The sequence below is a fragment of the Rhodanobacter sp. T12-5 genome, from assembly GCF_008329435.1.
GTDB lineage: Bacteria > Pseudomonadota > Gammaproteobacteria > Xanthomonadales > Rhodanobacteraceae > Rhodanobacter.
Window position 1 is genome coordinate 113406 of sequence record NZ_NPKN01000001.1, and the last position, 461373, is coordinate 574778.

Annotated in this window: 388 protein-coding genes, 1 tRNA gene, 1 pseudogene and 1 riboswitch (2 of these 391 running past the window's edge); of the genes and pseudogenes, 201 read left to right on the forward strand and 189 right to left on the reverse strand. The window is 65.6% G+C overall.

Translation table 11 applies throughout. The features are described from left to right. The 3 genes from CIW53_RS00520 to CIW53_RS00530 form a co-directional block, all read left to right on the forward strand. A protein-coding gene (locus tag CIW53_RS00520) for an amino acid aminotransferase (protein WP_149362754.1) crosses the window boundary here: on the forward strand, positions 1-423 show its final stretch. The gene continues 780 nt to the left of window position 1, outside the view; the window shows 423 of its 1203 coding nt (coding positions 781-1203); its start codon lies beyond the left edge, outside the window; the stop codon is at positions 421-423. Between the two features lie 217 nt (positions 424-640). After that, on the forward strand, positions 641-1558 hold the full coding sequence (locus tag CIW53_RS00525; protein ID WP_149362755.1) for a recombination-associated protein RdgC: 918 nt from the start codon (positions 641-643) through the stop codon (positions 1556-1558). Positions 1559-1672: 114 nt separating this feature from the next. Continuing rightward, the gene (locus tag CIW53_RS00530; protein ID WP_149362756.1) at positions 1673-2443 is read left to right on the forward strand and encodes a YgjP-like metallopeptidase domain-containing protein; all 771 of its coding nucleotides are present in this window, start codon (positions 1673-1675) and stop codon (positions 2441-2443) included. A gap of 99 nt (positions 2444-2542) precedes the next feature. Here CIW53_RS00530 and CIW53_RS00535 read toward each other — a convergent pair whose 3' ends face one another. From CIW53_RS00535 to CIW53_RS00575, 9 genes are all read right to left on the reverse strand, one after another. Further along, the gene (locus CIW53_RS00535) at positions 2543-3157 is read right to left on the reverse strand and encodes a sterol desaturase family protein (protein WP_242451724.1); all 615 of its coding nucleotides are present in this window, start codon (positions 3155-3157) and stop codon (positions 2543-2545) included. Positions 3158-3294: 137 nt separating this feature from the next. Beyond that, positions 3295-4239, reverse strand: coding sequence for an alpha/beta hydrolase (locus CIW53_RS00540; protein ID WP_149363399.1), 945 nt, complete (start codon positions 4237-4239; stop codon positions 3295-3297). A gap of 118 nt (positions 4240-4357) precedes the next feature. Beyond that, a complete protein-coding gene (locus CIW53_RS00545) occupies positions 4358-6217 on the reverse strand; it encodes a M1 family metallopeptidase (RefSeq protein WP_149362757.1) in 1860 nt (619 codons plus the stop codon). 74 nt (positions 6218-6291) lie between these two features. Continuing rightward, positions 6292-6933, reverse strand: coding sequence for a glutathione S-transferase family protein (locus tag CIW53_RS00550; protein ID WP_149362758.1), 642 nt, complete (start codon positions 6931-6933; stop codon positions 6292-6294). Between the two features lie 183 nt (positions 6934-7116). Continuing rightward, positions 7117-8070 (reverse strand): prolyl aminopeptidase, encoded by a 954-nt coding sequence (gene pip / locus CIW53_RS00555; protein WP_149362759.1) that lies wholly within the window; start codon positions 8068-8070, stop codon positions 7117-7119. A gap of 62 nt (positions 8071-8132) precedes the next feature. Next, positions 8133-9836, reverse strand: a complete 1704-nt coding sequence (acpA, locus tag CIW53_RS00560; RefSeq protein WP_149362760.1) for an acid phosphatase — start codon at positions 9834-9836, stop codon at positions 8133-8135. A gap of 34 nt (positions 9837-9870) precedes the next feature. Next, on the reverse strand, positions 9871-11451 hold the full coding sequence (locus CIW53_RS00565; protein WP_149362761.1) for a peptidase S10: 1581 nt from the start codon (positions 11449-11451) through the stop codon (positions 9871-9873). Between the two features lie 16 nt (positions 11452-11467). Then, positions 11468-13018: a peptidase S10 gene (locus tag CIW53_RS00570; protein WP_149362762.1), complete on the reverse strand. Its 1551-nt coding sequence runs from the start codon at positions 13016-13018 to the stop codon at positions 11468-11470. Between the two features lie 140 nt (positions 13019-13158). Beyond that, positions 13159-13653, reverse strand: coding sequence for an Lrp/AsnC family transcriptional regulator (locus tag CIW53_RS00575; RefSeq protein ID WP_149362763.1), 495 nt, complete (start codon positions 13651-13653; stop codon positions 13159-13161). Positions 13654-13789: 136 nt separating this feature from the next. Here CIW53_RS00575 and CIW53_RS00580 point away from each other — a divergent pair, with 136 nt between their 5' ends. Together CIW53_RS00580 and CIW53_RS00585 are read left to right on the forward strand one after the other, a co-directional pair. Continuing rightward, positions 13790-14719, forward strand: coding sequence for a DMT family transporter (locus CIW53_RS00580; RefSeq protein WP_149362764.1), 930 nt, complete (start codon positions 13790-13792; stop codon positions 14717-14719). Between the two features lie 10 nt (positions 14720-14729). Further along, positions 14730-15029, forward strand: coding sequence for a cupin domain-containing protein (locus tag CIW53_RS00585; protein WP_149362765.1), 300 nt, complete (start codon positions 14730-14732; stop codon positions 15027-15029). 6 nt (positions 15030-15035) lie between these two features. On the opposite strand, the gene CIW53_RS00590 is transcribed toward CIW53_RS00585, so the two are convergent. From CIW53_RS00590 to CIW53_RS00625, 8 genes are all read right to left on the reverse strand, one after another. Next, positions 15036-15653 (reverse strand): FmdE family protein, encoded by a 618-nt coding sequence (locus tag CIW53_RS00590; RefSeq protein ID WP_149362766.1) that lies wholly within the window; start codon positions 15651-15653, stop codon positions 15036-15038. 13 nt (positions 15654-15666) lie between these two features. Next, positions 15667-15933, reverse strand: a complete 267-nt coding sequence (locus tag CIW53_RS00595) for a DUF2249 domain-containing protein (RefSeq protein WP_149362767.1) — start codon at positions 15931-15933, stop codon at positions 15667-15669. 81 nt (positions 15934-16014) lie between these two features. Next, positions 16015-17112 (reverse strand): acyltransferase family protein, encoded by a 1098-nt coding sequence (locus tag CIW53_RS00600; protein ID WP_149362768.1) that lies wholly within the window; start codon positions 17110-17112, stop codon positions 16015-16017. 140 nt (positions 17113-17252) lie between these two features. Then, positions 17253-18020, reverse strand: coding sequence for a bifunctional demethylmenaquinone methyltransferase/2-methoxy-6-polyprenyl-1,4-benzoquinol methylase UbiE (gene ubiE / locus CIW53_RS00605; RefSeq protein ID WP_149362769.1), 768 nt, complete (start codon positions 18018-18020; stop codon positions 17253-17255). A gap of 116 nt (positions 18021-18136) precedes the next feature. Next, positions 18137-19495 carry an amidohydrolase family protein gene (locus CIW53_RS00610; RefSeq protein WP_149362770.1) on the reverse strand — a complete coding sequence of 453 codons (1359 nt, stop codon included), beginning with the start codon at positions 19493-19495 and terminating at the stop codon, positions 18137-18139. 105 nt (positions 19496-19600) lie between these two features. Then, on the reverse strand, positions 19601-22300 hold the full coding sequence (gene plsB / locus CIW53_RS00615; protein ID WP_149362771.1) for a glycerol-3-phosphate 1-O-acyltransferase PlsB: 2700 nt from the start codon (positions 22298-22300) through the stop codon (positions 19601-19603). A gap of 25 nt (positions 22301-22325) precedes the next feature. After that, positions 22326-23252 (reverse strand): hypothetical protein, encoded by a 927-nt coding sequence (locus CIW53_RS00620; RefSeq protein WP_149362772.1) that lies wholly within the window; start codon positions 23250-23252, stop codon positions 22326-22328. A 297-nt stretch (positions 23253-23549) separates the two neighbouring features. Then, positions 23550-24446 carry an HAD family acid phosphatase gene (locus CIW53_RS00625; protein WP_149362773.1) on the reverse strand — a complete coding sequence of 299 codons (897 nt, stop codon included), beginning with the start codon at positions 24444-24446 and terminating at the stop codon, positions 23550-23552. Between the two features lie 133 nt (positions 24447-24579). On the opposite strand from CIW53_RS00625, the gene CIW53_RS00630 reads away from it, so the two are divergent. Further along, positions 24580-25611: an AI-2E family transporter gene (locus CIW53_RS00630; protein ID WP_149362774.1), complete on the forward strand. Its 1032-nt coding sequence runs from the start codon at positions 24580-24582 to the stop codon at positions 25609-25611. A 237-nt stretch (positions 25612-25848) separates the two neighbouring features. Further along, positions 25849-28695 carry a TonB-dependent receptor gene (locus CIW53_RS18020; protein WP_149362775.1) on the forward strand — a complete coding sequence of 949 codons (2847 nt, stop codon included), beginning with the start codon at positions 25849-25851 and terminating at the stop codon, positions 28693-28695. A gap of 151 nt (positions 28696-28846) precedes the next feature. Here the strand turns inward: CIW53_RS18020 and CIW53_RS00640 are convergent, their stop codons facing one another. Beyond that, the gene (locus CIW53_RS00640; RefSeq protein ID WP_149362776.1) at positions 28847-30433 is read right to left on the reverse strand and encodes a sulfotransferase; all 1587 of its coding nucleotides are present in this window, start codon (positions 30431-30433) and stop codon (positions 28847-28849) included. A gap of 184 nt (positions 30434-30617) precedes the next feature. Here CIW53_RS00640 and CIW53_RS17835 point away from each other — a divergent pair. After that, a pseudogene (locus CIW53_RS17835) lies at positions 30618-30704 on the forward strand (hypothetical protein); the annotation flags it as partial. A gap of 191 nt (positions 30705-30895) precedes the next feature. Here CIW53_RS17835 and CIW53_RS00650 read toward each other — a convergent pair. Next, positions 30896-32878, reverse strand: a complete 1983-nt coding sequence (locus CIW53_RS00650; protein WP_149362777.1) for a UvrD-helicase domain-containing protein — start codon at positions 32876-32878, stop codon at positions 30896-30898. A 123-nt stretch (positions 32879-33001) separates the two neighbouring features. Here CIW53_RS00650 and CIW53_RS00655 point away from each other — a divergent pair, with 123 nt between their 5' ends. From CIW53_RS00655 to CIW53_RS00665, 3 genes are all read left to right on the forward strand, one after another. Further along, positions 33002-34342 carry an NAD(P)/FAD-dependent oxidoreductase gene (locus CIW53_RS00655; protein WP_242451725.1) on the forward strand — a complete coding sequence of 447 codons (1341 nt, stop codon included), beginning with the start codon at positions 33002-33004 and terminating at the stop codon, positions 34340-34342. A 119-nt stretch (positions 34343-34461) separates the two neighbouring features. Beyond that, positions 34462-35094 carry a thymidine kinase gene (locus tag CIW53_RS00660; RefSeq protein ID WP_149362778.1) on the forward strand — a complete coding sequence of 211 codons (633 nt, stop codon included), beginning with the start codon at positions 34462-34464 and terminating at the stop codon, positions 35092-35094. A gap of 37 nt (positions 35095-35131) precedes the next feature. Then, the gene (locus CIW53_RS00665) at positions 35132-35899 is read left to right on the forward strand and encodes a hypothetical protein (protein WP_149362779.1); all 768 of its coding nucleotides are present in this window, start codon (positions 35132-35134) and stop codon (positions 35897-35899) included. Positions 35900-35994: 95 nt separating this feature from the next. Here CIW53_RS00665 and mutM read toward each other — a convergent pair whose 3' ends face one another. From mutM to CIW53_RS00690, 5 genes are read right to left on the reverse strand one after another with little or no spacing between them, the layout of a single operon-like run. Further along, a complete protein-coding gene (mutM, locus tag CIW53_RS00670) occupies positions 35995-36822 on the reverse strand; it encodes a bifunctional DNA-formamidopyrimidine glycosylase/DNA-(apurinic or apyrimidinic site) lyase (protein ID WP_149362780.1) in 828 nt (275 codons plus the stop codon). Between the two features lie 16 nt (positions 36823-36838). Then, positions 36839-37330: a hypothetical protein gene (locus CIW53_RS00675; protein ID WP_149362781.1), complete on the reverse strand. Its 492-nt coding sequence runs from the start codon at positions 37328-37330 to the stop codon at positions 36839-36841. A gap of 3 nt (positions 37331-37333) precedes the next feature. Next, complete coding sequence (locus tag CIW53_RS00680) at positions 37334-38689, reverse strand: DUF4350 domain-containing protein (RefSeq protein WP_149362782.1); 1356 nt, start codon at positions 38687-38689, stop codon at positions 37334-37336. Further along, on the reverse strand, positions 38689-39444 hold the full coding sequence (locus CIW53_RS00685) for an ABC transporter permease subunit (RefSeq protein WP_149362783.1): 756 nt from the start codon (positions 39442-39444) through the stop codon (positions 38689-38691). Before CIW53_RS00685 ends, CIW53_RS00680 begins: the two co-directional genes overlap by 1 nt. Next, positions 39441-40205 (reverse strand): ABC transporter ATP-binding protein, encoded by a 765-nt coding sequence (locus CIW53_RS00690; RefSeq protein WP_149362784.1) that lies wholly within the window; start codon positions 40203-40205, stop codon positions 39441-39443. The genes CIW53_RS00685 and CIW53_RS00690 overlap by 4 nt, the downstream gene beginning before the upstream one ends. 174 nt (positions 40206-40379) lie before the next feature. Between CIW53_RS00690 and CIW53_RS00695 the strand changes: the two genes are divergently transcribed. Continuing rightward, positions 40380-41576, forward strand: a complete 1197-nt coding sequence (locus tag CIW53_RS00695; RefSeq protein WP_149362785.1) for a fatty acid desaturase — start codon at positions 40380-40382, stop codon at positions 41574-41576. A 389-nt stretch (positions 41577-41965) separates the two neighbouring features. Here the strand turns inward: CIW53_RS00695 and rpmG are convergent, their stop codons facing one another. Next, the gene (rpmG, locus tag CIW53_RS00705) at positions 41966-42133 is read right to left on the reverse strand and encodes a 50S ribosomal protein L33 (protein ID WP_072759007.1); all 168 of its coding nucleotides are present in this window, start codon (positions 42131-42133) and stop codon (positions 41966-41968) included. A gap of 10 nt (positions 42134-42143) precedes the next feature. Then, positions 42144-42380: a 50S ribosomal protein L28 gene (rpmB, locus tag CIW53_RS00710; protein ID WP_077554402.1), complete on the reverse strand. Its 237-nt coding sequence runs from the start codon at positions 42378-42380 to the stop codon at positions 42144-42146. 290 nt (positions 42381-42670) lie between these two features. On the opposite strand from rpmB, the gene secB reads away from it, so the two are divergent. From secB to CIW53_RS00725, 3 genes are all read left to right on the forward strand, one after another. Then, positions 42671-43174, forward strand: a complete 504-nt coding sequence (gene secB, locus CIW53_RS00715) for a protein-export chaperone SecB (protein WP_149362786.1) — start codon at positions 42671-42673, stop codon at positions 43172-43174. A 9-nt stretch (positions 43175-43183) separates the two neighbouring features. Continuing rightward, positions 43184-44209, forward strand: coding sequence for an NAD(P)H-dependent glycerol-3-phosphate dehydrogenase (locus CIW53_RS00720; RefSeq protein ID WP_149362787.1), 1026 nt, complete (start codon positions 43184-43186; stop codon positions 44207-44209). 111 nt (positions 44210-44320) lie between these two features. After that, positions 44321-47338 carry a DEAD/DEAH box helicase gene (locus CIW53_RS00725; protein WP_149362788.1) on the forward strand — a complete coding sequence of 1006 codons (3018 nt, stop codon included), beginning with the start codon at positions 44321-44323 and terminating at the stop codon, positions 47336-47338. Between the two features lie 60 nt (positions 47339-47398). Here the strand turns inward: CIW53_RS00725 and CIW53_RS00730 are convergent, their stop codons facing one another. The 3 genes from CIW53_RS00730 to glk form a co-directional block, all read right to left on the reverse strand. Next, complete coding sequence (locus CIW53_RS00730; protein ID WP_149362789.1) at positions 47399-47725, reverse strand: hypothetical protein; 327 nt, start codon at positions 47723-47725, stop codon at positions 47399-47401. A 106-nt stretch (positions 47726-47831) separates the two neighbouring features. Then, on the reverse strand, positions 47832-48515 hold the full coding sequence (locus CIW53_RS00735; RefSeq protein WP_149362790.1) for an HAD family hydrolase: 684 nt from the start codon (positions 48513-48515) through the stop codon (positions 47832-47834). Between the two features lie 147 nt (positions 48516-48662). Further along, positions 48663-49679 carry a glucokinase gene (gene glk / locus CIW53_RS00740; protein WP_149362791.1) on the reverse strand — a complete coding sequence of 339 codons (1017 nt, stop codon included), beginning with the start codon at positions 49677-49679 and terminating at the stop codon, positions 48663-48665. 197 nt (positions 49680-49876) lie between these two features. On the opposite strand from glk, the gene hemB reads away from it, so the two are divergent. Further along, the gene (gene hemB / locus CIW53_RS00745; protein WP_149362792.1) at positions 49877-50869 is read left to right on the forward strand and encodes a porphobilinogen synthase; all 993 of its coding nucleotides are present in this window, start codon (positions 49877-49879) and stop codon (positions 50867-50869) included. A 61-nt stretch (positions 50870-50930) separates the two neighbouring features. Here the strand turns inward: hemB and CIW53_RS17595 are convergent, their stop codons facing one another. The 5 genes from CIW53_RS17595 to trxA form a co-directional block, all read right to left on the reverse strand. Further along, entirely contained in the window at positions 50931-51086 is a 156-nt protein-coding gene (locus tag CIW53_RS17595; RefSeq protein ID WP_172969550.1) for a hypothetical protein, read from the reverse strand. Positions 51087-51290: 204 nt separating this feature from the next. Then, positions 51291-52190 carry an EamA family transporter gene (locus tag CIW53_RS00750; RefSeq protein ID WP_149362793.1) on the reverse strand — a complete coding sequence of 300 codons (900 nt, stop codon included), beginning with the start codon at positions 52188-52190 and terminating at the stop codon, positions 51291-51293. Between the two features lie 225 nt (positions 52191-52415). Then, a complete protein-coding gene (locus tag CIW53_RS00755; RefSeq protein WP_149362794.1) occupies positions 52416-53783 on the reverse strand; it encodes a glutamate--cysteine ligase in 1368 nt (455 codons plus the stop codon). Between the two features lie 219 nt (positions 53784-54002). Then, positions 54003-55811: a transcription termination factor Rho gene (gene rho / locus CIW53_RS00760; RefSeq protein WP_149362795.1), complete on the reverse strand. Its 1809-nt coding sequence runs from the start codon at positions 55809-55811 to the stop codon at positions 54003-54005. A gap of 187 nt (positions 55812-55998) precedes the next feature. Beyond that, positions 55999-56325: a thioredoxin TrxA gene (gene trxA / locus CIW53_RS00765; RefSeq protein ID WP_149362796.1), complete on the reverse strand. Its 327-nt coding sequence runs from the start codon at positions 56323-56325 to the stop codon at positions 55999-56001. A gap of 394 nt (positions 56326-56719) precedes the next feature. On the opposite strand from trxA, the gene CIW53_RS00770 reads away from it, so the two are divergent. The 6 genes from CIW53_RS00770 (at position 56720) to rpoH (ending at position 63054) form a co-directional block, all read left to right on the forward strand. Continuing rightward, positions 56720-58474 carry a DEAD/DEAH box helicase gene (locus CIW53_RS00770; RefSeq protein WP_149362797.1) on the forward strand — a complete coding sequence of 585 codons (1755 nt, stop codon included), beginning with the start codon at positions 56720-56722 and terminating at the stop codon, positions 58472-58474. 203 nt (positions 58475-58677) lie between these two features. Next, positions 58678-59355 (forward strand): cell division ATP-binding protein FtsE, encoded by a 678-nt coding sequence (gene ftsE / locus CIW53_RS00775; RefSeq protein WP_149362798.1) that lies wholly within the window; start codon positions 58678-58680, stop codon positions 59353-59355. Positions 59356-59357: 2 nt separating this feature from the next. Further along, positions 59358-60335 carry a permease-like cell division protein FtsX gene (ftsX, locus tag CIW53_RS00780; RefSeq protein WP_149363401.1) on the forward strand — a complete coding sequence of 326 codons (978 nt, stop codon included), beginning with the start codon at positions 59358-59360 and terminating at the stop codon, positions 60333-60335. A gap of 134 nt (positions 60336-60469) precedes the next feature. Continuing rightward, on the forward strand, positions 60470-61312 hold the full coding sequence (locus CIW53_RS00785; RefSeq protein WP_149362799.1) for a response regulator: 843 nt from the start codon (positions 60470-60472) through the stop codon (positions 61310-61312). Beyond that, the gene (gene ung, locus CIW53_RS00790; RefSeq protein ID WP_149362800.1) at positions 61309-62031 is read left to right on the forward strand and encodes a uracil-DNA glycosylase; all 723 of its coding nucleotides are present in this window, start codon (positions 61309-61311) and stop codon (positions 62029-62031) included. Before CIW53_RS00785 ends, ung begins: the two co-directional genes overlap by 4 nt. Positions 62032-62190: 159 nt before the next feature. After that, positions 62191-63054, forward strand: a complete 864-nt coding sequence (gene rpoH, locus CIW53_RS00795) for an RNA polymerase sigma factor RpoH (RefSeq protein WP_149362801.1) — start codon at positions 62191-62193, stop codon at positions 63052-63054. 90 nt (positions 63055-63144) lie between these two features. Here the strand turns inward: rpoH and CIW53_RS00800 are convergent, their stop codons facing one another. From CIW53_RS00800 to CIW53_RS00810, 3 genes are all read right to left on the reverse strand, one after another. Then, positions 63145-64437 (reverse strand): NAD(P)/FAD-dependent oxidoreductase, encoded by a 1293-nt coding sequence (locus CIW53_RS00800; protein ID WP_149362802.1) that lies wholly within the window; start codon positions 64435-64437, stop codon positions 63145-63147. After that, the gene (locus CIW53_RS00805) at positions 64437-65825 is read right to left on the reverse strand and encodes a S41 family peptidase (RefSeq protein WP_149362803.1); all 1389 of its coding nucleotides are present in this window, start codon (positions 65823-65825) and stop codon (positions 64437-64439) included. The genes CIW53_RS00800 and CIW53_RS00805 overlap by 1 nt, the downstream gene beginning before the upstream one ends. A gap of 135 nt (positions 65826-65960) precedes the next feature. Then, the gene (locus CIW53_RS00810) at positions 65961-67121 is read right to left on the reverse strand and encodes a peptidoglycan DD-metalloendopeptidase family protein (RefSeq protein ID WP_242451759.1); all 1161 of its coding nucleotides are present in this window, start codon (positions 67119-67121) and stop codon (positions 65961-65963) included. A gap of 351 nt (positions 67122-67472) precedes the next feature. Here CIW53_RS00810 and gltB point away from each other — a divergent pair, with 351 nt between their 5' ends. The 4 genes from gltB to ligB all read left to right on the forward strand — a co-directional run bounded on the left by gltB (position 67473) and on the right by ligB (position 76032). Further along, positions 67473-71927: a glutamate synthase large subunit gene (gene gltB / locus CIW53_RS00815; RefSeq protein ID WP_149362804.1), complete on the forward strand. Its 4455-nt coding sequence runs from the start codon at positions 67473-67475 to the stop codon at positions 71925-71927. A gap of 106 nt (positions 71928-72033) precedes the next feature. After that, positions 72034-73473: a glutamate synthase subunit beta gene (locus CIW53_RS00820; protein ID WP_149362805.1), complete on the forward strand. Its 1440-nt coding sequence runs from the start codon at positions 72034-72036 to the stop codon at positions 73471-73473. A gap of 9 nt (positions 73474-73482) precedes the next feature. Next, positions 73483-74241, forward strand: a complete 759-nt coding sequence (locus CIW53_RS00825; protein ID WP_149362806.1) for an NRDE family protein — start codon at positions 73483-73485, stop codon at positions 74239-74241. A 99-nt stretch (positions 74242-74340) separates the two neighbouring features. Then, entirely contained in the window at positions 74341-76032 is a 1692-nt protein-coding gene (gene ligB, locus CIW53_RS00830; RefSeq protein WP_149362807.1) for an NAD-dependent DNA ligase LigB, read from the forward strand. Between the two features lie 147 nt (positions 76033-76179). On the opposite strand, the gene CIW53_RS00835 is transcribed toward ligB, so the two are convergent. The 7 genes from CIW53_RS00835 to dinG form a co-directional block, all read right to left on the reverse strand. Continuing rightward, positions 76180-76581 carry a YchJ family metal-binding protein gene (locus CIW53_RS00835; RefSeq protein WP_149362808.1) on the reverse strand — a complete coding sequence of 134 codons (402 nt, stop codon included), beginning with the start codon at positions 76579-76581 and terminating at the stop codon, positions 76180-76182. Between the two features lie 55 nt (positions 76582-76636). Then, the gene (locus CIW53_RS00840; RefSeq protein WP_149362809.1) at positions 76637-77236 is read right to left on the reverse strand and encodes a DUF938 domain-containing protein; all 600 of its coding nucleotides are present in this window, start codon (positions 77234-77236) and stop codon (positions 76637-76639) included. Between the two features lie 2 nt (positions 77237-77238). Next, positions 77239-78300 carry a DUF4325 domain-containing protein gene (locus CIW53_RS00845; protein WP_149362810.1) on the reverse strand — a complete coding sequence of 354 codons (1062 nt, stop codon included), beginning with the start codon at positions 78298-78300 and terminating at the stop codon, positions 77239-77241. A gap of 117 nt (positions 78301-78417) precedes the next feature. Beyond that, positions 78418-78615 (reverse strand): hypothetical protein, encoded by a 198-nt coding sequence (locus CIW53_RS00850; protein WP_149362811.1) that lies wholly within the window; start codon positions 78613-78615, stop codon positions 78418-78420. 91 nt (positions 78616-78706) lie between these two features. After that, positions 78707-79285, reverse strand: a complete 579-nt coding sequence (locus CIW53_RS00855; RefSeq protein WP_149362812.1) for an NnrU family protein — start codon at positions 79283-79285, stop codon at positions 78707-78709. Positions 79286-79356: 71 nt separating this feature from the next. Further along, positions 79357-79911, reverse strand: a complete 555-nt coding sequence (locus CIW53_RS00860) for a HutD family protein (protein WP_149362813.1) — start codon at positions 79909-79911, stop codon at positions 79357-79359. Continuing rightward, entirely contained in the window at positions 79908-82028 is a 2121-nt protein-coding gene (dinG, locus tag CIW53_RS00865) for an ATP-dependent DNA helicase DinG (protein WP_149362814.1), read from the reverse strand. The genes CIW53_RS00860 and dinG overlap by 4 nt, the downstream gene beginning before the upstream one ends. 192 nt (positions 82029-82220) lie before the next feature. Here dinG and CIW53_RS00870 point away from each other — a divergent pair, with 192 nt between their 5' ends. Beyond that, positions 82221-85208 (forward strand): EAL domain-containing protein, encoded by a 2988-nt coding sequence (locus tag CIW53_RS00870; RefSeq protein ID WP_149362815.1) that lies wholly within the window; start codon positions 82221-82223, stop codon positions 85206-85208. Here CIW53_RS00870 and CIW53_RS00875 read toward each other — a convergent pair. The 5 genes from CIW53_RS00875 to CIW53_RS00895 all read right to left on the reverse strand — a co-directional run bounded on the left by CIW53_RS00875 (position 85192) and on the right by CIW53_RS00895 (position 90069). Continuing rightward, positions 85192-85854, reverse strand: a complete 663-nt coding sequence (locus tag CIW53_RS00875; protein WP_149362816.1) for a DsbA family oxidoreductase — start codon at positions 85852-85854, stop codon at positions 85192-85194. The genes CIW53_RS00870 and CIW53_RS00875 overlap by 17 nt on opposite strands. Before the next feature lie 142 nt (positions 85855-85996). After that, positions 85997-87658 carry an NAD(P)/FAD-dependent oxidoreductase gene (locus CIW53_RS00880; RefSeq protein ID WP_149362817.1) on the reverse strand — a complete coding sequence of 554 codons (1662 nt, stop codon included), beginning with the start codon at positions 87656-87658 and terminating at the stop codon, positions 85997-85999. Between the two features lie 179 nt (positions 87659-87837). After that, on the reverse strand, positions 87838-88062 hold the full coding sequence (locus CIW53_RS00885; RefSeq protein WP_149362818.1) for a hypothetical protein: 225 nt from the start codon (positions 88060-88062) through the stop codon (positions 87838-87840). A 193-nt stretch (positions 88063-88255) separates the two neighbouring features. Then, positions 88256-88762, reverse strand: coding sequence for a DUF1993 domain-containing protein (locus tag CIW53_RS00890; RefSeq protein WP_149362819.1), 507 nt, complete (start codon positions 88760-88762; stop codon positions 88256-88258). Then, a complete protein-coding gene (locus CIW53_RS00895; RefSeq protein ID WP_149362820.1) occupies positions 88759-90069 on the reverse strand; it encodes a TCR/Tet family MFS transporter in 1311 nt (436 codons plus the stop codon). Before CIW53_RS00895 ends, CIW53_RS00890 begins: the two co-directional genes overlap by 4 nt. 157 nt (positions 90070-90226) lie before the next feature. On the opposite strand from CIW53_RS00895, the gene CIW53_RS00900 reads away from it, so the two are divergent. Continuing rightward, the gene (locus tag CIW53_RS00900; protein WP_149362821.1) at positions 90227-91939 is read left to right on the forward strand and encodes a Zn-dependent hydrolase; all 1713 of its coding nucleotides are present in this window, start codon (positions 90227-90229) and stop codon (positions 91937-91939) included. Between the two features lie 23 nt (positions 91940-91962). Here the strand turns inward: CIW53_RS00900 and CIW53_RS00905 are convergent, their stop codons facing one another. Then, a complete protein-coding gene (locus CIW53_RS00905) occupies positions 91963-92811 on the reverse strand; it encodes an alpha/beta hydrolase (protein WP_149362822.1) in 849 nt (282 codons plus the stop codon). Continuing rightward, positions 92808-93863 (reverse strand): ferrochelatase, encoded by a 1056-nt coding sequence (gene hemH / locus CIW53_RS00910; RefSeq protein WP_149362823.1) that lies wholly within the window; start codon positions 93861-93863, stop codon positions 92808-92810. Before hemH ends, CIW53_RS00905 begins: the two co-directional genes overlap by 4 nt. Before the next feature lie 108 nt (positions 93864-93971). On the opposite strand from hemH, the gene CIW53_RS00915 reads away from it, so the two are divergent. The 4 genes from CIW53_RS00915 (at position 93972) to tatC (ending at position 96205) form a co-directional block, all read left to right on the forward strand. After that, positions 93972-94661, forward strand: coding sequence for a lipid-binding SYLF domain-containing protein (locus tag CIW53_RS00915; protein ID WP_149362824.1), 690 nt, complete (start codon positions 93972-93974; stop codon positions 94659-94661). A 61-nt stretch (positions 94662-94722) separates the two neighbouring features. Next, a complete protein-coding gene (gene tatA, locus CIW53_RS00920) occupies positions 94723-94983 on the forward strand; it encodes a Sec-independent protein translocase subunit TatA (RefSeq protein WP_149362825.1) in 261 nt (86 codons plus the stop codon). 24 nt (positions 94984-95007) lie between these two features. Beyond that, positions 95008-95436, forward strand: coding sequence for a Sec-independent protein translocase protein TatB (tatB, locus tag CIW53_RS00925; RefSeq protein ID WP_149362826.1), 429 nt, complete (start codon positions 95008-95010; stop codon positions 95434-95436). After that, positions 95423-96205 (forward strand): twin-arginine translocase subunit TatC, encoded by a 783-nt coding sequence (gene tatC / locus CIW53_RS00930; protein WP_149362827.1) that lies wholly within the window; start codon positions 95423-95425, stop codon positions 96203-96205. Before tatB ends, tatC begins: the two co-directional genes overlap by 14 nt. 7 nt (positions 96206-96212) lie before the next feature. Here tatC and CIW53_RS00935 read toward each other — a convergent pair whose 3' ends face one another. Together CIW53_RS00935 and CIW53_RS00940 are read right to left on the reverse strand one after the other, a co-directional pair. Further along, positions 96213-98387: a primosomal protein N' gene (locus tag CIW53_RS00935; RefSeq protein ID WP_149362828.1), complete on the reverse strand. Its 2175-nt coding sequence runs from the start codon at positions 98385-98387 to the stop codon at positions 96213-96215. Between the two features lie 375 nt (positions 98388-98762). After that, positions 98763-99968: a DUF3667 domain-containing protein gene (locus CIW53_RS00940; RefSeq protein WP_149362829.1), complete on the reverse strand. Its 1206-nt coding sequence runs from the start codon at positions 99966-99968 to the stop codon at positions 98763-98765. A 106-nt stretch (positions 99969-100074) separates the two neighbouring features. On the opposite strand from CIW53_RS00940, the gene CIW53_RS00945 reads away from it, so the two are divergent. Beyond that, the gene (locus CIW53_RS00945) at positions 100075-101469 is read left to right on the forward strand and encodes an MATE family efflux transporter (RefSeq protein ID WP_149362830.1); all 1395 of its coding nucleotides are present in this window, start codon (positions 100075-100077) and stop codon (positions 101467-101469) included. Between the two features lie 23 nt (positions 101470-101492). Beyond that, positions 101493-103367: a signal peptide peptidase SppA gene (gene sppA / locus CIW53_RS00950; protein WP_149362831.1), complete on the forward strand. Its 1875-nt coding sequence runs from the start codon at positions 101493-101495 to the stop codon at positions 103365-103367. 51 nt (positions 103368-103418) lie between these two features. Here sppA and CIW53_RS00955 read toward each other — a convergent pair whose 3' ends face one another. After that, positions 103419-103622, reverse strand: a complete 204-nt coding sequence (locus tag CIW53_RS00955; RefSeq protein ID WP_149362832.1) for a hypothetical protein — start codon at positions 103620-103622, stop codon at positions 103419-103421. Positions 103623-103725: 103 nt separating this feature from the next. Here CIW53_RS00955 and CIW53_RS00960 point away from each other — a divergent pair, with 103 nt between their 5' ends. Beyond that, positions 103726-104508, forward strand: a complete 783-nt coding sequence (locus tag CIW53_RS00960) for an SDR family oxidoreductase (RefSeq protein ID WP_149362833.1) — start codon at positions 103726-103728, stop codon at positions 104506-104508. 18 nt (positions 104509-104526) lie between these two features. On the opposite strand, the gene CIW53_RS00965 is transcribed toward CIW53_RS00960, so the two are convergent. Beyond that, positions 104527-105471, reverse strand: a complete 945-nt coding sequence (locus CIW53_RS00965; RefSeq protein WP_172969573.1) for a DegV family protein — start codon at positions 105469-105471, stop codon at positions 104527-104529. A 440-nt stretch (positions 105472-105911) separates the two neighbouring features. Between CIW53_RS00965 and CIW53_RS00970 the strand changes: the two genes are divergently transcribed. From CIW53_RS00970 to CIW53_RS00985, 4 genes are all read left to right on the forward strand, one after another. Continuing rightward, positions 105912-108812, forward strand: a complete 2901-nt coding sequence (locus CIW53_RS00970; RefSeq protein WP_149362835.1) for a TonB-dependent receptor — start codon at positions 105912-105914, stop codon at positions 108810-108812. An 85-nt stretch (positions 108813-108897) separates the two neighbouring features. Continuing rightward, on the forward strand, positions 108898-110733 hold the full coding sequence (locus tag CIW53_RS00975) for a sulfotransferase family protein (protein WP_149362836.1): 1836 nt from the start codon (positions 108898-108900) through the stop codon (positions 110731-110733). Next, positions 110723-111331, forward strand: a complete 609-nt coding sequence (locus CIW53_RS00980) for a 2OG-Fe(II) oxygenase (protein ID WP_149362837.1) — start codon at positions 110723-110725, stop codon at positions 111329-111331. The genes CIW53_RS00975 and CIW53_RS00980 overlap by 11 nt, the downstream gene beginning before the upstream one ends. A gap of 63 nt (positions 111332-111394) precedes the next feature. Continuing rightward, a complete protein-coding gene (locus CIW53_RS00985) occupies positions 111395-113086 on the forward strand; it encodes a sulfotransferase (protein ID WP_172969551.1) in 1692 nt (563 codons plus the stop codon). Positions 113087-113111: 25 nt separating this feature from the next. Here the strand turns inward: CIW53_RS00985 and CIW53_RS00990 are convergent, their stop codons facing one another. The 4 genes from CIW53_RS00990 to CIW53_RS01005 form a co-directional block, all read right to left on the reverse strand. Beyond that, complete coding sequence (locus CIW53_RS00990; protein ID WP_149362839.1) at positions 113112-114419, reverse strand: aspartyl/asparaginyl beta-hydroxylase domain-containing protein; 1308 nt, start codon at positions 114417-114419, stop codon at positions 113112-113114. Between the two features lie 127 nt (positions 114420-114546). Continuing rightward, positions 114547-115470 carry a Grx4 family monothiol glutaredoxin gene (gene grxD, locus CIW53_RS00995; protein WP_149362840.1) on the reverse strand — a complete coding sequence of 308 codons (924 nt, stop codon included), beginning with the start codon at positions 115468-115470 and terminating at the stop codon, positions 114547-114549. 238 nt (positions 115471-115708) lie between these two features. After that, entirely contained in the window at positions 115709-116323 is a 615-nt protein-coding gene (locus CIW53_RS01000; RefSeq protein WP_149362841.1) for an SGNH/GDSL hydrolase family protein, read from the reverse strand. Between the two features lie 43 nt (positions 116324-116366). Beyond that, positions 116367-117614: an aminotransferase class I/II-fold pyridoxal phosphate-dependent enzyme gene (locus CIW53_RS01005; protein ID WP_149362842.1), complete on the reverse strand. Its 1248-nt coding sequence runs from the start codon at positions 117612-117614 to the stop codon at positions 116367-116369. Between the two features lie 225 nt (positions 117615-117839). On the opposite strand from CIW53_RS01005, the gene rsgA reads away from it, so the two are divergent. From rsgA to aceE, 4 genes are all read left to right on the forward strand, one after another. Beyond that, the gene (gene rsgA / locus CIW53_RS01010) at positions 117840-118895 is read left to right on the forward strand and encodes a ribosome small subunit-dependent GTPase A (RefSeq protein WP_149362843.1); all 1056 of its coding nucleotides are present in this window, start codon (positions 117840-117842) and stop codon (positions 118893-118895) included. A gap of 10 nt (positions 118896-118905) precedes the next feature. Beyond that, a complete protein-coding gene (locus CIW53_RS01015; RefSeq protein ID WP_172969552.1) occupies positions 118906-120195 on the forward strand; it encodes a flavohemoglobin expression-modulating QEGLA motif protein in 1290 nt (429 codons plus the stop codon). 119 nt (positions 120196-120314) lie between these two features. Then, entirely contained in the window at positions 120315-122606 is a 2292-nt protein-coding gene (locus tag CIW53_RS01020) for an NADP-dependent malic enzyme (RefSeq protein WP_149362844.1), read from the forward strand. A 514-nt stretch (positions 122607-123120) separates the two neighbouring features. After that, on the forward strand, positions 123121-125814 hold the full coding sequence (gene aceE / locus CIW53_RS01025) for a pyruvate dehydrogenase (acetyl-transferring), homodimeric type (protein ID WP_149362845.1): 2694 nt from the start codon (positions 123121-123123) through the stop codon (positions 125812-125814). A gap of 66 nt (positions 125815-125880) precedes the next feature. Here the strand turns inward: aceE and CIW53_RS01030 are convergent, their stop codons facing one another. Continuing rightward, on the reverse strand, positions 125881-126216 hold the full coding sequence (locus CIW53_RS01030) for a hypothetical protein (RefSeq protein WP_149362846.1): 336 nt from the start codon (positions 126214-126216) through the stop codon (positions 125881-125883). 76 nt (positions 126217-126292) lie between these two features. After that, on the reverse strand, positions 126293-126961 hold the full coding sequence (locus CIW53_RS01035) for a glutathione S-transferase (RefSeq protein WP_149362847.1): 669 nt from the start codon (positions 126959-126961) through the stop codon (positions 126293-126295). A gap of 160 nt (positions 126962-127121) precedes the next feature. On the opposite strand from CIW53_RS01035, the gene CIW53_RS01040 reads away from it, so the two are divergent. Next, a complete protein-coding gene (locus CIW53_RS01040; RefSeq protein WP_149362848.1) occupies positions 127122-128315 on the forward strand; it encodes an SAM-dependent methyltransferase in 1194 nt (397 codons plus the stop codon). A gap of 7 nt (positions 128316-128322) precedes the next feature. Here the strand turns inward: CIW53_RS01040 and CIW53_RS01045 are convergent, their stop codons facing one another. The 6 genes from CIW53_RS01045 to CIW53_RS01070 all read right to left on the reverse strand — a co-directional run bounded on the left by CIW53_RS01045 (position 128323) and on the right by CIW53_RS01070 (position 139581). Continuing rightward, positions 128323-130515, reverse strand: coding sequence for an LTA synthase family protein (locus CIW53_RS01045; protein ID WP_149362849.1), 2193 nt, complete (start codon positions 130513-130515; stop codon positions 128323-128325). A 75-nt stretch (positions 130516-130590) separates the two neighbouring features. Next, on the reverse strand, positions 130591-131826 hold the full coding sequence (locus CIW53_RS01050) for a multifunctional CCA addition/repair protein (protein WP_149362850.1): 1236 nt from the start codon (positions 131824-131826) through the stop codon (positions 130591-130593). 580 nt (positions 131827-132406) lie between these two features. Continuing rightward, entirely contained in the window at positions 132407-134521 is a 2115-nt protein-coding gene (locus CIW53_RS01055; protein WP_149362851.1) for an autotransporter outer membrane beta-barrel domain-containing protein, read from the reverse strand. Between the two features lie 578 nt (positions 134522-135099). Beyond that, entirely contained in the window at positions 135100-136506 is a 1407-nt protein-coding gene (locus CIW53_RS01060; protein ID WP_149362852.1) for an amidohydrolase family protein, read from the reverse strand. 62 nt (positions 136507-136568) lie between these two features. Then, positions 136569-137507, reverse strand: a complete 939-nt coding sequence (locus tag CIW53_RS01065; RefSeq protein ID WP_149362853.1) for a complex I NDUFA9 subunit family protein — start codon at positions 137505-137507, stop codon at positions 136569-136571. 43 nt (positions 137508-137550) lie between these two features. Beyond that, positions 137551-139581 carry a transglycosylase SLT domain-containing protein gene (locus tag CIW53_RS01070; RefSeq protein WP_149362854.1) on the reverse strand — a complete coding sequence of 677 codons (2031 nt, stop codon included), beginning with the start codon at positions 139579-139581 and terminating at the stop codon, positions 137551-137553. A gap of 131 nt (positions 139582-139712) precedes the next feature. Between CIW53_RS01070 and CIW53_RS01075 the strand changes: the two genes are divergently transcribed. Continuing rightward, entirely contained in the window at positions 139713-141302 is a 1590-nt protein-coding gene (locus CIW53_RS01075) for a glycoside hydrolase family 17 (protein ID WP_149362855.1), read from the forward strand. On the opposite strand, the gene CIW53_RS01080 is transcribed toward CIW53_RS01075, so the two are convergent. The 5 genes from CIW53_RS01080 to CIW53_RS01100 all read right to left on the reverse strand — a co-directional run bounded on the left by CIW53_RS01080 (position 141225) and on the right by CIW53_RS01100 (position 145023). Further along, the gene (locus CIW53_RS01080; protein ID WP_149362856.1) at positions 141225-141641 is read right to left on the reverse strand and encodes a hypothetical protein; all 417 of its coding nucleotides are present in this window, start codon (positions 141639-141641) and stop codon (positions 141225-141227) included. The genes CIW53_RS01075 and CIW53_RS01080 overlap by 78 nt on opposite strands. Continuing rightward, positions 141638-142450, reverse strand: a complete 813-nt coding sequence (locus CIW53_RS01085; protein ID WP_149362857.1) for an endonuclease/exonuclease/phosphatase family protein — start codon at positions 142448-142450, stop codon at positions 141638-141640. The genes CIW53_RS01080 and CIW53_RS01085 overlap by 4 nt, the downstream gene beginning before the upstream one ends. A 123-nt stretch (positions 142451-142573) precedes the next feature. Continuing rightward, positions 142574-143227 (reverse strand): thiol:disulfide interchange protein DsbA/DsbL, encoded by a 654-nt coding sequence (locus CIW53_RS01090; protein ID WP_149362858.1) that lies wholly within the window; start codon positions 143225-143227, stop codon positions 142574-142576. 64 nt (positions 143228-143291) lie between these two features. Further along, positions 143292-144164: a thiol:disulfide interchange protein DsbA/DsbL gene (locus CIW53_RS01095; protein ID WP_149362859.1), complete on the reverse strand. Its 873-nt coding sequence runs from the start codon at positions 144162-144164 to the stop codon at positions 143292-143294. A gap of 82 nt (positions 144165-144246) precedes the next feature. Then, on the reverse strand, positions 144247-145023 hold the full coding sequence (locus CIW53_RS01100; protein WP_149362860.1) for a c-type cytochrome: 777 nt from the start codon (positions 145021-145023) through the stop codon (positions 144247-144249). Between the two features lie 112 nt (positions 145024-145135). Between CIW53_RS01100 and yihA the strand changes: the two genes are divergently transcribed. Then, on the forward strand, positions 145136-145822 hold the full coding sequence (yihA, locus tag CIW53_RS01105; protein WP_149362861.1) for a ribosome biogenesis GTP-binding protein YihA/YsxC: 687 nt from the start codon (positions 145136-145138) through the stop codon (positions 145820-145822). A gap of 96 nt (positions 145823-145918) precedes the next feature. Here the strand turns inward: yihA and CIW53_RS01110 are convergent, their stop codons facing one another. Next, a complete protein-coding gene (locus tag CIW53_RS01110) occupies positions 145919-146410 on the reverse strand; it encodes a GAF domain-containing protein (RefSeq protein WP_149362862.1) in 492 nt (163 codons plus the stop codon). A 73-nt stretch (positions 146411-146483) separates the two neighbouring features. On the opposite strand from CIW53_RS01110, the gene bioD reads away from it, so the two are divergent. From bioD to CIW53_RS01130, 4 genes are all read left to right on the forward strand, one after another. Beyond that, complete coding sequence (bioD, locus tag CIW53_RS01115) at positions 146484-147161, forward strand: dethiobiotin synthase (RefSeq protein ID WP_149362863.1); 678 nt, start codon at positions 146484-146486, stop codon at positions 147159-147161. A gap of 52 nt (positions 147162-147213) precedes the next feature. After that, the gene (locus tag CIW53_RS01120; RefSeq protein WP_149362864.1) at positions 147214-147561 is read left to right on the forward strand and encodes a hypothetical protein; all 348 of its coding nucleotides are present in this window, start codon (positions 147214-147216) and stop codon (positions 147559-147561) included. Positions 147562-147672: 111 nt separating this feature from the next. Then, complete coding sequence (gene dcp, locus CIW53_RS01125; RefSeq protein ID WP_149362865.1) at positions 147673-149886, forward strand: peptidyl-dipeptidase Dcp; 2214 nt, start codon at positions 147673-147675, stop codon at positions 149884-149886. Positions 149887-150023: 137 nt separating this feature from the next. Further along, positions 150024-151859 carry a monovalent cation:proton antiporter-2 (CPA2) family protein gene (locus CIW53_RS01130; protein WP_149362866.1) on the forward strand — a complete coding sequence of 612 codons (1836 nt, stop codon included), beginning with the start codon at positions 150024-150026 and terminating at the stop codon, positions 151857-151859. A 43-nt stretch (positions 151860-151902) separates the two neighbouring features. Here CIW53_RS01130 and CIW53_RS01135 read toward each other — a convergent pair whose 3' ends face one another. Further along, positions 151903-155352 carry an ankyrin repeat domain-containing protein gene (locus CIW53_RS01135; RefSeq protein ID WP_149362867.1) on the reverse strand — a complete coding sequence of 1150 codons (3450 nt, stop codon included), beginning with the start codon at positions 155350-155352 and terminating at the stop codon, positions 151903-151905. Positions 155353-155413: 61 nt separating this feature from the next. Further along, on the reverse strand, positions 155414-155707 hold the full coding sequence (locus tag CIW53_RS01140) for a YcgL domain-containing protein (RefSeq protein WP_149362868.1): 294 nt from the start codon (positions 155705-155707) through the stop codon (positions 155414-155416). A gap of 306 nt (positions 155708-156013) precedes the next feature. On the opposite strand from CIW53_RS01140, the gene CIW53_RS01145 reads away from it, so the two are divergent. Then, positions 156014-157447 (forward strand): outer membrane protein transport protein, encoded by a 1434-nt coding sequence (locus CIW53_RS01145; protein WP_149362869.1) that lies wholly within the window; start codon positions 156014-156016, stop codon positions 157445-157447. A gap of 160 nt (positions 157448-157607) precedes the next feature. Here the strand turns inward: CIW53_RS01145 and CIW53_RS01150 are convergent, their stop codons facing one another. Next, a complete protein-coding gene (locus tag CIW53_RS01150; protein ID WP_149362870.1) occupies positions 157608-159044 on the reverse strand; it encodes a coniferyl aldehyde dehydrogenase in 1437 nt (478 codons plus the stop codon). A 134-nt stretch (positions 159045-159178) separates the two neighbouring features. Then, positions 159179-162334 (reverse strand): bifunctional proline dehydrogenase/L-glutamate gamma-semialdehyde dehydrogenase PutA, encoded by a 3156-nt coding sequence (putA, locus tag CIW53_RS01155; RefSeq protein WP_149362871.1) that lies wholly within the window; start codon positions 162332-162334, stop codon positions 159179-159181. A 281-nt stretch (positions 162335-162615) separates the two neighbouring features. On the opposite strand from putA, the gene CIW53_RS01160 reads away from it, so the two are divergent. From CIW53_RS01160 to CIW53_RS01175, 5 genes are all read left to right on the forward strand, one after another. Next, a complete protein-coding gene (locus CIW53_RS01160) occupies positions 162616-163053 on the forward strand; it encodes a DUF2244 domain-containing protein (protein ID WP_149363404.1) in 438 nt (145 codons plus the stop codon). Positions 163054-163103: 50 nt separating this feature from the next. Beyond that, complete coding sequence (gene coxB / locus CIW53_RS01165) at positions 163104-164024, forward strand: cytochrome c oxidase subunit II (protein WP_242451726.1); 921 nt, start codon at positions 163104-163106, stop codon at positions 164022-164024. 75 nt (positions 164025-164099) lie between these two features. Beyond that, positions 164100-165716 carry a cytochrome c oxidase subunit I gene (ctaD, locus tag CIW53_RS01170; RefSeq protein WP_149362873.1) on the forward strand — a complete coding sequence of 539 codons (1617 nt, stop codon included), beginning with the start codon at positions 164100-164102 and terminating at the stop codon, positions 165714-165716. A 58-nt stretch (positions 165717-165774) separates the two neighbouring features. Further along, on the forward strand, positions 165775-165918 hold the full coding sequence (locus CIW53_RS17600) for a hypothetical protein (RefSeq protein ID WP_172969553.1): 144 nt from the start codon (positions 165775-165777) through the stop codon (positions 165916-165918). A 119-nt stretch (positions 165919-166037) separates the two neighbouring features. After that, complete coding sequence (locus tag CIW53_RS01175; protein ID WP_149362874.1) at positions 166038-166925, forward strand: cytochrome c oxidase subunit 3; 888 nt, start codon at positions 166038-166040, stop codon at positions 166923-166925. A 267-nt stretch (positions 166926-167192) separates the two neighbouring features. Here CIW53_RS01175 and CIW53_RS01180 read toward each other — a convergent pair whose 3' ends face one another. Beyond that, the gene (locus CIW53_RS01180; protein WP_149362875.1) at positions 167193-167408 is read right to left on the reverse strand and encodes a twin transmembrane helix small protein; all 216 of its coding nucleotides are present in this window, start codon (positions 167406-167408) and stop codon (positions 167193-167195) included. A 59-nt stretch (positions 167409-167467) separates the two neighbouring features. On the opposite strand from CIW53_RS01180, the gene CIW53_RS01185 reads away from it, so the two are divergent. The 6 genes from CIW53_RS01185 to mgtA all read left to right on the forward strand — a co-directional run bounded on the left by CIW53_RS01185 (position 167468) and on the right by mgtA (position 174226). Then, positions 167468-168199, forward strand: a complete 732-nt coding sequence (locus CIW53_RS01185; protein ID WP_149362876.1) for an SURF1 family protein — start codon at positions 167468-167470, stop codon at positions 168197-168199. Between the two features lie 23 nt (positions 168200-168222). Next, a complete protein-coding gene (locus tag CIW53_RS01190) occupies positions 168223-168795 on the forward strand; it encodes a hypothetical protein (RefSeq protein WP_149362877.1) in 573 nt (190 codons plus the stop codon). Continuing rightward, complete coding sequence (locus CIW53_RS01195; RefSeq protein WP_149362878.1) at positions 168795-169970, forward strand: COX15/CtaA family protein; 1176 nt, start codon at positions 168795-168797, stop codon at positions 169968-169970. The genes CIW53_RS01190 and CIW53_RS01195 overlap by 1 nt, the downstream gene beginning before the upstream one ends. Position 169971: 1 nt before the next feature. Then, positions 169972-170874, forward strand: a complete 903-nt coding sequence (gene cyoE, locus CIW53_RS01200) for a heme o synthase (RefSeq protein WP_149362879.1) — start codon at positions 169972-169974, stop codon at positions 170872-170874. Positions 170875-171179: 305 nt separating this feature from the next. Then, positions 171180-171428: a hypothetical protein gene (locus CIW53_RS01205; protein WP_149362880.1), complete on the forward strand. Its 249-nt coding sequence runs from the start codon at positions 171180-171182 to the stop codon at positions 171426-171428. Between the two features lie 149 nt (positions 171429-171577). After that, positions 171578-174226: a magnesium-translocating P-type ATPase gene (gene mgtA, locus CIW53_RS01210; RefSeq protein WP_149362881.1), complete on the forward strand. Its 2649-nt coding sequence runs from the start codon at positions 171578-171580 to the stop codon at positions 174224-174226. A gap of 88 nt (positions 174227-174314) precedes the next feature. Here the strand turns inward: mgtA and CIW53_RS01215 are convergent, their stop codons facing one another. From CIW53_RS01215 to rpsU, 6 genes are all read right to left on the reverse strand, one after another. After that, positions 174315-175316 (reverse strand): bile acid:sodium symporter family protein, encoded by a 1002-nt coding sequence (locus tag CIW53_RS01215; RefSeq protein WP_149362882.1) that lies wholly within the window; start codon positions 175314-175316, stop codon positions 174315-174317. A 295-nt stretch (positions 175317-175611) separates the two neighbouring features. Further along, a complete protein-coding gene (locus CIW53_RS01220) occupies positions 175612-176232 on the reverse strand; it encodes a DedA family protein (RefSeq protein WP_149362883.1) in 621 nt (206 codons plus the stop codon). Between the two features lie 106 nt (positions 176233-176338). Continuing rightward, positions 176339-178075: a DNA primase gene (gene dnaG / locus CIW53_RS01225; RefSeq protein ID WP_149362884.1), complete on the reverse strand. Its 1737-nt coding sequence runs from the start codon at positions 178073-178075 to the stop codon at positions 176339-176341. Positions 178076-178243: 168 nt separating this feature from the next. Next, positions 178244-178417 carry a DUF1328 domain-containing protein gene (locus CIW53_RS01230; protein ID WP_149362885.1) on the reverse strand — a complete coding sequence of 58 codons (174 nt, stop codon included), beginning with the start codon at positions 178415-178417 and terminating at the stop codon, positions 178244-178246. Positions 178418-178614: 197 nt separating this feature from the next. After that, positions 178615-179061, reverse strand: a complete 447-nt coding sequence (locus CIW53_RS01235; RefSeq protein ID WP_149362886.1) for a GatB/YqeY domain-containing protein — start codon at positions 179059-179061, stop codon at positions 178615-178617. A 165-nt stretch (positions 179062-179226) separates the two neighbouring features. Continuing rightward, positions 179227-179442: a 30S ribosomal protein S21 gene (gene rpsU / locus CIW53_RS01240; RefSeq protein ID WP_007081639.1), complete on the reverse strand. Its 216-nt coding sequence runs from the start codon at positions 179440-179442 to the stop codon at positions 179227-179229. A 101-nt stretch (positions 179443-179543) separates the two neighbouring features. Here rpsU and tsaD point away from each other — a divergent pair, with 101 nt between their 5' ends. Further along, a complete protein-coding gene (tsaD, locus tag CIW53_RS01245) occupies positions 179544-180575 on the forward strand; it encodes a tRNA (adenosine(37)-N6)-threonylcarbamoyltransferase complex transferase subunit TsaD (protein WP_149362887.1) in 1032 nt (343 codons plus the stop codon). 95 nt (positions 180576-180670) lie between these two features. On the opposite strand, the gene CIW53_RS01250 is transcribed toward tsaD, so the two are convergent. The 3 genes from CIW53_RS01250 to CIW53_RS01260 all read right to left on the reverse strand — a co-directional run bounded on the left by CIW53_RS01250 (position 180671) and on the right by CIW53_RS01260 (position 183220). Then, the gene (locus CIW53_RS01250) at positions 180671-181390 is read right to left on the reverse strand and encodes a pseudouridine synthase (protein WP_149362888.1); all 720 of its coding nucleotides are present in this window, start codon (positions 181388-181390) and stop codon (positions 180671-180673) included. An 88-nt stretch (positions 181391-181478) separates the two neighbouring features. After that, positions 181479-182258: an ABC transporter permease gene (locus CIW53_RS01255; protein ID WP_149362889.1), complete on the reverse strand. Its 780-nt coding sequence runs from the start codon at positions 182256-182258 to the stop codon at positions 181479-181481. Then, positions 182255-183220 carry an ABC transporter ATP-binding protein gene (locus tag CIW53_RS01260; RefSeq protein WP_149362890.1) on the reverse strand — a complete coding sequence of 322 codons (966 nt, stop codon included), beginning with the start codon at positions 183218-183220 and terminating at the stop codon, positions 182255-182257. Before CIW53_RS01260 ends, CIW53_RS01255 begins: the two co-directional genes overlap by 4 nt. Positions 183221-183311: 91 nt before the next feature. Between CIW53_RS01260 and CIW53_RS01265 the strand changes: the two genes are divergently transcribed. Both CIW53_RS01265 and CIW53_RS01270 read left to right on the forward strand, forming a co-directional pair. Further along, a complete protein-coding gene (locus CIW53_RS01265) occupies positions 183312-184058 on the forward strand; it encodes an FAD-binding oxidoreductase (RefSeq protein WP_149362891.1) in 747 nt (248 codons plus the stop codon). Positions 184059-184354: 296 nt separating this feature from the next. Continuing rightward, positions 184355-184723 carry a hypothetical protein gene (locus CIW53_RS01270; RefSeq protein WP_149362892.1) on the forward strand — a complete coding sequence of 123 codons (369 nt, stop codon included), beginning with the start codon at positions 184355-184357 and terminating at the stop codon, positions 184721-184723. A 58-nt stretch (positions 184724-184781) separates the two neighbouring features. Here CIW53_RS01270 and CIW53_RS01275 read toward each other — a convergent pair whose 3' ends face one another. The 4 genes from CIW53_RS01275 to CIW53_RS01290 all read right to left on the reverse strand — a co-directional run bounded on the left by CIW53_RS01275 (position 184782) and on the right by CIW53_RS01290 (position 189986). Beyond that, positions 184782-185726: a fimbrial protein gene (locus CIW53_RS01275; protein WP_149362893.1), complete on the reverse strand. Its 945-nt coding sequence runs from the start codon at positions 185724-185726 to the stop codon at positions 184782-184784. Next, a complete protein-coding gene (locus tag CIW53_RS01280) occupies positions 185723-188497 on the reverse strand; it encodes a fimbria/pilus outer membrane usher protein (RefSeq protein ID WP_242451727.1) in 2775 nt (924 codons plus the stop codon). Before CIW53_RS01280 ends, CIW53_RS01275 begins: the two co-directional genes overlap by 4 nt. Next, entirely contained in the window at positions 188494-189237 is a 744-nt protein-coding gene (locus tag CIW53_RS01285) for a fimbria/pilus periplasmic chaperone (protein WP_149362894.1), read from the reverse strand. Before CIW53_RS01285 ends, CIW53_RS01280 begins: the two co-directional genes overlap by 4 nt. Before the next feature lie 92 nt (positions 189238-189329). Further along, positions 189330-189986: a fimbrial protein gene (locus tag CIW53_RS01290; protein WP_149362895.1), complete on the reverse strand. Its 657-nt coding sequence runs from the start codon at positions 189984-189986 to the stop codon at positions 189330-189332. Positions 189987-190489: 503 nt separating this feature from the next. Between CIW53_RS01290 and CIW53_RS01295 the strand changes: the two genes are divergently transcribed. The 4 genes from CIW53_RS01295 to CIW53_RS01310 are packed head-to-tail and all read left to right on the forward strand — an operon-like array spanning position 190490 to position 194191. Further along, the gene (locus CIW53_RS01295) at positions 190490-190693 is read left to right on the forward strand and encodes a helix-turn-helix transcriptional regulator (protein WP_172969554.1); all 204 of its coding nucleotides are present in this window, start codon (positions 190490-190492) and stop codon (positions 190691-190693) included. Then, positions 190690-192246: an alpha/beta hydrolase gene (locus tag CIW53_RS01300; RefSeq protein ID WP_149362896.1), complete on the forward strand. Its 1557-nt coding sequence runs from the start codon at positions 190690-190692 to the stop codon at positions 192244-192246. The genes CIW53_RS01295 and CIW53_RS01300 overlap by 4 nt, the downstream gene beginning before the upstream one ends. Positions 192247-192257: 11 nt before the next feature. After that, positions 192258-192992, forward strand: a complete 735-nt coding sequence (locus CIW53_RS01305) for an ATP-binding cassette domain-containing protein (RefSeq protein ID WP_149362897.1) — start codon at positions 192258-192260, stop codon at positions 192990-192992. Then, on the forward strand, positions 192989-194191 hold the full coding sequence (locus CIW53_RS01310; protein WP_149362898.1) for an ABC transporter permease: 1203 nt from the start codon (positions 192989-192991) through the stop codon (positions 194189-194191). The genes CIW53_RS01305 and CIW53_RS01310 overlap by 4 nt, the downstream gene beginning before the upstream one ends. Before the next feature lie 69 nt (positions 194192-194260). On the opposite strand, the gene CIW53_RS01315 is transcribed toward CIW53_RS01310, so the two are convergent. Beyond that, positions 194261-194587 (reverse strand): EF-hand domain-containing protein, encoded by a 327-nt coding sequence (locus CIW53_RS01315; RefSeq protein ID WP_149362899.1) that lies wholly within the window; start codon positions 194585-194587, stop codon positions 194261-194263. A 2-nt stretch (positions 194588-194589) separates the two neighbouring features. Further along, positions 194590-195192 (reverse strand): GTP cyclohydrolase I FolE, encoded by a 603-nt coding sequence (gene folE / locus CIW53_RS01320; RefSeq protein WP_149362900.1) that lies wholly within the window; start codon positions 195190-195192, stop codon positions 194590-194592. A gap of 166 nt (positions 195193-195358) precedes the next feature. Between folE and CIW53_RS01325 the strand changes: the two genes are divergently transcribed. Both CIW53_RS01325 and CIW53_RS01330 read left to right on the forward strand, forming a co-directional pair. Next, the gene (locus tag CIW53_RS01325) at positions 195359-196003 is read left to right on the forward strand and encodes a hypothetical protein (protein ID WP_149362901.1); all 645 of its coding nucleotides are present in this window, start codon (positions 195359-195361) and stop codon (positions 196001-196003) included. Further along, positions 196000-196212 carry a helix-turn-helix transcriptional regulator gene (locus CIW53_RS01330; RefSeq protein WP_149362902.1) on the forward strand — a complete coding sequence of 71 codons (213 nt, stop codon included), beginning with the start codon at positions 196000-196002 and terminating at the stop codon, positions 196210-196212. The genes CIW53_RS01325 and CIW53_RS01330 overlap by 4 nt, the downstream gene beginning before the upstream one ends. 3 nt (positions 196213-196215) lie before the next feature. On the opposite strand, the gene rmuC is transcribed toward CIW53_RS01330, so the two are convergent. Continuing rightward, the gene (gene rmuC, locus CIW53_RS01335) at positions 196216-197769 is read right to left on the reverse strand and encodes a DNA recombination protein RmuC (protein ID WP_172969555.1); all 1554 of its coding nucleotides are present in this window, start codon (positions 197767-197769) and stop codon (positions 196216-196218) included. 176 nt (positions 197770-197945) lie between these two features. Here rmuC and CIW53_RS01340 point away from each other — a divergent pair, with 176 nt between their 5' ends. Further along, on the forward strand, positions 197946-199139 hold the full coding sequence (locus CIW53_RS01340; RefSeq protein WP_149362904.1) for an FAD-dependent oxidoreductase: 1194 nt from the start codon (positions 197946-197948) through the stop codon (positions 199137-199139). Positions 199140-199220: 81 nt separating this feature from the next. Here CIW53_RS01340 and CIW53_RS01345 read toward each other — a convergent pair whose 3' ends face one another. The 5 genes from CIW53_RS01345 to CIW53_RS01365 form a co-directional block, all read right to left on the reverse strand. After that, positions 199221-200303 carry a DNA topoisomerase IB gene (locus CIW53_RS01345; protein ID WP_149362905.1) on the reverse strand — a complete coding sequence of 361 codons (1083 nt, stop codon included), beginning with the start codon at positions 200301-200303 and terminating at the stop codon, positions 199221-199223. Between the two features lie 65 nt (positions 200304-200368). Further along, positions 200369-201541, reverse strand: a complete 1173-nt coding sequence (locus CIW53_RS01350; protein ID WP_149362906.1) for a class I SAM-dependent rRNA methyltransferase — start codon at positions 201539-201541, stop codon at positions 200369-200371. Positions 201542-201594: 53 nt separating this feature from the next. After that, positions 201595-202029 carry a hypothetical protein gene (locus tag CIW53_RS01355; protein WP_149362907.1) on the reverse strand — a complete coding sequence of 145 codons (435 nt, stop codon included), beginning with the start codon at positions 202027-202029 and terminating at the stop codon, positions 201595-201597. Positions 202030-202150: 121 nt separating this feature from the next. Beyond that, positions 202151-203113, reverse strand: a complete 963-nt coding sequence (locus CIW53_RS01360) for a serine/threonine protein kinase (RefSeq protein WP_149362908.1) — start codon at positions 203111-203113, stop codon at positions 202151-202153. Positions 203114-203183: 70 nt separating this feature from the next. Further along, positions 203184-203624, reverse strand: coding sequence for a hotdog fold thioesterase (locus tag CIW53_RS01365; RefSeq protein ID WP_149362909.1), 441 nt, complete (start codon positions 203622-203624; stop codon positions 203184-203186). Positions 203625-203687: 63 nt separating this feature from the next. Between CIW53_RS01365 and CIW53_RS01370 the strand changes: the two genes are divergently transcribed. Further along, positions 203688-204764, forward strand: coding sequence for a 2Fe-2S iron-sulfur cluster-binding protein (locus tag CIW53_RS01370; RefSeq protein WP_242451728.1), 1077 nt, complete (start codon positions 203688-203690; stop codon positions 204762-204764). A gap of 81 nt (positions 204765-204845) precedes the next feature. Here the strand turns inward: CIW53_RS01370 and CIW53_RS01375 are convergent, their stop codons facing one another. From CIW53_RS01375 to CIW53_RS01385, 3 genes are all read right to left on the reverse strand, one after another. Continuing rightward, positions 204846-205292: a rhodanese-like domain-containing protein gene (locus CIW53_RS01375; protein ID WP_149362910.1), complete on the reverse strand. Its 447-nt coding sequence runs from the start codon at positions 205290-205292 to the stop codon at positions 204846-204848. An 88-nt stretch (positions 205293-205380) separates the two neighbouring features. Next, entirely contained in the window at positions 205381-205803 is a 423-nt protein-coding gene (locus tag CIW53_RS01380; RefSeq protein WP_149362911.1) for a hypothetical protein, read from the reverse strand. A 57-nt stretch (positions 205804-205860) separates the two neighbouring features. Then, positions 205861-206334: a YiiD C-terminal domain-containing protein gene (locus tag CIW53_RS01385; RefSeq protein ID WP_149362912.1), complete on the reverse strand. Its 474-nt coding sequence runs from the start codon at positions 206332-206334 to the stop codon at positions 205861-205863. A gap of 88 nt (positions 206335-206422) precedes the next feature. Here CIW53_RS01385 and CIW53_RS01390 point away from each other — a divergent pair, with 88 nt between their 5' ends. From CIW53_RS01390 to CIW53_RS01400, 3 genes are read left to right on the forward strand one after another with little or no spacing between them, the layout of a single operon-like run. After that, positions 206423-207193, forward strand: a complete 771-nt coding sequence (locus CIW53_RS01390; protein WP_149362913.1) for a uroporphyrinogen-III synthase — start codon at positions 206423-206425, stop codon at positions 207191-207193. A 55-nt stretch (positions 207194-207248) separates the two neighbouring features. Continuing rightward, on the forward strand, positions 207249-208415 hold the full coding sequence (locus CIW53_RS01395; protein WP_149362914.1) for a uroporphyrinogen-III C-methyltransferase: 1167 nt from the start codon (positions 207249-207251) through the stop codon (positions 208413-208415). Further along, positions 208412-209668 (forward strand): heme biosynthesis HemY N-terminal domain-containing protein, encoded by a 1257-nt coding sequence (locus tag CIW53_RS01400; RefSeq protein ID WP_149362915.1) that lies wholly within the window; start codon positions 208412-208414, stop codon positions 209666-209668. Before CIW53_RS01395 ends, CIW53_RS01400 begins: the two co-directional genes overlap by 4 nt. Before the next feature lie 94 nt (positions 209669-209762). Here CIW53_RS01400 and pepQ read toward each other — a convergent pair whose 3' ends face one another. From pepQ to rph, 6 genes are all read right to left on the reverse strand, one after another. Beyond that, a complete protein-coding gene (pepQ, locus tag CIW53_RS01405) occupies positions 209763-211094 on the reverse strand; it encodes a Xaa-Pro dipeptidase (protein ID WP_149362916.1) in 1332 nt (443 codons plus the stop codon). Between the two features lie 172 nt (positions 211095-211266). Next, positions 211267-211614: a PilZ domain-containing protein gene (locus CIW53_RS01410; RefSeq protein WP_149362917.1), complete on the reverse strand. Its 348-nt coding sequence runs from the start codon at positions 211612-211614 to the stop codon at positions 211267-211269. Beyond that, complete coding sequence (locus CIW53_RS01415) at positions 211611-213893, reverse strand: DUF1631 family protein (RefSeq protein ID WP_149362918.1); 2283 nt, start codon at positions 213891-213893, stop codon at positions 211611-211613. Before CIW53_RS01415 ends, CIW53_RS01410 begins: the two co-directional genes overlap by 4 nt. Before the next feature lie 84 nt (positions 213894-213977). Then, positions 213978-215144, reverse strand: a complete 1167-nt coding sequence (hemW, locus tag CIW53_RS01420; RefSeq protein ID WP_149362919.1) for a radical SAM family heme chaperone HemW — start codon at positions 215142-215144, stop codon at positions 213978-213980. Continuing rightward, positions 215141-215743 (reverse strand): RdgB/HAM1 family non-canonical purine NTP pyrophosphatase, encoded by a 603-nt coding sequence (gene rdgB / locus CIW53_RS01425; RefSeq protein WP_149362920.1) that lies wholly within the window; start codon positions 215741-215743, stop codon positions 215141-215143. The genes hemW and rdgB overlap by 4 nt, the downstream gene beginning before the upstream one ends. A gap of 78 nt (positions 215744-215821) precedes the next feature. Beyond that, positions 215822-216559: a ribonuclease PH gene (gene rph / locus CIW53_RS01430; protein WP_149362921.1), complete on the reverse strand. Its 738-nt coding sequence runs from the start codon at positions 216557-216559 to the stop codon at positions 215822-215824. 77 nt (positions 216560-216636) lie between these two features. On the opposite strand from rph, the gene CIW53_RS01435 reads away from it, so the two are divergent. The 7 genes from CIW53_RS01435 (at position 216637) to CIW53_RS01465 (ending at position 221833) form a co-directional block, all read left to right on the forward strand. Next, positions 216637-217497 carry a YicC/YloC family endoribonuclease gene (locus CIW53_RS01435; RefSeq protein ID WP_149362922.1) on the forward strand — a complete coding sequence of 287 codons (861 nt, stop codon included), beginning with the start codon at positions 216637-216639 and terminating at the stop codon, positions 217495-217497. Between the two features lie 105 nt (positions 217498-217602). Further along, a complete protein-coding gene (gene gmk / locus CIW53_RS01440; RefSeq protein WP_149362923.1) occupies positions 217603-218235 on the forward strand; it encodes a guanylate kinase in 633 nt (210 codons plus the stop codon). A 75-nt stretch (positions 218236-218310) separates the two neighbouring features. Further along, a complete protein-coding gene (locus CIW53_RS01445) occupies positions 218311-219147 on the forward strand; it encodes an ATP-binding cassette domain-containing protein (RefSeq protein ID WP_149362924.1) in 837 nt (278 codons plus the stop codon). Then, positions 219144-219920, forward strand: a complete 777-nt coding sequence (gene mlaE, locus CIW53_RS01450) for a lipid asymmetry maintenance ABC transporter permease subunit MlaE (RefSeq protein WP_149362925.1) — start codon at positions 219144-219146, stop codon at positions 219918-219920. Before CIW53_RS01445 ends, mlaE begins: the two co-directional genes overlap by 4 nt. Before the next feature lie 34 nt (positions 219921-219954). Continuing rightward, positions 219955-220803, forward strand: a complete 849-nt coding sequence (gene mlaD / locus CIW53_RS01455; protein ID WP_149362926.1) for an outer membrane lipid asymmetry maintenance protein MlaD — start codon at positions 219955-219957, stop codon at positions 220801-220803. Positions 220804-220853: 50 nt separating this feature from the next. Next, positions 220854-221525 carry an ABC transporter substrate-binding protein gene (locus tag CIW53_RS01460; protein ID WP_149362927.1) on the forward strand — a complete coding sequence of 224 codons (672 nt, stop codon included), beginning with the start codon at positions 220854-220856 and terminating at the stop codon, positions 221523-221525. Positions 221526-221530: 5 nt separating this feature from the next. Next, positions 221531-221833, forward strand: a complete 303-nt coding sequence (locus tag CIW53_RS01465; protein WP_149363408.1) for an STAS domain-containing protein — start codon at positions 221531-221533, stop codon at positions 221831-221833. A 70-nt stretch (positions 221834-221903) separates the two neighbouring features. Here CIW53_RS01465 and CIW53_RS01470 read toward each other — a convergent pair whose 3' ends face one another. Next, the gene (locus tag CIW53_RS01470) at positions 221904-222728 is read right to left on the reverse strand and encodes a VacJ family lipoprotein (protein WP_149362928.1); all 825 of its coding nucleotides are present in this window, start codon (positions 222726-222728) and stop codon (positions 221904-221906) included. A gap of 201 nt (positions 222729-222929) precedes the next feature. Here CIW53_RS01470 and rpoZ point away from each other — a divergent pair, with 201 nt between their 5' ends. The 7 genes from rpoZ to CIW53_RS01505 all read left to right on the forward strand — a co-directional run bounded on the left by rpoZ (position 222930) and on the right by CIW53_RS01505 (position 231212). Beyond that, complete coding sequence (gene rpoZ / locus CIW53_RS01475) at positions 222930-223220, forward strand: DNA-directed RNA polymerase subunit omega (protein ID WP_007509529.1); 291 nt, start codon at positions 222930-222932, stop codon at positions 223218-223220. A 123-nt stretch (positions 223221-223343) separates the two neighbouring features. Further along, positions 223344-225512, forward strand: coding sequence for a bifunctional (p)ppGpp synthetase/guanosine-3',5'-bis(diphosphate) 3'-pyrophosphohydrolase (locus tag CIW53_RS01480; protein ID WP_149362929.1), 2169 nt, complete (start codon positions 223344-223346; stop codon positions 225510-225512). A gap of 126 nt (positions 225513-225638) precedes the next feature. Next, on the forward strand, positions 225639-226022 hold the full coding sequence (locus CIW53_RS01485; protein ID WP_149362930.1) for a Rid family detoxifying hydrolase: 384 nt from the start codon (positions 225639-225641) through the stop codon (positions 226020-226022). Positions 226023-226118: 96 nt separating this feature from the next. Continuing rightward, positions 226119-228233, forward strand: coding sequence for an ATP-dependent DNA helicase RecG (gene recG, locus CIW53_RS01490; RefSeq protein ID WP_149362931.1), 2115 nt, complete (start codon positions 226119-226121; stop codon positions 228231-228233). A 112-nt stretch (positions 228234-228345) separates the two neighbouring features. Continuing rightward, positions 228346-229281, forward strand: coding sequence for a nucleoside hydrolase (locus CIW53_RS01495; protein WP_149362932.1), 936 nt, complete (start codon positions 228346-228348; stop codon positions 229279-229281). A gap of 105 nt (positions 229282-229386) precedes the next feature. Beyond that, entirely contained in the window at positions 229387-229641 is a 255-nt protein-coding gene (locus CIW53_RS01500) for a type B 50S ribosomal protein L31 (protein ID WP_149362933.1), read from the forward strand. A gap of 275 nt (positions 229642-229916) precedes the next feature. Then, on the forward strand, positions 229917-231212 hold the full coding sequence (locus CIW53_RS01505; protein ID WP_149362934.1) for a citrate synthase: 1296 nt from the start codon (positions 229917-229919) through the stop codon (positions 231210-231212). Between the two features lie 76 nt (positions 231213-231288). Here the strand turns inward: CIW53_RS01505 and CIW53_RS01510 are convergent, their stop codons facing one another. Continuing rightward, positions 231289-231960, reverse strand: a complete 672-nt coding sequence (locus CIW53_RS01510; RefSeq protein ID WP_149362935.1) for a hypothetical protein — start codon at positions 231958-231960, stop codon at positions 231289-231291. Between the two features lie 59 nt (positions 231961-232019). Further along, positions 232020-234545 (reverse strand): penicillin-binding protein 1A, encoded by a 2526-nt coding sequence (locus CIW53_RS01515; RefSeq protein ID WP_149362936.1) that lies wholly within the window; start codon positions 234543-234545, stop codon positions 232020-232022. 251 nt (positions 234546-234796) lie between these two features. Here CIW53_RS01515 and CIW53_RS01520 point away from each other — a divergent pair, with 251 nt between their 5' ends. The 11 genes from CIW53_RS01520 (at position 234797) to CIW53_RS01570 (ending at position 247227) form a co-directional block, all read left to right on the forward strand. Continuing rightward, on the forward strand, positions 234797-235855 hold the full coding sequence (locus CIW53_RS01520; RefSeq protein ID WP_149362937.1) for a pilus assembly protein PilM: 1059 nt from the start codon (positions 234797-234799) through the stop codon (positions 235853-235855). Further along, positions 235855-236553: a PilN domain-containing protein gene (locus CIW53_RS01525; RefSeq protein WP_149362938.1), complete on the forward strand. Its 699-nt coding sequence runs from the start codon at positions 235855-235857 to the stop codon at positions 236551-236553. Before CIW53_RS01520 ends, CIW53_RS01525 begins: the two co-directional genes overlap by 1 nt. After that, positions 236550-237200 (forward strand): type 4a pilus biogenesis protein PilO, encoded by a 651-nt coding sequence (gene pilO, locus CIW53_RS01530; protein WP_149362939.1) that lies wholly within the window; start codon positions 236550-236552, stop codon positions 237198-237200. Before CIW53_RS01525 ends, pilO begins: the two co-directional genes overlap by 4 nt. Further along, a complete protein-coding gene (locus CIW53_RS01535; RefSeq protein WP_149362940.1) occupies positions 237197-237742 on the forward strand; it encodes a pilus assembly protein PilP in 546 nt (181 codons plus the stop codon). Before pilO ends, CIW53_RS01535 begins: the two co-directional genes overlap by 4 nt. 51 nt (positions 237743-237793) lie before the next feature. Next, complete coding sequence (gene pilQ, locus CIW53_RS01540) at positions 237794-240022, forward strand: type IV pilus secretin PilQ (RefSeq protein WP_149362941.1); 2229 nt, start codon at positions 237794-237796, stop codon at positions 240020-240022. Positions 240023-240204: 182 nt separating this feature from the next. Beyond that, positions 240205-241200 (forward strand): MoxR family ATPase, encoded by a 996-nt coding sequence (locus tag CIW53_RS01545; RefSeq protein ID WP_149362942.1) that lies wholly within the window; start codon positions 240205-240207, stop codon positions 241198-241200. Continuing rightward, positions 241197-242132 (forward strand): DUF58 domain-containing protein, encoded by a 936-nt coding sequence (locus CIW53_RS01550; protein WP_149362943.1) that lies wholly within the window; start codon positions 241197-241199, stop codon positions 242130-242132. Before CIW53_RS01545 ends, CIW53_RS01550 begins: the two co-directional genes overlap by 4 nt. Further along, positions 242132-242662 carry a DUF4381 domain-containing protein gene (locus tag CIW53_RS01555; RefSeq protein WP_242451729.1) on the forward strand — a complete coding sequence of 177 codons (531 nt, stop codon included), beginning with the start codon at positions 242132-242134 and terminating at the stop codon, positions 242660-242662. Before CIW53_RS01550 ends, CIW53_RS01555 begins: the two co-directional genes overlap by 1 nt. Further along, positions 242655-243641 (forward strand): VWA domain-containing protein, encoded by a 987-nt coding sequence (locus CIW53_RS01560; RefSeq protein ID WP_149362945.1) that lies wholly within the window; start codon positions 242655-242657, stop codon positions 243639-243641. The genes CIW53_RS01555 and CIW53_RS01560 overlap by 8 nt, the downstream gene beginning before the upstream one ends. After that, positions 243638-245512 (forward strand): VWA domain-containing protein, encoded by a 1875-nt coding sequence (locus CIW53_RS01565; protein WP_149362946.1) that lies wholly within the window; start codon positions 243638-243640, stop codon positions 245510-245512. The genes CIW53_RS01560 and CIW53_RS01565 overlap by 4 nt, the downstream gene beginning before the upstream one ends. Continuing rightward, entirely contained in the window at positions 245512-247227 is a 1716-nt protein-coding gene (locus CIW53_RS01570) for a BatD family protein (RefSeq protein ID WP_149362947.1), read from the forward strand. The genes CIW53_RS01565 and CIW53_RS01570 overlap by 1 nt, the downstream gene beginning before the upstream one ends. A gap of 108 nt (positions 247228-247335) precedes the next feature. Here CIW53_RS01570 and CIW53_RS01575 read toward each other — a convergent pair whose 3' ends face one another. Beyond that, positions 247336-247881 (reverse strand): O-acetyl-ADP-ribose deacetylase, encoded by a 546-nt coding sequence (locus tag CIW53_RS01575; RefSeq protein ID WP_149362948.1) that lies wholly within the window; start codon positions 247879-247881, stop codon positions 247336-247338. 67 nt (positions 247882-247948) lie between these two features. Between CIW53_RS01575 and CIW53_RS01580 the strand changes: the two genes are divergently transcribed. From CIW53_RS01580 to CIW53_RS01615, 8 genes are all read left to right on the forward strand, one after another. Continuing rightward, a complete protein-coding gene (locus CIW53_RS01580; protein ID WP_149362949.1) occupies positions 247949-248404 on the forward strand; it encodes a MarR family transcriptional regulator in 456 nt (151 codons plus the stop codon). A 218-nt stretch (positions 248405-248622) separates the two neighbouring features. Further along, positions 248623-249741, forward strand: a complete 1119-nt coding sequence (locus tag CIW53_RS01585; RefSeq protein WP_149362950.1) for an efflux RND transporter periplasmic adaptor subunit — start codon at positions 248623-248625, stop codon at positions 249739-249741. Further along, positions 249738-252848 carry an efflux RND transporter permease subunit gene (locus tag CIW53_RS01590; RefSeq protein WP_149362951.1) on the forward strand — a complete coding sequence of 1037 codons (3111 nt, stop codon included), beginning with the start codon at positions 249738-249740 and terminating at the stop codon, positions 252846-252848. Before CIW53_RS01585 ends, CIW53_RS01590 begins: the two co-directional genes overlap by 4 nt. Positions 252849-252879: 31 nt before the next feature. Further along, the gene (locus CIW53_RS01595) at positions 252880-254340 is read left to right on the forward strand and encodes a Wadjet anti-phage system protein JetA family protein (RefSeq protein ID WP_149362952.1); all 1461 of its coding nucleotides are present in this window, start codon (positions 252880-252882) and stop codon (positions 254338-254340) included. Then, positions 254337-254984 (forward strand): DUF4194 domain-containing protein, encoded by a 648-nt coding sequence (locus CIW53_RS01600; protein WP_149362953.1) that lies wholly within the window; start codon positions 254337-254339, stop codon positions 254982-254984. Before CIW53_RS01595 ends, CIW53_RS01600 begins: the two co-directional genes overlap by 4 nt. Beyond that, positions 254968-258402, forward strand: coding sequence for an SbcC/MukB-like Walker B domain-containing protein (locus CIW53_RS01605; protein ID WP_242451730.1), 3435 nt, complete (start codon positions 254968-254970; stop codon positions 258400-258402). The genes CIW53_RS01600 and CIW53_RS01605 overlap by 17 nt, the downstream gene beginning before the upstream one ends. Then, positions 258399-259583 carry a Wadjet anti-phage system protein JetD domain-containing protein gene (locus CIW53_RS01610; RefSeq protein ID WP_149362954.1) on the forward strand — a complete coding sequence of 395 codons (1185 nt, stop codon included), beginning with the start codon at positions 258399-258401 and terminating at the stop codon, positions 259581-259583. Before CIW53_RS01605 ends, CIW53_RS01610 begins: the two co-directional genes overlap by 4 nt. 107 nt (positions 259584-259690) lie before the next feature. Beyond that, positions 259691-260080 (forward strand): hypothetical protein, encoded by a 390-nt coding sequence (locus CIW53_RS01615; protein WP_149362955.1) that lies wholly within the window; start codon positions 259691-259693, stop codon positions 260078-260080. 181 nt (positions 260081-260261) lie between these two features. On the opposite strand, the gene CIW53_RS01620 is transcribed toward CIW53_RS01615, so the two are convergent. The 3 genes from CIW53_RS01620 to CIW53_RS01630 form a co-directional block, all read right to left on the reverse strand. Continuing rightward, positions 260262-261698 (reverse strand): M20/M25/M40 family metallo-hydrolase, encoded by a 1437-nt coding sequence (locus CIW53_RS01620; protein ID WP_149362956.1) that lies wholly within the window; start codon positions 261696-261698, stop codon positions 260262-260264. A gap of 167 nt (positions 261699-261865) precedes the next feature. Then, the gene (mscL, locus tag CIW53_RS01625) at positions 261866-262273 is read right to left on the reverse strand and encodes a large-conductance mechanosensitive channel protein MscL (RefSeq protein WP_149362957.1); all 408 of its coding nucleotides are present in this window, start codon (positions 262271-262273) and stop codon (positions 261866-261868) included. 90 nt (positions 262274-262363) lie between these two features. Then, complete coding sequence (locus tag CIW53_RS01630; RefSeq protein WP_149362958.1) at positions 262364-263050, reverse strand: fumarylacetoacetate hydrolase family protein; 687 nt, start codon at positions 263048-263050, stop codon at positions 262364-262366. A 233-nt stretch (positions 263051-263283) separates the two neighbouring features. On the opposite strand from CIW53_RS01630, the gene CIW53_RS01635 reads away from it, so the two are divergent. The 4 genes from CIW53_RS01635 (at position 263284) to CIW53_RS01650 (ending at position 267828) form a co-directional block, all read left to right on the forward strand. Beyond that, positions 263284-264528 (forward strand): efflux RND transporter periplasmic adaptor subunit, encoded by a 1245-nt coding sequence (locus CIW53_RS01635; protein WP_149363410.1) that lies wholly within the window; start codon positions 263284-263286, stop codon positions 264526-264528. Between the two features lie 103 nt (positions 264529-264631). Then, positions 264632-265318 carry an ABC transporter ATP-binding protein gene (locus CIW53_RS01640; RefSeq protein WP_149362959.1) on the forward strand — a complete coding sequence of 229 codons (687 nt, stop codon included), beginning with the start codon at positions 264632-264634 and terminating at the stop codon, positions 265316-265318. Between the two features lie 10 nt (positions 265319-265328). Then, positions 265329-266489: an ABC transporter permease gene (locus CIW53_RS01645; protein WP_149362960.1), complete on the forward strand. Its 1161-nt coding sequence runs from the start codon at positions 265329-265331 to the stop codon at positions 266487-266489. Between the two features lie 10 nt (positions 266490-266499). After that, the gene (locus tag CIW53_RS01650) at positions 266500-267828 is read left to right on the forward strand and encodes an ABC transporter permease (protein ID WP_242451731.1); all 1329 of its coding nucleotides are present in this window, start codon (positions 266500-266502) and stop codon (positions 267826-267828) included. 92 nt (positions 267829-267920) lie between these two features. Here the strand turns inward: CIW53_RS01650 and CIW53_RS01655 are convergent, their stop codons facing one another. The 3 genes from CIW53_RS01655 to CIW53_RS01665 form a co-directional block, all read right to left on the reverse strand. Next, positions 267921-269309, reverse strand: coding sequence for a TIGR00366 family protein (locus CIW53_RS01655; RefSeq protein ID WP_149363411.1), 1389 nt, complete (start codon positions 269307-269309; stop codon positions 267921-267923). 197 nt (positions 269310-269506) lie between these two features. Continuing rightward, entirely contained in the window at positions 269507-270427 is a 921-nt protein-coding gene (yedA, locus tag CIW53_RS01660; protein WP_149362962.1) for a drug/metabolite exporter YedA, read from the reverse strand. Positions 270428-270520: 93 nt separating this feature from the next. Further along, positions 270521-270796 (reverse strand): hypothetical protein, encoded by a 276-nt coding sequence (locus tag CIW53_RS01665; protein ID WP_149362963.1) that lies wholly within the window; start codon positions 270794-270796, stop codon positions 270521-270523. A 77-nt stretch (positions 270797-270873) separates the two neighbouring features. Here CIW53_RS01665 and CIW53_RS01670 point away from each other — a divergent pair, with 77 nt between their 5' ends. Beyond that, positions 270874-271260 carry a Rieske (2Fe-2S) protein gene (locus tag CIW53_RS01670; RefSeq protein ID WP_149362964.1) on the forward strand — a complete coding sequence of 129 codons (387 nt, stop codon included), beginning with the start codon at positions 270874-270876 and terminating at the stop codon, positions 271258-271260. Between the two features lie 42 nt (positions 271261-271302). On the opposite strand, the gene CIW53_RS01675 is transcribed toward CIW53_RS01670, so the two are convergent. Beyond that, complete coding sequence (locus CIW53_RS01675) at positions 271303-272571, reverse strand: nucleotide sugar dehydrogenase (RefSeq protein ID WP_149362965.1); 1269 nt, start codon at positions 272569-272571, stop codon at positions 271303-271305. A gap of 196 nt (positions 272572-272767) precedes the next feature. Here CIW53_RS01675 and cysD point away from each other — a divergent pair, with 196 nt between their 5' ends. Genes cysD through cysN form a run of 3 tightly spaced genes read left to right on the forward strand, consistent with a single transcriptional unit; the run spans position 272768 to position 275705 of the window. After that, a complete protein-coding gene (gene cysD, locus CIW53_RS01680; protein ID WP_149362966.1) occupies positions 272768-273688 on the forward strand; it encodes a sulfate adenylyltransferase subunit CysD in 921 nt (306 codons plus the stop codon). Beyond that, positions 273688-273828 carry a hypothetical protein gene (locus CIW53_RS17605; RefSeq protein WP_172969557.1) on the forward strand — a complete coding sequence of 47 codons (141 nt, stop codon included), beginning with the start codon at positions 273688-273690 and terminating at the stop codon, positions 273826-273828. The genes cysD and CIW53_RS17605 overlap by 1 nt, the downstream gene beginning before the upstream one ends. Further along, complete coding sequence (cysN, locus tag CIW53_RS01685) at positions 273825-275705, forward strand: sulfate adenylyltransferase subunit CysN (RefSeq protein WP_149362967.1); 1881 nt, start codon at positions 273825-273827, stop codon at positions 275703-275705. Before CIW53_RS17605 ends, cysN begins: the two co-directional genes overlap by 4 nt. A gap of 33 nt (positions 275706-275738) precedes the next feature. Here the strand turns inward: cysN and CIW53_RS01690 are convergent, their stop codons facing one another. The 3 genes from CIW53_RS01690 to CIW53_RS01700 form a co-directional block, all read right to left on the reverse strand. Further along, entirely contained in the window at positions 275739-277556 is a 1818-nt protein-coding gene (locus CIW53_RS01690; RefSeq protein WP_149362968.1) for an SLC13 family permease, read from the reverse strand. Between the two features lie 268 nt (positions 277557-277824). Next, positions 277825-278529: a tRNA (guanosine(46)-N7)-methyltransferase TrmB gene (trmB, locus tag CIW53_RS01695; RefSeq protein ID WP_149362969.1), complete on the reverse strand. Its 705-nt coding sequence runs from the start codon at positions 278527-278529 to the stop codon at positions 277825-277827. Between the two features lie 93 nt (positions 278530-278622). Beyond that, a complete protein-coding gene (locus CIW53_RS01700) occupies positions 278623-280908 on the reverse strand; it encodes a DUF6600 domain-containing protein (RefSeq protein WP_149362970.1) in 2286 nt (761 codons plus the stop codon). Between the two features lie 291 nt (positions 280909-281199). Here CIW53_RS01700 and CIW53_RS01705 point away from each other — a divergent pair. From CIW53_RS01705 to CIW53_RS01745, 9 genes are all read left to right on the forward strand, one after another. Next, positions 281200-281273 (forward strand) — tRNA-Gly (locus tag CIW53_RS01705). A 34-nt stretch (positions 281274-281307) separates the two neighbouring features. Beyond that, a complete protein-coding gene (locus CIW53_RS01710) occupies positions 281308-281760 on the forward strand; it encodes a RimK/LysX family protein (RefSeq protein ID WP_149362971.1) in 453 nt (150 codons plus the stop codon). A gap of 10 nt (positions 281761-281770) precedes the next feature. Beyond that, the gene (gene rimK, locus CIW53_RS01715; protein ID WP_149362972.1) at positions 281771-282694 is read left to right on the forward strand and encodes a 30S ribosomal protein S6--L-glutamate ligase; all 924 of its coding nucleotides are present in this window, start codon (positions 281771-281773) and stop codon (positions 282692-282694) included. Between the two features lie 195 nt (positions 282695-282889). Next, positions 282890-283417, forward strand: a complete 528-nt coding sequence (locus CIW53_RS01720) for a hypothetical protein (RefSeq protein WP_149362973.1) — start codon at positions 282890-282892, stop codon at positions 283415-283417. A gap of 138 nt (positions 283418-283555) precedes the next feature. Next, complete coding sequence (locus CIW53_RS01725) at positions 283556-284041, forward strand: hypothetical protein (protein WP_149362974.1); 486 nt, start codon at positions 283556-283558, stop codon at positions 284039-284041. Positions 284042-284195: 154 nt separating this feature from the next. Further along, positions 284196-284591 carry a BlaI/MecI/CopY family transcriptional regulator gene (locus CIW53_RS01730; protein WP_149362975.1) on the forward strand — a complete coding sequence of 132 codons (396 nt, stop codon included), beginning with the start codon at positions 284196-284198 and terminating at the stop codon, positions 284589-284591. Further along, complete coding sequence (locus CIW53_RS01735) at positions 284591-286303, forward strand: M56 family metallopeptidase (RefSeq protein ID WP_149362976.1); 1713 nt, start codon at positions 284591-284593, stop codon at positions 286301-286303. Before CIW53_RS01730 ends, CIW53_RS01735 begins: the two co-directional genes overlap by 1 nt. Positions 286304-286633: 330 nt before the next feature. Next, entirely contained in the window at positions 286634-287320 is a 687-nt protein-coding gene (locus CIW53_RS01740) for a response regulator transcription factor (protein WP_140649363.1), read from the forward strand. Next, positions 287304-288584, forward strand: a complete 1281-nt coding sequence (locus CIW53_RS01745) for a HAMP domain-containing sensor histidine kinase (protein WP_149362977.1) — start codon at positions 287304-287306, stop codon at positions 288582-288584. Before CIW53_RS01740 ends, CIW53_RS01745 begins: the two co-directional genes overlap by 17 nt. Positions 288585-288817: 233 nt before the next feature. Here CIW53_RS01745 and CIW53_RS01750 read toward each other — a convergent pair whose 3' ends face one another. The 6 genes from CIW53_RS01750 to CIW53_RS01775 form a co-directional block, all read right to left on the reverse strand. Next, the gene (locus CIW53_RS01750; protein WP_149362978.1) at positions 288818-289735 is read right to left on the reverse strand and encodes a branched-chain amino acid transaminase; all 918 of its coding nucleotides are present in this window, start codon (positions 289733-289735) and stop codon (positions 288818-288820) included. A gap of 65 nt (positions 289736-289800) precedes the next feature. Beyond that, on the reverse strand, positions 289801-290376 hold the full coding sequence (locus tag CIW53_RS01755) for a DUF4124 domain-containing protein (protein ID WP_149362979.1): 576 nt from the start codon (positions 290374-290376) through the stop codon (positions 289801-289803). Between the two features lie 25 nt (positions 290377-290401). Next, the gene (gene metF / locus CIW53_RS01760) at positions 290402-291226 is read right to left on the reverse strand and encodes a methylenetetrahydrofolate reductase [NAD(P)H] (RefSeq protein WP_149362980.1); all 825 of its coding nucleotides are present in this window, start codon (positions 291224-291226) and stop codon (positions 290402-290404) included. A gap of 120 nt (positions 291227-291346) precedes the next feature. Continuing rightward, positions 291347-291667: an SMR family transporter gene (locus CIW53_RS01765; protein ID WP_149362981.1), complete on the reverse strand. Its 321-nt coding sequence runs from the start codon at positions 291665-291667 to the stop codon at positions 291347-291349. Between the two features lie 67 nt (positions 291668-291734). Further along, positions 291735-292184 (reverse strand): carboxymuconolactone decarboxylase family protein, encoded by a 450-nt coding sequence (locus CIW53_RS01770; RefSeq protein ID WP_149362982.1) that lies wholly within the window; start codon positions 292182-292184, stop codon positions 291735-291737. A gap of 132 nt (positions 292185-292316) precedes the next feature. Then, entirely contained in the window at positions 292317-293738 is a 1422-nt protein-coding gene (locus tag CIW53_RS01775) for a PLP-dependent aminotransferase family protein (RefSeq protein WP_149362983.1), read from the reverse strand. Positions 293739-293919: 181 nt separating this feature from the next. Here CIW53_RS01775 and CIW53_RS01780 point away from each other — a divergent pair, with 181 nt between their 5' ends. Next, entirely contained in the window at positions 293920-294555 is a 636-nt protein-coding gene (locus CIW53_RS01780; protein ID WP_149362984.1) for an NAD(P)H-dependent oxidoreductase, read from the forward strand. A 72-nt stretch (positions 294556-294627) separates the two neighbouring features. On the opposite strand, the gene ahcY is transcribed toward CIW53_RS01780, so the two are convergent. After that, positions 294628-296067: an adenosylhomocysteinase gene (gene ahcY / locus CIW53_RS01785; RefSeq protein WP_149362985.1), complete on the reverse strand. Its 1440-nt coding sequence runs from the start codon at positions 296065-296067 to the stop codon at positions 294628-294630. A 73-nt stretch (positions 296068-296140) separates the two neighbouring features. Beyond that, positions 296141-296239, reverse strand: a riboswitch (S-adenosyl-L-homocysteine riboswitch). A gap of 106 nt (positions 296240-296345) precedes the next feature. Between ahcY and ppc the strand changes: the two genes are divergently transcribed. From ppc to CIW53_RS01820, 7 genes are all read left to right on the forward strand, one after another. After that, on the forward strand, positions 296346-299051 hold the full coding sequence (gene ppc, locus CIW53_RS01790; RefSeq protein ID WP_149362986.1) for a phosphoenolpyruvate carboxylase: 2706 nt from the start codon (positions 296346-296348) through the stop codon (positions 299049-299051). 219 nt (positions 299052-299270) lie between these two features. Continuing rightward, entirely contained in the window at positions 299271-300524 is a 1254-nt protein-coding gene (locus tag CIW53_RS01795; protein ID WP_149362987.1) for an HlyD family efflux transporter periplasmic adaptor subunit, read from the forward strand. A 139-nt stretch (positions 300525-300663) separates the two neighbouring features. Beyond that, positions 300664-301428 carry an ABC transporter ATP-binding protein gene (locus tag CIW53_RS01800; protein WP_149362988.1) on the forward strand — a complete coding sequence of 255 codons (765 nt, stop codon included), beginning with the start codon at positions 300664-300666 and terminating at the stop codon, positions 301426-301428. Next, on the forward strand, positions 301425-303869 hold the full coding sequence (locus CIW53_RS01805) for an ADOP family duplicated permease (RefSeq protein ID WP_149362989.1): 2445 nt from the start codon (positions 301425-301427) through the stop codon (positions 303867-303869). Before CIW53_RS01800 ends, CIW53_RS01805 begins: the two co-directional genes overlap by 4 nt. After that, the gene (locus CIW53_RS01810; RefSeq protein ID WP_149362990.1) at positions 303869-306283 is read left to right on the forward strand and encodes an ADOP family duplicated permease; all 2415 of its coding nucleotides are present in this window, start codon (positions 303869-303871) and stop codon (positions 306281-306283) included. Before CIW53_RS01805 ends, CIW53_RS01810 begins: the two co-directional genes overlap by 1 nt. A 98-nt stretch (positions 306284-306381) precedes the next feature. Continuing rightward, a complete protein-coding gene (locus CIW53_RS01815) occupies positions 306382-307779 on the forward strand; it encodes a sigma-54 dependent transcriptional regulator (RefSeq protein ID WP_149362991.1) in 1398 nt (465 codons plus the stop codon). Further along, positions 307769-309109 (forward strand): ATP-binding protein, encoded by a 1341-nt coding sequence (locus CIW53_RS01820; protein ID WP_242451732.1) that lies wholly within the window; start codon positions 307769-307771, stop codon positions 309107-309109. The genes CIW53_RS01815 and CIW53_RS01820 overlap by 11 nt, the downstream gene beginning before the upstream one ends. A gap of 64 nt (positions 309110-309173) precedes the next feature. Here the strand turns inward: CIW53_RS01820 and CIW53_RS01825 are convergent, their stop codons facing one another. From CIW53_RS01825 to CIW53_RS01880, 12 genes are all read right to left on the reverse strand, one after another. Next, positions 309174-309665: a transposase gene (locus CIW53_RS01825; RefSeq protein WP_149362992.1), complete on the reverse strand. Its 492-nt coding sequence runs from the start codon at positions 309663-309665 to the stop codon at positions 309174-309176. 208 nt (positions 309666-309873) lie between these two features. Further along, positions 309874-310155 (reverse strand): GIY-YIG nuclease family protein, encoded by a 282-nt coding sequence (locus CIW53_RS01830; RefSeq protein ID WP_149362993.1) that lies wholly within the window; start codon positions 310153-310155, stop codon positions 309874-309876. A 4-nt stretch (positions 310156-310159) separates the two neighbouring features. Continuing rightward, complete coding sequence (locus tag CIW53_RS01835) at positions 310160-310789, reverse strand: glutathione S-transferase family protein (protein ID WP_149362994.1); 630 nt, start codon at positions 310787-310789, stop codon at positions 310160-310162. A gap of 153 nt (positions 310790-310942) precedes the next feature. Then, positions 310943-312805 (reverse strand): ATP-binding cassette domain-containing protein, encoded by a 1863-nt coding sequence (locus CIW53_RS01840; RefSeq protein ID WP_149362995.1) that lies wholly within the window; start codon positions 312803-312805, stop codon positions 310943-310945. A 121-nt stretch (positions 312806-312926) separates the two neighbouring features. Further along, positions 312927-314126 carry a methionine adenosyltransferase gene (gene metK, locus CIW53_RS01845; RefSeq protein WP_149362996.1) on the reverse strand — a complete coding sequence of 400 codons (1200 nt, stop codon included), beginning with the start codon at positions 314124-314126 and terminating at the stop codon, positions 312927-312929. 157 nt (positions 314127-314283) lie between these two features. Continuing rightward, positions 314284-315633, reverse strand: coding sequence for a GGDEF domain-containing protein (locus CIW53_RS01850; protein ID WP_149362997.1), 1350 nt, complete (start codon positions 315631-315633; stop codon positions 314284-314286). Between the two features lie 73 nt (positions 315634-315706). After that, on the reverse strand, positions 315707-316690 hold the full coding sequence (dusB, locus tag CIW53_RS01855) for a tRNA dihydrouridine synthase DusB (protein ID WP_149362998.1): 984 nt from the start codon (positions 316688-316690) through the stop codon (positions 315707-315709). Positions 316691-316732: 42 nt separating this feature from the next. Continuing rightward, positions 316733-318010, reverse strand: a complete 1278-nt coding sequence (locus CIW53_RS01860; RefSeq protein WP_149362999.1) for a nucleoside permease — start codon at positions 318008-318010, stop codon at positions 316733-316735. A 119-nt stretch (positions 318011-318129) separates the two neighbouring features. Then, a complete protein-coding gene (locus CIW53_RS01865; protein WP_149363000.1) occupies positions 318130-318726 on the reverse strand; it encodes a uracil-DNA glycosylase family protein in 597 nt (198 codons plus the stop codon). A 90-nt stretch (positions 318727-318816) separates the two neighbouring features. Beyond that, positions 318817-319587, reverse strand: coding sequence for a hypothetical protein (locus CIW53_RS17840; RefSeq protein WP_242451733.1), 771 nt, complete (start codon positions 319585-319587; stop codon positions 318817-318819). A 35-nt stretch (positions 319588-319622) separates the two neighbouring features. Beyond that, positions 319623-320993 (reverse strand): FAD-linked oxidase C-terminal domain-containing protein, encoded by a 1371-nt coding sequence (locus CIW53_RS01875; protein WP_149363001.1) that lies wholly within the window; start codon positions 320991-320993, stop codon positions 319623-319625. Between the two features lie 95 nt (positions 320994-321088). After that, the gene (locus CIW53_RS01880) at positions 321089-321550 is read right to left on the reverse strand and encodes a MarR family transcriptional regulator (RefSeq protein ID WP_149363002.1); all 462 of its coding nucleotides are present in this window, start codon (positions 321548-321550) and stop codon (positions 321089-321091) included. Between the two features lie 110 nt (positions 321551-321660). Here CIW53_RS01880 and hppD point away from each other — a divergent pair, with 110 nt between their 5' ends. The 7 genes from hppD (at position 321661) to CIW53_RS01915 (ending at position 328519) form a co-directional block, all read left to right on the forward strand. Continuing rightward, entirely contained in the window at positions 321661-322755 is a 1095-nt protein-coding gene (hppD, locus tag CIW53_RS01885; RefSeq protein WP_172969558.1) for a 4-hydroxyphenylpyruvate dioxygenase, read from the forward strand. A 52-nt stretch (positions 322756-322807) separates the two neighbouring features. Next, positions 322808-323236, forward strand: coding sequence for an endonuclease domain-containing protein (locus CIW53_RS01890; RefSeq protein ID WP_149363003.1), 429 nt, complete (start codon positions 322808-322810; stop codon positions 323234-323236). Next, positions 323224-324534, forward strand: coding sequence for a homogentisate 1,2-dioxygenase (gene hmgA, locus CIW53_RS01895; RefSeq protein ID WP_149363004.1), 1311 nt, complete (start codon positions 323224-323226; stop codon positions 324532-324534). The genes CIW53_RS01890 and hmgA overlap by 13 nt, the downstream gene beginning before the upstream one ends. Then, positions 324531-325124, forward strand: coding sequence for a lectin (locus CIW53_RS01900; RefSeq protein ID WP_149363005.1), 594 nt, complete (start codon positions 324531-324533; stop codon positions 325122-325124). Before hmgA ends, CIW53_RS01900 begins: the two co-directional genes overlap by 4 nt. 17 nt (positions 325125-325141) lie before the next feature. Further along, positions 325142-326128, forward strand: a complete 987-nt coding sequence (locus CIW53_RS01905) for a fumarylacetoacetate hydrolase family protein (protein ID WP_149363006.1) — start codon at positions 325142-325144, stop codon at positions 326126-326128. Positions 326129-326323: 195 nt separating this feature from the next. After that, entirely contained in the window at positions 326324-327724 is a 1401-nt protein-coding gene (gene hemN, locus CIW53_RS01910; RefSeq protein ID WP_149363007.1) for an oxygen-independent coproporphyrinogen III oxidase, read from the forward strand. Between the two features lie 33 nt (positions 327725-327757). Next, positions 327758-328519 carry a helix-turn-helix domain-containing protein gene (locus CIW53_RS01915; protein ID WP_149363008.1) on the forward strand — a complete coding sequence of 254 codons (762 nt, stop codon included), beginning with the start codon at positions 327758-327760 and terminating at the stop codon, positions 328517-328519. A gap of 43 nt (positions 328520-328562) precedes the next feature. Here CIW53_RS01915 and CIW53_RS01920 read toward each other — a convergent pair whose 3' ends face one another. Further along, complete coding sequence (locus CIW53_RS01920; protein ID WP_242451734.1) at positions 328563-329453, reverse strand: universal stress protein; 891 nt, start codon at positions 329451-329453, stop codon at positions 328563-328565. 28 nt (positions 329454-329481) lie between these two features. Next, positions 329482-330057: a GNAT family N-acetyltransferase gene (locus tag CIW53_RS01925; RefSeq protein WP_149363009.1), complete on the reverse strand. Its 576-nt coding sequence runs from the start codon at positions 330055-330057 to the stop codon at positions 329482-329484. A 425-nt stretch (positions 330058-330482) separates the two neighbouring features. Here CIW53_RS01925 and CIW53_RS01930 point away from each other — a divergent pair, with 425 nt between their 5' ends. Continuing rightward, positions 330483-331043, forward strand: coding sequence for a cytochrome b (locus tag CIW53_RS01930; protein WP_149363010.1), 561 nt, complete (start codon positions 330483-330485; stop codon positions 331041-331043). A gap of 70 nt (positions 331044-331113) precedes the next feature. Here CIW53_RS01930 and CIW53_RS01935 read toward each other — a convergent pair whose 3' ends face one another. Then, entirely contained in the window at positions 331114-331815 is a 702-nt protein-coding gene (locus CIW53_RS01935; protein ID WP_149363011.1) for a murein L,D-transpeptidase catalytic domain family protein, read from the reverse strand. 240 nt (positions 331816-332055) lie between these two features. Here CIW53_RS01935 and CIW53_RS01940 point away from each other — a divergent pair, with 240 nt between their 5' ends. Then, positions 332056-332721 (forward strand): DUF2238 domain-containing protein, encoded by a 666-nt coding sequence (locus CIW53_RS01940; protein ID WP_149363012.1) that lies wholly within the window; start codon positions 332056-332058, stop codon positions 332719-332721. 54 nt (positions 332722-332775) lie between these two features. Here the strand turns inward: CIW53_RS01940 and CIW53_RS01945 are convergent, their stop codons facing one another. The 4 genes from CIW53_RS01945 to CIW53_RS01960 all read right to left on the reverse strand — a co-directional run bounded on the left by CIW53_RS01945 (position 332776) and on the right by CIW53_RS01960 (position 336400). Then, positions 332776-334062, reverse strand: coding sequence for a divalent metal cation transporter (locus CIW53_RS01945; RefSeq protein ID WP_149363013.1), 1287 nt, complete (start codon positions 334060-334062; stop codon positions 332776-332778). Between the two features lie 155 nt (positions 334063-334217). Then, entirely contained in the window at positions 334218-334652 is a 435-nt protein-coding gene (locus CIW53_RS01950; RefSeq protein ID WP_149363014.1) for a universal stress protein, read from the reverse strand. 26 nt (positions 334653-334678) lie between these two features. Further along, positions 334679-335440, reverse strand: coding sequence for a glucose 1-dehydrogenase (locus CIW53_RS01955; protein WP_149363015.1), 762 nt, complete (start codon positions 335438-335440; stop codon positions 334679-334681). Positions 335441-335629: 189 nt separating this feature from the next. After that, positions 335630-336400: a hypothetical protein gene (locus tag CIW53_RS01960; RefSeq protein WP_149363016.1), complete on the reverse strand. Its 771-nt coding sequence runs from the start codon at positions 336398-336400 to the stop codon at positions 335630-335632. 366 nt (positions 336401-336766) lie between these two features. Between CIW53_RS01960 and CIW53_RS01965 the strand changes: the two genes are divergently transcribed. From CIW53_RS01965 to CIW53_RS02030, 14 genes are all read left to right on the forward strand, one after another. After that, a complete protein-coding gene (locus CIW53_RS01965; RefSeq protein WP_149363017.1) occupies positions 336767-338020 on the forward strand; it encodes an NnrS family protein in 1254 nt (417 codons plus the stop codon). 126 nt (positions 338021-338146) lie between these two features. Then, positions 338147-339670, forward strand: a complete 1524-nt coding sequence (gene nirK, locus CIW53_RS01970; protein WP_149363018.1) for a copper-containing nitrite reductase — start codon at positions 338147-338149, stop codon at positions 339668-339670. Between the two features lies 1 nt (position 339671). After that, the gene (locus CIW53_RS01975) at positions 339672-340433 is read left to right on the forward strand and encodes a formylglycine-generating enzyme family protein (RefSeq protein WP_149363019.1); all 762 of its coding nucleotides are present in this window, start codon (positions 339672-339674) and stop codon (positions 340431-340433) included. A gap of 9 nt (positions 340434-340442) precedes the next feature. Beyond that, complete coding sequence (locus tag CIW53_RS01980; protein ID WP_149363020.1) at positions 340443-341012, forward strand: SCO family protein; 570 nt, start codon at positions 340443-340445, stop codon at positions 341010-341012. 187 nt (positions 341013-341199) lie between these two features. Next, complete coding sequence (locus tag CIW53_RS01985; protein WP_149363021.1) at positions 341200-342453, forward strand: alginate export family protein; 1254 nt, start codon at positions 341200-341202, stop codon at positions 342451-342453. 74 nt (positions 342454-342527) lie between these two features. After that, on the forward strand, positions 342528-342812 hold the full coding sequence (locus CIW53_RS01990; RefSeq protein WP_149363022.1) for a DUF2249 domain-containing protein: 285 nt from the start codon (positions 342528-342530) through the stop codon (positions 342810-342812). After that, the gene (locus CIW53_RS01995; RefSeq protein WP_149363023.1) at positions 342793-344046 is read left to right on the forward strand and encodes a hypothetical protein; all 1254 of its coding nucleotides are present in this window, start codon (positions 342793-342795) and stop codon (positions 344044-344046) included. The genes CIW53_RS01990 and CIW53_RS01995 overlap by 20 nt, the downstream gene beginning before the upstream one ends. Further along, positions 344043-344462 (forward strand): putative zinc-binding protein, encoded by a 420-nt coding sequence (locus CIW53_RS02000; protein WP_149363024.1) that lies wholly within the window; start codon positions 344043-344045, stop codon positions 344460-344462. The genes CIW53_RS01995 and CIW53_RS02000 overlap by 4 nt, the downstream gene beginning before the upstream one ends. Further along, entirely contained in the window at positions 344443-345303 is an 861-nt protein-coding gene (locus CIW53_RS02005) for an SCP2 sterol-binding domain-containing protein (RefSeq protein ID WP_149363025.1), read from the forward strand. Before CIW53_RS02000 ends, CIW53_RS02005 begins: the two co-directional genes overlap by 20 nt. 35 nt (positions 345304-345338) lie before the next feature. After that, positions 345339-346364, forward strand: a complete 1026-nt coding sequence (gene nadA, locus CIW53_RS02010; RefSeq protein WP_149363026.1) for a quinolinate synthase NadA — start codon at positions 345339-345341, stop codon at positions 346362-346364. After that, positions 346361-347800 (forward strand): FAD-binding protein, encoded by a 1440-nt coding sequence (locus CIW53_RS02015; RefSeq protein WP_149363027.1) that lies wholly within the window; start codon positions 346361-346363, stop codon positions 347798-347800. The genes nadA and CIW53_RS02015 overlap by 4 nt, the downstream gene beginning before the upstream one ends. A gap of 135 nt (positions 347801-347935) precedes the next feature. Then, positions 347936-348451, forward strand: a complete 516-nt coding sequence (fabA, locus tag CIW53_RS02020; protein ID WP_149363028.1) for a 3-hydroxyacyl-[acyl-carrier-protein] dehydratase FabA — start codon at positions 347936-347938, stop codon at positions 348449-348451. A 1-nt stretch (position 348452) separates the two neighbouring features. Then, complete coding sequence (gene fabB / locus CIW53_RS02025; RefSeq protein WP_149363029.1) at positions 348453-349661, forward strand: beta-ketoacyl-ACP synthase I; 1209 nt, start codon at positions 348453-348455, stop codon at positions 349659-349661. 100 nt (positions 349662-349761) lie between these two features. Beyond that, complete coding sequence (locus CIW53_RS02030) at positions 349762-350412, forward strand: hemolysin III family protein (protein ID WP_149363030.1); 651 nt, start codon at positions 349762-349764, stop codon at positions 350410-350412. Positions 350413-350422: 10 nt separating this feature from the next. On the opposite strand, the gene CIW53_RS02035 is transcribed toward CIW53_RS02030, so the two are convergent. From CIW53_RS02035 to CIW53_RS02045, 3 genes are read right to left on the reverse strand one after another with little or no spacing between them, the layout of a single operon-like run. Beyond that, positions 350423-351304 (reverse strand): U32 family peptidase, encoded by an 882-nt coding sequence (locus CIW53_RS02035; protein ID WP_242451735.1) that lies wholly within the window; start codon positions 351302-351304, stop codon positions 350423-350425. 11 nt (positions 351305-351315) lie between these two features. Further along, entirely contained in the window at positions 351316-352386 is a 1071-nt protein-coding gene (locus CIW53_RS02040) for a peptidase U32 family protein (RefSeq protein WP_343191945.1), read from the reverse strand. A 51-nt stretch (positions 352387-352437) separates the two neighbouring features. After that, positions 352438-352803 carry a metalloregulator ArsR/SmtB family transcription factor gene (locus tag CIW53_RS02045; RefSeq protein ID WP_149363416.1) on the reverse strand — a complete coding sequence of 122 codons (366 nt, stop codon included), beginning with the start codon at positions 352801-352803 and terminating at the stop codon, positions 352438-352440. A 161-nt stretch (positions 352804-352964) separates the two neighbouring features. Here CIW53_RS02045 and CIW53_RS02050 point away from each other — a divergent pair, with 161 nt between their 5' ends. The 7 genes from CIW53_RS02050 to CIW53_RS02080 all read left to right on the forward strand — a co-directional run bounded on the left by CIW53_RS02050 (position 352965) and on the right by CIW53_RS02080 (position 360534). Then, a complete protein-coding gene (locus tag CIW53_RS02050; RefSeq protein ID WP_140648355.1) occupies positions 352965-353171 on the forward strand; it encodes a DUF2892 domain-containing protein in 207 nt (68 codons plus the stop codon). Positions 353172-353199: 28 nt separating this feature from the next. Further along, positions 353200-353583 (forward strand): DUF302 domain-containing protein, encoded by a 384-nt coding sequence (locus CIW53_RS02055; RefSeq protein WP_149363032.1) that lies wholly within the window; start codon positions 353200-353202, stop codon positions 353581-353583. A 168-nt stretch (positions 353584-353751) separates the two neighbouring features. Then, the gene (locus tag CIW53_RS02060; protein WP_149363033.1) at positions 353752-355059 is read left to right on the forward strand and encodes an FAD/NAD(P)-binding oxidoreductase; all 1308 of its coding nucleotides are present in this window, start codon (positions 353752-353754) and stop codon (positions 355057-355059) included. A 19-nt stretch (positions 355060-355078) separates the two neighbouring features. After that, positions 355079-356197 carry an efflux RND transporter periplasmic adaptor subunit gene (locus tag CIW53_RS02065; protein ID WP_149363034.1) on the forward strand — a complete coding sequence of 373 codons (1119 nt, stop codon included), beginning with the start codon at positions 355079-355081 and terminating at the stop codon, positions 356195-356197. Then, positions 356194-359451, forward strand: a complete 3258-nt coding sequence (locus CIW53_RS02070) for an efflux RND transporter permease subunit (protein WP_149363035.1) — start codon at positions 356194-356196, stop codon at positions 359449-359451. Before CIW53_RS02065 ends, CIW53_RS02070 begins: the two co-directional genes overlap by 4 nt. A gap of 2 nt (positions 359452-359453) precedes the next feature. Then, positions 359454-359921: an OsmC family protein gene (locus CIW53_RS02075; protein WP_149363036.1), complete on the forward strand. Its 468-nt coding sequence runs from the start codon at positions 359454-359456 to the stop codon at positions 359919-359921. Positions 359922-360036: 115 nt separating this feature from the next. Beyond that, complete coding sequence (locus CIW53_RS02080) at positions 360037-360534, forward strand: DnrO protein (protein ID WP_149363037.1); 498 nt, start codon at positions 360037-360039, stop codon at positions 360532-360534. Positions 360535-360551: 17 nt separating this feature from the next. Here the strand turns inward: CIW53_RS02080 and CIW53_RS02085 are convergent, their stop codons facing one another. From CIW53_RS02085 to CIW53_RS02105, 5 genes are all read right to left on the reverse strand, one after another. Then, on the reverse strand, positions 360552-362039 hold the full coding sequence (locus CIW53_RS02085) for a UbiD family decarboxylase (RefSeq protein WP_149363038.1): 1488 nt from the start codon (positions 362037-362039) through the stop codon (positions 360552-360554). Next, positions 362036-363154 (reverse strand): PLP-dependent cysteine synthase family protein, encoded by a 1119-nt coding sequence (locus tag CIW53_RS02090; protein ID WP_149363039.1) that lies wholly within the window; start codon positions 363152-363154, stop codon positions 362036-362038. Before CIW53_RS02090 ends, CIW53_RS02085 begins: the two co-directional genes overlap by 4 nt. A 14-nt stretch (positions 363155-363168) precedes the next feature. Then, a complete protein-coding gene (locus CIW53_RS02095) occupies positions 363169-365130 on the reverse strand; it encodes a pyridoxal-dependent decarboxylase (RefSeq protein ID WP_149363040.1) in 1962 nt (653 codons plus the stop codon). Then, entirely contained in the window at positions 365127-365531 is a 405-nt protein-coding gene (locus tag CIW53_RS02100) for a SirB2 family protein (RefSeq protein WP_149363041.1), read from the reverse strand. Before CIW53_RS02100 ends, CIW53_RS02095 begins: the two co-directional genes overlap by 4 nt. Positions 365532-365606: 75 nt before the next feature. After that, positions 365607-367925: a nitric-oxide reductase large subunit gene (locus tag CIW53_RS02105; RefSeq protein ID WP_149363042.1), complete on the reverse strand. Its 2319-nt coding sequence runs from the start codon at positions 367923-367925 to the stop codon at positions 365607-365609. A 226-nt stretch (positions 367926-368151) separates the two neighbouring features. Between CIW53_RS02105 and CIW53_RS02110 the strand changes: the two genes are divergently transcribed. Continuing rightward, positions 368152-368589 carry a hypothetical protein gene (locus CIW53_RS02110; protein WP_149363043.1) on the forward strand — a complete coding sequence of 146 codons (438 nt, stop codon included), beginning with the start codon at positions 368152-368154 and terminating at the stop codon, positions 368587-368589. 26 nt (positions 368590-368615) lie between these two features. Next, positions 368616-369116 carry a thiol peroxidase gene (gene tpx, locus CIW53_RS02115; protein ID WP_149363044.1) on the forward strand — a complete coding sequence of 167 codons (501 nt, stop codon included), beginning with the start codon at positions 368616-368618 and terminating at the stop codon, positions 369114-369116. A gap of 55 nt (positions 369117-369171) precedes the next feature. Here tpx and CIW53_RS02120 read toward each other — a convergent pair whose 3' ends face one another. Next, positions 369172-369579, reverse strand: a complete 408-nt coding sequence (locus tag CIW53_RS02120) for a group III truncated hemoglobin (protein ID WP_149363045.1) — start codon at positions 369577-369579, stop codon at positions 369172-369174. A 95-nt stretch (positions 369580-369674) separates the two neighbouring features. Beyond that, positions 369675-370121 carry an azurin gene (gene azu, locus CIW53_RS02125; protein ID WP_149363417.1) on the reverse strand — a complete coding sequence of 149 codons (447 nt, stop codon included), beginning with the start codon at positions 370119-370121 and terminating at the stop codon, positions 369675-369677. Between the two features lie 146 nt (positions 370122-370267). Between azu and fdxA the strand changes: the two genes are divergently transcribed. Together fdxA and CIW53_RS02135 are read left to right on the forward strand one after the other, a co-directional pair. After that, complete coding sequence (fdxA, locus tag CIW53_RS02130) at positions 370268-370591, forward strand: ferredoxin FdxA (protein WP_149363046.1); 324 nt, start codon at positions 370268-370270, stop codon at positions 370589-370591. A gap of 188 nt (positions 370592-370779) precedes the next feature. Next, the gene (locus tag CIW53_RS02135; protein WP_149363047.1) at positions 370780-373089 is read left to right on the forward strand and encodes a cbb3-type cytochrome c oxidase subunit I; all 2310 of its coding nucleotides are present in this window, start codon (positions 370780-370782) and stop codon (positions 373087-373089) included. A gap of 69 nt (positions 373090-373158) precedes the next feature. Here the strand turns inward: CIW53_RS02135 and gap are convergent, their stop codons facing one another. Next, on the reverse strand, positions 373159-374160 hold the full coding sequence (gap, locus tag CIW53_RS02140) for a type I glyceraldehyde-3-phosphate dehydrogenase (RefSeq protein WP_149363048.1): 1002 nt from the start codon (positions 374158-374160) through the stop codon (positions 373159-373161). A gap of 160 nt (positions 374161-374320) precedes the next feature. Here gap and CIW53_RS02145 point away from each other — a divergent pair, with 160 nt between their 5' ends. From CIW53_RS02145 to CIW53_RS02160, 4 genes are all read left to right on the forward strand, one after another. Beyond that, positions 374321-375139 carry a S1/P1 nuclease gene (locus CIW53_RS02145; RefSeq protein WP_149363049.1) on the forward strand — a complete coding sequence of 273 codons (819 nt, stop codon included), beginning with the start codon at positions 374321-374323 and terminating at the stop codon, positions 375137-375139. 109 nt (positions 375140-375248) lie between these two features. Beyond that, positions 375249-376718, forward strand: a complete 1470-nt coding sequence (gene pyk, locus CIW53_RS02150; protein WP_149363050.1) for a pyruvate kinase — start codon at positions 375249-375251, stop codon at positions 376716-376718. A 93-nt stretch (positions 376719-376811) separates the two neighbouring features. Further along, positions 376812-377252 (forward strand): energy transducer TonB, encoded by a 441-nt coding sequence (locus CIW53_RS02155; protein ID WP_149363051.1) that lies wholly within the window; start codon positions 376812-376814, stop codon positions 377250-377252. A 136-nt stretch (positions 377253-377388) separates the two neighbouring features. Continuing rightward, positions 377389-378399, forward strand: a complete 1011-nt coding sequence (locus CIW53_RS02160) for a class I fructose-bisphosphate aldolase (RefSeq protein ID WP_149363052.1) — start codon at positions 377389-377391, stop codon at positions 378397-378399. A gap of 81 nt (positions 378400-378480) precedes the next feature. On the opposite strand, the gene CIW53_RS02165 is transcribed toward CIW53_RS02160, so the two are convergent. The 3 genes from CIW53_RS02165 to CIW53_RS02175 form a co-directional block, all read right to left on the reverse strand. Next, entirely contained in the window at positions 378481-379074 is a 594-nt protein-coding gene (locus tag CIW53_RS02165) for an outer membrane beta-barrel protein (RefSeq protein WP_149363053.1), read from the reverse strand. A gap of 183 nt (positions 379075-379257) precedes the next feature. Then, positions 379258-379857, reverse strand: a complete 600-nt coding sequence (locus tag CIW53_RS02170) for a porin family protein (protein ID WP_149363054.1) — start codon at positions 379855-379857, stop codon at positions 379258-379260. A 197-nt stretch (positions 379858-380054) separates the two neighbouring features. Then, positions 380055-380708 (reverse strand): outer membrane beta-barrel protein, encoded by a 654-nt coding sequence (locus CIW53_RS02175; RefSeq protein ID WP_149363055.1) that lies wholly within the window; start codon positions 380706-380708, stop codon positions 380055-380057. A 227-nt stretch (positions 380709-380935) separates the two neighbouring features. On the opposite strand from CIW53_RS02175, the gene tkt reads away from it, so the two are divergent. After that, positions 380936-382945: a transketolase gene (gene tkt / locus CIW53_RS02180; protein ID WP_149363056.1), complete on the forward strand. Its 2010-nt coding sequence runs from the start codon at positions 380936-380938 to the stop codon at positions 382943-382945. 115 nt (positions 382946-383060) lie between these two features. Here the strand turns inward: tkt and CIW53_RS02185 are convergent, their stop codons facing one another. Both CIW53_RS02185 and CIW53_RS02190 read right to left on the reverse strand, forming a co-directional pair. Beyond that, positions 383061-383696, reverse strand: coding sequence for an HAD hydrolase-like protein (locus CIW53_RS02185; protein ID WP_149363057.1), 636 nt, complete (start codon positions 383694-383696; stop codon positions 383061-383063). Then, entirely contained in the window at positions 383696-384880 is a 1185-nt protein-coding gene (locus CIW53_RS02190; protein WP_149363058.1) for a phosphoglycerate kinase, read from the reverse strand. Before CIW53_RS02190 ends, CIW53_RS02185 begins: the two co-directional genes overlap by 1 nt. Before the next feature lie 187 nt (positions 384881-385067). Here CIW53_RS02190 and maiA point away from each other — a divergent pair, with 187 nt between their 5' ends. Beyond that, positions 385068-385736: a maleylacetoacetate isomerase gene (maiA, locus tag CIW53_RS02195; RefSeq protein WP_149363059.1), complete on the forward strand. Its 669-nt coding sequence runs from the start codon at positions 385068-385070 to the stop codon at positions 385734-385736. 88 nt (positions 385737-385824) lie between these two features. On the opposite strand, the gene CIW53_RS02200 is transcribed toward maiA, so the two are convergent. Continuing rightward, entirely contained in the window at positions 385825-386934 is a 1110-nt protein-coding gene (locus CIW53_RS02200; protein ID WP_172969559.1) for a PilT/PilU family type 4a pilus ATPase, read from the reverse strand. An 85-nt stretch (positions 386935-387019) separates the two neighbouring features. Between CIW53_RS02200 and CIW53_RS02205 the strand changes: the two genes are divergently transcribed. The 5 genes from CIW53_RS02205 (at position 387020) to glmS (ending at position 392382) form a co-directional block, all read left to right on the forward strand. Next, positions 387020-387580 (forward strand): DUF4398 domain-containing protein, encoded by a 561-nt coding sequence (locus CIW53_RS02205; RefSeq protein ID WP_149363060.1) that lies wholly within the window; start codon positions 387020-387022, stop codon positions 387578-387580. Continuing rightward, a complete protein-coding gene (locus CIW53_RS02210; protein ID WP_149363061.1) occupies positions 387577-388236 on the forward strand; it encodes a hypothetical protein in 660 nt (219 codons plus the stop codon). Before CIW53_RS02205 ends, CIW53_RS02210 begins: the two co-directional genes overlap by 4 nt. 352 nt (positions 388237-388588) lie before the next feature. Further along, positions 388589-388816, forward strand: coding sequence for a YdcH family protein (locus CIW53_RS02215; RefSeq protein ID WP_149363062.1), 228 nt, complete (start codon positions 388589-388591; stop codon positions 388814-388816). A 165-nt stretch (positions 388817-388981) separates the two neighbouring features. Further along, positions 388982-390352 carry a pyridoxal-phosphate dependent enzyme gene (locus CIW53_RS02220; protein WP_149363063.1) on the forward strand — a complete coding sequence of 457 codons (1371 nt, stop codon included), beginning with the start codon at positions 388982-388984 and terminating at the stop codon, positions 390350-390352. Positions 390353-390552: 200 nt separating this feature from the next. Next, positions 390553-392382, forward strand: coding sequence for a glutamine--fructose-6-phosphate transaminase (isomerizing) (gene glmS / locus CIW53_RS02225; protein WP_149363064.1), 1830 nt, complete (start codon positions 390553-390555; stop codon positions 392380-392382). 255 nt (positions 392383-392637) lie between these two features. Here the strand turns inward: glmS and CIW53_RS02230 are convergent, their stop codons facing one another. From CIW53_RS02230 to rfbB, 8 genes are all read right to left on the reverse strand, one after another. Then, entirely contained in the window at positions 392638-406893 is a 14256-nt protein-coding gene (locus CIW53_RS02230; protein ID WP_149363065.1) for a non-ribosomal peptide synthetase, read from the reverse strand. A 496-nt stretch (positions 406894-407389) separates the two neighbouring features. Next, on the reverse strand, positions 407390-407542 hold the full coding sequence (locus CIW53_RS02235; RefSeq protein WP_197736602.1) for a hypothetical protein: 153 nt from the start codon (positions 407540-407542) through the stop codon (positions 407390-407392). After that, positions 407539-407673 (reverse strand): hypothetical protein, encoded by a 135-nt coding sequence (locus CIW53_RS18025; RefSeq protein WP_277949618.1) that lies wholly within the window; start codon positions 407671-407673, stop codon positions 407539-407541. The genes CIW53_RS02235 and CIW53_RS18025 overlap by 4 nt, the downstream gene beginning before the upstream one ends. A gap of 218 nt (positions 407674-407891) precedes the next feature. Continuing rightward, positions 407892-409304 (reverse strand): mannose-1-phosphate guanylyltransferase/mannose-6-phosphate isomerase, encoded by a 1413-nt coding sequence (locus CIW53_RS02240; protein WP_149363066.1) that lies wholly within the window; start codon positions 409302-409304, stop codon positions 407892-407894. A 144-nt stretch (positions 409305-409448) separates the two neighbouring features. Further along, complete coding sequence (gene rfbD, locus CIW53_RS02245) at positions 409449-410396, reverse strand: dTDP-4-dehydrorhamnose reductase (protein WP_149363067.1); 948 nt, start codon at positions 410394-410396, stop codon at positions 409449-409451. Continuing rightward, positions 410393-410950: a dTDP-4-dehydrorhamnose 3,5-epimerase gene (gene rfbC, locus CIW53_RS02250; RefSeq protein WP_149363068.1), complete on the reverse strand. Its 558-nt coding sequence runs from the start codon at positions 410948-410950 to the stop codon at positions 410393-410395. Before rfbC ends, rfbD begins: the two co-directional genes overlap by 4 nt. Continuing rightward, the gene (gene rfbA, locus CIW53_RS02255; protein WP_149363069.1) at positions 410947-411834 is read right to left on the reverse strand and encodes a glucose-1-phosphate thymidylyltransferase RfbA; all 888 of its coding nucleotides are present in this window, start codon (positions 411832-411834) and stop codon (positions 410947-410949) included. Before rfbA ends, rfbC begins: the two co-directional genes overlap by 4 nt. Next, entirely contained in the window at positions 411831-412880 is a 1050-nt protein-coding gene (gene rfbB, locus CIW53_RS02260; RefSeq protein ID WP_149363070.1) for a dTDP-glucose 4,6-dehydratase, read from the reverse strand. Before rfbB ends, rfbA begins: the two co-directional genes overlap by 4 nt. Before the next feature lie 201 nt (positions 412881-413081). Here rfbB and CIW53_RS02265 point away from each other — a divergent pair, with 201 nt between their 5' ends. The 10 genes from CIW53_RS02265 (at position 413082) to CIW53_RS02310 (ending at position 428671) form a co-directional block, all read left to right on the forward strand. Further along, positions 413082-414248, forward strand: coding sequence for a PLP-dependent aspartate aminotransferase family protein (locus CIW53_RS02265; RefSeq protein ID WP_149363071.1), 1167 nt, complete (start codon positions 413082-413084; stop codon positions 414246-414248). A 55-nt stretch (positions 414249-414303) separates the two neighbouring features. Next, entirely contained in the window at positions 414304-415713 is a 1410-nt protein-coding gene (locus tag CIW53_RS02270; protein WP_242451736.1) for a glycosyltransferase, read from the forward strand. Between the two features lie 13 nt (positions 415714-415726). Then, complete coding sequence (locus tag CIW53_RS02275; protein WP_149363072.1) at positions 415727-416521, forward strand: ABC transporter permease; 795 nt, start codon at positions 415727-415729, stop codon at positions 416519-416521. Beyond that, on the forward strand, positions 416518-417744 hold the full coding sequence (locus CIW53_RS02280) for an ABC transporter ATP-binding protein (protein WP_149363073.1): 1227 nt from the start codon (positions 416518-416520) through the stop codon (positions 417742-417744). Before CIW53_RS02275 ends, CIW53_RS02280 begins: the two co-directional genes overlap by 4 nt. Continuing rightward, complete coding sequence (locus tag CIW53_RS02285; RefSeq protein WP_149363074.1) at positions 417741-419177, forward strand: FkbM family methyltransferase; 1437 nt, start codon at positions 417741-417743, stop codon at positions 419175-419177. Before CIW53_RS02280 ends, CIW53_RS02285 begins: the two co-directional genes overlap by 4 nt. Continuing rightward, positions 419178-422735, forward strand: a complete 3558-nt coding sequence (locus CIW53_RS02290) for a glycosyltransferase family 1 protein (protein ID WP_149363075.1) — start codon at positions 419178-419180, stop codon at positions 422733-422735. Then, complete coding sequence (gmd, locus tag CIW53_RS02295) at positions 422736-423770, forward strand: GDP-mannose 4,6-dehydratase (protein WP_149363076.1); 1035 nt, start codon at positions 422736-422738, stop codon at positions 423768-423770. Between the two features lie 22 nt (positions 423771-423792). Beyond that, a complete protein-coding gene (locus CIW53_RS02300) occupies positions 423793-424665 on the forward strand; it encodes an NAD-dependent epimerase/dehydratase family protein (protein WP_242451737.1) in 873 nt (290 codons plus the stop codon). Between the two features lie 82 nt (positions 424666-424747). Beyond that, a complete protein-coding gene (locus CIW53_RS02305; RefSeq protein ID WP_172969560.1) occupies positions 424748-427315 on the forward strand; it encodes a phospholipid carrier-dependent glycosyltransferase in 2568 nt (855 codons plus the stop codon). A gap of 9 nt (positions 427316-427324) precedes the next feature. Beyond that, a complete protein-coding gene (locus tag CIW53_RS02310) occupies positions 427325-428671 on the forward strand; it encodes a phosphomannomutase (RefSeq protein ID WP_149363078.1) in 1347 nt (448 codons plus the stop codon). A gap of 60 nt (positions 428672-428731) precedes the next feature. On the opposite strand, the gene CIW53_RS02315 is transcribed toward CIW53_RS02310, so the two are convergent. From CIW53_RS02315 to CIW53_RS02360, 10 genes are all read right to left on the reverse strand, one after another. Continuing rightward, a complete protein-coding gene (locus CIW53_RS02315) occupies positions 428732-429670 on the reverse strand; it encodes a class I SAM-dependent methyltransferase (RefSeq protein WP_197736604.1) in 939 nt (312 codons plus the stop codon). A gap of 133 nt (positions 429671-429803) precedes the next feature. After that, positions 429804-431216: a mannose-1-phosphate guanylyltransferase/mannose-6-phosphate isomerase gene (locus CIW53_RS02320; RefSeq protein ID WP_149363079.1), complete on the reverse strand. Its 1413-nt coding sequence runs from the start codon at positions 431214-431216 to the stop codon at positions 429804-429806. A 363-nt stretch (positions 431217-431579) separates the two neighbouring features. Next, complete coding sequence (locus CIW53_RS02325; protein WP_149363080.1) at positions 431580-432533, reverse strand: glycosyltransferase family 2 protein; 954 nt, start codon at positions 432531-432533, stop codon at positions 431580-431582. 20 nt (positions 432534-432553) lie between these two features. Beyond that, positions 432554-433684: an acyltransferase gene (locus CIW53_RS02330; protein WP_149363081.1), complete on the reverse strand. Its 1131-nt coding sequence runs from the start codon at positions 433682-433684 to the stop codon at positions 432554-432556. Between the two features lie 131 nt (positions 433685-433815). Then, complete coding sequence (locus CIW53_RS02335) at positions 433816-434772, reverse strand: lysylphosphatidylglycerol synthase domain-containing protein (protein WP_149363082.1); 957 nt, start codon at positions 434770-434772, stop codon at positions 433816-433818. Next, positions 434769-435506, reverse strand: coding sequence for a class I SAM-dependent methyltransferase (locus CIW53_RS02340; RefSeq protein WP_172969561.1), 738 nt, complete (start codon positions 435504-435506; stop codon positions 434769-434771). The genes CIW53_RS02335 and CIW53_RS02340 overlap by 4 nt, the downstream gene beginning before the upstream one ends. A gap of 49 nt (positions 435507-435555) precedes the next feature. Next, positions 435556-436704: a glycosyltransferase family 4 protein gene (locus CIW53_RS02345; RefSeq protein WP_149363084.1), complete on the reverse strand. Its 1149-nt coding sequence runs from the start codon at positions 436702-436704 to the stop codon at positions 435556-435558. Positions 436705-436721: 17 nt separating this feature from the next. Continuing rightward, a complete protein-coding gene (locus CIW53_RS02350) occupies positions 436722-437669 on the reverse strand; it encodes an FAD-binding protein (protein ID WP_149363085.1) in 948 nt (315 codons plus the stop codon). A 120-nt stretch (positions 437670-437789) separates the two neighbouring features. Beyond that, a complete protein-coding gene (locus tag CIW53_RS02355) occupies positions 437790-438536 on the reverse strand; it encodes an electron transfer flavoprotein subunit beta/FixA family protein (RefSeq protein WP_149363086.1) in 747 nt (248 codons plus the stop codon). A 113-nt stretch (positions 438537-438649) separates the two neighbouring features. Next, positions 438650-440713 (reverse strand): glycoside hydrolase family 99-like domain-containing protein, encoded by a 2064-nt coding sequence (locus CIW53_RS02360; RefSeq protein ID WP_149363087.1) that lies wholly within the window; start codon positions 440711-440713, stop codon positions 438650-438652. Here CIW53_RS02360 and CIW53_RS02365 point away from each other — a divergent pair. After that, positions 440712-440963: a hypothetical protein gene (locus tag CIW53_RS02365; protein ID WP_149363088.1), complete on the forward strand. Its 252-nt coding sequence runs from the start codon at positions 440712-440714 to the stop codon at positions 440961-440963. The two genes, CIW53_RS02360 and CIW53_RS02365, sit on opposite strands and share 2 nt — an antisense overlap. A 192-nt stretch (positions 440964-441155) precedes the next feature. After that, a complete protein-coding gene (locus tag CIW53_RS02370; RefSeq protein ID WP_197736605.1) occupies positions 441156-442067 on the forward strand; it encodes a glycosyltransferase family 2 protein in 912 nt (303 codons plus the stop codon). Between the two features lie 30 nt (positions 442068-442097). Here CIW53_RS02370 and CIW53_RS02375 read toward each other — a convergent pair whose 3' ends face one another. Continuing rightward, positions 442098-443699, reverse strand: a complete 1602-nt coding sequence (locus tag CIW53_RS02375) for an electron transfer flavoprotein-ubiquinone oxidoreductase (RefSeq protein WP_149363090.1) — start codon at positions 443697-443699, stop codon at positions 442098-442100. A gap of 172 nt (positions 443700-443871) precedes the next feature. On the opposite strand from CIW53_RS02375, the gene CIW53_RS02380 reads away from it, so the two are divergent. The 6 genes from CIW53_RS02380 to CIW53_RS02405 all read left to right on the forward strand — a co-directional run bounded on the left by CIW53_RS02380 (position 443872) and on the right by CIW53_RS02405 (position 449771). After that, positions 443872-445269, forward strand: a complete 1398-nt coding sequence (locus CIW53_RS02380; RefSeq protein ID WP_149363091.1) for an amidase — start codon at positions 443872-443874, stop codon at positions 445267-445269. Between the two features lie 265 nt (positions 445270-445534). After that, positions 445535-446635, forward strand: coding sequence for a glycine cleavage system aminomethyltransferase GcvT (gcvT, locus tag CIW53_RS02385; protein WP_149363092.1), 1101 nt, complete (start codon positions 445535-445537; stop codon positions 446633-446635). A gap of 92 nt (positions 446636-446727) precedes the next feature. Further along, positions 446728-447123, forward strand: coding sequence for a glycine cleavage system protein GcvH (gcvH, locus tag CIW53_RS02390; RefSeq protein ID WP_149363093.1), 396 nt, complete (start codon positions 446728-446730; stop codon positions 447121-447123). Between the two features lie 148 nt (positions 447124-447271). Then, a complete protein-coding gene (locus tag CIW53_RS02395; RefSeq protein ID WP_149363094.1) occupies positions 447272-447661 on the forward strand; it encodes a hypothetical protein in 390 nt (129 codons plus the stop codon). A gap of 86 nt (positions 447662-447747) precedes the next feature. After that, the gene (metJ, locus tag CIW53_RS18030) at positions 447748-448359 is read left to right on the forward strand and encodes a met regulon transcriptional regulator MetJ (protein ID WP_343191952.1); all 612 of its coding nucleotides are present in this window, start codon (positions 447748-447750) and stop codon (positions 448357-448359) included. 389 nt (positions 448360-448748) lie between these two features. Next, entirely contained in the window at positions 448749-449771 is a 1023-nt protein-coding gene (locus tag CIW53_RS02405) for an energy transducer TonB (RefSeq protein WP_149363095.1), read from the forward strand. Between the two features lie 110 nt (positions 449772-449881). On the opposite strand, the gene CIW53_RS02410 is transcribed toward CIW53_RS02405, so the two are convergent. Continuing rightward, positions 449882-451195, reverse strand: coding sequence for a serine hydrolase domain-containing protein (locus CIW53_RS02410; RefSeq protein WP_149363096.1), 1314 nt, complete (start codon positions 451193-451195; stop codon positions 449882-449884). 54 nt (positions 451196-451249) lie between these two features. On the opposite strand from CIW53_RS02410, the gene CIW53_RS02415 reads away from it, so the two are divergent. Both CIW53_RS02415 and CIW53_RS02420 read left to right on the forward strand, forming a co-directional pair. After that, entirely contained in the window at positions 451250-451837 is a 588-nt protein-coding gene (locus CIW53_RS02415; protein ID WP_149363097.1) for a LemA family protein, read from the forward strand. 49 nt (positions 451838-451886) lie between these two features. Next, positions 451887-453800, forward strand: coding sequence for a M48 family metallopeptidase (locus CIW53_RS02420; protein ID WP_149363098.1), 1914 nt, complete (start codon positions 451887-451889; stop codon positions 453798-453800). Between the two features lie 113 nt (positions 453801-453913). Here CIW53_RS02420 and CIW53_RS02425 read toward each other — a convergent pair whose 3' ends face one another. Continuing rightward, the gene (locus CIW53_RS02425) at positions 453914-455503 is read right to left on the reverse strand and encodes a choline dehydrogenase (protein ID WP_149363099.1); all 1590 of its coding nucleotides are present in this window, start codon (positions 455501-455503) and stop codon (positions 453914-453916) included. A 71-nt stretch (positions 455504-455574) separates the two neighbouring features. On the opposite strand from CIW53_RS02425, the gene CIW53_RS02430 reads away from it, so the two are divergent. After that, positions 455575-456882, forward strand: a complete 1308-nt coding sequence (locus CIW53_RS02430) for an MFS transporter (protein WP_242451738.1) — start codon at positions 455575-455577, stop codon at positions 456880-456882. Positions 456883-456914: 32 nt separating this feature from the next. Here the strand turns inward: CIW53_RS02430 and CIW53_RS02435 are convergent, their stop codons facing one another. Both CIW53_RS02435 and mtgA read right to left on the reverse strand, forming a co-directional pair. Then, positions 456915-457343 (reverse strand): CBS domain-containing protein, encoded by a 429-nt coding sequence (locus CIW53_RS02435; protein ID WP_149363101.1) that lies wholly within the window; start codon positions 457341-457343, stop codon positions 456915-456917. A 187-nt stretch (positions 457344-457530) separates the two neighbouring features. Next, positions 457531-458271: a monofunctional biosynthetic peptidoglycan transglycosylase gene (gene mtgA / locus CIW53_RS02440; RefSeq protein ID WP_149363102.1), complete on the reverse strand. Its 741-nt coding sequence runs from the start codon at positions 458269-458271 to the stop codon at positions 457531-457533. Positions 458272-458387: 116 nt separating this feature from the next. On the opposite strand from mtgA, the gene CIW53_RS02445 reads away from it, so the two are divergent. Beyond that, entirely contained in the window at positions 458388-459278 is an 891-nt protein-coding gene (locus tag CIW53_RS02445; protein WP_172969577.1) for an Hsp33 family molecular chaperone HslO, read from the forward strand. A 45-nt stretch (positions 459279-459323) separates the two neighbouring features. On the opposite strand, the gene CIW53_RS02450 is transcribed toward CIW53_RS02445, so the two are convergent. After that, on the reverse strand, positions 459324-461373 hold the 3' portion of the coding sequence (locus CIW53_RS02450) for an EAL domain-containing protein (RefSeq protein ID WP_149363104.1). 854 nt of this gene lie beyond the right edge of the window; 2050 of the gene's 2904 nt are visible here — the last part of the coding sequence; the start codon falls outside the window, past its right edge; it ends in the stop codon at positions 459324-459326.

A 461373-nucleotide genomic window follows, 5' to 3' on the forward strand; every position in this document is an offset into this window, starting at 1 on the left:
GCGTTGTCGATGGTCGGCGCCGACCGGGACGAGGCCGCGCGGTTGCAGTCGAAGATCAAGCAGACCATCCGCACGATCTATTCCAGCCCGTCCACGCACGGCGCGGCACTGGTCGCCGGCGTGCTCGGCAGCACCGAGCTGCGCGCGCGCTGGGAGCAGGAGCTGGGTGGCATGCGCGGGCGAATCCACACGATGCGCGCCGGTTTCGTGGAGAAGCTGGCCGCGCTCGGCGCGCCCGACTTCGGCTTCATCAACAAGCAGGCCGGCATGTTCTCCTACTCCGGCCTGAGCAAGGCGCAGGTGCATCGGCTGCGCGACGAGCACGCGATCTACGCGCTCGACAGCGGGCGCATCTGCGTGGCGGCACTCAACCAGGACAACCTGGACACTGTGGCCTCGGCGGTGGCGGCAGTCTGCCGCTGAGTGTCCATCACCTCAATCACTTCGAGCCTTCACGAACCTCAGACGAACCCCCACCGTTCGTCCCCGGATCAAGTCCGGGGCAAGCTCTGAGCGTAGCGCGGCGAAGTCGAAGGACATCGCTGCGACAGCCTTCGACTTCGGCCTTCCAGGCCTACGCTCAGGGCGGATGGTGGGAGCTGAAATCTCGCCTACGGGCCTCACAAAATCCGGATACCGAATGTTCTTTCGCAACCTTACGCTGTTCCGCTTTTCCCCCGCCGTCGCCAAGGATCTCGACCGCCTCGACGAGGCGCTGGCCGAGCATCGCCTGCGCCCGTGCGGACCGCTGGAGATGTTCACCAAGGGTTTCGTGCCGCCGGTCGGGCGCGGTGAGAACGAGCCACTCACGCACGCGGTGAAACAGTGCACGCTGCTTACGGTCGGCGGCGAGGACAAGCTGCTGCCGGCCGCCGTGATCAACGACGAGTTGCATCGCAAGGTGCAGAAAATCGCCGAGGAAGAGGGCCGCAAGGTCGGCGGCCGCGAGCGCAAGCGGATCAAGGAGGATCTGCTGACCGAACTGCTGCCGCGCGCCTTCGTGCGCAATTCGCGCATGTCCGCCTATGTCGACAAGAAGAACGGCTGGCTGGTGCTGGACACCTCCAGCCGCAAGTCGGCCGAGAATGCGCTGAGCCAGATTCGCGAGGCACTGGGCAGCTTCCCGGCGGTGCCGCTGGCGCCCGAGGAAGGCCCGCGCGTGTTGATGACCGACTGGCTCTCCACCGGCAACCTGCCGGCCGGGCTGACCCTCGGCGACGAATGCGAACTGCGCGACCCGGCCACCGCCACCGGCGCGATCGCCCGCTGCCGCCGGCAGGACCTGGACGCCGAGGAGGTCAAGGAACACCTGCGCAACGGCAAGCAGGTATTCATGCTGGGTCTCACCTTCGACGACCGGATCAGCTTCGTGCTGGGCGAGGATTTGATCATCCGCAAGCTGAAGTTCCTCGACGTGGTGATGGACGAGCTGGGCGACAGCCAGCAGGACGCCCAGGCCGAGCTGGACGCCAGTTTCGCCCTGCTGACGCTGGAACTGGAGCGGCTGCTGGGCAAGCTGGAGGAATGGTTCGGCCTGCCGCGGCCGGCCGATAGCTGAACGAGAAATCCATTCCCGTTTCACCGACCGGCGCGCCATACTGGGCGTCCGGTCGCCTGTCGGCGTCCGGATTTCCCGATTGATCGGAACCGCCCGGCAAGAACAGGCAGGATCATGGCGCAGCATCTGGAAGGCGATTGGCTGGAACTGGCGACGATGGGCGGCAGCATCATCCGGGTGCAGAAGGCCGCCCATCCGCGCGCGCGCCGGCTGCGCCTTACCGTCACGCCCAAGGGTGCACGGGTGTCCTATCCGCAGGGCACCCATCCGGCCCAGGTCAGTGCCTTCCTGCGCAGCCACGCCGACTGGCTGGAGCAGAAGCTCGACGAGTTGAACCTGATCGCCAAGCCGCTGCCGCCGCTGCGGGTCGGCTATCCGTGCAGTTTTCCGCTGCGTGGCGAGCTGGTCGAGCTGGATTGGGCTGAAGGTACCTACCCGAAGATCGACGCGCATGCCGACGGGCTGACCCTGGTGATCCCGCGCCCGCATACCCGGGCACTGCCGATCGCCCGCGGCCTGCTTGCCTCGCACCTGGAATCGCTGATCCGTCGCGACGTCTCGCGCTGGCTGGCCGGCTACGTGCCGCAGCTGGGGCTGGCGCCGACGGCATTGAAGATCCGTCCGATGAAGAGCCTGTGGGGCAGCCTGGACACCCGCGACCGCATCAACCTGGACCTGGCGCTGGCGCTGGCGCCGCCGGCCGCACTGCGCTACGTGCTGGTGCACGAGCTGTGTCACCTGAAGGTGCGCAACCACTCGCCAAGATTCTGGAGCCAGGTGGAAAACCTGCTGCCGAGCTGGCGCGAGCAGCGTGACTGGCTGCGCGTGCACGGCGCGATCCTCAAGGCTGAACTGGACCGACTGATCGCCGATGTCGCCGATTGACGTGCTGTGGGAGCGACTTCAGTCGCGATGCTCTTGTCTCTGGTGAGGGAAGGGCATCGCGACTGAAGTCGCTCCCACAAAAAGCGGTGTTCTCGCCATTCAGCCCTTGCGCGGCTGCCGCACGTAGCGCGTGCCCAGCAGCACGTCCCACAGCGGCGTGGTGAGACCGAAATTGCTGTCCGGATGATAGTGATGGACGTGGTGCGCGCCAGCCCAGCGTCGCAGCAGCGGCTGCTTGAAGCGGACGTGGTGGATGATGAAGTGGCTGAGCCCGTAGATGATGTAGCCCAGCGTGATCGAGGCGGCCAGCATCAGCGCGAAGCCGACCGGCATGACCAGAGCGAACAGGCCCGCCAGTGCAAGCAGCACCACTGCCGGCAGGAAGAACGGCAGCGAGTCGTAGCCGAGCGGTTGCTCATGATGCGTGCGGTGCCCCTGCTCGAACAACGGCACCCGCGTGTGGAACATCCAGCGGTGAAAGAAATACTCGATGAAACTGAAGGCGAGCAGGCCCAGTCCGAACGCCAGCAGCGCGGACAGCGGACCACCGGCATGGTGTCGCCAGCCCTCGATCGCCAGCAGCAAGGCCAGGGCGGCATCCACGCCGACTTCGGCCCAGTAGTTCGTGCGCGTGGCGGACATGCGCACGATCGCATCCACGACAGTGCGTGGAAAACTTTGCTTCATCGGTTGTTGCATGGTTCCGTTTTTCATGCAGATGGACACCCCAGGCCATGGAGCAGGCCCGCATTCTCCCATGTTGTCATGCGCAATTCACAATGGCGTGGCAGGGCCGCACGGGTCCATTCAGCATCCCGTCGCGATCACCGCACGCATCGCGCGGCCGGGATTCAATGCGACAAGGCGAAGCCGGTGAGGATCTGCGCGGTCTGCTCGGGCTTTTCCAGCATCGGCATGTGGTTGCAGCCGCTGATGGTGCTGGTGCTGATCGCGCTGGCGGCAGTCAAGCCGTTGCGCAGGCTGTCCAGCGCAGAGATGTCGACGATCCGGTCGTCATGGCACCACAGGCCGAGCACCGGCATGGTCAGCTGGCCGAGTCGGTTCTGCACGGCAAGATATTGCGAGGGATCGCGCAGTTCGTCGAAGCCGCGTTCGATGAAGTCGTGATCGCGCTGGTTGCGTTCGACCAGCACGTCGACGAAGCGGCCGGGCAAGTCGAGCGGCTTTTCGAAGGCCATCGTGGTGGCGTGCACGAAGCCGGCGCGATCGTGGAACACGAACGGATCCTTGCCTGCCTCCACCTCGCGATCGAATGCGCTCGGCGTGCTCTTCAGGCCGGTCGCGTCGACCAGCGCCAGTTCGGCGACATGCTCGGGGTGTTCGCTGGCATAGACGCCGGCAATGGCGCCGCCCGTCGAATGGCCGACCAGCACGAAACGCTGCAAGCGCAAGGTCTGCACGAAGGTGTCCAGGCGCGCGGCCTGGGTGTCGATGTTGTAGCTGGCGGCAGGTACGCGCGACGACTCTCCCCAGCCGGGCAGGTCGGGGATGATCAGGTGAAAGTGCGGCGTCAGCAGCTTCGCCACCTTCAGCCAGATCTCCTTGTCCGCGGCGAAGCCGTGCAGCAACACGATGGTCGGGCCATCGCCGCCCTCGTAATAGACCCAGCGCGTGTCGCCCGCCTGCACCGAGTGCTTGTCCAGGTGCGCCGCCATTGCCTCGCGCTTCACGTTCGCCTGCAGCAGCCACTGCGGTGCGAACAGGTAGCTGCCGCCCAGCACGATCATCAGCAGTGCGACGAGCCAGGCGAGGAATTTCAGCCGGCGCAGCAGCATGCGCTTCCATAGCGGGGTGGTGGGGCTTGTCGATGGAGGCATGATGGTTTCTTGGTGAGGTCGTGGCATGAAACACTCCCTCCCCCTGCTCGGCAGGGGAGGGATCGCACCGGCTTGCCTAGTGCTTGTGTGCAGTTTTTGCCGAGGCAAAAACCGACTCCACCACCTGCTGCGTCAGCGGGTGGTAACCGGCCTTGGCCTTGGCGTAGACCTGCTCGGCATACGCCAGGCCTTCCGGTGTTTTCACGAAGGCCTTGTACAGCGGCGTGGTCAGGTAGAGCCGGCCGATCCGCGTCATGTGTTCGGCGGCGGCCGTCCAGACGGCCTTGTCGCCGGCGGCGATCGCGTGGCTGTACCAGCGCATGCCGATCTCCGCGTTCGGCGTGCCGGTGAGGTGCCATGCGGCGTCGAGCTGCTGCAGCTTGTCCAGCGGCGCGACGTCGGGCAGGCGGTCCAGGAAGTACATCCACTCCTGGGTGTTCCAGTCCTTGGCGTCGAGCTTCGTGGCGGCGAGCGAGCCGGCGAGGAAGTCCGTGCGTTCCCGGTCGATCGCGTTGAAGCGCGGCGAGTCAGGCAGCGGCGCATCCTTCGGAATGCCTTCGCCGTAGACCCAGGCCTTCACCTCGTCCCAGCTCATCTTGCCCGGATACTTCTCGATCAGGTTCGGCCTGAGGAAGGCGAGCATCTGCTCGGTGGTGATGCTCTGGAACGCGAAATGGTCGAAGTAACTCTTCAGGTATGCATCGAAATGTTCGCGGCCGTAGCGTTGTTCGAGCGTGCGCAGGAACCACGAGCCCTTGTCGTAGGCCACGTCGGACAGCGAATCGTCGGCGCCGACACCGCGCGGGTCCGGTGCCAGCTTCTGCGAGTTGGCCGGCATCTTGCCGATCTCCTTCTGCAGCGCGCGCGCGGACAGCAGCGCCTCCTCGTCGGCCAGCGACTTGCCGTACAACGCTTCGGTGATGCGGCCCTGCACGTAGGTGGTGATGCCCTCGTTGAGCCAGATGTCGCGCCACGACGCGGCGGTGATCAGGTTGCCCGACCAGGAATGCGCCAGCTCGTGCGAGATCACGCTGACCAGGCTCTTGTCGCCCACGATGATCGTCGGCGTGGCGAAGGTCATGTTCGGGTTTTCCATGCCGCCGAACGGGAACGACGGCGGCAGCACCAGGATGTCGTAGCGGCCCCAGCGGTACGGGCCGTACAACTTTTCCGTAGTGGCGATCATCTTCTCGGTGTCCTCGAACTCGTGCGCGGCCTTGCCGACCACCGAGGGTTCCGCGTAGACCGCCGAACGCGGGCCGGTTTCCTTCACCGCGATGTCGCCGGCAGCGATCGCCAGCAGATAGGACGGGATCGGATGCGGCTGGTCGAAGCTGAAGTCGCCGTTCAACGGATGCTTCGCGTCGTTGATCGCGCTCATCACCACGCGCACGTCCTTCGGTGCGGTGACGTGGGCGTCGTAGGTGAAGCGGATCGCCGGCGAATCCTGCAGCGGCACCCACGAGCGCGCATGGATCGACTCGGACTGCGAGAACATGAACGGCAGCTTCTTGTCCGCCGTCTGCGCCGGCGTGAGCCACTGCAGGCCGGACGCTTCGGGCGAGGTGGTATAGACGATGCGCACCTGCGCCGGGTGCTTCGGCGCGGCGATGGTCAGCTTGCTACCGAGTTCCTTGTCGCGCGGCGCAAGAATGTATTTCAGCGGCGTGGCCTTGCCGTCGGCGGCGAGCGCGTCGATCTTGGCGATCTTCAGGTCGCGCGTGTCCAGCACCAGCGAGGCGGCTTTCGGGCTCTTCCAGTCCAGCTTGAGCGTGGCCTGGCCATCGAGCCGGCGCTGCGGGAAGTCGATCTTCAGGTCGAGATCCAGATGGGTCACGACCACCTGGCCGGGCTGCGCGTAGGAGTGCGGGTCGGCGGCGTAGGCGGCCAGTGGCAGCATCAGCGTGCCGAAGGCGAGGGCGGGCAGAAGGCGCATGGACGATTCTCGGAGCGTAAAACCCCGAGTATGCCATTGCCGTCGTGGCGTACGCCCGTGACGAAAGCCGTGGGTCAGGGCAGTTCGTTCGACGAATGCGGGTCGATCGCGTAGGGATGCATTTGCGCCAGGAACCCTGGTTGCGCCTCGACCCGCGCGACCCAGGCGCGGAAATTCGGGTAAGCCTGCAGCGACAACCCGGCCTCTTCCGCGCGGCTGGCGTAGGCGAACAGCGCGATGTCGGCGATGCTGTAATCGTCACCGGCGATGAACGATCGCGTCGCCAGCTCGCTGTCCAGGATGCCCAGCGTGCGCGTGGCGGCCTGCCGCTTCGCCGCCACCAGCTCGGCCGGGCGCTGCGCCAGCTTGCCGGTCATCGTCCAGTGGCGCAGCGCGCCGATCACCGACTCCACCCGCTCCTGCTCGAAGCACAACCATTGCTGCACCTTGGCGCGGCCGAACGGACCGCCCGGCAGGTACGCCGTGCCGTCGGCGAGATACGCGAGGATCGCGTTCGACTCGGCCAGCACGCGGCCGTCATCGAGCCGGATCGCCGGCACGGTGCCGGTCGGGCTGATGCGCAGGTAGGTCTCGCTGCGGCCTTCGCCCTCGAAAATGCTGATGGGCACCGTGCGGTATGGCCGGTCCACATGCTGCAGCAACTGGCGGACTTTCCAGGCGTTCTGCGAGGGCAGGTAATCGAACAGGGTGAGCATGGGCGGCATTCCGCTGGATCAGGAATGCCGATGGTGGCGCGTGCCGCCATCGGGCGATATCCGTTTCTTGCGGCGGTGGACTGATCCCGTGGGAGCGGCTTCAGCCGCGATGCTTTTGCTCCAGCGAAAAGCATCGCGGCTGAAGCCGCTCCTGCAAAAAAAGCCGCAATGATGACGGGTGGCTCAGACGTAGCGGTCTGCCAGGCGGTCGGTGGCCTGCACCAGTTGGTCGACGATCGCCGGGTCGGCGGCGCTGTGGCCGGCCAGCACGATGTGCAGGTCCGCCTCCGGCCATGCCTGGCTCAGGTCGTACGCGCTCTTCACCGGGCAGATGATGTCGTAGCGGCCTTGCACGATGGTGGCGGGGATGTGCCGGATGCGATCGATGCCGTGCAGCAACTGGTCCGGTTCGAGGAAGATCGCGTGGCGGAAATAATGCGCTTCCATGACGGCCAGGCTGACCGCCTTGTGCGGATCCTCGAAGTCGCCGCCGCCGTCGGGGTCGTGCAGCAGCGTGGTGCTGCCGCCTTCCCAAGCGCTCCAGGCCTTCGCGGCGGCGATGCGTGTTGCTTCGTCGTTGCCGGTCAGGCGACGCCAGTAGGCGTCCAGCATCGAGCCGCGTTCTTCGGGCGGGATGAAATCGAGGAAGCGCGCCCAGCGTTCCGGGAAGATCTGCGCCGCGCCGCCGCCCACCTCGTTGAACCAGCGCAGCTCCGATGGCCGACCCAGGAAGATGCCGCGCAACACCAGCGCCAGCACGCGTTCGGGATGTGTCTGCGCATAGGCGAGCGCCAGCGTCGATCCCCACGAGCCGCCGAACACCACCCAGCGTTCGATGTCGAGCCGCTCGCGGATCGCCTCGATGTCGGCGACCAGATGCCATGTGGTGTTGTCGGTGAGTTCGGCGAACGGGGTGGATTGGCCGGCGCCGCGCTGGTCGAACAACACGATGCGGTAACGCGCCGGATCGAAGAAGCGCCGGTGGTACGCCGACAGGCCGGCACCGGGGCCGCCATGCAGGAAAATCACCGGCAAGCCATCGGGGTTGCCGCATTCCTCGACGTGCAGGGTGTGGATCGCGTCGACGGCGATGCGATGGGTCAGGTATGGCTCGATCTCGGGGTACAGCTGGCGCATGGGGGAAATCTCCGCAGAGAGAACAGGCTGCCTCTCCCCGTGAGCGGGAAGAGAGGTTTCAATCAGCCGAATTGCAGCGCGGCCGTGAGATCGCCCGGCGGCGGACCGCCGGCGGCGATCATCGCCTCGTCGCGCAGTTTCAGCCCGGGCAGTTTTTCGAGGCCGAAGCGACGGGTGAGGAAGCGCAGGATCGAGCCGGTGTCGTAGACGGTGTGGTCGACGAAGCCCTTCCTCGCGTGCGGCGACACCACCAGCGCGGGAATGCGCGTGCCGGGCCCCCAGCGATCGCCCTTGGGCGGGGCCACGTGATCCCACCAGCCACCGTTTTCGTCGACCGTGATCACCACCAGCATGTGCGGCCACTGTGGACTGTTCTGCAGCGCCTCGACCACCTGCGCCAGGTGGCGGTCACCGGCTTCCACGCTGGAATAACCGGCGTGCATGTTGAGGTCGCCCTGTGGTTTGTAGAACGACACCGCCGGCAGCGTGCCGGCTTCGATCGCGGCGATGAAATGGTTGCTGCCGGCGTCGGAACCGAGGCCACCGTCGCGCAGGTGCGCCGCACGTGCGGCGGTACCGGGTGCGAACTGGCGGAAGTAGTTCAGCGGCTGATGGTGCGCCTGGAAGTTCGGGCTGGTCGGTGGGCCGTTGTCGGGCTCTTCGCCGCCATGGCCTTGCAGCGCCGCTTCCCAGCCGCCGGCGTACCACGCCCAGTCGACGCCCTTGGCCGACAGCACGTCGCCGATCGTCAGGTGGGTTTGCGGCGGCAGCGTGTAGGCGTCGCTGGCGTCGGCCAGTGCGGGATCATGCGGATCGCGGGTAAAGCCGGGGGCATATGCCGGGCCCATCGTGTTGACCGCATGGAAGTCGGGAGTCAGCGTATCGGGCACGGCGAATTTCGCGCGGCCCTGCATCGCGCTGGCCGGCGAATCGTCGGCCAGCCGCGGGCGCGTGCCGGTGGGGTCGTCGCCTTCCAGTGCGGCGATGTGGAACTTCATCGGGCCCTGGTCCGCGTGCGGATAGAACGGCGGCTGCGCCGCCACCAGGTATTGGTGGTTGAGGAACGAACCGCCGAACGCGCCCATGAAGAAGTTGTCGCACAAGGTGTACCGGCGGGCCAGCTGCCACAGCTGCAGGTTCGCGGCGTTGTCGGTGTAATGGCCCATCACCAGCGCGCCGCTGTTGCCCCAGGCGACGAAGCCGTCGTTGCGACCGCCGTTGATCTGCAGCTGGTTCTCATAGAAGCGGTGCACCAGGTCGCGGGTGACCACCCCATGCGGCAGCGGCGTGCCGTCCGGCATGGCCAGGGCGAATGGGCGGTTCGGCAGGCCGATGATCGCCTTCTCGTCGATGTGATAGCTACGTTGCCCGATCATCTGCGTGCGCGGCACCAGGCCGCCCCAGATCGGCGGCAGCTGGGCGAGCACCGAGCCGTCGCGATCGCGTTGCAGATAGTCCTTCGGCTGCAGTAGATCCAGTGGCTGCGCCAGGCCGGGAAACCCGGCGAACAGGTTGTTGAAACTGCGGTTCTCGGCGTACAGCACCACCACCTGCTGGATGTGCTCGCGCAGCAGGGCATCGAGCGCCGCGTCGGGCAATGCGCTCGCGCCGATCGCGCCTGCGCGCGGGCCGGGCAGCGGGCGACAGCTGCCCAGGCCCAGCGCCGCACCGGCCGCCACGATGCCGCCGAGCAGACGCCGCCGTTCGGGATTGCGCGGCGCCTCGTCGTCGGCGCCGGGCGGCAGGTCGGTCGGTTTGTCGGTCATCGGCGTCGTCGTGGGCAGTCGGGAATCACGGGAATCAGGAGCGTGGGGCCGCCTCGTCGTAGAAGCGGGCCAGGTCCGCCTTGACCTGCTTCAGGGCGTCCACATCGAAATAGATCATATGCCCGGACGGATAGAAACCGTATTCGATGTTCTTGCTGATCGCCGGGTCCAGGCCGAGGTGGCCGAGGTCGAACTCGGTCGCGTAGAACGGCGTGGCCAGGTCGTAGTAGCCGTTGGCGGAGAACACCTTCAGGTGCGGGTTGTGGCGCATCGTCTCGGCCAGGTCGGTGCCGACGTACGGGCTGGACAGGAAGCCGTGGGAATCCTTGCGCTTCCAGTCCCAGCCGCGGTTGATCACGCCGTAGTTGTTGGGCAGGTAGGCGCGATCCTCGTCGAATTTCAACTGGGTGTCGGCGTACTGGTTGAACGCGGCCAGGTAGGCACCGGTGGCGGCGTCGCTGGCGGCATCGCCATCGGGCGTCTCGCCGGCGGCATCCGGATCGATGCCCTCGAAACGGCCGTCCAGACGGCCAACGGTACGACGCTGGTCACGCAACAGTTCCTTGCGGAAACGGCTGGGACCGATGCGCAGGTTGGCATCCTTGATGTAGCTCGGCGACAGGCCGATGTACTGACTGAGCTGGTTGGCGATGCGGTCGGCCTCGGCCGGCGTGATCGCGTCGCCCTTGGCCAGCGCGAGCGTGTAGTCGGTGCTGGCGAACTGGCGCACCTTGGCCAGGAAGCTGGCGATGTCGGCCGGCTTGTTGGGCACCTTGTCGTGGTACCAGGCGATCGCCGCCTCGCTGGGCAGGTTGACGATGTAGGCGTGGTCGACGCCGGTGCTGGCCCACACGTTGAAGTCGAGGATCGAGGACATCAGCACGATGCCGTTGAGCTCCATGCCCTGTTCCTGCAGCACCTTGGCCAGCACCGCCGAGCGGGTGGTGCCGTAGCTCTCGCCGAACAGGAACTTCGGCGAGTTCCAGCGATGGTTGTCGCCGACGTAGCGGGTGATGAACTTCGCGAACGCGGCGGCATCCTGGTCGACGCCGTAGTAGTCCTTGCCCTTGGCTGCGCCGACCAGTTGCGACCAGCCGGTGCCGGGCGCGTCGATGAAGACCAGGTCGGTCTTGTCGAGCAGGCTGTATTCGTTGGGCACGGTGTCGTAGGGCGGCGGCGGGATCGGCTGGTCGCCGCGGTTGGCGACCCTCACCGGACCGAACGATCCCATGTGCAGCCACATCGTGGAGGAGCCGGGGCCGCCGTTGTACATGAAGGTCACCGGCCGCTTGCCGGCCTTGCCGTCGTCGACCCCGCCTTTGTCGAGGGTGTACGCCACGTAGAACATGCTGACGGTTGGCTTGCCTTTGTCGTCCTTGATCAACAAGGTGCCGGCGGTGGCCTTGTAGGCGATCGCGCGGCCGTCGATGCGCACGCTGTGCTTGCTGACGACGCTGCGTTCGGGCGGGATCGGCAGCTCGTCCTTCTTGCTGTCCTTGTCCGCCTGCGCGGTCTTGGCAGCGTCCTTGGGGGTGTCGTCGTCGGCGTGGACGGGGCTGCCGATCACCAGCAACAAGGCGAGCGCGAACGGGGCGAGCAGGGGTGAGGTACGCATGTCGGTGGGCTCCGTGTCAGCGCTGCGGGGCAGCGTGGTCGTAGAACGTCGAGAGGTCGGTCTTGAGGTGATCCAGCGCCTCGGGGTTGAGATAGATCATGTGCCCGGACGGGTAGTAGACGAACTGCAGGTTGCCGCGCAATGACGGGTCCAGGTTCATGTGCGCCAGGTCGTACTCGGTGATGAAGAACGGCGTGGCGAAGTCGTAGTAGCCGTTGACCGAGAGCACCTTGAGGTTCGGGTTGGTACGCATCGCATGGGCCAGGTCACCGGCGACGTACGCCAGCGGCAGCGGCCGGCGCGAGTCGGGCGCCTTGTGTTTCCAGTCCCAGTTCTTGTTGATCTCGCCGTAGGTCGGGCGATAGTCCAGGTCGCTGTGATAGTTGAGCTGCTTGTCGAGGTAATCGTGGAACGCGCTGACGAAGGCGCCGCTGATGCCGGTGTCGGAGGGATCGTACTCGGGACGCTCGCCGGCCGCGTCGGGGTCGGTGCCGGTGAAGCGCGCGTCGTAGCGGCCGAGGATGAGGCGCTGGTCGCGCAGCAGTTCCTTGCGGAAGCGGCTCGGATTGACGCGCAGGTCGGCGTCCTTGATGTATTGCGCCGACAGGCCGGTATAGGCAGCCATCTGGGTGGCGATCGCGTCGACCTGGGCGGCCGGGAGGTTCTGTCCCTGCGCCAGCGCGGCGGCATACGGGCCGGACGCCCAGGCGCGTACCTGGTCGAGGAAGCCCTTCAGGTCGGCCGGCTTGTTCGGGATCTTGTCGTGGTACCACGCGGCAGCGGCGTAGCTGGGCAGGTAGCCGATCGAACTCTCGTCATAGCCGGGAATGCGGATGCCGTAGTTGAGGATCGAGGACATCAGGATCACGCCGTTGAACGCCATGCCCTTGTCCTGCAGCGCATCGACCAGCGCGGCGGAACGGGTGGTGCCGTAGCTTTCGCCGTACAGGAATTTCGGCGAGTTCCAGCGGTGGTTGACGCTGACATAGCGCTCGATGGCACGGGCGAATGCGGAGACGTCCTGGTCGACCCCCCAGAAATCCTTGCCGGTGGCCTTGCCGATGGGCCGCGAGTAACCGGCGCCGACCGCATCGACGAAGACCAGGTCGGTCTTGTCGAGCAGGCTGTCGTTGTTCGGCACCAACTGGTAGGGAGCCGGCCCGGTCGCAGCGGGGCTGGCGGTCTTGATCCGCATCGGCGCGAACGAACCCATGTGCAGCCACACGCTGGAGGAGCCGGGGCCGCCGTTGTACAGGAAGGTCACCGGCCGGTGGCTGGCGGCGGCGCCGTCCAGCGTATAGGCCACGTAGAACACGCTGGCCTGTGGCTGGTTCTTGTCGTCGCGGATGATCAGCGTGCCGGCGGTGGCGGTGTACTTGAGCGTGTGGCCGTTGATGCTGGCGCTGTGTTCGGTGCGTACGGTCTTTTCGGTGGCCGGCGGCTTGGCCTCGGCGGCATCGGCATGCTTGTCGGCCTTGCTGGCCGCCGGGGCCTTGTCGGCATGGACGGGAACCAGTGGTGCAAGCGCGAACGTGCCGGCCAGCAGCAGGGAAATCAGGTGACGCATGGGTAGCCCCTTTCGACGAACCAGTATCGGAGTATGCAGGCGCAGGCGCAGCCGCGACCGTGACAAAAGTACTGGACGGAATTTGGACGTCTAAATACGCGGGCGCATGCTGGCGTTCGGCAACGGCATCCCGGTTTCGCTCAATCGCGCGACATCGCGGTCGCCGCATTCCACATCGCGTGGGTCAGCGGGCGGTGCTCGTGCGGGGTTTGAAACACGATCTGGGTGGTGGTGCTGTTGCTGGCGCCGACCTTCAGTATGCGGTCGAGCACCGACTCCAGGTGGCTGATCGACATCGCCACCACGTGCAGCAGGGCCGAGTCCTCGCCGGCCAGACGACGGCATTCGAGCACTTCGGGGATGCCCTCGACCAGCGCGCCGATGCGCGCGCAGGTGATGCCGTCGCAGCGCAGCCGCACCATCGCGCTGATGCCGTAGCCGAGCCGCTTCGGGTTGATCGTGGCGCGGTAACCGGTGATCACGCCGGCCTCTTCCAGCCGTTTCACGCGCTCGGCTACCGCCGGCGCGGACAGGCGCACCTTGCGGCCGAGCTCGGCGTAGCCCAGGCGCGCGTCGCGTTGCAGCGCCTCCAGCAACTGCCAGTCCTTGCCGTCCAGTTCGGGTTGCTCGTGCACCTTCGATTCCAAGGCAGGATCACTCGTTGCTTGTTTCGATCGTCGGCGAAACATCATGAAGACGATGCGGTGCATTATTCACCGGCACGCGCGGCAAGACTAGGATGCGCACTTCCCCGCCTTGGAATCCGTCCCCATGGATACCGTTGAACGTCTCGATGGCCGCGCCCTGATCGCCATCGCGATTGCCCTGATCACCTGGTCGTCGGCGTATGCCGCGATTGCCTATGCATTGCCGTCGTTCACGCCCGGCGAGGTCGCGTGCGCGCGACTGCTGATCGGCTCGTTGTGTTTCGCCGTGCTGTTGATGGTGAAGCGGGTGCCGCTGCCGGCGCGGCGCGACTGGCCGTTGCTGGCCCTGCTCGGCGTGCTCGGCCTGACCGTGTACCACCTGTGCCTGAATTACGCCGAGACGCGGATCGCCAGCGGTACCGCTTCGATCCTGATTTCGCTGGTGCCGGCGGCGACGGCAGCCGTATCCGCGCTATGGATCGGCGAGCGGTTGACGCTGCGCACCTGGATCGGCCTGGCGATTGCGCTGGTCGGCACCGTGCTGGTGGTGCTGGCCAGCGGGCAGCGGGTGGAGGTCGATCCGAAGGCGTTGCTGGTGCTGGTTTGCGTGGCCGTGTCGGCGATCTTCTTCGTCGGCCAGAAGGCGCTGTTCGCGCGCAACAGCATGCTCGGCGTCACCGCGTTCGCGTTTTTCGCCGGCACATTGGCGGCGCTGCCGTTTGGCTGGCACCTGCCGCAGGCGCTCGCGCTGGCGCCATGGCCGCGCATCGGCGCGCTGCTGTGGCTGGGCATCGCGCCGACCTTCGTCGGTTATCTCGCCTGGAACATGGCGGTGAATCGCGCCTCGGCGTCGCGGGTCAGCAGCTTCATCTATCTGTCGCCGCCGATCGCATTGCTGATCGGCTGGCTGTGGCTGCACGAGGTGCCGAACGCGCTGATCCTGGTCGGCGGTGCGATCACCATCGGTGGCGTGGTGCTGGCGAACGCACGGCGGCGCGTCGCGCCAATATCGGTCGCACCGGTCGCACCGGTCGAGGCGTGCGAGCGATGCTGAAGGACGCGTGATGGATCATCTTTTCGACCTGGCACGGCAGGCCGCGCAGCTGGAACATTCCTGGCGGTCGAAGCGGCTGGCACGCGTCGGCGATGCCAACCTCAAGCTGATGCGCATGGATGCGCAAGCCTACCCCGAGGAAACGCATGCATGCGCGGAGGGTCTGCTGGTGCTCGATGGCGAATTGCACCTGGACGTGGCGGGCGACGTAGTCGCCGTGGCCGCGGGACAGCTTTACGTGGTGCCGGCCGGCGTGCCGCATGCGGTGCGGCCGGGCAGCACCGGAACCCTGCTGATCATCGACGGCTGAACGTGCTCAGTTGAGGCGGGTCAGCCGCAGCACCATGGGGTCATCGGCGTGGTCCAGCAGCAGACGTTGCACGCGGCCCTGCCATGCCTGCGCCAGTGCCGCGCGTTGCGAGGGCGTGGCGGTGGGGCTGAGCGCCGCACCCATCAACTCGCGCAGGTTGGCCGGTGCCGGCAGCGTGGTCAGGTCCAGCTCCACGCTGACCGCGATGCCGTTGTCGCGCCGACGGAACTGCACCGTCGAGGTGGTGCATGGTCGGTCCGAGAACGTCAGCAGCGACTGCCGCACGAAATGCCCGCCAATGCCATGGAAGCCGTTGTCGCCGGCGGCACCGGTGATCAGCGTGAGCACTTGTGCGATCACGCCGGTGACGCCTTCGTCGGCGGCCTGGGACATGTGCACGAGGACGTCGCCGCGCTCGGCGACCCGGTCCGGGTACAGCGCCCGCAGCGCGGCACGGGCCATCAGGTAGCTGCCGGCCACGGTGGGGCATGAGTGGCCGGCCAGCCGTACCGCATCGATGTAGCGGTATTCCAGCATGCCGTCGTCGGTGGCGCCGAGGAAAGCCGCCAGCGGATCGTGCAGTGTGATGCGTGGGGCCTGGTCGTAAAACGCGGGGTAGTTCACGAGCAGTCTCGACTCACTCGACCGGCAGGCCGCTGATGCCGAAGTCGATCACGATCGCGCCGGGATCGCGCTGGCGGTAGGTCACCGACAGGTGGTCGCCGAGGCGCTCGCGCAGCTGGGCGATCAGCGGGATCGGATCGTGGTCGTTGACGAAGCGCATCGTCTCGCCCGAACGCAGCACGCCGATCGCGCCGAAGATCGCCGAGTGGCGGAAGCGCCGCGCCACTCCACGCGCGTCGAAGGTGTGGACGTTCGGTTCGGTGGCGACTTCGATGGACATGTGCGGGGACTCGTGGCGAAAGATGATTCAAGATACGCCGCGCATCGCCAGCGGCCCATGATCTGGATCATTCGATCCGGATCAGCCGAACATCCAGCGCGTCAGCCCCGAGGATTGGCGTGATGTGCGTACCGTATCCGCATGCCCGGGCGTCGGGCGCCGGGGTGGATGGCGTTCGGGGTTGTCGGTGGCCGGCGACAGCAGCCAGCCGAAATCCAGCAGCGGGCGAACCAGTGGTGCGGCCCTGGTCAGCAGGCAAGCCAGCGCGGTGCCGCCGGTGATCGCGATGCCCAGACGCCATGCCGGCGGAAGTTGTTGCAGACTCGCCCACAAACCCCACGCCGTCGCGGCATTGATCAACAGGCCGTGCAGCAGATACACGGCAAGGCTTTGTCGCCCCATCGCGGTCAGCACGCTGGTCCGGCGCGGCACCAGCCGCAGCACCGCCCACACGCCGAACGCCGATGCGGTCAGCAGGCCGGCGCGTCGAAAGCCGCCCCACGCGCCGGGATAGGCAACGCTGCCATACAGCCAGACCGGATCGAGATCGCGGATCGACCATGCCAGTGCGGCCAGCAGGAGCAGGGCGACCACGGCGGCGATGCGCGGCCCGCGCAGGTCGTCGAGGCCGAAGCGATGACCGGCGATGAAGAACGGCAGGAAAACCAGGGTGCGCGACAGACTGAACGGATAGCCGATGTCACCGGCGTAGCCGGCCAGCAGCGCGATCGCGCTCGCGACCAGAAGTGGCCGGCCCAGCGCCAGCATCGGCGGCAGCATCACGCGCCAGCATGCAAGGCTGGCCAGGTACCAGAGCAGCCAGTACGGCACGGTGATGCGGTACGTGAACGCATCGTGCAGCAGCCACGCGTTCCAGGCCTGGTAGATCGCCTGGAACACCAGCAACGGAACGACCAGCGTGCACAGCCAGCGCAGTCCCTGGCGGGTGTCGAACCGGGCACGCGCGAGCGAGCCGGACAAGTAGACGAAAGCGGGAATGTGGAACAGGTAGATGAAGTGGTAGGCCGCCTTCAGCAACGGCGAGTGGCCGCGCAGCGCGCCCATGCCATGGCCGATCACGACCAGCGCGATGAGCACGAACCTGGCGTTGTCGACCTGCGGGTTTCTCGTGCGCAGGGCAGGTTGGTCGATGGCTTGTGGCGGAGACGAGATGCTCATGAAGGCCCTCTGCGCCGGCAAGGGAGGGCATCCGGTCATCGGCCGCGAAGATGGGTGCAAGGCCGGCGGTTGCACCGCGGCGGCGGTCGCTCGACTTCAGGCGAGCGACGAATTGCCGGAAAGAGGTTCGAGCTTGCGGGTCAGAGCTTGTATGCGCGGTGAATCGCCACGATGCCGTTGCTGAGATTGCGCACTTCGACGCGGCCGAAGCCGGCGCGTTCCATCATGCCCTTCAGGGTTTCCTGATCGGGATGCTTGCGGATCGATTCGACAAGGTACTGGTAGCTGTCGGCATCGCCGGCGAACAGCTGGCCAAGCCTGGGCAGGATCTTGAACGAATGGAAATCGTAAAGCTTGCTGAACAGCTCGCTGCGCACCTTGGAGAATTCCAGCACCAGCGCGCGGCCGCCGGGCTTGAGCACGCGGCAGATGTCGGCCAGCGCGGCGTCCTTGTCGGTGACGTTGCGCAAGCCGAACGCCATCGTCACCGCATCGAAACTGTTGTCGGGGAACGGCAGGCATTCGGCGTTGAGCTGGGCCCAGCGCAGGCCGGACACCAGGCCGCGGTCGGTCATGCGATCGCGCCCGACGCCGAGCATGGCGGCGTTGATGTCGCCGACCACCACCTCGCCTGATTCGCCCACTACGGGCTTGAGCAGCGCGGCGATGTCGCCGGTGCCGCCGGCCAGGTCCAGCACGCGGTCGCCGCGGCGCACGCCGCTGACCGCCACGAAGTGGCGCTTCCACAAGCGGTGGATGCCGAACGACATCAGGTCGTTCATCAGGTCGTAGCTGCGCGCGACCGAGGTGAACACCTCGCCGACCAGCTTCTGCTTGTCGCCGACCGGCACGTCGCGGAAGCCGAAGTGCGTGGTCGAATTCGCGGAGGTCTTGGGCTGCTCGTTCATGGAGGCAATGCTACAGGATCGAGTACCCGTCACGCTTCGCGATTCCCGGTGGGAGCGGCTTCAGCCGCGATGCTTCGGGCCGACCAGAGGCATCGGGGCTGAGCCCCCACAGGCTTTCACTGCAGCGTGGCTTTGCCGGCTTCCTTGTAGATCACGCCGTCCTTCATCACGAAGCTGACGTGCTGCATGATGGTGATGTCGTCCAGCGGATTGCCGGGCACGGCGATCACGTCGGCGCCGCGGCCGACCGCGATCCGGCCGAGCTGGTCCTGCTTGTGCAGCAGTTCGGCGGCGTGCGTGGTGGCGGCCTGCAGCACGAACATCGGCGGCATGCCGGCCTGCACCATGTACTCGAATTCCTTCGCGTTCTGGCCGTGCGGATAGACCGCCGCGTCGGTGCCGAAGGCGATCTTGACGCCGGCCTTGTAGGCGCGGCCGGCGGTCGCCTGGATGATCGGGCCGACTTCCTTCGCCTTGCGCGCAACCTGCGGCGGGTAGTAGCCGGGGGTGGCGGCCATCTGTTCGACGTACTTGCCGGCGATGATGGTGGGCACGTACCAGGTGCCGTGCTCCTTCATCAGCTTCATGTCTTCGGCGTTCATGAAGGTGCCGTGTTCGATCGAGTCGACACCGCCGATGATGGCGCGGCGGATCGCCTCGGCACCGTGCGCATGCGCGGCGACGGTGAAGCCGTAGTCGTGCGCGGCAGCGACGATCGCCTTGATTTCGTCGAGCGTCATCTGCGGGTTGTCCGCGCTGGCGCTTTCGTCGAGCACGCCGCCGGAGGGCATGATCTTGATCAGGTCGGCACCGTCCTTGTAGTGCTGGCGCACGGCTTTCCACGCATCCTGCGGACTGTTGATGATGCCGTCCTTCGGGCCGGGGTCGCCGGCCAGATCCATGCGGTAGCCGTCAGTGGGATCGGCATGGCCGCCGGTGGTTCCGATTGCCTTGCCGGCGGTGAAAATGCGCGGACCGGGCACGATGCCGGCATTGATCGCGTTGCGCAGCGCGATCGACTCGTTGTTGCCATCGGCAAGGTTGCGCACCGTGGTGAAGCCGGCCAGCAGCGTGCGGCGGGCGTAGACGGTGGAGCGGATCGCGTAGTCGGCGGTGTTCCAGTGGAACTGGTCGGCGTAGCCGGTCGGGCTGGTTTCGAAGGTGAGATGGGTGTGGCTGTCGATCAGGCCAGGCAGGCAGGTGGCGTCGGGCAGGTCGACGTACTGGAACGAGCCGCCGGCCCTGGCCGCGGCATCCTTGTACGGCGCGATGTCCACGCTGCCGGCGTGCAACTCCTTGATGCGGCCGGCGTCGACGATCACCGTGGTCTCGCCGAGCATCTTGCCCGCTGCCGTGTCGAGCAGGCGCGCGCAATGCAGCACGCTGACGTCGTGGCGGGCCGGTGCATCGGTGGCCAGGGCGGCGACGGGCAGCGACAAAGTCAGGGCGAGGGCAAGTACGCGACGAACAACCATCGGGAAGCTTCCGGCAGGGAGGTCGTTCATCATAGGCAGGCCCTGCCGCCAGCGTCACCCGTGACGTATGGCACGGGGCGGGAGTCACGCGAACGGTGTCGGCGGTCAGGGCGGCGGCGGGCCATCCGCATCGGCTGGCGCTGCCTCATGGGCATGCGCGTGTTGTTCGGCATCGACGTGGCGCCGGTGCAGGTCCGAACTGGAGGCGTCGGCCGGCAGGTGATCCGCGACGCATGCGTCCGTGCCCGGGAGCTTCGCCGCTTCGCTCCCGCCGGTGAGCGCATCCGGCGCGTCGTCGCCGGCGGCGGATTCCTTGTCGCCGCCGCCGGGCGTGATCTTGAGGATCGAGTGACGCACTTCGCGCGACAGGATCACCCGGGCGTCGCGCACCATGCCTTCGAGCGCGGTGTCGTAATCGAGCTTGCCGGCCTCGTCGGTCCATACCACGCGACGCTCTCGCAACTTCTGGATGAAGCCGCGGAACAGCGCCTTGTCGAAGAATTCCGGCGCGGACAGCTCGTTGAGCAGGCTGAGCCGTTGCGCGGTCAATGTGCAGGCATTCTCCAATTCAGCGCCGGTCAGCGTGTGCGGACCGTTCTTGGCCAGCGCGGCGATGGTGATGTAGTAGCGCTCGAAGGCCTGGATCAGGCTGCGCGCGATCACCTTGAGCTGGAACGCGCTGTCTTCCTGGCCGGCGCTGCGCTCCAGCGTGCGACCGTCGTTGATCGATTCGAGCAGGCCGCGCTGGACGAAGAAATCGATGGTCGCCTGCATCTGTTCGACGAAGCCGTCGTCGTCCCACGGCAGGAACAGCTCGCCCTGGATGAATGGGTAGATGATCCGCCCCAGCCGCAGCACCGAGGCACGCGACATGCGCCGGTTGTTGAGGAAGCAGCACGCCACCCACGCGGCGGTGGCGGTGAGGTGCAGCACGTTGTTGCGGAAATAGCTGAGCAGTACCGCCTGCTCGCCGCTGGCGCTCAGTACGTCGCCGAGCGGATGCTGCACGCGCTGGATCCAGCCCATCTGCTCGCCATAGGCGATGATCGATGCCGGGTTCATCGGTGTCAGCGTAACGCGGTCCGAATACGGCAGTTCTTCCAGCAGCGCCTTGTCCAGATCGAGCTGGGCCAGCAGGTCGCTCTCGGCCATCGCGTGCTTCGGCGTGGCCAGCAGCGCCAGCGCGAGCAGGTTGATCGGATTGACGTCGGCGGCGCGGTTGATGTTGATGTTGATGCGTTCGGCCAGGTCGTCGACCATGCCGCGCAACCATTCCGGCTTGGCGTCCGGATCGGTGCTGGTGCTGCGCCAGTCGGCGCTGGCCGCATCCAGCAGCGGGTTCAGCTCGATCGGCTCGCCGAAGTTCAGGGCAACATGGCCGTAGTGCTGGCGCAGCACCTTCAAGCCGCGCAGCAGGCCGAACAGGGATTCCTTTTCCTTCGGCTTGCCGCTGAGCTCGCCGATGTAACTCTTGCCTTCCATCAGCTTTTCGTAGCCGATGTAGACCGGCTGGAACAGCACCGGCCGGCGTGGCGCGCGCAGGAACGCGCGCACGGTCATCGCCAGGATGCCGGTGCGCGGTGCCAGCAGGCGGCCGGTGCGCGAACGGGTGCCCTCGGTGAAGTATTCGATCGGTACGCCGCGGTCGATCAGCTGCGCCAGGTATTCCTTGAACACCACCGAATACAGCGGCGTGCCGGTGAAGCTGCGACGCATGAAGAACGCGCCGCCGCGCCGCAGTATCGGGCCGATCAACGGCAGGTCGAGATTCACGCCTGCGGCGATGTGCGGCACCACCACGCCGGAGACGTGCAACTGATAGCTCATCAGCAGGTAGTCGGCATGGCTGCGGTGGCTGGGCACGTAGACGACTTCGTAGCCGGGCGCGGCGGCGCGGGCCTTGTCGAAGTGGTGCATGGTGATGCCGTCGTACAGCTTGTTCCAGAAGTTCGACAGCAGGAACGACACCGAGCGCACCACCGGGTGCGAATAGTCGGCGGCGATCTCCAGCACCATCTTGTGCGCCTTGCGCCAGGCCTTGGCGTGGCTGATCTTTTCCTTGGCGGCGCTGGCGGCGATGGCCGCACGCACCGGTTCGGCGTTCAGCACCGCGTCGACCACGGTGCGTCGATGCGACAGATCCGGCCCGACCACCGCGGCGCGGATGCGGTGGAAGTGGGTGCGCAGGACCCGCGCGATCTTGCGTGCGAAGCGCTCAGGGGTGATCTGGCCCGATTCGTCCAGCACGCTGCGCAGCGACACCGGTGCGGAGAAGTGCACGACGGTGTCGCGTCCGTTCAGCAGCAGCGCCAGCAACCGGCGGAAGCGGCCGACCATCACCCAGTTTTCCGAGAACAGCACGCGAAACCAGCCGCTGTCGCGGGTCGGCGCGCGGCCGACGTAGATCGACACCGGCACGATCTGGATGTCGCGATCGGGCATGCCTTCGAGCGAACGCACCAGTTGCCGCAACGGCTCGTTCGGCGTGCGCTTGCGATTGCGGCCGAGCAGCCGGCCGTCGCGGCGAGCCAGCGCGAATACCGAACGCCGGCGGCGGGTGCCAGCCAGTGGCTGCATCGGGTTGGGCAGGCCGGCTTCGCGACAGGCGCGCTGCAGGATCAGCGCATCGGAGAAACCATCGCGCTCGATTACGTAGCAGACCGGCACGCCGGCCTGCAGCAAGGCGGCCGGTTCGGCCGGGTCGCGGCGGATGCGTACCCAGGGCTGCAGCAGCTGGCCGGCCAGATTGAACCACCAGGGCGCGCGTGAGCGGACGCTGGGGTTCGTGGTGGAATGAGTGGGCATCTGCCTATTCTAGCGTTTGCGGCGTTCAGTCTTTCGCCGCGCCGGCGGCGACTGCGGCACTGGTGCTGCTGGCTGGCGGCTGGCTCAACTGCTGGTGCGAGCGGCGCACGTTGGCCAGCATGTCTTCGTTGTACCAGCGGCCATCCTGCTGCACCAGCGTCGATTCGGCCGACAGCGGCTTGCCGAGCAGGGTGTAGTCGATCTTCACCACGGCGCGGCCGTCACTGCTGGAAACGGGGGTGAGCTTGATCGAATCGAACGTGTCGTCGAGCGACAGCCCGTAGATCGCCAGCAACTGCTTGAGGCCGATGTAGCCGGTCGAGTATTTGCCCATGGCGGCGTCGAAATCCATCGCGCGCAGCTGTTCCGGACTCTTCAGATCCAGCTTGCGCGCCGTCGCCACCGCCACGCCGATCGCCTGGCGGGCCTTGGCCTGGTCGAACCACGGTGCCTGCTGCGCCCACGGCGCGAGTACGTCGAGCACACCGCCGGCCTGGGCTTTCTGCGCATCGGTCAGCTTGGGATTCCGGGCGAGGCTGTTCTTCACCAGCGCCTCGCCTACGCCGATCAATACCGGTAGTTGGTCCGAGTACTTCTGTTCCATCGCAGCCAGCTTGGGTTGGAGCTTGGCGTACAGCTTGTTCTCCGCATCCGGCGCGGTGAATTCATGCACTTGTTCGTCGAATGTGGCGCGGTCTTCGGCGCTGACCGATGGGCGGTTCGGGTCGTGCCGGTTCCAGTCGGCGCGCATGTTGGCGTAGTCGGCCGGGGGCAGCGCGTGTTTCCAGAGACCGTTGAGGTCGCCGGCCTTGAGCAGCTCGACCGAACTCCGTATCGCCGCCTCGGGCGTGCTCCCGCCTGGCTGGGTCGGATCGTCCTTGCCATGGCAGGCGCTCAACAGCAACACGGCGAACAACGGCAACAAGGCGTGACGAAGGGAGGATGGACGCATGGGAAAGTTTCTCGTGCTGGGCGATGGCGGGGCGAAAGCACGCCGCATCGCCTGGGTGATCGCGCAGCGTAAGGGCCTCGGCAACATCGAAACAAGGGCGGGACCCAAGTTTTTGCGAGGCCGAAAAAGAAAACCCCGCGGGCTTGCGCCTCACGGGGAAATCCGGCGAAGCCGGAAGGAAATGGCCTTGCCTGCAGGATGTTGGTCAGCAGGTGTTGGCAGATGAAATATTACTTGTTCGTTAAAGTTAAGGCAACACCTTTGTTCTATGTCCTAACTTATTGTTTTGATTGAATGTCAATGATAGCGAAGTGCGTCGATCTTTTGCTGGCGCCGTATTTCGAGCGGCGCGCTCCAGTCATTGTTGAACAACGCCGGTTCCCACGAGCCGTAGGTCGTGTTCGGCAGCACGAACCAGCGCGAGCCAATCCAGCCCATATAAGGTGCGATGGCCTTGCGGCGGCCGGTGGCGTTGTTCGCCAGGACCGTCACGAAGTCGCCGATCTGGTCGCCGAACTGCATCAACACGCGATACTTGCGGCTGATCCGCTGGCGCCGGCAACCTTTCTCGGTGCCGATCTGCTCGCAGCCTTCGACAAACGTGCCCAGGCCGAGGAAGGCCTCCGGACCGGACACCGGCAGGCCGACCTTGCGCAGGTTCGCCAGAGTGGCCTGATCCAGATCCTTGGCGCGATTGGAGATGTAGATCACCGCGATGCCATGCTGGGCCGCGAACTGGGTGAACTCGACCGCGCCCGGCAGCGCCCGGGCGGCTTCCTCCTTGCACCAGGCCGCCCAATCGGCCTCGTTGTATTGGCCGCCGCTGCGGACCAGACGGGCCTGGTAGGGCGAGTTGTCCAGCACGGTTTCATCGATATCCAGCACCACCGCAGGCGGCAGGTCGTTGCCTGGTACGGCGCGGTCGTTCGTCGGCAGGGCGTTCCAGTTCCGATCCTTTGCTGCGGCCAGCAGGCGCGCCTGGGCGTCGCGATAGGTCTGCAGGTAGATCAGGTCGTGCTCGATCGCGGTCTGGCTCCATGCGACGGCGTTGAGGTTGTCGTCCGCGGCGGCACCCGGCGATGGCGGGGGAACGGTCGCCGCGGCAGCAGTCACCTCGGCGGGTCGGGAGGGCGTGCCGGCGCAACCGGCGAGCAGGGCTAACGCGAGCAAGCTCGTGGACAGGCGAAGTGACATGCAGAAATCCCGGACAAGATGAATCGAAACGATGGCCGGAGTTTACGACAGCGCAAAGACAGCGCCGGTGGGGCTGGTCGCCGGCGCCGGCCGTCTGACAGACTGGCGACCCCGCCGTCAAGGTTTCGCCCGCATGGATTCATCCCCGTTCATCCCGCGCGCATCCTCGCCGGCCATTCGCTACGTGAGTTACCTGCTGACGGCGGTGGCCTTGTGGCTGGTCATCGACATCCACCTGTTGCCGGCCCTGCTGGCCGGTTTGCTGGTCTACGAACTGGTGCAGGCGATGGCGCCGCTGCTCGGCAAGCGCATCTCCGGCGAGCGTGCGCGCGTCGTGGTGGTGGCCCTGCTCGGTGCGATCGTGGTGGGCCTGTTGCTCGCGCTGGTACTGGGCGCCATCAGCCTGTTTCGCAGTGAAATCGGTAATCCCGAACTGCTCTGGCAGCAGCAGTTGATGCCGCTGGTGGAAAAGGCGCGCGAACAGCTGCCGGCGATCCTGGTCAACAACCTGCCCGACAGCGTCAACGACCTGCGGGTGGGCACGATCGAACTGGCGCGCAAGCATGCCGGCACCCTGCAGGTGGCCGGCAAGGGCGCCGTACGGGGGTTCGTGCACATCATCATCGGCCTCGTGCTGGGGGCGATCGTCGCGCTCAGCCGCACTCGCCCGGCGCACCAGGTCGGACCGCTGGCCGCGGCGCTGGGCCTGCGCTGCGAGCGTCTGGCCGAAGCGTTCCACAGCATCGTGTTCGCGCAGATCAAGATCTCGCTGATCAATACCCTGTTCACCGCCATCTTCCTGCTCGGCGTGCTGCCGCTGCTGGGCATCCATGTACCCCTGTCCAAGACCTTGGTGGCGCTGACCTTCGTCGTCGGCCTGCTGCCGGTAGTTGGCAATCTGCTCTCCAACACCGCCGTCACCATCGCCGCCTTGTCGGTCTCGCTCGGCGTCGGTCTCGCTGCGCTCGGCTTTCTGGTGCTGATCCACAAGCTCGAATATTTCCTCAACGCGCGCATCGTCGGTGTCCAGATTCACGCCCGCGCCTGGGAGCTGCTGATCGCCATGTTGCTGATGGAGGCCGCTTTCGGTCTTCCCGGCGTGATCGCCGCACCTGTTTATTACGCGTACCTCAAAAGAGAGCTGGAAGTCGAAAACCTGATATGACAGCCAATCACGGCGCGATACGTACGGGTATGGCGTTGCAAGAACGTGCGATTAATGTGAAGAAATCGTTGCAAGCATTTTGCGGACCGTGTTAGAACTGACCCGGTCATGAATCGACCAGACCGGCAAGGACATGTGCTGGTTCACGCATCCCGGATGCGGGTTCGTGCCGATCGCCCAGCCATGGAAAGTGGCCGGTTCACAAAAAATTGCGAAAAACTCTGAGGGGAGTTCCCAGTGATCAAGTCAAAAATTGCAGTCGCCGTCGTGGCGGCGTTGGCGTTCGGCTATACCTCTGCGTACGCGCAGTCGGCCCCGACGGATGCGTCCCAGCAGAGCGCCGACCAGGCGCCGGACAGCACCAAGGTCAAGAAGCTCGAGGCGGTCACCGTGACCGGCTCGCTGATTCCGCAGACCGAGATCGAAACGGCCACGCCAACCATCACGATCACCGCGCAGGAAATGAAGGCCCGCGGCTTCACTACCGTCGCCGAGGCGCTGCAGCAGTCCTCGTTCGCCACGGGAAGCGTACAGGGGTCGGCGACTTCGGCATCGTTCACCCAGGGCGCGCAGACGCTCAGCATGTTCGGCCTGCCGGTGGGTTTCGTGAAATACCTCATCGACGGTCGTCCGATGGGCAACTTCCCGGGCCTGTACAACGGCAGCGATGCATTCAACAACCTCAGCGGCATTCCGATGGACATGGTCGAGCGCATCGACGTCCTTCCGGGCGGCCAGTCCTCCCTGTACGGTTCGGACGCGATCGCCGGCGTCATCAATATCATCCTGAAAAAGCATATCGACGCGCCGACCATCGACGTGCGTTATGGCTGGCACAAGGATGGCGGTGGTGCGACCCGTCGCATTAGCCTGGCCGACGGCTTCAGTGCCGGCAAATTCAACGCGTTGCTCGGCGTGCAGTTCGAGAAGACCCAGCCGATCTGGGGTACCGATCGCAGCCTGACCAGGCAGTTCTTCACCGAAGGAACCAGCGCACCGATCGCCTCACGCGACTATCTGGTCAACAGCGGCACCGGCGCAGGCTACCTGTTCCTCGATCCGGCCAACTGCAGCAATGTCACCGGCCAGTTCCACGGCACCGAGGCCAAGCAGCATCGAGCCGGCTCGGGCGACTACTGCGGCTCGTTCACCACCCCCGGCTACAAGACGATCACCAACGATGACAAGACCGCCAATCTCTACGCGCACACCACGTTTGACGTAAGCGACAACCTTCAGTTGTACGGCGACGTGTTGTACAACTACGAAGAGCAGAAGTACGCGGTCGGTTCCAACTACACCTGGTGGGGTACTTCGGTCGACTACGGCTACATCTACGATCCGAACCTGGATGACTTCGTGAACCTGCAGCGCGCGTTTTCCCCGGAAGACGTCGGTGGCAGCTATCGGTCGATCATGAACAAGCAGATCGAGAATTCCTATCTGGTCACGTTGGGCGGCAAAGGTACCTTCGGCCAGTCGAACTGGGATTACGACCTGGGGTTCTCGCATTCCGACGACAAGTTGCTGAACCATGATTTCCAGCGCTTCGCTGCCCCGATCGATGCGTATTTCGAATCGCATGTAATGGGCCCGCAGCTGCCGGGGCCGAACGGCGACGGTCTTGACCCGTATTACGGTGCCTACCCCATTTTCGCCCCGAACTATGCAGCGTTCTACCAGCCGATGTCGAAGGCCGACTTCGACAGTTTCACCGGTTTCACCGATACCCGCAGCAAAACGTGGGACAACATGGTCCGCGGCCAGCTGACCAACGCCTCGCTGTTCTCGGTGCCGGGCGGCGACGCCGGTATCGCGGTGGTGGTCGAAGGTGGCAATCAGGGTTGGGACTACACGCCCGATCCGCGTCTGCTCAACGGCGAAGTGTGGGGTACCACGTCCGTACAGGGTGGCGGTCACCGCTCACGCTTTGCGACCACGGCCGAATTGAAGGTACCTCTGCTGAGCCAGTTGACGCTGGATGCGTCCGGCCGTTATGACAGCTACAAGGTCGCCGGCGGCACGGTGAGCCACAAGACCTACAATCTGGCTCTCGAATACCGCCCGTTCGAATCGCTGTTGTTGCGCGGTCGTTACGGCACCGCTTTCAAGATCCCGACCCTGGCCGATGAATTCCAGGGCCTGAGCGGCTATTACAGCCAAGTTACCGACTATCTCAACTGCGGCCGTCTGGGCTTCAGCGGTGCCAATATCGACGCCTGCCCGAGCAAGTACAACGCCGTGCAGTTCTTCGGCCAGCAAGCCGGCAGCCCGACGCTGCAGCCGATCACCGCCAAGGTGTGGAGCTACGGCTTCGTGTGGGCACCGATGGCGCAGATGTCGTTCAGCGTGGATTACCTGCACTGGGACATCAACAACGAGGTCAACACGGAAAGTGCCGATGGCTTGTCGAATACCGAGTATCTGTGTGAAATCGGCACGCTCGACATGAACTCGCCGACCTGTCAGAACGCGTTCTCCAAGATCACCCGCGGCACCTCGACCAATCCGGCCTTGCTTGGCGACATCAAGCAGATCTATACCCCGAAAGTCAACGTGTCCAACGAGCAGGTCAATGCGATCACGGCCGACTTCGGCTATGCGCATGATATCGGCGCATTCGGCAAGTTGGCGTTCCACACCTCCTACAGCGACGTGCTCAAGCACACGGTGCAGTCGTACCCGAACGACCCGGTGGTGGATGTTCTGCGTAATCCGAACTGGAGCACGGACTTCAAGACCAAGCTCAACGCGTCGCTGACCTGGAGTCTGGACAAATGGAGTGTCACGGCTTATGGCAACCGTTATGGCCGGACGCCGAATTACTTGGCCAGCCAGGTTGGCAACTACACCGCCAAAGGTACCGGAAAGCTTCCTGCTTGGACCCTCTACAACGCCAGCGTGACCTATAACCCGGTACCCGCTCTTGGATTGTCCTTGCTGGTCAACAACCTGTTCAACAAGATGCCGCCGATGGACCACAGCTATCCCGGCAGTTCCAGCAATCCGTACAACAGCTCGAACTACAACGTTTACGGTCGTGCCATGTACATCGAGGCGAACTACAAGTTCGGCGTCAAGTAAGTACTTCAGCCTGACCTGAGTGACACGGAAAACGGCCCCGCTTCGGCGGGGTCGTTTTCTTTTGGCTGAGTGCATGGCATCCACGCTGCCTTTTCCGGCTTCCTGTAGGGCGGTGGGCAGAGATGACCTCAAGGCGACTGAGGCAGATACGTTAGGGCGTGAGCTTGATACCAGCGGCGATCAACAAATCCCGCAACGGCTTCAACTGCGACTCGTATTTCTTCCAGCGCCCCAGCGATCTGCGATTGATGCGTTCGCGAACCTGCACGGCACTGGCCGTGGCTACCGGTGCGGAGTTGTTCTCGAAACTCAGGCAGTCCTCATGCCACGACAGTCCGCAGAATTCCAGCAGACGACGCGAACTGGCTTCCTGCGAATCCACCAGCGTTTCGTAGTCCAGCACCAGGATGCGACCGGGAAGTACCCGTTGCCAATGTTTGATCAAACGGTCGAACAGGACGTAATACCTGCCGGTGTCGAGCAGGTCGAAGGAATAATCGAAATAGGCGGAATTCGGCGTGAAGAGCTGACGGAAGTTGCTCAGGCAGGTATCCATCGGATTGCGTCGCAGGCAGACGATCCTGGCATTTGGCAAGGCTCTGGCGATGTGTCCGGCATACAGGAAATTGTGCGGCAGCTTGTCGACGAAGCGCGGCTTCTGGCCAGTGGCGGGGCGGGTGCTGGAAAGATAGATCTCGCCTAGCCGGGCCCAGTCGATGTTGCAGGTGCGTTCGATGGTGTCGGCATCGACCAATGCAGGCGTGCGACTGCCGGACATCTGCTTGAGCGCCACGCCGAAGTTCATCAGTTCGCCCACGGACTTCACATCCGGATGACTGGAAATGATCCGCTCCACCAGCGTGGTGCCGGAGCGTGGCATGCCGATGATGAAGATCGGCTCCGCTGACGGATGGCCGTCTGTCGTGGCCACAGGTTCCGGAAAGCAGGTGGTGATGGCGGCAAACAATGCCTCATCACGTTCGATGCAGTAGTCGCGACGTGAGGCGCCCGCCGACTTGCCACGCACCAGATGATCGAACGATCTCGAATAGTCCGCGAGGTCTTCGTATTCCTTGGCAAGTGCCATGTTCAGGGACATCAATGCCTCGGTGTCCGGTGCATTGCGGTCGATCTTCTCCAGCAGAGATTCGAGTCGGTCGACATGATGATGAGCCGGCGTCTGCCGGCGCAGCTGCGCCAGCGTCAAATGGGACAGCCAGTGGCTGGGTTCCAGCGCGAGACAGGCCTCCAGTTCAACCTCCGCCGCATCAATCGCGCCGGCAGCAATCAGCGAGGTGGCCAGGTTGTATCGAAACGGTGCGTGCTGTGGCACCAGCGCTGCGGCCTCGCGAAACATTGTTGCCGCTGAATCGTAGTCGCGCAATTGGGTGTAGATCACACCCAAGGTGTCCAGTGTGGCCGGGTCGCCGGATGCCTGCGTCCGCGCGCGGTCCGCTGCCACTTTGGCCTCTTGGTTCCTGCCGACGCGGGCCAGCACCTTGGCGAAATGGGCGGCGAAGTCGGCCCGCTTCGGTTCCAGTGCAGTTGCCCTGCGCAGACATTCCACGGCAGGCGGGAAATCCCGCAACTCCATGCTCGCAATGCCAGCCATGTAAAGCACTCCAGCATGACGCGACGCCGTCGGCAGCAGTCGCTCGGCCAGCTCCCGGGCCTGCCGCCAAGCGCGCTGGTTGAAGGCGGTTGTCAGCTGCGCATAGAGTTCGGCTGGATCGGACATGAAACTCCAGGTCGTGACGTTGGTTGGGATGGCCGTCAGCGTTGCATCAGGCGGCGACCACTCGATTGCCGGGAGGGTCGGCGCGCGCGAAAACCCGGGTCATTGTACAGCGGCGAAACCGCTCACCCGCCGGCCAGCATCGCGGAGATTTCGCTTCATCCTCAGCGCGCAAGCGATCGTGGTCATGGCGTTTTGCTGCTGGCCGCTGTTGCGCCTGATGGGGCGCGATTACGATGCCGCCGTCACCGAGAGCGGCTTCGTCGGCTTCATGCTGGGCACGACGGCGAACGCCGTGGCGGTGATGAGTTCGCTGACCGAACGCTTCGGCCCCGCGCCGCGTGCCTTGGCGCCTTCCTCATCGACTTCACCAACGCCATCGTCATCACGATCTTCATCAATGGCTGGCGCTGAAGCGGAACGTCGGAGGACAAGCGCTCCGGTTCACGCGTCATGGCAGGCAGTTCAACTGCCCGCCAGCATCGCGGCGATTTTCGCCATGTGCGACTGCGCGGTCTCGCGGGTGACTTCCTTGTCCGCCTCCGGGTCCTTGCCTTGCCAGTGCAGGTCGTCCTGCGGCAGTTCGTGCAGGAAGCGGCTGGGCTGGTTGCGATGGATCTCGCCATAGCGTTTGGTTTGCGCCGACCACGACAGCGTCAGCAGTTCCTTGGCGCGGGTGATGCCGACGTACATCAGGCGGCGTTCCTCGTCGACACGGCCTTCGTCCAGCGCACCCTCGTGCGGCAGGGTGCCGTCCTCGCAGCCGACGATGAAGACGAAGCGGAACTCCAGGCCCTTGGCCGCGTGCAGGGTCATCATGCGCACGGCGTTGCCCGGTTCGTCGCGGTCGGCGTGGCTGAGCAGGGCCAGTTGCGAGGCGAGGTCGCCCGCGCTGTTGCCGCCCTTCTGCATGGCGCGAAACCAGTCGGCGAGTTCCTTCAGGTTGCCCAGCTTGCGCTCGCGTGCGCTGGCGTCGGGCGTGCTGGCCGCGATCTGCGCGGCGTAGCCGGTGCGTTTCAGGATCAGCTCGACCAGGTCGGCCGCGTTCTCGTGCAGCGACGCGCTGCGCAACTCATCGAGCAAATTCGCGAACGATGCCAGTGCGGCGGCCGGGCGTGGGGTGAGCTGGCGCAGCACGCCGTCGCTGCGGGTGGCGTCGAGCAGGGACGAGTGACGTGATTGCGCGATCTGGCCAAGCTTCTCCAGCGTGGTCGCGCCGATCTCGCGTTTCGGCACGTTGACCACGCGCAGGAATGCGGCGTCGTCGCTGGGGTTGGTCAGCAGGCGCAGGTAGCACAGCAGATCCTTCACCTCGGCACGGTCGAGGAAACTCAGCGCGCCGGTGAGGTGATACGGAATCCGTGCCAGGCGCAGCGCCTTCTCCAACGGCCGCGCCTGGAAGTTGCCGCGGTAGAGGATCGCCATGTCGTGCCAGCGCGCCTTGTGCTTCTCCGCCAGGGTGGTGGCGATCGCGGCGACGCGTTCGGCTTCGTGCTCGGCTTCCTTGCATTCCAGCACGCGGATTGGCAAGCCTTCCGGGTGCTCGCTCCACAGCTTCTTCTCGTGCAGGTGCGGGTTGTTGGCAATGAGCTGGTTGGCCGCGCGCAGGATGCGCTTGCCGCAGCGGTAGTTCTGTTCCAGCTTGATCACGCGCAAGGAGGGCCAGTCGCGGCCAAGCTGGTCGATGTTCTCGGGATTGGCGCCGCGCCAGGCGTAGATCGACTGGTCGTCGTCGCCGACGCAGGTGATCCCGCCGCGCTCGCCGGCCAGCACTTTCAGCAGGCGGTATTGCGCGTCGTTGGTGTCCTGGTATTCGTCCACCAGCAGATAGCGCAGGCGCTCGCGCCAGGCATCGCGGCATTCGGCGTCGGCTTCGAGGATGCGCAGCGGCAGCCGGATCAGGTCGTCGAAATCGACCGCATTGAACGCGGCCAGGCGCTGCTGGTACATGTCGTAGATGGTCGCCGCTTCCAGCTCGCGCGGACTGCGCGCGGCGGCGAGTGCTTCCTCCGGCGAAAGCCCGCCGTTCTTCGCGCGACTCAACAGGTTGCGGATGCCGAACAGCACGTCGTTCTTCGCGCCTTTCGGCGACAGCTCCTTGACGATGCCGGCGCTGTCGTCGGCATCCAGTACCGAGAAGCCGCGGCGCAGGCCGGCGCGGGCGTGTTCGATCTGCAGGAATTTCAGCCCCAGCGCGTGGAAGGTGCTGACCGTGAGCGCCGCGGCGTCTTCCGCACTGACCAGCTTGGACACGCGCTCGCGCATCTCCTTCGCCGCCTTGTTGGTGAAGGTGATCGCGGCGATCTTCGACGGTGCCAGCTTGCGGCGCTGGATCAGGTACGCGATCTTCTGGGTGATCACGCTGGTCTTGCCGGAGCCGGCACCGGCGAGCACCAGCAGCGGGCTGTCGCAATGTTCGACGGCGGCCAGTTGTTGCGGATTGAGCATGGATCGAAACAATGCGTGAGGCGGCGGCCGATGGTAACAGAGCTGCTTCAGGCGCCCGCCCGGTCTGCGTCATAATCAGCCGTTGGGGAGCCCGCCGACCTGGTGCGGCCAAAGGAAGGGAACATGCACGATCAGGACATGGCGACAGAGCAGTGCGACGTGGCGGTCATTGGCGGCGGCCCGGGGGGAAGCACGGCGGCGACGTTGCTGGCGCGGCGCGGCTACAAGGTGATCGCGCTGGAAAAGGCGCATCACCCGCGCTTCCACATCGGCGAATCCCTGTTGCCGATGAATCTGCCGGTGCTGGAGCGGCTCGGTGTGCTCGACAAGGTGCGCGCGATGGGGGTTTTCAAGGCGGCCGCGGATTTCGAGGCGGACAACGAGCGCGGCTACAACAACTTTGCGTTTGCCCGCGCGATCGGCAACAGCCCACCACATGCCTACCAGGTGTGGCGGCAGGATTTCGACAAGATGTTGTACGAGCATGCACGCGAATCCGGTGCGGACGCGCGCGAAGGACACGAGGTGGTGAAGGTCGAGCAGGCCGGCCCGCGCGAGACATGGCTCGACGTGCGTACCGACGACGGCCGCAGCTACCGCATCCAGGCGCGCTACGTGGTCGATGCCAGCGGCCGCGATGCGTTGCTGGCATCGAAGAACAAACTACGCCGCAAGAACGACAAGCACCAGAGCGCGGCGGTGTTCGGCCATTTCCGCGGCGCGGAACTGCGCACGGGCGAGGACGCCGGAAACATCAGCATCTACAACTTCGACTACGGCTGGATGTGGATGATCCCGCTGCCCAACGGCGTGATGAGCGTGGGCGCCGTGGCTCGGCCGGAGTACTTCAAGCAGCGCAAGGGCCGCGGCAACGTCGACTTTCTGACCGACACGCTGAAGCTGTGCCCGGCGTTGTGGAAGCGCCTGGCGCATGCCGAGCTGATCGATGGGGAGGTGCGCGTCACCGGCAACTATTCCTACGACTCGGCTCGCATGGGCGGCGTGGGCTGGATCCTGATCGGCGATGCGTTCGCGTTCCTCGATCCGGTGTTTTCCTCCGGCGTGTACCTGGCCACCAGCGGCGCGGAGAAGGCGGTCGAGGTGGTCGATGCCGCGCTGCGCGAGCCGAAGCGCGAGCTGGGCCTGCTGCGCAAGCTGGAGAAGCGCCAGCGCGCGGCGATGGCCCGCTTCTCGTTCTTCATCTACCGCTTCAACGGACCGGTGATGCAGACGATGTTCCGGTCGCCGCGCAACACCTGGCAACTGGAGCAGGGCGTGATCTCGATGCTCGCCGGCGACCTGTTCGACACGCCGCTGGTGCTGCGCAAATTGCGCCTGTTCAAGCTGGTCTACGCGGTCAACGTGCTGCGCGACTGGCGCCGCAGCCGCGTGGAACACAAGTACCGCCTGGCCCAGGCCCGCGCGCAGTTCACCGGCGGCAACACGCCGCTGGACAAGGCCTGACGTGCAGGAGCGCAACCCTGTGCGCGATGTCCTTCGGAAAAGCATCGCGCACAAGGTGCGCTCCTGCGGATAGCCGGTGTCCGCGCTACCATGCACGGTCACGACCCGAATCAGTTCCCATGGCCAAGCTTTATTTCTATTACTCGGCAATGAATGCCGGCAAGACCACCACGCTGCTGCAGAGTGCGTACAACTATCACGAGCGTGGCATGCGCACGCTGATTCTTACCCCGGCGCTGGACGATCGCTACGGCGAAGGCGTGGTCGCCTCGCGCATCGGCCTGAAAGCGAATGCACGGCGGTTCGGCGGTGGGGAAAACTTGCTGGCGCTGGTCCAGGCCGACATTGCCGCGCACGGACCGCTGCACTGCGTGTTCGTCGACGAGGCGCAGTTCCTGACCAAGGCGCAGGTGTGGCAAATCAGCGACGTGGTCGACAAGCTCAATATCCCGGTGCTGGCGTTCGGCCTGCGCACCGATTTTCGCGGGGAACTGTTCGAGGGCAGCCGTTATCTGCTGGCCTGGGCCGACAACCTGGAGGAGATCAAGACGATCTGCCACACCGGGCGCAAGGCGACCATGGTGGTGCGCGTGGATGAACACGGCCGTGCCGTCACCGAGGGCCCGCAGGTTGAGATCGGCGGCAACGACCGCTATGTCTCGGTGAGCCGCGCCGAGTTCAAGAAGATCAGCGAGGGCAGCGGTCGCATCGAATTGCAGCAGTCGGTGTTGCCGCTCGGCGAGAACCGCTGATCAAAAACCGCCGAGCTCGATTCACCCAAGGAATGTCATGAATCATCCGATCGCCATCCCCGCCTGGCAGCGCCCGCACTGGCAGCCCAGCGACGAGGAGATCCTGTTGCAGTTCTACGTGTTCGGCAAGTTCGATGCGGTACGCGTGCCTTCCGCCGATTACGGCAGCGCAGGCCTGCCGGTCGGCGTCGAGGCAGTCAGCCACTATCACAGCGCATTGCGCCAATGGGACGGCTACCCGCTGAAAGGCGCGACGGGCCGCATGTTCAAGGCCGATGCGCCGCAGGCATACCAGCGTGCCTTTGAAGCGCCCGAAGTGATGGTCGTGCGCGGCACGCTCAAGGACAGCCCGGCCACCGGCTACCTGCGCGACACCCTGGGCGTGCTGGCCGGCATGCTCGACATCGGAGGCAGCGTGATCCTCGACCCGCAGACCCTGAGTCTGCTCGACGCCGACGCGTGGCGCCGGAAATACCTGGTCCGCGACGGTGCGCCGATTCGCAACCACCTGCTGATCCTGCGCGACGGCGAATCCGTGCCGGATCGTTCGTGGATCCACACCCGCGGCATGCGCAAGTTCGGCCGCCCCGACATCAGCATCCGCCAGGTGCCGGACCGCGCCGTCGACCGCGCCGGTTTGCTGTGCGAGAAGCTGGTGGAGCTGGAAGCGCTCGGCGCGCACTTCAGCGATGGCCAGAGACTGGACATCGAGGGCGTGCCCAACGGCGTCGTGGTGCATCTGGGTGGCGGACTGGACGATGCGCGGTTCAACAACACCTACGTCGAGTTCGATTGGCCGGAGTGAGTGGCAGCCCCTGTGGGAGTGGCTTCAGCCCCGATGCTCTCCGATACGAAAGACAGAAGCATCGCGACTGAAGTCGCTCCCACAAGCCTGGCGATTCAACGCTGGCAGCGCGGGCACCAGAATGTCGAACGTTGGCCCAGGGTAACTTGCCGGATCGCCGTGCCACACACTTTGCATGGTTCTCCGGCCCGACCGTACACGTTCAATTCGCGGAAGAAATAGCCGGGCAGGCCGTCGGGGCTGATGAAGTCACGCAAGGTCGTGCCGCCGCGTTCGATCGCCCAGGCCAGGATGCGTTTCACTTCGCCGGCCAGCCGCGCATACCGCGCACGCGAGACCGCCCCTGCCGCACGGCGCGGATCGATGCCGGCGGCGAACAGCGCCTCGCTGGCGTAGATGTTGCCGACGCCGACGACGATCGCGTTGTCCATCAGGAACAGTTTCACGGCCGCCGTGCGGCCGCGCGACGTGTGCCACAGCAGGTCGCCGTCGAACGCATCGGTCAGCGGCTCGGGGCCGAGCTTGGCCAGCAGTTCGTGCGTGGTGCCCGGTGCCTGCCACAGCAGGCAGCCGAACCGGCGCGGATCGGTGAAGCGCAGGATGCGCGAGGCCTGGGCGCTCGTGGGTTCCAGTGCGATATCGACGTGATCATGCCTGCCCACCGGCGCATCCGGCGGCAGCACGCGCAGCACGCCGGACATGCCCAGATGCAGCAGTGCACTGCCGGCTCCGGTATGCAGCAGCAGGTATTTTGCGCGCCGTTCCACCGCATCGATGCGCTGGCCCGGCAGCAATTCGCTGACCTCGCGCGGGATCGGCCAGCGCAGATCGGGCCGACGCAGGATCACCCCGGTGACGCGCCGGCCGATCAGGTACGGTGCGATGCCGCGGCGGGTGGTTTCGACTTCGGGCAGTTCTGGCAAGGGTGGCGTCCGCGGATCAGTGCAGGTCGGTGGTCCGGGTGGCCGGCGAACGCGGCATGTAGCGTGCCGACACCAGCGCAATCTGCGGGCCAACGCGCACGTAGTGTTGTGGTCCGGTTACCGACAACTCGCCGAACTCCAGCGATTGGCCGTCCAGATCGAGCACGGCCCGCGGCGGCGCCAGGCCGATCTTCGACAGATCAAAATCACTGGCCGGCCGCCAGCTGAGCACGTGTGCCGCGGCCGTGTCGGTGAGGTCGCTGAGGCGGGCATCGTCGACGCGAGCCGGCGTGCCGTCGGTGCGCCACCAGTGGCCGTCGCGCTTTTCGTAGTGCAGGGGCGGTGCGCCCGGCAGGCTCAGCGCGATGTGGGTGATGCTCGCCGGATCGAGCGAGGTGAGCGGCGCGGTCCGGTTGCGTGCGTCGCGCTGCAACTGCCAGCCGGCGAGCCCCAGTAGCGCAATGACGGCGAGCAGCAGAACCACGCGTTGGCGGAGAGCGCGTTTCATCGCTCAGCGCCGCCGCCGGCGCCATGCGATCAGGCCGCCCGCAAGCAGCAACAGCAAGGGCAGTGCGATCAGGAAGCCGAAGCTCAATGCATTGAGCCCGGTCTGCGAAATGTCGAGCAGCCGATCCGGTGCGCCGCGTGGCGGCAGCTCGACCAGCTTGTCGTCGCCGAGCAACCAGTCGAAAACGCGCTCGCCCAGCGCGCGATTGCCGCCGTTGCCGAGGAAGGTGTTGGACAGGAAGTCGCCGTCGCCGATCACCACCACGCGCTGTTCGCTCTTGTCCGGGCTCGGCGACAGTCGGCTAAGCGCGAAGCCGAAGTCCAGCGGGCCTTTCAGTTCGCCGGCGTCGGCATTGAAGCGGATGTCGGAAGCCTTCGTGTTGTCGATCGGCTGGAACTCGGTCCAGCTCTGCGCCGTCGAACGCAGCAGCGGCGCGACCGCCCAGGCGGTCTGCGCCACCTGCGCCAAGGCCGACGCCTGCGGGAACAGCGTGGTCAGCGTGAAGCCGCGGGTGATCGCCTGCGGCGGATAGTCGCCCAGCGCAATCATGCGTGGATCGTGCAGGCCCAGTGCGCTGCCGGAGCCGTCGACCAGTACGCCGGGCAAGACACGCACGCCGAGTGCGGCAGCCAGCGGGGCGAGGCCGAGATCGTCGTTTGCCGGCTCGGTCAGCCATAGCAGGTTGCCGCCGTTCTGCACATAACCGACCAACGCCTGCACTGCGCCGGGCGCCAGCGTCATGGTGGGGCTGGCCAGCACCACCAGGTCGGTGTGTTCGGGCACCGCGGCGACCTGGGCAAAGTTCAGCGGCACTGCGCGCATGCCGCGCGATTCCAGCGAACCCATGAACGTGCCGACGTCGGCGTTGGCCTGCCCATCGGCCCGTCGCTCGCCGTCGCCGGTGACGAACGCGACGATGCGGTCGCTGCCGCGCACCAGCCGCTCCAGCGCATTGGTGAGGCTGCGTTCGGACAGTTCGTCCAGTCGCTGCTCGCGATCCTTGTAGTGCAGGATCAACGCACCGTCGACCGTGATGCCGAGCTCGCGCATCTTCGCCGGGTCGAGCTGCGGGTCGACGAAACGCAGCCCGAGGTCGGGCTTCACCGCCTGGTAGCGCTGCAGGAAGCCGGCGATGGTCTGGCGCAGGTTGCCCTGCGGATTGGCGTAGCTGACGACCTCGACCGGTCCGTCGAGTTTTGCCAGCACGGCGCGACTCTCCGCCGACAGGCTGGTGCGGCCATTCGCGGTCCAGTCGGCCCGATAGCCGTAGCGGGTGCTCAGGTAACCGATCGCGGCGAACGCCAGCAACAGCAGCGCGGCGAACAACCAGCCGTCCAGACGTCTGAAAAGATGACGCATCAGCCACGCTCCCTGTCGGCGCCCAGTCGCCGCGTGGCCAGTGCCAGCGCCAGCACGATCAGCAAAACGAACCACACGATGTCGGCGCTCGATACCAGTCCGCGCAGCAACGGCTGCAGGTGGGTGCTCATCGCCAGCCAGTTGATCGCGCCGCCGTTCATGCCGGCCATCTGCGCACCGAGGTTCACTTCCCACAGCGCCAGCGTGGCGATCAGTGCGCCGGCGGCAGCGATCGCCGGGTGCGAGGCAAAGCTCGAACAGGCCACGCCGATGGCGGCCAGTGCGGCCAGCATCAGCACCAGGCCCACGGTGGCGGAGGTGAGTTTGCCCCAATCCAGGTGGGTGGCGTGCGCCAATACCAGCGGCATGGTCAGGGTCAACGCCAGCCACAGCAGCAACCAGCCCAGCACCGCCAGATACTTGCCCAGCACGATGCGCGAGGCCGGCACGCCGGCGGCGAACAGCAGCGGCAGGGTGCCGTTGCGGCGTTCGCCGGCGATCACCGACATGCTCAGCAGCGGCACCACCAGGAACGCCAGCTGCGCCAACTGGCCGAGCAGCGGCACGGCGACCAGATCGGTGAAGCCGGGACCGTCCGGCAACGCCGCGCGCTGGATCTGTCCGGCCAGGAAACTGCCCAGCAACAGGGTGAAGTTCCAGCCCAGCCATCCCAGCGTCAGCGCCGCCAGCACCCAGGCCAGCGGGCGTACCAGCAATCGGCGCCATTCGAGCCGCGTCACAGCCAGGAGACTCATGCGGCCCGCGCCGGTTGATGGCTGCCGTTCATCGCGATCTCGAAGAAGGTTTTTTCCAGCGTCGCATGGTCGTCGGCGTGTACCGGGCCATCGTGCCGCAACGTACCTTCGTGCAGGATAGCCACGCGATCGCAGACCGCGGTGACCTCGGCCAGCAGGTGGGTGGACAGGATCACGGCAGTACCGGCGGCGGCCTGCTCGCGGATCAGCGCGCGCAAGCCGGCCACCTGCACCGGGTCGAGCGCATTGGCCGGTTCGTCCAGCACCAGCAGGGCCGGGCGATGCAGCAGCGCGCAGGCCAGCCCCAGCCGCTGGCGCTGGCCTTGCGACAGCACGCCGGCCAGGCGACGGGCCAGCGGTTGCAGCTCCAGCCGCTCGATGATCGCGCTGCGGGCCGCGCGCAAGGCGCTGCCGTTCAGGCCGCGCAGGCGGCCGTGTGCGTCGAGATGCTCGTTGACGGTGAGTTCGGCCCACACCGGCGCGCGTTCGGGCAGCCAGCCGATCAGCGTGCGCGCCAGTTCGGGATGCTCCAGGAAATCCTCGCCGTTCAGCCGGATACCACCACTGTCGGGCCGCAGCGCGCCGGCAATCATCGACAGCGTGGTCGATTTGCCGGCCCCGTTCACGCCGAGCAGGCCCATTACCTCCCCGCTGCGCAGGGCCAGGCTGAGGTCCTGCACGGCCTGGCGGCCGGCGCGGCGGCGGCTGAGCAGGTCCAGTTGCAGTACGGTCTTTGGTGAGGCTGGGGTGATCGATGTCATTGCGTGATTGTCACGGCGCCCCCACTGTTAAACAACAGGGCCGATGCAGGCTCGCGAATAACATCAGCTTGACGCCCGGCTCTTGACGGGCTGCTATGATTCGTGTCTTACACCATGCTGGCGGGTACGGAAACCCCTGATTTACACTGACTTACCCCTCACCCGGTGCCTTCCATGCTCGATGCAGTGCTCAATTTCCTGAACAACGGTCTTGCCCATGCAAGTTGGGGCCAGATCGCCGTTTACATGCTGATCGTGACCCAGCTCACCATCTTCACGGTGACGCTGTATCTGCATCGCAGCCAGACCCATCGCGGCGTGGATTTCCACCCGGTGCTGGCGCACTTCTTCCGTTTCTGGGGCTGGCTCACCACCGGCATGGTCACGCGCGAGTGGGTGGCGGTGCATCGCAAGCACCACGCGAAGGTCGAGACCGAGGAAGATCCGCACAGCCCGATGATCTACGGCATCAAGAAGGTGTTCTGGGACGGCGTCTCGCTGTACCGCGACGCCTGCGAGTCGAAGCAGGACATGGAGCAGTACGGCCGTGGCACCCCGGACGACTGGGTCGAACACAAGGTCTATGGCGCGCATCCGTACTGGGGCCCGACCCTGATGCTGTTCATCAGCATCGCACTGTTCGGCGTGATCGGCGCGGCGCTGTGGGCCGTGCAGATGATCTGGATCCCGTTCTGGGCCGCCGGCTTCGTCAACGGCATCGGCCACTGGGCCGGCTATCGCAATTTCGAGAGCGCCGACACCGCGCGCAACCTGATCCCGTGGGGTTTCTGGATCGGCGGTGAAGAGCTGCACAACAATCATCATGCGTTCCCCAGCTCGGCCAAGTTCGCGCTGCGCAAGTGGGAATTCGACATCGGTTGGGCGGCGATCTGCGGCCTGCGCGCGGTGGGTTTGGCCAAGGTGCTGCGCGTGGCCCCGTCGCTGGACGTGCGTCCGAACGTGCGCCTGCCCGACGCCGACACGCTTAAAGCCGTGCTCACCCACCGCTTCCAGGCGATGACCGACTACTACCGTGGCGTGATCCTGCCGACCATCGGCGACGAGGCGCAGCACGCTGGCGAAAGCCTGAAGTCGATGCCGCGGCGGATCCGTCTGGCCATGGCCGACGGTGGCCGCTGGCTGGACAGCGAAGGCCGCGAGCGCATGCAGGCCGTGCTGGCCAAGCGGCCGACCCTGGCGGTCGTGGTCGATTTCCGCAGCCGCCTCGCCGCCCTGATGGAGCAGCGCGGTGCCGAGCAGGCCTTGAAGGGTTTGCAGCAGTGGATCCACGAAGCCGAGGAAAGCGGTATCCGTGCCTTGCAGGATTTCGCCCAGCGGCTGAAGGGTTACACCGTGGCTGCGGCGGCCTGATCGCGCAGCCAGGTTTCACAAGATGACGTTCCAGCAAAGCCCGCCATCTGGCGGGTTTTGCTTTTGAGAGGTTCGATCGCGGGGAACCGATGACGTTGCGTGTGCTGCTGATCGGTGCCGCTGGTGTGTTCGGTTCGCGGATCGCTCGTCAACTGGCGGGTGACCCGCGGTTCCGTTTGACTATTGCAGGGCGGCAGCTGGCCGGCCTGCAGGCGTTGCGCGCGAGTATGGGCGATTCGGCATTCGGCCAAACAAAAAACCCGCCAAGGGGGCGGGTTTTCCTTGAGGCTTCATCGCTGTTGCTATGCAGTAGCAAGAGCAACAGCGATCCCTGCCTTCGCAGGGATGACCAAATGGCTAGCCACGCGCTGTGCGCGTGGGCCATTTGGTCACTTGATCTTGCCTTCCTTGTAGATCACGTGCTTGCGCACGACCGGATCGTATTTCTTGAATTCGAACTTTTCCGGCGTGTTCTTCTTGTTCTTCTGCGTGGTGTAGAAGTGGCCGGTGCCGGCCGAGGAGATCATGCGGATCTTGTCTTGGGTCTTGTTAGCCATGGTTTGATCCTCAGACCTTTTCGCCGCGGGCGCGCATGTCGGCAATCACGGCCTCGATGCCATTCTTGTCGATGGTGCGCAGGGCGTTGTTGGAAACGCGCAGCTTGATCCAGCGGTTCTCGCTGGCCACCCAGAAACGACGCTCATGCAGGTTCGGCAACCAGCGGCGACGGGTACGGTTGTTGGCATGCGAAACGTTGTTGCCGCTCTGCACACCCTTACCGGTGACTTGACATACACGGGCCATGACGACCTCCGTAATTATTTTCTGACACCCGTTGGCCAGGGTGTGATCGGCCCAGCGGCGCCATGCGCCACGCGATGCTGGAGGTTGTTGCAACGCATGATCGTGAGGTCCGTACCGCGTGGCGGACCGCCCGGATATACCGGGTCGACATAGGCGAGCCGCGTATTCTCGCAGAAAAACAAGGCTGTGCGCAATCTTGCTGACGCCGTTGGGGGTCCCGCGGCGTGCGCGCTGCGGGGATGTATGGAACAATTGAGCTCTTTTGACCGACAAAACTTGAGGGATTCCCGATGGCACAAGAGATCACCCACGACCAGGCCAACGGTCAGGCCATTCAGCCCCAGCTGGCGCTGCAGAAGATCTATGTGAAGGACGTTTCCTTCGAGGCGCCGAACGCGCCGCAGATCTTCCAGGAGATCGACGAGGCCGACCAGCCGCAGGTACAACTGAATCTGGGGCACACGGCCTCGGACCTGGGCAACAGCCTGTATGAAGTGGTGCTTACGCTGACCCTGACCTGCACGATCGGGTCGCGCACCGCGTATCTGGCCGAAGTGAAGCAGGCCGGCCTGTTCGGCGTCGCCGGCTTCAATGACGCCGATCATGCCGGCGTGATCGGCAGCTATTGTCCGAACCTGTTGTTCCCGTACGCCCGCCAGGTGATTTCTTCGCTGGTGCTGGAGGGTGGCTTTCCGCCGTTCCTGCTGCAGCCGATCAATTTCGATGCACTGTTCGCCGAACAGCAGCGTCGTGCGATGGGCGGCGACGGCGCCCCGGCCACGCTCAACAGCTGAGCCGAGGGCATGGCGGAACATCCGATGCTGACCGTTCTCGGGGCCGGCTCCTGGGGTACCGCGCTGGCGGCGCTGGCGGCGCGCAATGGCGTGCCGACCCGGTTGTGGGGCCGCGACCGCGCCGCGCTGGCGGCGATGGCGGCGAGCCATCGCAACGAGCGCTACCTGCCGCAGATCGAACTGCCGGCGGAGCTGGACTACGAAAGCGACCTGGCCACCGCCGTGCGCGGTGCCGACATCGTGTTGATCGTGGTGCCCAGCCACGCCTTTGCCGCGATGCTGGCCGAACTGGCGCCGCTGCTCGATGCCGGCACCGCGATCGCGTGGGCGACCAAGGGTTTCGAGCCGGGGACCGGGCGTTTCCTGCACGAGCTGGTCGCCGAACGGTTGCCGGGCCATGCCGCTGCCGTGATTACCGGTCCATCGTTCGCGCGCGAGGTGGCGACCGGCCTTCCCAGCGCCGTCACCGTGCACTCCGATGACGATGCGTTTGCGCAGCAACTGGCCAGCCTGCTGCATGCGCCCAACCTGCGGGCCTACTCCGGCGGCGACGTGCTCGGCGCCGAGCTCGGTGGCGCGATGAAGAACGTGCTGGCCGTCGCCACCGGTATCGCCGACGGCATGGAGTTGGGCCTGAACGCCCGCGCCGGCCTGATCACCCGCGGCATGAACGAGATGCTGCGCCTGGGCGTGGCGCTCGGTGCGCGGCCGGAGACCCTTATCGGCCTGTCCGGCCTAGGTGACCTTGTATTGACCTGTACCGGCGACCTCTCGCGCAATCGCCGGCTCGGCCTGGCGCTGGGGCAAGGCGTGGCGATCGACGAAGCCGTGCGGCGGATCGGCCAGGTGGTGGAGAGCATCTTTACCGCAGACGAGGTCATGCGACTGGCCGACAAGCATGGGCTGGACCTGCCCATCAGTGCCGGTGTGCGCGCTGTGCTGCATGGCGAAGTCACCCCGGTCGAGGCGCTCAAGGCCTTGATGGCGCGGGAGCAGAAGCCGGAATATCCGGGGGGCATGTTCGGCGCCCATTGAGCTGCGTGCTGCGCTGAACGCCAAGCGACACGCGATCGTGACAAACGGGCGAGCATCCGCCGCGAGGCCTGCTAAGCTCGATGTTTTGATATCGCCACGGATCGCATGCGGATGCAGCAACCGGACGAGAAACAGCGCGTTGCCGCTCCGTCCCCCGGCGACGACGAAGCCTTGCCGCTGGCATGGCGGCGGCTGCTGGCTGCCCCGAAACCTGCCGTCACCGACGATCACGGCGTGCTCGGTTTCTTCCTGGAAGTGATGCCCGAAGACGGCGCGGCGTTTGCCCGTCTCGACGTGGCACCGGTACTGCTGGCGATGGCCGAACACGGCCGCTACGCGCGCCCGGTACCGCTGGACAGCCGACATCTGGCGCAATCGCCGCTGCAGCCGCACGAACAACGCCTCGCCGCAACCCTGCTCGGCTTGCCGCAAACCGCGCGCAAAAGCCGCAACTACGCGCGTCTTGGTGGCCATGTCGGTGACACTTTGCTCGCCGAGATCCTCGATACCGCACCGTGCTTTCTCGGTGGCCTGGCCGGCCTGCGGCTTTCGCGCGGCAAGTCGCACCAGCTCAACTGGCATTGGCAGATGGAGCCGGACGGCAGCCAGCGCCTGCTGCCGTTGTTGCCGCACAGCCAGCGCCTCCTGCGCATCGACGCCTTGTGGTACCTCGATGCGGAGCGCGCTGCCGTCGGCCTGCTGGACGCCGCCGCCGAGGAAACCTCGTGGCTGGAGTTGCCGCCGCTCAAACACGAGCACGGCCGCCGGTTGTACAACCGCCTGCCGGGCAGTCGGGTGGCCACGCGCGTGCCGTTGCCGCAGGTGTTCGGCGAGGTACGCCGTTCCCAGCTGGCGCCCAAGCCGGTACTCACCTTGCACGCACTGACCCGCCACGCCCGGCTGGCTGCCGGTACGCCGCCGCTCGGCTATGCGCGGCTGGCCTTCGACTACGCCGGCGAACGATTGCCCGGCCGCGGCGGTGAGCCACTGGTGCGTCGCGTGCGCAACGATCAACTGGTCGAGATCACCCGCCGCCGCGCCGAGGAACTGGCCGCGATGGAGCAGCTCGAACGCTCCGGCCTCACCCCTGGCGTGGACACCGAAGGCCTGCCGTGGGACGTGGCCGAAACCCTGCCCGACGACGCCTGGCTGTTTCCCGGCACCGGTTACGCCGGTGCGCTGGAGGTCAATACGCCGGCACGCTGGCTGGCGCTGCGGCCAAAACTCGAAGCGGAGAATTTCCAGGTCGAATACGCACCGAGCTTTCCGTTCGAGGTGCTGGAAGGTCCGGTGCGCTGGTACGGCCACGCGGTGGAAGACAACGACGATCACGCGTTCGATCTGGAAATCGGCATCGAACTCGATGGCCAGCGGCACAACCTGTTGCCTGCCGTGGCGCAGGCGCTGGCCGAACATCAGTTGAACCTGAGCCCGGCGCCGAACGAGCCGGAAGATGCGGTGTGGTACGCGCCGGTCGATGCGCGCCGCCGCGTGCCAGTGCGCCTGAAGGAACTGCGCGGCCTGCTGGCACCGCTGGCCGAATACCTGGAAAAGCCGCGCAAGAAACTTCATCTGCCGCGCGTGCAGGCCGGGCGGCTGGAGGAACTCGTCGCGGCGATGCCCGGCGGCGGCACGCTGGAAGCCGCCGAGCCGCTGCTCGGTTTCGCCGCGCGCCTGCGCGATGCGGCCGAGCGTGCCAGCGACGCGGTGCCGGAAGGTCTGACAGTCGAGCTGCGGCCATACCAGCGCGAAGGCCTGCGCTGGTTGAATGCGCTTGCCGAAGCCGGCGTCGGCGGCGTGCTCGCCGATGACATGGGCCTGGGGAAAACGCTGCAGCTGATCACCCACCTCCTGGCGCTGAAGCAGGGCGGCGCACTGACCCAGCCGGCCCTGATCGTGGTGCCGACCAGCCTGATCCCGAACTGGCAATCGGAAATCGCACGCTTCGCGCCGATGCTGCAGGTGCTGACCCTGCATGGCCCGCAGCGTGCCGAGGAATTCGTCCAGCTCGGCGCGCAGGACATCGTGCTGACCAGTTACGCCTTGCTGCCGCGCGACGTGGTCGCGCTGCGCAAGCAACCCTTCGCGCTGATCGTGCTGGACGAGGCACAACAGGTGAAGAACCCGCGCACGCAGGCGCGCCGTGCCCTGCTCAGCCTGCGCACGCCGCGCTACGTCTGCCTCACCGGCACGCCGCTGGAAAACCATCTCGGCGAATTGTGGTCGCAGATCGACCTGGCCGTACCCGGCCTGCTCGGCGACGAAGGCGCGTTCCGCCGCTTCTACCGCGTGCCGATCGAAAAACAGCACGACGAGGAATGCCAGCAGCGGCTCAACCTTCGGCTCGCTCCCTTCATCCTGCGCCGGGCCAAGGCGCAGGTGGCAAAAGAACTGCCGCCGAAAACCGAGATCACGCGCCGCGTGGTGCTGGAAGGTCGCCAGCGCGAACTATACGAAGGCCTGCGCCTGTCGCTGGCCGAGGAACTGCGCGAAGTGATCGCCCAGCGCGGCATCGCCCACTCCGGCATCGTGGTGCTGGATGCATTATTGAAATTGCGGCAAGTCTGCTGCGACCCGCGCCTGGTAAAACTCGAAGCCGCCCGTGGCGTGCACGAGTCGGCCAAGTTCGAGCTGTTGATGGACATGCTGCCCGCGCTGCTCGACGAAGGCCGCAAGGTGCTGCTGTTCTCGCAGTTCACCGGCATGCTGAAACTGATCGCCGCCGAGCTCGACCGCCGCCGCATCCGCTACGTCACCCTCACCGGCGACACCCGCGACCGCGCCGAGCCGGTGCAGCGCTTCCAGAACGGCGAGGTGCCGCTGTTCCTGCTGTCGCTGAAAGCCGGCGGCGTGGGCTTGAACCTCACCGCCGCCGATACCGTGATCCACTACGATCCATGGTGGAACCCCGCCGCCGAAGCGCAGGCCAGCGACCGCGCGCACCGCATCGGCCAGGACAAGCCCGTCTTCGTGTTTCGCCTGATCACCTCGGGCACCGTGGAAGAACGCATCGAGGAACTGAAGGCCCGCAAGGCCGAACTTGCCGCCGCCGTACTCGAAGGCGGCGGCAGCCGCGAAAAGCTCAGCTTCGATCAGGTCGACCTGGATACCTTGCTCGCGCCGGGCTGAGTAGCCGGCCGCCGTCATGGCCGATCGCTGCGATCCGCGACGAATGGACGGCGAACAGCGTCAGCGCGGCGGCGGCACGCGCGTGCGCAGCAGGGCATCCACCGACTGCTGCCACTCCGGCGAGCCGGGCTGGGATTGCGGCGCTTCCTGGCCCAGCTTGCGCTGCACCGTCTGGTTCCATTCGGCTGAGCCGGGGTTCGGGCCGTCGTCGATGCCCAGCGTGTGGTCGACCCACGCATACCACTCGGCCGAGCCGAGTGTGGCATTGGCCGGCGCGGACTGGCCGGCCTCCGGTTGTGGTGGCTGCTGCTGCGGCGACGTCGGCGACGAAGGCGAGCAGGCGGCAAGCAGCAGGGCGAGAGGCAGGCTGGCGACGAGTCGGCGCATGGGCGGCTCCGTGAGCGGTTGACGAGGGCAGCCTAACCGCTCGATCCGAGCCGTGGATTAAATTTTCATGACGCCGACAACACCATTCAGGCGCATGAAGGCCCACTCAATCGCGTGCCGCGACTTCGTCGATGTGACGCAACAGATCGGCTGGGTCGTCGTACACGCGAAACGCGCCGGACTGCTGCAGTTCGGCCTGACCATAGCCGCCGGACAGTACACCGACACCGAGTGCGCGGGCACGTTGCGCGGCAAGCATGTCCCACACGCTGTCGCCGATCACCAGCGACTGCCGGATGTCCACGCCCAGGCGCGCGGCGGCGGCCAGGAACAGGTCCGGGTCAGGTTTGCCGTGGCGTACCTGGTCGCGCGTCACCACCGGTACCTTCGACGGATCGACGCCCAGCGCTTCCACATTGCGCGCCGCCGTCTGCATGCGCCCGCTGGTGGCGATCGCCCAAGGAATATCCTGTTCGGTGAGGTACGCCAGCAGCTCGCATGCGCCCGGCAACGGTCGCACCGACCCCTGCGTGTGCTGCCGATTGAACGCCTCGGCATGCCATGTGCGCAGGCGGTCCAGACGCTCCGCGGTGATTTCCAGCCCGGTCTCGCGCAACAGGATATTGGCGAACAGCCCGCCGCTCATGCCGATCTTGCGATGGATACGCCACACCGACAGCTCCACCCCTTCCCGATCCAGCGCCTCCTTCCATGCCAGCACGTGCTGGTAGACGCTGTCGACGAGGGTGCCGTCGAGGTCGAACAGGAGGGCGGTATCGCGGCGTGGCATCGGCGTTCTCCTGCGTGCGGATGATTCAACGGACAGCGATGATGAAGCATGCAGCGTGAGCGCCGTTCACCCGAAGGGTGGCGCGTGGCAATCGGTTGCACTCGACCTGAACGGGATGCGTCAGGCCGTCGTCCGCCCGGTTTGGCCTCAGCGTGGCGAAAGCAGCGATCTGCCCGACTCGAGCACCGCCAGCGCGGCGGCGCCGAGCAGGCCCGGCTCGGGATTCATGATCGCCTGGGTCGGTACCTTTTCCATGATGTCGCGGAAGCGACCCTTGGCCTCGAAGCGTTCGCGGAAACGACCGCGTTCCAGCCACGGCAGCAGGATCGGGATCAGTCCGCCGGTGAGGTAGACGCCGTCCCACGCTCCCAGTGTCAATACGAGGTCGCCGGCGACGCTGCCGAAGATGCCGGCGAAGGTCTCCACCGTGCGCGTGCACAGCGGGCAGCTGTCGTCCTTGGCGCGGGCGGTGATGTCCTCGGGCTTGAGGTCGTCAGCCTGGGCGCCGACGATGTGGCAGATCGCGTCGTACAGGTTCACCAGGCCCTGGCCGCAGATCAGCCGCTCGTTGGAGACGCGGCCGTACTTGTGGTTGAGGTAATCGAGGATGGCGATGTCTTCCGGCGTGTGCGCGGCGAAGCCGGCATGACCGCCTTCGGTCTGCAGCACGCTGCAGTGGCCGCCGCGCACCAGCAGGCCGCCGACGCCCAGGCCGGTGCCCGGCCCGACGATGGCGAAGGTCTGTTCGTCTTCGGCACCGATCACCGGCCGCGGCACCGTGCCCACGTCGACCAGATCGTCGCCCTGCAGCAGGGTCACGGCCATGCTCTGCGCGGCGAAATCGTTCACCAGGTGCACGTATTCCAGGTCGAGCGCGCTGGCCGTCTGGTGCGCGGAGATCGCCCACGGATTGTTGGTCACCTTGACCGTCTCGCCATCGACGATGCGGCCGGCGGCGGCCACGATGGCTCGGTGCACCTTCAGGCCGGTGTCGGCGAGATATTGCTTCGCGGTCGAGACCAGCGAATCGTGTTCGGCCACGCGGTAACGCCGGATGCTGTCGCCGAGCAGCGGTTTGTCACGCGCCGGATCGGCCACCCCGAAACGGACATTGGTGCCACCGAGATCGACGAGCAAGGTGGGGGCGCTGCTGGGCTGGCTCATGAAACTTCCTGACGGCGTGAAGCGACAAGCCTGCCGACGTCACGGCGGTTAGTCCAGTGTTTTGCTTACCGTACGGCACGGAATGCGCCGGGGCGGCCACCCGTGGGTGGCGGTCTGACCGTGGCAAAGTGTCCGGCGACGGCGGCTGCAGCATACAGCAGCGTAAAATGTCCGCCGTTGCCCCACGAGACTCCGCCATGAGCTTCCCCGCCACCCGCATGCGTCGCATGCGCCGCGATACCTTTTCCCGCGCACTGATGCGCGAGCACACCCTGCTGCCCAGTGACCTGATCATGGTCGCGTTCGTGATCGAGGGCGAAGGCCAGCGCGAGGCGGTGCCGTCGATGCCGGGCGTGGACCGGCTGTCGATCGACGAGCTGCTGAAGCTGGCCGGCGAGTGCGTGCGGCTGGGCATCCCGGCGCTGGCGCTGTTCCCCTCGCCCGGTGCCGACGTGAAATCACTCGACGCCGCCGAAGCGTGGAACCCCGACAACCTGATGCACCGCGCCACCCGCGCATTGAAGGCGAAGTATCCCGAGCTGGGCCTGATCGGCGATGTCGCACTCGACCCGTACACCACGCACGGCCAGGACGGCCTGATCGACGACACCGGCTACGTGATGAACGAGCCGACCGTCGAGGCGCTGATAAAAATGTCGCTGGCGCAAGCCGAAGCCGGCATGGATTTTGTGGCACCGTCGGACATGATGGACGGCCGCATCGGCTCCATCCGCGACGCGCTGGAAGACGCCGGCCACATCCACACCCGCATCCTCGCCTACTCGGCGAAATACGCCTCCGCATTCTACGGCCCGTTCCGCGACGCGGTGGGATCGTCGGCGAATCTCGGCAAGGGCGACAAGCACACCTACCAGATGGACGTCGCCAACAGCGACGAGGCCCTGCACGAAGTCGAGCTGGATATCGCCGAAGGCGCCGACGCGGTGATGGTGAAACCCGGTCTGCCGTATCTGGATATCGTGCGTCGGGTGAAGGACACCTTCGGCGTACCGACCTTCGTGTACCAGGTCAGCGGCGAGTACGCGATGCTGAAAGCGGCGTCGCAGAACGGCTGGCTGGACGAAAAGGCGGTGGTGCTGGAGTCGCTTACGTCGATGAAGCGGGCCGGTGCCGACGCCATCCTCACCTACTACGCCATCGCTGCAGCGCGCTGGTTGCGCGGGGAATAGCCGGGATCCTCGCGCGCCTGTAGCAGGGCAGGGCAGCTGCCTCCGGCGGTGCCGTACCTGCTCAGTCGGCCAGGCTCGACTGAGCCGTCACCGGCGCCTGGCTCGTCGCGACTTTCGATACGTTCGTGGGCGCGATGAGCATGGAGCCCAGGGTCAGCAGGCAGATCAGCAGGCAGGCGGTGAACAGGCTCTGCAGCATCAGGGTTTCGAATTTCATGGCGGTTCTCCTTGAGTGGGAATGAAGCTTTCAAGAGAGGTATGGCAAGCTGCGTGCCAACGCCTGTGGCTCCTGGAAAGCCGCATTCCTGCGCCATTCCTTCACTTGTTCGCGGCGGCGACCGACTGTCCGCGGACGGCACTGACGGCGTCCGGACACGCTACGGACAGCGGACAATTTCCCGCGATGCGGCTTGCGGCAGCATCAGTTCGCCAGCGGCTCGGCCAGCATGGGCCGGCGCACGCTCAGCGCCGTACCGGCAGCGGCCACGATGATCGTCGCGATGGCCAACCACTGCAGCGGGCTGAGCCGTTCGCCCAGCAATGCCACGCCGGCCATGGCCGCGATGGCCGGTTCCAGACTCAACAAGGTGCTGAACGTGCGTGCCGGCAACCGGGTGAGCGCGACCATCTCCAGCGAATAGGGCAGGGCCGAGCTGAGCACGGCCACGCCCAGCGCATACGGCAGCAGCGTCGGCGACAGCAGCGCGCTGCCGGCGTGGACGATACCGAACGGGATGGCAAGCAAAGCGCCGATCGACGTGCCCAGCGTCACCGCGTCCGCGCCGTAGGCCGCTCCGGCCTTTTTGCCCAGCACGATGTACAAGGCCCAACCCGCGCCGGCGGCCAGCGCGTACATCACGCCTGCCGGATCCAGGGCCTGCATCGATCCGCGTAGTGGCAGCAACAGGGCCAGCCCGGCCACCACCAGCGCGATCCAGATGAAGTCGAGCCAACGGCGCGAGCCGAACAGCGCCAACGCCAGCGGCCCGGTGAATTCCAGCGCCACGGCGATGCCCAGAGGGATCGTGCGCAACGACATGTAGAACACCAGGTTCATCGCCCCCATCGAGAGGCCGTATCCCCATAACGCGCGCCAGTCGCGCCGGCGCGTGTTCTCGCTGGTGCTGGACCGACGCCAGGGTCGCCGCCAGAGCAGCAGGATCAATGCACTGATGCCCAGCCGATAGGCGGTGGCCCCCTGCGCGCCAACCTGCGGGAACAGGTGCTTGGCCAGCGACGCGCCGCATTGGTAGGAGATCATGCTGATCAGCAGCATGCCGACCGCGAGCGCGACGGGGGCAACGGTGGAGCGTGGTGGCATGGGTGCGGCCGCAGCGGGAGAACAGTCCACTCATGATGCCCGTACACACACCATGCGGACCATCTCGTGATGGCCATTGCTGACAGGATCCGACAGCAGTGATCGGCACGAATCGGAAGGCTGCAAGAGCAGGCCGACAGGCCACTGTTGCGCAAGGGCAGGCGCCGCGCGGACGCGGGGTCGTCGCGTCCGCGACTGAGCCGCGTTCGGCAAGCGTGTCGCGATTCAGTAGGCGAACTCGCGGAACACCGGATCGACGCTGCCGTTCCAGGCACCGTGGAACAGTTCCAGCTTGCGCTCGGCGGGGGTCTGGTTGGCCTGCACGATCTCGATCATCGGTTCGAGGAAGATGCTTTCGTCGGCGCCGTTCTTGTTGAGTTTTGCGCGGCGCCTGAGGCCATGGCCGGCGATTTTCAGGGCTTCCTCGGCGAGGTCGCGCACGCTGCCGTTGCGGAACGGCAACTTCAGCGCATGTTTCGGTACGCCGTCGCGCAGCGCGTGGCGCTCCTCGCGACTGAAGTCCTTGACCAGATCCCAGGCGGCGTCCAGTGCCTCGTCGTCATACAGCAGGCCGACCCAGAACGCGGGCAGCGCACACAGCCGATTCCACGGGCCGCCGTCGGCACCGCGCATCTCCAGGTACTGCTTCAGGCGTACCTCGGGGAAGGCGGTGGTGAGATGGTCGGCGAAGTCCGTCATGTTTGCCTTCACGCCCGGCAGCATCGGCAGTTCGCCAGCCATGAAGCGCTTGAAATCCTGCCCGGCCAGGTCGGTGTAGTGGCCATTCTGGTAGCTGAAGTACATCGGCACGTCGAGGATGTAATCGACGTAGCGCTCGTAGCCGAAACCGTCCTCGAACACGAAGTCGAGCATGCCGGTTCGGTGTGGGTCGGTGTCGGTCCAGATATGCGAGCGGTACGACAGATAGCCGTTTGGACGTCCTTCGGTGAACGGCGAGTCGGCGAACAGCGCGGTGGCGATCGGCTGCAGGGCGAGGCTGGTGCGGAACTTCTTCACCATGTCCGCCTGGCTGCCGAAGTCCAGGTTCACTTGCACCGTGCAGGTGCGCGTCATCATGTCCAGGCCGAGCGAGCCGACCTTGGGCATGTACTCGCGCATGATCTTGTAGCGGCCTTTCGGCATCCACGGCATCTCGTCGCGACGCCATTTCGGCTGGAAGCCCATGCCGAGGAAGCCCAGCCCCATGCCGTTGGCGACCGAGCGCACTTCTTCCAGGTGCGAGTTCACCTCGCAGCAGGTCTGGTGGATGGTTTCCAGCGGCGCGCCGGAGAGTTCGAGCTGGCCGGCCGGCTCGAGCGTGATCGACGCCTTGTCGCGCGACAGCGCCACGGGATTCTCGCCCTCGCGCGCCACGCTCCAGCCGTAGCGGGTGGCCAGCGTTTCCAGCAGCAGCTTGATGCCGCGGTCGCCCTCGAACGTGGGCGGACGCAGGTCGTCGGTGCGGAAGCCGAACTTCTCGTGCTCGGTGCCGATGCGCCAGGCTTCGCGCGGTTTTTCACCGGCAGCGAGGTAGTCGACCAGTTGTTGGCGATCCTGGATCGGGATGCTCTTGACGGCACTGGGTATGGACACGGGCAAAGCCTCGCAGGGGAAGCCGACACTATGGGGGCGGCGCAAGGCGACGAAAAGGGGGGTCGTGGGATGCGGGGTCGGTGGCTTATTGAAGCAGGGTTGGTTCGGTTCTGCTTTGAGCTGGATCAGGCTGGCGCGCAAAGCGAAACGGCGACCACCGGCCGCCGTTTCATTCCGGGTAGGGGTCGCCGTATCTTGCGACTCCTGGTTTCCCGCTTCTCAGCGCTTCATCGAATTGAAGAACTCGTCGTTGGACTTGGTGTTCTTCATCTTGTCGAGCATGAACTCCATCGCGGAAAGCTCGTCCATCGGATGCAGCAGCTTGCGCAGGATCCAGATCTTGGAAAGCATGTCCGGCTCGATCAGCAGATCCTCGCGGCGGGTGCCGGAGCGATTGATGTCGATGGCCGGATAAACGCGCTTTTCGGAGATGCGCCGGGACAGGTGCACTTCCATGTTGCCGGTACCCTTGAACTCCTCGTAGATCACCTCGTCCATCTTGCTGCCGGTTTCGGTCAGCGCGGTGGCGATGATGGTCAGCGAACCACCTTCTTCCACATTGCGGGCGGCGCCGAAGAAGCGCTTCGGGCGCTGCAGGGCGTTGGCGTCCACGCCGCCGGTAAGCACCTTGCCGGAGCTCGGGATCACGGTGTTGTAGGCACGCGCCAGGCGGGTGATCGAGTCGAGCAGGATGATCACGTCCTTCTTGTGCTCGACCAGGCGCTTGGCCCGCTCGATCACCATCTCGGCGACCTGCACGTGACGCACGGCCGGCTCGTCGAAGGTCGAGGAGATCACTTCGGCGCGCACGGTGCGGGCAATCTCGGTGACTTCCTCCGGACGCTCGTCGATCAGCAGCATGATCAGGTGCGCTTCGGGGTGGTTGTACTGGATCGCCTGGGCAATGTTCTGCAGCATCATCGTCTTGCCGGATTTCGGCTGCGAGACGATCAGGCCGCGCTGGCCCTTGCCGATCGGCGCGATGAGATCGAGGATGCGTCCGGTGATGTCCTCGCTCGACCCGTTGCCACGCTCCAGCTTGTAGGCCTTGCGCGGGAACAACGGGGTGAGGTTCTCGAACAGCATCTTGTTCTTGGACGCCTCCGGCGGATCGCCGTTGATCGTCTCGACCCGCAGCATGGCGAAATAGCGCTCGCCTTCCTTCGGGTGGCGCACGCGACCGGTGACGTAGTCGCCGGTGCGCAGGTTGAAACGGCGGATCTGGCTGGGCGACACGTAGATGTCGTCGGGGCCGGCCAGGTAGGACTCGTCGGCCGAGCGCATGAAGCCGAAGCCGTCCTGCAGGATTTCCAGCACGCCTTCGGCCCAGATGCCTCCGCCGGAGCGGGCGTGCGCCTTGAGCACGTTGAAGATCACGTCCTGCTTGCGCGCGCGGGCGACGCCTTCGTGCACGCCCAGCGACTCGGCGAATTCCAGCAGCTGGATCGCGTTCTTGCGCTTCAGTTCGGTGAGGTTGATGACGCGGTCGTTGCTGCCCGGATCGGCGTTGTCGTCGTCCACCGGCAGGCCGTTCGGGTTCGGCCGCGGATGGTTTTGCGGACGTCCCTGCTGCGGGTTCGGGTTGCCACCGCGCTCGTTGCGACGACGTCGACCACGGCCTTCGCGACCCTCGCGGCCGCCGTTGTTCTGGCCACCGCCCTGGTTCTGGCCCTGGTTCGGGTTCGATGCCGGGCCCGGGTTCTGGCCTTGCGGCTGATCCTGGTTCTGGCCGGACTGCGGCGCGGAGTCACGCGGCTCCTGAGGCGGGCGCGTTGTGGGCGGCTCGCTGGCCTGCGTCACTGGCAGGCTTGCCTGCACGGGTGCCGGCGCCGCCGGAGCGGGCGTCGGCGCGGCCGGGGCAGGCGCTGCCGGTTTGTCGGCACCGGCCGCCTTTTCGGCATTCGCCGCCGCAATGGCCGCTGCCGTACGACGCGGAGCGCGGGGTCGCGGCTCGGATCTGGCTTCGGCAACAGGCTTGGTATCGGCGCTTTTGGCGTCGGTCGGAATTTTGTTATCGGTATCGGACACGGGCAATCCTCGCAGGGCGCCGTTGAATTACAGGAGGGAGGGTGTGCGTCGCGCGGAAGGCGCAAGGGGACAGGACTGTCCCGACGGACGCACTGAATCTAGCACCCGCTGCGTATCGGCGTAAAGCCTCGTGAGCCGGCCGTACTCAGCCGGGCCGGCTCGATGCCGCGGGTTTGCAACGGATGGATCAGATGGCCTTGTCGATCATCTGGGTCAGCTGGCCCTTGCTGACGGCACCGATCTGGGTCGCTTCGACCTTGCCGTTCTTGAACACCATCAGGGTCGGGATGCCGCGCACGCCATAGGTTCGCGGGGTTTGCTGGTTCTGGTCGATGTTGACCTTGACGATGCGCAGCTTGCCTTCGTACTGCTGGGCCAGTTCGTCCAGCATCGGCGCGATGGCCTTGCACGGACCGCACCATTCCGCCCAGAAATCCAGCAGCACCGGGGTATCGGACTTGAGCACCTGTTGCTCGAAGGCGTCGTCGTTCACATGGGTAATCAGGTCGCTCACCGGGAATCTCCGTGGCTGGGGCGCAAAACTGCGGGGGTGAAAACAATGGGGTGGCAAACGCGGGAAAACAAGGAGATAGCGACTTGATCGCCCGTCATCAGCTACACTCAGGTGCCCATGAAGCGCGGGTTGCGCCGGACGAGGCCGTGCCGTGGCGGCATGTTCTCATTCCAGCGCAACTCCGGGCACGATTCAAGGGCGGCTTGCACAGCCGCCCGTCAGACCGCCGGCAAAAACGGCGTCGCACGCCGCGGCGCGACCTTGTTGACCCTGACATTGAGCCGCTTCGCTGCGCAACGCGCACCCGTCCTGCACCGCTTTCGCGCCGATCTTCGGGGCCTGTAGCGGGTGCAGCGCATCACGCCGCCGTCAGGCAAAGGTCAACCATCCGCATATGTCACAAACCGTCCTCACCGATACCTTTTTCACCAACTTCGATCTTCAACCGCTGCTGCAGCAGGGCCTGGACGACAGCGGCTTCACCCGCTGCACGCCGATCCAGGAAATGACCCTGCCGCTGGCGCTGGCCGGCCGCGACGTCGCCGGCCAGGCGCAGACCGGCACCGGCAAGACCTGCGCCTTCCTGGTCGCGCTGATGAATCGCCTGCTGACCACGCCGGCCGTGGCCGAGCGCAAGGACAGCGATCCGCGTGCGCTGATCATCGCGCCGACCCGCGAACTGGCGATCCAGATCGAGAAGGACGCCAAGGCGATCGGTCGCCACACCGGCCTGCGCGTGGCCCTCATCTATGGCGGCGTCGATTACGACAAGCAGCGCCAGCAGCTGAAGGATGGCTGCGACATCATCATCGCCACCCCTGGCCGCATGCTCGACTACCACAAGCAGGGCGTGTTCAATCTCAACAGCGTCGAGGTGATGGTGATCGACGAGGCCGACCGCATGTTCGACCTCGGCTTCATCAAGGACGTGCGCTTCATCTTCCGCAAGTTGCCGCCGCGCGAGCAGCGCCAGGTGCTGCTGTTCTCCGCCACGCTCTCCCATCGCGTGCTGGAGCTGGCCTACGAGCACATGCACGAGGCCGAGAAGCTGGTGGTGGAGAGCGACAACGTCACTGCCGACAAGGTGCGCCAGGTCGTCTACTTCCCGGCCAAGGAAGAGAAGATGCCGCTGCTGCTGAACCTGATCGACAAGCACAAGCCTTCGCGCAGCATCATTTTCGTCAATACCAAGGCCGCCGCCGAGCGCATCACCGAGCGCGTCAAGCGCCACGGCTGCCGCGTCGGCGCGATCTCCGGCGACGTGCCGCAGCTGAAGCGGCAGAAGCTGTTGCAGCGTTTCCAGGATGGCCAGCTCGACATCCTGGTGGCCACCGACGTGGCCGCGCGCGGCCTGCATATCCCCGCGGTCAGCCACGTGTTCAACTACGACCTGCCGCATGAAGCGGAGGATTACGTGCACCGCATCGGGCGCACCGCGCGCCTCGGCGCCGAGGGCGACGCGATCAGCTTCGCCTGCGACCTGTACGCGATGTCGCTGCCGGACATCGAGACCTATATCGGCCAGAGTATCCCGGTCGCGCAGATGGATCCGGAGCTGCTGGTGATGCCGAAGCCGCGCGCGGTCGATGCCGAGTTCGCCGCGAATGCCGCCGCCGACAGCGCCGCGTTCGGCGACGTGGTGCCGCCGCGTCCCGGCGAGAAGCCGCGCCGCACGGGTGGTTCCGGCGGCCGCAGCGGCGAGCGCAGCGGTTCGGGCCGCAGCAGTGCACGGCCGCCGCGTGAGCGCCGGCCGGTCGAGTCCGTCGCCGACAGTGCCGTCGTCGCTGCGGCCGAGCAGCCGGTTGCCGTCGCCGTGCACCACACCGAAACGGCCCCGGCTGCCAGTGGCGATGCCGCCACCGGCGAAGCCGCGCGCAAGCCGCGCCGTCGTCGTGGTGGGCGCAACCGTCGTCGCGAAGGTGCGCCGACCGACGGCGTCGAGAACGCCGGTCGCGGTACAGCCGTGGCCGAAGGCAACCGCGCCCCGCGCGGCGAGCGTCGTCCTCCGCGCGAGCGCAATGCGGTCGAGTCCTCGGGCAATACCCATAACCGGCCGTCGCGCCAGGTGGCCGTGACCAAGGCCGACCACGCGTCGCCGCAGAAGCCGGGCCTGTTCCGTCGGCTGACCAGGCTGTTCACCGGGCGATAAGCGCCAGTCGGGAAAGTGCGATCGCGCACTTTCGCGGCCGCCGGATCGGGCGCGTGGTGGCCCGATCCGCGTTGGCCCGTCCATGATCCGTTTGCCGGGTTCTGAACCCGCGGCGATCAACCGTCGCGGGAAGTCCGCATCTTCACGCCGGCTTCCCTTATCCTTGTCGCTGATACGACGGCACGCAGGCTCGGGGACTCTCGGTGATCCAGTTCGATCAAGTCAGCAAGCGCTACGAGGGCGGCCACGAAGCGCTCTCGCAACTCTCGTTCGAGGTGCCCAGCGGCGAGATGGCTTTCGTCACCGGGCATTCCGGTGCCGGCAAGAGCACCTTGCTCAAACTGCTGGGCCTGATCGAGCGGCCGTCGCATGGCGTGATCAACATGGATGGCAAGAGCCTGGCGAAGATCCGCCACAGCGGCATCCCGAAATGGCGCCGGCAGATCGGCATGGTGTTCCAGGATCATCGCCTGCTGATGGAGCGCACGGTGTTTGCCAACGTCGAGCTGCCGCTGGTCATCGGCGGCATCGCGCGCGCCGAACGTGCCCGCCGCGTGCGCGCGGCGCTGGAAAAGGTCGGGCTGCTTGCGTACGAGCGACAGTTGCCGGCCACCCTGTCCGCCGGCGAACAGCAACGCGTCGGTATCGCCCGCGCGATCGTGGCGCGGCCGATCCTGCTGATCGCCGACGAGCCGACGGGCAATCTCGATCCGCAGCTGGCAATGGAGATCATGGGCCTGTTCGCCGAGTTCCAGCAGGTCGGCACCACCGTGTTGATCGCCAGCCACGACCTGCCGCTGATCAAGCGCATGAAGAAGCGCGTGATCGTGCTCGACCACGGCCGACTGGTGGCCGATCTGTCGGCCCAGGAGGTTTTGTGAGCATGCCACCGGAAACCGTCCGCGCTTCAGCCGCCGATGCGCCGCCGCGCAATGGACACAGCCAGAGCCGGCGCCTGGCCAGCTGGCGTGAGCATCATGGCTGGAGCGCCGCGGCCAGCTTGCGCCGACTCGGCACGCGGCCGCTCGGCAGCCTGCTGACGATCGCCGTAATGGGGTTGGCGCTGGCCTTGCCGCTGGCGTTTTACCTGTTGTTGGGCAATGTGCAGAAGCTTGGCGATGCGCTGGGTCAGGGCCAGGCGATCAGCGTGTTCATGCAGCCGGGCCAGACCGCGCAACAGGCGCAGATGCTGGCAAGCCAGCTGGGCGATCGACCCGAGGTTGCCGCGGTCGTGGTGAAAACGCCACAGCAGGGCATGGAGGAACTGGCCGGGATGCAGGGTTTCTCCGGCGCCCTGAACACACTCGACGACAATCCGTTGCCGTATGTGCTGCAACTGCAGCCGCGATCCGGGACAAGCGCCGCTGCGCTGGCGCGCATGGTTGCCGACGTGCGCGCGATGCGCAGCGTTGACCTGGTGCAGGACAGCGGCAGCTGGCGGCAGCGGCTGGATGCATTGCTCGGCGTCGGCAACCGCGCCGTGCTGGTGCTTGCCTCGCTGCTGGCGCTGGCGGCCTTGCTGGTGGTCGGCAATACCGTGCGGGTCGACATCGCCAGCCGCAGCGAGGAGATCGGCGTGCTGCTGCTGGTCGGCGCCAGCAGTGCTTTCGTGCGCCGGCCGTATCTGTATGCCGGGATCTGGTATGGACTGTTCAGCGGCATTCTGGCGGCGTTGCTGGCGGTGCTGATCGAACTTGCGCTGGCCGCGCCGGTGGCGCAACTGAGTCGCGCTTATGATGGCAAGCTGCAGGTCGGCGGCTTGCCGCTGTGGTTGCTGCTGGCGGTGCCGCTGGCCGCGGCCGCGTTGGGTTGGCTGGGTGCGCGCGTGGTCAGTGCATGGCAATTGCGCAACGCGGCCTGATGAATCCGCAACCGGGTGACGCGAATCGCAGCGGCTGATGCGGTCGGTGCGCTATCTTCATGGAAGCGGTCGCAAGGGGTGCGGTCGCGATCTATTGGCCGGGAGCGCCACGGGGTGCGGTGGATGACAAAGGCATGAGTACAAATATCAGCAATCGTCTGGTCACCGAGGCGCCGCGCGTGCTGGTGGTCGACGGTTCGCGCGTGGTGCGGCAATTGATCGGCCGCGTACTGCAGGCCGAGTTGCCGGGCGTCGAGGTGGTCGGTTGCGGCAGCGGGGCCGAGGCGCAAAACGTGCTCGGCGAGGGCGTGTTCGATTTCATCACCATCGCGCTGCGCCTGCCGGACATGGACGGGCTGGAGTTGGCGAAGTTCGTGCGCGAATCGGCGCCGCAGATCTACGTGCCGATCGTGGTGGTCTCCGGCGACGTCGAGGATCGCCTGCACAAGCGCTCGCTGGGCGAGCATGTCACCGACTATTTCGACAAGGCGCTGGGTTTCCAGGCGCTGGCGGCGTTCATCCGTGGCTACGTCAGCCCGCAGGCGACCGCCGAAGGCACCGTGCTCTATGTCGAGGACAGCCGCGTGGTGGCGCTGGCAACCCGCCGCATGCTGGAGCGGATCGGCCTCACCGTGCGCCATGTGGTCAGCGTGGAAGACGCGCTGGCGATGCTGGAAACGGACCGCGCGCTCGGCTGGGTCGGCGCCGACGTGGTGCTGACCGACGTCAGCCTGAAAGGCGAATTGACCGGCGGCGACCTGCTCAAGCACATCCGCGGCGAATTCGGCTACGGCAAGGGCCGGTTGCCGGTGCTGGTGATGACCGGCGACGAAAATCCGGCCAACCAGGCGGCCCTGATCAGGGCCGGCGCCAACGACCTGGTCGAAAAGCCGGTCGAGGAGAAGCTGCTGGTGACCAAGCTGCTGTTCCAACTGCGCGTGGCGCGTCATCTACGTGAGCACGCGGCCGAGGCATGAGCGATGCGGCACGGATCAAGCTGGAGCCCTCGTGGAAGGCGCGCATCGGCGACTATCTGCAGCGCCCCGACATGCAGGCATTGGCGGCGTTCCTGCGCGCCGAAAAGCAGGCCGGCAAACACATCTATCCGCCCGGCCCGGAAATCTTCGCCGCCTTCGAGCACACCCCGTTCGACGCGGTGCGGGTGGTGGTCCTGGGCCAGGATCCGTACCACGGCCCCGGCCAGGCACACGGCCTGTGCTTCTCGGTGCGCCCCGGCGTACGGGTGCCGCCGTCGCTGGAGAACATCTTCAAGGAAATCCAGCGCGACCTCGGCATCCCGCGGCCCGACCACGGCTGCCTCACGCCATGGGCAGACCGCGGCGTGCTCCTGCTCAACAGCGTGCTGACGGTGGAAGAAGGTCGCGCCGGCACGCACCAGGGCAAGGGCTGGGAGGGCTTCACCGATGCGGCGATCGACGCGCTGAACCGCGAGCGCGAAGGCCTGGTGTTCCTGTTGTGGGGCTCCTACGCCCAGCGCAAGGGCCAGCTCATCGACACCAGCCGGCATTGCGTGCTCAGTTCGGTGCATCCATCGCCGCTGTCGGCCCACCGCGGCTTCATCGGCTGCGGGCACTTCTCCGCTGCCAACCGCTATCTCGAAAGCCGGCACCAGGCGCCGATCGACTGGTCGCTGCCGCCCCGGGCTGCATTGCAGGGCCGCTTCACGCCCGCTTGAATGTCGCTGCGGCAGCCTCATGTCGGTGCGATCCAGGCACTGGACAAGGGCTGCGAATATCTATACTATTTAGTTTATTAAAGCGCGGAACCAACCCGCGCTTTAGCACTCCAACTACCCGAGTGCTAAACTGTCACGTCATTGAAGGAGGTTCCATCCATGTCTCAAGCCTTGGTGACCGCCAACTTCCCGCTGCCCAGCGTCGTTGGCAGCCTGGATGCCTATATTTCTGCGGTCCACCGCATTCCCGTGCTGAGCTCGGAAGAAGAGCAGGCGCTGTCGCGCGACTACCTCGAAGACGCCAATCTGGCGGCGGCGAAGAAGCTGGTGATGTCGCACCTGCGCTTCGTGGTGCACGTGGCGCGCGGCTATTCCGGTTACGGCCTGCAGCTGGCCGACCTGATCCAGGAAGGCAACATCGGCCTGATGAAGGCGGTCAAGCGTTTCGACCCGGATCAGGGCGTGCGCCTGGTCAGCTTCGCGGTGCACTGGATCCGTGCCGAGATGCACGAGTTCATTCTGAAAAACTGGCGCATCGTGAAGGTCGCCACCACCAAGGCGCAGCGCAAGCTGTTCTTCAACCTGCGCAAGAGCAAGAAGCGCCTGGGCTGGATGAACGCGGCGGAAGTGAGCACGGTGGCGAAGGACCTGGGCGTGCCCGAGGCGACCGTGCGCGAGATGGAATCGCGCCTGTCCGGTCGCGATATCGGCTTCGAGGCACCGGCCGATGCCGATGACGATGCCAAGCCGGCACCGGCGGCGTTCCTGATCGACGATGGCGCCGATCCGTACGAGAACGTATCCGACGAGGACTACGCCGACAATCAGATGCAGACGCTGACCGATGCGTTGAGCCACCTCGACAAGCGCTCCCGCGACATCATCCAGCGCCGCTGGCTGGATGACGACAACAAGGCCACGCTGCAGGATCTGGCGGACGAGTACGGCGTTTCCGCCGAGCGCATCCGCCAGGTCGAGGCGAACGCGATGAAGAAGATGCGCGGCTTGTTCGCCACTGCATAATGTGAGTCCCTTACAAGAGCCGCGCATCCCCGTGCGGACTTTTTGGAACGAGCATCGACGGCCCCCACGTGGGGCCGTCTGCGTTACGGATCAGCGGCTGGCCGCGTCGTCGTCCGGCAAGTCGTCGCCGCTGACGATGCGCGCATGCCGCTGATGCGTGCAATACGCCCAGGCCCAGTCAAGCATCACCACCAGCCGGTTGCGGAAGCCGATCAGAAAGTAGATGTGGGCCAGCAGCCACACCACCCATGCGGGAAAGCCCGACAGCTTGAGCCTGCCGAATTGCGCCACCGCAGCCATCCGCCCGATGGTGGCCAGCGACCCGTCGTCGCGGTAACGAAACGGCTGCCGTTCGTCGCTGCCGCGCAGCCGCGCGCGGATCGTCGTGCCGACATGCCGGCCCATCTGTTTGGCTGCGGGCGCCACGCCGGGCACGGGCTTCCCATCGGCCTGTGCGATACCGGCGAGATCACCCACGACGAAGCTCTCCGGATGCCCCGGCAAGCTCAGGTCGTCCAATACCTGCACCCTTCCCGCAGGATCGAGCGCGGTACCGAGCAGGCCTCCGACCGGCGACGCCGCCACCCCGGCAGCCCACAAAACGGTGCGGGCAGACAATCGTCGTTCGCCCAGCTTCACGCCGTTTGCGTCGATGCCGGTGACGGCGACGCCGGTATGCACTTCCACCCCGAGCCGTTCAAGTTGCCGACGCGCCTTGTCCGACAGGGCCGGGTCGAATGCCGGCAGCAACCGCGGGCCGGCCTCGATCAGGCGCACCGTTGCGTGTCGCGGGTCACTGCGGCGGAATTCGCGTGACAAGGTATGCCGCGCCAGCTCGATCAGGGTACCGGCCAGCTCGACGCCAGTGGAACCGCCGCCGACCACCACGAAACTGAGCCAGGCCTGGCGGCGTGCCGGATCGGATTCGCGCTCGGCGTTCTCGAACGCCAGCAGGACGCGGCGCCGGATCAGGAACGCATCGTCCAGTGTCTTCAACCCTGGCGCGAAACGCTCCCACTCGTCGTGCCCGAAATAGGCGTGTGTGGCACCGGTGGCGACCACCAGGTAATCGTAGTCGAGTGCGCCGTGAGTGCACTGCACCCGGCGCGCCGTCAGGTCGATGCCGACCACTTCGTTCAACAATACGGTGAGGTTGCGCTGGCGGCGCAGGATCTGCCGCAGCGGCGCGGCGATCGACGGCGCGGCCAGACTCGCGGTGGCGACCTGATACAGCAGCGGCTGGAACAGATGGTGATTGCGTCGATCCACCAGGGTCACCTGCACCGCCGCGCCGGCCAGCCGTCGCGCCGCCGCCATGCCGCCAAAGCCGCCGCCGAGGATCACGACATGCGGCGGCTTGCAGGTGTCGGCGCCGGCGTTCATCAGCGCCGGGCGGTACCGGGCCGTTCCAGAGCCATCCCCTTGAGCACGTTCAGCGCCTGCGCCAGTGCGTAGTCGCTGGTGGCGAGCTTGCCGTCGGCGGCGCTGCCGTCGTCGTCGATGTCGCCTGCGGCGGCGTTTTCGTTGGCCAGGTGATGCGGTAGGTCGGCCTCCGAATTGATCAAGGCCGGGCCACGGTCGGCGGCGCTCGCGGTGAGGTCGGCCAGCGCGATGTCCGGCTTGATGCCTTCGGCCTGGATCGAGGTGCCTTTGGGCGTGTAGTAGCGCGCGGTGGTGATCTTCACCGCATGGTCGGCGTCCAGCGGCAGCACCGTCTGCACCACGCCCTTGCCGAACGTGCGCTGGCCCATGATCAGCGCGCGGCGATTGTCCTTCAGCGCGCCGGAGACGATCTCGGCGGCCGAAGCGGTGCCGTTGTTGGTCAGCACGATCATCGGCGCGCCGTCGAGCTGGTCGCCGGGGTGGGCGTTGAAGCTCATGTTGGCATCCTGCAGCCGGCCGCGGGTGGTGACGATGGTGCCCGAATCGAGGAAGTCGTCGCTGACCCCGACCGCCGCGGTAAGCAGGCCGCCCGGGTTGTTGCGCAGGTCCAGTACGGCACCTTTCTGTCCGCCATTCTTCTTGATCAGCTCACCCAGCTTGTGTTCCAGATCGGCTGCGGTGTCGTCCTGGAACTGGCTGATGCGCAGATAGGCGTAGCCGGGTTCCAGCTCGCGCACCTTGACGCTGCTGATCGAGATGTTCTCGCGCACCAGATGCAGATCGATCGGCTTGTCGCTGTGCTGGTGCACGATGGTCAGCGTGATCTTGCTGCCGGGTTTGCCGCGCAGCTGCTTGAACATGTCGTCGACGTTCTGCGGATCGATCAGGGTGCCGTTGATCTTGACGATGCTGTCGTTCGGCTTGATGCCGGCGCGTGACGCCGGGGTGTCGTCGATCGGCGAGACGATGCGCAGGCCACCGTCGACCTGCAGCACCTCGATGCCGAGACCGCTGTATTCGCCGGAAGTGTCCTCGCTGAGCTGGGCCAGGCCTTCCTTGTCCAGATATTCGCTGTGCGGATCGAGACCGCTGAGCATGCCGGTGATCGCCGCCTTCATCAGGGTCTTGTTGTCGACCTTCTCCACGTATGCCTGGCGTACCACCTCGTAGACCCGGCTGAAGTTGCGGATGTCGTCCAGATCCACCGGGTCGACGGAGCTGGCGCTGGCCGGTCCGGTGGCGCTGCTGGCGACGGCAGGCACGCCGACCGGCGGCGCGGCCACGCTGGTAGCCGCGGGTGGCGCGGCTTGCGCATGGCTTTGCGGTGCGCCCAGCAGCAGCGGTGCGGCCAGCAGCAGGGTGGTCAGGGCGGGGGTGGAAAGGCGCATGCGGGTGACTCCGTACAACGTGCGAGCATCGCGCGGGAGCGCGAAAGAAGTGTGGACAGTATCTACGACAACCGAAAACCAGGGTAATTCAGCGGCTTCATGTCGAAGCAGGCCATACGCCGCATGGCGATGAGGTCAACGGCGCTGGCTCAGCCAGCTGCGCGGATCGACCGGCTTGCCGTTCTTGCGCAATTCGAAATACGTACCGGTATTGATGCCGGTGGGTGCACTGGCGGTGCCGATCGCCTCGCCGGCCTCGACCTGGTCGCCGACACCGTGCAGCAGTGTCTCGTTGTTGCCGTACATGCTCATCCAGCCGTTGCCGTGGTTGATGATCAGCAGCATGCCGTAGCCGCGCAGGAAGCCGGCGTAGATCACCCGCCCGCGCGCGACCGCGTGGATCTCGCTGCCGCCACTGGCCTTGATCAGCACGCCGCTGCCGTAGCTGTTGACCACGCCGCTGGCCGGCCAGGGCAGGTTGCCGCGGATATTCGCGCTGGCGCTACCGACCTCGATCGGCGGCGGCGGCTTGTGCCCCGGGTGCCTCTTCGCAGTCGCTGCGCGCGCCGCAGCCTCACGGGCAGCGGCCTCGCGTGCCGCTTCGTCGATCGCCCGCTGCAGCTTGGCGAGCAGGTTGTCCAGCGATTGCGCGTCCTGTTTCATGGCTGCCAGCCGCTGCGCCTGGTCCTTGTACTGCGCGTTGGCCGCGCTCGCCAGCTTCTGTTGCGCCGCACGCTGTTGCGCCAGCGTCTTTGCCTGCTGCTCACGCTGTGCCCGGGCGGCTTGCAGCGCCTGCTGTTCGGCGGTGATCGCGTTCTCCAGCTCCTGCAACTTCGCCAGGTCGGCCATCAGCCGCTGCACGCGTTGCACGCGGTCCTGCTGGAAATATTTCGAGTACACCAGGGCGCGCGAGATGCGTGCCACGTCCTCGTCACCCAGCAGCAGGCGCAGATCCGAACCGTGGCCGAGCGCATAGGTGGCGCGCAGCAGGTCGGCGATCGCGGCGCGCTGGTTGTTCAGCGTTCGCTTCAGGTCGGTACGCTGCTGCTGCAGCTGGTCCAGTTGCTGTTGCTTGGCGGCCAGCTCGGCATCGGTCTGGCGTACCGCGCGCGCCGCGCTGGCCAGCGCGTTCGCCTGTTTTGCCAGCTCCGCGTTGGCGCTGTCGCGGCGCGCCGCGGTCTCGGCCTGCTCCTTCGCCAGTGCTTCCATCTTGCTGCGCAAGTCGGCCAGCCTCTGCTTCGCATCAGCCTGCTCGGTTCGACTCTTGCCCTCCTGATGCGCCTGTGCGGGCGGCATGGCCAGCGAAAGGACGAAGGTGATGGCGACCAGTATGGCGACGAACGGACGGGCGGGACGGGCGAGGTTGGGCATCGGACGATTATCACCGAGCCGGGCGGCGGGAGCGAGCGCCGTGCCCGGAACAGGGCGTTTCATGGCCACCCGTACGGATGACTCGTTTGCCGGATTGATTGGTCCGCGCGCGGCTGGCTGCCTGCATCGGAATCAAATGAACGTCTAGCCGTCCAAACAAACTTTTGACGCGCCGCAACAATTGTGCTTTAGTCGGGTCACACCACGTGTGCAGCCAGATGCTTCCGGCATCGCGGGCTTCGCGCGCCCAGCCATTCCATTCGCCGGGGAAACAAGATGGCGCAGCCAGGCATCACCACGTTGTACGACCCGGCTTTCGAGCACGACAGCTGCGGCTTCGGCCTGGTGGCGCAGATCGACGGGCGCGCCAGTGCCGCGCTGGTCGACACTGCGTTTGCCGCGCTGGCGAAACTCTCCCATCGCGGCGGCGTGAATGCCGACGGCATCAGCGGCGACGGTTGCGGCGTGCTGATCCATCGCCCGGCGGACTGGCTGCGCGCGCTCGCGGCAGCGGACGGCATCGTGCCGGGCGAACGCTTCGCGGCGGGGCTGGTGTTCCTCGATCCGGCCGGTGGCGAGGCGGCCGCGATCGAGTTCGAGCGGCATCTGGCCGAGGCCGGGCTGGCCCTGGCCGGCTGGCGCGACGTGGCGATCGATACCGAGGCTTGCGGCCCGCTGGCCAGCGCCACCTGTCCGCGCGTGCGCCAGGTGTTCGTGAATGCCGCAGCCGGGATGGACGACGACGCGTTCGAACGCGCGCTGTTCCGTGCGCGCCGGCGTGCCGAGACCGCGCTGGCCGGTGACCCGCAGTTCTACGTGGTGAGCCTGTCCGCCCAGGTGATCGGCTACAAGGCGATGGCTGCGCCGGGCCGCCTGCGCGAGGTGTTCGCGGACCTGCGGCATCCCGCGCTGACCAGCGACGCCGTGGTGTTCCACCAGCGCTTCTCCACCAACACCACGCCGCAGTGGCGGCTGGCGCAGCCGTTCCGGCTGCTCGCGCACAACGGCGAGATCAACACCATCCGCGGCAACCGGCGCTGGATGCAGGCGCGCGAGGCGGTACTGCGCTCGCCGCGGGTCGATCTCACCGACATCGGCCCGCTGGTGCGCCAGGACGGTTCCGATTCGGAAAGCCTCGACAACGCGCTGGAGGTGCTGCTGGCCGGCGGCCTCGACATGCTCACCGCGATGCGCGTGCTGGTGCCGCCGGCGTATGCGGCGCGCGAGGACCTGGACGAGGACCTCACCGGCTTCTACGAGTACTACGCGCTGCACAGCGAACCGTGGGACGGTCCGGCCGGGCTGGTGATGTGCGACGGCCACTACGCGGCGTGCACGCTCGACCGCAACGGCCTGCGCCCGGCACGCTGGGCGTTGTCCGACGACAACCACCTGATCGTCGCTTCCGAGGCCGGCCTGTGGGACGTGCCGCCGTCGCGCGTGGTGGCGAAGGGCCGGCTCGGGCCGGGCCAGATGCTGGCGGTGGATTTCGCCGGCAAGCGCCTGCTGCACGACGCCGACATCGACGCGATCAACAAGAGCCGCGCGCCGTTCCGCGACTGGCTGCGCGCCGGCGTCAGCTATCTCGAATCGGACCTGATCGATCCCAGCCTCGCCGCCGAGCCGCTGCCGGCCACGGTGCTGCGCCGCTACCAGAAGCTCTACGGCTTGAGCCGCGAGGAACGCGAGAGCGTGCTGAAAGTGCTCGCCGAAACCGAGGCCGAGGCCACCGGCGCGATGGGCGACGACACGCCGATGGCGGCGATGTCGCGCCAGGTGCGGCCGCTGTTCGACCGCTTCCGCGAAGGCTTCGCCCAGGTCACCAACCCGCCGATCGACCCGCTGCGCGAGCGGCTGGTGATGTCGCTGGTCACCCAGTTCGGCCGCGAAGGCAACTTGTTCGAGCTGTCGGCCGACAACGCGAAGCAGATCCTGCTGAACTCGCCGATCTGCTCGCAGCGCAAGCTGCGCCAGCTGCTGGCGCTGCCGCAGTTCATCAACGCCACCGTGCAGATCGACCTGTGCTACCCGCCCGAGGAAGGCCTGGAAGCGGCGCTGCGCCGGTTCTGCCGCGAGGCGGAGCAGGGCGTGCGCGCCGGCGCCGGCATGGTCTTCATCACCGACCGTTATCCGAACCGGGACACGCTGCCGGCGCACGCGCTGCTGGCGGTGGGCGCGATCCACGCACACCTGATCGAGACCGGCCTGCGCTGCCAGTGCAACCTGCTGGTGGAAACCGCCACCGCGCGCGATGCGCACCAGTTCGCCTGCCTGATCGGTTTCGGCGCCACCGCGATCTATCCGTGGCTGGCCTACCAGAGCCTGTTCGAGCTGGGCCGCGACGGCCATATCAAGCGCGGCGACGGCACGGCGCGCGAGATCGGCCGCAGCTACCGGCGCGGCATCCGCAAGGGCCTGCTGAAGATCCTGTCGAAGATGGGCATCTCCACCATCGCCGGCTACCGCGGCGCGCAGTTGTTCGAGATCGTGGGCCTGGCACCCGAAGTGGTGGCGCTGTGTTTTGCCGGCACACCGTCGCGGGTCGGCGGCGCCGGCTTCGCCGATCTCGAACACGACGCGCGCCTGCTCGCCGCCGAGGCGTGGAACGAGGCGCAGCCGCTGCGCGCCGGCGGCATCTACAAGTTCGTGCATGGCGGCGAATACCACATGTACAACCCCGACGTGGTGGACACGCTGCAGGCCGCCGTGCGCAGCGGCGCGATGGCCGACTACCGGCGTTACGCGCAGCACGTCGACGCGCGTCCGCCGTCCGCGCTGCGCGACCTGCTGCTGCCGCAGGCGGCCGGTGCCGCGATTGCGCTGGACGAAGTCGAACCGGTCGAGGCGATCCTGAAGCGTTTCGATTCGGCCGGCATGTCGCTCGGCGCGCTGTCGCCGGAAGCGCACGAGGCGCTGGCGATCGCGATGAACCGGCTCGGCGGCCGCAGCAATTCCGGCGAAGGCGGCGAAGACCCGGCGCGCTACGGCACCGAGAAGACCTCGAAGATCAAGCAGGTGTCGTCCGGCCGCTTCGGCGTCACCGCCGAATACCTGATCAACGCCGAGGTGCTGCAGATCAAGATCGCGCAGGGTGCCAAGCCCGGCGAGGGCGGCCAGCTGCCCGGCCACAAGGTGGACGCCACCATCGCGCGACTGCGCTACGCCAAACCCGGCATCGGCCTGATCTCGCCGCCGCCGCATCACGACATCTACTCGATCGAGGATCTCGCGCAGCTGATCCACGACCTGAAGGAAGTGAACCCGACCGCGCTGATCTCGGTGAAGCTGGTCTCGCACGCCGGCGTGGGCACCGTCGCCGCCGGCGTGGTCAAGGCCGGCGCGGACCTGATCACCATTTCCGGCCACGACGGCGGCACCGGCGCCAGTCCGCTCACCTCGATCAAGTACGCCGGCACGCCGTGGGAACTGGGCGTGGCCGAGGCGCAGCAGACCCTGCGTCGCAACGGCCTGCGCGGCCGCGTGCGGCTGCAGACCGACGGCGGCCTAAAGACCGGCCTCGACGTGATCAAGGCGGCGCTGCTCGGCGCCGAGAGTTTCGGTTTCGGCACCGGCCCGATGGTGGCGCTGGGCTGCAAGTACCTGCGCATCTGCCATCTCAACAACTGCGCCACCGGCATCGCCACGCAGAACGAGACGCTGCGCAAGGACCACTTCATCGGCCTGCCCGAGATGGTGATGAACTACTTCCGCTTCGTCGCCGAGGACGTGCGCGGCCATCTGGCGCAGCTGGGCGTGCGCAGCCTCGGCGAGCTGGTCGGCCGCAGCGACCTGCTGCGCCAGGCCGAAGGCAGCACGCCGGTGCAGAGGCAGCTCGACCTGTCGCGGCTGATCGCCAGCGACGGCCTGGGCGTCGACGTGGACAACGCCTGCACGCTGCCGCGCAACCCGCTGCGCGACGAGGCGGCGCTGGCCACGCGCATCGCCCGCGATGCCGCGCCGCTGGTCGAGCTGGGCAGTGGCGGCACGTTCCGCTACGCGATCGCGAATACCGATCGCGCGATCGGCGCGCGATTGTCCGGCGACGTCGCGCGGCGCTGGGGCGACCACGGCATGCCCGAACCGATCACCCTGCAGCTGGAAGGCAGTGCAGGGCAAAGCCTCGGCGCGTGGAACGCCGGCGGGGTGCAGATCGAACTCACCGGCGAGGCGAACGACGGCGTCGGCAAGGGCATGGCCGGCGGGCGCATCCTGGTGCGGCCGTCGCCGGAATCGCCATTCGCCAGCCAGGACGCGTCCATCCTCGGCAACACCTGCCTGTACGGCGCCACCGGCGGCGAGCTGTTCGCCGCGGGCCGCGCGGGTGAGCGCTTCGGCGTGCGCAACTCCGGCGCACTGGCGGTGATCGAGGGCGCCGGCGACCACTGCTGCGAATACATGACCGGCGGCGTGGTCGCCGTGCTCGGCGCCTGCGGCCTCAACTTCGGCGCCGGCATGACCGGCGGCTTCGCCTACGTGCTCGACCTCGAACGCAACTTCGTCGATTGCTACAACCACGAGCTGGTCGACATCGTGCGCATCTCGCCGGAAGGCATGGAGCACCACATGCAGCACCTGCGCGGACTGATCGCGCGCCACGCCGAACTCACCGGCAGCGCCTGGGGGCATCATCTCCTGGGCGATTTCCGCGGACTGCTGCAGCGCTTCTGGCTGGTCAAGCCGAAGGCGGCCAGCCTGACCGCATTGGCCGACGAATTGCGGAGGGCGGCATGAGGAAGAGCGAGGAAAGAGTGCAGAGGAGTGAGAGACGAGAGGGGACTGCCATGGTTTCGCTCTCTCTCACTCCTTACTCCTCATCACTCATTTCCGGCTTGATCCCATGAACGACAAACTCTTCCGTTTCCTGGATCTTCCCCGCCAGCCGCCGAAGGCAGTGCCGGTGGCGATCCGCGTGCTTGGCTACGGCGAGATCAGCGGCGACTTCGCGCCACCGGCGGCGACGGGCCAGGCCGAGCGCTGCCTCGACTGCGGCAACCCGTATTGCGAACACGCCTGCCCGGTGCACAACTACATCCCGGATTGGCTGAAGCTGGTGCAGGACGGACGTCTGTTCGAAGCCGCCACCCTGATGCACGAAACCAACCCGCTGCCGGAAATCTGCGGCCGCGTGTGTCCGCAGGATCGCCTGTGCGAAGGCGCCTGCACGCTGGAGCAGGGCGGCTTCGGCGCGGTGACGATCGGCAGCATCGAGCGCTCGATCACCGACGAGGCGTTCCGCCAGGGCTGGCGGCCGGATCTGTCCGGCGTGGTGGAAACCGGCCACCGCGTGGCGGTGGTCGGTGCCGGCCCGGCCGGCCTGTCCTGCGCGGACCGGCTGCGCCGTGCCGGCATCGCGGTGGACGTGTTCGACCGCCAGCGCGAGATCGGCGGCCTGCTCACCTTCGGCATCCCGCCGTTCAAGCTGGACAAGACGGTGATCCACACCCGCCGCGAAGTACTCGAAGGCATGGGCGTGCGCTTCCATCTCGACGTGGAGATCGGCCGCGACATCGCGTTCGAGCAACTGCTGGCCGACTACGACGCCGTGTTCCTCGGCACCGGCGCCTACACCTTCGTCGACGGCGAGTTGCCCGGGCGCGAACTCGACGGCGTGCACGACGCGCTGCCGTTCCTGGTCGCCAACGCGAACCGCCTGCTCGACGACCAGCCGGTGCCGCCCGCGCTCGACCTCAACGGCAAGCACGTCGTCGTACTCGGCGGCGGCGATACCGGCATGGATTGCAACCGCACTTCGATCCGGCTGGGTGCCGCCTCGGTGACCTGCGTGTACCGCCGCGACGAGGCCAGCATGCCGGGCTCGCGCCGCGAGGTGGGCTACAGCCGCGAGGAAGGCGTGGACTTCCTGTTCCATCGCCAGCCGCTTGCCTTGCTCGGCGAGCAGGGCAAGGTGCGCGGCGTGCGTCTGGTGCAAACCGAAGTGGGCATCGACACGCACGGCCGCGCACGGCTGCAGCACGTCGAAGGCAGCGAAACCGAACTGCGCGCCGACGTGGTGATCCAGGCGTTCGGTTTCCGCCCCAGCTCGCCGGCATGGTGCGCCGAGTACGGCATCGAACGGGATGCCAGTGGCCGCATCCGCGCCGGCGGCGCGAACCGGTTGCCGTTCCAGACCGGCCACCCGAAGATCTTCGCCGGCGGCGACAACATGCGCGGCGCTGACCTCGTCGTGCGTGCCGTGCACGACGGACGCGAGGCGGCGGCCTCGATCGCGCGGATGCTGAGCGAGCTTCCCCTAGAAGCAATGGCCTGTGTGGCGTAAGTTCTGCGCATGTGCCTGATCGCGTTCGCCTGGGATGTGCATCCACGCTGGCGCCTGCTGCTGGCGGGCAACCGCGACGAGTTCCATGCGCGGCCCAGTGCGGCGCTGGCGCGCTGGGACGATGCGCCGATCGTCGGCGGGCGCGACCTCGAGGCCGGTGGCACCTGGCTCGGCGTCACCAACGGCGGGCGCTGCTGCGTGGTGACGAATGTGCGCGACCCGCGCGATCCGCACCTCGGCGCCTCGCGCGGCCTGCTGGCCACCGATTATCTCCGTGGCGACGCCGATGCCGCCACGCATGCGCAGCAACTGCTGCGCACGGCCGCCGACTATCGCCCGTTCAACCTGCTCACCTTCGATGCGCGCGAGGCGTTCTATCTCGGCAACCGCCCGGAGCCGCGCGCGCAGGCGGTGACCCCCGGCGTGCACGGCCTGTCGAACGCCGACTTCAACACGCCGTGGCCGAAGACGCGCGCATTGATGCAGCGTTTGCAGCAGTGGATCGACGATGGCGGCAACATCGAATTTTCACCGCTGTTCAACGCCCTCGCCGACGAACGGGTGGCCGACGACGCGCAGTTGCCGGATACCGGTATCGGGCTGGAGCGCGAGCGCTGGCTGTCGTCGGCCTTCATCCGTGGCGGCGACTACGGCACCCGCGCCAGTACGGTGGTGGCGATCGATCGCCACGGCGGCGGCGTGGTTGCGGAGCGCCGGTTCGGCCCGCACGGCCGATACCTGGGCGAAGTCATGTTGCGGGTCATGTAGCTCGCGCCCGTCGCCTACGCACGGCCGCGGCCATCTCGCCTGCCCGCAACGGGTTTCACCGGCTAGCCTGTCCGGCGTATCCATGGACGGGAGAGATTCATGCGCATCAGCCTGCTGCTGCCGCTTGCGGCGATCGCGGCCTTCACAAGCCACGCGGTGCTGGCGGCGGATTGCCCCGGCTGGTCGCCGCTCCGCGCGAAGCAAGAGCTCAGGGCGCTGCACGACCGACTGGACGGCTGGAACCATGCCTATCGGGTGACCGGGCAATCGCCGGTCGACGACGCAGTCTACGATCAGGCACTGCAGCAGCTGGAGCGCTGGCGGCGCTGCTTTCCGGCGCAGGCACCGGCAGCGCTGGCACACCTGGCCGACGCCAGCGGCGAGACGCGTTCGCCGGTGGCACAAACCGGATTGGCCAAGCTGCCCGACGCCGCGGCGCTCGCCGCATGGATGCACGCACGCGGCGACCACGATCTTTGGGTGCAACCGAAGGCCGACGGCGTCGCCGTCACCTTGCTGTACATGGACGGCCAATTGCGCCAGGCGATCAGCCGTGGCGACGGCCTGCATGGCTCGGACTGGACCGACAAGGCGCGACGCATCGCGGCAATTCCCGCGCGCTTGCCAAATGCGCCGGCACGGGTGGTGCTGCAAGGCGAGATCTACTGGAAACTTCCCGGCCACGTGCAGGCCGACGACGGTGGTGCCAATGCGCGTTCGACCGTGGCCGGCGCCCTGGCGCGCGACACGCTGGATGCCGACACCGCCGCGCAGATCGGCCTGTTCGTATGGGATTGGCCCAGCGGCCCGGCCGACATGCCGGCGCGGCTGGCCGGACTGGCGGCCATGGGATTGCCCGACAGCGTGACCTATACGCATCCGGCGAAAACCCTGGCCGACGTGCAGCACTGGCGCGAACAGTGGTACCGCCATGCGATGCCGTTCGCCGCCGACGGGACGGTGCTGCGACAAGGTCATCGGCCGCCGGCATCGGACTGGGCCGCGGCACCGCCGGACTGGGCGGTGGCCTGGAAATATCCGGCGGCCTCGGCGCTGGCCGAAGTGCGCGCGGTGGATTTCACGGTCGGCCGCAGCGGCCGCATCACGCCGGTGCTGGAACTGGAGCCGGTGCAGCTGGACGACCATCGCGTGCAGCGGGTCAGCGTGGGTTCGCTCAAGCGCTGGCGCGAACTCGACATACGCCCCGGCGACCAGGTCGAGCTGGTGCTGGCCGGGCTGACCATTCCGCGGCTGCAGTCGGTGGTCTGGCGAGCGCAGCAACGCGTGCCGGTCATGCCGCCCGATCCACAGGCACACGGTCCCCTGAGTTGCTGGGAGGCCAGGCCCGGCTGCGAGCAGCAGTTCCGCGCGCGGCTGGTGTGGCTGGGTGGCAGGCACGGTCTGCAACTGGACGGTCTCGGTGCCGATACGTGGCAGGCCCTGATCGATGCGGGGCTGATCCATCATCTGCTGGACTGGATGAATCTCACGTCCGACCAACTGGCGGCCGTGCCTGGCCTCGGCGCGGGCCGCGCCGAGGCGCTGGCGCGCAGTTTTGCCGATGCGCGCGATCGCCCCTTCGCGCGCTGGCTGCAGGCGCTGGGTGTACCGGCCAGCGTCGCCGCCGGGTTGAGCGACTGGACTGCGTCCAGCACGCGTCGGACAAGCGACTGGCAGGTGCGCGATGGCATCGGCGCAGGCCGGGCGAACCAGTTGGTTGCCTTCTTTGACTGTCCTGCCGTGCGCGCCGAGGCTGCACGCCTGCACGCAGCCCGCGTGCAAGGCTTCTGAACTGCAAATCAATTGGCTTTCTTGGTGCGGGCACTGCCTGCCGGCTCTTCGCCGATGCATCTGGTCGGGGGCGGCCATGGGCCATGCGGCAAGACAGTATCCAACAAAGCCTGTGCGTCCCGTTCAAGGCGGGTGTTGCAACCGCTTTCAGCTCTTCAGTTCACCGTCGCGGTAGTACCAGCGGCCGCCTTCGCGCACGAAGCGGCTGGTCTCGTGCTGGCGTTGCGCGCGACCGCCGCCGAGGCGATAGCGCGCGACGAACTCCACGATGGCGTGGTCGTCGTCGACCAGTTGCTGGCGCCGTACCTCAAGCCCCAACCAGGTCGGCGGCGGCTGCTGCGCGGCCAGCCGCAACGAGGCCGGGCGGGTCTCGGCGTGCCAGCTGGACAGCAGGTAGTCCTCGCGCATGAGCACGTAGGCACTGTAGCGCGAGCGCATCAGTTGCTCGGCCGTGGCGGCGACGGCGCCGTCGTGCAGGGGGCCGCAGCATTCGGTGTAACCGGCAGGATTGCCGCATGGGCAAGGGGTCAGGGTGTCGATCGACTTCATGCCGCCTTTGTACCCGGTTCGGCGCGATCGTGCAGGTTCGCCGTGCGGGTGGTACTCAGCCGCGGAAGCGTCGCCACACGCGGCAGCGATTGTTGGCGGGCATCGCGATGTCGTCGAGCAGGCGGAACCCGGCAGCAAGTGCCAGTGTATCGATCGCTTCGGCGTCGCGGATCGCCATGTGCGCGCCGCGCGCCTTGAGCCATTCGTCGAACGCGGCATTGCTTTCGCTGCTGTAGCGACCCCGGTAGTTGAACGGGCCGTAGATGGTCAGGCGGGCGTCGTCGGTGGTGATCGCAGGCAGCCGCGCGAACAGCCGCTGCACCTCGGGCCAGGCCATGATGTGCAGGGTATTGGCGCTGAACACCGCGTCGTACGGACCGCTCGGCCAGCTGCCGCCGACGTCGAGTTCCAGCGGCGCCGGGGTATTCGGCAATGCCGCCTCGTCCAGCCATGCACGGATGCCGGGCAGGTTCTCTGCACGATCGGAGCTTTGCCAGATGAGCTGGGGCAGCGCCGCGGCGAAATGCACCGCGTGCTGCCCGGTGCCACTGCCGATCTCCAGCACATTCCGGCGATCGGAAAAATACTCGCGCAGCACGCCGAGGATCGGTTCGCGATTGCGCTCGCAAGAAGACGAGTGAGGTTTGACGGCCATGGTCAGGGCAACGGGAGTTGATCGCTTTCCGCATCGCGAGCGACTTCCGCTCGGCGAATCATCTGTTGAACTGCGGGAACCGTGTGCATCGGAACGAGGGTGACATCGGGGTGGTCGTGCGCAAAGACACGGAACACTTCATCCGCAAAGGCCTGGCCGATGCTGGTTACCGCTTCGAAGTCGAGTACCACGGTGCGGAATCGCTCTACCCGTTGCATCAGGCGCTTGGCTTGCGAGCGCGAGATCAGGTTCTCGTCGCCAACCTTGGCCAGCCTGACCGGGACGACCGTCTTGGCAAAGGTGTAATCGTCCGGTCCGCTGGAGTATTGATCAAAAACTTCCTTGGCTGTCCTGGTCGTGTCGGTCCTGATTTCCATCAGCACCGTCGTGCCATGGTGGACATGGCGCATGTCAATGTCGAAAAGCAGGTCGTCGCCCGCTCCATCGTCATGGTCGAAGACCAGATCGCCGGATGCGATCTGGAAACGGTCGAACATGCGCGAAGTGAAAAACACGCCTTCGCCGGAATGGCGCCTTGGATCGGTGGTCAACTTTCCCTTTGAAAGCTCAAGCAGTGCCAGCCGCTCGTCGGGAAGATCCAGCGCGCGAGTGATCTTGCGGAAAATTCCGACTCCATCGTCTGCCACCATCATGGCAATCTGGCGGTCGTTGCGATCCAGCAGGACCCTGAGGTGTTTCCCTTCGGAGTGATCGATGGCGTTGTTGACCATTTCGGTCAAGCCGTGGTGGCTGATGTCGACGATGTTCGCCGGCAGACCTTTCAGCAGTGGCGCGATATCACGTGCCCATACGCGGTCCTCGGCGAGACCGTGCAGCAGATGGCGAAAAGTGGCGCGGCGGGAGGTGCCGGGACGGTAGGTTGGTCGCGTTGTTCCGACCTTGGCCAGATAGCCCTCGCCGATCAGCGCGCGTGCGCGCGTGGCTACGGCGGCGCGGCTGAGCCCCAACGCGTCGGCGACGACGCGCACCAGGTCGTTGGGATGGCTCTGGACCTGGGCCAACAGCGAGGCATCAATTTCCGCGGAACGGCTGGGTCGGGCCATGAGAGCACCATAAAGTATGCGGTGCTTATTGGATAGTTATCTGACCCCATTGTAAAGTTATGAACGACTTCGCTCCTTCAGAACCAGCGGGGTGCGGCGTAGAGGGCGGAGCTGGCGTCAGACCGGATGGCCGCGCAATACGCGTGCGGGCAGCATCAGCAGGGCGCCGAGGAAGGCGAACACGGCAGTCACGGTGATGCCGACCAGGCGCAGCGGCAGCAACAGCAGCCATACGATCGGGTACAGCACCAGCGCCAGCAGCGCGAGCGGCCAGCAGAACACCAGCAGCAACAGCCAGAGCAGGAAACCGGTCATGCGTCGGGTCCTCGCGGGTGGGGGTACGGAAAACTCTAGCGCAGAACGGCACGCGTGCGCAGATGACTCACGACACCCCCGCAGCATCGGTTCATGCCATCGGATTGACGCCGATCAGCCACAGGTGCAGCCACAGCGCGAACACCGCCCAGGCCGCCACGCCGATCGCCACGGTCAGCACGTTGCCACGCAGCGTGCCGGCTGGATAGACCGTGCCGGCCGCGCGGTCGCGCCGGCGCGACGCAATGAACAGCACCACCGCCCACAGCAGGAACGCACCGAACAGCAGCACGTCGTGCAGCATGCCGGTGGCCAGCAGGTGACCGAACGCCCACACCTTCACCGCCAGCACCTGGGGATGGTGCAGCCGCGCCTTGAAGGCGTTGCGCGGCACCCGTGCCGCGACGAACAGCACGAAGGCGACCAGGGTGAACAGTGCGTTGAGGTGGCGCAGCCACAGCGGCGGCACGTACAGCAGCACCGGGTGCTGCCGCGCCAGGCCGAAGCCCCAGCAGATGAGCACGAAGCCGACGATCGCCACTACCGCATACAGCGCCTTCCAGCGCTTCAGGCCCAGTCGCGCGATCTGCCGCGTGCGCCAGCCGTCGGCGAAGATGCGCAGCGAGTGCATGCCAAGAAACAGGACGAGGCCAAGGATCAGCACGGGCATGGTCGAAGCTCCAGTGGAGACAGTGAGTGACAAGAATAGAGACGCGCAGCCCGACGCCATAGTGACAGTCGTCAGGCCACGGCTTCGACCCGCACGACCAGTGCCAGTGCGCCCGGATGCAAGGTCAGTGCCGCGGCACCGGAAGACGGTCGCCAGGCGTCGCCCGGACGCAGCGTGCCGTCGGCACAGTCGATCGTGCCGCGGGCGCCATACACCAGCACGGTGGCGGCGTCGGTCGTGTGCGGCCCCGCGTCCCGCCACGCCTCGATGCCGCCGCGCACGTGTCCGCGGCGCAGCATCAGGTTGAAATCGCGGGTGGGGCCGCCGGCCAGCGCCACGTCCACTTTCGCCTCGCCGGCAAACGCGAACGGCACGAACGGCGTGGTCAGCGCGTGCACGCGACCGTCGTCCAGCGTCATCGTGAAGCCGGCGCCGTCGAGCAGCACGATCTGGCGGTCGATGCCGGGGAACGAGGAGAACGGCGCGGCGCTGTCGACCTCGGCCACGCTCACCCGCCAGAGGAAACCGCCGCCGCCGGCCGCGGACGGCTGGACGGCTATTTCGCGGGTACGGCCCAGGCCGTTCTTCCATGACTGCGAAGGGCAGTCGGCCAGGCGGATGATCATGCGGTCCTCTCGATGACGCGCTGGAACGGCGGCAGCGCCTTCAGCATGCCGCTGCCGTAACGCTTGGTGACCACGCGGCGGTCCAGCAGCACGATGCGGCCGTGGTCGGTCTCGTTGCGGATCAGGCGGCCGCAGTACTGGGTGAGCAGGCGCGTGGCCTCGGGGATGCTGACCTCGATGAACGGGTTCCGACCACGCGATTCCAGCCATTCGGCGTAGGTCGCGCCGACCGGATCGGTCGGCACCGCGAACGGCAGCTGGGTGATCACCACGGTCTCGCAGAACTTGCCCGGCAGGTCGAGGCCTTCGCCGAACGAGGCGAGCCCGAACAGCGTGCTGCCCTTGCCGGCCTCGATGTCGGCGCAGTGTTCGGCGACCAGCTGCGACTTGCCCAGCGAACCCTGCGCGCGCACCTTGCGCACTTGTGCGATCGGCAGCTTCTGCAGCACGCGGTCGAGCTTCACGCGCGAGGTGAACAGCACCAGGTTGCCGGCGTCCCAGTCGAGGTTTGCCGCCAGCCATTCGCTGATCTCCTCGGCGTGCGCCTCGCGCGCATCCGGCAGAGTGCGCATCGCGGGGACTTCCAGCCGGGCCTGCGCGGCGAGGTCGAACGGCGAGGGCAGGCTCAAGGTCACCGCGTCATTGGGCAGGCCGACGGCGTCGGCGAAGCCGCGGAAGTTGCCGCCGGCGCTGAGCGTGGCCGAGGTCATCACCACGCCGCTGGCGTTGTTCCACAGCACGTTGCGCAGCAAACCCGCGGCGGACACCGCCGACGCATGGCAGACCAGTTGCTGGTCGGCGCCGAGGGTGACCCAGCGCGCCAGCGGCGGTGTGTTTTCCGGATCGTCGCTGGACCATGCGCGCCAGCAGCTGGCCTGCTTGCCGATGCGTTCCAGCGCGATGCCGAGTTCGCGCGACAGCGCTTCCTGGGTTGGCCCGCCGTCGGTCATTTCGACGACGGCCCGACGCACCGCACTGAGCCAGCGCTGCACGTCACCGGTGAGTACGTCCAGCACCCGTGCATGCTCCACCCACGCCTCGGGCAACTGGCCGAGCGAGCCGCGGTACATCGGCTCGGTCTCGGCCGGGTCGGGCAGCCAGCCGAGGCGGATCTCCTTTTCCAATTCCTCCAGCGTGTTGCTCAGTTCCTGCAGCTTTTCGTCGCCCTGGTCGAGGCCGAGCTTGCCCAGGCGCTCCTTGTCGGTCAGCGAATACGCCGCGTGCACCTGCCGGCCGAGCCGGCTCAGCTGGCGCACTGTGGCGGTCATGTAGACCTCCGCTGCACCGCGGTCGATCGCCTTGCCCGGCACGTGGTGGCCTTCGTCGAAGATGTACAGCGTCTCGTCAGGCCGCGGCAGGATCACCCCGCCCCATGCCTGAACGCCGCTGCCTTCATCCTCGCCCGGCATGGTGAGGTCGGCCAGCACCAGGTCCTGGTTCGCCACGATGATTTCGGCGTCATCCACTGCACGGCGCGCGGCGAAGAACGGGCAGATCATGAACTGTCCGCACTTGCGTCCGGTGCAGCCGCCAGCGCTGGTGGTGATCATCGGCCGCAGCAGGTCGCTGACCGGCTCCGGTGCGCTGTCCATGTCGCCGTTCCACTCGTTGTGGTCGAACGCCACGCGCAATTTCGACAGGGCATGCTTGTCGCGCGCCTGAGGTGGCTTGGTCCACAGCACCAGATCGGCGTCGAAGCCGGCCAGGCCCATCTGCGCGGTGTCGTTGATGCTGTTGGCCGCCATCAGCAGGTTGCGCGGGCACAGGTACCGACCGCGGCCCTTGGCCAGCGCCACCTTCGCCTCGATCCCGTTGAGTTGCAGGTAGAGCGGGATATCGCGCTGTACCAGCTGTTCCTGCAGCGCCACGGTGGCGGTGGCGATCAGCAGCTTCTTCTTCTGGAAACGCGCCACCTCGACGCCGGCGATCAGGTAGGCCATCGACTTGCCGGTGCCGGTCGGTGCCTCGATCACCGCCACGCCGCCGGTCTGGCCGAACGCCTTGGCCACCTCGGCGATCATCTTTCCCTGCGAGGCGCGCGCGCGAAAGCCCGGCAAGCCGTCCTTCAGGCGTGCATAGGCGGCGCGGATGGCGTCTTTGGTGGTATCGGCGAGCATGCTGCGGAGTCACAAGGCGACCGTTGATTCTAGCGGGACGGGATGATGAGCGCCCCGCGCTCAAGATTGCCGGTGTTGCGCCGATCTCCCTTGCTATGGAGCCTTGCATGGAGCCCGCCCGGTCCAATCGCCAGCGCACCATATGGCAATCTGTGGTAGATGTTTCACGCTTTCACGCTGGACGGCCTTGTGATGAGCCAATGCCTCGCTTTCGACGCGATGCCGCACAGTGAGGCGGCCCGACTGGCGTGGCTGACGCGGATGATCGAGACAACCACGCCGGACGAAGTGGGCGGGATGATCCGCGAGTTCGCGCTGACCCTTCCCGGATGCTGTGGTGCCACGTTGCTGTGCGCCGACGACGATGGGCGACTGCAGACGATGGCAGGGGCGCCGCCGTTGGCCGAAGAGGCAGCGCTCGCCGTCGTCGCCTTGCAAGCCGCGGACGGTCTGGGTTATTCGGTCGACCGTCGTCAGGCTGCCTTGCGGTTGCTGCAGCCCGAGCGTGTAGTGCTGCTGTTGAGCATGACCGCCGATGCGCCGCCAGGCCGCCTCGACCCGCTCGAACCATGCCTGCAACTGGCTGCGCATCATTTGCGACATGCTCTGCGGCTGTCCGATCTGCGCGACTCGCACGAGCAGTTGGAGCGCTCGGAAAACCTGCAGAGTGCACTGTTCGCCATTTCCGATCTGGCCGGGTCCGAACTGGACATGCCCGAGCTTCTGCGTGGCATCCATGCGATCGTCAGCACGCTGATGTACGCCGAAAATTTCTTCATCGTGCGCTATGACGCCGAGCGCGCCGCCATTCGTTTCCTGTACTACGCCGACGTGGTCGATCCTGAAGCGCCGGATACCGCGCTGGAGATCCCGCTGGAGACGCTGCGGAACACGCTGACCTGGTATTTGATCGCCCAGGGCAAGGCATTGATGGGCACCATCAATCAACTGCGACAGCGAGTCGACGGGCCGTTGATGCTGGTCGGCCCGGAAAGTTTCGATTGGCTGGGCGTACCGATGTTGCGCAATGGCCAGGTGCACGGCGCACTGGTGGTGCAGACCTACGACCAGGACATCGTCTTCACGCTGGAAGATCGTGCCCTGCTGGAGTTTGTCGGCAGCCACATCCTCACTGCGCTGGAACGCAAGCAGACCAAGGACGAGCTGGAGCAGCGCGTGCGCCTGCGCACGCAGGAGCTGGCCGAGGCCAATCAGGGGCTGCAGCAGGAAGTACTGGAACGCCAGCGTGCCGAGCAACTGCAGGCCGCCCTGTTCCACCTGGCCCAATTGGCCACCGCCGACATCGACGAGGACGAGTTCTACGTACGCGTACACGCCGTGGTGGGCGAGCTGCTTACGGCGGAAAACTTCTTCATTGCGCTGCTCTCCAGCGATGGCGAGTTGCTGGAGTTTCCCTACTACGTGGACGCCGGGGTCCGGCGCACCGCTCGCCGCGCGCTCGGCGCCGGCCTCAGCGAATACGTGCTGCGCCGCGGCCAATCGCTGATGTGCACCGAAGACGAGGTGAGGGCATTGGCCGACCGCGGCGAGGTTGCGATCGACCGCATTGGCCGACCGGCGAACTGCTGGCTCGGTGTGCCGTTGTTCGTCGGTGACGAGGTCATCGGCCTGGTGGTGGTGCAGAGCTATACCGAGGCGGTGGCATACAACGCGGCTGATCAGGAGCTGCTGAGCTTCGCCGCCCTGCAGATCGCCAACAGCATCTACCGGCGTCGTTCCGCGGCGTCGCTGCACAAGGCCAACGCGCTACTGGAACAGCGCGTGGAGGAGCGCACCCGGGAACTGCGCCAGCAGATCGCCCGTCGCGAGGAGATTCAGCAGCAGCTCAAGCACCAGGTCATGCACGACCCCCTCACCGGCCTGCCCAATCGCGGTTATCTGCGCGACCGACTGGATCGTGTGCTGGCGCTGATCGAACGCCAGCCGAGCCGCCGTTGCGCGTTGCTGTACCTGGATGTGGATCGCTTCAAGGTGATCAACGACAGCCTCGGCCACCTTGCCGGCGACGAATTCCTGAAAGCGATCGCCACGCGCCTGCAGCAATGCGTGCGCGAACCGGACGTGGTCGCGCGGCTGTCCGGCGACGAGTTCGCGATCCTGCTGGAAGACGTGGAAGTCCCCGCTGCCGCTACCAATGTGGCCCGCCGCGTGCTCGGGACGCTGGGCATGCCGTTGCAGATCGCCGGCAAGGAACTGGAGCCTTCCGTCAGCGTGGGTATCGCCTGCGGCGATGCCAGCTATCACAGCGCCGACGAACTGCTGCGCGATGCCGACATCGCGCTGTATCGCGCGAAGGAACTGGGGCGCAAGCGCTTTGCCGTATTCGACGAGACACTGGCCAAGAACATGATCGACGTGCTGACGCTCGAAAGCGAGTTGCGCCAGGCGCTGCAGCAAGGCCAGTTCGAGCCCTACTTTCAACCGGTCATACGGCTTGGCGATGGCCGGGTGGTGGGCTACGAGGCGCTGATACGCTGGAACCATCCGCAGCGCGGCGCGCTTCGGCCCGGCGAGTTCCTCCGGATCGCGCAGGACGGCGGCCACATCGAGACGATCGACTGGCGCCTGTTCGAACTGGCCTGCGAGAGGATCGCGCAACTGCCCGACGGGAATCTCTTCCTCACCCTCAACGTTTCGGCCCTGCATCTGCGCCATGCCAGCTTCGATCGCAACCTGCTGGCACTGCTCCAACGCACCGGGCTGTCGCCGACGCGGCTGGTGGTGGAAGTCACCGAAGGCTCATTGCTGGATGACCCCGAGCGTGTGCGCGCCACGCTCGAGCGCCTGCGCACGGTGGGCGTCGGCGCCGCGCTTGACGACTTCGGTACCGGCTATTCGTCGCTCAGCTACCTGCACTCGCTGCCGCTGCGGATCCTCAAGATCGATCGCGCTTTCGTCGATGAGCTGGACAAGTCCGGCAACACCAGCAGCACCACCGTGGTCGCGGCGATCCTGGCGCTGGCGCGCGCGCTCGACATCCAGGTGATCGCCGAAGGCATCGAAACCGAAGCCCAGCGCGAGGCGCTGATGGCGATGGGTTGCGAGCTGGGGCAAGGCTACCTGCTCGGCCGCCCCGCCCCGATCGAACATTGGGTCGCCGCTCAGGTCGACGAATCCTCCGACGCGCGCGCGAATCTCTCGGCTAGGCTGACGCGCTGAGCTGCCGCAGGGCCTGCTCGAACGCCTCCGGCGGTTGCCCACCGGAAATCAGGTGCTTGCCGTTGATGATGGTGGCCGGCACTGACTGGATGCCGTGCTCCTGATAGAACCGCTCCTGCGTGCGCACTTCGTCGGCATAGGCGTCGCTCGCCAGCACCTGCCGCGCCTGTTCGACGTCCAGACCGGACTCGGCGGCCAGCCGCAGCAGCGTGTCGTGCGCACTCACGTCTTCGCCGTCAGTGAAATACGCTCGCAGCAGTGCCTGCTTCAGCGCCAGGTGGCGGCCCTCCAGTTCCGCCCAGTGCAGCAGCCGATGCGCGTCGAACGTGTTGTAGATGCGGCTGCGCCGATCCATGTTGAAGGTGAAACCCAGTGCGGCGCCGCGTTCACGGATCACCTCGCGATTTGCCTCGATCTGCGCTGCCCCGCTGCCGTACTTGCGCATCAGGTGCTCGGTGGAATCCTCGCCCTCCGGCGGCATCTGCGGGTTCAGCTCGAACGGCTGGAAATGGATTTCCGCAGCGACCTCGCCCTGCAGATTGTGAAGCGCCTGCTGCAGCGCGGTCAGTCCGATTGCGCACCAGGGGCAGGAAACGTCGGAGACAAAGTCGATGCGCAGGGGAATGGGCGGGTTCTGGGTCGTCATGGAGATACCTTCTGGGAGGGGCAGGTCGAGCGAGCAGTGGCGAGCCTGACCTACATACGGCCATCAAGGCGCGCAATCAATGGCGGCCTGGCCGACCCGCAGATGCAGGTGAGCCTTGCATTTGCCGGTTGAGTGAGGCATTTCATCCTTGCGCTTGAATTGGCCCTTGCCGATCTTGCCTCGCGATATCCCGTGCCACCGCTTCGGCGATCTTGATGCCGTCCACCGCCGCGGAAAGAATGCCGCCCGCGTAGCCGGCACCCTCGCCGGCGGGGTACAGGCCGCGGGTGTTGAGGCTTTGCAGGCTGTCGTCGCGCTTGATCCGCACTGGCGAAGAGGTGCGTGTCTCGACACCGGTGAGGATCGCGTCATGCATGGCGTAACCGCGGATCTGGCGTTCGAACGCGGGCAATGCCTCGCGGATCGCGGCGATCGCGTAGTCGGGCAGGGCGCTGTCGAGGCTGCCCAGCGTCACGCCGGGTTTGTACGAGGGTTGCACGTCGCCGAATTCGCGTGACGCACGGCCGGCGAGAAAATCGCCGACCAGCTGCGCCGGGGCGCTGTAGTTTTCTCCGCCCAGCGCGTAGGCGTGGCTTTCCAGTGCACGTTGCAGCGCGATGCCGGCGAGCGGGCTGCCGCTGTTGTCGTAAGACACGAAATCGGATGGATCGATGCCGACCACCACCGCCGCGTTCGCGTTGCGTTCGTTGCGTGAGTACTGGCTCATGCCGTTGGTGACCACGCGGCCGGGCTCGCTGGTGGCGGCGACCACGGTGCCGCCGGGACACATGCAGAAGCTGTAGACCGTGCGGCCACCTTTGCCGTGATGCACCAGCTTGTAGTCGGCTGCGCCGAGGATCGGATGACCGGCCTGCGGCCCGAAGCGGGCGCGGTCGATCACCGACTGCGGGTGCTCGATGCGGAAGCCGATCGAGAACGGCTTGGCTTCGATGTAGACGCCGCGCGCGTGCAGCATCTCGAAGGTGTCGCGTGCGCTGTGGCCGAGCGCCAGTACCACGTGATCGGAACGCAGCTGTTCGCCGCTGGCCAGGGTGACGCCGCGCACGTGGCGTCCGCCGTCGCCATCGATGTCGATCAGCAGGTCGTCGACGCGCTGGCTGAAACGGATCTCGCCGCCCAGCGATTCGATCGTGGCACGCATGTTCTCCACCATCGAGACCAGCCGGAACGTGCCGATGTGCGGCTTGCTGACATAGAGGATCTCTTGCGGCGCGCCGGCCTTGACGAATTCGGTCAGCACCTTGCGGCCGTGATGCAGCGGATCGCGGATCTGGCTGTACAGCTTGCCGTCGGAAAACGTGCCGGCGCCACCCTCGCCGAACTGCACGTTGGATTCCGGATGCAGCTGGCGCTTGCGCCACAGATCCCAGGTGTCCTTCGTGCGCTCACGCACTTCCTTGCCGCGGTCGAGGATGATCGGGCGAAAGCCCATCTGCGCCAGGATCAGCCCGGCGAACAAGCCGCACGGGCCGAAGCCGATCACCAGCGGGCGGTGCCCCATGCGCGCCGGCGCCCGCGCGACGAAGTGGTAGTCGGTGTCGGGCGTGGGCTGGATGTGCGGGTCGTCGGCGAAGCGCTGCAGCAGCTCGGCTTCACGAGGGGTGTCGACATCCAGCGCGTAGATCAACGCGATCGCACCGCGCTTGCGCGCGTCGTGACTGCGCTTGGCGATCGTATATCCGGTCAGCGCGGCAGCCTCGATGCCCAGGCGCTGGAGGATCGCGTCGGTGAGTGCGGCCTCGGTATGGTCAAGCGGCAGCTTGAGGTCGGTCAGGCGCAACATGCGGGATCCGGGATTCCATCGACGTCGGGGAGGTTGTCCAGGCACGTTGCCGCAGTGCCAAGCCATTCATTGTCGATGCGATCGTGCGGCGGAACAAGGCGATCAGCGCGGCTTGCCACCAGCAGTGGCGGTGTTCCAGCAGGTGTCGGAGTTCCGACAGCTGACGCGGCGGGTCAGCTTCAGGCGGCAAGCAGGGTCAGAAACTGCTCACCCGTCGCCTGCGGGTGCAGCAGGATGAAGCGGGTGCGGGCGGCGCCGGAATGCTTGCGCGCGGCGGCAATGCACAGCTGGCCGTCCTCGCTGATCACCGCCAGTGGCGTGCTGCGGTGGCCGTCCCAGCGGCGGCGGCAGACCAGCCCGTGCTGAGGCCCGCCGGCGATGATGCATTCGATGATGGGTGTCATGGGATTCACTCGAAAGGTTGGGGAACCGTGGGGTCGAGTGTGATCTAGCAGGGTGCGGGCCAATAAAATCAGGCAAAAGTGTTGTGCGTCACAGTTTTTGGAATGCATGGGCGCGGGCTTTGCGCCGCAGTGCCCATCTTGGGGATCGGAACCCTGGCGGCGGCCGACATCGCCGCCGCCAGTGCGGCACGACTCAGGCGGCGCCGATGAAATCGGTCTTGCCGATCGTGGTGCCCGCCTCGCGCAGGATGTTGTATGCGGTGGTGCAGTGGAAGAACAGGTTCGGGATGAGGAAGTGCAGCAGGTAGCTCTGGCCGTCGAACGTCATTTCGCCGCTGCGCATCTTGAGCACGATCGTGCGGGTCTCGCTGCCGTCGATCTGTTCGGGCGTGAAGCCCTTGATGTACTCGACCGAGCGTTCGATGCGGCTGTAGGCCTGCTCCAGCGTGATCTCGTTGTCCTCGAACGTCGCCGGCTCCACGCCCGCGAGGCGGGCGGTGCCGCGGGTGGCCATGTCGCAGGCGATCTGGATCTGCTTGACCAGCGGCAGCATGTCGGTGATCAACCGCGTCTGCAGCAGGACTTCGTCGGTGACGTTCTTCGACTTGGCGTGTTCCTCGCCCTTCTTCAGCACGTGCGCGAGATTGCCGAGCGCGCGAACGAAGACGGGTACGGCGGCCTGATACATGGACAGTGTCATGGAGATTGCTCCGGTGGGGCGTGAGGAATCGGTTCGGGGGAAAACTCGCTGGATGCCAATGGCGCCTCGACGGCCGTATGGCGCATGACGCGCACGGCAATCAGCGCGGCGGCGAACAGCAGCAGCGCGGCCAGCACGAACGCGGCGCCGGGCAGATGCCGCACCGGTGCGTGATCGCTGATGAACAAGGCGAAAATGTTGGCGAACAACGCCGGCCCGAAGATGCCGGCGAGACTGGCCAGGCTGGTCAGCGCGCCCTGCAGGCGACCCTGCTCATGCGGATCGACCTGGTGCGTCATCATCGCCTGCGCCGGCGGTCCGGCCAGGCCGCCGAGACTGAGGAACGGGATGCCCAGCAGGAACAGCCAGCCGATCGAGGCGAAGCCGAAGAACACGTAACCGACGATGCACAGCGCGAGCCCGGCCAGGATCATCCGTCGCTCGCCCAGCTTCGGCATCAGCCGGCGCACCAGCACCGCCTGCACCAGCCCGCTGCACAGGCCGACCAGACCCAGCGTCAGGCCGACGGCCTGCGGCCCCCAGCCGTAGCGGTAGTCGGTGTACAGCACGTAGGTGGAATTGAGCGAGAACTGGGCCAGGTTGATCAGGAAAAACACGGCGGCCAGCCCGAACACCTGGGGATAGCGGCGCAGCAAGACCACCGCGCCGAACGGATTGGCGTGGCGCCAGTCGAAGCGCGCGCTGCGTCGTTCTTTCGGCAGCGATTCGGGCAACACGAACCAGCCATAGCAGAAATTGACCAGCGACAGCCCGGCCGCGATCCAGAACGGCAGGCGGATATGCAGGTCGCCCAGAAAGCCGCCCAGCGCCGGGCCGACGATGAAGCCGATGCCGAAGGCGGCGCCCAGCGTGCCGAACGCCGCGGCACGCTTCTCCTTCGGCACGATGTCGGCGATATACGCGTTGGCTGTGGAGAAACTCGCCGCGCAGATGCCCGACACGGCACGGCCGATGAACAGCAGCCACAGCACCGGCGCCAGCGCCATCACGATGAAGTCGATGCCCAGGCCGAGACTCGATATCAGGATCACCGTGCGCCGCCCGAAGCGGTCCGACAGCGCGCCCTGCACCGGCGAGAACACGAACTGCATCAGCATGAACAAGGCGCCGAACGTGCCCGACCAGACGGCTGCCTTGGAAATGCTGCCGCCGATCAATTCCACGATCAGATGGGGCAGCACCGGAATGATGATGCCGAACGCGAGCATGTCGAGCATCACGGTGACGAAGATGAAGACGAGCGCGGCGCGGCGTGCCGGCGGAACGGATGGCGGTGGCTGATTCATGGATGTGACGCGGCGTAGGGAGTTGCACGATAGCGGAACGGCGCCGGCGAGGCATCCGTCCCGTGCGGCGGATATGGATGGCCAAGGCCCGCGTCAGGGCGGCTCGGCTCGCACCGAGGCGCGATACCATGGGGCATCCCCTCGTCAAGGAATTGCCATGGTTCGACATCTGCTTCCCGTGTGCCTGCTGCTGGCCCTGGCCGGCTGCTCTTCGAGCCATGATCCGGCGTCGATCGCGCCCGAATCGAAAGAGGAGTTGGCGCCGGCGCCGGGCAATGTCGCCCCCGTCGCGGCCAGCAGTGCCACCAACGCCGTCGTGCAGCAGCACCTGGCCGACTACGCCACGGTGAAACTCACTGCCGACCTGTCGAAATTCAATGCGAAGCAGAAGCAGATGGTCGCGCTGCTGGTCGAGGCGGCCGACAGCATGAATGCGCTTTACTGGCAGCAGGCGTGGGGCGACAAGGATGCCTTGCTGCAGAAAATCAGCGACCCGGCCACGCGGCAGTTCGCCGAAATCAATTACGGCCCGTGGGATCGTCTCGACAACGACCAGCCATTCGTCGACGGCATCGGCGCGCGCCCACCGGGCGCGCAGTTCTACCCGGCCGACATGAGCAAGGCCGAGTTCGAGCAGTCCACGCTGAAGGACAAGACCTCGCTGTACACGCTGTTGCGTCGGGACGCCCAGGGCAAATTGGTCACCGTGCCGTATCACGAGGCGTACAAGGCGCAACTGGAGAAAGCCGCCGGCCTGCTGCGTGACGCAGCGAAGCTGGCGCAGGACGCCGGTTTCAGGAAATACCTCACGATGCGCGCCGATGCCTTGCTCAGCGACGACTACCAGGCCAGCGACTTCGCCTGGATGGCGATGAAGAAGAACCCGGTCGACATCGTGATCGGCCCGATCGAAACCTACGAGGACCAGTTGTACGGCTACAAGGCCAGCTACGAATCCTATGTCCTGATCAAGGACCAGGCTTGGAGTGCCAAGCTGGCCCGCTTCGCGAAATACCTGCCCGAACTGCAGCGCGGCCTGCCGGTGGCCGACAAGTACAAGGCGGAGAAGCCCGGTTCCGACGCTGATCTCAACGCCTACTTCGCGATCTACTACGGCGGCGATGCCAACGTCGGCGCCAAGACCATTGCGATCAATCTGCCCAACGACGAGCAGGTGCAGCTGAAGAAAGGCACGCGCCGGCTTCAGCTGGAAAACGTGATGCAGGCGAAGTTCGACAAGATCATGCTGCCGATCGCGAAGGAGCTGATCGCCGAGGACCAACAGCGCAACCTCACCTTCGACGCGTTCTTCCAGAACACCATGTTCCACGAAGTGGCGCATGGCCTCGGCATCAAGGAAACCCTCGACGGCAAAGGTACGGTGCGCAAGGCGCTGAAGGACCAGGCCTCCAGCTTCGAGGAAGGCAAGGCCGACATCCTCGGCCTGTACATGGTCAGCAAGCTGGCGGAGAAGGGCGAGCTGGACAAGTCGAAGCTGATGGACAACTACGTCACCTTCCTCGCCGGCATCCTGCGCTCGGTGCGCTTCGGCGCCAGCGACGCGCATGCCAAGGCGAACATGGTGCGCTTCAACTTCTTCAAGCAGCAGGGGGCGTTCAGCCGCGACGGGAAAACTGGCCGCTACCGCGTCGACTTCGACAAGATGACCGCGGCGATGAATGCGCTGTCGGCCAAGCTGCTGACCATCCAGGGCGACGGCGACTACGCTGCGGCGAAACAGCTCACCGACCAGATGGGTGCCGTCGACGCCCAGCTCGCCGGCGACCTGAAGCGGCTCGACCAGGCGCATATCCCGGTCGACATCCGTTTCGAGCAGGGTCTCGATGTGCTGGGGCTGAAGAAGCCCTGACGAGTACCTGCAGGAGCGAGCTCCTACGACGTCGAGGCGATGATCCAGTCTGCGACGGCTTGCGGGTGTTCAAGGTGCAGGTGGTGGTGGCCGGCCATGTGGCTGACCGTGATGTTCGCCACGCAATCGGCGCGCGCCTGCATCGGCGCGCTCGGCAAGTACGGCGTGGCGGGTTGCGCCAGCAGCAGCGCGGTGGGCGCGCTGATGCCGCCCAGCAGTGCATGCACCTGCGACTCGGCCAGGCGCACGGCGCTGGGGCGGGTCAGCCGAGGGTCGCTGCGCCAGCGCCAGCCACCTTTGGTTTCGATCAAGCCGCGTTCGACGATCGGTCGCGCCTGTGCGGCAGGCAGTCCGCTGGCGAGGCTGCGCGCACTGATCGCCTGTTCGACGTCGCGGAACAGCCGCAGCGGCTTGCCGTTGTCGCTGCGTGGGGCCAGCGCGTCCCGGAAGCGCTGCAATGTGTGCGTGCCATCGTCGCCGAGCGGGCCGAGGCCTTCGATCAGCAGCAGGTGTTCGATGCGTCCGGGCGCGGCGGCAGCGACCAGCGCGGCGATGCCGGCACCCAGGGAATGGCCGAGCAGGCTGCAACGACTCAATTGCAGCGAGTCGACGGCGGCGAGCGCGGCCTGTACGTAGTCGAGGTAGTGGTAGCTGGCGCCCGCGGGCAGGTGATTGGAATGGCCATGGCCGGGCAAGTCCAGCGCGATGACGTGGAATCGCGTGGCCAGCAGCGGCGCCAGTCGCGCAAAGCTGCCGGCGTTGTCGAGCCAGCCGTGCAAGGCCAGCAGCGGCGGCAGTGCTTCGTCGCCCCATGCCTGTGCGGCCAGGCCCGAGTGCGGCAGCGCCATGCGGCGCTCGGTCGGTGCGGTCACGCGGCGGATTCCGGCCAGCCCCGGACATGCTTCAACACCAGCGCGGCCAAGCTGTCGACCTGTTCGGCGCTGTCGTTGAGCGCGGGAATGTAGCGCAGCATGTCGCCACCGGCGGCGATGAAGAAGTCGCGGTTCTGCATCGCGATTTCCTCCAGCGTCTCCAGGCAATCGACCGCGAAACCGGGGCAGGCGACATCCAGTTTCTTCACGCCGTCGGCGGCGAGCTGGCGCACCGTCGCGTCGGTGTAGGGATGCAGCCAGCGTTCGCGACCCACGCGTGACTGGAAGCTGACGATGAGTTCGTCTTCGCCGAGCTGCAGCCGTTCGCGCAATCGCCGGGCGGTGTCCATGCAATGGTCGAGATACGGATCGCCCAGTTGCACGTAGCGCTCGGGAATGCCGTGGAACGACAGCAGCAGCTTGTCGCCGCGGCCGTTCGATGCCCACCACTTCTCGATGCTTGTCGCCAGTGCGTCGATGTGGCCGGGGTCGTCGTGGTAGTCGTTGATGATGCGCAGTTCAGGCGGCCAGCGCAGCGTCTTCAGCGTGTCCGCCACGGCGTCGATCACCGAGCCGCTGGAGGTCGCCGAATATTGCGGATACAACGGCAGCACCAGCAACCGCCGCACGCCCTCGCGCTGCAGCCGGTCGATCGCATGCGCGACCGATGGCTCGCCGTAACGCATCGCCAGCGCCACGCGCAGCTTGCCTGGTTGCTGCCGGTCCAGCTCGGCCTGCAAACCGGCGGCCAGCGCCTCGCTGCCGAAACGCAGCGGAGAGCCCTGATCGGTCCAGATTTTCGCGTAGGCATGTGCCGAACGTTTCGGCCGGACACGCAGGATCACGCCGTGCAGGATCAGCCACCACAACCAGCGCGGGTAGTCGATCACCCGGGAATCAGCGAGAAATTCGCCAAGATAGCGGCGCAGCGCCTTGGCCGTCGGCGCCGTCGGCGTGCCCAGGTTCACGAGCAGCACGGCTGCCTGAACGGGCTGAACGGACGGTGCGTCTGAATAGTCGGCAACGCCGGTATAGTGGTTGCTGCGTGGCATCGTGACAGCCGTGGTCATACAAGCCGTGGAGTCTGCCACAAGCGCGAGGCGCCGCGCTTTGCTTCGATCTTCCCGAACCCGACATCCCCCACCCAAGTGGAGCTGCCCATGTTGAAGACCCCACTGCATCGACTGCTGCTGATCGGCATGGCCCTGCTGCTGCCGGCGATGGCCGCGCAGGCCGAGGATCCGCCGCTGGTGCGCGCGACCAATGCGGTGCGTGTGCTCAGCGACATCATGCAGGCACCGGACAAGGCGATTCCGCAGGATCTGCTGCGCGATGCCAAGGCGATCGCGGTGATTCCCGACATGATCAAGGCCGGCTTCATCTTCGGTGGCCGCCGCGGCGAAGGCCTGATCTCGATCAAGAGTCCGGACGGCACCTGGTCCAACCCGAGCTTCATCACCATGACCGGCGGCAGCGTGGGTTTCCAGGCCGGGGTGTCGTCCACCGACGTGATTCTGGTATTTCGTACCCAGCGCGGCGTGGACTCGATCGTGAGCGGCAAGTTCACGCTCGGCGCCGATGCGTCTGCCGCGGCCGGTCCGGTCGGACGCACTGCCACGGCCGCCACCGATGGCCAGTTGAAGGCCGAGATCTATTCCTACTCGCGCACCCGCGGCCTGTTTGCCGGGGTCGCGCTGGATGGCTCGGCGCTGCGCATCGACTACGATGCGAATGCGGCGGTGTATGGCGCGGGCATCACGCCACGGCGGATTTTCGAGGGCGGCGTCAGCCATGTGCCGGCGCCGGTGGTTGATTTCCGCGATCGGCTTGAGGAGTACACTGCACGTTGATCGTGCGAGTACTTTCGGACCGCGCGCAAAGTCGTTCAGCCAGGTGGATTCAGAGGTCGATATGGGTTTTGACAGTGTGTGGCATTGGCTCATCCTGCTGGCGATCGTGCTGCTGGTTTTCGGCACCAAGAAGATCCGCAACCTCGGGCCGGACCTGGGCGCTGCCATTCGCGACTTCAAGAAGGGCCTCAGCGGCGACGACGAGGCCAAGCAGAAGGACGAGGAGGCCCGACGCAAGGAGGCCGAGCAGCTGCGTGCCGATCCGCCGCCGGCCGACAGCACTACCAAGCAGGGTCAGCGCGACTCCAGCGAAACCAAGTAGGCACGCGGCGGGCGGAGCGGGGCGATGATCGAGATCAGTCTCGGCAAAATGGTGCTGCTCGCCCTGATCGCGTTGATCGTGCTCGGCCCCGAGAAGCTGCCCGCCGCCGCGCGCACCGCCGGCGCCCTGATGCGGCGCGTGCGCAGTGGCTGGGACAATGTGCGTGCCGAGGTCGAGCGCGAACTGGAGATCGAGGAGATCAGGCGCACCGCGCGCGACGCCGCGGCCCGTGCGGAAGCCGTGCAGAACGAGTTGAAGGATGGCCTGACGAAGGTACATGAGCCCTTGGGCCAGGTGGTTGCCGAGGTCAAGGCGCCGGTGGCCGCGGAGTCCGCCCAAGCCCTCGAATCGACTGAAGTCCCTGAAGAACCGGGCGCCAGCATGCAGGCGGAATTGCCCTTGGGCGAGCCGCCCGAAAAACCTGCAGGAGGCTCCCCGCATGAGCATAACTGAGCCCGGTGGGCCGGAACCCGAAGTGGACGCGGACAATCTGCAGCAAGGTCTGTTTTCGCATCTGCTGGAGTTGCGCGCACGCCTGCTCAAGTCGGTGGCGGCCGTGGTGCTGGTGCTGGTGGCGCTGGTGCCGTTTGCAAACCGTCTCTATGCCGAACTGGCCGCGCCGCTGGTGGCGCGGTTGCCGCAGGGTGCGCACCTGATCGCGACCGAGGTCACGAGCCCGTTCATCACGCCGCTGAAACTGGCCTTTTATACGGCTCTTTTCATCTGCATGCCGGTGATCCTGTATCAGCTGTGGGCATTCGTCAGCCCGGGCCTGTACAAGCACGAGAAGCGACTGGCACGGCCGCTGCTGATCGCGGCGATGGCGCTGTTCTACGTCGGCTGTGCGTTCGCGTATTTCCTGGTGCTGCCGGCGGCATTCCGCTTCCTCACCGCGGTGACGCCCGAGGGCGTGGAGATGATGACCGACATCACCCACTATCTCGATTTCGTGATGCTGATGTTCTTTGCGTTCGGCCTGTGCTTCGAGGTGCCGGTGGCGGTGGTGGTGCTGGCCGCAGTCGGTGTGGTCGATCTGGACAAGCTGCGCAGCGCGCGTCGCTACGCCATCGTCGGCGCATTTGCGATCGCCGCGCTGATCACGCCGCCGGACATCACCTCGATGATGATGCTGGGCATTCCTATGTGCCTGCTGTACGAGCTGGGGATAATGGCGGTGCGCTGGCTGGTGAAGCCGGGTTCGTTGCGGACCGACGTGCGCTGAACGTGGCTCAGTAAAGGTCGATCGGATCGACATCCAGCGACCAGCGCACCCTTCGTGCGGACGGCAGTGCGGCCAGGGCCGACTGCCAGGTGCGCAGCATTCCGTGCAGCGAGCGGCGGTTGGCCGCCTCCAGCAGAAGTTGGCCGCGATGGCGGCCTGCCCGCAGCGGCATGGGCGCGGGCATCGGTCCGGCGATCTGCAGTTGATCGCCAGGCGGCAACGCCGCATGCGCGGCGGCGAGAAAGGCATCGACGTGTTCGCGCTGCGGCGCATCGGCGCGCAACAGGACCTGATGACTGTACGGAGGCAACTGGATCAGCTGACGCTCGGCCAGCAACTCGCGCGCCGCGGCGGCATAGCCATGCGCCAGCAGGCTGCGCAGCAGCGGGTGTTCCGGCTGGTGGGTCTGCAGCACCACGCGACCGGGTTTGCTTGAGCGCCCGGCGCGACCGGCCACCTGCACCACCAGTTGCGCCAGCCGTTCACCGGCGCGGAAATCCACGCTGTGCAAACCTTCGTCCACGCCGACGATCGCCACCAGGGTGAGGTTGGGCAGGTCGTGGCCCTTGGCCAGCATCTGGGTGCCGACCAGGATCGCCGGCTGGTCGTCCTTGAGCGTGTCGAGCAACTGTTCGAACGCGTCGCGGCGGCGGGTGGTTTCGCGGTCCACGCGCAGCACCGGGACCTGGGGGAATTGTGCAAGCAGTGCTTCTTCCAGCCGCTCTGTGCCCTGGCCCTGCGGCTTGAGATCGGTTCCGCCGCAACCGGGGCACGCCGCAGGGAGGCGCTGGCGATAGTCGCAGTGGTGGCAGATCAACTGGCGCCGGCCCGCGTGCAGGGTCAGCGGACGTTCGCAGCGCGGGCAGTCGGCATGCCAGCCGCAGCCGTGGCACAGCAGCACCGGCGCGTAGCCGCGGCGGTTGCGAAATACCAGCGCCTGCTCGCCGCGCGCCACCGTGTCCGCCACGGCGCCGAGCAACGCCGGCGACATGCCGTGCTCCAGCCGTTGCGCACGCATGTCGATGATCTGCACCTGCGGCGGGCGGATCGCGCCCGGGCGTGCGCGCAGATGCAGCGTGCGATAGCGGCCGGCTTCGGCATTCGCCAACGATTCCAGCGATGGCGTGCCGGAGCCCAGCAGCACCGGCACGCCCAACGCGCGGGCACGCACCAGGGCAAGGTCGCGGGCGTGGTAGCGGAAGCCTTCCTGCTGCTTGTAGGCCCCGTCATGTTCCTCGTCGACGATGATCAGGCCGGCCTGGGGCAGCGGTGTGAACACCGCCGAACGGGTACCCAGGATCACCCGCGCGCTACCGGCACGCGCGCGCAGCCACGCACGTGCGCGGTCGCCCTCGGACAGGCTGGAGTGCAGTACCTCGACGATCACCCCGAGCCGCTCGCGCAGGCGCTTCACGGTTTGCGGCGCGAGACCGATTTCCGGCACCAGCAGCAAGGCCTGTTTACCCTGAGCCAGCACCTGTTCGATCAGCGCCAGATAGACCTCGGTCTTGCCGCTCCCGGTGACGCCATCGAGCAGGAACGGCTGGTATCGGCCGAGACTGGCACCCACCGTGGCGACCGCCTGTTGCTGCTCGTCACTCAGCTGCGGCGCCAGCGATGAGGGAAGTGGACGATCCGGCGGTGGCCGTTCGCTGCGTTCGAGCAGGCCGGCCGTGGCAAGTCGACGCGCTGCGCCGCGCCAGCCCGGCTGACGCTCGGTCAGCTCCTGCGCGCTCAACGCACCGTCCGCTAGCAGGGCCAGCAAGGCCCCACTGCCGCCGCGGCGGCTGCCGGCATCGCGCGCGCTGTGACCGGCGCGAGTAAGCGACCAATATTCATCGCCAATGGCCGGCAGCGCCCTGGCCTCGCGCAGCGCCAACGGCAAGGCGTTGGCATAGGCCTCGCCGGGTGCGCCAAGCCAGTAGTCGGCTGCCCAGGCAAGCGACTGCATCAGTTCCCCGTCCAGCAGCGCCGTATCGTCGAGCAATTGAAGGGCCTGTTTCAGCCGGGCGCCACCGACCGCGGTTTCGGCCTCGACCGTCACCACCACACCGACCTGCTTGCTGCGGCCAAACGGCACGAGCACCCTGCAGCCCGGGCGCGCCTCGCCCACCGCGGGCGGCAGGTAGTCGAACAGGGTCAGCAAGGGGACCGGAAGGGCGACGCGTAGAACGACAGGCATGGTTACCTCGCGGCGGGCCAGTGTAACTGCGTCCGACGACGGCGAAGTCCGGGCAGGGACAGGGTTGCGCCTGTCTGCTGCCTGACTATCTGAGGAGTTGAGGGTAAGTGGCTATCTCCGCGGGCTTTTTGCGCTTATCCACAAGAGCTGTGGATAAGTCTGTGGATGCAGCGGGGAAAGGGCGCCCCAAGGCGCGCCGTGGCGCCTTTCACTACGGTCTGACGAGGTTTTGGTCACGCAAGAAAAGTCTTTTGATTCAATAGTCTGTAAATGTCGTTCGGCCGCGGGTCATGTAATTGACAAGTGCGCACCGATTGCCTTGACAGGTTCATGACGCTGTGCAAAACCCGCCACGGCGTGGGTTGTGAAGTGGCATCAGTGAGCCATGCCAAGCCCTGCTGCAATGGTCAGCGCAATGGCCAACAGCCAGAAATAGCACCATCCGATGCACCAGAATTTCAGCAGGGTCATCGGCCAGCCCTGCCGGTAGATCCGCTTTTGCATGATCAGCAGACACGTCGGAACCCACAGGATCAACAGCGCCTCTACCCAGCCCAGCGTGTAGCCGGCCCAGGCGGCGTACGGACGCAGCCAGGTCGACAGCATGCTGGTGAGGAGGATCAGCAGCAGACCGAGGAACATGAATGCGTGGCTGTGCAGCGCCACGATCAGGTGCTCCATGTACAGCCGCCGCCGGAACACGTAGAACAGCTTGAGCAGGCCAGCGAACACCGGGATCAGCACGAACATGGTGGCCGGCAGCGTGCCGAACACGCCGTTGATCATCCGCTGCTTCGCTTCGGCGCGGGCGGACGGGTCTTCGCTGTGTTTTACGGTGTCCCAGTTTTCCTGCATCCGGTGGCCCATCTCGGTCAGGCGAGCATTGACCACATCCGGCAACCAGCTGATATGAACCGGGGTCGATTGCCGCCGGACGGCCTTCCTCACGACATCGTTTTTGGTCGCGTGCCTGGATTTTGCCGCTGGGGCATCGGGCAGCGGCGCGGCGATTGACGCGGCCGGCATCGGGGCCGCACCGAGTTCGACCAACCGCCTGCTGGCTTTCTTGCGCAGATCCCGCGCGGAGACGTCGATCTGCTCCAACAGATTGGCTGGCAGTACCCCGGATTCGCGCGCGTCTTGCAGGTTGTCCAACTGGTCTTGCAAGGCCTCGCGTACTTCCGCGGGGTTGTCGGCCTTCTCGATCGCCTTGCTGTCGACGTTCACCAGCGGGAAGCCGTGCGCGCCGACCTTGTTGCTGACCTGATCGATTGCCAGATGGGCGACGAAAAACGAAAGCAGGCACAGCACGAACATCAGCCGGAACGGCGCGATGTAGCGCACCCGCCGGCCGGCGAAATACTCCAGGGTCAGGAAGCCCGGCTTCAGCAACAGCGGCGGCAGCGTATGCACGATTCGGCCGTCGATGTGCAGCACCGTCTCGACGGTTTCCTCGACCATGTGGTGCATCGGCTTCAGCACGCTGTGGATCGATTGTCCGCATTCGTGGCAGAACTCGCCCTGCATCGGCGCGCCGCAATTGGCGCAGTGCAATCCTTCGTGGCTGGTCAAGTGCTTCATCGCGGTTCCCGTCCGTTGCAGCGGGCGATCTTCGCACAGGGTGACGATCGGGCGGGCGTGACCTATGGCTCAGGTAGAATGTCCGGCCCTGGAGTCTGCTGTGCCCATGAAACCTTTCCGCCCAGAACGTGCGCACCTGTTGCACGAGGTGCGCGCCACCGTGCGTCTCGCGTTGCCGCTGATCGCGGCACAACTGGCGGCGGTCGGCAGCAACGTGATCGATGCGGTGCTGGCCGGGCACGTCGGCGCGCACGTGCTGGGCGCGGTGGCCGTGGGCGCCAGCATCTGGTCGCTGGCGATCGTCAGCGGCATCGGCATGATGATGGCGGTGCCGCCTTCGGTGGCACAGCTCGACGGCGCCGGTCGCAGGCACGAGGTCGGTGCGGTCTTTCGCCAGGCGTTGTGGCTGGCACTCGGCATGGGCGTCGTGTTGTGGTTCGCGGTACGCCACGCCGAGCCGTTGATCGAGTTGATCGGCGTGACGGCCAGCCTGCGTCACGACGTGCAACGTTTCCTGCTGGCGATCAGTTGGGGAGCACCGGCGCTGACTTGCTACTTCGCATTGCGCGGTTTGTCCGAAGGCCTGTCGCTGACTCGGCCGTCGATGTATTTCAGCCTGGGCGGGCTGGTGCTGCTGGTGCCGCTGGGCTACGTGCTGATGTTCGGCAAGCTGGGCATTCCGCCGCAGGGTGCGCATGGTTGCGGTGTGGCCACCGCGATCGTGCTGTGGATCGAAATGCTGGCGTTCGGCACGTATGTGATCTTTCGACGCAACTATCGCGGGTTTGGCCTGTTCGATCATTTCGAATGGCCCGACCCGCGGCGGATCGGCGAACTGGTGCACATCGGCCTGCCGATGGCGGTGACCCTGCTGGCCGAGGCCGGGCTGTTCGTGGCCACCGCGCTGATCATCGCCACCCTGGGCGAGGACGTGATCGCCAGCCATCAGGTGGCGATCAACATCGCCTCGCTGTTCTTCATGATCCCGCTCGGCCTGGCGATGGCGATCACCGTGCGGGTGGGCAATGCGGTGGGCCGTGGCGACGAGCGCGGCGTGCGCTACGCCGGCTTCTGCGGCATCGGCCTGACCCTGGCGACCCAGTTGCTGTCGGCCGGGCTGATGCTGGGCCTGCCGCATTTCATCGCGTCGCTGTACACGCACGATCCTAAGGTGATCGCGCTGGCCGCGCAGCTGATCGTACTGGCCGGGCTGTTCCAGTTTTCCGACGGCATCCAGGTCGCCGCCAACGGCGCGTTGCGGGGCCTCAAGGACACCCGCGTGCCGATGGCGATCACCCTGTTCGCCTACTGGATCATCGGCATGCCGGTGGGCTGGTGGCTGGCGTTCCACCACGGCATGGGCGCGCGTGGCATGTGGATGGGGTTGATCGCCGGCCTTTCGGTGGCGGCGGTGATGTTGTTCACCCGTTTCTGGCGCAGCGTGTTCAGGCAGCGCTGGCGTCATCCCGATGACCGCACCGGCCTGACCGGCTACGCTTGACCCATGACCATGGATACGCACGCATGACGCCACCGCTTCCGCCGCGCCGCAACGGTTTCCCGGCTTTCCTGCGCACGCTCGGGCGCGGCATCAACCTGGTCAGGCTGGTGATCATCAACCTGGTGTTCTTCAGCGTATTGTTCGTGCTGTTGCTGCTGGTGACGGCCGGCGTCGCCGGCAGCCGGATGGAACGTGCAGTGCAGAACGACAGCGTGCTGGTGCTCAAGCCGCAGGGCCAACTGGTCGAGCAGTACAGCATCGATCCGCTGCAGCGTGCGCTGGCCGGGCTGTCCGGCGACGAGCCGAAGCAGGTGCAGTTGCGGGATCTGGTCGGAGCGATCGATGCGGCGGCGAAGGACAAGCGGATCAGCCGCATCCTGCTGCTGCCGGACGAACTGCAGGGCGGCGGCTTTGCCGCGTTGCGCGAGGTCGGTGCGGCGCTGGACCGGTTTCGCGCCGCCGGCAAGCCGGTGATCGCGTGGGCGGTGAACCTGGATCAGGGCCAGTACTACCTTGCCGCGCACGCCGATCGAGTGCTGATCGATCCGCAGGGCGGCGTGATGATCACCGGTCTGGCCAACTATCGCCTGTTCTACAAGGACTTGCTGGACAAGCTTGGCGTCGACGTGCACCTGTTCCGTGTCGGCGAGTTCAAGAGTGCGGCCGAACCCTACATCCTCGACCACGCCTCGACCGAGGCGAAAGAGGCCGACAGCTACTGGATGAGCGGCATCTGGGACCGCTACCTGGACGAGACGGCCAAACTGCGCAAGCTCGAGCCGGCCACCTTGCGCGACGACATCGACAACCTGCCGCAACATATCGCCAGTACGCAGGGTGACCTGGCGCAGCTCGCGCTGAACGAGCACCTGGTCGACGGGCTGGCGACTCGCGCAGATTTGATCAGGATGATGCGCAGCGAGGGAATCCCGGCGGACCGCAAGGGCAACAGCTTTCGCCAGGTCGATCAGGAGCAGTATCTGGCCAGCGTGCCGCACGATATCCGGGCGTTCGAGCCGGGGGTGGCGATCGTGGTCGCCGAGGGCGAGATCGGCGGCGGCAAGCGGTCGCCCGGTTCGATCGGCGGCGAGTCCACCGCGGCACTGATCCGTGCCGCGCGCGAGGACAGCAAGACCAAGGCGCTGGTACTGCGGGTGAATTCTCCCGGTGGCGAAGTTTATGCGGCCGAACAGATCCGCCGCGAGATCGAGCTGACGCGCCGTGCCGGCATTCCGGTGGTGGCATCGATGGGCGACGTGGCGGCCAGCGGCGGCTACTGGATCTCGATGAACGCCAACCGCATCTTCGCCGAGCCGAACACCATCACCGGTTCGATCGGCATCTTCGGCATGTACTACACGATGCCTGCCACGCTGGCCAAGTTCGGCGTGCAGAGCGACGGCGTCGGCACCGGCCCGATGGCTGGTGCGTTCGACATCACCCGTCCGCTCGACCCGAAGGTCGGGGCGGTGATCCAGGCGATCATCAACAAGGGTTACCGCGACTTCGTCGGCAACGTGGCCAAGGCGCGGGGCAAGAGCTACGAGGCGATCGATGCGATTGCGCAGGGACGCGTGTGGACCGGCCAGCAGGCACTCGATCGTGGCCTGGTTGACCAGCTCGGCGGTCTGGATGCTGCGGTTGCCTATGCGGCCAGCCTGGCCAAACTGGGCAAGGGGTATCCGGTGCGTTATGTGGAGGCGCCCATCGGCGGCTTCGAGCGGTTCCTGATCGGTCTCAACAAGAGTGCCAGCGTGCGCGTGATGCAGTCCTGGGGTATCCGCCTGCCTGGCTGGTTCGCCCAACTGCCCGCGCTGGTGCCGGAGCTGCAGTTGCTGCGCAGTGCGAAGGCCGGCACTCCCAATGTTTACGCCGATTGCCTGTGCGCTCCGCGCTGAGCGCCGCAACTTCGCAGGGCTCCGCCGGCCGGTTTTCGCGGTATTGAATGACTACTGCGTTTGCGCGTCGATCTGCTTGCGTTGATCCTCGGCTTGCTTGTCGACGATTTTCTGCACGTCCTTGGCTCGTTGCTCGTCAGCCCTCAAGCCGTCGAACGGGGTGGCGACATCAGCCGCCTTTGCCTTCGGTTCCGGCGGCTTGCTGGAGCAGGCGCCCAAGGCGAGCACGCAGAGCAGGAGCGGCAACTTCTTCATGATGTTCTCGCGTGTGATTGAAGTGGCAGTGTCCCGCCGCGCCGGGACGCGGGCAAGCGGTGTGCCGCTATGCCTGCTGCAACGGACGTTTTAAGCTGCGCCCATGAACAGCCGCCCCGACGCCTGGCACCTGCATGGCCATACCGCCCTGATCACCGGTGCCAGCAAGGGCATCGGTCATGCCGTCGCACGGGAGTTGGCCGGCCTCGGCGCCAACCTGCTGCTGGTCGCACGCGACGAGGACTACCTTGAACAGGTGCGGGTGGAACTGGGTGACGACTTCCCCGATATCGACGTCCTGGCGTTTGGCGCGGACCTGACCGAGGCGGAGGAGCGCCTGGCGGTGTTCGACTGGATTGCCGATCTGGGTGTCCCGCTGTCGCTGCTGGTCAACAACGCTGGTGGCAACCAACCGGCGGCCACGCTGGACTACAGCCTCGACGAGGCACGCGCGATCTTCGAGCAGAATCTGTTCTCCGCGTTCGAAGTGAGCCGGCTGGCGCACCCGCAGCTGGCGCAGCATGCCAACGCGGCGATCGTCAACGTGGGTTCGGTGTCGGGGATCACGCACGTGCGCACTGGCTCGCCCTATGGCATGAGCAAGGCGGCGCTGCACCAGCTCACCCGCAATCTAGCGGCCGAATGGGCGGTGGATGGCATTCGGGTCAACGCGGTGGCGCCCTGGTACATCCGCACCCAGCGCTCGGAACCGGCCCTGGCCGACACCGACTATCTGGATGAAGTGCTCGAGCGCACGCCGCTGAAGCGGATCGGCGAGCCCGAGGAGGTCGCCGCCGCGATCGCCTTCCTGTGCTTGCCTGCGGCCAGCTACATCACCGGCCAGGTGCTGGCGGTGGATGGCGGATTCCTCAACTACGGTTTCTGAGGGCCTCAACCGGGTTGCTCAAAACTCGGCGACGTGGTCCTCGGCGGCGAAGCCCAGCGTCACCGCGCCTTCGCCCACGTTGACCATGCCGGTGATGCTCATCGGTGCTTCCATCAGCTCGACCCCGCATTCCTCGCACGCCTGACGCAGCTCGATATAGCCGGGCAGGTGCGAGAGTACGGCCAGATCGCCGCCGTAGCTCGCGCACACCATCGGAACCAGCAGGCCGGCACGAACCCGTTGCGCGGCATAACCGAAAAGCGCCTGCGCGCCTTGTTCGAACCCGCGCACCTTGCCTACGGGTCCGGTTTCGCCGCGAAAACAGCGCAGCAGCGGCTTGATGTCCAGTGCCGAGCCCAGCATCGCACTGAACAGGCTGACGCTGCGGTCGTTTTTCTTCTTCGCCCGCGCGCGCAGGTAGTACAAGTCGCGCGGCAACATGTAGCCGTAGGAGTGATTGGCTATGTGGGTCAGGCGCTCGCGGATCACGGCCGGCGTTTCGTCCGCCGCGATCAATCGGGCAGCTTCGTACACAGCCGGCGCGGCACCGGCAAAGATGTTCCGGGTGTCGATGACCCTCATCATGAACGGACCGGGTACGCCGGCCTGTTCGCGCACCTGACGGTAGTTTTTCAGGATCGCGAAGCTGGCGCGGTTGACGTTTTCGTTGATCGGGCTGCGCGTGGCGGTGATGGTCAGGCAGAACACGCAGTCCTGCTCCAGCACCAGCTTGTCGAGGAACAACTGCTGCACGCCTTCGACCGGACAGGGTTCGGTTTCCGCCGAATGACTGCGACTGCCCAGCCGCCGGTCGATGAAACGCTGGATTTCAGCCGGTTCGCGATCGTCCATGAAGACCTCATCGTCCACACGGACAGTGATGGGCATCACCGCGACGTCGTGCTGTTGCAGGAAGGTCTGCGAAAGATCGCAGGCCGCATCGATTGCCAGACCCATCCGCATTGCGTGACCCCCGTCATGAATGGCAAGCGAAACATAGCATGCGCGCCGCGGTGCGGTTGGGCGATCGGGACTGCGTCTGCCCATCCCGTCCAGCCGGGCATCCGCTTCGTCCGCGGCCGCTGAACCCACGCTGTTGGGTGGATTCCGAATGTACAAAATTTGTTGACAACACGTAAAGCAAGCATGATAAAGGCGACCGGAGACGGAAGCGCCAATTGTGCGGACGGGTCCAGGAAAGAAGCGCCGGGAGAAGCGTGCCGGCTGCAACCTGCCTGTCGAGACAGGTATGCGGCATGTTCACGTAGCGTTATTTGCCTGTTAGTATCAGGTCGGATCAAGCTCGTGGGTCTGGAGTTCACCGGTCTGGCAAATGCAGGCCAAGTCGCAGTTTTTGGGCAGAACCTTTTCTGACCCATGGCAATAATTAATCGGAGGGTGTTATGAAACTTGGGGTCACAAAACTTTCTTCGGCAGTTCGTCTGGCGCTTTCGCTGGGCGCTGTCATCGCGGTCGGCGCCTCGGGCACCGTATTCGCACAGGACACCGGCGCGCAGGACGCCGCCAACCAGCCGAGCCAGAAAAAGGCTTCGACCCTGGAGACGGTGGTTGTAACCGGTTCCCGCGTTCGTCGTGTCGACCTGGAAACGTCCAGCCCGGTGCTGACCATTGACCGCGCGCAGATCCAGGCCAGCGGCAAGCAGACCCTCGGCGACCTGGTCCAGCAGATCCCGGCGATCGCCGGTGCCGCGACCAACCCGAGCGTCAACAACGGCGGCGGCGACGGCGCCTCCACCGTGTCGCTGCGCGGTCTGGGTTCCAACCGTACCCTGATCCTGGTGAACGGTCACCGCGTGCTCAACAACGACATCAACACGATCCCGGCCAGCATGGTCGAGCGCATCGAAGTGCTGAAGGACGGTGCGTCCGCGACGTACGGCTCCGACGCGATCGGCGGCGTGGTCAACTTCATCCTGCGCAACGATTTCCAGGGTGCGCAGATCAGCGCCAACTATGGCGAGTCGGATCATTCCGACGGTGCCCAGCGCGGTTTCGCAGCCACCTTCGGTACCTCGTCGGACAAGGGCAACATCGTTGCCGGCATCGACTACAACAAGTTCGATGCGATCTCGTCGGCGAACCGCGACTACTCGAAGTACGCCACCTATCTGTACTCCGGCTCGGTCTTCAACGCCGGTTCCAGCCGCAACCCGAACGGCCGCGCGTTCCTTTCCGACGCGAACGGCGGCGGCACCGTGACGCTGGCGAATCCCGTTGCCGGCAAGACCACACGGGCTGACTATCGTCCGTACAACAAATTGACCGATGCCTACAACTACGCAGCGCACAACCTGATCCAGACCCCGCAGGAACGTACCAACGTCTTCGCGCTGGCCAACTACAACTTGACCGACAACGTGTCGGCCTATTTCGACGCGTTTTACAACAAGACCACGTCCAATGCTGCATTGGCCGCACTGCCGTTCGACGCGAACAGCGATGGTGTGACGATCTCGAAGGACAACTACTACAACCCGTTCGGCCAGGACTTCGGCCCGGGTACGGATGCCGCCGGCGCCCCCACCGCTTACAACTACGTGAGTCGCTTCACCAATCTGGGTCAGCGCGTTCTGCACTACTCGACCACCACCGGCCAGGTCGTGGCCGGTCTGAAGGGTAACTTCGGTGCCGACAGCAGCTGGCAGTGGTTCGGTGACCTCAACTACGGTCATCAGGGCACCCAGCAGCAGAGCCCGGGTTACGTGTATTACAACGGCCTGAAGCAGGCACTTGGTCCGTCCTTCCTGGATTCCGACGGCGTCGTGAAGTGCGGTTCGGCTGGCAATGTCATCGCCGGATGCACACCGGTCAACATCTTCAACCTGAACGATCCGGCGACCACCGCTGCGCTCAAGAACTTCGCCGCTGCGCCGTTCTATCACACCTTGCAGACCTCGCGTCGCGTTGAAGTTGGCGCCAACGGCAGCCTGTTCGACCTGCCGGCCGGTACCGCCCAGTTGGCCGTGGGCTTGTCGTACGACAAGGAATACCAGAATTACCAGGTCGACCTGATCGCGAAGACGCAGGGCCTCGACGGTACCTGCTTCATTTCGCAGGAGGCCTGTTCGACGCCGCTGAACGGCAGCTTCACCGACAAGGAAGCCTATTTCGAGTTGTTCGTGCCGGTACTCGCTGACCTGCCGATGGTCAAGTCGTTGAACGTGACGATCGGTTCGCGCTTCTCCAAGTACAACACCGCCGGCAGCAGCTGGAACCAGAAGTTCGGTGTGGAATGGCGCCCGATTGACGACCTGCTGTTGCGTGGTACGGTCGCTGGTGTGTTCCGCGCACCGAACATCAATGAGCTATACAACGGTGCCACCGGCAGCGCGCCACAGGTGACCGATCCCTGTCTCCACCTCTCCGCCGCTGAGCTTGCGCAGCATGCAGCCGCCTGCCAGTTCGTGCCGCCGGGCTTCGCTGGCAGTGGCAATTCGCAGACCACCGGCGTGATCTCCGGTTCCGTGGCTGCGGGATACAACTTGAAGCCGGAACACGGCAAGTCGTATGACTACGGTTTCGTCTACGACCCGAGTTTTGCTCCCGGCCTGTCGATCAGTGCCGATCTGTGGCGTGTAACCTTGGATGACACGATTACCCCGGTCGCCGCGCAGACCGTCCTCACCAGTTGCTTCCAAAATGAGTCCAGCCCGTTCTGCTCGCTGATCCATCGCAACGTCAGCGGCGATTTCTCCTTCATCAGTCAGCCGACCGTCAATCTGGGCAAGGTGAACACGAAGGGTATCGATGGCAGCATCAAGTACAAGATTCCGCACTTCGATATCGCTGGCCAGAACTGGGGCGACCTTACGGCCTCGCTGGATGCGACCTATCTGACCCGGTACGACAACGACACCGCGCCGGGCCAGCCGGGCGACGTTATCGTCCATATGGCGGGTCATTACAACAACCAGTATGGCAACTACACCCGCTGGCGCGGTCTGGGCCAGTTGAACTGGACCAACGGTCCGTGGAACGTCAACTACACCGTGCGTTATGTCGGTGCGGTGACCACAGGTTGGGCGGATCTGCGCGAGAACTCCTCTGCTGATATTGGCTTCAAGGGCGTGGAGTTGAAGTCTGATGCACAGATCTACAACAACCTCGCGTTCGGCTATAACCTCGCGGCTTACCACACCCGCCTGGATGTGGGCGTCAACAACCTGCTCGACAAGCAGCCGCCGTTGATGTACCAGAACAACGTGCTGAACGCGAACACCGACATCAACACGTACGAGCCGATCGGCCGCTACTTCTGGGGTCGCGTGACCGTGACGTTCTGATCCAGAACGCCCAGGTCGCTATAATCAACCGCGCGGTGCAAGCCGCGCGGTTTTTTTTGTCTTCATATTCAAGGGCATTGACAGCTTGGCCACGCAGCAGAGCGACATCGAACACATCATGCAGCTGTTGCACAGTGGACGTGCCGGCCAGGCCGAACAGTCGTGTCGTCATCTGCTCGATGGCCAGCCGGATGATGAAACCGCGCTCACCCTGTTGGGAATTGCCTTGCAGCAACAGGGGCTGCCACTCCGCGCCGCGGCGGTTCACGAGCGGCTCACCGTGTTTTACCCGGAGCAGGCCAACCACTGGATCAATCTGGGAAATGCGCTGCGTGAAGGCGGGCTCACGGCGCAGGCCGAGGAAGCATACGTGCTGGCCTTGCGGCTGGCACCCGAACATGCCGGTATCCACGCCAATCTTGGCCTGCTGTACAAGGAAATCGCCGACTATGCCAAGGCACGCCAACACCTGGCGCAGGCGGCGCGACAGCTGCCCGACGATCATGAGATCTGTATCTACGCGGCGATGGCCTGCTGCGAGTGCGCCGACAATGCGGAAGCAGCCCGGTTGGTGAGCGGGTGGCGCAACTGGCTGCCGCTCAGTGACGATCTGACCATCGATCTGGCGTGGATGTTCACCCAGATGGGCCGCATATCCGACGCCGAGCAGCTGCTTGGCGGCTCGATGCAGCTCGACGGTGCGCGCCCGCGAACGCTCGCGCGCATGGTGGGGCTGCTGGAAAGGGTCAATCGACTGGACGAAGCGGACGTGATCCTGGCCAGCCTGCCGGATCCAGCAACGTTGCGCGACCCGGTCGACCAGCTCGAGGTGATCAGCGCGATGGGTGTCATGGCGATGCGCGGTCGCGACCCGGCAGCGGCGCGGTCATTGCTTCAGCGCCTGATCGCGATGACCAAGGAAACCAACCAGCTCGGCAATCTGTACTTCTCGATGGCCAAGGCCTGCGATAAACAGGGCGACACTGCTGCCGCCATGGACGCCCTGGCCAAAGCGCACGCGGCGCAGATGGTCAAGGCTGCGCAACTGGTACCCGAACTGCTGTTGCCTGATGTGCAGCCGCTTTCGCCGGCGCTGATCCGCATGACACCAGCACAGGCTGCCGACTGGCCACCACCGTTGCGGTCGGCGGACGAGCCGCCCTCGCCGATTTTCGTGGTTGGCTTTCCGCGCTCCGGCACGACCATGCTCGAACAGATGCTGGACGCGCATCCCACGCTCGCCTCGATGGACGAACAGCCATTCCTGCAGGGCGTCACCGAGCGGGTGCTCGCGTTGGGGCTGCAATATCCGGAAGCGCTGGGCGAACTCGACCCTGCCACGTGCGCTGCGCTGCGGCGCCATTACTGGGAGCAGGTGAGTACGGTCGTCACGCTGCAGCCTGGTCAACGGCTGGTCGACAAGAACCCGCTGAACCTGCTGCATCTGCCATTGATCTGCCGGCTGTTCCCCGATGCGCCGATCATCCTGGCGCTGCGGCATCCCTGCGACGTGATCCTCAGCTGCTACATGCAGAACTTTCGTGCGGCGGGATTCCAGGTGTTGTGCTCGTCGCTGGAGCGGTTGGCGCGAGGCTACGTCAACGGCATGCAGTATTGGATCCACCACGAGCAACTGTTCAAGCCGCACGTGCTGCACTTGCGCTACGAAGATCTGCTGGACAATTTCGACGCCGAGGTGGAGCGCATCGGCGCCTTCATCGGCATCGATGATGCGCTGTCGCTGCGCAATTTCCACCAGCATGCGCAACAGAAGGGTTTCATCAGCACACCGAGCTACGCACAGGTCGTGCAACCGCCAAACAAATCAGCGGTAGGCCGCTGGCGCCGCTACGAGCAGGAGTTCGCACCCCTGCTTCCCATCCTGAAAGACGTCATGGAGCACTGGGGCTATGACCGTTGAACCATCGCCGGTGATCGCGTTGCCGGTAGCGGACGTACGCAGCTACGTGCAGACCTTCGATGGTGCGCTGCCGGCGGCTTTTTGCGAGCAGCTGATTGCCTCGTTCAAGCAGACCGCCGACCGGCACATCGTGCGCAGTCCCGGCTGGCGCGCCGGCCTCGACGCCAGTTCCTGGACCGAGCTCGATGTCTCGGCCCTGGCCGACGAAGCGTTCCTCGGCTACTTCTACAAGCAGATCGACGATTACCTTGCCGCTTACAACCAGCGCCTTGGCCTGAGCATCCCGGTGCCGCCTTCGCCGCAGATATCCCCGATGCGCATCAAACGCTACGTGGCCGGCAGTGGCGAGGCGTTTCAGCCGCATTTCGACGCGATCTACGAGGTGGCAAACCGCTATCTGGTGTTCCTGTGGTATCTCAACGACGTGGCGGAAGGTGGCGAAACGGAGTTCTGCGATCTGGGCATTACCGTACCGGCGCGCGCCGGCAAGCTGCTGATGTTTCCGCCGTATTGGATGTACCAGCACGCCGGCCGGCCACCGCTTTCGAACGACAAGTACATCCTTTCGCTGTACCTGCTGTTTCCACAAACGCGCTGACACGGACGCTGGCCCGGACGAGCGTGCATGGCGCGCTCGCCGACAACGATGACGGGAATCCCCTTGAACGACAACCTCGTCCCGCTATCCGCGGTTGCAATGGTCGGCGCGTCACAAGCCGACTGGGAGCCGTCCCGCGCCGAGCTGGCACGGGTGGACCAGTGGCTCGCCACGGCAATGGCGAGCGGGTCGCAGACAGCCTTGCGCATCCTGAACGACCATTTGCACTCGACCTCGGCGGACGCCTGGCTGGGCTACGGCCGCATCGTGCTGCAGCGTGGTTATCCATCGTTGGCTGCGGCCGTGCTCGAACGGGCGCTGGCCCATCAGCCGACATCAGTGGCGCTGCGCTACTGGTTCTCCCTTGCGTCGTGGCAGGCCGGCGATGCCGCAAACGCTGAAGCCGGCTTGCGACGGCTGCTGGCCGACAACACCACAGACGCCCGCGCTGCCATGCTCCTTGGCCAGGTGCTGCGTGGCCAAGGCAAGCTCAACGCAGCGGCAGGTGGGCTGGCCGAACGGGTGGAGGCAGTCCTCGGCAACACGCAGGGCGTGCTCGACTGGGCCCAGTTCATGCGCGAGTGCCAGCGCCAGGACCTGGCAGCCGAATTGTGCGAACGCGAGCAGGCGCGCGGCAACGCCGACCCGCGCCTGTCCGCGTTGATGGGCACTCTTGCGCAGGAGCTGGGTCGTTTCGAATCGGCGCGCAAGCACTATCTGGACGCGATCGCGCACGGCATCGACCAGAATCTGTGGTTCGTGCTTGCCAGCCTGGCCTCGATCGAACGTTACCGCGACCGCCAGCACCCGGACTTTGCGCTGTTCGAGAGCGGTATCCGCAATCCTGCACTGTCGCCGCGCGCGCGGGCGGGGGTCCTGTTCGCGCTGGGCAAGGCGTTTGACGACATCGGCGATTTCGCGTCGGCCGCGGGCGCCTGGCGTGAGGCCAACGAGCTGATGCGCCCGCTAGGGTCGTGGTCGCGAGGAACGTGGCAGGCATTCGTGGCGGCACGGATCGCCAGTGCGCCGATGCCGGTCAGTCGCGCCGTGGCGCGCGACAGCGTGCCGATCTTTGTGGTGGGTTTGCCGCGCACCGGTACCACCCTGGTGGCGGAGTTGCTGGGTCGTCACCCCGACATACGCAATCGCGGCGAGCTGCCCACGCTGGCTTACCTGGCCGAACGGCTGGCCGGGCTCGATGCAACGCAGCGGGCGGCGGCAGTGGACGATGCGGCTGCGATCTATCTGGCACACCTGCGGCGGGACGACGCCCCGACGCCCTGCTACATCGACAAGAATCCGCTCAATTTCCGCTACCTGGACACCATCGCGGCGCTGTTTCCCGACGCCCGCGTGATCTACTGCCGCCGCCAGGCGCGCGACACCGCGCTGTCGATCTGGAGCCAGTCGTTCGCCCATGACGACTATGGCTTCGCCGGAGACTTCCATGACATCGCCGCCATGGCGACCGGGTGTGGTGAATTGATGGCGCACTGGCAACGAAGTCTGTCGATTCCGATCATCACGATCGACTACGAGCAGGTCGCGGCAGATCCGGCAACGACGATCGCGCAACTGATTGCGCAGCTTGGGCTGACGCCGTTCGATCCGGCACAGGCGGACCATGGAAGCACGTCGGTGATAACGTCAGCCAGCCAATGGCAGGCCCGTCAACCGATCCACCAGCGTTCGGTCGAACGCTGGCGCAACTATGTCGATTACCTGCCCGAGTTGATCGAGCTGTTCCCGGAGTAGATCGCCTGCCGCAGTGCGCGGTTGATCAGATCGCGGCGTGGGCGTTGAAGTCGCCGATCGCCGCGACCAGGTCGGTCACTGCGGCCCGCTCGACTTCGCTCAGATCAGGGTTCCAGCTGTCCAGGATCAGCACCACTCGGGTCTCGTCGCTGCGATTCCACGCCTCATGCTCGAAGGTGTCGTCGAACGTGACGCACTGGTCGGGTTGCCACACATGGGTTTCCCCGCCCACGCGCAAGGCGCAGTCCGGCGGCACGATCAGCGGCAGGTGGGTGACCAGGCGGGTATTGGTGACCCCGCGGTGCGGCAGGATATGCGTACCCGGACGCAGCACCGAAAACAGCGTTTCCGGCGCGTGATCGCGGATGTGCACCAACGCTGCCTCTTCAAGCAGTGCCGCCGTTTGTGGGCAACTTGCGCAATGCGCGTCGAAGCGTTCGCCGTGGCGATAAAAGAAATAAGCGTCCCAGGCCGCGGCGCGATCGCCGGACGCTCGCAGATAGGCTTCGGCTTCTTCGGGCCGGCCCGATTGCAGAAAGGACTCGAGGTTCTGCTCGTCGGCGATGACGGCGCGCAGCTCTTCGCGGATCGAAGCAGCGCCGGCCTCCAGCGCCGCTTGCCATGGAAACCGTTCGCGCGGATAGAACGGCTGCGACGGGATGCCGGGAAAGTACAGGAACTTCGGTTGCTGACGGGGATCGGGCAGGTTCGCCGGTTGCTCATTGAGATAAATCGCGAGGCACTGATCCACGCGCGCCAGCTCGGAGCGGCCATAGCGCTCGCGCAATGGCTCGATGACCCGATCGAACACCTGGCGTCGGCCCGCGTCCACATAGTTCATGGCGCGCTTGACGGTCTGGCGCAATTCCGGCGCGGTCGAGGCATCGCTGAGCCAGCGTCCCTGAGCCTGCGCGGTGTTTATGGCGTTGAAGTACGCCAGCAGGGCCTCATGCGCCTCACCCAGCCGCTCCAGCGCGATGGCCAGGCGCAGGCGCGCCATGAACATGTTGGGTGCCAACTGCAGGCAGCGCCGCAGCGTCGCGACCGCGGCGGTGAGGTCGGCGCCGCTCAGCTGCACGGTGCCGAGCTGGTTCAATGTGGCTGGATCGTCCGGATTTGCCCGGTCGGCGGTCGCCAGCAACTCGACGGCTTTGGCGGTGTCGCCGCGAGACAGATACTCGCCAGCCAGAAAGCGCAGCGCTTCGATGTCGTCCGGCTTTGCCGCGAGCAGGCGCAGATAGGATTGTTCCGCCAGCAACAAGTCCCGATTGCGAAGATGCATGCGCGCCCTGTCGCGCAAGGTGGCCGGGCTGGTGCTTGACGCCTCATTCATCGCTGGATCCACACTCGAACGGACAGCCTTCAATTATAGGCCGATCGCCAAAGTGGCTCATGCCTGCGCCGGCCGAAAGAAACGCCCGCTGCGGGGCGCTTCGTGTGGGTGTCGCCGTGACTGCGGATCAATAGCGCGGGATGCTGGTGTCCACTTCGCGCGCCCAAGCATCCATGCCGCCCTCGACGTTGTGCACGTTGGTGAATCCGTGTGCGGCAAAGCGCTCTGCCATGGCGCGACTCGATACGCCGTGGTGGCAGATGAAGGCCAGCGGGGTATCTTTCGGCAGCGCGGCCAGGCTCTCGTAACCTTCGTCTTCCAGCACGCGCGCTTGTGCCAATGGCGCGGCCTGCGCGCGGCCGTGGGCCGGGCGCACGTCGATCAGGGTGATGTCGCCGGCGGCCAGTCGCTGCTGCAACTGCTGCACGCTGAGCGAGCCGATTTCCTGCGCGCCGGGAAACTTCAGGCTCAGGCCTTCGCCCTGCACGGTGGACACCCAGTCGATCACGATGCCTCTGGCGCGCTGCGCGCTGGCGGGGTCGAAATGCACTTCCAGACCATTTGCATGCGCAACGATGTCGCCCTCGCCAGCCGGCGCCAACTGGAACCCGGCGCTGTGGTCGGGGCCGATCTCCAGATGCAGCGCCACGCCTTGCGCATTCGCAGTGCCCTGGCGGATCGCCTCGGCGGCGGCGTCGGTGATGGTGATTTCCGGCGGCGTGCGATCCGGCGCGGCCACGCCGAACAAGGCATGCAGCTCACCGCTGCCGTACATCTGGCGGATGATGTCGGCACCGCCGACCAGCTCGCCTCCGACGTACAGCTGCGGAATCGTCGGCCAGTCGCCGTAGGCCTTGATGCCTTCGCGGATTTCGGGATCGTCCAGCACGTTGACCGTGTGATAGTCGGGCAACAGTTCGTTCAGTGTATTGGTGGCGGCGGCGGAGAAACCGCACATCGGCTGCCGGCGATCGCCCTTCATGAAAAGCACCACGCGGTGATCCTTGAGCAGGCTTTCGATACGTTCGCGGGTAGGGGCGTCGAGGGACATGAGGGAGCTCCAGCAGGTGGCAAGTCGAAAAGCACAATGATACGCCGTCCGATATGTCGTCGAAGCCGGCTGCGTTCAAGGCGGGCGCGCGTCAATGGCATCGAGGCATTCGCCGAACAGGCGCATGGCATCGTCCAGTTCGTCGACAGGCCGGGTGTCGACAGGCCGAGTACCGGACAACAGGCCGGCCACAACCGGCGATTGTGGTGCGGCGCGCAGCGAACCCGTTAAGTCGGGGCTAGCGCAACGCGGCGTCCGCCACCGGTGCAATCAGCTCGACCCACAACGCATATTGCGCAGCGGACGGGTGCAGGCCATCGTCCGCGAGCAGGTCCGGATGCCGGCGCGAGATGGCGGTGATGTCGACCCAATGCGCGCCGGCACGCGCGGTTTCGGCACGCGCGATGGCGTCGTAGACATCCAGTTCGTTGGCAACCTGCGTTGCGTCACGCCCTTGTTCGCGGGCGAAGCGGGTGACGCCCCAGTCGGGGATCGAGACCACCACCACGTGGGAGGCGCGACTGCCGGCCAGGCCGATCGCGCGGGCCAGCAAGCCGGCGAACTGCTCGCGGTAGTCATCGGCCGAGCGGCCCCGGTACTGGTTGTTCACGCCGATCTGCAGCGTGACCAGGTCGTACGGCGGCGTCAGCGTCGCCGCATCCATGCCCTGCGCCAGCTCGTCGGTGGTCCAGCCGGTGACGGCCACGATCTGCGGGTCACCGATCACCACGCCGGCCGCGCGCAGGCGCTGTACCAGCACCGCCGGCCAGCGTCGATCGGCGGCCACCGCTTCACCGATCGTGTAGGAATCGCCGAGGGCGAGATAGTGGAGCGACGGCGGAATGGCGTTCATGGACTGGCTCGTCTGGGTGGAACGGAGGCTGCGGCAACGGACCTCACGCGGCGACGCCGGCAGATTGCAGCGGCTGCTCGCTAGCCATCCGCGCCAACACCCGCTCGACCCGCACGAAGACCTCACGCAACTGCGCCGAAGACGGCAGCAGGGTCAAGCGGAAATGGCGACTGCGCGGCAAATTGAAGCTGCTGCCGGGGCCCACCAGCACCGACTCCTCTTCCAGCAGTCGCAGCGCGAATACCTCGTCGTCGAAGCTCGCAAACCGGTCGACACGCACCTGCGGGAAGGCGTACAGCGCGCCGTGCGGCGCCACCAGATCCAGGTAATCGCTGCCTGCCACGCCCCGCAGCACGGCATCGCGCGCATCGTGCAGGCGACCGCCGGGCGCGGTCAGCGCACCGATCGTGGGAGCATCCTGCAACGCCGGGGCCACCGCCCACTGCGCGGTCACGTTCGCGCACAGGCGCAGCGCGGCGAGCAGTTGCAGCGCGTCGCGATAGGCGCGGGTGTGCACGGGGTCGCCGGACAGGCTCATCCAGCCCACGCGGTAGCCACAGGCACGATGCACCTTGGACAGCCCGCCGAAGCTGAGGCACGGCAGGTCCGCGGCGATTTCGGCCAGCGGCTGGAAGGTGGCGCCGTCATACAGGATCTCGTCGTAGATCTCGTCGGCAAGCAACAGCAGTCGATGCCGTGCCGCGATCGCCACCAACTGCTGCAGCAGCGCCCGCGGGTACACCGCGCCGGTCGGATTGTTCGGATTGATCAGCACCAGGGCACGCGTGCGCGGGGTGATCAGCGACTCGATTTCCTGCGGGTCCGGGAAATGCGCGTTGGCGGCCAGGCAGCGGTAATAACGCGGCTGGCCGCCGTTGAGGATCGTGGCCGCGCTCCACAGCGGGTAATCCGGACTCGGCAGCAACACCTCGTCGCCCGGTTGCAACAGGGCGCGCAGGGACAGGTCGATCAGCTCGCTGACGCCGTTGCCGATGAAGATGCGCTCCGGTTCCACACCTTGTGCGCCGCGGCGGTGCTGCTGCGCGGCGATCGCCTCGCGGGCGATCTCCAGGCCTTGCTCGTGACCGTAGGCTTCGCTGTCGTGCAGATGGCTGGCGATCGCCTCGCGCAGATGCGCCGGCGCCTCGAAGCCGTAGCGACCGGGGTTGCCGATGTTGAGCTTGATGATGTCGAGGCCGGCGGCCTCCAGTTCGCGCGCGCGCCGGGTCAGCGCGCCGCGGATTTCATAGCGCACGTCCGCCAGGTGCGCACTGGGTATGATCGAAGCCAACGCCGGTATCCTTCTCAATGCCCGGATGTTCTCCTCCCTCGCGTGGGCAGGGAGGGCAACGGAGGGGGTGAATCGACAGGTCAACAGCCGGCGCCACCGCCGGCCGGCCGATGCTAGCAGCGTGATGCACTGCAGCGCGAGCGCAGGCCGGGGCGCATCGTGGTTCATCGGCGGACAACCCCCGGTCAGGGCATAATCGCCGAACCGTGCAGACAGACCTCCCCCATGAGTGATGCCGAAACGATCGAACGCCTGCGGCACATCGGCTGGCGCGGCGATGTATTGCCGGCAGCCGGCTTGCGCCTCGCGCGAGTGGTGGCCCAGCATCGCGCCGGCTACGAGCTGCACGATGGCGAGGCCCTGTTCGGCGCGCAGCCGGACGGGCGCTTCCTCAAGCGCGGCATCGACCCGGCGGAGCGGCCGGTAGTGGGCGATTTCGTTGAAGTGGCAAGCGGCACGCCGCCGCACATCGTCACGGTGGCGCCGCGACGCACGGTGATGTCGCGGGCGGCGGCCGGCGAACGCTACGAGCGCCAGCTGATCGCCAGCAATATCGATTACGTGCTGGTGCTGACCGGACTGGACGGCGATTTCAATCCGGCCCGCATCGAACGCTACCTGTCGCTGACCGAGGATTCCGGCGCGCAGCCGGTGGTGTTGCTGAGCAAGCTCGATACACGCGAAGACGCGGCCGATCAGATCGCCGCATTGCGCGAGCGGTTGCCGGATGCCACCCCGATCCACGCGCTCAACTGCAAGGACCCGGCCAGCGCGGCGCTGCTGGCGCAGTACCTGAAACCGGGCGACAGCGCCGTGCTGGTAGGTTCGTCCGGCGCGGGCAAATCCACGCTGACCAACACCTTGCTCGGCACGGCGACGATGGCCACCGCCGAAGTGCGCAGCCACGACAGCCGCGGCCGCCACACCACCACCCATCGCGCCCTGCTGCAACTGCCCAGCGGAGGCTGTCTGATCGACACCCCCGGCATGCGCGAGCTGAAACTCACCGGCGAGGAAAACCTCGACCTGTTCGCCGACATCGAGGCGCTCGCCGAGCAGTGCCGCTTCGCCGATTGCGGCCACGGCAGCGAGCCGGGTTGTGCGGTGCAGGTGGCACTGGACAGCGGCGAGCTGGCGCCTGGCCGCTGGCGCAATTACCTCAAGCTGCACGACGAGCGCGAGGAACAGGCCGCGACCCTGGAGGCGCGCCTGCGCCGGCAACGCGGCGGTCGCCCGATCGAACGGCCGCACGGGCATCGCGGGCAACGCGAGCGGGACTAGGAGCCGTGCGATGAACATCGCCGCCACGACCGGCAGCATTGCCCCCGAACTCCAGCGCTACGCCGCGCTCGACCAGCGCCTGCTCGCTGCGGTGCGCGGCATCCATGTCCTGCCCACGGTGGCATGGCCGGCCTCGCTGGAAAGCCGCATGATCGAGGCGTACAGCCGTGGCCAGTTCGCCCTGCCGCAAGTGAGCTATGTGCGGCCGGACCTGGGTGCGGCGCGGGCCGAGCTGGCGGCGATCGAGCACGCCGCCACCAGCGACGCGCAGGTCGACCCGCTGGGCGATTACCTGCAGCGCACCGCCGATTCCTGGCTGATGGCCGCCGAGATGCTGGAGGCGGTCGGCACCGTCGGCGTCACGGTGCCGTCGGTGGCGCTGTATGGACGTCCGGATGACCTGATCCCCGGCAGCACGCAGAGCAACCTCGATGCCGCGCGCTACTTCATCGCCCTGTCCGACGAACTGGGCGCGGACCTGCTCGCCGACGACAGCAGCACCGGCATCCCGGCGGACGTGCTGCGCATGGACCTGGCGGCCACGCTGGACGACTTCTTCGGCGCCGGCACGATCAGCGTGGAGGTGGATGCGGAGCTCACCGCCAAGGCCGCCGCCGGCGCCACCCGCATCCGACTGCGCGGCGGGGCCTGTTTCAGCGAATACGACCGTCATCAGTTGCTGGCGCACGAGGCGTTCGTGCACTCGCTGACCGCGCTCAATGGTCGCCGCCAGCCACTGCTGGCATCGCTGGCGCGCACGTCGCCGCGCGTCACCGCCACCCAGGAAGGCCTGGCGGTCTTCGCCGAACTGATGTCCGGGGCGATCGACATCACCCGGCTCAAGCGGATCAGCCTGCGCATCGTGGCGATCGACATGGCACTCAAGGGCGCGGATTTCGTCGAGGTCTACCGCTATTTCAGCGCCTGCGGGCAAAGCGTGCCGGACAGTTTCCACTCGGCGCAGCGGGTATTTCGCGGCGTGCCGCTGACCGGCGGCGCGGCATTCGCCAAAGACAATGTCTACCTGTCGGGCCTGCTCACCGTGCACACGTTTTTCCGCTGGGCGCTGAAGCAGCGGCGGATGGACCTGCTGCGCCACCTGTTTGCCGGCAAGCTGACCCTGCACGACGTGATCACCCTGCAGCCGCACTTCGCGTCGGGCGCGATCCTGCCGCCGCGCTGGTTGCCCCCATGGATGCAGCATGTCCATGGGCTGGCCGGCAAGCTGGCATTCTCGGTGTTCATCAACGGCATCCACATGAACCGGGTACAGGGCGACGAGCTGCTGTCGAGCGTCTAGCGGCTTCGACCTGCGTCGTTGCGTCGCAAGAACGGGCCGGTTCGACAGGCCCCGGTGCTAACATCGTGGACAGTCGGTCGCCGTCGCGGCCGGCGCCCCTTTCCGACAAAAAGCCTCCGATGAGCCTTCCCGAAGAACTGCGCCTCGCCGCACTCGAGTATCACCGCCTGCCGCGTCCCGGCAAGATCAAGGTCACCCCGACCACCTCGCTGCTGACCCAGCGCGACCTGTCGCTGGCCTATTCGCCCGGCGTTGCCGCGGCCTGCGATGCGATCGTGGAAGACCCGACCTCGGCGGCCGAGTACACCGCGCGCTCCAACCTGGTCGCGGTGATCACCAACGGCACCGCGGTGCTGGGCCTGGGCAACATCGGGCCGCTGGCGAGCAAGCCGGTGATGGAGGGCAAGGGCGTGCTGTTCCAGAAGTTCGCCGGCATCGACGTGTTCGACATCGAGATCGACGAGAACGACCCGGACAAGCTGGTCGACATCATCGCCAGCCTGGAACCCACCTTCGGCGGCATCAACCTGGAAGACATCAAGGCGCCGGAGTGCTTCATCGTCGAGCGCAAGCTGCGCGAGCGGATGAAGATCCCGGTGTTCCACGACGACCAGCACGGCACCTCGATCATCGTCGGCGCGGCGCTGATCAACGCGCTGGTGGTGGTCGGCAAGAAGATCGAGGACATCCGCGTGGCCACCACCGGCGCCGGTGCCGCGGGCATTTCCTGCCTCGACATGCTGGTGGCGTTGGGCGTGAAGCCGGAGCACATCCTGGCGTTCGACCGCCACGGCGTGCTGCACAGCGAGCGCACCGACCTCGACCCCGACAAGCAGCGTTACGCGCGCGACACGAAGGCACGCACGCTGGCCGAGATCGTCGAGGGCGCGGACGTGTTCCTCGGCCTGTCCGCCGGCGGCATCCTGAAGCCGGAGATGGTCGCCACGATGGCCGCGCGGCCGATCATCTTCGCGCTGGCCAACCCCAATCCGGAGATCACCCCGGAAGAGGCGAAGGCGGTGCGGCCGGACTGCATCATGGCCACCGGGCGTTCGGATTACCCGAACCAGGTCAACAACGCGCTGTGTTTCCCCTATCTGTTTCGCGGCGCGCTGGATGTCGGCGCCACGGTGATCAACGAGCCGATGAAGATCGCCTGCGTCAAGGCGATCGCGGCGCTGGCGCGGCGCGAGTCGTCCGACGTCAGCGCGCGCGCCTACGGCGGCAAGCCGCCGAGCTTCGGCCCGGAGTATCTGATTCCGCAACCGTTCGATCCGCGCCTGCTGCTGCAGCTGCCGCCGGCGGTGGCGCAGGCGGCGATGGACTCGGGCGTGGCGACGCGGCCGATGGCGGATTTCGCCGCCTACAACGACCAGCTGACCAGCTTCGTGTTCCGCACCGGCCTGCTGATGAAGCCGGTGTTCGAGCGCGCCAAGTCCGCGCCGTGCCGGCTGGTGTACGCCGAGGGTGAGGAGGAAACCGTGCTGCGCGCAGTGCAGGTGGTGGTCGACGAAGGCCTGGCGAAGCCCATCCTGATCGGCCGCCCGGAAGTGATCGAGAAGCGCATCAAGCGCGCCGGCCTCCGCATCAAGCCGGGCGTGGATGTCGAGATCTGCAACATCAACTGCGACCCGCGCTTCGACGATTACTGGCAGCACTACCACCGCTTGATGGAGCGTCGCGGCGTGACCCCGTCGATGGCCAAGGCAGTGATCCGCTCGCGCCCCACCGCGATCGCCTCGCTGATGGTCGAACGCGGCGAAGCGGACGCGCTGATCTGCGGTCTGGTCGGCCAGTACCAGGGCAAGCTGCGTTACATCCGCGACATCATCGGACTGGACGAAGGCGTGGTCGAGCCGTCGGCGATGGCCGCGGTCTCCACCGACAAGGGCACGTTCTTCTACCTCGATACCCACGTGCAGGACGATCCGTGCCCCGAGCAGATCGCCGAGGCGACCCTGCAGGCATCGATCCGTCTGAAGCTGTTCGGCATCGTGCCGAAGATCGCGCTGCTGTCTGGCGGCAACTTCGGCAGCCGCGACACCTGCGGCGCGAAGAAGATGCGCAAGGCGCTTGAGCTGATCCGCGCCCGCGCGCCGCGGCTGGAAGTGGAGGGCGAGATGCAGGCCGACGTGGCGCTGACCCCGGCGCTGCGCGAGAAGCTGTTCCCGAACTCGCGGCTGGAAGGCAAGGCGAACGTTTTCGTGTTCCCGAACCTGGACGCGGCCAACATCGCCTACAACATGACCCGGATGCTCAGCGACGGCGTGGTGATCGGGCCGATCCTGATGGGCGTGGCCAAGCCGGCGCACATCCTGATGCCGCAATCGACCGTGCGTCGGGTGGTCAACATGAGCGCGGTGGCCTGCGTCGAGGCGCAGATCCGCGCGGCGAATCGTCAACAGGGCTGACCAAAGGCCGGGAGCCTCGGCTTTTGCCTTCCCCGCGACAGCGGGGAGGCAGCCCCGCCGCGCACTGCTGTCCGGAACAGCCGCGCCTTGGCGCAGGGTGGGGAAACCCGTAGCCCGCCGCCCGGCTCGACCTTCCCGTTCGCCGTCCTTTTTCGTCCTGCCCACCCCGCCATTCTCTCCAGTTCCGTCATTCCTGCGAAGGCAGGAATCGCGTTGGCAAATGACGAAAGGCCATTCTGCATCCACCGCTCGATCGAAGTGGCAACGGGATGGCTTGCGGTGCGACTGAATTGCGATTCCTGCCTTCGCAGGAAGGACGACAGGAGGTTTCAGTATTTCGAAGTTGCACATGGCGGCCATTGAAAACGACCACACCATGCGCCTCCGCACGGCCGGCTGAATTGGCAGGCATCCGGCCCAACGGCTAGACTTGGACGTTGATTCCCGCCGCACTCCCCGGCGGCGGGCATTCCCCCTCAAGCTTGGCGCTGCAACGGTGCCGCGGAGAATCTTCATGGATCAGCTCGACGATATCCTCAACCAGGACATCGACCCCACCGAAACCAGGGAGTGGATGGACTCGCTCGACGCGGTGATCCATCACGACGGCACCGAACGCGCGCATTTCCTGCTGGAACGGATGGTCGACAGCACGCGCCGTTCTGGCGGTTATCTGCCGTTCGATCCGACGACCGAATACGTCAACACCATCGCACCGGCGAACGAGGCGAAGATGCCCGGCGACGCCGCGATGGAATGGCGCATCCGCTCGCTGATCCGCTGGAACGCGATGGCGATGGTGGTGCGCGCGAACCGCAAGCCGGGCGAGCTGGGCGGACACATCGCCAGCTTCGCCTCCAGCGCCACGTTGTACGACGTGGGTTTCAATCATTTCTGGCGCGCGCCAAGTGCCGACCACCCGGGCGACCTGATCCTGCACCAGGGCCACTCCAGCCCCGGCATCTACGCGCGCTCGTTCCTCGAAGGCCGCCTGGCCGAGGACCAGCTCGACCTGTTCCGCATGGAAGTGGTTGGCAAGGGTCGCGCGCTGTCCTCATACCCGCATCCGTGGCTGATGCCGGATTACTGGCAGGTGCCGACGGTGTCGATGGGGCTGGGCCCGATCCAGGCGATCTATCAGGCGCAGTTCTTCAAGTATCTGGAACACCGCGGGCTGATCCCCAAGAGCGACCGCAAGATCTGGTGCTTCATGGGCGACGGCGAGTGCGACGAGCCGGAGTCGCTCGGCGCGATCTCGCTGGCCGGCCGCGAAGGCCTGGACAACCTGATCTTCGTGATCAACTGCAACCTGCAGCGTCTGGACGGCCCGGTGCGCGGCAACGGCAAGATCATCCAGGAGCTGGAAGGCAGCTTCCGCGGCTCGGGCTGGAACGCGATCAAGCTGGTCTGGGGCAGCTACTGGGATCCGCTGCTGGCGCGCGACAGCAAGGGCGTGCTGCGCAAGCTGATGATGGAAACCGTCGACGGCGAATACCAGGCCTGCAAGGCGTTCGGCGGCGCGTACACGCGCGAGCATTTCTTCGGCAAATATCCGGAGACGCGCGAGATGGTCGCCAACCTGAGCGACGACGACATCTGGCGCTTGAACCGCGGTGGCCACGATCCGCACAAGGTCTATGCGGCGTATCACGCAGCGTCCAACACCAAGGGCATGCCCACGGTGATCCTGGCCAAGACGGTCAAGGGCTACGGCATGGGCGCGGCCGGCGAGTCGCAGAACCCGACCCACCAGCAGAAGAAGCTGGACGAGGAGTCGGTGCGGCATTTCCGCGACCGCTTCCAGATCCCGATCGCCGACGACAAGCTCAAGGACGTGCCGTACTACCATCCCGGCGTGGACTCGCCGGAAGTGCAGTACATGCTGGAGCGGCGCAAGGCGCTCGGCGGCTTTCTGCCGCAGCGCCGGCGCAAGGCCGAGGCGAAGCTGAAGACACCGGAGCTGGCCGCGTTCGAGCAGATCACCAAGGGCACCGGCGAGCGAGAGATCTCCACCACGATGGCGCTGGTGCGCGGCATCAACCTGCTGCTGCGCGACAAGCAGCTGGGCGAGCGCGTGGTACCGATCGTGGCTGACGAAGCGCGCACGTTCGGCATGGAAGGCATGTTCCGCCAGATCGGCATCTACGCGCCGTTCGGCCAGAAATACCGGCCGCAGGACTCCGACCAGCTGCTGTACTACCGCGAAGACCAGAAGGGCCAGGTGCTGCAGCAGGGCATCAGCGAGGCCGGCGGCATGGCTTCGTGGATGGCCGCGGCGACGAGTTACAGCATCAGCAACCAGGCGATGCTGCCGTTCTTCATCTACTACTCGATGTTCGGCTTCCAGCGCATCGGCGACCTGTGCTGGGCCGCAGGCGACATGCGCTCGCGCGGCTTCCTGGTCGGCGGCACCTCGGGCCGCACCACGCTCAACGGCGAAGGCCTGCAGCACGAGGATGGCCACTCGCACCTGATGGCCGGCGCGATCCCGAACGTGAAGTCGTACGACCCGACGTTCTCCTATGAGGTGGCGGTGATCCTGCAGGACGGCACGCGCCGGATGATGGCCGAGCAGGAGGACATCTACTACTACGTCACCGTGATGAACGAGAACTACGCGCACCCGGACATGCCGAAGGGTTGCGAGGAAGGAATCATCAAGGGCATGTACCTGTTCAAGGATGGCGGCAAGCCGAAGAAGGGCGAGCCGCGCGTGCAACTGCTCGGTTCCGGCACCATCCTGCGCGAGGTGATCGCGGCGGCCGAATTGCTGGAGAAGGACTTCGGCGTGAAGTCCGATATCTGGTCCTGCCCCAGCTTCATCGAGCTGCGCCGCGACGGTTTCGATGCCGAACGCTGGAACCGTCTGCATCCGGAAGCGGAGCAGCGCGTGCCCTACGTCACCGGCCTGCTCGACGGGTGCTCCGGCCCGGCGGTCGCCGCCACCGACTACGTGCGCGAGTACGCCGACCAGATCCGCGCGTTCCTGCCCGACGGCATGCGCTACACCGTGCTAGGCACCGACGGCTTCGGCCGCTCGGATACCCGCGCTCACCTGCGCGAGTTCTTCGAGGTGGATCGCTACTGGATCGCGCATGCCGCGCTGGCCGCACTGGCCAAGGACGGCAAGATGAATGCGAAGGACGTCAGCCGGGCGATCAAGGAATACAAGCTCGACCAGGACAAACCCAATCCGCTCACCGTCTGAACGATCTGGCCATCCAAATGAAGAGCCCGCCGATCGGCGGGCTCTTTCATGACAGAAGGACGCGCTTCAATCCTCGTCGTCGCTGCGAAACGCGCGGCGCAACAGCAGGAATGCCCCGATGGTGCCGGCGACGATCGCCACTGTGGCAGCCGGATGCCGGTTCACCTGACGGCGCAGCCGGCGGTAGTGATAGTTCGCCTCGTCGGCGAGATCTTCTGCGACATGGGAAAGCTGCCGGCCGTAGCTTTGGCTGCGCTTGCCAAGGCGTTCGTTGATGCGGCGGCGGCCGCGTTCCAACAGGCCCTGGGCACTGCTGGCTGCATCGTCGGCGTAGTGCCGCGCACGCTCGCCGGCGCGCTCGGCGGTGTCGCGAATATGACTTTCGATATCACGGTTACGCATGGCTTTCTCCTGAGCGTCTGGCCTTGCACGTTGCCAGTGCGCTCGTGATTGATGCGTAAACAGCGATCCGTTCCGTTCAGCCGAGCCGGTATTCGCCACCCTGTTGCAAGGCCTGCCGGTACGCCGGCCGCGCGTGGATACGCTGCAGGAAGGCGCACAGCCGCGGGTAATGTTCGTCCAGCCCGCCGCGCGCGGCGAATGCCTCCAGCGGGAAGCTCATCTGGATGTCGGCGACACTGAAGCCCTCGCCACCGAACCACTCGCTCTTGCCCAGCTCGCCTTCCAGATAATCCAGATGAAGCTTCAGCTGCGGATCGACGAAGCTGCGTTGCACCTTGCGCGCGATGGCTTTGGCCATCGGTTTCATGAAGAACGGTGCCGGTGCGTTTTCGACCCTGCGAAACACCAGCTTCAGCAGCAGCGGCGGCATCGCCGAGCCTTCGGCGTAGTGCAGCCAGTAATTGCAGCGCAGCCGTTCCGGCGTGCCATGCGCGGGAATCAGCGTGCCTGCGCCGTAGCGGTCGGCAAGGTATTCAACGATCGCGCCGGACTCTGCCAGGGTGAGTTCACCGTCGGTCACCACCGGCGACTTGCCCAGCGGATGGATCGCGCGCAGCGCGGGCGGTGCCAGCATGGTTTTCGGATCGCGCCGATAGTGCTTGAGCTCATATGGCAGGCCGAGTTCTTCCAGCAGCCACAGAATGCGCTGCGAGCGCGAGTTGTTGAGATGATGGACGATGATCATCCGGCCATCAGAGCGGATCGCCCGCCCGCCCGCAAGCACCTGTATGACGTGGCCGGGTATTTCAGGACCACCGGACAGGAGCAGAGTCTCCTGCGGCGACTTTCGGGCGGCGCTCATCCTTCCGCTATGCTTGCCGCGATTTTCACCACTGGCAAGACCGATGCCCTCCCGCCTCCCCGAACCCGGTGCCGACGAACGCGCACACTCCGATCACCTGCTGCAGTTGTTGCGCGAGCTGATCGCTTCCCATGGACCGATGCCGTTCTCGCAATACATGGAGCGCTGCCTGTACGCACCGGGGCTCGGCTACTACAGCGCCGGTCGCACCAAATTCGGTGCCGCCGGTGATTTCGTCACCGCACCGGAGCTGGGCGACTTGTTCGCCGGCTGCGTGATCAACGCGGTGCAGCCGGTGCTGGCGATGCTTGGCGACGAGGCGGACTTCCTCGAACTGGGTGGTGGCAGCGGCGCGTTTGCCGAAGCCGCGCTGAAGGCATTGGCCGAGAGCGGCACGTTGCCGCGGCATTACCTGATCCTGGAGCCCAGCGCCGACCTCCGCGAGCGTCAACGCGAACGTCTGTCGGCCAACCTTCCGGCGGAACTCCGCGCGCGCGTGCAGTGGCTGGACCGTCCACCCGAGCAGGACTGGCGCGGCGTGCTGTTCGCCAATGAGGTGGTCGACGCGTTGCCTGCCACGCGCTTCGCGATGCGCCAGGGCGAGGTGTACGAGGAGTACGTGGTACTGGACGGCGAAGGACGGCTGATGCGCGTCGATCGCCCAGCCGACGCGCTGGTGTCCGGTGCCGTGCGCCACGTCGAGCGCGACCTCGGCACGGAGTTCGTCGATGGCTACCGCTCGGAAATTCTGCCGCAGCTGCCGTACTGGATCCAGGCGGTGGCCGGGGCGCTGACGGCGGGCCTGATGCTGTTCATCGACTACGGTTACGTGCGCCGCGAGTACTACCTGCCCGAGCGCGACGACGGCACCTTGATGGCGCACTACCGTCACCACGCGCACAACGACCCGCTGTACCTGCCCGGCTTGAACGACCTCACCGCCTCGGTCGATTTCACCGCATTGGCCGAGGCCGCCAACAGCGCCGGTTTCGGCGTGGCGGCGTATCTGCCGCAGGCGCAGTTCCTGATCGGCGCCGGCCTGCAGGATGTGTTCGAAAGCCGGCACGCCGACGCCGCCGACGAGCATCAGCGCTATCGCCTTTCGCAACAGGTCAAGCGGTTGATGCTGCCCGATCAGATGGGCGAACGATTCCAGGCGATGTTGCTGGCCCGCGGCCTCGATGCGCTGCCGCTGCCGGCCGAGCTGATGGCCGCCGATCAGGGCGGCCGATTGTAGGAGCCCGTTACAGCGCGGCGCTGCTGGCGGGTGCCGGTGTCGAGCTGCTCGTTGCAGGTGCGTCCGCGGGCGCCGGCAACGGTTCCACCGGTGTCGAGTCGGCCGGTCGATGTGCCAGCCCGCCGCGTCGGAACAGCTCGCTGGCCACCTGGTAATACGCGATCGCCTGATCGATCTGGCCCTGATCCTGCGGCTTGATCGGGGTGGCATCGCCGGTGGCGTAATCCGGTTTCATCTGCTCCAGCTTGCGCTGCGGCTCCAGCACGGTGAGCGCATCGCCTTGCAGGTAACCGAGCTTCTCGTAGGTGGCCGGAAACGCGCGTTCGCGACCGGGCTCGAGCTGGAACAGGTCGTAGCCGAAGAAGCGCGAGCGATAGCTGAAGTTGAGCAGGCCGAGCAGGGTCGGTGCGATGTCTACCTGGCCCATCAGGCGATCCACCCGCTGCGGCTGGATGTGCTTCGGCGCGTAGATCCACAGCGGGATGTGGTAGCGATTGATCGGCACGCTGGTCTTGCCGGCGCTGGCGGCGCAATGGTCGGCGGTGATCACGAAGACGGTGTCGTCGAAATACGACTTCGCCCGGGCGCGCCGGATGAAGTCGCCGATCGACCAGTCGGTGTACGCCACCGCGCCGGCACGGGTGTATTGGGGCTGCTTCACGCGACCTTCCGGGAAGGTGTACGGCCGATGATTCGACGTCGTCATGATGTGCAGGAAGAACGGCTTGCCCTCGGCATGGATCTCGTCCATCTGCTTCAACGCCAGCGTGTAGAGATCCTCGTCGGCCACGCCCCAGACGTTCTCGCTATGGATCGTGGCGCCCTTGGGAATGTCGCGCCGGTCGACCGTGCGGTAGCCGTTGTGGCTGAAGAAATAGTTCATGTTGTCGAACTGGCCGTAGCCGCCGTAGACGAAGTCCGACTGGTAGCCGCGATCGTTGAAGATGTCGGCCAGTGAGAACAGGTTTTCGTTGTTGTGCTCTTTCAGCAGCGAGTCGCCTGGCGTCGGCGGCACCGACAGCGACAGTGCTTCCAGCCCACGCACGGTACGCGTGCCGTTCGCGTAGAGCTTGTCGAAAAACAGGCTCTGGTCGACCAGTGAATCCAGGTAAGGCGTGATGTTCTCCTTGTTGCCGAACGTGCCCAGGTAGTCGCCGGACAGGCTCTCCACGCTGATCAGCACCACGTTGAGGTGCTTCTCCGCGCCGGTGTGGCGGATCGCGCGGGTCAGGTCCTGCGGATCGTTGCTGAGATAGGTGGCGTCCGGTGTCTTCAGGCCCTCGCGCACGAGGCCGTATGCCTGCGCGTCGGGCAGTGTGCGATAGAACTTCGCGTAGTCGAGGTGGCTGCTGCGGAACGCATTGAAGAACTGGTAGATGCCGTTGCCGGCAAGCTCGTTGACGTAGTTGTTGCCGGTGCGATCCTTCATGCTGCCGTTTACCGCGGCGACGGAAACCACCGTCAGCAGCAGCCACACCAGCACCACCTTGCCGCGCTGCCAGAAGCGGCTGCCGTTGTCGCGCGCGCGCAGGCCGCGCCGGCCGATTGCGAATATCACCAAGGCGCCGACCACCAGCAGGGCCAGCCAGCGGCCGATCGGGTACGACTCGCGGATGTTGCCGATCACCTCGTTGGTGTAGACGAGGTAGTCCACCGCGATGAAATTGAAGCGCACGCTGAACTCGTTCCAGAACACCAGCTCGGATGCCGCCACGAACAGCAGCCCGTACAGCAGCAGCAGGGCAAAGCCGTACAGCGCCCACTGGCCGGCACGCGAGGTATAGGTGAACGCCGCCAGCGGCAGCACGAACAGAAACGGCAGGATCGCCGGCCAGGTGGTCTTCAGCGTGGCGTGGTACATCAGGTGCAGCACGCCCAGGCAGATCAGGCAGGCCAGCACCATGGCGATGGCGAACAGCAGCCAGCGGAACAGGCCCGGGACGCGCCCGGATCGCGTCGGCACGATCCACAGGAACAGCACCAGCGGCCACGCCACGTAGATGTACGTGATCAGGTCGTAGCCCAGGCCCACGCCGAACGCGTACAACAGGTTCAGCGGCGTATGCGGCACCTCGTGGCCGGACATGACCAGCAGCACCACCCGCGTGACGAACGAGATCGCCAGGAAGACGATGGCCAGCCAGGCCAGCGGGCGAAAGCGTTGGCGCAACGGGGAGGGCGGGGTGAATTCGCTCGACACGGGCAACTCCAGCAGGGCGTGATTTCGATTGGCGCCCGATGCGGGCGACAAGGGTTCGATGCTTTATACCGTGGATCAGCTTCGCCGACGGTTACTTTTCAGTGCGCCGATCGCGTCGATCCGGGCCGCTTCCATCGCCTTGCCGATCGCAGGACCGGTCAGGCCACGGGCGACAAAGTCGGCGGCATTGACCGCCGCCGCCGTGGCGCGAGCCTCGTGCAGATACGTCGCCTGCGGGTAGTCGTCGCTTTCATGGCCGAGCCGGCCGCGCTTGTCGGCCTCGCAGGCCAGCAGAAACGCATCCAGTCGCGCCGGCCGGCGCAGCGCGTCCAGCCCGCTCAGCAACTTCAGCACGGTGGCGGGCCTCAGCTCGAGCGCGCGATGCGCATTCAGGTGCTCGTGGCACACCAGCTCGGCCAGTGCGGCGTGTTCGGCCGGCACCTTCAGGCGTGCGCACAGCGCGCGCAACGGCGCCACGCCGCGATGCTCGTGATCGACATGGCGCGGCAGCTCATCGGCCGGCGTCAGTGCCTTGCCGAGGTCGTGCATCAGCGCGCAAAAGCCGACCAGGTCGTCGCCCGGCGCGAGCTTCGCCGCCGCGTCCAGCACCATTTCCATATGCACGCCGGTGTCGATCTCCGGGTGGAACTCCGCTCGCTGCGGCACGCCGTACAGCGCATCGATCTCGGGAAACAGCACACGCAACGCGCCGGCCTCGCGCAACACGCGCAGGAACGCGGAGGGCTGTGGCTCGCCAAGTGCCTTGCGCGTTTCCGCCCACACGCGCTCGGGCACAAGGTGATCGACCTCGCCATCGCGCACCATCTGCTGCATCAGCGCCATCGTCTCCGGAGCCACGGTGAAGCCGAGCGGCGCGAACCGCGCGGCAAACCGCGCCACCCGCAACACCCGCACCGGATCCTCGACAAACGCTGGCGACACATGCCGCAACACGCGCGCCTCGATATCGCGCACGCCGTGATACGGATCGGTCAGCGCGCCATGCTCGTCCTGCGCGATCGCATTGATGGTCAGGTCGCGTCGCGCCAGGTCCTGCTCCAGCGTCACCGTCGCGTCCGCCTGAAACACGAAGCCGTGATAGCCGTGCCCGCTCTTGCGCTCGGTCCGCGCCAGCGCATATTCCTCACCGCTCTGCGGATGCAGGAACACCGGGAAATCCTTGCCCACCGGCTTGTAACCCAGCGCCAGCAATTCCTCCGGAAGCGCCCCGACCACCACGTGATCGTGGTCGACTACCGGCCGATCCAGCAATTTGTCGCGGACCGCGCCGCCGACGAGATAGGTTTGCATACGGGGATTCTGCCACGCGGGAGCGCCACGCCGGCAGAAGCGGATGGGAAGTCGGGATGGGAGGCATCCGCCCCGGGTTTGGTTTTCGAGCTATCCGCGACAGCTGCGCTACCAGTTCGGCTGGTACCCATCGAAGGCGAGGCCTTCGACGACATGGATGCCGACGGAAGGAAGGGTGACCAACAAGTCGGGGTTATCCGTGCGGTTGGTCAGCAGATGGGTGCCGTCGCCTGACCATGCAACCGGTTGCCACCCGATAAGATGTTCCACGGGGGTGTTGGAGAACGCATGCGTAACCGGGTCCAGGTTCGAACCATCGCGGTTGATGACATGGACATCCGTTTCGGAAAAGGCGCAGCGAAACCCGGTTGGGTGAGCGCCACCTCGGCACCGTCCGGGGACATCATCAATTCGGTGGAAGGACCATGGGGAAGCAGCATGGTCACCTGGACGGTGACGATCCCTCACCCACGTGACGGAGTGCGGATGGCCGCTTCGAGCGTCCCCGCAAGGTGCACCCTGCCCGGCAGGGTGCACAGTTGGGAATCGCAGTACCTCTGAAGACCGGCTCAGCGCGTTCTTACAAGGCGAGGGCGAACTTGACCATGACCTGGCCTGCCTTGTAGCTGTCGTTGAACTGATAGTCGTAGGTGCCCTCGAGCGACCAGCGGTTGCTGCCGGCGAGCAGGAGACCGGCGCCGAGGTCGGCAAGATTCCGTCCCGTCTTCACGCCGACGGCGGTGAATGACGGGCCGCCAGAGGCAAACGCCGCGGTCTGGTCCATGCTTCCGCCGTTGAACGAATGCAGCCAGTTGGCATGCACTTCGGGCCGCACGGTCAGGCCGTCCGGGCTGACCAGATCGCGCGCGAGTTTCACGCCCAGACCGGACTGCACGAAGTCGTGTTTCTGCGCGGCAATGTCGAGATTCATGGCATTGCCGCCGAACTCGCGGTAGCCGGGAATCTTCAAGCGGGTGTACTGCAGTGTGGCGGTTGGCGTGATTACGCTGCGCCCGTCACCGACATGGAAGTGGTAGCCGGTGGCAGCGAACGCGGTGTACTGATGGCCGCTGTATTCGGCACGCGCGGTCTCGTTGACGCCCGGAAACGAGACTGAGCGCGAGCTCGAATAATCGTCAAGCCCATAAACCAGAGCGGCGTTGACGAACCACCGGCCCGGCGCATAGCCCAGATAGGCGGTCGCCTGGGAGGAGCGGATGTTGCCGCGGCTTGCCGAGTCGAGGCCGTCGAGGGTGGAGCGGGCATGGCGGATACCGAAACCGGCGGTGACCGCCTGGCCGAGCGGAATGTCCAGACCGAGTGCGACACCGTACGCGTTGTCGGTGTAGCCCTCGTACCCCTCGCTGCCGCGCTGCGTGCCGGCAAGGCCGAACGTGCCGCCCCACAGCTGGGGCTTGCGCTTGTCGCCGTCGCATGTGGCATCTTCCGGGCGCTGCGTGTTGCGTTCGTCGGGCTGGTCATTCTGGCCGCAGGGCTGGATGGCCTGCATGTGCGCGGCCCACAGTCCCTGGAACTGCTGAACGACGCGGTAGCTCGCCTGCGGCGAGGCGAGGCTGGCCGTACCCGGCTGCAGCTGTGCCAGCGCATCGGCGACGGCGGTGGCGTCCGGCAACACCGTGATGGCGGTCAGCAGCGGCGCAGTTGCGGGCGTCAACGGCAGCGCGTCGATAATCGGCGCGATGATCGGGGCGGTCGGGTTGCCTACCGGGGCCACCACGTCCGCCAGCGGAATCTGCGTCGCGATGATCTGCACCAGGCCATTGGTGGTGGGTGCGGCGGAGAACAGGTAGCGCGTGGTATTGCTGGTGGCCGTGACGGTGCTGCCGCTGGTGCCGCTGGTCGCGTCGACGATATTGAACTGGCTGCCGACCGCGATCGGGCCGGTGACGGTAACGTGGACCTGCAGGGCGTTGCCGATGCTGGCGGCGCCGACCGGTACGATCTTGCCGTAGACCGACGGGCTGAAGATCGTGGTGTTGATGGTTCCCGCCACCGGGATCGCGAAAGCGCCGGCCACGTTGAGGGTATTGGTATCGAGGGACCAGGCCGCGGCATTGGCCTGGCCGGTGATCAGCGCATTGCCGCCGACCACGTTGATCTGCCTGAGCCCGCTGGCGGCACCCACGGCGCCATCCAGGATGCTGTTGCCCTGCAGCGTCAGCGTGCCGGTGCCGGCGCCCGCCGAGTTGGTGATCGCAGCCTTGACGGTCTGTCCCTCGCCGACGTTGATGGTGCCGTCACCGGCGAAGTCCATCGTCGATCCCGTGTTGCTGGTAAAGCCGCCGTTGAAATTGACGACGCCGGTGCCGGCCACCGAGAACGTCGTCGAGTAGACCGGCCCGTTGAAGGTGACCGTGTTGGCATTGGTGCCGGCGGCGATGTCGAGGAAGGTGGCGCCCGTGGCGCCCACGAATCCGGTGACGGTCGAACTGCTGTTGAACAGGATGCTCGCCGTATTGGCAGCGTCGGTGGTGATCGCGCCTCCGGCATCGTTGCCTGTATTGATGTCCTGATGGCCGACGGTGAGCAAGCCCGGACCCTGCGTGTCGACGCCGCTGGCTACGCCAACCGGGTTGACCACGCCAGGCAGTACGACGACTTCGCGGGCCACGCTCAGTGGCAGCCAGGCGACCATGGCTGAGCCGAGGAGGGGAATAAGGAGGGTTTTTTTCAAGGGGGTGTCCTGCAGGATTGGCGAACGAAGCTCGCGGCGGTGCTTGGCCCGCTGGGTCAGCAGGTGCTCGGAAACGTTCGTCAGTCCCCGTTTGGCGTATCACCCCGGGAGTAAACGTGTGGGACGGGAATAAACGATGTCCACGGCGGGTGAGCCCGCGCAGACGGTGCTGAGGTGCTCGATGGCCAACCGGTGGCCACGATGCATGCAGCCGGTAGTGCGGCCACGAGCGCCTTGTATGGGGGTGGGAACTTCAGAGGCAGCCGGGTCTGACGTGCTGCCATTGCCGCATCATTTCGCGAGAAATACTGAAGCCCTCGCCCGTAGTGGGCACGTGGCGGCGTGACGGGAGTGTGTAGGGCGTCCTCGGCGGGCCTGCAAAATCCCGTGTCGTTCATGTAAATGGCGATACGGAAGATCGTCCCGGAGGCAGGCGTCGCGGCGCCGCGATTTCGTGGCGTGGCATTCTGGATGAGCGGCTCCCTTTTGGGCCGCGAGCCCTGCGGCGTCGCCGCGCCGCGCTCCGGAGAGTCGAGAGTATCGGTTCGGGGGTGATCGAGTCCTTCCTGCCCTGCCGCTCAGTGCAGGCCCACGGTGCCTTTCATCGCGGCAAAGATCTTCGCGGTGTCGTAGCCGATGCCGTTCTTGAAGACCAGCGGCATGTTTTCGATGGCGGTGGGGTCTTTCAGCGGATCGCCGTCGATCACCACGATGTCGGCGCGCTTGCCCACCGCCAGCGTGCCGATGTTGCGGTCGCGGCCGAGGTAGGTCGCGCCGTTGAGGGTGGCGATCCGGATCGCCTGTTCGAAGCTGAAGCCGTTTTCGACCAGCAGTTCGATCTCGCGCTTGGCCGAGTAACCGGGGATGACGCCGCCGTAGCCGGTCGGGTCGGTGCCGGCCAGCAGAACGCCGCCGGCGTCGACGAACTGTTTCTCGAGGCCGGCCAGTTTCGGGTACAGCACGGCCTGGTCGGGGTTGGGCGTCGCCTGGATCCGTGCCCAGGTTTTCTCGTACTGAGCGCGCACTTCGGGGAGCAGCAGATCGAGTGCGGCCGGCGGTGCCTTCGGGCGGCCGGCGACGAAGGTCTCGAACACGGTCAGGGTGGAGGTCAGCGCGACGTGCTTGTCGACCAGCAGCCTGATCAGCGATTTCAGTTCGGGCGAGGCCGGATCCAGCGTGGCGAGCGAGTGGTTGACCGCGGCGCCGGGGCAGACGTCCGGCTGCTTGTCCTTGACGAAATCCGAGGCGGCGAAGAAGCCGTGCTCCAGGTTGTCGATGCCCAGGTCGGCCGCTTCGCGGTAGGTCACCGAGCACAGGTGCGCGGTCACCTTGCGCGCGCGCTTGTGCGCCACGTCGATGACGCGCCTGAGTTCGTCGCGGGTGATGTTGATGTAGGCCTTGTACGAGGTCACCCCTTCGTCGGCCCAGTAGTTGACGGTGCGCTCGGCATCGTTGGCGTCGGCCAGCACATGCACACCGGCGATCGGCAGGCCGGGTCCGTTGAGGTACGGCCCGGTGACATCGATGTCGGGGCCGACCAGCTTGCCGCTGGCGATGTCCTTGCGCAGGTTGAGGTCGGCGTACGGCATCATCGTTCCGGCCGTGCGCATTTTGGTGGTGCCGCCGGCCAGGTACAGCGGCGGGAAGCTCACCACCATCTCGGTATAGGCGTTGCTGCCGGTCGGATAGAACAGGTGCTCGTGCATCATCACGAAGCCGGGCAGCAAGGTCTTGCCGCGGGCATCGATCACGGTGGCGCCAGCAGGAACCTTGGTCCGCGGTGCATCGCCGAGCGCGATGATGCGGCCCTTGTCGACGACCAGGGTCTGGTCGTGGGCCGGCTTGCCGCCGCTGCCGTCGACCACGGTTGCATGGGTGAAGGCGATCACCGGTTGCGCGTAGGCAACGTAGTTGTCGGCGGCGCGCGTGCTGGTGGCGAACACGCAGGTGAGGAACGCTGCGATCAACGCGATGGCGTGCTTCATGGCGAATCCCCTGGCTTGGCGATAGGTGCTTTCAATGGCGTGTCTGTGATGAGAACAGGGCATCAGCGTCGCAATGAACGCGCCGCGGCCAGCCGGCGCTGCCGCGGCGATTCGTCGAGCAGGCGCGGCAGCCATGGCGAGAACGGTTGCGGCACGATGCCGAGCGCGGCATAACCGTCGACCTTGCCGACCGAGTCGGTGCGCAGCGAGCGGAAGTTGTCCAGCGAGAATGGCTTGCCGGGCAGCAGCTCGGCGAACTGTGCCTGCAGGCGGCCGAGGCTGTCGGGCAGTTCGATGATCGGCGTGTGCCGGCCGCTGGCGGCGCGGATCTTGCGCACGATCTCGCCCAGCGTGAGGACTTCGGGGCCATACAGTTCGAAGCTGCGTTGCCGGCCGAGCGCCGGCGTGTTCACGCAGCGGGCGATGGCCTCGGCCACGTCGCCGACCCAGGTCGGCGCCAGCCGCGAGCTCGCACGCGCCAGCGGCAGCACCGGCATGCTGCGCAGCAGTTTGGCGAAGCGGCTGACCAGGCCATCGCCTTCGCCGAACATCACGCTGGGCTGGTACAGCGTCCAGTCCAGCGCCGACTCGCGTACATGCTCCTCCATTTCGCCGCGCGATTTCAGGTATTGCGACAGGCCCTGGCCGGCCTTCAGTGCGCTCATCTGGTGCAGCCGGGCGACGCCGGTGGCGCGGCAGGCCTCGATCAGCTTGTCGGGCAGTTCGACGTGCACGTGCTGGAAGGTCTGCTGGCGCTTCGGATTGAGGATGCCGACCAGGTTGATCACCGCGTCGGCGCCGCGGAGTTCACGCCGCAGGCTGGCCGGATCGTGCACGTCGGCGGTATGCACGTGCACGTTCGGCAGGACGCCCAGCGCGCGTTTCTGTTCGCGGTTGCGGCTGAGCAGCACGATGTGGTGGCCGTCGGCGACCAGTCGCGGCAGCAAGTGGCTGCCGAGGAAACCGGTGCCGCCGAGGATGACGAGTTGCTGTGCTGCCATGCGGATGAGTCCTTGGGTGAAGCAGGGTTGGGTGAAGCAGAGGTCAGGGCGAGATGCCGGGTGCGTGGGTGGCGACGGCCGGGTCGGTGGCGGGGCAAGTGATCGAACGGCGCGAGGTGTCGGCATCCGGACCTCCATGCGGCTGTCCGATCGGTCCCATGCGGGTGGCCAGCGGCACGGCGGTGCCGTGCAGGCGCCAGTCGTAGATCACGCTGAAGGCCATCACCCGGGCCACGTACTCTCGGGTTTCCTTGAACGGTATGGTGGCGACGAACAGGTCCGGCGTGAGCGTGCCGCGTGCGGCGAGCCACTGGTCGACCCGGTTCGGGCCGGCGTTGTAGGCGGCGCTGGCCAGCCACGGTGAGCCATCGAAGCGCTCGGCCAGATGGGCGAGGTAGCGCGTGCCCAGCGCGATGTTGATGGCCGGGTCGTACAGCGTGTCGCCGCCTCCCCAGTTCAGGCCATTGCGTTTGGCCACCAACGCGCCGGTGCCGGGCACCAGCTGCATCAGGCCGCGGGCATCGGCGCCGGAGTGGGCGTCGCTCATCCAGGCACTTTCGGCGCGCAGGATGCCGTAGGCCCAGGCCGGGTCGACGCCGGCCTGTTCGGCCTGCGGCACCAGGCCGTCCTGGCTGGCCAGCGGGAAGCGCAGTTTGTACAGCCGCAGCGCGTCACCGCTGCTGAGGGTGAACACCGCGCGGTCGTACCAGCCGCGCTTGTTGGCGAGGTCGGCGGCGACGCGCACGGTGGCTTCGTCGGCGCTTTGCAAGGCCCGGGTCCACTCGCGACGGGCCAGCTTCGGCAGGTCGACCGCATATAACTCCAGCGCGCGCCGCAGGCCGGGCATGGCCAGCAGGCTCTGCTCGCGCTGCGGATCGTCGGCCAGGGTCAGCGGGCAGATCGCATAGGGCTGATCGAGCTTGTCGGCGGCGAGGAAGCCGAAGAACGTGGCCTGGCTGGCCTGGCTGTCGAACAGCTGCTGCGCTTCCTCGCCGCGGCCCAGCGCGGCCAGGGCGCGGGCGCGGAAGTATTGCCATTCGCCATCCTGCTGCTGGCTGGCCGGCATCGCGTCGATGCCGGCCAGCACCGCGCTCCAGTTCTGCCGGGCCAGCGCCACCCGCACCCGCCATTCGCGCGAGGCGTCGGTCTGTACCGCCGCAGGCAGTGCGATCAGTCGGGCCAGTGCGTGGTCGTCGAAATCGGTGGCGTGGAACAACGCCAGCGCGTAGAGGATCCGATTGCGTTGCCGCTCGCTGAAGCTGAAGCGCGATTGCAGTTGCTGCCATGCGGCGTCGGCACGGTCGGACTGGCGTCGCGCCAGTCGGCTCAGGGCCAGCGTGACCGCCTGGGTATGGCGCGGGGTATCGGCCCACTGCGCCGCGGCCGCCAGCGCCGCCGCCGGATCGCGCAAGGCCAACGCCAGCTGCAGCGCGGCGGCGTTGTCGTCCAGTGGCAGCCAGGCGGCCAGGCTGGCGACGGTACCTGACTGGCCGGCGTCGAGGGCGCGGTCGATCCGGTTCCACACCCGCGCCGTGTCCAGCAGGCCCTGATCGTGCGCGGCCTGCAGCACGGGGTCGCACGTCGAGGGCAGGTTCGGCTTGGCCCACAGCGCGGCCAGGTCCTTGTCGAAATCGAGCTTGTCGCCACGGGCCAGCCGCGCCTGCAGCGCATCGCAGCTCAGCGTGTCGCCGAGGCCGGGCTGATACATCGCCAGAAAATCGTTCCAGTCCTGCCGGCGCGCCAGCTCCCGCAGGAAGGCGCTGCGCAGGTCGGCGGCGGGAATCCAGCCGGCGTACTGACGCAGGTAGGCTTCCACGCTGGCGCGGTCGACCTGCTGGATATCGTGTTCCAGCGCGGCCGCCGGCAGGTAGGGATACAGCGGGTAATCGTGCAGTCCGGCAGCGAGCTGACGCCAGCCGTCGCCGCCTTGTTGCGCGGCGGCGTAGGCCTGTTTGAAGGTTGCGCGCTGTGCGGCGTCGGGTTCGCCGGCCTGTGCGATCGTGGCGGTCAGCAGCCAACCGGTGACCAGCAGCCAGGCCAACCCGGCACGCCGCGGTGGGACGGAAACAGACATGAGCACTCCTGCGGTGAATCTGTCGCCAGTGTAGTGGATGGCCCGGACGGGCTTGTTGCGAATCGGTGAGCGCGCATCTGCCTGCTAAGCTGATGCGCTTCGTCCGCAGCTTCTGCATCCACGGGATCGGCATGTCGTCAGCACCTTCGCCTGTTTTTTTCCGAACCGGGTTGGCGTGGCTGGTGCTGGTGGCGGCGGCCATCGCCGGCGCGTACTGGTGGTGGGCAATCGGCCGGCCGGTGGCTTTGCCGGACGCGCCGTCGGAGCGAATCGCCTGCGTCTCGTACGCGCCGTTCCGCGAGGTCGGCGAAACGCCACTGGATCCGAAGGCCTTCATCAGCCCCGAACGCATCGACGCGGACCTGCGCGCGTTGTCGCAGCGCTTCGACTGCGTGCGCACCTATTCGCAGGGGCAGGGCCTGAGTGCGGTGCCGCGGATTGCCGGGCGGTACGGCATGAAGGTCCTGCTGGGGATCTGGCTGGGCGGCGATGCGGAGGCCAACGCACAGCAGGTGCGCCTCGGCATCGCCACCGCAAACGCGTATCCGCAGGTGCTGCGTGGGGTGATCGTCGGCAACGAGGTGCTGTTGCGCGGTGAGCTGTCGGCACCGCAATTGGCCGTCTATCTGCGCGAGGTGCGCGCCGCGGTCACCGTGCCGGTGAGCTATGCCGATGTATGGGAATTCTGGCTGCGCCATCCCGAGCTGGCGCGGTCGGTGGACTTCCTGACGATCCATATCCTGCCGTATTGGGAGGACAGGCCGGTATCGCCGCAGCGCGCGGTGCAGCACGTCGCCGCCGTCTACGCGAAGGTGCAGCAGGCGTTTCCCGGCCGGCGCGTGATGATCGGCGAGACCGGCTGGCCGAGCGCCGGGCGGCCGCGTCACGCCGCCAGCGCCAGCGTGGTGAACGAGGCGCGCTATCTGCGCGAGTTCCTGCGATACGCGGCCACGGTGCACATGCCGTACAACGTGATCGAGGCGTTCGACCAGCCGTGGAAACGCGCGCAGGAGGGCACCGCCGGCGGCTACTGGGGCATTTTCGATGCGCAGGCGCGGCCGAAGTTTCCGATGCAGGGACCGGTGACCGAGTCACCGCGCTGGTGGGCGGGCTGGCTCGCCGGTGCGCTCGGCGCCGGCTTGTTCGCGCTGGCCGGGGCGTGGCGGCGGCGCTGGCATGGCTGGCGCGGCTGGGCCACGTTGGGGCTGGCCGGGATCGCCAGTGGCTGCGCACTGGCCTGGCAATTCCGGCAGATGCTGTTCGCCTGTCGTGGCGGCTGGGAGTGGACGGTTTCGTTCGCCGCCTGTGTGCTGGCCTTGTTCACGGCACTGCGGCTGGCACGCTGGATCGCGCTGCGGCTCGGCACGAGTGCACCGCTGGCCGCGTCGGCTGGCTGGTGGCGGTCGGCCTGGTTGTTCGGCCTGGCGTTTTACGGGCTGCTGCTGGTCTTCGACGGCCGCTATCGGGATTTCCCGCTGGGCCTGTTCATGCTGCCATGTGTCGGCCATGCACTGGTCGGCTGGTTGTCCGATCGGCGCGCGGTGGCGATGCCCTTGCTGGAGGAGCGTTTCCTCGCCGCATGGTTGCCCGTGCTGGCGGCGACCGTGGTGGTGCAGGAGGCCGGCCTCACGCCGGTCGTCTGGCTATGGTTGGGGCTGAATCTGCTGCTTGCGTTGCCGGTCATGTTCGATTGGCGCGACGCGCGTCGCCTGCACGCGTAGCAGGCGCAGGCTGCCCAACAGCAGCGCGAGCGCGCCGGCTTCGACGCAGTACAGTTCCAGCGCGAAGACGCCGAGCGCTGCCGCCAGCCAGGCCACCCACGTGCGTTTCCACAGCAGGGCCAGCGCGGTCGCGACCAGCGCCGCGATGCCGTAGACGTTGTGCAGGAAGCCCAGCACCAGTGCCTGGCGCCAATCGCACCACCAGGGGGCTTGGCCGCCGCCGCACTGTTGCCCGATCGCGCTGGATTCGATCAGGCCGTAGCGCAGCCATGCCGCCGCCAGCGCCACGGCCAGCAGCAACAGCCAGGGCCACGCCAGGCGCCATCGTTTCGACGTCATCCCGGTACACCGCGCGACGGCTCGCCGCCGACGTGTGCCGGCAGCCGGATCTCCGCCGCCAGCGGCAGGTGGTCGGAGAACGCCTGCGGCAGCGCCCACATCTTGTCCAGCTGGATCGCCGGCGAGGTCAGGATGTGATCCAGCGCCCGGCGCGGCTTCCAACTGGGAAAGGTCGGCATGGATTGCGCCGGCGGCTGCAGGCTGCACTTGGCGAACAGGTGGAGCATCTCCAGGCTGTCGGGCTCGGTGTTGAGATCGCCCATCAGCACCGCATGCGGAAAATCCTGCAGCAGTTCGGCAATGAAGCCAAGCTGGCGCGCACGCGCCGGGGCGCTGAGCGACAGGTGCGCGATCATCACCGCGAGCGCGTTGTCGCCTTCGCCGAATTGCGCAAGCAGGGCGCCGCGTCCGGGAATTCGGCTCGGCAGTGGGTAATCCATGACCGAATGCGGCTCCAGCCGGCTGATCAGGCCGTTGGCGGAATGTGCCAGCCGCGCCATTGCACGGTTCGGCTGATGGCTCCAGAACGGCATGCCGGCGGTTTCGGCAAGGTAGCGGGTCTGGTTGAGAAAGCCCGAGCGCAGGCTGCCGGCATCGGCCTCCTGCAGGCCGATCACGTCGAACTGCGGCAGTACCTCGGCCAGCCGGTCGAGGTTGTCCATCTTGCTGCGTCCCGGCAACACCGCGTTGATGCTGCGGGTGAAGTACTCGCTGTATCGAGCGACGCTGGCGCCGGCCAGGATGTTGCAGCTGAGCAGGCGCAGATGGCGCTCGGCGGGAACGGCTTGTGGTGTGGCGGCGCGGCTCATCGCAACACAGTACACGGGAAAGGATTACAGACGGTCATCGACGCGGATTCGGCAGCGGATACAGATGCACAGCATGATCCGCCGGACGTGAACATCCCGCCAGCCGCGGGATGACCGGCCGGTTTATTTGTGGTTGCTCAGCTCGCGTTTGGCCAGCCACAGCGCTACCGCCGCCAACTCGTCCTGCGTCTTGACGTTGGTGATGCGGTATTTGCCGTCGACCACGATGGACGGCGTGCCGTCCACCTGCCATTTGCTGACAAGCGCAAAGTCGCTCTTGAGCTTGGCGGTGACCTCATCGGAAGTGGCGATGCGCATGAACTTCGCGCGGTCGACGCCTTCGCGGGCATAGAAGTCGGCCAGTTCATCCATCGAATTGATCGGATAGTGCTGGGCGAACTTGGCGACAAACAGTTGCAGGTGGGTGCGGTCGACCACACCGAGCTGCTTGGCCGCGTAATAGGCCCGTGCAAACGGTATCCACGAACTGTTGAACGCGGCCGGCACCAGCTTGAATACCACGCCGGCCGGCAGCTCCTTGCGCAGCTTTTCGGCCATCGGCGCGAAATGCGCGCAATGGATGCAGTCGTAGGAAAACACCTCGACCACTTCCACCTTGCCCTCGCTGCTGTAGCGCTGGTGAGGGCCGGGCAAGGTCACGTATTCGCTGCCCTCGGTGTACGGCGGCGGCGTGCCGGACTGTGCGGTGCACGCGCTGGTCAGCAGCAGTCCGCCGACCAGGGCCGCGACGCGCAATCGGGTCATTCGCTTGAACATGGGCTTTCTCTGTCGCGTGGGCGGCGGTGGCCGCGGTGGTGTCAATCCGGCCGGCTGGGGGATTTCACTTGCCGGCCGCTTCCTTGGCCACCAGCCACTGGGTCAGTTCGACCGATTGCGCGTAACCGCCGGCGGAAGCCGTGGTGAAGCGGTACTTGCCGTTGACGATCATGGTCGGCGTGCTGTCGACGCCGTAGGCCTTCATCAGGTCGTCGGCGCGCTTCATCTTGGTGTTGACGGTGAACGAGTTGGCGATGCCGACAAACTCCTTCGGGTCGACGCCGTACTTCGCGTAGAACTTCGCCAGGTCCTCGATCGTGGGCCAGGCCGCCTTGGGCTTCGGCTTGCCGGTATCGAGATTGTAGGTGGCGGTCTCGCCGGTTTTCCAGGTCGCATCGAACAACGCGTCATGCGTCTTTCCGACGACGCCCAGCGCCTGCGCCGCGTAGAACGCGCGCTGGTACACCGGCCAGTTCTCGTCAGGACGGAACGACGCGGCCAGGTAGTTCATCACCGCGTCGGGCGGCAGGCTCCTGGCGATCTGGTCGACCGTGGAGTGGAAGGCGTTGCAGGCCGGGCAAGCGTAGGAGAACACCTCGGTCACTTCGATCTTGCCGGGGTGACTGGTCGGTTGCGCCGGTTCGATCAGGAAATAGTTCTTGCCTTCGACCCACTTGCCGTTGTCGACGAACGGCGTCGCCGGTGCCGATTCGGCTGTCGCTGGCGCAGTCGCGCTGGCGTCGGTGCCGGTCGCGGCGGCCGTGCTGGCTGCGGCCGGTGCCGTAGTGCTGGCGCTGTTTGCGGGCGCGGCCGGAACGTTGCTGCTGGCCGACGTCGCCGCCGCTGGCGGGGCCGCATTGGAGTTGCCGTTGTTGTCATGGCTGCAGGCGGCAAGCGCGAGCAGGGCGGCACACAGGAACGGCAGACGCTTCAACATGGCAGACCTCGGAAAGATGACACGTGGACCGGATGACGCCGAAACCGACAGCGCCGACCCGAGGGCCGGCGCTGGAGACCGATCAGGGCGTGGCGGTTGCCGGCTGGCTGTCGGCACTGTGCAGGCCTTCGATGTAGCTGGCCAGCGCGGCGATGTCGTCGGCATCCAGCTTCTTGGCGATCGCCGGCATGATTTGCGAATGCGCGTCGTCGCCCCAGGTGGTGCCGTCATGCCAGGACTTCAGCGTGGCTTCGATGTACTGCGCATGCTGGCTGGTCAGCTGCGGGTACATCGCGCCCGGATTGCCGCGGCCGTCGATGCTGTGGCAGGCCATGCAGGCGGGAATGTCGCGCTTGGCGTCACCCTGGCGGAACAGTGTCTGGCCGTGCTCGACCAAGGCCTGGTCGGCCACGCCCGGCAGCGGCGTCTTGCTGGCGAAGTAGGCGCCGACGTCGTGCATGTCCTGCTCGGACAGCGGCGTGGCCATGCCCATCATGATCGGGTTCTGCCGCTTGCCGGATTTGAAATTGGTCAACTGGCGAACGATGTACTGCTCGCTCTGGCCGGCCAGTTTCGGGTATTGCGCGTCGCTGGAGTTGCCGTCCATGCCATGGCAGGCGCCGCAGACAGCGGCCTTGGCCTGGCCGGCGGTGGCATCACCCGGCTTGACGGCGACTGCAACCGTGGCGGCCGCCGGTGCAGCCGTAGCGGCACTGGCCGGCGCCGTCGCAGCAGCGGCAGGTGCGTCGGTCTTCGGCTTGGCATCCTGGGCCATCAGCGCACTGGCAGACAGTGCAAACACGAGGGCAACGGCGGCCCCGAGAACAGTGGGCCGAAAACCAGCGGACCGAAAACTCATACACTTGACTCCCGAGAGACTTGCAAACACTGCCAGGACGATTGCAGCCACACGGCCCGCAACAGGCAGAAACCGCAGAATTATCCCTGTGCCACCCCAGCTTGGTCAAACCATGTCGAATCCGCTACAAGGCGCGCAGTTCATGCTGGCCGCCCATCGCATCAGCCAGCTTCCCGCCGATCAGGGCGCCGAGGTGGCGTTTGCCGGCCGCTCCAACGCCGGCAAGTCCAGCGCGCTGAATGCATTGACCAACCACAAGGGGCTGGCGCGTACCTCCAAGACCCCGGGCCGTACCCAGCAGATGGTTGCCTTCAGCCTGCCGCCGTACAGGGATGTGCCAGTGTCGCGGGCGCAGGACGCGCAGGAGCGAGCGCCGACTTCGGTCGAGGGCCAGTCCGCCGCCGATCTGCGGCTGATCGACCTGCCGGGCTACGGCTACGCCAAGGTGCCGCTGGAGATGCGCGAACACTGGAAGCTGGAGATCGACGCCTACCTGCACCAGCGCCGCAGCCTGCGCGGACTGGTCCTGATCGTCGATATCCGCCATCCGTTGAAAGAGTTCGACCGGATGATGCTGGAGTTCTGCTTCGCCACCCAGCTGCCATGCCATGTGTTGCTGACCAAGGCCGACAAGCTGTCGCGCGGCCAGGCCACGCAGGCGCTTGCGGCGCTGCGCAAACAGTTTGCCGCCGAAGGGCTGCATGCCACCGCTCAGATTTTCTCGTCTTCCGCCGGTACCGGCGTCGAGGAAGCTCGGCAAGCGGTAGTGAACCTGCTGCATCAGTCGCGCGAACGCTGACGGCTTCTGTAGGAGCGACTTCAGTCGCGATGCCTTGTATCCACCAGCAGAAGCATCGCGACTGAAGTCGCTCCTACAAAATCAAATCAGGTCGGGTCAGCTGTGCACGGCGTCCATGAACACGGCGCACAGCGCCTGCATGCCGGCGCGGTCTTCTTCATCGAAGCGGTCGGTGACCGGGCTGTCGACATCCCACACGCCGAGCAGGCTGCCGTCGGACTTGACCAGCGGGACCACGATTTCCGATTGCGAGGCGGCATCGCAGGCGATATGGCCATCGAACGCGTTGACGTCGCGCACCAGCTGGGTCTGGCGGGTCTGCGCCGCGGTGCCGCAGACGCCGCGGCCAAGGGCGATGCGGATGCACGCCGGCTTGCCCTGGAACGGGCCGACCACCAGTTCGGTGCCGTCGTACAGGTAGAAGCCGGCCCAGTTAAGTTGCGGCAGGCTGTGATAGATCAACGCGCCGAAGTTCGCCGCGTTTGCGATCAGGTCGCGCTCGCCGGCGAGCAGGCCGCGCGCGTGCTGCAGCAAGTCCTCGTAGTGCTCGCGTTTGCTGGCGTAGGTGTGCGACGCAAGTTCGAACATGGCAATGGGTCCGTGCGTAAAACGCCTATTATGCGCCGGGCTTCTCTGCCGAATCTTCAGGAACTGTATTCGAATGTCCGATCCCACCCGCGCCGTGTTCATCGCCGGAACCGATACCGGCATCGGAAAGACGCATGCCGCGTGCACGTTGTTGCATGCATTGCGCGCGGCGGGCTATAGCGCCTGCGGCATGAAGCCGGTCGCCAGCGGTTGCGTGGAAACCGTCGACGGCCTGCGCAATGACGATGCGCTGGCCTTGCAGGCGGCCAGCAGCGCGCCGCCGGCGTATGCGCTGGTCAATCCGGTGGCGTTGCGCGATCCGTTGTCGCCGCACCTCGCCGCCGCGCATGACGGCGTGCGGGTCTCGCTCGCGCCGATGCGTGCTGCATTCGAGCAGTTGCGCGCCGGACACCAGCGCGTGGTAGTCGAGGGCGTCGGCGGTTGGCTGGTGCCGCTGGCACCGGGCTTGTTCGCGGCGGATATCGCCAAGCAGTGGCAATTGCCGGTGATCCTGGTGGTTGGCTTGCGCCTGGGTTGCCTCAACCACGCGTTGCTCAGCGCGCGGGCGATCGTGGCCGATGGCTGCGATCTGCTCGGCTGGATTGGCAACCGCGTCGACCCATCCATGGATGCGGTGGAAGAGAACCTGGCCACGCTGCGCGACCTGTTGCCGGCGCCGTGTCTGGGCGTGTTGCCGTACGGACTGGCGCCGGCCGCCGCGGCGAGCCATCTGGCGGCGGCCGTGGATTGAGCTTCACATCCGGCGTGCTTGAATGGAACTCTACCCCAGCGCCGGAGGCAACATGGCCCGCAACCATTACTACCTGTCGATTGCCGACCTGGCTCATGCCAGCGGCGACGATCCACGCTTTGCTTTTGACGGCGCCGGCCCCGATGACTTCGCCGCGGCCCTGCAGCAGGCGTTGCGTCAGGACGACCTGTTCCAGCGCTGGCGCGCCGCGCAGCCGGATCCGGACGCGGTCGATTCGAGCCTGGGTGCCACCGATGCGGCGGCGCAGGTAATCGCAAGGGTCGTCGACCTGCATACCGAGGTCGACCTGCTTACGGAACTGCCGATGAGCGTGGTGCGCCACCGGCTATACCTGCTGATCGGATCGGCGTGGCAGTTGCGCGACCTGCGCGCGGCCTGAGCCGCATTCCCCAGGCCGGGTGCGCGTGTTTGGAAAGTGGCGCCGGTGTCGGTAGAGTCGGCGGTTCGACTTTCCGTGTCCGGCAACGGGCGCACCACTTGGGGAAATCAGATGTTTCGTCTCCGCATGATTGTGATAGCCACCACGATAGGCCTGGCCGCCTGCTCGCAGCAGCCGAACAACGCCGAAAAGACTCCCGCGCCGACCACCTCGGTGGCGCCGGCGACCGCCGGCAGCACTGCCGCCGTTGCCGACATCGCCAGCAACCCGTTCTACGCGGCCAGCACGTTGCCGTTCCAGACCACGCCGTTCGACAAGATCACCGATGCCGACTACGCGCCGGCGTTCGACGAAGGCATGAAGCAGCACCTGGCCGAGATCCAGAAGATCGCGAACAACCCGGATGCGCCGACCTTCGAAAATACGTTCGTCGCCATGGAGAAATCCGGCGCGATGCTGCATCGCGTGATGGCCGCCTTCGGCGCCGTCACCGGTGCCAACACGGACGACACGCTGCAGAAGGTGCAGGAAACCGTGGCGCCGAAGCTGGCCGCACACGAGGATGCGATCTATCTCGACGGCAAGCTGTTCAAGCGCGTCGAGACGATCTACAACCAGCGCGACACGCTCAAGCTCGATCCGGAATCGAAGCGCCTGGTCGAGGTGGTCTACAGGAACTTCGTGCATGCCGGCGCCAAGCTGTCCGATGCCGACAAGGCGAAGCTGAAAGACCTCAACAAGGAAGAGTCGACGCTGAGCGCGGCATTCACCAACAAGTTGCTGGCCGCGACCAAGGACGCTGCCGTGGTCATCGACGACAAGGCCAAGCTGGCCGGCTTGTCCGATGCCGAGATTGCCGCCGCGGCGCAGGCCGCCAAGGATCGCAAGCTCGACGGCAAGTACGTGCTGACCCTGCAGAACACCACCCAGCAGCCCGAGCTGCAGGACCTGGACAACCGCGACACCCGCAAGGCGCTGTTCGAGGCCTCGTGGAACCGTGCCGAACATGGCGACGCGAACGACACCCGCAAGACCATCGAGCGCATCGCGCAGATCCGCGCGGAGCAGGCCAAGCTGCTCGGCTATCCGAACTACGCGGCATGGAAGCTGGACGACCAGATGGCGAAGACGCCGGAAACGGCGATGGCCTTCATGGACAAGCTGGCCCCGGCTGCGGTGGCGCGCGCGAAGCGCGAAGCGGGCGACATTCAGGCGCAGATCGACAAGGACCAGAAAGCGCTCAAGCAGCCCAGCTTCAAGCTGGAGCCGTGGGACTGGAACTACTACGCCGAGCAGGTGCGCAAGGCCAAGTACGATCTCGACGAGAACCAGATCAAGCCGTATTTCGAACTGGACAACGTGCTGCAGAACGGCGTGTTCTACGCCGCCAATCAGCTGTACGGGCTGACCTTCAAGGAGCGCCACGACATCCCGGTGTACCAGCCGGACGTGCGCGTGTTCGAAGTGTTCGACAAGGACGGCACCTCGATGGCGCTGTTCTATTGCGATTATTTCAAGCGCGACAACAAGGGCGGCGGCGCCTGGATGAGCAACCTGGTCGACCAGTCCAAGCTGCTCGGCACCAAGCCGGTGATCTACAACGTCGCCAACTTCGCCAAGCCGGCGGCGGGCCAGCCGGCGCTGCTGTCGTTCGACGACGTGACCACGATGTTCCACGAGTTCGGTCATGCCCTGCACGGCATGTTCGCCGACTCGCAGTATCCGACCCTGTCCGGCACCAGCACCGCGCGTGACTTCGTCGAGTTCCCGTCGCAGTTCAACGAGCATTGGGCAACCAACCCGAAGGTGTTCGCCAACTACGCGAAGAACTACAAGACCGGCGCGCCGATGCCGCAGGCTCTGGTCGACAAGATGAAGAAGGCCGGCAAGTTCAACTCCGGCTACAACATGACCGAGTTGGTGGCCGCCGCGTTGCTCGACATGAACTGGCACATGCTCGGTGCCGACGCACCGCTGCAGGACGCCGACCAGTTCGAGGCGGCCGCGCTGAAGAAGGATCACATCGACCTCAGCTACGTGCCGCCGCGCTACCGTTCGAGCTACTTCCAGCACATCTGGGGCAACGGCTACGCGGCCGGCTACTACGCCTATCTGTGGACCGAGATGCTGGCCGACGACGCCTTCATCGGCTTCAAGGAGCATGGCGGCATGACCCGCGAGAACGGCGACCGCTTCCGCGCAATGGTGCTGTCGCGCGGCAACACCGAGGAGCTGGCGAAGATGTACAAGGACTGGCGCGGCAAGGATCCGAGCATCGAGCCGATGCTGGAGAACCGCGGTTTGAAGGATGGCTCGAAGAACTAAGCGAGCCACGTTCCACGTCGCAGAACAGGCCCGCCATGTGCGGGCCTGTTCGTTTCTGCTCCCTGCGCGAACGCATCGTCCGCACGTGGATCGGTGGCGTGGAATAATCGAGACTCCCCGACCGGAGTCGTTCGCGCTTGGACAGCCACCATTACCTGCAGACCGCGCTGGTGTTCCTGCTCGCCACGGTGATCGCGGTGCCGTTGACCAAACGCTTCCGGCTTGGCTCGGTACTGGGCTACCTGCTGGCCGGGGTGGTGATCGGGCCGCAGTTGCTGGGGCTGGTCGGCGACACCGCGGGCGTGAGCACGATTTCCGAGTTCGGCATTGTCTTGATGCTGTTCGTGATCGGCCTGGAGTTGTCGCCGCAGCGGCTGTGGGTGATGCGCCGTTCGGTATTCGGCACCGGCCTGCTGCAGGTGCTGGCCAGCAGCGTGGTGATTGCGCTCGTCGCTTATTTCCTGTTCGGCCTCACCGGCAAGGCGGCGACGATCGTCGGTGGCAGTCTGGCGTTGTCGTCGACCGCTTTCGGCCTGCAGATCCTCGCCGAACGCAAGGAGGCGGGATCGGCCTATGGACGCCAGGCGTTTGCCATCCTGTTGTTCCAGGACCTGGCGGCGATCCCGCTGATCGCGATGGTGCCTCTGCTGGCGGCGTCCTCGGCCAGGCACGGCGTGGACCTGGCCGGTACCTTGCGCACGATCGGCGTGATCGTCGCGGTGGTGGTCGGTGGTCGCTACCTGTTGCGCCCGGTGTTCCGTTTCGTGGCGAAGGCGGATGCGGTCGAGGTTTCCACCGCCACCGCGCTGTTGGTGGTGATGGGGACGGCATGGTTGATGGAACTGGCCGGCGTGTCGTCCACGCTCGGGGCGTTCCTCGCCGGTGTGCTGCTGGCCGATTCGGAATACCGGCACGAGCTGGAATCCCATCTCGAACCGTTCAAGGGTCTGCTGCTCGGCCTGTTCTTCATCAGCGTCGGCATGACGATGGATTTGTCGTTGCTGCTGCACCAGCCGCTGCGCGTGCTGGCCCTGGTGATGGGGCTGCTGCTGTTGAAGGGCATGCTGCTTTGGCCACTGGGTCGCCTGGTCGGCGGGCTCGATCGCGCCGAGGCGCTGCGCCTGGCGGTGTTGCTTGCCTGCGGCGGCGAGTTTGCGTTCGTGGTGTTGAAGCTGGCGCGGGAGCAGCAATTGCTCAGCGGCCCGCAACACAACCAGCTGGTGCTGGCGATCTCGCTGTCGATGGCGCTGACGCCGTTGCTGGTCGCCGTGCTGGCGCACCTGCTCGGCGCGAAGGCGAAAAAGCCGACACGCGCCTACGACACCATCGACACGCACGCGCCGCGGGTGATCATCGCCGGCTACGGTCGCATGGGCCAGATCATCGCCCGCGTGCTGCGCGCGCAAGGCGTGCCGTTCGTGGCGCTGGATCACTCGGTCGAGCAGCTCGACCTGGTGCAGCGTTTCGGCAACGTCACCGACATCTTCTACGGCGATCCGGCGCGGCCGGAGTTGCTGCGTGCCGCGCAGGCGGACAAGGCCGAGGTGTTCGTGCTGGCCAGCGACGATCCCGAATCGAGCCTGCGCGTGGCGCGGGTCGTGCGCCGGCAATACCCGCATCTGAAAATCGTCGCGCGTGCGCGCAATCGCCAGCACGTATGGCGCCTGATGGATCTGGGCATCGACGAGCCGGTGCGCGAGACGTTGTATTCGAGCCTGAAGATGACGCGCAAGGCGCTGGAGGCATTGGGTCTGAGCGCGCAGGAGGCAACCGACCAGGTGGAACGTTTCCGGCGTCAGGACGCGGAGCTGATCAAGGCGCAATACCTGGTCTACGACGACGAAACCAAGCTGGTGCAGACCACGCGCGAGGCGCTTGCGGACCTGGCAAGACTGTTCGAGGCCGATGCATCGCCGGAGGCCGCGCGCGCGCGGGAGCGCGATGCGGGAACCCCGCTGAGCGAGGAAGAATGAGGTCCTGAAGCCGGCGCCCGTCGCCGGCGCCGGTATGCGCGAATCAGTCGGCCGGTTGCGCCGGCTGGCGCAGGGTCTGCCGCACACTCGGAATGGCGCTGCTGCGTGCGGCCAGCTCGTGGGCGATGTCGATATAGCCCAGTTGCCGCGCGACCTCCGCTGCGGTGCGGCCGAACGCGTCGGCGGCGTTGCGGTCGGCACCACGCGTCAGCAGCACGCGCGCCGGTGGCAGCAGCGCATGCATGGCGCAGGCGTGCAGCGCCGTGACGCCGCGCTGATCGGCATGCCCGGCCCGGGCGCCGGCGTCCAGCAGCAATGGCACCAGCGCACCGATGTGGGTGGCGTCGCATTCGCTGCCCGGGCGTAGCTGTGCGCCCAGCAGCAACAGCAGCGGGGTCTTGCCCTCGCTGTCGGCCAGGTTGATGTCGGCGCCGCGCTTGAGCAGGCCGTCGAACAGGCGGCGCGCGCGCAGGCTGTCGTTGTGTTCGAAGCCGAATTGCGCGGCGGCGTGCAGCGCGCTGCGGGCGCTCGCGTCGACGGCATTGACGTCGGCTCCGGCGTCGAGCAGGCGCTCGAGAATTTCCGGGTAACCCATCGCCGCGGCCACCATCAACGCGGTGGCGTCGTTCGGCAGGCGCTGGTCGACGGCAATGCCACGTTGCAGCAGCAGTTCGACCAGTGCTTCGCGCCGCGCCGCGACCGCGGCTGCCAGCGGAGTCACTCCGCTGCGTGCCGCCATCGACGGATCGGCGCCGGCTTCGAGCAGGTGCGCGGCACATTCGCGATGCCCGGCACCGCAGGCGCGCAGCAGGGCGGTTGCACCCTGGTCGTCGCGGGTGTCGACCGCGAAGCCGAGTTCGAGCAGGCGTTGCACGGTAGCCAGCGCGCCGACCGCGGCCGCAGCAGGCAGGTCGCTGGCGCGCAGCGGGCGATGCGGACGCGGCCAGTCGCGCCAATCCAGCCAGCGCTCGACGGCCGGATGCTCCAGGGCCAGCCCCAACGGCGTTTCGCCGTTCGCATCGGTAGCCTCGGGATTGGCGCCATGGGCGATCAAGGCGCGTACCAGCGGCAGCGCCTGCGCGCCATGTTCGAGTGCGGCAAACAACGGCGTGCGGCCTTCGCGGTCGCGCGTGTTCGGATCGCAGCCACGGGCCAGCAGGGCTTGCAGCAACTCCGGCTGCGCGTGGACCACCGCCAGGTGCAGTGGCGTGCGTTCGCGCGCGTCGGAGCCGAACGGATCGGCGCCACGTTCGAGCAGGTTCAGCGCCAGCGCGGTGCCTTGGGCGGCGCTGCCCAGACGTGTCAGCGCCTGGGCCAGCAGGCCGGCGCCAGCCGGGCTTGCGCCAGCCTGCAGCAGATCGTCCAGTGCTTCGGTCGAGTTCGGCAACTGCTGCAGCAAGGCATCGAACAGGCGTCGACCGAGCGGCGGCGGTGGCGGCGACTCGCCCGTTTCGGCATCGTCGACCCGCGGTGCTTCCAGTCGCGCCTCGGCATCGAGGCCGTGGTCGAGCAGCCAGCGGCGGCCAGCGGCCAGCCCCGGTGTCGCCAGGTCCAGATACAGCTGCGCCAGCTGCGATTGCGGCCACTCGCGCACGCGGTCGCCAAAACCCGACACGATCGCCCAGTGGCCGAAGCGCAACGCATCCAGCAGGTGCGCCGGGGTGTCGGCGTCCACGGCCAGCACGTCCTGGCTGAGGCTGGCCGGCAGCGGCGTGTCGGGATCCAGCAGCGCGACCAGATCCCAGCGGCCGGCACCGGCGGCGTGATCGAGCGCGCTGCGGCCATCGCTGCCGGGAGTCTTCGGCTCGGCACCGAGCGACAGCAGCGCGCGCACGGTTTCGCCTTTCGCATGCGGCGACTGGCAGGCCAGGGTCAGCGCGTCGCGACCATGGTGGTCGCGCGCGCGCGCATCGGGCTGCGCCTCGGCCAGCAGCTGCACGATGCCGCAGGCACCCGCGCGGGCGGCTTCCATCAGCGCGGTGCTGCCGTTCTGATCGGCCAAGTTGACGTCGGCGCCGGCCGCACACAGCGCGCGCGCGATCTGTTCGTGGCCTTCGGCGGCGGCGCTCAGCAACGCATGCCGGTGGCGCGCATCGACCGCGTTGACTGCGGCACGATGCTTGAGCAGCAGCTTGACCCCGGCGACATCGTCATCGGCGATGCCGGCGGCGGCGACCAGGGCCGGCTCGCCATCGGCAGGCGCCGGCTTGGCACCATGTTCCAGCAGGAACTTTGCCAGCGGCCAGTTGGCGGCGCGGCAGGCGGTGGTCAGCGGACTGACGCCGGCCTTGTTGAGTGCATTGATCGGGGCCGACGCGTCCAGCAACATCGCCGCGACGCCGGCATCGACGCTCAGCACCGCACCATGCAGCGCGGTGTTGCCTTCGGCATCGACGACCAGTGGGCTGGCGCCGTTGGCGAGCAGGGTCAGCACGGCCTCGGCGCGACCGTGCCAGCTGTCGCGGGTGGCCGCGAGCAAGGGGGTGATGCCGCCGCTGGCACGGTTCACGTCGGCGCCCCTGGCGATCAGTGCGCGCAACAGCCGGGTATCGGGCAGCAACGCCGCCAGCATCAGCACCGGACGCTGGTCGCGATCGTCGGCGCCCGGCGTGGTGTCGGGATCGGCACCCGCGTCGACCAGTGCCAGCGCACGTTCGATGTCGCCCTGGCGAGTGGCCGCCAACAAGGCTTCGGCCTGTTCGCGAGTGCCGGGGGTACGCTCCTGCTCGCTCAAGGGAACGATCGCCGCGGCCGGGCCGGGAGCGGTCGCCGGATTCCGGGCGGATTGCTTGTGCTTGCCATGGCGTTCGCACAGCAGCGCCCGCAGCGTCCGGTTGGCAATGACCAGGCAACCCAGCGGCAGCAGCACGACGCCGTAAATCGCCAGCGCGGCGATGCGCGGCTCGGAGGGAAGCACGCCGTACAGTCCGGTCAGTGCTATCGCGCCGAAGGCCAGCACCAGCAACGCCAACGCCGATGGCAGGAAGTGGCTGAAGAAGCGCTCTTCACGCGACAGATGACGACTGAATGCGATGCAGCGCAACGTGGCGGTGAAAATCCACGAGCCATCGCGCTGCCCGGGATAGGCATCGTCCCAGACGAACACCAATCCGAATGCAGGCCACAGTCGCCACAGCGCCGCCAGCGCCAGTACCAGCGCGGCTGCCAGGATCAGCGCGGCGCTGAGGCTTGGCGCCTGGCTCAACTGCAGCATCGGCCACGCGACCAGCACGAACACCAGCACCGTATAGCCGGTGAACATCACCAGGTGCGCGGCGCCGCGGCGCAAGACGGTTCGACCGAAGCGCGGTTCTGGATCGAAACCGATCGCGTGACAGATCGCGGCCATGGTCAGCGCATTGGCCAGCAGCAGCGGAATCAGGGTCAGCGGATGGCTGGCCAGCCCGGCGGCGGAGACGGCGAGCAGGCCGGGAATGAACCAGGCAAGGGCTTGCAGGAAAGGCGGTCGGCGGCGCGATTTGGGCTGGGTCATGTCGGCAGTATAGAAATCGTTGGATGTGCAGGCGGTAACCAAGTGTTAACCGGCGCTCGATTCACTCATCACGATCGTCCTGCGGCGAATGCGTGTAAGGGAGTTGGTTGGCGGCAGCGAGGGTCTCCTGCGGCGGCAGTTGCAGGTGCCAGCCCTGCGTGCTCAGATGGTCGAGTACCTGTGCGGTGTCCTCGACCGGCAACCTGCGCTGCTCGTCCAGGTGCACCTCCATCACGAAACGCAGCTCGCCCAGCAGCAGCATGAGCGACTCGGGCAGTACGTCGAACGCATCTCGCCGTGCCAGCCACACGTAGCTGTCGACCTTGCGCAGGCTGGCGTATACGAAACACTGCATGACAACTCCTGCCAAAGAAACGGAGAGGGCACCGAAAGCGCCCGCGCTGAGGGATCGCTCAGGGTAGCAGCGCGGCAGGCGACCTGCCCGCCGTTTATGGAGCCGCGAATCGGACGGCAGGTCGGCGATGGCCGAACGGCGTCAGCTGCATTTCATTTGTTAGCTGAATGTTGCGACTGCACTTGCAACGCCCCGTACTAGCGGGCAGAGTGCGGCACAGGGGCTTCAAACGCGCGTATGAATTCGGGGTTTGTCGCCGCACCTCATTTAATTCCGAGTCGCACCACAGATAAGCAGGAGCAAGCGATGCACAAGTCTTTCCGTTCCTTCCCGGGCGCTGCCCGTCCGCTCGCGTTGGCCGTGTTGAGTGTGGCTGTTGTCGGCGCGCTCGTGCCGGGTCTTGCCAGCGCCAGTGCCTTCCAGCTCAAGGAAAACAGTGCCATGGGGCTGGGCCGTGCGTATGCCGGCTCCGCCACGGCGGGTGGCGATGTCTCGGTGGTGACGAACAATCCAGCCGCGATGAGCGACCTCAAGGGCACCTACCTGCAGGCTGACGTCACCGGCATCAATTTCAGCACCAAGTTCCACGGCAGCGCGCATGATGCGCTGGGCCGCCCGATCAGCGGCGGCAACGGCGGCGACGCCGGTACCACCTTGCCGGTGCCGGCGCTGTTCTTCGCCACCCAGGTCAGCGACCGCGTGCATGTCGGTGCGGGTTTCTCGGTGCCGTTCGGTTTCCAGACCGAATACGACAAGAACTGGGTCGGTCGCTATAACGCGATCAAGTCCAAGTTCGAGTCGCTCGATGCGACCTTGTCCGGTTCGTTCGACGTCACCGACAGCTTCAGCCTCGGTGCCAGCGTCATCGCGCAAAGGACCAGTGCCGAGCTGACCAATGCGATCAACTTCAACATGGTCGGCCTGGGCCTGATCCAGCAGGCTGCAGCGGCTGGCCAGCTCGATCCGGCGACGGCGCAGGCGCTGGCAGCGCAGGTCGGTGCGGTGGTGCCGCCGGGTTCGGACGGCTATGCCCGCATCACCGGTGACGACTGGGCCTATGGCTGGCAGCTCGGTGCGTACTGGAAGCTGACCACGCAGGACAAGCTGGCTTTCAACTACCGTTCCAAGATCGATCACACACTTCATGGCACGGCCAACTTCCAGGTACCAGCGAATGTCGCCGCCCTGCTGTCCAATCCGGCCGTGGCCCCGCTGCTCGGCGGCGGCACGCCGTTCACGCACACCAATGGCACAGCCGGCTTCACTACCCCGGCCACGGCCAGCCTAAGCTACTGGCATCAGGCCGAGAAGTTCGGCATCGGCGCGGACGTGGCGTGGACCAAGTGGGACGTGTTCAAGCAGCTGAAGGTGACCTACGACAACCCGGCGCAGCCGGCCAGCGAGCAAGACTTCAACTGGAAAAACAGCTGGTATGTCTCGGTTGGCGGCGACTACTACGTCAACGACAAGGTCACCCTGCGTGCAGGCGTGGCGCTGGATACCACGCCGACATCGGACAGCCTGCGTGATCCGCGCGTGCCTGACGAAACGCGCAAGCTCGCCACCGTCGGCATCGGCTACACCGCCAGCGAGCATTTCCAGATCAACGCCTCATACGCGCACATCTTCGTCAACAAGGCGCGCATCAATGGTTCGGTCAGCGCCACCGGCGACGTCCTGACCGGCTACTCGGACGACTATGGCAACCTGCTGAGCCTGTCGGCGGTGTACAAGTTCTGACGTCTTGACGCCAGCGCGACGTTTGTTGAAATGGACGTCCAAAACAAAAACCTTCCCGTTCGCGGGGAGGTTTTTTTTCGAGTCTCGTAAAGTGAACCTCGAAATCCCCAAGCAAAAAATGGATATTCGAGATCCCGTGAAGTGATCGGCCGTGAAGTGATCAGCCGCGCCGCAGCAGCAGGTCGACCATTCGTCTGAAACGGCCGCCGTAGGGCGGGTTGAGCAGGCCGGCACCGTTCAGCCGTGCCTGGCGGAACACCGGCTTCATGTGCGAGAACGTGCGGAAGCCCGCCTCGCCGTGATAACCGCCCATGCCTGAGGCGCCGACGCCGCCGAACGGCAGGCCATGCTGGGCGATGTGGTACAGCGTGTCGTTGACGCTGACGCCGCCGGCTGTGGTGTTCGCCAGCACCTTGTCGACCAAAGTCCGATTCTGCTCGAACAGATACAACGCCAGCGGGTGCGGACGCGCGGCCACCCAGGCAATCGCTTCGTCCAATGAATCGTAGGGAAGCAGCGGCAGCAGCGGGCCGAAGATCTCCTCGCGCATCACCGCCATGTCGCCGGTGACGGCGCTGAGCAATTGCGGTGGCAGCAATCGGCGCGCCGGATCGTCAGCGGCCTCGCTCAGGGGATGGAGCTGGGCGCCAGCTGCCAGCGCATGGTCACGCAGGCCGACCAGGCGTTCGTACTGGCGGTCGGAAACGATGCTCGCGTATTGCCTGTTCTGCTGCAGCTGTGGATACATCGCCGCCGTCACACGGCTGGCCTTGTCGATGAAATCCTGCATGCGTGCGCGCGGCAGCAGCACATAGTCCGGCGCAATGCAGGTCTGCCCGGCGTTGACCAGTTTGCCGAACATGATGCGTTCCACCGCATGTTCGAAGCGCGCGCCCGGGCCGATGATCGCGGGCGACTTGCCGCCCAGCTCCAGCGTCACCGGCGTGAGGTTGGCGGCGGCCGCACGCATCACGTGATGGCCTACCGCGGTGGAGCCGGTGAACAGCAGATGGTCGAACGGCAGCGTCGAAAACGCCTGCGCCACTCCGGCGTCGCCGGTCACCACCACGATTTCGTCTGGGGAGAAGCTGCGCGCGACCTGTTCGGCGAACAGCGCCGAGAAGCGCGGCGTGTACTCGCTCATCTTCAGCATCACGCGATTGCCCGCGGCCAACGCATCGACCAGCGGGCCCACGGCCAGGTAGAGCGGATAGTTCCACGGCACGATGATGCCGACCACGCCGCGCGGCTGCGGCATGAGTTCATTGCGCGCAGGCAGGAACGCCAGCCCGGCGAACGAACGCCGCGGATGCATCCAGCGTCGGCCATGGCGCAGGGCATGACGGATGGCGGACAGGCTGGGAAACACTTCCAGCAGATCGGTCTCTTCGACCGGTCGTTGGCCGAAATCGGCGCTGATCGCCGCGGCAAACGCGCCGCGCTGTTCGCGCAGCATGGTTTCCAGCGCATGCAGTCGGCCGGCGCGGATCGCCCAGGATGGCATCGGGTCCGCCGCCTGGGCAGAGCGCAGTCGCTGCAGGATGCCGGTGAGGCCGGTGTCGTCGGAATTCTCGGTGGTGGGGGTTTCGTGCGGCATGCCATCGTCCAGGCAAAGGATGCCTGCAGTATGCCGAACATCCGTCGGACCGACATCCGTGTGCCGCGCGACTGCCGCAGGCGGTTCGCGAGGCTGCCGGGGCGGAAGCGTGACTGCGCCTCCGCCCCCGCCCCTTATTCGCCGATCGTCAGCAGCGAGGCGTTGCCGCCGGCGGCGGTGGTGTTGATGGTGAGCGTGCGCTCGCCGGCGAAGCGCAGCAGGTAGTGTGGGCCGCCGGCCTTGGGGCCGGTGCCGGACAGGCGTTCGCCACCGAACGGCTGCACCCCGACCACCGCACCAATCTGGTTGCGGTTGACGTAGCAGTTGCCGACGCGGGCGTGGCTGGCGATGTAGTCGACGGTGTCGTCGATGCGGCTGTGGATGCCGAGAGTGAGGCCGTAGCCGGTGGCGTTGATCTGGTCCACGACCTGCGCCAGCTCGCTGCCCTTCCAGCGGATCACGTGCAGCACCGGGCCGAAGATTTCGCGGGTCAGAGTGGCGAGTGAGGGGATTTCGTAGGCGCGCGGGGCGAAGAAGGTGCCGTGCGCGGTGGTCGCCGGATCGAGCGCGACCTCGCCGATCTTCTTCGCCTCCTTGTCCATGCGCGCGGCGTGGTCGACGAGGATCTTCAGGGCGTCCTCGTCGATCACCGGGCCCACGTCGGTGGACAGCTGGCCCGGGTCGCCAACCTTCAGCTCGGCCATCGCGCCGGTGAGCATGGCGCAGACCTTGTCGGCGATGTCCTCCTGCACGAACAGCACGCGCGCGGCCGAGCAACGCTGGCCGGCGGACTGGAACGCCGAGGCGATCACGTCCTTGACGATCTGCTCGGGCAGGGCGGAGGAGTCGGCGATCATGGCGTTCTGGCCGCCGGTTTCGGCGATCAGCGCGGCGATCGGGGCGTTGCGCGCGGCGAGCGCGCGGTTGATCGCCCAGGCGGTGTCGGTGGAACCGGTGAAGGCGACGCCGGCCACGCGCGGGTCCCTGGTCAACGCGGCACCGACGACGGCACCGTCGCCGGGCAGGTACTGCAGCACGTCGAGCGGGATGCCGGCCTCGTGCAGCAGCTTGATCGCGGCGTGGCCGATCAGCGAGGTCTGCTCGGCCGGCTTGGCGATCACGCTGTTGCCGGCAGCCAGTGCGGCGCTGATCTGGCCCATGAAAATCGCCAGCGGGAAGTTCCACGGGCTGATGCAGACGAACACGCCGCGGCCGGTGAGCAACAGTTGATTGGTTTCGCCGGTGGGCCCGGGCAACTGCTCCGGCTGGCCGAACAGGCGGCGCGCCATGGTCGCGTAGTAGCGCAGGAAATCGGCGGCCTCGCGGATCTCGGCGATCGCGTCGGGCAGGCTCTTGCCGGCTTCGCGCACGCACAACGCGATGAATTCGCCGCGGCGCGCTTCGAGCTGCTCGGCGGCGTGTTCGAGGATGGCTGCGCGACTGGCTGCGGGGAGGCGATCCCAGTTCGGCTGGGCGGCGACGGCGTTGGCCAGTGCCTTATCGACAGTGGCGCTGTCGGCGCTGACGTAGCTGCCCACGTTTTGGCGGCGATCGGCGGGATTGCTCACCTGCACGGTCGGGCCGCTGGCGTTCGCGCCCGGCACCAGCGGGGTGGCGGTCCACGGGCCCGCGTTCGCATTGACTGCGTCGGCCATGGTTTTCAGTTCGTTGTCGTTGGAGAAGTTGATACCCATGGAGTTCTTCCGGAGTTCGCCATACAGATTGACCGGCAGCGGGATGCGCGGGTGCGGGATGGATGCGAAGCCGCGCACGGTTTCGCACGGGTCGGCGACCAGCTCGCGCACCGGCAATGTCTCGTCGACGACGCGGTTGACGAAGCTGGTGTTGGCACCGTTCTCGAGCAGGCGGCGCACCAGGTACGGCAGCAGGTCTTCGTGGGTGCCGACCGGCGCATACACGCGACACGGTACGTTCAAGTTCTGCGGACCGATCACCTCGGCGTACAGGTCGGTGCCCATGCCGTGCAGGCGCTGGTATTCGAACGGGCGGCCGCGCGCGACGTGATGCACGGCGGCGATGGTGTGCGCGTTGTGGGTTGCGAACTGCGGATAGATCAGCTCGCTGCCGGCGTCGAACAGCTTGCGCGCGCAGGCGAGGTAGGACACGTCGGTGTTCGGCTTGCGCGTGTACACCGGGTAGCCGGCCAGGCCGGTCTCCTGCGCGCGCTTGATCTCGGCGTCCCAGTAGGCGCCCTTGACCAGGCGTACGTACCAGCGACGATTTGCCGCACGCGCGGTCTCGATCAGCCAGTCGATCACGAACGGGGTGCGCTTGGCGTACGCCTGCACCACGATGCCCAGGCCGTTCCAGCCCTCGAGCGACGGATGTGCGAAGACGTCGCCGATGATGTCCAGCGACAGTTCCAGCCGATCGGCTTCCTCGGCGTCGACCGACAGCGCGATGCCGTGTTTCATCGCCAGCTGCGACAGTTCCAGCAGCTTCTCGGTGAGCTGGCGGCGGGCCAGTTCGCGCTTCATCACTTCGTAGCGCGGATGCAGCGCCGACAGCTTCACCGAGATCGACGGCGCGTCGGTGTGGTTGGCGAACGGGCCGCGCGCGCCGATCGCGGCGATCGCGCGGCGGTAGTCTTCCTGGTAGCGCTCGGCGGTTTCGCCGGTCAGCGCGGACTCGCCCAGCATGTCATAGGAATAGCGGTATATCGCGTATTCCTTCTTCGCGCAGCGGTCCAGCGCTTCGCCGATGCTGCGGCCCATCACGAACTGGTGGCCCATGATGCGCATCGCCTGGCGCACCGCGAGGCGGATCGCCGGTTCGCCGGCGCGGCCGACCAGTCGCTTCAATGCACCGGTGAAGTCGTGGCGGGTGTCTTCGGCCAGGTTCACCAGATGGCCGGTGAGCATCAGGCCCCAGGTCGAGGCGTTGACGAACAGCGATTCGCTCTGGCCCAGGTGCTTCTTCCAGTTTGCCTCGCCGAGCTTGTCGCGAATCAGCTTGTCGGCGGTGGCCTTGTCCGGGATGCGCAGCAGCGCCTCGGCCACGCACATCAGCAAGACGCCCTCTTCGGACGAAAGGTCGTACTGGCGCATGAAGGATTCGACGGCGCTCTGGTCTTTCGAGCGCGCACGCACGCGCGAGACCAGGCCGGCGGCGACGTCGATCACCTGCTCGCGTTCGACCGGCGGCAGGGTGGCCTGGGCGAGAAGGTCGTTGACGGCTTCAGTCTCGTCGCGCAGCCAGGCGGCGGTGATGCGCGCGCGCGCGGGCGTGCTGTCGACGGGGAGTTCGGGGCTGAGAATGGGCTGGGTCACGGGCACATCGCGAAAGATCCGCCGCTGCGGAGGAGAGCGCGGGATTGTACGCTGGACGCTGCGGATTGGGGCGGGGCGGCGACCCGGATGCGTTGCTGCCGTGCGCTTCGTGGCGCTTCGCGGGATGGTTCGGCAGCCTGCCTTGCGGACTTGATCCAGGTCAGCCGGGTGCGACAATCTTGCCCGCCGCGTCGCCGCGGCCTATCATTCCGCTGTTCCAGGCACGCCGGATCCCCATGATCGTGCTTCGACCAGCTACCGCCGGCTTGCCGCGCGTGACGATGTGGCTCAAGCCCAATCGCACGCTCAGCCGACGCGGTCTGCGTCGATTGATCATGATTCTGGTGGCGCTGGTGCTGATGACGGCTGGACTGGGTGCATGGCAGGGGAATGTGTTCGCTCCGCTGTTTGCCCTGGTTGAATCCGCCGCCGTGGCCATCGCCTTGAGCGTGGCCTGGCGGGCCGGCGATCGCAGCGAACGCATCACCCTCGACGCTTCGTCGCTGGAGGTGCAGTCGTTGCCGGGCCGGCGCCGCATGCGTTTCCAGTCGTACTGGGTGCGCGTGCTGCTGGAGCCGGGCAACGGGCGTCAGCGCCTGCTGCTGTCGTCGCACGGGCGCGAGCTGGAGATCGGCGCTTTCCTGGCGGAACAGGAACGCGTCGAGCTGTCGAGAAAACTCATGGTGTTGCTGGCCGATTTCAACCAGCTGCGCAAGTAGGTTCAACAAAGGTGCAAGACATGACATCTGGCGGCATCAGGCGATCACTCATGGCAGCGGCGGCTTTCGCCCTTGCGTCGTTCGGCAGCGTGGCCCTGGCCGCTCCCGGTCCGTGGCAGCTGAACATGGAACGCGGCGCGAGCACCTGGTCACCGGTGCCATACCACCTGAACAACATCTCGCTCGCCGTCTGCACCGTGATCGGCGTGCTGGTGTTCGGCGCGATGTTCATCGCGATGTTCCGCTTCCGCAAATCGCGCGGCGCGGTGGCAGAGAAGTGGTCGCACAACACCATGGTGGAAGTGGTCTGGACCACCATCCCGGTGTTGATCCTGATCACCCTGGCCTATCTGGCCACCGGCGGCCTCACCACCTGGGCCGACACCACCGGGTCGCAGATGACGGTCAAGGTCACCGGCTACCAGTGGAAGTGGCGCTACGACTACGTCGACTACATGGGCAAGTCGATCGACAAGGTCGGCTTCATGTCCAAGCTCGATTCGCAGAGCAACCAGACCCGCCAGCTCGGTTCGGGCATGGACCCGTTTGCGGTCAAGGTCGGCGACGAAAATACCTACCTGCTGAATGTCGACAAGCCGCTGGTGGTGCCGGTCGACACCAAGATCCGCTTCGTGATCACCAGCGGCGACGTGATCCACTCCTGGTGGGTGCCGGCGACCGGCTGGAAGATCGACGCGATCCCCGGAATCATCAATGCCGCGTGGGCGAACTTCACCACGCCGGGCACCTATCGCGGCCAGTGCGCCGAGCTCTGCGGCCAGGATCACGGCTTCATGCCGATCGTGGTGGTGGTGAAGTCCAAGGCCGATTTCGCCGCGTGGCTGGCCGGACAGGAGGCGAAGTCCGCTGCACCCGCCGCGGCACCGGCGCCGGCGGCGGCCTCCACTGCCGCCGCACCGCAAGCCACTGCCCAGGTCGTCGCCGTTCCGGCCCACGGCAGCAAGGGCTGAGCTTTTCGTCGCCCGCGCTTCCCACACATTTTTTTCGCAGTCGCATTCAATATTTCAGGTTAGAGGTGCAAGGCCATGTCCTACGCAGCCACCCATGATCAGCACGACGATCACCACGGCGCGCCGAAAGGTTTCTTCCAGCGCTGGTGCATGTCCACCAATCACAAGGACATCGGCACGCTGTACCTCGTCTTCGCGCTGACGATGTTCTTCATCGGCGGCAGCTTTGCGATGCTGATCCGCGCCGAGCTGTTCAAGCCAGGCCTGCAGCTGATGGAGCCGTACTTCTTCAACCAGCTGACCACGATGCACGCGCTGGTGATGATCTTCGGCGCGATCATGCCGGCCTTCGTCGGCCTCGGTAACTGGATGATCCCGCTGATGGTCGGCGCGCCGGACATGGCGTTGCCGCGCATGAACAACCTGTCGTTCTGGATCCTGCCGTTCGCCTTCATTCTGCTGTTGTCCACCCTGTTCCTGCCGGGTGGCGGCCCGTCCGGCGGCTGGACCATGTATCCGCCGCTGTCGCTGCAGAGCGATTCGCTGGCCTACGTGGTGTTCGCGATCCACCTGATGGGCATCAGCTCGATCATGGGCGCGATCAACATCATCGCCACCATCCTCAACATGCGCGCGCCCGGCATGGATCTGCTGAAGATGCCGGTGTTCGTGTGGAGCTGGCTGATCACCGCCTTCCTGCTGATCGCCGTGATGCCGGTGCTGGCTGGTGCAGTGACGATGCTGCTGACCGACAAGTACTTCGGCACCAACTTCTTCAACCCGGGCGGCGGCGGCGACCCGGTGCTGTACCAGCACATCTTCTGGTTCTTCGGCCATCCCGAGGTCTACATCATGATCCTGCCGGCATTCGGGATCATCTCGGAAATCGTGCCGACCTTCGCGCGCAAGCCGATCTTCGGCTACAAGGCGATGGTGTTCGCGATCGCCTGCATCGCGTTCCTGTCGTTCATCGTGTGGGCGCACCACATGTTCGCGGTGGGCCTGCCGCTGGGCGCCGAAATCTTCTTCATGTACGCCACCATGCTGATCTCGGTGCCGACCGGCGTGAAGGTGTTCAACTGGGTCGCCACCATGTGGGGCGGTTCGATGACGTTCGAGACGCCGATGCTGTTCGCGATCGCGTTCATCATCCTGTTCACCATCGGTGGCTTCTCCGGCCTGATGCTGGCGCTGGTGCCGGCCGACTTCCAGTATCACGACACCTATTTCGTGGTGGCGCATTTCCACTACGTGCTGGTGACCGGTGCGCTGTTCGCGATCATCGGTGCCGCCTACTACTGGCTGCCGAAGTGGACCGGCAACATGTACAGCGAGTTCTGGGGCAAGGTGCATTTCTGGAACAGCGTGATCTGGGTCAACGTGCTGTTCTTCCCGCAGCACTTCCTGGGCCTGGCGGGCATGCCGCGCCGCATCCCCGACTACAACGTAGCGTTCGCCAACTTCAACATGATCAGCTCGATCGGCGGCTTCCTGTTCGGCGCCACCCAGCTGATCTTCATCGGCGTGCTGATCCACTGCGTGTTCTTCTCCAAGAAGAAGGCCACCGACCGCGTGTGGGAAGGCGCCAAGGGCCTGGAGTGGACGGTGCCGTCGCCGGCGCCGCACCACACCTTCGAGGTGCCGCCGGTGATCCACGACGACGAGCTGGCACACGGTCACGTGAACGACTGATCCATCCACGGCATCGCCCGGCCATGACCGGCCGGAGCGATGCAGCGAGCAGGGCGACATGATGCAATCGACAGCGGATCACACCATGGGCGGACACGGCGACGATCGCCGCAGGGGCGTGCGACGGACAGTGACGGTGCTGGTCGTGATCGTGCTGTTCTTCTTCCTGATCTCGTTCCTGCAGATACTGCTGATGAAATAGTCGTATCGCGGGTTGCCACACGTTTTTTTCGACCGGTCAGGTTGGCATCGATCGGCATGCAGTTCCCCGGGCAACATGACGGGGCAAAAGTCATCAAGAGAAATCCACGGGGTTACACCATGGGTCAGCAGCACGACGCTTACTTTGTTCCGGCCAAGAGCTACTGGCCTTTCGTGGCCGCAGTGGTCATGTTCACCACCGTGTTCGGCGCCGCGCACTGGCTGAATGCCGAGCCCGGCGAATCCGGTTTCGGCAAGACCGTGCTGACCGTCGGCGTGATCGGCGTGCTGGCGATGTTCTTCGGCTGGTTTCGCTCGGTGATCCACGAGTCGATGGGCGGCAACTACAACCACCAGGTCGACACCTCGTTCCGCATGGGCATGATGTGGTTCATCTTCTCCGAGGTGATGTTCTTCGGCGCGTTCTTCGGTGCGCTGTTCTACATCCGCATGTTCTCGGTGCCGTGGCTTGGCGGCCATGGTCACGGCACGCTGACCCACCAGTTCCTGTGGAGCGACTACGCTGCATCCTGGGGTGCCAGCGCCGGCAATGGCCCGGAACATATCGGTGGTGCCTTCAGCACCGTGCCGGCATGGGGCCTGCCGCTGCTGAATACGCTGATCCTGCTTACCTCGAGCGTCACCGTGACGATTGCGCATCATGCGTTGCGCGCCGGCCATCGCGGCAAGATCCTGTTGTTCCTGGGACTGACCGTGCTGCTGGGCGCGACCTTCCTGTACTTCCAGGCACACGAGTACATGGAGGCCTACAAGGAGCTCAACCTGACCCTGCACAGCGGCGTCTACGGCTCGACCTTCTTCCTGCTGACCGGGTTCCACGGCCTGCACGTGACGCTCGGTACGATCATGTTGGCGGTGATCTGGCTGCGCGTGCTGAAGGGGCATTTCAACAAGGAACACCATTTCGGCTTCGAGGCGGTGGCGTGGTACTGGCACTTCGTCGACGTGGTCTGGCTCGGCCTGTTCATGTTCGTTTACATTCTTTGACGCGACGTCCGTTTCGCGAAGGGCAAAAAGCCGGCCATCGGGCAACCGCTCCTGCGTTGCCTCAACTCGGGCATCCATGCCCTCGCCATGGCCGGACTCTTCACAAGAGCCGCGACTCACGGACATCTCGATGCGATTCACAACAAAAAGCCCGCCAATGGCGGGCTTTTTGTTCTTTGGCACACCTGTTTCGGACGTCAGTGGCGCCATCTGTTGCGCCGCGCGATTTGTCGCGGCGGGAGCAGCGTGTCGGCGCAGCCGTTACAATTACTGGCCGACGTCGTGCGGGTGCAGCCAACCCATCCAGATGCCGAGCGCAACCATGCCGATCAGCAGCAGCGACAAGCCGATGCGACGGGTCAAGGCCCACACCGTGCGCTTGTCGTCGTCCTTGTCGGTCATCATGAAGTACAGCGCCTGGCCGAGGCTGAAAATCACCACCAGCAGCAACGCCACCAGCGCATATTTATAGACGGTTTCCACGTGATTGATCCGAACCATTTCGACAGGGGCAGTATAGCGGCCGGTGGCAGGCACTCCGCGTGAGCGGATTTCGCCGTCCATCGTGGTGGGCCTTGCTGCTGACGGTGGCCGGAGCCTTGCTGTTCATACGTTTGGGCGTCTGGCAGCTGCATCGCGCCGACTTCAAGGAAGCACTTCTGCGGCGGTATGCCGCATCGGTCTCGGCACCGCTGCAGGACTTCGCCAAGGTGGCCGAGGCGCCGCCGGCCGATGGTTTTCCGCGGGTACGGGTGCGCGGCCACTATCTCGCCGACCGCCTGTACCTGCTGGACAACCCGAAGCATGACGGACGCGGCGGTGTGGAGGTGTTCGCTCCCTTCGCGCTGCACGGCCAATCGCAGTTGCTGCTGGTCGACCTTGGCTTCCTGCCCGGCAACGGCAATGGCAAGACACCGCAACTGCCGCCGCTGCCGACCGCCGAGGTCAGCCTGCAAGGTTTGTACGTGCCGCCGCCGCCGGTGGGTTTCGAGATGGGCGGCGATGCGCTGTCGCGACAGACCCGCTGGCCGAAAAACAGCATCTTCATGGATCCGGCGGAAATCGCCCGCGATCTCGGTCGCCCGCTGTATCCGCGGCTGCTGGCGCTGGACGCCGACCCGGCCTCGATCTACGTGCGCGTGCACACCCTCGATTTTTCCTCGATGCCGCCGGCGCGGCACCGCGCGTATGCGTTCCAGTGGTTCACCTTCGCGCTCGCTGCGGTGGTGATCCTGCTGGTGCTGCATCGCAAGCGCAAGCCGCGCAAATCCTGATTCCACGAACCCGATGACCTCCGATGAAAGAAGTTGATCCCGCCGCCCTGCGCAAAAGCCGAAGGTTCCTGCTGCTGATCGCGCTGGTGTTTGCCGCGCCGATGATCGTCGCCGGCCTGCTCTCCTGGAGTGGGTGGCAGCCCGGTACCAAGGGCAACGGCGAGCCGATTCTGCCGCAGCGCAATTTCGTCGACGAGAAGCTGCAGGTGCGTCTGGATGACGGCACATTGTGGCCGTGGCGCGACAGCGAACCGCGGCTCACCCTGATCGCCCTGGCTGGTCCGGACTGCGCCGCACGGTGTTTCGAGACGCTGACCGGCATCGCCAAGGCACGGCTCATGCTCAATCGCAATCAGTCGCGCCTGCGCCTGCTCTATCTCGGCGCGCCACCGGTCGATCCGGGTCGGCGCGCGGCAATGAATACGTACTGGACGCTCGGTCGTGATGTCGAAGGCAAACTGGCAGCCTATGTGCCGACCACGCCGGACACCGTCAGTGTCGTGCTGGTGGAATCCAACGGCACCGCGCTGTCGCTGTACCCGGCAGGCTTCGACGGTCCCGGACTGTTGCGGGACATGGTGAAGGTGATCAAGTGATGTCGGCACGCTCCCTGAAAATCCTGCGCTGGCTGTCCCTGTTCGCGGCATTGTTCGCGTTCGGGCTGGTGATGTTCGGCGCGTTCGTGCGGCTGTCCAACGCGGGCCTGTCCTGCCCGGACTGGCCGACCTGCTATGGCCAGGTGACCTGGCCGCAACACGCACAGGCGGTGGCGCATGCCGACGCGGCCTTTCCGGGTCGCCCGTACGAGGCGCACAAGGCATGGCGCGAGCAGGTGCATCGCTTCCTCGCCGGCACGCTCGGCGTGATGGTGCTGCTGCTGGCACTGTTGGCTAGTTGGCGCAAGCCCCGCGCTCGGCTGGCGGTGATCGTCGGCGCGGTGTTTGCCGCGATCGGTGTGGGTTTGTACATGCGCGGCGAGCACCAGTGGTCGTCGCTGCTGGCGGTATTTGCGATCGCGCTGCCGCTGTTCGCGGCAGTGCGGCTGCCGCGGCCGGGTGCGTGGAGAATCAGCGTGCTGGCGCTGGCGGTGATCATCTTCCAGGCGATGCTCGGCATGTGGACGGTCACCTTGCTGCTCAAGCCGGTGGTGGTGACGGGGCACCTGCTCGGCGGCATGACCACGTTCGCCTTGCTCGCCTATGCAGCACTGCGTTTCGCCGGCGTGGGCGCGGCGGACAACCGTCTTGCCGACCTGCGCCGGCTGGTGACGGTCGGTCTGGTGCTGTTGTTCTGCCAGATCGCGCTGGGCGGCTGGACCTCGGCCAACTACGCGGCACTGGCTTGCGGCTATGGCCCGGGTTCGTTTCCGCAGTGCCTGAACCAGTGGGCACCGCCGACCGATTTCCACCAGGGCTTCGTGCTGTGGCGCGGTATCGGCGTCAATTACGAAGGCGGCGTGCTCGACATGGCCGCGCGCACCGCGATCCAGATCGTGCATCGGCTCGGCGCGCTGGTGGTGTTCTGCTATCTGGGCTGGTTGGCGACCCGGCTGGCGCGACGCGGGCTGCGCCTGTACGCGGTGGCGATCGCATTGGCGTTGGTGAGCCAGGTGCTGCTTGGTATCAGCAACGTGTACTTCGGGCTGCCGCTGGCGGTGGCGACCGCGCACAATGGCGTGGCGGCCTTGCTGCTGTTCACCTTGCTGGCCACGCTGGCGCGCACGCAGCCGCGGCATGACGAATCGATGTTCCTGTCGTTGGGGCGACGTTGAAATGAATCTGATCCATGAGTATCTGCAGCTGACCAAGCCGCGCGTCGTCGCGCTGCTGGTGTTCTGCGCGGTGATCGGCATGTTCCTGGCGGTGCCGGGCATTCCGCCGTGGCGTGCGCTGGTGTTCGGCACGCTCGGCATCTGGATGGCCTCCGGTTCGGCCGCCGCGTTCAACCACCTGATCGACGAGCGCATCGACAAGCTGATGGCGCGTACCGCGCGGCGTCCGCTGGCAACCGGCTCGCTGACCCCTCGCCAGGTGCTGGTGTTCGCGGTACTGCTGGGGATCGCCTCGATGCTGGTGCTGGCGTTGCTGGTCAATCCGCTGACTGCGCTGCTCACCTTCGGCGGCCTGATCGGTTACGCGCTGGTGTACACCGCCTACCTGAAACGGGCGACGCCGCAGAACATCGTGATCGGTGGCCTCGCCGGCGCGATTCCGCCGGTGCTGGGCTGGACTGCGGTGACCGGTGCGCTGCATCCGTTCGCGTTGCAGCTGTGCCTGATCATCTTCGTGTGGACGCCGCCGCATTTCTGGGCGTTGGCGATCTTCCGCCGCGACGATTACGCGCGAGCGCAGGTGCCGATGCTGCCGGTCACCCACGGCATCGTCTATACCCGCTGGCAGGTGCTGTTCTACACCGTGCTGCTGGTACTGGTGACGCTGCTGCCGGCCATGACCGGCATGAGCGGGCTGATCTATCTCGGCGGCGCGATCGTGCTCGACATCGGCTTCCTGTATTACGCCGTACGGATGCTGAATCCGCCGGACGAGCTGTTCCCGATGAAGGTGTTCAAGTACTCCATCATCTATCTGATGGCGTTGTTCGCGTTCCTGCTGGCCGACCACTGGCTGGTCGCGCCGATCGTGCGGAACGGGTTCATGCTGCAGTCGCCGGTCTGAACCGCCGCGGCGGCGGCACGTAGAAACTTTCGCTTGCGCAAGCGTTGACACTTGCGCGGCGCAGCACGACAATGCGCGCGCCCTCCGGCGCGCTGCGCCGGCAGGCTTCCTGTCCTGACTAACCAAGGCATATGGACGTTTACCCTAGTCGCAACGTCGACACCCGCTCGCTTCGGGTGCCGGCACAGCAAAACAAGCAAAACGCCTGCGGCGACCGCCTGCGGTCGGCTGGTGCTTTCCTGATCTAGGGAAAGTCCGGCCCACCCCTGACGACGCCTCCGGCGTCGTTACGAGGAGATGGGCCGATGAAGCTCCTTCGCGAATTTTTCCGCCTGCGTGCCGCAGGCATGCGTGCCGTACTGGGTCGCGGCGCTGCCGCGTCGCCGGTATTCCATGTGACCGTACCCGCACCGCTGCAACGTGGGGCCGATGAGGCTGCCGTGGTAGTCGAACTCCCGCGTGCGGCCAACTCCGGCCCGATGACGGCACGGCGTGAGCCGGCCTCGTTTTTGAAAGCGCCGCGGCATCGCCGGCTGGGTTCCGGCCGCGGATGATCGTCATCGTCCGACGCAAGGGCTGGCCTCCCCCAGATCGGAGCGACCTCCGGGCATGGGCCGCACCAGCGGCCGCACAGCGCGGTGTGGCGGCGGACTGACCCGCCTGCGCTTCGCGGCATTCGGCATCCGATATACAGAAGCGCAGCATGAACAAGAACTCCAATCCGTCCGCCGGCAAGGTGGCAGGCAAGGTCGCCCCGAAGAGCGTGCCGATGGTCGTGGTGCAGCAGGCATTGCGCGATGCCGCCGCCGTGCTGGCCACGCTGGAGAGCACGCCGCAAGGCCTCGACGAAATCCAGATCGGCGCGCGGCTGCATCGCGACGGGCCGAACGAGGTGTCGCGCGAGAAACCGCCGCACTGGTCGCTGCAGCTGCTGCGCGCCTTCAAGAACCCGTTCATCGTGGTGTTGCTGGTGCTGGCCGGCGTGCAGTTGTTCACCGACCGCAGCGACCTGACCGGGCCGGTGATCATCGCGGTGATGGTCGGCATCAGCGTGGTGCTGAGCTTCACCCAGGAGTTCCGTTCATCGCGTGCCGCCGAGAAGCTCAAGGCGATGGTGCGCAATACCGCCACGGTGACGCGGCGCGCCTCCGACGGCCACAGCGAGCAAATCGAAGTGCCGGTGGTCGAGCTGGTCGTCGGCGACATCGTGCATTTGGGTGCGGGCGACATGGTGCCGGCCGACCTGCGCCTGCTCAGCGCCAAGGACCTGTTCATAAGCCAGGCGATCCTTACCGGCGAATCGCTGCCGGTGGAGAAGTCCGCGCCCGTCGCGGGAGCCGAAGCTGGCATCCGCGGCGATCCGCTGGAGTTGCCAGGCATCTGCTACATGGGCACCAACGTGGTCAGCGGCAGCGCCGTCGCGGTGGTGCTGGCGACCGGTGCACGCAGCTACCTCGGTTCACTGGCGCACAGCATGAGCGGCCAGCGCGTGCAGACCAGTTTCGACCGCGGCATCCGTTCGGTGAGCTGGCTGCTGATCCGTTTCATGGCGGTGATGGTGCCGGTGGTGTTCCTGATCAACGGGCTGGACAAGCACAACTGGACCGAGGCGTTCCTGTTCGCGCTGTCGATCGCGGTGGGGCTGACCCCGGAAATGCTGCCGCTTATCGTCACTGCCAACCTGTCCAAGGGTGCGCTGGCGATGTCACGGCGCAAGGTCGTGGTGAAGCGGCTCAACGCGATCCAGAACTTCGGCGCGATGGACGTGCTGTGCACCGACAAGACCGGCACGCTGACGCTGGACCGGATCGTGCTGGAACGCCACCTCGACCTCGATGGCGAGGAGTCCGACGAGGCGCTGGAATACGGCTACCTCAACAGCCGCTTCCAGACCGGCCTGAAGAACCTGATGGACAAGGCGGTGCTGGCGCACCGCGACCTGGAGGCGGCGGCGATGCGCTACCGCGTGGTCGACGAGATCCCGTTCGACTTCCAGCGCCGGCGCATGTCGGTGGTGGTGGCCGACGGTGGCGGCGAGCACCTGCTGATCTGCAAGGGTGCGGTCGAGGAGATGCTGTCGATCTGCGCATTCGCACAGACCGGCGACGTGATCGAGCCGATGACCGACGCGCGTCGTCGTGAGATCAAGGCGATGACCCACGGCCTCAACGAGGACGGCCTGCGCGTGCTGGTGGTGGCGGTACGGCGGCAGCCGGCGCACGCGCATGCCTATGGCGTGGCCGACGAGGACGGCTTGATCGCGGTCGGCTGCCTGGCCTTCCTCGACCCGCCGAAAGACTCCGCCGCCACCGCGATCCGCGCTCTGCACCAGCACGGCGTCCAGGTGAAGGTGGTTACCGGCGACAACGAGGCGGTGACCCGCAAGATTTGCCGCGAGGTCGGGCTCGATGTCGCCGAATCGGTGCAGGGCCGCGACATCGAGGCACTCGATGACGTCGCACTGGATGCGCTGGTGGCGCGCGTCACAGTGTTCGCCAAGATGTCGCCGCTGCAGAAGGCTCGTGTGGTGCGTTCGTTGCAGCGCCTGGGCCACACGGTGGGCTTCCTCGGCGACGGCATCAACGATGCGCCGGCACTGCACGACGCCGATGTCGGCATCTCGGTGGACAGCGCCACCGACATCGCCAAGGAGTCGGCCGACATCATCCTGCTGGAGAAAAACCTGATGGTGCTGGAGGAGGGCGTGCTGGAAGGCCGCGTCACCTTCGGCAACATCATGAAGTACATCAAGATGACGGCCAGTTCGAACTTCGGCAACGTGTTCAGCGTGCTGGTGGCCAGTGCGTTCCTGCCGTTCCTGCCCATGCTGCCGCTGCAGATCCTGGTGCAGAACCTGCTGTACGACATTTCGCAGCTGTCGATCCCGTTCGACCGCATGGACGAGGAATACCTGAGCCGCCCGCGCAAGTGGGATGCTGGCGACATCGGCCGCTTCATGGTTTGGATCGGCCCGGTCAGCTCGATCTTCGACATCACCACGTTCTGGCTGATGTGGCACTACTTCGGTGCGAATTCGCCGGCACACCAGTCGCTGTTCCAGTCAGGCTGGTTCATCGAAGGCCTGTTGTCGCAGACCCTGATCGTGCACATGATCCGCACCCGGCGCATCCCGTTTCTGCAGAGCGTGGCGTCCGCGCCGGTGCTGGGACTGACCGTCGCGATCATCGTGGTCGGCATGCTGATCCCGTTCAGCGCGATCGGCGCGAAGATCGGCATGTCGCCGCTGCCGCCAATGTACTTCGCATGGCTGGCGCTGACCTTGGTCAGTTACTGCGTGTTGACCCAGCTGATGAAACTGATCTACATCCGCCGCTACGGCCGCTGGCTGTAACGCCGCCGGCTCTTGTGGGATCGGCTTCAGCCGCGATGGCCTGCAGCGAAGTGCATCAAGAGCATCGCGACTGAAGTCGCTCCCACATTCAATCGGCCTCGTGGCGATCTTCGGTATCCGTGCCGTTGCCAAGTGCCGCATATCTGCGCGCCACCACCGCGCACACCATCAATTGCAGCTGATGAAAAATCATCAACGGCAGCACCAGCGCGCCGAGGCCGCCGAGCTGGCCGGCGAACAGGATCTTCGCCATCGGGATGCCGCTGGCCATGCTCTTCTTGGAGCCGCAGAAGACAATCGTGATTTCATCCTCGCGCGAAAAACCGAGCCGGCGCGCGGCCCAGGTCAGCGTGGGCATCACCAGCGCCAGCAGCAGTGCGCACATCGCCAGCGTGGACAGCAGTGCCGGGATCGGCGTATCACGCCACAATCCCTCGACCACCGCGGCACTGAAGGCGGTGTACACCACCAAGAGGATCGTGCCCTGGTCGGTAAAGCCGAGCACCGGCTTGTGCCGGTCGACCCAGCCGCCGATCCAGCGCCGCGCGACATGCCCGAGCACGAACGGCAGCAGCAGCTGCAGCACGATGTCCAGCACGCCGTGCCATGACGTGCCGCCGCCACGGCTGGCCAGCAGCAGGCCTACCAGCAGTGGCGTCAGCACGATGCCGATGAGGTTCGACATCGACGCGCTGACCACCGCGGCGGACACGTTGCCGCCGGCGATCGAGGTGAATGCGATCGACGATTGCACCGTCGACGGCAGCGTGCACACGAACAACACGCCGAGATAAAGCTCAGGCGTCAGCCATGCATGCCCGAGCGGCCGCAATGCGAGCCCCAGCAGTGGAAACAGCACAAAGGTGCCGGCAAATACAGTCAGGTGCAGCCGCCAGTGGATCAGGCCTCGCATGATCGCCGCGCGCGGCAGCTTGGCACCGTGCAGGAAGAACAGCAGCGCGATCGCACCATCGGTGAATACGTCGAACACTCGTGCCGTCTCGCCCCGGCACGGCAGCAGCGAAGCCAGCAGCACGGTGGCGAGCAGGGCGAGGGTGAAGTTGTCGGGACGATGGCGAAGCAGGGGCATCGGGGTCGGGCAGCTGGAGTGGCGATCAGTGTAACCGCGCGATCGAGTCACTCATGCGGCGAGGTGGCCTTGCGAACGGTACCTGCGGCGCCACGAATTTCCACCGTGATCAACTCTCTTCGAACCGCACTGGTCGCACTACTGCAAGAAGGTCCGGCTGGCGCTCAACTACAGGGGCTGGCATGGCGTGCCGTCGAGATCGACGCGTTCCGCAGGGACCGGCTGCGCTCGCAGCCGTTGCCTTGCGCCGCGGCAAGGCAGGGTGTGCCGTGGCGGCTGCCCCGGTGTTCTGACTTCAGTCCAGCCCGCAGCGGGCGCGGCGTCGATGCCGCCACCACGACACCAGCACCACCAGCACGAGCAGACCGACCAGCACCCACAGGCTGCTCTGGCCGCGGTGCATCCATTTCATCAGCCACTCGTGGTTGTCCGCGCCGAAGAAGCCGAGGTAAACCCAGAACGGCACGCTGATCAGCGCGGCCAGCGTATCGATCAACAGAAAGCGCAGGAACGACACCCGATGGGTGGTGCCGGCGGTGAGGTAGACGGTGGTCCGCATGCCGGGCAGGAAGCGCGCGAAGAACAGCATGCGGTTGCCGTAGCGGTCGAATTTTTCCTGCACCTTGGCGTAGCGCTCCGGGGTCAGCACGCGCGCCACGAACCGCCATTGCAGGATGCGCGCGCCGTAGTGGTGGCCGAGCATGAAGATCGCCGCATCGCCCAGCAGTACGCCGAACATCGTCAGCGCGAACATCGCATGCACGTTGGCATAGCCGAGCCCGGCGATCACGCCGCCGGCGACCAGGGTGATGTCTTCCGGCAGCGGCAGGCCGGCACCGCAGATCATCAGCGCGATGAACACGGCGACGTAGCCGTTCTCGGCAAAGATGGTGATCAGGTGTTGCAACAGATCCATCGCTATCCCTGCATCTCGTGCGAAACCGACATCGCTGCCGTCGGGCCTGCTCCAACAGACGGGTTGCGGCCCATTGCCTGCGGGCCCGGCAGCGGCGGCATGGCGGTCATGCCGGCGTCACCGACGGACGTGCACGAGCGGCCAGCAGTTCGCGCAATTCCGCTTTCTCGGCACTGTCCAGCTTGCCGTCGCGGCTCTTCGCGGTGAGTGCGTCGCGGCGTTGGGTGATCGCCTGATCCTCCATTCGCGCCAGCGCATCGAAGAACTCGATGCGCTGCGCCTCGGGCTCGCCCACCGACATCGCCGCCATCAGTTTCTGCAGCGAGGGATATTCCGGCCGTTCGGCAAAATGCTCCACCAGCATCGCGGAGTTGATGCCCGGACGCGCGCGCGCGAGGTCGAGCAGCTCAGCCAGCAAGCCCACGCCGGGCTTGTCCAGGCGCAGGAAACGGTAGGGTTTCTCCACCTGATCGGCCACGCCCGGCTGCGCCAGCAGCAACGAGATCGCGCTGCGCACCAGACTGCGCTGCACCGCCGTGGGCCGCTGCATGGCGCGATGGCTGGCCGGATCGGCCTGCAGCATCGCGCGCGCGCCGCTGCGCTTTTCCAGTTCCTGCGCCATCAGGTCGCGGAACGCGCCGTCGGGCAGTTTCGCGATCAGCGGGCGGGCGCGTTCGGCCAGTCGGGCGCGGCCATCGAGGCTGGCCATGTCGACATCGTGCGACAGCTCGTTGAAGAAATAGTCGGACAGCGGCATCGCTTCCCTGATGCGCTTTTCGAAACCGTCCCTGCCTTCCTTGCGCACGAGCGAATCCGGATCTTCGCCGTCGGGCAGGAACAGGAAATACGCCTGGCGGCCGTCGCGCAGCCGCGGCAGCGCCGACTCCAGCGCCTTCCAGGCGGCGGCGCGGCCGGCGCGGTCGCCGTCGAAACAGAACACCACGTCGGGTGCGGCGCGGAACAGCACCTCGGTGTGCTCCGGCGTGGTCGCCGTGCCCAGCGTGGCCACCGCGATCGGCAGCCCGGCCTGGTGCAGGGCGATCACGTCCATGTAGCCCTCGACCACCACGATGCGGACGAGGTTCTGGTTGGCCTGCTTCACCTGCCACAGCGCAAACAGCTCGCGGCCCTTGTGAAACAACGGGGTCTCCGGTGAGTTGAGGTATTTCGGCGATTGCTCCGAACTCAACACCCGTCCGCCGAACGCGATCACGCGACCGCGGCGATCGAGGATCGGGAACATCAGCCGCTCGCGGAAGCGGTCGTACTTGTGGCCTTTCTCGTTGCTGGCGACCATGCCGGCTTCGTTCAGCAATTCCATCCGGCGCGGCGTGTTGCCGAGCGACTTGATCACGCCGTCGTAGCCTGCCGGTGCCCAGCCGAGGCGGAAGCGCCTGATGGTCTCCGCATCGAGCCCGCGCTTCCTGCAATAGGCCTGGGCGTCGGCGTTGCGCGGCAGCTCGCCTTCGTACCAGCCGGCTGCGGCATCCAGCAACGCGTACAGGTCGGTCTTGTCCTCGCGGGGCGCGGCTTCGCGACCGCCCTCGCGCGGCACGGTCATGCCGACCGTCTGCGCCAGCTCCTCGACCGCATCGGGAAACTCCAGCCGGTCGTAGTCCATCAGGAACTTGATGGCGCTGCCGTGCACGCCGCAGCCGAAGCAGTGGAAGAACTGCTTGGCCGGGCTGACGTAGAACGACGGCGAACGTTCGTTGTGGAACGGGCAGCACGCGGTCCACTCGCGCCCGGCCTTCTTCAACGGCACGCGCCGCTCGATCACGTCGACGATGTCGACGCGGGCAAGCAGTTCATCGATGAAGCTGTCGGGGATCAGGCCACGCATAAGTGACCTAGTTTAGTCGGTTGCCGCCGGGGTGGCTTGGCCCATGGCCACGTCGGCGACAACGCCACCAAGGTTGTCCGGCGACAATATCTCCATATTTCGGCGAAATCCGGCCATCGTCGGCTCGAGCCGGGTCGACTCTAGGCAATTCGTGGTGGCCTGCGTCGGTCAGAGCACAAGGTGGAAGACGCCGATCACGGCCAGCAGCGCCAGCACGAACAGGATCACGAAGCACACGAACAGCACTTTGGCGATGGTGGCGGTAGCGCCGGACACGCCGCCGAATCCGAGCCAGCCGGTGATCAATGAGACGATGGCGAAAATGATGGCCCACTTCAGCATGTGTTTCTCCCGCGGCGATGGTCACTCGCACGGATGTCGGCCCGGCGAGTCGTGAGCGTTTTGTAGCGAAACGTGCGTGAAAGCGGTGCATTGCCGCTGTGATGCGCTTTCGAGACCGTCCACCCTGCCCACGATCGATACACCCTGCGGTGCGGGGCGCGCCTTGGCAACACTCCCTCGTCGCCGGGCCTGTAGCCTCAACCGGCCAGACGCGCCTTGATCTTGCCCGAGACCACGCCCATGTCGGCGCGGCCGGCGGCTTTTTCCTTCACTGCGGCCACCACCTTGCCCATGTCGCGTGGCGAGCTGGCGCCGGTGTCGGCGATCGCGGCGGTGATCAGGGCATCGATCTCCGCCTCGTCGAGCTTGCTGGGCAGGTAGGTCTCGATCACCACCATTTCGGCGCGCTCGATCGCGGACAGGTCGTCGCGGCCCGCGGCGTCGAACTGGCTGACCGAGTCCTTGCGCTGCTTCATCATCTTCTCGAGTGTGGTCAGCACCTGTACGTCGTCCAGCTCGATCCGCTCGTCTACTTCGCGCTGCTTGATCGCTGCCAGCATCAACCGGATCACGCCCAGCCGGTGCTTGTCGCCGCCGCGCATGGCGGTCTTCATGTCTTCGGTGAGCTGCTGCTTGAGGGTCATGGCGTGGGCCTCGGGAAGTGGGTTATCGATTCTACGGAAACGACAAAGCCGGCGTTGCCCTTCGGGACAACACCGGCCAAGTCGATTCTGCTGTGCTTGCGGTGGCTGCGAGAACCCGCGCCTACCGTGTTTCACATGATCCGCCGCGACGGCGGATCGGGAAACTCAGTACAGACGGACCTTGCGCGAAACGTCGCGCGACAAACGGCGCAGGTGACGCTTCACGGCGGCAGCGCGCTTGCGCTTGCGCTCCTGGGTCGGCTTCTCGTAGAACTCGCGCTTGCGCGTTTCGGCCAGGACGCCGGCCTTCTCGCAGGTACGCTTGAAACGACGCAGTGCGATCTCGAACGGCTCGTTCTCGCGAACTTTTACGTTGGGCATGGAAACTCCGGGTGGTAATCTGCCTGCTCTTGCAGGACAGTGGAATGTGGTGAGCCGGGAATTATACCGTGCACGATGAAGAATTTTCAAAGGCCGAGCCAATGAAGCCGATTCTTGGCATCGAGAGCTCCTGTGACGAGACCGGCGTGGCCCTGCTGCGCTGGGAGCCGGAAGCGCCTGGCCGCGGCCTGCTGGCGCACACCTTGTACAGCCAGATCAGGCTGCACGCCGATTATGGCGGCGTGGTGCCCGAGCTGGCCAGCCGCGACCACGTGCGCAAGCTGGTGCCGCTGATTCGCGAGGCGCTGGCCCAGGCCGGACTCACCGTGCAGGACCTGGGTGGGGTGGCCTATACCGCCGGTCCCGGCCTGGTCGGCGCCTTGCTGGTGGGCGCGTCGCTGGGTCGCGCGCTGGCCTGGGCGCTGGGTGTGCCGGCGATCGGCGTGCATCACATGGAAGGTCACCTGCTGGCGCCGCTGCTGGAGGAAAACCCGCCGGAGCCGCCATTCGTGGCCTTGCTGGTGTCCGGCGGCCATTCGCTGCTGGTCGAGGTCAAGGCGATCGGCCAGTACGCGATTCTTGGCGACACGCTGGACGACGCTGCGGGCGAGGCCTTCGACAAGACTGCCAAGATGATGGGCCTGCCGTATCCCGGCGGCCCGGCGCTGGCGAAACTGGCCGAGCAGGGGCGTGCCGGCGCGTTCCGCTTCTCCCGGCCTATGACCGACCGGCCGGGGCTGGATTTCAGCTTCTCCGGCCTGAAGACCCAGGTGCTGCTGGCCTGGCAAAAGTCGGATCAGAGCGACCAGACCCGCGCCGACATCGCCCGCGCGTTCGAGGAGGCTATCGTCGACACGCTGATCATCAAGTGCCGCCGTGCCCTTGAGGCCAGTGGCGCGCAGCGGTTGGTGATCGCCGGTGGCGTCGGTGCCAACCGAAGATTGCGCAGCGAACTGGCCAAGGCCGGCGAGAAGGACGGCTTCCGGGTGTATTTCCCGCGACTGGATTTCTGCACCGACAATGGCGCAATGATCGCGCTGGCCGGCGCGATCCGCCTGGCCAACGGCCAGCACCAGGACGAAACCGTGCAGGTGCGCCCGCGCTGGGATCTGCAGGCCCTGCCGGCCGCGTAGCGGGCCGCTATTGTGGGAGCGGCTTCAGCCGCGATGCTTTTGGGCCAACCGGAAAAACATCGCGGCTGAAGCCGCTCCCACGGAAAAGCGGGGAGTCACCACTGCGTGTGGCCGGGCAGCAGACCCTTCAATTCCGCGTCGGTGAGGTTGCGCCACTGCCCGACTTTCAGGTGCGCCAGCTTTACGTTGTCGATGCGCACGCGGCGCAACTGGGTCACGCGGTAGCCGAACGCGGCGGCCATCAGGCGGATCTGCCGGTTCAGTCCCTGGGTCAGCACGATCGAGAAGCCGAACTTCGCGATGCGGCGGGTGCGGCAGGGTTTCGTCATCTGGTTGTGGATGCGCACACCCTTGGCCATGCCGGCCAGGAATTCGTCGGTGACCGCCTTGTTCACGCCGACCAGGTATTCCTTCTCGTGGTGGTTTTCCACGCGCAGGATCTCGTTGACGATGTCGCCGTTGCTGGTCAGCAGGATCAGTCCTTCGGAATCCTTGTCCAGTCGACCGATCGGGAAGATCCGTTGCGGGTGGTCGATGAAGTCGACGATGTTGCCGTCCACGCTCTGGTCGGTGGTGCAGGTGATGCCGACCGGCTTGTTCAGCGCGATGTAGATGGCCTTCTTCGCCGCCGGCGTGGCGGCGAGGATGCGCGCCTTGACGATCTCGCCGTCGACGCGTACCTCGTCGCCATCCAGCGCCTTCGCGCCGGTGGTGACCACTTCGCCGTTGATGCTGACGCGGCCGGCCAGCAGCAGCTCGTCCGCCTCGCGGCGCGAGCACAGGCCGGTTTCGCTGATGTATTTGTTGACGCGCATAGGGCAGGAATGAGTGGAGAGGAGTGAGGAATGAGTGGCGGTTGGCGGCTTTTACTCATTGCTCACTCCTCTCCACTCGTTTCTGCTCTCAGGAGCGCAACCCGACGCCCCGTTTGAGCAACTGCAGCGCCACGATCGACAGCGCGACCACGAACCCGATCATCACCACGAACGCCACGCCGACATTCACGTCGCTGATGCCGAGTACGCCGAAGCGGAACGCGTTGACCATGTAAAGGATCGGGTTGGCGCGCGAGATCGCCTGCCACGGCTCGCCCAACATGTTGACCGAATAGAACACGCCGCCAAGGTAGGTCAGCGGGGTCAGGATGAAGGTCGGCACCAGCGCGATGTCGTCGAACTTCTTCGCATAGACCGCGTTGACGAAGCCGGCCAGCGAGAAGATCGTGGCGCCGAGCAGCACCGAGGCGAACGTGATCAGCGGATGCATCACGTGCAGGCTGGTGAAGAACAGTGCGATCAGCAGTACCAGGATGCCCACGACGAGCCCGCGCGCCACCGCACCGGCCACGTAGCCGAGCAGGATCACCCAGTTCGGCATCGGCGATACCAGCATCTCCTCCACCGCGCGGCTGAACTTGGCGCCGAAGAACGAACTGGAGATGTTGCCGTAGCTGTTGGTGATGATGCTCATCATCACCAGGCCCGGCACGATGTACTGCATGTAGGTGAACCCGCCCGCGATGTTGCCGATGCGGCTGCCGATCAGCTTGCCGAAAATCACGAAGTACAGCGTCATGGTGATTGCGGGCGGAATCAGCGTCTGCGTCCAGATGCGCATGATGCGTGCGATTTCGCGACGGACGAGCGTGTTGAGGGCGACCAGGTTGGCGGCGGCGTTGCTCATGCGGCCTGCTCCTGCGGGCTGCCGTTGCGGCCGCCTTCCACCAGTCGCACGAACAGCTCCTCCAGCCGGTTGGTCTTGTTGCGCATCGAAGTCACCGTGATGCCGTGCGCGGACAGCGCCGCGAACAGCGAATTGAGGTCGTGCGAGCGGGCCATTTCGGCCTCCAGCGTGTGGTCGTCGCGGCGGCGCAGGCCGACGTTGGGCAGCGTCGGCAACTCGGTCGGCATCGACGCCACGTCCAGCATGAAGGTTTCCACGTCCAGCGTCGCCAGCAGGCGCTTCATGCTGGTGTTCTCGATGATGGTGCCGTGGTCGATGATCGCGATGTTGCGGCACAGCGACTCGGCTTCCTCCAGGTAATGCGTGGTCAGGATCACCGTGGTGCCGGCCGCGTTGATGGCGCTGACGAACTGCCACATCGAGCGGCGGATCTCGATGTCGACGCCGGCGGTGGGCTCGTCCAGGATCAGCAGCTTCGGCTCGTTCATCATCGCGCGGGCGATCATCAGTCGCCGTTTCATGCCGCCGGACAGCGTGCGCGCCTGCATCTGCGCCTTGTCCCACAGGCGCAGTTCCTTCAGGTATTTCTCCGCGCGCTCGATGGCTATTTTCCGCGGAATGCCATAGAAGCCCGCCTCGTTCACGCAGATGTCGAACGGCTTCTCGAACTGGTTGAAGTTGATCTCCTGCGGCACCAGGCCGATCAGCCGCATCGCCGCGCTGCGATCCTTGTTGACCGACACCCCGAACACTCGCGCGTCGCCGGAAGTGGAGTTCACCAGCGAGGACAGTATGCCGATCAGGGTGGACTTGCCGGCACCGTTGGGGCCGAGCAGGGCGAAGAAGTCGCCGGGCTGCACGGTCAGGCTGATGCCTTTCAGCGCTTCGACGCCGTTGCCGTAGGTTTTGCGCAGATTGTCGACGACAAGTGCGGGGGCCGTATCTAGGGACTGCGGGGACATGGGCTGCACCGAGGGGATTAGCCCCTTATTATAGCGGGCTACCCCAGCCCGTCTGGCCGCGCCAGCCGCACGCACCGTTTCGGAAACCTTCATGGCCGACCATTTCCAGCTCCGTCTCGTCGACAGTTACATGCTCGCCCCGGCGGTGCGCCACCTCGTGTTCGAGCGCGCCGACGGCCAGCCGCTTGCCTTCCAGCCAGGCCAGTTCCTGCAGGTGCACTTCCACTACGACGACGGCACCGCGACCAAGCGCAGCTATTCGGTGGCTACCATCGGCGATGGCAGCTCGCCGGTGCGGCGCATCGAGATCGCGGTGAGTTACGTCGAAGGCGGCGCCGCCACCAAACTCCTTGGCGAACTGCCCGAGGGCGGCGTGATCGACGCCAGCGGCCCGTACGGCCGCTTCTGCCTGCAGGACACCGACACCCATCCGCGCTACCTGCTGCTGGCCACAGGCACCGGCGTCACCCCGTACCGCGCCATGCTGCCGCAGATCGAGAAACTGCTGGCGAAGGGTGACCGCCAGGTGGTGCTGTTGTACGGCGCCCGCAGCGAGGCCGAACTGCTCTACGGCGAAGAGTTCGAGGCGTTCGCGAAAACCCATCCCGGCTTCCTGTTCCACGGCTGCCTCAGCCGCGAAGCTCGCGCAGTGCCGCGCCCCACCGACCGCAGCGGCCACGTGCAGAACGTGCTGGCCGAACTCGGCCCGCAAGCCGACCGCGACATCGCGTACCTGTGCGGCAACCCGAACATGGTCGACGCGGCGTTCACGGCGCTGAAGGAGTTCGGTTTGCCGGTGTCGCAGATCCGGCGGGAGAAGTACATCTCCTCGCGTTGATCAAGGTTGGCGCCCGCGCGCCGATATGACATCTGACTCGCACCGTGCCATCGGGACGAGCCCTGGGCGGTGACATCGTGAACGATTCGCCTCACGCGCGGCTCACGGTCCGGGTGGGTAAATCACCGCAGCGACAGGTGGTTGCGGCGAAGTCGGGCCCGGAGCGTCACTTGATTGTGACGCGCGTCACATTTTGCGACACAGGCCTGTCCTGAGCGGTAAAGCTCGGGCGAAGCCGGCCGTAAGCCACTCAGGGAACCCCGCAAAGGCCGGGGTCACCTCAAGAGGTGAACGGTATGGCTCGTCCGCTCGGCACCAGAATTTCCGGTTGCGTATTGATCGCGCTGGCCATGCTCGCGAGCATGCCGAGCGCGAACGCGGCAACCGGCCGCATCGTGTTTTCGGGTGCTGTCGTGGAGCCCACCTGTTCCACCGAAAGTGCCTCTGACCCTATGGCGAGCCATTTGCAGGCGGTGGATGGACTTGCGCCGGGTCGTTCGACCTGCGGCCAGACGCCCACCGACCCAGGCCGCTCTTATTCGCACACGGTGGTCAGTCTCGACGCGGCGGTCATAGCGAACGACCGGCTGCTCGAGTACTTCGCCGGCTATGCAAATGTCGAGGGCGAGGTACGGGCGAAGTTGGTCGTGCGTACCTACGAATAACTGCGAAAGGCTTTGCGCGAAGCAAGCCACCGCGCCTTTTGACAAGAGACCAAGGTCGCTACTGGTATGAGAGCGTGAATGTTGCGGTGGCAGTGAGCTGACCTGCGCTCACCGTGCTTCCGGTCTGGTAGTACTGGGCGAAGTAATTCACCGAGAGTGCGCCATCCGGTGTAGCTCCAATGGTTTTGGCGACACCGAATTGCACGGGTGTCACCCCCGACGAGTCCAGCAACTGCACACCGACGCCGCCGCTGCCACCGCTCGATGGCGCGATGACGCCGGCCTTGCCGGCAACCGGTGTGGCCGTGTCCAGGGTGATGCGTACCACGGCACCGCTGGAGCAGCTCAGCCCGATCTGGAAAGGCTTGGTGCCCGCGACCGAATCCACGCCGCTGAAGGTCTGGCTGGTTACCGTGGGCAAGGTCACGAGGATGTTGCTGGTGGTCACTTGGCAGGCGGGTGCTGTGAACGTCAAGGTATTGGCCAAATTGATTACCGCGTCGATGATGTAATTGTTGTCCGTGCCTGCCTTGAACTTGGACAGTGAACCCTGCAGGGAGCTGCCATCGGTGATGGGACCTGTCTTCACCAGTTCGATCGTGACCGCATCCTCCTCCTGCCAGGACTTGTTCCCCAAGTCCAGGTAAGGGTACGCATGGATGTAGCTGCCATTCTGCATAACTCGATACCCCACGCCGGGGGTGCCGGTGGGGAAAAGATCCGTATTGGCTGGCAGGTTGGCTTCGGAGGGAGCCACCAGACCCCAGCCATTTCCGTTGCCATTGCAGCTGAAACGGACATAGCCACTGACCCCTGTCGGCACCGAGGTATAGAGCACGCTGCCCGCAGGAATGCTCGGATCGTTGACGATAGTCGTCGGCACGGATACCGAGTACGTACCCGTTGAGCTGGGCCAGCTGAAGCTGCAACCGGCTGCATATACCTGGCCCGGCACCAGCCCCAGCAACAACAGCATCATCCACAGCCAGTTGGCGCGCATCATGTTCCACTCCTGGCAACCTGCGTATCGCGTGACGGTTCGCAGGTGACTTCTATCTGTTCGAACTTCGTCTTGTCTTGCGCTTTTTTCAGTTGGTAGGGGAGCGAGCAGGTGCGGGTCACGTCCTGATCCTGCCACTGCACGCTGAGGCGGTCGCTCGCGTGCTGCAGGCGTACCATGATCCGCCCGGCCTGGCCCACCACGCCTATCGCGTGGCCTTGCTCGTCCGTCACTTCCGCGCCGAACGGCAAGGTCTTGCCGTCGGGGAGATGCGTCTGGATCAACACGAAGTGGCCACTTTCGCTCTTGAATTTCACCATCACCACGGCGCCGGCACGCGGTGCCACTTGGGCGCTGGTGCTGTCGAGTTGTACGTCCAGCGAGAGGCCGGTGGGGTCGATGTTGATGGTGTTGAGGATGTAGGGGGTGACGTAGGGCACGAGTGCGTAGCCGGCGCGGTCGATGCGCACGCCGGCCGCATTGCCGACGCGTGCGCCTGCGGCGTCCGGCGCCGCCACGATGGCCACGGTGTCGCCCAGCGGCAGGCCGAACGTGATGCCGCCCGGGTGCGCAACGACACCACCGGCGACGCTCAGCGACGATTGCGAGTAGCCGCTGCCCGCGCCGAAGCCCGCATTGATCTGCACATGCGCGCCACGGTAGCCCGCGTTGACGCTGCCGGTGCTGCCCGCGCTGCCGGTGCCTGTGTCTCCGCTGTCATGCGTGGCCGTGGCACCGTAGTTGAAGCGGTCGTCGACGCCGGCAGTGCCGCTGAGCGTGGCCTGCTCCTGCATGCCCCCGTGGCTGTCGCGAGCGAGTCCGCCGGTGAGCAGGGGCTGGTGCGAACCGCTGCCCAGCGGAATCGTGACATTCGCCATGTAGCGGTTGTCGCTGCGCCCGAACAAATCGCGCTCGCGGCTGGCGGAGAGGTTGTAGTTCACCCGGCCGAACGAATTGTTGTAACCGACCTGGAACTGCGTGTCGGTACCGCCGCGGTTCCAGTAGTCGCGAGCCGAGCCGCTGACATACAACGAGCCGCCGCGAGCGCCCAACTGCTGGCTCAGGGTCAGGCTGAAGTTGTTGCGCTGTCGGTCCACGCCCGTGGATATCACCTGGTCGCGAAAATCGTTGCCGGCCAATGCCGCCTGCTGTTCCGGTGTGAGCAGGTCGGATATCGGAATGCCATTGATCGTCAGCGGTCGCGCCGGGCCGCTGGCAAACACGGGCAGGCCGCGACGCGCGTAGTCGCGCGCCCGCACGGCGTCGCCCAGGGTGAGGTAGCCGCTGGTGGAATAGCGATACGCAGCCACGGTCAGCGATGTGCCGGTCTGCGGCAGCGTCTTGCTGTAGCTCAGGCGCACGCTCTGGCCGGACATGGTGTCGATGCCCGGAATGCGCGTGTGCGCGGCGGTGACGTCCATGGCGAAGGCGCCGTAACGCGTGTTCAGTGCACTGCCCAGCAACAGCGCCGCGTAGCCTTGCGAACCGGTGGCGCCGGCGTAGCCGGTCAGCATGTTGGTGAAGCCGCGCTGCACGGTGGCCTGCATCACGTCCGGCTTGTGCTTGATCGACTCGTCGCGGATCTGGCCAGCGGCCACGCTGAAACGGGTGACGCCCGGACGCAGCAGCTGCGGCACGCTGGCGTAAGGCACCGAGAACGTATGCACGCGGCCGCTCGCTTCGGTCACGGTGACTTCGAAGTCACCGCCATAACCGGTGGCGTAGAGGTCATCGATGGTGAAGGGGCCGGGCGCGACGGTGGTCTGGTAGATCAGCATGCCGTTCTGGCTGACGGTCACCTTGGCGTTGCTGTCGGCGACACCACGCACCGTGGGCGCATAGCCGCGCAGCGACTGCGGCAGCATGCGGTCATCGGTGGCAAGCTGCACGCCGCGCAGGCCGATGCTGTCGAAGATCTCGCCGCTGGTCCAGGAGTCGCCCAATGTCAGCTGTGCGCGAATGGATGGCAAATCGCGCTGCGCGTAGGTGGCGATGTTCTGCCAGCGATGGGTGGAAGGTGCGCCGCCGATGCCCGACTGCCAGTTCAGCGAGGAGTTGTGGCGGATGTGCCAGCGCCCCAGGTTCAGTCCGGCATTCAGTCCGAGATACGCCGAGGTCTGCGCCAGGCCCTGGCTGCTGGTGCGGTAGCTGTTGAAGTTGTAGTTGAGCAGGCCGGCGTTGACGCCGGAATCCCAGTACTTCGGGTCGACGTAGCCGCGTGCCATCAACCCCAGATAGGCCTGCGGCACGCTGGTGTCCAGCCGCAGATCGGACATCTCGAAATTCATGCTGGCGCCGGGAATCACGCTGGCCATGTCGACGCAGACGTTGGCGTCGGTCAGATCGGCGGTGGTCTGCGCCGGCAGATCGACCGGGTGCAGGCCCAGTTTGTCGAGCAGCGTCCGGGTCACGCAGGGCGTCGCGCTGGCATCGGCCGAGGGTGCGGCAAAGCGCACGTCGCTTCGGCCGACCGGGCCGTCGTTGAGATAGATGTCGACGCTGTACGTGCCCGAAGGCACGAAGTTGCCGCGCTCGAAGCGCGACAGGTCGGTGGTGTTCTGCCCCGCACCGGAAAGCATGCTGCGGTCGAAGCTGGCATCCATGGCGTCACCTGCCGGAGCGCTGGCGTCCGCGCTCGGGCCAGCGGCCGCTGCGGCGGCCGCGTGGCCACCCGAGCCGCACAGCGCCAGGCCGATCAGCGCCGACAACAACGGCCGACGGGCTGCGAGCCCGCGCGAAGCCGTCATCGAAGCGCTGGCGCGGGCCGGGTTCACGGAGAAATCGTGCCCTTGTAAGGTGTGGCCGCACCGAAATCGTTGATCGTGGTGTAGTCGACAACGCTACCTGCCGCCGCTGCGTGATCCAGGTTCTTGATCGGCAGGCGCAGTGTCGACAGCGGCGCCACCATGCCGCTGTCCGATGCATATGCCGTGCTGTCGACGCTCAGCGAGAGCTTGCTGAAAGTGATGTAGTACGGCGTGGGGTTGTGTGCCTCCAGCGCGTAGCCGCTGCCGTCCGCGACCGCCTTCCAGGTGATCTGCTGCGCCGCGATGGTCGGTTCGCCGGCGAGGTTGGCCGGGCGAAAGAAAAGCTTCAGCCGCGAACGCACGGCGAATTGCAACGTGTTCCGCTCCTCGCCCGGTTTTGCCGTGGGCTTGGGTGGAATCTCCAGCACGTTCAGCCAGAACAGCGACTCGCGGTCCGTCGGCAACGGCTGGCCGGTATAGATGATGCGCAGGCTCTGGCCCTTGCCCGCATTCATGCGCACCAGCGGCGGCGTGATCAGGAACGGCACCTTGGCACTATCGGGGGTGGAGGCGGGGTTGCCGCTGTCGATCCATGCCTCGACCAGGGCCGGCTGGCTGCCGTCGTTGCTCAGGCGCACCGTGACCTCGCCATTGGCGGCCGGAAACACCACGCGGGTGCCGGCGATCACGACACTGGCGTTGGCGGCGCCGGTCGCGGCGCAAAGCCCGATCAGGGCTGAGCCCAAGGCGCAGAGCAGGCTTTTCATCGAGGTATTCCGTAGCGGATCGAAGGTGTGACACCGTGTCCGGCGAACGCGCTGCAGCCTGGATCGCTGGCTGCAGCGCGTCGATGCTTCACTTACAGGTAAGTCAGCGTGAAGCCGACAGAGGTCTGGACCAGACCGGCCGTGGCCGCTCCGCCGACCGCGACATACCGGGCCTTGAGCGAAGTGGTACCGGTGCCGCTCGACAGTGCGATCACGGGGGCATTGGTGTTGTCGCTGGTATTGATCACGGCGTTCGCACTGTTCAGCAGTTGCACCATGACGTTGGTGGCGCTGCCGGTGTTCTTGAGGTAGCCGGTGGTGCTGTCGATGTTCGTGCCGTTGAACACCATCGTTGCGCTGATGGCGTTGGTATCGCAGGCGGACAGGCCGATGGAGAACGGGGTGCTGCCCGCTGTCGTACCAGGCGTTGCCAGTGCTCCGGTCATGACGGACGGCAGGACCACGGCAGCTCCGCCGTTGACGTTGACGGTGCAGGTGTCGGCAAGCACCGTGCCCTTGATGGTGATGGTGCCGCTGGCAGGAGCAGCCTGGGCGGTCGGAGCGAAAGCGACGGCGGCCATGACGGCAACCAGCGCGGTGGAGAGCAGAGTCTTCTTCATTCGGTTTTCCTCGTGAGTAAATAGATACGACTGCAGCGCTGCGCCCTGCACGGGATGCAGGCTTTCAGCAAGGTTTTGACGCAACCGGTGGGCTTCTTCGGCGAAGCCCGATCCCCCCGGACGAAACACGGACCGCGAAAAATCCGCCGCGGCTTAAGTACCCTGAAGCAACCGCCATGCCAATATTCGTCGACCGACGGAACGCCTGTTCCAGGCGGCCTTTACTGACCATCAACGAAAATTTGACGTATATGTCAGCTTCCGCTCACAAATTATGTCACTCAAAGTGCGAACTGCGTCACTTAATTTAACAAATTATCATCAACTTGTGAGATTGGCTCATGTGATTTGTGACAAAATGTCAAGTTTACTTGACATCAATCATTCCGTCCGAATGACATGCATGCTTGACATTCAGGCTTCGGCGAGGAGACGAACATGCACAAGGTTGACTGCTCGATCCTGCGGCATCGCCGGCCCTGTTCCGACCTTGTTGAGCCTGCTGGCGAAAGAGCTGTTCTGGCAGGGCCGAAGTGGCCATCGGAGCGCCGGCGGGCTCGACCGGCCGTTGCAGGCAGGTGGTCTGAGCGTGGCGGGGCGCCAGTTGCCCGCTGGTCAGGAGTCACCACGTCATGAATAACCGTGTGCGCGAACTGCGCAACGAGCGCGGCTGGTCGCAGGCCGATCTGGCCGCGCAGCTGAACGTATCGCGACAAACCATCAATGCCATCGAGACAGGCAGGTACGATCCCGGTTTGCCACTGGCATTCAGGATCGCGACGTTGTTTGGCCGTCCGATCGAATCGATATTCGTACCCGGCGAGGTAGATGCATGACGACGAGTGGGCGAATCGCGACCTTCATGGCGATCCTCGTGGCGACGGTCATGGGGTTTCTGGCGTGGAGCCAACCCCATGCCGGCAAATCGGACGACGCACTGGTCGCCGCGCCCGCGGACAACGGCAAGCCGGGAGAGCGGACCTGGAAGCTGGGTTCGGTCACGCTGACCGCATGCGACCTGGCGCAGCCGAACAGCGGGCTGAGCACGGCGGCCTGGTGCAGCGATTTTCCGGTGCCGGAGAACCGCGCCGATCCGCACAGCCGCACGATCAAGTTGAAGCTGGCGGTGTTGCGTTCGCGCGCCCAGGTGGCGAGCCAGGACATGCTGGTGTTTCTTGCCGGCGGTCCCGGCCAGGCGGCAACCGACTCGGCCGGCACGGTGGCGGCAACGCTGAAGCCGCTGCTGGCGCATCGTCACGTGCTGCTGCTGGACCAGCGCGGCACGGGCGGCTCGAATGCACTCGACTGCAAGGAGCCTGACGAGGCGGCCGCGCCCGGCGACAGCACGTTCGATGCCGCCAAATTGCGGGCCGCCGCAGCTGTCTGCCTGCATGAACTGGCCGGTCACGCCGATCCACGCTACTACACCACCACCATCGCGGCGCAGGATCTGGAGGACGTGCGCAAGGCGCTCGGATCGCCCCAGCTCGACCTGCTCGGGGTGTCATATGGCACCCGGATGGCGCAGCAATACCTGCGGCGTTTCCCGCAGGCGGTGCGCAGCGTGGTGTTGGACAGCGTGGTGCCGAACACGGCCGTCCTTGGCGAGGATTTCGCGCGTAACCTGGACGATGCGCTGAAGGCACAGTTTGCCCGCTGCACCGCCGTGCCGGCCTGCAAGAAGCAGTTCGGCGACCCGGATCAGACCCTGTATCAGCTGCGCGACGCGCTGCGCGCGAATCCGCACGAAGTCAGCTTCCGCGATCCGCAGAGCTACCAGACGGTGAAGCGGGTACTGAACGAGGATGCGCTCGCCAGCGTGGTGCGGATGTTCGCGTACACACCGGCCACCGCGGCGCTGTTGCCGTTGTCGATCGACGCGGCCGCTCACGGCGACGTCGGGCCGTTGCTGGGTCAGGCGAAGATCCTGTCCGGCGAGCTGTCCGAGTTGATGGGCAGTGGCATGCAGTACTCGGTGATCTGCAGTGAGGATGCGGACCTGCTGACGCCGCGTCCGCAGGATGCCGGCACCATACTGGGCACGCGCATGATCGACTCGCTCAAGGCGGTTTGCTCGGTGTGGCCCAAGGGCATTCGCCCGGCGGACTTCCATCAGCCGCTGAAGACCGACAAGCCGGTGCTGCTGCTGGCCGGCCAGTACGATCCAGTGACGCCTCCGCGCTATGCCGAGACGGTGGCGAAGGGCCTGCCCAACGCGCGCGTGCTGGTTCTCAAGGGGCAGGCGCACAGCGTCATGGCAGCTGGCTGCACGCCTCAGCTGATCCAGCGCTTCGTCGAGCAACTCGATCCGAAGACGCTGGACGCCAACTGCCTGGACCGGCTGCAACCGACGCCGATCTTCATCGACTTCAACGGTTCAACCCCTTAAGGAGCCGCGCCATGATCGAAGCAAGGGGGTTGTACAAGGCATTCGGTGCGGTGAAGGCCGTCGACGGCGTCAGCTTCACGGCTCGCGATGGCGAAATCACCGGCCTGCTCGGCCCCAACGGCGCCGGCAAGACCACCGCGTTGCGCATGCTCTACACGCTGATGACACCCGATCGCGGACAGGTGCTGGTGGACGGCATCGACGCGGTGATCGACCCGCTCGGCGTGCGTCGCCAGCTCGGCGTGTTGCCGGACGCGCGCGGGCTGTACAAGCGTCTGACCGCGCGCGAAAACATCGATTATTTCGCGCGGCTGCATGGGCTGCCGGAGGATCTGTTGAAGAACCGCCGCGACGCGCTGATCGCGGCGCTGGAGATGGACGACATCGCCGACCGCCGTACCGAGGGCTTCTCGCAGGGCCAGCGGGTGAAAACCGCGATCGCCCGCGCGCTGGTGCACGACCCGCGCAATGTGATCCTCGACGAACCGACCAATGGCCTCGACGTGATGGCCACGCGAGCACTGCGCCAGTTCATGTTGCGGCTGAAGGGCGAAGGCCGTTGCGTGCTTTTTTCCAGCCATATCATGCAGGAGGTGGCTGCGCTGTGTGATCGCATCGTGGTGATCGCGAACGGCCGCGTGGTCGCCGACGAATCGCCGGATGCGCTGCGCGCGCAGACCGGCGAGGCCAACCTGGAAGATGCATTCGTGAAGATCATCGGCACCGATGAGGGGCTGGCCGCATGAATACGGTGAACAAGTCGCCGCGTCGCAGCGCATTCCTCACCGTGTTCCTGAAGGAGGTGAAGGAAAACCTGCGCGACCGGCGCACCCTGATGAGCGCGTTCCTGACCGGCCCGCTGCTGGGGCCGATCCTGCTGGTGCTGCTGCTCAACGTCACCCTCAACCGCGAGCTGGAAAAGGCCGAGAAGCCGCTGCCGGTGCCGGTGATCGGTGCCGAGTACGCGCCGAACCTGGTCGATGCCCTGAAGGTCGGCGGTGTGGTGCCGGGTGCAGCGGTGGCCGATCCCGCGCAAGCCGTGCGCAAGCAGGAGGCCGACGTCGTGCTGCGCATCGCCTCCGATTACGGCAGGGCCTGGCGCAAGGGCGAGCCGGTACAGGTCGAACTGTTCTACGACTCGTCGCAGCGTGATGCGAATACTTCGGTGGAACGGGTGACCCGCCTGGTCGAAAGCTATGCGCGACAACAGGGCGCAATGCGGCTGGTCGCGCGCGGGATGTCGCCCGGGACGGCCTGGCCGCTGCAGGTGGCCAGGCGCGACCAGGCCACGCCGCAATCTCGCGCCGTGCTGCTGTTCGCGATGCTGCCGTATTTCTTCGTGATCACCATCTTCATGGGCGGCATGTACCTGGCGATCGACCTCACCGCGGGCGAGCGCGAGCGGCAGTCGCTGGAACCGCTGTTCGCCAACCCGGTGGCGCGCTGGAAGATCCTGTGCGGCAAACTGGCGGCGATCTGCGTGTTCTCGATCGTCAGCCTGCTGATCACTCTGCTGGCGTTCGCCGTGGTCGGGCAGTTTATTCCCGCCGAGAAGATCGGCATGGAACTGGATCTGGGTGCGCACTTCGCCGCGTACGTGCTGCTGCTGATGCTGCCACTGGTACTGCTGCTGGCTGCGCTGCAGTCGATGGTGGCGGCGTTCGCGAAAAGCTATCGCGAGGCGCAGACCTACATCTCGCTGCTGATGCTGGTGCCGATCATCCCCAGCGCGGTGCTGTCATTCATGCCGGTCAAGGCGCAGGCGTGGATGTATGCGGTGCCGCTGCTGGGCCAGAACCTCGGCATCATGCAGCTGCTGCGCGGCGACGGCGTCACCGGCGAGCAACTCGTCCTGTGTCTGGCCGGCAGTCTGGCGGCGGCGCTACTCGCGGTGCTGGCGACGATCCAGCTGTACCGTTCGGAGAAGCTGGCGATTTCCGTCTAGCCCCGAAGGAACCTGCGCGAACTCCGACTGCCGCGCGACCCTGAAAAGGCAGGCGAAAACCGGCGAGGCTCAGCGCGGCGGCGCGGTGAGCTCGCGGGCGTTGAGGTGGCCATCGCGATTGCGGTCGAGCTTGTGGAACTGGCGGCGCAGGTTGTCCTGGAAGTCGGTCAGCGTGATCGGCCGGCCGCGATGGCCGGGCAGCTCCCCGGTTTCGAGAATGCCGTCGCCGTTGCTGTCCACGCTGCGGAAGCTCCGATCCATGTACGCCAGGTATTCGGCCTCGCTGACCCGGCCGTCGCCATCGCCGTCGAACATCTGCAGGTATTCCGAACGCGTTTCCTGCGCCAGCACGGCCGACGCCGCCAGCAGCAGCGCCAGCGTGGCGGCCAGCCGCACGTTCAGCGGGTGCCGCCGTGGATGCCGATGAACTGCAGGAACTCCGCGCGGGTGCGCGCATCGTCGCGGAAGGTGCCAAGCATCTGGCTGGTCACCATGGACACGCCGCGCTTGTGCACGCCGCGGGTGGTCATGCATTCGTGGCTGGCGTCGATTACCACCGCCACGCCGGCCGGCTGCAGGGTTTCCTGGATGCACTGGGCGATCTGCGCGGTGAGTTTCTCCTGCACCTGGAAGCGGCGCGCAAAGCCGTCCACCACGCGGGCCAGCTTGCTGATGCCGACAACGCGGTTGGTCGGCAGATAGCCGACGTGGGCGCGCCCGATGATCGGCGCCATGTGGTGCTCGCAGTGGCTCTCGAACTCGATGTCGCGCAGCACCACCATCTCGTCATAGCCGTTCACCTCCTTGAAGGTGCGGCGCAGGTAGTCGCCCGGATCGGATTCGTAGCCGGAGAACCAGTCGCGATACGCCTTGACCACCCGCTTGGGCGTGTCGAGCAGACCCTCTCTCGCCGGATCTTCGCCGGCCCAGCGCAGCAGCGTGCGCACGGCCTCTTCGGCTTGTTCCTGGCTGACGTCTTTCGGATGGGGCTGGTCGCTCATGCGGATGCCTTCGATATGCGGAAACGCCAGTTTAGCGGCCGCGTCAAATCGCGTCTGCGTGACAGCGGATCCTTGCGCTGGCCGGCGCGGGGCGCGCGTCTGCAGGTCGCGTTGACAGGACATGATGTAATGTATAACGTACATTACGTCCTGTGGAGCAGACATCATGCCTCGATCCCTGCGTTACGCCGTCCTGATCCCGCTGTCGATTCTCGCGTTCTACCTGCTGTTCGTGCTGCCTGACATCGACCTGGGCTGGCCTGGCGGACTGGCCATGCTCGCCGGGGCCTGGCTCGTCTGGTACCTGCTCTGGGCGACGATGCAGGAGTCTGCCGCGGCGGCGAGAACCAGCGAGCTTGCCGTGCCGGTGTCGCCGGGCGAGCAGCGCGCGTGGATCGGGCTGATCTTCACCGCGGCGATCCTTCTCTACTATGCGCTGCGCGGTTCGCAGATGGTGGCCGCCGACGGCACGATGGCGCCGGAAGCCTCGGCCATCGGCAAGCACGTCGGCATGCTCGTCGTCGTCTGGCTGGTGGTGATGCGCGTGCTGCGCAAGCGCTGGCGCGATACCGTGGAAGAGGACGAGCGCGACCGCGGCATTCGGGCGCGCGCCAACAGCTGGGCGCGCATCGGGTTGTCGGTGTTCGTGCTCGGCATCGCGGTGATGTTCGCGTTCTCGCCGCTCGATCACCTCGCATGGGCCCGGCCGATGGCGGTGTCCAACCTGATGATGACCGGCCTGATCGCGTCGAGCCTGCTCGAATACGCCGTGACCGGCGTGGCCTACTGGCGCGACCGGCGCGGATCATGACCGGCACGCCGATCGACAACACGATCCGCAAGCTGCGCTTCGAGCACGGCGAGATGACCCAGCAGGCGCTGGCCGATGCCTGCGGCATCACGCGGCAGACCGTGATCGCGCTGGAGGCGGGCAAGTACGCGCCGTCGCTGGAGCTGGCGTTTCGGATTGCGCACGCGTTCGGCGTGGGCGTGGAGGATGTGTTTCGGTGGAAGCGCTGACGCTCAGTCGACACTGGCGATGTCGGAGCCGATCCCATCGTCCCCGGGCGACGGCCCCGCGAGATCCAGCGAATCGGAAGTGTCCATGGAGTCGTCGCTTGCGTCGCCCGCAGAGAGCCTTCCGGGCATTCCCTTCCTGGGCTTGATGCCGAGTCCTCGCAGATTTTCTGCCTGGCGAACCAGACCCCGGCTTGGATCGTTCAGCGCCTTCTCCGCTTCCTGGGCCGCCGCCGTGGCCTTGGCCAGGCTGTCGTTGATGGCCACGATATGTTCGGCAAATTTCCTCGCCGCGTCGTACATTTGTGTGCCGCGCTTGACGATCTTCTCCATGTTGCGCGTGGTCTTCTCCAGGCGCCAGATGTACTCGATCGTGCGCAATACCGTGAAGAGCGTATTGGGAGAAACAAGCGCGATATGACGTTCCAGCGCGTATTGGGCCAGCTCCGGCTCTGCTTCGCTGGCAAGCATGAGCGCGCTTTCGATGGGAACAAACAACAGCGTGAAATCCACGCTTCTGAGGTTGTACAGCTTGGGGTAGTTTTTGTCCGACAGATCCTTGATGTGCCGCTTGACGGAATCGCAATGTTCTTTCAGCGCCTGCGTGCGCCCATCCTCGTCTTGGGCCGCTCCATAGCGCTCGTAGGCCACCAATGACACTTTGGAGTCGATGATGATGGCGCGATCTTGCGGCAGATCCAGAACCACGTCGGGAACCAGCCTTGCGCTGGATCCCTCTTCGCGGTGACTGGCCTGCGCGCGGAAGTTCACGCCTTCGCGCAGCCCGGCAAGTTCGAGCAGCTTCAGCAGAACCTGTTCGCCCCAGATGCCCCGGGTCTTGCTTTCGCCACGCAGGGCGTCTGTCAGTGACTGAGCCCTGGCGCCGATGTCATGGTTGAGTTCGGTGAGATGGCGGATCTGCGCAATCAATCCTTCGCGCGCAGTCAGGTCGGCTTCACGCGATTGCTCCACTTTCGACTTGAAGTCCTTGAGCGTTTCGCTGAAGGGAAGGAGCAGCGACGTCAATGTTTCCTTTTGCTGCTCTCCAAGTTTCGCGCCCTTTTCCTCCAGCAGCGTGCCTGCCAGCAGCTTGAATTCACTGGCCATGGCCTCCTTGGTGTCGTTCAACAACTTGCTTGTTTCGATCTCGCGCAGTTTGGCCGACTCAACTTGTTGCTCCAAACGGGCATGGCTCTCGGCCAATGCCGACCTCTTGACGCCAAGCTCCTCATGGCTTCGGTTCAGCGCATCGAACCGCATCTGGATGTCCGCGTATTGTCTGTTGCTTGCCTCTATCTGGCTTGCGATCCCCGCGATGGTTTCGCGCTTTGCCGCGAGATCGCTGCTGGCGTCACGTAATTGCTGTTCCAGTGCCGGAACACGATGAGCGTCGACCTCGACCCGTGCAAGGCGAGCGGATAAATCATCCTTTTCCCGCCGCAGCGCATCTTCGATGTTTGAAAATCGGACCTTGAATACCAGGTAGGCAACGACCGCGCCGGCCATCAGGCCGATGACGAAGGCTGAAGCAGCCAAAGTAAAAACGATGCTCAGTGGCATGAAGTCAATGTTTCCGACAGTGATTCGGCTCAGTGTACGTTGAGCGGCACGGAACGTTTTCCAGGGCCGATGCATCCAGTGTACGTCGAGCCGTCTCACCGGCTGCGCCTGGATTTCACCTGACCGCCGCTCGGGCGGTGCATGATGGGCCAATCCGTTGGCCCGGGAGACAAGTTATGGAACATGTCCACGATTACCTGATCATCGGTGCCGGCATGGCTGCCGATGCGGCGGCCAAGGCGATCCATGAAGTGGATGCCGGGGCGGATATCGGCATTGTCGGCGACGAGCCGCATCCGCCTTACCAGCGGCCGCCGCTGTCGAAGGCGTTGTGGAAGGGCGACAAGTCGCCGGCCGACATCGACCTGGCCACCGCGCAAAGCGGCGCGACCTTGCACCTGGGCCGCCGCATCGAATCGCTGGACCGGGTGGCGCGCATCGCGCGCGATGACCACGGCGATACCTACCGCTATCGCCGGCTGCTGCTGGCCACCGGTGCGACCCCGCGGCGGCTGCCGTTCGACGGCGGCGAGCGGGTGATCCATTTCCGCACGCTGGACGATTACCAGGCGCTGCGCCGCTATGCCAAACCCGGTGCCTACATCGCCGTGGTCGGCGGCGGCTTCATTGGCAGCGAGCTGGCGGCGTCGTTGAGCAGCGTGGGTTGCAAGGTGACGATGCTGTTTCCCGGCCCGGCGATCGGTGCCGGGCGTTATCCGGACGGACTGACCAGCTACCTCGACGACTACTACCGCAGCCACGGCGTGGACGTGCGCAGTGGCATCAAGGTGATCGGCGGCAGCAAGACCGACGGCGGCGTGGAACTGGAACTGTCCGATGGCGAGGTGTTGCGGGTGGAAGCGGTGGTGGCCGGCCTCGGCGTGACGCCCGACACCGCGCTGGCCGAGCAGGCCGGACTCACGGTCGACAATGGCATCGTGGTCGACGCCCATCTGCGCAGCAGCGATGCGGACATCTGGGCCGCCGGCGACGTGGCCAACTTCCACAGCCCGGCACTGGGCCGGCGCCTGCGAGTGGAACATGAGGACGCGGCGGTCGGCATGGGCCGGCTCGCCGGCCGCGCGATGGCCGGCGTCGAGGAGGCGTACACCACGCTGCCGTTCTTCTATTCCGACCTGTTCGATCTCGGCTATGAAGCGGTCGGCCTGCTGGATACGCGACTGAAGGTGGTCGAGGACTGGCGCGAGCCGAACCGCGAAGGCGTGGTGTATTACCTCGAAGCCGGCCGCGTGCGCGGCGTGCTGCTGTGGAATACGTGGGATCAGGTCGAAGCCGCGCGCGCATTGATCGCCGAACCCGGCCCGTTCGATGCCGATTCCTTGCGCGGACGGCTGCCGCGCAAGGGCTGATTGCCCACTGTAGGAACCCGCTCGCGGGCGATGCTCCTGCTCTGATGCAGGGAAGCAGGAGCATCGCCCGCGAGCGGGCTCCTACAAAGTCGTGGAGCTTCCGCGCGTTGCCGCGCGCAGGCGCCAGCGCAGGAATCGCAGCGTACGTTGCTCCAGCTGACGTGGATGCGTGGCGGCGTTGGCGGGAATCGCACGCGCCAGGCTACCGTCCTGCCAACCCTCGATGATCTGCGGATGGATATACGAGGCACGGCACACTACCGGCGTATTGCCGAGAATCGCGGCGACTTGCTTGATTGCGGCAGCGAGGACGGCGCGGCGGGCGCGTTCGCCGCCTTGTTTCGGCAGTGGCGTGCATGCCAGCGCGCCAGCGGCCTGCACGGTGCCGCCCCAGGTGCGGAAGTCCTTGGCGCTGAAGTCTTCGCCACAGGCGTCGCGCAGGTAGGCGTTGACCTCGCCGGAGTCGATCGGCTGGCGCCGGCCGTCGTCATCCAGATACTGGAACAGGCGCTGGCCCGGCAGCTGCTGCATGCGGTGCACGATGCGGGCCAGACGTTTGTCGCTCAGTTCCACTTCATGCTCCTGCCCGCTCTTGCCGCGGAAGGCGAAGCGCAACCGGTCGCGCTCGGCGCGCACGTGGCGTGAGCGCAGGGTGGTGAGTCCATAACTGCCGTTGGCGCGTGTGTAACTCTCGTTGCCGATGCGGATCAGGGTGTCGTCGAGCAGGCGCACGAGCAGGGCCAGGACCTTTTCGCGCGGCAGGCCGGGCCGCGCGAGATCGCGGCGCACCCGGCGTCGCAGCGCCGGCAGGACGTCGCCGAACGCCAGTACCCGATCGAACTTGCCATGATCGCGCAGCTGGCGCCAATGCGCGTGGTAGCGGTACTGCTTGCGTCCGCGCGCGTCGCGGCCAGTGGCCTGAAGATGGCCACGCGGATTGGCGCAGATCCATACGTCGGCATACGCCGGCGGGATCGCCAGCGCGCGGATGCGCTGCAGTTCGTCGGGGTCGCTGATGGGTTTCCCGTCGACGCTGCGATAGCCGAAACCCTTGCCGTGCCGCCGCCGTCGGATGCCCGGTTGCGCGTCGGTGACATACACCAGGCCGACGGCACGCGCCTCGCGCCGCAGCTCGGGGTCGATCTCGCTCGGCGTGCTGACCATGCTGCGCAGTGTGCGCAGCAGCGGTCAATTCGGCGTGAGCCGAGCGGCGACCGCTGCGCAGCGGATCAATCCACGCGGCAGAACACCGCTTTCAGATAGCGGCCTTCCGGCACGTCGGTGCGGAACGGATGGTCGGCGCCGGCGCCGCGCACTTCCAGCACCTGGATCTCGCGGCCGGCGTTGAGCGCGACCCGGCGCAGCATTTCCAGGAATTCGCTTTCACCGACCAGGCCGGTGCACGAGCAGGTCAGCAGCAGGCCGCCCGGCGGAATGATGTCCAGCGCCATGCGGTTCATCGCGAAGTACTTCTTCAGCGCGTCCATCACCTTGCTGCGGTCGCGGGTGAGCTTGGCCGGATCGAGGATCACCGCGTCGTAGCGTTCGCCGCGCGCCACTGCGGCGCGCACCCAGTCGAAGATGTCGGACTGCTCGAACGTCACGGCCACGTTGTTGGCCGCGGCGTTGGCGCGGGCGACGTCGAGGATGCCCGCGTCGAGATCCACGCCGACCGCTTCGCGCGCGCCGGCTGCCATCGCGTGCACGGCGAAACCGCCGGCGTTGCAGCACAGGTCGAGCACGCGGCGACCCCTGGCCAGTTCGGCGAAGCGCTTGCGGTTGTCGCGCTGGTCGGCAAAGAAGCCGGTCTTGTGGCCCGAGCCCGGCGCGGCATGGAAGCGCAGGCCGTGCTCGTGCACCTCGAACGCGGCCGGCACGTCGGGGCTGCGGCAGTCGAACGATTCCTGCTTCTGCACGTGCGACTCGGCGAACCAGTACAGCTGCGCGCCGGGGAAATGGGCAAGCAGCGCGGCGTGGATCGCTTCGCGGAAACGCCACATGCCGGCGGCGAAATACTCGATCACCAGGATGTCGGCATAGCGGTCGACGATCAGGCCCGAAAGGTCATCGCCTTCGCTGTGCACCACGCGCCAGGCATCGCTGACGTTGTCGAGCTGCAACCAGTCGCGGCGCAGTTGCACCGCGCGGGCGATGCGTGCGGCGATCCAGTCGGCATCGATGCCGGCGTCGGGATGCGTGTCGAGCAGGCGCAATGCGATGCGCGCATGGCCGTTCCAGAACGCGCGACCGACGAAGCGCCCCTTCGCATCCTGCACCTCGACCACGCTGCCCGGCGGCAACTTCGATTCCGGCTTGTAGATCTGTGCCGACCACACCCACGGATGGCCGGGGTTGCGGTCGGATTTGAGGCGGATGACGGGCAGCGCGACGGGAGTATTCATCCCGCCATGATAGCTGGTGGCCCTTCCCCAACCTTCTTCCGCGTTGCCGGGCGTCAGCGCAGGCGCAGCACCAGCCACGACAGCAGGGCCAGCAGGTTGATGCCGAGCCGTGGCACCGACGGGCCGGCCACTGCCAGCACGAAACCCTGGCTGCCAAGGTGCCAGTCGATGCCCAGCCGCGGCGCGGCCTGCAACGTGGCGAACACGTTCACGAAGGCACCGCAATGCAGCGCGTAGCTGAAGACCGGCAGCGCGATCAGCGGCAGTTGCAGCAATTGCGCCCAGCGCGACATGCGCACGCCGTGTTCGCTGCCGGCGATCAACTGCACGCCAGCTGCCAGCACGAACCCGTACAACGCCAGGCCGATCAGCGCGATCAGGCTGTCGTGCGCACCGAACGGCAACAGTCGATGCAGCATCGCCGCAAGACCATACAAGCCGCCGGCGATTTCGAGGACGCCGATCAGGCGGAACAGGGTGGTGCGCATGTGGAACTCCGTGGGGGAATGACGTGAATGGCAAAGGTGACTTCTGTGGGAGCGACTTCAGTCGCGACAGGCGTGCCGGTAAAGCATCGCGACTGAATCGCTCCTACGGTTGATGAGGGAACTATTCAAGCTCGTCGGCCAGTTCATGCAAATCGGCCAGATGCTGTTCCCACCAGCGCGATTCGGCGGCGAACGGGAATGCGGCGGGAAATGCCGGGTCGTGCCAGCGTGCGGCGATCCAGCCGGCGTAGTGCAACTGGCGCATGCCGCGCAGGGCCGGGATCAGCATCAATTCGGCGTCATCGAAATCGCGAAACTGCCGATAGCCCTCGAGCACGGCGTCCATCGCGCGCTCGTCGCTGGCGAGCATCCACAGATCCTGCACGGCCGGCCCCGTACGGGCGTCGTCGAAGTCGACGAAATGCGGGCCGGCGTCGGTCCACAGCAGGTTGCCGGGGTGGCAGTCGCCATGCAGGCGCAGTTGTCGCAGCGGGCCGATTGCCTGCATGCGTGCGTCGATGGCGGCATCCAGCCGTGTTGCCGCAGCGTGGTAGTTCGTATGCAACGAGGCGGGCAGCAGCGACGAGTCGAGTACCGCCTGCATCGGCTGTCGCACCATCGTGTCGCGATCGAGTCTGCCGCGATGGGCGAACGGCGCGCGCGCACCGACCACGTGCATGCGTGCGATCAGTCGGCCCAGCCACTGCAGTTGATCGAGCGCTTCCAGCTCGGGCGCGCGGCCGCCGCGGCGCGGGGTCAGGGCGTAGCGGAAGCCGCCGTGATGCAGCAACGTGTGGCCATCGAAGACGAGTGGCGCGACGACTGGCAGCTCCGCGTCGGCCAGCTCCTGCGCGAAGGCGTGCTCCTCGGCGATCGCCGCGTCGCTCCAGCGACCGGGTCGGTAGAACTTCGCGATCACCGGCTGCGTCCGCTCCGCTCCGACCTGTTCCAGCCCCACCTGCCACACGCGGTTCTCGTAACTGTTCAGGGCGAGCAGGCGGCCATCCGGCCACAAGCCGCAGGCAGCGACCGCGTCGAGCACGAGATCGGGCGTGAGGTCGGCGTAAGGCGAGTTCGCCGTCATGAAACGAGGCGCCCTTTGCGGCCGGGCGAGGGGGTCGAGGTGAGGCGAGGCCGTTCGCGGGAAGGCATGATCAACGCAGGTTCACGACGCGCGAGGCGATCACCGCCATGGTGATGCGCGAGATGCACACCAGTGCGCCGTCCTCGTTCTCGATGCGGATCTCCCATACCTGGGTGGTGCGGCCGAGGTGCAACACCCGGGCGGTGCCGGTGACGATGCCGCTGCGCACGCCACGCAGATGGTTGGCGTTGATGTCCAGGCCCACGGCCGCTTCCTTCTCCGGATCGAGCGTGAGCATGGCGGCGGTGCTGCCAAGGGTCTCGGCCAGCACCACCGAGGCGCCGCCATGCAGCAGGCCGTACGGCTGGTGGGTACGATGGTCGACCGGCATGGTGCCGGCCAGCCAATCGTCGCCGACCGCGGTGATGCGGATGCCCAGCGTCTCCATCATGGTGTTGGCGCTCCAGCCGTTGAGGCGCGCCAGGTCGGTCGGTTGTTTCCAGATACTCATGATTGATTCCTGCAGGGCGACCCCGCATTGTTGTCCGCTGCGATCACCGCGACAATGTGCCTGGTGCATACCGTCACTCTCAAATCTTCCGGCCGCCGGTTCTCGGTGGCGCCTGGCGAAACCGTGCTGGAAGCGGCGCAGCGTGCCGGCGTGGCGCTGCCTTATTCGTGTCGTGCGGGAGTTTGCGGCAGTTGCAAGGCGACCTTGCTGCAGGGGGCATGCGAGTATCCGCGCAATCCGCCACTGGCCTTGAGCGCCAGTGCGCTGGCGCAGCATGCGGTGCTGCTGTGTCAGGCGGTGCCGACCAGTGACTTGCTGCTGGAGGCGCGCGAAGTGACCTCGGTGGAGGACATCGCACGGCGCCAGCTCGGCATGGTGGTGACGGAGAAGTGGCGGCTGGCGACGGACGTGATCGGGCTGCGCCTGCTGCCGGCCCACGGCGAGCGCCGGCTCAACCGGCTGCCGGGCCAGTATCTGGATGTGCTGCTGGATGACGGCAAGCGCCGGCCGTTCTCGGTCGCCAATGGCCCGCAGGCCGACGGCATGATCGAATTGCACGTGCGCCACGTCGCCGGCGGCGGCTTCACGTCGTGGGTCAACGATACCCTGGCGATCGGCGATCACCTGCGCATCGAAGGCCCGCTGGGCACCTTCGTGCCGCGCGAGGATTCCGAGCGGCCGATGATCTTCATGGCGGGGGGCACCGGCTTCGCGCCGGTCAAGGCGATCGTCGAACACTTCATCGCACTGGGTACGCGCCGGCCGATGGAGGTGTATTGGGGCGCGCGCACGATGGCGAATCTGTACCTGCGCCCGCTGGCCGAGCACTGGGCGCGCGAGCTGCCGAACCTGCGGTTCCACCCGGTGGTGTCCGATCCTGAACATGCCGTCGGGGAGCAGGCGACGGGTCTGCGCATGGGGCTGGTGCATGAGGCGGTGCTGGCGGACTGCCCCGATCTGTCCGGCCACGATCTGTACATGAGCGGGCCGCCGGCGATGGTCGATGCCGCGCATCCGCTGTTCCTCGCCGCCGGCCTGCCGGAGGAACGGCTGTACTACGACTCGTTCGAATACGCGCCGGACGTGCTGGCGCAGATCATCGCCGGGCGCGCAGGCATCCATGATGCGAGAAGTGAGTGAGTGAAGAGGAGTGAGGGCTCAGAGAAGAGCCAAGCGACGCGCGCCTTTCTCTAACTCCTCACTCCTCTTCACTCGTTTCTGCTACTTGTTGCCTTTGGCAACGGGCAACTGAGCCGCATGCCACGCGAGCACGCCGCCGCCCAGCGTATGGACCTTGACGAAGCCGGCCTTGACCAGTCGCTGCGCGGCCTTGACCGAGTTGCCGCGACCGTCCTTGTCCATCACCACCACCGGCAATTCCTTCGCCTTGGCCAGATCCTTCTTCTCCGGATCGAACTGGCTCATGGCCACCTGCCTGGCGCCGGGTACGTGCATCTTCTCGAAATCGGCGATCGACGAGAGGTCGATCAGCAGTGGGTTTTCGCGGTTGATCAGCGCGGTCAGTCCGGCCGGGGTCAGCTCCCTGACCTTGCTGAAAAGCGTGCTGATCTGCATGACGATCAGTGCCAGCAGCAAGATCACGAACAGCGCCGACAAGGCCACGTGATGGCCGATGAATTCGGGGAGTTTGTGCAGGAAATCGTTCATCGTCAGTCCACTTCGCGCGCCGGGCGCGCCGCTCAGGGTAAACCGGCGATTATACGGGCATGCCGCGATCGGCATGCGGCATCCTGTTTCAATCCTGGGTGATGTCCGGCAGGCCGCTGGTCAGCCACCAGTGCTTGGACTTTTCGTCGTAGCGCCAGGTCTGGTGGTCGACGATGGTGCGTTCGGCCTGGGTGTGGATGTTGATCACGCTGATCTGTGCGGTTTGCTGCGCACCCAATTCACCGTCCGGCACCGGGCCGGCACCATCGTCGTATTCGCTCACACGCACCTGCTGGTAGCGCGCCAGGTCCAGCCGGCTCAGCGGATGGGCGCTGCGGATGGCCGGGTCGATGAACTGCGTTGCGCTCTGGAAATTGCCCCAGCGCAACGTGCTGCCGTAGGCTTTGAGCGTGGTGGTCAGCGTGTTGCTGCGCGTCTGGGTGGCGCAGCCGGCAAGCAGCAGCACGGACAGAGTGGACAGTGCGGCGAGATGGTTCAGGATGCGGCGCATGGTGGGTCCTCCCCCGGTGAATACCCGGCCATTCTGCCTCAATCGACTGTTGGCGGTTCAGCCCCGGCGTTTGGCGACGTAGCGTGCGGTGAGCGTGCTGGCAGGCTTGCCGTCATCGCCATGCACCACGCAGTCGACACTGATGCGGGCCTTGTTGCGTGCAGCCAGCGTACTGAAAAAGGTGGCCCATTCGGCGTCGGGGGGCAGTCGCGCGTCGCTGCGAAAATCACCCCACAACGGCGCGAGATAGCGCACGCTGGATTCGGCCACGAACACGTCGCAGTCGATGCCGCGCCGGCGCAGCGCCAATTCCACCAGTGCCCAGCCGCTCAGCGTCATCAGGCTGACCAGGCTGCCGCCGAATGCGCAGCCCTTGTCGTTGACGTTCGGCGCCAGCGGCGCGCTCAGACTGAGCATGTCGTCGTCGCAGTGGGCCAGTTGCAGGTCCATCGCGTGGGCCAGCGGAATTTCGTCGCGGATGAACTGGATCAGCTGCCGCGCCTGCGCGGCGGCGTGGTCGGTCGTGGTCACGTGATCGGGTCCTTGGGGAGAGAGGGACCGCCCAGTGTAGGGCGGCCGCTACACTGGAGCCATCGCAGTGGCCGGATACGGTGTGCAAATGCGGCGAGAGGTTCCCGTGGACAGCGAACACTTGCGCGGCCGGATCGTGGTGATCACCCGTCCCGCGGGTACGGCGGCGTCATTGGCGCGGCACGTGCGCGCGCTCGGCGGCGTGCCCCTGCTGCTGCCCGGGCTGGCCCTGCGTGGCGCGGCGAATGAAGCTGCTGCGCGCGCCGGCTTGCAGGCGGCACTGGCCGATGAGTTGGTGGTCTTCACCAGTCCGGCGGCCGCGCGCCATGCCGCTGCGTTGACGTCGTTGCAGACGAAAGCGATGGTGCTTGCGGTGGGGCAGGGCACGGCCAATGCGCTGCGCCGGTTCGGTATCGACGCGCCGTTGGCACCGTCGCGGCAGGATAGTGAAGGCCTGCTCGCGCATGCCGCGCTGCAGGATCTGCAGGGGCGCCAGGTCGCCTTGATCGGTGCCCCCGGCGGCCGCGGTGTCTTGCGCGAACAGCTCGCCGCGCGAGGTGCGCAGCTGCGCGAAGTGCATGTGTACCGACGGGTGCCGCCACGGCTGGACCGTCGCCACATCGATGCACTGCTGCGGTTGCCCGACTCGGCGCGCGTGCTGCTGTCCAGTGCGGAGGCACTGCAGAACCTGCAGCAGTTGTTGCCTGCGCCGGCGTGGGCGCGGTTGCGTGCGGCGACTGCGGTGGTCAGCAGCGAGCGTCTGGCCGTTGCTGCCCGCGCCGCCGGTTTTGTCCGCATCGTGCTGGCCGGCTCGGCGCTGTCGGCCGATCTGCTCGATGCTGCACGGCGCGCACGCTGAAGTCTTCACGAGTTCGTGCTACGAACGCGGGCGTATGGGCTGCTAGCATGCGCGCATGAGCAACGCAGACAAGCCGAACGAGCCCGCCGCGCCCGAGGGCGCCCATCCTGATCCCGCGCTGGTCGATCCGTTGCCGGCACGGGCGCCACGACCCGCGGCGGCGCGGCCGGCACCGCGCACGCGCGGTGGCAGCCTTGCGCTGGCCCTCCTGCTGTCGCTGATTGCGCTCGCGGCGTCCGGCTACGTCGGCTGGCGCCAATGGCAGCAGGAGCAAGGTCGTGCCGCCGACAGTGCGGGCGTGAGCAACCTGCAGCAGCGGGTGGGCACGCTGGAAACCACGCTGGCCACGCTCGGCGACCAGCGCAGCAGCCTGAACCAGCGGCTGGACGATGCCGCCCAGGTCAATCGCTCGCTGCGCGAGGAACTGCTTGGCCAGGGCGAACGCACGCGCCAGCTCGAAGATGCCGTGGCCAAGCTCGCGGAAAAAAGCCTGTCCGGTCACGACGCGATGTTGCTGGACGAAACCGAATCGCTGCTGCGCATGGGCGCCGAGCGCTACACGCTGTTCCACGACGCGCAAGGTGCCGCCGCCGCTTACGCGCTGGCCGACCAGACGCTGGCCGCCGTCAACGACGGTGCATTCGGCGGCTTGCGCCAAAGTATCAACGCCGAACGCGAAGCACTGGCGAAGAGCCAGCCGGCCAGCCAGGCCAGCGCGCTGCAGCAACTGACCGCACTGCGCGGCGAACTGGCCATGCTGCCGTTGAAGCCGATCGATGCGCCGGAGGCTGCCGCGACGCAGGATGTCTGGTCGCGCATCGGTCACGCGCTGGCCGGCGTGATCAGCGTCAAGCGCGACAATGGTGCGCCGCTGGCGGTCGCGGACGCGCGTTTCGCGCGGGAGCTTGCCGCACTCGACCTGGCGCAGGCGCAGGCCGCGCTGCTGGCCTACGACAGCAAAGCCTATCTGGCGGCGCTGCAGCGGGTGGACGCCAGCCTGTCGAGCCAGTTCGACGGCAGCGCACCGTCGGTGCGGCAAGCGCGTGACACGCTCAGGCAACTGGCCAGCCAGCTGCCGGCGAACGCACCGGTGCAACTCGGTGCCGCCCTGGCCGAGCTGCGCAACTTGCGCGCGGTGCATGCATTGAGCCCGGCTGCGACCAGTTCGGTCCCCGCACCGGCGCACGCCGGCAGTGCCGCGACGGGTGGAGTCCGGCCATGAGGGTCTGGCGCTGGGTCTTGCTGCTGGTGGTCATTGCCGCACTGGCCGCGTTCGGCTGGCACTGGGTAGCCGAAGATCCGGGTTACGTGCTGCTGCGCCTGCGCGGTTGGCGGGTGGAAACCACGGTGGTCGCGGCGATCCTGATCCTGCTGCTGGCGTGGGCGGTGCTCACCGCATTGTGGCGTCTGGCGCGCTGGCCGTTCGGTGCGTTCTCGCGGCGGCATCGGCGGCTGAGCCAACAGCGTCTGGGCGAAGGCCTGGTGGCGCTGATCGAAGGTCGCCACGGCGACGCCGAGCGCGACCTCAATCGCGCGTCGCGACTGGACAGCCTGCGCGGCCCGGCCCTGCTGGCCTCGGCCGAAGCAGCCTCGCGCCGCGGCGAGCACGGCCGCGCGCTGGAGGCGCTGGATCAGGCCGCGCAATCCTCACCCCAGGCCGCGCGGGTCCTGCGTGCCCGCGTGCTGCGCCGCGAAGGCAAATCGGCCGAAGCGCTGGCGCTGCTGGTCCCCGAGTCGGACAAGGGCACGCTGACCCCGGGCGGCTGGCGCGAGCTGGTGCTGGCGGCGTTGGCCAACGGCGACTTGCGGCGCGCACGTGCCGCGCTCGACCCGCTGCAGAAAAGTGGCGCACTCGGCGGCCGCGCCTATGCCGCGCTGGAAGCGCAGGTGCTGGTCGCCACCATCAACGCCACGGCAGACGGAGCTGCGCTCAATACCCTGTGGTCGCAACTGCCCAAAACACAACGCCGCGTGCCGGTCGTGATCGATGCCTATGCACGCCGCGCGGCATCGTTCGGGCTGACCCTGCCGGCGATGGACGAGGTCGAGTCCGCGTTGCGCCGCGAATGGTCGCCGCTGCTGGTCGAGACTTACGGGAGCCTGGCCGGCGACGACATCGAAGCGCGCCTGCGCCGCGCCGAAGGCTGGCTGGACGCGCATCCGAACGACGCCAGCCTGCTGCTCACGCTCGGGCGCATGTGCGTGCGGCTGAAATTGTGGGGCAAGGCGCGCCAGCACCTGCAGCGCTCGCTGGCGCTGGCACCGGGCGCTGCCGCGTGGGAAGCCCTCGGCGACACGTTCGCCGGGCAGGACGATGCAGCGCAGGCACAACGCTGTTACCGCAATGCGCTGGCGTTCGCCCGCGGCGACGCGGTCGCGCCGCTGGCGCAGGCGGCCCATCCTTCGCAGCCCGATACGCACCCGATCGCGATCGAGGAGCGCGACCGGCACGGCGTGCCCCGGTTGCCGGACTAGATGCGCGCAGAGCACTCGTAGCGATCGACTTCGAAGGGTCCAATCCGAACAGCCGTCGTGACCGAAGTCGCCCCCCACCGGACGGGCGAGTGACTCAGCTTTGCGCGAATGCATCCCTGGTGAGGTTTTCCGGCGCACCGTCGGTGCACACCACGTCGTCCTCGATGCGGATGCCGCCGTACTGGCTGAAGTGGTTCACCTTGGCCCAGTCGATGTCGGCGGCGGCCGGCTTGTCGCGCAGTTCGGCCAGCAGCATGTCGATGAAGTACAGGCCGGGTTCGATCGTGACCACCATGCCCGGTTCCAGTACGCGGGTCATGCGCAGATACGGGTGGCCGTCCGGACGCGCGATGCTGCCGCCGCGCTCGCTCTGCTGGAAGCCGGCGACGTCGTGCACCTGCAGGCCGATCGGATGGCCCAGACCGTGCGGGAAGAAGGCGCCGGTCACGCCGGATTCGACGGCGCTCTCCGCACTCATGCGGATGAAGCCATGCTCGCGCAGCACGCCGGCCAATACGAGGTGGGCGTGGATGTGCAGATCGGAGTAGCTCTGCCCGGCGCGCACCTTCGCCACGAAGCCTTGCTGCGCAGCGTCGACGCTGTCGATCAATGCCTGGAACTCGGGCGCATGCGATGCGGCGTAGGTACGCGTGATGTCGCTGGCGTAACCGGCGGCGCTGGCGCCGGCATCGATCAGGAACGATCGAGGGTGCGCGGGCGGCGTGCGATCGAAGTTCGTGTAGTGCAGCACGGCACCGTGTTCGTTCAAGGCGACGATGCTGGCGTAGGGCAGCTCCGCATCGGTCTGGCGTGCGCTGGCGAGGTAGGCCATGTGGATGTCGAACTCGCTTTCGCCCGCGCGGAACGCCGCTTCGGCGGCGCGATGCGCGCGCGTGCCGATGCGGCTGGCTTCGCGCATCAGTGCCAGTTCGTACGGCGTCTTGCAGCTGCGGTACCAGTGCAGGTAATCGAGCACGTCTTGCGGATTGTTCGCCCTGGTGTCATCAGTCTCGACGCCATCGACGGCGGGACAGTCGGTGGCGATCACCGCGCGATGACCGGCGGGCAGGGCGGCCATCGCATCGGCGGCGCTGCGCACGATGGTGACGTCGAAGTGTTCGACCCAGTAGCCGTGCGGTGCCTGCGGCACCACGTGCCAGTAATCGCGCGGCTGCACGAAGATCAGCCTCGGCTTGCTGCCCGGGGTGTAGGCGATCCAACTGCCCGGCGCGTCGGTCAGCGGCAACCAGTGCTTGAAATGCGGGTTGACCACGAACGGGTAGTCCTGGTCGTCCATGAACTTGCGCGGCGGCGCGCCGGCGGCGATCAGCAGATGATCGAAGCCGCCCAGTGCGAGCGCCTGGTCGGCGCGCTCGCGCACGGTGGCCAGGTGTTGCGGATACAGCGAGGCGAATGGATCTTGCATGGGGACTCCTGCAGTGGCGGGCCGACCGGGAAGTCCGTCCGTCTGCACGCGCCGTGGCGACGGGCCGCAAGCGGATGCTTGTGTGCAGGGCCGGAACAGGTCGTGATGAACGGGGAAGGGGAGCAGACGCCCATGATGCCGCGCGGGCGCCGGCACTGCAAAAAACGAGGCGTCAGGCCTGGCTCAGCCAGTTGTCCAGCCGCGCGGCATCGGCGTCGGTGATGGCCACGATCCGGTAGCCGGCCCAGATCTGCCCCGAGCTGGCCGCCGCTTCGTGCCATTGCTCCTGGATACCTATCTCGATCGGCTGCGACTCGGTCAGCAGCCGGCCCGAACCAGGCAGGCTCATGCTGACCTGGTAGATCGCCTCGCTGCGTGGTGCCTGCGCGATGATCAGCAACATGCCGGTGCTGGACAGGTTGCCCAGATGACCGATCGGCTGGCCGCTGATCGTATCGGTCACGACGGCGTTGACGCCGGCACGCTTGCGCTCGGCGCGGCGCTGGTTGGGGGTGTTCATCGGCGCGCGGCCTCCGGCGGGGTGGGGCGTGGCTCGGTCGACTGGCGCAGGCTGCCGGTGAGGCTGCGCCAGGCGCGATCGAGCAGGCTGCCGGACTGGACCGGCACTTCGCACACGCGGCCGCTGGCCACTTCATGGGCCAGCTGGGCCAGGGTCATTTCCTCGCCGCGCTGGCCACGCCGGCTGACCATCAGGCAACGCCCGGACATCGGCGAATACCAGGCCAGCTTGCGTCGGACGATTTGCCCGGTGGTCGGGTCGATGAATTCGAACCAGCTGCCGAATGGCACCTGGCGCAGGTGCTGTTCGATGCGGCGCTCGCGCGGACTGGGTTCCGGAGCCTGCGCCGCCACCACGGCCGGACGAACCGCCGCCGGCTCGGGCGGGGCGGATTGCTGTTGTTCGCCCAGCCGCTGATGGTGTTTCAGGCGCACTGCCAGGTCGGTGGCGCTGGGCAGTTCCACGGCGGGATCGGGCGTGCCCGCGCCGAGCAGCCGCTGCGCCACCTGCACCGCTTCCTCGGCATGCATGCCGATTTGCTGCAGGCCAGCCTCCACCTCGACCTGCAGCTGCAGCCGGTCGCTCACCGGCAGACGGCCGAGCAACTGGTCGGTGATCGCCAGTTGGGCGCGGAACGGGTCGCTGTCCTCGCCATGCCGCAGCAGGGTCAGTGCGAGCACGTCGGACCAGGCGCGATCTAGCAGGGCGCGCAGCAGGCCGCGCGGGGGCGATTGGGCGAAGCGCTCGGCCATCAGCTCGCCGGCGCGGTGACGCGCCTGGTCCAGCCGTTCGCGACCTTGTGCTGCTTCCACGTGGCGTCGTTCGGCGGCTTGCGCCTTGCGCGTGAGCAGGCCGAGATGGTGTTCGATGTCGGCCAGCAGGGTGGTGTACAGGCCGGCGCTGGGCGGTTCCTGGTTGGCGCGGCTGACCAGTTGTTCGAGTTTGTTCGCCAGCGGTCGATTGCTTTCGTCGTCGCTGCCGTCGAGCCAGTCGTTTGCGGCGGCGGTCACCGTGTCCAGCAGCCGGCGCGCCGGGTGTTCGCGTTTCTCGAAGAAGTCATGGTCGGCCACCGCCATGCGCAGCACCGGCAGTTGCAGGTCGCTGAGCAGGCCCTGGGCGTTGCCGCCGTGCTGCAGTTGCTGCCCGACCTGCTCGAACAGCCTTGCGACCAGTTCAACGGTGTCGCCCTGTTCGCCGCTCAGTTGGGTCGGTGGCGCGCCTGCGGGTTTGCCGAGGTTGAGCTGGGTCAGCAATTCTTCGCGCAGGCGCGCTGCGCTGCGCAGTTCCTTGCTGGCGTGGTCGGTGACCTGGGCGAGATGCTGTTGCAGGGCACCGAGCGCGGTCTGCAATTCATCGGCACTGGCGGCGCGTGCGTGCGGTTGGCCGGGCGTGCTGGCGGTGTCGGTGCGTTGCCGGGCCAGCAGGTCGCGCAGGGATTCGAGCACCTCGATGGAGCCGCCGGGCGAGCTGCCTGCGCTGGCCGGCGCAGGCGCCGGATCGGCGGCTGCGGCAGTACTCGTCGGGGCCACGTCGGTTGCGGCCGAGCGGGTGCGCTTGGTGGTGCGGCGAGGTACCGGCAGGCTGCGCAGATGCGGAAGGATCCCGTCGGCCAGCAACTGCGCGTTGAGGACGTCGTACAGCGGACCCAGCGCCTGGATGACCCACTGGTCGAAACCCTGCAACAACAACAGGAAATGCTTCAGTGGCAGCTCGAGGGCGGTACTGGCCTGGTGGAACGCCCGTGTCAATGCGAGCGGCCCCAGCGGCAGCGCCTCCCCTTCCAGTGGCGGCATCGCCACCAGCACGGCCATGCGGTAACCCAGCTCATGCAATACGTTGCTGTGACGTGCATCGCCGCGCGCGCCCAGTTGTTCCAGCGCCATGTCCAGCTCCTGCTCGACCGGATCGAGCAGCTCCAGTGAGGTCCATGCCTTGCTGGCGACGGGTTCGACAGGCTTGACGGGCGGTCGGTCGAGATTGCCCAGCGCCACGCCGAGCTGGGCGATGAAGCGCTCCTCGAGCATGGCGCGATCCTGCAGCACGCGCTGACGGCTGGCGAAATAATCCTGCTGTTCGGCGGGCCGGTGCGCGCGTTCGGCCAGGGCGAACAATTGCCGTTCGAACTCGCCCAGGCATCGTCGCAAGGGTTCATGCAGTCCGTCGACGCATTGTGCATGGCATGCCTCAAGCAGCCGCTGCGTGCGTGCCGGCCAACGTCCGCTCGCGAGGCGGGCGTGATGGGACGCCAGCGAGTGGCGTCGATCCTGTCCGACATCCATGCAAAAGCACCTGATCTTGATATTCCCCGGAGCGGCAAGTCTATGCTGGTTGCCGCGGCTGCGCCATCGACCGGGCGACGACTTTCAAGCGAGGAAACCACCGATCACATCGTTGAGGAAACGTTGCCCCAGCGCGGTGGTGTGCAGTCGTTGCGGATCGTCGTGCAGCCAGCCGCGCTGACGGGCGGCGGCGAGGGCCGCCGCGATGCGCTGGGGCGGCAGCCCGGTGCGTTCGGCGAACGCGGCCATCGGCACGCCGTCGATCAGGCGCAGCGTATTGAGCATGTACTCGAACGGCAGCTCGTCCGCACCGACCACGTTGTCGCCGCCGATCCGGGCAGGGCCACCGCTGGCCTCGAGGTAAGCGCGTGGATGGCGGGTTTTCCAGCGCCGGTGCACCTGGCCGCTGACGGCGTCGCTGAGCTTGCCGTGCGCGCCGGCACCGATGCCGAGGTAGTCGCCGAACTGCCAGTAGTTGAGGTTGTGCACGCAGCGCCGGCCCGGTTGCGCATAGGCGGAGATTTCGTACTGGCCGTAGCCGGCGGCGGCGAGGCGCGCTTCGCAGGCTTCCTGCATCGCCCAGGCGTGATCGTCGTCGGGCAGCGGCGGCGGATTGGCGGCGAAGGCGGTGTTCGGTTCCAGCGTGAGCTGATAGTGCGAGATGTGCGCGGGGGCCAGCGCGACCGCGCGTTCCACGTCGGCGAGCGCGCCGTCGAGCGTTTGCTGCGGCAGCGCGTACATCAGGTCGAGGTTGATGTTTTCGTAACCGGCGTCCTGCGCGGATTTCACTGCGGCCTCGGCCTCATTGGCCGAGTGGATGCGGCCGAGCCGACGCAGCTTGTCGTCGTCGAAGCTTTGCACGCCGAACGAGATGCGGTTGACGCCGGCTTTCAAATAGCCGTCGAAACGGCCGTGTTCGACGGTGCCGGGATTGGTTTCCAGGGTGACTTCGGCGTCGGCCTGCAGTGGCAGGCGTTCGCGCACGCCGTCGAGCAGGCGCGCGATCAGCTCCGCCGAGAACAGGCTGGGCGTGCCCCCGCCAAAGAAGATGCTGACGATCGGGCGGCCTTCGAGCGTGGCGGCGAAGTCGGCGCGATCGGCGTCGAGATCGGCCAGCAGGTGGTCGATGTAGTCGGCGTAGGGCGGCGGTTCGCTGCGCAGGCCGTGCGAGTTGAAATCGCAGTACGGGCATTTCTTCACGCACCACGGCATGTGGATGTACAGCGACAGCGGTGGCGCGATCAGGCTCATGCGTGGCGAAGTTCGCGCAGCCGTTCGTGCAGCAGCGCCAGCGCCTGGCCGCGGTGGCTGAGGCGGTTCTTCAGCGTGTCGTCCATCTCGGCGACGCTCTGTGTGTAGCCTTCAGGCAGGAATACCGGGTTGTAACCGAAGCCGCCGGTGCCGCGGCCCTCGGTGAGGATGCGGCCGTGCCAGCGCGCTTCGGCGATCAGCGGCGCGGGATCGTCCGGGTGTTGCAGCAGCACCAGCACGCAGATGAAGAACGCGCCGCGCCGTGGCGTCGGCACGCCGTCGAGTTCGCACAGCAGTCTGGCGTTGTTCGCCGCGGCGTCGCCGTGGCCACCGCTGTAGCGCGCCGAGTACAGACCCGGTGCACCGTCGAGATGATCCACGCACAGGCCGGAGTCGTCGGCCAGCGCGGGCAGGCCGCTGGCTTGCGCGGCATGACGCGCCTTGATCAGGGCGTTCTCGACGAAGGTCAGGCCGGTTTCGTCGGCGTCGGTGATGCCGAGGCTGGCCTGGGGCACGACTTCGAGGCCGCTGTCGGCGAGCAGTGCGCCGAATTCCTTCAGCTTGCCGGGATTGCTGCTGGCGAGGACGATGCGCGACATGTTGATGCGGGTCTCCTGAACTTCGTTGCCCTCTCCCGCCGGCGGGAGGGGACGATTGCCGCGCTGCGCGCGACAGCGTTATTTGGTTGAAGCGGCCAGTGCCGTGCGCTGCGCGGTCACCAGCTCGCCGATGCCTTTCTCGGCCAGCGCCAGCAGCGCATCCATCTCGCCGCGGCGGAACGCATGGCCTTCGGCGGTGCCCTGCACCTCGATGAAGCCGCCGCCGTCGTTCATCACCACGTTCATGTCGGTGTCGCAATCCGAATCCTCGGCGTAGTCGAGGTCGAGCACCGGCTGGCCCTTGTAGATGCCTACCGAGACTGCAGCGATCGCGCCCACCACCGGGTTGCGCTTGAGGTTCTCGCGCTTCATCAGCAGGTTCACTGCGTCGACCAGGGCCACGTAGGCGCCGGTGATCGCCGCGGTGCGGGTGCCACCGTCGGCTTGCAATACGTCGCAGTCGAGCGTGATCACGCGCTCGCCCAGCGCCTGGCGATTGACGCAGGCGCGCAGGCTGCGGCCGATCAAACGCTGGATTTCCATGGTGCGCCCGCCCTGGCCACCGCGCGCGGCTTCGCGCTGGGTGCGGGTGTTGGTGGCGCGCGGCAGCATGCCGTATTCGGCGGTGATCCAGCCTTCGCCCTTGCCGCGCAGCCAGGCCGGCGCGCGATCCTCGATGCTGGCGGTGCACAGTACGCGGGTGTCGCCGAAGCTGACCAGCACCGAGCCTTCGGCGTGGCGGGTGTAGTGGCGTTCGATGGTGACGGTACGCAGCTGGTCGCTGGCGCGGCCACTGGGGCGGGTGACGGAATTCATGGGGAGTGGCCGGATTGGGCAAGGTTGGACCGGAGAGTTTACCATTGCGTCCTTTCCCCACGTCCGGATGGCCGACGATGATCCGCAGCATGACGGCTTACGCCAGTGCCGAAACCACCGGGCCATCCGGCACGCTCAGTTGCGAGCTGCGCACGGTCAATCATCGTTATCTGGAGTTGAGCCCGCGGCTGCCGGATGACTTGCGCGCGTTCGAATCGCAGTTGCGCGAGCGGGTGGCGGCGAAGTTGTCGCGCGGCAAGCTCGATCTCACCGTGCGGCGCACCGGCGATGCGCGCAGCGAGTCGCTGCAGGTCAACAGCGGATTGCTGTCGCGCCTGTCCGAGTTGAACCTCGACATGGCCGCACTGTTCCCCGGCTTGCAGGTGCAGTTCACCGAACTGCTGCGCTTTCCCGGCGTGATGCAGCAGGCCGAGGTCGATCCCGAGGCACAACAGGCGGCCTTGTTCGACGTGCTCGATCGCGCGCTGGACGCGCTCACCGCCACCCGCGAGCGCGAGGGCGCGAAACTGGGCGAGATCCTGCGCGACAAGCTGGATGGCATCGAGCGCGTGGTCGCCGACGTGCGCGGCTGGATGCCGGAAATCCGCGCCGCGCTGCGCGCACGGCTGGAGACGAGGCTGGCCGACTTGAAGCAGCCGGTCGAGCCGGGCCGTCTGGAACAGGAGCTGGTGCTGCAGATCACCCGCACCGACGTCGACGAGGAACTGGACCGGCTCAGCACCCACATCGCCGAGACGCGCCGCGTGCTGGGCCTGAAGGAACCGGTCGGCCGTCGGCTGGATTTCCTGATGCAGGAGTTCAACCGCGAGGCGAACACGCTCGGTTCCAAGTCGGTCGACGCGCGCAGCACCAACGCCGCGGTGGAGCTGAAGGTACTGATCGAGCAGATGCGCGAACAGGTGCAGAACATCGAATGAACATTTACGGCGAGTCCCGCACCTTCACCCCGACCCTCCTCCACCCGCAAGGGGACTCCCTGCGGTCGCCACGGGGGCGAGGGGGCAAGAGCGCTGCGCAAGCTTATGAGTATTGAGGCGGGCACGCTGTTCGTGGTGGCGGCACCCTCGGGTGCCGGCAAGTCCACTTTGGTGAACGCACTGCTCGAACGCGAAAGTGCGATCTCGCTGTCGGTGTCGCACACCACGCGGCCGCCGCGGCCGGGCGAGCAGTACGGGCGGCATTACTACTTCGTCGAGCGTGGCGAGTTCGAGCGCGAGATCGCCGAGGGCATCTTCCTCGAACACGCCGAGGTGCACGGCAATCTGTATGGCACCTCGCGCACCACGGTGCAGGAGTTGCTGGCGCAGGGGCGCGACGTGCTGCTGGAGATCGACTGGCAGGGTGCCGAGCAGATCCGCCGCAGCAAGCCGGACTGTGTCAGCGTGTTCATCCTGCCGCCATCGCGGGCGGAACTGGAACGGCGCCTGCGCGGGCGCGGCTCGGACAGTGCCGAGGTGATCGAGCGCCGGCTGCGCAATTCGCGCGGCGAGATCGCCCATGCGCACGAGTTCGACTACATCCTGGTCAACGACGTGTTCGACGAGGCGTTGGCCGATCTGCAGGCGATCGTGCGGGCGGTGCGTCTGCGCAGCGCGCTGCAGTGGCAACGGCACGAGGCGCTGATCAACGAGCTGCTGGCGCCTGCGGCCGAGTGAACCCGATGGCCTGTGCAATGGTCTTGGAATGATGCTTCAGCTACCTTGTCCGCTTTCCCGCCGTATTTGCCGCTCATGACCGAACCCGTTCGCACCACGCTTGACGACCCCGCCCTGGTGCGGGTCCGTGGCCTGACCACGGTGCTCAACGGCAAGACGATCTTCGATGCGCTGGACATGGACATCCCGCGCGGCAAGATCACCGCGATCATGGGCCCCAGCGGCACCGGCAAGACCACCTTGCTCAAGCACATCACCGGGCAGATGCGCGCCGATGCCGGCAGCATTCATGTGAACGGCGACAACGTGGCCGAACTGTCGCGCGAGCAGTTGTACAAGCTGCGCGAAGGCATCGGCTACCTGTTCCAGAACTCGGCCCTGCTGACCGATTTCGACGTGTTCGAGAACGTGGCGTTCCCGTTGCGCCAGCACACCAGGTTGCCGGAGGTGCTGATTCGCAACCTGGTGCTGCTGAAGTTGCAGGCGGTCGGTTTGCGCGGTGCCGCGCAACTGATGCCGAACGAACTGTCCGGCGGCATGGCACGGCGCGTGGCGCTGGCGCGTGCGATCGTGTTCGACCCGATGCTCATCCTGTACGACGAACCGTTCGTGGGGCTCGATCCGGTGGCGCTGAACCAGGTGCTGAAACTTATCCGCACGCTCAACCAGACGCTCGGGATCACCAGTGTGCTGGTGGCGCACGAACTGGAGGCGATCAAGCAGGTCGCCGACCACGTATTCCTGATCGCCAACGGCAAGGTGGTGGCGCAAGGTGACCCGAAGACGATTGCCAGCGACGGTTCACCGTGGACGCGCCAGTTCTTCGGCGGAGAGGCGGACGGTCCGGTGCCGTTCCAGTATCCGGCCGGCGATTACGCCGAGGCATTGGGTTTTGCCGGAGCGGCGAAATGACCGTGCGCGAGCCGCAACGCAACAACGTGGTGAGCCAGTCGCTGGCGCAGATCGGCGCTTGCGGACTGTTCCTGCTGACCCTGCTGGCGGCGATCCCGCGCAGCTTCCGCTACGCGCGCGAGACGATCCGCCAGCTGTGGTTCGTCGGCGCGATGAGCCTGACCATCATCATGGTCTGCGGCCTGTTCGTGGGCATGGTGTTGATGCTGCAGCTGTACCACGTGCTGTCGATCTTCGGCGGCACCTCGGCCAGCGGCATGGTGGTGGCGTTGTCGGTGTACCGCGAGCTGGGGCCGGTGGTTACCGCGCTGCTGTTCGCCGGGCGCGCCGGCACCTCGATCACCGCCGAGATCGGCCTGATGCGTGCCACCGACCAGATCGACGCGATGGAAATGATGGCGGTCGACCCGATCGCCTATGTCGCCACGCCGCGCTTCCTCGCCGGGCTGATCGCGATGCCGCTGCTGTGCTGCGTGTTCTGCGCGATGGCGATCTTCGGCGGCCACCTGGTCGGCGTGACCTGGCTCGGCATCGACAACGGCACGTTCTGGTCGAACATGACCGCCCAGGTGGACGTGCACACGGACATCGTCAATGGCGTGCTGCTGAAGAGCCTGGCATTCGGCGCGGTGGTGTCGCTCATCGCGGTGTTCCAGGGTTTCACCACGCCGCCGACCAGCGAGGGCGTGGCGTACGCCACCACCCGTACCGTGGTCGCCTCGTCGATCGCGATCCTGGCGCTGGACTTCGTGCTTACCGCTTTCTTGATGTGACTGTCATGACCCATCGTTTCCCGAGGATTTTGCCGTGAGCCAACAGAGAAGTTCGTACGCCGTCGGCACCGGCCTGTTCATCGTGCTCGGCTTTGCCGCGCTGGCCTACCTTGCTACCCAGACCAGTTCGGTGGCGAACGTGCACCAGGGCGACAGCTATACGGTCCAGGCGCAGTTCACCAACATCGGCCAGCTGAAGGAGCGCGCACCGGTGAAGATCGCCGGCGTGCGCGTAGGTCAGGTTCAATCGATCACGCTGCAACCCGGCCACGACGTGGCCGACGTGAAACTGTCGATCGACAAGAGTTACGACCACATTCCGCAGGATTCGGTGGCGACCATCTTCACCAGCGGCCTGCTCGGCGATCAGTACGTGGGCATTCAGTACGGCACCGCGAAGCAGGCCGTGGCTGCAGGCGGCACGCTGGCGCGGACCAAGTCCACCGAGCCGCTGGAAGAAATGCTGGGCAAGTTCTTCGGCGCCGGCAGCGTGGTCGACAATGTCGGCGGCAGTTACTCGGTGAAGGCCAGCTTCACCAACGTCGGTTCGCTTTCGGCCGGCGCGCCGGTGAAGATGGCCGGCGTGGTGATCGGCAGCGTGCAGTCGGTGCATGCCGACCCGGTCAAGCTCAATGCCGAGGTCGTGTTGTCGATCGACAAGCGCTATGACGCGATTCCCGACGATTCGGCCGCCGCGGTGTTCACCAGCGGTTTGATCGGCACTCAGTATGTTGCGATCCAGCCGGGCGGCTCGCCCGACGTGCTCAAGGACGGCGACGAGATGATCCTGACCCAGTCCGCGATGCAACTGGAGGACCTGATCGGCAAGTTCCTGGTCAATGGTTCGCCCGGTGACAAGAAGGATGCCGGCAACGGCAAATAGCCCCGATATCCCCACCGGCTCGCCGAGCCGGTTTTCTGAAGGAGTTTTTCATGTTGCGCAGATTGGCCCTTGCCACCGCTCTCGCGTTCGGCACCATCATCGCTGCCCCGGCGTTTGCCCAGGACGCGTCGGCAGCTTCCGCCACGCGGCAGACTCCGGCACAGGTCGTGCAGACGATAGCCGACCAGTTGGCCACGGCGATCGAGGGGCATCGTGACGAACTGAAGCACGATCAGGAAAAGCTGATCAAGGTCATCGATGGCGTGTTCCTGCCCCACTTCGATCTGGACTATGCCTCGATCCTGGTGCTCGGCCAGCACGCGCGCGAGGCCACCCCGGAACAGCGCGAACGGTTCGCCAACGCGTTCTACAACTCGATCACCCATCGTTACGCCGAAGGCCTGCTCAACTACACCCGTGGCCGGGTCAAGGTGCTGCCGTTCAAGGGCGACCTCAACGACAAGCGCACGGTGGTACGCACCCAGGTGGTGCTGGACGATGGCAAGCTGGTGTCGATCGACTACGCCTTCCGCAAGAGTCGCAGTGGCGACTGGAAAGCCTATGACGTGATCATCGAGGGCATCTCGTACGTCACCAACTACCGCAACCAGGTGGATGCGGAAATCCGCAAGGTCGGCATCGAGAAGTTGATCACCAACCTCGAAACCCAGGGCTCGAAGGCGCTGGAGACGATGGCCAAGGACAACAAGGACAAACCGTGACCGACATGGGCGCGCCAGGCTTTCGACTGGATTCCGCCGCGCCCGGCACCCTGGGCGTGCACGGCGACTTGAGCTTCGACACCGCGGCGGCGGCTTGGCAGGCGATCGAGTCGGCGTTGGCAGGGGACGGGACCGTGAACCGGCTCGACCTGGCCGGTGTGAGCCACAACGACAGTGCCGGCCTCGCCTGCGTGCTGGCGGTCATCGCCGAGGCCACCCGCCGCGGACGAGTGCTCCAGGCTGTGCACGTCCCGGCGGGGATGCAGGCGCTGGCGCAGGTGTGCGAGGTCGATTCCCTGATGGGCTGATCGAGTCGAAGCGATGTGGAATGAAAAAGGGCCGCCAGGCCCTTTTTCTTGGATCGACGGTCAGGTTTTTCTACGGCTGCCCGCCGTGGCCCGGGTGCTTCTTTTCCCACTTGTGTTGCTGGTCGAGCAACTCCTCGGGGTCGAAATTCTTTTCGTCCAGTCCCTGCATTTGCTGGATGACATCGAGCGGCGGATTGCCGTCGTAGATCTTGTACAGCCGCTGCTGCCGGTACGCATCGCGGATGAACACGTACGGATCGTAGGCAGACTGCAGGAAGCCTTCCGCGTCGATCGCCCGCGAGCGGATGGTCACCAGGTAAATCGCCTGCGGCAGGAACTGCAGGCCGTTGTAATGATGGTTGTTGGCATACAGTGTCAACGGGTCGAAGAAATAGCTGTCGACCGGGCGTTGCCAGATGTCGCGGGCCGTGGTCGGGCCCAGCAACGGCAGCACCAGATAGTCGCCTTCCGGCGCGCCCCAGCGTGCCAGGGTGATGCCAAAGTCGTTGTCTTCCAGCGGCAGGCCGAGCTGGCTTGCCGGGTCGAAGAAGCCGCCGACGCCAAGCGTCAGGTTGATCAGGAATCGACTGGTACTCTGCAGCGCCTGCTTCGGGCGTGCCTGCAGCAGGTCGTTGGCGACCGTGATCGGCATGCGGATATTGGTGAAGAAATCGCTGAATGAACGGCGTACCGGCGGGTTGGTCACCTTGCGGTAGCCCAGCGCCACCGGGCGGATCACCGCCTTGTCCACGGCGTCGTTGAATTTGTAGGCGCCGCGGTTGTATTTCTCCAGCGGATCGTCGGTGCGTGGCTTGGCAATGGCGCAGCCGGCGAGCAGCGCGATCGCGAACACGGTCAGCCAGCGGCTCAATGAGGTGGAGCGGAATGGGGGCATCGGGCAGGAGATCGCAGCAGGGGATGGTATAAGTGTACTGTCTGGTTTTATATCTTGCACGGCTTTCGGCCTGCTTTCGCGGCCAAGCGAACCGCTCCTCACCCAGCCCGCCATGATACGCGCTCGCCGCATTGCCAGCAAAGCACCTGCTCATCTACACTGTCAGACCAGATAAGTCATTTTATTCTTTGAGGATTTCGCATGGCACGCATTACCGTGGAGGACTGCCTCGAGGTGGTCGACAACCGCTTCGAGCTGGTGCTGATGGCAACCAAGCGCGCGCGCCAGCTGGAAAAAGGTGCCGAGCCCGCAGTCAATCCCGACCATGACAAGCCGACCGTGCTGGCACTGCGCGAGATCGCCGCCCGCCGCATCGACCAGGCCACGATCGACCAGATCGACAAGGCCGAGCGCGAGCGCGCCGAGCGCGAGGCGCTCGAGTGGGCCGCCGCGGAGGTCGACGACGACCTTTCCAAGGGCGGCGACGATTGATGGATGGCGGCTGCTGTAGAACGCGCGTCCGCCACACCGGGCAATCCGGTGTGATGGCTGGCGCACGTCCGGCAGTCGCTTGCTGTTGCGGTGGGGTGGGCGCCTGACTCGGCGCTGGCACCGATGACTGTGGCCACGCATTACGCTCCGGTCGACCTGTCCGCGTTGCCGCCGTATGTGCTGGCACTGAAAGAACGCATCGCCTATCTGCCCGACGATCAGGTCGAGCGCGTATTGCGCGCCTTTCTCGTCGGAGCGCAGGCCCATGCCGGACAGGAGCGCAAGAGCGGCGAGCCGTACATCACCCATCCGGTGGCGGTGGCCGGCATTCTGGCCGAACTGGGGCTGGATGCCGAGACGATCATCGCGGCGATCCTGCACGACACCCTGGAAGACACCGAGCTCAGCCGCGACGCCCTGGGTGCCGAGTTCGGCGACGTGGTGGCCGAACTGGTCGACGGTGTCACCAAGCTGGACAAGATGCGTTTCGGCACTCGCCAGGAAGCCGATGCGGAAAGCTTCCGCAAGATGCTGCTGGCGATGGCGCGCGACATTCGCGTGATCCTGATCAAGCTGGCCGACCGCCTGCACAACATGCGTACGCTGGGGGCCAAGGATGCCGGTTCGCGCCGTCGTATCGCGCGCGAAACGCTGGAGATCTTCGCCCCGATCGCGCAACGGCTTGGCATGAACAAGTTCAAGGCGGAGCTGCAGGATCTGGGTTTCCGTGCGTTGTATCCGGATCGCTACCGGGTGATCAGCGAGCGTATCCGTGCAGCGATCGGCAATCGCCGCGAGGCGATGGGCAAGATCGAGGCCGCACTGTCCACGCGGCTGGCCGCCGATCATCTGCCGGCCCATGTCGTCGGACGGATCAAGTCGCCGTGGAGCATCTATTCGAAGATGCGCGGCGAGCACAAGAGTTTCGCCCAACTGATGGACGTCTACGGTTTTCGCGTCGTCGTCGACAGCGCGATGAGCTGCTACATGGCGCTCGGCGTCGTGCACGCGCTGTACAAGCCGGTCGACAAGCGCTTCAAGGACTTCATCGCCATTCCCAAGGCGAACGGCTACCAGTCGCTGCACACCGTGCTGCTGGGGCCGTTCGGCGCACCGATCGAAGTGCAGATCCGCACGGCCGAAATGGACTCGGTCGCCGAACGCGGCGTCGCCGCACACTGGGCCTACAAGACCGACAGCGGCCCGGCCAACAGCGCACAGGCGCGGGCGCGCGAATGGCTGTCCTCGCTGGTCGACAGCTCGGCGGCCACCGTCTCGTCGTCGGAATTCATCGAGAACGTCAAGATCGACCTGTTTCCCGATGAGGTCTACCTGTTCACGCCACGCGGCGACATCCTGTCGCTGCCGCGCAACGCCACTGCACTGGATTTCGCCTACGCCGTGCACACCGATGTCGGCGATCACGCGGTGGCGGCGCGGGTCGACAAGAAACTGCTGCCGCTGCGCGCCCGGCTGGAATCGGGTCAGCTGGTCGAAATCATCACCGCGCCGTCCGCCGTGCCGAACCCGGCATGGCTGGAGGTGGTGGTCACCGGCAAGGCGCGCGCCGCGATCCGGCAGTACCTGAAACATCTGCAGCACGAAGACGCCGTCGATTTTGGCCATCGCATGCTCGATCGTGCGCTGGACGCGCAGGGCAGCAGCCTGGACGGCATTCCGCCGGCGGTGCTGGAGCGGTTCCTGGAGACCTCCAAGCTGAAGCGGCTGGAAGAGCTGTTGTCCGACATTGCGTTGGGCAACCGCATGCCCGACGTGGTCGCCAGCCAGCTGCTGGCGTCGCGCGGGAAGCGGGCCGGCGATGCGCCACAGCCGTCCCCGCACGCGCACGAGAAGATCCGCATCACCGGCGCCGAGCGCGGCGTGCTCAGTTTCGCCAATTGCTGCCACCCGTTGCCCGGCGACGACATCATCGGCTACCTGTCCTCCGGCAAGGGCATCGTGGTCCATCGCGAGGAATGCCCGAACGTGGTGGAGCTGCGCAAGTCACCGGAGCGCTGCGTGGCGATCGAGTGGGATCGCGACGTGCAAGGCGACTACCGCGCCGAACTTCGCATCGAAGTCATCAACCGCCCCGGCGTGCTTGCCACCGTGGCCGCCGCGATCGCCGCCGCCGATTCGAACATCGAGAACGTGGAATACGTCGAGCGCGACGCCGCCGCCGCGACCCTGCTGTTCGCCATGGAAGTGAAAAACCGCAAGCATCTCGCCGACGTGATCCGCCGAGTGCGCCGCACCGGCGTGGTCAGCGGGGCGCATCGCTATCCTTTGTAAGCCGGGAATCCGGGAATGGTTCGAGGCGGCCAGCTACGGAAGTTGGCGTCGTGCCGATTGGACGATAGTCTCCGATTCCCGATTCCCGATTCCCGATTCCCGATTCCCGATTTCCAAGGAAACCCCATGCCCCTCAGCATCATCTCCACCGAAAAGGCTCCGGCCGCGATTGGTCCTTATTCGCAGGCCGTGCGCGCCGGCAACACGGTCTACTTCTCCGGGCAGATTCCGCTGGATCCGGCCACGGGCGCGCTGATCGATGGCGACATTGCCGCGCAGACCCGCCGTGTATTCGACAACCTCGGCGCGGTCGCGGCGGCAGCGGGCGGCTCGCTGGCGCAGATTGTGCGCGTCGGCATCTACGTCACCGACCTGGCGAACTTTGCCGCCGTGAATGCCGTGATGGCCGAATACTTCCAGCAGCCGTATCCGGCACGCTCCACCATCGAGGTATCCGGCTTGCCGAAGGCGGCCCAGGTCGAAGTCGACGCGGTGATGGTATTGCCGTAATCGGGGCAGGCTGATCTTCATGCGCGGTCCGCGCCGACAGATATTGTCGGCTGCTGACTTACGACGACAGACGGTGCTCGGTTAGGCTTGCAGGTCATGGCCACCCGCACTGCCCGTCCTGCTTCCATCGTCGGCACCGATCCGGGCACCACTCCCGTCAGCGCGTTGCCCGGTGTCGGCCCGGCACTGGTCGCCTTGCTGGCCCGCCTCGGGCTGGAGCGCGTGCAGGACCTGTGGTTCCACCTGCCGCTGCGTTACGAAGACAAGACCCGCGTCACCGCCATCGCCGATCTGCGCGTGGGTGAACGGGCGCAGGTCGAAGGCGTGGTCGAGGCGGTCGAACGTGGTTTCCGCTATCGCCCGCAATTGAAGGTCGCGATCGGCGATGCCAGCGGGCAGGCCCTGCTGTTGCGCTTCTTCCATTTCAATCGGGCGCAGGCCGAGCAACTGCGGCCGGGTACGCGGCTGCTCTGCTACGGCGAGGCGCGTCATGGTGCGCAGGGCCTGGAGATGGTGCATCCGAACTACCAGCGCCTGAGTGGGGATGAAGCAGCCAAGGTCGACGAACTGCTCAGCCCGGTCTATCCGACCACCGAGGGATTGGGTTCGAAGCGGCTGGCCGGGGTGATCGGCAAGGCGCTGGCGCTGTTGCCACCGGCGACACAGCTGGAATTGATTCCGCCCGAGCTGTGCGCCGAGCACGGACTCACTTCGCTGCGCGACGCATTGCTGTACGTGCACCGGCCGCCGCCCGACGCCCATCTCGGCCAGCTGTTGCTGGGGCGGCATCCGGCGCAGCAGCGGCTGGCGTTCGAGGAATTGTTGACCCAGCACCTGAGCCTGAAACGCATGCGCGCCGCGGTGCGGCGCCGGCACGCGCCGAAGCTGGGCGGTGATGGTGTGTTGCGTGGTCGGTTGCTGACGGGGCTGCCGTTCCGGCTGACCGCGGCACAGCAGCGGGTCAGCACCGAGGTCGCGCGCGACCTGTCCAAGGCCAAGCCGATGCTGCGACTGGTGCAGGGTGATGTCGGCAGCGGCAAGACGGTGGTCGCGGCGCTGGCCGCGCTGGCTGCGATGGAGTCGGGCCATCAGGTCGCCCTGATGGCGCCGACCGAATTGCTGGCCGAACAGCACCTGCACAATTTCCGGCACTGGCTGCAGCCGCTCGGCATCGAAGTGGAATGGCTGGCCGGCAAGGTCACCGGCAAGGCGCGCAAGCAGGCGCTGGAGCGGGTGGCGGCCGGTGCACCGGTGGTGATCGGTACACACGCGTTGATGCAGGAAGGCGTGGCATTCGCGCAGCTCGGCCTGGTCATCGTCGACGAGCAGCACCGCTTCGGCGTGCAGCAGAGGTTGGCACTGCGCGACAAGGGCAAGGACGGCGAACTGGTGCCGCATCAACTGGTGCTGACCGCCACGCCGATCCCGCGCACGCTGGCGATGAGCGCATATGCCGATCTCGATGTTTCCTCGATCGACGAACTGCCACCCGGCCGCACGCCGGTGCAGACCATCGCGATCTCGAACGCGCGGCGGGCCGAGGTGATCGATCGCATCCACGCCGCCTGCACCGAGGGGCGCCAGGTGTACTGGGTGTGCACGCTGATCGAGGAATCCGAGCAACTGCGGGCGCAAGCCGCGGAAGTGGCGCATGCCGAGTTGTCCGCCGCGCTGGCCGGATTCAAGGTCGGCCTGATCCACGGCCGCATGAAGCCGAAGGAAAAGCAGGCGGTGATGGACGCGTTCAAGGCTGGCGAACTGGCCGTGCTGGTGGCGACGACGGTGATCGAGGTGGGCGTGGACGTGCCCAACGCCAGCCTGATGGTGATCGAGAACAGCGAGCGGCTCGGCCTGGCTCAACTGCACCAGCTGCGTGGCCGGGTGGGTCGTGGTGCGGTGGCGTCCAACTGCGTGCTGTTGTACCAGCCGCCGCTGGGCCAGCTGGCGCGCGAGCGGCTGCAGGTGATGCGCGAGACCAACGACGGTTTTCGCATCGCCGAGAAGGATCTCGAGCTGCGCGGTCCGGGCGAAGTGCTTGGCACCCGTCAGACCGGCCAGCTCAGTTTCCGCATCGCCGACCTCACCCGCGACGCGCACCTGCTGCCCGCGGTGCAGCAGGTCGGCGAACACATGCTGGTGAAGCATCCGCGGCAGACCGAACAGCTGATCGAGCGCTGGATCGGCGGGGCCGCGCGGTTCGTGCATGCGTGAAGCGGGGAACGGGAAACGGGAAACGGGAGTGATGTCGTGAAGCTTCGCTTTTGTTCCCTGTTCCCCATTCCCCGTTCCCTTTAAGCTAACCCGTTTCCGGCCCTTCCAGTTCATGACCCAGCCGCAACTCCTGATTGATACCGACCCCGGCGTCGACGACGCGCTGGCGATCCTGATGGCTTACGCCCACGCGGATATTGCCGGGCTCAGCATTGCCGCAGGCAATGTCGGTCTCGCTCATACCGTACGCAATGCGCGCACCTTGGTCGATCTGGTCGGCGCGGCCACGCCGGTGTTCGCCGGCTGTGCCACGCCCCTGGTGCGGGCGCCCGACGAAGATGCCGCGTTCGTGCACGGCCAGGACGGTTTCGGCGATGTCGGCTTTGCCGAGCCTGCCGCCATGCTGGCGGACGAGGCGGCCGCGCTGGCCCTGTTGCGGCTGACCCGTGAACGACCGGGCGAACTGACCTTGGTGGCGCTGGGGCCATTGACGAATCTGGCACTGGCATTGCGGCTCGATCCGAGCCTGCCCGGGCGGGTACCTCGCCTGGTGGTCATGGGTGGCGCCGTCACTGGCCACGGCAATACCGGCAGGGTGCCGGCGGAATTCAACATCGGCTTCGATCCGGAGGCGGCGCACGTGGTGTTCGAGGCGTTCCCCGCGTTCGACCTGGTCGATTGGGAAGCCACCTTGCGGCATGCGTTCGATGACGCCGAATTCGATGGCTGGCTGGCGGCCGGCGACCGGCGCGCGGACTTTTTCCGCAGGATCGTGGCCACGGCGCGCCGCTACAACGCGAAACATGACCGCCACGGGCTGGTGGCCGCCGATGCGCTGGCGATGGCAGTGGCACTCGATCCGTCCATCGTGACCCGCAGCGAGACCAGGGCGGTGGCCGTGGAGCTGGACGGACGGCTGACCCGTGGCGCCACCGTGGTCGACTGGAAGGCGCGACTGGGCCGACCGGCGCAGGCGAACATCGTGCTGGAAGTGGATCAGATGCGTTTTGCCGCGATGGTACGGCGTGCGCTGGGCGTGCCGGGCTGATCGGCGCGCAGCTGCCCTGGCTGGCTGCCGGGTGGTCGCGGCTTGCGGCCAGGGTCGCATTCTCGTTACAATGCCGCTCTTTTCACCACCGCTTTAGAGCCTGTCATGAAGCCTGATATCCATCCGAACAACAAGCCGGTGGTATTCCAGGACCTGTCGTCCGACTTCGCGTTCCTGACCAAGTCGACCATGTCCAGCAAGGAAACCATCAAGTGGGAAGACGGCAATGAGTACCCGCTGATCAAGGTGGATATCTCCAGCCATTCGCACCCGTTCTACACCGGCAAGCAGAAGTCGCTGGACGTCGGCGGTCGCGTCGACAAGTTCCGCCGCCGCTACGCGGGTTCCGTCAAGGAATAAGCGGGAACGGCAGCCATCGCTTTCGCGAGCGCTGCATGGATCCGATTCAAGGCACGGGGCGAGCGCAGGCTTGCCCCGTGCTTTTTCTCGTTCCGGTTTCGGCCATCCGCCATCGAATGCAAGTGAGGCCTTGTGCGATAATGGTGGGTAAGCCGACGTCAACGCGTCCGTCGCATCGCATGTTTTCCCCGGCACGCGATGCCAGGTAATTCCCTCGCCGGACGGCGCCGTCATCGCGGTTGCCGTCGGCGGTGACCCACATGAAGGAGGTTTCCGTGTCCGATCCCAAGATCGTCAAGTTGCTGGATGAGTCGAGCAACCGCAGCAGCGAACTGCCGCTGGTCAGCGGTACGCTCGGCCCGGCGTGCATCGACATTGGCACGCTGTACAAGGACACCGGCCACTTCACCTACGATCCCGGTTTCGGCAGCACCGCCAGCACCAAGAGCGCGATCACCTACATCGATGGCGACAAGGGCGTGTTGCTGTACCGCGGCTACCCGATCGAGCAGCTTGCGGAGAATTCCAGCTTCCTCGAAGTGGCCTACCTGCTGCTCAACGGCGAGTTGCCGAAGCCGGCGGAGTTCGCCTCGTTCGAGCACGATGTTTCGCATCACACGATGATGCACGAGTCGTTGAAGAACTTCTTCCAGGGCTTCCATCACGACGCGCATCCCATGGCGATGCTGGCCGCGGCGGTCGCCTCGCTGTCGGCGTTCTACCACGACGACCTGAGTGTGGACGATCCGGCCGATCGCAAGCTCGCCGCCATCCGCCTGATCGCCAAGATGCCGACGATCGCCGCGGCCTGCTATCGCTACTCGGTGGGCTGGCCGTTGCGCTATCCGCGCAACAACCTTGAATACGTCGACCGCTTCCTGCACATGATGTTCGAGGTGCCGAGCGAGCCGCTGCAGATGAATCCGGTCGCGGCCAAGGCGCTCGACCTGCTGTTCATCCTGCACGCGGACCACGAGCAGAACGCGTCGACCTCGACCGTGCGGCTGGTCGGTTCGACCGGCGCCAATCCCTATGCATCGATCGCCGCCGGCATCACCGCGCTGTGGGGTCCGGCGCACGGAGGCGCCAACGAGGCGGTGCTCAAGCAATTGGAAGAAATCGGCACGCCGGACAATGTCGAGTCGGCGATCCTGCGCGCCAAGGACAAGAACGACAGCTTCCGCCTGATGGGCTTCGGCCATCGCGTGTACAAGAATTTCGACCCGCGCGCCAAGATCATCCGCGAAATGTGCCACAAGGTACTGGCCGAGCTGGGTGTCAACGACCCGCTGCTGGACGTGGCGATGAAACTGGAGGAGGCAGCGCTGAAGGACGATTACTTCGTCGAGCGCAAGCTGTATCCGAACGTGGATTTCTACTCCGGCATCATCTACAAGGCGCTCGGCATCCCGACCGAGATGTTCACCGTGATGTTCGCCATCGCGCGCACCTCCGGCTGGATCGCACACTGGATCGAGCAGCATGAAACCCCCGGATCGCGGATCGGTCGCCCGCGCCAGGTCTATACCGGCGCGGATGTGCGCGACTACGTGCCGACCGCCAGGCGCTGATCGTCGGCTTTCGCCGGGACAAACAGGAACGCCCCGGTTTCGACCGGGGCGTTTTTTCATGGAGCGGGCATTCGCTTCAGCGCAACGTCGCGCTCAGCCGTTGCTCGAAACCTTCGTCGGCATCTTCGTCCAGCAGGCTCTGCACCTGTGCCATCGAGGCGCGCCGCATCGGTCGGTCATCGGTGCGGTCCAGCGGCGCCTGGCGCAACGCGTCGCGCGGCAGCACGGTGAGGTCGAACGGCAGCTTGTCGGCGGCGAACAGCAGTACCGGGTATTCGGGCTGTTCGTCACGGCCGTAGCGCAACCGGCGTACCTGGGTTTCGATCGGCACGCCGTTTTCGCGCAGGTACAGCACGACCGCTTCCGGATCGTCGCTGTAAACGTGCAGGCAGACGGCCGAATGCGCATCGGCGGTGCCCTCGAGCACCGCGCCGACCAGTCGCGGTTCGAACGCGGCGAGAAAACGCATGGCGTCGACCGCGGCCTCGCGCCGCTGCCGCAGCAGTTGTGGCTGACTGTCGGCGAGAAACAGTCGCTGGTGTTCGCGCAGCGCCTGCTCGATCTCCAGGTTGCGCGGCAAGGCCTGCGTCTCGAGAATGCCGAGCCGCTCGGCCGCCTTCAGCTTGGCATGATGGAAGTCGCGGATGCCGTGCTCGCTCATCAGTCGGGCGGCTTCCTGGGCGATGCGCTGGCGATTGCGCTGCAGTCGATCGTGGGCGTGAATGCGGTGGTGTTCGCCTCGGGACATGGCGCGCTCCTCATCGTTCGATGGACAGCGCCCCGCATGTTGGCGGGGCGATCCGTGGTTCAGAAGATGTCATAGGCGTGTTGCTGATCCTGCTCCTTCTTCTGTGCTGCCTGGCTGCGCAGGCGATCGATGTCCTCGACCTTGAACATTTCGTCCATTCCATCCGGGTCGTCCGCGGACGTAGGCAGGCCGCTCTGGCGGTTGATCCTTACCGTACTGATTCCCGGCGGCATCGGCAACGCGTTCAGCGGCAGGCCCTTGAGGGCGTTGCCCATGAATTCCATCCAGATCGGCAAGGCCGCCTTGGCGCCGAACTCGCCACGGCCCAACGAGCTGTAGTCGTCGAAGCCGACCCATACGGCGGTCGACAGGTCGCCGTTGAAACCGACGAACCAGGCATCGCGGTGGTCGTTGGTGGAACCCGTCTTGCCGGCCAGGTCGGCACGGTCCAGTGCGCGCGCGGCCGAGCCGGTGCCCCGTAGGATGACGTCCTTCATCAACGACGTGATGAGGTAATCGTTGCGCGCCTCAAGCACCCGTGGCGCGAGCACCGGGGGATGCGTACTGTCGGCATGCACGTCGGCGGGCAGCACCGCCTCGCCGACGCCATCGACGCTGCTGGATTCCGCCGGCGGGCCTTCCGTGCCGACCAGGTTGTTGGCGGGGGTGAGGTTCATGTCGGCTGGTGGCGGGCCGGGCGGGCGCGTATCGAGCAGGCGCTCCTGGCAGTTGCGGCAGGCGCGCGCGGGGTTCGCCACGTACACCGGCTTGCCGTTGCGGTCGTCGATCTCGTGGATGAAATATGGCGTTACCAGATAACCGCCATTGGCAAAGACCGCATAACCCCGGGCCATGCTCATCGGCGACACCGAAGCGGTGCCCAGCGCCATCGACAGGTTGGCCGGAATCGCATCGGGCGAAAAGCCGAAGCGGGTGGCATATTCGCGCATGTAGCGCACGCCGATGGCATCGAGCAGACGTATCGAGACCAGGTTCTTCGATTGCACCAGCGCCTCGCGCAGGCGCATCGGGCCGGCGAACTTTCCGTCGTCGTTGGCCGGGGTCCAGATGCCGTTCGGCTTCGATGGGTCGGGCAGGGCCAGCGGTGCGTCGTTGATGATCGATGCCGGCGTGAAACCTCGATCGAATGCGCCCGAATACAGGTAAGGCTTGAAGCTGGAACCCGGTTGGCGCGCGGCCATCACCGCACGATTGAACTTGCTGCGCACGAAGTTGAAGCCGCCCACCAGTGCCTGGATCGAACCGTCTTCCGGGTTGATCGAAGTCAGCGCCGATTGCGCCGCCGGGATCTGCGCAAGCTGCCAGTCGCCCTTGTCGTCGCGCGAAAGGCGGATGATGTCGCCGCGCTTGAGTACGCTGTCGACCTTGGTCGGGGCGGCGCCGACGCGGTCGTCGTTGATGTGGGGGCGCGCCCACGCGACCGCTGCCAGGTCGAGGATCACGCTCTCGTGGCTGGGCAGGTAAACCGTTGCTTGCTTCGCGTCGCTGGCGGTGACCAGGCCCGGCTGCATGCCCGAGATGATGCCGTAGCTGGAAAGCAGGTTGTCGAACTCGCTCTCGCCTGCGTTCGCAGGCAGGTCCTGGTGGGCTTCCGGCCCGCGCCAGCCATGCCGATGATCGTAGGCAACCAGCCCGTCGCGGAGAGCTTCCACCGCCGCCTGTTGACGCCCGCTCTGTACGGTGGTCCGGACTACGTAGCCTTCCGTCAGCGCGTCGTTGCCGAAACGGTCGAGTACCTGCCGGCGCACCATCTCGGCCAGGTACGGCGCATCCACCTCGATCGGCTGTTCATGCGGATAGGCGTGATTCGGCTCGGCGATCGCCTGTTCGTACACGGCCTTGGTGATGTAATCGTGCCGCAGCATCTCGCTCAGCACCCAGTTGCGCCGGGCGATCGCGCGCTTCGGGCTGTTGATCGGGTTGACCGCCGAGGGCAACTGGAAGGTCGAGGCGATCAACGCGCACTCGGCCACGGTCAGCTGGTCGAGCGTCTTTCCGTAGTAGTACTCCGCCGCTGCGCCCACCCCGTAGGAGCGGTGACCGAGGAACATCTTGTTGAGATAGAGCTCGAGGATCTGGTCCTTGGTGAGTTCGTGCTCGATGCGCAAGGCAATGAATATCTCGGTGATCTTGCGCGAATACAGTTTTTCCGGGCTGAGGAAGAAGTTTCGCGCCACTTGCTGGGTGATGGTCGAGCCGCCCGAACCCTTGTCGCCGCCGGTCACGATGACATGCCAGGCGGCGCGGGCGATGCCGTGCCAGTCCACGCCCGGATGGTGATAGAAGTCCGCATCTTCCGCGGACAGCACCGCGTGCTTGAGGCGGTCAGGCACGTTCTCGATGTCCACCGGGATGCGCCGCGTCTCGCCGAAACTCGCGATCAGCTTGCCGTCGGCGCTCAACACGCGCAGCGGCACCTGCATGTGATAGTCCTTGAGAACCGCTACCGAGGGGAGTCTTGGTGCTATCAGCCAATACGCCACGCCAACCGCGATAACTGCCAGGAGCAAACCGGAAAAGGCCAGGACGAGCGCCCAGCGCAACAAACGCTTGAAAATTTGCATGGTATGGGAGATAGCGAGACCTGAGTCAAAACATCACAGAGTATAGATGTAGCAGTATTTGTCACATGATGCAGGCCGATCACAAGCAAGGGATGCGCCAGACAAGACATGTTCGTGAATGTGGTGGACATCACGCCAATTACTTGAGAAAGTTCCCGTAGACCGTTGCCATTGCGTCAATTTTTCGATTTAATGCCATTGCGCATCCCGCCAGGATTCTGGTCGGGCGCCAGGGGCAAGGGGGAAACACCGTGGGGCTCTTTACACCCAAGAAGCCGGCGCTGATTGGTGTCGACATCAGTTCGACCGCCGTCAAGCTGCTGCAGCTAAGCCAGGCCGGCGGTCGCTATCGCGTGGAGCATTACGCGGTCGAACCGTTGCCGCCCAATGCCGTGGTCGAAAAAAACATTGTCGAGGTCGAGGCGGTAGGCGACGCGATACGCCGCGCGCTGGCGCGATCGGGCTCGAAACTCAAGCACGCATCTGCGGCGGTGGCCGGGTCGGCGGTGATCACCCGCATCATCCCCATGGCGAGCGAGCTTTCCGACGACGATCTGGAAGGTCAGATCCAGGTCGAGGCGAACCAGTACATCCCCTATCCGATCGATGAAGTCAGCCTCGATTACGAGGTGCTCGGCCCGGTTCGCGACAACCCCGACATGAACAACGTGCTGCTGGCTGCCTCGCGCACCGAGAACGTCGACATGCGCGTGGCGGCACTTGACCTCGGCGGCCTCACCGCCAGTGTCATGGATGTCGAGGCGTTCGCCATGGAAAACGCGTTCGCGATGCTTGCCGACCAGCTCAATGTCGGGCGCGATGCGCTGGTGGCGGTAGTCGACATCGGTGCCACCATGACCACCCTGTCGGTGCTGCGCAACCAGCGCACGATCTACTCCCGCGAGCAGGTCTTCGGCGGCAAGCAGCTGACTGACGAGATCATGCGCCGGTTCGGGCTTTCCTACGAGGAGGCCGGGCGCGCCAAGCGCAAGGGTGGCCTGCCGGAATCCTACGAGACCGAGGCGCTGGAACCGTTCAAGGAGTCGCTGATCCAGCAGATCAGCCGGCTCCTGCAGTTCTTCTTCGCGGGCAGTGAATACAGCAAGGTGGACCAGGTGGTGCTGGCCGGCGGTTGCGCCTCGATCGAGGGGCTGGGTCCGATGCTGGAAGAGCAATTGGGCGTGCCTTGCGTCGTCGCCAATCCACTCGCCCGCATGTCGCTTTCGCCACGGGTACAGGCGCAGTCGCTGGCGCAGGACGCACCTGCGCTGATGATCGCGGTCGGCCTCGCCCTGAGGAGTTTCGACTGATGGCACACGTCAACCTGCTTCCGTGGCGCGCCGAGCGGCGCAAACAGCGTGAGCGCGAGTTTTACATGCAGCTCGTCGCCGCCTTCGTGGCGGCGCTGGGCGTCATGCTGTTGTGGATGTTCTGGATGAACCAGCGCATCGACAACCAGACCGAGCGCAATTCGTACCTGCAGACCGAGATCGCGCAGCTCGACGTGCGCATCACCAAGATCAAGGACCTGGAAAAAGTCCGCGAGCATCTGCTGGCCCGCAAGCAGATCATCGAGCAACTGCAGGCGGATCGATCCCAGATGGTGCATTTGTTCGACGAGCTGGTGCGTACGATTCCCTCCAGCGCCCGTCTCAGCGGCCTCAAGCAGGACGGCCAGTCGATGTCGCTCGATGGCGTGGCGCAGTCCAACGCCAGCGTCGCCGAGTACATGCGCAATATCGAAGCCTCGCCGTGGATGGGGCACGCCGACTTGCGCAAGACCGAAAACAGCCACAACTCCACCCGGATGCCGTACACCTTCGGCCTGAACGTGACGCTGCGTCGGCCGAAGACGGACGAAGTCGACGCCGACAAGGCGGTGGACCTGCCAGCAGGCAGCAGCTCCAGTTCGGCGGTTGCTGCGCCCGCTTCCGTCACGACGGCACCCGCCGCGCCGGAAGCCAAGCCGGTGAGTGCGCCCGCTGCCAAGGGAGGGGCCGGATCATGAGTTTCCTCGACGATATCCGCAACCTCGATCGCAACAACGTCGGCGGCTGGACGCAGTCGGTCAAGGTGTTCTTCACCGTGCTGCTGTTCGCGTTGGTGCTGCTGCTCGGGTGGTACTTCTTCGTCAGCGACCAGCAGGACAACCTCACCTCGCTGGCCAACAAGGAAGTCAGTCTCAAGCAGGATTTTTCGACCAAGCAGGCCAAGGCGGTCAACCTGGAAGCGTTGCAGCAGCAGCTCGACGAGATGCAGGACATGCTCCGCCAGTTGCTGCGCCAGCTTCCAAGCAAGACCGAAATGCCCGAACTGCTGATCGACATTTCGCAGACGGCGCTGTCGGCAGGCCTCGAAACGGAGTTGTTCGAACCGGGTCCGGAGACGCCGAAAGACTTCTACGCGGAAAAGCCCATCAAGCTGCGGATGACCGGCACCTACCACCAGTTCGGCACCTTCATCAGCGGCGTGGCTTCGCTCCCCAGGGTGGTCATCCTGACTCTGCACGATGTTTCGCTGACACCGGCGGCGCCGACCAACGGCAGTTCTTCGGGCGGCAAGCTCATCTTGCAGGGCACGGTGAAAACCTACCGTTATCTGGATGACGAAGAGAGCGCCGCAGCGACGAAGAACGCCACCGGGGGGCAGAAATGAACAGGATTGCTGCCATCAAGTCGGCCCGGGTGATTCGCGTGTTGCTGATGCTGGGTGTCGCACTGGTCCTGGGCGGATGCACCAAGGGCATGTCCGACCTGCGCAGCTGGGTCGCGCAGGAAAAAGCCAAAAAGGGAGCGCCGATCGAGCCGCTTCCCGTGATCAAGACGTTCGAGACATTCAAGTACGACGATCAGAACAGGCGTGATCCGTTCAGTCCGAGCACGGCCGAACTGCAGACCAACAGCGCCACCAATGGCCCCCGGCCGGATGCCAATCGCGCCAAGCAACCGCTGGAGATGTTTGCCCTGGACAGTCTGAAAATGGTGGGCACGGTGGGGAGCGGCGCGGGCATGGAAGTGCTGATCAAGGATCCGGGTGGCGTGATTCATCGTGTACACGTCAATGAATACATGGGTCAGAACTACGGGCACGTCACGGCGATCAGCGAGGACCACATAGACCTGGTCGAGCTGGTATCCAACGGTAATGGCGGCTGGATGGAACGTCCGGCCAGCATCGCGCTCGACGCGAATAGGTAGACAGGGGCTGATGCAATGACCAACCAAATCCAATCCGTCCGGGGCCGTGTCATGCGCCATGCGAGCCGTTACATGTTGATGGGCCTGCTGATTGCCGGTGCCACCTGGGCCAGCGCCGCGATGGCCGCCAGCACGACGCTGAAGAACATCAGCTATGACGCGCTGCCAGGCGGCAGCGTCGAGCTGCACATGGATTTCGCCGGCGGGCCGGTGCCGCAACCGAAAATCTTCACTACGGGCACTCCCCCGCGCATTGCGGTGGACTTTGCCGATACCGACAATGCCGCTGCGCGTCACCTGGATATAGGCAAGGGTTCGACCTCCGGTGTATCCGCGGTGGCAGCCGGTGGCCGTACCCGCGTGGTGGTCGAGCTGATGCGGGACTCGACCTACCGGTCACGCATCGAAGGCAACAGCTTGATCCTCACCGTCAATAACGGTACCGCGGATCAGTCCGTCACCACGGCAGCCACCATTGATCCTTCCAAGGCGCTGCCTTCGAGTTCCGATGGCCCGGCCATCTCGAATATCGACTTCCGGCGCGGACCCAATGGCGAGGGCCGCGTGCTGATCAATTTCAGCGGTAGCGGCGCCAATGCCCAGATGACCCGTCAGGGCGACAAGATTCATGTTCGCATCGATCACGCCAACTTGCCGGCCAATCTTGCCCAGCGCCTGGACACGCTGGACTTCGCCACCCCGGTGCAGTCGATCGTTACCCACGCCGGCATGGGCGGCGGCGCCGACCTCGAGATCGCTGTCAAGGGCAACGTCGAAACTTCGGCCTACCAGACCGCTGACCAGTACGTCGTCGAGGTGGCGCCGAAGAAGGCCGAAGCCAAGGACGACAAGCTGGCCAAGATCGGCAAGGAGCCGAGCTACAGCGGCAACCGCGTCACTTTCAACTTCCAGGACATCCCGGTTCGCTCGGCACTGCAACTGATCGCCGACATTTCCAAACTCAACCTCGTCGCATCGGACAGTGTCGGCGGCAGCGTCACCCTGCGGCTGGTCAATGTGCCCTGGGACCAGGCGCTGGACGTGATCCTTCGCGCCAAGAGCCTGGACAAGCGTCGCAACGGCAACGTGATCTGGATCGCACCGCAATCGGAACTGGCGAAATACGAGCAGGACATCGCCGACGCCAAGATCAAGGCGCAGGACACCGCCGAGCTGGTGACCGACTACGTGCCGATCAGCTATGGCAAGGCGGCGGACATCGCCAAATTGCTGACGACGGGAAGCATGCAGGGCACGGGTGGCGGCTCCAGCAGCAGCAACGCCCCGCGGGGTTTCCTTTCGACCCGCGGCAGCGTGTCCTTCGACGAGCGCACCAACACGCTGCTGATCAACGACACGCCGGACAAGATCAAGCAGCTGCGCGATCTGATCGCCGTACTCGACAAGCCGGTGCAGCAGGTGCTGATCGAGTCGCGCATCGTCGTGGCCACCGACGATTTCACCCGCGAACTCGGTGCGAAGTGGGGCATTTCGGGTCGCCAGACCAACAGCAACAACATCATTACCACGGGGCCGACGGGTGATGGTGCGCTGAATTACGCCGTCGACAGCCATAATCAGGCGGTCAAGTACAACAACGCGTTGAGCGACTATGCCGCCAACGGCGGTACCGGTCCGCAGCCGCATCCGGGATCGGTCACGTTGCCGGGAGGGTTCAACGTCAACCTGCCCGCCGTCGGCGGCAGCAGCCTGGGCCTGGCCATCCTCGGTGCGAACTACGCGCTTGACCTGGAACTCTCCGCAGCGCAGACCGAAGGCCGCGGCGAAGTGATCTCCAGCCCGCGTGTCATCACCGCCAACCAGCAGGAAGCCGTCATTCGCCAGGGTCAGGAAATCGGCTACGTCACCTTCCAGAACAGCGGCGGCTCGGCTCCCGGCAGCGGCACCGCCACGGTGCAGTTCAAGGACGCCGTGCTGGAACTGAAAGTGACCCCGACGATCACCGCCGACAACCGCGTCTACCTGGCGATCAACGTCAAGAAGGATGCGCTGGCGGGCTATGTCGACGCCCCGGGCAGCGGCAAGATCCCGACCATCGACACGCGCGAGATCAACACCTCGGTGCTGGTCGACAACGGGCAGACGGTAGTGCTGGGTGGCATCTACGAAGTCAACAAGTCCAACACGATAAGCAAGGTGCCTGGTCTGGGCGACATCCCCGGCATTGGCGTGTTGTTCCGCAATACCGTGCGCTCGAATACCAAGGCCGAGTTGCTGATCTTCGTGACGCCACGCATTCTCAGCGATACGCTGCAGTAAATCCTTCGCGACGAGAAAGACCAGAGGCGGCTTCGGCCGCCTCTCTCTTTTCTGCTCCGCCGCGGAGCGCGTCGCCGATAAAACTTCTGGCGCCGACTGCGGTCTGTAGCACGTCAAGCGATCTGCCGGCGCTGCCAGCGCGTGCGGTCGCGTCTGTGTCACGTCGAGAACGGAAACCGCTCATGGATATGCCCGAAACCGCGCTGCCAACCCGCCTGCAGCAATCCTTCATGCAACTTCGCGACGATCTGCAGCAATGCATCATCGGCCAGCCGCATCTGATTGAATGTCTGCTGGTGGCATTGCTGGCCGACGGTCATCTGTTGGTCGAGGGCGCACCAGGCTTGGCCAAGACCACGGCGGTGAAGGCACTGGCGGCGCGGATCGAGGCGGATTTCCACCGCGTGCAGTTCACTCCCGACCTGCTGCCGGCCGACCTCACCGGTACTGACGTGTTCCGGCCGCAGTCGGGAAGTTTCGAATTCGAACGTGGCCCGCTGTTCCACAACATCGTCCTGGCCGACGAGATCAACCGCGCGCCGGCGAAGGTGCAGTCGGCACTGCTGGAGGCGATGGCCGAGCAGCAGATCACCGTGGGCCGCAGCACGTGGCAGCTGCCCGAATTGTTCATGGTGATGGCGACACAGAATCCGATCGAACAGGAAGGCACGTTCACTCTGCCGGAGGCGCAGCTCGACCGTTTTCTGATGCACGTGACCATCGGTTATCCCGATGCGGTCGCCGAGCTGGCGATACTCAAGCTGGCGCGCGTACAGGCCAGCCGCCGCGCCCATCCGGTAGTCGCGCCGCCGGCCCTGCTGAGCCAGGCCGACGTATTCTCCGCGCGTGACGCGGCCATGGCGGTGCACATGGCGCCGGCGCTGGAGGAGTACCTCACCCAGCTGGTGCTCGCCACCCGCGATGCCGGCCGATACGGAGCGGAGCTGAAGCGCTGGATCGCCTGGGGCGGCAGCCCGCGCGCGACCATCGCGCTGGATCGGTGCGCGCGGGCGCAGGCGTGGTTGGCCGGACGCGATTACGTGTTGCCCGAGGATGTGCACGGGATCGCACACGAAGTACTGCGCCACCGTGTGCTGCTCAGCTACGAGGCGGAGGCTGAGGGCGTGCGGCCGGATCAGGTGATCGACCGCCTGCTGGATCTCGTGCCGCTGCCGTGAATGTCGCAGATACACATCCTGTCGACGGCGATGGCCGCAGCCAGGTCTCATTGGCCGAGCTGATCGCGCTGCGTGCGCGGGTCGGTCGCGCGCGCATGGCACCGCTGCTGAGTCGCGCCATGCGCAACGGGCAGCAGTCCAGCCGTCTATACGGCCGCGGCATGGACTATGCCGAATCCCGTGTCTACCAGGCCGGCGACGACGTGCGCCGGCTCGACTGGCGGCTGACGGCACGCAGCGGCAAGCTGCATACCAAGTTGTTCCAGGAGGATCGCGAGGGCTGCCTGCTGATCCTGCTCGACACGCATGCCAGCATGCGCTTCGGTACGCGGGTGCGCTTCAAGTCGGTGCAGGCGGCGCGCGCGGCGGCGGCCGCAGCCTGGTATGCGGTGCGCGCCGGCGAGCGGGTCGGGGTGATGGCGTTCGGGCATGCAGAGCAATTGCTGCGGCCGAAGGCCGGCCCGCGCGGAGCGCTGGCGGCTTGCGGTGCATTGGCCGACTGGGATGCGCAGTCCGTGTCCGGCAAGGTCGAGCCGCTGTCCACCGCGCTGGCGCGTGCCAGCCGCGTACTGCACGGTGCCAGCCGTGTGCTGTTGATCAGCGATGGCTTCAGCTGCGATGCAATGGCCCGGCAAAGCCTGCTCGACCTTGGCCGGCATGCTGGCGTCAGCGTGCTGGTGGTGGCCGATGCGCTGGAGCTGCGACCGGCACCTGCAGGGCGCTATCCACTGGAACATGCCGGCCAGCGTCGCGAAGTGCTGCTACATTCCGATCGACAACGTCTGGATTTCCAGCGCGCCCTGGGCGCCGGTCCGGCCCGACTGGGCGAACTGGCTGGCTCGTTGGGTCTGCGCAGCTGCAGCATCGACACCGTGGCCGATCCGTTCGATGCCGTCAGCGGCCTGTTCGGCGGTGCGAGGTCGGCCCGATGATGGCGGTGACAGCTCCGTCCTCGGCTGCGTCGCCGGGTCCGAATCTGCGCGATATCCATCTGCCGCCGCAGCCGTCCTGGTGGCCGCCGGCACCGGGATGGTGGTTGCTGGCGGTGCTGTCGCTGGCGCTGTTGCTGCTCGGGGTTTGGTGGTGGAATCGGCGCCGGCGCGTGCTGCGCCAGCGGCAACAGGTACTGTCGGAACTCGACCGGCTCGTGCTGCAACACCGGCAGGATGGCGATCACGCCACGCTGGCAAGTGGCATGCACCAATTGCTGCGTCGTGTGGCACGTCGTCACGTCGCACAGGCCGCGCATCAGCGTGGTGAGGCGTGGCGCCAGACGCTGGCGCGCGTTCCGGTGGACGCATCGACGCTGCAGCACCTGATGGCGCTGGATCAACTTATGTATCGTCCGCCGGCTTCTTTCGACGATGCCGACGCGGTCGCGGCAGCGGCGCGGCAGTGGCTGCGGCTGGCGCTGAAGCCGGCGAGCTGGAAACCGGCAATCGCGGAGCACGCGGATGCCTGACTTCATCTGGCCATGGGTCGTCGTGCTGTTGCCATTGCCGTGGTTGCTGCGCCGCTGGCTGCGCCCGGCAGCGCCCGGGCAGGCGCTGCATCTGCCGCAACCGGGCCTGACGCTGGCCACGGTTGCCGGTCGCCGCATGACGGGCATGACGCCTTGGCTGCTGGCGCTGGCGTGGCTTTGCCTGCTCGCCGCGGCGGCGCGGCCGCAATGGGTCGGGCCGCCGCAGGCGCAGCAACGCAGTGGACGCGCATTGATGCTGGCGGTCGATTTGTCCGGCAGCATGCGCACCGAGGACATGCAGCTGGCGGGCCAGCCGGTCGACCGCTTCGGCGCCGTCGAGGCGATTGCCGGCGACTTCATCAGCCGCCGCAGCGGTGACGAAATGGGACTGATCCTGTTCGGCAGTCAGGCCTTCCTGGTGACGCCGCTGACCTACGACCTGTCGGCCGTGCGCGCACAGTTGCAGGGTGCCGCGGTGGGGCTGGCCGGCACCGAGACGGCGATCGGCGATGCCATTGCGGTGGCGGTGAAGCGCCTGGCGGCGCTGCCCGAGCAGGCGCGCGTGCTGGTGCTGCTCACCGACGGCGTCAACAACGCCGGCAGCATTGCGCCGCGCGAGGCGGCGCGCGCAGCGAAGGCTGCCGGCGTGAGGATCTACACCATAGGCATCGGTGCCACCCGGATGCGCATTCCGGGATTCTTCGGCAGCCAGCTGGTCAATCCTTCGGCCGATCTGGATGCCGGCATGCTCACCGACATTGCCACGCAGACCGGCGGCCGCTTTTTCCGCGCCACCGACAGCAGCGAGCTGGCCGATGCCTATCGTGCCATCGACGCGCTGGAGCCGATGCCCCAGCAAGGCCCGACCCTGCGCCCTCGCCATGAACTGTTCCGTTGGCCGTTGCTGACCGCGATCTTGTTGCTGCTGCTGGCGATCGTGCCGCGCCGGTTCGGTCGTGTACGGGAGCCGGTCGCATGAGCGAGCTGTTGCAACAGTTTCATTTCCTGCGGCCGTGGTGGCTCGCCGCGTTGCTTGCATTGCCGCTGCTCGGCTGGTTGGGCATGCGTCGCAACGTGGCGCAGCTGGAACTGTCGCGACTGGTCGACGCCGAACTGTTGCCGCATCTGCTGCAAGGGCGCGTCGCCAACCGCAGCCTCCCGGTATGGCTGTTTGCGCTGGGCTGGATGCTGGCCGCGCTGGCCTTGGCGGGTCCGACATGGAGCCGCGTCGAGCAGCCGCTGTATGCGAGCCGCGCGGCGCAAGTGGTGGCCATCTCCCTGTCGCAACACATGCTGGCGCGTGACGTGGCGCCGAGCCGGCTCGATCGCGCGCGCTACAAGGCGCGCGATCTGCTGGCGAGCAATCGCGATGGACTGAATGCATTGATCGGGTACGCCGGCGAGGCGTTCGTGGTGGCGCCCCTGACCTCCGACGCCAGCAGCCTCGGCGACCTGCTCGATGCGATGGCGCCCGACACCATGCCGCTGGATGGCGACAACGCAGCCGCGGCGATCGAGCGCGGCGTGGCGCTGATCCACGACGCCAAGGCCAGTGGCGGTTCGCTGGTATTGATTACCGATCAGGCCAATGCCGCCGCCGATGCGGCCGCACGCAAGGCGAATGCCGCCGGCGTGCGGGTATCGGTGCTCGGCGTGGGCACGCCGCAGGGCGGCCCGGTGCCGCTGCCCGAAGGCGGCTTCCTGCACGATGCGCAAGGCCACATCAGTCTCGCCCGTCGCGACGATGCCGCGCTCGGCGCGCTGGCTGCCGCCGGCGGCGGCCGCTACGTCGCGATGACGGCGGATCATCGCGACGTCGATGCACTGCATGCCCAACTGCGCACCGCGCCGGCCACGGCGGCGGCCGGGCAGGTCGGCGATGAATGGCAGGATCGCGGGCCATGGCTGGTGCTGCCGCTGCTGCTGATCGTCGCGCTGGCGTTCCGTCGCGGCTGGTTGTTGCTGCTGCCGCTGATCGTATTGCCGCTGTTGCCGACGACGGCTGTGGCAACGACATGGTCCGACCTGTGGCAGCGCCCCGACCAGCAAGCGGCGCAAGCGTTGAAACAGGGCCAGGCAAAACAGGCACAGCAGCTTGCGCGCGATCCGGCGTGGCGTGGCGCGGCGGCGTATCGCGCTGGCGACTACGCTGCCGCGGCGCAGGCGTTGCGACAGGCGCCCGGTGGCGACGCCGCCTACAACCTCGGCAACACGCTGGCCCGCCAGGGCGAGTATCGGCAGGCGATCGCCGCTTACGACGATGCGCTGAAACTCGATCCGGCCAATGCCGACGCGAAGGCCAACCGGAAGGCAGTCGAGGACTGGCTGAAGCAGAAAAACAAGCAACAGTCGCCGGATCAGAAGAAGCATGAAGGTCACGGTGGCGGCAAGAACCAGTCGTCGCCGGGTGATCAGGGCAAGCCGGATTCGGCGCAGAAGAAATCTGCGCAGGACGAATCCGGATCATCCGGCCCGAAGGGTCCGGACGGCAAGTCGCCGCCACCGGAACGGTCCGGCAAGGACGGTTCCGGGCAAGGCAAGGCGGAAACCCCGCCAGCACAGACCGCGCAGCAACAGGCTGCACAAAAGGCGCAGGCGGAGCAGGCACAACAGGCGCTGAAAAAGCAGATGGATCAGGCCCTGGCCGGAAAACAGAAACCCGCCGACAGCACGCCGCCGCATCAACTCGGTGCGGTGGACGCAGATGACCCCCAATCGAAGTTGCCGGCGGACCTGCAGCATGCATTGCAGCGGGTGCCGGACGATCCGGGAGCGCTGTTGCGGCGCAAGTTCCAACTGGAATACCAGCAGCGCCACGGCGGCGCGCCACTAGAGGATGGACAGCCGTGATGTTTCGACGATTCGTGGGGGTGTGGTTGCTGGCGACCCTGCTGTTGCCGGCACTGGTCCATGCGGCCGATGTGCAGGCAACGCTGGACCGCAGCAGCGTGCAACTGGGCGAAACCGTCACCTTGAACCTGCGCGTCGAAGGCGCCGGCGGGCGGGTGACCATGCCGGATCTTGCCGGGCTGGGCCAGGATTTCAGCATCCTCGGCACTTCGCAAAACCGCAGCATCAGCGTCGTCAACGGCACGACAAGCTCGACCCTGACTTTCGGTATCGCGCTGCGCCCGACGCGTGTCGGCAGCTTGACGATTCCGGCGTTGAACGTGGCCGGAAGCCAGACCCGGCCACTGCAACTGCAGGTAACCGCGCCCGATCCGGCGGCTGCGGCTGCGGTCGGCCAGGACGTTTTCATGGAGGCCCGGGTCGAGCCCGCGCATGGCTATGTCGGGCAGCAATTCAGCTATGTGGTGCGGCTGTACTACGCCACCAGCATCAGCAGCGGTTCGCTTGGCGCACCGCAGGTCGATGGGGTCGAGGTGAGTCGGGTCGGCGACGACCTGAATTACGACGGCCAGCGTGGCGGGCGCTCCTATCACGTGCTTGAACGGCGTTATGCACTGGTGCCCCGGCACGCCGGACATTTCGACATCCCTGCGCTCGGATTCCAGGGCGAGGCGATCGATCCCACCGACCCGAACAGCTTCTTCGGCGCCAGCACGCCGATTTCGGCGAGCGCGCCGGCGGTATCGATCGAGGTGCAGGCGACGCCGGCCGATTGGGGCAAGAGCGCATGGCTGCCTGCGCGCCAGTTGAGTCTGAGCCTGGATGGTTGGCCGGGCGCGAATGAACAGGTGAGGGTGGGCAAGCCGTTGAACCTGACCATGACCCTGCAGGCCACCGGGCTGCCGTTCGAGGCATTGCCGGCATTGAGCCTGCCGGCACTGGACGGCGCCACCGTGTATCCGGACAAGCCGGTCACCGGCACGCACAATGATGGCCCGTGGGTCGTCGGTCGACGCCAGCAGGCGTTTGCGGTCGTGCCCGAGCGAGCCGGGACGCTGACCTTGCCCGCGATCACCGTGAAATGGTGGAACGTGCTGACCGACAAGATGGAAGTGGCGCAGATCCCTGCCCGCAGCGTGACGGTGTTGCCGGCGGTCGGTGCAACAGACGTCCAGACGTCCATACCCGCGGGCAGCGCAAGCGCAAGCGCCATCGCCGCGGCGAAACCCGCTGTCGTGACGCCGGCCTCCTCGTCGTCCGTGCCGTGGCGCTGGATCGCCCTGGGCAGTGTCGGCCTGTGGTTGCTCAGCGTGGCGGGGTGGTGGTTGTGGCGGCGCCGTGCGCGCACGCCGCGGGCAGTCCTGCCGGTGGCGCAGGCGTCAGCGTCAGCGTCGGTGCGCAGCTGCCGGCTGGCTTTTCTCGCCGCGGCGCATGGCAACGATGCGGCGGCACAAGTGCGCAGCCTGCTGGCCTGGGCGCGGATGGAACGGCCAGCGATCCAGCATCTGGGCGAACTGGCGTCGGCGCTGGACGATGCGTCGCAGCGCGCGGCGATCGCCGCCCTGCAGCAACGCCACTACGCCAGCGCACCGCCGACCGACAGCAGCGCCAACCTGGCGGAGGCATTCAAGCGCGGCTTCGTCTGGCGTGCTGCCGATGCGCCCGGCGGCGATTCGGCGTTGCCGCCGCTGTACCCGTTCAAGCTGCACGATTGACTTCTGCACGCTCCGTTCGCGGCGCATGCGCGACCTCGCCACTCCGTTCGCGCTGCGCGCAGTTCGCATGGCGAACGAAGTCGAAGCGCCAACCCAACCCGCTGCGGCTCATGTCGTTGGCGAACGGGAAGGTCCAACGGCATCGAGCGCGTCCTGGAAAATCGCATGCATGTCGCCGCTGAAACAGCAGAGCGTCACCTCGATAGCCTCATTGCCGGCCAGCTCATCGCGCAAGGTGGCGATGGCCACGCCAGCCGCCTGCGCGGCGGGATAACCGTAGACGCCGCAGCTGATCGCCGGGAATGCGATCGTGTGCAATCGATGTTCCCGCAGCAGGCGCAGCGCGTTGCGATAGCAACACGCCAGCAACCGTGCCTCGCCTGCGGTGCCGCCGTGCCAGACCGGGCCCACCGTGTGGATCACGTGGCGCGCGGGCAGCCCGAAGCCGGGCGTGATGCGCGCCTCGCCTGCCGGGCAGCGCACGCCCGACGCGGATTCCGGTAGTGCCCGGCAAGCCTCCAGCAAGGCCGGCCCGGCCGCGCGATGGATCGCGCCATCCACGCCGCCGCCGCCGAGCAGGCTCGGGTTGGCCGCGTTGACGATCGCGTCCAGGCCCAGCGAGGTAATGTCGGCAGCGATGATCTTCAGGGGCATGGCTTCGGAGAGGATGGCGGCTTATGCTTCAGGCAGGTATTTGGGTGTGATCGGGCGGCGACGAACCATGGCGAAAACGGAAGACATTTCCTTCGGCTATCTGCTCAGCGACGTGACCTTGCTGTTCCGCAAGCACTTCGACCGGCGTGCGGTGAAGTTCGGCCTGACCCGGGCGCAATGGCGTGCGACCAAGATGTTGTACCACCGCGAAGGTTTGCGGCAAACCGAGCTGGCCGACTTCCTGGAAATGGAACCGATCGCGGTGGGTCGGGTGATCGATCGGCTGCAGGCCGCCGGCTTCGTCGAGCGCCGGCCCGATCCGAAGGATCGGCGTGCCTGGCGCCTGCATACCACCGAGCAAGCGCGGGTGATCGTGGGCGACATGGAGCTGATCGCGCGCGACTTGCGCAAGGACGCCACCCGCGGCATCGAGCCTGGCGAACTGGAACAGGCGCTGGCGGTGATCACCCGGATCAAGGACAACCTGCTCGCGCTGGAACAGGTCGACGCCGGCCTGCCCTGAACGGCTCGCGGCACGAGCCTTACCAGTGCCATTGGTCGGGGTCATTCGGTCAGGCATTCGCGGCATAGTGGCTGCTTTCGGTCGCCACAAGGTCAACCCCGACCCGGCGGCCGCGTTGTTACCCGTTTGATGCCCGCCTGGCCCACGCCTCCCCGACCACCCAGGCTCACCCGTCGCCATGTTCCGCTTGTGGCGCGAAGTTCGAGAATCGTTCGCGCATGTCCTGGAAAAAATTCGCCCTGATCGCAGCCGTCCTGTTGGCGGTGGCGCTCGCACTGCATCTTGGACGCCGTGCGGCGCACGGTGCGGACCCTTCCGTCGCCGCCGCACCGGTGCCGGTGCAGGTTGCCGCTGCCACGCAGGGCGATATCGAACTTTCCCTGAAGCTGGTCGGCCGGGTCGAGGCGTGGTCGACGGTGACGCTGCGGGCGCGGGTATCCGGCCAGCTCGAGTCGCTGTCGTTCAAGCCGGGTACGCTGGTGCGCAAGGGCAGCGTGCTGGCGCAGATCGATCCGCGGCTGCTCAAGGCCCAGCTGGACCAGGCGCGCGGCAGCGTGGCGCGCGACCGCGCACAGTTGCAGAAGGCGCAGGCCGACCAGCAACGCTACGCCGACATGCTTTCCCGCGGTTTCGTTTCCAAGGCCGACTACGACCTGTACAAGGCCAATCTTGCCGTGGCCAGGGCCACCCTGCAGAGCGATCTGGCTGGCCAGGAGCTGGCGCAGACCCAGCTCGACTACGCGCAGATCGTCGCGCCGTTCGACGGCATCACCGGTGCGCCGCTGGTGTATCCGGGCGCGCAGATCAGCGCCGACAGCACCGACATCGTGGTGCTCAACCAGGTCGAGCCGGTGCGCGTCGCGTTCAACATCCCCGAAGACAGCCTGCCGGCCGTGCGCGCCGCGCAGCAAAAAGGTGCGCTCGACGTGCAGGTCGCGATCTCCGGCGATCACGCCGCACCGCTGACCGGTGCGCTGGAGTTCATCGACAATGCGGTCGATGCCAGCACCGGCACCATCGTGCTGAAGGCGCGTTTCGACAACGCCGATCACCGGCTCACGCCGGGCCAGTTCGTGCAGGTGACGTTGCCGACCACGCGGCTGGTGGACGTGGTGAGCGTGCCGGTGCATGCGCTGCAGAGTTCGACCAATGGCAGCTTCGTGTTCGTGCTCGGCGCCGATGGCAAGGTGCAGCAGCGCACCGTCGTCACCGGACCGACCAGTGGCGGACGCACTGTGATCGACAAGGGACTCAAACCCGGTGAAAAGGTGGTGACCGAAGGTCAGATGCTGCTGGTCGACGGCAGCTCCGCCACGGTCAAACAGGCTCTGCCATGAACATCCCCGAGCTCTGCATCCGCCGGCCGGTGATGACCACGCTGCTGATGACGGCGTTGCTGGTGTTCGGCATCGTCGCCTATCCGCAGCTGCCGGTGAACGAGTTGCCGAACGTCGATTTCCCCACCATCAGCATCAGCGCCAACCTGCCCGGTGCGTCGCCGGAGACGATGGCCTCGGCCGTGGCCACGCCGCTGGAAGGCAAACTGTCGACGATCGCCGGGATCAGCGCGATGAGCTCGACCAGCGCCCTGGGTTCCACCTCGATCACGTTGACTTTCGAGCTCGATCGCAACATCGACGCGGCCGCGCAGGACGTGCAGTCGGCGATTTCCTCGGCGCTGCGTCAGTTGCCCAAGGAGATGACCACGCCGCCGACCTTCCGCAAGGTCAATCCGGCCGATGCGGCGATCCTGTACCTGGCGATGAGCTCGTCGACGATGCCGCTGACCCAGGTCGACGAATACGCCGAGACCGAACTGGCCCAGCAACTGTCGATGGTCGATGGGGTGGCGCAGGTGAGCGTGTACGGCTCGCAGAAATATGCGGTACGGGTCAGCGTCGATCCGGACCGGCTCGCCGCCGCCGGCATCGGCATCGACCAGGTGCAGAACGCGATCGCCGATGCCAATGTCAACCAGTCCACCGGATCGCTGTATGGCCAGCGCCAGCAACTGCCGATCCGCAGCGACGGCCAGTTGCTGCGCGCGGCGGCGTACAACGACGTGGTGGTGGCGTATCGCAACGGCGCGCCGGTGCACGTGCGCGACATCGGCGTGGCACGCGACAGCGTGCAGGACGACCAGAGGGCCAGCTCGTACAACGGCACCCGCGCGATCGTGCTGGCGATCCAGCGCCAGCCCGGCGCGAATACGGTGGCCACGGTCGATCGGATCAAGGCCGTGCTGCCGAGTTTCCGTGCCGGCCTGCCGCGCTCGGTGAAGCTGGAAACGCTGTATGACCGCTCGCAGTCGATCCGCGCCTCGGTCGACGACGTGCAGTTCACCCTGCTGCTGGCCGGCGCACTGGTCGTGTTCGTGATCTACCTGTTCCTGGGCAGCCTTTCCGCCACGCTGATTCCGGCGGTGGCCTTGCCGATCTCGGTGCTCGGCACGTTCGGCGTGATGTATGCGCTCGGCTACAGTCTCGACAATTTGTCGCTGCTGGCACTGACCCTGTCGGTCGGTTTCGTGGTCGACGACGCGATCGTGATGCTGGAAAACATCGTGCGCCACATGGAAGAAGGCGTGCCGCCGTACGAGGCGGCGTTGCAGGGTGCCGGCGAGATCGGCTTCACCATCTTTTCGATGACGCTGTCGCTGATCGCGGTGTTCATCCCGGTGATGTTCATGGGCGGCATCGTCGGCCGGCTGTTCCACGAGTTCGCGATCGTGATCAGCGTGGCAATCCTGATTTCCGGCATCGTGGCGATCACGTTGACACCGATGTTGTGCAGCCGCTTCGTCAAGGCGCATGGCGACGAAAAGAAGAATTGGCTGGTCGGCAGTTTCGACCGTGGCTTCAGCGCCGTGCAACGCGGTTATGCAGGCAGCCTGCGCTGGTGCATGGACCGGCCGCGGGTGGTGCTGGCCGCGTTCGGCCTGAGCCTGCTGGCCACCGCGTTGCTGTTCTACGTCGCCCCGAAGGACTTCATTCCGGCCGGCGACAACGGCACCTTGCACGTCAACACGGAAGGGCCGGAGGATATTTCGTTCGACGGCATGCTGTCGCGGCAGCAACGGCTGGTAGACATCGTGGCCAAGGATCCGAATGTCGCCGGTTACATGTCCAGCATCGGCGCCGGCGGCTCGCGCAACACGGTCAACAACGGTTCGATCCTGCTGCTGCTGAAGCCGGCCGACCAGCGCAAGCTGGACATCGACGGGGTCATCGATGAGTTGCGCAAGAAGCTGGCCGGGGTGACCGGCATCCGCGCCTATATCCAGAACACGCCGGCGATCCGCATCGGCGGGCGCCAGTCTAAGGCGCAGTACCAGTACACGCTGCAGTCGATCGACATGCCTGCGTTGTACGACTGGAGCGGCAAGGTCACCCGCGCATTTTCCGCGTTGCCCGGCTTCGAGGACGTCACCAACGATCTCGATCTCAACAGCCCCTCGATCGTGGTCAAGGTCGATCGCGCCAAGCTGGCGCCGCTCGGGCTCACCATGGCCCAGGTGCAGACCGCGCTGGGCATCGGCTTCGGCGAAAACCAGGTCTCCACCATCTACGGTTCGGCCACCCAGTACTGGGTGATCCTGCAGGTCGAGCGCAAGCTGCAGGATGACCCGTCGGTGCTGTCGCAGCTCTACGTCACCTCGAACAGCGGCACCCTGGTGCCGCTCAGCGCGGTAGCCAGTTTCAGTCGCGAACCGCAGGCACTCACCGTGAATCACCAGGGCCAGTTGCCGGCGGTGACGGTGTCGTTCAATCTCGCGAAAGACGTCAGCCTCAGCGATGCGGTCGCCAGGATCGACGGTGCGATGCAGAAGATGGGTCTGCCGGCCACCATCAGCGGCAGCGTGCAGGGCACCGCGCAGGCGTTCCAGCAGTCCATGCAGGGCATGGGCATGCTTTTGCTTCTGGCGGTGTTCGTGATCTACCTCGTGCTGGGCATCTTGTATGAGAGTTTCATCCATCCGCTGACGATCCTGTCCGGCCTGCCGGCGGCAGCGGTCGGTGCGTTGCTGACCCTGGTGATCTTCCACGCCTCGCTGGACCTGTTCGCCTTCGTCGGCATCGTGATGCTGATCGGCATCGTCAAGAAGAACGCGATCATGCTGATCGACTTCGCGCTGGAGCGGCAACGCGAGGAGGGCATGGCGCCGGCGCAGGCGATCTTCGAAGCCTGCCGCGTGCGCTTCCGTCCGATCATGATGACCAGCATGGCGGCGATGGCCGGCACGCTGCCGATCGCGCTGAGCATCGGTGCGGGTGCCGAAGTGCGTCGCTCGCTGGGCCTGGCGGTGGTCGGCGGCCTGGTGTTCTCGCAGGTGCTCACGCTGTACCTGACGCCGGTGATCTACATCTACATGGACCAGCTGCAGCAGCGCTTCGCGCACAAGTCCCGCCCCGGCGCCAGGGCACTCCCGGATAGCAGGCCCTGAGGCGTTCTTGTCGCATAATCCGCGGATGAAGATGTCCCGGACGGAGCTCCGCCTGACCACGACTGGAACGCCGCCGCTGTTCGCGGTGCTGCCCGCCGGCCTGTTCGCCCCGCTGGCCGCCGCCAATCGCGAGCGCTACTGGGAATTGTTGTACCGGCTGTTCGAGCAGTTTTTCGGCCCGGACGCGCCGCTGCCGCCGAGCATCGGCTTCCAGCGCCGCGAGATCACTGCCGCTCTCGAAAACTATCTGCTCACCGACGATCCCTGGGAAAGCGAAGAGGGCGACGTGCCCGGTGCCTCGCTCATCGACCGCGCCAACGCCATCCACGAACGCTTCCGCTCCACCGGCTGGCTGCGCCAGGAACGCGTCGGCGCGCGCGAGATGGTCTCGATGACGCCGGCGGTGTCGCAGTTCCTCTCCACCCTGGTGGAGTTCGCCGAGCACGGCCCGACCTTCGTCTCGGCCAAGGTGCGTTCGATCGAGCTGCAGCTGCAGCAGGTGATCGAGGGCAAGGCCTTCGGCGACGCGCTGGACGAAGCGGCCGACCAGGCGCGCCGGCTGCTGGTTTCGCTGTCGTCGATGAGTTTGAAGGTGCGTGACCTGATGCCGGAGCTGAGCCGCGCGGAGACCACCGCGCAGTTCGCGCGGCAATGGTTCGAACACTACGTCTCCAGTTTCTTCGTCGGCGACTACGCCGACCTGCACAAGGCCGACCATCCGCTGGCGCGGCGCAGCGCGATCCTCTCGATGGCGCAGCAGATCGAGGGCACTGCGTTGCGCGAGACGATGCTCGGCTGGTACCGCGAACACCTCACCGGCGGCGACCTCGAGCGCGCGGAGCTGCGCATGCAGCGCAGCCTGCGCCGGCTGTACGAACTGGAACGCATCGACGAATACCTCGGCCGCCTGGACGAGGACATCCGCCAGGCCAACCGGCGCGCGCTGGCCTTCCTCGATTACCGCCTGCGCGCGCCGGACAAGCTCGACGTGCTGCTGCGCCGCGCCTGCCGCGGCGTGCTGCAGGCGCCGGAAGACGCGCTGCGCCTGCCGGTGGCGCCCGGCCCGCTGATGGACGATGCGCAACTGCGCCCGCCGCGGCGCAAGCCGCAGCCGATCCCGCGCAGCGCCAACGCCATGCAGCAGCCGACGCCCGAACAACTGGCGCGGCTGAGCCTGCTGCGACGGATGAAACGCGCGCGGCTGGTCAACGCCGAGGACATGGCGCGCTACGTCGGCCGCCACCTGCCGCCCGACGGCAGCGTGGATTCCGCGCAGCTGGCGATCGCGTCCATCGAGGACCTGCGCGCCTACCAGACCCTGCTTACCCTGGCCCTGCGCAGCCACCGCATCGGCGGCCTGCGTCGCGACGATCCGCTGGCGCGCCTGCTGCGCGGCTTCCGCGTCGAGCTGCTCGACGCCGGCGAGCCGGGCGACAACGGCTACCTGCGCGCGCCGCGCTTCGCCGTGCACCGATCGAAGAGAACCGCATGAAACGCAGCTGGAACACCCTCAGCCAGATGTCCAACGGCGTCTACGCCGTGCAGGACTTCGAGCGCGCCGCCTACCGCCTCGTCACCGAGCAGGTGCTCTACGCCAGCGACCGCGGCGCGCGCATGGCCTATCACCTGATCGAGGACCACTTCGACGACTACCTCGCCGCGCTGGCGCCGCTGGGCATCCGGCTGGAACGCAACGCGCACTACCGCTACGTGGTGGCGATGCCCGCGCACGGCGAAGGCACCCCGGTCACGCTGGAGGAGACCTTGCTGCTGCTGGTGCTGCGCCAGCGTTACGACGAGGCCGCGCGGCAGGGACAGATCGAGGACCAGGGCGAAGTGGTGGTGGAGCTGCCCGAGCTGCAGGAGGCCTACCAGGCGCTGGCCGGGCGGGCGATGCCCGACGTCGGCACGCTGCGCACGCTGGCGCGCACGCTCAAGCGCTGGGGCGTGTGCCGGCTGGTCGAGTCCGAGCGCGACGACCCGCAGCCGTTCCACCTGCGCGCGCGCCCGGCCATCGTCGAGGTCGTCGGCGAACAGTGGCTGCAGCGGCTGGACCAGCACAACCGCGACGACGATGAAGCCGACGACGACAGCGACGAAGCACAGTCCACGGAGGACGATGATGCAGCTGCTTGAGCGCGTGCACCTGGTGCAGTTCTTCCTGTTCGAGGCGCAGACCCTGACGCTGGACGCCACCAGCGCGATCATCGCGCCCAACGGCGCCGGCAAGAGCGCGCTGCTGGACGCCTTGCAGATCGTGCTGCTCGGCGGCGACCGCAGCCGCATCCGCTTCAACGCGCAGGCCGGCGGCAGCGCCCGCGCGCGCAGCATCCGCGACTACTGCCTGGGCGTCTACCGCAGTGGCGACGAGGGCCGCAAGCGGCGTACCGCCACCACCTACATCACCCTCGTGTTCCGCGACCAGGACAGCGGCGTGCCGCTGACCGCCGGCATCGCGCTGGGCGCTTCGGCAGACGAACCGGAACACCGTATCTACGGCCAATACATGCTGCCCGGCGTGGCGCTGGAACTGGACGACCACCTGGAGCGCAGCAAGGGCAGGGAGTTGCCGCTGGAATGGACCGCCTTCCGCGAACTGATCCTGCGCCGCTGCCGCGACGCCGGCAGCAAGCCCGAGCTGCATCCGACCAGCGAGCGTTTCGTCAAGGACCTGCTGTTCCGCCTGCGCGCCGCGCCCAGCGCCCATCCGGACCTCAACGCCTACCGCAAGGCGTTCCAGAACGCACTGAACCTGCAGCGCGTCGAGGACGTCGACCTGTTCGTGCGCACCCTGGTCGCCGAGGACCGCCCCACCGACATCGCCCGCTTCCGCGCTCTGCTGGAAACCTTCCGCCAGCTCAAGGAAAAGATCGAGCAGGTGGTGCAGCGCATCGGCGCCGCCGAAGGCGTCGAACAGCAATACGGCAGGATCGCCGCACAGGCGGTGCGCGCGGCCTCGTATCGCGCGCTGGCCGCCGAGTACGCGCGCGACCTGCTGGCCGAACAATCCGACCAGGCCGAGCAGGCCTGCCAACAGGCCGGCGACACGCTGGCCGCCACCCGGCGCGCCCTGCGGGAAGCCAACCTCGAACAGCAATCGGCCGAAGAGGCGCACGCGCAGGCCAACGCGCGCCTGCAGGGCAGCCAGGGCTACGGCGAGCAGGCGCAGTTCGACGAACTGGCGGCACGCGATCGCGCCCGGCTGGCGCAGGTGAAGAAGGAACTGCTGCGCGAGATCGGCTTCGTCCGCGACCAGTTCGCGGAGATCCGCAAGCTGGGCCTGCCCACCGTGGATGCCGGCACCCTGGCCAACGCACAGGCCGCATGGAGCGACTGGTACGCCACGCTCGCGGCACTCCCCAACGACGCCGGGCTGCCGTGGGAAGCCGAGTCAATGCACGCGCAGGCGCGCCAGGCATTGCTGGCGGCCAAGCCCTTGATTGGCGCCGTGGACGGCCACGCCCGTGCACGCTATGCCGCCCTCGAGGAAGCGCAGGGTCGCCTGGATGCCGCACGCCAGAACCAGAAGCGCCTCGCCGCCGGCCAGGCCGAACTGCACCCGGACGCGGTGCGCCTGATGAGCTACCTGCGCGACGAAGGCATCGACGCGCAACCGGTCTGCGACCTGGTGCGGGTGAAGGACCCGGCCTGGCAACCGGTGATCGAGGCCTACCTGCGCAGCAACGTCGAGGCCTTGCTGGTTCCCGCCGCCGACGAGGAGCGCGCGGCGAAGCTGTACCGCTCGCTGCAGGGCGGGCGCTCGGTCTACGGCGTCAAGCTGGCGCTTTCCAGCCAGGCGCGCAGCGGCCGCGGCGCCGAACGGCCGGCCGGCGACAGCGTGGCCGCGCTGCTGGACGGCGACAACGCCGATGCGCTGGCCTTCCTGCGCCGCCAGCTGGGCGAGCTGCGCTGCGTGGAAACGGAAGCCGAGCTGATCCGCAGCCGTCAGGGCATGACCCGTGACGGCCTGCTCGCCAAGGGTGGCAGCATCGAGCGCCTGCGCCTGCCGGCCACCTCCGATCTCAAGATCGGTGCCACCGACAGCCGTGCGCGCCAGCGCGTGCTGCGCGAGGAGATCGAAGCGGCCGAGCGCGACGTGCGCCAGCTGAAGCCGGAACTCGATCGCGCCGAAACCTGCCAGCGTGGCCTGGCGCGGCTGGCCGATCCCGACGAGGCGGCGCAGTCGCTGCACGACCGCGTGCTGGAGCATCGCCAGGTCGAACACCGTTACCGCGCGGCGATGGACAACCGCCAGGCCACGCTCGATCCCGACCTGCTGCGCCTGGGCGAGCAGGTGCGCGAACTGCACGAGCGCATGCTGGAATGGCGCAAGCAGGCCAATCGCCTGATCGGCGAGCAGGCACTGGCCGCGCGCGCCGTGGATGACGCGAAGAGGCTGCTCGAAGGCCTGCGCGCGCAGGAGGACATCGTCGCCCGCCGCGCGGTGGAGGCGTTCGCCGATCCGGATGTGGACAACCACCGCGTCGAGCGCCAGCGCGACGAACTGGACCTGAAGTTTCCCACCCTGGAAGAGCGCGGCAAGCGCTGCGAGGATCGTGCCCGGGACAGCGATGCCCAACTGGCGAAACTGCTGCCCGAAGCCTGGAGCGCGCTGTCGCAGTACGCCAGGAACCATGGCGTGAGCGTGGATTTCGCGCCCGACCAGTGGCGCCCGGCGCGCATGCTGCTGCAGAAGGAACTGACTTACCTGCGCGACACCGAGCTGGCCAACTACCAGGGCGAGGCCGACCAGGCCTACACGACGGCGGTGGAAACCTTCCGCGCCAACGTCGCGTCCGCGCTGTACGACAACTTCAGCAAGCTCAAGTACCAGATCCACACGCTCAACCGCACACTGCGCAGCAGCCCCGCGTTCTCCAACAACGAGCGCTACCAGTTCCACTACGAGGTCGCGCCGGAGTACCGCGAGCTGCACCGCTTCATCCAGCGCGTGGCCGATGTGGGCGGCGAAGACAACCTGTTCGGCAGCGCCGGCGAAGTGCCGACGGCCTTCCGCGAGCTGATCGAGGACAACGCCGCTGCCCGCACCGCAGCCTCGCCGCTGGACGACTACCGCCGCTTCTTCCGCTTCGAGGTGCAGATCCGCCAGGACGAACGCATCATCGGCACGCTCAGCGAGCGCATGCGCTCGGGTTCCGGCGGCGAGCATCGCGCGCCGCTGTACGTGATCGCCGGCGCCGCGCTGGCCGCGGCCTACGGCAAGAGCGAGGCGCATCCCGGCGGCATCGGCCTGATCCTGCTCGACGAATTCGGCGACAAGATCGACGCGCAGAACGCTCGCGCCACCGTCGATTATCTGCGCTCGCTCGGCCTGCAGCTGATCCTGGCCGCGCCGGACACCGCGCAAGGCACGCTTTCCGGCGTGCTGGAAAGCTACATCGAGCTGTTCCGCGACGGCGACCTGCTGCAGGCCGAGCGCATCGAGGTGAAGCAGGCCGCCCGCGAGCTGTTGCTCAGCGACCAGTTCGACCTGCATCCCGAATTGCTGGCCGAAGAGGCCGCCCGCATCGCCCGCGAGCAGGCGGCCACGTGAGTGCCTTGCGGCAGGTGCTGGACCGCCTGCTGCGCCGCGCCGAAAGCGCGCGCCTGCGCGGCGCCGACGAGCACGTCTCGCTGCCGATGATCAGTACTGCCGAGTATGCGTCGCTGCGTTCGCTGGACGAGCTGGAGCGTTTCCACGCCGAAGTCACCCTGGCCGAACGCGCAGGCGCGGTGACTGTGCGGCGCGAAGGCCGCAGCGGCGACGGCTCGCGGCTGCTGCGCCTGGGCGTGGCCGATCTTCCCGCACTGGCGCGCCACCTCGACGTGCCGTTGCTGGACGAACAGGTGGCCGAGGCCATGCAGAAGCTCGACGCATGGACCTTGCGCTTCCCGGCCGTCGTCGACGTGATCGAGGCCTGGCGCCACGGCCGCAAGGTGCGCGGCTGCGGCGCCGAGGCGGCCACCGAACTCGCACTCGCCGCCACGGCAGTAGCCGCACGCGCGGACGATGCCGGCCACGAGCGCATCCTGCGCCGCGAAAGCGTGCGCCTGTTCGGCGACAGCAAGCAACTGGAGAAACTCACGCCGTGGCTGGAAATCCTGGTGACCGGCGAACTGACCGCCACCGGCCTCTCGCGGGAAGAGGTGTGGTCGGCCATCGGCCTGCGCCGCGAACCGCAGCCGATGCTGCTGGCCGGCAGCGGTTCGGTGGAACTGGCCGTCGCCACGCTGCCGCTGGTGCGCCCTTACCTGGGCCTGCCGGTCGAGTCGGTGCGCGCGGTCGCGACGCCGGCGCGCTGCCTGCTGAGTATCGAGAACCTCGCCAGCTTCCACGACGCGGCAAGCGCGGCGCAAGCCGAATCGGTGCTGCTGATCTATACCGGTGGCATGCCGTCGCCGGCCTGGCGTGCCGCCTATGCGCGCATCCTTTCCCAGCTGCCGCCAACGTTGTCGATCCACCACTGGGGCGACATCGACGAAGGCGGCTTCCGCATCGCCGCGGTGCTGGCGGCCACCGCACAGTCCGCCGGTCACCGCCTGTTGCCGTGGATGATGTCGCCGGCCGAGCTCCCGCCGGACGTCGTGAAGCAGGCGAAAACCCCGACGAGCTCGGCACAGTCCGCCATGTTGCGCTGGGCCGAACGTTGCGGCTGGAGCGAGCTGGCCGTGCAACTGCGGCAGCGGCCGATCCAGCTGGAGCAGGAATCGCTGGACCCCGCGTTGCCTGATTGAGCCCGGGCATCCCGAAAAATCCGGCGCGTCGCCGCTGTCGATCGTTGCTTCGCAGCGCAGTGTGCAATCTTGCGTTAGGGTGATCGCGTCACTCGAGGAGAAGCGCCATGTCACGCATCACGACGTTCGCACTCGCCATCCTGTTCGTCCTGGCGAGCGCCAGTTGCACGACCCGCGCCACCGAGCCAGGCGAGCTCGACGCCGCAGCGCTGCGGGCCTGGGCCAGCCAGCCGTGGGACAAGGCCGCGCGGATGCACACCACGGTGAGCGTGGGCAGCTATCGCGGCGTACCGGTGGTCGCCGAACATCCCTGCGCGGACGTGTGCCCGCAATACACGTTGCGCATCATCCACTACCAACTGCCGCCGGATGCATCGTGTGCCAGCGCAGGTGGCGTGGAGAAGCAGGTGCTGGTGCCGATCGCGATCACCGTGCGATCGAAGACGTTCTGCGTGCCGGAGCCGCTGGTGGCGTCGGGGGCGTACTACTCGAAGTGACCGCGAGCGGCGGACGGTATCCGCTCTACGCACCCCATCGGGGGCAAGCGTTCAGGCCTGCTCTTGTGGGAGCGGCTTCAGCCGCGATGCTTTTTGAAAGAGCTTCGCGGCTGAAGCCGCTCCTACAAGTCGCGTTCACCTCGGCTTCGTAGTGCGGCCACCGCCCGCACGCCAGAACCCATCATTCGCCAGCGCCGTCTTTCGCGAAGGCGCCCGGTGCCGAGCCGAAATCGCCATTGGCCTGCGCCGCCATGTACGAGAACGCGGCGTATACCGCCACGTTCTGCGCCAGTTCGGCCGGGTCGATCTTGTCCAGCGTGTCGTTGGCGGTGTGGTGCCAGTCGAAGTACTTCGTGCCGTCCTGGGTCAACGACAGCGCGGCCATGCCCTTGCCGTGCATCTGCGACAGGTCCGAACCGCCGCCGCCGGGGTGGGTGGTGTCGTAGGCCACGCCGATCGGCTCCAGCACCTTCGCGATCTGGCCGATCGCATCGCGCGCCTCGGGCTTGACGCTCGCGCTCATGCGCCAGACCTTGCCGGCGCCAAAATCGGATTCGGTGCCGAGCTGGAACTTCGTCACCTCAGCGGCGTGCTTCTCGGCGTACGCGCGGCCGCCCCACAGGCCCATCTCCTCGTTGGCGAAGGCGATCACCCGGATCGTGCGGTCCGGCCGTTGCGGCAGGTCCTTGATGAGCTTGCCCGCTGCCATCGCGATGGCCACGCCGGCGGCATCATCGATTGCGCCGGTGCCCGGGTCCCATGAGTCCAGGTGGCCGCCGATGGCGACGACCTGGTCGGGATGCTTGCGGCCGGTGATTTCGCCGATCACGTTGGCGCCGGTGTACTCACCCTCGATGCCGCAATCGAGATCGAGCCGGACCGTCACCGGCTTGCCGTAGGCGAGCACGCGTTCGAGCTGGTCGGCATCGAGGTTGGACACCGCGGCGGCGGGGATTCCCTTGGCCGGGTCGTGGAAGCCGGTCACACCGGTGTTCGGCGTGCGGCTGTGCGGATCGGTGCCGGCGGTGCGCAGCAGGTAACCGACCGCGCCCTTGGCCTGCGCGACCACCGGGCCCTGCACGCGGATCGGCGAGCCGACGCCGTAATCGTGGCCGTCCTTGTAGCGCTGCATGCGATAGTCGACGAACACGATCTTGCCCTTGACCGTGGCCGGGTCGGCCGCCTTGAGTGCATCGAGGCTGTCGAACTTCACGACCTGCGCGGTGAGTCCGCCCCGGGGCGTGCCCGGCGAATAGCCCAGTGCGGTCAGCACCATCGACTGCGGGAACGGCGCCACGATTGCGCCGTGTTCGCTGCGGCGCACCCATTTCGGATAGGTGACCGGCTCGGTGTAAACCTTGTCGAACCCCAGTGCCTTGAACTTGGCGACCGCCCAGTCCACGCCGCGCTGGTCGGCCTCGCTGCCGGCCAGGCGCGGCCCGACCTCGGTGGTGAGCGAGGTGACGATACGGTAGCCGGTATCGTCGTGCATCGCCTTGTCGCGCAATTGTTCAGCCGTCTTTACGGCCGCGGCGGGAATCGTGGTGGTAGCGGCGCTGGCGATACCGCAGGCGAGCAGCAGGCTGGCAGCGAGCAGGGTGGGGGGAAGACGGCGCATCGGGGACTCCGCTGGGGTAAACCCCGATTATGGCGCGGCGCGCGGGAAGCGCTCAGGTCGAAAGTCACGGTGCCGGCTTTTGTGGGAGCGGCTTCAGCTGCGACGCTCTTTCGCGAGAAGCGGCAAAAAAGCGTGGCGGCTGAAGCCGCTCCCACGGGTCGCGCTGGCTATTGCCTGTTCTTCAGCAGGTCGCGGATCTCGGTCAGCAGGGCCACGTCGGCCGGCGTGGCGGCGGCTTCCTCCTGCTTGTGGCTGAGCCGGTTGATTCCCTTGATCACCAGGAAAATCGCGAACGCGATGATGAGAAACTGGATCAGCGTATTGATGAAGGCGCCATACTGGATCGCCACTTCGGCGATCTTGTGGGCCGGATCGGTGGCGTCGGCCGGGCGCAGCACCCATTTCAGGTCGCTGAAGTCGATGCCGCCGGTGAGCCAGCCAATCGGCGGCATGATGATCTGGTCGACCAGCGAGGTGACGATCTTGCCGAACGCGCCACCGATGACGACGCCGACGGCCAGGTCGATGACATTGCCGCGCATCGCGAAAGCCTTGAATTCGCCGAGCATGCTCATGGTGCTGGTACTCCTTCAGTTGAGCCGGATGGCGGACACGACTGTACTGCGCGGCTGCGCCATCGCACAGTGACGCGTCCCCACGGCAACTCAGACGATGCGGCCATCCAGCTCGGCAACGCCGGTCAGTTCGGCGTGAAAGCGATCGCCGCGTTGCAAAGCCGCCACGCCGGCCGGCGTGCCGGTGAAGATCAGGTCGCCGGCTTTCAGCTCGAACAACCTCGACAAGGCGGCGATGATGTGCGGCACGTCATGCACCATCTCGCCCAGGGTGGTCTGCTGGCGCAATTCGCCGTTCACGTGCAGCCGCAGCGCGGTGCCGGCGTCCAGTGCCATCCCGGTGGCCTGGCGCAACGCGGAAACCGGCGCGGAGTGATCGAACCCCTTGGCGACATCCCACGGATGCGCTTTGGCCTTTGCCTGCGCCTGCAGGTCGCGTCGGGTCAGGTCCAGCCCCACGCCGTAACCCCAGACCAGCGCGGCGCCCTGTTCCGGCGTGAGGTCGCGGCCACCGGCTCCCAGCGCCACCACCATCTCCACTTCATGATGCAGATCGCCGGTGGCCTGCGGGTACGGAACGTCCGCCCCGTCGCCGACCACCGCATCGGCCGGCTTGCAGAAAAACATCGGCGCGGCCGTATCCACGCTGGCCCCCATTTCGCGCGCGTGCTCGGCGTAGTTGCGGCCGATGCAGAACACCCGGCGGATCGGGAAGCGCTGGTCGCTGCCGATGATCGGCAGGCTCGGGATGACGGGAACGGCGATGATGTAGTTCATGCCGGCAAGCGTAGCAAAGCCCCGGCGTCCAGGGGCAACAAGGCTGACCCGGGGTGTTGCGCCGCGGAGGGTCGGGAACGTGTCGATTCCGTGTGGCCCCGTTCGTCGATACCCGGTGGCGATGATTCCGGTGCCATGGCGGGTGACAGCTGTCACCGTCGATGGTTGATGCTGTGTCATGGCGGGCCGCCGGCATGTCGTTCATGCTAGCCGCCTGGAAGGCCGAAACGGGAATGGATGTGGATAACGCCCAACTACTGAAAGAACTGCGGATCGAACGTCACCAGCGCGAAGATCATGGCCGGGGTCCGGGGCGTTGGCCGTGGATAGCCGGTGGCGCCATCGCCTTGCTGGTACTGCTGGCTGGCGCTGGCTGGATGCTGCTCGGCCATCGTGCGGTAGCCGTGCAGACCGCGACCGCGGTGACACCCACGTCCGATGGCGAAGCCGGCGCCGTGCTGCAGGCGACGGGTTATGTCACGGCGCGGCGGCAGGCCACGGTATCGGCGCAGATCACCGGCACGCTGACCGCGGTGCTGATCGAGGAGGGCGATCACGTCACGCAGGGCCAGGTGCTGGCGCGGCTGGACGACAGCGGCTACAAGGCCAACCTGGCGGCGGCGAAGGCGCAGGCCGATGCCGCGCATGCGCAGGTCGCGCAGTATCGGGCGCAGCTGGCCCAGAGTATCCACGACGCAGCGCGACTGCAGTCGCTGGTCGCCCGCGGTCTGGTGTCGAAGCAGAGTGCCGAACAGGCGCAGACCCAGGTCGACAGTCTGCGCGCCCAGCTCAGTGCGCAGCTGCAGCAGGCCAGGTCGGCCGACGCCCAGGCCAACGTGGCGAAAGTGAACTTCGACTACACCGTGGTGCGCGCGCCGTTCAGTGGCGTGGTCACCACCAAGGATGCCCAGGTCGGCGAGATCATTTCGCCGCTGTCCGCCGGCGGCGGCTTCACCCGCACCGGCGTGGGCACCATCGTGGACATGGCTTCGCTGGAAGTCGACGTCGACGTCAACGAGGCCTACATCGGCCGGGTCAAGCCGGGCATGCCGGCCGAGGCCGTGCTGGACGCGTATCCGGACTGGAGCATTCCCGCCCACGTGGTCGCGATCGTGCCGACCGCCGATCGCGGCAAGGCGACGATCAAGGTGCGCGTGGCGCTGGAGAAGAAGAACGATGCCCGGATCGTGCCCGACATGGGCGTGCGGGTGTCGTTCCTGGAACAGAAGCCGAAGGCTGCGAGCGAGGCGCCGCAGGGCGTACTGGTGCCGGCCGCGGCGATCGTGCAGCGCGATGGCCGCAGCATGGTGTTCGTGGTCGACGGCAACGTGGCGCACCAGCGCACGGTGAGTCCGGCGGCACAGGCCTATGGCGAGTTGCGCTTGCTGCCGGCCGCGGTGAAGCCGGGCGACAGCGTGGTGGTATCGCCGCCGGCCGAACTGCACGACGGTTCGGACGTCCAGACCAAGAAGCCTTAGTTCCATCTTTCCTGTGGGAGCGGCTTCAGCCGCGACAGCTCTTCGAAGAAGCATCGCGACTGAAGTCGCTCCCGCAAAAACCAGCAGCTATCGGAGTATTGCCATGGGCACGCTGATCGAAATCAAGGACCTTGCCAAGACCTACGAGCGCGGCAAGCAGAAAGTCGAAGTGCTGCACCACGTCAACCTGGATATCGCCGAGGGCGATTTCCTGGCGCTGATGGGGCCATCCGGCTCCGGCAAGACCACCCTGCTCAACCTCATCGGCGGGCTCGACACGCCGAGCGCCGGCAGCATCAGCGTGGGAGGCCAGCGCATCGATCAGTTGAGCGGCGGCGCACTGGCCAAATGGCGTGCATCGAATGTCGGTTTCATCTTCCAGTTCTACAACCTGATGCCGATGTTGTCGGCGCAGCGCAATGTCGAGCTGCCGCTGCTGCTGACCAGGTTGTCGGCGACGCATCGCAGGAAGAACGCTTCGATCGCGTTGCAGCTGGTCGGCCTGGCCGATCGCGCCAGCCACAAGCCGAGCGAGCTGTCCGGTGGCCAGCAGCAGCGCGTGGCGATCGCCCGCGCGATCGTTTCCGATCCGGCGCTGCTGGTCTGCGACGAGCCGACCGGCGACCTCGACCGCCAGTCCGCCGAAGACGTGCTCGGCCTGCTGCAGCAGCTCAATCGCGACCACGGCAAGACCATCGTGATGGTCACCCACGATCCGAAGGCGGCCGAATACGCCAGTCATACGCTGCATCTGGACAAGGGCGCCCTGGTCGAGCAGGCCACGGCCTGAGGAGGCAGTCATGAAATACCTTCATCTGATCTGGGCCGCCCTGTTCCGGCGCAAGACCCGCACGATACTCACGCTGGTGTCGATCATCGCCGCGTTCCTGCTGTTCGGCATGCTCGACGCGGTGCGTACCTCGTTCGACCAGGCGGGCAAGAGCGCCAACGGCGCCGAGCGCCTGCAGACCGGCTCGAAACTGTCCTTCATCCAGACCTTGCCGTCGTCGCTGGAGCTGCCGATCGGCAAGGTGGCGGGCGTCAAGGCGGTGGCGTTCGCGAACTGGTTCGGCGGTGCCTATCAGGATCCGCACAACCAGATCTTCAGCTTCGCGGTGAGTCCGAACTACCTCGACCTGTATCCGGAAATCGAGGTGAGCGCGGAGCAGCGCAAGGCCTACGACGACACCCGCACCGGCGTGCTGGTCGGCGAGGCGCTGGCGCAGAAGTACCACTGGAAGGTCGGCGACAAGCTGCCACTGCAATCCACCATTTTCCCGACCCACGACGGCACCAAGAACTGGAGCTTCGACATCGTCGGCATCATGCATCCGAAGGACAAGAACAGCGGTGGCATGTTCGACCAGCTGATCCTGTTGCACTGGAAATATTTCGACGACAGCACGCCGTACAACCGTGGCTCGGTGGGCTGGTACGTCAGTCGCGTCGCCGACGTGAACCAGGCCGACCGCGTGGCCAAGGCGATCGATGCGATCTCGGCCAATTCCGACCATGAGACGCGTACCCAGACCGAGCAGGCTGCCGCGGCGAACTGGATCAAGCAGCTCGCCGACATCGGCCTCATCGTGGGATCGATCATGGGCGCGGTGTTCTTCACCCTGATGCTGCTGTCGGGCAACACGATGATGCAGGCGGTACGCGAACGGACGTCCGAACTGGCCGTGCTCAAGACGATCGGCTTTTCCAGCCGCAGCGTGCTGTGCATGGTATTGGCCGAATCGGTGTTGCTGCTGCTGATCGGCGGAGTACTGGGGCTGGGCATCGCCACGGTGCTGATTCCCGGCGTCGGCGCCCGGGCCGGGTTGGCCTTGCCGGCGGTGGGAGCGGCCAACTGGGCGCTCGGCATCGGCCTGATGGTGCTGATCGGCCTGGTGGTCGGCCTGCTGCCGGCATTGCGCGCCATGCGCCTGAATATCGTCGATGCACTGGCCGGACGCTGAGGATCACGAAATGAACAGACTCAAGAATTTCATGCTTGGCCTGGGCCTGATGGTGATCCTGGTCGTCGCGCTGGCGATCTGGGTCAAGCTGTCGTGGCCCGGCGCGCTGATCGCCGCGGTGCTGTTCGCGACCTGGATGGCGGTCACCCGATTGGGTCGCCAGGCCGCGTCGGTGACCAGCGTGGGCGTGAGTACCTTGCGCCAGCGGCTGGGCTCGTCCTCGGTGATCGTGATCGGCATCGCCGGCGTGGTCGGCGTGCTGGTCGCGCTGCTGGCGATGGGCGAGGGCTACAGCGAAACCCTGCGCAAGACCGGCAACACCGATACCGCGATCGTGATGCGCGGCGCCTCGGCGTCGGAGGTGATGTCGGTACTCGAGCGCGACAGCGTGGTGGTGATCCCGCAGGTTGCCGGGATCGCCCGCGATGCGCAGGGCAAGCCGATTGCTTCGCCCGAATTGGTGGTCGCTGCGAATCTGCAGCTCAAGGGCGGCACTCCCGACGACGTCGGCAGCGTGCAACTGCGCGGCATCGGCGACGAGGCATGGACGGTGCGACCGAACGTCAGGCTGGTCGCGGGACGCAAGTTCAAACCCGGCATGCATGAGCTGCTGGTGGGGCAGGGCGCGCAACGCGAGTTCGACGGATTGCAGGTGGGCCGGCAGATCAAGCTGGGCAGCCAGAGCTGGACCGTGGTGGGCGCCTTCGCCTCCGGCGACGCGCTGGATTCCGAACTGTGGGCCGACGCGAACGTGGTCGCCGACGCCTATCGTCGCGGCGGCAGCCGCAACTCGGTGACCGTGAAGCTCACCAGCCCGCAGGCGTTCGATGCCTTCAAGGCAAGGCTCGAAGCCGACCCGCGATTGAAGGTCGACGTCAGCACCACCCTCGATTATTTCAGCAAGCAATCCGAAGGCACCTCGAAGATGATCAAGGGCATCGGCATCACGGTCGGACTGATCATGGCCATCGGTGCGATCTTCGGTGCGCTCAACTGCATGTTTGCCGCCGTTGCCGCACGTGCGCGCGAGATCGCCACGTTGCGCGCGATCGGTTTTCGCGGCACGCCGGTGGTGGTGGCGATCATGCTGGAAACGATGCTGCTGGCCCTGCTCGGCGGTTTGCTCGGAGGTCTGCTGGCGTGGCTGATCTTCAACGGCTATACCGCCTCGACCCTGGCCGCCGGCTCCGTCGGCAAACTCAGTTTCGAGTTCAGCGTGACCCCGGCATTGTTGTGGAGCGGCCTCAAATGGGCGCTGGCGATCGGCTTCATCGGCGGCCTGTTTCCCGCCGTGCGTGCGGCACGGCTGCCGGTGACCACGGCGTTGCGCGAACTGTAGGAGCGAGGAGTGAGTGGAGAGGAGTGATGAGAGAGAGCAATGCCTTGCGCTGATTGGCCTTCCTCTCACGTCTCCTTCCTCTCTCCCCGCTCCTACGGCATGACCGGCGGCACGTAGGTCAGCGTCATCCCGAGCAGCCACAGCATGCCCAGTACCAGCGGTACGTGCACCACCAGTTGCATGAAGGTATAGCCGACCACGTCGCGCGCCTTCAGTCCCAGCACGCCGAGCAGCGGCAGCATCCAGAACGGGTTGATCAGGTTCGGCAGCGCCTCGGCCGCGTTGTATACCTGCACTGCCCAGCCCAGGTGCACGTGCAGGTCGTTCGCCGCCTGCATCACGTACGGCGCCTCGACCAGCCACTTGCCGCCGCCGGATGGCACGAAGAAGCCGAGTACTGCCGAATAAGCGCCCATCACGGCGGGGAAACTTTCGGTACCGGCGACGTGCACGAACAGGTTCGACAAGCGATGCGCCAGCGTCACGCCGCCGGCACCGGGCACCTGGGTGAGCAAGGCAGCGATACCGCCATACAGCGGGAACTGGATCAGCACGCCGGAGGTGCTGGGCACCGCGCGGCTGACGGCGTCGAGGAAACTGCGTGGGCGCCAGTGCAGCAGGATGCCCAGGGTGAGAAACAGGAAGTTGTAGGTGTTGAGGTTGGCGATCGCGGTGACCGCCGGCTTGCTGGCGAATTCGTGGCCGAGCCAGCCCAGTCCGAGCAGACCGATCGCCAACGACAGCAGCGGACTGTATTCCAGCCATTCGCCCGGCCGCGTGCGTGGCGGCAGCGCCGGCGTCGAGGTTTCGCCCACGTCGAAATCCTTTGAAGTGCGCGCATTCGCATCCGACGGCGCGGTGGTCCAGCAGATCAGCAGCGACACCACGATCAGCACGGCGGTCAGCACGATCGACTGCCACAGGAAGATGGTCTGGCTGAAAGGCAGCACCCCAGTGATCGCCAGCAGCCCCGGCGGCATGCTGGCCGGGTTCGCCTGCAACTGCGCGGCGGACGACGACAGGCCCATCGCCCAGATCGCGCCGAGGCCGAGATAGGCCGCCGCGCCGGCTGCGCGGTAGTCCATGCGCAGATCGTCGCGCCGCGCCAGTGCGCGCACCAGCAGTCCGCCGAAGACCAGCGAGAAACCCCAGCTGAGCAGCGACGCCAGCATGCTGACCAGGGCGATGTAGACGATCGCGCCACGCCCCGTGCGCGGTGCCCGCGCCAGCACGTCGATGAAGCGGGCCACCACTGGCGCCGTCGCCAGCACATAGCCACCGATCACCACGAACGCCATCTGCATGGTGAACGGGATCAGGCTCCAGAAGCCGTCGCCGAACGCGCTCACCGCAGCCGTGGGCGTGGCGCCGAACGCGAACGCCGCCAGCGCGACCACCACCACGCCGAGCGCGGCGAACACCCAGGCATCGGGAAACCAGCGCTCCGCCCAGGCTGCGCTGCGCAAGGCGGCGCGCGCCATCCATCCGTCCTGCGATGCGTTCATGCGGTTCTCCGTCGGTGGTCGCGACATCGTCGCGCCACGGCGGTCGCACCTGCAAGCCGACCAAGGTCGAACAGCGATGGGCGGGCCGCTTTTCTGTAGGAGCGGCTTCAGCCGCGATGCTCCTTGATCAAAGGCATCGCGACTGAAGTCGCTCCCACGCCAGGAGGTGGTTCTTACGCAGCTTTCGGCTTCTGCTTCGCCAGCGTGATCACCGCCACGCCGAACAGGATGATCGCCATGCCGGCGAGGTCGTACGGGCCGACATGTTCGCCAGCCAGCAGCACCCCGAACAGCACGGCCACCGGAGGATTCACATAGGCGTAGCTGGTGGCCAGCGCCGGTCGCGCGTGCTTGAGCACGTACAGGTACGCGCTGAACGCAACGATCGAACCGAATACGGCCAGATAGGCCACTGCCAGCGTGGCGCGCGTCGTGGGATGTGAAGGCAGGTGTTCGCCGCTGGCAAAACCGACCAGCAGCAACGCGACGCTGGCGCACAGCATTTGCGCGGCCGTGTTCATCGGACCGGGCGGCATTTCCCGGCGCCGGCTCCAGGCCGATCCGAATGCCCAGCACATGGCTGCGACCAGCAACGCCAGCGCGCCAAGCCGCGAACCGGACAGGCTGCTTCCGAGGTTCAACACGATGACGCCGGCGAAACCGATCGCCAGGCCGACCCCCTCGCGCCGGTTCGGCCACTCGCCATACATGCCGGAGAACAACGCCGCGAACAGCGGCATGCTGGCCACCGCCACGGCGGCGATGCCCGAACTCACCCGCTCCTCGGCGAAGCACACCAGGCCGTTGCCGAAGCCCAGCAACAGCACGCCGGTGAACGCGGCGTTGCGCCATTGCAGCAGGGTCGGCGACGCCATCCCGCGCCAGCGCAGGAAGCCATACAGCGCCACACCGGCGCACAGGAAACGCACGCCGGCCAGCAGGAACGGCGGATAGCTTTCCAGCGCAAAGCGGATGCCGAGGTAGGTCGAGCCCCAGATCACATACAGCGCGATCAGCGCCAGCGGTATCAGCAAACGAGGATCGGTGAAGCTGCGCGACGTTTCAGTTGCGCAGTCGGCAGAGATGTCGGCCATGGGGGAAGGTCGTGTGGGGAGCGCGCATTATCCGCGCGTTGCCCGTAGAAACGCACCCCCGGACCTGACTCCGGGAAGCGTCGTGCAGATTGCTCAATGCGTGACGGGGCGGCCCTGACGGATCACCACGAAGTCGCCTTCCAGCACGGCCGGCTTGTGCGCGGCATCCACCTCGGCGGCGGTCGTCGGCGCGCGGCCATGCTTCCACTGGCGCAACGCCAGCAGCACCGCGCCGCCGACCAGCAATACGCCAGCCACCAGCAGTCCGAACATCAGCAACACACCCACCAGCACCACCCCGAGCAGCAACGAGAAGGCACGTACCAGCGGATGGCGGGAACGACGCAGGGAAGGCATGGAAAAGTACATGTGTTAAAAATCCGTGTGGTAAAATCAACGACTTACGCGACAACCATGGGGCCATCCGGTCCGCGAGGCAAGTGCCGATGGATACAGTTTGTCCCCCTTCATCCCTGCCGGAGCAGGTGTTGTGCCGGCTGGATGAAATTCCCGATGGCGGTGCCACTGCCGTCGACGCCAAGCTGGCCGATGGCGACGCGAGCGTGATCGTGTTGCGCCACGGCGAGCAGGTGCGCGGCTATCTCAACGTCTGCCCGCACGCGGGGCGCCGGCTGGATTATGCGCCGGGAAAATTCTTGCTGAAGAACGACACGCTGATTTGCGCCGTGCACGGCGCCACCTTCGATCGCGCCGACGGGATGTGCGTGGCCGGTCCGTGCCGCGGCGAACACCTGCGGACGGTGGCTGTGCAGGTGAACACCGGGTGGGTGCACCTCTCGCCTGATCCGAGCCCTTTGGAAAGCGACTCCTGAGCCGTCTGCCGGCGACATCGGAGCGCTGGCGACGATGCCCGGCTACAAGCGACCGTCGACAGAGCCAGCGGGAAGCAGGCTCTTGATGTCGAACACGGCGCAATGCTCGCGGCCGTAATGGCGCAGCCCGGCGTCGCCGAGATCGAGGAAGTCCCGATGGGCGACGGCCAGCACGATGGCGTCGTAGGTGCGCGGCGCGGGCTGTTCGATGGTCCGGATGCCCAGCCTCTGGCGCGCCTCCTCCGCATCGGCCCAGGGATCGTGCACATCCACCCGGGCATGCGCGGATTCGAGCTCGCGCACGATGTCGACCACGCGGGTGTTGCGCAGGTCCGGGCAGTTTTCCTTGAAGGTCAGGCCGAGCACGAGGATGCGCGAGCCGATGACGTGGATGCGCTTGTTGGCCATCAGGCGGATCACCTGGTGCGCGACGTACAGCCCCATGCGGCTGTTGATGCGCCTTGCGGCGAGGATCAGTTCGGGGTGATAGCCGAGCACCGTGGCCTTGTGCGTGAGGTAATACGGGTCCACGCCGATGCAGTGGCCACCGACCAGCCCGGGCTTGAACGGCAGGAAGTTCCACTTGGTGGCCGCCGCATCGAGCACGTCCTGGGTGTCGATGCCCATCGTATTGAAAATCATCGCCAGCTCGTTCACCAGTGCGATGTTGACGTCGCGCTGGGTGTTCTCGATGACCTTGGCCGCCTCGGCCACCTTGATGCTGGGTGCCTTGTGCGTGCCGGCCGTGATGATGCGCCGGTACAGCGCGTCGACGAATTCGGCCACCTCGGGCGTCGAGCCGGAGGTGATCTTGATGATCGTGGGCAACCGGCGTTGCTTGTCGCCGGGGTTGATCCGTTCGGGGCTGTAGCCGCAGTGGAAATCGTGGTTGAAGCGCAGGCCCGACTCCCGCTCCAGCACCGGCACGCAGATTTCCTCGGTGGTACCGGGATAGACGGTGGATTCGTAGATCACCACATCGCCGCGCTTGAGTACCTTGCCGATACTCGCGCTGGCGCTTTCCAGCGGGCTCAGGTCGGGCCGGTTGGCCTCGTCGACGGGCGTGGGTACGGTGACGATGAAGACGTTGCAGTCGGCGATGGCTTGCGCATCGGTGGTGAAACTCAGGCGGGTCGCTGCAGCAAATTCCGCCGCCGGGGTCTCAAGCGTGTGGTCGCGGCCCTGGCTCAGCTCCGCGACGCGGCTGGCGCTGGTGTCGAAGCCGATGGTATCGAGCTGCTTGCCGAACTCCACCGCGAGCGGCAGTCCGACATAGCCAAGCCCGACGATGGCAATCCTGGGTTCGTTCAAGTGCTGGCCTCGTGTCCGGCTGGGTCCGTGCGTCATGCGGCGCGCGGTTCAGCGGTGAAAATAGCAGCGATGCGGGTGGCTGTCGCTTGCATGCGGGTGAATGCCTGGCCATGGCGCGGAATAAGCCCATACAAAACAGTCATGACTCCACGGCGGCAAGGTCGCTAGTATCATCAGCAAGATCACCGGAAACGAGATGACGGACATCGACACCCTGGCCCCGGCTTCGCATCTGAAGCGTCTGGAAGCGGAAAGCATTCACATCCTGCGCGAAGTGGCGGCGGAGTTTGCCAATCCGGTGATGCTGTATTCCATCGGCAAGGATTCCTCGGTGCTGCTGCACCTGCTGCAGAAGGCGTTCTATCCCGCACCGCCGCCGATCCCGCTGCTGCACGTGGATACAACGTGGAAGTTTCGCGAGATGATCGCGTTCCGCGACCGCCGCGCGCGCGAGACCGGCTGCCGACTCATCGTGCACATCAACCAGGATGGCGTGGCGCAGGGCATCGGCCCGTTCAGCCATGGCGCCACCGTGCACACCGACGTGATGAAGACGCAGGCGCTGAAGCAGGCGCTGGACAAGTACAAGTTCGATGCCGCCATCGGTGGCGCGCGCCGTGACGAGGAGAAGTCGCGGGCGAAGGAGCGCGTGTTCTCGTTCCGCAATGCGCAGCACCGCTGGGATCCCAAGTCGCAGCGGCCCGAGTTGTGGGATCTCTACAACGCGCGAATCCACAAGGGCGAGAGCGTGCGCGCGTTTCCGATCTCGAACTGGACCGAGCTGGACATCTGGCTGTACATCTATCGCGAGAACATCGAGGTGCCATCGCTGTACTTGGCGGCCGAACGGCCGGTGGTGGAACGCGAGGGCGCGCTGATCATGGTCGACGACGAGCGCATGCCGCTGTTGCCGGGCGAGGTGCCGCAGATGCGCAAGGTGCGCTTCCGCACCTTGGGCTGCTATCCGCTGACCGGTGCGATCGAGTCCGAGGCCGATACGCTGCCGGCGGTGATCCAGGAAATGCTGGTGGCACGCACGTCCGAACGGCAGGGACGCGTGATCGATCACGATCCGTCGGCGTCGATGGAGAAGAAGAAGCAAGAGGGTTATTTCTGATGGATCGCGTTGCCGTGACTGCCAGCCGTTTCATCCGGACCGCGTACGATTCGTCCATCCGCCGCCGGGTCGTCATTCGCCCGGAGCGCGGCGCTGCCGGCGCGAAGTCGAAGGGCATCAGCCGATCGGAGGCCGCGTGAATCGCATCGACGCCGGCGCGGCCATCGACGCCTACCTGCAGCAGCACGAAACCAAGAGCCTGCTGCGTTTCATCACCTGCGGCAGCGTGGACGATGGCAAGAGCACGTTGCTGGGCCGACTGCTGTACGACACCAAGCTGCTGTTCGATGACCAGCTTGCCGCGCTGGAAGGCGACAGTCGGCGCCATGGCACGCAGAACGGCGAGCTGGATTTCGCGCTCCTGGTCGACGGCTTGTCGGCCGAGCGGGAACAGGGCATCACCATCGATGTGGCCTATCGTTTCTTCAGTACCGACCGGCGCAAGTTCATCGTCGCCGACTGCCCGGGCCACGAGCAGTACACGCGCAACATGGCGACCGGCGCGTCCACGGCGGAGCTGGCCGTGGTGCTGGTCGACGCACGCAAGGGCTTGCTGACGCAGACGCGGCGGCACACCTGGATCTGCGCATTGCTGGGCATCCGCCATGTGCTGCTGGCGGTGAACAAGATGGACCTGGTCGAGTATGCCGAGGAGGTGTTCCGGCCGATCGAAAGCGCCTACCGCGAGCTGGCCGGGCAGATGGGCATCGGCCAGGTCACCGCGATTCCGCTGTCGGCGTTGCGCGGCGAGAACATCAGTTGCCGCTCGTCGCGGATGGATTGGTACGAGGGCCCCAGCCTGCTGGAACACCTGGAGACGGTGCAGATCGTGCGTCCGTCCAGCGACTTGGGCTTCCGCATGCCGGTGCAGTGGGTGTGCCGGCCGGACCAGGGCTTTCGCGGCTATGCCGGCCAGGTCGCCGCCGGCGCGCTCTCACGTGGCGACGAGGTGGTGGTGCTGCCGGCCGGCGTGCGTTCGCGGGTGGCACGCATCGTGACGGCCGATGGCGACCTGGACTGCGCACGCGTCGGCGACGCGGTCACGTTGACGCTCGACGACGAACGCGACATCAGCCGCGGCGACATCATCGCCGCGACGGCGCAGCCGCCGCAGGTCGCCGACCAGTTTGCCGCCAACCTGTTGTGGATGGGCGAAAGCCCGCTGCTGCCGGGGCGGCCGTACTGGCTGAAGATCGGCACGCGTACCGTCACGGCGCAGGTCACCGAAATCAAGCACAAGGTCGACGTCAACACGCAGGAAAAGCAGGCGGCCAAGCGGTTGCTGCTCAACGAGGTGGCGTACTGCAATATCAGCCTCGACCAGCCGATCGCGTTCGAGCCGTACGAGCATTGCCACGAGTTGGGCGGCTTCATCCTGATCGATCGCCAGAGCTTCGCCACGATCGGTGCCGGCACGCTGGCGTTTGCATTGCGTCGCGCCGACAACATCCACTGGCAGCATCTCGATGTCGATCGCGCCGCGCGCGCGGCGATCAAGGGCCAGACGCCGGCCTGCCTGTGGTTCACCGGCCTGTCCGGTTCCGGCAAGTCGACCATCGCCAACCTGGTCGAAAAGCGCCTGCACGCGATGGGTTATCACACCTACATGCTGGACGGCGACAACGTGCGCCATGGCCTCAATCGCGATCTCGGTTTCACCGACGAGGACCGCGTGGAGAACATCCGCCGCGTGGCGGAGGTCGCGCGCCTGATGACCGACGCAGGGCTGATCGTGCTGGTGTCCTTCATCAGCCCGTTCCGCAGCGAGCGGCGCATGGCGCGCGCCTTGTTCGACGCCGGCGAGTTCCGCGAGGTCTTCGTCGACACGCCGCTGGAGATCTGCGAGCGACGCGACGCCAAAGGCCTGTACGCCAAGGCCCGCGCAGGCGACATCAAGAACTTCACCGGCATCGATTCGCCGTACGAGCCGCCGGAAGCCCCGGAGTTGCACCTGCAAACCACCACCGCCAGCGCGGACGCCATGGCACAACGCGTCGTCGAGAGCTTGCTGGACTGAGCCGCCGACACCGTGCGGCCGATGCCGCGTCGATCAACGGAACATCAGGTTGATCGCGAGCAAGGTGACCACCAGCACCAGCAGCGTCAGCGGCGCACCCACGCGCAGGAAATCCTTGCCCTTGTAGCCGCCGGGGCCGGTGACCATCATCAGCGCCGGATGGCCGGAGCTGAGCAGGAAGGTGTTGGAGGAGGACACCGCCACGATCAGCGCGTAGGCGGACGGGTTGCCGCCGGTGGCCACGGCCACGCTGATCGCGATCGGCACCATCATCACGGTGGCGCCCACGTTGGACATCACCTGCGAGAACAACAACGTGAGGATGCCCAGGCACGCCTGCAGCACCCACGGCGAGGCACCGCCCAGATGCGCCAGCATGCCCTGGGCAATCCACGCGGCGGTGCCGGTGGCATCCATCGACCAGCCCAGCGGGATCAGGCAGGCGGTGACGAAGATGGTTTTCCAGTTGATCGCCTTGTAAGCCTCGTCCATGTTCAGCACGCCGGTCAGCAGCATGCCGATCGCACCGGTCATCATCGCCACCGACAGGTCGAGGTTGGTGAACAGCGCCAGGCACTTGGCCATCACGAAGAAGCCGACCGCCTGCCAGATCTTGCCGGGGCGCTGCTCGTCCTTGGGGATGTCGGTGACGACGACCAGATCCTTGTCTTCCGAGGCCAGCGCCAGGTCGCGCCAGTTGCTGTGCAGCACCAGCGTGTCGCCGGCGCGCAGGCCGACTGCGCGCACGTCGTCGCGGAAGACCTGGTCGCCGCGGGTCACCGCCAGCACCGAGATGCCGAACCGCTTGCGCAGGCGCAGCTCGCCGACGGTCTGCTTGATGAAGCGCGAGCTGGGCGGGATCACCACCTCGGAAATGCCGGCGCGGGTCGGGTTGAACAGCTCGCCGAGCTGGCGCATGCGCGTGGACAAGCGGCACAGCTGGTTGTTGGCGAAGCGGGCCAGCTGTTCGCGCGGGCCGAGCACGCCCAGCACCGAGCCGACCCAGATCACGTGATCCGCCGGCGGCGCCATGCGCGCGTCATTGCCGCTCTTGATCGCCAGGATCAGCGGCGCCTCGTACAACTGCTCCGCTTCGCCGATGCTCATGCCGACCAACGGGCTCTCCGCAGTGACGGTGAGCTCGGCGGTCTCGCCGCCGATACCGTAGGTCTCGGCGAAGTAGCTCTCGGTGCGGCCCGGGGTCACCTTCAGCCGTTCGTCCTCGTGACCGGGCAGCAGCTTGCGGCCGAAGAAGTAGAAATACGCCACGCCGAGCAGGGCCAGCGACAGGCCGATCGGAGTCACGCTGAACAGGCCGAATTTCGGGATGGTATGCGCGCCCGGCGGCAGGTTCACGTTGGCGCTGGCGATCAGGTCGTTCAGCACGATCAGTGGCGAGTTCGCGATCAGCGTGGTGTTGGTCGCGGTGAGGATGCAGAACGCCATCGGCAGCAGCAGTCGCGACAACGGCACGCCGGTACGCGCGGACAGTCGGCTGCTGACCGGGATCATCAGCGCGGCCAGGGCCTGGCTGGGAATCACCGCGCTGAACAGGCTGGCGACCAGGTTGATCACCACGCCGAGCCGCGATTCCGCGCCGCGCGCCATGCGCATCACGAAGTTGGCGGTGAGGTTGAGCACGCCGGCGCGGTCGAGCCCCTCGCCCATGATCATGATCGCCATGATCGCGATCACCGCGTTGCCGGCGAAGCCGTTGAACACGCGGTCGGACGGGATCAGCCCGGTCAGCCCGATCACCACCACCACCAGCAACGCCACCATGTCGGCGCGGATCCACTCCAGCACCAGCATCAGCATGGTGAAGCCCACCAGCCCGAGTACCAGAATCATGTCGGGGGTGAGCGAGAGTCCCACTAGCCGGCGCCCCGGCAGTGCAGCTGGCAATCATGGATACGGCGGGGCAGTGGAAGCTTCACGCTGCGGCGATTCGTCCCTGGGCGGATGAGCGCGAGTATAAGCGGGCTGATGCGGTTGCTGGTGAACCCCGGGCCAAGAGCGACACCTTGCTGGAGGAACTTCCTCCTCTCGTGGGGCGGGCATTGTCCGGCCCACGAAGAAGCCCGGCTCACCGGGGAGCATGCGCCGCGGCAGGAGGTCATCAAACCCTGCGATACAACAAATCCCAAACCCCATGCCCCAGCTTCAACCCGCGCCGCTCGAAGTGCGTCTCGATGCGCCAATCGGGTTTCTCGGCATACTGGCCGGGACCGAGCTGGTTGCGCCACGCAGGGGCGGCTTCCATCACCTCGAGCATGTGCCCGGCGTAGGGCTGCCAGTCGGTGGCAAGGTGCAGCAGGCCATCGGGCGCCATGCGCGAGGCGAGCAGGGCGGCAAACTCGGGCTGGATCAGACGGCGCTTGTTGTGGCGTTTCTTGTGCCATGGGTCGGGAAACCAGATGCGTACCTCGGCCAGGCTGCCCGGCGCGATCTCGTGCTCCAGCACTTCCACCGCGTCGTGCCTGTACACCCGCACGTTGCCGGCGCCGCGCGCGGCCAGCGCGTTCATCAGCCGGCCCACGCCGGGCCCGTGTACTTCGACGCCGATGAAGTCGCGCACCTGGTCGTGTTCGCTGGCCCAGGCCAGCGCTTCGCCATTGCCGAAACCGATTTCGAGCACCAGCGGCGCTTGCCGACCGAAGTTCGTCGCGAAGTCATGCGGCGTGCCGCGGTAGTCGATGCCGTAGCGTGACCACAGCGTGTCGAACGCGCGCTGCTGCGCTGGCGTCATGCGACCTTCGCGCAGCACGAAACTGCGGATGCGGCGCATGTAGGCGGAGGCGGTCTCGTCGTGGATTTCGGTCATGGTGGGAACGCAATGGCGATCCGGCCATTGTAGCGAGACACGCATGCCGATGCCGGCCATCCCGCACCGGGATGGCCGTGCACGAGGGCTCGATCAGTGCTGCCGATCGTTCGCTTTCACGGGGTGATCGGCTCGTTCCGATGAGCGCTCCCGCGTCCTTTGCGACTGGGGCGTTTCGGCGCGCGGTGCGGGCGCGGCACGCTGCGCAGGCTGGTAGTTCCGCATCGACTCGGCCCGCACTGGAGCAGGCATCGGGCGTGGCTGCGCGCGGACAGGTTGCCGCGCGAAACTGTCGACCCGCTCGACTCGTGGCTCGAATCGTGGCTCGATGTTGCGGCGTGCGGGCATCGGCTCGTTGCGCACGGCGCGCATCGTTTCGACGCGTTCGAAGCGTGCAGCGTTGGCTGGCATGGGACGGCCGGCGGACAGCGGGCGATCGACTGGCGTGGCGCGCCGAACCGGCTGTACCGGCGGCAGGCCGCGCCCGTTCGGGCGGATGTCGTTTTCATCGCCACGGGAGATCACGCTCAAGCCCGGTCGCGGCATCGCGTCTCGTGACTCCCTTATCGGCATGCGCGCCCGCTGTTCGAGGTGCCCGGGCAGCGGCGCATCGGACGCGGGCCGATGCGCAAAGCGCGTGGACGGCAGTTCGCCTTGGCGTGACCCGATCGCATTGTCCCGACGCATCGTCTGCGACCTGCCTGCCGCCACTTCCGGCGCGGGCGCAAGCCGACCTGCCGGCGTGATCCGCGCCGGCGGCGACAGTGGTCGGCCGGCGGCCACCCGATCGCTGCCGTCGTGGTCGACACGGGACAGGCCGGCATCCTGGCGGACACCGCGCGGATTCAGCAGGCGAACGTTGGAGGCTTGCCTGCCGATGCGGCGCGCTGAGTCCAGGTTGCTGGCGGAGCCGGGGCGCACCAGCGTGGCCGGATCATGGCGGGCCACCACATCCGGGCGAAATCCTTCGGCCGGTCGGGCGTGCGTGCGCGGGTTGCGGATGTTGTCCGCCACGGGGCGCAGGGCGGCGCCACGCGGCGATACTTTGGCGTCGGCCAGCTTGCGCGGATCGATCCGCAGCAGATCGCGCTGCACATGCCGCCCGCTGGCGAAGGCGCGGCCCGGCACGACCGTGAATCCACGCGGCGCATCGCGGTTGACGTAATGCTCGTCGGGCTCGGGCCTGCCGGCGCGGTAGTGCTCGTAATGCCGGCGGATATCGTCGTCGTTGCGACGATCGCGTCCGCGACCGTCGCGCCCATCGTCGCGGTTGATCCGGACGTAATAGTTGCGGCCGCAGTGGTACCAAGGGTTGTAGATTTCGCCCGGGCCGAGCGGGAACCAGCCGACCGGGGCGCCGCCGATGCCGACCGACCAGCCGCCGCCGCCGACAAAGGCCACCAGTGCCGGGGCGTAGATCGCACGCACGTCACGCGGCCCCGGGATCCAGCCCCAGCCACGGCGCGTATGGGCCCAGCGGCCATAGTGATAGGGCGCGTAACCCCATGGCGAGTCGTCCACCCAGGTCCAGCCCCAAGGCGCGATGTAGGCCCAGTGGCCATCACGATACGGCGCCCAGTCGTTGCCGACCCGGCTCGGATACCACACCGCGCCGTAGTCGCTGGTTTCCTGCCAGTCGCCGTACTGGTCCAGGTCCTGATAGCCGACCACATCGTCGGACACGTACCGGCGGCTGATCGATTGCGCGTAGCGACGATCGCGCGAGTCGCACCATGCGTCGAATGCGTCGCCGCCGCCGATCTCGCTGATCGCCACCGCGCCGAGGCGGGAATCGGCGAAGCGATAGCTGCGACCGGAGTTGATCGTGCGCTGTGCGTTGTCTTCGCCGTAAACGACGGCGCTGCCGCTGAAGGCGGTGACCTGGGTGCCGTCGTCGTCGATGTCGACCCGGAACGTGCCGGGTTGATCGAGCACCAGCGCCACGGTCGGGGTGTCGATCTCGTAGCTCTGGCCTGGCTCCAGTTGGCGCACCGTGAGGTTCAGCGTGCCCCGGGTCAGTTCGAGCTGGGCGATCTGGTCGTTCAGGTCGAGCACGCCCAGGTCGGTCTGGCCGTCGATGCGCAGCGTGCCGCCGCCCAATTCCAGTTCCGCGCGCGCGTCATGGCCGGTGGACAGGCGGTCGCCGGTGGTCAGCGGGCGATTGACGTCGGCGTCGCTCCAGTCGGTCGCGCCAGCCGGCAGGAAACCGAGGTCGCCGGCAACGTAAGACAGCCGCGCCACCCGGCTTGGCGGATCGGCGCGGTCGTCATCGGCGGCGGATTGCGCCTGGGCCAAGCCGGCGAACAGGAACAACATCGCGATGGCCAGCCATCGCCAATGACGGCGCCACATGGCCGACAATTCGACATACCTGGGCATGATGTTCTCCATGAGTGGCACAAGGCCGCGGGACTTTCATTGGCTACCGGCACTGGAACGCGCATTGTCGGACAGGCGATGACAGTTGGCCGGATTATGCGACCGGTACCGTTCAGCGGGCATTGGGGCGTCCGGCTCGGCAGAAGGAACGGTCCGGCGGCGACGCTCCCGTGCGCGCAGCGAACGGTCGAGCCTGTGGATCATCGAAGCGCTGCCGCCGCCGGCCAAGCGTGCCGGCGAAGGGCCAGCTTTCCAACCGCGCGAATCCCGGGTTACCATCCGCCGGTCAACGCGGGTGTAGCTCAATGGTAGAGCTGTAGCTTCCCAAGCTACTGACGAGGGTTCGATTCCCTTCACCCGCTCCACCTCCCGCCGCATCCGAGCTATTCCGAACCCTTCATGGTCGATCTGATCACACTCGGCTGGCGGGAGCGGCTGGCGTTGCCGGAGCTGGGCATCGGCATGCTCAAGGCCAAGCTCGATACCGGCGCGCGCAGCAGTTCGCTGCACGTCGACACGCTGGAAGAATTCCAGCGCGACGGCGCGACCTGGCTGCGTTTCACCATGCACGTCGGCCGACGTCAGCCGCTGCATGTGGCTTGCGAGGCCCCCGCCCTGGATCGACGCGCCGTCACCGATACCGGTGGGCGACGCACCGAACGCTGGTTCATCCGCAGTGAAATCCAGCTGGCCGGCCAGCACTTCAGTGTTGACATCAATTTGACCGATCGCCGGCACATGCTGTTTCCCCTGTTGCTCGGCCGCAGCGCGCTGAACGGGCGTTTTGCGGTGGATCCGGCACGCTCCTACACCCAGCCCCGCCCGCCGTTGGCGACCATCGACCCACCGTGACGACCACTGTATGAAAATTGCGATCCTGTCGCGCAATACCCGCCTGTATTCGACCAAGCGACTGGTCGAGGCGGCACGCGTGCGCGGCCACGTGGTGCGCGTGCTCGATCCGCTGCGTTGCTACGTGCGCATCGCACCAGGAGCGGTGGCGATCCGCTACAAGGGCAAGGAGGTGCGCGATATCGACGCGGTGATCCCGCGCATAGGCACCAGCAGCACGTTCTACGGCACGGCGGTGCTGCGCCAGCTGGAAATGATGGGCGTCTATACGCCCAATCCCTCCGATGCGGTATTGCGAGCCCGCGACAAGCTGCGCTGTCTGCAGATGCTCGCCGCCCAGGGCATCGACATGCCGGTCACCGTGTTCGGCGACAACCCGGACGACACCGCCGACGTGCTGGCCCTGCTGGGCGACCCGCCGCACGTGATCAAGCTCAACGAGGGCAGCCAGGGTACCGGCGTGGTGCTGGCCGAGAAGCGCAGCGCCTCGCAAAGCGTGATCGAGGCATTTCGCGGGCTGTACGCGAATTTCCTGGTGCAGGAGTTCATCGGCGAGGCCAAGGGCAGCGACCTGCGCTGCTTCGTGGTCGGCAAGAAGGTGGTCGCTGCGATGCAGCGCGATTCCAGCCCTGGCGAGTTCCGCGCCAACCTGCATCGTGGCGGCAGCGCCAAAGCCGCCGTGTTGAGCGCGGACGAGAAACGCATCGCCGTGCGCGCCGCCGCGGCACTAGGCCTGGGTATCGCCGGAGTCGACCTGCTGCGCTCCAACCGGGGCCCGCTGTTGCTCGAAGTGAATGCCTCGCCCGGCCTGGAAGGGATCGAGGAAGCTACTGGCGTCGACGTGGCCGGCGCGATCATTGACCTGCTCGAAGCGCAGGCGCGCGAAGCCGCTGCCGTTGCGCGGACGAGGCGCGTCGCGCTGCGAAAAGCATAGGAAGTCGCGGCCGGAGCCATGGTCGTGTCATACGACGGATATAGTACGAAAGTCGTCGTTGAAAATGATCGAATCCGGGCGTACCCTCTGAAATTGTTCGATTCCGTACGGAGATTCCCGGAAGCCAATGGCTTGGAAGGTTCCCTGTGAAGATCGCCCCGCCGGGGCGGCAACGGAAGCGCGGAGGGCGAGCACATGAAGATGCACATCTGGCTGGCTGGCATGGTGCTGGGCTTGGCGCTGTTTCCATGGGGGGCGGCTTGCGCCAGCAAGGCGCAGCCTGTGGTCAAGGCCGACACCAAGGCCGATTTCAGCGCGGTAGTCGCCGCCGTGAAAAAGGAAATGGTGCCCGGCGGGCGCTATGAGTTCGTCACCAGTTCGGAGCGGCAGATCATCGACGCCAGCCTGGGCGAGATGCAGTCGTTGTTCGACAGGTTCGAGACCGTCGCGGAGATGGACAAGGACGCGAAGTTCCAGCTGTATGTCGACCAGGAGAACGTGAACGCGATCCTGACCCATCGCGATGACCGGCGGCTGATTTGCAAGTCCGAGCGCCCGATGGGATCGTTGCTGCCCAAGCGTACTTGCCGGACCTATGGCGAGATGGAGCGTGGCCGCCAGTACGCGCAGGAGGAAATGATCCGGCGCGCGCGCCCCGGATTCGTTAGCGGCGAAGCCAATCCCAGCATGAAGTACGGTATGCCGCTGACCCCGCGTCATTGAGCTTTGGTCGTGCTACGAAAGCTATAGTACGAATACCTTCGTTGACACGCCGGCAAGCATGGCCGTAGGATTGGCGCAGGGGGTCGTGCGTCAGGTGTCCTGTGTCGGGGTGCAGCACGATCTGCGGAGAGCTGTAGCATGAAATTCAAATTCTGGCTGATCGGCATGGCCGTGGGCATGACCTTGTTGCCTCTGGGCGCCGTTTACGCCTACAAGACCGAAGTGATCGTGAAGGCCGAGAACAAGGACGACTTCAGCGCGATGGTCGCTGCCGTGCATCAGCAAATGGCCGCCGGTGGCCGTTATGAATTCGTCGACAGCAGCGAACGGAACGATGTGAACGTCAAGTTCGGCGACATGCAGTCGTTGTTCGACAAGTACAGCACGGTCGACCAGATGGACGCGGATGCGAAGGCCCGGCTGTTTCAGGACCAGGAGACCATCAACGCAATCCTGACCCGTCGCGATGACAAGCGGCTGGTGTGCAAATCAGAGCGCCCGATCGGCTCGTTGCTGCCCAAGCGCACTTGCCGCACCTATGGCGACATCGAAAGGGACCGCCAGAAGAGCGAGCAGTTCATGCAGCAACAGGCGCGTCCCGGCCTGACTCCCGGCGGCCATTGACGGTTGCGTGGCATCGGATGATTCTCCGGGAGGCTGGAAAGGCCTCTTGGAGGGCTACCATGCCGGCCAGCGCGGAAACGGCAAGTCGAGGTGATCAGGGAGGTATCGCGTCGACAGCCTGCACGAACAGCCTGCTGCGGGATGAGAAATCGACATGAAAGAACGATCCACCGGCATACCCAGGCCGACCGAGGCCGAGCTGCAGATCATGCACGTGCTGTGGTCGCGCGGTGCATGCACGGTGCGCGAAGTGCATGATGTGCTCCACCTTGGCGACGGTAGCGGTTACACCACCGCACTGAAAATGCTGCAGGTGATGCACGCCAAGGGACTGGTGCAACGCGACGATTCGCAGCGCGCGCATGTCTATCGTGCGGCGGTGAGCAAGGAGCGCACCCAGAAGCGCTTCCTGGTGGATCTGGTGCAACGCGTGTTCGATGGCTCGTCCTCGCAGCTGGTACTGCATGCGCTGGGCAGCCAGCGCACCAGTCGCGAGGAGCTTCGCGCCATTCGCAGCCTGCTGAACAAGCTCGACAAGGACGCGCCGTAATGGACATGCTGCCGATACTGCTTGCAGGCACGCGGGTGATCGGCTGGACGCTGCTGCATTTCTTCTGGCAGGCCACCTTGCTGGGCTTGGTCTACGCCGCGGTGCGGATGTTTCTGCCGCGTGGCGAGGCGCGCTATCGCTTTGGCATGGCCATGCTGGTCGCACTGGCGCTGTGCCCGTTGCTGACGGCGTGGCGCCTGCTGGACACGGCACCGTCCGTCATCCAGGCAGCGACCGGCGTGGCGACGTCATCACTCATCGTCGACGGTGCCGCCGCGGATCCTGCATGGACCTGGGGCAGCTGGCTGGACGCCGTCCTGCCGTGGCTGGTGCTGGCCTGGTCGAGCGGCGTGCTGTTGCTGTCGCTGCGTGCATGGCGGCAGTGGCAGCGGCTGAAGGTGCTGGTACGCATGGCCGACCTGTTGCCGGCGTGGCAGGATCGGGTCGCCGACATGGCACGTCGTTTCGGGCTGCGCCGGCGCGTCACCGTCCTGTGCAGCAAGGTCATCGCCACGCCGGCGCTGGTCGGCTGGATCCGGCCGGTGATCCTGTTGCCGATGGCGGTCGCATGCAATTTTCCGACGGCCCAGATCGAATTGATCCTCGCCCACGAGTTGGCGCATTTGCGGCGCTGGGATCCGCTCGCCAACCTGTTCCAGGTGGTCATGGAGACGTTGTATTTCCATCATCCGGTAGTGCACTGGATTTCGCGTGACGTGCGCAACGAGCGCGAGATCTGCTGCGACGAGCTCGCGCTGTCGGTGAGCGGCGGCAGCCGCCATGTGTTCGTGACGGCGCTGGCCCAGCTTGGCGAACTGCGCGAGCGGCACGGCTCGCTGCTGCTGGCCGCCAACGGCGGGGTGCTGCTTGACCGCGTGCAGCATCTGGTGGTGCCGGCGCACGAGGCGGCGCGCGTGCGCACGTCGGCCCGTTTCGTTGCGGTCCTGCTCGGCGCAGCCCTGGTGCTCTTCACCTTGCGGGTCGAGTGGAAGCAGGCTGCCTTGCAGCGAGCCCTTGCCGAATCCATCCTGCAGTTGCAGCCGGCATTGACGCCACCCTGGCTGGCGCTCGCCGCCTCGCGCATAACCTGGCAGTTGCCTGATCTGGCACCGTTGCATGCGACGGTGGCACGGCCGCGATTCGCAATGCCCACGACGACGGCAACAGAGCCGCTGCCACCGATCGACGCGCCCGCCACGCTGTCACCGGCGTCCTTGCAGGTTTCCGACCTGACACCGGCTCGCCAGCCCTCCCTGCACATGAGCGGATCGATCGCTCCCACCGCGGCGCTGGCGACCGCCATGCCGACACCGATCCGCATCCGCCAGCCGATTTATCCGCGCAATGCGCTCCTGCGGGGTATCGAAGGGCAGGTCGTGGTCGAGTTCGGGCTTGCCGCCGATGGCAGCGTGCAGGACATGCGCGTGATCCGCGCCCAGCCGGCGGGCGTATTCGACCAGTCGGCGATCCAGGCCATGCGCAGTTGGAAATACGCGTTGCCCGCTGGCATGTCGACGCACGCGCGCTATCGTCAGACGATGGCATTCATGATGAATGCGGCCACCGCGGCGAGTGCTTCTTCGAACGCATACACGGGTGACGAAATTCACGCAAAAGCCGATTGCGAGATCGTTACCGGTACGCACATCTGCCGCTGGCCCGATGACATGGGGTCGCGCGTGACGGTCGCTCGCAACGTTATCGGACAGTGAAGGGGGCAGGGCCAACGTAGGCTCGCGCAGCCGGTTTCATGGCGGGATGAGTGCCGATTAACTCCATCGTAACCCCCCATCGCCTATAACTTGCCTACCGTTATTTGCGTGGATCCCCAGTCTTCCGGGGTCCGATGAAGGCAGGTGATGGTATCGGGGCAGTAGTTTGTTTGGGCCCGGGTGGGCGACGCCGAGTCGCGCATCTGGGCCTTTTTCTTGCCTGTGCAGAACCCGTTCAGTTTCCCGGTGCGGCCGGCGCGCCGCGTTCACACAAGATTGTTAAGCTTGCAACTCCAGCCGGCCCGTGCGCCGGCTGCGCAGGAGTGACACATGCGCGTATTGGTGATCGAAGACAACAGCGATATCGCGACCAACATCGGCGATTATCTGGAGGACCGCGGCAACGTGGTCGATTTTGCGGGTGACGGCGTGACCGGCCTGCATCTGGCCGTGGTGCATGATTTCGATGTGATCGTGCTCGATCTCACGCTGCCCGGCATGGACGGCCTGGAAGTGGCGCGCAAGCTGCGCCACGAGGCGCACAAGCAAACACCGATCCTGATGCTGACCGCGCGCGACGCGCTGGAGCAGAAGCTGACCGGCTTCGAATCCGGCGCCGACGACTACATGACCAAGCCGTTCGCGCTGCAGGAACTGGCCGCGCGGCTGGAAGTGCTGGCGCGCCGTGGCAAGGGCCCGCAGAGCCGCGTGCTGAAGGTGGCCGACCTCACCTTCAACCTCGACACGCTCACGGTGAACCGCGAGGGCAAGTCGATCCAGTTGAACCCGATCGGCCTGAAGCTGCTGCAGGCGCTGATGGAAGCCAGCCCGTCTGTGGTCACCCGACAGGACCTGGAACAACGCGTGTGGGGTGAGGAACTGCCAGACAGCGACTCGCTGCGCGTGCATATCCACGGCTTGCGTGCGGCGATCGACAAACCGTTCGAGAAGCCGCTGATCCACACGCGGCACGGCATTGGCTATCGGATGGTCGAGCCGGATGCAGTCCAGGCGTAAGCTTCGCTTTCGATTGATCGTCTCCTTCACGCTGTTCGGCTTCGGCCTCAGCGCGTTGTTTGCCGTGGCCGCGTTGAATATCCGGGCCAAGGTGGAGGACCAACTGGTCACTGCGAGCCTGCAGGACGAGGTCGACAACCTCAACGCACAGGTCCGTGCCGATCCCACCCAAATCCCGCACTTCAATATCGTCAAGGCGTGGACGTGGAGCGATCGCACGATCTACAAGGCTCCGCTGAACTGGCAGCAGTTGTCGACCGGCGTTCACGACATCAGCGAGACCGACGCGAACGGCGAGACCAAGCGCTACAAGCTGGCAGTGCGGCGACAAGGCGGGGTGATCAGTTTCCTGCGCTACGATGTCTCGCGCGACGAGTTGGGCAAGCAGCAACTGCTGATCAGCGTTATCGGCGCCGTATTCCTGTTCGGCCTGCTCTCGCTGGTGTTGGGCCTGTGGCTGTCGCGCAAGGTGCTCAAGCCGGTCAGCGAGCTGGCCAATCGGCTGCGCGATTTCCGCAAGGCGGGCAAGGCCGAACCGCTGGCGCCGCATTTCGCCGACGACGAGGTGGGCGAATTGGCGCATGCGCTGGATGAATATTCCGCGCGGCTCACCGCGATGGTCGAACGCGACCGCGAGTTCAACTCCGACGTCAGCCACGAGTTGCGCACGCCGCTGGCGGTGATCGCCAGCACCACCGAATTGCTGCAGGGTTCGCCCGACCTCACCGAGAAACTGAGCGAGCGGCTGAAGCGTATCGAGCGTGCCTCGCGCCAGGCCACCGAGCTGATCGAGGCGCTGCTGCTGCTGTCGCGCGCCGAGCGGCGCGGCCCGACCCGCGGCGAAACCACCGACGTGGGCAAGGTTGCCGCCGACGTCATCGAAAGCCAGCGCCCGCAGATGCGTGGCAAGCCGTTGACCATCGATCTCGCGGTGGGCGAAGCGGTCACCGTCAACGCACCGGCCTCGGTGCTTTCGGTGGCGCTGACCAACCTGATCAGCAACGCTATCAAGTACACGCTCGAAGGCAGCGTGCGGGTCGAGGTAGGTGCCGACCGCATCGAAGTGATCGACACCGGCCCCGGGATCAAGCCCGAAGACGCCGAGCGGCTGTTCCAGCGCGGCGTGCGCGGCGAAGGCGTCGGCGGCAGCGGCGCCGGCCTCGGCTTGGCGATCGTGCGTCGGCTGTGCGAACTCTACGGCTGGGACGTCTCGATGCGCCCGCGCAGCGATACCAACGGCGCCATCGCCAGCATCAAGTTCTAGCGGCAAAAGTGAGCGGTGCAGCGAGGAGTGGAAAAAGAGAGATAGCTTGGCTCGCGCGTCATCTGCCCAACAAAACGCCCCGTCATGCGGGGCGTTTTTGTGTTGGCAATAGTGACTTGGACGGCAAGGCATGCGACTGAACCAACGGTTCGGGCGCCAGCGCAGTAGTGGTGTGAGCAGGCGCCGCTTGCGCTCTCTTTTCCCACTCCTCGCTGCACCACTCACTTCTGCCTTCAGACCTGCTCCAGCCAGCCCCACTTGTCGTGGGTGCGGCCTTCGAACAGGCCGAAGAACAATTCCTGCAGGCGCAAAGTCACGCGACCGGCCCTGCCGGTGCCGACCTGCTTGCCGTCGACCGAGCGGATCGGGGTGATCTCGGCGGCAGTGCCGCACATGAGCAGCTCGTCGGCGAGGTACAGGTATTCGCGCGGAATATCGCGCTCGACCACTTCGATGCCGTCTTCGCGGGCAAGTGTCTTGAGCGTGTCGCGGGTAATGCCGGCGAGGATGGAGGCACTGGCCGGAGTGGTGTGCAGCACGCCGTCGAACACCAGGAACAGGTTCTCGCCCGCACCTTCGCTGAGCAGGCCGGTCGAAGCCAGCGCGATGCCTTCGCCGAAGCCGAGCCGGCGCGCCTCGCGCGCGATCAGCTGGCCGGAGAGGTAGTTGCCGCCAGCCTTGGCGCCGGCGGGAATGGTGTTCGGCGCGAACCGCTGCCAGCTCGACACGCAGGCGTCGATGCCGTTCTGCAGCGCCTCCGGTCCGAGATACGGACCCATCGGCCACGCCGCCACGGCGACGTCGATCGGCGTTTCGGCGGACAGGCCGAAACCGCCCAGACCGCGGTACGCGAGGGGACGCAGATAAGCGGCGCCGAGCTCGTTCTTCTTGATCACGTCGCGGCAGGCCTTGGCCAGATCGTCGGCGGAGTACGGCAGCACCATGTCGTAGATCTTGGCCGACTGGTACAGCCGGTTGAGATGGTCGGTGAGCCGGAAAATCGCGGCGCCATCCGGCGTGGCGTAGCTGCGGATGCCCTCGAACACCGACGAGCCGTAATGCAGCGCGTGCGACATCACATGGGTGGTCGCTTCGGCCCAGGGCTTGAGGCTGCCGTTCTGCCAGATCCAGTCGGGGTATTGCTGCGCCATGTCGGTTCTCCAAAAGGGGACCGCCCATGATAGCTGGTGAGCGTCAGGCCCACGTCAATCCGCCCTTACCCGGCGTTGCGCAGCCACAGGCAGCCGGCCTGACGCACGATGCGGAACCGCAGCTCCCGTGGGTTGCCGCTGCCGTCGTTGCCGCCGGTATGCAGCACCAACTGGTCGCCTGCCGATGGCGCATCATGCGCGTCGGCTTCCGCGAACGGGTCGTCGGTGCTGGCATTTTGCGCCGGCGCGCTGACGTTCGGAATGTCCACGTCCAGCAACGGCTGTTTCATCAGCTCGGCCAGCGAGCGGATGTCCGCGATCGCCGCGCCGCGGCCGTAACCGTCCCACAACATCAGGCCAGCCAGGCGGTTGGCGTCGCGACTGGCGAACGCTTCGATCACGCTCTGGCGCAGCTCATCGGGCGTCGCCGCGCACAGGATCGGCGGCGCGGCCAGCGGCGCGGCGTCCTGCGTGGAGGCGGCATTCCGGTCGACCGGGGTGGCCTGCAGCGCGGCGCAGGGCTGGTCGGTGAACACCGCCCCGCCGTTCGCGCCGATGCAGCGATGGATTTCCGTCTGCGCCGCGGCAGGCGCGGCACAGGCGAGCAGGATCAGGCAAAGCAGGGTGGCCCATCGGCGCATCGCATCAGCATACCTGCCGCGCGAATCAGAAAAGTTGCTGCAGCACCGCCTGCGTGGCGCGGGTCCGGTTCAACGTGTAGAAGTGCAGGCCCGGCGCGCCGCCGTCGAGCAGGCGCCGGCACAGTTGCGCCACCACTTCGGCACCCAGCGCGCGCACCGAATCGGCATCGTCGCCGTGTGCCTGCATGCGCTTGGCGATCCAGCGCGGGATCTCCGCGCCGCACATGTCGGAGAAGCGCTTCAGCTGGCTGTAGTTCGCGATCGGCATGATGCCCGGCACGATCGGCACGTTGACGCCGAGCCGGCGAACGTCTTCGACGAAGCGGAAATACGCATCGGGGTTGAAGAAATACTGGGTGATCGCGCCGTTCGCGCCCGCGTCGACCTTGGCCTTGAAATGCTGCAGGTCGCGCAGCGCGTCGTCGGCCTGCGGATGGGTTTCCGGGTACGCCGCCACCTCGATGTGGAAGTGGTCGCCGCAGTGCTCGCGGATGAAACTCACCAGTTCGGCGGCGTAGCGGAAATCGCCCGCGGTGGCCATGCCCGAGGGCATGTCGCCGCGCAGCGCCACGATGCGCCGGTAGCCTGCCGCGCGGTAGCCGTCCAGCAGTTCGGCGATCTCCGCCCGGGTGCCGCCCATGCAGGAGAGATGCGGCGCCACGCTGAGGCCGTGCTGGGTGTGCAGGCGCGCCACGGTGTCGCCGGTATAGCTGAGCGTGGAACCGCCGGCACCGAAGGTGACCGAGGCGTATTCCGGCCGGTGCGCCTTCAGCGCCTGCGCGGCACGATCGAGTTGCGCGCGCTGCTCATCGGTCTTGGGCGGAAAGAATTCGAAGCTGATTGCCGGCATCGCGGGGGTTCCCGGTGGACGATGCCCGTGAGTATATATCTCCAATTCGCGATGAAGCGATATATATTCCGGATCCTGGAATTGACGCAGCGTATCCGGGGACCTGCCTTGACCTTCCGCTCAGCTCGCAGAGACCAGCCTGAGTCCGATAACGCCTGCCAAAATGAGGCCAATGCAGAGCAACCGCATCGGTGCGGCCGAGTCGCCCAACAGCAGCATTCCAAGAGTCACGGTGCCGGCCGCACCGATACCGGTCCAGACCGCGTAGGCAGTCCCGACCGGCAGGGTGCGCAGCGAGAACGAAAGAAGGAGGACGCTCGACAGGCCGGTGGCGATCGTGAACAGTGCAGGCATCAATCGCGTGAAACCTTCTGACCACTTCATGCCGAAGGCGAATGCGATTTCGAAAATGCCGGCAATAGTGAGGAGTAGCCATGCCATGGTGATGGGTCCGTTGGTGGATTCATCCGGGCCTGGCGGCCGGCATCGTTGGTGGGCAAGTACCAGCTCAGGCCGTGGCGGCGGGAGGCGTGCGGAACGCGATGCCGAATCGATTGAAGGCGTTCATCAGACCGATTGCATAGGTCAGATCGGCCAGTTCCTTGTCGCTGAATTCGGCGGCAGCGGCGTCGTAGTCCGCGTCGGAAACCCCGGTTTCAGCGACGCGCGTGACGGTTTCCGCCCAGGCGAGCGCGGTGCGTTCGCGGGTACTGAATGCGTCACCCGCGCCGCGCCACACCGGTACCAGTACGAGCTTGTGCACGGCGATGCCCTGCTTGAGCAGATCCCGGGAATGCATATCGATGCAATAGGCACAGCCATTGATTTGCGAAACCCGCAGATACACGAGATTGACCAGCTCTTGTGGCAGGCCGCATTTCAGAAGGGAGACATATACGCCGCCGAAAGCCTTGTAACCGTCGGGCGATACCTTGGCGTAGTCGATGCGATTGTTCATGAGGGGTCCTTGTGCCGTGCTGGTTGAGGGACCCCATCGTGTTGCATCTTGGCCTATGTCAGAAGGCCCATGATTGATCTTTGTTTGTGGGCCATAGATCTCGGGTTTCAGTCCCCGGGAGCCTCGGCCAGATCAGAGCAGGCGCAGGATTCGCTGCGCGAAATTCTCGGCGGTTTCTCGGGAGTCGATATTCGTGAAGTTGAGGAGCAGGGCCGAGGGTCCGCCGCCGCCCATCACGCAATCCCTCAACGCTTCTGCACGCATGCCCTGTTCCCTCATGCGCCGGGCCAGTTGGCGATCCGATCGCGTGCCCCGCAGTCGCATTACCAGGTGCATGCCACCCGGTTGCGGATCAATCCGCATGTACCTCCCCAGCACGCTTTCCAAGCCAGCGGCAGTTGCATCGCGACGTTCAGCATAGAGCTTGCGCATGCGCTGGATATGGCGCGCGAAGTGCCCTTCCTTCATGAAAGCCGTAACGATCGCTTGCGTAAGCTGGGGGCCATCCGTGGCAAAGGCTTCGCTGACCTGTTCGAATCGCTCGACCTGGGCCTCCGGCACGACAAGGTAGGCAAGCCGGATACCCGGAAAAAGCACCTTGCTGAACGTGCCTGCATAGAGCACTCGCCCGTCGCGATCCAGACTCTTCAATGCGGGCAGGGGGCGGCTGACATAGCGGTATTCGCCGTCGTAATCGTCCTCGATGATCCACGCGTCGTTTCGTGCCGCCCAGTCCAGCAGTGCCAGGCGCCGGGGCAATGACAGGGTCACACACAGCGGGCTCTGGTGCGCCGGCGTGACCACCGCTGCGCGTGCTCGCGGCGCCGCACGGACGCCATCGGAAATCACCATGCCGTCCCCATCCACAGGGAGCGGAACGGCGGTCATGCACATTTGTTCCAGCATTTTCCGCGTGTGCGGGTACCCCGGGTCTTCAAGCCAGACCCGATCTCCTCGCTTCAGCACGGCATGGCCGATCAACGTCATCGTGTGGCGGTAGCCCGAGGTCACGAATACCTGGTATGGAGAGCAACTGATCCCGCGCGAGACATTGAGATAGGCGGCGATTTCGGTACGCAGTTCCTGCAAGCCGCATGCAGGCGGGTAGGCCATGTCGGAAGGCTGCATGGCACGTACGCATCGCGCGCCCAGGCGTGCCCATATCTTTCGGGGAAAGGCATCCAGCGCCGGCAGGCCCATCTGGAACGGCAGAATCGAATCCGGGCGAAAGCTGGCGGCAGCCATGCCTCTCACGGGTGAAGGCTTCGTGCCGGCAACCGGTGGTTGCGGCCTGAGGTCCGGCGTCACGATGGTTCCGGCTTGGCCGCGCGCCTGGATATAGCCCTCCGCCGCCAGCAACGAATAAGCCGTCTCGATGGTGCCTCTGGCCAAGCCCAGCTCCTGGGCCAGCGCACGTGCCGAGGGAATGCGCTCGCCCGGCTTCAACAGTCCACTGGCGATGGCGTGGCGAAACCGCTTGTAGATCTGGCGATAGAAAGGTTCCGCCGCCGTCGGATCCACCGGTGATATGGGGCTGGTCTTCGCGACGCTCATGGACTGGTCGGTATCGCCGTTGATCTGTAGTGATAGTACCACCCGACTAGCCGACAGCTCGGTCGGATGCGACCACCCAGGCCAGATCATGGACCATTCGCAATGTCTATTTATGGACCTTCGGTATAGAGCATGGGATTTGTAGGATGAACCCTCTGCCGCGCTTTCTGACGGGTGGGTGATGAAAATTCTGCATGTAAGCTGCAGCCCTCGCGGGCATGCATCGGAGAGCCATCGGCTCGCCCGCAAGATTGTCGGATACCTGCTGGAGGGCGATCCGAACGCGGAGGTGGTGGACAGGGTTGTCGCGGGCGGCGGTATTCCGCCGGTGGATGAGGATTACGCGACTTCACAACAGGCGGCCGAAGACGTATCCCGGGAAGGCTCTGCCCGCGTGTCCGACGAACTGATTGGGGAACTGGAAAGCGCGGATGTCCTGGTCATAGGAACGCCCATGCACAACTACACCGTGCCCTCCGCTTTGAAGCTGTGGATAGACCATATTGCCCGCGTCCGTCGAACGTTCAATGTGGGTCCGGAAGGAAAGACGGCCCTGCTGCGTGACCGCCAGGTCTTCGTCGCCGTGGCCTCGGGCGGGAGGTTTTCCGGAGAACGCGCGCGTCAGCCCGACTTCCTCACACCGTATCTCACCGCGATCCTGGGCATGATCGGCCTGCATGACCCGACCTTCTTCTCGATCCAGGGAACAGCCTTTGGTCCCGAAGCCGTAGCGGAGGCCAGGGGGCGGACGGATCGGGCGTTGCAGGAGTATTTTTCGCGGTACACCGTGGCCACGCGACAGCACGCGGATGGGTGAGCCGATGACCGATCGGACGAAAAAAAACGGGCACCTTTCGGTGCCCGTTCGATTCACCAGAAGCAATGTTGATCAGTACCGGTAATGCTCCGGCTTGTACGGGCCTTCCACCGGCACGCCGAGGTAACCGGCCTGCTCGGCGGTCAGCGTGGTCAGCTTCACGCCGATCTTTTCCAGGTGCAGACGCGCGACTTCCTCGTCCAGCTTCTTGGGCAGGATGTAGACCTTGTTCTCGTACTTGTCCTTGTTCGCCCACAGGTCGATCTGCGCCAGGGTCTGGTTGGAGAACGAGTTGGACATCACGAAGCTCGGGTGGCCGGTGGCGCAGCCGAGATTCACCAGGCGACCCTCGGCGAGCAGGAACAACGCGTGGCCGTCGGCGAACACGTACTTGTCCACCTGCGGCTTGATGTTGATCTTCTCCACGCCGGCCATCGCATTCAGCGCGTCGACCTGGATCTCGTTGTCGAAGTGGCCGATGTTGCAGACGATGGCCTGGTCCTTCATCGACTTCAGGTGATCGAGGGTGAGCACGTCCTTGTTGCCGGTGGTGGTGACGTAGATGTCGCCCCGACCCAGGGTCGATTCGACCGTGTTGACCTCGAAGCCTTCCATTGCCGCCTGCAGCGCGTTGATCGGATCGATCTCGGTGACGACGACGCGCGAGCCGTAGGCACGCAGCGAATGCGCGCAGCCCTTGCCGACGTCGCCGTAGCCGCAGACCACGGCCACCTTGCCGGCCAGCATCACGTCCATCGCACGCTTCAGGCCATCGGCCAGCGATTCGCGGCAGCCGTACAGGTTGTCGAACTTGCTCTTGGTGACCGAGTCGTTGACGTTGATCGCGGGGATCAGCAACGACTTCGCCTCGGCCAGCTGGTACAGGCGGTGCACGCCGGTAGTGGTCTCCTCGGAGACGCCCTTCCAGTCCTTCACCACGGTGTGCCAGTAGCCCGGGCGCTCGGCATGCACGCGCTTGAGCAGGTTCTTGATCACCTGTTCCTCGTGCGAGGACGCCTTCTCGTCGACCCACTTCGAGCCGTTCTCCAGCTCGTAGCCCTTGTGGATCAGCAGCGTCACGTCGCCGCCGTCGTCGACCACCAGCTGGGGCCCAAGGAAACCGCCCTTGCCGTCGGGGAAGCTCAGCGCGTCCAGGGTGCAGTCCCAGTATTCCTCCAGCGTCTCGCCCTTCCAGGCGAACACCGGCGTGCCGGTCGCGGCGATCGCGGCGGCGGCGTGGTCCTGGGTCGAGAAGATGTTGCACGAGGCCCAGCGCACGTCGGCGCCGATGTCCTTCAGCGTCTCGATCAGCACGGCGGTCTGGATCGTCATGTGCAGCGAGCCGGTCACGCGCACGCCCTTCAGCGGCAACGTGGCGGCGTGCTTCTTGCGGATCGACATCAGGCCCGGCATCTCGTGCTCGGCGATGTCCAGTTCCTTGCGGCCCCAGTCGGCCAGCGAGAGGTCGCGGATCTTGTAGTCGTGGGTGTTTTCTTTGAGTGCGGCGTTCACGGGTATCTCCAGTTGATGCGTGGCTCCTTCGAGAAGTCCGGCCATGGATGGCCGGTCTGCCGCGAAGGGACTCGCGTACTGAGCGCCGTTGTGGAACGTGCCGCGCCGAGCCTGGCCGGTTTCTGACCACGGATGGACCCGCAGTCGAACGGTCGCAGCGCCCCTCGGCGGGCAGTACAAGCCCGATATTGTAGCGGGAGATGCCGATGGATGCCTCCAGTGCCCCGATTCGGTAGGCTGGCCGTTCACCCGCCACGTCCCAGCACCGGAGTCAACGCATGGATGAGAGCCGCGAACCCGAGTTCCTGCCGCCCGACGGCCCGCTGCGCGAGGACGTCAGCCGGCTCGGCGCGATGGTCGGTCGGATGCTGGCCGAGCAGGGCGGCGCAGGGTTCTTCGAGCGGGTCGAGCAGGTGCGCATCGCCGCGATCCGGCGCCGCCGGGAAGGCGCCCTGGTGGACGAACTTGCCGATTCGCTGGCCGGGCTCGATGCGAAAGACGCCGAAGCGCTGGCGCGCGCCTTCGCAGCTTATTTCCAGGCGGTGAACACGGCCGAGCAGGTGCATCGCATCCGTCGTCGCCGCGACTACCAGCGTGAGGGCAGCGCACCGCAGCCGGAGTCGCTGCTCGACGTGCTGGGCCAGCTCAAGCAGCAGGGTGTCGGCGCGGACGAATTGCTGGGCTGGCTCGACCGGCTGTGGATCGAGCCGGTGTTCACCGCCCATCCGACCGAAGCAGTGCGCCGCTCGTTGCTGGAAAAGGAGCAGGCGATCGTGCGCTCGCTGATCGACGGCTTCGACCAGAACCGCACGCCGCAGGAGCGCAAGGAGGACGACGACCGCATCTACATGGCACTGTCCTCGGGCTGGCAGACCGCCGAGGCCTCGCCGGTGCGGCCCACCGTGCAGGACGAGCATCATCACGTCGGCTTCTACCTGGCCAACCCGATCTACCGCATCGTGCCTGCGCTGTTCGAAGCACTGGCCGACGCGTTGCAGACGGTCTACGGCGTGGCGGCGAAATTGCCGCAACTGCTCGGCTTCGCCACCTGGGTCGGCGGCGACATGGACGGCAATCCGAACGTCGGCGCGCAGACCATCGCCGCCAGCCTGTCCACGCAACGCGCCCACGTGATCGAACACTACATGGCCGACGTGGCCGCATTGGCGCGCCTGCTCAGCCAGACCGAAGGCCGCGTGACCGTCGATCCGGCCCTGCAGCGGCGTCTCGACGACTATCGCGCACGTTTTCCAGCAGCTGCGGAACGCGTGCGACCGCGCCACGCCGACATGCCGTATCGCGGCCTGCTCACCGTGATCGGTGCGCGTCTGGAAGCGACCCTGCAGAACGATCATTCGGAAGGCTATACGTCCGCGACGGAATTGCTCGACGATCTGCAACTGATCACCACCAGCCTGGTCGATCATCGCGGCCTGCACGCCGGTGCCTACGCGGTGCAGCGGCTGATCCGCCGCGTGCGCACGTTCGGCCTGCATCTGGCCCGGCTCGACGTGCGGCAGGATTCGCGCGTGCATGACGATGCGCTGGCGGCACTGCTGGACAACCCTTCATGGCCGCAGCTCGTGGCCGAAGAGCGAACCGGCCAGCTGCGCGAGTACGCCAGCGGCAAGTCGCTTTTCCCGATCAGCCACGCCGACGTGGTCACTTCGCTCTACGACGTGTTCGCCACCCTGGGCGATGCCAGACGCCGCTACGGCAAGGATGCGGTCGGCCTGTACATCATCAGCATGGCGCGCTCGGCTGCCGACGTGCTGGCGGTGCTGGCGTTGGCACGTTACGGCGGACTGGTCGAAAACGACAACGTGCCACTCAACATCGCGCCGCTGTTCGAAACCGTCGACGACCTGAAAAATGCGCCGGCGACATTGCGCGCGCTGCTCGACGACCCGGTCTACCGGCAGCACCTGGCCGCCCGCGGCAAACAGCAATGGGTGATGCTCGGCTACTCCGACAGCGGCAAGGACGGCGGTACGCTGGCCTCGCGCTGGGGCCTGCAGCGTGCGCAGGTGGAATTGCTGGAGGTGGCGAAGGAGGCCGGCATCCAGCTGGCGTTCTTCCACGGCCGCGGCGGCTCGGCCAGCCGCGGCGGTGCGCGCATCACGCCGGCGTTGATGTCCTCGCCGCGCGGCGCGGTGGCCGGAGTGCTGCGGGTGACCGAGCAGGGTGAGGTGATCCATCGCAAATACGGCATCCGCGCGCTGGCGTTGCGCCACCTGGAGCAGACCGTCGGTGCCGTGTTGCGTGCGTCGTTGCGTCCGCGCGAGACCGAACCGCGCGAGGAGCGCTGGCGCGAACGGATGAATGCACTGTCGGCGATCAGCCGGCAGAGTTACCGCGCCTTCGTCGAGCACGAGCGCTTCGTCGACTACTTTCGCAGCGCCACGCCGATCGATGTGATCGAGCAGATGACCCTGGGTTCGCGCCCGGCCAGCCGCCGCAGCATGCGCGGCGTGCACGACCTGCGCGCGATCCCGTGGGTATTCGCGTGGACCCAGTGCCGCTCGATCCTGCCCGGTTGGTACGGTCTGGGCAGCGCTCTGGAGCAGGGCGTGCAGGAGTTCGGCGAAGCTGCACTGGGCGAGATGGCGCGCGACTGGCCGTTTTTCGCCAATCTGCTCGACGACGTGGAAATGGTGCTGGCCAAGTGCGACCTCGACATCGCCGAGGCGTTCTCGAAACTGTCCGGACCGCTGCACGAGGAATTCTTCGGCCTGATCCGCGACGAATTCGCCCGCACCCGCCACTGGCTGCTGCAACTCAAGGGCAGCGACGCGCTGCTGCAGGGCGATCCGCGCCTGGCCGCCTCGATCCGCCTGCGCAACCCCTACGTCGATCCGATGAGCCTGCTCCAGGTCGACCTGTTGCAGCGCTGGCGCAAAAACGAGCGCCATGACGACAGCTTGCTGCAGGCGCTGGTCGCCTGCGTCAACGGCGTGTCGCAAGGCCTGCAGAACACCGGCTGATCCATTCGTCGCTTCAAGAGCATCGCGACTGAAGTCGCTCCCACAGAAACTGCCTACTCGCACGCACCTGTGGGAGCGGCTTCAGCCGCGATGCTCTGCAAATGTACGAGTCCGGACACGGCTGTCCGGATGCAGACGCTGGCGCTTCGTCGCGGCTCTTTCGGATGCATGGAAAACAGTCACTTGCGCGCTTGGCACGGGCATTGCTCTGTCAGCCTCATGGATATTGCCAACCCCCTCATCAAACAGCGCAAGCGTCGCCGCCGCCTGATCCTGCTCGGCGGTGGCGCACTGCTGGTGGTGGCCGGCATCCTCGGCGTGCTTGGCCTCGGGCCGGCGTTGCCGGATGCCGATCGCTCCAGCCTGTGGATCGATGCCGTGCAAAGTGGCGACATGCTCAGCGAGATACGCGCGCCGGGCACCCTGGTGCCGCGCGACAGCCGCTGGCTGGCGGCCGCCACCGCCGCTCAGGTCGAGAAGATCCTGCTGTGGCCCGGTGCCCAGGTCGAGCCCGATACCCCGCTGCTGCGGTTGTCCAATCCCGAGGTCGAGGATGCGCTGCGCAATGCGCAGGCACAGTTGGCCGCAGCGGTCGCCGACGTCGCTGCCAAGCGCGCGGACATGCAGTCGCAACTGCTTGATCATCGCGCCGCCGAGGCGCAGGCGCAGTCCGACTACGCCTCGGCCAAGATCAAGGCCGATGCAGACACGGCCGCCATCCGGCTGCAGGTGATCCCGCGCGTGCAGTACGAGCAGGGGCAGATCGCGCTGAAGCAGTTATTGCAGCGCGTGAGCATCGAGCAGCAGCGCGTGGCCGCGTTTGCCGGCAACATGCAGGCGCAGATCGATGCTGCGCAGGCCCGCGTGCAGCAGCAACGCAGCAACCTGCAGCTGCGCCAGCGCCAGGCCGATGCGTTGCAGGTCAGGGCCGGCATCGCCGGCGTGTTGCAGGAAGTGGCGGTGCAGGAAGGTGCGCAGGTGGCTGAAGGTGCCAACCTCGCGCGGGTAGCGCGCCTGGATGTGTTGCGCGCGCGTCTGCAGGTGCCCGAAGTGCAGGCCAAGGACGTGGCGATCGGCATGCCGGTCAGCGTGGACACGCACAACGGCCTGATCGACGGCAAGGTCCAGCGCGTCGACCCGGCCGTGCGCAACGGCAGCGTGCAGGTCGACGTCGATCTCGCCGGCAAATTGCCGCCGGGTGCGCGCCCCGATCTCTCCGTCGATGGACGCATCCGCATCGCGCGACTGCAGAACGTCCTGTCGGTGGGCCGCCCCGCGCTGGCGCATGCCGACGGCGACCTCAGCCTGTTCCGCCTCGACCCGTCCGGCGACACCGCGACCCGCGTGCCGGTGCGTATCGGCGTGGCCTCGGTCGATCGCGTGCAGGTGTTGCGCGGATTGAAAGCCGGCGATCGGGTGATCCTGTCCGATACCAGCCAGTGGGACAAATATGATCGGATCAAGCTGAAATGAAATATCCGCTTGCCGCTTCGACACCGGCGCGCCATGTGGGAGCGACTCCAGTCGCGATGCCCTCGCGCCATCCGCCGTATCAGGGCATCGCGGCTGAAGCCGCTCCCACACGACCTCGAACATTTTTCCGGAGCAACCCATGAACGATCCGACCAATGTCATCGCCCTCGGCGGCATCCGCAAGGTGTTCCAGGCCGATGAGGTGGAAACCCACGCACTGAGCGACGTGCACCTGGACATCCGCCGCGGCGAGTACGTCTCCATCTCCGGTCCGTCCGGTTGCGGCAAGACCACCTTGTTGTCGATCCTCGGCCTGCTCGATACCGCCAGCGCCGGCAGCTACGTGCTGAACGGTCACGACGTGGCTGTACTCAACGCGGCCGAACGCGCGCGCATCCGCAACGCGGAGATAGGCTTCATCTTCCAGGCGTTCAACCTGATCGGCGACTTGAGCGTGCAGGAGAACGTCGAACTGCCGCTGACCTATCGCAGCGGTATCGGCACCGCCGAACGGCGCGAGCGCGTGCAGGAGTCGTTGGAACGCGTCGGCATGGCGCATCGCATGCGCCATTACCCGGCGCAGCTTTCCGGCGGCCAGCAGCAGCGCGTGGCGGTGGCGCGCGCCCTGGTCGGCCGACCGGCGATCCTGCTCGCCGACGAGCCGACCGGCAACCTCGACTCGCGCAACGGCGAAGCGGTGATGGCCCTGCTCGACGAACTGCACAAGGGCGGCGCCACCCTCTGCATGGTCACCCACGACGTGCGCTACGCCGAACTCGCCCAGCGCAAGATCCGCCTGTTCGACGGCCGCGTGGTCGACGAGGAAACCTACGAGCGCCTGCGCCACGAAGACGAGCAACGCCTGGACGCGCTGATCGGCCAGCGCGTGGAGACCGGCGTGTGAACATCTGGCTGACCGAAATCTGGCGCAGCTGGCGCGCCTGCCTGCGCCGCCCCGGCTTCGTGCTGCTGGCCACCGGCGTGCTGGCGCTGGGCATCGGCGCCAGCGTGGCGGTGGCCACGCTGATCCAGAACACCTTGTGGCGACCGTTGCCGGTGCCGCAGGCGTCGCGGCTGGTGGTGTTGGGCGGGTTGCACGACAACGGCCATCCGGGTGGCATCTCGCCGCACGAATACCAGTACCTGGACCAGCTCGATGGCGTGACTTCGCTGGGACTGGAGCGGCCGGGATCGACGGTGAACGTCGCCGGCGCCGGTGCGCCGGCGCAGGTGCCGGTGATCTACATGGATCGGCACATGCTGCCCACGCTGGGCCTGCAGCCGATGCTGGGGCGCAACTTCGACACGCGGGAGGATCGCCCGAATGGACCGGCGGCAGTGATCCTCGGGTATGGCTTCTGGCAGCGCAGCTACGGCGGCGACGCCCACGTCATCGGCCGCAGCCTGCAGGTGGAGGGCACGCCGCGCACCATCGTCGGCGTGCTGTCGGCGGACTTCAACACGGTGCTGGGGCCGGGCGACGTGATGCTGCCGACGGCGCTGCCGGTGGGGAGCCACGACTACAACCACAACGGCACCGTGGCAATCGCGCGGCTGGCACCCGGTGCCGACATCGCCGCCGTGTCGGCGCAGACCGATGCACGCGAGCGCGCGATGTATCGAGACATGGGCATGGGCGGCAACTGGAAGAAGCCGCGTTTCGGTGCCGGTAACCTGGCCTCGACCATGCAGCAGGATGCGCGGCCGATACTGCTGATGTTCCTGGTCAGCGCACTGCTGGTATTGCTGATCGCGCTGGTCAACCTGACCAACCTGATGCTGCTGCGCGCCTTGTCGAGCAACCACGACGCCGCGGTGCGCAGCGCGCTGGGCGCACCCTTGCTGCGATTGATGCTGCCTGCGTTGGGCGAAGGGCTGCTGATCGGCGGTTGCGGCGCGCTGGCGGGCATGGCACTGGCGTTGGCGGGCCTGGCCTTGTTGCAGCGCTTCATCCCCGCCGAATGGCTGTGGGGTGGTCACGTGGATATCGGCGCAAGCGCATGGGCGCTGGCCTTCGCGGTGGGTTTGCTGGGCGCGTTGCTGGCGGCGGTGCTGGCACTGTGGCGCAGCCGCAGCTCGACCACCGTGGATGAGTTGCGCGAAGGCGGACGCAGCGGGATCGGCATGCGCAGTGGCCGGCTGGGCCGGATGCTGGTGGTGGCGCAGGTGGCGTTGGCGGCGATCCTTCTGTGCACCGCCGGCACGTTCATGCATGCGCTTTACGATGCGTCGCAGCTGCACTTGGGGTTTGCCGGCGACAACGTCCTCACTTTCGAGCTGGCACCGGTGAAGGCCGATTACCCGGATGTCGCTTCGGTGGAGAACCTGTCAGAGCGGCTGGTGCAACGGCTGCGCGCGATACCCGGTGTGACCGATGCCGCGGTGACGACCAATCTGCCCACCAGCGATGGCATGTTGGGGCAGCTCCAGACAAACCCGCATACGCCGGACGGCAAGCAGTTCGTGGCGCAGGACCACGGTATCGGGCCTGGTTTCCTCAAGCTGTTCTCGATCCCCTTACGCGAGGGGCGCGACTTCACGCGTGACGACCTGGCCGGCAACGAACGGGTCGCCATCGTCAGCCAGGATCTGGCCGACACCTATTACGGTGGTCACGCGGTGGGCAAGGTGATCAACGTGCCTCGTACCGACGATTCGGTGTACCCGGCGCGTATCGTCGGCGTGGTGGGCAGCACCTGGCAGAAGGGCCCACTTCACCCGTTGCAACCGGTGTTCTACGTGCCGTTGGCGCAGCTGCCGGAGCCGGTCATGGTGCTCTTCCGCAATCTCGAGCCGCTGCGCTTCGCGCTGCGTGGCCACGGCAACCCGATGGACTGGCAGGCGGGTGTGCGCGAGGCACTGGCGGAGATCGCACCGGAGCAACCGATCGCCCACCTGCGCAGCATGAACAGCATCGTGAGCCAGACCACCGCGACCGTGCGGCTCAGCCTGTGGCTGGTCGGCGTATTCGCCACGCTGGCGTTGTTGTTGGCCGTGGCGGGCTTGTACGCGGTGATGGCGGTTGCGGTGGCGGCGCGCGAGCGCGAGTTCGGCGTGCGTGCGGCGCTGGGGGCGCGGCCGTCGCGGCTGATGCAACTGGTGCTGCGCGGCGGCCTGATCCAGATCGTGCTGGGTCTGGCGATCGGCGTGGGCATCGCGGTGGGCATCGCACGTGCGTTGTCCACGTTGGTGATGGCGTTCCTCGGACGCAGCAGCGTGTTCGATTCGGCGGCAACGGGTGGGGTGTGCGTGGTGCTGGCGGCTGCGGGTTTGCTGGCCTGTCTGTTGCCGGCGTTGCGCGCCGGTCGTGTGCAGCCGATGCATGCCTTGCGAGGGGAAGGATGATGATCGTGCGCGAATTTCGCGAGGCGTGGGGCCGGTTGGCGCGACGTCCGGGCTACGCCACGTTGTCGGTGGCGGTGCTGGGTGTGGGGCTGGGCGTGGTGCTGTTCCTGTTCAGCCTGGTCAACACGATGATCCTGCAGCCGCTGCCGTTTCCGCAGGCGCAGCGATTGATGGCCGTCGGCGAGACCTCCTCGAACGGCTACGGTATGTGGGCCATCGACAGCGATCAGTACCTGCTGCTGAAGGGCCATCTGCGTGGCGTGGATGCGGCCGGTGCGTATGTGGATACCGGGTTCAATCTCGGTCATGGCAGTGGTGCGACCTATGAACGCGGTGCCAACCTCACCGCTTCGATGATGCAGTTGCTTGGCGTGAAGCCGATCCTCGGGCGGGGCTTCACCGCGGCGGACGATGCGCCAGGCGCGCCATCGGTGGTGCTGCTCGGTGAAACGCTGTGGCGGCACGACTTCCACGCCGATCCGCAGATCCTCGGTCGTGCCGTGCGGGTGGACGACCAGTGGGCGACCGTGGTCGGCGTGCTGCCGGCGGATTTCGGTTTCCCCCAGGACAGCCGGCTGTGGATGCCGCTGCCGCTGGAACAGGGCAGGCACCGCAGGATATGGGAAGTGGCCCGGCTGGCACCGTCGTCGAGCCTGCGCCAGGCCCGTGCAGAACTGGCAACTTGGGAAGCTGCGATGCAGCGGGCGCTGCCCACCGGCCAACGCGCGCGGGCGCTGGCGATCAAGCCCCTGTCGACCAGCTTCATTCCCGAAGACGAGCGTGGCTGGGTCTGGTTGATGTTCGGCGCGGCGGCGCTGGTGTTGCTGCTGGCATGCGTCAACGTGGCCAACCTGCAATTGGTGCAGACGATGAACCGGCGTCGCGAACTGGCTCTGCGCAGCGCGCTGGGGAGCAGTCGCATGCGTCTGATGGCTGGCGCACTGGCCGAAAGCCTGCTTCTGAGCGTGGCCGCGCTGGCCGTGGCGTTGCCGATCGTGCACTTCGGCAATCGCTGGCTGGTGGGCGTGTTTGTCGCCAACGGCGACCCGCCGAACCTGTTCTTCCGTTTCGGCATCCAGGGCTGGGTGCTGCCGTTCGCGCTGCTGGTCGCGATGACGACCACGGCGGTGGCTGGCCTGATTCCGGCATGGCGGGCTTCGCGCGTCGATCTGCAGGATGCCTTGCGCGATGGCAGCAAGGGCTCCGGTGGCGGCTTTGCGAAAGTGGCCAAGGCATTGGTGATTGCCGAAATTGCGCTGACCGTGGTGCTGCTCGTCGGTGCCGGCACCTTCGTGCGCGCGCTGGGTGGCCTGCTGGCACAGCGCTCGGTCGGTGCCACGCATGCCACGCAGATCCTCACTGCCTACGTGGCCTTGCCGGCCGTGCCGTACGCCAGCGACGCCCAGCGCATCCGCTTCTTCGAGACCGTCGTCGAGCGCCTGCGCCAGGATCCGGATGTGATCGATGCCACGGCGTCGAACACGATACCCAGCGCCTTGCTCGGCAGCCACGAGTTCGTCTCGCTGCCGGGTCAGCCGCAGCCGGCCGACGGCTGGCCGGTGGTGCAGATGGGTATCGTCGATCCGCATTTCCTGGATACCTACGGTGTGCGATTGCGCGAAGGGCGCTTCTTCGATGCGCGCGATCGCGCGGACAGCCGGCAAGTGGTGGTCATCGACGCCAAGATGGCAGCTTCGTTCTGGCCCGGGGGCGATGTGCTGAACCGCAAGCTCGTGCTGTACCCGGGCAGGCCAGGCGCCGAGACGGTGACGGTCATCGGCGTGATCGAGCCACTGCAACTCGATGGTGCGCTCGAGAAAGTGTTGCCCGGCCTGCTGATGCCGTTGCAACAGGCGGCCGGAGCCACGCCGCTGAAGTCGATGCGGCTGGCGATGCGCACCCACGCCGGCGCGGCGGCCCATGTCCGGCAACTCACGTCGGTGGTGCATGGAGTCGATCCCCAGGCGGCAGTCACCGCGGTCCACACGCAGGCCCGCGCGATGACGATGGCGCGACTGAACCTGATGATCCTGACCGAACTGTTCGGCGCGCTGGGGCTGATCGCGCTGCTGCTGGCGGCGGCCGGCCTGTACGGCGTGCTTTCGTTCTCGGTGACCCAGCGCACCCGCGAGATCGGCATCCGTCGCGCGATCGGTGCCGGCCATGGCGCGATCCTGCGCGATGCCGGCCGGCAACTGGGTTGGCAGCTCGGCATCGGGTTGTTCATCGGGTTCGGCCTGGCGCTGCCATGGTCGCGGCTGCTGGCCGATCCGAACCTGCATACGCGCGCCCACGACCCGGTGGTGTTCGTGCCGGTGCTGCTGGTGGTGGTCGGTGCGGCCGTGCTGGCCGCGCTGGTGCCGCTGGCGCGCGCGCTGCGCGTCGATCCGGCGATTGCCTTGCGCCACGAGTAGGAGCCCGCTCGCGGGCGATGCTCTGGCTTCCGGTGAAAGCATCGCCCGCGAGCGGGCTCCTACTATGCTGCGATGGTTGCATCGACCGACGGAACAACATGACGCGCGAATCGAACCCCACCGTGCTATTGGCCGACGACCAGCCCGACGTGCGCGAGGCACTGCGCCTGCTGCTGAAATCCGAGGGCATCGCCACCGTCGGCGTGGACGGGCCGGCGGCGGCGCTGGAGGCGGCGCGTCGGCGCGATTTCGGTTGCGCGCTGATCGACCTCAACTACACCCGCGATACCACTTCCGGTGCCGAAGGCCTGGCTCTGCTGGACGCACTGCGCCAGCACGCGCCGGAACTGCCGGTGGTGGTGATGACGGCGTGGGGCAACGTGCCGCTGGTGGTGGATGCATTGCGCCGCGGCGCCGGCGACTTCATCGAGAAGCCGTGGGACAACGCGCGCCTGCTCAGCATCGTGCGCAACCAGATCGCTTTGGGCGAAGGCGCGCGGCGGCAGCGGCGGCTGGAGGCGGAGAACGCGCTGCTGCGTGGCGGCAGCGAGGCGCTGATCGCCGAGTCGCCGGCGATGCGGCGCGTGATGGAGCTGGTGGCGCGGGTCGCGCCCAGCGACGCCAACGTGCTGGTGCTGGGCGAGAACGGCACCGGCAAGGGCGTCATCGCGCAGCAGCTGCATGCGCAGTCGCGTCGTGCGACGCGCGCACTGGTCAAGGTCAACATGGGCGGCATTGCCGAGAACGTGTTCGAGTCGGAGATGTTCGGCCATGTGCGCGGCGCGTACACCGACGCGAAGAGCGAGCGCATCGGCCGCTTCGAGCTGGCCGACGGCGGCACGCTGTTTCTCGATGAAGTAGGCAATGTGCCCATATCGCAGCAGCCCAAGCTGCTGCGCGTGCTGGAGGATGGCGAGTTCGAACGGCTCGGTTCGTCGCGCACGCAGAGCAGCGACGTGCGGCTGGTCTCGGCGACCAATGCCGATCTCGCCGTCGAAGTGGAGGCAGGTCGCTTCCGCAAGGATCTGCTGTACCGATTGAATACGCTGGAAATCCGACTGCCGCCATTGCGCGAGCGCAGCGCCGACATCCTGCCGCTGGCGCGCAGCTTCCTGGAGCGCAGCGCGACGCGTTACGGTCGCAGCGGTTTGCGGCTGGCGCCGTCGGCCGAGCGTGCGCTGCTGGCGTGGCGGTGGCCGGGCAATGTGCGCGAGCTGGGTCATTTGATGGAGCGCGCCGCGCTGCTGGCCGAACATGACCTGGTCAGCGACTCGGCGCTGGCATTCGGCCCCGGCTCGGCGAGGGCGGACTCCGCGCAAGGCATCGACGGCATGACCATCGACCAGGCCGAGGCGCATCTGGTGCGAAGCGCGCTGGAACGCCACGACGGCAACCTGCAGCATGCCGCCGACGCGCTCGGCATCACCCGGCAGACCTTGTATCGGCGCATGGAAAAGCACGGGCTGCGCGATCCCTCGACCGACGATGCCGACTGATTCCACCCGCCGCCGCGGCTACATGCCCGCGTTCGAGCGGCGCGTGCTGCTGGGCAGTTGGCTGGTGGCCGTGCCGGCGCTGCTTGGTGTGGCCGTGCTGTTGCTGGTCGGCGTGCCCGAGCGTGCGCTGTGCTGGCTGCTGGTCATCGTGGTCGTCGTGGCCACCGCATTGATCGCGCGCTGGCAACATCGTCGCGTGGTGTATCCGCTGTACACCCTGGCCGGTTTGCTGGAAGCCCTGCGCGAGGGCGACTACAGCATGCGCGGCGTGCAGGGCGGCGTGCTCGGCGATGCGATCTACGACATCAACGCGCTGGCCGACCGGCTGCAGAAGGAGCGCCTGCAATTCGAGGATTCCGCGCGCCTGCTCGGCAAGACGCTGGCTGCGCTGGACAGCGCGGTGCTGGTGTTCGATCACGATGCACGGTTGCGCCTGCTCAATCCTGCCGCGCAGCGCCTGCTTGCCGACGAGCGCCATGCGCTGATCGGTTGCCGCGCCGACGAGCTGGCGCTCGACGTGCTGCTGGCCGCGCCGTCTGCACAGGTCGTCAGGCATACGTTCCCCGGCCGCAGCGGCCGCTTCGACATCCGCCACGCGCCGCTGCGCAACGAAGGCCGCAGCGGCCGGTTGCTGGTGATCAACGACGTCGGCCGCGTGCTGCGCGAGGAAGAGCGGCAGGCCTGGCAGCGCCTGCTGCGCGTGCTCGGTCACGAGGTCAACAATTCGCTGGCCTCGATCCACTCGCTGGCCGGTACCCTGGCCACCGTGATCGCACGCGAGCCGCTGGCTGACGACTGGCGCGAGGATGCGCACGGCGGCCTTCAGGTGATCGGCAATCGCGCCGAATCGCTGTCGCGTTTCCTCGCCGGCTACAGCCGACTCGCCGCGTTGCCGCCACCGCAGAAACGCGAGCTCGACCTGGCCGTGCTGGTGCCGGCGGTGGCGCGGCTGGAGCAGCGCATGGCCGTGCAGGTGGAAGCCGGCGCACCGCTGCTCGTGCAGGCCGATCCCGACCAGTTGGAGCAGGCGCTGATCAACCTGCTGCGCAACGCCGTCGAAGCGAGCCTGCCAAGCCGTGGCCAGGTGCTGATGCGCTGGCGCAGCGAAGGCGAGCGCGCACTGATCGAGATCGTCGATGACGGCCCCGGCCTGCCCGGCAGCGACAACCTGTTCGTGCCGTTCTTCACCACCAAGCCCGGCGGCTCCGGCATCGGCCTGGCCCTTGTGCGGCAGATCGCCGAGGCGCACGAAGGCGGCGTCAGCCTGACCGCCCGCGATAACAGGGGCGGTGCCATCGCCCAACTGTGGCTACCGCTGCTGCTCTCGTAGGAGCCCGCTGGCGGGCGATGCTTCTCTCGTGGGTATCGGAAAGGCATCGCCCGCCAGCGGGCTCCTACGACAACAGCGGCTGTGCATCTGGATCGAGCCAGATGGCGTTCCAGTAGGGGTAATCCAGTGCACTCCTCGCGAGCCCGGCGCGTATCGGATTGGCGACGATGTATCGCGCGGCCTGTCGGACATCTTCGTCAGCGCGCAACGCGTGGTCGTGGAAACCGCGGTCCCAGACTCGTTGGTGTACCTCGGACGATGCGTTGAGCGTGCGTGTGAGATTTCCCTTGAAGCGATTCATGGCCCGGGCGAGTGACTCGTTGCCTAGCTGCAGCAAGCCATGCCAGTGATCGGGCATCAGCACCCACGCCAGCAGGCCGGCGTCGCCCCACGTAGATGCCGAGTGGATCACCCCGCTGGCGATCCGTGCGCGCATAGGATCCGCGAACAGGCGCTGGCGGCGATACGTCGTGGTGGTCAGCAGGTAGACCTGTCCGGGGATCGAGACGCGCCCCTGACGCAAGGCGCGGCGACCGATGGCGGGAAATTCAGGCATGCGCAAAGGTTGCCTGCATCCGTATCTCGCAAGCATCGTCCGACATCACTCACCCAGGCCAGCCCCCGACCTCACATCGCGTAGGAGCCCGCTGGCGGGCGATGCTCTTGCCGTCAGTTGCGTCGGTAGGAGCCCGCTGGCGGGCGATGCTCTTATGCTCTTGCCTTCGGTAGATGTAAGAGCAGGAGCATCGCCCGCCAGCGGGCTCCTACGGGGTGGCGGCAATCTGCGATTGCAACGCGGCAATGCGTTCGTGACGTGACAGCTTTTTCCAGGCGATCTCCAGTCGCAAGGCGGTGCCGTGGTCGGCGACCCAGACCCAGCCAAGCAGTTGACGCGGCGGGTTGGAGCGGGTGAAGCGCGCGCCCTTGCCGGCGAGGTGTTTCGCGTAGCGTTGTTCGGGGTCGCGGGCGATGCCGGTGTAGACGCGGCCGTCGGCGCATTCGAGCAGGTAGACGGCCCACGCGTCGGCGTCGGGCGCTTCGCTCATGCGCTCAAGCCCATTCGATCAGGCCCTCGGCGTCGCAGACCTGCTTCCATGACGGGCGCGATTTCAGTCGCGTGGCCAGCGCCGCCAGATGTGGCCACTCGGTGGCGGGGCGCGGCATGTTGCGCGACCAGCGCATCAGCATCAGCGCGTAGAGATCGACCAGGCTGAAGTTGTCGCCCAGCATGTGCGGGCCGTGCGCGGCCAGGTGGGCGTCGATGTGCGACCAGCATTTTTCGATGCCGGCGCGGGCGGCCTGCTTGATCGTGTCGGCACCTTCCGGCAGATGGTCGCCGGGGTAGAACCACTGCCGGAACAGCGGTTGCAGCGAGTTGGCCAGGTAGAACATCCACTGCAGGAAGTCGGCGCGTCGTGCGCTGCCGGGGGCCGGTGCCAGCGCCGCCTCGGGGTGCCGTTCGGTCAGCAGCAGTGCCAGCGCCGCCGCTTCGCCATGCGGCACGCCGTCGATCACCAGGGTCGGTACGACCCCGTTCGGGTTCAGTGCGAGATACGCCGCGCTGCGCTGTTGGCCGGCGTCGATGTCGATCCGCTCCAGCGTATGTGGTGCGCCGATTTCGAGCAGGGCCAGATGCACCAGCAGGTTGGCAGAGCCGGGAGCGTAGTAGAGCGTGTACATGGCGATCATCCGCAAAGGGCAATCCGCGAATGATACGCCGGGAGGAAGGGCGGGAAGTGAGTGGAGAGGAGTGAGAAGCGAGAGAAAGTACGGTAGCGCGAGGTCTCTGCTCTGGACTCACTTCTCATTCTTCTCCACTCACTCCTGCTTCGCTCAGCCGTCCAGTTCAGCCCAGCGCGCGTACGCCGCGTCGAGTTCGGCTTGCAAGGCCACCAATGCCTCGTTGGCGGTGACGATCGCGGCACTGTCCTGCTGGAAGAAGGCCGGCTCGTTCATCGCGGCGGTGCGAGCGGCGATGTCGCCTTCCAGTTGCTCGATGCGCCTGGGCAGTTGTTCCAGCTCGTGCTGCTCCTTGAAGCTGCGCTTGCGCTTCGGCGCAGCCGGTGTGGCGGGCGCCGGAGTTTGCGCGGCGGGCTTTCCAGTCGTGGCCGTGCTGCGCGGAGCCGGCCGCTGGCGCAACCAGTCCGTATAGCCGCCCACGTACTCGCCGATCTGCCCATTCCCCTCCAGCACCAGCGTGCTGGACACCACGTTGTCGAGAAAGGCGCGGTCGTGCGAGACCAGCAGCAGGGTGCCCTGGTAGTCGGTCAGCAGTTCTTCCAGCAGCTCCAGCGTCTCGACGTCGAGGTCGTTGGTCGGTTCATCCATCACCAATAAGTTCGACGGCTGCGCGAACAGCTTGGCCAGCAACAGGCGGTTGCGTTCGCCGCCGGAGAGGCGGGTGATCGGCGCGCGCGCGCGTTCTGGCGAGAACAGGAAGTCCTGCAGGTAGCCGATGATGTGCTTGCGCTGGCCGTTGAGTTCGATGTATTCGCGGCCTTCGGCCACGTTGTCCAGTGCGTTGAGCTGGTCGTTGAGCTGCAGCCGGTGCTGGTCGAAGTAGGCGATCTGGATGCCGGTGCCCAGCTCGGCGGTGCCGCGCAGCGGAGTCAGTTCGCCCAGCATGATCTTCAGCAGGGTGCTCTTGCCGGCGCCGTTGGGGCCGATGATGCCGATGCGGTCGCCGCGCATGATCGTGGTGGAAAGATCGTCGATCAGCACGCGCCCGCCGTAGGCCTGATGCACGTGCTGCAGATCGATCACCTTCTTGCCCGAGGCCTGCGCGTTCGCCGCATTCATCTTGACGTTGCCGCTCAGGTTGCGCCGCTCGGCGCGCTCGTTGCGCAGCGCCTTCAGCGCGCGCACGCGGCCCTCGTTGCGGGTGCGCCGGGCCTTGATGCCCTGGCGGATCCACACTTCCTCCTGCGCCAGCTTCTTGTCGAACAGCGCATTCGCCTGCGCCTCGGCGTGCAGGCGTTCCTCGCGTCGGCGCAGGTAGTTGTCGTAGTCGCCCGGCCAGTCGGTGAGCGCGCCGCGGTCGATCTCGACAATGCGGGTGGCCAGCGCACGCAGGAAGCTGCGGTCATGGGTGACGAACAGGATGCTGCCGGCGAACTGCTTGAGGAAGGTTTCCAGCCAGCCGATCGCCTCGATGTCGAGGTGGTTGGTCGGCTCGTCCAGCAGCAGCACGTCGGGCTTGCGCACAAGCGCCTGGGCCAGCAGCACGCGGCGCTTCATGCCGCCGGACAGCGCGGCGAAGTCGGTGTCGCCGGGGAGCTCCAGCTGGGTCAGCACGTCGCTGACGCGGCGGTCCAGGTCCCAGCCATGCTGCGCCTCGATGAGATGCTGCACGTCGCCCAACGCGTCGAAATTGCCCTCGGCCAGCAGGTGGTGATAGCGCGCCAGCAGGCGGCCGAGATCGCCCAGTCCCTCGGCGACCACGTCGAACACGCTGCCGGCGGTGCCCTGCGGCACCTCCTGCGCCATCCGCGCCACCACGATGCCGTTCTGCACGCGCACCTCGCCGTCATCGGCATGCAGCTCGCCGGCGATCAGCTTCATCAGGGTGGATTTGCCTTCGCCGTTGCGACCGACGATGCAGACACGCTCGTTCGCCTCGATCGACAGATCGACATGTTCGAGCAGGAGTGGGCCGCCGATGCTGAAGTCGACGCGTTGCAATTGGATAAGGGACATCCGCCCATTGTAGCTGGTGCCGCGGGTATCGCTGCGTCTGGAGTCCGCTTCGCAAGGCGGGTGAAAAACAAAACGGGCCGCACTAGGCGGCCCGTTTCGCTTGCAGCGTCGTGACGCCGGCTTACTTCAGCTTGGCGTCCTTGCGCAGCGCCTCGGCGCGGTCGGTCTTTTCCCACGAGAACGTGGTGAAGGCGTTGCCGTTGGCGTCCTTCACCAGCTGCGGGGTGCGGCCGAAGTGGCCGTAGCTGGCGGTCTGCTGGTACATCGGGTGGATCAGGTCGAGCATCTGCAGGATGCCGTACGGGCGCAGGTCGAAGTGCTTGCGGATCAGCTTCTCGATCTTCTCGTCGCTGATCTTGCCGGTGCCGAAGGTGGTGACCGAGATCGAGGTCGGGTGGGCCACGCCGATCGCGTAGCTCACCTGCACTTCGCAGCGGTCGGCGATGCCGGCAGCGACGATGTTCTTGGCCACGTAACGCGCCGCGTAGGCGGCCGAACGGTCGACCTTGGACGGATCCTTGCCCGAGAACGCACCGCCGCCGTGACGGGCCCAGCCGCCGTAGGTGTCGACGATGATCTTGCGACCGGTCAGGCCGCAATCGCCCACAGGGCCGCCGATCTCGAACTTGCCGGTCGGGTTGATGTGGAATTTGGTGCCCTTGTGCAGCCACTTGGCCGGCAGCACCGGCTTGAGGATGTACTCGCGCACGGCCTCGATCAGGTCCTTCTGCTTGATGCCCGGGTCATGCTGGGTCGACAGCACCACCGCGTCGATCGCGGTGGCGACGCCGTTCTCGTAGCGCAGGGTGACCTGGCTCTTGGCGTCCGGGCGCAGCCACGGCAGCGGCGAGTTCTTCTGCTTGCGTACCTTGGCCTGCTGCTCGACCAGGCGATGCGAGAAGTGGATCGCCGCCGGCATGAAGGTCTTGGTTTCGTTGGTGGCGTAGCCGAACATCAGACCCTGGTCGCCCGCGCCCTGTTCTTCCGGGTTCTTGCGATCGACGCCGCGGTTGATGTCGGGCGACTGCTTGCCGATCAGGTTCAGCACGCCGCAGGTCTCGCCGTCGAAACCGACTTCGCTGGAGTCGTAGCCGATGTCGACGATCACCTTGCGGGTCAGCGCCTCCAGGTCGATCCACGCGCTGGTGGTGACTTCGCCGGCGACGATCGCCACGCCGGTCTTGACCATGGTTTCGCAGGCCACGCGGGCGCGCGGATCCTGCACGAGGATCGCGTCGAGCACGGCGTCGGAGATCTGGTCGGCGACCTTGTCCGGATGGCCTTCGGAGACCGATTCGGAGGTGAACAGGTAGTTGGACATCGCGGTTTATATCCTTTCGTTCGGATAGAGAGATAAAAGAAGTCGGACATGATACATCGCCGTCCCCGGTTTTGCAGCCCGCCTGGATTCCGGCACCTGCCGGATTAGGCGCGTGTTCAGCCGTCTGGACGGCTGCATGGGCCGAAGCATCCTGCGTTCACAATACTTCGCAGCGGTTGCGGCCGCCGTGTTTGGCCTGGTACAGCGCGCGGTCGGCGCGCTCGAAAGCGCTCTCCGGCGTGTCGTCGGCACGCAAGACGGTGAGGCCGCACGAAAGCGTGATCCGCACAGGCCGCTGCTGGCCACGGAAGCCGATGCTCTCGATGCAGTTGCGCAGCACCTCGGCGATCTCGCGGCCGGCTTCCCCGCCGGTGTTCGGCAGCACCGCCACGAATTCCTCGCCGCCGTAGCGCGCCAGCATGTCGTTCGGGCGCAACACGGCTTTCAGCTGTTCGGCCACGATGCGTAGCGCGCGATCGCCGGCGGCATGGCCGAAGTTGTCGTTGATGTACTTGAAGCGGTCGATGTCCAGCACCAGCAGGCAGGATTCGGCGCCGCCACGGGCCCGTTCCAGGCACGCCCTGGCCATGTGCCGCTCGAACACGAGGCGATTGGCGAGACCGGTCAACGGATCGGTCGAGGCGAGCTCGTGCTCCTGGCGCAAGTTCGCCTCCATCGTCCGTGCCGAATGCTCCAGTTCGCGGATGCGCTGGTTCATCTGGTCGGAACGGGCCTGCCAGTCACGCTCGCGCGCGTCCTCGCGCTCGCGGAAGCTTTTCAGGTATGCGGCGATCGTGCCGAGCCGCGCGTGCACCGCCTGATGCAGTGCATGCACTCCCTGCGCCTGCTCCATCTGGCTGCCGAGGGCGGCGATCTCGCCGGTCAGGTTTCGATCCAGTTCCTGTCGAGAGTCGCTGCCTTCGCGGTGGTCGGCCTGTTCGCTGCCGAGGTACCGGGCCAGTTCCTCCAGTTGCTGGTTAACGAGGGTCAACAGTCGCTCGGCGGCGGCCCGGTGCTCGCCGAGTTGGCCAAGGTACCGGTTGACCAGGTCGGCCAGCGCCTGCGCCTGCGACGCCAATGCGGAGTCGTCTTCGGCGGCGGCGATGGCATCGCGGATGCTGTTCAATTGGGGCGCCGACGCGTCATCCAGGCGCAGCTGTTCGATCAGCATCAGCAGCATCCGGGCCGCCGGCGTCGCTGCTGCCGGCATCTCCGTCGTCAGGGTCAATGCCTGTGGTGTCGGCTGGGGCGATTCGTCGAGCGACCTGGCCGCCCTGGTCAGCTTGTCCAGCAGGGTTTCCAGCGACTCTTTGTCAAGCGGTTCCCGCAACTGTTGCCGCAGCTCGGCCAGGACGCTGTCCAGGGCCGCCGTGCGACCGTCAGCGGCGTTGCTCAGGCATGTCGAAAGGCGACGCAGCAACGCGTCGATCAATGCCCAGCGCCGCTCGGCGCGCTTGAGTCGTTCGACCGCTTCTTGCCGGGATCTCAGTGCCTCGTGGATATCCATGGACGTTCGTTTGCCTTCGATGCTTCGATGTTACGTGACGCGATTTTCCGGGCGCACTCACCCGTTGGGAGGGTCAGGCGGCAGCGCGCACCTCGTCGAGACCGGCGAAGTAGTCGCGGGTCAGCTGCAACTGCTCGGCGGCGCTCTCCGCACGGTTTGCCACGTGGCGAAATGCCGCGTTTTGCGGCCGATCCTTCGCATACCAGCCCAGGTGTTTGCGCGCGATGCGCACGCCGGCCTGTTCGCCGTAGAACGCGTACAGCTGCTCAAGATGGCCCAGCAGGATGGCCGCGACCTCGGCCGGCGCCGGCTCGGGCAGCAGTTCGCCGGTGGCCAGGTAATGCGCAATCTCGCGGAAAATCCACGGACGGCCCTGCGCGCCCCGGCCGATCATCAACGCATCGGCGCCGGTCAGCTCGAGCACGTGGCGCGCCTGCTGCGGCGTGGCAACGTCGCCATTGGCCAGCACCGGGATGCGGACGGCGGCCTTCACTGCGGCGATGGTGGCGTACTCGGCGTCGCCTTCGTACTTGTCGGCGCGGGTGCGGCCATGCACGGCGAGCGCGGCGATACCGTTGTCCTCCGCGATGCGCGCGATGGACAGCGCATTGCGGTTGTCGCGATTCCAGCCGGTGCGGATCTTCAGCGTCACCGGCACCTCGACCGCGTCGACCACCGCCTTGACGATGCGCGCCACCAGCGGTTCGTCCTGCAGCAGCGCCGAGCCGGACCACACGTTGCATACCTTCTTCGCCGGGCAGCCCATGTTGATGTCGATGATCTGCGCACCGTTGGCGACGTTGAAGCGCGCCGCCTCGGCCAGCATCGCCGGGTCGTAGCCGGCGATCTGCACGCTGACCGGTTCGGGTTCGCCATCGTGATCCATCCGCCGCAGCGACTTGCGCGTATGCCACAGCCGCGGATCGGCGTTGGTCATTTCCGACACGGCCAAGCCCGCGCCCAGCCGCTTGCACAGCAGCCGGAAGGGCTTGTCGGTGACGCCCGCCATCGGGGCGAGCACCACAGGCGGGTCGATGAGGTAGGGGCCGATGCGCATCCGCCCATTGTAGCCGGCCGGGCCGCGGCGGGCCCGGCGGCGTCAATGCGTCGGCAGAACCTGCAGTGGCCGTAGCTGGTGTTTGTGCCTGAACAGCGGCACGAACAGCAGCGCCATGATCAGCGAGTAGGCGGCGAAGGCCAGCCAGATGCCATGCCAGTCCTTGCAGATGGCGACGGTGTCGTTGCAGGTCCGGTCGGTGAAGAAATGGTCGATCGCGAAGCCGGCGATCAGGCTACCGAGCACGGCACCGACGCCGTTGGTCATCAGCATGAACAGGCCCTGCGCGCTGGCGCGGATCTTCGGGTCGGCCTGGCTCTCCACGAACAGCGAGCCGGAGATATTGAAGAAGTCGAACGCCATGCCGTAGATGATGCACGACAGCACGATCATCCACAGGCCATCGGCCGGGTTGCCGAAGCCGAACAGGGCGAAGCGCAGCACCCAGGCCAGCATGCTCATGGTCATCACCGCCTTGATCCCGAAGCGCTTCAGGAAGAACGGAATGGTCAGGATGAAGGCGGTCTCGGAGAACTGCGAAATCGAAATGATGATGGCCGAGTAGCGGACCGTGAGCAGGTCCTTGTAGGCCGGGATCTTGGCGAAGTCCCTGAGGAAAGTGTCGCCATAGGCGTTGGTCAGTTGCAGCGCGGCACCGAGCAGCATGGCGAAGATGAAGAACACCGCCATGTTGCGATCCTTGAACAGCACGAACGAGGTCAGCCCGAGGCGATCGGCCAGGCCGCGGCTGTGCGTGGCGTCCAGTTGCGGCGGGCACCTGGGCAGGGTGAACGCATACAGGCCCAGCAGCAGCGACGCGGCGGCGGCCACGTGGAACTGGGCCGCGGAGGACTCGAAGCCGAGCAGGCTCACCGTCCAGGTGGCGGCGATGAAGCCGATCGTGCCCCACACGCGGATCGGCGGATACACGGTGACCACGTCGAAGCCTTCCCGCTTCAGCGCGTTGTAGGCCACCGCGATCGACAGCGAGATCGTCGGCATGTAGAAGATCATGTTGAGCAGCATGACCCAGAACATCAGGTGCGGATTGTCGACCAGCGGCACCATGAACAACACGATCGCGCCGGCGATCTGGAACAGGCCATAAAGGCGTTCGGCGTTGATCCACTTGTCGGCGATGATGCCGGCCAGCGACGGCATGAACAGCGAGGCGATGCCCATCGTCGAGAAAATCGCGCCGAAATTGGTGCCCGACCAGTGCTGGGTATGGAACCACCAGGTGCCGATGGTCAGCAGCCAGGCCCCCCAGATGTAGAACTGCAGGAAGTTCATCACGATCAGGCGCAACTTCAGATTCACGGGCAGGTATCCGGCATGTGTGTCCCCCTGACGCAGCCGAGGGAACCGCCCCGTGGCCACCAGCCGAGGCAGGTTAGAGGAAGCCGCGGGGAACCGGCAAGGCGCGCCGAAGCGCAGGGTCAAGCCACCGTGTGCAGCGCATCGGCCACGAGTTCGCGCAACACCGGCAGCAACTCCGCCTCGAACCACGCATTGCGCACCAGCCACAACCGGTTGCGTGGACTCGGGTGCGGCAGCGGCAGATGGCCGCGGGCAAGCTGTTCGCGCCACGCCTGCACCGTATCGGTGAGCCGGGTGCCGCGTGCCACGCCGAGCAAGCCGGCCTGCGCGTACTGGCCGATCACCAGGGTGAGCTTCACCTGTTTCAGCAGTGGCAGCAGGCGCGGATGCCAGGCCGGCGCGCACTCCGGCCGCGGCGGCAGGTCGCCACCCTTGCCGCTGCCGGGAAAGCAGAAACCCATTGGCACGATCGCGACACGGCTGGCGTCGTAGAACGTGTCGCGATCGATCCCCAGCCATTCGCGCAAACGCTCGCCGCTGACATCGTTGAACGGAATGCCGGTGTCATGCACCTTGCGCCCCGGTGCCTGGCTGACGATCAGCAGCCGCGAGGTCGCCGATGCCTGCAGCACCGGTCGCGGGCCATGCGGCAGGTGCGCTTCGCAGATTCGACAGGCGCGAATATCTCCGAGCAGTCGATCAAGCGTAACGGGCATGGCTACAAGCACCTCGCCGGCAAGGGTTTCGGGTTGCGAGCGACGTTGACTGTTCGCTGCGCGTGGCGATGATGAGGTTGCGCATTCGCATCATTTGAGTGGCGGCGGCATCACAACTACGTAGCTGCGTCGCCTTAGCAAAAACCATATCGCACCCAGTGGAAACGCCACCGAAAGCGTCCACGGGCCGTAGGGCGAGGCAAAGGCGGAGGCGCCAAACAGCAGAAAACTGATCGGCTGCACGCTGAAAGCGCCGGTGGTCCAGTTGAATCCGACAGTCACGAAACCGAACAGGATGAAAAGAATCCATGGCCATTTCCTGCCCCGCATAGGAGTGCGCAAACACATCACCAATGCGTATAGGCAAAGCAGCGGTATCACGCAGGCCAGCCCCAGAAAAACATAGTGCAGCGGACTTTTGCCGCGAAGGGTGAAAGCGTTGGTCTGTTCCAGCGATTGCTTCATCCGGTAAACGTGCAGGCCCTCAATGATGCGTTGATCACCATCGGTGGAGACAGTCATCTCCGCCAAAGCCCAGGCTGAATCGAATTGATACTCAAAGGTGAGCATCACACGCGACTCGCCATTCGCAATCATCTTGCGGAAGCCAACGGTCTTGACTGAACGCGGCGCACCTGCAGGAAAGTAGCCGGCGAGCTTGGCCAGTTGCGTGTCGATGTCGGCGGTTCTGAGTTTGGCGGCCAGGTGATCCCTGGTCGAGTCCAGATGGCCCAGCCGCAGGTCGTCCAGCGTGGACCGGGCAAACTTCACATCGGCGCTCGGAGCAAGGCGGTCGATCATGCCTTGCTGGCTGCATGCGCTCGCCAACAGGCACAGCAGTGCGATCAGAACGAACTTCATGCTTCTCATCCATTCCCCCTGGAGAATATTAAGAGTCAAGGCAGAAGTTTGCCCGGATTGAGAATCCCGTCCGGATCGAACGCCGCCTTGACGTTGCGCATCAGCCCCAGCGTGGAGGGCTCCAGTGCCAGCGGCATGAACTCGCGCTTGAGCATGCCGATGCCGTGCTCGCCCGACAGCGTGCCGTCCAGCGATATCACCAGCGCAAACAGTTCGGCCAGGCAGGCATGCGCACGCTCGCGCTCGGCCTCGTCGCGCGGCAGCAGGTTCACGTGCAGGTTGCCGTTGCCGGCGTGGCCGAAGCTGACGATCAGCACGTCGTGCTTCGTCGACAGCTGCCTGATGCCGTCGACCAGGGCGGGCAGGTGGCTGACCGGCACCACCACGTCCTCGTTGATCTTGTTCGGCGAGATCGTGCGTTGCGCCGGCGACAGCGCCTTGCGCGCGGACCACAGGGCGCGCGTTTCCTCTGCCGTCTCGGCAACCCGCAAATCGTCGAGCCCGTCGCCGCGCGCTGCCGCAGACACGGCGTCGACTGCCGCGTCCAGCGTGGCCGGTTCGCCATCCACCTCGATCATCAGCATCGCGCCGGCCAGCGGAATGTTGTCGCCGCCGTGCGCATGCGCGAGCTTCAGCGCCACGTCGTCGATGAACTCCAGCGCGCACGGCGTCACCGGCTGCGCCATGATCCGCGCCACCGCCCGTGCAGCCGCGCCGACATCCTTGTAAGTCGCGCGCAGCGTGCGCACGGCCGATGCCTTCGGCGTCAGTTTCAAGGTGGCTTCCGTGATCAGCGCCAGCGTACCTTCCGAGCCGATCAGCAAACGGGTCAGGTCGTAGCCGGTCGCGCCCTTGCTGGTGTACGTGCCGCAGCGGAAGCCTTCGCCGGTGCCGGAGACTGCGCGCAGGCCCAGCGTGTTTTCGCGCGGCGTGCCGTATTTCACCGCGCGCGGCCCGGCCGAATTGCAGGCCAGGTTCCCGCCGATGCTGCACCACGGCGCCGACGACGGATCGGGCGGCCAGAAGAATCCATGCGGTGCCAGCGCCTGCTGCAGGTCGGCGTTCAACACGCCGGGCTCGACCACGGCAAGGCGATTGTCCGGATCGATGCGCACGATGCGGTTCATCCGCTCGAAGCTCGCCACCACGCCGCCGTCCACCGGTACCGTGGCGCCGGTGGTATTGCTGCCACGCCCGCGCGCGATCACGGGTACCCGATGCGCGCGACACGCCTGTACCAGCGCCTCGACCTGGGTGTGCGAAGTCGGAAACACCACCGCATCCGGCAACGCCTGCCGGCGTGAGTTGTCGTACGAATAGGCGATCCGCTCGGCCTCGCCGACGGCGAACGCGTCTGCCGGGAAGGCGGTGCGAAGACGGTCGAGCAGGGCGGGTGGCAGCGGCATTCGCCCAGTTTAACGCCGAACTCGCGATGGGCCGGCTGGACGGGGACGAGCTTGAAGCGGGAACGCGCTCTGGCGTGTTTCCGCGCTCGCCGGGCTCACTTCATCAGCTTGTCCAGGATCCGCGTGAGCCACGCGCGCTCCTCGACATCGAGTTTCGCCAGCACCTCGCGCTCGCGCACGCGCGCCATCGGCGCGACCTCGTCGTGCATCGCCCAGCCTTTCGCGCTGAGGCTCAGTACCGAGCGACGCTTGTCGTTGTCGTGGATTGCCCGGTCGACCCGGCCGGCCTCGACCAACCGCGCCAGCGCGCGACTGACCGCCACCTTGTCCATCGCCGTGCGTTCGGCCACTTCGCGCGCGGACAGTCCCTCGAACCGCGCCAGCACCGCCATCACCCGCCATTCGGTCATCGAGATGTCGTAGCGGCTCTGGTAGTCGTCGGCGATCGCCTGGCTGATCGTGTTGGACAGGATCGACAGCCGGTACGGCAGGAAATGTTCCAGTTGCAGGGGGGCATGCTCGGCAGTTGCGGAGGCTGGACGGCGCTTGGCGGGCATTGCGGCGATGATCCTTGCAAATGGTTTCACATGTAACTATAACGTGTGATTACCACCGATGATGGCACGCTCTTGTGCTGCCATCGTGCACCGACAATCAGGAGAGCGCCATGAACGCCCAGCCGAACCTTGGCATGCAGGTCACCACATTCGACAACCCGATGGGGATCGACGGTTTCGAATTCGTCGAGTTTGCCGCGCCGGCCGGCCGCGGCATCGAGCTGCATGAGCTGTTCAAGCGGATGGGTTTCAGCGCCGTGCTGAAGCACAAGTCTCGCCCGATTACCGTGTACCGGCAGAACGGCGTGAATTTCCTGATCAACGAGGACCCGGATTCCTTCGCTGCGGACTTCGCCAAGGCGCACGGTCCCAGTGCCTGCGGCTTCGCCATCCGCTTCCGCAAGCCCGGCGTGCAGGTGCTGCAATCCGTCCTCGACAACGGCGGCGAGAAGATCGAGCACAAGGAAGCCAGCAAGGCGGTGAACGCGGCCGTGATCAAAGGCATCGGCGACTGCATGCTGTACCTGGTCGATCGCTACGGCGACCTGGGCAGCATCTACGACGCCGACTACGAGGCGATCGAAGGCGCCGACCAGAACCCGGCCGGCTTCGGTCTCACCTTCATCGACCACCTCACCCACAACCTGCATTTCGGCAACATGCAGAAGTGGTCGGACTACTACGAGCGCCTGTTCAACTTCCGCGAGATCCGCTATTTCGACATCAAGGGCGCCAAGACCGGCCTCGTCTCCAAGGCGATGACCGCGCCGGACGGCATCGTGCGCATCCCGCTGAACGAGTCGAACGATCCGAAAAGCCAGATCAACGAATACCTCGATGCCTACCACGGCGAAGGCATCCAGCACATCGCCTGCTTCACCGACGACATCTACGGCACGGTGGAGAAGATGCGCGAGGCCGGCGTGGAATTCCTCGACACGCCCGACGCGTATTTCGAAGTGATCGACGAACGCGTGCCGAACCACGGCGAGGACGTGGCACGGTTGGCGAAGAACAAGATCCTGATCGATGCCGATCTTGAAACCAGACAACGCAAGCTACTGCAGATCTTCACCCAGAACGCGATCGGTCCGATCTTCTTCGAGATCATCCAGCGCAAGGGCAACGAGGGCTTCGGCGAGGGCAACTTCCAGGCGCTGTTCGAGAGCATCGAGCGGGATCAGATGAAGCGCGGGTTCCTGTAAATTCTTGAAGCCCCTCTCCCATCGGGAGAGGGGTTGGGGTGAGGGTTCGGAGATGCCGGAAACAATCAAGCCACCGCTACCCACCACAACGCGCCAACACGCGCGGGACTTGCGCCAGAGTGGAACGGATGCCGAACGCAAACTCTGGTATCAATTGCGTGCCGGGCGGTTGAACGGACTGAAATTCCGTCGCCAACATCCCATCCCCCCATACATCGTCGATTTCTACTGCGCGTCGCGAAAGTTGGTGATCGAGCTTGATGGCTCACAACACAACGAGGAAGTGGATCGCGAGCGCGCCCGGTTTCTCGAAGCGCAGGGTTTGAGAATCCTGCGCTATTGGGACAACGAAGTTCTTCAACAAATGGAAGTAGTGCTGGAGGCGATTTTGGATATCGCCGACAGCCGAACCCTCACCCCAACCCCTCTCCCGGCGGGAGAGGGGCTTCAAGAGCCCAGGGCGTGCACATGTCTGCGATGATCAGCGACGGTTACCAATCCGGCTTCGGCAACGAGTTCGCCAGCGAGGCCATTCCCGGCACCCTGCCGCAGGGCCAGAACTCGCCCCAACGCGTGGCCCATGGCCTCTACGCCGAACAGCTCTCCGGCACCGCGTTCACCGCGCCGCGCCACGGCAACCGGCGCAGCTGGCTGTACCGGATCCGTCCAGCCGCCGTGCACCAGCCGTTCCAGCCGCTGGCGCATGCCACCTTCCACAATCGTTTCGACGAGGCACCGGCCACGCCGAACCAGTTGCGCTGGGATCCGCTGCCGCTGCCGGAAAAGCCGACCGACTTCGTCGACGGACTGGTCACGCTGGCCGGCAATGGCGGGCCAGCGGAGCAGGCCGGCGTGGGTATCCACGTCTATACGGCCAATCGTTCGATGCAGGGCCGCTTCTTCTATGACGCCGACGGCGAGCTGCTGATCGTGCCCCAGCAGGGCCGGCTGCGGCTGGCCACCGAGCTGGGCCTGATCGAGCTGGAACCGCAGGAGATCGCGGTGATCCCGCGCGGAGTGCGCTTCCGCGTCGATCTGCCCGACGGTGAGGCGCGTGGCTATGTCTGCGAGAACTTCGGCGCGCTGCTGCGCCTGCCCGATCTCGGTCCGATCGGCTCGAACTGCCTGGCCAATGCGCGCGATTTCCTCATCCCTCACGCGGCCTATGAAGACGTCGATGGCGCCTTCGAGTTGGTGGCGAAATTCCAGGGCGCGCTGTGGTCGGCGAAGATCGATCACTCGCCGCTGGACGTGGTCGGTTGGCACGGCAACTACGCACCGTACAAGTACGACCTGCGCCGCTTCAACACGATCGGCTCGATCAGCTACGACCACCCTGATCCATCGATCTTCACCGTGCTGACTTCGCCCAGCGACACCGCGGGTACGGCGAACATGGATTTCGCGATCTTCCCGCCGCGCTGGCTGGTGGCGCAGCACACGTTCCGGCCGCCGTGGTTCCATCGCAACGTGGCCAGCGAGTTCATGGGCCTGATCACCGGCGTATACGACGCCAAGGCCGAGGGCTTCGTGCCCGGCGGCGCGTCGCTGCACAATTGCATGAGCGGGCACGGTCCGGACGCGGCCACGTTCGAGAAAGCCTCGAAAGCGGATCTGTCGAAGGCGGACGTGATTGGCGGCACCATGGCCTTCATGTTCGAGACGCGCAAGGTGATCCGTCCTACCCGGCAAGCCCTGGCCGCGCCGCAGTTGCAGGGCAACTACCACGAATGCTGGCAGGGCATCGCGAAGCATTTCGACCCGGGAAGCAAGGCTTGAGTCGCCTCTGGCCGATCGCTGCCGTCGCCTTGGCGCTTGCCGGCTGCAGCGGTGCCTATCAACCGACGGCGGCGCCGCCGGCAACTGCCCATGCACCGGTCGCTTCACCATCCCAGCCTCCGCCGGCCGCAACGATGGCCGCGAACACGCCGGCGCGTTACGACGGTTACGGCGACATGCGTTTCGGCATGGACGAGGCGGCATTCGGCCAAGCCTGGGGCGGCGAGCTGAAGGGTGCGCCGGGGCAGGATTCGAGCTGCTTCCACAAGACGCCGAAATGGGCGAAGCAATCGGCGGAAGTCGCCTTCATGTTCGAGGGTGGCCGCTTCGTGCGCTACGACGTCGGCACCGCGAAGGACACCGCGCCCGGCGGCGGCAAGGTTGGCATGAGCGAGGTACAGATCCGCACGCTGTACGGCGCCCGCGTCGAGGCACAGCCGCACAAGTACGTCGATGGCGCAAAATACCTGCGCATTGCCGCGCCGCAAGGCGATGGCGTGCTGGTGTTCGAGACCGACGCACAGGGCACCATGACGCGGTGGCACGTGGGTGTGCCGCCGCAGGTCGATTACGTTGAAGGTTGTAGTTAGTTACCTCGGAGTATTCAATGAAACTCGCAAGTCTCAAGGAAGGCGGCCGCGACGGCACGCTGATCGTGGTCAGTCGCGACCTCACCCGCGCGGTGAAGGCGAGCGCCATTGCACCGACGCTGCAGGCCGCGCTGGACGACTGGTCGAACGCGGCGCCGCGGCTCAATGCGCTGTCGGATGAATTGAACGCCGGCCATGCCGGCGATGCCTTCGCACTGGACATGCACGCGCTGGCCTCACCGCTTCCACGTGCATATGAATTCGTCGATGGCTCGGCCTACCTGCCGCACGTCGAGCGCGTGCGCCGCGCCCGCGGCGCCGAGGTGCCGAAGTCGTTCTACACCGACCCGCTGATGTACCAGGCGACCAGCGCCGGCTTCCTCGGCCCGCGCGATCCGGTAGTGGTGCCGAGCGAGGATTTCGGCATCGACCTGGAAGCCGAAGTGGTGGTGGTCACCGACGACGTGCCGATGGCAGCGACACCGGCGCAGGCCTCCGGGCACATCCAGCTGGTCGGCCTGATCAACGACGTCAGCCTGCGCGGGCTGATCCCCGGTGAACTGGCCAAGGGTTTCGGCTTCCTGCAGTCGAAGCCGCGCTCGGCGCTGTCGCCGGTGCTGGTGACGCCGGACGAACTGGGCGACGCCTGGCAGGGCGACAAGCTGCACCTGCCGATGCGCACCTGGCTGAACGGCGCGTGGTTCGGCGAGGCCGAATGCGGCGTAGACATGCAGTTCAGCTTCGCCGAACTGGTCGCCCACGTGGCCAAGACCCGTCCGCTGACTGCCGGCACCATCGTCGGCTCCGGCACCATCGCCAACGAGGACACTGGCAAGGGCGCCTCGTGCCTGGCCGAGCAGCGCACAGTGGAAACCCTGCGCGACGGGCAGCCGTCGACGCCGTTCATGAAATTCGGCGACAGCCTGAAGATCGACATCACCGACGCCGCCGGCGCCTCGATCTTCGGCTCGATCGAACAGCGGATCGAACCGCTGAAGCGCTGAGCAGCGGGGCGCGGCCCTGTGGGAGCGACTTCAGTCGCGATGCCCTTGCTTTGAAACTCCAGGGCAAAGAGCCTCGCGACTGAAGTCGCTCCCTCAGATCTGTGGCATCCGGCGCATCTGCGGCGGGTTGTCGCCATGGAGCGGCAATTGATCCGGATCAAGGCGCGCCAACGGCGGCGAGGACAGACTCGCCCCATGGCCACTCCCTTAGCTCCTCCCGAATTCGATTCCGCGCTGATCGCCCGCTACGACGTGGCAGGTCCACGCTACACCAGCTATCCGACGGCGCCGCAATTCACCGCCGATTTCGACGAGACGGCGTTGCGCGCGGCGATCCGGACGTCCAACGAGGAGCCGATTCCCCGGCCATTGTCGCTGTACGTGCATGTGCCGTTCTGCATGAGTCCATGCTTCTACTGCGGCTGCAACCGGGTGATCACCCGCGACGTGGGCCAGGCCGATCGCTATCTCGAGCGGCTCTACCGCGAGATCGAAATGATCGCGCCGCTGTTCGACCGCGACCGGCCGGTGCGCCAGCTCCACTTCGGTGGCGGTACGCCGAATTTTCTGGACGCCCCGCGCATGCGCGAGTTGATGGAGTCGCTCGCGCGCCATTTCAGTTTCAGCCACGAGACGGATCGCGAGTACGGCATCGAGATCGACCCGCGCTTTGCCGATGGCGACTACGTGCGCGGCCTGGGCGAGCTGGGTTTCAACCGCATCTCGGTCGGCATCCAGGATTTCGATCCGGCGGTGCAGCAGGCGGTCAACCGGATCCAGAGTTTCGAGCAGACCCGCGAGGTGATCGATGCGGCCCGCGTTGGGCGCTTCCGTTCGGCCAGCGTCGACCTGATCTACGGCCTGCCGCTGCAGACGATCGACGGCTTCAGCCGCACGCTGGACCAGGTGGTGGCGCTGGGGCCGGATCGGGTCGCCGTCTACGGTTACGCGCACCTGCCGGAGATGTTCAAGGCGCAGCGACAGATCGAAGCGGCCGAGTTGCCCGATGCGGCTACCCGGCTGGCGCTTTTTGGTTGCGCGCTGGAGAAGCTGAGCGCGGCCGGCTATGTCTATATCGGCATGGATCATTTCGCCCGCGCCGACGACGAACTGGCGCAGGCGCAACGCAGCGGCACGCTGCAGCGCAATTTCCAAGGCTATTCGACGCACGGCGACTGCGACATCGTCGGCCTCGGCGTCAGCGCGATCGGCCGCATCGGCGACAGCTACAGCCAGAACGCACGCGACCTGATCGGCTACTACGCGGCGCTGGATGCCGGTCGCCTGCCGGTGACGCGCGGTCTGCAACTGGACGAGGACGACCTCATCCGGCGCAGCCTGATCAACGAGCTGATGTGCCACGGCGAGCTGGATAAACAACTCTTCGGTGCGCATCACCGGCTGCTGTTCGACGAATATTTCGTGCGCGAGCGGCAGCGGATGGCGCCGCTGGTGACCGACGGACTGGTGCAGGAAGACGCGCGGATGCTGCGGGTGACCTCGCGGGGTCGGTTGCTGTTGCGTATCATCGCCATGTGCTTCGACGCCTACCTGGGCGACGCGGCGCAAGCTCCGCGATATTCGCGCGTGATATGACCCTTGCAGCCCCCACCGGCAGTCCATCACATCATGCAATCCAAGCACATGGCAGGTCGCCTGCCCGAGCCGCCCAACCCGATCGCCGACGACGGTGACGAGACGCGTTTCTGTGGCACCTGCGCGTTCTCCAGTGCCTGCATCGCGGCCGGCTACGACAAACCCGAACTGGTCGAGTTGCAGTGCCTGGTGGAGCACGTCGGGCCCTTTCGGGCGGGCGAGCACATCTTCCGCACCGGCGACCCGTTCCGCGCGATCTTTGCCGTGCGCGGTGGCACCGTCAAAACCCGCATGGTCGACAAGGAGGGCCGCGAGCAGGTGCTCGGTTTCTACCTGCCGGGCGAGGTGATCGGCCTCAACGCGATCTACCCGGAGCACTTTCCATGCGACGCAGTGGCGCTGGATACGACGTTCTTCTGTCGCTTCTCGTTCCCGGCGATGAGCGCGCTGGCCTCGCGCGTGCCGGCGGTGCAGCAGCACCTGTTCCGCATGTTGAGCAAGGAGCTCGGCACCGCCAGCCTGCTGGCCGGAGACCACAGCGCCGACGAGCGCGTTGCCGCGTTCCTGATGGACCTGGCCAGCCGTTACGCCGCGCGCGGCTTTTCCGCCACCCGTTTCCACCTCAGCATGTCGCGCGGCGACATCGCGAACTACCTGCGCCTGGCCGCCGAGACGGTCAGCCGCGTATTCAGCCGCTTCCGCAGCCAGAAGCTCATCGAGATAGAAGGCCGCGAGTTGCAGATCGTCGATCCCAAGGGCCTGCGCGTGATCGGTCAGGGGCTGCTGCCGGAGTGAGCTGCTGCGCGGCGGCTGGATACGGCAACGCGCCCACCTGCCGCTAGTGCCGCATCAATACCGGGATGCACGACTCCTCGAGCACGTGCCGGGTGGCGCCGCCAAAAAATCGCTCGTGCGTCGGCGATTGGCCGTAGGCGCCCATTACGAGCAGGTCGACCTGTCCATCGGCGGCCTGCTTCAGCAGGAGATCGCCGGCGAGGTCGGACGAGGCGCGGATGTATTGCGGTCGTGCGGTGATGTGGTGACGCAGCAGATAGACGAACGGATCGAAGTGCGGCAGGCGGCCGTCCGCATGGCGCGATCCGCGCACGCCGCCATCAATCAGCGTCACCTGACTGGCCTTCCTGAGAAACGGCATGGCGGCATGCATCGCGCGGATCGATTCGAGGCTTCCGTTGCAGCCGATCACGATCCGCTCGAAGCTGATTTCCCGGCTCCATCGCGGCGGCAGGACAAGGCATGCCAGCTGGCAACCAAGGATCGCCTCGCCGAGTACGTCGAACAGCCCGGACGGCGCCACCATGTCGCGCTCGATCACCGCCAGGTCATGCCAGGCACCAAGCTGCCGCAGCGTCTGGGCCATGCCCACGCCGCTGGTGGTCCATGTCGCCGCGTTCACGCCGGATTGCCGCGCGAAAGAGCCAAACGCGGCAAAGGCGTCGATGTCATCGGCACGCGGCTCCGCCAGCAGGCCGAGGACGGTGGGGCCACCTTCGCTGTCGCGCAGCATTCGCACCGACGGCTCGACGAAACATCCGGTCAGGTTGCCGCCCCAGCGAGCCGCGATGGCCGTGCCCACGGTGGCGGCCGGACTCCACGGATCGGTCGAGGTCACCAGCGCGAGTACGTCGCCCGGGCAAGCGAATGGCGTCGCCGGGTCGACAGCGGGGTCGGTGAGGCCGGCATCGTGTTCTTGTGAATGCATGGGCATGACGGTATTCCGGTCGGCGCGGCAACGATCAGAGATCCAGCGTGTGGATGACCTGGCTCGAATCGTCCGGATCACGGCGGCGATGGAAGCCCAGGTAGTTGGCCAGATCGCGCATCGCCTCGTTGTCGGCGGCATCGAGCGAGGTCATCACCTTGAAGCCGTTTCTGCGGGCGAGGTCGATCAGATGCCGCATCAGGAGCACGCCGAGTCCGCGCTGGCGCCAGTCGTCGGCCACGGTGACCGCGCATTCGCAATGGCCTTGTTCGCTGGTGGCGCTGTAGCGGCTGACGCCGACTTCGCGCAGCTTTCCGTCGTCGTGCGCCAATGCGACGAATGCCATTCGCTGGTCGTAGTCGACATCCATCAGCTGGTTGACCAGATCCGGGCCGGCCTCCTTGAATCCGCCAAGAAACCGGAACCGGCGCGAGTCGGGTGACAGTCGGTGGATGAAGTCTTCCTCGCGTTCGCGATCCTCCGGCCGCAGTGGCCGGATGAGTACGGGCGTGCCGTCGGCGAGGGATTCGATCCAGTGGGTACCGCTCAGCTTGTCGACATGGAGGTTGGCGCTGTCAGGGATTGTTTGCGGGGAGAAGGTATTGGACATGGCGTTGTTCCCGATGCGGATGGCCGTGCGGTCCGTGCCTGGCAGGCGAGCAGGCGATTTCGCTTCCTGCACGATGCATTTTTACGCCGCGGTAGGCCCCTCCAGTTGACCTCCGTCAATTGATGGTCGGGTTGTCGTTGCCGATGCCGGCAGGCACAGCTCGCCGAGCGCGCAGGACACTGCCCCGCAACTGGTTCCGGTCAGGAACGTTGGTCGCTCGCAGGGTTTGGAGAGGGCTCTTCGCGAACCGGGCAGGTGAGTTCGTCTGGCCGCCCCGTAGCGCGGCAGGGCGAAATTTCAGCGTGTATTTGACCGGGATCAAGTCGCGCGCGGATGTTTCATCGCACGCTCTCCCCGCATGGACCGGAGCGGCGCGCGATCGCGTCGAGCCGGCAGTTGCCAACCCCTTTTCTTCAGAGATTGCCATGGACTGGAAAAACACCACCGACCGTTACGGCTCGTTGTCGATCGGCATGCACTGGCTGATGCTTTTGTTGCTGGTCGCCGTGTATGCCTGCATCGAATTGCGCGGCTTCTATCCGCGCGGCAGCGACCTGCGCGAGGGCCTGAAGACCTGGCATTTCATGCTGGGCCTTGGCGTGTTTGCGCTGGTCTTCGTGCGGTTGGCGATCCGCTTCGCGGCGGGGGCGACGCCGCCGATCCGGCCGGCGCCACCGGTGTGGCAGGACCGCCTGGCCGGGCTGATGCACCTGGCGCTGTACCTCTTCCTGATCGCGATGCCGCTGCTCGGCTGGCTTGCCCTCAGCGCTACCGGCAAGCCGGTTCCGTTCTTCGGCCTGCAGTTGCCGGCGCTAGTGGGGGCGGACAAGGCGCTCGCCGATTCGCTGAAAGAGATTCACGAAACCATCGGCACGGTCGGCTACTACCTGGTCGGCCTGCACGCGGCGGCCGCGCTGTTCCACCACTACGGGATGCGCGACAACACCTTGTCGCGCATGCTGCCGGGATGGCTCAGTCGATCTTGACCGGCTCGTTGTGCCGGATGAGTCTGGCGGCACGCGGTCGGCTACTCGCCCGTGGCAGAGCGCGGCAGACTCACGGCGGTGCAACGGCGCCGACCACCGCGCGTGCGGTTCGGCACTTCAGGTACGGCGAGGTGTTCAGCCAGTTCGGATCGGGATAGAACGAGAAAACGTATTGGCCGCTTTTCAAGGCATCGATCAGCGGTCGGGCGACCGCATTGCGTACGGCCGGGCAACCCCAGCTGCGGCCGATCCGCCCCTGTCCGCTGGCGGCGGCAGTGCTGACATAGGAAGCGCCGTGGATCACCAGTGCACGTTCGCGGGCGTGATCGTTGACACCCGGCTCGAGTCCATCCATGCGCAGCGAATAGCCATTGTGGCCGACGTACGTGCCACTGGTCCGGAACAGGCCGAGGCTGGATTCCAGGCTGCCTGCCTGATTGGAGAATCTTCGGGCGAAGTTTTCGCCCGTGTTGCGCCCATGCGCCACCAGCTCATGGAACAGCAGCTTGCGCGAGACCAGGTCGAACACCCACAGGCGCGGCTCGGTGGATGGCAGCGAGTAATCAATCACCGCCAAGCGATCGGCTGGTGCCTGCCCCTGGGCGGCAGCGCATTCGGTGGCGGCCAGCGCCAGCTCGATGACCTGCACGTTGGCATGCGGGGCCAACTTGCCCAGCGCCTGCGCCAGCGAATCGTCGGCCGCATGCGCGGGAGCGAAGCCGCCGACAAGCAGCGGCGCCGTGACGACAATGTGGCGCAGGAATCGGATCATCGGGTGAATCTGTCTGCCGGCCGGGCGTGAATCGCCGATCCTAGCAGCGCCCCGTTAAGCGCCTGTTCGTGATGGATCGTCGCCGCCATGGCAAGAGACGGCTCGATTTGCCGTGAAGGAAGCGTCGCGTTGCTTTTCGCTTGTGGAGGAGGTCTCTCGTGCAGCCGCCGGCCCGCTGTCTGACTGGTATGCCATCGTGTCACCATGGACGCCACGCATCGACCGTCGATACGGCTCAGCATGAATGATCGAACCAGGCAAAAAGGAGCGCGATTTCCAGCGTTTTTGCTGGCCGTTTTCGTGATCGTGGTGGTGGCCCTTGGCGTCGCACCCCGGTATCGCCAAGACTGGGCGATGGAGAATGTGCTGGTGCTGCTGGCGCTGCCCTTGTTGATGTTGGGCTTTCGCCGCCTGCGGTTGTCCAATGCCAGCTATGCGGCATTGTTCGTATTCTTGCTGTTGCACGAGGTCGGCGCGCACTACACCTACTCCGAAGTGCCTTGGGATCGCTGGTTTTCCGCGTTGTCCGGATTTTCGCTGAACGACGCATTGGGCGTTTCGCGCAATCACTTCGACCGCGCCATCCATTTCTCGTACGGCCTGCTGGTGACCCCGGCCGTAGTGGAGCTGGCAGCGGCGCGCACGTCGCCTCGTGGTGCCTGGCGCTGGATTGTGCCGATCAGCCTGATGACAGCCAGTTCGGCGTTGTATGAATTGTTCGAATGGGGCGCAGCCGTGTGGTTCGGTGGGGACCTGGGTGTCGCCTACCTGGGCACCCAGGGCGATCCATGGGACGCCCAGCAAGACATGTTCCTCGCCTTGCTCGGCAGCGTGGCCGCTGTCGCCGTGCTTGCCGCCGTGGCTGGCTGTCGCCGACGCGATCCGCGTGAAGGCGTTCGTCATTGAGCCGGTGCCCGGAATGCCGCGCTACTTGCCGCGGGCAGCTCAGCTACGGCGCCTTCATTTCCCCCACGTGACGAACATCATCACGGCCGCCGTTGCCATCGCCGCCGTGGCCAGCCAGCCGAAAATCTTCAGCGGCCACGGCATGGTGAATTTGCCCATGACCTTGCGCCGCGAGCCCATCAGCATCATCACGATCATCAGCGGTACGGCAGTCACGCCGTTGATCACCGCGCTCCAGTACAACGCCTTGATCGGATCGAGCGGGGTCAGGTTCAGCGCGATGCCGGCGAAACTGGCGACGATCAACACACCATAGAAAAACCTGGCGTTTTGCGGCTTGTACTCCAGCCCGCTGCGCTGGCCGGAAGCGCCGGCGACAGCGTAGGCGGTGGCACCGGCCAGCACCGGCACGGCGAGCAGGCCGGTACCGATGATGCCGGCGGCAAACAGCGCGAATGCCAGGTCGCCAGCCAGCGGCCGCAATGCTGCGGCCGCTTCGGCTGAAGTCTGGACGTCGACCTTGCCGTGCGCGTGCAGCACGACGGCAGTGGTGAGAATGATGAAGAAGGAGATCAGGTTGGAGAAGATCATGCCGACCGTGGTGTCGATGCCGATGCGACGCAAGGCGCTGGGTGCCTGCTTTGGCGCTCGGCGCAAGGGCTTGCGGCGATTGCTCGACTCCATTTCCTCGACCTCTTGTGCTGCCTGCCAGCAGAACAGATAGGGGCTGATGGTGGTGCCGAGCAGCGCGACCAGGCCGACGGCGTACGACGCGTTCCACGTGATGGGCGGCAGCACCAGGCTCTTGAGCACAGCCAGCCACGGCACGTCGATCACCAGCACGGTGGCCACGTAGGCGAACAGGCTGAGGGTGAGCAGCTTGAGGATCGGGGCATAGCGGGTGAACGGGATGAACACTTGCAGCACCAGCGACAGCAGGGCGAAACCCGCGGCATAGATCAGCGCCGGCCCGCCAACGAGCAGTTTCAGCGCGGCACCCATGGCGCCGATGTCAGCCGCCAGGTTGATGACGTTGGCGATCACGAGGGAGGCCGTCAGCGCGTATACCAGCGGGTGGGGATAGTGCTTGCGCATGCCGTCCAGCAAACCGTGGCCGGTGACGCGGCCGATGCCGGCGCTGACCGCCTGTATCGCGATCATCAACGGCATGGTCACCAGGATGCACCACAGCATGCCGTAACCGAACGCGGCGCCTACCTGCGAGTAGGTGGCAATGCCGCTGGGGTCGTCGTCCGCCGCACCCGTGACCAGACCCGCGCTAAGGTTGGCCCACAACGGCTTTTCGACGCCGCCGTCTTCGGTGTTCTTGCGGTCGACCATGGGTGCTTCCGGCAAGGTGGTATCTGGTGTGCGGCTTTACGCGGAGCCGGATGCGCAGGAATTTCCCCGTCGCTGACGCGTTGCCCCCGGGGTGCGGTGCCGAGGTGAACCTCGCCCATGCATCGGTAGGGCTGCCGCTCGCGCCGAGGTGTTGCTCAACGGCAAACCAGCACTGGCACGTCGCCGTTGAGGATCACCTTGTGTGTCTCGCTGCCCAGCAGCAGCCGGTCGAAGCCGCGCCAGCCGTGCGAGGCCATCACGATCAGGTCGCACTGGTGCTTGCGGGCAGCGTCGACGATGGCGGAGTAGGGACGCGTATCGGACTCGCTGCCGCTTTCGCAAGCGACGCCGGCAGCCGCCGCGCGCTGGCGCACATCGGCCAGGTAGCGTTCGGCGTTGGCGCTGGCTTCCTTGGTGTATTCGGGTTCGACCAGGATGAACTCGGCGAAATAGGCGGAGGCGGGCAACGGGACGATCACGTGGAACGCATACACGCGGGCTCCCAGCTTGGCGGCCAGTTCGAGGCCGATGTCGACAGCGTGCAGGGACAGTTCGGAACCGTCGGTGGGCAGCAGGATGTGCTTGAACATGGCGAACTCCTCTATTTTCTCGATGATCAGCGGCAGGTATAACCACCATCAATGACCAGCTCGCTGCCGGTCACGAACTTCGACTCGTCGGAAGCGAGGTAGACCACGCCCCAGGCGATATCGTCCGGTTCGCCCATGTGGCCGAGCGGATGCAGCGCCCCGACCTCGCGCCGGTGCTGTTCGGGGTCGCCGCCCATCGTGGCGATGTGCTGCTCCACCAGCGGCGTCCAGATGAAGCCGGGGTGGATCGAGTTGACCCGGATGCGGTCGGCTGCATAGATCAACGCGTCGGTCTTGCTCATCAGCCGCACCGCGCCCTTGGACGCATGGTAGGGCGGCAGGTCGGGCGCGCCGACCAGGCCGTAGATCGACGACAGGTTGATGATGCTGCCGCCGCCGGCCGCGCGCAGCGGCGCGATCGCATGCTTGGTGCAAAAGAACACGCCTTTCACGTTGACCGCCTGCACCCGGTCCCACTCGGCTTCGGTGAGCTCGTGCGTAGGCTTGTTCGCCCCGGCGATGCCGGCGTTGTTGACCAGGACGTCCAGCCGTCCAAATGCCGCCACGGTACCGGCGATTGCGGCCGCCACCTCGGCCTCCACCGATACGTCGGCATGGATATAGCGCGCGTTGGCGCCAAGCTGTTCGGCCAGTTTCCGGCCGGTGTCGTCATGCAGGTCGACGATGGCCACTCGTGCGCCGGACTCGATCATGCGGGCGACGCAGGCGGCGCCGATGCCCACCGCGCCGCCGGTCACCAATGCCACCTTGCCGCTGAGCCTGCCCATGCTCGTGCCTCCCGTATGGATGGGTGCAGCGTGCGCGACGCGGCGTGGACCGGTGTTGACCGGGATCAATTGAACGCCATGTTGGGTCGCCGATCGGGCAGGCGTTGCTGCGGGACTGATGGACGACGCAGATCGGCAGAGGAAAGGGACGGTCCGCGGCGCGGGCCGCCCTTTCGGTTCGCGACTAGCTCACTTGCCGGCCGCCTTGTAGGACAGCTCCGCGTTGTAGCTGTCCACGTGCGCCGAACTGTCCTGGATGGAATCACGGATGGTCTGGCGCAGCGCATCCGCATCCGCCTTGCCGTAAACGCCCTCGACCATCTTCCACAAGCCCGGGTTCATCTCCTTGCCGAGATCCGCCCAGTTGCTGCCCGGGCTGACCAGCAGGAAATCCGGCGAACCCTCGCCACCCTCGACGACTTCGTTCAACATGGAGTGGCCAGCCCACTTGCTCTTCTCCGCGGCAACATAGATCTTCCTGGCCGCATCCTTGAACGCCTCGCGGTGGCCGGGTTTCAGCTTGAAGTAGGTGACCTCGATCAAGGCGGGCACGCCGAGCCTGCCTGCCGGCATGTTCCTGAGTTCCGGATCGCCCTGCATGAAGACGCTGGTCTCGCCTTTCAGGTGCGGATTCACTTGCGCCTTGAACGTGGCGTCGCAGGCCTTGCCGGCCTCGTGCATCGCATCGAAGCTGGCCCATGTCAGCGGGTCGGTAACGTAGGAGTAGCTGTACACGTCGCCGGTCTCGTGCGCCCAGCTCGTCCACGTGTACTTGAACCCATGCTCGGCCAGACATTGGTTGTAGCTCTTCATGCCCGTCTCGTAGGCTTGTTGATCCGCCGGAGCCACCGTGTCGGTGTAATCACGGACGATGTTCGCCGTGTCCTTTTCGGCTGCCTGGACGCCGCCGATGCACAGCAGCGCGATCACGGGTACCAGCCATACAGTCATGCGTTTCATGAATGCCTCCCTCGGGGCGGCCGCCCCGATTGTGGTGGGTCATGGAATCCCCCAGGCGCTTCGCGACCCGGCAAAGCGCGCCGAGCATACGCCAGCACGTGTGGTGCGAATCTGACGACGCGCCGGCCGCTTGCCGCCGCGCGGGTTGCCGCGGGCCGCGACCTGGCATGCCAGCTACCTCGCCGCGTTGTCTGCCGGCTGATTTCCGCGCCGCGCCGGCTGCTGTCCTCGAGCCGCCAAGGCCCACCGCGGCCTTTCTGCTGCCCCGCGAGCGTGACTGCCGTCAGTGCGTGACCCAGATCATGGGCACGGCTTTCCCTGACCTGCCACCATGACGAATCATTCTCATTCGAGTTGGCTGCCATCATGGCTGAACCTTCGTCTTCCGCTTCCGCGACCAGGCCCGCCACGTTCGCCGAGCTCCCGGCCTTGCTCGCCTCGGCGCCCCATCGACTGCTGTTTCTGGCCGGCTCCATCGCCGTGTTGCTCAGCATGGCCTGGTGGGCGGTGGAGCTGACGTGGATGCGGTTCGGGCTGGGTGGCTGGCCCCAGCCGACGATCACGCCGGCGTATGCGCACGGCATGCTGATCCAGTACGGCATGTTCCCGCTTTTCATGTTCGGCTTTCTCCTGACGGTGTTCCCGCGCTGGTTGAACCGGCCGGCGTTGCCTCGTTCGCGTTATGTGCCGGTGGCCGGCTGCGTGTTCGGCGGCTATGTACTGGCGAATGTGGGGCTGCTGAATATGCCGTGGCTGCTGAAGCTGGGTTTTCTGGTGATGCTGATCGGCTACCTGATCGGCTTGTACACGCTGGCGTCGGTGCTGCGGGCATCGCGCGACCGCAACGATCACGCGCGTTCGTGCGTGCTGGGTATCGCGCTGGGCACGCTTGGCCTGATCGCCTTCATCGCTTTCCTGTTCGGCGCACCGGACGATTGCGCCCAACTGGCGGTGCGGATCGGTACCTTCGGCTTGCTGCTGCCGATCTTCTTTTCCGTGACGCACCGGATGCTGCCGTTCTTCAGCGGCAACGTGATCAAGGGTTATGTGGTGATCCGCCCACGCTGGAGCCTGCCGGTGGTGTGGGCGCTGCTGCTGGCGCACTTGCTGCTGGACTGGCGCGGCGCGCTGGGCTGGCTGTGGCTGGCCGACATTCCGCTGGCGCTGGTATTCGCCTGGCATGCGCTGGCGTGGCAACCGTGGAAGGCGATGCGGCCCGGCGTGCTGGCCGTGCTGCACCTGTCCTTTGCGTGGCTGCCGGTGGCCTTCGCATTGTATGCCGTGCAGGACGTGATCTATGCCCGCAGCGGCGAGCTGCTGTTCTTCCGCGCGCCGCTGCATGCGCTGGCGATCGGCTACTTCGGCTCGATGCTGGTGGCGATGGTGACGCGCGTGACCCAGGGTCACTCGGGCCGGCCGATGCAGATGGGCGCGGTGCCATGGGTGTGTTTCGCGCTGCTGCAGCTGGTGGCGCTGGTGCGCATCCGCGCCGAGTTCGGCGGCGACGTCTACCTGTGGCTGGTGATCGCCGCGTACGGCTGGCTGCTGGCGTTCCTGCCGTGGGTATTGCGCTCGGCATGGATCTACCTGACACCGCGCGTGGACGGCAAGCCGGGCTGAAGCGGGGCGAGTCTCGGGCTGTGGCAGGGTGACGCAGCGAGGCCTCGAATCATTCCCGTTTGACCCAGGTCAAACACGACATACTGCGTTCCCATAGGCTGGCAGCCGAACCCAGGGAGAACGTTGATGACGCGTCCGCACCTTTACCTCGCCGCCGCCGCGATGCTTGCGCTGGTGGCATGTTCCGGCAAACCTTCTGCCTCGTCCGGCCCGGCCGCGATGGCAGCCACACCCACTCCCAGTACCTCCGTCGCCTCCGAGCGCGGCGACTTCGGCCCGCCGCAGGGCGAGCCGATCCACGCCGTGCTGACCAGTCCGCCGCACGTGCCGCCACCGATCCATCGCAACTACCCGGCCAAGGTCATCGTGGAACTGGAGGTGATCGAAAAGGAAATGCCGATTTCCGAGGGCGTGAGCTACACGTTCTGGACCTTCGGCGGCACCGTGCCGGGCAGCTTCATCCGCGTGCGCCAGGGCGACACGGTGGAGTTCCACCTGAAGAACAACCCCAACGACAAGATGCCGCACAACATCGACCTGCACGGCGTGACCGGTCCGGGTGGTGGTGCGGCGTCCAGCTTCACTGCGCCGGGGCACGAGTCGCAGTTCACCTTCAAGGCGCTCAACCAGGGCATCTACGTCTACCACTGCGCCACCGCGCCGGTCGGCATGCACATCGCCAACGGGATGTACGGGCTGATCCTGGTCGAGCCGCCGGAGGGCCTGAGCCCGGTCGATCACGAGTACTACGTGATGCAGGGCGACTTCTACACCACCGGGAAGTATCGCGAGAAGGGCCATCAGCCGTTCGACATGGAGAAGGCGATCGACGAGCGTCCGACCTATGTGTTGTTCAACGGCAAGGAAGGCTCGATCACCGGCGACAACGCGCTGACCGCCAAGACCAACCAGAAGGTGCGCCTGTTCGTGGGCAACGGCGGCCCGAACCTGATCTCCAGCTTCCACGTGATCGGCGAGATCTTCGACAAGGTGCAGCCCGAGGGCGGCACGGTGGCGCAACACAATGTGCAGACCACGCTGATCCCCTCCGGCGGTGCCGCGATCGTGGAGTTCCGCACCGACGTGCCGGGCAGCTACGTGCTGGTCGACCACTCGATCTTCCGCGCGTTCAACAAGGGCGCGCTGGGCATCCTGAAAGTGGACGGCTCGGAGAACAAGTCGGTCTACTCGGGCAAGGAGGTGGACTCGGTCTACCTGGGTGACCGCGCCGGCAGCAACCTGCAGGCCGTGACCACCGCCGCCACGGCGCATGCCGCCGGTACGCTGACCAAGGAAGACCAGATCGCCGCGGGCAAGCAACTGTTCGCCGGCACCTGCTCGGTCTGCCACCAGGCCAACGGCGAGGGCCTGCCGAACGTGTTCCCGCCGCTGGCGAAGTCGGATCTCCTCGCGGCCGATCCGAAGCGCGCCATGACCATCGTGACGCACGGCCTGACCGGCAAGGTCACCGTCAACGGTCACGAATACGATTCGGTGATGCCACCGATGTCGCAGCTGACCGACGACGAGGTGTCCAACATCCTGACCTATGTGCTGAACAGCTGGGGCAACCCGGGTGGCCAGTTCAGCAAGGATGAGGTGGCCAAGGCACGCGCGGCTGCAGCGTCGGCACCGGCAGCGGAGCACTGAGATGCGTGCTCTGGCACTGGCCTGCCTGGGCCTGCTGCTGGCGCTTCCGGCAGCGGCGGCGGAATACGCCGCCCTGCCGGGAGGCACGTTCACCAGCGTGCTGCCGGCGGATGGCAAGGCGGCGCCGGCGCAGGTCGCGCCGTTCCGCCTGCGCACCGAGCTGGTCACCAATGCCGAGTTCCTGGCCTTCGTGAAAGCGCATCCCGCATGGCGGCGCGACAAGGTGGCGCGCATCCTTGCCGATGCGCGTTACCTCACGCAGTGGGCCAGCGCCGATACGCTGGGTGACGAAGTGCTGCCGCGCCAGCCGGTGACGCGGGTCAGCTGGTTTGCCGCGCAGGCCTATTGCGAAAGCGAGCGGGCGCGCCTGCCGAGCTGGTACGAGTGGGAGTTCGCGGCAGCGGCCGATGCCACCCGCCGCGATGCACGCGCCGACCCGGCCTGGCGCGAAAGCATCCTGGGCTGGTACTCGCGGCCATCCACCACGGCCTTGCCGCAGATCGGCGGTGCCGCCAACATCTACGGCGTGCGCGACATCAATGGCCTGGTGTGGGAGTGGGTCGACGACTTCAACGCCTTGATGGTCGCCAGCGACAGCCGCGATCAGGGCGATCCGGATCTGCTGAAATTCTGCGGTGCCGGCGCACTCAGCATGCAGGACAAGGAAAACTACGCGGTGCTGATGCGCATCGCGATGCTGTCCGCGCTGAAGGCCGCCGACACCACCAACAACATGGGCTTCCGCTGCGCGAAGTCCGATTGAGGAAACGCCATGAAACGCCTGCTGTCTTTTGTCGCGATGCTCCTGCTGCTGGGCGGCAGCGTCCAGGCGGCGCAGCCGCTGCCGGGTGATTCGGTGTACCAGCTGCCGGTGCAACTCACCGGCCAGGACGGCCAGTCGCAGATGCTGTCGGCACGTCGTGGCCGGCCACAGCTGGTGACGATGTTCTATACCTCGTGCAAGATGGTCTGCCCGCTGATCATCGACAGCCTGCGGCTGACCCGCAACGCACTGGACCCGTCGATCCGCTCGCAGATCGACCTGCTCGCGGTGAGTTTCGACCCGGCCAGGGACGACGTCGCCACCCTGCGCAGCTACGCCGACAAGCGCAAGCTGGATCCACGCTTCTGGACCCTGGCCCGCGCCGAGCCGGCGCAGGTGCGGCAGCTGTCCGGCGTACTCGGCCTGCAGTACCGGCAATTGCCGGATGGCGAGTTCAACCACAGCAGCGAGTTGATCCTGCTCGACGGCGAGGGCCGCATCGCGGCGCGCACCAACGTGATCGGCAGGCTCGACCCGGCCTTCGTCAAGGCGATCACCGAGACTGTTTCCAGGCACTGAGCCTCCCGCGATATGGACGTCTGTACGTCCGTCGTGCATCGAAGCGCCGCCGTCATGGCGGCGTTCTCGTGTGCATGCCCGTGGCGTGTTGTCACAGCAGGCCTGTTCATCGAGCCGGCCTGACCGCGGTCAATTTGTCGGTGCCCTGGTGTGCGCAGACTGCGCGCATCCACAAGGGGAAACCACGATGAAAACGACACGCAGGATTCTTCCCGTCGCATGCCTTCTGGCCACGGCGATGACCGCGCCATCGGTCTGGGCCGACGGCACCGGCACGCAGGCAGCGCCGGTCAACGCGCCGCTGCAACTGGAGTGGGACGCGCGCCTGCGCCGCGAGCAAGTCGACGACGACGCCTTCAGCCACGACGCCAATGCCGACACCTTGCGACTGCGGCTCGGCCTGCGCGCGAAATTCGGCGATGGCTGGAGCGCGTTGCTGGAAGGCGCCGGCGTGGCCAGTGCCGGCGAGCATTACAACAGTGGCGCGAATGGCCGCACACAGTATCCGGCGATCACCGACCCGCGCGGCAGCGAACTCAACCAGGCCTGGCTGGGCTGGCAGGGCGATGCGTTCGGCGTGACCGCGGGCCGCCAGCGACTGCTGCTGGACAACCAGCGCTGGGTCGGCAACAGCGGCTGGCGCCAGCACGAGCAGACCTACGATGCGGTGGCGCTGCAATGGCAGCCGCTGGCCGCGTTGACGCTGCGTTATGACTGGCTCGATCGCGTGCACCGCGTGGCCGGCCGCGATGCGCTCAACCCGCTGGCGCGCGAGCGCCGGCTGAATACCCACCTGTTGAACGCCGCGTGGACGCAAGGCGCGCAGCAATGGGTGGGCTATGCCTACCTGCATGAAGACCGCGACGTGGCCAGCGCGTCCAGCGAGACCTATGGCCTGCGCTGGAGCGGCAAGGCACTGCACGATGGCAACGGTCCGGGCTGGACGCTGGAGGCAGCGCGGCAGGTCGACTACGCCAACAACCCGTTGCACTTCGCGCACAACTACTGGCTGCTCGAACCGACATGGACGCTGCAAGGGATCACCGCCAAGCTGGGCTGGGAGCATCTGGGCGGCAACGGCCAGCATGCCTTGCAGACACCGCTGGCCACGCTGCATGCGTTCAACGGCTGGGATGACCAGTTCAACGTGACGCCTGCCGGCGGCCTGGAAGATCGCTATGTGGGCGTCGGTGGCAACCTCGGCCGCACCGGTCCTGCCAGCAAGCTGGGCTGGGTGGTGTCGTACCACGACTACCATGCCGATCGCGGTGGCCGTTACGGCAGCGAGTGGAATGCTTCGCTGAGCTTTCCGCTGGCAACCGGCCTCACGGGCTTGATCAAGGTGGCGGACTATCGCGCCGACGGCCTGGGTCGCGACAGCGCCAAGCTGTGGCTGCAACTCGAATGGCATGGACAGCAGGCGTTGGCGAACGCGCATTGACCGAGGGCAGCCTTGCTGCGGGTGCGTTGACCCAGGTCAGCGCGCGCGCGCCCGTGCTGCGTTGATATAGCGCCATGCAAGCTATCCAGTCGTTGTACCCGCACCGAGCCGACAACGCCGCGCCGGCCGAACTCGATCTGCGCGGGCTGCCGTCACCGGAGCCGATGCTGCGCGCGCTGGAGGCGGCCGATGCGTTGCTGCCCGGGCAGTCGGTGCAGGTGCTCACGCCGCTGTTGCCGATGCCCTTGCTCGATGCGCTGGCGACGCGCGGGCTGTACACGTCGGCGGTCACGCTGCCGGGCGGCACCGCACGAGTGTTGATCCGCCGTCGGGATGACGATGGCCCGGCTGGCGCTTGATCAGGCGCCCGCGGTCTCGTTGCCGCGCCGCTTCCTGCTGAGTGCGCCGCTGTGGGGCGTGCTCGCCGGCATGTTGTTGTTCGTCGATGGTGATGCCTTGCTGCGCTCACGCTGGCATCCGGCCACGCTGGCACTGGTGCATGTGTTCACGCTCGGCGTGCTCGGCAACGTGATGTTCGGCAGCATGCTGCAGTTTCTTCCCGCGGCCGCCGGGGTGCGGGTGCGTGGCAGCGCGTTGTTGGGAGCGCCGCTGCATGTCCTGTTCAATCTCGGCGCGCTGCTGCTGGTGGCGGGGCTGCATCAGAGGTGGCGTGCGGCACTGCTTGGTGCCGCGGTGCTATTGCCGCTGGCTTTCGTTCTGCTCGCCGCGATGACCTTGCCCGGCCTGCTGGCAGCGGTCGGGCAGCGGCTGCTGCGCGCGGGGCTCGGCGTGGCGATCGGGTTCGGCGTGCTCACTGCGCTGCTCGGTGGTGCACTGGCGCTGGCTCTTGCTGACGGGTGGGCGTGGCCGGTGGGCGCGCTGGTCGACGTGCATGCCAGCTGGGGCGTGCTGGGTTGGATCGTGGTGTTGCTGGCCAGCGTGGCGCGGGTGGTGATGCCGATGTTCCAGGGCACCGGAACGCTTCCCGCACGGGTGCAGGCGCTGTGGCTCGGCAGCGCGCTGGTGATGCTGTCCGGCGCAGCGTGGTGGCGCTTGACTCACGCCGATGGCCGCTGGCTGGTCGGTACGGTGGCGTTGCATGCAATGCTGTTTGCAGGCGCCGCCTTGTGGCTGCAGTGGCGCGCGCCGCGGCAACGCCGCAGCCCGCTGCTGTGGAGCTGGCGTGCCGGTTTGATCGTGCTGTCGCTGGCGGCGCTGGCACTGGTCGCCGGGCCGCGTGGCGGACTGCTGGCTGCGGTGCTGGGGCTGGGTATCGCCTTGCCGCTGCTGCTGCTCGGCATGGCGCTGGAGATCGTCGCCTTCATCGGCTGGATCGAGTTGCACCGGGTGTGCGGTCGCGGCGTGCAGTTGCCCGGTGTGCAGCGGCTGCTGCCCGACAGCGACAAACTCGGTGTGCTGCTGGCGCAACTGCCGCTGCTGCTGTTGCCGGCCGCGGCGTTGTGGCCTTCGGCCTGGCTGGCGCGCGCCGCCGGGTTGGCGCTGCTGTTCGCGTGGCTGGGCGTGTGGTCGGCGCTGCGCGGCGTACGCAGGCGCGCACATGGTTTTCTGTTGGCGTTGGAGGATCGCCCGTGAGCGCGAAGTTGCCGCTGGTCTATTCCTGTTCCGGCTGTTCGAGTGCGGCGCAGATGGCCAACCATCTGGCGCTGAAGCTGGATCGCGAAGGCATCGCCGAGATGTCCTGCATCGCCGGCGTCGGCGGTGGCGTTACCGCCCTGGTGCGCACGGCGCAGAGCGGGCGTCGCATCCTGGCGCTGGATGGCTGCGTGCTGAAGTGCGCCTCGGCCTGTCTTGCGCATGCAGGCGTCGTCGCCGACACGCACCTGGTGCTGTCCGACTACGGTGTGCGAAAGCGCCAGCATGCCGATTTCAATCTCACCGAGGCGCAGCAGGTATACGCGGCCGAGGTGCGCCCGGCGGCGCTGGCACTGTTTGAGGCGATGACCGCCGGATCACCCATGGAGCCTGCCGATGTTGCTGCCCAACCCTGAGCGTCTCGCGCTGGCGCGCATGCGCGGTGCGATCGACCGTGTCGACGATGGCCTGATCGTGCTGCTCGCCGCACGCCGTCGGCTGGTGCGCGTGGTGGCGGCGCTGAAGCCGCGTGCCGGCGTGCCGCCGCGTGACCTGGCGCGCGAGCGGCAGGTGCGCACGCGCACCCAGTCGCTGGCACACCGGCTGGATCTGCCGGCGGATACCGCGGCGGGTCTGCTGGACCTCGCGATCGTCGATGCCTGTCGTCAGCAGGGCATGGCGATTGACCTCGATCAAGGCGCGCTCGCGCCGTCTCCCGCCATGATGCAGCCCATCATGCCCGACACGCTTCGCTCCGAATCCCGCGCACTGCATTGGTTGCGCCTGCTGCCACCGCCGCGCCGGCTCGCGCCGCTGCTGCGCGCGCTGCCACAGCGCTGGCAACGCAACCTGCTGGAGCGTGCGATGGCGCGCGTGCTCGCCGTGCCGCTGCAGGACGGCACGCTGGATTTCATGCGCGGTCGCCGGCTCGGGATCGAGGTCAGCGACCTGCAACTGTGCTGGGTGCTGGAATGGTGCGATGGACGCTTGTGCGTCGGTGATGGCGTACCTGAAGCCAGCGTGCGCGGCAGTGCCACCGATCTGCTGCTGCTGGCCAGCCGGCTGGAAGATGCCGACACGCTGTTCTTCCAGCGCGCGCTGGAGCTCACCGGCGATACCGAGCTCGGCCTTACCGCGCGCAACCTGCTGGAGCGGTTGCCGTGGGAGTCGGTGCCGTTGGGACTGCGCATCGCGCTGAACCGCGGCGCGCGCTTCGCCCGCGCCGCCCGCGCCGCACACCGCGGCGAAGCCGTCTGAGCCATCCCGTTTCCCTCCCCTGAAAAGCGATCACGATGACCGCCTCCGCAACGCTGCCCGTGCCGGTCTGGCGCGACGAACTCGAACACGAGTACGCCGCGCTGGCCGAGCGCCTGGAACCGCTGGTGCCGTGCCTGGAAATATCCCTGCACCTGCCGTGGATCGAAGCCATCAACACGCTGAAGAAGCAGCGCGGTGCGGTGATCATGGCGCACAGCTACCAGTCGCCGGAGATCTTCCACGGCGTGGCCGACATCACCGGCGACTCGCTCGGCCTGGCGCAGGCGGCGGCCGACTGCGACGCCGACCTGATCGTGTTGTGCGGCGTGCACTTCATGGCCGAGAGCGCAAAGATCCTGGCGCCGGGAAAGACCGTGCTGATTCCCGACCTCGAAGCCGGCTGCTCGCTGGCTTCGTCGATCACTGCCGCCGACGTGCGTGCGCTGCGCGCGCAACACCCCGGCGTGCCGGTGGTGAGCTACGCCAACACCTCGGCCGCGGTGAAGGCGGAGTCCGACGCGATCTGCACCTCGGCGAATGCGGTGCAGGTGGTCGAGTCGATGGGCACGGGCAAGGTGATCTTCCTGCCCGACGAGTACCTGGGCCGCCACGTCGCCAGCCAGACCCGGGTCGAGCTGGTGCTGTGGCACGGCCGCTGCGAGGTGCACGAGAAGTTCACCGCGCAACAGGCGCGGCACGCGCGCGAACAGTTCGACGCGATGCTGGTGGCGCATCCGGAGTGTCCGCCGGAGGTACTCGCCGAGGCGGATTTCGTCGGTTCCACCACGGCCATGGGCAAGTGGCTGGAACGCGAAAAGCCGGCACGCGTCGCGTTGATCACCGAGTGCTCGATGGCCGACAACCTGCGCGCACAGTTCCCGGCGACGCAATTCATCAAGCCGTGCAACCTGTGTCCGCACATGCAGCGGATCACCCTGCCGAAGATCTACGAAGCCCTGCGTGACCTGAGGCATGCCGTGGAGGTGCCGCCGCAGGTTGCCGTGCGTGCCCGCGCGGCGCTGCAGCGGATGCTGGCCGTGGGTCGGCGCGAAACCGTGTGAGGCGCGAACGTCGACCCATCGTGGTGGTAGGCGGTGGCGTGGCCGGTCTGGTCACGGCGCTTGCCGCGGCGCCGGCGCCGGTGCGCCTGCTGTGCCGTGCGCACGACGGCAGCGGCAGTGCCAGCGCGCTGGCGCAGGGTGGCATCGCCGCCGCGCTCGATCCGCACGACAGCACCGCTGCGCATGCCGGCGACACCATCGAGGCGGGCGCCCGGCACAACGACGCGACTGCGGTGCAATGGCTGACCGGCGAGGCGCCGGGCGCGATCGCCTGGTTGCAGCAGCAGGGCGTGCGGTTCGATCGCGGCGTCGACGGCAGCCTGCAGCTGGGTCGCGAGGGCGGCCATGGCGCCGCGCGCATCGTGCACGCCGGCGGCGATGCCACCGGCGCGGCGCTGGTGCGCGCGCTGCGCGCCAGGGTGCAGTCGTCGGCGCATGTGCAGTGGCGCGGTGGCGTCGATGTCGATGCGCTGTTGTTGCGCGATGGTGCCGTGGTCGGTGTGCGCACCCGCGACGAGCGTGGCCGCCGGCAACACATGGAGGCCGCCGCGGTGGTGCTTGCCACCGGCGGCATCGGTGCGCTGTTTGCGCACACCAGCAATCCGGCCGGTGCGGATGGTGCGGGGCTGGCGCTGGGCCTGGCCAGCGGCGCCGCGTCGCGCGATCTGGAGTTCATGCAGTTTCATCCCACCGCGCTGGATGTCGACGGCCATTGCCTGCCGCTGATCACCGAGGCTCTGCGCGGCGCCGGTGCGCGCCTGCTCGATGCCGCCGGGCAACCGCTGATGCGCGGCCTGCATCCGCTCGGCGATCTGGCGCCGCGTGATGTGGTGGCCCGCCGCGTCTGGCAGATGCAGCGCGAGGGCGGCAAGGTCTGGCTCGATGCGACGGCGGTGAGTGGCGACTGGAACCTCCGCTTTCCCACCGTGCTGGCGGCGTGCCTGGCGCATGGTCTTGATCCGCGGCAGGTGCCGCTGCCGGTGACGCCCGCCGCACATTTCCACATGGGCGGCATCGCCACCGACCTGGATGGGCGCAGCACCTTGGCCGGCCTGCACGCGGTGGGCGAGGTTGCCTGCAACGGCGTGCATGGCGCCAACCGGCTGGCCAGCAATTCGCTGCTGGAAGGGGTGGCGTGCGGTCGCCGGCTCGGCGCCGCGCTGGCGATTGCCGCGCCGGTGCGCAGTGGACCGGGCAGCCATCGCTGGGCCGAGCGTGGCGACGGTTTGCCACCGGCAGCGCTGGCCGCGTTGCGCACGCTGCTGTGGCATGCCGCCGGTCCGGTGCGCGAGGCATCGTCATTGCGCGACGCATGGCGTGCCTGTGCGGCTGCCGCGGACGCCGGCTGGCAGATGCGTCTGGCCAAATCGCTGCTGCGCGCGGCCGCGTTGCGCCGGCGCAGCCTCGGCGCGCATTGTCGGCTTGATCGCGGCTGAAGCGGTGCGCTGCGGCGATATGCCCTATGCCGCAACGCCTGCCGTGGCCCTCATCAGTGGCGCTGGCTGACTCTCGTCAAGACGCGCGCAGATTCAGTTGTGCAAACTGCAGCTTCCCCACCCAGCGAGCCTTCCATGACACGTCCATCTTCGCTCGATTACGAACAACTGCTGGCCTGTGGCCGGGGCGAACTGTTCGGCGACGGCAATGCACGACTGCCCGCGCCGCCGATGCTGATGTTCGACCGCATTTCCCATATCGCCACCGAAGGCGGGGCGTATGGCAAGGGATTGATCCAAGCCGAATTGGACATCCATCCGGAGCTGTGGTTTTTCGGCTGCCATTTTCTTGGCGATCCGGTGATGCCCGGTTGCCTCGGGCTCGATGCGATGTGGCAGCTCAGCGGGTTCTTCCTGCCCTGGCTGGGTGAACCCGGTCGCGGTCGCGCGCTGGGCGTGGGCCAGGTGAAATTTTCCGGGCAGGTCATGCCGACGGCGAAGCTGGTGCGCTACAAGATCGACATCCGCCGCGTGATGCGCGGCAAATTGCGCATGGTGATCGCCGACGGCAAGACCTTCGTCGACGACCGCCTGATCTACGAGGCGAGCGACATGCGCGTGGGCCTGTTCCAGTCCACCGAGGGCTTTTGAGATGCGCCGCGTCGTGGTGACCGGCATGGGCATCGTGTCGTGCCTGGGCAACCAGACGGCGACGGTGTCGCACGCACTGCACGAGAGCCTCAGCGGCATCCGCGCGATGCCCGGTTACGCTGAACTCGGCCTGCGCAGCCAGGTCGCCGGCGTGCCGGAGATCGACCTGGATGCCGAGATCGACCGCAAGCTGCGCCGCTTCATGGGTGACGCCGCCGCCTACGCCTACGTGGCGATGCGTTCGGCGATCGCCGATGCCGGGCTTGCCATCGAGCACATCTGCCACCCACGCACCGGCGTGATCGCCGGTTCCGGCGGCGGTTCGCCGCGCTGGCAGATCGAGACCGGCGACCTGCTGCGCCACAAGGGCGTGCGCAAGGTCGGCCCGTTCATGGTGCCGCGCACGATGTGCTCCACCGTGTCGGCCACGCTGGCTACCGCATTCGGCATCCTCGGCCTGAGCTATTCGATCGCCGCCGCCTGCGCGACCTCGGGGCATTGTATCGGCGCCGCGGCGGACCTGATTCGGCATGGCGCGCAGGACGTGATGTTCGCCGGCGGCGGCGAGGAGGAGCACTGGGGCATGACCGCGCAGTTCGATGCGATGGGCGCGCTTTCCACCGGCAGCAACGACACGCCGCAGCGCGCGTCGCGCCCGTATGACGTTGCCCGCGACGGCTTCGTCATCGCCGGTGGCGGCGGCATGCTGGTGCTGGAGGAATACGAGCATGCCCGCGCACGCGGCGCGCACATCCATGCCGAACTGGTCGGTTACGGCGTCACTTCCGATGGCGCCGACATGGTGGCGCCGTCCGGCGAAGGCGCGGTGCGCTGCATGCAGATGGCGATGGCCAACCTGCGCGCGCCGATCGACTACCTCAACACCCATGGCACGGCCACGCCGCTGGGTGACATCGTGGAGCTGCAATCGGTGCGCAAGGTTTTCGCCGATGCGGTGCCGCCGCTGTCCTCGACCAAGGCGCTGACCGGTCACTCGCTCGGCGCGGCCAGCGTGCACGAGGCGATCTACAGCCTGCTGATGCTCAACGAAGGCTTCATCGCCGGCTCGGCCCATATTGACGAGCTGGACCCGCGCGCCGAAGGCTTCCCGATCGTGCGTGCAAGCCGCGATGCGCAGCTGCGCACGGTGATGTCCAACAGCTTCGGCTTCGGCGGCACCAACGCCAGCCTGGTGTTCGCCAGGGTGTGATGGCAACACCAGCACTGCTGCCGCAGGGGCCCGCCAGCGGGCTCCTGCACACGGGCGGCCACCATCGCCTTTCACCACTCCCATCCTCCGGAAGAGCCCCATGCCATCCATTCCAGCCTCACGCCCATCGACCTTTGGCGAGGAACTTGCCAACAGCATCAGCCATGGCCTCGGCGTGGTGCTGGCCATCGTTGGCCTGCCGATCCTGATCGTCAACGCGGTGCATGTCGGCAGCACCGCGGCGATGGTGGGGGCGGCGGTGTTCGGCGGCAGTACGATCCTGTTGTACATGGCTTCGACGCTGTATCACGCGGTGTCGCACGAGCGGGCCAAGGCGTGGCTGCGGCGGCTGGATTACGGCGCGATCTACCTGCTGATCGCCGGCACCTATACACCGATCGCACTGGGCGTGTTGCGCGACAGCTGGGGCCTGGCCCTGCTCGGCGTGATCTGGAGCCTGGCGCTGCTGGGGCTGGTGTTCAAGCTGGTGGTGGGCGCGCGGTTCGAGCGGCTGTCCACGGCGCTGTATGTGGCGATGGGCTGGATGGCGCTGATCGCGATCCGCCCGCTGTGGCAGCACATGCCGGCGGCCGGCTTGATCCTGCTGTTCGGCGGTGGCGTGGCGTATACGCTGGGCGTGGTGTTTTTCATGCTGCACGAGCGGCTGCGCTACAGCCATTTCATCTGGCATCTGTTCGTGCTTGCCGGCACCGGCTGCCACTACGCCACCGTGCTGGGTTACGCGTATTGAGCGGCGGCGCTCATGCCGGCGCTTCGGTCAAGCGCATGCCCGGCTCGCCGTACCAGTAGCCGTTGCGCGCGCCGATGCGTGGCGGCGCCACCGGTGAGCGGCGGGCGAGGTGGTAGTGCGCCACCATCTCGGCCATGCCTTCGGCCTGCGGATACAGCCGCAAGATGTCCACGCCCAGTTCGCGCAGCACCGGCAGCTCGGGGCCGAGGTCGGTGATCTCCTCGCCCTGGATCTGGATGCCGTTGATGCGCAGGAACGGGCGGCCCTCGCGCGTGGCCAGCGGCATGCCGTCGGGATAGTCGATGCAGCGGAAGCCGCACTGGTCTTTCGCCACGTCGAGTGCGCGTGCGGTGAAGCAGCGTGCGGAGAAAGCCAGCGGCAGCCGGCCGAATGCGATCACTTCGAGCTCGGGCATCGTCCTGCCTTGCGCCTGCATCGCCTCGCGCAATTCACGCAGCAAGGTGTGGCCTTGTTCGACACCCGGCACCCAGCGGCGCAGGCCGTCTTCCATCAGCATCGCCAGCGTCTGGTGGTTGTAAACGTTGAGCGTGGGGCCGGCCACGAACGGCACGCCGCGCTCGCGACACAGCTGCACCGCGGACAGGTCGTTCGCCTCGATCCAGCAGTCGCCGTGATCGACCAGCCGCTGCAGTGCGCCCAGCTCGGACTCGGCTTCGATCAGCGCCAGCGAGGACAGCACGATCTGCTTGCCGCTGCGGGCAAGCTCGGCGGCCAGCGCGATCCAGTCGCGTGTACCGAGTTCGCGCCGCTTGCTGCATACCGTCTCGCCCAGATAGATGACGTCGACCGGCCAGTCGGCGGCCTCGCGGTAGAACGCCAGCGTGCGTTCGCGCGGCCAGAAATACTGCAGCGGTCCGAGGCTCAGTTTCATCGTCGTCATCGTCAATGCCAGGAGCGGTGATAGGGGCCGAGCGTGGTCTGGTGACCCTCGGCGTGTTTCGACAGCGACTGCTGCCAGCCGGGCTGCAGGCTCCAGCTGGCGGGAGCGTCGCGGTAGCGGTCCAGCGCCGCACGCCAGGTGCGGGTGACCGAACCCACATACGCCACGCCGCGCTGGCGCCCCTCGATCTTCAACGCCGCCACGCCGGCCTGCGCCAGTCGCGGCAGCAGCTCCAGCGTGTTCAGGCTGGTCGGTTCCTCCAGCGCGTGGAAGATCTCGCCGCCGACTTCGAAGCGGCCCTTGCACACGGTCGGATAGCCGGCCGGTTCGCGCGGTTCGAAACGGTCCATCAGCACCTGGTTGAGGCGTACGCTGCGGCGACCGTCGTCGTGTTCCTCCCAGCGCACGAAGCTGGCCGGCGAACACACGCCGTGGCGGTTCGGCGAGGCGCCGGTGACGTAGCTCGACAACTGGCAGCGGCCCTCGACCATGATGCACAGGCTGCCGAACGCGAACACCTCCAGCGGCACCGGCGAGCCTTCGCACAGGCGTTCGACCTGCTGGATCGACAGCACCCGCGGCAGCACCGCGCGGCTGATGCCGAAGCGCTCGTAGGCATAGCGCAGCGCGGGCGCGGTGGTGGCCGAACCTTGTACCGACAGATGCCGCTTGAGTGATGGATGCGTGCGCGTGGCGTAGTCGAGCACGGCCATCTCGGCGGCAATGATCGCGTCGCAGCCGAACTCGGCGGCCTTGTCCACCGCGCTGTACCACTGCGGCAGGCGCGCGCTGTCGGGATAGGTGTTCAGCGCCAGGTAGACCTGCCTGCCGCGCTGGTGCGCGTAGGCGATGCCATCGCGCAGTTCGTCGTCGCTGAAGTTCAGCCCGGGAAACGCGCGGGCGTTGGTCTGGTCGCGGAAGCCCGCGTAGACCGCATCGGCGCCGGCGTCGATCGCCGCTTGCAGCGCCGGCAGGTTGCCGGCAGGACAGACCAGTTGCATGAGCACCTCGAAGCTGGGAGTTCGGGGCGCATCGTGGCGGTTGCCCGGGGCGGCTGCGTTGACGTGGATCATCCCGGATCGTGTCGGAGGACCGGTCCCGCCTGAACGGACGGCCGGCGGGGGTCAGCCGGTGCGGCGCGCGCGCCGGCTCCTTGCTCCGCGCGAGTCGGTGTCGCTTGCGCAGTAGATACCGTACAGCGTGGCGATGATGGCGTGCGCGGGGCCCGCGGGCAGGGTGTACCAGACGGTCTGCGCTTCGCGCCGGGTACTGACCAGGCCTTCGTCGCGCAGCCGGGCCAGGTGCTGGGACAGCGCCGACTGGCTGAGTTCGGGCAGTTGCTCGTTGATCTGCCCCACCGACATCTCGCCGTCCAGCAGCAGGCACAGCATGCGCAGCCGCTGCGCATTGCCCAGCGTCTTGAGCAGCTGCGAGGCCTCTTCGGCGCGCGACTGCATGAGGTCCAGGTCCGCATCGGCCGGCATGCTCATCGGGTGAACCTTCTTGATGCGCGCGATTGCCTGTTTCATGGAATTGACTTTACCATGATATCTAATTAAGATAAAGCTAATTTAGATGACATTGATTTATCCGGGAGGGCCAGCGATTGCTGGCCTCCCGCCGGTTTCCACCCCATCGCAGGAGTTCCGCCATGAATGTCGATCGCATCGTTCTGGGTTTCGCCGGCACCGTCGTGCTGGTGGGTATCGCGCTGGCGCACTTCGTGGCGCCGGGCTGGATCTGGCTCCCGGTGTTCGTGGGCGCCAACCTGCTGCAGTCCTCGTTCACCGGCTTCTGCCCGCTGGCGATGCTGCTGCGCAAGCTGGGCCTGAAGCCCGGTTGCGCCTTTCCGTCCTGAGTGGCGTTGCGTCGAGCCGAGGTGAACCATGTATTACATCGTTGAAACATCCAAGACGCCGGAACAGGCCGCCACCGACCTGGCCGAAGCGGTCGTGCGCAACGGCTTCGGCGTGCTGCACGTGCACGATCTGGGCGCCACCCTGCGCAGCAAGGGCGTCGCGTTCGAGCGCCAGTGCAAGGTGTTCGAAGTGTGCAATCCGCAGCAGGCGGCCAGCGTGCTGGCGGCGGACATGCGGCTGAACATGGCGCTGCCGTGCCGCATCTCGGTCTACACCGACGGCGGCAAGACCTGGATCGGCATGATCCGGCCGGTGCGGATGTTGGGCATGCTCTCGACCGATGCCGCCCTGGTTGCGACGGCGGGCGAAGTGGAGCAGGTCGTCACGCGCATCATCGACGAGGCCCGGTGAAATGCCGCGGCCGTACCGGCGCCCCGCGGCGCCGAAACCAGGTCGGATCCCTGCGTGAAGTCCCTGCGGGTCTTGCCGGCACCATCGCCTGCCGAGTTGACCACGCTCAAGTCCTCCCCGGCTTTGATGGCACACGCTGCCAGCATCCCCTCTGAGCAGGAGTCTGCCATGTGCGACGTCGTCATCATTGGTGCGGGTCTGGGCGGCATGAGTGCCGCCTATGAAATCAAGGCCACGTTGGGTAGCGCCCATCGCGTCACGGTGGTCGGCGAGGGTGGCCTGTTCTCGTTCACGCCATCCAACCCGTGGGTAGGCATCGGCTGGCGCGAGCCTGCCGACGTGCAGATCGACGCCGCGTCGGCGCTGGGCCGGCACGACATCGCGTTCGTCGACTCGCCGGCCAGCGCGGTCCATCCGGCGGAGAACCGCGTGCTGCTGCAGGATGGCCGCGAGCTGAAGTACGACTACCTGGTCATCACCACCGGCCCGCGCCTGGCCTTCGACGAAATTCCGGGGCTGGGGCCGCTAGCCGGTTACACGCAATCGGTCTGTACCACGGCGCATGCGACCGCTGCCTGGCAGGCCTACGAGGCGTTCCTGCAAGCGCCCGGCCCGGTGGTGGTCGGCGCCGCGCAGGGGGCGAGCTGCTTCGGCCCGGCCTACGAGTTCGCGATGATCCTCGACACCGATTTGCGCCGGCGCAAATTGCGCGATCGGGTGCCGATGACGTTCGTCACGCCGGAGCCGTACATCGGCCACATGGGACTCGGCGGCGTGGGCGATTCCAGGGGACTGCTGGAGAAGGAGCTGCGCCAGCGCCACATCAAGTGGATCACCAATGCACGCATCGACAAGGTCGAGCCCGGCGTGATGCAGGTCAGCGAGCATGACGCGCACGGCCAGGTGCTGGAGACTCACGCGTTGCCGTTTGTCTACTCGATGGTGATCCCCGCGTTCACCGGCGTGGCCGCGCTACGCGGCGTCGAGGGACTGGTCAATCCGCGCGGCTTCGTGCTGATCGACAAGCACCAGCGCAATCCGGCGTTTCCGAACATCTTCTCCGCCGGCGTGTGCGTGGCGATCCCGCCGGTGGAGGTGACGGCGGTGCCGACCGGGGCGCCCAAGACCGGCTTCATGATCGAATCCATGGTCGGTGCGCTGGCTGCCAACATCAAGGCCGCCATCGACGGCAGGCCCGCCACCGCCGAGGCGACATGGAACGCGGTGTGCCTGGCCGACATGGGCGACAGCGGCGCGGCGTTCGTGGCCATTCCGCAGATCCCGCCGCGCAATGTCACCTGGGCGAAGCAGGGCAAGTGGGTGCATCTGGCCAAGGTCGCGTTCGAGAAATACTTCATGCACAAGATCCGCTCGGGCAACACCGAGCCGGTCTACGAAAAGTACGTGATGAAAGCCCTCGGCATCGAACGGCTCAAGCCGGCGACGCAGCCCGAGGGCGTGATTCCACCCCGATGACACACCGAGCGTCCTTGCCATGAAATCCGTCCCGCCCCTGGTCGCCATGCTGCTGGTTGTCGTCGCGCTGGTCGGCTGCGGCAAGCCTCATCCGCCGACTGCCGCGCAGAACCCGCCACCGGCGCTGGCCAGCGTGGTTGTGCACGCACAGGCGGCGCATGACGAACAGGTCTGGGACGGCGTGGTGGAGGCAGTGAACCAGGCCACGATCACGGCGCAAACCAACGCGCTGGTGCTCGAGCTGCCGCATGACGTCAACGATATCGTCGCCAAGGGCGATGTGCTGGTGCGCTTCACCGACGTCGAGCAGAAGTCGGCGCGCAGCGCGGCACAGGCACAGGTCGCTTCGGCCGAGGCGACCTACCGGGAGGCTGCCGCGTCGTACAAGCGCATCGAAGCGGTCTACGCGAAGGGTTTCGTCTCCGCGGCACAGATGGATCAGCAGCGCGCCCAGCGCGATGCGGCACAGGCGGCGCTGGCGTCGGCCCGGGCCCAGCTCGATCAGGTGGGCCAGGCGCTGGACTACACGGTGCTGCGCGCGCCCTACGCAGGCATCATCACCCGCCGCTACGTGCAGGTGGGCGAGGCGGTGCAGGCCGGTCCGCCGTCGCCCCAGCCGTTGATCGCGCTGCAATCGCTGGACGATCTGCGCGTCAACGTGCAGGTGCCGCAAAGCGCGGTCGATGCGATCCGCCGTTTCCATGCGGCCGAGGTGCTGCTCACCGGCGACGGCGCACGCCGGGTCGCCGCCGGCAGCGTCAGCGTGTTTCCGTACGCCGACCCGAACACCCACACCTTCAATGTGCGGCTGCAATTGCCTGCTGGCGACACCGGCCTGTATCCCGGCATGACGGTGAAGGTCGCCTTTGCCACCGGTGAGGCGAAACGCCTGCTGCTGCCGGCCAGCGCGCTGGTGCAGCGTGGCGAGCTGCTGGGCGTGTACGTGCTGGATGAGCACGGCGCAGCCTTGCGCCAGTTGCGCATCGGTCATCGCTACGCGGACCAGGTCGAGGTGCTGGCCGGGCTCGACGACGGCGAACGGGTCGCCACCGATCCGGCCGCCGCCGCGCGCTGGCTGATCGAGCACAGATCGACCGGGAGCGGATCGATCGAGAGCCGGCACGGAGTCGCGCCATGAGCGAGCCACGGCTCGGCTTCTCCGGCCGCATCGCCCGCACATTCCAGCGTTCGCCGCTGACGCCGATCCTGGCGATCGCGGCACTGCTGCTGGGCCTGGTCGCGGTGATGATCACGCCGCGCGAGGAAGAGCCGCAGATCGACGTGACCATGGCCAACGTGATGGTGCCGTTCCCCGGTGCCGACGTGCACGACGTCGAGAACCTGGTGGCCTATCCGCTGGAGCAGAAGCTGGCCGAGCTCGAAGGCGTGAAGCACGTCTACTCGGTGAGCCGGCCCGGCATGGCGGTGATCACGGTGGAGTTCCAGGTCGGCGTGCCGCGGCAGACCGCGATCGTGCGGCTGTACAACCAGGTGTTCCAGAACCAGGGCTTCGTGCCGCCCAACCTGGGCGTGGGCCCGCCGCTGGTGCGGCCGATGGGCATCGACGACGTGCCGGTGATGGCGCTCACGCTGTGGAGCGACGATCCCGCGCAGGGCCCGACCCAGCTGGCCGAAGTCGCGCATACGCTGGAAACCGAATTGAAGCGCGTGCCCGGCACACGCGACGTCTACACCATCGGCGCGCCCGAGCGGGCGGTCGTGGTGGATCTGGATGCGGCGAAACTGGCCGCCTACGGCATGGCCGTCGGCGACCTGGCGAATGCCTTGCGCGCGGCCAATGTGGTGACCCAGGCCGGCGATCGCGTGACGGGCAACCGCGATGTGCCGGTGACCGCCGGGCGTTTTCTCGCCGACGCGGCGGATGTGGCGCAACTGGTGATCGGCCTGAAGAACGGCCAGCCGGTGTTCCTCTCCGACGTGGCCACGATCCATCAGGGCGCCGACCTGCCCAGCCGCTATGTCTGGTTCGGGGCGCCCGCCGGCAAGGCCGGTCCCGCTGCCGGCAACGCAGCGGCGGTGACCATCGCGGTGGCGAAGAAGCCTGGTACCAATGCTGCCGACATCACCGACGCGATCCGTGCGCAACTGCATGTGCTCGAAGGCGTGGTGATTCCCGCCGGCGTCCACGTCACGGTGACCCGCGACTACGGCCAGACCGCCACCGACAAGGCGGACAAGCTGATCCACAAGCTGATTTTCGCCACCTCCTCGGTGGTGCTGCTGGTGCTGCTGGCGATGGGCTGGCGCGAGGCGATCGTGGTCGGCAGCGCGGTGGTCATCACCCTGGCGCTGACCCTGTTTGCATCGTGGGCGATGGGCTTCACCATCAACCGCGTCTCGCTGTTCGCGCTGATCTTCTCGATCGGCATCCTGGTCGACGATGCGATCGTGGTGGTGGAGAACATCCACCGGCACATGGCCGGATCGGAGACGGCTCGGGGCGGACGCACCCTGCGCGAGGCGATTCCCGCGGCGGTCAGCGAGGTCGGCGGGCCGACCATCCTGGCCACCTTCACGGTGATCGCCGCGCTGCTGCCGATGGCCTTCGTGTCCGGCCTGATGGGGCCGTACATGCGGCCGATCCCGATCAACGCCTCGGCCGGCATGCTGCTGTCGCTGGCGGTCGCGCTGATCGTGACGCCATGGCTGGCGCTGAAGCTGCTCGGCCATCACCGGCACACCGACGCTGCGCCGACGGACAGCCATGCCGCGGGCGATGGCCGCCTGCACCGCGTGTTCCATCGGCTGATGCTGCCGTTCCTCGACGGCGACCGCGCGCCGCGCCGGCGCCGCCTGCTGTTCGCCGCGATGGGCGTGCTGGTGCTGGCCGCCGTGGGCCTGGTGGTGATCAAGGCGGTGGTGCTGAAGATGCTGCCGTTCGACAACAAGTCCGAGTTCCAGATCGTGGTGGACATGCCCGAGGGCAGCACGCTGGAGCGCACCAACCGCCTGCTCGGCGAGCTGGCGCAGAGCCTGGCCGGCGTGCCCGAAGTGAAGGACTGGCAGGGCTATGCCGGCACCGCCGCGCCGATCACCTTCAACGGGTTGGTGCGCCAGTACTACCTGCGCAACGGTCCGATCGTCGGCGACCTGCAGGTGAACCTGGTCGACAAGAGCGAGCGCTCGCGCCAGAGCCACGCGATCGCACTGGCCGTGCGGCCGGCGCTGGCCCGCATCGGCGCGCGCTACGGCGCTTCGGTGAAGGTGGTCGAGGTGCCGCCCGGTCCGCCCGTGCTCGCACCGATCGTGGCCGAGGTCTACGGACCCGACTACGCCGACGTGCGCCGCACGGCGCGCGCGCTGGAGCGGAAATTCAAGGCCAACCCCGACATCGTCGACGTCGACACCAGTGTGGAGGCGGATGCGCCGCGCGAGGTGCTGGTGGTCGACCGCGCACGCGCGGCGCGGCTGGGGCTGGACCAGGCGTCCATCGCGCAGGTGTTGCGCACCGCGCTGTCCGGCGAGGATGCGACTTACCTGATGGATGGCCACGCGAAATACGCGGTGCCGATACGCCTGCGCCTCGACGCCGGTGACCAGGCGGCGATGAACCAGCTGCTGGCGTTGCGCGTGCGCGCGCAGGGCGGGGCCCTGGTGCCGTTGTCCGAGGTGGTCAGCGTGCAGCCGGCAAACTGGGAAAAGGCGATTTATCACAAGGACCTGCTGCCCTATGCCACGGTCACCGGCGACGATGCCGGCGCCACCGACAGCCCGTTGTACGGCATGTTCTCGCTGGTCGGCGAACTTCGCCACGAGCGGCTGGACGGCCAACTGCTGCAGCAGCACTTCATCGCGCAGCCCACCGACACCACCCGCGCCGCGGTGAAGTGGGATGGCGAGTGGCAGATCACGTTCGAGACCTTCCGCGACATGGGGCTGGCGTATTCGGTCGGCCTGCTGCTGATCTACCTGCTGGTGGTCGGCCAGTTCAAGAGCTATGTGGTGCCGCTGATCATCATGGCGCCGATCCCGCTGACCGTGATCGGCGTGATGCCGGGGCATGCCTTGCTGGGCGCGCAGTACACCGCCACCTCGATGATCGGCATGATCGCGCTGGCCGGCATCATCGTGCGCAATTCGATCCTGCTGATCGACTTCATCAACCACGCGCTGGCCGCCGGACAGCCGTTGCGCGAGGCGGTGATCAACGCCGCGGCGGTGCGCGCGAAACCCATCGTGCTGACCGGGGTGGCGGCGATGATCGGCGGTTTCTTCATCGTCGACGACCCGATCTTCCAGGGCCTGGCGGTGTCGCTGATCTTCGGCATCCTGGTGTCGACCGCACTGACCCTGCTGGTGATTCCGCTGCTGTATTACGTGTGGCTGCAGCGGCATCCCTTGCCCGAGACACCATCCCCCGAAGGAGCGTGAGCATGAGCGAGACCCAGGAATTCACGCTTACCCTGACCCAGGAATCGGATTACGTTTTCCGCATCGAATTCGACGACACCGCGATCCCCGCGCTGTACACCGACGAATCCGCGCCGCTGGGCAACGACACCGGTCCGAACCCATCGCGCATGCTGGTCGCCGCCGTGGCCAACTGCCTGAGTGCCAGCCTGTTGTTCTCGCTGCGCAAGTTCAAGAACCATCCGGGCAGCATCGTGACCCGGGCGAAGGCGCGGCTGGAACGCAACGAGCACAAGCGCCTGCGCGTGGCGCATATCGAGGTGGCGATCGAGCTGCCGGAGGCCGCTGCCGACTACGTGCAGATCGAACGATTGCTGCAGCAGTTCGAGGACTTCTGCGTGGTCACCGAGAGCGTGCGTCAAGGTGTCGCGGTGGACGTCAGCGTTCGCGATGCGGCGGGCACATTGCTGCATGCCTCCGGGTCGGCGTGATCCGTGCGCTGGCAGGTGCGCGCTGCGAGGTTGACGTGGATCAGTCGGGATGGCGTCAAGGCGCGCTAGCATCCCGTCATCCGCGGCATCCGCGCCGCCTGCTGGAGTTTTCCGCATGAAATCCGTCAAGACCGTTCTTGCGCTGGCGTGTGGCCTCGGCCTGGCCATGGCGGCGCAGGCCTCTCCCCAGCACGCCCATGAGGGCCACACGGCACACGCCGCCACGGCGGCTGCGCCGGTACCGACGCAGCGCTGGACGCCGGATGCACCGTTGAGCGACGGCATGCGCCGCGTGCATGCCGCGGTCGACGAGCTGCGCCACTACGAGATGGGCCACATGAGCGCGCCGATGGCGGTGGATCGTGCCACCGCGGTCGAGGAGGCGGTGACCTTCATGTTCGCCCACTGCAAGCTGGCAGCCGAGCCCGACGCCGCGCTGCACGGCATCCTGGTGCCGCTGCTGAGCGCGGCACAGGCACTGAAGGCCGATCCGAAGAAGGTCGGGGCGGTGGCCGACATGCGCGCGGCGATCGCGCACTATCCGCAGTACTTCAACGACCCGGGCTGGGATCAGTCCGCACCGGTCGAGCACGTGATGCACGACGAGCCCTGAGTCGTGGCTGCCGCGCATCACGTCGCCGTCGGTGTGCGCGTGGCCTGCAGCGCCGCCCACAGCACATCGACGCGCCGTTCCACCGTGGCATCCGGCACGATCGGCCGGCTCCAAGTGCGCGTGGTTTCGGACGGCCATTTGTGGGTGGCGTCGATGCCGAGCTTGGAGCCGAGCCCGGCGACCGGGCTGGCGAAGTCGAGGTAGTCGATCGGGGTGTTCTCCACCAGCATCGTGTCGCGCGCCGGATCGACGCGGGTCGACACGGCCCAGATCACGGCAGACCAGTCGCGCACGTCGATGTCGTCGTCGGTGACGATCACGAACTTGGTGTAGGTGAACTGGCGCAGGTACGACCATACGCCCATCATCACGCGGCGCGCGTGGCCGGCGTACTGCTTGCGGATGCTGACCACGGCGATGCGGTAGGAACACGCCTCCGGCGGCAGATGGAAGTTCACGATTTCCGGAAACACCTTCTGCAGGATCGGCACGAAGATGTCGTTCAGCGCCAGCGCCAGCACCGACGGCTCATCGTGTGGCGCGCGGCCCATGTAGCTGCCGTGATAGATCGCCTCGCGACGCAGCCGCATGCGCTCGATGGTGAACACCGGGAAGTGATCCTGCGCGTTGTAGTAGCCGGTGTGGTCGCCGAACGGGCCTTCCAGCGCGGTGTCGCCGGGATGGATGAAACCTTCCAGCAGGATTTCCGCGCCGGCCGGCGCGTCGAGGCCAGTCATCTCGCTGCGCCACACACGCGTGCGCTGGCCGCGCAGCAAGCCGGCGAATTCGTATTCGGACAAGCTGTCCGGCACCGGCGCCACCGCTGCCAGCATCGTCGCCGGGTCGGCGCCGATCGCCACCAGCACGGGAAACGGTTGCTGCGGATGCGCGGCGCACCAGTCCGCGTAGTCGAGCGCGCCGCCTCGATGCGGTAGCCAGCGCATGATCACCCGGTTCGGTCCGATCACCTGCTGGCGGTAGATCGCCACGTTCTGGCGCGGCTTGGCTGGGCCGCGCGTGACCACCAGGCCGAACGTGATCAGCTTGCCGGCGTCGTCGGGCCAGCAGTGCTGGATCGGCAGGCGCGCCAGATCGATCTCGCTGCCCTGCAGCGTCTCGTATTCGAACGCGGCCTCGCGTACGCGCTGCGGCGCCACGTGCGCAAGCTGGGCCAGCTCCGGCCAGGTGGACAAGGCCTGGCGCAGGCTGGACGGCCAGCGTGGCTCCTTGATCGCGGCGAGCAGCTGGCCGAGCTCGCGCAGCGAGGCCAGCGGGCGTCCGGCCAGTGCCAGCTCGATGCGCCGTCGATGGCCGAACAGGTTGCCGAGCAAGGCATGCGTTGCGCCGACCGGCTGTTCCATCAGCAGCGCCGGTCCACCCTCGCGCAGCGCGCGCAGGCTCAGCGCGGTGGATTCCAGGTGCGGATCGACCGGAACCTGCACGCGCAGCAATTGCCGCTCGCGTTCCAGTCGGTCGAGAAAGCTGCGCAGGTCGTGATGGCTCACGCGGCGTCGCTGTCCGCCGCATGCCAGCGGCCATCGCGCAGGCTCGCGCGCAGGGCGACGTCCCATGGCGCGGTATCGATGTCGTGGGCGGCCAGCCACGACGGATCGAACAACGTCTGCGCGTAGCGTTCGCCACGATCGCACAGCAGGCTGACGATGCTGCCGCGCTGGCCGCGTGCGCGCATCGATGCGGCCAGCTGCAGACAGGCCACGAAGTTGGTGCCGGACGAGCCGCCGTAGCGACGGCCCAGCAGTTCCTCCAGCAGCCACGCGGCGGCGATCGAGGCACTGTCCGGCACCTCGATCACATGGTCGACCACGTCGAGCAGAAAGCCGGGTTCGACCCGCGGCCGACCGATGCCCTCGATCAGGGTCGGCTGGCTGGCCACCGCGTGCGGGTCGCGTGTGCGCCAGCCATGTACGAAGCCGCTGCCGGCGGGCTCGGCGACGCACAGGCGCGTAGGCAGGCGGCGGTAGCGCAGGTAGCGGCCGATCGTGGCCGAGGTGCCGCCGGTGCCGGCGCCGCAGACGATCCACTCCGGTTCCGGCTCTGCCTCCAGCGCGAGCTGTCCGATGATCGACTCGGCGATGTTGTTGTTGCCGCGCCAGTCGGTGGCGCGCTCGGCGAGGCCGAACTGATCCAGGTGGCAGGCGCCGCGCTCGGCGTGTTCGGCGGCGCGTGCATGAACCTGGGCGGGATCGTCGACCAGATCGCATTCACCGCCCAGCGCCTGCACGTCGCGGATCTTGCCCGGTGCCGTGCAGGCCGGCATCACCGCGATGAAATGCAAGCCCAGCATGCGCGCGAACCACGCCTCGGAAATGGCGGTGCTGCCGGACGAGGCATCGACCACGGCCTGGCCGTCACGCAGACGCCCGTTGCACAGCGCGTACAGGAACAGCGAGCGGGCGAGCCGGTGCTTGAGGCTGCCAGTGGGGTGCGAGGCTTCGTCCTTGAAATAGAAATCGATGCCGTGGAAGCCGGGGAAATTCAGCTTGAGCAGATGCGTGTCGGCCGAGCGTGCCGACTCCTGCTGCAGCTTGGCCAGCGCGGTGTGCACCCAGCGGCGTTCGGCTTCGCGTTGCGGATTGACGAGGCGCAGGATGCTGTCCATCGAAGGCTCCGTGATCATGGTGGGGCGTGTACGGCGGCGGTCAGCGCACGCACGCGGCGACCGAGGAATTCGAAATAGCGGTCGATGTAGCTGATGCCATTTTCATGGTCGATCAGGTACGGGTTCATCAGGGTGTGGCGCAGGATCAGCAGGCGATCGTCGTCGCCGTCACGCTCCAGCGTGCTGGCGTCCAGTGCCAGTCCGGTGAGGATGCGCGCGGTCTCTGCGGCACCGAGCACTTCCGGTCGCAGGCTGGTCACCGAGCCGAAGAATTCCTTCAGCTGCAGCGGCTGCGCGGGGTCGCAGCGCAGCGTGTCGTGCAGGGCGCGCACGAACGCATTCGCGCCGGCCACCGACGCGTTGTCGCACGGATTGAGCGCGAGGCAGACCAGGTTGCTGTCCGGTGCGAACGGCACGAGTGCGTGCACGCAGTCGGCCAGTTCCAGCGCGAACCGCCGCGCGCGCGCATGGAACGCCTCGGCCGCGCGCACGGTGGCGCGCGGCAAGTGGCCGAAGTGGCGGTGATCGAGCGGCAGCACCTTGTGCGTGACGTACACCGCCGCCGCGGCCGCACCGGACTTGGAGCCTTCCGGGATGAACTGGCCCAGGCTGCGGTAGCGCGCCAGGTAGCCGGCCGGCGTGGCTGCATGGAACACGTAATCGGCGCGCTCGGCCAGCAGCGCCATCGGCCGGTGATCGCGGCAGATGAAGGCGCCGGTGCCGTACGGCAGGTAGCCGAGCTTGTGCGGATCGACCGTGGCCGAATCGGTGTCGCCCAGCGCCGCGAACGCCGCGTGCACTGCCGGCGTGGGGAACTGCACGTAGTCGGCGGCCACCTCGGCGCGCGTGCGCAGCGAGCCGTCCTCGTGACGGAACAGCGTGGCCAGGTAGCCGCCCCAGGCGGCGTCCACATGCACGGCAAAGTCGAGTTCGCGCCCGCGCGATTCGGCGCGCGCGGCGAGTACTTCGTGGATCGGGTCGATGGTGCCGTACTCGGTGCTGCCAAGCACCGCCACGCACATCAGCACCGGCTGCCGCTCGCGCGCGCAACGGGCGAGCGTGTCGCGCAGCGCGGCCGGGTCCAGCCGCATGCCGTCGGTGGGCAGCAGTTCCAGCTGGTCGCGGCCCAGGCCGAGCAGTTTCAGCCCCTTGCTCCACGAGTAGTGCGCGGTGACCGGTGCCAGCACCAGCGGCACGCGCAGCGACGGATGCGCGGCGAAGAAGCCGACCATGCCGCGCTGCTCGATGCGCTCGGCCTCCACCTGTTGCAGCCAGCGCGCACGCGCGGCCGATGTCTGCGCGGCCAGCCAGTGCTGCCATGCCTCCAGCATGGCGATGCCGTCGGCGTGGGAGAGGTTGAAGGCGCTCCAGTCGTCCGCAGGCAGCTCGATCTCGGGCACCTTCGCCGCGCGCAACGCCACCGGAAACGCCTTCAGCGCCAGCGCCAGCCGCAGCGCCTGGTAGTTGGCCAGGGTGCCGCCGGAAGTGAGATGGCCAAACGCGCAGGCCGGCACCGCCGGGTCATGCGGATAGCCGAGCATGCGCGCCAGCTGCAGGCCCGCCTGCACCTCCATGTCGACGGTGACCGGCGCGGCATCCTCGCTGACGTTGTTGGGGTTGTACGGCAGCGTCAGCATCTGCGCCGCGAGCCCCGGCAGCAGCAGGTCCGAGGCCATGTGGCCGATGTAGCGCGGACTATGGAACGGCACCGATTTCTTCAACGCGGCCGACAGCAGATGCAGTTCGCGGCGCATGCGCGATTCGAACGCGAGATAGTCCGGATGATGCGCGGCGGCGGTGGCGATCGCCGGTGGATCCTCCGGATGGAAGTTGCGCCGCCAGTACACGTGGTCGCGCAGGAACTCCACCATCAGCTTTTCCAGCAGCGCGTCATTCTCGCCGTAGGGGCCGAGAAAGCAGGCGTCCAGCGTGTGGTCACGCGGCGCCAGCGCCGGCAGCGGCACGGCCGCGCTCATGCCAGCCACCCATGCAGCCAGCCCAGCGGATGATGCATGCGCGCGACGCCGAGCATGAACACATAGGTGCACAGCGCGGCGACGTAGCAAAGTTGCCGCGTTCGCGGGGTGCGTCCGCGTTTGAGTGCCAGCGTGCCGAGCAGCACGTACAGCACCAGCAGGATCAGCTTGGTGGTGAGCCAGCCGTTGGCGAACATCGCGCCGGGCAGGATCGTCAGCAGCATCAGCGCGGCGGTGAGCAGGGCGGTGTCGATGCTGTAGCTGAGCAGCCGCAGCGGCGTCCATTGGGCGGCGCCGGCATGCCCCAGCTGCGCCGCAAGCCCGCGCAGCGCGAACAGCAAGCCGCTGGCCAGCACGCAGGCGATATGCACCCATTTGATCTGCGGATAGAACTCGATCATCGTGATCCCTGCGCGTTCGTGGTGGCCGGCGCTGCCGGCGAAGGAGCGGGGCGCACGCGCGCGCCCCGCCGGGACTTACACGGTTTCGGCGACAGCCTCGGCACGAGCCGGCGGCGCACCTTCGGGCAATGCCCGGGCCAGCACTTTCGTCCGCGCCTGCGGCTTCTGCGCCAGCCACAGCGAGGCGACGAACACGGCGATCAGCAGCGCGCCGATCGCGAACAGGATGTCGCCAGGCATGCGCATCCACACCAGCATGTGGATCAGCGGGCGGTCCATGAACTCGGCCGAGCGGGCGAACCAGTAGCCGTGGTCAAGTACCGCGCGCAACTGCAGCAGGCCCAGCGGCAGCAGGGTCAGGACGCCCATCAGCGACAGCCCGATGTTGAGGCTCCAGAACGAACCGCGCAGCAGGCCCTCGCGCCACATCGCCTGCGGCTTGATCCCGCGCAGGCAGAACAGCATCAGGCCCATGCCGAGCATGCCGTACACGCCGAACAGCGCGGTGTGGCCGTGCAGCGCGGTGAGGTTCAAGCCCTGCATGTAGTACAGCGCGATCGGCGTGTTGACCAGGAAGCCGAACATGCCCGCACCGACCAGGTTCCAGAAGCTCACCGCCACGAAGAACATGATCGGCCAGCGGTAGCGCGCCATCCACGGCGCGGAGTGCTGGCGCTTCCAGGTGCCGTAGGCTTCCAGTCCGATCAGCGCCAGCGGTACCACTTCCAGCACCGAGAAGCTGGCGCCGAGCGCGATCACCGCGGTGGTGGTGCCGCTGAAGTACAGATGATGCAGCGTACCGAGCACGCCGCCGGCCATGAACACGATGGTGGCGAACAGCACGCCGACGGTGGCGGTATGCACGCGGACCAGGCCCAGCTTCATGAACAGGTAGCTGATCACCGCGGTGGCAAACACTTCGAAGAAGCCTTCCACCCACAGGTGCACCACCCACCAGCGCCAGTACTCGACCATGGCGATGTGGGTGTGCTCGCCCCACATCAGGCCGGCGCCGTAGAGCAGGCCGATCGCCACGGTGGACATGAACAGCAGGCCGACGATCGAGGCGCTTTCGTCCTTGCTGCGCATCACCGGCCACAGCGCGCGGCCGACCAGGAACACCCACAGCATCAGGCCGACGAACAGGAAGATCTGCCAGAAGCGGCCGAGGTCGGTGTATTCCCAGCCCTGATGGCCGAACCAGAAGTTGTACTGCAGGCCCATCTTGTCCATCACCGCGAACCACTGGCCGGCAAACGAGCCGACCACGATCACCAGCAGGCAGACCCACAGGAAGTTCACCCCGAGCCGCTGGAACTTCGGCTCGTAGCCGGAAATCATCGGCGCGATGTACAGGCCGGTGGCCAGCCACGCGGTAGCGATCCACAGCACCGCCAGCTCGGTATGCCAGGTGCGGGTGAGCGCGTAGGGCAGGTAATTGGCCAGTGCAAATCCGTAGGTCTGTTGTCCCTCGACCTGGTAGTGCGCGGTGGTGGCGCCCAGCAGGATCTGCGCCAGGAACAGCGCCAGCACGGTCCAGAAATATTTCGCGGTGGCCTTCATCGACGGTGTCGGCTTCAGGTCGGCCAGCGGATCACGCAGTGGTGGCGCCGCCGGCTTCTCCTCGCTGCCGTGCACCGCGTGGTGCCAGGCCAGCAGGCCGATGCCGAGGATCATGAACAGGACGCTGAAGATCGACCACAGGAACGCGGTCGAGGTCGGCGTATTGCCGGCGATCGGCTCGTACGGCCAGTTCTGCGTGTAGCTCATGGTCTCGTGCGGGCGCTGCGCGGCAGCCGCCCAGCTGGTCCACCAGAAGAACGCGGTGACCGCGCGGCGATGGGGCATCTCGGCGATGGTGTTGTCGCGCATCGCATAGTCTTCGCGCAGCTTCTTCGTCGCCGGATCGTTGCTGAACAGGCTCATGTAGTGCGCGGCAACCGCCTCCATCGCATGCGCGCGCAGGTCCGACACGGTGATCGTGTCGGTGCCTGCGTCATACGTGTTGGTGCGCAGCTCCTGCATGACGCGCGACTTCAGCGCGGCCTGCTGCGGCGCATCCAGCGACGCGTACGGCCCGAGGCCTTCGTCGCGCGCCAGCAGCTCCAGCATCGTGGTGGCTTCGCGATGCAGCCAGTCGGCGCTCCAGTCCGGCGCCAGCAGCGCACCGTGGCCCCAGATCGATCCCAGTTGCTGGCCGCCGATGCTCTGCCAGACCTCACGGCCCAGTTCCATGTCCGCCTTGGTGTAAAGCGTCTGGCCCTCGCTGGTGACCACCGCGGTGGGCAGCGGCGGTGCCTGCTGGTGCACCTCGTAGCCGACCCACAGCAACACGCTGAACGAGACGATCAGCAAGGCCGCCAAGCCCAGCCAGAGTTTTCGGGTGGTACTCATCGCGCATCTCCCTTCAATGATGCGCGCATGCTGGGGGCAACGTCGGTGAGTCTTCTTGATTCAGGTCAGTGAGTGAGTCTTCGGCGCTGTACGGATTGTCGCAGTCGACCGCATGGACGGCCGGATGCCCTTGCTGCAGGCGCGGAACGACGGCATTTGATGCAGGTCATGGCCGACGTGTCGGTTGCGGCGGAACCTGTACCTCTTCCCGCCGTCGAGCTTTGCCGTGTCTGCCTGGTACCCATGGATCGTCCTGCTGCACTTGTCCTGCGCGATCGTGTTCGTCGGCGCGGTGGCGTTCGAGGTGCTGGTGGTCGAGTCGCTGCACAAGCATTTCGACGGCGCCACCATGCAGCGCATCGAGCAGGCCGTGATGGCGCGGGTGCGTCGGTTCATGCCGCTCGTGGTGATTCTGCTGTTCGCCAGTGGCGGCGTGTTGTTCGACATCCGTTGCGACGGCACCGTCTGTATCGGCTCGCGCTTCGGCAACCTCTTGTTGCTGAAGGTACTGCTGGCGTTCGGCGTGCTCGGCGTGTTCGTCAATGCGATGTGGGCGATGCGGCGTGGTGCGATGAACGCGTGCCGGTTCCGGCATACCCACCGGATCGTGCTCGCGCTGATGGTCGGTATCGTCTTCCTGGCCAAGACCATGTTCTACTTGTAGCCATCCATTCATTCATGAGGTGTGCGATGTCCGATGTCACGTTCAAGGGCCAGCCGATCAACGTCGATGGCCAGTTTCCCGCGATGGGTTCGACCGCCCCGGCGTTCAGCCTGGTCGGCGGCGATCTCTCCGATGTGGCGCTGTCGAGCTACGCGGGCAAGCGCAAGGTGCTGAACATCTTCCCCAGTGTCGACACCGGCGTGTGTGCCGCCTCGGTGCGCCGCTTCAACGAGCTGGCCGGCAAGCTCGACAACACCGTGGTGCTGTGCATCTCGGCCGATCTGCCGTTCGCGCAGGCGCGTTTCTGTGGTGCCGAAGGCCTGGACAAGGTGGTCAACCTGTCACTGATGCGCGGTCGCCAGTTCCTCAACGACTACGGCGTGGCGATCGCCAGCGGCCCGCTGGCCGGCCTGGCTGCCCGTGCGGTGCTGGTGCTGGACGAGCACGACAAGGTGATCCACGCTGAACTGGTCGGTGAAATCGGGCATGAGCCGAATTACGACGCGGCGCTGAAAGCACTGGGCTGATTGCGCTTGATTCGCAGGGCGGCGGTGTCCGCCCTGCGGCGCATGCCAGTTCGTCTCAGCGATCGATGCCGATGATCGGCACGCCGAATGGCCGCGCCTGGGGATTCAGGCCCAGCCCGTATTTCAGGCTGCGGGCGATGCGTTCGGCGTATTCCAGCATGAGCGCGGCGCTGGCTTCGTCCAGCTCCTCGGCACAGGTCTCGCGCCACAGCGCGAGCCAGCGGTCGAAGTGTTCGGCCCGGATCGGATGCGGCCGGTGCGCACCCATCGGGTTGCCGCGATAGCTTCCTGCGCGCAAGGCCACCGAGGCCCAGAACGAGGTGAGCAGGCGCTTGTGCTCGTCCCAGTCGTCCACGGCCGCATTGAAGACCGGGCCGATCTGCGGATCGCGCCGCACCTTTTCGTAGAAATGGTCGACCAGCGTGGCAATCCTTGCTTCGTCGAATGGCGTGGCTGTATTCATGCGGGACATGCTGGATCGGATGGAAGAAGCAGAGTGTGACGACAACAAGATGCATCCGGCCATCATGGCCGGATGCATTGCCGGGTTGGCGGAGCTTACTTGCCGAGGCTCAGGGTGCCCTTCATCAGCGCGGCGTGGCCGGGGAAGGTGCAGAAGTAGGCGTACTGTTCGCCTGCCTTGAGCTTGGCTACGTCGATCGTGGCCGTATCGGATTCGCCGCCGCCGATCAGCCTGGTGTGCGCGATGATGCGCGCGTCGCCCGGCTTCTCGTAGCTGTCGCTGGCGCCGGCCTTCATGCCGTCGGCGATCACGCCGGCTTCGTCGGAAGCATGCGACAGCACCCAGTTGTGGCCCATCGCGGTCTTCGGCAGCTTGCCGGTGTGCTTCAGCGTCACCGCGAAGCTCTTGCAGGTCTTCGGCACGGTGATGGTCTTCTGGTTGAACTGCATGGCATCGCTGCCTTCGATGGTGGTCGCGCACTCGGCGGCCATCAGCGGGGTGGACAGCACGGCGAGCAGGGCAAGGGCAATCAGTTTGCGCATGAAGTGTTGCTCCGGGGGAAGTGGGTGCAGCTCGGGATCATTCTGCGACGGCGGCGCATGGCGCACACTGATCTGGATCATGGCCGGCGGCGCCGCTTGTCATGGACACTGTAGCCACGCACTGGTCATCACCGGAAGGAGACACGATGACGCATGTCGTCACTGAAAACTGCATCAACTGCAAGCACACCGATTGCGTCGAGGTGTGCCCGGTGGATTGCTTTCACGCCGGGCCGAATTTCCTGGTGATCGACCCGGACGAATGCATCGACTGCACGCTGTGCGTGGAGGAGTGTCCGGTCGGCGCGATCTTCCCCGAGCTCGATGTCCCGGCCGGGCAGGAGATCTTCATGTCGATCAACGCCGAGCTGGCGCGCGAGTGGCCGGTGCTGACCAGCAAGATCGCCGCGATGGAGGACGCCGCGAAGTGGGACGGCGTACCGGACAAGCTGCCGCTGCTCAAGCGCTGATTCCGGTCGGGAGCTCGCGCTCGTAACCTTTGGCCCGAAAAGGTTTATGGTTGAACGGCTGGCGCGGCGGTTGGGGGCAGGGGCCATCGTTCCGACATGTGCAAGCGAACCCGACGGGCATGGCGGTCGCCGTGTCAGTGTTTCGTCGTGTACCGGCTTGCGCTTTCGCATTTTCGGAGGAAGCAGCGATGAATGAAGCAGCACAACCCTTGACCGACGACGATACCGAACTGTCACCATGGTGGTTGCGAGCGGTGGTGATCGTGATGGTCATCGGCTTTGCCGGCTTGCTGGCCATCACCTCACTGGCCTATCGCAATGCGCCGCCGATCCCGGCGCAGGTGATCGATGCCCAGGGCGCCGTGCTGTTCAGCGGCGACGATATCCGCGACGGCCAGGCGGTATTCCTCAAATACGGCCTGATGGACAACGGCAGCATCTGGGGCCACGGCGCGTACCTCGGGCCGGATTATTCCGCCGAAGCGCTGCATCGTCTCGGCGAGGATACCGCCGCGGCCATTGCCGGCAAGCAGTATGGCAAACCCGTGGGCGCGCTGGACGCACAGCAGCAGGCGGCTGTGCATGCGGAAACGGCGGTAACCCTGAAAACCAACCGTTACGATGCGCAGAGCGGCGTGTTGCGCCTGATCGAGCCCGAGGCAGTCGCTTACCGGCAGCAGATCGATTACTGGACGAACTACTTCAAGGATCCGACCAGGAATGGCGGGCTCAAGCCCAATCTGATCAGCGATTCCACCGAGTTGCACCAGTTCACTGCTTTCGTGACCTGGGCTGCGTGGGCTTCGGTGGCGACGCGGCCGGATACGAATGCGTCGTACACCAACAATTTCCCCTACGACCCCAGCGTGGGCAATGTCGCCACCGGCAGTGCGCTGCTGTGGAGCGCGCTGAGCCTGCTGGTGCTGCTGGCCGGCATCGCGACCGTGCTGCTGGCGTTCGGCAAGTTCGATTACCTGGGCTGGATCAGCCGCGATCAGCATGTGCATCCACATTTGTTGCCAGGGCAATCGAGCCGGGGGCAGCGGGCGCTGGTGAAGTTCTTTGTGGTGGTGGCGCTGCTGTTCCTGATGCAGGCCCTGGTCGGTGGTGGCGTGGCGCATTTCCGCGCTGATCCGGGCAGTTTCTACGGCTTCCAGCTGGAGAACATTTTCCCCAGCAACCTGCTGCGTACCTGGCATCTGCAGACCGCGATCTTCTGGATCGCCACCGCCTACGTCGCTGCCGCCCTGTTTCTTGGCCGCTCCCTGCGCGCGCCGGATGACGAGCCGCGCTGGCTGGCCGGTTGGGTGCACGTGCTGTTTGCGGCCTTCGTGATTGTGATCGGCGGCAGCCTGCTCGGCGTATGGGCCGGCATCGAACAGAAGCTGGGCAACTTGTGGTTCTGGTTTGGCGACCAGGGCTGGGAATACCTGGAGCTCGGCCGTGTGTGGCAATACCTGCTGGTGGTCGGCCTGCTGGTGTGGTTTGCGATCCTTTGGGTGTTGGCGCGTCCGCGTGCGGTAGCCAACCCGGCCGCACGACCGCTGGCGAGGATGTTCCTGTTCGCCGCCGTCGCCATTCCGGTGTTCTACGTGCCGGCGCTGTTCTTCGGCGCCAAGACCAACTACACGGTGGTCGATACCTGGCGCTTCTGGATCATCCACCTGTGGGTGGAGGGCTTCTTCGAATTCTTCGCCACCACGGTGGTCGCGCTGACCTTCTATCAACTGGGCCTGACCCGGCGCAACGTGGCGCTGCGGGTGATCTACCTGGACGCGATCCTGTATTTCCTTGGCGGCCTGATCGGCACCGGGCACCACTGGTATTTCACCGGGCACACGAATTTCAACATGGCCATGTCGGCGCTGTTCTCGGTTCTTGAAGTGGTGCCGCTGACCTTGCTGACGCTGGATGCCTGGGACTTCGTGCGCACCACCCGCGGCGATTGCGACGTGTGCGGCAAGGCCGTCGCGGTGCCGCACAAGTGGGCGTTCTACTTCCTGATGGCGGTGGGCTTCTGGAACTTCGTCGGTGCCGGCATGTTCGGTTTCTTCCTCAACCTGCCGATCGTCAGCTACTACGAGGTGGGTACGCAGATCACGCCGACCCATGGCCATGCGGCGCTGATGGGCGTGTTCGGCATGCTGGCCATTGCCTTGATGGTGTTCTGCCTGCGCCAGGCCAGCAGCGATGCGCGTTGGCCCGGCATCGAGAAATACGTCAAGGTGGCATTCTGGGGTACCAACATCGGCCTGGCGCTGATGATACTGATGAGCCTCTTCCCCAGCGGCGTGATGCAGTTGTGGGACGTGGTCGAGCATGGTTACTGGCATGCGCGCAGTGCGGACTACATGGCGATGCCCCGTTCGCACCTGGTGGAGTGGTTGCGCCTGCCTGGCGACCTGATCTTCATCGGCTTCGGCGCGATTCCGCTGGTGATCGCTTCGCTCAAGGGCTGGCTGGGCGTGCGTGCGGACGCGCGGGCGGAAGCACGCTGACAGCGATGATCCATGAAAAAGCCCGCGCCGACCCAGGTCGACGCGGGCTCTGTTTTTCCGGTCAGGCGATTACTTCGCCACCACGCGCACCATTTCCAGGCACTTGTTCGAGTAGCCCCACTCGTTGTCGTACCAGCTGACCAGCTTGACGAAGGTGCTGTCCAGCGCGATGCCGGCGTCGGCATCGAACACCGAAGTGCAGGTTTCGCCGCGGAAGTCGGTGGCGACCACCTTGTCCTCGGTGTAGCCGAGAACGCCCTTCAGCGCGCCTTCGCTCTGCGCCTTCATCTCGGCGCAGATCTCGGTGTAGGTCGCGGGCTTTTCCAGTTCGACGGTGAGGTCGACCACCGATACGTCCGCGGTCGGCACGCGGAAGCTCATGCCGGTGAGCTTCTTGTTGAGCTCGGGGATCACCACGCCGACGGCCTTGGCCGCGCCGGTGGAGGACGGGATGATGTTCTCCAGGATGCTGCGGCCGCCGCGCCAGTCCTTGTTGCTCGGGCCATCGACGGTCTTCTGCGTCGCGGTGGCGGCGTGCACGGTGGTCATCAGGCCGCGCTTGATGCCCCACTTGTCGTGCATGACCTTGGCGATCGGCGCCAGGCAGTTGGTGGTGCAGCTGGCGTTGGAAATGATCGCCTCGCCCTTGTAGGTCTTGTCGTTCACGCCATACACGAACATCGGCGTGTCGTCTTTCGACGGCGCCGACAGGATCACTTTCTTCGCGCCGGCGTCGATGTGCTTCTGCGCGGTTTCCTTGGTCAGGAACAGGCCGGTGGATTCGATCACCACGTCGGCATTCACTTCGTTCCACTTCAGGTTGGCGGGGTCGCGTTCCTGGGTCAGGCGGATGGTCTTGCCGTTGACCAGCAGGTGGCCGTTCTCGATCTTCACGTCGCCCTTGAAGCGGCCGTGCACCGAGTCGTAGCTCAGCATGTAGGCGAGGTAGTCCGGCTCGAGCAGGTCGTTGATCGCCACGATCTCGATGTCGTTGCCGAAGTTCTGCACGGCTGCGCGCAGCACGTTGCGACCGATGCGGCCGAAGCCGTTGATGCCGACCTTGATGGCCATGAGGGGGCGTTCTCCTGAGGGCGATTGGGAATATGGTGACGGTGAGCGGCAACCGCTGGCGCGGCACCGACGCGATCGCGAAATCTTACAATGAAAGCCCCCGCGCCGCCCGCGTCGGATCGTCGCTATGGCAGACTGCAGCCTTTCCAGCGGGGCGGCCATGTTCAAGTTCAGCGGTTTGTTTGCCTTCATGGCGGTGCTGCTCGTGGCCGCTCCGCTGGCGCATGCGTGGGGACCGCTTGGCCACAGCGTGGTTGCCGAACTGGCGCAACGGCATCTGAGCCCGGCCGCCGAGGCCGAGGTGGGGCGCCTGCTGGCAACGGAGCATGTGCAACGGCTGGCCGACGTCGCCAACTGGCCCGACCAGATGCAGGACGATCCGGCGATGGCCTCGTTGTGGAAGCAGACCCGCACCCAGCACTACATCAATTTCCGTGGTGGCAGCGATTGCGATTACGTGCCGCCGCGCGACTGCCGCGGGGGTCGCTGCGTGGTGGCGGCGCTGCAGTATTACGTGGGCGTGCTGGGCGATCACAGCCAGTCCGATGCGGTACGCCGCAACGCGCTGAAGTTCGTGGTGCATTTCGTCGGCGACATCCACCAGCCGCTGCACGCCGGCTATCGCGACGACAAGGGCGGCAACACCTACCAGGTGCAGTACGACGGCGGCGGCAGCAACCTGCACAAGGTGTGGGATTCGAAGATGCTGTATACCCGCGATCTCGACTGGCAGGCGTATTCGCAGGCGCTGGACTCGCCGGTTCCGGTGGCGCTGCCGGCACCGGTCGCGCCGCTGGACAACCCCTACGCGCAATGGGCCGAGGAGTCCTGCCGGATCACCGCTGAAGCCGGCTTCTACCCGCCCGGGCACAAGATCGACCAGGCCTACGTCAAGGCCGAACTGCCGGTGGCCGAGCTGCGGCTGCGCCAGGCCGGCCGACGACTGGCCGACGTGCTCAACCTCGCACTGGCGGATTGACCGACAAGATCGGCGGGCTGCACGGAGAACCGATGTTCGGACATCCAGACATCCATTGCATACGTTTGCAGGGCTGGCACCGCGTTCCACATCTGCTAGCCTCGGTGGAATGACCGATACCACGTTTCGCCGAACCAAGATCGTCGCCACCCTGGGACCCGCCACCGACGCGCCGGGCATGCTCGACAAGCTGATCGCCGAAGGCGTCAACGTCGTGCGCCTGAACCTTTCGCACGGAAAGCCGGACGATCATCGTGCGCGCGCCAACGCAGTGCGCGCGGCCGCGGCCGCCGCCGGTTGCGAGGTCGGCATCCTGGCCGATCTGCAGGGACCGAAAATCCGCATCGAGACGTTTGCCGATGGCCCGGTGGAACTGGTCGAAGGTGCATCGTTCGTGCTGGACTGCCGGCCCGGCGTGCCGCCCGGCGACGCCTCGCGTGTCGGCGTCAGCTACTACGAATTGCCGCAGGACGTGCATCCCGGCGACGTGCTTTTGCTGGATGACGGACTGGTCGCGCTGACCGTGCTGGAGGTGGTCGGTACCGAGGTGCGTTGCCAGGTGTTGATCGGCGGCAAGCTGTCCAATCGCAAGGGGCTGAACCGGCAAGGCGGCGGACTCTCGGTGACGGCGCTGTCGGACAAGGACAAGGCCGACATCAAGCTGGCTGCCGAAATCGGCGCGGATTTTCTGGCCGTATCGTTCGTGCGTTCGGCCGAGGACATGCACCAGGCCCGCCGCCTGCTGCACGAGGCCGGCGGCAACGCCGCGCTGGTCGCGAAGATCGAGCGCGCCGACGCGATCCCGGTGCTGGGCGAGATCATCGACGCGTCCGACGTGGTGATGGTGGCGCGCGGCGACCTGGGCGTGGAGATCGGCGATGCCGAATTGCCCGGCCTGCAGAAGAAGATCATCCGCGAGTCGGTGCAGCGCAACCGCGCGGTGATCACCGCCACGCAGATGTTGCAGTCGATGGTGCGCTCGCCGATCCCGACCCGCGCCGAAGTGCTCGACGTGGCGAACGCGGTGATCGACGGCACCGACGCTGTGATGCTGTCGGAGGAAACCGCCGCCGGTGCGCATCCGGACAAGGCGGTGGCGGCGATGCGGCGGATCTGCCTCGGCGCGGAGCGCCAGTTCGAGCCAAAGGAGGACTTGACCACCGGCGGCCACCGGCTGGACCGTACCGACCAGGCGATCGCGCTGGCGGCGATGCTGCTGGCCGGCGAGCTGGGGGTGCGCGCGATCGTGGCGCTGACCGAATCCGGCGCTACCGCGCAGTGGCTGTCGCGTTACCGCACGGCGATCCCGATCTATGCGCTCTCGCCGCTGGCCGACGCGCGGCGGCGCATGCTGCTGCTGCGCGACGTGCAGCCGGTGGCGTTTTCGCACGAGGGCCTGAGTTCGGCCGCGACGGCCCGCGCGGCAGTACAGCAGCTGTTCGCACAAGACCGCCTGAGCGAGGGCGATCGCGTGGTGCTTACCCACGGCGATCACGTCGGCCAGGGTGGCGGCACCAATACCTTGAAGCTGCTTTCGGTCGGTGCCGAGGGCATGGTCGAGAGTCTGCGCGACCTCTGATACTGACGCGCAGCTGTCCCTCGGCGCCATGTCGGCTGGCGCCGAACGGCCGGGCAGTTACACTTCGGTCGACCACCGGCACAGGAGATCGCCATGAAAACCTCGTTTCGTCCGCTTCGCCAAGGGCTGTTGCTGGCACTGGCGCTCGGTTTCGTCGCGCCCGTGCTGGCGCACGCGCGCAAGGTCGACCAGAAGGATCTGTATCGCTACTGGATCCTGCTCAACACGAAGGTGCAGATGGATGCACCGAACAGCGGGCTGAACCTGGACAAGCCCGGTTGCGCGGCGGTGACCTACACGATCGGCTCCGACGGCGTGCCGATGGACGTGAAAGTGGTGAAAGTGGTGCCCAGGAGCGATCTCGGCCCGGTGGCGCGCAGTGCGGTTTCCAATTTTCGCTACGGCCCCTCGCTGAGCAACCGCATTGGCGAACCGGTGGCGACCAGCTACATCGTGCCGTTCAATGCACCCGAAGACCCCGCCCAGCGCCAGAAGTTGATGGATGCCTGCCAGCTGCCCGGTTTCGCGCCCTGATTGGGGTGCCGGCGCGGGCCATCAGGTCCGGCTCGGCAATCTGGCCTATAATTGCCGTTTTGAACCATGCCGCTTCGGCTTCGAGGCGGCTTCAACCTTGTGCAGGCGCGCCTCGCCCTGGCACCACGGAGTCGTCATGAGTATTGAAGATCTCGAAAGCATCGCCCTGGCGATGGTCGCGCCCGGCAAGGGCATCATCGCCATCGACGAGTCGACCAACACCATCAAGAAGCGCTTCGAGGCCGTCGGCATCGAAAACACCGAGGAAAATCGCCGCGCCTACCGCGAGTTGCTGCTGACCACGCCGGGCCTGAACGAGCACATCTCCGGCGCGATCCTGTACGACGAGACGATTCGCCAGTCGACGAAGGACGGCGTGCCGTTCACCCAGGTCATGAAGAAGGCCGGCATCATCCCCGGCATCAAGGTCGACAAGGGCCCGCAGCCGCTGGCCGGCTTCCCCGGCGACGTGGTCACCGAAGGCCTCGACGGCCTGCGCGAGCGCCTGCAGGAATACGCCAAGCTTGGCGCGCAGTTCGCCAAGTGGCGTGCAGTGATCAACATCTCCGAGGACAACCCCAGTTCCACCGCGATCGAGGCGAACTGCCACGTGCTGGCGCGTTACGCCGCGCTGTGCCAGGAAGCCGGTCTGGTGCCGATGGTCGAGCCGGAAGTACTGATGGACGGCGACCACAGCATCGAGGTCAGCTACGAAGTGCACGAGGCCGTGCTGCGCAGCCTGTTCAACGCGCTGTACGAGCAGAACGTGATGTTGGAAGGCACCATCCTGAAGATCAGCATGGTCATCCCGGGCAAGGATTCCGACGACCAGGTCGATGTCGAGGAAGTGGCCGAGGCCACCGTGCGCGTGCTCAAGACCACCGTGCCGGCCTCGCTGCCGGGCATCGTGTTCCTGTCGGGCGGGCAGACCGACCAGCAGTCCACCGCTCATCTGAACGCCATGAACCAGCTCGGCCCGCATCCCTGGCCGCTGTCGTTCTCGTATGGTCGCGCCATGCAGCAGGCGGCGCTGAAACTGTGGTCGAAGGACATGACGGCGAACTACGCCGACGCCCAGAAGACCGTTCACGCCCGCGCCCGCGACAACGGCCTGGCTGCGCTCGGCCAGTGGAACAGTGGCAAGTAAGGGCACGCGCCGCTGCATCTGATGCGAATGAAAAAACGGGCGCCGCGAGGCGCCCGTTTTTTTTGTCGCAAGCCGCCGTTTTCAGAAACGGTATTCGGCATTCACCGAAAATACGCGGTTGCCGATCTCCAGACGGCCGATATCCGAGCGCTTGGAGATGTCGTAGTAATCGAACGCCGCGCCGACGCTCCAATGACGATTGATGTCGTAACCGGTACCGATGCCGGCGTAGCCATTGGTCGCCTGCGTGCTGGCCTTGGAGGTCTGGCTGGCGCCATTGTCATAGACCGTTTCCGTGGCATGCAGCTTCCACGAGAACAGGCCGGCGCGCGCCGAGACGTACCACTGCGGCGTCAGGTTGAAGTGGCCATTGATGCCAGCCGTCCAGCCGTCACCGGAAAGCTTGTCGCGGTACACGCCCGGTTCGCCGGCCTTGAGGCTGCCAAGGTTCGTGTAGCCAGCCTCGAAGCCAATGAACTGCGTGCGGTAGCCCACGTTGAGGATGCCGGCGGTACCGTGATCGCTGCCCAGGTCGTACTGACCCACGGTTGCGTGGTAGTTGACGCGTCCGGCGCCGGCGTTGACGAACCAGCCGGTCAGATCCTTGGCCTGGGCGCCAGGCATGGCGCAGATGCCGGCGGCAGCGACGGCAAACATTGCAAAAGTCTTGTTCATTGAAAACCCCTTGTGGAGAAGATTCGACCTTCCTGTCGAGCCTGGCGATCCTCGCCGAGGCGGGGCGATTATAAAGGCGAACTTTCGCCATTGAAGCCGTGGAGTGACGACTGCGACCTTCCGACAAAAGAAGGGGCGCCTTGCGGCGCCCCTTCTTTTGTCATCCAGCGATGTGGAACGGAATCAGAAGCGGTATTCCGCACTGACCGAGACCATGTCGGTGCTCAGGTCCACGCGGTCCTTCTTCGCGTCGTAGTAGTCGTAGTTCAGGCCGAGGCTGACGTTGTTGCTGAAGTCGTAGCCCACGCCGGCACCGGCGTACCAGCTGGTGTTGTCCAGGCCCGTGCGAACCGGGTTCGCGTCGTTGCTCAGACCGTGGCCCTTCCAGCCATAGATGCCACCACGTGCGCTGACGTACCAGTTCGGGCTCACGTTGAAGTGGCCGTTCACGCCTGCGGTCCAGCCATGCAGCTGGGATTTGTTGTCTGCCACAACTGGCTGGCTGTTGAAGATGTTCTTGGCGTGGATATTGCCCAGGTCGTTGTAACCCACCTCGGCGCCCAGCGCGACCGACGGGCTCAGCGCCCAGCGGTAACCGCCGTTGATGCCGTAGCCGGTGTCGCTGTCGTTGTAGGCGCCGTGGTCGATCGAGGTCCTGCCCACGTTGCCGTTGACGAACCAGCCATCGTTGTGGGTCGGCGCGCTCTGTGCAAAGGCAGACGGAATGGCCAGCAGGCCGGCGGTACCGAGGGTCAGGGCGAGCAGGGTCTTTTTCATTTTCATGGGGAGTCTCCGTTGTTGTCATGGCAGTCGGCCCGGGGGAAGTGGCCGCTGCTGCAGGCGCGCTGCCCGAGCTGGGCGGCGACACTTGAACACTTAGATGGCGTGCCCGGCCGATAATTCAATACCAATTGGTACAGTATTAAGGTGGCGTTAACCGAAGGCCGATGGCGCCGCCTCGCGCCATCGGCCGGCCGGTATCAGAAACGGTATTCGGCGGTCACCGATGCGGTGTCGGTGGACAGGCCGATGCCATCCTTCTTGGCGTGGTAATAGTCGTACGCCAGACCCAGGCCGAAATGGTCGTTGAAGTCGTAGCCCACGCCGGCACCGCCGTAGTAGTCGACCTTGTCGAGGTCATGCCGGTTGATGTCCTGGTTGGCGTAGCCATGGCCCTTCCAGCCGTAGACGCCGGCCCGCCCGCTGACATACAGGCCGCGCCACACGTTGATCTTGCCGTTGACGCCCGCGGTCCAGCCGCGCAGGGCATCGCGGCGGTCGGTAAGGTTGACGTCGTTGCTGTTGAAGGCGTTTTTCAGCTTGAAATTGCCAAGGTCGTTGTAGCCGACGTCGACACCCAGCCCCACATCGGGGCCGACCTTCCAGCGGTAGCCGCCATCGATGGCATAGGTGGTCGGGTGGTCGTTGTACGGCCCCTTGTTGACGTGGGCCTGGCCGACGCTGCCGTCGATGAACCAGTTGCCGCTGCCGATGGCCTGGTCGGGCTGGTAGTAGCCCCCCGCGGGAGCCGTGCTGTCGGTGGTCGTGGGGGCGACTTGGTTGTCCTGCGCAAACGCGGGCAAGGCGACCAGCGCGGAGGAGGCGAGGGCGAGGAAAAGCAGTTTCTTTTTCATGGGGTACTCCTTCTTCTTTTGGCCGGGCCGCGGGTCTTGGGGAGGACGCGCGCGATCGGGCAGCACCTCGGGGATGGCGCTGCGGGGGTATTTCTAGCGGGACGATGCTGAAGCCCGCTAAACCGCAAGGCGAAATGGTTAAGCGCTAATTAAGAGGGCAGGCGCGGGCGACAGCGAACGGGCTTATCGGCGACAATGAGCGCTTTTGCATCTCCGGAGACTGCCCGATGACCACCCGCCGCGAACTCGCCAATGCCGTGCGAGCCCTTGCCATGGACGCCGTCGAGGCGGCCAAGTCCGGTCATCCGGGCATGCCGATGGGCATGGCCGATCTCGCGGAAGTGCTGTGGAACGACTTCCTGAAGTTCAATCCGGCCAACCCGAAGTGGTTCAATCGCGACCGCTTCGTGCTGTCCAACGGGCACGGCTCGATGCTGCAGTACGCGCTGCTGCACCTGACCGGTTTCGACCTGCCCATGGACCAGCTCAAGCGCTTCCGCCAGCTGCATTCGAAGACCGCCGGCCACCCGGAAGCCAGCGAAACGCCGGGAGTGGAGACCACCACCGGTCCGCTTGGACAGGGTCTGGCCAATGCGGTCGGTTTCGCGCTGGCGGAGAAAGTGCTGGCGGCACACTTCAATCGCCCCGGCCATGACGTGGTCGATCACCACACCTATGTATTCCTCGGCGACGGCTGCCTGATGGAAGGCATCTCGCACGAAGTCGCCTCGCTGGCCGGCACCTGGCAGCTGGGCAAGCTGGTGGCGATCTACGACGACAACGGCATCTCGATCGACGGCGAAGTCCATGGCTGGTTCACCGACGACACGCCGGCTCGCTTCGAGGCCTACGGCTGGAACGTGATCCGCGGTGTGGACGGCCATGACGCTGCGGCGATCAAGCAAGCGATCGCGACCGCCACCGCGCAGACCGACAAGCCGACCCTGATCTGCGCCAAGACCATCATCGGTTTCGGCGCGCCGCACAAGCAGGGCAAGGAAGAGAGCCACGGCGCGCCGCTGGGCAAGGACGAGATCGCTGCGGCCCGCGAACAGCTGGGCTGGCAGCACGCGCCGTTCGAGATTCCCGCCGAGATCTACGCCGGCTGGGATCACAAAAAGTCGGGTAATGAAGCCGAGCAAACCTGGAACGACGCGTTCGCGAAGTACGCCGCCGCGCATCCGGAACTGGCCGCCGAGTTCCGGCGTCGCCTGGCCGGCGAGTTGCCGGCCGACTGGGCGGAGAAGTCGCAGGCGTACATCGCCAAACTGCAGGCCGAAGGTCCGGAAGTGGCTTCCCGCAAGGCCTCGCAGATGAGCCTGGACGCGTTCGGCCCGCTGTTGCCGGAACTGATCGGCGGCTCGGCCGACCTGGCTGGCTCCAACCTCACCAAGTGGAAGGGCAGCCTCGATGCCGCCACCGGCAACAGCGCCGACGGCAAGGGCAACTATGTCTATTACGGCGTGCGCGAGTTCGGCATGACCGCGATCGCCAACGGTCTTGCCCTGCACGGCGGCTTCATCCCGTACGACGCGACGTTCCTGGTGTTCTCCGATTACGCGCGCAACGCGGTACGCATGAGCGCGCTGATCCCGGCGCACGCGATCCACGTCTACACGCACGACTCGATCGGCCTGGGCGAGGACGGCCCGACCCATCAGCCGGTCGAGCACATGGCGTCCCTGCGCTACATCCCGAACAACCACCTGTGGCGTCCGTGCGACGCGGTGGAATCGGCGGCGTCGTGGAAGGCGGCGATCGAGCGCAAGGGCGCGCCGTCGTGCCTGATCTTCTCGCGGCAGAACCTCAGGCACCAGCAACGCAGCGAGCAGCAGGTCGCCGACATCCTGCGCGGCGGCTACGTGCTGTCCGATCCGCTGGACACGAAGTTCCAGGCGATCTTGATCGCCACCGGTTCGGAAGTGGAGCTGGCCATGGAAGCCTCGCGCGCGCTGGCCCAGCAGGGCGTGGCCGTGCGCGTGGTGTCGATGCCGTGCACCGAGGTGTTCGACGCGCAGCCGCTGGAATACCGCGAAGGCGTGCTGCCGCTCTGGTGCCGCGCCCGCGTGGCGGTGGAGGCGGCTACCGCCGACTTCTGGCGCAAGTACGTGGGCCTGGACGGCGAGGTGGTCGGCATGACCACGTTCGGCGCCTCCGCTCCTGCGCCGCAGCTGTTCGAGCACTTCGGTTTCACCGTGGCGCATGTGATCGATGCGGTGAAGCGCACCATCCGCTGAAACGCGTGTTGTTGTAGAAGCCCGCTCGCGGGCGATGCTTTTGCTCTGGATCTCTCAACCACTAGAGCAAAACATCGCCCGCGAGCGGGCTCCTACGCGATGCGCGGGCCGAGTATCAGTCGAGCAGTCCGGCCAGTTCGTCCGGCGTTGCCGCAATGGCGTGGGCGCCGGCCTGTTCCAGTTCCGCACGGCTGCCGAAACCCCAGAGCACACCGAAGCCACGCACGCGGTTGGCGACGGCGCCGTCGATGTCGAAGTGGCGGTCGCCGATCATCACCGTGTCGGCCGGATCGGCGCCGAAGTCAGCCAGTGCTTCGCCGATCATCGTGGCCTTCTCGCTGTGCGCGCTGTCCGGGTGCGGGCCGTACAGGCGCAGGAACGCATCGCCGAACGGCAGGTGGGCGATGATCGGCGCGGAGTGGCGCTGCGGCTTGCTGGTGACCACGGCGAGCTGATGGCCGGCATCGCGCAGCCGCTCGATCAGCAGCTCGATGCCCGGATAGATCTCGTGCTCGCGCCAGCCGAGCGTGTTGAAGCGCTCGTGGTAGTACTCCACCGCCGCCTCGATGCGCTCGGCGTCGTTGTCCAGCAGCGGCGCGAAGCTGTGCCGCAGCGGCGGTCCGATCCAGCGGCGCAGTTCCGCATGCGCCGGCGCCGGCACGTCCAGCCGCGCCAGCGCATGCCTCACGCAGGCGGTGATGCCGTGCTCGGAATCGATCAGGGTGCCGTCGAGGTCGAACAGGCAGAGCATTACTTCGCGGCTCGCGCCTTCAACGCGGTGACCGCCGGCAGTTCCTTGCCTTCGAGGAACTCCAGGAAGGCACCGCCGCCGGTGGAGATGTACGACACCTGGTCGGCGATGCCGTACTTGTCGACCGCGGCCAGGGTGTCGCCGCCCCCGGCGATCGAGAACGCGTTTGACGCCGCGATCGCGCGCGCCAGCGTTTCGGTGCCCCTGCCGAACGCGTCGAACTCGAACACGCCGACCGGGCCGTTCCACACCACCGTGCCGGCCTTGGCGATCAGGGCGGCGTAGAGTTCGGCGGTCTGCGGACCGATGTCGAGGATCATCTCGTCCGCACCGACCTGGTCGACCGGCTTCACCGTGGCCGGGGCCTGCGCGGAGAATGCCGGCGCCACCACCACGTCGACCGGCATCGGCACCTCGGCGCCGCGGCGTTTCGCGTCGGCCAGCACCTTCTTCGCGGCGTCGATCAGGTCCGGCTCGTACAGCGAGTTGCCGACCGAGTGGCCCATCGCGGCGATGAAGGTGTTGGCGATGCCGCCGCCGACGATCAGCTGGTCGACCTTGCCGATCAGGTTGTCCAGCAGGGTCAGCTTGGTCGACACCTTGGAGCCGGCCACGATCGCCAGCAGCGGATGCGCCGGGTATTCCAGCGCCTTGCCGAGCGCATCCAGCTCGGCGCACAGCAACGGGCCGGCGGCGGCGACCGGGGCGTACTTGATCACGCCGTGGGTCGAGGCTTGTGCGCGATGCGCGGTGCCGAACGCGTCCATCACGAAGATGTCGCACAGAGCGGCATACTTCTTCGCCAGCGTGTCGTCGTCCTTGCCCTCGCCGACGTTCATGCGGCAGTTTTCCAGCAGCACCACCTCGCCGGCCGCCACGTCCACGCCGTTGACCAGGTAGTCGGCCACCAGCCGCACCGGCTGGTCGAGTTTGCTGCTCAGCCACAGCGCCACCGACGCCAGCGAGGATTCGGCGTCGAACTGGCCTTCCTTCGGCCGACCCAGGTGCGACATCACCATCACTTTCGCGCCGGCGTCGCGGGCGGCCAGGATCGTCGGGAGGGCGGCGTCGAGGCGCTGGGTCGAGGTGATCTGGCCGTTGTCGTCGATCGGCACGTTCAGGTCTTCGCGGATCAGCACGCGCTGGTCGCGCAGATCGAGGTCACTCATGCGGATGACGGACACGGCGGAACTCCGGTAATGGGTAGGGAACGGCCCAGAATGGGCGTCAACCGCTTATTGTCCGGTGGGCGGGGTACCGATGCAAACGCGGCTGAATGACGTAACGCCGCAGGGGGCTGGGTCGTCACCCATGCGCGTGGCCCGCAACTGTGGCTAAACTGCGGGCTGTCTGTGCTGGGGGGAATGGCTCATGGCTACCGGTTTGGTGCTCTACGGCTACTGGCGTTCCAGTGCCGCGTATCGCGTGCGCATCGCGCTGAATCTGAAGGGTCTGGACTACGAGACACGGCCGGTGCACCTGGTGCGTGACGGGGGACAGCAGCATGCGGCGGATTACCGCGCGCTCAATCCGCAGGAGATGGTGCCGTGCCTCCTCGACGGCGACCGGGTGATTACCCAGTCGCTGGCGATCATCGAATACCTCGACGAGATGCATCCGGAACTGGAGACCGCCCTGCTGCCGGTCGATGCGCGCGGCCGCGCACGGGTTCGCGCGATGGCGATGGCGGTGACCTGCGACATCCATCCGCTGGGCAACCTGCGCGTGCTGCAGCAGCTCGAAGCACAATTTGGGGCCGACGAAGAACAACGCGCGGCATGGTCGCGGCACTGGATCGCCACCGGCTTCAAGGCGATCGAGGCAACCCTCTGCGACAACGCCGCGACGGGCCGCTACTGCCACGGCGAGACACCGAGCATGGCCGACGCCTGCCTGATTCCGCAGGTCTACAACGCACTGCGCTGGAAGCTGCCGATGGACGACTACCCGACCGTATGGCGCGTCTACCAGGCCTGCAATGAGCTGGAGGCGTTCCGGCGAGCGGCGCCGGAAGCGCAGGCGGATGCGCCGCAGAGCTAGAAGTGGATGAAGAGGAGTGAGACGCGAGAGAGCGGGATGAGGCGGTTGCGCCGTCTCTCACTCTTCACTCATCTTCACTCGCTCCCTCTCAAAACCCCATCCCGTAGGGATCGTTGCCAGCCAGTTCCTCGCTGGCACCGCCTTCGGCCAGCCTGATCTTCAGCGCCAGGCCGTCGCGCGAGTCGGACTTGTTGAGTGCTTCCTCCAGGTCCACGCGGCCGTCCTTGTACAGGCGGTACAGCGACTGGTCGAACGTCTGCATGCCTTCCTGCAGGCTGCGATCCATGGCTTCCTTGATCTCGTGGATCTGGCCGCGGCGGATCATGTCGCGGATCAGCGGGGTGTTCAGCAGCACTTCGGCAGCCGGGATGCGCCGGCCGTCCTTGCCGATCACGAGGCGCTGACTGATCACCGCGCGCAGGTTCAGCGCCAGGTTCATCAGCACGTTCTTGTGCGCCGATTCGGGGAAGAAGTTGAGGATGCGCTCCAGCGTCTGGTCGGCATTGTTCGAGTGCAGCGTGGCCAGGCACAGATGGCCGGTTTCGGAGAACGCGATCGCCGCCTCCATGGTGTCGGTGTCGCGGATCTCGCCGATCATGATCACGTCCGGCGCCTCGCGCATCGCGTTCTTCAGGGCCTCGTGATAGCTGTGCGTGTCCAGCCCCACCTCGCGCTGGTTGACGATCGACTTCTTGTGCCGGTGCAGGTATTCGATCGGATCCTCGATGGTGAGGATGTGGCCGGGCGTGTGCGAGTTGCGCTGGTCGATCATCGCCGCCAGCGTGGTCGACTTGCCCGAGCCGGTCGCACCGACCACCAGGATGAGTCCGCGCGGCTCCATGATCAGCTCGCGGAAAATGCTCGGCAGCTGCAACTGCTCGATGCTGGGGATCTCGCTCTTGATCGCGCGGATCACCATGCCCACTTCGCCGCGCTGCTTGAAAACGTTGATGCGGAACCGGCCTGCTTCCTTCACCGCCAATGCCATGTTCAGCTCGAGATTGCGCTCGAACTGCGGTACCTGGCCCTCGTCCATCAGCGAGTAGGCGATCTTCTTGACCATGCCGCCGGGCAGGCCGGTATTCCCCAGCGGATACAGCTTGCCCTCGACCTTGATGTTCACCGGTGCGCCCGTCGTGAGGAACATGTCCGACGCGCCCTTGTCTACCATGAGCTTGAGGAAGTAACCGATGTCCACAAAAAAATCCCCTGTTCTAATGCGCGTTGCAATGATGGATTATGCCTGCCCACAATACGCGGTGACGCTCCGCGAGGAATGAGTGATGGTGCACATCTTTTCCCCACCGGCTGGGCGCTCCCAGCATATCGGCTGGACACTGTCCGGCTTGACGTTTTTGGTACTTCTTGTGTTGGGTGGCTGCGCCACGGTGCCGCCCCCCGATGCTTCGATGAATCTGGCCCAGGCACAGCTGCAGGCGGCGCGCGATGCCGGCGCGGCCGATTATGCGCCGGTCGACCTGGGGTTTGCGCAAGACAAGTTCCAGCAGGCGCAGGCGGCCATGGGCGAGCGCAAGTATGCGGACGCGGCGAACTTGTCCGAGGAATCCCGCGCCGACGCCGAGCTGGCCGTGGCCAAGGCCAAGCTGGGTGCGGCGCGTGCCCAGATACAGAGCAAGATCCGGGAAAACGACAGTCTGCGCCGCCAGGATGGCGCGCCGGGCGCATCCAGCGACCAGCCGTTGCCCGCCGCGCAAGACATGCCCGCGCCTGCTTCGACGACTCCGCCCCCGCCGTCGGGCGCGGGTTTCCAGCCAGTGCCCAGCGATGGTCATCAGCCGTCGGCATTCGATCAGCAACCCGGACCCCAGGGAGGCCAGCCATGAAAAGGTTTTCGCTCATTCTCGCGCTCGGGCTGACCCTGGCCGGCATCGGGGCCGCTCATGCCCGCCAGGACGATATCGACATCAACCGCCTGACCGGCAGTCTCGACCAGCTCGCCAACGATCCGGGCATGGGCAGCTATGCACTGGCCGAGCAGGCGCGCGCGCGCGACGCGATCAACCGGTTGGCGCAAGCCGGCTCGCGCGAGCGGGCTCATGCCCTGTACCTGGCCGAGCGTCGCGTGGATCTGGCCAAGACCGCCGCCCAGCTGCAGGACGCCCAGGTCAAGTTGAACCAGCTCGATCGCGAGCACGATCAGATCCTGCTCGCGAACAGCCGGCGCGATGCCGAGACGGCGCGCCGCGAACTGGAGCGCCAGCGCATGCAGTACCAGATGGCACAAGAGGAGACCGCGCGCCTGCAGCAGCAGGGCCAGGCCTATTCGCAAGCCGCCGAGCAGGCGCGGGCCGAAGCCGAGCAGGCGAAGAAGCTGGCAGCGGCGCAAAGCAAGGTGGCCCGGGCGGCGCGGCGTGAGGCTGCGCTGGCCGCGCAGGCGGCCAGGGCCATGCGTTCGCAGATGCAGGGTGACAACCCGGCGGCAACCGCTCCGGCCGAACCGAAAAAGAAGCCGGTGAAGAAGCATTCGGGCCATCCTTGAACCCGCGGCGGTTCGCCATGTGTGAGGCGTCGCCACTGCCGCCCGATGGCCACAGGCGGGTTTGCGGTCAGGCGCGGCGGACAATTGTAAAATGCTGTTTTAACAGGTTTTTTACCGGGGATCTGCCGAGCCACGGCAGGCTTGCACCGCCCTGATCGGGGGAGTAGGGTCGAAGTCCCGGGAGGCAACTCTGCCCCTCGGGTCACTGACCTGAACCATGCACTCATTCCACGTTCCATTCCTGTCCCCGTCCCGATGTTCCGGTGTGGGCCGTGGGTGTGCGCATGAGTTCAAACGTCTGCGGGTATCCGCCCATCGGTGCCCGCAAGTCCACTCGCGAGGAGGTCGGATCATGTTTGAAAACCAGCAGCGTGATGATGTCGAGGCATTGATGAAGAGCGACGCCGAATTTCGCCGGCTCTATCAGCATCACAGGCAACTCGACAGCAAGGTGCACGACGCCGATATCGGCGTGCTGCCCATAGACGATGTCACCCTCGCCAGCATGAAGAAGGAGAAACTGCTGGCCAAGGCGCGACTCGAACGCATGTGGGCGGATCGGGCGCACCGCATCCACTGAATTGCTGATTTCATGCAATGAGCGGCCCCGGGGCCCTTCCTGATCACATCGGAAGGGTTGCCGGGGCCGCGGCGTTTGCGGCCGGTGGCCACGCGGCTCGGTTATCATGGCGATCCTGTCGGATTGCCTGCATGGCATGACCGACGTCGTTTGCCAGGAAGCCCCATGACGGTCCACCAGAGTGTCCTCGAACTGATCGGACGTACCCCGATGGTGCGCGCGCAGCGCCTCGACACCGGGCCGTGCGGGCTGTTCCTCAAGCTCGAAAGCGCCAACCCCGGCGGCTCGATCAAGGACCGCATCGGCCTGTCGATGATCGAGGGCGCCGAGAAGGATGGCCGCATCCGCCCGGGCGACATCCTGGTCGAAGGGACCGCCGGCAACACCGGCCTGGGCCTGGCCCTGGTCGCGCAGCAGAAAGGCTACCGGCTGATCCTGGTGGTGCCGGACAAGATGAGCCGCGAGAAGATCTTCAACCTCAAGGCGATGGGCGCCGAAGTGGTGCTGACCCGTTCCGACGTGGCCAAGGGCCATCCCGAGTACTACCAGGACATGGCCGAGCGGATCGCCCGCGAAACGCCCGGCGCGTACTTCATCAACCAGTTCGGCAACCCCGACAATCCGGCCGCGCACATCGCCACCACCGGACCGGAGATCCTCGAACAGATGGACGGTCAGGTCGACGCGATCGTGGTCGGCTGCGGTTCGTCCGGCACGTTGAGCGGCCTGTCGAAATTCTTCGCCGAACACTCGCCGCAGACGGAACTCATCCTGGCCGATCCGGTCGGCTCGATCCTTGCGCAGTACATCAACGAAGGCACCCTCTCGACCAAGTCGGCCAGCTGGATGGTCGAAGGCATCGGCGAGGACTTCCTGCCTTCGATCAGCGACTTCACCCGGGTCAAGAAGGCCTACGCGATCCCCGACAAGGAGAGCTTCCTCACCGCGCGCGAACTGCTGGCGAAGGAAGGCATCCTGGGCGGCTCGTCCACCGGCACCCTGGTCGCCGCGGCGCTGCGCTACTGCCGCGAGCAGACCAGCCCGAAGCGCGTGGTGACACTGGTCTGCGACACCGGCAACAAGTACCTGTCCAAGCTGTACAACGACTACTGGATGCTCGACAACGGCTTCATCGAGCGCGAACAGCACGGCGACCTGCGCGACCTGCTGCTGCGCCCGTTCGCCCAGCGCGATACCGTGGTGGTTGGTCCGAACGAACTGCTGATCACCGCCTACAACCGCATGAAGCTGTACGACGTATCGCAGTTGCCGGTGATGGACGGCCGCAAGCTGGTCGGCATCGTCGACGAGTCCGACGTGCTGCTGCACGTGCACGCCGACGAAACCCGGTTCCGCGATTCGGTATCGAGCGCCATGATCACCAGCCTGCAGAAGCTCGATGTGCGTTCGTCGATCGAGTCGCTGCTGCCGGTGTTCGAACGCGGCCACGTGGCCATCGTGATGGACGGGGACGATTTCCTCGGCCTGATCACCCGCATCGACCTGCTGAACTATTTGCGGCGCAAGGTGAACTGAGAAGAGATCATCCGATCTTCACGGCGGCGCGGCTCGTGTCGTGTCATCAATGGCCGGTGGGACTTTTTGCCCCGTTCTCCTGAGCGGGCTTGTTGAATTGCAGTGCCGAGCCCAAGTGAAAGCCTGCTGCAATCCAGCCTCGCGAAAATGGCGCTCATGCCGGAGCCCGCCGCTCCGTCTTCATCAAAGGAAGCTCTGCCATGTGTGGAATCGTTGCTGCCGTTGCCCAGCGTGACGTCGCACCACTGTTGATCGCCGGCCTCAAGGCACTGGAATACCGTGGCTATGATTCATCCGGCGTAGCCGTGCTCGACCGTGGCGAGATCCACCGCGTGCGCGCCAAGGGCAAGGTGCGCGAGATGGAGGCGCTGTACCTCGCCGCCCCGTTGACCGGTGGCACCGGCATCGCGCACACCCGCTGGGCCACGCATGGCGTGCCGAACGAAGCCAACGCACACCCGCACATCGCCGGTCGCGTGTCGATCGTGCACAACGGCATCATCGAGAACTACGTCCGGTTGCGCGCGGAACTGCAGGCGGGTGGCCACGTATTCACTTCCGACACCGACACCGAGGTGATGGCGGCGCTGATCGATCGGCGCATCGGCCAGGGCATGCACCTGCGTGAAGCGGTGCTGGCGACCGTGCGCGAGCTGGAGGGCGCCTATGCGATCGCCGTGATCAGCAGCGACGAGCCCGGCCTGGTGGTCGGAGCCCGCCGCGGCGCGCCACTGCTGGTCGGTCTGGGCATCGGCGAGAACTTCCTTGGCTCCGACGCGCAGGCGCTGATCCAGGTCACCAACAAGATGCTGTATCTCGACGAGGACGATGTGGTCGAGATCAGTCGCGACAGCGTGCAGGTGTTCGGCTTGGACGGCATGCCGGTCGAGCGCGCCGTGCACGAGAGCGAGCTATCCACCGATGCGGTCGAGCGCGGCGAATACCGCCATTACATGCAGAAGGAAATCTTCGAGCAGCCGCGCGCCGTCGCCGACACGCTGGAAGCGCGCCTCGGCCCGCACGGCGTGCTGCCCAACATTTTCGGCACCGACAGCGATGCCCTGCTGCGGGCCACGCGCGGGCTGCACATCATTGCCTGCGGCACCAGCTACCACGCCGGGATGGTCGCCAAATACTGGATCGAGGAATACGCGCGGCTGCCGGTCAGCGTGGAAGTGGCCAGCGAATTCCGCTACCGCGATGCCGTGGTGCCGGCAGACACATTGTTTGTCGCCATCTCGCAGTCCGGCGAAACCGCCGACACGCTGGCCGCCATGCGCGAGTCGCGGCAGCGCGGCTACCTCGGCACGCTGGTGATCTGCAACTCGCCGGAGTCGTCGCTGGTACGCGAGGCGGACTTGAAGTTGATGACGCGCGCCGGCCCGGAAATCGGCGTGGCTTCGACCAAGGCGTTCACCACCCAGCTTGCGGCGCTCGCCCTGCTGACGCTGGAACTGGCGCAGCGCAACGGACTCGATGCGCAGCGCCATGCCGCGTTGTGCAAGGAATTGCAGCACCTGCCGCGGGCGATCGAGGAGGCACTGAAGCTCGAGCCGGCGATCGTCGACCTGGCCGGCGAGTTCATCCATCGCCAGCACGCGTTGTTCCTCGGCCGCGGCGTGCAGTATCCGGTGGCGCTGGAGGGCGCGCTCAAGCTCAAGGAAATTTCGTACATCCACGCCGAAGCGTATCCGGCCGGCGAGCTGAAGCACGGCCCGCTCGCCCTGGTCGACGAAAACATGCCGGTGGTGGCGGTGGCGCCGAACGGCCCGCTGCTGGACAAGCTCAAATCCAACCTGCAGGAAGTGCGCGCGCGCGGCGGCCGCCTGATCGTGTTCGCCGACGACAGCGCCGGGATGGACGACATGGCCGACCAGGGCGTGATGCTGCGGGTGGAGTCCGGTGGGATGTTCATCGCGCCGGCGGTGTTCACCGTGCCACTGCAACTGCTGGCCTATCACGTCGCCGTGCTGCGCGGCACCGACGTCGACCAGCCACGCAACCTGGCCAAGTCGGTGACGGTGGAGTAGGCACGCGCCGTTTCCGCGCGCCGGCCTGGATCCCGGTTTCAAAAATTCCGTACACGGTCGGTCGGCATGCCGCGCGTTACTCGCCGGCTCCGACCGCCACCGCCTCGTGCGACGCGCTGTGGGCGCTCGCCTGCGCCGGCGTCAACCTCCGGCCTTCGGCGGTGCGCATCGGCCGGAGGGTCCGCGCCAATCAGCGCGCTGCTGCCGGTGGCAGCAGCGCGCTGATTTCTCGTCACGGCCGGAACTGCCCGGGGGTCATTGGGAGGAATGCAAGGCCAGGTCCGCCTTTTCCTGCATCTTGTCCTTGTCGGCCTCGATAACCTCGTCGGCTCGCGCATCGGGGAGGATGTCCTCCAGGCACCGGATCGGCCGATACAGATAGGCGGCGACGGCACACAAGGCCACCAAGACGCCCGAAAGCACGAGGATCAGGCCGATACCGCGCCCTGGTCCCATTCCGATGATGCGTCCAAGCACCGGAGCCCATGCGCCTCCCCGTGCCATCAAAGGCTCGAAGATCCGGTCGGCCAGGGGGCCTGCGCTCAGATAGCCGAGCGGCACCATTGCCTCCATCAGCATGAAGTTGGTGGCCATCACGCGACCCTGCAGTTCGAGGCCGACCTTCGTCTGCACGGTGGAAACCCAATGGGCGTTGACCAGCGCCAAGGCAAAGCCGAAGCCGAACATCCCGGTCGCCTGGATCGACATGGCAGGATCGGTTCCGGCGAATGCGACGCACAACCCGGCGAGCAGGGTGCTTGCCAGAATGCCGTTGATTCGGCGTTGGGTGCCGCCCCAGAGACTCATCAATACGCTACCGACGAATATCCCGGCTCCATTCGAGGCCATGACGATTCCCAATGACTCCGGGCTGCCCGAAACCAGCACGAGCGGAGTAATCAGGGATTCGACGAGCCCAACGAAGTAGTTTGCGATGGTGACCATCACGATCATGGCGACGAGGCTGTGGCGCTTGATGATGTAATGCCAGCCTCCGATCATTTCCTTGAAGAAGGGTTCCTCGCGCCGCCCGAACAGGCTGTCGGGAAGGTGGACAGACAGGAGCGTCGAGACGGCGATCAGGAAGGTCACGAAGTCGATCAGCACGATGCCGGGAAGGCCGATCAATCCGATCAGGGCCCCTGCCAAGGCAGGACCGATGAAGGTGCCCATGCCGGCACCCAACTGCACGAACCCGTTGGCCCTGCCGTAATACCGCTTCGGCACGATCTGGGTGATCATGGACGCATAGGCAGGCAGCCGGAAGGCGTTCGCCACGGCGGTAAGCCCGGCCAGGACATAGACATGCCCGATCTCCAGGCTGCCGGTCAGGATCAGGATCGCCGCGGATACCGTGGAAAACCCGGCAAGGCAGTTGCTTGCGACCATGATCTTCTTCCTGTCGATCCGGTCGGCGAGCGTTCCTGCCACCGGGGCAAGCGCGATTGCCGGCAGGATGATGAAGACCATCATCATGGCGTAGCTCGAAACGAGTCCCGTCTGCTGATAGACCCACACCCCCAGCGCGAACGAAGTCAAGGTGCTGCCGACCACCGAGATGATCTCGCCGATCGCGACGGTCAGGAAGGTCGCCAGGCTCGGTCTGGCGGTCGCCTTCCCGGTCCGGGCGGGCGCTTCCTGGGGTTGCGGCTCATCTGCGGCAGGCAGCGCCAGGGGCTCGTCGCGCGAGCAGGCAACCCCATCCTCGATGATCTTCGCAAGATCGCCGGGCTGATGCTTGATGAAATAGTGCCCGGCCTTCGGGACGATCGCGAAATCGACGCGATCGCTGAAGTATTCCCACTCGCGGTAGCGTTCCTGGTACAGCTCGGTGGCGCGGTCCATCTCCCCGATGACGCTGGTCAGGGGCGTCTTGAGTTTCTGGAAGGGAGCGCCGTACAGCTCGGTGTAGAAATCCTCGATTTCCTGGTGTTCGCGCACGAAATTCGCCATCACGAAATCCTGCTGTTCGTTGTCGGTGACTTCGTCGAAGAAGCCGAAGGACTTGAGGATGTCGAAGGCGGAACGCTGGGAGGCCCACTTGTGGATCGGGAGTACCTTGCGGAAAAACGCGAATACTTTCCCGGGCAGGTGGGGCGTCGGGAAGTGGCCGCCGATGAATAGTCTCGAGATGTCGACGCCCGATTTCTCCAGCTCGGCCGCGATGGCGATCGTCAATGCACCACCCGCGCAATGGCCGTAGATCGCGATCGGTCCGGTCACGTCGCGACGGATTTCCTCGGCGCACCGCCGGGCGATCTCGTCGATGGGCAGGGGTTTCTCTTCGCGTCGACCGAAATCGTGCCCGGGCAACTCCAGGCCGAGCACCGTGCAGCCCCGTGGCATCTCCCTGGCCAGAGCCTGATACGAGATCGGCCCGCCGGCGGGGAAGGGTACGCAGATGAGCGTGAGTGTCTTTTCTTCCGCGGGTATGGGGCGGGTGAGTTCGTGGAGCAGGCCTTCCTGTTTCGTTCTTCCTCCCGAGACCCTTTCGGCGAGCTGCCGAACGGTCGGGTACTTGAACAGCTCCGTCACGCCGATGCCGCCGATCCGGGCGACAACGCGGAAGGCCTTGAAGGATTCCCCTCCGAGGTCGAAGAAGTTGTCGTTGATGCCGATGTCCGCGATACCGAGAACGTCGGCCCATATTTCGGCGATACGCATCTCGTGCTCGTTGCGCGGCGCCACGAAATCCGATTCTGCGCGGATCGGCGCCAGGTCGGGAGCGGGCAGTGCGCGTTGATCGAGCTTTCCACTGGACAGTAACGGCAGGGCTTCCATCCCGACGAATGCCATCGGAACCATGTATTTCGGCAAGCGCGCGAACAGATGGGTCCTGAGCGATTCCGCGCTGAAGTCCTGCGACCCGACGTAATACGCAACGAGCGTTTTGTCCCCGGGCGTGTCCTCGCGCGCAATCACGACGGCTTCCCGAATCCCCGGGTGCTCCGTCAGCCGGGTCTCGATCTCTCCGAGTTCGATGCGGAATCCACGGATCTTCACCTGGTGATCGTTGCGTCCGAGGAACTCGATGTTCCCGTCCGGCATCCAGCGTGCGAGATCGCCCGTTTTGTACATCCGGGCACCCGGCCTTGCGCAGAACGGATCTTCCACGAACCGTTCCGCGGTCAACTCGGGGCGGTTCACATAGCCGCGTGCCAGGCCCGCGCCGGCTATGTGGAGTTCGCCCGCCACTCCCACCGGCACCGGCTGGAGATGCGCATCCAGGATGTAGGTCTGCGTGTTGCTGACGGGCCGCCCGATCGGTGCATTGCGATGGACGTCCTTCATGTCCTGGTACGAGCTGGAGAACACCGTGGCCTCGGTGGGTCCGTAGCCGTTGACGATCCGTATTCCCGTTCCCGGCCTGGACGCCTGGATTCGATGCAGTTGCGATTCCAGCAACGGCTCCACGCCGACCAGCAGATAGTCGAAGGGGAGCTCGGACGCCGAGCTCGCCATCAGCTCGTCCATCTGGCGAACGAAGAACGGCGGCAGGTAGGCGAAGGCGATTCGGTGTTGTGCGAACCAGTCGAACAGGAGCGTCGGCTCGCCCCTGATTTCGTCGGGTACGACATTCACGGTCGCCCCGACGGAAAGCGGGATGAACAGCTCGAACACCGAAACGTCGAAGCTGAAGCTTGTCCACAACGATGTATCGAAGGGCGTGGCCTTCCCGAAATCCTCGAACCGCCGCAACCAGTCGGCGATCAGGTTCATCACGCTACGGTGCTCGACCATCACGCCCTTGGGCGTGCCCGTGGATCCGGACGTGTAGATCACATAGGCGAGGTTTCCGGAACCGAGCCCGGCCAGTGCCGGATTCGTGTCGGGTTGGTCCTCGAAGGCCTGGGCCAGGTCCAGGACGGGAATGGCGCCGTCCAGCGCTTCGGCCACGCCCTCGGGTGGATCGCCCAGCGTCAGCAGCGCGATCGGGGCGCTGTCGAGGAGTATGTGCTTGAGCCGTTCCTCCGGGTACGTGGGATCCATCGCCACATAGGCGCCGCCCGCCTTGAGCGTTCCCATGAGCCCCACCAGCATCTCGAGGCCGCGTTCGAGGCAGATCGCCACACGGTCGTCGGGCTGAAGGCCCATCGACCTCAATCGATGGGCAAGCCGATTCGCTTTCCGATTGAGCTCAGCGTAGCTGAGGGTCTTGCCTTTGAAACGCACCGCCGCCGCTTCCGGGGTCCGTGCCGCCTGATCCTCGAAGAGTTCGTGTATGCAGCGGTCGCTCGGATACGGCGATTCCGTGGCGTTCCACGTCTGCGTGAGGAGACGCCTCTCGGCCTGTGCAAGGATCGGAATCGAGCCGAGCGGCCGGGCAGTGTCTGCGACCATCCCTTCCAGCAACGCCAGGTAATAGCCGGCCATTCGCTCGACGGTCTCGCGCTCGAACAGCGCCGTCGCGTATTCCAGAGCGCCCTCGAGTCTCCCGTTCGACTCCCGCAGGGACAACGACAGGTCGAACTTGGCCACCTTGTAGTTCGTGCCGTCCAACGGCTCGGAAACCACCCCCGGAAGCTGCAGGCGCAGGGTGTCGTCGTTCTCCCAGGAAAACGCCACCTGGAACAATGGACTGTGCGCGAGGCTCCGGACCGGGTTCACCAGTTCGACCACCTGCTCGAAGGGTATGTCCTGGTTCTCCTGTGCGCTCAGCGAGCCGGCTTTCACTCTTTCCAGGAATGCGGCGACTGTCGGATCGCCCGAGAGGTCCATTCGCAGCGCCAGGGTATTCACGAAGAAGCCGATGAGCCCGTCGATCTCCGCACGCCCGCGGTTCGCCGTCGGCGTGCCCACGACGAGATCTTCCTGTCCGGAGAGCCGGCAAAGCAGGGCTGCCCAACCGGCCAGCAGCGTCATGAACAGGGTCGTCCCGTGACGGTGCCCCATGTCCTTCAGGGCCTTCGTCAACGGTTCGTCCACCACCAGCGGCACGGTTTCCCCGGCGTAGCTCTGCTCAAGGGGCCGCGGATGGTCGGTCGGCAGCCTCAGAACCTCCGGCGCGCCGACCAGGGAGGCCTTCCAGTACGCCTCCTGCTTCTTGAGAAGCTCACCCGATATCCAGCGCCTCTGCCAGATCGCATAGTCGGCGTAGTGCAGGTCCAATGGAGGCAGTGGATCTTCCCCTCCCTTCGCATACGCCCGGTAGAGCTCCCCGAGTTCGCCGACGAACACGCCCATCGACCACCCGTCCGAGACGATGTGATGCATGGTGATCAGGAGGGTGTGGAGATCGTCCGCCTCGCGTATCAGCAGGCCGCGAATCAGGGGACCGTGTTCGAGATCGAAACGGGCACTCACTTCGGCATTCGCCAGGCGTCCGGTCTCTTGCGCGTCCGTCGTCGTTCTTTCCACCAGCGGGAACCGGCTCCCATCGGCGGTCGCAATGCGCTGCCGAGGCTCTCCATCGACCTGGACGAAGGTGGTGCGGAGCGATTCGTGTCGCGCGACGATGCGGTCGAGCGCGCGACGCAGCGCCTGCGTATCCAGCGCCCCGCGAAGCCGCAAGCCGTAAGGCACGTGGTACGCCGTGGCCGCGCCGTCCATCTGCGCCAGAAACCATTGCCGGCGCTGGGCAAAGGAGGTGGGCGGCAGTTCCTCGCGATCCGCCTTCGTTACCGGGGGGAGCTGGGCAGGTGCCGCCTCGGACACGAGGCGGGCGAACGCCGCGAGCGTCGGCTGGGCGAAGATGGCGCTGATCGGCACGTCGATGTCGAGCTCCGCGCGCAACCGCGAGATGACCTTGATGGTCAGCAGCGAATGTCCCCCCAGCTCGAAGAAGCCATCGTGTCTTCCGATCCGCTCGACGTTCAGGAGTTCCGACCAGATGCCCGCAAGCGTCGTTTCGAATTCGCCGCGAGGAGCCTCGTACTCCCGCGAGGCGTATGCATCCCCTTCGGGGGCGGGAAGGGCCCTGCGATCCAGCTTGCCGTTCGGACCGAGTGGAAATGCCTCCATTCGGACGAAGGCCGCGGGGACCATGTAGCCCGGCAGGTGCTCGGACAGATGGCCCCTGAGCGTCTCGGCCTTCAGCTCCCCGGCACCGACGTAGTACGCGACCAGGCGCTTGTCGCCGGGGGCGTCCTCGCGAGCCAGAACGGCCGCCTCTCGAACCCCGGGGCACTCCCGCAGCCGGGCCTCGATCTCGCCGAGCTCGATGCGGAAGCCACGAATCTTCACCTGGAAGTCGTTGCGCCCGAGGAAATCGATCGTCCCGTCGGGCCGCCAGTGGCCCAGGTCGCCCGTCTTGTACATCCGGGCATGCGGTTGCGCGCTGAAAGGGTCTTCGACGAAGCGCTCCGCGGTCAGCTCGGGCCGATTCAGATACCCGCGCGCCACGCCCGCTCCGCCGATGTAGAGCTCGCCGGCGACGCCGATGGGTACCGGCTCGCGATGGGCGTCGAGAATGTAGATCCGGGTATTCAGGATGGGACGGCCGATGGGGGGCGCCCCGAGGGCGTCGGATCGGCAGTCGTGCAGGGAAGCCGCCACCGTGATTTCGGTCGGGCCGTACGCATTGACCAGACGTCGTCCACCTGCCCACCGCCGGGCGATGTCTTCCGTAACGATGTCGCCGCCCGAAACGAGGAGCCGCACAGTATCCAGGTTTTCCCCCATGGGGATGGCCGCCAGCACGGCGGGAGGAAGCAGCGTATGGGTGATGCCGGCCGAGTTGATGGTCTGGACCAGGGTTTCCCCGGCCAGGGGAGCATTCGATGCAGGGATGACCAGTGTCGCGCCGCTGCAGAACGCCAGGAGCATCTCGAAGACGCAGGCATCGAAACTGAAAGAGGCGAACTGCAGTACCCGGCTTCCCTCGCCCGCGCCGAAGTTCGCGCTCTGGGTTGCCACCAGGTTGCAGGCGCTCCGATGCTCGATCATCACCCCCTTGGGTTTCCCGGTGGAGCCGGACGTGTAGATCACATAAGCGAGATGCGTCGGTGCGAGCCCGACGTCCGCGGTCGACGGATTCGTCCCGGGGTATTCCTGCGGCGTACCGAGATCCACGACCGGCACGCTGCCGGCGATATCGGGACATGTCCCGTTTGCCAGCAACATGACGGGCGCGCTGTCTTCCACGATGTACTTCAGGCGCTCTTCCGGATAGTTCGGGTCGAGCGGCACGTAAGCGCCGCCGGCCTTGAGGACTCCGAGGACCCCGACGACCATCTCGATCCCGCGGTCGACACAGATCGCGACCCGGTCATCGGGTTTCACGCCGAGGGCGCGCAACCGGTGCGCCACCCTGTTGGCCGCGACGTTCAATTCGGCGTAGCTCATCGACGCCTGGCCGAAATCCACGGCAACGGCGGCCGGAACCAGTCTGGCCTGCTCCTCGAAGAATTCGTGGATGCACCGGTCCCGATGGTAGGGCGCGTCCGTCGCGTTCCAGGTGTCCACGACCAAACGGCGCTCGTCCGCGGCAAGGATCGGAAGACGGGAAACGTCCAGTCGGTCGTCCGCGACCATGCCTTCGAGCAAGGTCCGATAGCAGCCGGCGATCCGCTCGATCGTCGTCCGTTCGAACAGGGCCGTTGCATACTCGAGGCCGGCCTCGAGCCCGGATTCGGATTCCTTCACCGACAAGGTCAGGTCGAATTTGGAAATCCGATAATCCGCCTGCCTGCGCGGCTCCGGGTGCAGGCCCGAGAATTCACGTGCTCCCTTGTCGTCCTGCTCCCAGACGAACATCGCCTGGAACAGCGGGTTGTAGGCGAGGCTGCGCGTCGGGTTCGCCAGCTCGACGACTTGCTCGAAGGGGATGTCCTGGTTTTCCTGAGCTTCCAGCGTGCGCGTCTTCACCCGTCCCAGCAGGTCGGCAACCGTCGGTTCGTTCGACAGATCCAGCCGCAGCGCCAGCGTGTTGACGAAGAATCCGATGAGCCTCTCGATCTCGGTGCGTCCCCGGTTTGCCGATGGCGTGCCCACGACAATGTCGTCCTGCCCGGAGAAACGCGACAGCAGGACCGCCCATCCGGCGAGAAGCGTCATGAACATGGTCGTTCCATGCCGCGCGCTCAGTTGCTGCAGGCCTTTCCTCAATGCTTCGTCCAGCATGAAAGGCACCGTGCCGCCGGCGTAGCTTTGCTCCAGCGGCCTCGGGCGGTCCGTCGGAAGCGAGAGGAGTTCCGGCGCGCCAGCCAGCGTGGCTTTCCAATAGCCGGCCTGTGCCTCCAGCAGACGGCCCGAGACATGCGTCTCCTGCCAGATCGCGTAGTCGGCGTACTGCACCGACAGGGGCGGCAGCGGATCGGATTCGCCTTTTGCGTAAGCGCTGTAGAGCGCGCTCAACTCCTCGGTGAACAGGCCCATCGACCAGCCGTCCGACACGATGTGGTGCATCGTGACCAGCAGCGTATGGAGATCGTCCGCCTCGCGCACAAGCAGTCCGCGGACCAGCGGGCCGCGTTCCAGGTCGAAGGGGGTGGCCTCTTGTTCCTGTGCCAGCCTGGCGACGTCTTCCGGGGTGCCTGCCGTCACTTCAAGCAATGGGAAGCTGTACTCCTCGGCGGATTCGATGCGCTGGGCAGGCTCCCCATCGAGCAGGGTGAAGGTCGTGCGCAAGGCTTCGTGGCGCGTGATGATCCGATCCAAGGCGCGCCGCAGCGCTGCCTTGTCGAGCCGTCCACCCAACCGCAATTCGTAGGGAATGTTGTAAGCCGCGCTGGCGCCGTCCATCTGGGCGAGGAACCACAGACGGCGCTGGGCGAACGACGGCGGAAGCCGTTCGTGGCGCTCCGCCTTTTCCACCGGTGGAAGCTGGGCTGGGGCCGCGACCGACACCAGGCACGCGAAATCGGCGAGCGTCGGCGAGGCGAACAGCGCGTTCAACGGAATGTCGACGTTCAATGCCGCACGCAAGCGCGAGACAACCTGGACGATCAGCAGCGAATGCCCGCCCAAGGCGAAGAAGCTGTCGCGTCGCCCGATCCGCTCCACCTTGAGGAGCGACGACCAGATCGATGCGACGGTCGTTTCGATCTCGCCTTGCGGGGCTTCGTACTCGCGCGTGGCGTAGGCTTCCGCTTCGGGAGCTCGCAGTGCGCTCCTGTCCAGCTTTCCGTTCGGCGTCAGCGGCAGCGCCTGCATCCGCACATAGGCCACCGGTACCATGTACTCGGGCAATCGGCTCGCGAGATGGCTCCTGAACTCCTCGGCCTGGCAATCGTCGCCTGCCACCACATAGGCCACCAGCTGCTGTTCGCCCGTCCCGCCGTCGCGCGCGATTACCGCGGCTTCGCGAACGGCCGGGTGCGCCAGCAGCGCCGTCTCGATTTCGCCGAGTTCGATGCGGAAGCCGCGTATTTTCACCTGGAAATCGTTGCGCCCCAGGAACTCGATGGTGCCTTCCGGCAGCCACCGACCGAGATCGCCGGTCCTGTACATCCGCGCGCCGGTTTCCGTGCCGAACGGATCGGCGACGAAGCGTTCCTCCGTCAGGTCAGGGCGGTTGAGGTAGCCCCGTGCCACGCCGGCGCCGCCGATATGGATTTGCCCGGCCACGCCCACCGGCACCGGCCTGTCCTGCGCATCCAGGATGTATATCCGTACGCCGGCGACCGGCTGGCCGATGGGCACGCTCCTGCCGCTGAAGTCCCCCGTGCAGGGATGCATGGTGGCCCACACCGTACCTTCGGTAGGGCCGTACTCGTTGAACAAGGTGGCCTGGGGTTCTTGCGCGGCCGATTTCTCCACGAGCGCGGGAGGACAGGTTTCGCCGGCGACGATCACCTTGGCCAGGCATTTGCCACGATCCCCGGATGCCGAGAATTCCAGATAGTTCGCGTACAGCGATGGAACGCACAGAAGCGTGTCGATCCTTTGGCGAGCGAGGACCTCGCCCAGTCGCGATGGATCGCGGATCGCCTCCTGCTCGGCCACCACCAGCGTGCCTGCATGGGTGAGCGTCCCGAAAATTCCCGCAACGGAACTGTCGAAGTAAATGGGAGACAGGAGCAGGAAACGGCCGACTTCCCCGTAAGCGGCATGCCGGGCGCGTGTCGAGGCGACGAGGTTGCGATGTTCGACCATCACGCCTTTGGGCTTGCCCGTCGAACCGGACGTGTAGATCACATACGCCAGGTCATGGGAGGTCAGCCCTGTCTCGACCAGGTCAAGGTTCGTATCGGGACAGGTTTCCAAGGGCAGGGACAGATCCACTACGGAAAGTCCCGCGGCCATGTCTCGAACAAGGCCTTCGGCCACATTGCCCTGCGTCAACAACACGACGGGCGCGCTGTCGGCCAGCATGTGGCGCAGACGTTCCCCGGGAAGCGCGGGATCCAACGGAACATAGGCCCCGCCGGCTTTCAGTACCGCCAGCGGGCCGACCACCATGTCGAGGCTTCGCTCCGCACAGATCGCCACGCGAATTTCCGGTCCCACACCGAGTGCACGCAGATGGTGCGCCAGCCGATTGGCCCGCGCATTCAAGGCTGCGTAGGTGAGCGCTTGGTCCTTGTACACCACGGCAACGGCATCGGGCGTCTTGAGTACCTGCGCCTCGAACAACTCATGGATGCACAGCTCGCCCGCGTCGGGTCGGCCTGTCGTGTTCCAGGTCTGCACCAGCAGGCGATGCTCGGCCTCGGAAAGAATCGGGATGTCCGCGATCCGCTGGGCATGATCCGATGCCATGCCAGCAAGCAGCGCCTGGTAGTACCCGATCATCCGTTCCACGGTCTCCCGCTTGAACAGGGCCGTCGCGTATTCCAGTTCCCCTTCGATGCCTGCAGGGGTTTCCCTCATGGTGAGAATCAGGTCGAACTGCGCGGTCCGATGAGCAGCCTTGGCCGGCGATGCTCCACTCACGCCGGGAAATTCAAGGCGCAGGCCGTCGTCGTCTTCCCACGCGAACATCACCTGGAACAACGGGCTGTAGGCGCGACTGCGCGCCGGATTCACCAGCTCCACCACCTGTTCGAAAGGAATGTCCTGGTTTTCCTGCGCCTCCAGCGCGCGGTCCCTCACCCGTTGCATGAGCTCGGCGACCGTCGGTGCGCTCGATACATCCACCCTCAGCGCCAGCGTGTTCACGAAGAACCCGATCAGCCCTTCGATTTCGGCGCGGCCACGGTTCGCCGTCGGCGTGCCGATGACGATGTCCTCCTGCCCGGAGAGGCGGGCGAGAAGTGCGGCCCAGCCCGCGAGCAATGTCACGAACCTGGTCGTACCCTGCCGCAGGCTCAGCGCATTCAGCGCCCGCGCCTGGGACGCCTCCATCACGAAATCGATTTTTTCGCCCGCGAAGCTCTGTTCGGCCGGGCGCGGATGGTCCGACGGCAGGGCGAGGAGTTCCGGCGCGCCTGACAGGGCGCTTTTCCAATAGTCCCCCCTTGCGCGAAGGAGGCCTTCCGACATCCATTGCCTTTGCCAGGCCGCGTAGTCCGCGTACTGGATATCCAACGGTGGCAGAGGGTCGCTCCTGCCCTCCAGGAAGGCTGCGTAGAGGGTGTTCAGCTCATGCATGAACACCCTCATGGACCATCCATCGGACACGATGTGGTGCATCGTGACGAGCAGCGTGTGGCGATCCGGGCCCTCGTGTATCAAGCGACCACGGATCAGCGGTCCTCGTTCCAGATCGAAAGGAAGCGCCGCTTCGTCGTTCGTCAGGCGCGTGACCTCCTCGGGTGAGGCAGCCTCCTGCTCGATGAAATGCACGGCGTTCGCCTTCGGCAAAGCGCCAACGCGTTGCATCGGTTTCCCGTCGACCACGACGAATGTCGTGCGCAGGGCTTCATGGCGCTCGACGATGCGGTCGAGTGCCTGTCGAAGGACGGTTGCATCGAGCCGGCCCCGCACCTTCCATCCGCAAGGGATGTGGTAGGCCTCGCTCGCCCCTTTCACCTGCGCCAGGAACCACAGGCGCTGTTGCGCGAAGGAAGGGGCTTCACACTCTTCACGCTCGTTGCGGGTGATCGGAGCGAGCCGCGAAGGAGCCGCTCTGGCCACCACCTCAGCGAATTCAGAGAGGGTGGGGCCGACGAAGAGTGCCCGAAACGGCACGTCCACGTTCAACGCATCCCGCAGGCGCGAGATGACCTGGATGGTCAGCAGCGAATTTCCGCCCAGTTCGAGGAAATGGTCATTCCTCCCGACCCGATCCAGCTTGAGCAGATCGGACCAGATGGCTGCGATCGCCACTTCGACATCGTTCTGCGGCGCCTCGAATTCGCGGCTGACGAGGTCCTCGTGCCGCGGGGCGGGCAGGCTTCTGCTGTCGAGTTTGCCGTTCGGCGTCAGCGGCAGCCTGTCCAGCCGCACGAAAGCCGCGGGGACCATGTACTCGGGCATGCGGTGCGAGAGATGCCTGCGGAGCGCCGCGACGTCCAGGTGCCCGGGTCCGGCGCAGTACGCGACCAGGCGTGTGTTCCCCGGCGAGTCTTCCCGTGCGAGAACGACCGCCTCGGTCACCCCCGGATATTCCGACAGCTTCGCCTCGATCTCGCCGGGCTCGATGCGGAAACCGCGTATCTTCACCTGGAAATCGTTGCGTCCAAGGAACTCGATGGTGCCATCGGGCAGCCAGCGACCGAGATCGCCGGTCCTGTACATCCGTGCCCCGGGCTCGGCGCTGAACGGATCGGCGACGAAGCGCTCCTGCGTCAGGTCGGGGCGGTTGAGGTAGCCCCGTGCCACACCGGCCCCGCCGATGTGGAGTTCCCCCGGCACGCCCACCGGCACGGGCTGGCGATATTCATCGAGAACATAGACCCGCGCGTTCGCGACGGGGCGGCCTATCGGCGCATGACGATGCCGGTCGGCGATCTCCTGGTATGCGGTGCAGAACACGGTGGTTTCCGTGGGTCCGTACCCATTGACGATCGTGAGCCCCGGCGTGGCGTTCTGAAGCCAGTGCAGGTCGGCTTCGAAAAGAGGCTCCACGCCCACCAGGAGATGCCTGAAAGACAGCGCCGCGGTCGTGCTTTCCAGCAGGCCCCTCAGGTTTCGCACGAAGAAAGGCGGCAAATAACCAAAATTGATCCTCTTGCGCACGAACCAATCCAGGAGCGCGGGAGGATCGGACCTGATGGAATCGGGAACGATGTTCAACGTCCCGCCCGTCGAGAGGGTCGCGAAGATCTCGAATACGGACACGTCAAAGCTGAAGCTCGTCCACATCGACGCCTGGAAGGACCGGTTCCGGCGGAAATCCTCGAATCGGGACATCCAGTCGAAAAGCAGGTTCGAGATATTCCCGTGTTCCACCATCACGGCTTTTGGCGTGCCGGTGGAGCCTGACGTGTAAATCACATAGGCCAACGTGCCAGAGGCCGGGTTCTCGTCGACACGGCCCGGATTGGTATTCGGCTGATCGTCGAAATCGCCATCCAGGTCGAGTTCGGCGACGCCCTGTGCCCAGGCGCATGTGCGCGCCCTTTTCTTCAGGAGCACCTTCGAGGAGCTGTCCTCGAGCATGAATCGCAGGCGATCCTCGGGGTAGTCGGGGTCGAGCGGCACGTAGCAGCCTCCCGCCTTCAGGATGCCGAGAATCCCCGCCATCATCTCGGGGCCGCGTTCCACGCAAATGGCCACACGGCTGTCCGGCTTCACGCCGAGAAGTCGCAGTCGGTGCGCGAGGCGATTGGCGCGGGCGTTCAATTCGCCGTAGCCCAGCCGGCTGTCGCCGAGCACCACCGCCTCGGCCGCCGGATTCCGGGCGGCTTGTTCTTCGAACAGTTCGTGGATGCAGCGGTCGCTCGGGAAGGAGGCGTCCGTCGCGTTCCACGTTTCGGTGACGAGGCGGCGTTCGACATCCGAGATGATGGGTAGCCGCATGATGCATTTCGTCTCGTCTGCCGCCATGCCTTCCAGTAGAAGGCGGTAGCTTTCGACGATCCGTTCCACGGTGTCACGCTTGAACAGGGCTGCTGCGTAGGACAACGTGCCCGTGATGTCGCCATCGACTTCGCGGAACGACAGGATGAGGTCGCAGCGAGCGCGTTGATGCCCGCGAAATGCTTCGTCGTCGTGTGCGGACACCAGTGCCGTCTGGAACAGCGGATGATGCGAAGAGGTTGGAGTCAGGCCGGTCAGCTCCAGGACCTGATCGAAGTGGATGTCTCCATTCTTCCGCGCGTCGAGCACGCATGCCCTCGCGCGGTCCAAAAGCTCGGCCACGGTCGGCTGTCCCGAAAGGTCGAGTCTCACTGCAAACTCGTCGACAGGCGATTCGCCTGCTTCCGCTTCATCCGATCGAGCCGGAACCGGCATCGACACCCCGACAACCACATCGTCCTGATTCGACAGGCGTGCGAGCAGGGCGGCCCAGGCTGCCAGAAGCGTCATGTGCTGCGCTATTTCGTGGCCTCGTTCCAGCTTTGCGAGACCGCTTTTCAAGGCCTTGCCAAAACCGAAGGTCACGATCCCTTCTTTGCGGTCCAATACTGCCTGGCGCGGATAGTCGGTCTGAATCGCGGTGAGTTCAGGCGTATCCCAGAGAGTGGTTTTCCAGAATTCTGCCTGCTCCTGGAGCGATTTATCCTGTCTATTTCCAATGCTCAATTGTCGCTCCTTGTCTGCAGTATCGAATTGTGGGCCTTGCAAACCGGCAATGATAATTTGCGTTCAGCCACTTCTGCAACCTGATTCCCTCATGGTGTTTTTCAACTCGCTTCACGGTGACGAGCAGCAATGCCGCGTGGTGCCAGGCAGTGCTTTGGCCACGGTCACTTGAGCGCCGCGCTGTAACGAGATGCGGCCCGTTGCGGTTATCGCTGGCGGAGATCATGTGTCGATATGGGGCCGGCCTGGATAAGTCAGTCGTTGCTGCATGCCGCTTGCTGGCCAATAAAGGAAAAGATTATCTTGTCGAGATTCGCCATTGCTTTTTTGGTTTGTTTTTTTAATGGAAGTGCATTTACTCGACTTTATCGACTTCATTATCCATCGGCGTTTATCAATCGAGGCCTGCGGCTATGCGGACCCGGTTTGAAGTCCTGCCAGGTCGCATCATCGGTGCGCTGGGCGGGCGAGCCGACGCGGCGGTAATCCATCGGCGTCATGCCGAAGCGGCGATGGAACAGTTCGCCGAAATGCGACGGAGTGGAAAACCCAGGCTGTAGGCGACGGCAGCGATGCTCTGTTCCGATTCGAGCAGGCGCCGGCTGGCCAGGTGCAGGCGGTGCGTGCGCACGTAATCGGTCCAGCTCATGTGCAAGGCATCGCCGCCGTTGCGCGCAAGCCCGGGCCGGGCGGGTCGACCTCGATCGTCTCTTGCGCGAAGCCGCCGTCGCCTTCGCCGTCGGCGATGATGGCCGGCCCGCTGACGACGCCGGCGTTCATGCGGTGCGTTCGCGGTCCATGTAGATCACCTTCATGACCGAGCGCGGCTGCGTCGAGCGGTTCGCGCCGGCGGGGCGGCCCAAAAGCATCGCGGCTGAAGCCGCTCCCACAGGGGAGCGCGTGGCGTGCCGGCTGCTGTAGGAGCGACTTCAGTCGCGATACTTTTCGTCACGTGGCGCAAGGGCATCGCCTTTAAGCGTGCTACGGCCTTCGGGCAATCAGGCGCGACCGTAGACGTCGTCGTAACGCACGATGTCGTCTTCGCCCAGATAGCTGCCGGACTGCACCTCGATCAGTTCCAGCATGACCTTGCCCGGATTGCGCAGGCGGTGCTTGCTGCCGAGCGGAATGTAGGTGCTCTGGTTTTCGCCGAGCGGGAACACCTTGTCGTCGCAGGTGACCTCGGCGGTGCCGGAGACCACGATCCAGTGCTCCGCGCGATGGTGGTGCTTCTGCAGGCTCAGGCTGGCGCCGGGCTTGACCTGGATACGCTTGACCTGGAACCGCTCACCCGCTTCCAGCGAATCGTAGTTGCCCCACGGACGGTGCACCACGCGATGCAGCGAGTGCTCGCTGCGACCGGCGGCTTTCAGTTGCTCCACGATCTTTTTCACGTCCTGCGCGGCATCACGGTGCGCCACCAGGGTGGCATCCGGCGTGGTCACCACGATCAGGTCGTCGACGCCGACGGTGGCCAACAGATGACGCTCGTGCGAGCGCAGCAACGAATTGCGCGTGTCCACCGCCATGGTGTCGCCTTCGCGCAGGTTGCCGTCGGCGTCCTTGTCGCCGGTCAGCCATAGTGCAGACCACGAGCCGATGTCGCTCCACGCGCAGCTGACCGGGATCACCGCCGCGCGCCGGGTTTTCTCCATCACCGCGTAGTCGATCGAATCGTCCGGCACCGGCGCGAACGTGTCCCGATCGATGCGCACGAAGTCGAGGTCGACGGATGCCTTCGCGTGCGCCTCGCGCACCGCCGCCAGCATCGCCGGCGCGTGTGCGGCCAGTTCCTCCAGGTAGCGCGCGGCCTTGAACAGGAACATGCCGGAGTTCCAGTCGTAGCCGCCGTCGGCGAGGTAGGACTCGGCAGTGGCCAGGTCGGGTTTCTCGACGAATTGCTCCACCCGGTAACCATGGTCGTCGATGGCCTCGGCGCGGCGGATGTAGCCGAAACCGGTTTCCGGGCGGTCCGGGCGGATGCCGAAGGTCACCAGCCAATCCTTCCGGGCCAGTGGCAGGGCCCGTTCCACGGCCTGCACGAACGCGGCGGTATCGCCGACCAGGTGATCGGCCGGCAGCACCAGCAGGATCGCTTCGGGATCGCGTTGCAATGCCTGCAGCGCGCCGAGCGCGATCGCCGGCGCGGTGTTGCGAGCCAGCGGTTCCAGCACGATGGTGGCGTCGTCGATGCCTGCTTCCAGCAACTGGTCGGCGGCAAGGAAACGGTGATCCTCGCTGGCCACCACGATCGGCGCGGCGACTTGCGGCAACTGCACGGTGCGCGCCAGCGTCTGCTGGAACAGGGTGCCCTTGCCGGCCAGCGCGAGGAACTGCTTGGGCAGATTCCTGCGCGAGACCGGCCACAGCCGGGTGCCGCTGCCGCCGCTGAGAATGAGGGGGGTCAACATGTCGACAAGCCCTGGGCAAAGTCCGGCGCGTGCGTATCTGTTTCCGCGACACACGCCAGCAGTGTTGTAGGAGCCCACCTTGTGGGCGATGCTTTTCCAAGGATAACGGAACGCTTGCGGGGGCATCGCCCACAACGTGGGCTCCTACAACGGAGGAGCGCTGTGTTTGATGGCGAGTTGGGCCATCACGTTGCACAGGCCGTCGTGCCAGTCCGGTAGAGCCACATCAAACTGTTGCTGGAATTTCGTGTTGTCCAGCAACGACCAGGCCGGGCGCACGGCCGGCGTGGGAAATTCGGCGCTGACGATCGGCACCACGCGCGGCTGCCGGGCGAGCAGTCCCAGCGTATGAGCCTGCTCGAAGATCGCGCTGGCGAAGCCATGCCAGGTCGTGGCGCCGCTGGCGACCAGGTGATGCGTGCCCCCGAGCTGGCTGCGTCGTGCAGCATCGGCGTCTTGCCAGCGATCGAGCGCAGCAAGGCTGGCGTTGACGATCAGGGTGGTGTCGGTTGGTGCGCCGTGCTGGTCGGCGACCACGCGCAGCTCTTCGCGCTCGGCGCCGAGGCGCAACATGGTGCGCAGGAAGTTTTGTCCGTGCGCGGCATACACCCATGCGGTGCGCAGGATCAGGTGATCGGCGCCGCTGTCGCGCAGCGCCCGTTCGCCGGCCAGCTTGCTGCGGCCGTAGGCACCGAGCGGTCCGGTCGGCGCATCCACTGCGTAGGGCTGCGACTGGCCGCCGTCGAAGACGTAATCGGTCGAGTAATGCATCACCAGCGCGCCGTGTGCGGCGGCCCAGTCGCCCAGCGTGCCGACGGCCTCGCCGTTGACGCGGGTGGCCAGCGCCTCTTCCTGCTCGGCGCGATCGACCGCCGTATAGGCGGCTGCATTGACGATCACGTCCGGCTGCACGCGCTCGAGCAGAGCGCCGAGGCTGGGCAGGTCGGAAAGATCCGCCACTTCGCCATGGCCGCCGCCAGTCAGCAGGCCATCGCGGCTGGCGGCGACCAGGTCGCCACGCGTCGCCAGGCCGTGATGGTCGAGAAAGCTGCGGCCAAGCTGGCCGTTGGCGCCGAGCAGCAGGATCTTCACGATACGAAAACCGGCAGCCGCTCCGGTGCCACGTCCTGCAGCAGCGGCGCCTTGCCGTCCTTGTCGGACAACAGCGGATCGCTCAACGGCCAGTCTATGCCCAGCGCCGCGTCGTTCCAGCGGATGCCGGCATCGGCCTTTGCGTCGTACAGCGCGGTGCACTGGTAGGTGAACGTGGCGAACTCGGACAGTACGCAGAAGCCGTGCGCGAAACCTTCCGGTATCCAGAAATGGCGATGGTTGCCGGCGGTCAGCATCACGCCGACCGAGCGGCCGAACGTGGGTGAGCCGCGGCGGATATCCACCGCCACGTCGTAGACCTCGCCTTCAAGCACGCTCACCAGCTTGCCTTGCGGATTCGGCCACTGGTAATGCAGCCCGCGCAGCACGCCGCGGGCCGAGCGCGAGACATTGGACTGGACGAAGCGATGGTCGACGCCGGCCTTGCGATACGTCGCCTCGTTGTAGCTTTCGTAGAAGAAGCCGCGGGCATCGCCGAACACCTGCGGTTCGAGGATCAGGGCGCCGGGCAGGGCGGTCTCGATCACCTTCATCGCGCGTGTCCCTCGCGCAGCAGGTTCTGCAGGTATTGGCCGTAGCCGGTCTTGGCCAGCGGTTCGGCCAGGCGCAGCAACTGCTCGTCGTCGATCCAGCCGTTGAAGTGGGCGATCTCCTCCGGACAGCACACCTTGAGCCCCTGCCGATTCTCGATGGTCTCGATGTAGTTGCCCGCTTCCATCAGCGAATCGTGGGTGCCGGTGTCGAGCCAGGCGAAACCGCGGCCCAACTGCTCCAGATGCAGCGAGTCCTCGTCCAGGTAGCAGCGGTTGAGGTCGGTGATCTCCAGTTCGCCACGCGGTGACGGCTTCAACGCGGCGGCGTAGTCGCATACGCGGGCGTCGTAGAAATACAGGCCGGTCACCGCATAGTGGGACTTCGGCTGCACCGGTTTTTCCTCCAGCCCGATGACCTTGCCCTCAGCGTCGAACTCGGCCACGCCGTAGCGCTCCGGATCCTTTACCCAATAGCCGAATACGGTGGCGCCATGATCACGCGCCGCGGCACGCTTGAGGCGTTCGGTGAAGCCGTGGCCGTAGAAGATGTTGTCGCCCAGCACCAGGCAACTCGGCTTGCCATCGATGAAGTCGCGACCGATCGTGAACGCCTGCGCCAACCCGTCGGGCGAGGGCTGCACCGCGTAGCGGATGTCGATGCCCCATTGCGAGCCGTCGCCGAGCAGACGCTGGAACATGTCCTGCTCGTGCGGCGTGTTGATCATCAGCACTTCGCGGATGCCGGCCAGCATCAGCGTGGCCAGCGGGTAGTAGATCATCGGCTTGTCGTACACCGGCAGCAGCTGCTTGCTGACCGCGCGGGTGATCGGATACAGCCGTGTGCCTGAACCGCCGGCGAGAATGATGCCTTTGGTTGTCGTCATGATCCGAGGCGCTCCATGCGATAGCTCCCGTCCAGCACGCGCTGGCTCCACGGCTGGTTCGCGAGGTACCAGTCCACCGTCTGCGCGATGCCGGTTTCGAACGTGTGCGTGGGCTGCCAGCCCAGTTCGTCCTGCAGCTTGCTGGAGTCGATCGCGTAGCGGCGGTCGTGGCCGGGGCGGTCCTTGACGTAGGTGATCAGCGATTCGCGCTGGCGTCCGTCGGCCAGCGGTCGACGCTGATCGAGCAGTGCGCAGATCGTCTTGACCACGGCGATGTTCTCGCGCTCGGCATTGCCGCCCACGTTGTAGGTCTCGCCGACGCGGCCGGCTTCCAGCACGCGGCGGATGGCGTTGCAATGATCGCCCACGAACAGCCAGTCGCGGATGTTCTTCCCGTCGCCATAGACCGGCAACGCCTCTCCGGTCAGCGCCTTCTGGATGATCAGCGGGATGAGTTTTTCAGGGAACTGGTAGGGCCCGTAGTTGTTCGAGCAATTGGTGGTCAGGACCGGCAAGCCGTAGGTATGGTGGAACGCGCGCACCAGGTGGTCGGAGGCGGCCTTCGAGGCGGAATACGGCGAGTTCGGCGCGTATGGGGTCTGCTCGGTGAACTTGCCTTCGGCACCGAGCGAACCGTAGACCTCGTCGGTCGACACATGCAGGAAGCGGAACGCGTCGCGGGCGGCACCTTCCAGTCCGCGCCAGAAATCGCGGGCGCATTCGAGCAGGCCCAGCGTGCCCACGACATTGGTCTGCACGAATTCGGCCGGGCCATCGATCGAGCGGTCCACGTGCGATTCGGCGGCAAAATTGACGATGGCGTCGGGGCAGTGGTCGGCCAGTAATGCCGAAACCAGCGCGCGGTCGCCGATGTCGCCGTGCACGAACACGTGGCGCTCGTTGCCGGCCAGCGCGGCCAGCGTGTCCGGGTTGCCGGCGTAGGTGAGTTTGTCCAGATTGATGACGCGGAGGCCGTCGGCCATCGCCTGCAACACGAAATTGGCACCGATAAAACCGGCGCCACCGGTGACAAGCAGAGTTTTCATGGGATCCCGGTCGATATCTTTATAAACGTGGATTGTGCCATGCAGATTGGCCGATTCCGGCTCCAATGCGTACCGCGGAGCGCATTGGAGTGCTATGACGTGTCGTCGTTAAGGCAAATGGCACCTGTTCGCGGGTATCATGGCAGGCTAGTTCTCGCGGCTCGGTCACCGGGCTGAATCGCATTTTTTAGGATGCCCGCCATGACCAAAAAAGCCAACGCCACTCACGCACTGGGAACACGGGCGATCCACGCCGGCCAGCATCCCGATCCCAGCACCGGCGCCATCATGACGCCGATCTACGCCACCTCGACCTACGTCCAGGAAAGCCCCGGCAAGCACAAGGGCTATGAGTACTCGCGCACGCAGAACCCCACCCGGATGGCCTACGAACGCTGCGTGGCGGATCTGGAAGGCGGCGTGGCCGGCTTCGCGTTTGCGTCGGGCCTGGCCGCGGCTGCGACCGTGCTGGATCTGCTCGACTCGGGCAGCCACGTCATCGCGATGGACGACCTCTACGGCGGCACCTATCGCCTGTTCGAAAAGGTGCGCCGACGTTCGGCCGGGCTGGATTTCAGCTTCATCGACTTGAACGATGGCGCGGCGCTCAAGGCCGCGCTGAAGCCCAATACGAAAATGATCTGGGCCGAGACGCCGACCAATCCGATGCTCAAGCTGGTCGACCTGGCCAAGGTCGCCGCTTTCGCCAAGAAGCACGGCCTGATCCTGGTGGTCGACAACACCTTCTGCTCACCGATGATCCAGCGTCCGCTGGAATTCGGCGCGGACCTGGTCCTGCATTCCGCCACCAAGTACATCAACGGCCATTCCGACATGGTCGGTGGCATCGTGGTTGCCGGCAACAAGGAACTGGCCGCGCAGATGGGCTTCCTGCAGAACTCGGTGGGCGCCGTGGCCGGCCCGTTCGACGCATTCCTTGCCATGCGCGGCCTGAAGACCCTGCATCTGCGCATGCAGGCGCACTGCGCCGGCGCAATGGAACTGGCCAAGTGGCTGGAGAAGCATCCTGCCATCGAACGCGTGATCTACCCGGGCCTCAAGAGCCATCCGCAGCACGTGCTGGCCAAGCGCCAGATGGACGGATTCGGCGGCATCATCACGATCGAGGTGAAGGGCGGCCTGAAAAAGGCGCGCCGCATGCTCGAGCGCTGCGAACTGTTCGCGCTGGCCGAATCGCTCGGCGGCGTCGAAAGCCTGATCGAGCATCCGGCGATCATGACGCACGCCTCAGTGCCGGCAGCCAATCGCAAACGGCTGGGCATCAGCGACGGGCTGATCCGGTTGTCTGTGGGAGTGGAAGATATCGAGGACCTGCGAGCCGAGCTGGCTGACGCGTTGGGCAAATGAGGTCCGGTTGGCAAGAGAGTCCTGCGAACCGCAGCATGAAGATCGGAGGCAGGTAGTGAGCATAGTGCGCAAGCAAAGGATGGCTTTGGACCTCGGGCTCTTGAACCTGTCGGCATGGATTCGCCGGCAGCCATGGCTCAAGGCCGTCTACCGCCATTTTCCGGCGGTGTTCCGCAACCGATTGTCCGGAGCTCTGGCCGCGCGCGTCCGTGAGCAGATCAGGTTCAAGCGCACGCCGAACTGGCGGGGTCGGCCACACCCACCCGGGCTCGAATTGGCCGCCAGTGCCGCTCGAGCCGAGTACGACGATGCGGTCGGCGTGAATATCTTTGCCTATGTCCGCGGTCAGTTCGGGCTTGCCGAAGGTGCTCGCCTGTATGCGCGGGCTCTGATGGCCGAGGGGTATCCGGTGGCCATCCACAACATCGACATCGATATTCCGCACGGAATGGACGACACCAGCTTCGATTCGCGTATCACCGACGAGTTGCCCTACGGCGTCAATCTGATCTTCGTCAATCCAGATCATCTCGAGGAGGCCATCAACAGCATCGGCCGCCAACGGATGGGCAACCGCCACACCATTGCTTGCTGGTTCTGGGAGCTGGAGGTGTTTCCGTCCGAATGGCTGCCGGCTTTGCAGCTGGTTGACGAGATCATGGTCTCCACCGGCTTCATTGAAACAGCGGTCGGACACGTCACCGACAAACCGGTGTGGCATGTTCCGCTGCCCGTCGACGAGGGGCATGACAGCGGACTGATGCGCTCAGACTTCGGGCTTGATGAAGACAGCTTCGTTTTCATGAACAGCTTCGATTTCAACTCCAGTTTGGAGCGGAAAAACCCGCAGGCCGTGATCAAGGCATTCCGCCTGGCCTTCGCTGACGGTCGCGCCGATGTCAGGTTGCTCATCAAGTCGAGCAATGGTCACCGGCACCTTGAGAAGCTGCAGGAGTTGCTCGCTGCGGCGGTCGGTGATCCGCGCATCATGGTTCGCGACGAAGTGATTGGTCGCGGCGATGTGGCGGCGCTGCAGCGATGCGTGGACGCCTACGTTTCGCTGCACCGTGCCGAAGGTTTCGGACTGGGGCTGGCAGAGTGCATGCGCTTGGGCAAACCGGTGATTGCCACCGCATGGTCCGGCAACATGGACTTCATGACGGCGGACAACAGTTGCCTGGTGGATTATCAACTGGTGCCGGTGGGCGAAGGTGAGTACGTCCACCATGCTGGCCAGCGCTGGGCGGAGGCGAGCGTCGAGCATGCTGCTGCGCTGATGCGGCAGGTGGTCGGGGATCCAGAATTTGCAGTGAGGATCGGTGCGCAGGCGGCGCACGATATCCGTGAACGGCTTTCGCCACACCTGTCGGCACAGCGGATAATCAGGCGCGTGGAGGCGTTGTCGTCTTCCGGCGCCCTCACCAGGCCGGAGCCGGGTACCGTGTCGCCCAGCGGCACCATCTGAAGGAACTTGTTTCATGAAAGAGATTCTTGCGGCGATATGGAGCTATCGTCACTTCATCGTGTCGTCGATCAGGAATGATCTTCGCTCGCGTTTCGCGCGAAGCAAGCTGGGCGCGCTGTGGATGGTGCTGCAGCCGCTGGCGCAGGTCGCGATCTATGCACTGGTGTTGTCGCGGATCATGGCGGCCAAGCTGCCCGGCATCGACAACCGTTACGCGTACGTGATCTACCTGATGGCCGGCATGATCGCCTGGTCGCTTTTCGCCGAGGTGGTGACGCGATCGCTGACGGTATTCGTGGACAGCGGCAACCTGATGAAGAAGATGGCCTTCCCGCGGGTCTGCCTCCCCATCATCATCGGCGGCTCCTCGCTGGTGAACAATCTGCTGCTGCTGGCGACGGCGATCGGCGTGTTCCTGCTGATCGGTCATCCGCCGACTCTGGCGATGCTGTGGCTGCCGCTGCTGATCGGCATCAACCTGGCCTTCGGCCTCGGCCTCGGCCTGATCCTGGGCGTCCTCAACGTGTTCGTCCGGGACGTGGCCCAGGTGATGACGGTGGTTCTGCAGCTCCTGTTCTGGCTGACCCCGGTGGTGTACATGCCGAGCATCGTTCCCGAGCGCCTGCGCGTGATACTTGAATTCAACCCGATGCTGCACATGGTCGTGGCGTTTCAGAACGTGATGTTGTACGGGCGCGCGCCGGGATTCAACGGGTTGATCGTGATGACAGTGGCATCGGCAGTCCTGCTGCTGTTGGCTCTGTTCTTGTTCAGGCGCGCGGCGCCGGAAATGGTGGACGTGCTGTGAACGAACCCTTATTGGCTGTCCGTGGGCTGGGCAAGGCCTTTCGCGAATACCGCTCGGAATGGCAGCGCTTCGCGGGATGGTTCGGTTTCAAGGTGTCGACGAAGTCGGAGAGTTGGGTACTGCGTGACATCTCCTTCAATGTCGCCAATGGCGAGTCCATCGGTATCGTGGGCCAGAACGGCGCAGGCAAGAGCACCCTGCTCAAGTTGATCACCGGCACCCTCAAGGGCACCACCGGCAGCGTGACGGTGAACGGGCGCATTGCGGCAATTCTCGAGCTTGGCATGGGTTTCAGCCCTGACCTCAGCGGGCGCGAGAATGTCTACCATTCGGCGGGACTGATGGGTTTCTCGCGGCAGGCCATTGACGGGGTCATCGACGAGATTGAGGCATTCGCCGAGATCGGCGGCTACTTCGACGAACCGGCCCGCATGTATTCCACCGGCATGCAGATGCGGGTGGCCTTTTCGGTAGCCACCGCGTTCAGGCCGGAAATCCTGATCGTCGATGAGGCATTGTCGGTCGGCGATGCCTATTTCCAGCACAAGTGCTTCAAACGTATTCGCGAGTTCCGCGAGCAAGGCACCAGCTTGCTGATCGTCTCGCACGATGCCGGCGCAGTGCAGAGTCTTTGTGACCGCGCAATTCTTCTGGATTCAGGTCGCCTGCTCAGGGATGGTGATCCGGCGACAGTCATGGATCTATACAACGCACTTATTGCGGAACGGGAAAACAACACCGTTGTCATCAAGCAGCATGCGAGCGGGCGCGAGCAAACGGCATCTGGGACAGGTGAGGCGCGCGTGGAATCAATCGCCCTACTCAATGATCGCGGTGAACCGGTGGAATTTGTTGATGTGGGGCAACCGGTCACGTTACATATTCGCGTAGGTGTGCACGCGGATATTCCGCGTCTGGTTCTCGGCTATATGATTAAGGACCGTCTAGGTCAGCCCGTCTTCGGAATCAACACGCACTACACAAATCAGGCGATCGAGAACGCGACTGCTGGATCCGTTTTGCAGTTCGATGCGGTCTTCCCGATGAACGTTGGTCCGGGTACCTATTCTGTGTCGACCGCGCTCGTCAGTACCGAAACGCACCTCGTAAACAATTTCGAGTGGCTGGATCTGGCTCTCGTGTTTAGTGTGTCCAACCTGACGCGTACGCCATTTACCGGTGTGGCGTGGATGCCCCCAACGATCGAGGTGAGCAAAGTATGACCCAAACCTCTTACGCGCAGAACTATGAGGACATCATGCTGCTGCGCGCGCTGCACGATGTTACCTCAGGTTTTTACATCGATGTTGGCGCTCAGGATCCAGTGAATGATTCAGTGACGAAGGCGTTCTACGAGCGCGGCTGGCATGGCGTCAATATTGAACCTGTCTCACACTGGTTTGAGCGTCTGGTTGCCGATCGAGCGCACGACATCAATCTCCAGTTGGCAGTGTCTGACAGTCCTGGTTGCTTGCATCTCTATGAGGTCGAAAACAGCGGGCTTTCGACGACAGATCCTGAGTTTGCCAAGCGGCACATTGCGGCCGGGCTCCGTGTCACGGAGACGGACGTGCCATGCGTAACTCTGGACGCCATCTGTGATGCGCATGATGTCCGTGAGGTGCACTTTCTCAAAGTCGATTGTGAAGGAGCCGAGGCTGCGGTATTTCGGGGGTTTTCATTCCAACGAGTGCGGCCATGGGTCATCCTCGTAGAGGCGACCGAGCCAAACACGCAACGCCCAGCCTACGCCGATTGGGATCCGATTCTGGTTGGCCACGGTTACCGCTATGTTTATGAGGATGGTTTGAATCGCTTCTACGTGGCTGAAGAGCACAATGAGTTGTGTGCTGCATTCGTGCATCCGCCTAACGTCTTCGACAGGTTCGTTCGTGCTCCTGAGGTAGTGGCACGCCTAGATTTGCAGCGAGCTCAATTACAGCTTGACATGTTGACAAATGCGGAGCGCGGCATTCGTGCAGAACTGGAGCGTGACTCGCTTCAGCATCAGAATGCTGAATTGCATTCCATGCTTGCCGCGCGTGATGCTGAAATTAGCCGGCTGAGCTCCGTGCTTGCCGCAAGCGATACCGAAATTGGCCGGTTAAATTCGTTGCTTACCGAGAGCAACACCGAAATTAGCCAGCTAAATTCGTTGCTTACCGAGAGCAACACCGAAATTGGTCGATTGCACCATGAGGTGAAATTGCGAGACGGTGGTATTGCAGCGATCGAGCATCAGCTGTTGGAGCACCGTCGGAGTACATCATGGCTTCTCACGGCACCATTGCGCTTTTGTGTCAGAGCTATTCGCGCTTGGGTGCTCTGGCTCAAGGCGGCCCCTTATAACCTTTTGCGGCGGACTGCACGGTGCGCGCGACCACTACTGCGTAAGATTGCAAAATGGTCATGGACTAGGGCGATGCTGCGATCTTTACTCGGAGATGATTCGCGTCTAGCGAATAGAGGGCGCCTGTTCCTGTATGGGGAAAGGGGCCGGGATGAATTTGACCATTCGCATGGTGCGGTCGAGCAGTTGAACGTAAATTGGGAGCCCACAAGGGATGAAGAACGAATGCGCTCAATACTGAATCGGGCATGGCGCCGAAAAGGCTGGCTAATAGCAGACAGTGCTGGCATGAAGGGAGGGAAATAAGTGAGGATTGTGCTCGATCTCCAAGCTTGTCAGTCGCCTGAGAGTAGCAGGCGAGGCATCGGTCGCTATTCGCTATCCTTAGCTAAGGCGATGATGGCCAACGCTGGGGCTCACGACTTTATCGTCGTGTTAAGTGGCATGCTTGAGGAAGAGATTGAACGTATCCGTGATGATATTGATATCTTGATCCCGCAAGATCGCATTCTTGTCTGGGAAGGTGTCGATCATGTAGCCGCCATAAATAAGGAAAGCCGATTTCGGCGCCATGCGGCGACGATGTTGCGGGAGCGGTTCATTTCCACGTTGCATCCTGATGTGGTCCACATCGCAAGCTTGTTCGAAGGATTGGCAGAGAATATCGTCAGCTCGGTGCCGAATTCGCCCGGCTCTCCGCTTCACGCTATCACGCTTTATGACCTGATTCCCTTGGCAAGCAAGGCGAGCTATCTCGGCGATGCTCGTATCAGCGACTGGTATCACGAGCGCATCAGCCACTTGATGCGAGCTGATATGTTACTCGGCATTTCGAAATACACCTGCGACGAGGCGGGCGAGTTGCTCGACATCCCCGCCGAGAAGGTCTTTAACATCGGTGGCGCAGCCGATCCGATTTTCAGGATGCTCGAGGGCGTGGAGTCCGAACGTTTCCAAATTTCGCGGCGTTATGGTTTTGAAAAACCGTTCATCATGTATGCCGGCGGCTTTGATCCGAGAAAGAACATTGGTGAGTTGGTGAAGGCATTTGCCAGTTTACCGGCGAATATCCGCTCGACTTATCAGCTGGTGATTGTGGGATGGCCTCCGAAGCAGGAGCGCCTGCAGCTGGAATCACTGATCATCCGATCCGGTCTGCTGCCAAATGACGTAGTGTTCGCCGGATATGTTCCGGATATGGATTTGGTCAAGCTCTACAATTTATGCCATTTGTACGTTTTCCCATCTTTGCAAGAGGGGTTCGGATTGCCAGCGCTAGAGGCAATGTCTTGCGGCGCTGTTGTCATCGGTTCCAACACAACCAGTTTACCTGAGGTGATCGGTTTTCCGGACGCCCTGTTCGACCCGCGTCGAGCCGATTCAATTGCGGCCAAGCTTGTTCAAGCACTCACCGATCAAGGTCTGCGCGAGAAGCTGAAAGCGCATGCCAAGTCCCAGCCAAGGAAATTTACATGGCAACAGTCTGCCGCTCGCGCGATCGAGGCATTTGAATCGACCGCCAGGAAGAGTCGCCGACAGCATGCCCATCATCAAACTTCTACAAAACCTAGGGTAGAAGGGTTGGTCATCGCTTGGTTGCCATGTCAATCCCGTCGCACTGATTTTGCCGTTGCGGAGGGGTGTGAGGTTGATATTTTTGCGGGCGAATCGTGTCCAGCGCTTTCCGATCTCCCATCCGCCCGCTCACTGTTGGAGCTCGCTCGGTCAATTGAAGGTTACGATCTCATTGTTGTCGAGCTTGATGACGATCCGTACATTGCGGATATCCTCCTTGCGCTCCATAAAATAAGCAGTCCGGTGCACTTCCACATTAGCGCCGACAGGATTGGTGACGCTCTCAGGGCACTGATTCAAAAGGGTAAGGCGGGCCGGGATTTATTAGCTGGGATTGTTTATCTGGTAGGGGGGTACGCGGCTGTCCTGCGTGCACAGCAAGTCGATTGGGATTCATCTCTGCTTTCGGATCTTGTGCCTGCCGCGGCCTTGGCCGAGGCTTTCTGGAGCGTGAAAGGCCCTGATTCTGCTTCGGTCGATGAGGCCGGGATTGCCTGCCCGGACAAGCCGGGGCGAGCTCATGATGAGCTTTTGTCCAGTTTCACGAAGACAGTGGACGTTGATTTTGCCAGCGGGGTCGCGGATCTGCCGGAAGCGGAGCACGCTGGCGATAACGATCTCGCGCGCATAGCCCAAGCTTATACACGGAACAGCCGAGTTGGTGGAATGCGGAAGCAGCTGCTTGTCGATATTTCCACGCTCGCAGTGCGTGACGCTGGCACAGGTATCCAGCGCGTCGTTCGGAACGTATTGAACGAGTTGCTAAGGCTGCCTCCCGAAGGGTTTCGAGTCGAGCCGGTTTTCCAGGATGACACCGGTCGCTTCCGTTATGCACGCAGCTTTTGCGCTACGCGTTATCTTGGAGATATTCAGCTACCGGCGGACGACCTTGTTGAGTTCGGGTACAGCGACATTTTCTATGGACTGGACCTGACGGCTCATTTGGTGCCACAGTTTCGCGGTACGTTCGATTGGATGCGCCAGCGAGGTGTTGAGGTCTATTTTCTCCTGCATGATCTCTTGCCGATCTTGAGGCGGGACTGTTTCGATCCGGCGATTGTTCCCACGTTCCGTGCTTGGTATGAGGTTACGTCGGAGATAGCAGACGGCATTGTGTGCGTTTCTCATGCGGTCGCTGCCGAGTATAGGGACTGGCTTGAGGTTTATCGTCCGCTACGTCGGCGCCCGATCAAAATCGGCGTTGCATATTCGGGTGTTGAGTTCAACGAGGTCAGGACCTCGGATACTCTGGAAGTCAATGTTTGCGATGCTGTCATCGGACCACTTGGTGATCGCATAACTTTCTTGATGGTGGGAACGGTTGAGCCAAGGAAGGGGTGCTCGCAGGTTTTGCTCGCTTTTGAGTGGCTATGGTCGCGGGGCGTCGATGTCAACTTGGTATGGATCGGCAAGCAAGGATGGCTTGTCGAGGAATTGATCGAAAGGGTCAGGTCGCATCCGGAGTTGGGTCGCCGCCTGTTTTGGCTGGCTGCGGCGGCGGACGACGTGTTGGTCGCCATGTATCGAAGGGCCAGCGCATTGGTGATGGCGTCCGAAGGTGAAGGTTTCGGGCTGCCGATTATCGAGGCCGCCCATTACGGCGTGCCACTTCTTCTTCGCGACATTGCGGTGTTCCGCGAAGTTGCTGGTGAGCACGCTACCTATTTCTCCGGGTACGATCCGGAATCGCTGGGAGTTGCAGTTCTAGATTGGTTGGATCAGCGCAAGCTTGGTCGCGTAGTCACCTCTGACGGGCTCTCATGGCATTCCTGGCGGAAGAGCGCTGATCAGGTGATCGACCTGATTAGGGGTCACCATTGGCCTTATAGCTGGATGCCAGGTCGGAGGTATGCACTGGCCGCATACGATGTCCGCATGGAATCAGCGGTCGGTGATTTTCGAAGGGAATGTTTTTGGTCGGCGGGTCGTCAGGGGTTGCTTGCGAGTGGTCCAGGCGTCCCGGTTTCGGCTGGCCGCTACCGAGTTGCCTTGACTGGGATGTGGACTGGGACAAATGGATGCGCATGGCTGGACTTGGTGAGCTCCGCTGGAAACCTCAACCATCTGCATATGGAGATGCTGCCATGCAGATCAGGCGAGATGACCACGATCATGCAGGGCTACGTGGAGCTGGAACAAGATGTAGACGATCTTGAGTTGAAACTGGGAGTTGGGCGCTCGACAGGACTCGCCTTTCGTCGCCTGGAATTGTTCGAAGAGAGTATTGCCCAACCCGCCATGGTTACGGAACTGGCACTACCTCACCCAGAAACCATGGAATCGAAATAAATGAAGACTGCACTGATTACAGGTATCACCGGACAGGATGGCGCCTACTTGGCTGAGTTGCTATTGGGAAAAGGCTATCGCGTCTACGGCACCTACCGTCGCACGAGTTCCGTCAATTTCTGGCGTATCGAAGAACTTGGCATCGACAAAAACCCCAACCTGATTCTCGCGGAATACGATCTGACGGACCTTGGTTCCAGCATCCGCTTGCTTGAGGCCGCCTGCGCCAGTGAAGTTTACAATCTGGCCGCACAGAGCTTTGTCGGCGTGTCATTCGATCAGCCCATTACTACCGGGCACATCACCGGCATCGGTGCCGTGCACATGCTCGAGGCGATTCGCACCATCAATCGGGACATTCGTTTCTATCAGGCATCGACCTCGGAGATGTTCGGCAAGGTGCAGGCGGTACCGCAGAATGAAGAGACCCCGTTCTATCCGCGCAGCCCGTATGGTGTGGCCAAGCTCTACGCGCACTGGATGACGGTCAACTACCGCGAGTCCTACGGCATCTTCGGCAGTAGCGGCATCCTGTTCAATCACGAGTCGCCACTGCGCGGACGCGAGTTCGTGACGCGCAAGATCACTGACGCGGTAGCCAAGATCAAGCTGGGCAAGCTCGACGTGCTGGAGTTGGGCAACCTGGATGCAAAGCGCGACTGGGGTTTTGCCAAGGAGTACGTCGAGGGCATGTGGCGCATGCTGCAGGCTGATGAGCCGGATACCTACGTGCTGGCAACCAACCGTACCGAGACCGTGCGCGACTTTGTCAGCATGGCGTTCAAAGCCGGCGGGATCGCGATCGAGTGGCGTGGCAGCGGCGAGGATGAACGCGGTGTCGACGCAGGTAACGGGCGCGAGTTGGTGCGGATTAACCCACGTTTCTACCGTCCGGCCGAAGTCGAGCTGTTGATCGGGGACGCTTCCAAGGCACGCGAGAAGCTAGGCTGGGAAGCGAAGACCTCGCTGGAGGAGCTGTGCAAAATGATGGTCGACGCCGACCTGGTCCGCAACGAGCGTGGGGCGTCGTTCTGAGGTGGGCAGGCCACGTGCGCTATTGACTGGTCGCAACGGATTCACGGGCCGCTATGTGGCGGCCGAGCTTGAAGCCGCCGGCTACGAAGTGGTTGGTCTGAGTGATCGTCAGAACGTTACAGACGCGGGTTCGATCACCGCCAACCTGCTCGATCGCGAGGCCGTGTCTGCGGCGGTGGCCAAGGTCAGGCCGGATGTGGTGCTGCATCTGGCCGCCATTTCATTTGTCGCCCACGGTGATGTCGACGAGATCTATCGTGTCAACGTGGTCGGTACGCGGAACTTGCTCGAGGCACTGGCAGAGCTGGAACAGAAGCCGCAGATCGTGGTGTTGGCAAGCAGCGCCAACATCTACGGCAACGCCGAGGTCGAGCCGATTACCGAAGACACGCCGCCGGCGCCCGCAAATGATTACGCGGTGAGCAAGCTGGCGATGGAGTACATGGCGCATCTGTGGGCGCATCGCCTGCCGATCGTCATCACGCGGCCGTTCAACTACACCGGCATCGGGCAATCCGAGCAGTTTCTGATTCCCAAGATCGTCGGCCATTTCCGTCGCGGCGAGCGCGTGATCGAGCTTGGCAACACGGACGTGGTTCGTGATTTCGGTGACGTGCGTGATGTTGCGAAAGCTTACGTATCGATCGTGAAGGCGCAGCTGTCCGGCGGAACCTTCAACATCTGCTCCGGCGTGGGCCGTTCACTGGCGGACATACTCGACATGATGGCCGAGATCGCGGGCTACCGGATTGAAGTTCGGGTCAACCAGGCTTTCGTGCGCAGCAAGGATGTGGCGAGGCTGGTGGGCTGCAGCGGCAGGCTGCGACAGGTGACGGGTGTCGTTCCAGCAATACCATTGCGGGATACTCTGGCTTGGATGTATGCCCCTAAGTGACAGCCGGCGCGTGGTCTTAAATTTGCTAGGTTGGGTCCGGGGGCGTCGGACAGTCCAGCCTGACAAGCACAGGGGAACGAATATGCAATCCGGAAATTTGGGCGCTCGCGTCGATCGTGTGCTCGAGATGACCGTGGTCTGGGTTCTGGCTGCCAGTGTGATGGGTCTGTTGACCACACTGTTCGGCCATTTTCTGGCGCCGCAGATCTGTATTGCGGCCACACTGCTGACCGGGGTCTACGCCTGGCGTGTACGGGGGGGCGGGGTACCTGTCGCGCGTGTACCGGAATGGACGCATCTGGTTTTGCTTCTGCTGGTTTGCCTGTTCTTCCGCTTGCCCGCGTTCAATTACGTATTGGGTGGCCAAGACGAAGGGCTTTACGTCAACATTGCCCACTATATCGAGCACACCGGCGGTATCGAGGTTCGCGATACTGCCTTGGACAAGCTGCAGGGGTCACCCTTCGTCGACCGCTACCTCTCTGAGAATCGCCATGTACGGGCGTCTAGCGGACCGCTTAAAGGCGGTGACTTTGTCAGCGGCGTTTATATCAAGAACCCGACAGGCGACAGTCTCAGCTTTCAATTTTACCATCTATTTCCGGTCTGGATGGCTCTGTTCATTGGGAGTTTCGGCAGCACCTTTGGGGTCTACGCGCTCACTTTCTTTGCTCTGCTGTCGGTGTTGTTCATGTATCGACTGGCGCTGGAGCTTACTGATTCGCCACGGGCGGCGTTAATTGCGGGACTACTGCTGGCAATCAATCCATTGCATGCCTTCTTCTCGAAATTTCCGGTAACGGAGGTACCGACGTTGGCATTTTCCTTGATCGGATTTACCTATCTGACACGGTTCTGGAGTGCTGCGCCCAGTTCACGTCACAACCGCTGGCTGTTGCTGTCGATGCTGAGCTTCGGTGCACTGTTTGTCACCCGTATCAGTGGCTTCATGTACATCCCGTTTTTTGTCGCGATGGCGATGGCTGGCGCTGTCATGGATCAGGATCCTGTACGGCAGAGGAGCATGCAGCGCTGGGTGATGGGCGTTGTCGCCTTGTATGTATTGTCGGTGGGCTATGGTTTGCATTGGTCGCACCAGTACTCAGAGGATATTTACCGATCCTCTTTCGAACGCATCTTTCCCAGCCACTGGCGAGTCGAACTTGCGGCGGTCGTCGTTATCGGGATGCTGCTGTGGTGGGGCCTCACTGCCGCTGTGAATTCGGGTGCCGGTCGCGCTCTTGGCAAGAGCGTCATGACATTGGCGCGACGCGCGATTGGTCCGATCGTCTTGGTCGGTTTGGTCATTGGTACCTATAAGGTCTACCAGTTGGGCTGGACCGAGCATTTCCAAGGCGACCACGGACTGACTGTTGTCTGGGGACTGACTGGTAGTCATTGGCGGGCGGTGAGGGCCAGCAGCCTTGTCACCCTATTTGTTTATCTCGGGCCCCTGATGCCGGTGGCATTCGTGGGATGGGTCTTGCGTCGTCAGGACGATCCGCGAATCGAATTCCTGCGATTTTTTGTGGCCGGATTTTTTGTCTATATTGCTGTCCTGCTGTGGGTAATTCCGTATGGACCCTATTACGCTCGCTATCTGCTCAGCGAAATCGTTCCGTACATGCTTTTGTTTGTCTTGGTGATTTGGTCGCGCATGCCTTCGGGTTACGGGCGACACACGCTGAGTGTGGCCATGACGATTACCCTGATCTACAGCGGCATAGTCACGGCAGGGCAATTGGGCAAAAACGAAAGCGCCGGCTTGTATCAGTCCCTGGTGAAAATGTTGTCACCGGTGGACAGCAACGACGTTGTCTTGCTCGATGTCATGGGACCGGGCTTGCCGAACAACAGCGAGATCAAGACGCCGATCATGTTTACCCTCGGCCTCCCGGCAGTCACTATGAGTAGCGCGAGCCTGGCCGATCCGAGCTATATCGCTGCATTGAATGCACGCTACAACGATGTCTTCGTGCTTTCGCCCTCTGCGGATACGCCGAGCGGATTCCAGCTCATAGACAGCACTCTGATCAAGGTCTGGGCGTACCAATGGAATCATTCTTATCCGCACAGTATCTTCTTGCGCGAGAACATGAACCTTTACCTCTATCGCCTGGACAGGCCTATTTTCCCGCTCGGGCATCCTCAGGGATTCCAGGCGCCGGGTGCTTGGAATCAGTGGTTGGCAAGTGGCTGGAGTCAGCCGGAGAGCGCCGGGGTGTGGAGCAACGCCAAGTATGCCGAGATCGAGATCGACCCACGGGCGCTATCGCGGATCAGGCAGGGCATTCGTCTGACTTTCAGGATGAATGGCCTGATTACGGCAGCTCATCCACGGCAGCGGATACTGGTGAAGGTCAATGGGGTCCAAGTTGTCACCAGAACGATAACTTATCCTGATTCCCACTTGCTGCTCGATGTGGACATCCCGGCGGCAGACCTCGATTCGACGCAAAAGATCCAGGTCGCTTTCGATTTGCCGGATGCAGCAACGCCGAAATCACTCGGCATCAACGGCGATCAACGTCTGTTGGCCATCATGTTGGAATCGCTGACAGCATCGCCGCTTGATCCCGGCGGTCAGCTGTCGACGAAGCCGATTGTGCCGACTCCGATACCCACCAAGTCAAACCCAAGGCAGCGTTGAGAACCAGCCATGCTCAAATGTTTCAAAGCCTACGACATCCGCGGCCGCGTCCCGGATGAGTTGAATGAAGATGTGGCTTACCGCGTTGGCCGGGCATTTGCTCAGATCCTGCAGCCGCGAGAGGTGGTGGTCGGGTGCGACGTGCGGCTGGACAGTCCGCTGCTGGCGGCGGCGGTGGCGCGCGGGTTAAATGATGGTGGCGCAGCGGTGATCGACATCGGTCTGTGCGGCACCGAGGAGGTGTATTTCCAGACGGCGCACCGCGGTGTCGGCGGCGGTATCATGGTCACGGCCAGCCATAATCCAATGGACTACAACGGCATGAAGCTGGTGCGCGACGGCTCGCGACCGGTCAGCGGCGATACCGGCTTGCGCGATATCGAGGCGCTGACCGAGTCGGGCCGGTTCGTTCCGGTGGCAACGGTCGGCTCGCTGCGGGTGGATGCGGACAAGTCCGCTTATATCGAGCACTTGCTCGGCTACGTCGATCGCAGCGCCTTGCGGCCGCTCAAGATTGTGGTCAACGCCGGCAACGGCGGAGCTGGCGTGGTGATCGATGAACTGGCGCCGCATCTGCCGTTCGAATTCATCCGCATCCATCACGAACCGGACGGCCGTTTTCCGCATGGAATCCCGAATCCGCTGCTGCCGGAGAATCGCGCGGCCACGGCCGCGGCGGTGCGCGACAGCGGCGCCGACTTCGGCATCGCCTGGGATGGCGACTTCGACCGCTGCTTCTTCTTCGATGCCGACGGCGAGTTCATCGAGGGCTATTACCTGGTCGGGTTGCTGGCGGCGCAACTTTTGGCGAAGCATCCCGGCGGCAAGATCGTGCATGATCCGCGGCTGAGCTGGAACACCATCGACCTGGTCAAGGCTGCCGGGGGCGTGCCGGTTCTGTGCAAGACCGGGCATGCCTTCATCAAGGAGCGCATGCGGGCGGAGGACGCGGTCTATGGCGGCGAGATGAGCGCGCACCACTACTTCCACGATTTCGCCTATTGCGACTCCGGCATGATTCCCTGGTTGCTGATTGCCGAGCGGGTCAGCAGTAGCGGCATGACCCTGGCGCAGATGGTCGAGCAACGCATCGCCGCCTATCCATGCAGCGGCGAGATCAACTTCAAGGTAGCCGATGCGGCAGCCGTGGTGCAGCGGTTGCAGGATCGTTATGCGACGGCCGCGGCGGTGGCGATCGACCACACCGATGGACTCAGCGTGGAGTTTGCGCAATGGCGCTTCAACGTGCGCTCATCCAACACCGAGCCATTGCTGCGGTTGAATGTCGAGACTCGCGCTGACGCAGACCTGCTTGCCGCGAAGACGGCGGAGATCGAGGCACTTATCGCTGAATAGCCCTCAGGTGCCTGCGTCATCCGCAAGGTCAATGCCTAGCCATGAACAAGGTTGGGCGGGTCAGGCCATTTCTTCCGGTGGATAGCTCCGGAAGAGCCAGGAAGGCCGCCCGACATCGGCTTCGCGCCGATTGATCGAAGCGGTGAACAGGTACTGCCCGAGATCGTATTTGCGATTCGGTATTCCATTAATCAGAGCGCTTATCGCGGCAGCATTCCGAGCGTTGGGTGCAATGTCATCATGCACATTGGCCGTGTAAAAGGTCTCGACCTCGAATCCACAGTGCGCTAAGAGCAGCGAGAGTTCATGACGGGTGTATTCCCGGTTGTGACGCCCATAGGGCCCATATTTTGAATATGGATCGTAGATATTCCGCCCTTCGACAAACGCCGAGACGTTCTCCAGCCGTGCGGCATTCGGGGTGGTCAGGATCAACCGGCCCCCCGGCTTTAGGACGCGTTTCAGTTCCAGCATCGCATGCAACGGATCAACCGTGAGGTGTTCCAATACCTCACAAAACACGACCACGTCAAAGCTGTCTGTCTCGAACGGCAGTGTTGTCAATTCGAGATTGGCATTGTGATAGGCCAGCCTGATGTCTTGGGGATCATCATCAAACCCGGGAAAGGCGACGCGCTGTACCGCTTCATGCGTGTCGCCGCCAAAGTAGTTCACCAGGGTGAATTCGAGATCAGGTCGGAACTTCCTGAACAGCAGTGTCATGAAATAGGGATTGGCACCGATCTCGAGTGCCTTGCCGCGTGAATCTTCAGGCGCAAGGCCGAGGGTGTGAATAAATCTTTCAAGATCAGCATGGACATACGCTGCCATCTCGCCCCGGGCCGAGCCATCGATGCTGGCCGGTTCCAGTGCAGTCAGCAGCCGTTCCCTCCCGTATCCGGTCGGCAGAGGAAGAGCAGGCTGAAATTGGCGTGGATCAGTGACGTCGTCATGGCGGATCGACAAGAACTTGTTCTTCACGGCTCGGACCAGATTCATTGAATTCCTTGGCGATGGGTTGAGTTCAATTTTTCGGAGCTTGCATAGGTAGCTCGATGGTTTCGCGAACGGCGCCACCGGCAAATACTGAAGGGTGGTTCACCAGCCAGGGTAGGTGGATGCCCGCGTTTGCTCAGGCGCGACCGTAGACATCCTCCAGCCGTACGATGTCGTCTTCGCCTAGGTAGCTGCCGGACTGCACCTCGATCAGCTCCAGCGGCAACTTGCCGACGTTGCGCAGGCGATGCACGCTGCCCAGCGGCAGGTAGGTACTCTGGTTCTCGCTGAGCATGAACACCTCGTCGTTGCGCGTCACTTCCGCGGTGCCGGACACCACGATCCAGTGCTCGGCCCGGTGATGGTGCTTCTGCAAACTCAGTGCTGCGCCCGCCTTGACCACGATGCGCTTGACCTGGAAGCGTTCGCCCATGTCAATGGAGTCGTAGCTTCCCCAGGGCCGATATACCTTGCGATGGAACATGTGTTCCGGGCGGTCGGCGGCTTTCAACTGGTCGACCAGCTTCTTCACATCTTGCGCATGATCGCGAGCGGCCACCAGCACGGCGTCGGGCGTGTCGACCACAACCAGATCATGCACGCCGAGCAGTGCAACCATGCGACGATCCGTACTGCGGACAAAGCAATTGTCGCTGTCCAGCGCGAGCACATCGCCTTCAAGCCGATTGCCGTTGCCATCGCGTTCGGACGCAGCCCACAAGGCGGCCCAGGAACCGATGTCGCTCCACTCGCAACTGACCGGAACTACAGCGGCGCGCCGGGTTCTTTCCATGACGGCGTAGTCGATCGAATCTTCCGGAACCTTGGCAAACGCTTCCTTGTCGATGCGCACGAAATCGAGATCCGTATGCGCACCTTCGAAGGCCGCGGCGACGCCGGCATGGATCGATGGGGCTTGTTGCGCCAGCTCTTCAAGCAGGCGACTCGCCTGGAACAGGAACATGCCCGAATTCCAGTCGTAGGTGCCGGTATTCAGATAGGACTCGGCGGTGGCGCGGTCGGGCTTCTCCACGAAGGCGTCAACCTGGTAGCCGCTGTCGTTCAGTGGATTGCCGCGGCGGATGTAGCCGAACCCGGTTTCCGGGGCATCCGGACGAATGCCGAAGGTGACCAGCCAACCATCTGCAGCCATTGGCAACGCCTTGCGCACGGCATCGCCAAAGCTGTCCTTATCGCCGATAAGGTGGTCGGCGGGAAGCACCAGCAAGGTGGCATCGGGATCCCTGCTCAAGGCCTGCAGTGCAGCGAGTGCGATGGCTGGCGCAGTATTGCGAGCGACCGGTTCGAGCAGGATCGAGGCATCGGAGACGCCAAGCATCTGCAACTGCTCGGCAACAAGGAAGCGATGATCCTCGCTGCAGACCACGATCGGGCTGACCGCGCCAGGCAGCGTCTGCGCACGCGCCACGGTTTGCTGGAACAGTGTCGAGTCACCGGCGAGCGGGAGGAACTGCTTGGGCAGGTTCTTGCGCGACAGCGGCCATAGCCGGGTGCCGCTGCCGCCACTGAGGATGACGGGAATCAACATGAAGAACTCCTTTTCAAGGTTCAAGTTCAAGTGGCGTAAGGTTGCGCCGCCGCAGGATTGCCGGCATCCGTTTGGGCAGTGCAGGCGCCGACGTCTAAGTTCTCCAAGTGTAATACTCCGACTTGCCCGAAGTCTGAGGAGGCCTTGAATGGCTGAAGCGGCTGCATGTCATGGGAGGGTTGCGCGATTGCGTCGACTTAGTTGGCGAGATAACGTCAGCAACGCCATGATTACGCTCAGTGCGAGCGTCCAGGCTCTGCTTGATCCACTACTCGGCTGGAAGACTCCGCTGACACTGTACGACCGGCTCCGGGATTGATGCGTCCGGGCATGGATCCGGTGAAGCATGCGTACATGCTTGGATCAATCCCGATCACGACGGTCGTAGCTCATTTTCTTCAGACGGGTGTTGATGTTTTCCATCAGCTTGCGATTAGTGGCGATCAAGTCACCGATCAGCCCCATCATGTACAGCAACATGCCGAGCGTGACGCACAGCGAGGCGAGGATGACCGACTGCACGTGGCCTTCGCCGCTGTGGTCGAGATAGTAATAAAGGAAGCGTGCGCCCGCAGCGAGGCCGATCAGCCAGAATACCGAGCCCACGTAGAAGAACAGCGCCAAGGGACGGTAGATCACGAAGACGCGGAGGATTGTCACCAGCGAACGCTTGACGTAGCTGGAGATGCTCTTGACCAGTCGCGACGGGCGCAGGTCGCCGTTGGTGCGAATCGGCACGGAAACGATGGTCAGGTTGCTCTGGCCCGCCTGGATGATGGTTTCCAGTGTGTAGGTATAGGCGTTGAACACGTTGAGGCGCATGGCCGCTTCGCGCGACATTGCGCGGAAGCCGCTCGGGGCATCGGCGACGTCGGTCTTGCTGGCCACGCGCACGGCCCAACTGCCAAGTCGCTGCAGCTTTTTCTTGATCCAGGAAAAATGTTCGGTCTCGTCGATCGGTCGCGCACCGATGACGATGTCGGCCTCGTGGGCCAGCACCGGCGCAGTAAGCTTGGGAATGTCGGCACCACAGTACTGGTTGTCCGCATCGGTATTGACGATGACGTCAGCGCCGAGGCTCAGGCATGCATCGAGGCCGGACATGAAGCCGACGGCCAAGCCCCGATTCACCGGGTGGCGCACGACGTGATGGACACCGCTCTGACGGGCAACTTCCGCTGTGTTGTCAGTCGAGCCGTCGTCGATGATCAGCCATTCAACGGAGTCAAAACCCACGACTTCACGAGGCAGTTCAGCCAAGGCGATCGCCAGCGTCTCGGCTTCATTGAGGCAGGGAATCTGGATGATGAGTTTCATGGATATCCTTTACCTACCGATTAGGGGGCTGCTGCAGATTTAAGTCGTGCTTGGCGGCGCCGATTGAGGAGGATCTGACCGGGTTGCTCTATGTACTTGTAGGTCAAATGCGACAATGAGATAAGAAGGAGAAAATATAAAGCCATGATCGGTAAATCATTGTAAATTAGTGTAATTTCACAGTAACTGCAAATGACAACGAACAATAGTTGCAGAGGGAAATGAACAAGATAGATGGAATAAGATATTTCACCTAAAAAAACAAGTGGCCGCAATTCGAGAAATTTTTTGATGTTCTTTGACTTAAAAACGGTGGCAAGCACAAGTGCTGACAGAGCAATGACAGCAAGATACGAAACGACACTCGCATGAGGTCGTCGCGTATTCATGAAGATAATGAGAGCCGTAATTACTGCGAGAACTAAAAAGTCCCACGCCCAGGAAGGTAGCCTTGAGTAGGCAAGCCAACCGCGGCGATGTGCGAGTTGCAACATGATGCCGGTACCGAAACCAAGCATGCAGCGAACCAACTGTGCATCAAGATATCCGAGCACTCGGTCACCGTTGACAATGCTATGCGAAGACACGAAAAGCAATATGCATATTGCCAAACTGGAAAGAAGGTAAACGCCGCGCAACAGGAGCGTGCTTGCAATAAATGCGAGGAACGCAATATTGACAACAAATTCGGTCGATATCGACCATGCGGGGCCATTGAAGGAATAACCTTCCTGAAACCCAATACCGTTGATCATCGCGAGATTGAGTAAAAAATGATATCCATTATTGAACGTATAAATAAAAGGAGCGTCGCCATGGCTTGTTAGAAGCCACTGCAAAATTGCCACAATAAGGAGTGTAAAAAAATGTAGCGGATAGAGGCGCGCAATTCGGGAGCGAACGTTCGCGCCCAAGCGATGCCTGCGACTATCTGTCCAGTAGGCCCGGGTAATGACGTATCCGGAGAGGACAAAAAAGAAGTCAACGAGGAGGTAACCTGCACGATAAAATGGCGTAAACACACCGGCAAGCGGGTGCGCCTGAAAGTGAGCGCCGTAATGCCATAGAACCACGCCTAGTGCGGCTAAGCCACGCAAGCTATCGAAAGCCTTGATACGTCCGGTTTCCGAACGAGCGCAAATGCTATTCATCGAATAGTATCCTTGGTATTTGTTGCATGCCGTTCTGCAGTTCACATGACCGAATGAACCTTCTCACGCGCCAGTCAAGACGCTTCTTTGCCAAATAGTGTGCTCGCGTCGTTGAACACGGCGCGAAACTATCATATTGAGTCAGAATGGGCATTGCTTTGAATTCCCCGTTGCATGTTGCGCAAAATAAGCCCTAGAACGAAGGCCAATCCATCGCCAATGGTGGTGATAAGGCGTAATGCGGCTGCGGCTGCTGTGGCTGCTTCAATACCAAATAATGGGCTGAGTCCTAACAATAAGATAATTTCACGTATACCAAGTCCAGCCGGCGCGCCAGGGATGAGAAATCCCAGTAGCCACGCAGCTGCATAGACGCCCGTTGTATCGATCCAGTATGGGGCGCTGAAATTACCTGAAAAGGCGATGCATAGGAGATACAGGGCTGTCCCCCCAATCAGAAAACTCGCGCAATGAGTTGACCATGCGGCGGCTAGTAACGGAAACTTCTCGCGGCGAACTAGTTGGGCGATATGCCCCAACTGGCGGATTACCATTCTTCGTGCCGCCGGAAGCAGCATGACAATGCCGGGAAATGCAACAAACGCGGCGATCAGGATGGCCACCGTTCGGGTATTTGCAGATCCTTTGTCGCTCGCAACTTGGATCAGAAGATGCAACGCAGGAAAACTGGCCGCAAAGGCTGCGAAGAGGACGAGCATTGTATCCATGAGCATGCTGCCAAGCACGATCTCTGTTGGCAATCCTTCACGCTTGGCAAGCAGGACGCGACCGACATGATGACCGACATTGCCGGGCAAGTATTTCGCAAACTGCGACAACAACAGGATCTGCAGCATGACGCGGTAGCCCAACGGATAACCCAATGCTTTAAGTGAGCGACCCCATGCAAAAGTTACTAGCGCATACGTCCCAATGTACAGAATCAAAGTTAGCGCAAGGGCGGGCCAGACCCATTTTGCCCATTTCATGTGGGTAAACACGTCCCAATGAACGGCAACAGAGCGGAAGAAGAAAAATCCACAGGCCAAACTGATCAAGAGTCCGGCGATTGTAAGAAGACGCTTCATGACTGCAGCGGTTTAAGCATGAAGACAAATGTAGGAATGATCGGTAGAGCGGGCGAAAGTGACCAGTCCGGTAGGACGCCATTGACAAGGCGGGTTATGGGATGGCGTGGGTGCTCGATCGTCAGCGTGGTGCGGAGTGCGTTCAATGTGACGTCGTTAATTTGGAGGTGGGCATCGTGGAATAGAGTCATTGCCTTCCGCGCACTCAACGGCTGACAATCGTAGTAACTGCCGCGCTTGAAGAGCCGCACGTATGCATCGCTGATCCGTTGGGGCAGCCAGCTAAGCAGAGGGAGCCGGTAATGTGGTTCTATGATTCGCCACTTGTTCGGCACTGCGAGATAGATCAGACCATCAATCTTCAATACCCTTCTTATTTCCTTCAGGTGATGCAGCTGCGCGTTGCGATCACCGACGTGTTCGATAACATGGTTGCTGACTATAAGGTCGAAGCTATGATCCGGGTAGGGAAGCGTTGTGCCGTGCACTTGTTGAAAGATATAGCCGTCCTTTTCCACTCGATTGTCTGCGACATCGACGGCAAAAACGTTAAGTCGGCCATGCCCAGCGGTAGCCAATGCGTTCGAAATGATGCCGGAGCCGCAGCCCACCTCTAGGATGTCGCGAGCAGCATCGAATCGCTCCTCGCCTACCAGGCTGATGATTTTTTCGGATTTGAGCAGCCGGCTATCGCGATCACTGATGGCATGCGCTCGTCGTTCTTGATTGGACATAATGCTTTCCATTGCCACAGGGGTTCTAGCAATAGTACGAATTTTGGTCTCAGGGGAGAGCCGTATCTCTGGTAGATGAGCCCTTTTCGAGTAGGAGCAATTCGTTGCAAAGCGACTGCCAGCTATTACTCGCCTTAAAATTACGGACACCATCTGACAATAGCTGCGCCTGCGTGCGGTTCATCTGGCGCAAGACACTAGCCAACTCCCTTGGATCGTTCGGGGTCACCAGTTTGCCGGTATAGCCATCGATAACCACATCCGGAAGCCCGCCGGTGCGCGATGCAATTATTGGTTTGTTGTAATGAAAAGCTACCGAAGCAACAGCGCTACCTGTTGCTGCGCGATATGGAAGCACTACGAAGTCGGCCCTCTCAAAATACTCGGCGGCTTCTTCGTCACTCATGTAGCTTAGATAAGCTTCGATTTCTTGGTGCCTGGAAAGCTGTTCCAGCAGTGCAGAGGGATCACCCCAGTACTCACCAATCACCGTTAAATGAACATCAGGATCACTCAGCTGGTGCATTGCGTCAATCAGCACATCCAGCCCTTTGTAGGGGCGAATAAAGCCAAAGAACAATAGTTCCAGGCGCCCCCGCTTGCGCAATTTATGCTGCGCTTGCGGATAATGGCCGTATACCGGAATTGGGTGTTGTGCTACCGGGATGTTGGGTTTCTCTAGCAGAAGTCTTCTTTTATGCTCGCTAGAATGAACGAGATAGGCGTCAGCCATGTTGAGTGCCCACCGTGAAATCGTTGACTTCAGAGCGCCCGAATCATGATCAACCAAGTTGTGGCAAATGAGTACGATCCGAATACCTCGCCTCTTCAGTAAGTACGCCATTAAGACAAAGCACGGTGCCCAAAACACTGTCCACCAATGAAACACGACCATGTCGGGGAGTTCACTTGCGATCCTGCGGGAGGTTCTCCACCACGTGAATGGATTGATCGAGTCGATGGTGTAGTGCACCCCCGGCTCTCTGTAGGTGCCTAGAGCGGGATCGCGGTCGTTGGCACCGGGGTACAGCAGCTTCGGGTATTGGCGTGAAAACGAGAACATGCTGACCTGCACGCCTATGTCCTTCAGCGCGCGAAACAACATGCTGTTGTAGTGTGATATTCCTCCCCGAAACGGAAGTACCGGACCGACCACGCAAATGCGAGGCGGTCGAAGAGTGTTGTCACTGGTCGTCATGAATCAGCGCCTGAAGGTCACGCGCCCAGCGCCGCTTCCAGCTCCGGAATAATCTTGAACAAATCCCCCATCAAACCAAAGTCGGCAATCTCGAAGATCGGCGCCTCGCCGTCCTTGTTGATCGCCACGATGGTGCCGGCGTCCTTGATGCCGGTGAGGTGCTGGATCGCGCCGGAGATGCCGATGGCCATGTACAGCTCCGGGGCGATGATCTTGCCGGTCTGGCCGACCTGCATTTCATTCGGGCAGTAACCGGCATCGACGGCGGCGCGTGAGGCGCCGACGGCGGCGCCGATCCGGTCGGCGAACTTGTAGATGATGTCGAAATTCTCCTTCGAGCCGACGCCGCGGCCACCGGAGACGACCTTGCTGGCGCTCTGCAGGTCCGGGCGGTCGCTGCTGCCCTGCTTGAGTTCGACAAAGCGGGTATGCGTGGGCAGGGCTGCGTCGACGGTCAGTGCTTCGACCGGCGCGTTGTTGGCGCCACTGGGAGCCGCTGGCCAGGAGGCGGTGCGGATGGTGGCGACAACGGTGTGTGCCGCATCCGCCTCGACCGTGATGATGGCGTTGCCGGCGTAGATCGGTCGCGTGAAGGTATGTGCAGCCTCCACGCTCATCACGTCGCTGACCTGGGCCACGCCGAGCAAGGCGGCCACGCGCGGGGCGACGTCCTTGCCGAACGTGGTCGAAGGCGCGAAGACGTGGCTGTAGCCGGTGGCGGCCTTGGCGATCTGCGGCGCCAGCACGGCGGCCAGTGGATGCGCGTTCTCGGGGCGGGCGACGGTGAGTACGCGGCTCACGCCCTCGATCTTCGCCGCTTCGGCGGCGACGGCTTCAGGCGCATCGGACAGCACCAGCACGTCGATCGCTTCGCCCTTCACCGCGCTGGCGGCACTTACGGCGCGCGCGGTGGAGGAGTTGAGTTTGCCGTCGAGGTGTTCGGCGATGACGAGGATCTTGCTCATATATGTCTCCGAAACTTCTTTGTGTGTAGGAGCCCACTTGTGGGCGATGCTGCTGCTCTGGAATCTACGGACTTCGAAAAAGGGCATCGCCCGCGAGCGGGCTCCTACACGGGTAGGGGGTTACAGCAGGCCTTTCTGTTTCAGCGCGGCAACCAGTTCGGCCGCGTCCTTCACCATCACGCCCTTGCTGCGTTTGGCGGGTGCCGCGTACTGCGTGGTTTTCAGGTGGTCGTGCGCCTCGACGCCGAGCGAGCCGAATTCGATGCTGTCGATCGGCTTGGACTTGGCCTTCATGATGTCCGGAAGCTTGATAAAGCGCGGTTCGTTGAGGCGCAGGTCGGTGGTGATCACCGCCGGAAGATCCACCTCGATCGCTTCGAGGCCGGCGTCGACTTCGCGGGTCACCTTGGCCTTGCCGTCAGCCACCTCGACCTTGCCGGCGAACGTGGCTTGCGGGCGATCCCACAGTGCCGCGAGCATCTGGCCGGTCTGGTTGGCGTCGTCGTCGATTGCCTGCTTGCCGAGGATCACCAGGCCCGGCTGCTCCTTCTCGATCAGCTTGAGGAATACGCGCGCGGCGGTCAGTGGCTGCACCGCGTCGGCAGTCACCACGTGGATCGCCCGGTTCGCGCCCATCGCCAGGCCATTGCGCAGGTGCGCGGTGAGATCGGCGGGGCCGATACCGACCACGATCACTTCCTCGGCGATGCCCTTTTCGCGCAGACGCAGCGCCTCTTCCAGCGCGATGTCGTCGAACGGGTTGGCGGACAGCTTGACGCCGTCGGTGACCACACCGCTGCCGTCGGGCTTGACCTGGATGCGCACGTTGTAGTCCACGACGCGCTTGTAGCCGACCAGAATTTTCATCTGCGATTCCTGTCTCGTTGGCTGCCCCGGTGTCGGGGCGCGTGAACGCCCATTCTAGCCGGCATCAAACCTTTGCATGAAGTGATTGCGCCGGAACCGCCGAGGCGCAGGGCTCAGCCGCTACGCTGTGCGTAGGGATAGGAGGAGATTGTTCTGCCTTCTTCCTGACCCGTCAGCGAGGCTGCGCTCTTCGTGGTGAAGCCATTCGCTGTGGCGCAGAGGCTGAACATGCGCTCCACCGCATGCGCCAGGGTGCCGTCGAGTTGAGCCGCCTCGGCTTCGAAATCCAGCACTTCGAGGTGCGCGTCCAGCAGCATCCGCAATGCCGCGGGGCGCAGCCAGAACATGCTGCCGGCGACGAAGCTGTCGCTCATGGCCTCGGGCGCCGGGATACCGGCACGGCGACAGAGGTAGTCGACATTGGCCTGGTTTTCGCCCCAGTAGTAGTGCAATGGCTGCAGGTGGCCTTCGGCGTGGACGATGCCCAGGGTGGGGTCATCGGCGAATGCCTCGAGGATGCGGCTGGCCCGCTCGGGTGCAAGCAGCTTGTCGAGCAACTCGTTTCGCCAGGCGTCACCGTCTTCGCGATGCGTGGAGCGCTTGCCATGCAGCTTCAGCACGGTCACGACGCCTTCGTCGAGCAATCGGTTGGCGACATGGAGAAAGGGCAGGATGTCGCGGCCACGGTTTTCGAACACCTCGATCTCGGCGTCGAGATGCAATTTCGCCGCACGCTTTCGTACGACCTGTTCCTGCTCGCTGGCCGTGGTGATGATGATCCGCCAGGGGATGCCGCTGGATCGCAATGCTCCGACGAGTTCGTCCAGCAAATCCGGATACCAGATGTGGATGACCGCGCAGGGTCGCAGATCGGGAACAGGTACGGGGGCGAGGGCTTGGCGAGTGGCTTCCAGCCACGCGTGGCCGAGCCGGATATCCGGCTCCAGCACGGCACCTTCAGCCCATTCGTTCCAGGCGTTGATGAACACCAGTGGTTGCGTCGGAAAACGTCGGGTGGCGATGGCGATGGCGTGGCGCAGCCAGTCGCGATAGCCGCGTGGCGAAGCATGCGCAAATACGGCGCCGCGACCGCTCCGGCGCGGCTCGTTGTCCCAGCCGGGATTGACGCCGGGGTAACGCGGATACGCCGGTTCGGATTGCGTCACGGACTGACGGACGTTTTCGCGCCAGTCGTGGACGTCGCCGTGATAGTCCGGATTGATCAGCTGCTGTCGCGCGGTGATCAGTTTTGGGGTCGGGCTGTTGGGCGGGAATTCCACGGCCGCGTCGAAGCCGATGTCGCGTGGGTCGATGCGATCGAAACTCTGTACGTAGGCGAGGTGAATTTCCCCGATGCCATGGTTGCGGCACCACTCGCGCCAGCGCGCGACGGTCGCCTTCGGGTCCGACAGCAGGCCGGGGCGGTAGAGCAGCAGCAGCGGCTTGCCGTCGACGCGCAGGTAACGCGGATCCGCCAGGTAGCACGCGATGTATTCGATGAAGGCGAGGTCGTCGGCAGCGCTGTGCTGCTGTCCGATGAGAATGTCGGTTGCCCGGCCGTCCCATCGACGCGACCAGTTTTCATTCGCCCAGCAAAGACACAGCGGAAGATCCAGGGAGGGGTCGTTCAGCCATTGGCGCAACGGCGCTTCCAGCAAGGTCTTGCCGGCGAACCAGTAGAAATAAGTGCAGAACGCGCCTATGCCGTACTCGCGCGCGAGCTGCATCTGCCGGCGCATGACATCGGGAACGCGCAAGTCGTAAAAGCCCAGATCCGCGGGTAACCGCGGTTGCGCGTGCCCCTCGAACTGCGGCAGCGCACGCGTCACGTTGCGCCACTCGGTGAAACCCTCGCCCCACCATGCGTCGTTCTCCGGAATCGGGTGGAACTGCGGCAGATAGAAGGCCACCAGGGTGGCGGGCAGTGGTTCGGGCAGGGGCCCCTTGCGGCGCGCGACATGGCCGATGGCGCGCCCCGCCGCGTGAAGTCGCGGGCGACGCTTCACGGGGGCCGTAACGTCAGTCTGCCCACGTGGCCCCGGCGGCAGCAGATCGGCGTGCCGATCGAGAAAATACTGGCGGCACCGGTCGCGTGCGGCGCCCGACATGGGCGTCAGGCGGAACCCGGCGCGCAACACGAAGAACATGTAGCGCTTGGCGAAATGGCGTAGTGACATGATGACCTTTGGCAATGACGACGGAAGCATCGAGGTTGAGGTGCCCATGGTCAATTCGGCATGCGACGCCGGTATCGTCGGCACACCGGGCGCCGACCATGGCAAGGGTCCGTCGGCCAATCAGCATATCCGCACCGTGGCGGGCTTGCATGCGTTCCGCGCGCGTTGGCGCATCGAGTCACTTCGGGTGTCGTACCGCTTGAACCATTTGGCACCGTCGCAGCAGACGCATTGGCTGTGCTGCCGGTAGCACTCGGACTACAATCGCTCCGCCGGCCGGCCCATCGGCAACTGCATGCAGGCATGGTGGCAGGCCATCCGGAGCAAGCCGGGCTCTCCACCGCGAGCCACCTCGCAGGGGCGAGCATCGTGAAACCAGTGCGTCACCTGCTCCGCGGCAGCAGGAATCGGGAGAGTTATGCCTGCAGTACGAAATGAACGAGTGGCGATCCTGCTGGCAACCTTCAACGGCGAGCGTCATCTGTCCAGGCAGCTCGACTCGATCCTCATGCAGGATCACCGGGACTGGGTGATTTTCGCGTCCGATGACGGCTCCAGCGACCGGACACTTTCCATACTGGATGAATTCCGGGCGAAAGCAGGCCCCGATCGACTGGTACTCCTTGAGGGCCCGCGAGCCGGTTACGCGGCAAATTTCGTGTCGCTTTTGCATCAGTCGTCTGTCACTGGTGATTTCTACGCGTTTTGCGACCAGGACGATTGGTGGGAGCCGAACAAGCTGAGCAGGGCACTGGAATGGATCAGGCAACAGCCTGCAGATCGTCCCGCGCTCTATTGCGGCAGAACCCGGCTGATCGATGTCGAGGGGCGGTCAGTCGGCTATTCGCCGCTCTTTGCGCGCAAGCCCGGTTTCAGGAACGCGCTGGCGCAGAGTCTGGCGGGGGGCAATACCATGCTGCTGAATGCGGCGACCCGCGAGTTGATGATGCAGGCGCCTGAAGGACTACCCGTGACGTCGCATGACTGGTGGGCTTATCTGGTGGTGACCGGTTGTGGCGGCAGCGTCCACTACGATGCCGTACCCACCGTGGGCTACCGCCAGCACGAAGCCAACCTGATCGGATCCAACGCGGGCATCGCGTCGCGTCTGGATCGACTGAAGAAGATGTTGTGCGGAAGCTACAAGGTCTGGAACGACATCAACCTGACCGGGCTGCAAGTTCTCGAGACGAAGCTGACGCAGGACAACAGGCGAATCCTGGCGTTGTTCAACGACGTCAGGAACGCCTGGATCCTCAAGCGGCTCTGGTCACTGGCTCGTTCGGGCATCTATCGTCAGACCATGGCCGGCAACCTGGGCATGGTGCTGGCCGTGATGCTGCGCAGGTTCTGATTGCCGCGTCGTGGTCCGGTTGCGGCGAAATCACAGGTTCTGGTAATTCGGCCCCGACCCGCCTTCGGGCGTGACCCAGGTGATGATTTCGTAAGGGTCCTTGATGTCGCAGGTCTTGCAGTGCACGCAGTTGGCGGCGTTGATCTGCAGGCGCTTTCCGGCGTCGTCCTCCACGATCTCGTAGACGTTGGCCGGACAGAAGCGCGTGCACGGGTTGTCGTATTCGGTGGTGCAGCGGTCGATGCAGATGCTGGTGTCGGCCACGTGCAGGTGGATCGGCTGATCTTCGTCGTGCTCGGTGGCAGCGAAGTAGACGCCGGCGAGGCGGTCGCGTGGGGGCAGCGTGCGCTGCACGTAGTCGCGCTTGGGTTCTTCCTGCGTACCGAGCTTGTGCAGCGATGACCAGTCGGCCTTGTTCTTCAGCGTCCACGGCGACAGGCCGACAGTGACGGTTTCCCATGCCGCGTTGAGCAGGCCGAACCACAGGCCCTTCTTGAACGCAGGCTTGATGTTGCGCACCTTCTTCAGCTCGGCCATCACTTCGGAGCCGCGCAGTTTTGCGTCGAAGCCGGTGGCGTCCAGACCGTTCGCGGCGAGGTGTTCGGCGGCCAGCATGCCGCTCTTCAGCGCCTGGTGCGTGCCCTTGATCTTCGGCACGTTGAGCAGGCCGGCCGTGTCGCCGATCAGCAGCGCGCCGGGCATCTCGCATTTGGGCAGCGACTGCCAGCCGCCGGTGACGATGGCGCGGGCGCCGGCAGAGAGGATGGTGCCGTCTTCCAGCAGCGGCTTCACCATCGGGTGGTTCTTCCACTGCTGGAACGCCTCCCACGGCTTGTATTCGGGATCGCTGTAGTCGAGCCCGCTGATGTAGCCGAGCGCGATGCGGTCCTTGTCCAGGTGGTACAGGAAGCTGCCGCCATAAGTATGCGTGTCGGCGGGCCAGCCGATGCTGTGCACGATCTTGCCCGGGGTGACGCGGCCGGCCGGCACCTGCCACAGCTCCTTGATGCCGATGGAGTAGCCCTGCGGGTCGCTGTCGGCATCGAGCTTGAAGCGCTTGATCAACTGCTTGGTGAGGCTGCCGCGGGCGCCTTCGGCCAGCACGGTGACCTTCGCCTTGATGTCGATGCCCTCGGTGTAGCCGGGCTTGTGCGTGCCGTCCTTCGCCACGCCCATGTCGCCGATGCGCACGCCGGCGACCGAACCATCCTCGTTATATATGGTGTCGGCGGCAGCGAAGCCGGGGAACACGTCGACGCCCAGCGCTTCGGCCTGCGGCGCCAGCCAAGCGCACATCGCGCCCAGCGAAACGATGAAGTTGCCGTGGTTGCGCATGCCCGGCGGCACCGGCAGCTTGTTCCCGCCGTCCTTGCTCAACAGCCAGAACTCGTCCTCGCCGGCCGGCACGCAGATCGGCGGCGGGTTGTCGCGCCAGCCGGGCAGCAGGGCATCCAGCGGCTGCGGTTCGATCACCGCGCCGGACAGGATCTGCGCGCCGATGGTCGAGGCCTTCTCGATCACGCACACGTTCACGTCGGGCTTGAGCTGCTTCAGACGGATCGCGAACGACAGGCCGGCCGGACCTGCGCCGACGACGACAACGTCGTATTCCATGGTTTCGCGTTCGCTCATGGCGGACTCCATCGTGCGGGTGTGTGTGCTGCAGGCGATTGCCGTGCGTGGCGGTATGGATCAAGGCGCCATTGTCCGGTTTCGCGCGCTGCGCGGCAACGCGTGCTGCGCCACCACTTGCAATCGTTTCACCGGACGCGGCGATAATCGGGCCATATCCGAAGGAGTGTTCATGAATTCGATGCCGCCGATTGCCGATCTCGACCTGCGTCGCGCCTCGCTGTGCCAGTTGCTGCACTGGCTGGCGGGCGGCCGCGTACAACCGCAGGCGCTGGCCGATGCCTACCAGACCGCGATCGAACGGCTCAATCCCGAACTCAATGCTTATGTCGATGTACGTTACGGCCTGCTGCAGGAACAGGCGCACATGGCCGACCGCCGTCGCCGTGACGGCGTGATCGGACGCCTCGACGGCATTCCGCTGGCTTTGAAAGACAACTTCGACATGGCCGGTTGGCCGACCCGGGTCGGTCTGCCGGGTCGCGAGAAACCGGTGCAAAGCGATGCCCACGTGGTGTCGCGGCTGCGCGCGTCCGGCGCGGTGCTGGTGGGCAAGACCAACATGGACGAAGGCGCGCTGGGCGCGGTCACCGACAACCCGCATTTTGGCGCGACCCACAATCCGCATCGGCACGGCTACAGCGCCGGCGGCTCCTCCGGCGGCGCGGCGGCCGCGGTGGCGGCGGGACTGGCGGTGGCCGCGATCGGTTCGGACAGTCTCGGCTCGATCCGCATCCCGGCCAGCTATTGCGGCGTGTATGCGTTGAAGCCGACGCACGGCGAAATTTCCGCTCGCGGCCTGGTGCCGGCGGCGCGCCGGCTCGATGCGGTGGGCCTGCTGGCGCGCAGCGCGGATGACCTCACCGTGCTGCTGCAGGTACTCGCCGGTTACGATGCCGACGACGCGCGCTCGCGCCGGCGCCGGGTTGCCTTTGCCTTGCCGGACTGGGAGCCGGGCAACCTGCGCGCCGGTCTGCTGCCGGACCTGGCGGCGGTCGGCGTACAGGCGGAAGTGATCGAGGTGTTCGAGGCGGCGCTGGCGAAATTGCCCCATGCGTTGGGCGATCGTCGCACGGTGGATTTCGCCGACTGGGATTTCAGCCGCACCCGCCGCGCCGGGCTGATGCTGATGGAGGCGGAGATGCTGGGCACCTTCGCCGCGGATCTGGCCAATGCGGAGCATCCCGTATCCGCGCGCTTCCGCAACATGCTGGGTTTCGCAGCCGGCAAGAGCGCGGCCGATTATGCGGTGGCCGATCGTGTGCTCGATGCGGCCACCCTGAAGATGCGCCGGCTGTTCGCCCAGGTCGACGTGCTGGTATTGCCGACCACGCCGCAAGGGGCCTTCCCGCTGGATGGTCCGGCGCCCGATTCGCAGGCCGACCTGACCAGCTTCGCCAGCCTGGCCGGATGCCCGGCGGTGAGCCTGCCGATGGGCACGCTCTCCAATGGTCTGCCCATCGGCCTGCAATTGGTGGGTGCGCGCGGCTCGGATCTGCGCCTGCTGGAACTGGCGGCGGTATGTGCGGCCACGCTGGATGTCGAACCGACCTATCCGGTGCTGGCCTGAATGGCACTTACTTAAGGCCACCCGACTCCCAACCGTTCGCGCTGAGCGTAGCCCGCGTAGCGGGCGGAGTCGAAGCGCCACCAGGCATGGACAGCTCATCGTCGGTATGTCCTTCGACTTCGGCCTTCGGCCTACTCAGGACGAACGGGGGCTTAAGTTAAGTGCCATTCGGTACTGGCCTGATCCGCACTGCCGGGTCCGTCGCGCTTGGATTGCCCCGGGCCGGCGGCGATAATGCAGGCCTTTCCCCGCCAGGCAAACCGCGATGACCGAACAGACCGTACTCAACGCCACCCATCGCGCGCTGGGCGCGCGGATGGTCGACTTCGGCGGTTGGGACATGCCGATCAACTACGGCTCGCAGATCGAGGAGCATCACGCGGTGCGCCGCGACGCCGGCATGTTCGACGTCTCGCACATGACCGTGATCGACTTGCATGGCGCACGCACGCGGGAGTTCCTGCGCCACCTGCTGGCCAACAGCGTCGACAAGCTGAAGGTCACGGGCAAGGCGCTGTACTCGTGCATGCTGAACGAGCGCGGCGGCGTGATCGATGACCTCATCGTGTACTTCTTCGACGAAGCGCATTTCCGGCTGGTGGTGAACGCGGCCACGCGCGCGAAGGATCTGGCCTGGATCGAACGGCAGGCGCAGGCGTTCGGCGTGGAAGTGAAGGAGCGGCCCGATTTCGCGATGATCGCCGTGCAGGGGCCGAACGCGCGCGCGAAGGTGCTCGACCTGCTGCACGAGGTCGATCGCCCGCGCATCGGCAAGCTCGGCAAGTTTGCAGCCGCCGCGGCGCAGGGTCCGCACGGGATGCCGTTGTTCGTCGCGCGTACCGGCTATACCGGTGAGGATGGCTTCGAGATCATCGTGCCGAGGGAGCACGCGGTGGCGTTGTGGGAGGCGCTGGCCGCGGCCGGCGTCGCGCCGTGCGGCCTCGGCGCGCGCGACACGCTGCGGCTGGAAGCCGGCATGAACCTGTATGGCCAGGACATGGACGAGAGCGTGCTGCCTTGGGAAGCCAACCTGGGCTGGACGATCGCGCTGGACGAAGGGCGCGACTTCATCGGTCGCGCCGCGCTCGAGCAGCAGAAGGCCGCCGGCGTACCGCGCGTGATGGTCGGGCTGGTACTGGATGGCAAGGGTGTGCTGCGGCACGGCCAGAAAGTGCTGACGGCGAATGGCGAGGGCGAGATCCTTTCCGGCAGTTTTGCACCGACGCTCGACAAGGCCGTGGCTTTCGCGCGGATCCCGGCCGGCGCACCGGGCGACGTGCGGGTCGACATCCGCGGCCGCGAGGTGCCGGTGCGGCTGGTGAAGTATCCGTTCGTGCGCGACGGCAAGCCCTGCGAAGGGATCTGAACGCTTGACGCCGCCGTCACGTTTTTTGACGTGACGGATGAGGCTAGAATCACTCCCCTGCAACCCTCTGCAACCAACGACTGGACCCGATCATGAGCGAGATTCCCGGCGATCTGAAATTCCTCAAGTCCCACGAATGGGCCCGCGTCGAAGACGATGGCCTGGTTCGCGTGGGCATCTCCGACCACGCGCAGGGTCAGCTCGGCGATCTGGTCTATGTCGAGTTGCCGGAAGTGGGCTCGGCCGTGAAGGCGGGTAACGGCGCCGCCGTGGTGGAGTCGGTGAAGGCCGCCTCGGACATCTACTCGCCGGTGTCCGGCGAGATCGTCGAGGTCAACGAGCTCCTCAACGACAAGCCGGAGACCATCAACGAGGACGCGTTCGGCGAAGGCTGGATCTTCCTCGTGCGCCCCAGCGATCGCGCCGAGCTGGACGAGCTGCTCGATGCGAACGAGTACGAGGAAGTCATCGAGAACGAAGACCACTGAGTTCTCCGTCATCCATGTGCGATGTGCCGGCCGCCACGTGCGGCCGGCATCGTTTTCGGACCGGCGTTCCGGCATGCGACGAGTGCCGTTCCGATCGCGCACGAATGTCTTGCGCACGGAGGCGTGATTTGCGTCGGCGATGGCGAGCATGCGTCGACATGTCGTTTGCGATGAAGTCGCGATGGACGTCCGCGACAAGATGGCGAAGATGGCGCGAGAGGATTCGTCGCGGCCCTCCCGATCGACGATCGAGAGGCATGGCCAGTCGACCCGCCGTCGCCGCGGCGAGGGTTCCGCGATGCTCGCGGAAGATCCGGTTCGAAAAATATTCGACCTGTTTCAGTGGCGTTCCGTTCATGTAGGACGGGCGTTGCAGTCGGTCGAAATCTGCCGGCTTCGCATGGCCTCCTGTTGCAACGATTTGTCGGCCGGAGAATTGCGCGATGTCATGAAATCGTTGTGCCACAAAGGTTTCAAGCGATATTGCTGTTTTTCGTTGAATTTCGTATGGATGTATAGACGTCCATTTAATGAATAGGGCGAATGCCCCCGAGGCCATGCTGCAACGGGCTTTGGCCCGGTCTGGGGGGTGATCGAGGGGTTTGATTTCATGGCTGAAATCAATTGACAGCCGAAATCTTCAGGGATAGCTTTCGCAACAGATCACGGGGAATGTGCGTTATGGCAACAGCAAAGTTCATCAAGCCTTATGTCGAACACGGTGAAAAGGCGAATGCAGTACGCAAGATCACCGTCTCGATTCCGCTGCATGTATTGCGGCGGCTTTCCGATTTGCGCACACACCGACAAGTGAACAATCTTCGGCACGCCACCAACAGCGACTTGTTGGTCGAGGCGTTCCTGCACGCTTTTACTGGGCAACCACTGCCAACTGATGAGGAGCTTAGACGAACCATGGCCACTGCCAAGAAATCCGCTGCAAAGAAACCGGCCGCCAAGAAGGCCGCCGCCAAGAAATCCACTGCCAAGAAGGTCGCCAGCAAGAAGCCGGTAGCCAAGAAGCCCGCTGCCAAGAAGGTCGCCAAGAAGCCGGCCGCCAAGAAAGCTGCCGCCAAGAAACCGGCAGCCGCCAAGAAGTCCGCCGTGAAGAAAGTCGCGGTGAAGAAAGTCGCCGCGAAGAAGGCTGCCAAGAAGCCGGCCGCCAAGAAAGCTGCACCGGCCAAGGTGGTGAAAGCCACCAAGACCGCGAAGGCCAAGACCGCCAAGAAGAAGTAAGCGACAAGAAGCAAGGCAACAAACAACAAGACTCAAGTTATTCGATTTCTCTCCCCGCGGTGCCCAGCGCGGGGAGAGCACTTCGAGAAGATTCGTCCCGGCCTGGCCGGGACGCTTCGTTTGTGGGGTCCGCAAGTGAGCGTGGATGACCTGCTTCGCCCTGCCGCACCCTGGATTCACCGCAGGGAGTCCGTGAAAGGATGCCGTCGGGTCCTCTGCCCGCCTGGAGCAAAATCCGTCTCGGCGCTGTGAAACCGCTCCCGATTTGCCGTGCTGCTTTATAGGAGCTACCTTTCGCACATCCGCGCCGCGGTGAGTCCGGGGACTCATCGCTCCTGGATCGACAGGGGGAAAAAGCGCGGGTATCTGTCGACACTCAGTGAGAGACCATGGATACCCGATACATACTTGATACACGCAGGCATGCGCGTGGGGTCGTCAGGCCCGTAGTCATCGCCATCATTGCCGTCATCGTGCTGCTTGCCCTGGGCGCCTGGTTCCTGATCATCAAGCCGCATCAGGAATTGATCATGGCCGATTCCGGTGGTCATCCTTCCACGCCGGTCTCCATCGCAGCCAGCAGCGCGGCGCCGCCGCCGGCCAACGTGGCGGCAATGGACATCGACCAGCTGCTGGCCGAAGCGCGCAAGGCGATGAACGAGCAACGCTACCTCGCGCCTGCCGGCAACAACGCGTATGAGTTCTATCTGCGCGTGCTGGAAAAACAACCCGGCAACCGGGTGGCGTCGGACGCCCTGCGCGAGACTTTCCCGTTCGCGGCCAACTCGGCGGAGCAGTCGATCAATTCGCGCGACTTCAACGAAGCGCAACGTCAGATCGACTTGCTCGCCAAGGCCGATCCGACCAATTTCACGCTGACCATTCTGCGTTCCAAGCTCGATGCCCAGCGCAAATTGCTGGACAAGCAACAGCAGCAGGCACTCGATCAGCAGAAGGCGCAGGAGCTGGCGGCGCAGAAAGCCGCGGCCGACAAGGCAGCAGCGGATCAACTGGCGGCGCAGCAGAAATCCGTGGCGGCCGAGCAGCCGAAGAAGCCGGTGGAGCAGCCGACGCGTCAGCCGGCGCAAAGCACGCCGGCAGCGGGTGAGAACAACACTGCCGCTGCAGCTGCCGCTGGCGGGCCGACCAGTGAGGCGGTACTGGTCAAGAGCGTCGAGCCGAACTACCCGGCAACAGCACTGCGGTCGCATCAGAGCGGCTGGGTGATCGTCTCGTTCACGATCCTTCCCAACGGCCGTACCGACAACGTGACGGTGGTGAGTTCACAGCCGCGCCGGGTGTTCGATCGTGCAGCAATGGACGCGGTGAGCCGCTACCGCTTCACTCCGGCGATGAAGGATGGCGTGGCCGTGCCGAGCGTGCGGTCGCAGAAGATCGAGTTCAACCTCTAAGCTTCTGCTGCGGCATTACCCACAGAAACGGCGCATGCATGCATGCGCCGTTTCTGTGGGTGGATATGGTTGGATGATGGCTTTCGGGCTGGCATTCTGGCGATCCAGCCCTAGTCGCGATATCCCTTGCGATGGCGGTGGCGCGACCGATGGTGCGTTGCGGGCTTCTTCTTCGACCTTGTCGCGGCGGGCATGACCTTGCCCTCGATGTCGGCCCAGTCCACATGAGGAAGGCCGAGCAGGTCGTCGAACACCATCGGCATCAATCCGCTCGGGATCGGACCGGTCGAGTTCCACAGGGTGACCACGCCGGCGTGGTATTTCGGAAAGAAGCCGATCATCGTGCGATAACCGGCCACGGCGCCGGCATGGTAGATCAGGGTCTCGCCGCCGTACTCATAGACCCGCCAACCGAGCGCGTAGTGCGCAGCGGTCAGGCGAGCCCGGCGCCATGGCGTCGCGTGCATCTCGCTGGGGGTGGCGATGCCTGGGGCGTGCAGCACCTTCAGCAGTGCTGCCGGCAGTACGTCCGGGCGTCCGCCCATTTGCGCGATCAACCACTTTTCCATGTCGCGCAGGCTGGCGTTGACGCCGGCCGCCGGCGCGACACGGTAGTAGGTTTCGCTCGGTTCGAACGGTACCCAGCCATGACTGGTCGCCCGGTGCGGGCGAGCCCAGCTCTTGCTGGATTCCAGCCCCGCGCGACCATAGTTGGCGGTGGTCATGCCCAGCGGGTAGAACAGGCGCTTGTCGACCTGGTGGTAGAAGAAGTCGCCGGTGCGCGCGAGCACCACGTCGCCGATCATGCCGAAGGCGACGTTCTGGTAGCCATAGCATTGGCCGACACCGCAGACCAGGTTGACCTCGTCGAGCTTGCGCACCAGCTCCTCGTAGGAAACGTCGCCCTCGAGCATGTTGTCGTACGTATTGCGCGGAAGGCCCAGCCGCTGGCCGAGAATGTCGCTGACCGTGGCCTGGGCCGCGGCCTGCATGTCCTTGAGCTTGAAGTACGGCAGCACGTCGACCAGCTTGGTATCCCAACTCAGCTTGCCGTCGTCCACCAGCAGACCGGTGATCGCGGTGGCGAATGCCTTGGACAACGAGGCGAGCCGGAACACGGTGGTCGGCGTGACCGGTTCCCTGGTGGCGGCGTTGGCATAGCCGATCGTGCCTTCGAAGACGACCTTGTCGCCGATCACCACGGCGGTGGCAAGCCCGGCCACCGCATGTCGTTCGTCGACCTGCTCCAGCCAGCGCCGGTAATCGGCAAGCGTGCGCTTGACGCGTTCCGTCGGCAGCGCTTGCGACGCATCGGGAGTCTGGCTTCGGGATGGTGGCGCAGCAGGTGAGGGATGGGCACCGGCCGGCGAGCAGGCCAGTCCGAAGGTGCCTGCGATCAGCAGGAAGATCTTTTGAAACTGCATGATATTCTGGCGTGATTCCGGCGTGGGGATGCGCCTTGAGGGTGGGAGCTGACGATGAGCCTGATCATTGTTCTGATTGTTGTCGTTCTGATTGTCTTGTACTTCGTGGCGATCTACAACGGACTGGTGACTTCGCGTAACAGCTACAAGAACGCGTTTGCGCAGATCGACGTGCAGCTGACCCGGCGACACGACCTGATCCCGAACCTGGTCGAAACCGCCAAGGGTTACCTTGCGCACGAACGCGGCACGCTGGAGGCGGTCGTGCAGGCGCGCAATGCGGCGGTCAGCGGGCTGGCCGGTGCCAAGGCCAATCCGGGCGATCCGGGCGCGATGCAGCAGCTGGCCAGCAGCGAAAACGCTTTGACACAAACTCTGGGTCATTTGTTCGCGCTGCAGGAGGCGTACCCCGACCTGAAGGCGAACCAGACCATGATGCAGCTCTCCGAAGAGCTGACCTCGACCGAGAACCGGGTCGCCTTCGCACGGCAGGCCTATAACGACTCGGTGCTGACCTACAACAACAAGCGCGAAGTCTTCCCGGCTTCCTTCGTGGCGAACAGCTTCGGCTTCACCGCGGCGGAGCCGTTGAAGATCGAGGATCCGGCCGTGCGTGACGTACCGAAGGTTTCCTTCAGCTGATTGCCTCGGCCTCTCGCGGCCAACGCCTCGAGTACTGACCGGAGTCTGCATGGATTTCTTTGCGCAACAGGCGCGCGTACGCGGCAGCAGTCGGCGGCTGGTCGCGCTGTTCGTGCTGGCGGTGATCGCGATCGTGCTGGCGATCGACGCGGTGGTGTGGCTGGCGATGGGTCACCGTCCGATGGACGGCCAGCCCGCGGCGTCGAACCTGCCGCTGATGTTCGCCAGCAGTGCGGTGGTGCTGGCCGGGATCGGGCTCAGCTCGCTGTTCCGGATCATGAGCCTGTCCGGTGGCGGCAAGACCGTCGCCGAAAGCGTCGGCGCGACGCCGGTGCCGACGGATACCCGCGACCCGCAACTGCGCCAGTTGCGCAACGTGATCGAGGAAGTGGCGATCGCTGCCGGCGTGCCGGTGCCGGACATCTACCTGATGGCCGAGGAGCCGGGCATCAACGCCTTCGCGGCCGGCTACTCCGCCTCCGACGCGGCGGTGTGCGTGACCCGGGGCTGCCTCGACAATCTGACTCGCGATGAATTGCAGGGCGTGATCGCGCACGAATTCAGCCACGTGCTCAACGGCGACATGCGCCTGAACATCCGCCTGATGGGGCTGCTGTTCGGCATCCTGGTGCTGGCGATCGTGGGGCGCAAGGTGATCTGGTACGGCGGCGGGCGCAGCAGCCGGCGCGATGGCGGCGGTGGCCAGGTGTGGATGATCGGGCTGGCGCTGATCGTGGTCGGCTACATCGGCTATTTCTTCGCACGGTTGATCCAGGCCGCGGTGGCGCGCTCGCGCGAGTCGCTGGCCGATGCCTCGGCGGTGCAGTTCACTCGCCAGACCGACGGTATCGCCGGTGCGCTGAAGAAGATCGCGATCCTCAGCGAAGGCTCGCAATTGCAGGTGGCGAACAAGCAGGAGGTGGCGCACATGCTGTTCGGCGAAGCGGGCAAGTTCAGCGCGCTGTTCGCCACCCATCCGCCGTTGCTGCAACGTATTCGCGCGCTGGAGCCCGGCTTTCGCGACGAGGAGTTGGCCCGACTGGCGGTATCCATGCAGCAGGTCGCCGAGGCCCGCTCCGCGGGTGTCGCAGGCAAGTCGACGGAACCAGTGCGCGTGCCTGCTCCCGGGATGCCGCCGCTGCCTGGCGTAGTGGCTGGTGCCGCCTTGGCGCAAGCTGCCGGCGGCGTTGCGGATTCGACGCGTTTCCAGCGTGCCGCCGCGGTGCATCAGGCGATGCCGGCAGCGTTGACGGTGGCCGTGCAGCAGCCCGAATCGGCGCTGACGGTCATGCTCGCCTTGGCGATGTCCGCCGCGCAAGTCGAACTGCACGTGGCCCAGCGTCGGATTGTCGCCGACGCGTTTGGCGATGACGAGCAGCAGGCCGTGCAGGCGATCGCTGCCGAGGTGGAGGCGCTGCCGCCGATCGCCCGCCTGCCGCTGGCGGCGCTCGCGCTTCCCGCATTGAAGCAATTGTCCGAGGGGCGCCAGCAAACTTTGCTGGGCGCGCTCGATGCCCTCGTTCGGGTGGACGGCAAGGTCGACCTCAACGAGTATTGCCTGGTCCGGCTGGTGCGCATGCAATTGCAGGAGGCTCGCCAACCCCGCCGCGCGCCGATCGACGGCCTGAAGAAACTGCCGGCTTGCCGCAACAGCGTGATCCTGGTCTGCGCCATCGTCGCCGCGGGCGGCTGCTCCGACGAGGCAAGTGCACGCCGTGCCTGGCTGCTGGCGATGCAACACGCCTTTCCCGGCGAGGCGATCGAGTGGTCCCCGCCGCCCGCGGCCTGGCAGGCGCCGTTGGAGCACGCGCTGGATGACCTGGACGGATTGATGCCGGTGGCCAAGGAACTGGTGATCCAGAGTCTGCTCTGTGCCATTCGCGCGGATGGTCAGGTCAGCGTGGAGGAGGCCGAACTGTTGCGGATCATCTGCGCCAGCCTGCACTGCCCGGTGCCGGCATAGCCACGCGCTGTCCTGTAGGAGCGACTTCAGTCGCGATGCTCTGGTGTGTGGAGTGAATCAAAAGCATCGCGACTGAAGTCGCTCCTGCAGCCGCGTCGGCCCTCGTGCGAAACTCAGGCCTCGCCGAGGATCAGCGCGCTGGCCCGCTCGGCGATCATGATCGTCGGTGCGTTGGTGTTGCCGGTGGGCAGGCTCGGCATCACCGAGGCGTCGACTACGCGCAAACCCTGCACGCCGCGCACGCGCAGTTCGCTGTCGACCACCGCGGCATCGTCCTTGCCCATGCGGCAGCTGCCGACCGGGTGGTAGATGGTCTCGGCCTTGCGCCGGATGAAATCGGCGTACTCGGCATCGCTGCGGATCCGGCGTTCGGGGAATACCGGCGCGCCGCGATAGGCCGCGAAAGCGGGTTGGTCGAGGATCTCGCGTGACAGCCTCGCCGCGGCGATCATCATCTTCAGGTCGTGGCCTTCCGGATCGCTCAGGTAGCCGGCGTGGATCGCGATCGGCTGCTCCGGATCGGCCGAATGCAGGCGCAGCCGCCCACGACTGTGCGGATGCAGGTAACAGGCGTGCAAGGTGTAGCCATAGCCGGGCAGGCGATGGCGACCGTGATCGTCGAGCAGCGCGGGCACGAAGTGGAACTGCAGGTCGCAGCGCGCATCGGCGGCCAGGCCGCTGCGCACGAAGCCACCGGCCTCGGCCACGTTGGAACTGCCCGGGCCATCGCGATGACGCCACCAGCGCAGGCCGGTGCCCAGTTCGTTGAGATGGTCGTAACTGACTTTCTGCGTGCTGGCGTCGAGCGTGCAGATATCCAGATGATCCTGCAGGTTGGCGCCGACCCCGGGCAGGTCGACGCAGGGCTCGATGCCGTGTTCACGCAGATGATCGGCCGGGCCGAGTCCGGACAGCATCAGCAGTTGCGGCGTATTGATCGCGCCGGCTGCGAGGATCACCTTGCCCGCTTCAATCCGCTCCGAATCGTGCCGGCCGCGGCGCAGTTGCACGCCGACGGCGCGATCGCGCTCGATCAACACACGCTCGACCAGCGAGTGCGTGCGCACATGCAGGTTCTCGCGCTGGCGTACCGGCTTAAGGTAGGCCGCCGCGGTCGAGCAGCGCGCCCCGTTGCGTTGGGTTACCTGGTACAGCCCGAAACCGGCCGGCTGCGCTCCGTTGAAATCGTCATTGCGTGGGTAGCCGGCGCTCGCGGCCGCCTCGATCAGCGCCGCCGACAGCACGTTGTGATGGCGCAAGTCGGACACGCCGAGCGGGCCGCCGACGCCATGCAGCGCGCTGGCGCCTCGACTGTTGTCCTCGCTGCGCAGGAACCACGGCAACACCTGCAGCCACGACCACCGCGCGTCGCCGCTTGCCTCGGCCCAGCTGTCGTAGTCGGCTGCCACGCCGCGGATGTAGCACATCGCATTGATCGAACTGGAGCCGCCCAGGGTCTTGCCGCGCGGCCACCACAGCCGACGCTGGTTGAGCGCGGGTTCCGGCTCGGTGCGGTAGTTCCAGTTGATCCGTCGGTTGTTGGCCAGCCGCGCGATGCCGGCGGGCATGTGGATCAGCGGGTTCCAGTCCGCTGCGCCGGCCTCCAGCAGCAACACCCGGTTGGCCGGATTCGCACTGAGCCGGTTGGCCAGTACGCAACCGGCCGAGCCGGCGCCGACAATGACGTAATCGTATGGCTTCATGCGTCTTGTGCTCTTTGCTGGATGGCCCAGGCCGCATGTTAGGCTGGCCGCGCCCCACGCTGGATGTGTCCGTGAGTTTGCCCCGCCAAACCGTTGTGGAACAAGCCGCCGCGCCGACATTGTCCGCGCTGGCGTTTTTTTTCGTGATGACTTCGTACTACATCATCCGGCCAGTCATGGGCCAGCTGAGCGGCGCGGTCGGTTCGCGGTCGCTGCCGCTGTTCTACGGCACCGTGTTCGTGGTGATGCTGTTGCTGACGCCGGTGTTCGGCATGCTGGTGGCGCGTTTCCGACGCAGGCAATTGATCGGCTGGAGCTACAGCTTCTTCATCCTCTGCCTGCTCGCGTTCGTGCCTGCATTTGTGGCGCAGGATCGCATAGGGGCGCGCGAGTTGGGCGTGGCGTTCTTCGTCTGGGCCAGCGTGTTCAACCTGTTCGTGGTGTCGCTGTTCTGGAGCTTCATGGCTGACATCTTTTCGAGTGGCGAAGCTCGACGGGTGTTTTCGCTGATTGCGCTGGGCGGAATGGCCGGTGCGATCTTCGGTCCACTGGTGACCAAATTGCTGGTTCAGGTGATCGGTGTGGCACCCTTGCTGGTGGTGTCGGCGGCGGCGTTGGGAGTGTCGCTGATCTTGCTGCTGCGGCTTTCCGCACAGCAACAGCAGCGACCCGGCAATCAGAGCGAGCAGGCGATCGGTGGTTCGTTGTGGGCCGGTATCCGGGAGCTGTGGTCGCGGCCGTTCCTGCGCTACATGGCCTTGCTGATGCTGTTCGGCGATGGCATCGGCACGCTGGCCTATGCGTTGGTGGCCGACTACGCCAAGGCGCATTTCACCAGCACGGTGGCGCGAACGTCGTTCTACAACGATCTGGATCTGGCGACCAATCTGCTCGGCGCTGCGCTGCAACTGAGTGTGACACCGTGGCTGCTGGTGCGCCGTGGTGCGGGCTGGGGACTGGTGGTGCCGTCGCTGGTAAATCTGGCACTTCTGGTTGGAGTGGCGTTGACCGGCGGCGGCAACCTCGCGCTTTTCAGTGTCAGCGTGCCGCTGTTGGTGGTGATGCAGGTGGTCACCCGCGGCTTCGCCTACGGCATGACCAAGCCGGCGGTGGATGCGCTGTACACGCGCGTGCCGCGCGAGACGCGCTACAAGGGCAAGAACTTCGTGGAGACCGCCGTGTGGCGCTTCGGCGACGTGGTGGTGACCAGCGCGGTGAGCGGCCTGCGCATGCTCGGCTGGGGCATCAGCGGGCTGGCCCTGCTGGGCGCCGGCGTGGCAACCCTGGCCACCTTCGTGTCCCGGCGCGCCGGCTGGTCGCCGGACCTGGCGCCGGAAGGTCATGTGCGGCTGGACAAGGGCGAAACACCGCCAGTTTGAACCCGGCAGTTACGTTTCCCCCGATTCCCGACCTAACTGGTGATGTAACGCTGCAGGTGCTCGATCTGCTCGGCCTGCGCGTCGATCACCGCCTTCACCAGATCGCCGGTCGAGATCACGCCGACCACGGCGCCGCCTTGCAGCACCGGCAAGTGGCGGACGCGGCTGTCGGTGCACAGGCGCATGCAGTCGAACACGTCCGTCTCCGGACTGACGGTCAGCGGTGTGCCTGTCATGATTTCGGATACGGCCGTCTGCGAAGAGGAGCGGCCCTGCAGGATCACCTTGCGCGCATAGTCGCGCTCCGACACGATCCCGACCAGTTCGTTGTCGCGCATGACCAGCAACGCGCCCACGCGGTGTTCGGCCATGCGCTTGATCGCCTCGAGCACCGGTGCGTCCGGCGGGACGGCGAAGATCGTGCTGCCCTTGCTTTCCAGCAGATGTTTCACCTGGCTCATGCGTGGGTCTCCAGCGGCTCCGGGCGGGCCGTCTGGGGCGAGTCTAACGCCGCTTTCGCGAAGGCGTGTAGTGAAGTTGTGAAGCCTTGCCGACGTCGTGAACGGCCCGCGCGGAGTGCACGGCAAGCCGCACTTCGCGGGGAAATGCGCCGGCAACCGGCTACTGGATGAAGGTGCGGCGCGCGCGTCAATGCGGCGGGTGCGGAGGCGCGCGACCTTCGATATAGCCGGGGCCGCCGAGATGGGTCATTTGCCGCTGGATCCAGTCGGCGCGACGCTGCACATAGGCACTGGGCCGATCGGCGTGCAGCCGGCGCGGACTCGGCAGCACCGCGGCCAGTCGTGCAGCCTGCGCCGGGCCGAGCTGGGCCGGAGAGACATGAAAGTACGCTTCGCTGGCCGCGCCCACGCCGTAGATGCCGTTGCCCAGCTCGGCGATGTTCATGTACACCTCGAGGATCCGCTGCTTCGGCCAGGTCAGTTCGATCAGTACGGTGAAATACGCTTCCAGCCCCTTGCGCACGAAACTGCGACCGTTCCACAGGAACAGGTTCTTGGCGGTCTGTTGGCTGATCGTGCTGGCGCCGCGCAGGCGCTTGCCGTCGTCGGCCGCATCCATCGCATCCTGGATGGAATCGAAGTCGAAACCATGGTGATAGGGAAACTTCTGATCTTCGCCGGCGACCATCGCCAGCGGCACCCACCCGGACACCTGGCGCCACGGCACCCAGTGCTGGCGCAGGTGAAAATCCTTCTCGCCATGGATCCATGCGCCGAGCTGGCGCTCCAGCATCACCGCCGACGTCCATGGCGGCACGAAGCGAAGCACCAGCACCATCAGCCAGCTCAACGCCAGCCATGCCAGCAGCAGGATCGCCAGCGGGCGCAACAGTCGGGTCAGCAATGGGCGGGGAAGCAGATGAGACATGGATGAGCGCGTGGGAAGTCACCGGCAGTATAGGGGGCGTTGTCCCGGCTCCGCCGTGCCCCCATCTGAGACGATTGCCTGACCGAATCAACCAGAGAACGCCCACCGTGGAAAACCTGCCTGTCGAAGACGTGCTGCATCGTTTCCTGCTCGAGCGTGCCGGAGTGCGCGGCACGCTTGTGCGGCTGGGTCCGGCCTGGCACGAAGTGGCCGGCCGCGCCGACTACCCGCCGGTGCTGCATGCGGCGCTGGGCGAGGCGCTCGCCGCCAGCGCGCTGCTCACCGGCAACATCAAGCTCGATGGCACGCTGTCGATCGAGCTGAAGAGCAGCGGGGCGTTGCGCCTGCTGTTCGCCGAGTGCACCGACCAGAGCCAGTTGCGTGGATTGGCGCGCTGGAACGGGTCACTGCCGGAGCCGTTGGCGCTGGACGCGCTGCCCGATGCGGTCATGGCGATCACCATCGGCAACGTCGAGCGCGGTCAGCGCTACCAGGGGCTGGTCGAGCTGCAGCACGCCGGGCTCGCCGGCTCGCTGGAAAATTACTTCGTGCAATCCGAGCAATTGCCGGCGCGGATCCTGCTGGCGGCCGATGCCGGACATGCGGTCGGCCTGATGTTGCAGAAGATGCCGGATGAAGGCGGACACGCCGCCGCGCTCGATGACGATGCATGGAACCGCATCGTGCAGTTGACTGCCACGCTCGGCGTCGAGGAGTTGCTGGGCACCGCACCGGAACAGCTGTTGTATCGCCTCTACCACGAGGAATCGGTGCGTCTGTTCGAGCCGCGGGCGCTGGCGTTCGGCTGCAGCTGCAGCCGTGGGCGGGTGAGCTCGATGTTGCGCTCGCTCGGTCGCGACGAAGTCGAGGCGGCGCTGGCGGCGCGTGGCGACGAGATCGAGGTGATCTGCGAATTCTGTGCGCAGCGCTATCACTTCGACCGCATCGACGCCCTGCATCTGCTCAGCGAGCACGCCGCGCCGGGCGCTCCCGATACGGAGCAGTAAAGCCGGTTCGAGCCTTGGGTCGGTGCCGACCGCAACGGCTGGGCGTCAGGCCAGCATCAGCGGCCTGGCAGCGTGCAGCCAGGTTTCGGCGACTTGCGGCATGGCGAACAGGAAGCCCTGACCGTAGCGGCAACCGACCTTGAGCAGGGCCTGCCGCTGGGATTCCTCCTCGATGCCTTCGGCGATCACCTTCATCTGCAGCGAGTCCGCGAGTACCTGGATCGCACGCACCAGTGCCAATCCCTGTGTCTCCTCGTCGCCGGGCGGCAGCTCGGTGATGAAGGAGCGATCGATCTTCAGCGTCTCGAACGGATACTGGTGCAGGTAGCTGAGCGAGGAATAGCCAGTGCCGAAATCATCCAGCGCGATGCCGACGCCATGGCTGCGCAGGTTGCGCAGCATCTGTTTCACCTGGGTCGGGTTTTCCAGCAGCGCGCGCTCGGTGACTTCGATGCGGATGCATTTCGTCGGAACGGCGTACTGGTCGAACAGTGCGAGCAAGCGCTGGTCGAGGTCGCTGGAACGGAAATGGCGGCCCGAGACATTGATGCTGATGAAGCCATCGGTGCCGATCAGGCGTACGGCCTGGGCGCAGACCTGCTCGAAGATCTGCCAGTCGATCGCTTCGGCGCAGCCGCATTCCTCGGCGATCAGCAGGAAATCGTCCGGCGACAGCAGGCCGCGCTCGGGGTGATGCCAGCGCAGCAACGCCTCGTAACCGGTGATGCGGCCGTCACTCAGTTCGACTATGGGTTGGTAGAACGGCACGAATTCGTTGCGGCTGAGCGCATGGCGCAGGTCGCTCTCCATGTCCAGCAGTGACAGTGCCTCGCGCCGCAGGCGATCGTCGAACATCGCCGCGCGATGGCGGCCACCGTCCTTGGCGTTGTACATCGCCGCGTCGGCATCGCGCAGCAATTCTTCCGGCTGACGATAATGCGGTCCGGCAAGGGCGATGCCGATCGACGCGGAGGTGAATATCTCCTTGGTGCCGAGCCGGAACGGCGTCTGCAACTCGGTGATGATGCGTTCGGCAATCTGCATGGCCTTGTCCCTGTCGGCAATGCCTTCGAGAAGGACTGCGAACTCGTCGCCGCCCAGCCGCGCCACCACGTCGCGGGTCTTCAGGCAGGCGCGGATACGACCGCCGACCTGGAACAACAGGTCGTCGCCGATCAGGTGGCCGACCGAGTCGTTGATCACCTTGAAGCGGTCAAGGTCGATGAACAGCACCGCGAATTGATCGTTGGGATTCTGGATGTAGCGTTGCAACGCCTGTTCCAGCCGCTGCAGCAGCAGGGTGCGATTGGGCAGGCCGGTCAGCGAGTCGTGCAGGGTTTCGTACTTCAGGCGGCGTTCGACACGCTCGCGTTCGGCAATTTGTTCGCGCAGGTCGCGGTTGGCCAGCGCCAGCGCGCGGGTACGCTCGGTGACGCGGCGCTCCAGGCCGGAGTAGGCCTGCTTCAGCGACGTGTCCGCGTGCCTGCGCTGCAACGCGTTGGCGATGTGGTAACTGACGAAGGTGAGCAATTCCTGGTCGCGCTCGTTGTAGGTGTGTTCGGGCGAATAGCTCTGCAGGGCCAGCACGCCCATCGTCTTGTCGCCCCAGATCAGCGGCACGCCGAGCCAGCACACCGAGCGGGCACCGAAGTGGGTGATTTCGCCGATGGCGACCAGCTGGTCGATATCTCGGGGCGAAGCCAGCAACGGCTTGCCATGCCGCAACACGTATTCGGTGGCGCCCCGTCCGTGCGCGCGCGGCGGGCGCACGGCGTCGACCTCGTCCACCGAGTAGGGAAAAGTGAGGCAGTCATTTTCTTCGTCGAGCAGCGCGATATAGAAGTTGCGTGCGTACAGCAGGCCGCTGATGACCTGGTGCACCGCTGCGTAGAATTTCTCCAGGCTCTCGGAGGCATTGGCCAGTTCGGCGATGCGGAACAGTGCTGCCTGCAGGCGTTCGCCGCGCTGACGCTGCAACACCTGCTGGCGCAGCACGCGGTTCGCCTCGCGCAGGGCAGCGGTACGGTCGGTCACGCGGCGGCCGAGTTCGATGTGCGCCTCGCGCCGTTCCAGCGCGGTCTGCACGTGCTGGGCG

Coding starts and splice junctions, on each gene's coding strand:
- CIW53_RS01575 (WP_149362948.1), bottom strand. CDS start 247,881: ATGCCCCTGAAGATCATCGCTGCCGACATTACCTCGCTGGGCCTGGAC.
- gltB (WP_149362804.1), top strand. CDS start 67,473: ATGGCGCAGCCAGGCATCACCACGTTGTACGACCCGGCTTTCGAGCAC.
- CIW53_RS00970 (WP_149362835.1), top strand. CDS start 105,912: ATGAAACTTGGGGTCACAAAACTTTCTTCGGCAGTTCGTCTGGCGCTT.
- CIW53_RS02275 (WP_149363072.1), top strand. CDS start 415,727: ATGAAAGAGATTCTTGCGGCGATATGGAGCTATCGTCACTTCATCGTG.
- CIW53_RS01780 (WP_149362984.1), top strand. CDS start 293,920: ATGAAAATTCTGCATGTAAGCTGCAGCCCTCGCGGGCATGCATCGGAG.
- CIW53_RS01730 (WP_149362975.1), top strand. CDS start 284,196: ATGAAAGAACGATCCACCGGCATACCCAGGCCGACCGAGGCCGAGCTG.
- CIW53_RS01160 (WP_149363404.1), top strand. CDS start 162,616: ATGTGGCTCAAGCCCAATCGCACGCTCAGCCGACGCGGTCTGCGTCGA.
- CIW53_RS00960 (WP_149362833.1), top strand. CDS start 103,726: ATGAACAGCCGCCCCGACGCCTGGCACCTGCATGGCCATACCGCCCTG.
- CIW53_RS01850 (WP_149362997.1), bottom strand. CDS start 315,633: ATGGATATCCACGAGGCACTGAGATCCCGGCAAGAAGCGGTCGAACGA.
- CIW53_RS01135 (WP_149362867.1), bottom strand. CDS start 155,352: ATGACCCAGCCCAAATCGCGCCGCCGACCGCCTTTCCTGCAAGCCCTT.
- CIW53_RS02105 (WP_149363042.1), bottom strand. CDS start 367,925: ATGAGTACCACCCGAAAACTCTGGCTGGGCTTGGCGGCCTTGCTGATC.
- CIW53_RS01945 (WP_149363013.1), bottom strand. CDS start 334,062: ATGGTCGACCGCAAGAACACCGAAGACGGCGGCGTCGAAAAGCCGTTG.
- CIW53_RS01720 (WP_149362973.1), top strand. CDS start 282,890: ATGAAGATGCACATCTGGCTGGCTGGCATGGTGCTGGGCTTGGCGCTG.
- CIW53_RS01880 (WP_149363002.1), bottom strand. CDS start 321,550: ATGCCCGCCAAGCGCCGTCCAGCCTCCGCAACTGCCGAGCATGCCCCC.
- CIW53_RS01270 (WP_149362892.1), top strand. CDS start 184,355: ATGGCTCGTCCGCTCGGCACCAGAATTTCCGGTTGCGTATTGATCGCG.
- CIW53_RS02185 (WP_149363057.1), bottom strand. CDS start 383,696: ATGCTCTGCCTGTTCGACCTCGACGGCACCCTGATCGATTCCGAGCAC.
- CIW53_RS01670 (WP_149362964.1), top strand. CDS start 270,874: ATGGATACAGTTTGTCCCCCTTCATCCCTGCCGGAGCAGGTGTTGTGC.
- CIW53_RS00875 (WP_149362816.1), bottom strand. CDS start 85,854: ATGACGACCCAGAACCCGCCCATTCCCCTGCGCATCGACTTTGTCTCC.
- gmd (WP_149363076.1), top strand. CDS start 422,736: ATGAAGACTGCACTGATTACAGGTATCACCGGACAGGATGGCGCCTAC.
- CIW53_RS01950 (WP_149363014.1), bottom strand. CDS start 334,652: ATGTTCAAGCACATCCTGCTGCCCACCGACGGTTCCGAACTGTCCCTG.
- CIW53_RS00580 (WP_149362764.1), top strand. CDS start 13,790: ATGGATACCGTTGAACGTCTCGATGGCCGCGCCCTGATCGCCATCGCG.
- CIW53_RS01470 (WP_149362928.1), bottom strand. CDS start 222,728: ATGCCCCCATTCCGCTCCACCTCATTGAGCCGCTGGCTGACCGTGTTC.
- CIW53_RS00570 (WP_149362762.1), bottom strand. CDS start 13,018: ATGCGTCACCTGATTTCCCTGCTGCTGGCCGGCACGTTCGCGCTTGCA.
- CIW53_RS02090 (WP_149363039.1), bottom strand. CDS start 363,154: ATGGACAGCATCCTGCGCCTCGTCAATCCGCAACGCGAAGCCGAACGC.
- CIW53_RS01725 (WP_149362974.1), top strand. CDS start 283,556: ATGAAATTCAAATTCTGGCTGATCGGCATGGCCGTGGGCATGACCTTG.
- hppD (WP_172969558.1), top strand. CDS start 321,661: ATGAACGCCCAGCCGAACCTTGGCATGCAGGTCACCACATTCGACAAC.
- CIW53_RS01060 (WP_149362852.1), bottom strand. CDS start 136,506: ATGAAGCACGCCATCGCGTTGATCGCAGCGTTCCTCACCTGCGTGTTC.
- CIW53_RS00695 (WP_149362785.1), top strand. CDS start 40,380: ATGCTCGATGCAGTGCTCAATTTCCTGAACAACGGTCTTGCCCATGCA.
- CIW53_RS01285 (WP_149362894.1), bottom strand. CDS start 189,237: ATGAAAAGCCTGCTCTGCGCCTTGGGCTCAGCCCTGATCGGGCTTTGC.
- mgtA (WP_149362881.1), top strand. CDS start 171,578: ATGAACAAGAACTCCAATCCGTCCGCCGGCAAGGTGGCAGGCAAGGTC.
- CIW53_RS00820 (WP_149362805.1), top strand. CDS start 72,034: ATGAACGACAAACTCTTCCGTTTCCTGGATCTTCCCCGCCAGCCGCCG.
- CIW53_RS02040 (WP_343191945.1), bottom strand. CDS start 352,386: ATGATCCACGTCAACGCAGCCGCCCCGGGCAACCGCCACGATGCGCCC.
- CIW53_RS02160 (WP_149363052.1), top strand. CDS start 377,389: ATGAGTATTGAAGATCTCGAAAGCATCGCCCTGGCGATGGTCGCGCCC.
- aceE (WP_149362845.1), top strand. CDS start 123,121: ATGGATCAGCTCGACGATATCCTCAACCAGGACATCGACCCCACCGAA.
- CIW53_RS01065 (WP_149362853.1), bottom strand. CDS start 137,507: ATGGCAGCACAGCAACTCGTCATCCTCGGCGGCACCGGTTTCCTCGGC.
- CIW53_RS00870 (WP_149362815.1), top strand. CDS start 82,221: ATGAGCCAATGCCTCGCTTTCGACGCGATGCCGCACAGTGAGGCGGCC.
- CIW53_RS01735 (WP_149362976.1), top strand. CDS start 284,591: ATGGACATGCTGCCGATACTGCTTGCAGGCACGCGGGTGATCGGCTGG.
- cyoE (WP_149362879.1), top strand. CDS start 169,972: ATGAATCTGATCCATGAGTATCTGCAGCTGACCAAGCCGCGCGTCGTC.
- CIW53_RS01755 (WP_149362979.1), bottom strand. CDS start 290,376: ATGCGCCGATGGGCCACCCTGCTTTGCCTGATCCTGCTCGCCTGTGCC.
- CIW53_RS00625 (WP_149362773.1), bottom strand. CDS start 24,446: ATGTCACTTCGCCTGTCCACGAGCTTGCTCGCGTTAGCCCTGCTCGCC.
- CIW53_RS01770 (WP_149362982.1), bottom strand. CDS start 292,184: ATGAACAATCGCATCGACTACGCCAAGGTATCGCCCGACGGTTACAAG.
- CIW53_RS01565 (WP_149362946.1), top strand. CDS start 243,638: ATGAGCGAGCTGTTGCAACAGTTTCATTTCCTGCGGCCGTGGTGGCTC.
- CIW53_RS01775 (WP_149362983.1), bottom strand. CDS start 293,738: ATGAGCGTCGCGAAGACCAGCCCCATATCACCGGTGGATCCGACGGCG.
- CIW53_RS01030 (WP_149362846.1), bottom strand. CDS start 126,216: ATGCGTAACCGTGATATCGAAAGTCATATTCGCGACACCGCCGAGCGC.
- CIW53_RS00595 (WP_149362767.1), bottom strand. CDS start 15,933: ATGTCCATCGAAGTCGCCACCGAACCGAACGTCCACACCTTCGACGCG.
- CIW53_RS01665 (WP_149362963.1), bottom strand. CDS start 270,796: ATGTACTTTTCCATGCCTTCCCTGCGTCGTTCCCGCCATCCGCTGGTA.
- CIW53_RS01830 (WP_149362993.1), bottom strand. CDS start 310,155: ATGAGCGAAGCGCCCGACGCCGACGCGTGGGCCGTCTACCTGCTCGAA.
- CIW53_RS00750 (WP_149362793.1), bottom strand. CDS start 52,190: ATGCCACCACGCTCCACCGTTGCCCCCGTCGCGCTCGCGGTCGGCATG.
- CIW53_RS01955 (WP_149363015.1), bottom strand. CDS start 335,440: ATGGGCAGGCTCAGCGGCAAGGTGGCATTGGTGACCGGCGGCGCGGTG.
- pilO (WP_149362939.1), top strand. CDS start 236,550: ATGAGTTTCCTCGACGATATCCGCAACCTCGATCGCAACAACGTCGGC.
- gap (WP_149363048.1), bottom strand. CDS start 374,160: ATGGCCATCAAGGTCGGCATCAACGGCTTCGGCCGCATCGGTCGCAAC.
- CIW53_RS01110 (WP_149362862.1), bottom strand. CDS start 146,410: ATGTTCGAACTTGCGTCGCACACCTACGCCAGCAAACGCGAGCACTAC.
- CIW53_RS01300 (WP_149362896.1), top strand. CDS start 190,690: ATGACGACGAGTGGGCGAATCGCGACCTTCATGGCGATCCTCGTGGCG.
- tpx (WP_149363044.1), top strand. CDS start 368,616: ATGTCCGATGTCACGTTCAAGGGCCAGCCGATCAACGTCGATGGCCAG.
- CIW53_RS00690 (WP_149362784.1), bottom strand. CDS start 40,205: ATGACATCGATCACCCCAGCCTCACCAAAGACCGTACTGCAACTGGAC.
- CIW53_RS01375 (WP_149362910.1), bottom strand. CDS start 205,292: ATGAACGATTTCCTGCACAAACTCCCCGAATTCATCGGCCATCACGTG.
- CIW53_RS00915 (WP_149362824.1), top strand. CDS start 93,972: ATGTTGAAGACCCCACTGCATCGACTGCTGCTGATCGGCATGGCCCTG.
- CIW53_RS00585 (WP_149362765.1), top strand. CDS start 14,730: ATGGATCATCTTTTCGACCTGGCACGGCAGGCCGCGCAGCTGGAACAT.
- CIW53_RS02075 (WP_149363036.1), top strand. CDS start 359,454: ATGAGCGAGACCCAGGAATTCACGCTTACCCTGACCCAGGAATCGGAT.
- CIW53_RS17595 (WP_172969550.1), bottom strand. CDS start 51,086: ATGAAATTCGAAACCCTGATGCTGCAGAGCCTGTTCACCGCCTGCCTG.
- hemB (WP_149362792.1), top strand. CDS start 49,877: ATGAGCTTCCCCGCCACCCGCATGCGTCGCATGCGCCGCGATACCTTT.
- CIW53_RS00965 (WP_172969573.1), bottom strand. CDS start 105,471: ATGCGGATGGGTCTGGCAATCGATGCGGCCTGCGATCTTTCGCAGACC.
- gmk (WP_149362923.1), top strand. CDS start 217,603: ATGAGTATTGAGGCGGGCACGCTGTTCGTGGTGGCGGCACCCTCGGGT.
- hemH (WP_149362823.1), bottom strand. CDS start 93,863: ATGCCACGCAGCAACCACTATACCGGCGTTGCCGACTATTCAGACGCA.
- CIW53_RS01415 (WP_149362918.1), bottom strand. CDS start 213,893: ATGGATGTCGGACAGGATCGACGCCACTCGCTGGCGTCCCATCACGCC.
- CIW53_RS02360 (WP_149363087.1), bottom strand. CDS start 440,713: ATGTCACTACGCCATTTCGCCAAGCGCTACATGTTCTTCGTGTTGCGC.
- CIW53_RS01080 (WP_149362856.1), bottom strand. CDS start 141,641: ATGACGTCGAAACGATGGCGCCTGGCGTGGCCCTGGCTGTTGCTGCTG.
- CIW53_RS02350 (WP_149363085.1), bottom strand. CDS start 437,669: ATGAGCAAGATCCTCGTCATCGCCGAACACCTCGACGGCAAACTCAAC.
- CIW53_RS01580 (WP_149362949.1), top strand. CDS start 247,949: ATGGCGAAAACGGAAGACATTTCCTTCGGCTATCTGCTCAGCGACGTG.
- CIW53_RS00610 (WP_149362770.1), bottom strand. CDS start 19,495: ATGGTTGTTCGTCGCGTACTTGCCCTCGCCCTGACTTTGTCGCTGCCC.
- mlaE (WP_149362925.1), top strand. CDS start 219,144: ATGACCGTGCGCGAGCCGCAACGCAACAACGTGGTGAGCCAGTCGCTG.
- CIW53_RS01965 (WP_149363017.1), top strand. CDS start 336,767: ATGGCTGAACCTTCGTCTTCCGCTTCCGCGACCAGGCCCGCCACGTTC.
- acpA (WP_149362760.1), bottom strand. CDS start 9,836: ATGACCGACAAACCGACCGACCTGCCGCCCGGCGCCGACGACGAGGCG.
- CIW53_RS01275 (WP_149362893.1), bottom strand. CDS start 185,726: ATGATGCGCGCCAACTGGCTGTGGATGATGCTGTTGTTGCTGGGGCTG.
- pyk (WP_149363050.1), top strand. CDS start 375,249: ATGACCGATACCACGTTTCGCCGAACCAAGATCGTCGCCACCCTGGGA.
- coxB (WP_242451726.1), top strand. CDS start 163,104: ATGGCAGCGGCGGCTTTCGCCCTTGCGTCGTTCGGCAGCGTGGCCCTG.
- CIW53_RS01600 (WP_149362953.1), top strand. CDS start 254,337: ATGAAACGCAGCTGGAACACCCTCAGCCAGATGTCCAACGGCGTCTAC.
- CIW53_RS01800 (WP_149362988.1), top strand. CDS start 300,664: ATGAACGATCCGACCAATGTCATCGCCCTCGGCGGCATCCGCAAGGTG.
- CIW53_RS02410 (WP_149363096.1), bottom strand. CDS start 451,195: ATGCAGTTTCAAAAGATCTTCCTGCTGATCGCAGGCACCTTCGGACTG.
- CIW53_RS01740 (WP_140649363.1), top strand. CDS start 286,634: ATGCGCGTATTGGTGATCGAAGACAACAGCGATATCGCGACCAACATC.
- CIW53_RS01750 (WP_149362978.1), bottom strand. CDS start 289,735: ATGGCGCAGCAATACCCCGACTGGATCTGGCAGAACGGCAGCCTCAAG.
- CIW53_RS01500 (WP_149362933.1), top strand. CDS start 229,387: ATGAAGCCTGATATCCATCCGAACAACAAGCCGGTGGTATTCCAGGAC.
- CIW53_RS02325 (WP_149363080.1), bottom strand. CDS start 432,533: ATGAAACTCATCATCCAGATTCCCTGCCTCAATGAAGCCGAGACGCTG.
- mtgA (WP_149363102.1), bottom strand. CDS start 458,271: ATGTCTCATCTGCTTCCCCGCCCATTGCTGACCCGACTGTTGCGCCCG.
- CIW53_RS00845 (WP_149362810.1), bottom strand. CDS start 78,300: ATGGCCCGACCCAGCCGTTCCGCGGAAATTGATGCCTCGCTGTTGGCC.
- CIW53_RS01260 (WP_149362890.1), bottom strand. CDS start 183,220: ATGTCCCCGCAGTCCCTAGATACGGCCCCCGCACTTGTCGTCGACAAT.
- CIW53_RS00840 (WP_149362809.1), bottom strand. CDS start 77,236: ATGGCCGTCAAACCTCACTCGTCTTCTTGCGAGCGCAATCGCGAACCG.
- rfbB (WP_149363070.1), bottom strand. CDS start 412,880: ATGAAAACTCTGCTTGTCACCGGTGGCGCCGGTTTTATCGGTGCCAAT.
- CIW53_RS02240 (WP_149363066.1), bottom strand. CDS start 409,304: ATGTTGACCCCCCTCATTCTCAGCGGCGGCAGCGGCACCCGGCTGTGG.
- CIW53_RS01535 (WP_149362940.1), top strand. CDS start 237,197: ATGAACAGGATTGCTGCCATCAAGTCGGCCCGGGTGATTCGCGTGTTG.
- CIW53_RS00990 (WP_149362839.1), bottom strand. CDS start 114,419: ATGAATGAGGCGTCAAGCACCAGCCCGGCCACCTTGCGCGACAGGGCG.
- tsaD (WP_149362887.1), top strand. CDS start 179,544: ATGAAGCCGATTCTTGGCATCGAGAGCTCCTGTGACGAGACCGGCGTG.
- CIW53_RS02420 (WP_149363098.1), top strand. CDS start 451,887: ATGGATTTCTTTGCGCAACAGGCGCGCGTACGCGGCAGCAGTCGGCGG.
- CIW53_RS01935 (WP_149363011.1), bottom strand. CDS start 331,815: ATGATCCGATTCCTGCGCCACATTGTCGTCACGGCGCCGCTGCTTGTC.
- CIW53_RS01915 (WP_149363008.1), top strand. CDS start 327,758: ATGCAATCCAAGCACATGGCAGGTCGCCTGCCCGAGCCGCCCAACCCG.
- CIW53_RS01390 (WP_149362913.1), top strand. CDS start 206,423: ATGCGGCGAGAGGTTCCCGTGGACAGCGAACACTTGCGCGGCCGGATC.
- CIW53_RS01995 (WP_149363023.1), top strand. CDS start 342,793: ATGGCCCGGCTGGCGCTTGATCAGGCGCCCGCGGTCTCGTTGCCGCGC.
- CIW53_RS01700 (WP_149362970.1), bottom strand. CDS start 280,908: ATGCCCAGGTATGTCGAATTGTCGGCCATGTGGCGCCGTCATTGGCGA.
- CIW53_RS01000 (WP_149362841.1), bottom strand. CDS start 116,323: ATGAACGCCATTCCGCCGTCGCTCCACTATCTCGCCCTCGGCGATTCC.
- CIW53_RS01795 (WP_149362987.1), top strand. CDS start 299,271: ATGGATATTGCCAACCCCCTCATCAAACAGCGCAAGCGTCGCCGCCGC.
- CIW53_RS01295 (WP_172969554.1), top strand. CDS start 190,490: ATGAATAACCGTGTGCGCGAACTGCGCAACGAGCGCGGCTGGTCGCAG.
- CIW53_RS01465 (WP_149363408.1), top strand. CDS start 221,531: ATGGGCGCGCCAGGCTTTCGACTGGATTCCGCCGCGCCCGGCACCCTG.
- CIW53_RS00890 (WP_149362819.1), bottom strand. CDS start 88,762: ATGACACTGTCCATGTATCAGGCCGCCGTACCCGTCTTCGTTCGCGCG.
- CIW53_RS02095 (WP_149363040.1), bottom strand. CDS start 365,130: ATGAGCGCGGCCGTGCCGCTGCCGGCGCTGGCGCCGCGTGACCACACG.
- CIW53_RS01590 (WP_149362951.1), top strand. CDS start 249,738: ATGAACATCCCCGAGCTCTGCATCCGCCGGCCGGTGATGACCACGCTG.
- CIW53_RS02055 (WP_149363032.1), top strand. CDS start 353,200: ATGTATTACATCGTTGAAACATCCAAGACGCCGGAACAGGCCGCCACC.
- CIW53_RS02235 (WP_197736602.1), bottom strand. CDS start 407,542: ATGAGCTGGACCGATTACGTGCGCACGCACCGCCTGCACCTGGCCAGC.
- CIW53_RS17605 (WP_172969557.1), top strand. CDS start 273,688: ATGGATCGCGTTGCCGTGACTGCCAGCCGTTTCATCCGGACCGCGTAC.
- CIW53_RS02380 (WP_149363091.1), top strand. CDS start 443,872: ATGAATTCGATGCCGCCGATTGCCGATCTCGACCTGCGTCGCGCCTCG.
- CIW53_RS01745 (WP_149362977.1), top strand. CDS start 287,304: ATGCAGTCCAGGCGTAAGCTTCGCTTTCGATTGATCGTCTCCTTCACG.
- glmS (WP_149363064.1), top strand. CDS start 390,553: ATGTGTGGAATCGTTGCTGCCGTTGCCCAGCGTGACGTCGCACCACTG.
- CIW53_RS01765 (WP_149362981.1), bottom strand. CDS start 291,667: ATGGCATGGCTACTCCTCACTATTGCCGGCATTTTCGAAATCGCATTC.
- CIW53_RS01485 (WP_149362930.1), top strand. CDS start 225,639: ATGCCCCTCAGCATCATCTCCACCGAAAAGGCTCCGGCCGCGATTGGT.
- CIW53_RS00550 (WP_149362758.1), bottom strand. CDS start 6,933: ATGCTCACCCTGTTCGATTACCTGCCCTCGCAGAACGCCTGGAAAGTC.
- CIW53_RS01515 (WP_149362936.1), bottom strand. CDS start 234,545: ATGCAAATTTTCAAGCGTTTGTTGCGCTGGGCGCTCGTCCTGGCCTTT.
- CIW53_RS01820 (WP_242451732.1), top strand. CDS start 307,769: ATGCCGACTGATTCCACCCGCCGCCGCGGCTACATGCCCGCGTTCGAG.
- CIW53_RS00600 (WP_149362768.1), bottom strand. CDS start 17,112: ATGAGCATCTCGTCTCCGCCACAAGCCATCGACCAACCTGCCCTGCGC.
- CIW53_RS02170 (WP_149363054.1), bottom strand. CDS start 379,857: ATGAAAATGAAAAAGACCCTGCTCGCCCTGACCCTCGGTACCGCCGGC.
- CIW53_RS01215 (WP_149362882.1), bottom strand. CDS start 175,316: ATGCCCCTGCTTCGCCATCGTCCCGACAACTTCACCCTCGCCCTGCTC.
- CIW53_RS00850 (WP_149362811.1), bottom strand. CDS start 78,615: ATGACCGGTTTCCTGCTCTGGCTGTTGCTGCTGGTGTTCTGCTGGCCG.
- cysD (WP_149362966.1), top strand. CDS start 272,768: ATGACGGACATCGACACCCTGGCCCCGGCTTCGCATCTGAAGCGTCTG.
- CIW53_RS00900 (WP_149362821.1), top strand. CDS start 90,227: ATGGTTCGACATCTGCTTCCCGTGTGCCTGCTGCTGGCCCTGGCCGGC.
- CIW53_RS02050 (WP_140648355.1), top strand. CDS start 352,965: ATGAATGTCGATCGCATCGTTCTGGGTTTCGCCGGCACCGTCGTGCTG.
- CIW53_RS01140 (WP_149362868.1), bottom strand. CDS start 155,707: ATGCAGTGTTTCGTATACGCCAGCCTGCGCAAGGTCGACAGCTACGTG.
- CIW53_RS01190 (WP_149362877.1), top strand. CDS start 168,223: ATGAAAGAAGTTGATCCCGCCGCCCTGCGCAAAAGCCGAAGGTTCCTG.
- CIW53_RS01495 (WP_149362932.1), top strand. CDS start 228,346: ATGACCCAGCCGCAACTCCTGATTGATACCGACCCCGGCGTCGACGAC.
- CIW53_RS00860 (WP_149362813.1), bottom strand. CDS start 79,911: ATGATCATCCGCCTGGCCGACTGCCCTTCGCAGTCATGGAAGAACGGC.
- CIW53_RS00810 (WP_242451759.1), bottom strand. CDS start 67,121: ATGCCGCCCGCACAGGCGCATCAGGAGGGCAAGAGTCGAACCGAGCAG.
- nirK (WP_149363018.1), top strand. CDS start 338,147: ATGACGCGTCCGCACCTTTACCTCGCCGCCGCCGCGATGCTTGCGCTG.
- CIW53_RS01555 (WP_242451729.1), top strand. CDS start 242,132: ATGGCGGTGACAGCTCCGTCCTCGGCTGCGTCGCCGGGTCCGAATCTG.
- CIW53_RS02375 (WP_149363090.1), bottom strand. CDS start 443,699: ATGAGCGAACGCGAAACCATGGAATACGACGTTGTCGTCGTCGGCGCA.
- CIW53_RS00940 (WP_149362829.1), bottom strand. CDS start 99,968: ATGAAGCACTTGACCAGCCACGAAGGATTGCACTGCGCCAATTGCGGC.
- ftsX (WP_149363401.1), top strand. CDS start 59,358: ATGCCACCGGAAACCGTCCGCGCTTCAGCCGCCGATGCGCCGCCGCGC.
- CIW53_RS00640 (WP_149362776.1), bottom strand. CDS start 30,433: ATGTCCGATCCAGCCGAACTCTATGCGCAGCTGACAACCGCCTTCAAC.
- CIW53_RS01925 (WP_149363009.1), bottom strand. CDS start 330,057: ATGTCCAATACCTTCTCCCCGCAAACAATCCCTGACAGCGCCAACCTC.
- CIW53_RS00935 (WP_149362828.1), bottom strand. CDS start 98,387: ATGCCTGTCGTTCTACGCGTCGCCCTTCCGGTCCCCTTGCTGACCCTG.
- azu (WP_149363417.1), bottom strand. CDS start 370,121: ATGCGCAAACTGATTGCCCTTGCCCTGCTCGCCGTGCTGTCCACCCCG.
- tatC (WP_149362827.1), top strand. CDS start 95,423: ATGAGCATAACTGAGCCCGGTGGGCCGGAACCCGAAGTGGACGCGGAC.
- CIW53_RS02330 (WP_149363081.1), bottom strand. CDS start 433,684: ATGAATAGCATTTGCGCTCGTTCGGAAACCGGACGTATCAAGGCTTTC.
- rfbC (WP_149363068.1), bottom strand. CDS start 410,950: ATGAAGGTGATCGAGACCGCCCTGCCCGGCGCCCTGATCCTCGAACCG.
- CIW53_RS01145 (WP_149362869.1), top strand. CDS start 156,014: ATGCACAAGTCTTTCCGTTCCTTCCCGGGCGCTGCCCGTCCGCTCGCG.
- fabA (WP_149363028.1), top strand. CDS start 347,936: ATGACACGTCCATCTTCGCTCGATTACGAACAACTGCTGGCCTGTGGC.
- CIW53_RS01615 (WP_149362955.1), top strand. CDS start 259,691: ATGTCACGCATCACGACGTTCGCACTCGCCATCCTGTTCGTCCTGGCG.
- CIW53_RS02435 (WP_149363101.1), bottom strand. CDS start 457,343: ATGAGCCAGGTGAAACATCTGCTGGAAAGCAAGGGCAGCACGATCTTC.
- CIW53_RS01825 (WP_149362992.1), bottom strand. CDS start 309,665: ATGCCTGAATTTCCCGCCATCGGTCGCCGCGCCTTGCGTCAGGGGCGC.
- CIW53_RS01345 (WP_149362905.1), bottom strand. CDS start 200,303: ATGGTCAGCACGCCGAGCGAGATCGACCCCGAGCTGCGGCGCGAGGCG.
- CIW53_RS01605 (WP_242451730.1), top strand. CDS start 254,968: ATGATGCAGCTGCTTGAGCGCGTGCACCTGGTGCAGTTCTTCCTGTTC.
- CIW53_RS01100 (WP_149362860.1), bottom strand. CDS start 145,023: ATGAGTTTTCGGTCCGCTGGTTTTCGGCCCACTGTTCTCGGGGCCGCC.
- CIW53_RS01460 (WP_149362927.1), top strand. CDS start 220,854: ATGTTGCGCAGATTGGCCCTTGCCACCGCTCTCGCGTTCGGCACCATC.
- CIW53_RS02175 (WP_149363055.1), bottom strand. CDS start 380,708: ATGAAAAAGAAACTGCTTTTCCTCGCCCTCGCCTCCTCCGCGCTGGTC.
- CIW53_RS01400 (WP_149362915.1), top strand. CDS start 208,412: ATGAGGGTCTGGCGCTGGGTCTTGCTGCTGGTGGTCATTGCCGCACTG.
- CIW53_RS01815 (WP_149362991.1), top strand. CDS start 306,382: ATGACGCGCGAATCGAACCCCACCGTGCTATTGGCCGACGACCAGCCC.
- CIW53_RS01020 (WP_149362844.1), top strand. CDS start 120,315: ATGAGCCTTCCCGAAGAACTGCGCCTCGCCGCACTCGAGTATCACCGC.
- CIW53_RS02065 (WP_149363034.1), top strand. CDS start 355,079: ATGAAATCCGTCCCGCCCCTGGTCGCCATGCTGCTGGTTGTCGTCGCG.
- maiA (WP_149363059.1), top strand. CDS start 385,068: ATGGCTACCGGTTTGGTGCTCTACGGCTACTGGCGTTCCAGTGCCGCG.
- CIW53_RS01330 (WP_149362902.1), top strand. CDS start 196,000: ATGACCGGCACGCCGATCGACAACACGATCCGCAAGCTGCGCTTCGAG.
- CIW53_RS02365 (WP_149363088.1), top strand. CDS start 440,712: ATGATGACCTTTGGCAATGACGACGGAAGCATCGAGGTTGAGGTGCCC.
- CIW53_RS00680 (WP_149362782.1), bottom strand. CDS start 38,689: ATGCGTCATCTTTTCAGACGTCTGGACGGCTGGTTGTTCGCCGCGCTG.
- secB (WP_149362786.1), top strand. CDS start 42,671: ATGGCACAAGAGATCACCCACGACCAGGCCAACGGTCAGGCCATTCAG.
- pip (WP_149362759.1), bottom strand. CDS start 8,070: ATGCGCCAGCTGTACCCCGAGATCGAGCCATACCTGACCCATCGCATC.
- yedA (WP_149362962.1), bottom strand. CDS start 270,427: ATGGCCGACATCTCTGCCGACTGCGCAACTGAAACGTCGCGCAGCTTC.
- CIW53_RS02035 (WP_242451735.1), bottom strand. CDS start 351,304: ATGAAACTGAGCCTCGGACCGCTGCAGTATTTCTGGCCGCGCGAACGC.
- CIW53_RS01635 (WP_149363410.1), top strand. CDS start 263,284: ATGGATGTGGATAACGCCCAACTACTGAAAGAACTGCGGATCGAACGT.
- CIW53_RS01690 (WP_149362968.1), bottom strand. CDS start 277,556: ATGATTCTGGTACTCGGGCTGGTGGGCTTCACCATGCTGATGCTGGTG.
- CIW53_RS02315 (WP_197736604.1), bottom strand. CDS start 429,670: ATGAATCTGGTCCGAGCCGTGAAGAACAAGTTCTTGTCGATCCGCCAT.
- CIW53_RS01630 (WP_149362958.1), bottom strand. CDS start 263,050: ATGAACTACATCATCGCCGTTCCCGTCATCCCGAGCCTGCCGATCATC.
- CIW53_RS00675 (WP_149362781.1), bottom strand. CDS start 37,330: ATGAAACGCGCTCTCCGCCAACGCGTGGTTCTGCTGCTCGCCGTCATT.
- CIW53_RS01340 (WP_149362904.1), top strand. CDS start 197,946: ATGGAACATGTCCACGATTACCTGATCATCGGTGCCGGCATGGCTGCC.
- CIW53_RS01395 (WP_149362914.1), top strand. CDS start 207,249: ATGAGCAACGCAGACAAGCCGAACGAGCCCGCCGCGCCCGAGGGCGCC.
- CIW53_RS00855 (WP_149362812.1), bottom strand. CDS start 79,285: ATGCCCGTGCTGATCCTTGGCCTCGTCCTGTTTCTTGGCATGCACTCG.
- CIW53_RS01975 (WP_149363019.1), top strand. CDS start 339,672: ATGCGTGCTCTGGCACTGGCCTGCCTGGGCCTGCTGCTGGCGCTTCCG.
- CIW53_RS02310 (WP_149363078.1), top strand. CDS start 427,325: ATGCTCAAATGTTTCAAAGCCTACGACATCCGCGGCCGCGTCCCGGAT.
- CIW53_RS02155 (WP_149363051.1), top strand. CDS start 376,812: ATGAAAACCTCGTTTCGTCCGCTTCGCCAAGGGCTGTTGCTGGCACTG.
- CIW53_RS00730 (WP_149362789.1), bottom strand. CDS start 47,725: ATGCGCCGACTCGTCGCCAGCCTGCCTCTCGCCCTGCTGCTTGCCGCC.
- CIW53_RS00880 (WP_149362817.1), bottom strand. CDS start 87,658: ATGTTGCGCCTGACCGACCTCAAGCTGCCGCTTGACCATACCGAGGCC.
- rpmB (WP_077554402.1), bottom strand. CDS start 42,380: ATGGCCCGTGTATGTCAAGTCACCGGTAAGGGTGTGCAGAGCGGCAAC.
- bioD (WP_149362863.1), top strand. CDS start 146,484: ATGTCCGATCCCACCCGCGCCGTGTTCATCGCCGGAACCGATACCGGC.
- CIW53_RS02425 (WP_149363099.1), bottom strand. CDS start 455,503: ATGAAGCCATACGATTACGTCATTGTCGGCGCCGGCTCGGCCGGTTGC.
- CIW53_RS01570 (WP_149362947.1), top strand. CDS start 245,512: ATGTTTCGACGATTCGTGGGGGTGTGGTTGCTGGCGACCCTGCTGTTG.
- CIW53_RS00565 (WP_149362761.1), bottom strand. CDS start 11,451: ATGCGTACCTCACCCCTGCTCGCCCCGTTCGCGCTCGCCTTGTTGCTG.
- CIW53_RS02045 (WP_149363416.1), bottom strand. CDS start 352,803: ATGAGCATGCCGGCCGATGCGGACCTGGACCTCATGCAGTCGCGCGCC.
- CIW53_RS00895 (WP_149362820.1), bottom strand. CDS start 90,069: ATGAATCAGCCACCGCCATCCGTTCCGCCGGCACGCCGCGCCGCGCTC.
- CIW53_RS01810 (WP_149362990.1), top strand. CDS start 303,869: ATGATCGTGCGCGAATTTCGCGAGGCGTGGGGCCGGTTGGCGCGACGT.
- hemN (WP_149363007.1), top strand. CDS start 326,324: ATGGCCACTCCCTTAGCTCCTCCCGAATTCGATTCCGCGCTGATCGCC.
- dinG (WP_149362814.1), bottom strand. CDS start 82,028: ATGCTCGCCGATACCACCAAAGACGCCATCCGCGCCGCCTATGCACGC.
- CIW53_RS01015 (WP_172969552.1), top strand. CDS start 118,906: ATGAACATCGCCGCCACGACCGGCAGCATTGCCCCCGAACTCCAGCGC.
- CIW53_RS02205 (WP_149363060.1), top strand. CDS start 387,020: ATGGTGCACATCTTTTCCCCACCGGCTGGGCGCTCCCAGCATATCGGC.
- CIW53_RS00825 (WP_149362806.1), top strand. CDS start 73,483: ATGTGCCTGATCGCGTTCGCCTGGGATGTGCATCCACGCTGGCGCCTG.
- CIW53_RS02030 (WP_149363030.1), top strand. CDS start 349,762: ATGCCATCCATTCCAGCCTCACGCCCATCGACCTTTGGCGAGGAACTT.
- CIW53_RS01220 (WP_149362883.1), bottom strand. CDS start 176,232: ATGGATCTGTTGCAACACCTGATCACCATCTTTGCCGAGAACGGCTAC.
- CIW53_RS18025 (WP_277949618.1), bottom strand. CDS start 407,673: ATGAACGCCGGCGTCGTCAGCGGGCCGGCCATCATCGCCGACGGCGAA.
- tatB (WP_149362826.1), top strand. CDS start 95,008: ATGATCGAGATCAGTCTCGGCAAAATGGTGCTGCTCGCCCTGATCGCG.
- CIW53_RS02005 (WP_149363025.1), top strand. CDS start 344,443: ATGTTGCTGCCCAACCCTGAGCGTCTCGCGCTGGCGCGCATGCGCGGT.
- CIW53_RS01365 (WP_149362909.1), bottom strand. CDS start 203,624: ATGAGTATCTGGAAACAACCGACCGACCTGGCGCGCCTCAACGGCTGG.
- CIW53_RS01840 (WP_149362995.1), bottom strand. CDS start 312,805: ATGTCCCTTATCCAATTGCAACGCGTCGACTTCAGCATCGGCGGCCCA.
- tatA (WP_149362825.1), top strand. CDS start 94,723: ATGGGTTTTGACAGTGTGTGGCATTGGCTCATCCTGCTGGCGATCGTG.
- CIW53_RS02405 (WP_149363095.1), top strand. CDS start 448,749: ATGGATACCCGATACATACTTGATACACGCAGGCATGCGCGTGGGGTC.
- CIW53_RS01980 (WP_149363020.1), top strand. CDS start 340,443: ATGAAACGCCTGCTGTCTTTTGTCGCGATGCTCCTGCTGCTGGGCGGC.
- pilQ (WP_149362941.1), top strand. CDS start 237,794: ATGCGCCATGCGAGCCGTTACATGTTGATGGGCCTGCTGATTGCCGGT.
- rimK (WP_149362972.1), top strand. CDS start 281,771: ATGAAAATTGCGATCCTGTCGCGCAATACCCGCCTGTATTCGACCAAG.
- CIW53_RS00955 (WP_149362832.1), bottom strand. CDS start 103,622: ATGAAGAAGTTGCCGCTCCTGCTCTGCGTGCTCGCCTTGGGCGCCTGC.
- CIW53_RS01640 (WP_149362959.1), top strand. CDS start 264,632: ATGGGCACGCTGATCGAAATCAAGGACCTTGCCAAGACCTACGAGCGC.
- glk (WP_149362791.1), bottom strand. CDS start 49,679: ATGAGCCAGCCCAGCAGCGCCCCCACCTTGCTCGTCGATCTCGGTGGC.
- CIW53_RS01990 (WP_149363022.1), top strand. CDS start 342,528: ATGCAAGCTATCCAGTCGTTGTACCCGCACCGAGCCGACAACGCCGCG.
- CIW53_RS02305 (WP_172969560.1), top strand. CDS start 424,748: ATGCAATCCGGAAATTTGGGCGCTCGCGTCGATCGTGTGCTCGAGATG.
- ung (WP_149362800.1), top strand. CDS start 61,309: ATGAGCGATGCGGCACGGATCAAGCTGGAGCCCTCGTGGAAGGCGCGC.
- CIW53_RS00720 (WP_149362787.1), top strand. CDS start 43,184: ATGGCGGAACATCCGATGCTGACCGTTCTCGGGGCCGGCTCCTGGGGT.
- rpoH (WP_149362801.1), top strand. CDS start 62,191: ATGTCTCAAGCCTTGGTGACCGCCAACTTCCCGCTGCCCAGCGTCGTT.
- CIW53_RS01445 (WP_149362924.1), top strand. CDS start 218,311: ATGACCGAACCCGTTCGCACCACGCTTGACGACCCCGCCCTGGTGCGG.
- CIW53_RS00800 (WP_149362802.1), bottom strand. CDS start 64,437: ATGAACGCCGGCGCCGACACCTGCAAGCCGCCGCATGTCGTGATCCTC.
- CIW53_RS00530 (WP_149362756.1), top strand. CDS start 1,673: ATGGCGCAGCATCTGGAAGGCGATTGGCTGGAACTGGCGACGATGGGC.
- CIW53_RS01435 (WP_149362922.1), top strand. CDS start 216,637: ATGATCCGCAGCATGACGGCTTACGCCAGTGCCGAAACCACCGGGCCA.
- metK (WP_149362996.1), bottom strand. CDS start 314,126: ATGTCCAACTACCTGTTCACCTCCGAATCGGTCTCCGAAGGCCATCCG.
- CIW53_RS01050 (WP_149362850.1), bottom strand. CDS start 131,826: ATGCAAACCTATCTCGTCGGCGGCGCGGTCCGCGACAAATTGCTGGAT.
- fabB (WP_149363029.1), top strand. CDS start 348,453: ATGCGCCGCGTCGTGGTGACCGGCATGGGCATCGTGTCGTGCCTGGGC.
- rpmG (WP_072759007.1), bottom strand. CDS start 42,133: ATGGCTAACAAGACCCAAGACAAGATCCGCATGATCTCCTCGGCCGGC.
- CIW53_RS02145 (WP_149363049.1), top strand. CDS start 374,321: ATGTTCAAGTTCAGCGGTTTGTTTGCCTTCATGGCGGTGCTGCTCGTG.
- CIW53_RS01585 (WP_149362950.1), top strand. CDS start 248,623: ATGTCCTGGAAAAAATTCGCCCTGATCGCAGCCGTCCTGTTGGCGGTG.
- CIW53_RS02120 (WP_149363045.1), bottom strand. CDS start 369,579: ATGAATACAGCCACGCCATTCGACGAAGCAAGGATTGCCACGCTGGTC.
- CIW53_RS01710 (WP_149362971.1), top strand. CDS start 281,308: ATGGTCGATCTGATCACACTCGGCTGGCGGGAGCGGCTGGCGTTGCCG.
- CIW53_RS01655 (WP_149363411.1), bottom strand. CDS start 269,309: ATGGCGCGCGCCGCCTTGCGCAGCGCAGCCTGGGCGGAGCGCTGGTTT.
- CIW53_RS02340 (WP_172969561.1), bottom strand. CDS start 435,506: ATGTCCAATCAAGAACGACGAGCGCATGCCATCAGTGATCGCGATAGC.
- CIW53_RS17840 (WP_242451733.1), bottom strand. CDS start 319,587: ATGAAGTTCGTTCTGATCGCACTGCTGTGCCTGTTGGCGAGCGCATGC.
- CIW53_RS01510 (WP_149362935.1), bottom strand. CDS start 231,960: ATGTCCCGAGGCGAACACCACCGCATTCACGCCCACGATCGACTGCAG.
- CIW53_RS00725 (WP_149362788.1), top strand. CDS start 44,321: ATGCAGCAACCGGACGAGAAACAGCGCGTTGCCGCTCCGTCCCCCGGC.
- CIW53_RS01355 (WP_149362907.1), bottom strand. CDS start 202,029: ATGCGCACCACCCTGTTCCGCCTGATCGGCGTCCTCGAAATCGCCGGC.
- dcp (WP_149362865.1), top strand. CDS start 147,673: ATGTTTCGTCTCCGCATGATTGTGATAGCCACCACGATAGGCCTGGCC.
- CIW53_RS01595 (WP_149362952.1), top strand. CDS start 252,880: ATGTCCCGGACGGAGCTCCGCCTGACCACGACTGGAACGCCGCCGCTG.
- mscL (WP_149362957.1), bottom strand. CDS start 262,273: ATGAGCATGCTCGGCGAATTCAAGGCTTTCGCGATGCGCGGCAATGTC.
- CIW53_RS00650 (WP_149362777.1), bottom strand. CDS start 32,878: ATGCTCAATCCGCAACAACTGGCCGCCGTCGAACATTGCGACAGCCCG.
- ubiE (WP_149362769.1), bottom strand. CDS start 18,020: ATGAACGAGCAGCCCAAGACCTCCGCGAATTCGACCACGCACTTCGGC.
- CIW53_RS00805 (WP_149362803.1), bottom strand. CDS start 65,825: ATGCGCCTTTCCACCCCCGCCCTGACCACCCTGCTGCTGGCCGCACCG.
- CIW53_RS02395 (WP_149363094.1), top strand. CDS start 447,272: ATGCGTCGACATGTCGTTTGCGATGAAGTCGCGATGGACGTCCGCGAC.
- ppc (WP_149362986.1), top strand. CDS start 296,346: ATGGATGAGAGCCGCGAACCCGAGTTCCTGCCGCCCGACGGCCCGCTG.
- CIW53_RS01305 (WP_149362897.1), top strand. CDS start 192,258: ATGATCGAAGCAAGGGGGTTGTACAAGGCATTCGGTGCGGTGAAGGCC.
- rfbA (WP_149363069.1), bottom strand. CDS start 411,834: ATGACGACAACCAAAGGCATCATTCTCGCCGGCGGTTCAGGCACACGG.
- rmuC (WP_172969555.1), bottom strand. CDS start 197,769: ATGCCACTGAGCATCGTTTTTACTTTGGCTGCTTCAGCCTTCGTCATC.
- CIW53_RS00835 (WP_149362808.1), bottom strand. CDS start 76,581: ATGAAGTCGATCGACACCCTGACCCCTTGCCCATGCGGCAATCCTGCC.
- CIW53_RS02165 (WP_149363053.1), bottom strand. CDS start 379,074: ATGAACAAGACTTTTGCAATGTTTGCCGTCGCTGCCGCCGGCATCTGC.
- CIW53_RS01070 (WP_149362854.1), bottom strand. CDS start 139,581: ATGTCTGTTTCCGTCCCACCGCGGCGTGCCGGGTTGGCCTGGCTGCTG.
- CIW53_RS01410 (WP_149362917.1), bottom strand. CDS start 211,614: ATGAACACCCCCAACCAGCGCCGCGCCGAGCGCAAGCGTGCCGGCGTC.
- hemW (WP_149362919.1), bottom strand. CDS start 215,144: ATGAGCCTGATCGCGCCACCGCTGTCGCTGTACATCCACATGCCGTGG.
- CIW53_RS01905 (WP_149363006.1), top strand. CDS start 325,142: ATGAAACTCGCAAGTCTCAAGGAAGGCGGCCGCGACGGCACGCTGATC.
- CIW53_RS01350 (WP_149362906.1), bottom strand. CDS start 201,541: ATGAATACTCCCGTCGCGCTGCCCGTCATCCGCCTCAAATCCGACCGC.
- CIW53_RS01545 (WP_149362942.1), top strand. CDS start 240,205: ATGGATATGCCCGAAACCGCGCTGCCAACCCGCCTGCAGCAATCCTTC.
- CIW53_RS01620 (WP_149362956.1), bottom strand. CDS start 261,698: ATGCGCCGTCTTCCCCCCACCCTGCTCGCTGCCAGCCTGCTGCTCGCC.
- rph (WP_149362921.1), bottom strand. CDS start 216,559: ATGAATTCCGTCACCCGCCCCAGTGGCCGCGCCAGCGACCAGCTGCGT.
- grxD (WP_149362840.1), bottom strand. CDS start 115,470: ATGTCCCTCGACGCCCCTACCCGCGAACGTATCGAAAGCCTGCTCAAG.
- CIW53_RS00785 (WP_149362799.1), top strand. CDS start 60,470: ATGAGTACAAATATCAGCAATCGTCTGGTCACCGAGGCGCCGCGCGTG.
- recG (WP_149362931.1), top strand. CDS start 226,119: ATGGCCACCCGCACTGCCCGTCCTGCTTCCATCGTCGGCACCGATCCG.
- dnaG (WP_149362884.1), bottom strand. CDS start 178,075: ATGCGTGGCCTGATCCCCGACAGCTTCATCGATGAACTGCTTGCCCGC.
- rsgA (WP_149362843.1), top strand. CDS start 117,840: ATGAGTGATGCCGAAACGATCGAACGCCTGCGGCACATCGGCTGGCGC.
- CIW53_RS02265 (WP_149363071.1), top strand. CDS start 413,082: ATGACCAAAAAAGCCAACGCCACTCACGCACTGGGAACACGGGCGATC.
- CIW53_RS00685 (WP_149362783.1), bottom strand. CDS start 39,444: ATGAGTCTCCTGGCTGTGACGCGGCTCGAATGGCGCCGATTGCTGGTA.
- CIW53_RS02355 (WP_149363086.1), bottom strand. CDS start 438,536: ATGAAAATTCTGGTCGGCTACAAGCGCGTCGTGGACTACAACGTGCGC.
- fdxA (WP_149363046.1), top strand. CDS start 370,268: ATGACGCATGTCGTCACTGAAAACTGCATCAACTGCAAGCACACCGAT.
- CIW53_RS01195 (WP_149362878.1), top strand. CDS start 168,795: ATGTCGGCACGCTCCCTGAAAATCCTGCGCTGGCTGTCCCTGTTCGCG.
- CIW53_RS01525 (WP_149362938.1), top strand. CDS start 235,855: ATGGCACACGTCAACCTGCTTCCGTGGCGCGCCGAGCGGCGCAAACAG.
- CIW53_RS02220 (WP_149363063.1), top strand. CDS start 388,982: ATGACGGTCCACCAGAGTGTCCTCGAACTGATCGGACGTACCCCGATG.
- CIW53_RS01235 (WP_149362886.1), bottom strand. CDS start 179,061: ATGACCCTCAAGCAGCAGCTCACCGAAGACATGAAGACCGCCATGCGC.
- gcvT (WP_149363092.1), top strand. CDS start 445,535: ATGACCGAACAGACCGTACTCAACGCCACCCATCGCGCGCTGGGCGCG.
- CIW53_RS02320 (WP_149363079.1), bottom strand. CDS start 431,216: ATGTTGATTCCCGTCATCCTCAGTGGCGGCAGCGGCACCCGGCTATGG.
- CIW53_RS01075 (WP_149362855.1), top strand. CDS start 139,713: ATGTCGTCAGCACCTTCGCCTGTTTTTTTCCGAACCGGGTTGGCGTGG.
- CIW53_RS01940 (WP_149363012.1), top strand. CDS start 332,056: ATGAATGATCGAACCAGGCAAAAAGGAGCGCGATTTCCAGCGTTTTTG.
- plsB (WP_149362771.1), bottom strand. CDS start 22,300: ATGCCCACTCATTCCACCACGAACCCCAGCGTCCGCTCACGCGCGCCC.
- CIW53_RS00885 (WP_149362818.1), bottom strand. CDS start 88,062: ATGACACCCATCATCGAATGCATCATCGCCGGCGGGCCTCAGCACGGG.
- rpsU (WP_007081639.1), bottom strand. CDS start 179,442: ATGCCCAACGTAAAAGTTCGCGAGAACGAGCCGTTCGAGATCGCACTG.
- CIW53_RS01560 (WP_149362945.1), top strand. CDS start 242,655: ATGCCTGACTTCATCTGGCCATGGGTCGTCGTGCTGTTGCCATTGCCG.
- CIW53_RS01480 (WP_149362929.1), top strand. CDS start 223,344: ATGACTGTGGCCACGCATTACGCTCCGGTCGACCTGTCCGCGTTGCCG.
- CIW53_RS01865 (WP_149363000.1), bottom strand. CDS start 318,726: ATGCCCGTTACGCTTGATCGACTGCTCGGAGATATTCGCGCCTGTCGA.
- CIW53_RS01205 (WP_149362880.1), top strand. CDS start 171,180: ATGAAGCTCCTTCGCGAATTTTTCCGCCTGCGTGCCGCAGGCATGCGT.
- CIW53_RS17600 (WP_172969553.1), top strand. CDS start 165,775: ATGATGCAATCGACAGCGGATCACACCATGGGCGGACACGGCGACGAT.
- rpoZ (WP_007509529.1), top strand. CDS start 222,930: ATGGCACGCATTACCGTGGAGGACTGCCTCGAGGTGGTCGACAACCGC.
- CIW53_RS02080 (WP_149363037.1), top strand. CDS start 360,037: ATGAAATCCGTCAAGACCGTTCTTGCGCTGGCGTGTGGCCTCGGCCTG.
- ligB (WP_149362807.1), top strand. CDS start 74,341: ATGCGCATCAGCCTGCTGCTGCCGCTTGCGGCGATCGCGGCCTTCACA.
- rdgB (WP_149362920.1), bottom strand. CDS start 215,743: ATGTCGCGCATCGTCCTCGCCAGCAGCAATCCCGGCAAGCTGAAGGAA.
- CIW53_RS02345 (WP_149363084.1), bottom strand. CDS start 436,704: ATGACGACCAGTGACAACACTCTTCGACCGCCTCGCATTTGCGTGGTC.
- CIW53_RS01985 (WP_149363021.1), top strand. CDS start 341,200: ATGAAAACGACACGCAGGATTCTTCCCGTCGCATGCCTTCTGGCCACG.
- tkt (WP_149363056.1), top strand. CDS start 380,936: ATGACCACCCGCCGCGAACTCGCCAATGCCGTGCGAGCCCTTGCCATG.
- CIW53_RS01310 (WP_149362898.1), top strand. CDS start 192,989: ATGAATACGGTGAACAAGTCGCCGCGTCGCAGCGCATTCCTCACCGTG.
- CIW53_RS01230 (WP_149362885.1), bottom strand. CDS start 178,417: ATGCTGAAGTGGGCCATCATTTTCGCCATCGTCTCATTGATCACCGGC.
- CIW53_RS02215 (WP_149363062.1), top strand. CDS start 388,589: ATGTTTGAAAACCAGCAGCGTGATGATGTCGAGGCATTGATGAAGAGC.
- CIW53_RS02335 (WP_149363082.1), bottom strand. CDS start 434,772: ATGAAGCGTCTTCTTACAATCGCCGGACTCTTGATCAGTTTGGCCTGT.
- CIW53_RS01960 (WP_149363016.1), bottom strand. CDS start 336,400: ATGAAACGCATGACTGTATGGCTGGTACCCGTGATCGCGCTGCTGTGC.
- CIW53_RS00630 (WP_149362774.1), top strand. CDS start 24,580: ATGGATTCATCCCCGTTCATCCCGCGCGCATCCTCGCCGGCCATTCGC.
- CIW53_RS01325 (WP_149362901.1), top strand. CDS start 195,359: ATGCCTCGATCCCTGCGTTACGCCGTCCTGATCCCGCTGTCGATTCTC.
- gcvH (WP_149363093.1), top strand. CDS start 446,728: ATGAGCGAGATTCCCGGCGATCTGAAATTCCTCAAGTCCCACGAATGG.
- CIW53_RS02210 (WP_149363061.1), top strand. CDS start 387,577: ATGAAAAGGTTTTCGCTCATTCTCGCGCTCGGGCTGACCCTGGCCGGC.
- CIW53_RS00540 (WP_149363399.1), bottom strand. CDS start 4,239: ATGCTGCTGCGCCGGCTGAAATTCCTCGCCTGGCTCGTCGCACTGCTG.
- CIW53_RS01650 (WP_242451731.1), top strand. CDS start 266,500: ATGAACAGACTCAAGAATTTCATGCTTGGCCTGGGCCTGATGGTGATC.
- CIW53_RS00620 (WP_149362772.1), bottom strand. CDS start 23,252: ATGCGTCCATCCTCCCTTCGTCACGCCTTGTTGCCGTTGTTCGCCGTG.
- ctaD (WP_149362873.1), top strand. CDS start 164,100: ATGTCCTACGCAGCCACCCATGATCAGCACGACGATCACCACGGCGCG.
- dusB (WP_149362998.1), bottom strand. CDS start 316,690: ATGCGCATCGGCCCCTACCTCATCGACCCGCCTGTGGTGCTCGCCCCG.
- CIW53_RS00735 (WP_149362790.1), bottom strand. CDS start 48,515: ATGCCACGCCGCGATACCGCCCTCCTGTTCGACCTCGACGGCACCCTC.
- CIW53_RS01085 (WP_149362857.1), bottom strand. CDS start 142,450: ATGAGCCGCGCCGCCACACCACAAGCCGTTCCCGCCGAGCGCCATCTG.
- yihA (WP_149362861.1), top strand. CDS start 145,136: ATGTCGAATCCGCTACAAGGCGCGCAGTTCATGCTGGCCGCCCATCGC.
- CIW53_RS02135 (WP_149363047.1), top strand. CDS start 370,780: ATGAATGAAGCAGCACAACCCTTGACCGACGACGATACCGAACTGTCA.
- CIW53_RS00545 (WP_149362757.1), bottom strand. CDS start 6,217: ATGCGCCTTCTGCCCGCCCTCGCCTTCGGCACGCTGATGCTGCCACTG.
- CIW53_RS01120 (WP_149362864.1), top strand. CDS start 147,214: ATGGCCCGCAACCATTACTACCTGTCGATTGCCGACCTGGCTCATGCC.
- pepQ (WP_149362916.1), bottom strand. CDS start 211,094: ATGCAAGATCCATTCGCCTCGCTGTATCCGCAACACCTGGCCACCGTG.
- CIW53_RS02100 (WP_149363041.1), bottom strand. CDS start 365,531: ATGATCGAGTTCTATCCGCAGATCAAATGGGTGCATATCGCCTGCGTG.
- CIW53_RS00535 (WP_242451724.1), bottom strand. CDS start 3,157: ATGAAAAACGGAACCATGCAACAACCGATGAAGCAAAGTTTTCCACGC.
- hmgA (WP_149363004.1), top strand. CDS start 323,224: ATGTCTGCGATGATCAGCGACGGTTACCAATCCGGCTTCGGCAACGAG.
- CIW53_RS00945 (WP_149362830.1), top strand. CDS start 100,075: ATGAAACCTTTCCGCCCAGAACGTGCGCACCTGTTGCACGAGGTGCGC.
- metF (WP_149362980.1), bottom strand. CDS start 291,226: ATGCCGGCAATCAGCTTCGAATTCTTTCCGCCCAAGACCGATGAGCAG.
- CIW53_RS01890 (WP_149363003.1), top strand. CDS start 322,808: ATGCCGGAAACAATCAAGCCACCGCTACCCACCACAACGCGCCAACAC.
- trmB (WP_149362969.1), bottom strand. CDS start 278,529: ATGACCGAAATCCACGACGAGACCGCCTCCGCCTACATGCGCCGCATC.
- CIW53_RS01930 (WP_149363010.1), top strand. CDS start 330,483: ATGGACTGGAAAAACACCACCGACCGTTACGGCTCGTTGTCGATCGGC.
- CIW53_RS00665 (WP_149362779.1), top strand. CDS start 35,132: ATGAATCATCCGATCGCCATCCCCGCCTGGCAGCGCCCGCACTGGCAG.
- CIW53_RS02415 (WP_149363097.1), top strand. CDS start 451,250: ATGAGCCTGATCATTGTTCTGATTGTTGTCGTTCTGATTGTCTTGTAC.
- CIW53_RS01645 (WP_149362960.1), top strand. CDS start 265,329: ATGAAATACCTTCATCTGATCTGGGCCGCCCTGTTCCGGCGCAAGACC.
- CIW53_RS01835 (WP_149362994.1), bottom strand. CDS start 310,789: ATGTACACGCTCTACTACGCTCCCGGCTCTGCCAACCTGCTGGTGCAT.
- CIW53_RS02285 (WP_149363074.1), top strand. CDS start 417,741: ATGACCCAAACCTCTTACGCGCAGAACTATGAGGACATCATGCTGCTG.
- CIW53_RS01175 (WP_149362874.1), top strand. CDS start 166,038: ATGGGTCAGCAGCACGACGCTTACTTTGTTCCGGCCAAGAGCTACTGG.
- CIW53_RS01035 (WP_149362847.1), bottom strand. CDS start 126,961: ATGATCATCGTCCATCATCTCAACAACTCGCGCTCGCAGCGCATTCTG.
- CIW53_RS01875 (WP_149363001.1), bottom strand. CDS start 320,993: ATGCCGCTGCCACCCGCCCTGCTCGACCGTCTTCGCACCGCCTTCCCG.
- sppA (WP_149362831.1), top strand. CDS start 101,493: ATGACGCCACCGCTTCCGCCGCGCCGCAACGGTTTCCCGGCTTTCCTG.
- CIW53_RS01250 (WP_149362888.1), bottom strand. CDS start 181,390: ATGCGCGTCAACAAATACATCAGCGAAACCGGCCTGTGCTCGCGCCGC.
- CIW53_RS01255 (WP_149362889.1), bottom strand. CDS start 182,258: ATGAGCAACGCCGCCGCCAACCTGGTCGCCCTCAACACGCTCGTCCGT.
- CIW53_RS00980 (WP_149362837.1), top strand. CDS start 110,723: ATGACCGTTGAACCATCGCCGGTGATCGCGTTGCCGGTAGCGGACGTA.
- CIW53_RS01090 (WP_149362858.1), bottom strand. CDS start 143,227: ATGTTCAAGCGAATGACCCGATTGCGCGTCGCGGCCCTGGTCGGCGGA.
- nadA (WP_149363026.1), top strand. CDS start 345,339: ATGACCGCCTCCGCAACGCTGCCCGTGCCGGTCTGGCGCGACGAACTC.
- CIW53_RS01040 (WP_149362848.1), top strand. CDS start 127,122: ATGCCCTCCCGCCTCCCCGAACCCGGTGCCGACGAACGCGCACACTCC.
- CIW53_RS02070 (WP_149363035.1), top strand. CDS start 356,194: ATGAGCGAGCCACGGCTCGGCTTCTCCGGCCGCATCGCCCGCACATTC.
- CIW53_RS01150 (WP_149362870.1), bottom strand. CDS start 159,044: ATGCCGCACGAAACCCCCACCACCGAGAATTCCGACGACACCGGCCTC.
- CIW53_RS02060 (WP_149363033.1), top strand. CDS start 353,752: ATGTGCGACGTCGTCATCATTGGTGCGGGTCTGGGCGGCATGAGTGCC.
- CIW53_RS00655 (WP_242451725.1), top strand. CDS start 33,002: ATGCACGATCAGGACATGGCGACAGAGCAGTGCGACGTGGCGGTCATT.
- CIW53_RS01265 (WP_149362891.1), top strand. CDS start 183,312: ATGGCCGACCATTTCCAGCTCCGTCTCGTCGACAGTTACATGCTCGCC.
- CIW53_RS01095 (WP_149362859.1), bottom strand. CDS start 144,164: ATGTTGAAGCGTCTGCCGTTCCTGTGTGCCGCCCTGCTCGCGCTTGCC.
- CIW53_RS00525 (WP_149362755.1), top strand. CDS start 641: ATGTTCTTTCGCAACCTTACGCTGTTCCGCTTTTCCCCCGCCGTCGCC.
- CIW53_RS00770 (WP_149362797.1), top strand. CDS start 56,720: ATGTCACAAACCGTCCTCACCGATACCTTTTTCACCAACTTCGATCTT.
- CIW53_RS01380 (WP_149362911.1), bottom strand. CDS start 205,803: ATGCGCCGCATCCTGAACCATCTCGCCGCACTGTCCACTCTGTCCGTG.
- CIW53_RS00660 (WP_149362778.1), top strand. CDS start 34,462: ATGGCCAAGCTTTATTTCTATTACTCGGCAATGAATGCCGGCAAGACC.
- CIW53_RS01360 (WP_149362908.1), bottom strand. CDS start 203,113: ATGACGGCGAACTCGCCTTACGCCGACCTCACGCCCGATCTCGTGCTC.
- CIW53_RS01920 (WP_242451734.1), bottom strand. CDS start 329,453: ATGCCCATGCATTCACAAGAACACGATGCCGGCCTCACCGACCCCGCT.
- folE (WP_149362900.1), bottom strand. CDS start 195,192: ATGAGCGACCAGCCCCATCCGAAAGACGTCAGCCAGGAACAAGCCGAA.